Raw genomic sequence first — 461,373 nt, 5'->3', positions numbered from 1 at the left:
TCAGTGATCCTGATAAAAATCTTTTGATGAAGCTGGCATTGTTATTCCCTCATAAGAAAATGTACGAGACATGGAATCCTCCAATGGGTAATCACGAGAAAGTAAAACTAAAGGAAGGTGAAGCCGCATTTGCCGCCAGCAATACCAATATTGCTTCCTACAAGGACATCCTCTGGATTGCAACAGGTGGGAAGGCTTCCAGGATCTTTAAGCAGAAAGTATTGGACTGGAAGATTATTGAAACCCCTTTCATTCAGGGAGAGTCTTCACAGGGAATGTATTCCATCGATTTTTTTGAAGACCATTTCGGGATTGCTGTAGGAGGTGATTATACAAAGCAAGATGCCAATATCAATAATATTGCCACCACGAATGATGGTGGTGAAACCTGGCAGATTCAGGCTTCAGGGCAGAATGCAGGCTATACAACCTGTGTGAAAATAAAACCGGGTTCCAAAGGGAAAGAGATTGTTGCAGTGGGAGACAAACATATCAGCTATTCCTCTGATTTTGGGAAGACATGGAAGAAAATTTCTGATGAGAAAGGCTTCTTTGTCTGCCAATGGATTGATGGTAACAAGGTTGTTCTTGCCGGAAATAATAAAATTGCTGTTATGAAATTAAAATTTTAAATAGCAGAGATAGAATTTATCACTATTGGTCAAAAGCCTGATCATACGTATTTAGACTCATTATAAAATAGAACCTAATATAATTCATAGGTTAAAATTCATAACTTATGGTTAATTTTGTAAGATGAAATTTTAATGAGGTAAAATTTCATACCCTTATAAAATTTTAATTTTCAAAATGAACTCTTTAATAGATAAGTATAATATTCCCGGACCGCGTTACACTTCTTATCCTACCGTTCCATATTGGGATGAATCAACATTTTCACCGGAAAAATGGAAGGAAACCGTAATCAGGTCTTTTCATGAGAGCAATGCAGAGGAGGGAATTTCTATTTATATCCATTTACCTTTCTGTGAGGCTTTGTGTACGTTCTGTGCATGCCATAAGCGTATTACAAAACAACATAGTGTTGAAGTTCCTTATCTGGAAAGTGTTTTAAAAGAATGGAAATTATATCTTGATCTTTTCAACGAAAGACCTAAACTGAAAGAATTACACTTGGGAGGCGGTACTCCTACGTTTTTCTCTCCTGAAAACTTAAGAACATTGTTAGAAGGAATCTTCTCAACAGTAGACATTGCAGAACACCCGGAATTTTCTTTTGAAGGACATCCTAACAATACCACAAAAGAACATCTTCAGAGATTGTATGATCTTGGTTTCAGAAGAGTAAGTTTTGGGGTTCAGGATTATGATCCTAAAGTTCAGAAAGCAATCAACAGAATCCAGCCGTTCGAAAACGTAAAAAACGTTACTGAATGGGCCAAGGAAATCGGGTATAGAGGAATCAGCCATGATCTGGTTTTCGGATTGCCACACCAGAATTGGGAGGCTATGGAACACACGATCAGAAAGACAATGGAATTGAAACCTGATAGATTAGCTTTTTATTCTTATGCACACGTTCCATGGGTAAAAGGAGTGGGACAGAGAGGTTTTGATGAAAATGACCTGCCAAGCGGTGAAGAAAAACGCCGTTTGTATGAAGATGGTAAAAAACTTCTTCAGGATTTAGGATATATTGAAGTAGGGATGGATCATTTTTCTCTTGAACATGATGATCTGTACCAGTCTTTGATTCATAAAACACTTCACAGAAATTTCATGGGCTATACTTCAAGCAAAACCCAGCTGATGGTAGGGCTTGGTATGTCTGCGATATCAGATTCATGGTATGCCTTTGCACAGAATGTAAAAACTGTGGAAGAATATCAGAAGATGGTTGAAGAAGGTGAAATTCCTGTTGTAAAAGGACACGTTCTGAGTAAAGAAGATCTGATCGTAAGAAGACATATTCTGAATCTGATGTGTCAGCTTGAAACCACTTTTGATATCAACAACTCTTTCCCTGAGCTTGAAAATGCACTGGAAATGTTGAAAGAAATGGAAAATGACGGGTTGGTTGAGATCAACGGAACTGAAGTTAAAATTACAGAAGCCGGGAGAGCATTCACAAGAAATGTGGCAATGGTTTTTGACCTGAGAATGATGAGGAATAAGCCGGAAACAAGAATTTTCTCAATGACAATATAAAACAAAAGCGGTTCAGATCTGAACCGCTTTTTTATTGACCTATGGGCTTATTTTATTTAAACACAAAGTTCGAAAAGATTTTATAATTTGATTTATCTTTTTGTCCGCAAGCCCATTGTGTTTAGTGAAATTTTTTGCTTAGTGAAACACCTTGGCGATCCTTTTTCATAGAATTTTAAAAACCTTTGCGTTCCGTTTGCGTTTACAGCCAGGTATTACTATTTAATAATCAATTTCTGACTGTAAGACTTCAGTTCTCCGGATTTTAGATTGATATAATATACTCCGGCAGGGATATGGGAGATATTAATACTTTTACCATTCGTAATCTGATTGGTTTCCAGTACTTTTCTTCCTTCCGCACTGATGATTTCCAGGGTTGCTTTTTTATCTTTCATACCCTCAACAAAAATCTCTTTTGAAGCAGGATTAGGATAGATTTTAATGCTGGCTAACGTATTTTCCTGAGTAGCCAGAGTTCCCGTTGATATTTTAAAGATTTTTCCACTGTTCACGGCGGCTACATATAATCCTTTTTGATAGTCTTCTCCGAAAGTAGAAAAGTTATTTCCGGAATAAGGAGTCGTCCAGGTGATGGCATTATTGCTATCCAACATTCCAATTTGGGTAGAACAGTAATCTGCGAAGAAATATTTTCCCTGAAGTGAAGGATATTGAGTTCCTCTGTAGACATAACCGCCCGTTATAGAACATTTTCCTCCGGAATGATCATAAACTGCAATAGGAAAGGTCATGGTAGACTGTGCAGCGCATCCTGCTGGATTGTAAGAATCATTTCCTTCATAACAGCGCCATCCATAGTTCAGGCCAGCCTGAGTAATCGGCATTTTGTTGATTTCCTCAATAGCTCCTTGTCCTACATCGGCAATCATTGCATTTCCGGTAGTCAGATCAAAAGAGAATTTCCATGCATTTCTGAGGCCATATGCCCATATTTCATCGGCACCAGCTACTCCGGCTCCTGCAAAAGGATTGTCTGGCGGAATATTGTAAGGACCAGTAGCATCTACATCTATTCTCAACATTTTTCCAAGCAGAACATTTTTGTTTTGAGCATTATTGTTGGGGTCGCCACCACTTCCTCCGTCTCCGGTAATGATCCATAGTTTTCCGTCAGGAGCAAAATGAATGCTTCCTCCGTTGTGATTGTCGAATGGTTTGGGAATATTCAGAAGGATTTTTTCTGAATCGGGATCGGCAACATTGGGATCTGTTGAACTTACACTGTACCTTGCGACGATAATATTTCCTGAAGGATTGTTATAATACACAAAAAAATATCCGTTAGCAGGATATTGAGGATGAAATGCAAGGCCAAGAAGGCCTCTTTCGCCACCAAAAACAATTTTCGTTCCGATATTCAGGAAATTAATGGGATTAATTGTCCCATTGGGTTGAATAATTTTAATGATACCGTTCTGTTGTACAACAAAAAGCCGGCTGTCATTGGCGTTCGTAATCTCTACAGGACTGGTAAGTCCCGTGGCAAATTCTTCCAAATTAAGGCTTTGAGAATTAACAATTAAGGAAGAAAAAGTACTGATGCAAAAAAGTAGTTTTCTCATAATATTGTGATAGTTAGTGTGTTGGTGAAGTGAATGAAAATTTTATACCAATCATATTTTGAAAACTTCATTATGATAGCATGAAAAAATTGTTAAATCTTAAATAGAAATCACAATACCAATATATCTGGAAATAAACCATTTCTGTTGTTAAAAATTCATAAAATACAAGAAAATCATTATATTTGCCGACTTAATTTAACGTAGTTATAACAAAATGCAAGGAAAAGGACTTATTACAATTGTCGCTATTGTACTAGGGTTGATTTGCTTAAACGAGCTATTACCAACATGGTACGCCAGCAAAATTGAAAAGCAGGCAACTGCTATTGCAGGAGACAATCCGGAGAAGTATCAAAAAGAAATCGCAAGACTTTCTAAGGATACTTTGAATTTAGGATTCACAAAACTTTATTACACTAAAGCCAAAGACAAGGAAATGAAACTTGGTCTTGACTTGAAAGGAGGGATCAACGTTCTTTTGGAGATTAACCAAAGAGATCTTGTGAATGATTTAACCAATTATTCTACAAATCCTGTTCTGATTGAGGCTTTAAACAAAACTGATGAAGCACAGAAGAATTCTACAAGACCTTACATCGACAATTTCTTCGAACAGTTCGATGTAATTAACAAAGCTAAAGGAACAAACCTTAAGTTGGCAGATCCGGAAATTTTCGGAAACACAACCCTTACTGAGGTGAAGTACAACACTCCTGATGAGCAGGTGAAAAGCATTGTTAAAAGAAAAATTGATGCGTCTGTAGGAACAGCTTTTGAGGTTATCAGAACGAGAATTGATAAGCTTGGAGCCATCCAGCCAAACGTTCAAAGAGTACCTGGTACGGCAAGGATTTCTGTGGAGATGCCTGGTATGAAGGATATCGACAAAGTGAAGAAAATGCTTCAGACTTCCGCAAAACTTCAGTTCTGGGAAGTACAGCAGGTTCCTGAAATTGCACCTTATTTCCAAACGTTGACCACTATGGTTGCTGCAAAAGGAGATTCTATGGGAGTAGCAAAAAATGTGAACTTCATGAGCCTTTTACAGCTTGACAAATTAAGAACGAATGGTGTTGCTAACGTAAAATTATCTGATACTGCAGTTGTAAATAAAATTTTAAACAGCAAAGTAGGTCAGTCTTTACGTCCGGCTAACATTAAATATACACAGTTCATGTGGGGTTACAAACCTGAAGCTACAGATGCTGAAAGCTTAGTATTGTATGCAATCAGAGGTAACATTAACCAAAAAGCTCCGGTAGACGGTGCTGTAGAAACTGCAAATATCAGCTACGACGAACTAAGCAGAGTAGTGGTAGACATGCAGATGGACTCCAAAGGAGCAAAAGAATGGAAAACATTAACGGAGAAAAACGTAGGGAAACCTGTTGCAGTAACTCTTGATAACAGAGTATACACCGCTCCTAACGTTGTAAATGCTATCCCTAACGGTAGAACTCAGATCTCTGGTAACTTCTCTCAGGAAGAAGCTAAAGAATTAGTAGATGTTTTAGGGGCTGGTAAATTGCCTGCAGGAGCAAAAGTAGTTCAGGCTACCGTTGTAGGTCCATCTTTAGGGCAGGAGGCTATTGACTCTGGTTTAATGTCGTTTATTATTGCATTCGCAATTATTATTGTTTATATCATTTTCTACTACGGTGGAGCTGGTGTTTATGCGGTAATTGCAATGGTAATCAACTTATTCTATATTTTCGGTATTATGGATTCGGGTGACTTTACCCTTACGCTTCCAGGTATCGCGGGTATCGTTCTTACGATGGCAGTTGCGGTCGATACGAACGTTATCATTTATGAAAGAACCAAAGAAGAATTATTTGCAGGAAAAAGTATTCTTGAAGCCTATAAAGATGGTTTCAAACATGCATTGAATGCGATTATTGACGGTCACACGACAACATTCTTAACGGCGGTTGTATTGTTCTTCTTCGGAACAGGACCTATCAAAGGTTTTGCATTGACGTTAATGATCGGTATTTTAATGACCTTGTTTACGTCCGTATTGCTTTCAAGAGTAATGATCTTCTCAAGATTAAATAAAGGGAAAGGACTTTCTGTTTGGACTCCGGCTACGAAGAATCTATTCAGAAATACATGGATCGATTTCATTGGAAAGAGAAAATATGCATACATTGTTTCTGCTGTTCTTACAGTTATTTGTATCATTTCAATTGCAACTCACGGTTTCAAATACGGTATCGACTTTACCGGTGGTAGAAACTATGTGGTAAGATTTGATAAAGATGTAAAAGCTGAAGATGTTGAAGACAAATTAGTAGCATTATTCAAAACAGAAGATGGTAAAAACTCTTCTGTAGAAGCTAAAACTTTTGGAAACAACAAACAATTAAAGATTTCTACAGATTACCTTATCGAAGATGAATCTTTAAAAGCTGACCAGATTATTGAACAGAAATTATTTGAAGGTTTAAAATCAAACTTACCGGCAGGAACTACATTGAAAGATTTCAAATCTGCTGATAAAGACCACGCAGGAATTGTTTCTTCTGAGAAAGTAGGACCTTCTGTAGCTGATGATATTCAGACTCACGGTATCTATGCGGTATTAGCTGCATTAGCAATGATCTTTGTCTATATCTTGGTAAGATTTAGAAAATGGCAGTTCTCCCTTGGAGCGGTTGCTGCTCTATTCCATGATGCGGTAATTATTTTAGGAGCATATTCATTGCTTCACAAATATATGCCATTCAACATGGAGATCAATCAGGATTTCATCGCTGCGATTCTTACGGTATTGGGATACTCAATCAACGATACGGTAATTATCTTCGACAGAATTAGAGAATACCTGAGAGAGAAAAAATCTTTAACATTAGCAGGTCTTTTTGATGACTCTATTTCAAGTACATTAGGTAGAACATTCAACACCTCATTTACTACGATTTTGGTTATCCTTGCGATCTTCATTTTCGGTGGTGATAACCTGAGAGGATTCATGTTTGCAATGTTAATTGGTATTGGATTCGGTACTTACTCATCTATCTTTGTTGCGTCTGCAATTGCTTACGACTTCCTGAAAACAGGAAAAGAAGAAGAGGTACATGGAAAGTCTACTTCTGCAAAAGAAGAGCTAGCTTCAAAGTAATACAAACTACAATAAATTAGTAAAGACCGTTTCTTTTGAAACGGTCTTTTTTTTGCCCCATTTCTTTTTTAATTAATGATCATTAAATATCGTATTTCACTATAACTATTTGCATGTTTTTATTTTAATGGTTGAATTTTTATTTAGTTTTTAATTATTTTATCTCTTTTCTATTGGTAATTGGTTATTGGTGTTTTTTCATTTTATTTTTGTTATTTTTTTTATTGAAAGTTGATTTTTAAAGTTTAGATAAATTAGAATTATATACATTAAGTCTAATTTTAGAGAGTAATTTGATTATGTGTAATCATTGAATAATAAAGGATATTTGCGAGTTTATATCAAAATTATCGTTCTTTTTAAAAATTATTAAAAAATAAGAGTTTTATGTAGTAAATTATTTTATATTTACATAAAACAAAACAAAAATGAAAGTAGAAAAATTATTCGTTGCTGCGGCATTATGTGCCGGTAGTTTCCTTTTTGCACAGGTAGGAATTGGGATTTCTGATCCTGATAAAAGCGCAGCATTAGATGTTGCCAATACCACTAAGGGGGTACTGATCCCAAGAATTTCCAATCTGTCAACAATAGCAGCTCCGGCAAACGGTTTGCTGGTTTATGATCTCCAAAGACAGGCATTAACCCAGAATATCGGAACACCTTCCAGTCCCAACTGGATTCCGATCAGCGGTAATATTGTTAAATTCTTCTATATGCCGTCCATCAGCATTGATACATCTGCTTTAGGGACGGGAAGAACAAAAGACTTGTTCCAGCTTTATAAGACACAATTTTCTACCCCAAAAGTCTCAAGTACAGGAGCTCCGGGCGCAATACCTTTCTTTGCCAATGCCTCAGATCTCTATTATTATGTAACCGATTTTGACAATACCGTATTGAGCAATGTAAGTATTGATACCAACGGCATATTGAAATATGATGTGGTAGGAACGGCAACGTCCTGCTCTTTTGTCAATATTGTATTTGTAATCAAATAGTTTGAAGTGACATGCAGTCATTATCATCATCCTTATCCAGGGATGAGTATTCTCCGTGTATAATTAACTTTAAAAAATTTTGATGATGAAAACAAATTTAATATTGCAATATTTGCTTATAACAATAGGTCTTCTGGTATCAGGTAAAATGACATCTCAGGAGATGGTAACCCTTCCCAATGGCGGATGTGGGAGAATATTGGATACTAATACCTCCAGTTCAAGTGATGGTGGTTTTCTTTGTTTCAGATTGGGAAAAGAAGCCGCTAATCCTAATAATATGACGGATACTGATGTTAATTCATTTGCCTCTTTGAAGCCGGGTACAGGCGCTGGTCTTTTCTGCAGTATGTACGTAGGAGTAGGAACCAGCGGAGCCGATTTTCAGGCAAATAAGCCGGTTTATATTGACTTTGCTTCTGATGGGTTCAATTTTAACCCAAGTTTTAACGGTGGAAACTTTGTTTTCTATAACAATGGACAGGAAGTCTATCGTACAGGGATTAACGGACATTTTTTCTTTGATTTTGGTGATAACCAGGAACGAAGAATCATTAAAGTAATTCCTACGGCAGCCTGGGATGAAGTACAGCTGGCTTTTGGTGAAGCTATAGGCATTGGATTCTCATTCAGCCAGATGAGGGTGTACAATATCCTTTCTGAGTATTATCTTGCCCCGATGACCTTTCTGTCTCAGCCTACTGATAAAACGGTAGCCGTTGGCGGATCTACAACAATGACTGCTGTGATTAATAATACACCTACAGATGAAACACCGGATACTATTAATTACCAATGGCAGGTCCTTATCGGAAGTACATGGACTAATCTGACCAATGGACCAAACTATGCTAATGTTAATTCATCAACCCTTACCATTAACAATGTTCCGGTAGGTTTTAATAATAATCAATACAGAGTGGTGGCCAACTCAAGTTTTCATACATGCTCTTTCCAGGCAATTTCTACTGTTGGCCGGCTTTTTGTAAACTCCGTAAATATTCCCGGAACTATTGCAGCAGACCAAACCGTGTGTATGGATATCAGTAATGATCCTGCAGTATTTAGCCAGACTATTGCTGCACAGGTGAGTGGTGCTGCAGAATATCAGTGGCAAAGTTCCGCAGATAATATAACATTCTCAAATATTACGAATGCAACATCTGCTGCCTATGATGCTCCACCGGTTACACAGACCACCTATTACCGTAGAGGAGTGAGGTCTGTACTGAGCGGAAATACAACGGCTTATCAATACAGTAATGTGGTTAAGGTAACTTTAAAACAAAGCTGTCTGATCAAATGTATCATCACCAACAGAGTGCTCTATACAAAGCTGAACAGTAATTAATACCTCTGGTTTCTAATGGATAAATACCTGTTTCAGCAATGAGTCTGAAGCAGGTATTTTGTTCTTATCAAATATATCGGCTTACTTTTACTATTATACTTCTTTAATACGATGCAATTTAGAATCATTATTTTCCAGATTTGATTAATTTTGCACCATCATGGAAAATTCAAAGAAAAAAGCAGCTATAGGCTTCATATTTATTACTTTACTGATAGATATTACAGGATGGGGAATCATCATTCCTGTTGTTCCTAAATTGATTGAGGAACTCATTCATGCAGATATCAGCGAAGCTGCAAAATATGGTGGCTGGCTGGGATTTGCCTATGCATTTACCCAATTTATTTTCTCTCCGCTTGTCGGAAACCTGAGTGATAAATACGGACGAAGACCTATTATTCTGATTTCTCTTTTTGGATTTGCGGTAGATTATATCTTCCTTGCCTTAGCTCCTACCATCTGGTGGCTGTTTTTAGGAAGGGTTATTGCCGGAATTACGGGTGCCAGTGTCACAACGGCCAGTGCCTATATCGCAGATATTTCCACTGATGAAGACAGAGCCAAAAACTTTGGACTGATAGGGGCAGCTTTTGGTCTTGGATTTATTATAGGACCTGTTCTGGGCGGAGTTCTTGGACATTATGGTGCCAGAGTTCCTTTCTATGCTGCAGCAGGTTTATGTTTACTTAATTTCCTTTATGGGTATTTCATCCTTCCTGAAAGTTTGGATAAAGATAAAAGAAGAGAATTTGACTGGAAGCGAGCCAATCCTATAGGTTCATTTAAGTTTTTAGGGAAACACCCTGAAATTTCCGGAATGATCGTTTCATTGATATTAATTTATATTGCAGGTCACGCTGTACAAAGTAACTGGAGTTTCTTTACCATGTATAAGTTCGGCTGGACGGAAAGAATGGTGGGAATCTCATTAGGAGTTGTAGGATTATTGGTAGGCCTTGTACAAGGTGGTCTTATCCGGTGGACAACACCAAGGCTGGGAGAACAGAAAAGTATTTATTACGGATTGGCTTTCTATGCGGTAGGAATGTTGTTGTTTGCTTTTGCATCAGAAGGCTGGATGATGTTTGTATTTTTGGTGCCTTATTGTTTAGGAGGAATTTGTGGACCGGCTTTACAGTCTGTCATCACAAAAAGTGTTCCTTCCAATGAACAGGGAGAGCTTCAGGGAGCATTGACGAGTTTGATGAGTGCTACCTCTATTATCGGACCTCCGATGATGACGAATCTGTTTTACTATTTCACCCACGATGAAGCACCATTCAAGTTTTCCGGAGCACCTTTCTTTTTAGCATTTATTTTAATGGCTGCCAGTGTAGTGATTACGTATTCTGCTTTTCAGAAAAAAGGGAAAGATGGAGTTGATTTAGCATCGAAAAAAGATTTTCATTAACAATAGATTTGTTCTATTCTGAATATGTCTACAGCTTTGGGTTAATCTATTCAATAATTTTACAGAAACAGTTTTGCTCACTTTTGAAACAAAAAAACAAATTATGAATATAGTAGACCTGGAAAAATATTTTGAACGGATTCATTTCACCGGAATTCCGGAGTTGAATATGGAGGTATTGAAAAAAATACATCAGCTTCATCCTAAGTATATTCCTTTTGAGAATATTGATTCTTATACAGGAAAAGTTCCTTCTCTGAATTTAGATGATATTTTCAAAAAACTGGTTATAGAATCTCGCGGTGGATATTGCTATGAACAAAATCTGCTTTTAAGCGAAGTTTTAAAATATTTAGGATTCAACGTAAAGCTTCAGCTGGGAAGGGTAGTATGGGGCAGACAGGAAGACAGTGTTGCTGCACAAACCCATTTGTTACTTATTGTTGATTTTGAAGGAGAAAAGTATATCATAGACTGCGGATTTGGAACGGCTACCCTTACGGCACCGATTCTTTTAAATGAAGAAAAACAGCAGCAAACTCCCAACGGAATATTTAAAGTTTCCCATCGAGAAGAAACCTATACCCTCTGGATGTTAAAAGAACAATGGTTTCCGGTATACCGCTTCATTCCTGAGCATGTAGAGCCTATTGATCTTGAGATCTCCAACTGGTATTTATCTACTCATCCGGATTCTCATTTTAAGAACAAACTGATCCTTTCAAAAGTAGACGAGAATGTCCGTTATACGTATACAGACCATGTGTTGAACATCCGGTCTGATCATGGTGAAAAAGAATCCATATCGATAGAAAATGATATGCAGTTGTATGAAATACTGACTAATACTTTTGGACTAAAAGAAAATGCAATAGAGGCTTTAAAATCAAAAGCCGGAGTTTAGCAGGATGTGATACAGCCTTTGTATAAAATAAAACGGGAAACTCAGCGAGCTTCCCGTTTTTTTGAAATCTGATTTTTATGAAAAATTATGGATAAAGGGATTTTGTCCCGTTACTTACAATATTACTGCCTAATCCAGAGAATGATACAGAAAAATTAGTAGAATTAAAGCTCAAAGAACCTGTAGGCGTACAAAGTCCTAACGCATAACGACATTGCCCGTAAGCGCCTGTTTTTTTGGTAATCTTACTTTCGCTTTTTGCTTTTCCTAAACTGATATATCCCCAATCACTTACATCTGCATTGGAAACTGTAGAACCGGAGTAATAAATGGTAATCTGATACCCGGCTTCACCTCTCTTAGAGCCCCATAGCCAGTTGGCTGTCCACCATTGTTTATACCATTTAGATGCTACTTTAGAAGCTTCGTCGGATGCTTCAGAATGCCCACGGGTATCCATCATCACAAGACCTCCAAAGATATTATCCCAGATAATTCCCGAATCACCATAGAAACATAATGTGGTAAATTTCCCGCTTTTGCTGTTCCATGTTACTTCCATCACATTGATGCCTGGTTTTACTTCTTCAGAGATAACCTCTTTTAATCCCTGCTGGGCGGTTGTCAGATCATCTCTGCTATATAAATCTCCAATTTTTCCGATTTTTACAGAAGATGGATCCAGTATGTTTCCGGATGCAATGAACTGATCTTTATCTGTAATCAGGCTTTTGGAAAGCTCAATACCTTTCTGGTCTGAAATTTTTCCAAGGACAGTTACACCAACAATCTGTAAATCATTTTTTAAATAGGTTTCAAGATTTTTGCCGGATTCATCCAATTGAATTTGTACCGCTTCAGGAACAGCCTGTGAAGGAAGAGAAGTGATCTCTTTTTTCAGGTCATCTACCGTTACCTTAGCCTGAACTATTTCCTGCTGGCTCATTTCGTTGTTTTCATTCTGGCAGCTGTTGAGTGCCAATACCGATAAGACGACGAAAACTTTAAAGGTAGTCACTAGTTTTTTCATAATTAATATGTATTTGGTTGTGTGTTATAAATATACATAATTGTTGTGTAATTCTCATTGTTTTGAATTAAATATTTGTTAATTCGTAGGTAGGAGGTGGCAGATGTTAGGTAGCAGGTTATAGGTTATAGGGATTAGGGATTAGAGAGTTTAAAGTTCAGGGTTTAAGGTTTTGAGTTAACGAGCAACAAAAACAACCAGCAACAAAATAACGCTCAATCACGCAACTCTTATCTCGTAACAAAATAAATTTGAAACCCGGACCAACATCAAAAACTCGCCACCCAGCAACCAGCAACAAAATAAACCTCGTTACCCGAACGCCCAGAACTTTATAAAATCTTAAAATTTGTTTAAATTTTTAGTTTACAGTCCATAAATGCAATAATCTTTTGTAATTTTACGCCATGGAATTAAGCATTGGAGAAATGGCACTCATTGCCATTGCAATCGTTGTATTATTCGGTCCGGATAAACTGCCTCAGATTGCGCGTGACCTAGGTGCAGGCGTTAGAAAAATGCGTGGAGCAGTGGAAGATATTAAAACAGAAATCATGAAGGAAACAGATAATCCTGTTTCTGAAATCAAACGTGAGATTGAAAAAGTAAAAGATGCTGCAAAGGATTTCAACCCGATGAATGATATCAAGAAAGATATTCTGACAGAACCTACTTCTGTAGCTTCTAATGAACCTCCAAAACCGAAGCCGGCAGATGATGAGACTTATGAAGGACCTGTAAGCAGATAATCTATGGAGGAAATTATTCAGGAAGATAAGAAGGTATTTCTTTACCTTAATAATCTAGGAGATTCATCTTTCGATCAGTTTTGGATGTTGATTTCAAGTACCTGGATCTGGGTGCCTCTTTACATTATATTTCTTTATTTTTTATACAAAAATTATAAACTAAGATCTTTAGTTTTTATCCTTATATTTTTGGCTATCGGGGCAACGGTTTCTGACCAGTTGGCCAGTGTTTTCAAGTATGGTGTGGCGAGGCTGAGACCCTGTCATGATCCTACACTGGAACATCACATGAGAATTGTGAAATGTGGCGGACAGTTTGGCTTTTATTCTGCTCATGCTTCCAATACATTCTTTTTGGCTTCCTTTTTAAGTATTTTATTAAAAAATAAGCTTAAATGGTTTCCATATGCTATATTTGTGTGGGCTATAGTAGTTTCCTACAGCCGTATATATTTAGGAGTGCATTTCCCGATAGATATTTTGGTGGGGGCGTTTGTTGGATCTTTATTGGGAGTGATATTTGGTGCACTCGCCAAAAAAGTCATCAACAAACAAACTATAACTTCATGAAAAAAACTTTATTAGCAGTAACTTCCCTCTGTTTCTTCATTAGTTCTTATGCCCAGGATAAAAAACTGGCTGAAGAATGTTTTAACAAAGCCGACTATAAATGTGCTGAAGAGCAGTATTTAAAACTGGCAGAGAAAGAACAGATTCAAAAATTTCAATCGGAATATTACGACTACCTTGGTACAGCTCAGAGAAGGCTTGGAAAAACGACTCAGGCTTTTAAATCCTACGAATCTGCACTGAAAGCAAATCCTATGTCGGTTTCTGTATATGTAAATCTCTCATCACTTTACAGTCAGAAAGGAAATAAGATAAAAGCATTGGAATATATAGAAAAGGGACTTCAGGTGAATGCTGAAACTCCGGATTTATATCTTACGCGTTCCAAAATTTATGACAGTCAGGGAAAAAAAGATCTGGCCATCAAAGACCTTAATCAGATTCTGACCTTTGCTCCTGATAATCTTTTTGCAAAAACAGGACTTGCCAATCTGAAAAAAAATAATGGCGATCTGGATGGCGCTTTAAAAGATTATAATAAGCTTCTTGCCGAAAAACCGGAATCATTGCTTTATAACGGGAGGGCAGATGTTTATTTTAAAATGAAAAAATATAAGGAAGCTCTTGCAGATGCCAACAAAGCGATTTCTATAGATCCGAAATTTGCTCAGTCTTATGTGAGCAAAGCTATGATTCTGATGGATACCTCCAAACTTAAAGAAGCCTGCGAAAATTTCGATAAAGCAGTAACTCTTGGGTATGAAAAAGCGGTATTGACGGATGTTTACGCTAAATGTATCAAGAAATAAATAAAAGCACCCAATCATTTAAATAAATCCTTACCTAACAGTTTAAAAAACGAATAAAGAGATAGAGAGATGTTGAATATTGTTCTTGTAGAACCTGAAATACCTAATAATACAGGAAATATCGGAAGATTGTGTGTAGGAACCGAAAGCAGATTACACCTGATTCATCCGTTTGGATTTGTAATTAATGATAAAAATCTGAAGCGTTCGGGATTAGATTATTGGATACATCTCAATGTTTCTGAATATGCGGATGTTGATGAATGGGTTAAAACGATTCCTGATCAGTCGCGCGTTTTTTTAATGAGCTCACATGCTGAAAAGTCATACCTGGAAACTGATTTTCAGGATGGAGATTGGTTGGTTTTCGGAAAAGAGAGTGTGGGGCTGAGCAAAGAGGTTCTGGATCGTTTTGAAAATCATCTGACTATTCCTATGTCTAAATTAATCAGGAGTTTTAATATTGCTAATTCCGTTGCTTTTGTGGTGGGAGAAGCAAAGAGACAGATTGGTCTGAAATAACAGATTTCAATAGACAAAAAAAAGAAATATGAACCCTTCTGAATTGAATCGGAAGGGTTTTTTATTAATCGTTATGATAAGGTTTACCCTGTAAAATCTGATCAGCACGGTAAAGCTGCTCTACAATAAACAGACGGATCATCTGGTGGGTAAAAGTCATTTTGGATAAAGACATTTTCTCATTTGCTCTGCTGTAGATTTCTTCAGAAAATCCATAAGCTCCTCCAATCAGAATATGTACTTTCTTTACTGAAGAATTCATCCAGGTATCAATTTTCTGTGAGAATTCACGGCTGGTAAACTGTTTTCCTTTTTCATCAAGAATGACCACCAGATCGTTTTTATCAATATGATTTAAAAATAGCTTAGCTTCTTCTTTTTTAAGAAGGTCTGGAGATAGGTTTCTGGCATTTTTAACATCCGGAATTTCAGTAATTTCAAAATTCCAGTGCTTGGGTAAACGGTTAAGATAATAATTGATTAAAGAGGTAATTTCCTTATCGTCTGTTTTGCCGATACAAAGTAAACTGATTCGCATTGTAAGAAGTTTCAGACCGCAAAGATAGGGTTTCGTGGTTAATTTGTTGCTGGTTTTTTGGTTGCGGGTTGCGAGATTATTTGTTGAGAGTTGCGAGTATATTTTGTTGCTGGTTGTTTGGTTGTGAGTTTCGGGGTTCAAACTGCAAGTTATATTAGTTGCGGGTTACCTTGAACCTTGAACTTTAAAGCCCTCCGACTCTCAAACTCTCAAACTCAAACTCAAACTCAAACTCCTAATCCCTAAAACCTGCCACCTGCTACCTAACATCTACCCCTATCTTTTCCCTATTTAATTTAATTCCCCTACATTTGTATAAAGACAAACAGATCGATGAGTGTAAAGGTTCCTAAATTTATTTTGAAGATTCAAGAGTTTTTTGACAGCATCCATATTCCTGTTTTGGGAATATCGCTTTGGCAGATGTTTCAGATTTATATCTCCGGGATTTTCAAAGGAAAAATAGGACGAAAAGCGGCGGCAATTTCCTGGAGCTTTACCATAAGTTTGTTTCCGTTTATTCTGTTTTTACTTTCTGTTTTACCTTATATGCCGCATTATGATAAACTGCAATTCTATATTTTTGACGTACTGATGCATAATGTTTTTCCTTCGAATATGGAAGGTGATGTAAGAGGCTATATAGAGAATAATATTATCCCGAATATGAAAGGGATCAGTAATCTGACAATCGTTCTTGCACTTGTCTTTGCAACCAATGGTACTTTTTCTCTCATTAATGGTTTCAATGAGAATTCTGATGAGAAGCTGAGTGATGTAAAGGAATTTATTCTCTCATTCTTTATTACGATAGGCTTTATCACCATTGTTTTTTTAGCGCTTTTTGGAGTATATTATGTAGAGGTTGTAATGAAGCTTTTTACACCGGCTTATGATGTTTCGTGGCTTGTAGATAACCTTTCCAGCATTATTGGATTCGTTTCTTTCCCGCTTTTTTACTTTATACTTTTAACGTTATTTTACTGGCTGGGTACTGTGAAAATTACCAGATTCCGACAAGCGGTTCCCGGCGCTATTTTAACAACTGTTCTGTTTGTGGTTACCACTTATATTTTTGCCATTTATGTAAAGGATATTGCACGATATAACGTTCTGTACGGATCCATAGGAAGTATGATCCTGCTGATGGTTTGGGTGAATGTAAACGTATATCTCCTCTTATTCGGAAACGAACTGAATATGGCGATCAGAAAACTCAGAATAGAAAAGCTGCTGTCTGATGAGATCCAGAAAGAAACCTCAGGATATCATGCCCAGATTGCTGAACCTGATTTTGAGGGTGATGAGGAACATAAAAGAAAGCTGGAGAACCAGAAGAAAGATTAATTCTCTTCCAGTTCAGGGTTTTCTTTTGAGCTTACACTTAGAATGGTAAATCCTGCAATTGCAGCAATAAAAGAGGCAATTAAAATGGCAAACTTCGCTTCATCCTGAATAGGAATTTCCCCTTTAAAGGAAAGGAGTGCAATAAATATGGACATGGTAAACCCGATTCCTGCCAATAAACCTACTCCGATCATCTGAAGCCAGTTACTGTTTTGCGGAAGGGAACTCAGCTTTAATTTGATGGCAATCCATGAGAATAAATTGATTCCAATAAGCTTACCCAATACCAATCCGCAGATAATTCCCAATCCTAATGTACTCGTAACTCCGGCCACCATTTCGCTGGAAAAAGTGATATTGGTATTCGTTAAAGCAAATATCGGCATAATCAGAAAACTTACCGGAATATGAAGCTGATGTTCCAGTTTTTCCAACGGTGAAATTTCTACATTGGAAGCATTGGTAGGAATGGAAAATGCAAGCAAAACACCTGCTATCGTAGCATGGATTCCGGAATGATGAAGGAAATACCATAAAAACAGTCCCGGAATGATATAAAATATAGTTTTGGTTACTTTTAAGAAGTTTAAAATAAAAAGCAGGGCTGTTACTCCAAAAGATAAGAGAAGGTAGATCCAGTGAATCTGGTCTGTATAGAACACGGCAATCACCAGAATGGCTCCCAGATCATCTACAATAGCTAATGCGGCTAAAAATATCTTGATAGAATTAGGAATCTTTTTACCCAGCATGGAAATGATCGCCAGAGAAAAGGCTATATCTGTAGCCATCGGGATTCCCCAGCCATTGCTGTATTCCGCTCCTGTATTGAAAATGCTGTAGATTACAGCGGGAATAAGCATTCCGCCTACGGCTGCAAAAATTGGGAGAGAGGCATTTTTAAAGGACGAAAGTTCACCTTCTACAAGTTCACGTTTTATTTCAAGTCCCACCAAAAGAAAAAATACAGCCATCAGTCCGTCATTGATCCAGATACTGACAGGATATTCCAATCCAAAAAGATGAGTGCCTACTTCCTTGTCTAAAAAATGCTGAAAGTTTTCTGCAGCGGATGAATTGGCAATAAGTAATGAAACAAGTACACAGAAAATAAGAATAATTCCTGAGGACTGGCTGTTGTTGAAAAATTTTTTAAAATAAAGAGATAAATTCATGTTTATGATTGTACTCGTCTCACTCTGGAAACACCATTAATATTTTTAAGTTTTTTAAAGGTCTCTTCTAACTGACCTTTATTTTTGACTTCGAGGTTGATATTTCCTGTGAAAACACCATTGTTGGATTCAATAGACATACTTTTCATATCCATTCCCATACTTCCACTGATGACCGTTGTAATATCATTGATCATTCCCATTCTGTCAAGTCCCTCAATTTCAATTTTCACTCTGTTTTTGAAGCTTTCCGCATTCACCCATTTGGCCGGGATGACACGGTAATCATACTGTGCTCTCAGATTGATGGCATTCGGACAGCTGTCACTATGCACCTTGATTCCATCTGAAATGGTAATGAATCCAAAGATTTTATCCCCCGGAATTACTGTACAGCATTTTGCATAGGTGTAGTTAAGCTTCTCTTCGTCCTTCCCAAAGACAATCATGTCAAGGTTTTCCTCTTTCGGCTCCTCGAAGTGCTGGTTTTTTGAAGGTGATTTTCTGAATCTTGAAAGTAAGTTGTTGAATACGTTTTTACTTTCTATATATTTTCTCAGGCTGCTTACATCTAGTTCATTACTTTGGAATTTAAGGAAGAGCTCCTGAGATGATTTTAAATTAAAGAATTTCTGAAGTTTATTAATTTCGTCATCATTGAAATTAATTTTTGCATGACGAAGTTTTCTTTGCAGGATTTCTTTTCCTTCTTCTACCAACTGGTTTTTCTGAGAGTTCAGATAACTTTTAATCTTTGATTTGGCTTTTGAAGTCACTACGAATTCCAGCCAGTCAGATTTGGGTTTCTGATTCTGTGAAGAAAGAATATCTACCTGATCTCCATTTTGAAGAATATAGGAAATAGGAACCAGCTTTCCGTTGATTTTTGCTCCTAAACATTTCATTCCCAAATCGGAGTGAACAGAGAATGCGAAATCCAGAGCCGTAGCATTGGTTGGCAGAATTTTAATTTCTCCTTTCGGGGTAAAGACAAATACTTCTTTGGAATATAAGTTTAGTTTAATATTATCCAAAAGCTCCGAAGTAGAAAGGTTCTGCTGTTGTTCCAGTACTTCACGGATCTCGGTTACCCACTTTTCAAAATTTCTGTCATCAGAACTCTGTTTGTAACCTTCTTTGTATTTGTAGTGAGCGGCAACTCCTTTTTCGGCAATTTCGTCCATTCTTTCGGAACGGATCTGTACTTCAATCCATTTTCTGTCCGGGCCTAAAACCGTTAAATGTAAACTTTCATACCCTGTAGAGCGGGGCTGCGTAATCCAGTCACGCATTCTTGAAGGGTTACTGTGGTAAACATCCGTAACGATAGAGTAGATTTTCCAGGCGAGAAATTTTTCATTTTTTGCATCTGATTTATAAATAATCCTGATGGCATAGTTGTCAAAAACCTCTTCAAAGGAAACTCCCTGCTTCAGCATTTTTCTGTAAATGGAAGAGATGGCTTTTGCACGGCCTTTGATTTTAAAGTTCAAGCCTTCTTCATGAAGCCTTTCTGAAACTTCTTTTTTAAATTCTTCGATATATCTTTCACGACTTTCCTTGGCCAATTCCAATTTTTCCGTGATCTCGTTGTATACTTCGGGGCTGTTGTATTTTAAGGAAAGATCTTCCAGCTCAGATTTGATGTTATACAATCCAAGACGGTGAGCCATCGGAGCATAGATATAAACTGTTTCTGAAGCAATTTTTTTCTGCTTATCCGGAGCCATGCTTTCCAGAGTCCTCATATTATGAAGACGGTCAGCAATTTTAATCAGAATTACTCTGAAATCCTCAGATAATGTCAATAACAGTTTCCTGTAATTTTCAGACTGTACAGAAATATTCTGATGGTTCATGATGGAGATTTTGGTCAGTCCATTCACGATATTGGCAATCTTTTCTCCGAAGATTTTTTTCAGGTCTTCGTAGGTATAATCAGAATCTTCAATCACATCATGCAACAGGGCACAGGCAATAGAAGTTGCTCCCAGACCAATCTCTGTTGCTACAATTTTAGCAACAGCAATAGGGTGGTAGATGTAAGGTTCTCCGGATTTTCTCCTTTGATCCTTGTGGGCATCCAGCGCGATATCGAATGCCTTTCGGATGAGTTTATTATTTTCCTCATCCAATGTTCTGTATGTATTAGAAATCAGGTCCTTATATCTTGCAAGGATCTCTTTATTCTCTTGTTCTAAATCGTAGCTCATTTGTGCACATGCCTATAATAAGACGAAAATACGAAATTTTTTAGTTTTTTCAAAGATAAAAGATCCGCAGCATACACTGCGGATCTTCGGCTATTAGATTTTATATCGATTAGAATTTCACTTCAGAATTCATACCATCGCTTGATGTTTTGATCTTAATTTCAGGGCTGGCGTGTATTTCAGCTCTGTTTCTTGCATCAATATACCTTTTGATAGTATCATAATTGGTTTCATTGATGTTCATGTTTTCAAATAAATAGGATTTCAATGCTGCATTCTGAACAAATGCATTCCGTGCAAGGTCAATCTGATTAAGATCATTAACGGTAACACTTGCCAAATATTGGGAATTACCGGAACCGTCATTAAGGTATACGATGTAATCTGAAGTTCCGAATCCTGAATTTTCCAGATCACTTTCCAGTTTTTTGTAGTCGCTGTGATGACCAAATACTCCAGCTAATATATGTGACATAGTTAATTGGTTTTAAAGTTCTCATTAAAGTTAGTAATAATTTTCTGATTATCATTGCGTTTAAGGCAATAAAATTTGTTAATTAATATTCTGCTTTCAATAGAGTGAGGCAATGTTTAAGAATAATTATTGAACGGGTGTTTAATTTTAACAATTGAATAATGTCTATGGTTTATAGAATATAAGCTTTTAGGCTTCTGAAAAGAATACTTTAACTTAATTCCAATTTATAGTGTTTTTTATCTATAAATAAAAATGCCCCGAAAATACATCTCGGGGGCTCATCATCGGTTAAATAATGATTAATTAAATTCTTTCGTTTTTGATCTCCTCTACAATTTCAGGATTTAAAAGCGTACTGATATCTCCGAAATTACTGAAATCACCTTCTGCAATTTTTCTTAAGATCCTACGCATAATCTTTCCTGAACGCGTTTTTGGAAGCCCTGAGACAAACTGAATTTTATCCAGCTTGGCAATCGGTCCTATCTGATCTGAAATAAGCTGGTTGATCTCTTTTTTCAGATTTTCTTTATCACGCCCTTCTCCGGTTTCTTTAAGCATAACATAACCATAGAGTGCATTTCCTTTGATATCATGAGGATAACCCACAATAGCAGATTCTGCTACAGCCGGGTGCTGGTTGATGCTGTCTTCGATAGGTGCAGTGCCTAGATTATGTCCTGAAACAATAATCACATCATCTACACGACCTGTGATTCTATAATAGCCTACTTCATCCCTTAAAGCTCCATCTCCGGTAAAATATTTTCCGGGGAAGGCTGTGAAATAAGTTTCTTTATATCTTTGATGATCACCCCAGATGGTTCTTGCAATTCCCGGCCATGGAAAGCGGATACAAAGATTTCCGGTCACCTGGTTTCCTGTAATTTCATTTCGTTTATCGTCCATTAAAACGGGCTGTACACCTGGCAATGGGAGCGTAGCATAAGTAGGTTTTGTAGGGGTCACAAAAGGAAGTGGTGAAATCATGATTCCTCCTGTTTCTGTTTGCCACCATGTATCTACGATAGGACATTTTTTCTTTCCAACATGATCGTTGAACCAGTGCCATGCTTCATCGTTGATAGGTTCACCTACAGAACCAATCACTTTAAGGGAGCTAAGATCATGTTTGTCTACCCATTCGGCACTTTCTTTGGCCAAAGAACGGATGGCAGTAGGAGCCGTGTAAAACTGAGTGATTTTATGTTTTTCAATCACTTCCCAGAAGCGATCCGGTTCAGGATAAGTAGGAACTCCTTCAAAAATTACAGTGGTAGCCCCGTTCAATAATGGTCCGTAAAGGATATAAGAGTGTCCTGTGATCCAGCCGATATCTGCAGTACACCAATAAATATCATTTTCTTTATAATTAAAGACATTTTTAAAGGTATAGGCTGTGTAAACCATATAACCGGCGCAGGTGTGAAGCATTCCTTTAGGTTTTCCGGTAGATCCGGAAGTGTATAAAATGAAAAGTGGATCTTCAGAATCCATAATGACGGTGACAAAATCAGGAGAAGCCTTTTCATACAGGTCAGACATCCAGTAATCTCTTCCTTCTTTCATTTTAATTTCGTTGTGAGTCCTCTTGACTACAAGAACGTTTTCAACCGTTGGTGTTTTCTCCAAAGCATCGTCAACAATACTTTTCAGGTCAAGAACCTTATTTCCTCTGTAGCTGCCATCTGAGGTGATGACCATTTTTGCCTCGCAGTCATTTACCCTTGAAGCCACTGCTGAAGCTGAAAATCCGGCAAAGATCACGGAATGAACAGCTCCCAGTTTTGCACAGGCAAGCATCGTAACGGCCAGCTCAGGAATCATGGGAAGATAAATGCAGACTCTGTCTCCTTTTTCAATACCCATATCACGTAAAACATTGGCTGTTTTATTAACGCGTTTGTATAATTCATTATAAGAAATGTGTTGAGCTTCTTCCTTAGGATCGTTGGGTTCCCAAATAATTGCTGTTTTTTCTCCTCTTATCGTAAGATGTCTGTCGATACAGTTTTTGGTAATATTGAGTTTTGCATTTTTGAACCAGGTGATCTTAGCTTCATTCATATCGTACTTAACAACCTTGCTCCATCTTTGATACCACACGAAGTTTTGATCCGCTACCTTATCCCAGAATTTTTTAGGGTTTTTGATAGACTTTTTATAGTCTTCAAAATATTGTGGTAAATCTTCTATTAAGTAATTTCTCATATCCCTTTCGTTTTTTTGAAATTTGAATTTATTATATTTTAAATTTATGTTTAATTTCCCGTTTAAGCCCTATATTCCTTGATTTTTTCCTGGATTTCATCAATGATTTTCTCGTCATCAATCGTAGATGGAATCTGGAAATCTTTACCGTCAAGTAACGTTCTTATTAATTTTCTCAAAATTTTCCCGGATCTTGTTTTGGGTAAGCGTTTGACAACCATTACGTTTTTCAGAAAAGCTACGGGCCCGATTTTGTCGCGGACCATCTGAATGATATCTTTTTCAATGTCTGTTTCAGAAATCGCTGAACCATTCTTCAAAACCACCGTGGCAAAAGGAACCTGTCCTTTTAAATCATCATCAATACCTACCACAGCGCATTCGGCAACATCGGGATGTGAAGAAACAATTTCTTCCATTTCAGAAGTAGAAAGTCTGTGGCCTGCCACGTTGATCACGTCATCCACTCTTCCCGTAATGAAAATATAGCCGTCTTCATCCTGAATAGCGCCGTCTCCTGAAAAATAGTAACCTTTATACTGAGACAGGTAACTGCTGTCAAAACGTGCATAATCTTTCCAGATTCCTAGCATGGCACCGGGCGGGAGAGGAAGTTTGATTACCAGATAACCTTCGTGATGAGGATCAAGCTCCAATCCGTTTTCATCAAAGATTTTAATGTCATATCCCGGAACTGGTTTTCCTGCAGACGCTCTTTTGATCTGATAGTTTTCATCGTGAGTGAGTAATCCAAGCATAGGCCAGCCAGATTCTGTCTGCCACCAATGATCTATTGCCGGAACACCAATATGCTCTGCAAACCAGTCCAGAGTGGCTACATCACATCTTTCACCAGCCAGAAACTGTTTTTTGAAATGGGACAGATCATATTTTTTGACCAGTTCTCCGTTGGGGTCTTCTTTCTTAATAGCTCTGATAGCAGTAGGTGCGGTAAACATTACCGAAACTTTATATTCTGAAATAATTCTCCAGAAAGTACCGGCATCGGGAGTCATAATGGGTTTTCCTTCAAAAATAATAGTTGTGTTTCTGTTGATTAATGGCCCGTATACTGAAAAACTATGTCCTACAGCCCATCCGAAGTCTGAAGCCGCCCAATAGGTTTCACCGGGTTCTACTCCATAAACATAAGTCATTGAGAATTGTAATGCAGTAGCATATCCTCCGGTATCGCGAACGATGCCTTTGGGTTTTCCGGTAGTTCCTGAGGTGTAGAGGAGGTAAAGCGGATGAGTGGATTCTACATAAATGCAATCTGCCGGTTCTGATTTTTCTACTAACTCTTCATAATCAATTAACCCATCAAACATTTCGTCCTGATTATCTACCAGTTTTCTATTGTATACAACGATATTGTCTACTTTATCCTGTGCCAGTTCAATGGCCTTTTCCACTAACGGAAGGTAGGGGATTCTTTTGGCAATTTCTACTCCGGCAGTAGCGGTGATTAAAACTTTAGGTTTGCAGTCATCAATTCTCACAACAAGCTCATGAGGAGCGAAACCTCCGAAAACGACATTGTGAATAACCCCGATTCTTGCACATGCCAGCATTGCAAAAAGTGTTTGTGGAATCATAGGCATATAAATGACAGCGGTATCTCCTTTTTTTAATCCCAAAGAAACCAATCCTCCCGCTAATTTTGTAATTTCCTCTTTCGCCTGACTGAATGTATAAGTTTTCTTCTGATGGGTTACAGGAGAATCATAAACGATCGCAGTCTGATCTCCAAAACCGTCTTCAATATGTTTATCAATACATAAATAGCACATGTTGAGCTTCCCGTCGGAAAACCATTGTGGATAATCATTTTCGTCTTTGGAAAGAATCTGGTGGGGAAAATCAAACCATTGTATTTGTCCGGCCTGTTCTCTCCAGAAGTCTTCTTTATTTTCTATGCTTTGTTTAAATAATATATCAGTATCCATATCAATAATCGTGTGTTTGTTTTTTGCTTGCGGCCCGAAGGCGAAGACATAAGATTTTTTACTAAGTCGTTGTCTGAAGTCTTATATCTTGATTCTTGGCTCTAGATTCTTTTTTAAAACATTTCCTCAATCTGCTGCATCAGTTTCTTAATCGAGTAGGGCTTTGTGACATAAGCATCTGCTCCCATTTCTAATCCTTTTTCAATATCTCTGGGATTGTTTTTAGCACTCAGAAAGATGACTTTGGTGTCTTTCAGTTTCTCATCCTGCTTAATGAGATCCAGGGTGCTGTAACCATCAAGATTAGGCATCATAATATCGAGAAGAATCACGTCCGGAACCATTGTTTTCAAAAAGTCCAGGACTTCCATTCCGTCACGGGCAATATAGACATCATATCCGTTTTTCTTAAAACTGTATTCGAGCGACATTAATATTTTGTGTTCGTCATCTGCAATGATTATCTTTTTCATAAAAGTGGTTTAATGATGTTCAACTTCATGGGTATTCTCTTTTTTTATTTTTCCGGGAATGCTTATGGTGAAAGTTACTCCTAATCCGCTGTTTTCGGCTTTTATACTTCCTCCGTGTGCCTGTACAATTTTTTTGGAAATGGCCAGTCCCAGTCCGCTTCCCGTAGGTTTTAAAATATTTTGGTTTTTCGACTGATAAAACTTGTCAAAAATCATTTCCAGATCCTCTTCCGGAATATGTTTCCCGGTATTGAAAATGGTAATGATCAGCTTTTGATCTTTTTCAAATAATTTGGTTTGAATTGTTCCCTGTTCTTCAGTGAATTTTAAGGCATTGCCCCAAATGTTCTGAAACAGCTGAATCATTCTTGCTTCATCATATTCAAATATAAATTGATTCAGAAGATTAACCTCACTTAAATGAATGTTTTTCTGCTGTATCAGATGAAGGAGCGGATTTAATGCTTTTTTATAGGTTTCAATAATGTTATTTTCCTGAATATGTAAAGAGATTTCACCATGCTGTAATTTGTCCAGATACAAAATATCGTTGATGATTTCACTTAATCTGTCGGATTCTGTGACGATATTGTTCAGAAATTCCTGCTTAATGTCAAAGGGAATCTCGTCATCATCAGCCAGGATTTCTCCTGCAGAACGGATTGCCGTAATCGGAGTTCTTAATTCATGGGCAACAGAATCCAGAAAGTCGTCTTTTTGACGGTCTTTGATGATCAGGCTTTCGTTAGCTGTTCTGAGGTCATCGGAAAGTTTCTGCAGTTCTTCAGACTGTTCGGTAAGTTTTTTATTTAAACTGATATTTTCCTGAGATTCTTCGAGGATATTTAAAACTTCTTTTAACGATATTTTATCTTCCTTCGTCACTCCTTCGATTAATATTTTGGCCGAAGCGGTACCGATTCTTCCCGCCAAAAGATTTTCTGAAAATTTAATAAACCTTGAATCGGCAGTTTCAGTGTTGGAATCTATATTATATTTTAAATTAAAAATTCTTAAAGCCTGTTCTGTTTTGCTTTTACCTAAAAAACGTTCCAGGATATTCTGAATATCTGAAATATAGGCTGTTCCCCGCCAGATGAAAGCATTTTCATGGTTTTGAATGTATTTGTCAATGTCAACATACAGTTCAGCAAAGTTTCTTTCGCGGTAATTTCCTTTTGAACTTACGGAAACAATCGTAAACAGGCTTGTATTCACCAGCATTGACCAGAAAAAGATCTGCGAAATTCTTCCCAGATAAGGAATGGTGAAAAAGCCGAAAGCGTCATACATATCCCTGATTACGCCTTTAAACTCCTGGTTATAGGAAAAATAATACTGTGGAATAATCAATCCGAAATAACAAATCACTAATCCGGCTATAAGCCCTGTTACAGCACCTTTATAACTTCCTCTTCTCCAGAATAAGGCTCCGAAAAAGGCGGGTGCAAGTTGGGCAATAACAACAAATGATATTAGCCCTACGGAATCCAGTGAAGTCTTCAGGATGAAATACTTGTAAAAGGCAAAAGCCATGATGATCAGGGCGAAAATGCTGAATTTTCTGATATTGGTAATGCTTCTCGTGTTTTGCTCCTCGCTTTCAGATTTTAGTTTTCCTAATAATCCATAGGGAATGATGAGGTTGTTGGAAAGCATGATCGATAAAGTAATAGCAGAGATGATAATCATTGAAATGCATGAGCTTAATCCGCCAAGAAAAACCAGTACCGTGATCAAGGTATTGTCAAAATGCTGAGGAATCAGAATAGAGTAGAACTCCGGATTTACTTTTTGTCCGTCAAAAATCAACCTTCCTCCCCACGCAATCGGGAAGATAAATACAGTGAATATTAAAAGATAAAGCGGGAAAAACCAGATGGCGGTTCTGATATGTTTTTCCTGTCTGTTTTCAACAATAGCTGTGTGAAACTGTCTGGGAAGAATACAGATGGCTGTTGCTGAAATCATACACAGAACCATCCAGTTCATTGCACCTTCAATTCCGTTGAAGGTGTTTTTTTCTTTAAAATCTTCAAATTTGCTGGCTTTCTCATAAATGTCTGAGAAGCCATCAAAAGCAAAATAAATCACGAAAAACCCAAGAATGATAATAAAAAACAGTTTTAAAAAGCTCTCCAGTGCAATAGCTGAGATGATTCCCAGACGTTTTTCTGAAGCATCTACATATCGTGTTCCATAATAAGAGGAAAACAAGGCAATTAAAACCACTACAAAAGTGGCGTTATCGGTTAGGATATCTTTAGACATCGGAGTTTCCGTTACCAGATGAAAGGTTTCCGAAATGGCTTTGATCTGCAGTCCGATATAAGGAACTATTGCCAGAAGGCAGACTATGGTAATAATGGCGCTCAGGCTTCTGCTGTTCCCATATCTCAATGAAATAAAATCGGCAAGGCTGCTTATTTTGTTGACTCTTGAAATTCTTACAATCCGGGTGTTGATATAGATCCATGCCGGAATAATCATGATAGGGCCAATGTAAATCGGAAGATAATTTAATCCGCTTGTAGCTGCCACTCCAATACTCCCATAATACGTCCAGGCAGTACAATATACAGCAAGAGATAAGGCGTAGATGTAAGGATTGTTGATCCAGCGTTTACTTCTTCTCTTCTCTGCTAAATGGGCAACTAAGAAAAGAAGAGCGAGGTAAAACAGAACTACAAAAAATAATGCGAAACTATTCATCATGTCTTTTTACAATTACAAAAGAAATCACAATGGAGATCATCCAGATCACGAACAGGTAGATCAGAATCATAGGATAGCCTAAAACTTCCCTGTCACTGTTAAAAAGCAATGAAATAGGAATGCTGAAAGCGATCATAAGTCCTACACTCAGGATGATAAGTTTTTGTTCGTGTCTCTTTTTCATACATGATTTTTGATAAAAGATAATTGATGGATAACAAGTCCATCAATTATCTTTTTTGTTTTTAAATTTTATCGTCAGAATATTCTCCTTTTAAGGCATAATACCCGAAAATGGCCATTCCGCCTGAGATAATCGGCATCAGTACAAAAAGGATGATAATGCCAAAAACCAGATCTTCCTGTTTTCCGGAAGCAATTTTTGGGATTCCCAATACCGTAATTCCGAAATATCCTACAATCACCGCAATAGCGATCCAGAGAATGCCTAATATTTTTTTTAGTCCGTTCATTTTAGTAGTTTTAAAATTAATAAAAATTTGAGTGATTCAGTACCTAATCGTGAAGATTATTGTTCTTATTTTTAAGATAAAACAATCCGATAACCAAACATACTGTGGCAACCCCAATCGGATACCAAAGCCCTTCTAAGTACCATGTTGCATGTCCTGCTTCTTTTCCTGTGGTGACCAGATAAGTTGCCACTGCCGGAAGAAGACCTCCGAATACTCCGTTTCCAATATGATAAGGCAATGACATTGAAGTGTAGCGGATTCTCACAGGGAACATTTCAACAAGGAAAGCTGCAATAGGACCATACACCATTGTTACAAATAGAACCTGAATAAATACCAGGAAGATCAGATACCATTTCGTGTCATCACTGAGTTTTAAACTTTGAGAAACTTTAGGTTCTTCCGCTTTCCCATCTTTCATGACAACTCCCGAAGGTGACCAGTGAACGACACTGTCTTTTTTGATCAAGGTACCATCTGTATAAAGAGTTTCTTTGTGAAAAGTAACCAGGCTGTCTGTTGCGATGTCTTTATGAATTTTGGCGGTTCTTTTTTCTGTAATTCCATTAGCGGCAACAGTTTTACTTTCCAGATTCACACTCTTGAACATGCTGTCGTATATAGGTCTGTAGGCTAAAATAGCAACCAGCATTCCGGTCATCATTACTGCTTTTCTCCCGATTTTATCGGACAGCCATCCGAAGAATACAAAAAACGGAGTTCCTAAAAATAAAGCGGTGGCCATTAATGAATCAACCTGTGCGGATTCTACATTCATTACTTTTTGAAGGAAACTCATTGCATAAAACTGTCCTGTGTACCAGATAACACCTTGTCCCATGGCTGCTCCGAATAAAGCCAGCAATACAAATTTGAAATTGTATTTATTTCCAAAACTTTCTTTTAAAGGATTTTTGGAAGTTTTCCCCTCACTTTTGGCCTTGGCAAAAAGCGGAGATTCCTTCATGTTTTTTCTGATGACATAAGAAACGGCAACCATTAAAATCGAGATCCAGAAAGGAACTCTCCATCCCCAGGTGTCAAATTCTTCCGCAGAAAGAGTCGTCTTCGTGATTAAAATAACAATTAATGAAATGAAAAGTCCGGCAGTTGCAGTAGTTTGGATCCATGATGTCCAGTAACCTCTTCGGTGAGGTTGGGCGTATTCTGCAACATAGGTGGCGGCACCTCCATATTCTCCTCCCAGAGCAAGTCCCTGCAGTAATCTTAAAATTAAAACCAAAACAGGAGCCATAAATCCAATAGTTTCATAACTTGGAATACATCCGATCAGGAAAGTGGAAAATCCCATAATCAGTAAAGTGACAAGGAAGGTATATTTTCTTCCGATAATATCTCCCAGTCTCCCGAAAAATAATGCTCCGAAAGGTCGTACAACAAATCCTGCTGCAAAAGTAGCCAGCGTGGATAAAAATGCTGCGGTAGGATTATCAGCAGGGAAAAATTTCGTAGCTAAAACAACGGCTAAACTTCCAAAGATGTAGAAGTCATACCATTCTATCAATGTGCCTAGAGAAGAGGCAGTGATCACGCTCCATATCGTGCGGTTTTTCTGCCTGTCGGTCATATTTTCGTAGCTTTCGTGATGATTTTCGCTCATATTGATTAGTTTTTGATGTTATTGGAATAGGATGTTAATTTGAAATTGCTTTTAAACCATTAAGAGATTTTAAGTTGATAAGAATATTTAAGATTTTTATTAAGCGATAATCTTTTTATATCATCTTTGATGGTGCTTAACTTATCTTAATTTCTTTACTATTCTTAATGGTTCTAATTTTATAAGTAGATCTGAAACTGGACAATAAATTCCCCTTTTGAAGAAGGGCTTTCCGTAGGACTGGTATAAACCGGTCTTGTTGAATATTGTGTTGTTATCTTGGCATGATGTCCGTCTATGAACCAGTTGGCTCCCACATCAAACTGAGACGAAGATTTATCGAAGGCCTCGAAACTTTTGTGGGTATAAGCTGCAAAAGGCTGTATTCTGATTTTGGGCTTTTCTGCTTGGCTTGGTAAAAGTAAACCAGCCTGTGCGTAGATAATATTACCTGTTCCGATAGTGGGCTGTAGATTTCCTGGTCCTGCGATGGCTTTATTTCCGATAAAATTAGGATTGGAAGCTGCGATATTCATTGTTCCCAGATTTCTTACATAATTAGGTCCGAAATTGTAGTTGTAATATCCGGCATATGCAGAAACGGCCATTTTGTTTTTTGCTTCTCCCAAGGGAATATCTGCGAAAGCATCTACTGCAAAAAGAGTAATGTCGTGTTTCTCAATGTTTGAATTCACGGAAGTTCTTGTTCCGTCGGCCTGATGATAAAAACCTGCGCCTACATTGAAAACCTTTTTTGTCCCAAGGTAAGAGCCTACTTTGAAAGGTAATGCGTTGGATTCTTCGTCAAGAAATTGATATTCAACATATCCTGCTTTTGAAAAACTGGGATTTCCGTTGTTGTCTACTGCGATAGCCTTTGAAGGATCTGTTACATTCACAGGCGTAAGATCAGTAGCGAAAGGTTTATTTAAACTGAAACGATATTCCAGTTTTCCGTATTTACCTTTGGCAAACATTCCCAGCTGTCTTGCGAACTGGTCTGAATTATCAATCAGTGGCCATGAAAAAACGGGCGAGTCTAATGTGAGGAAATTAAGGGTAGAAGCCATGGTCATACGGGAAAGCCCCATGTAGTAATGAAGACCTGCTCCTAAAGATAAACTGAATTTTCCTGCTTCTCCAGGTAAAATAACTGCATATTCATTCCATGCGTCATGAAAAAATAACTGGGTTTTCTTTCCATTTCCATAACCTCCTGTCCCTGAAGTTCCTGAAGCTCCGCCATTGATAAAGGTCTGGTTGTTGATTCCGAAGTGAAGGAGAATCATATATCTTTTAGAGATTTGTGCATAGGTCAGAGCACGTAAACGTCTGTTTCCTAAGCTCCAGGAGTTGTCCGTAGGTTCGCCTCCTACCATACTTCCCGGGTTCATGGAAGTATTTCTTACCCAAAACTGATCCCATAAAATAAATCGGATGAATTTATCACCGTTCTGGTTGAGGTTAATTTTTAAGCCATTGCCATAATCAGGAGAACCTTGTGAGTATACGGAACTGCTGATTAAAGCTAATCCAATGAATGTAAGTAATTTCTTCATAAATTATCAATTTTTGGCGTTGTTTTTTGTGAATGCCAAATTGTAATTAATAATTTGTTTATGAAAATTTAATATATATTAGTGGTAATAGTATAGCTGTGAATTGTTTAATGTTATACATTTCGGGTTTCGTGATCCGTGTTTTTAATCTAATCGATTTGTAAGTGTTTGATATTGAAAGTTTAATTAGATCTCTTAACTCGTATCTCGCATTCTGTACCTCGTAACCCGAAACCTCGCCTCCCGACTACTTCTTAAATCGTTCCCACTTGATGAGCATATATTTATCTGCAAACTGAGTGATAATAATTCCTGAGTTTTTAATGTTTTCTTCCTGAGCGATATAGTCGATCAACTCGTTCTGTTTTAGAATCTTATAAACGGGATGAAATTCAGAATGAGGAGGTCTTGTAATATTATACTTTTTAATCCATGAGCTGATGGTAACATGTGAAACTCCGATAATTCTTTCAATTTCGCGATAGCTCAAACCTTCTAAATAGAGCTGCAGGGCTTTGGTTACGTAGTAATCATCAATTTGTTTCCCCAGTTTTTTAACGGTAAAATAATAATTACAGTCTTTGCAGTGGAAGCGTTGTTTCTCATTGATGATGCCGCTTTTTACCACTTTAGTGCTGTTGCATTTAGGACAGGTATTTTCCATAACTATATTATTTTAGCAAATATATAATAAATTAGCAAATGTATATTTTTCAATAAAGATAATTTTACCTGTTTAAAATTTTAAAACAAAAAAAATATCTTTTTTATTTGGATTTAAAAGAAATTATATTTTAAATTTGCCAAAAAATTTAGATAAATAAATGGAAATAGAAATTTCCTCATGCGAACATCTAATGTATGTGAGTGAAATACAGCAGGAAATGTATGATTCTGCACAGCGTAGAGGAACGGGAATCGCAAAACGTTCTATAGAATATTTGAGTAAGAAGATTTCAGAAGGCAATGCTGTGGTAGCCACTGAAAACGGTGAGTGGGTAGGTTTCTGTTATATAGAGACCTGGTCACATGGGAAGTTTGTTGCCAATTCGGGACTGATTGTGTCGCCGAAATTCAGGAACGGAGGAGTGGCTACTCAGATCAAGCAGAAGGTTTTCCAATTATCTAGAGATAAATATCCGGATGCTAAAGTATTTGGATTAACGACAGGGCTGGCAGTAATGAAAATCAATAGTGATTTAGGTTATAAACCGGTAATCTACTCTGAACTGACTCAGGATGAAGAATTCTGGAGTGGCTGCAAAAACTGTGTGAACTATGAAATTTTAATGATGAAGGAACGCAAAAACTGCCTGTGTACAGCGATGTTATTTGTTCCTGAAAATGATAAAAAAAAAGAGGTGGTGAATAACCAGCCTGAAAATAAATATAATGAAGTAAGCCAGATGGATTTTGAGTATTCTGTACAAAAATCTCTTGGTGAGTTCCATTTGACAACTAAAAAAAATAAAAAGAGTCCAGATGAAAAAGAAAGTCATCTTAGCGTTTAGTGGAGGTTTAGATACTTCCTACTGTGCAAAATATCTTAGTGAAACACTAGGGTATGACGTGTATGCCGTTACTGTAAATACCGGAGGTTTTTCAAAAGAAGAGGAAAAAGAACTGGAAAGGAAAGCTTTAAAGCTGGGAGTAAAGGAATACAGGTGTGTAGACGCTCAGGAAGATTACTATAATTCATGTGTGAAATATCTGATTTTTGGGAATGTATTGAAAAATAATACGTATCCTCTTTCAGTAAGTGCTGAGCGTACGATTCAGGCGCAGGAAATTGCAAAATATGCCATAGAAGTAAAAGCTGATGCGATTGCTCATGGAAGTACAGGAGCAGGAAATGATCAGGTTCGTTTTGATTTAATCTTTCAGGTGATGTGCCCGAATATTGAAATCATTACTCCCATTCGCGATATGGCACTGTCCCGTGAGGAAGAGATTGAATTTTTGAAGGAGCACGGATATGAAATGGAATTTCATAAGGCACAATATTCAGTGAATAAAGGACTTTGGGGAACTTCGGTAGGAGGAAAAGAAACTTTGACTTCAAGAAATTATCTGCCGGAAGAAGCTTTTCCCTCTCAGATTAAAGAAACTCAGCCTTCAGAACTGGAGATCGAGTTTAAAAACGGAGAAGTGATTGGAGTGAACGGAGAAAGCTTTGAACATTCTGTATATGCCATTCAAAAAATAGAAGAATTAGCTTCAGCGTATGGAATTGGTCGTGATATTCACGTAGGTGATACCATTGTTGGAATTAAAGGACGTGTGGGATTTGAAGCAGCAGCAGCATCAGTGATTATCAAAGCGCATCATTTATTGGAGAAACATACACTTTCAAAATATCAGCAAATGATGAAGTCTCAGTTATCCGACTGGTATGGAAACTGGCTTCACGAGGCGCTTTTCCTGGATCCTGTCATGAGAAATATTGAGTCTTTCTTAGTAGATTCTCAGAAAACAGTAAGCGGAAAAGTATTTGTAACTCTTCATCCTTATAGATTTATTTTAAATGGAATTGAGTCTAATCACGATCTGATGTCTGATAAATTCGGAAGTTATGGAGAAGCTAACAGAGCGTGGACAGGCGACGATGTGAAAGGATATACAAAGATTGTAAGCAATTCTTTAAATATATACCACCAGATTAACCAGAATATCAATTAGTTCCGAAAGAACGTAATGTAAGGCAGAATAACATTCTGTAAGAATCAAAATGAAGAAAACAGTAGGAATAATTGGTGCTAACGGTTATACAGGAAGTGAGCTGATACGCTTACTGGCTTTTCATCCCCATGTGACATTGAGTTTTTTATATAGTCGTTCGAATTCGGGAACAAGAATTTCAGATCTGTACCCGGATTTAACGACCGTTTGTGAAATGGTTTTGACAGATACACCTGAAGATGTAGATATTCTTTTTCTGTGTCTTCCCCATAAAGAAAGTCAAAACTGGTTAACTCAAAATCCTGTAAAAGATGAAACGCTGGTGATTGATCTCGGAAACGATTTCCGTTTAGAAGGAAACTTTGAGAACAGAAATTTCATCTACGGATTACCGGAAATCAATAAAAAACAACTGTCGGGGGCAAAAAGTATTGCGAACCCGGGATGTTTTGCTACAGCGATTCAATTGGCTTTACTGCCATTAGCAGAAAAAAGAGCGTTAAATGAAGTTTTTACTACAGGGATTACAGGTTCTACCGGAGCTGGGCAGTCTTTGCAGGCAACCACTCATTTTACCTGGAGAAATGATAATGTTTCAGCGTATAAAACTTTAACGCATCAGCATGTAGATGAGATTTTACAGCAGCTGGTTGCATTTAATAATAAAGAAGTAACCCTGAATTTTGTTCCATGGAGAGGAGATTTTGCAAGAGGAATTTTTACAAGTTCCACCATGAAGACGAACTTGGAGCTGGAGGAAATAGAACAATTGTATCAGGATTTTTATGCGGAGGAGCCTTTTGTTACGGTAAGTAACAGGGCAATTGATTTAAAGCAGGTTGTCAATACCAATCGCTGTGTGATTCAGATCGAAAAGAGTGGAAATGTTGTCGTTATTCACTCAGCGATTGACAATTTGTTAAAAGGTGCTTCAGGACAGGCCATACAGAATATGAATCTGGCAATGAACTGGGAAGAAAATGCAGGATTGAACCTGAAACCAATAGCATTCTGATGTAGAATGTACAAAGTAAAATGTATGGGAACTCGGAACCCGAATCCTGTATCATTTATTATTTATCAATTATCATTTATTAAAAGACATGAATTTATTCAACGTATATCCATTATTCAATATAAATCCGGTTAAAGCTCAGGGATCTTTTCTTTGGGATGACAAAGGAGAGCAGTATCTTGATTTTTACGGAGGTCATGCTGTAATTTCCATTGGTCATAACCATCCGCATTATCAGAATAAGTTAAAAGATCAATTGGAAAAGATCTCCTTTTATTCCAATTCGGTTCAGAATGAATTGCAGACTGAACTGGCAGAAAAGTTGGGAAAACTTTCAGGATATGAAGATTATAATCTGTTCTTATGTAATTCAGGAGCTGAAGCCAATGAAAATGCTTTAAAGCTTGCATCGTTTCATAATGGAAAAAGTAAAGTGCTTTATTTTTCCGGTTCATTCCATGGAAGAACTTCTGCGGCGGTTTCCGTAACAGATAATCCGAAAATTGTGGCTCCGGTTAATTTTTCAGAAAGATTCATCAAATCAGACTGGAATGATGTGCAGCAGCTTGAGGAAATTTTTGAGAAACAGGGAAGTGAAATTTCTTCCGTTATCATTGAAGGAATTCAAGGAGTAGGCGGCATTATGATTCCTACCCCGGAATTTTTATCTAAAATTAAAGAACTGTGCGAAAAATATGATGTTGTTCTTATTTTGGATGAAGTACAGTCAGGATATGGAAGAAGCGGATATTTCTTTGCTCATCAGGAGTTTGGGGTAGAAGCGGATATTATTACAACCGCAAAAGGAATGGGGAATGGTTTCCCTGTGGGTGGAGTTTTAATTCATCCTAAATTTCAGGCAAGCAATGGTTTGCTGGGAACTACATTCGGAGGAAATCATCTGGCTTGTGCCGCTTCAATTGCTGTTCTGGATGTCATGAAAGATGAAAATCTTATTGAAAATGCTCAGAAAATGGGTGAGTATATTGAAAATGAAATTAAAGATTTACCACATATTAAATCCATCCGAAGGAAAGGATTGATGATCGGAATAGAACTCGACAGAGATTGTTCAGAAATAAGGAAAAGCTTATTGTTCGATCATCATATTTTCACAGGAAACTCTAATGATAAAAGTGTCTTAAGGATTCTTCCGGCACTGAATATCAAACAAGAGGAAACGGATCTTTTCATCAATGCTTTGAAAGAAGTGCTTGGGAAAATTTAAACCACAAAAGTCACAAAAGAATTTAAACACTAAGTGATTTTAAGAAAATACTAAAGGCTTAAGAAGTGCACTTAAGTGTTCTAAAGTGTTTTAATAAAAACTTTTGTGCCTTTTGTGGTTAGATCAACAATTAATATGTAAACAAAATCTTTAAAATTAATTCAAAATGAAAAAATTTACCTCTGTAAGTGATGTAGAAAACTTACAGGAAATCATAAAAAAAGCTTTACAAATAAAAGCAGATCCCCTTACTGAAACAGAAAAAGGAAAGGGAAAAACAATTGGACTTGTATTTTTAAATTCAAGCTTAAGAACCCGTCTGAGCAGTCAGATTGCAGCGCAAAATCTAGGGTTGAATGTTTTGACATTAAATGCAGCACAGGAAGCCTGGAATCTAGAGTTTGCTGATGGAGCTGTAATGAACGGTGACACCGTAGAACATATCAAAGATGCTATTGAAGTTTTAAATCAATATTGCGATATCATTGCAGTGCGTTGTTTCGCAGGGATGAAGAGCAAAGAAGATGATGTAAATGAAAGTATCTTAAGCCAGTTTGAAAAACATGCAAAAGTTCCTGTTGTTTCATTGGAATCTGCAACGCGCCATCCGCTGCAAAGTCTGGCAGATTGTATTACCATTACAGAAAACTGGAAAAAAGACCACAAACCTAAAGTGGTACTAACCTGGGCACCACATATCAAACCTATTGCCCATGCCGTTGGAAATTCTTTTGCAGAATGGATGCAGGAAATGGATGTGGAATTGGTGATTGCTAATCCTGAAGGCTATGATTTGGATAAAAAATTCACAAAAGATGTGAAAGTAATTCATGATCAGGATGAAGCTTTAAAGGATGCTGATTTTATTTATGTAAAAAACTGGTCTTCTTTTGATGATTATGCAGCAATGCCTGAAGTAAAAGGGGATTGGATGCTTACCAATGAAAAATTAGCCCATACCAATGAAGCGAAGGTAATGCACTGTCTTCCGGTTCGTCGTAATGTTGAGCTGAGTGATGAGGTGATGGATGGAGGTAATTCTATCATCTATCAACAGGCGAAAAACCGTATTTTCTCTGCACAGGCTGTTTTCAGTGAGATTTTAGATGAACTGAATGCCGGATAATTTTTTCAATCTGGAATCTTGATTACTGATCCTTGTCAAGGTTCAAAACCTTGACAAGGATTGAAGTAAGGATCACAAAACGTTTACAATGAAAGAAAAGTTATACATCATAAAAATTGGCGGAGCTTTAATTGATGATGAAGAATTGCTAGCCCAATTCTTAGCCCAATTTTCTGAAATTCAGGAAAAAAAGATCCTTGTTCATGGTGGAGGAAAGTTGGCTACAACATTGGCTGACAAACTGGGTATCGAACAGAAAATGATCAACGGAAGAAGGATTACGGATAAAGAAACGTTGGATATTGTAACCATGGTATATGCAGGAGGAATCAATAAAAATATTGTTGAAAAGCTGCAGCAGAAAAAATGTAATGCCATAGGATTTTCCGGTGCAGACGGAAATCTGATTAAAGCTAAAAAAAGAGAACATCCTGAAATCGACTTTGGATTTGTGGGGGATATCACTAAGAAAAGCGTGAACAGAAAGTTGGTTTCAAAACTCATCAAGCTGGATCTTGTACCTGTATTTTCTGCGATTACCCATGACAGAAAAGGGAATCTTTTCAATACCAACGCAGATACCATTGCTTCTGTGATTGCACAGGCTTTGTCAGAAAAATATGAAGTTGAATTGTTGTATTGTTTTGATAAAGAAGGTGTTTTAGAAGATGTAAACGATCCTGAATCAGTGATTAAAAGTGTAAATGAGGAAGAGTTTACGGTACTAAAAGAAGAAGGAAAACTTCACAAAGGGATTTTACCTAAACTTGAAAATGCTCTTGGAGCAATAAAAAATAATGTAGATAAAGTGTTTCTGATTAAAGAGACGCAATTGAAAAATCATATAGAAAATCATCATGCAGGAACTGAGATCTGTTTATAATAAAGAAGAGCTATTGAATAATGCAGTCGGATTGCTTAAAAATTTGATTGAGATTCCTTCATTCAGTAAAGATGAGTTTAATACATCAATAGAAATTGAGAATTTTTTCAAAAAACATCAGATTCCTACTAAACGTTTTAAAAACAACATCTGGGCGGTGAATAAACACTTTGATGTATTTAAGCCTTCCGTTTTACTGAATACCCACCATGATACGGTAAAACCCAATAAAGCCTATACGCTGGATCCGTTTATTCCTATTGAAAAAGAAGGTAAGCTGTTTGGTTTGGGAAGTAATGATGCAGGAGCTTCTTTGGTTTCTATGGCCCAGGTTTTTTTACATTTTTATGATAAAGAAGATTTAAAATATAATTTAGTTATTGCTTTGACGGCAGAGGAGGAGATTTCAGGATTTGATGGAATTGAAGCCTTATTTCCGCAGCTACCCAATGTAGAACTCGCTATTGTAGGAGAACCCACGCAGATGAATCTGGCGATTGCAGAAAAAGGACTTCTTGTAATTGATGGAGAAATGAAAGGAACTCCTTCTCATGCCGCTCATCCTAATGATGATAACTCGATTGTAAAATGTATGGAGGATCTCCAGAATATTTTAGCCTTTAAATTTCCAAAAGTTTCAGAATATCTGGGCGAAGTTAAGGTTACCTTATCTGGAATTCATGCTGGAGTACAGCATAATGTTGTTCCGGAGTCATGTAATTTCACACTGGATGTGAGGGTTACAGATGAATATTCCAACGAGGAAGCGTTTGAAATTATCCAGTCTCAGATGAAATCTACATTGACGGCAAGATCGTTCAGACTGAATTCTTCAAAGATTGAAATGGACCATCCGTTTGTGAAAGCAGGTCTTGAAATCGGAAGAACCACTTATGGATCTCCAACCTCTTCGGATCAGGCGATTATTCCATGTACATCAGTGAAAATAGGCCCGGGTGACAGTAGGCGCTCTCACACAGCAGATGAATTTATCTATATCCATGAAATAGAAGAAGGAATAGAAATCTACATCAGAATTTTAGAAAAAGTGTTATAAAAGAGAAACTAGAAGCTAGAGACTAGAAATTAGTAGAAAAAGACCACGTAAAGGTTATAACTCACTTCTAACATCTAATTTCTAATCTCTGAAATATATGTTTTGACTCCGCCCGGCAGGCACTAGAAGTTTAGTTTTTAATAAGATTTATGCAAAAAGAAAATTAGAAATGAAGGCTTTACATAAGGAAATGTTTTTTTATAGTTAATAGTAATAAGGATTGCCTAGCTGGGCATGTCAAAACCAATCAATATTTTAAATAAATCATATGAAAAAAATATGGCAGAAGGATGACCTTGCCACCAATATATTAGTCAATAATTTTACCGTTGGAAAAGATCTTGACTTTGACGAGCGTTTAGCAAAATATGATGCTAAAGGTTCTATGGCGCACTGCAAAATGTTAGCAGAAACCGGGATTATTTCTCAGGAAGAATCAGAGCAGATGTTATCTGTTTTAAATAGTATTTTAGATAAAATTGAAGACGGTAGTTTTGAAATTGATAAAGATGCTGAGGATATCCATTCTCAGATAGAAGCTATTCTCATTGAAGAATTAGGAGACACTGGAAAGAAAATTCATACGGCACGATCCAGAAATGATCAGGTTTTATTGGATATAAAATTGTACTTATTGGATGAAATCCGTGAGATAACAGCTCTTACAGACGAGTTCTTCCAGATTTTAATTCAACTGGCGAATCAGCATAAAGATGTTTTACTTCCTGGATATACCCATTTGCAGATTGCGATGCCTTCATCATTCGGATTGTGGTTCGGGGCTTATGCGGAAGCACTTTTGGATGATGTGGAAATGTTATTTTCAGTAAAGAATATCATTAATAAAAACCCGCTGGGATCTGCAGCAGGTTATGGTTCTTCGTTTCCGATCAACCGTGAAAGTACCACGTATAATTTAGGCTTCCAGTCGATGAATTATAACTCTGTATATGCGCAGATGACTCGTGGAAAGTCGGAAAAGATGCTGGCAATGGCCATGGCAACCTTAGCGGGAACTCTTGGGAAGTTTGCTTATGATGTATGTCTGTATCTGAGTCAGAATTTTGACTTTATCAGCTTTCCAAAAGAGTTTACCACAGGAAGCAGCATTATGCCGCATAAAAAGAATCCGGATATCTTTGAACTGGTTCGTGCACGATGCAACAGAATTCAGTCACTTCCAAATGAACTGATCCTTTTAACGACGAATCTTCCTTCCGGATACCACAGAGATGTACAGCTTACAAAGGAAATACTTTTCCCTGCCATAGACTCTTTAAAGGAGTGTCTGGAAATTTTAAGCTATACTTTGCCTAATATTAAGGTGAAAGACGGGATTCTGGAAGATGAAAAGTACAAGTATCTTTTCAGCGTAGAAAAGATCAATGAAGAGGTAAAGAATGGCAGTTCTTTCCGTGATGCTTATGTAAAAGTAGGACAGGAGATTGAAAACAATGCGTTTGAGTTTGAGCCTGGAAACCTTGAACATACCCATCAGGGAAGCATCGGTAATCTTTGTCTGGATAAAATAGAATATCAGTTCAATAAACTGAAAAATAAATTATTGGGTTAGAATCTAAGCCATTAAGGTCAGCAAAAACTTAAGCAAAAATCAGTGGAATCTCTAAAATTATTTTATAGCCTGCTGTCTTTTCGTTGTGAAAGCCTTAATCTTAAATCTTATCTGCTTAAGTGATCTTAATGGCTGGATTGTAATTCCGCTCTTTGAATTTGATGATTGATTATCTTGAACCATAAAGGAAGATGAAGATTTAAGGTAAGTTAAGAAAATCTACTGCATAAAATTTTATCGGAGATAAAATCTTTGCGCCCTACAACATGAAGTTTATGAATTTCTTTTGCGTCTTTGCGTTTTCTAACAAAATACAAGTTTATAAAAGAAGTTGGTGTACGCAAAGGCGCAAAGATAATTATTTGAGTTATTTTTTTAAGGCGCAAGAAAATCAGAGATTTTCAGCAAGAAGTTTAAATCAGTTTTGGTTTAAAAATAGAATGATTATTCCAGATCAATTTTAAATTTGGTAGATTTTTTTACCTCATGAAGCACAATTGAACTGTGGTATTGCCCGATATTAGGAATGTTTGAAATAACATTAACAGCAAATTCGTTATAAGAATTGATGTCTTTGGCAATAATCTTCAACATATAGTCATATTCTCCGGAAAGACTGATGATTTCCTGTACTTCATCATATTTTCCAATGTGATTTTCAAAAGTTTCCAATACTTTCTTGGATTGTTCCTTAAGGCGGACATTACAGTAAACTACAATATTTAAACCCAGTTTTTCACGGTTTAAAAGTCCTACATACTTCTGAATGATTCCTTGCTTCTCCAATTGCTTGATTCGCTCATACGTAGGAGTAAAGGTAAGACCTATCTTTTCGGAAATTTCTTTAACCGATAATGTAGAGTCTTCCTGAATAATACTGAGAATCATTTTGTCTTTTAAATCCATAGAATAAATTTGAGTTTTAACAAAAATATTAATTTTAAATGAGAATAAGGAAGGACTGAAGTTTTTAATTTATTTTAAACATAATTTTTGTAGGTTCATAAAATTGTTGTATCTTTGCACCTAATGAATAAAAAAGCATTTATATCATTAGATTTACCGGGCGAAAGCGCCCTTTACGATATTTATTGTTATTAAGCGAAGATAGTTGTCTTCGCTTTTTTTATGCCCAAAAATTAGAATTATGTTTACGATTACAGAACTAAGCACCGAGAGAATCAACAGTATACTGACAGAAGCACTGGCTTTTGCGAACGGTAAAACTGCTAAAATTGAAGGAGAAGTTTTTTGCTCAAACCTTTTCTTCGAAGACAGTACAAGAACGAAAACAAGTTTTGACCTTGCAGAAAGAAAACTGGGATTGCAGGTAGTTCCTTTTGATGCATCACACAGTTCGGTAAACAAAGGGGAAAGCCTTTATGACACTGTAAAGACGATTGAAAGTATAGGAGTAAACCTTGTGGTAATACGAGATAAGAAAGACAGATACTTCGAAGAACTGAAAAATATTAAGATTCCTGTGATCAACGGAGGAGACGGAACAGGAAACCACCCTTCACAGTGTATGCTGGATCTGATGACCATTTATCAGGAGTTCGGAAAGTTTGAAGGTTTAAAAGTAGGAATTGTAGGTGATGTAAAACATAGCCGTGTTGCCAATTCAAATGCTGAGGCATTAAGAAGATTGGGAGCAAAAGTATACTTCTCAGGACCGGAACAATGGTTTGATGAAGGAGCACTGATCAACGGGACTTATATGTCTGTAGATGAATTGATCACCGAAGTGGATGTATTAATGTTATTAAGAATCCAGCACGAAAGACATGATGCCGCGATGAGTTTTACTGCTTCGGAATATCATAAAAGATATGGTCTGACCAAAGAAAGAGAGCAGGCGATGAAAAAAGAAGCAATCATCATGCATCCGGCTCCTATCAACAGAGGAGTGGAAATAGATTCAGACCTTGTAGAATGCAAGAGATCAAGAATCTTTAGACAAATGGAAAACGGTGTCTTCGCCAGAATGGCCATTTTGAAAGAAGCATTGGAAAGCAAAGGGTATACCTTTAAGTAAATTGTAAAAAGTAAAATGTACAAAGTAAAATGTAAAGGATACATTATACCTTTTACATCTGACATTGTACAAAAAGAAAATAATAGAAAATCTAATTTTTAAAAATGAAGAAAAAATTAATACTGGAGTCCGGTGAAGTGTTTCATGGAGAAGGTTTCGGAGCAGAATTGGAAACTGCAGGAGAAGTAGTTTTCAATACCGGAATGACAGGGTATCAGGAATTGATTTCTGACCCATCGTATTGCGGTCAGATAGTTTGTATGACCTATCCGCTTATCGGAAATTATGGTATTAACCGTGATGATTATGAAAGTATTGAGCCGGCAATCAAAGGGCTTATCGTAAAAGAACTTTGCGATCTTCCTTCCAATTTCCGTACTCAGATTACTTTAGATGAATTATTTAAAAAGAAAAATCTTTCAGGAATTTCAGGAATCGACACCAGAAGACTGACAAGAGTTCTTCGTAACCATGGGGTTGTAAAAGGAAAAATTGTAAACGTTGATGCAGATGACGCTGCAGTAGCTTCCGAGTTAAAATCAACAAATTTCCCTACCAATCAGGTAGAAGAAGTTTCTACAAAAACACCTTACGCAAACCCTAACAGAGGTTTCAAAGTAGTATTGGTAGACTTCGGTGCAAAACTGGGAATTATCAGAGAATTATCTCAAAGAAACTGTGATATCATCGTGGTTTCTCAGGATACTACGGCAGAAGAGATCCTATTGATGAATCCTGACGGAATTATGTTATCAAACGGCCCTGGTGACCCGGAAGATGTACCACACGCTTTAGAGATGATCAGAGGATTATTAGGGAAAGTTCCCATCTTCGGAATCTGTTTAGGACACCAGTTAATTGGTCTTGCTTGTGGAGCGAAAACTTTCAAGCTTAAATTCGGACACAGAGGAGGAAACCACCCGGTATTGGATCTGGAGAAGAACACGGTAGCAATCACTTCTCAAAACCATGGATATGCTGTAGATCAGGAAAGTTTAAAAGGAACAGACCTTATCGAAACACACATCGCATTGAATGACAGAACAAACGAAGGATTGAAACACAAAATCCACCCTTGTTTCTCTGTTCAGTATCACCCTGAAGCGAGCCCTGGCCCTGAAGATGCAAACTACCTGTTTGATGAGTTCATTCAAATGATGGAGGACTTTAAGAAGTAAGAAAAATTTTCAGATATTAGACATCAGATAACAGACTTTATCATGCATAATTTGGAAAATTAGTTTTTTGGCAAAAATCAATTGAACTTGCAAAACAGGTTTATATCATTTGTTCAGAATTACCTAAAGATGAAAAGTTTGGTTTGATTTCTCAGATTAAAAGATCCGCAATCTCCATTCCTTCAAATATAGCAGAAGGCGCAGGAAGAAATAATGATAATGAGTTTTATCATTTTCTTGGTATAGCAAATGCTTCCTCTTTTGAATTGCAGACACAATTAATATTAACTAGAGAATTAAATTTACTTGATGTAGAAAAAGTCAACTGTTTAATATCAAATCTGAATGAAATTCAAAGAATGATTTATACATTCAAATCTAATTTAAAAAAGTAAAACATCCTGTTGGATGTCTGGAATCTGACATCTAACATCTTGTATCTAAAAAAAGAAAAATGGCAAAACGTACAGATATAAAAACAATTTTAGTAATCGGTTCAGGACCTATCATTATTGGTCAGGCAGCTGAATTTGATTACGCAGGAACGCAGGCTTGTCTGTCTCTGAAAGAAGAAGGCTACAAGGTAATTTTGATCAACTCAAACCCTGCAACAATCATGACGGATGTGGAAATCGCTGATAAAGTATATATCGAGCCGATTTCATTACAGTTTGTAAGCCACATCATCAGAAAAGAACGTCCGGATGCATTGTTACCAACATTGGGAGGTCAGACAGGACTGAACATGGCGGTAGAATTGGAAAAATCAGGAATTCTTGAAGAGTGCAAAGTGGAAGTATTGGGAACAAAGCTTTCTGCCATCAACAGAGCTGAAGACAGAGATCTTTTCCGTGAGTTGATGAGAGAATTGAACGAGCCGGTTCCGGAATCTGATATCGTAAATACGGTAGAAGGAGCACTTGCTTTCGCCAATGAAATCGGTTACCCTGTAATTGTTCGTCCTGCCTTTACAATGGGAGGTACCGGAGGAGGTATCGCTTCTACAGAAGCTGAATTGAAAGAGATTGCTGAATTGGGACTGAAGCACAGCCCGGTTACTCAGTGTCTTATTGAAAAATCAATCGCAGGTTTCAAAGAAATTGAGTACGAAGTAATGCGTGATGCAAACGACAACGCCATTGTGGTTTGTAACATGGAAAATATAGATCCGGTAGGAGTTCACACAGGAGATTCTATCGTAGTAGCACCTTCTCAGACACTTTCAGACAGAGAGTATCAGTTACTGAGAAATGCTTCATTAAAAATCATCAGAGCCTTAGGAATCGAAGGAGGATGTAACGTACAGCTGGCCTTAGATCCACACTCTTTCGAGTATTATATTATCGAAGTAAACCCAAGAGTTTCCCGTTCATCAGCGCTAGCAAGTAAAGCAACAGGATATCCGATTGCAAAAATTGCTGCAAAGATTGCTGTAGGATTAACGCTGGATGAAATCATGAATCCGGTAACAGGAAAAACATACGCATGTTTTGAACCTGCTCTTGACTATGTGGTAACGAAGTTCCCAAGATTCCCATTCGATAAATTCGAAACGGCAGACAGAAGACTTTCTACTCAGATGAAAGCAACTGGTGAAGTAATGGCGATCGGAAGAAATCTGGAAGAATCTTTACAGAAAGCGATCCGTTCATTAGAAACAGGAATCAAACATTTAGGATTAAAAACCAAGCAGGCGGAAGCGCTTACTGCTGAGGAAATCGAAAGAAGAATCAGAGTATGTGATGATGAAAGATTGTTCATTATCGGAGATGCTTTAAGAAGAGGATACGACTGGGAACAGATTGTAGAATGGAGTAAAATCGACAAGTTCTTCATCTGGAAACTGAAAAAACTAGTTGACTTCGAAAAAGTAATCGCTGAAAACAAATTCGATAAAGAAACTTTAATTGAAGCTAAGAGATTAGGTTTCGCAGATATCAATATTGCTGTTCTTTGGGATGTAAAAGAACGTGAGGTTTTCAACTTCAGAAAAGAAAACGGAGTAATGCCGGTGTACAAAATGGTAGACACTTGTGCTGCTGAATTTGAATCTGAAACCCCTTATTTCTACGGAACTTACGAAGAAGAAAACGAAAGTGTTGTTTCTGACAAAGAAAAAATCATCGTACTAGGTTCAGGACCTATCAGAATCGGACAGGGAGTTGAGTTTGATTACGCAACAGTTCACTCGGTATGGGCAATCAAAGAAATGGGTTACGAAGCAATTATCATCAACAACAACCCAGAAACAGTTTCTACAGACTTCTCCATCTCTGATAAACTATACTTCGAGCCGCTTACAGAAGAAGATGTAATGAACATCATCGATCTTGAAAAACCTAAAGGAGTAGTGGTACAGTTCGGAGGGCAGACTGCGATTAACCTTGCAGATAAATTAGCCTCTCACGGAGTGCAGATCTTAGGAACTTCATTAGAAGATCTTGACAGAGCTGAAAACAGAGATAAATTTGAAAAAGCACTTCAGGAACTGGGAATTCCTCAGCCAAAAGGAAGAACTTCAACTTCGAAAGAAGAAGCGATAAAAATTGCTAACGAAATCGGATATCCGGTATTAGTACGTCCAAGCTACGTTCTTGGAGGGAGAGCGATGGAAATTGTATACGCAGAAGCAGAATTGGCCCACTACATGGAAAATGCAGTAGAAGCCAGCCCTGAACACCCTGTATTGGTTGACAAATACATGGTAGGAAAGGAAATCGAAGTTGATGCCATCTGTGACGGTGAAACTGTAGTGATTCCAGGGATTATGGAGCACATTGAAAGAGCGGGAGTTCACTCCGGAGACTCAATCGCAGTATATCCACCACAAAATATCTCTCAAAGTGAGATTGATACTTTGGTAGATTATACACAAAGATTGGCAAAAGGATTAAAGGTGATCGGATTAATGAACATCCAGTACGTTCTTTTCGAAGGAAACGTCTATGTAATCGAAGTAAACCCTCGTTCTTCAAGAACAGTTCCTTTCTTATCTAAAATTACAGAAGTTCCTATGGCTAACCTTGCAACAAAGGCAATCTTAGGACAAAAACTGAAAGACTTAGGATACGAAAACGGATTGGTTCCAAACAAAGAAGGAGTATTTGTAAAAGTTCCGGTATTCTCTTTCTCCAAACTAACGAAAGTTGATATCTCTTTAGGCCCTGAAATGAAGTCTACAGGAGAGGTAATGGGGAAAGATACAACCCTTGAAAAAGCATTGTACAAAGGATTGGTTGCAGCAGGAAGAAAAGTTCCTATGCACGGATCTATCCTGTTCACAGTAGCAGATAAACATAAAGACGAAGCAGCAGCTCTTGCAGCAAGATTCCATGAAGTAGGATTCAGAATCTGGGCTACGGAAGGTACTGCGAAGTTCTTTGAAGAAAAAGGAATTCCTTGCAAAATAGGATACAAAATCGGAGAAGAAAGTGTAAATCTTATCGACCTGATTCAGAAAGGAAAAGTTCAGTATGTTGTGAATACCACTACAAAAGGTAAGCAAGCAGAAAGAGACGGATTCCAGATCAGAAGAATGAGTGTGGAAAACGGAGTTCCTTGTTTAACTTCAATGGATACGGTAGAAGCGATCTTAAAAGTAATCGAAAGCATGAGCTTCAAAATGGAGACCATGTAATTTCGAATCCAATAAATATTCAAAATCCCACAAATTTTCTTGTGGGATTTTTTTATCAGAAAAACTAATAAATTAAAGTAATCTGATTATTTTTACAAAAGCCCTCTAAATTTAAATACAATGAGTATAAAATCAATGATGATAGGATTCTTAAGTTTTATTTTTATAACGGTTCTTTCAGGATGTTCCTGGCTGACTGATTTTTATATTCAAAATCTCACCGGAACCAAAAAAATAATCAAGATCAATTATAATTATCCTGTATCGAAAGCAATTGATGATGAATCCGGCAGCTTTGCATTTAATTACGAAAATGGAATATTGTCACCGCGCTCTTTCTATAAAATTAAAAATCCAAAGGCTCTTGAAAAAATACAAGTGAGAGATTCTTCCATTGTTATTGAGCTTTATCCGAATTCAACAACAAAAATTTACAAAAGCCATAATGGAAGCTGGAGATGCATGATTAAAAGTGTTGAGATTGATGGAAAGATATTTTATCCTGCAGCATTAAAAGATAAAAGCAAATTTATCCGTAATGATTATGTTTATAAAATTGAATAAAGGAAAAAGCCAGAATGGATAAAAAAGCAATAAAGATTTTACTCAATACAATAAAAACTTCCCAGGACGAAAGTTTAAGCGACTGGTTTTATTGGGAAACCTATATGCAATACATCACCGAAGATGATTTTGAGTACGCAAAGAAACAATCTGTCATGTATGATCGGGAGGAAATAAGCCATGATGAAATTTGCCGTAGAATTAAAAAAGCCGTTGCTAATATTACGAAGCAGGACGTTGTGGATGCCTTTATTTACAGCCTGAGTACAAGGCAGTTGGAATACCGTTCATTCTTGTCCAGCTACTGTATTGCCCAAAGTCTGACTGAGCATAGCTTTACACCAAGCCCACAACCTAATGAAGGTAGCTGCGCGGTGTGTGGCATTCATACTTATGAATTTGAAGATCCTATCGAATTCAATACAATCAATTATTTCAAGTATAAAGATGGAGCCTGTTTTGATAATGTAATTCAGGTTTTATTTGATGTAGAACAGTTCCCAAAGCTTCCGGCTGTCAAACCCGATGAAAATGATTACCGGATACTCAATGAACTGAAAAAAATCATGGAGACAGCAGATCCAAGCGACAGAATTTCTCAACTCAAAAAGAAAATTTCTAAAACCTTTAAATCAAATGATGAAGAGCGATCAGGAGTCTTGGAAATTTTAGGAATCATTGGAATTTTACATGATGATGAGCATTTTGGATATGCAGATCACTACGTTACCTATCCTGAAAGAGAACACAGACCTGTAAGGAATGATGATGTTGGTTATCCCGCGAGATGGTGGCAGGGAAAATTTGGGATTGATAATGAAAAGTGGGAGTACTGGTTTGGAAGCAATAATAAGTTGTAGGTTGTACAGATACATATTTGAAAGCAAAATTTCAATATAAAAAACATTTTCAGAATTAATTCACAATAGTTTTTATTCTATCATCTTAAAAGTAGATTATGTTTGAAGAATTATTTATAAATTAGAGCGTTAAAATTCAAGCTGTTAATGCGATCTAAAAACTAATAAAAACTTCACCAAATCCAGATATAACCATGGCAGAATATTACGCGAAATCAAGCAATTCTTTATCTTTTGAAGTCACAAAAGAAGAGACATTAATTGGAAAACTTACTTATACAAGCTGGTTTAAATTTAATGCTGTCATTGAAATTGCAGAGGGTCAGAGCTATCAGGTAGAGCCGAAAGGTTTTTGGGGAACCACCATTGAACTGAAAGACCACGAAAGAGTACTTCTGAAATTCAGGATGAACTGGAATGGTGAAATTGTGGTACAGACTTATTTTGATGGCATAAAGAATGGTTACCTTTTTAAACACAGAGGGATTTTTAAAGAATCATTTGTCCTTACAGATCAGGAAGGGGTAGAGCTGATGATCATAAAGCCACATCTGAAGTGGACTTCCCTGAATTACGAATATCAGATCACAACTTCTGATGCTTTTGAAACTTTTCCGGAGAAAGAAATCGTTTTAATTAATGCTCTACACTGTGCCAATTACTATATGTCTATGATGGCTTCTGCTGTGATATAAAAAGATCATCTTAGATTTCAACAGAAATAATTCCTAATTTTTATCAAATAGATCGCCTCAAAAGTCGAAGAATTCTACTTTTGTCATTCTGACGAAGGAAGAACCTCATTAATAATCTCGTTTGATATCAATAAAAATGAGAATCTTCAATTACTTGGTTAAAGCTCTTGACACCGCTAAACTGTCTTCCAACAGTCTGTAACGGACAATCTTATTGTTCTGAATACGCATCTGGATACAGAATAAAGACTCTACAATTCTGCCTGTTTCAAGCATTTTCGTCACAAATTCTCCCGTTATAACAACATTTTCATCATCGTTGAAAATATGGTCGATTTTTGCAGAAACTGGTTCTGTATTTTTCCATAATAATTCAAAAAAATCGGATACCTCCTGTTTATTGTTTCTTACTCCAAGCCAGGCCGCTTTTTGTTCATCCCCAGGGATATACCAGTCTACGGTATCAGAAAATAAGTTCGTTAATTCGGTTAGTTTTCTTTCCGAAAGAAATTGAAGAAAGTGCTGAATGGTCTCTTGGATATTGTTGTTCATTTCTGAAAATTATAATGAATAATGAGATTTATATAAAATCACATTAAGATAAGAAAAATTTAAAAATAGAGAATTATAGTATTGATCCTATATCACAAATTATTTAATGCTTTTTTCCTTTTCGCTAAACCCTTTATTGGTGGGCTATTTCACAGCTGTAATTTTATGATTTGTGTCATGTTTTTATTTAGAATTAATAAAAATAAGATAATTTTGTGGAACTAACTTAATTATAAACATGAAAAAAACAATTATTTCTGCAGCTCTATTAGCCGTAACGATGTTGAGTGCCCAGGAAACGGATACCATTAAAGTGGCTGAAATCCAGTCCGTATCACTACAGGGAACTCATAATTACAGAACCAAAAAATCTGAATCCATCGCACGACTTCCTCTGGAAAATCTGGAAAATCCTACTGTTTACAATCTTGTTCCTAAAGAAATCATCAGTGAAATGGGAGCAATGGACTTCAATACAGCCATGGCCTCTGCCCCGGGAGTAGTAGTAAGCAACAGTGTGAACGACAGCGGGAATGATATTTTCATGAGAGGATTCAGCTCCAATGCCAGTTTCAGAAACGGACTGACCCAAAACCCAAGAGTACAGTCTGAAATTGCTAATATTGAAAGAGTAGAAGTAATTAAAGGACCATCCGGAACCTTATTCGGAGGAACCTTAGCCAACTACGGCGGAGTGGTAAATATCGTCACTAAAAAACCCCAGGAAAACTTCGGGGGAATTATCAATTATACCACCGGAAGCTGGGGAATGAACAGAATCACAGCAGATGTGAATACCCCTTTTAATAAGGAAAAAACGGCATTAGCAAGATTCAATGTAGCAGCCTATTCACAGGATTCATTTCAGGATGCGGGTTACAACAAAGGATTATTCTTTTCCGGAAGTGTTTTATATAAAGTAAGTGACAAAACAACAGTAACATTGGATACTGAGTTTCATGCACCGGATAAAACATTGAATGCGTATGTAAGAAACTCAGAAAAACTGACGCTGCACTCAATGAAAGACCTGGAAGTTGCCTATAAAAGGGCGTTTACAAGCAATGATATCGGTTCCAAAAGAACCAATTTTGTAACGATGGCTGAGGTTACGCATCAATTCAATGATCAATGGACTTCCAGAACATCTTACCAAAGAGGGGAAGCCAATGAGAATGAGTCTATCTTTTTAGTCCTTCGATATTTGAATAACAATCAGGTAGAAAGAATGATCCGCCCTTTTGACAGCTTTAAAGTAACAACAGATAATATCCAGCAGAACTTTACAGGAGATTTTAAAATTGGAAACTTAAGAAACCGATTGGTGGTGGGAATTGATTATTTCCAGCAAAGAACAAAATATCAGTTTCCTTATTATGAAGCCAACGGATACAGCAATGTGTTCATGCCTTATGACAAAGTGAATCTCGACAGCTCTTCAGCATGGGACCCTATCTCAAGAAATAAATTCATGAATAAGGAGAGAAAATCTACAGAATCTGATATTACAACATTCAGAACAATCAGCGGTTATATCTCTGATGTTTTGAATATCACGGATAATTTGCTGGTAATGGCAAGTTTGAGAGTAGACAGCTATAAAAATGATGATACGGTTGTAAACGGTGTAGAAATCTCTACGAAAAACGGATATCCCGAAAATAAAGTTACAGGGTACAGCCAGACGCAGTTTTCACCAAAATTCGGATTGGTCTATGAAATTGTAAAAGATGAGATTTCATTTTTTGCTAATTACGTAAACGGATTTAAAAATTATGCTCCATCATTAAATGAAGTAGGTGTTTTAACAAAATGGGATCCGGAGCAGGGAAATCAGATTGAAACAGGTTTTAAAGTAGATCTTTTCCATAAAAAATTACTGACAACCGTAAGTTATTATAATATTAATGTTAAAAACAGACTGGTTGCAGATCCAGGCGGAATAGGAAGTATTCAGGATGGTAATATTAAAAGTCAGGGACTGGAAATAGGAATTATTGCCAACCCTTTCAAAGGATGGAATATCGTTGCCGGATATGGTTATAACGACAATAAATATGATGACCGTAGCAAAGACAGCGGAAAAAGAATCGCATGGACGCCAAAACATGTAGCCAATCTATGGACGAGCTACAAAATTATGGAGGGTGCTTATGAAGGACTTGGCTTTGGGGCAGGGTTTAATTTCGTGGATAAAACCTATATCAATATTATTAATCATTTTCTTGCGCCTTCTTATACCACTGTTGGTGCTACAATTTTCTATGACAAGAAAAAGTACAGAATTGGTCTGAAAATGAATAATGCCCTGAATGAAACCTATTGGAACTTCTACGGACAACCCCAAAAGCCAAGAGAAATTCTTGCCAATTTTGCCTTCAAATTTTAATAAAAAACAAAAAATAATCTCAACAAATACAATATAAGGATGAAAACCGCAAGGGCGCAAAACTTTGATTTATAATACATACCTATTTCTGATGCTTTCAAGTATGCTAAAGTAAATGGCAGCAGGAATAACTCTTTTCACTTTACAAACACGCATTATAAATACAATTGCGCCCTTGCATTTTCTACACTTACATTTTTTTGAGAATGAAAACAGATATGGAAAATAAAAAAACTAATCCTAAAAAAAAACAGGGAAAATCCCTTACCAAAAGGATCACCGGCTGGCTGCATCTCTGGCTCGGGCTGGTTTCCGGAATCATTGTGCTGACGGTTACTCTTTCAGGAACCGTATTTGTCTTTTGTGACGAAATTATTGATCTGTGCGGAGGAAGCGCCAAATATGTTCAGGCTCCGGCGAATACCAGAAAAATGACTCCCGAAGAATTACTGACCCAATTCCACCAGCAGGTTCCGGATAGAAAAGCATTCTATTTTGATACCTATAAAGAAGCGGACAGGAGCTTCAGAGTAGCATCAGCCACTAAACCGCCTAAAGATAAAAATGCTGACAAGGCAGAAAAGCCCAAAAAGAAAGGCCGTGGTCCAAGAGGTATATTTGCTTATCATTATCTTAACCCTTACACCGGAAAAGTAATGGGTTCCACAAAAAGCTATGAATTTTTCTATATTGTAGCGCATATCCATGCCCAGCTGCTGGCAGGAAAGTTTGGAAAAACTGTGGTGGGAATTGCTTCTGTCATATTTTTTATCCAGTTAATTGGTGGACTGATTCTCTGGTGGCCTAAAAAATGGAATAAAACCACAAGAACAACAGCTTTTAAAATCAAATCAGGAACAAAATGGCGCAGGAAAAACTACGATTTTCATAATGTCTTTGGGTTTTATTCATTGCTGCCGGCAGTGTTTATTACCATTACAGGACTGATTATGGCGTATGAGGTTTTAACGAATCTTACCCAGCAGGCTTTCGGAGGTGCTGTTGATGCCCATAGTATTGCAGAAAAGTATGAACCTAAATTTGATCCTGATAAAAAGGCATTATCCTATACGGATTTTGTAGAGAAAAAATTTAAAGAGTTTCCTGAAGCAAAGCAATTCAGAATGAGTATTCCCAGAAATGATTCAACTACAGTTTATCACGTAGGCATAGCTCAGTTTATTGGTTTAAAAAGCCTTGTCAATGGCAAAAGTATAGAAACGAATAAATATACCGGGAATGAAATAGATTATCCCAAAGAAGTTCAGATGCATGAAGTGATTGAGCATATGAATTTTGACCTGCATGTAGGCTATTGGGGTGGAATGTTTGGTAAAATATTCACATTCATTATCGGGATTATTTGTACCAGCCTCCCGATTACCGGATTCCTGATCTGGTGGGGAAGAAGGAATAAGTCCCCTAAAAAGAGTAAAGAAATTAAAAATATTCATCAACACAGAAAAGATTCACACCATGAACAACTGGTTTAAAATTGTATACCTCCCATTATTTTTACTGTTTACATTGGGTAAAGCCCAGGAAACACTGACCATTGGAGAGAAGCAAAACTTATTTTCAAAAGTTTTAAATGAAAACAGAGAAATCTGGGTTCACCTGCCTAAAACATATAATGATAATACCATTAGCCCTGCAAAATATCCGGTGATCTATCTTTTAGACGGAGAAATCAATTTCGAATATTACACAGGATTAACAGATTTTATTGCCCGAACTCCTTATGCCGATATTCCGGAATGTATTGTGGTAGGTATTAAAAATACAGAACGAACAAGAGATCTTACGCCCACTAAAGCACAGAAGAAAAGTCCTGTAAACCCCAACGTTATTCTTTTTGCAGACAGTGGAGGAAGTGAAAAATTTGTAAAGTTTATACAGGAAGAACTGAAACCATTCATCCGTAAAAATTACAGAACTCAGGATTATTCGGTGTTGGTTGGACATTCTTTCGGAGGATTATTTGCCATTAATACATTTCTTACCAATCCCGATTATTTCAATGCTTATGTTGCCAATGATCCTAGCTTATGGTGGGATAATAAAGTAATGATTGCAAAAACAAAAGAATATCTGGAAAAGAATAACAAATTTCCGGTCAAAAAATCTTTGTATGTTTCTCAGGCTGATAATGAAGAACAGCAGAAAAACTGGAATTCCGATATGACCCAGGCCATCGAAGAATTTAAAGAAATCATACAAAAGAACGGATCTTTAAACTATAAACATAGTTTCTTCGAAGGTGAGACCCACGGAACGGTTTCCTATCCCGGAAATTATGAGGCTTTAAAATTCATATTTAAAGGATTCAGATCCGATATAAAACAGCTTGCCAAAAATCCAAAGTTGCTTGAAGATGATTATAAAAAGTTTTCCGAAAAAATGGGAACAGATTTTACTCCTTCAGAAAACTATTTGAATGTAGTGATCAAGTTTATGAAGAGCAATGGCTTCAAAGAATCTGAAACCTATTTTATCCATCTGAAAGACAGATATTATCCTAAGAAATAATAAACTGAACATAATAAAGCCAATCTGTTGATCAACAGATTGGCTTTTTTTGATCTATAACGATTCTAAAAATAAGTTTTGGCTAAAGCCAATGGAATATTCATAAAAAATAAAACGGGCTAAAGCCCGTTCCTATTTAATTTTTCTCGCAGATTTTGCTGAAAAGCCTATCCACACAGTTTGTCATTCCGTAAGAATCTATGCCGATTTTCTCCAAAAGCCTTTCCTAATGCCTGTTATCACAATTAATCGGGAAATCCTTCTCTTTTTTATCTAAAAAACTAATGGAAGGACAGCCAAATGACTGCGCAATAAATCCAAAAATAACCGGAGGTTTTCCTTTGAAAAGATGACCTGTAAATTGGAAAATATTGGCTTCATCAGCATCTATTCCATAAAGAGGAAGAAATTCTCCGCCATCACTTCCTGCAAGGCTGAATGTTTTCTCAGCAATCTTTTCTTTATGATCATTGATAACAGCCAGCTTACGTTCTACGGTATTTCCCTCTTCAAGATAATCCTGAAGATAGTAAGTCATATTTTCATACTGTGCCTGATAGGATTTTCCTGGAGCTAGCTTTGATGGACTAAAATATTTTTTAGAAATATCTGCATTTGCTTTTTGCCATTTTACAGCTTTCATTTTATTTTCTACAAAAGGATTTTTATTCCCGAAATAAGCGATGGCATTATTGTATCGGTCGTAGTCTGTTGTCTTTTGGTGAGTGGCAACCTGAAATCCCATCATATAAGAGTCTGGATCCAAATCTTCACTATCACTATAAGGACTTAGGTAAGCTACTGCTTTTAACTTACTGACAGCCATTTTTTGCAGCTTGTTAGATCCATACTCATAAATATACAGTGAGTCATTTTCCGTAAGATGAATTCCGTTCAGGAGTTTTTTTCTGCTGGGAGCATCCAGTTCAAAATGCTGGCGTTCTTCATACGTCATTTGCTTCTGATTTTTAAGAATTGCTGCAGGAATAGGCTGCTCTCCTTTATAGATATCCGAGACAGAAATAAAAATATCCATATCAGAATCTTTTTCGGCTGATGAAATAATAGAAAGACTGAAAATATTAAAGTTGGTATAATCTATTTTCTCTTCAGTTTTTGTTGTTTTTACAGAATCAATCGTAGTTTTTGTTTCTGTGACAACGGTTTTTTTTTCTTCTTTCTGACAGCTCACTATAACCAGTTGAAAAAACAAAAGTGCTGCGGCAGTTTTGATCTTCATTATCTTTCTTGGCATTAAGGTGTTTATCATATTCTAATTCATTTTGTAATAAGGTTCCGAAAAGTATTTGCTGGGTTTGATATAAGCCATTTTTCTCTCTGCATCAAATATCCAGATGAATCTGCGGAGCATATCGGCACCGAGGTAGCTTACATTTTGTGTTTTCAGCTCTCCTGAGAAAAATCCTACAGAAACATCTTTAAAAACCTGATTTCCCAATTTAAAATAAGGAAGAACTGCCTGTTTGGTAATTAAGCTTTTCCCTTCAGAATTTTTCAAAGTTTTTTCTCCGGTTACTTTTAGTTTTTTGTCCAGTTCCTTTTCTTCTGCGAAGGTGTTGCTGTACAAAATTGTTCCTGAAAATCCGGATTGTAAGACAAAATAGGCTTCCTGCTGGTGATCTCCATCAATGATATTATCTCCGGCAAGGTAGAATCCATCATGATCTAAGATGATATTAATAGGCTGGAAACCTTTCAGATCGGGCATTTTATCATACATCACAAATTGATTGTTGTCATAATCAATTTTAAAAGCTTTGCCATCAAAAATTCCGGTCCCAATTTTTCCGTCGGCCTCATAACCTGTTAATTGGTTATCAAAAAAACGTACATTTTTCTGGGTAATTTTTCCAATTTCTACGGTATTATGATCACTTATTTCGTCTTTATTGAAAATAATATGACCTGCTTTCAGCTTGTGTTCGGGAGAGATTGAATAATCCTTCATGGCAATCTGGAACATCAGATTCAGTGAATCTTTTTTGTTGACCAGAGTTTTAACAATGATATTATGATGTTTGGTGATCCGGAAAGGAATGGTTTGCTGTGCTTTCATTCCGGAAAATCCGATGGAAAGCAGCATGAAAAAGGCTGTTTTTTTGAGCATTATCAGTGATTAGTGTTTTAAAACTTTAAAATTACCTATTATCTTTGGAAAAGCAAATAATAAAATGAAATGGTTGAAAAATTACTTCAAAGCGGAATCCATTGGAAAAAGAACGAATTCAGGAGAAATGAATTTCTTAAGATTTCGGGGAGTACAGATACCTCTATTTATTATATTGAAAAAGGAAGTGTCCGGATTTTTATGATGGATGAAAATGAAGAAAGAATCATTCGTTTCGGATATACCGGAAATATTATGGTCTGCCTTGATTCATTTTTATCGGAAAAACCTTCGGATCTTTATATTCAGGCGATAAAAAAAACAATCGTAAAAACGGCTTCAAGAAAGGATTTTTATGAGTTTGTACAATCAGATGATGAATACATGAAATTCTGGATCAGTATCCTCGAAGATCTGGTATTGCAGCAGCTGGAAAGAGAAAAAGATTTACTGATCAACGCTCCGGGAGAACGATTTGAGAGAGTTTTGAAACGAAGTCCAAAGCTGTTTCAGGAAGTTCCCAATAAATATATTGCCAATTATCTGAGGATGTCCCCGGAAACTTTATCCCGACTTAAAAAATCTTGAGTTCAGTCAAGATTTAAGAATAATCAGATCAGGATATTTGTATAAAAAATATAATGAAAATTTCAACCTCAGCATTATTGGATGAATTAAAAGGAAGAACCAGCCAGCATATTCAATATGCGCAAATGCTTATGCAAAAAACGGAAGAAGAGCTGAACTTCAGAGTTACAGAAAATACCTGGAGTACGCTGGAATGTCTGGAACATCTCAATCGATACGGAGACTTTTATATTCCTGAAATTACCAACAGAATAGCTGCATCCAAAACTTCTCCGAAAACTATTTTCAAACCAGGAATTCTAGGAAATTATTTTGCGAAAAGTATGCTTCCCAAAGAGAAACTGAATAAGATGAAAACCCTTAAGGAAATGAATCCTATACACAGCCATTTGAATAAGAATGTTGTGAATGAATTTATTCTCCAGCAACAGCAGTTCCTTGAATTATTAGATAAAGCCCATAATGTTGATCTGCAAAAAACCAAAACCAGCATCAGTATTTCAAAGCTGATCAAACTGAAACTGGGGGATACTTTCCGTTTTGTTATCTATCACAACGTGAGGCATATGAGGCAGATTCAGAAAATAGTCAGTTCATAATGTTGGAGTTATTTATGAACTTTTCATAGTTTTGCGGAGCTAAAAACCTTTTATGAAAAAATATTTATTAGGAATTTTATTCTTCTCAATTCTATCATGCGGAAGTTCAGATGATTTAGACAATCAAACCCCCAATAACGATCCACCATTAGGTAAAATTAAAACGCTTACTATTAAAGATGAAGAGCAGGTAAATGGTGTACTTTCCATGATTGAGAAACTAGATTTTAAATTTGAGTACGACAATGATAAATTGGTTAAGGTTTGGGATATTAATGGAAATTATACTGAAAATCTTAGCTATACCAACGGATTACTCACCTCAATTTCTATTGAAGGAAACACTTATCCCGGACTTTCTGATGCCTCTCCATTCAGCGAAAAAAGAAAGCTTATTTATGATAATAATCAAAGACTTATAAAGGTAGAAAATTTAGATCCAGGCTACGTAAATAATTACAGAACCTTTGAGTATCCCTCTGCAGATATCATTATTGTGAAAAACTATATTGATAGTTATTCCGGAGTACCATTCAATACAGACATGTTGAAAATCTTTATAAATAATAAGAATATAACAAAGATTGAAAGGTATGAAGAGGGAAATTTATCTAAGCTGAGAGATGTGATGACGTATGAATACGATCAGAATACAAATCCTGATTTTTTGATTGACAGGAACAGGATATTAGCACTGCCTGAATATGCTTATAATGTTTTTATACTTCAGGATTATTCACAAATTTCAAGGAATAATGTAAGTAAAAAGATAAAGTATTATTTCGGTTCGTTACCTGATAGTCCGAAAAAAGAATTTGAAATAGTTTCTCAATATCAAAATAATGATCTCCCTTTCACAATGTATTATCAGGAGAAGACCGGTAATATTTCAAATGATTATGTAAGAGTATCTGCTGTTTATGGATATTAAATTATTTTTTTATATAAATTTAAACCTCGTAAGAAAGCTTATGAGGTTTTTTATTGTCATGAAATGGAAATACACCAAAAAAACATACCAACTCCACTGGGAGAAATGATTGCCTGTGCTGTAGATCAGGGAATATGTCTGCTTGAATTCACAGACCGGAAGAATATTGATAAACAACTGAAGGCTTTGGCAAAGGTTCTGAAAGCTGAGATTGTAGAGAAAGAACATCTGCATTTCACACAGCTGGAAAAAGAACTGGAAGAATATTTTGAAGGAAAAAGAAGCCATTTTGAAACGCCTTTATGGACCACAGGAACTGAGTTTCAGGAAAAAGTATGGCAATTGCTCCGTGAAATTCCCATGGGAGAAATAAGAACGTATAAGCAGCAATCAGAAATTTTAGGAAATCCGAAGGCGATACGTGCCGTAGGAACAGCCAACGGAATCAATAAAATTGCCATTTTAATTCCCTGTCATCGCGTAATAGGTTCTAATGGTGAATTGGTAGGCTATGCCGGTGGTATTTGGAGAAAGCAAAAGCTGCTGGAACTTGAAAAAGCAATTTTATTTTAACCCCGAACTTCAGTTTTACATGATAACTTAAAAAATAGTTGTTCATTTTTCGGTTGTATAGAGCTCAATGATCTTTCTACTTTTGAATAAAAAAATTATGATTGGTTTTAAGCAATTACCTCATGGTAAAGAACCATTACTCTTTGGGAATGGAGAAAGTGCAAAAGTACATGAAAAGCCAGGCTGTTTTATGTACAGAGAGCTTGAAAAAACAAGTAAGACGATGACAACAGCAGGAAGATTTTCACCCCTTTTTATTGAATCATGGAACTCACAGAAAAAATAATGTACGAGGCATCTTATATGAAAGATGTTTCATTCGAGGGAATATTCTGGATGGGCGTAAAGACTACAGGGATATTCTGCAGACCCACCTGTACGGCAAGGAAACCTAAATTTGAAAACGTAGAGTTTTTTTCCAATACTAAAGAGGCGATGTTGAAAGGCTATCGTCCGTGTAAAGTATGCAGACCTTTGGAAAACCTCAACGCAACTCCTTCCTATATCAAGGAATTACTGAAAGAAATTGCTGATGATCCCACCTTGAAGTTTAAAGATTATGATCTCGTAAAAAGAGGGTTGGAACCGGCAACAATCCGTAGATGGTTTCTGAAACACCATGGAATAACTTTTCATGCCTTTCAGAGGATGTCGAAACTCAATACTGCTTTTAAAAAGCTTCAGCAGGGAGAATCAGTTACAGAAGTTGCATTTGATACAGGATATGAAAGTCTGAGTGGTTTTAATGAGAGTTTTAAAAATATTTTTGGGGTTTCTCCTAAAAAGAATAGCATGGAAAAAGTGATTGACCTGAAGAGAATTGAGACCATGCTGGGAACGATGATAGCCTGTGCTGATGAATCGGGAATCTGCCTTCTGGAATTTTCCGATAGAAAAGCGCTTCCTACAGAACTTAAAAGTATCTCAGAATATTGTAAAGCGAATATTATCCAGGGGGAAAATCCTCATTTTACTACGCTGGAAGAAGAACTCAAAGAATATTTTGAAGGAAAAAGAACTCAATTTACAGTTCCTCTTTCTTTGGTAGGAACGGCTTTCCAGAAAGAAGTCTGGAATATTCTCAGAGAAATTCCTTACGGAGCAACAAGAAGTTATCAGGAACAGGCTGATATCCTGGGAAACCCTAAGTCTGTAAGAGCGATGGCTAATGCAAACGGGTTAAATAAAATTTCAATTTTAATTCCCTGTCACCGTGTGATTGGAAGTAATGGGCAGTTAACCGGATATGGGGGAGGAATCTGGAGAAAACAAAAGCTATTGGAGCTTGAAAAGGCTATTTTGTTTTAGAAATCTTCTCAAAAGAATTTGTGGCATAGATTTTATTTATTAGAATCCTATTTTACCATTTTATGACATCAAAAATTCCGATTATTTTAATTTTCTCAAGACTTATCATTGGGTTTGTTATTATTTCTTTAAGCCTTATTAAAGTAGAGTTTTATCAGACAATCGCTGTTGTTCTTTTATCTTTAGGATTATTAACCGATATTTTTGATGGAATTATCGCCAGACATCTTAATATTTCAACACAAAAACTCAGACGTCTGGATTCTACTGTTGATCAGATTTTTTTCATCTCAGTAGGCGTTGCCGCTTATATACAATGCCCTGATTTTTTCAAAACCAATGCTTATAAAATCATAATTCTTGCAGGTGCTGAAATCCTGATTTATCTGGTAAGCTTTTTAAGATTCCGAAAAGAAGTAGCCACACACTCTATTGGAGCCAAGATCTGGACCTTATTACTTTTTGGAACACTGATTCAGGTTATTTTACAATGCCAGTCCATTGTTTTATTTAACCTTTGTTTCTGGGTTGGGCTCCTTACGAGAGCAGAAATTATAGCGATTCTTTTACTGCTGAAAACATGGACCAATGATGTTCCTTCCGTTTATCATGCCATACTGCTTAGAAAGGGGAAAACGATTAAGAAAAATAAATTGTTCAACAGTTAATCATTTACTTTTTACAAGAATTTGATTAAAAACATCTTCATAGAAAAATATCGGTAAAACAAAAATTAACGAAGTTTGTGAAAGCTATTTTGTTTTGATTTTTGTAATTTTAAGCAAAAATTTACACGTGAAAAATTTAATAATAGCAGTTTGCATTTCAGTTTCAGCATTCAGTTTTGCTCAGGATTATTCTGTGCCGGCAGCAAGTCCGCGTCAGAAGGTTGAGCAGCAGTTTTCAATGTCTAAGATCTCTATCGACTATGGAAGACCGGGAGTGAAAGGGCGTAAGATTTTCGGAGAATTGGTTCCTTATGGCCAGGTTTGGAGAGCAGGAGCTAACTCATCAACAAAAATTACTTTCGGACAAGCCGTTAACTTCGGTGGAAAAACAGTACCTGCAGGAACCTACGGATTATTCATCGTTCCTACAGAAAAAGAATGGAAAGTAATCCTGAATAAAGACTTCCAGCAATGGGGTGCTTATACTTATGATCCTAAACAGGATGTAGTAGATGTTACTGTACCCGTTAATAAATTGACAGACAAACAGGAGTGGTTTGAAATTACCCTGAATCCTACAGACGAAAATACAGGAAACTTAGTCATCAAATGGGATATGGCTCAGGCAGAGGTACCGTTGAAGCCATCAAAATTAGATACAGTGATCAAGATTTCTGACAAACTGAAAGAAATCAAGAAAATAGAATCAGATTCTTCTAAAAAGAGTTAAACAATGAATTTTTCTGTTCAGCCTGTTTTAGAGAATGAAGAATTTCAATTAATCCCCTTACAGCAAGGGGATTTTGAATCTTTATATGAAGTAGCTTCCGATCCTAAAGTTTGGGAACAACATCCGAACAAAGATCGTTATAAGAGAGAAGTTTTTGAAAACTTTTTTACAGGAGCTATGGAGAGTAGAGGAGCTTTCAAAATTATGGAGAAAGCTACCGGAAATGTATTAGGAAGCAGCCGTTATTATGACTTTGATGAAGAGGATAATCATATTTTCATCGGATATACTTTCTATGGAACAAACTCCTGGGGAAAAGGGATCAATCCTCAGGTTAAGAAGCTGATGCTGGATTATATTTTTCAGTTCGTAGACAAAGTTCATTTCCATATTGGAAAAGAGAACTTCCGTTCACAGACTGCTTTGGAAAGACTTGGAGGACAAAAAATTGCTGAAGAAGAAGTAGCGTATTTCGCAGAACCTTCAAGAACCAATTTTGTTTATGAAATTAAAAAAGATGACTGGGCATGAAGAAATATAAAATCCAACAATCTCCATTTGTAGTTCCCACTACAGATGGGAAGCTGATTGAAGAGCATTGGGGAAATTCTACCGGAAATTCGAATGTTTCCATCGCTCATATGGTAGCACCTCCGGATTGGAGCGAGCCTCATCAGACTCCTGAATTTGATGAATTCACTTATATCATTTCAGGGAAAAAGCAATTTGAAATTGATGGCGAAATTGTTGTTTTGGAAAAAGGACACAGTATTCTTATTGAAAAAGGAGCGAGGATCCGTTACAGCAACCCATTTTCAGAACCTTGTGAATACCTTGCGATCTGCCTGCCTGCTTTCTCTATGGAGTTGGTAAACAGGGAAGAATAAGGAATAAATAAAATGAAAACATAAAAAGGCAAATTGGCGAATCAGCGAATTTGCCTTTTTCTATTATTTTATTCTCTTAATAATCCGGAGAAACTCATCTTTTTTCCTCTGCGATACCTGTAATGAAGTTTCATCGCTCATAATAATATAGCCACCGCGTCCTCTGATGTATTTTTCAACATGCTGAAGATTGATGAGGTGCTGATGATGAATACGGACAAAGCCTTGCTCTTTCAATGCTTCTTCAAAATAGGCTAATGTATGGGAGATCATCATTTTCTTTCCTCCTTTGAAAAAAATAGAAGTATAATTGTCATCAGCCTGAAGACGTACAATATCAATGGTGTGAACATATACGAGGCCTTCCAGGGTTGGCAGCGCAATTTTGCTCGGTTCTACAGGACTTTTAATGTGATGAAGCAAAGCAGATAACTGCTGGATTTTGTTTTTATCTTCTAAAAGTCTGGCAACCCTGTTTACGGTAATGATCAGTTCGTGGATCACAATAGGTTTCAACAGATAATCTACTGCATGATGTTTAAAGGCCTGCACAGCATACTGATCATAAGCGGTCACAAATACAGTGTAAAAATTACGGTCTGATATCTTTTCAAATAACTTAAATCCGTTTTCAACAGGCATGTTGACATCCAGAAATACCAGTTCCGGAGACATTTCCCTGATAACTTCCACTGCTCCGTTCACTGAACCGGCTTCCCCGATGAGTTCAACGTCCGGACAATATTTGGATAGAAAACGAAGAAGAGTTTCGCGTGATTCCTGTTCATCATCTACAACGATAGACTTTATTCTGCTCATAGAAAAGGAGTGTTTTTAATGGTTATTTTTACAATAGTTCCCTGAACATCCGGGTTTATACTCTTTTTATCCGTGATCTCTGTAGAAATGGATGTTCCATACAGTTCGTTAATTGCGGAAATTCTGCCGGCAGTAATCTTCAGTCCCATGGATTTATAATCGTCCGGTCTGCTGTCAAATTCACGAGCTTTTTCAAATCCCACACCGTTGTCTTCCACAATGCATATGATGGAATCTTCACTTCTGCTGCAGGAAATTTGCAGAATTCCTCCTGTTTTTAAATGTCTCAACCCATGGCTGATGGAATTTTCAGTATAGGTTTGAAGAAGCATAGTCGGAATTTTTAACTGCTCCAATCCTGGTTCCACAGATATTTCATACGTGAAATGATTCTTAAAACGCATCTGTTCCAGTTCGATATACGTTTTCAGCATAGCCATTTCTTTCTCAATAGTGTTCCAGTGTTCTTTGGAGTGGGTAAGGGTTTTGCGGATCAGGTCTGAAAAGGCTGCCATATAATAATTGGCATTCAATTCATCCTCTTTACCATAATAATTCTGAATAGCATTCAACACATTGAAGATAAAATGGGGATTGATCTGAGCACGGAGAGCCTGCATTTCCAGTTCAGCAATCATCTTTTTTCTTTCGGTTTTTTCAGCTTCCTTTTTACGGATAATATTGATGCGGTGCCTGTATATCACAATAATTAAAATCAGAAGCAGCAGGAATATTCCGCCCATAAACCAAAGTTCTTCCCAAAATGGTGGTTTTACAGCAATAGCCAGTACGGCAGGTGTTTTATTCCAGCTATTATTTTTTCCGGAAGCCCAGACGTTGAGCTGATAGTTTCCAGGTTTTAAAGCTCCCAGATTTAGTGTACTTTCTTCTGTAATTACGGTGTCATTTTCTGCTCCGGACAGAAGATATTTATACTTAATGTCTTTCTCATCCAGATAAGAAATGGCGGTGTAGGAGATCTGAGCATTATTCTGGTTATATTTCAGGCTGATCTTTTTGGGGTAGTACACAATGCTGTCTTTAAACGATGCTTTAAGGAAATACACTTTGTAAGGCTGGCTTTTGCTGACATAATCCTGATTGATCACAATAATACCATTGGATGTAGCGAGAAAAGCTTTTCCTTCTCCAAAGGTAATATTATTGATCATGTGGCTCGGAACTCCGTCAGCTGCCGAAAAATGATAAATAGAGTAGTGCATACGGTCATCGAAAGTAACTCTGGATAACCCTTTGTCTGTATTGATCCATAATCTTTCCTTTTCGTCTATATAAGCTTTTTCACAAATATTACTGATGAGTCCATTTGTAGTATTCAGCTTTATTACTTTTTGGCCATCCCTAATAAAAATACCATCAGAATGAGTACTGATGACAAGTCTGCCTTTCAGAAAATTCAGTGAGGTGATGCGGTTTTTGCCTAAAGAATGATCCTGAATAAATTTTTTTAAAGATTGATTATAATAAAATAACCCCTGTATTGTACCTAGCCAATACACACCCTTTACATCGATAGCCGTTGCCGGAGCTGCAATGGAAATCTTCAGTTCAGGCAACTGACTGAATTTTCCTTCTTTTAGATCATAAAGAAGATGATTTCTCGGTTTGGTTTCAGTCTGGCTTAGAAGGATGGTATTATTTCTGATGGCAGCCGATTTCTGAGAATATTCAAGAAGTTTTGTGTATTGATTTCCGTTTAGGCTGCATTGATATAAGCCTCTGTCTGTTCCGGCTAAGAAAATATGATCATCAATAGGTAAGATATACCGGAGTCTGTTCCATTGTCCGTCACCCAGCGTATATAATGGTTTGAAGCTGTTTTTTTCTCTTATCATAACAGCACTGTTGTTATATCCTGCCAGAAGTTTTCCTCCAGGCAGGTATTTTACTATTAAAACATTATTATCAATAAGTCCGTCTGCTGTAGTATACACTAGAGTCTTATTGGTGGGCTGCATATAAACACCCTCATTGGTAGGATACCAGCTATTGCCTTGTTTATCTATAAAACTGCTATAGCTTACAATGCCTTTCATGGCAATATACCGTGGATTTTGATTCGTACTCCTATAAGGATCATATTCCAGAATTCCGCTTGTGGTACAGATCCATATCTTATCATTTTTGCCTATTGTAACATCAAGGATATTACTGGGCATTTCGATTCTTTTGACAACAGCTTTATTTTCTTTGATTACAATATCATACAGAACATTAACGTTTTTTACATACATATGATCCTTGAAGTAAAAATAGGGTCTTACTGCTTTTTCCTTAAAGGTATAAATGAGAGTTGATCCCGGATGATTTTTCCTTATGATACTTTTGGTAGAAATATAATATTCATTCCCTTGGTCAAAAAAATGCATGTATGGAGATTGTGCTGTACTGTCTTGGGGATTGGAAATGTTGTTTTTACCTATACTATATTTTTTCTGCTGATCAGCGTAGGGGCTCCATCTTTGAGCAATATCATAAAAGCCGATTTTCCTTTTTTCCATGAGGCGGCATAGCTTGTCATTCTGTGCAGAATACACTTTTCCATTATATATATAGGTAGGGCTTCCGTTATAGGTGCTTACCCATAATCGCTGCCATTCATCTTCCCATGCCTGAAAAGTTTCATTATCCGGAAGTCCGTGATTGCTGGTGATAGTCTCAAAATGATGCCCGTCAAACCTTGAAATTCCCCAGCTGGTACAGAACCAGATAAACCCTTTACTGTCCTGATACACTGAATATACTGTATTGCTGGGTAATCCGTCACTTAAGCTATAGTGCCGGAGCTGTGGCTTCTGACTGTACATCAGCAGGCTATGAAACAGCAGGAATAATATGAGAAGGTAATGATGCATAGTTTTCAGGCTAATATAGAAAATTCCCCAGAATGAGAAATGCTTCCAAATATCATATTTACAGCTTTTTTACGCATTCAAAATGACAAAATACTCGCCTGTGTTTTTATCCTGCTCACTTACTCATTGGTTCTTTTTTTTTCCTTAAAAAAGAGACAACTTGTACCTGTTTATCGGAAGCAGCGTCCCGAAATAACAAAGAACGCTATTACCAAAATATTACTTTATGAAAAAAACTTTAACAACGATCTTTAGATCATCAGAATCATTTTTAAGAGGAAGAAAAGCAGGTTTTCTTCTTGTAGCTGCTGTATTTTGCAGTACAGTTTTAAGTGCTCAGTTTGTTCCCGTTGACCCCTCAGGTACAACAGTAAGTGTAAAGAGAGAGGACCAATCCCCGGTCCCATTACCAAATGCTCCAGGATATGTTCCCTCTTCGGTATCATTGCAGTTTAAGACAGGTTCAATAGTAGAAACAAAGGGTTTTCCAGAAGGTCAGATTACTACTCAAAATTTTTTACTTCCGGATGTCTTTACGACCGTAGGAAGCCCACCTGTAATACGTACTTTTAAAGTATCTTTTCCTAATCCGGGTCTTACAAGCCGTTATTATCCAATCCCAATGGCAATTGGAGGAGCTACAACCATTATTCCGGGATGCTGGACACCTGAGATGGATCGTGGATTATTTCATGATATTGGCTCAAATAGCAGTTATGGATATGGAGTAACTCTTACCCGTACTACTTCTACAACATATCTTCTTCAATGTACTAAATTTCTCTGCTACATATGTGATACCAACCCATGTACTCCTATAACTTCAACTTTTAGTAAAACTTCAGCTGGGCAGAACAAAGCGAAACTTTATCCCAACCCAAGCAGCGGATTTTCAGAACTTGAGTATACCGCTTCAGGAAGAGAGACCATTACGGTAATGGTAACTGATATTGCAGGTAAAACATTATATGGATATAAGACAGATATAGAATCAGGGGTTAATAAACTGCCGATAGATCTTCAAAAAGGATTATCAGGAACTTATTATGTCAACTGGCGCTCCAGTAATGGAAATGCAGGGTCATTACCCATTATAAAAAAATAAATAGGTACTGGTAAAAACTAATATTGATGAAAGAGCGCACTGAGGTGCGCTTTTGTGATTTATTATCCTGTAATCCTTATGGTTACTATGTTTTGTGAGATATTTGCATCCATTGATAGCGTTTGTTTTTGAATTATTTTGTAAGTTCGCGGACTTAAAAAAAATGAACTAATTAAAATCTATGAAAAACAAATTATCAATTGTATTAATGCTGGGGATTGCCCTTTCTACCACTTCATGTGCAACCATTTTTACAGGAACCCAGGATTCAATAGCTTTTTCTTCAAATCCTGAAGGGGCAAAAGTGTTTCACAAAGGAATAGAAAAATGTACAACACCTTGTACAACTAAAATCCCAAGAGCTTTGGGTAAGCAGATGGTTACCTTTGAAAAAGAAGGCTTTGAGAAGAAAGAAGTTAAGCTTACCAAAAACTTTAATGCTGTCACTTTACTGAATATTATTCTCGGAGGAGCAATAGGAGTGGGAATTGATGCTGCTACAGGCTCTCTGACCAAATATTCCCCAAAGAAATATGATGTTGAGCTGCAAGCTAAACCATAATTAATTCTGATAAAAAATTGAAAAGCAAATTTACGAATTCGTAAATTTGCTTTTTTTATTACAATAAATGAATGGTTACACAAGTTTGTCCTCACTGTAAAAAAAAAAGCTTTTACATGGTACATTGATGATGAAAATTCAGGGATAACAGTTTGGGGTTGTTATCAGTGTCATTATAAAGCTGAAGAAAATGAAAAAGATGAATGCATTTGTGATCGTTGTGGTCATCAGACAAAGACCAAACTGAGAGATCAGGACAAAGAATATTGGTGGTGTTTTACCTGTAAGGAAATTATAAAATAAAAGGCAAATCCGCAGTTCAGTGGATTTGCCTTTTTTATTTTGGGTAGTAATTCTATTTCAGTATTTCTTTCAGGAACATCAAAGTATGATTCCATGCTCTTTTAGCCATTGTTGCATTATAATCCGGAGATTTCGGATCTGTAAACGTATGTTTGGAATGGGCATACGTAATAATCTGCCAGTCGGCATTTCCATCGTTCATTTCTTTGATGAGGTTATTGTAATCATCCGGAGTCACACTTTTATCATCAGCCGGATTCTCAACCAGAATTTTTGCAGTTAAGGGTTCATTTTTTCTGCTTTGATCTCTCGTGAGGCTTCCGTGGATAGAAACAACTCCCGCTACAGGCAGATGTCCTCTTGCAGATTCCAACGCACCTGTACCTCCAAAACAATAACCGATAACCGCTATTTTATCAGAAATGGCTCCGTTTTTCTTGAGTTGTTCTAATGCCAGTGAAATTCTTTTCTGGTACTCCTGGTAATTCTGTTTATAATACCCTGAGCTCTTTGCCGCAGATTCATTGTCGGCAGGAATTTTTCCTTCTCCGTAAATGTCAGCGATAAAGACAATGTAGCCTTGTTTTTCAAGCTCCGCAGCTGCTGTTTTAGCTTCTTCATCAATACCTTTCCAGGCGGGAAGAATCAGTACACCCGGAAGTTTTTTTCCTGCATTGGACGTAATGAGACCATTCAGTTTCTGTGAACCATCCTGATAAGAAACCGTTTTAAGTTTCTGACTGAAAAAGGTTCCCGAGGTGATCATCATGGTGGTTAATAAGATGGAACGTATCATAATTAATTGTTTGTGAGTTAGAAATTGATAAAAGCAGTATTAAAATTAAGAAAATATTTAAAACGACTAAACCTCAACTCCAAATTTCTTCAATTCCTTTGCTAAGTCTGTCTCCGGGAAAACCTGAATCGTAATAAATCCCAGTGATTTTGCCATTTCAATATTCTTCGTATTATCATCTATGAAAACAGATTCCTCTGCTTTGATGTTGTATCTTTCCAGCAATACATGCCAGATTTTAGGGTCAGGTTTGATCAGTTTTTCTGTTCCGGATACTACAATTTTACCTTCGAAGATCTGGAAGAAATCATAATTTTCTAATGCATACGGGAAGGTTTCTTCAGACCAGTTGGTCAGTCCGAATAAATGATAATCCGTATTTTTAAGCTTTCGGAGCACCTCTACATTCTGTGGAATATCGCTTTTCAGCATCACAGTCCAGTTGTCATAGAAAGCGCGGATCTCTTTTTCCCATTCCGGGAATTTTTTCACCTGAATTTCTGTTCCTTCAGCAAGGCTTCTTCCTCTGTCCTGTTCTACATTCCATTCATCCTGAGCGATGTTTTCAAGGAAGTATTCCATTTTTTCATTATCATTAAAATACGCTTTGAAATAATATCTGGGATTCCAGTCCATGAGTACCCCTCCGAAATCGAATATGATATTTTTTATTTTCATAATAATTAATATAGTTGTGAAGTAGTATTTTTGTGAACCACCCCGTCAAAAATTCTTTGAATTTTCGCCACCCCTCCAAAGGATGGGAATTGTTTACCGTTCCAATCAATATTGATAAACGGAAATGATTTTGTGCTATTCAGGTCTGTAAAACTGATACTGTCCGTCTTTATAGTAAGCATTGATATGCTGAAGTCCGTTGGTCAGGATGATTTCCCGGGCTCCGATAATGGAATTGTATCTGGCTGTCTGTTCAAAAGTCTTTTCTGTTAATTTAATCTGAGGAGCTTTACATTCAATCAGAATTACAGGTTCTGTTTTTTCTGTAATCAGGAGATCAATTCTTTTGGTAAGACCGTTCAGCACAATCTTTTTTTCGGTAATCAGGGCAGAGGTGGAGTAGGATTTTACGGTAAGGTAATAGTGTATCCAGTGCTGTCTGACCCATTCCTCAGGAGTGAGCAGAAGATAAGTTTTACGAACCAAATCATAAATAAAAAACTTATCTTTGTCTTTCTTGAATTTAAAATCAAAAGTTTCCTGAAAATTCAGTTTTGGAAGTTCCATTAGTAAGATGAAAGAATTAGATTTAATCCTCAAAAATATTAAAAATAAAGAAGTTTTACCTATTTATTTTTTCCACGGAGAAGAAGCTTACTTTATTGATGTTGCGGTAAAAGCCCTTGAGCACAACTTTTTGGAAGAAGATGAAAAAGCTTTCAACCAAACGGTTACCTACGGAAAAGATACGTCCTATCAGGAAGTTCTTTCCCTGGCGAGACAGTTTCCGATGATGGGTGATAAGCAGGTGATTATTGTAAAAGAAGCACAGGATTTAAGATTCAATGAAGAGGAAAACAGAATTCTGGAATCTTATGTAGAAAATCCGGTGCCTTCTACAGTACTGGTTTTTGCGCATAAACATAAGAAACTTGACAGCAGAAAAAAAGCAGCGAAAGCCCTGGACAAAGCCAAAGCTCTTTTCCTGAGTGAATCTGTAAAGGAAAATAATCTTCCTAAATGGATCTCAGATGAATGTATAAAGCTGTCTATCAAAACGGCTCCCAATATTTCTCATCTTCTGGCAGAATACTTAGGGAACGACCTTTCAAGAATTGCTAATGAACTAAACAAGTTAAAGATCATTCTTAAAGAAGGAGAGATTCTTGACGGATCGATCGTTGAAAACCATATCGGGATCAGTAAAGAATATAATATTTTTGAACTTCAGAAGGCTTTGGGAACTAAAAATGCCAATGCAGCCTTTAAAATTGCCCATTTTATGGGAAAAAATCCGAAGAATAATCCTTTTGTCATGATGCTGGCAAGCCTGTACAATTATTTTTCAAACGTTATCATCTATCAGACTATGGCAGGGCAGTCTCCACAAACGATTGCTTCACAAATGGGAGTGAACCCTTATTTTATTAAAGACTATGCAGAAAGTGCAAGACTTTATCCTTTAAAACATGCTACAAGGGTTATTTCTATTCTTCGCGAATTTGATATGAAAGGAAAAGGACTTGGAGCAGTGAATATGGGTGATGCGGAACTGATCAGAGAATTGGTATATAAAATTATCAATGTAGATAAGATTAAGATGAAAGTGTAAACGGTATGCGTGGTAAGGAGTTACGTGATACGTGGTGATGAAATGATTCTTTGATGCTTGATGCGGGTTATGAAAACAGAAATTTTTAATCTTTGCATCAAACCCCATAACTTGAATCCCGAATCCCGAACCCAAAAACACTTCTATCGAAATTCAACATATCAGATATTGACAAGTATCATTAAAATAACTTTAAGGAGAAATTAAAAATTCCGAAATTAGCAGTCTTAATTCAAATTAAATCTTTTCGAATAAAGTAAATTATGGAGCAAAACATTTTAGATTGTGTGATCGTTGGATCCGGGCCTTCTGGCTTCACCGCTGCTATCTATGCAGCAAGAGCAGACTTGAAACCTGAATTGTATACAGGTCTGGAGCCGGGCGGACAATTAACAACCACTACAGAAGTTGATAACTTCCCAGGGTATCCAGCCGGGATTACAGGTCCTGAAATGATGATGGATCTGCAAAAACAGGCAGAAAGATTTGAAACCAAAGTTCACTACGAAATGATCACTAAAGCTGAATTCTCTAAGGAAGTAGGCGGTGTTCACAAATTATATGCAGGAAACAAAGAAATCCTTGCTAAAACAGTTATTATCTCTACAGGCGCTACAGCAAAATATTTAGGTCTTGATGATGAGAAAAAATATGCAGGAGGTGGTGTTTCGGCTTGTGCTACCTGTGACGGATTCTTCTACAGAGGAAAAGATGTAGTGGTAGTAGGAGCGGGAGATACTGCGGCTGAAGAGGCTACTTATCTTGCGAAATTATGTAAGAAAGTAACCCTGTTGGTAAGAAAAGACGTTTTCAGAGCTTCAAAAGCAATGGTTCACAGAGTAGAAAGCACTCCGAATATTGAAGTGAAATTCCACCACGAGCTAATTGGGATTGAAGGAGAAAACAGTTTGGTAGAAAGAGCTGTGATCATCAATAACCAGACTCAGGAGAAATCTACAGTGGATGTTGAAGGGATCTTTATTGCGATTGGTCACAAACCGAATACAGATATCTTCGTAGGTCAGGTAGATCTTGATGAGAACGGATATATTCTTACTGAAAAAGGTTCTACAAGAACAAATCTTCCGGGAGTATTTGCTGCTGGTGACGTTCAGGATCATATCTACAGACAGGCTATTACCGCTGCAGGAAGCGGATGTATGGCTGCAATGGATGCAGAAAAATATTTAGCTGAATTACACTAATCGTATTCAGTATATACAATACAAAGCGTGCCTTATGGGTGCGCTTTTTTGTTTTTCAAATGCATCTTTAATTTGTTGGGTAATCGCAAAGGCGCAAAGATTTTTCTACTTTATGTAAATTTTTTAAGGCGCAAAAAAATCGAAGATTTTCAGCAAAGAGTATACGTTATCAATTTTATCGGAGATAAAATCTTTGCGCCTTATAACAGTCTTTTTTAATACTACTTGCGTCTTTGCGTTTCTCCAACAGTATTTTTTGTTGGATAATCGCAAAGGCGCAAAGATTTTTCTACTTTATGTAAATTTTTTAAGGCGCAAAAAAATCGAAGATTTTCAGCAAAGAGTATACGTTATCAATTTTATCGGAGATAAAATCTTTGCGCCTTATAACAGCTTTTTTAAGATTACTTGCGTCTTTGCGTTTTCCAACAGTATTTTTTGTTGGGTAATCGCAAAGGCGCAAAGGTTTTTCTGCTTTATATATAGTTTTAAGGCGCAAGAAAATCGAAGATTTCCAGCAAAGAGTATACGTTATCAATTTTATCGGAGATAAAATCTTTGCGCCTTATAACAGCTTTTTTAAGATTACTTGCGTCTTTGCGTTTTCCAACAGTATTTTTTGTTGGATAATCGCAAAGACGCAAAGGTTTTTCTACTATATGTAAATTTTTTAAGGCGCAAAAAAAATGAAGATTTTCAGCAAAGAGTATACGTTATCAATTTTATCGGAGATAAAATCTTTGCGCCTTATAACAGGGTTTTTTAATATTACTTGCGTCTTTGCGTTTCTCCAACAGTATTTTTTGTTGGGTAATCGCAAAGGCGCAAAGGTTTTTCTACTTTATGTAATTTTTTTAAGGCGCAGGAAAATCGAAGATTTTCAGCAAAGAGTATATGTTATCAATTTCATCGGAGATAAAATCTTTGCGCCTTATAGCAGGCTTTTTTAATATTACTTGCGCCTTTGCATTTTTCAACAAAAATATTTCTTCATATCAAATATCCAATAAGAAATTCGTGAAATAGATAATCAAAACATTAATATATTTGTGAAACTGCAAAACAAATTAAATTTACATCAGAAAACTATAGACTGAACAAAAACAAATAAAAAATGAAAAGAGTAACTGCTATCGGAGGAATCTTCTTTAAGTGCAAAGATCCGGAACAAGTAAATGAATGGTACAAAACCCACCTTGGATTACCAACCAGCCCTTACGGAGCGAAATTCGACTGGAAGGACGCAGAGTCCGGGAAAGAAGGATATACGCTGTGGAGCCCTTTTAAAGAGTCGACTCAGTATTTTGAACCTTCTGCCAAAGAATTTATGATCAATTACCATGTAGAAAATATTGAAGCATTGGTAGAAGAACTGAAAAAAGAAGGGGTAACGGTATTGGATGAGATTGCTGCCTATGAATACGGAAAGTTTGTGCACATCCTGGATCCTGAAGGCAATAAGATTGAATTATTCGAGCCAGCAGGAAAGTAATGTGTGTTTGTAAATACATTTGTTCTCATTTGTCATTTTGAAAGAATCTAAACAATCTTTTTTGTCTTTTAATAAAAAGTAACAATATAGATTCCTACGGAATGACACCATAACAATGCAGGTTTTATGTATAAAAAATGATCATTTTGCGGAATGCTGAATGGAATAAGATTGAATTATTCGAGCCGGCAGGAGAGTAGCTGTTATTTTTCCAGGGAACTTTTGAAAAACCCGTATTACCAACTACATAACAACTGAAGACGTAATTATTCCCCTCCCTCGGAGGGGTGGCGAAAATTCAGAGAATTTTTGACGGGGTGGTTTTCTCAGCAAATCATAAAAAACGGTTCTAAAGAAAACCGTTTTTTATGATATTATTCTGTCTAATCCAGAATATAGATTTTCTTCTCCTTAAGATTGAATCCCAGTTTTTTCCCCAGCCAGTTGATGCTTGTTTTACCTTCATAAATAAGACCGTCTACAAAAAAGACCTTAGGCTTTTCAACCGTAGCAAAAGGGGTAGAAATAGAGCCGATATCACTTTTATAAAACTTGGTCGTCAGATCAGGGTTGAATTCACTTTTCTTTTCCACCACATTCAGGCCTTCTTTTTTGATATCCATCGTATTCATCAGGCGTTCACTCAGCCAGAAAGAATCTTTGCCGGCACCGGAATCCAGAAGAACGTTAATCTTATATTTATTGTTCAGAAGCACATAGGTTGTAATATCCATCGACTGGTCTGCATTGGTAGAAAGCTGGATATCCATCACTTTCTTGCCATTCAGTTTTTCTTTGGGAAAGATAAGCTCGTTGGTAGTATAGTCTATGATAAACTCTGTATCATAAAGCATTGGAAGGGAAATTAAACCGTCAATTCCTTTCATCTCCATATCATGCGTGGAGTACCAGGTATCTTTGAATTTTTTACCATTAAAAATAATCTCTTTTGATTTGAAAAGAGGAATGGTCATTTTCTCACCGGTTGCCCGAAAAGCGGTTAAATAGTTATACGTTTCTTTGGGTTCCAGACCTTTGGAAAAGTTTCCCAGGAAAAGATTGATTCCTCCACCCGTATCAAAAATAAAATTTCCCTTTTTGCCATCTATTTCAGCACCTACTACCAGATGGCCGGAAGGAAGAACAGAAAAAGGCATTTTTTGGGAAAAAGCCATAGAGGTAATGGCTAATGAAGCGGTAATAACCGATTTTTTAATAAAGGGTTGAATAAGCATCTGATAATAGTAGTATTAGTTTTTATTATGGTATTGAAACCTTACAAATATAATACAATCTGATGACTGACGGGGTATATACCCTTTGAAAGGGTCTGGAGGGACTTGCTCAAGGGGCTCAAGGGACTTGTATAACCCTCTGCAGGGTGTCCATGTACGGTCTCCAGCCACTTCGGAAGGGGTGCTGCCCCCTTAGTGAAGGGGCTATACCCCCTTGGGTAAGGGGGTAAAGGGGGTTGGTGAACGGTCTCCCGACCCTTATTGAAGTGGCTTTAGGGGCTTTAGAAGGGGGTAAATGGATGGTTTTGATAATAGCATATGAAAAATGGCTTCCACTGAAAGGCATTATAATAACCAGTTTGTATCTGTCAGTTTGTCTATCTTGCTGAAAATATCTTCATACTTAAAGTAAAATTCCTACATTTAATTCCTAATCAAAACAGTATATGGAAACCAAAGTTATCAAAATCACACATGTTACAGGAACTTATATTATTGAGGCTGCTCATGGAAAACTTAATGATCTGAAAACCCAGCTGGACAAATGCCTGAACGATGAGCAGGGAGCTATTGTAGTAAAGGGAGAAGATGGTGATCAGTTTGTATATCCTTCCGGTCTTTTAAAAAATAGCTACATTGCAATTGTAGACCGTGAATAGGAGATTTTTACAGGTATAAAATAAAAACGGCTTCTATTGAAAGCCGTTTTGTTTTTTATGTAGAGGAGATTATCCCTTTTTTAATTTTTCATTTTCTTCTTTTAAAGCCTTAATCTGCTCTTTCAGAAGATTAATGTATTCCTGCTGGTTTTCTAATAAATACTCTGGAATATTACAGTATTGATTGTAATTAATACTTGAATTATCATTTAGAGTAGGCTTGTCATTGTGTTGTATTTGAGATGTTTTCTCTTCTTTGATATCTTCTACAGGAACTTCCAAAGCTTTAGCCAGTTTTTCCCATTCGTCATCAAATATTCTGACATCTCCATTTTCTTTTCTGCTATAGTTGGAGACATCGGTGGCAAGAAGATCAGCAATCTGCTGCTGAGTATAGCCTTTCTGCTTTCTTAAAGTTCTTAGTTTTTCCATTGTCATAGGATACCTGTGTTTTTACAAATGTAGTGAAAAATATAACTTGCTTTACATTGAAAGTATACTGATATAAGATATATCATTCTTATATCAATAAATTTTTACTTGTTATTTTTATGGTTTTCCGTAATTGTGGAATAATATAATTTGTTAATTTTATATTAATTAACCAATATTTTTAAAATAATAACCACAGAAATGTCAAAAATAAAAGAAAAAGGTCATAATGTTAACTTAACAAATATTGTAATTCATAAGATCAATAAAATAGCAGGAGACCGAAAATCAACCCTAAAGTTAGCAAATCAAGAAATAAAAGTTGGGCTACCAGAAAGAAGATTTATAGCAGATATTAGAGAATCATTTAGTAGAAGATCAATTCCTTCACATGGTGTTTTCGAAGATGCAGTTTCATATAATGGATTTCAAAAAGCATTAATTGATTATAAAAATAATGAGATTGATTTTATGAAATTTTCCATTGACTCAATGGAATATTATAAGAGAACAATAGAAACATCAGCCCCGGCTACAGGAGGATTTTTAATATTTGCAGATTATGAAATTACAGATAATAATGAACGATATTTATTAGTTTTTTCAATAGATAATAAACAAGGATATAATTTAAGTGAGATAGCTTTAGTAATTCAAGAAATTCAAAATTTAGAATTGAGTAAGATGGATTTGGCTGCTATTATTAATATTTCTAGATGGGAACAATCAAAAGATCCTAGTAATGGAATTAAGACATACTTAATATTTATCAGAGGAAAAAAACAAATCTCTGACTATTTTCAAAATTTTATTGGATGTGAAGATAAAACTACAGCAACTGAATCTTCTACTAGATTTATGAATGCAGTAAATCAGTATGTTGTAGAAAAGGGTGTTTCGGAAAAAGAAGCAAGAGAGTTAAAAAGCAAAATATTAGATTATTGTCAGGATTGTAATAAATCTAGAAAAGAAATCTTACTTTCTCATATATCTTTTCTATTTGATGCAGATAATCCTTATGACTTCTCCGAATATGCAACTCATGAAAACTTTGGAAATAGTGAAATAATAAAATATGATAGTAAAATACTAAGAAGCTTAAAGTTTATTGACTATCAAAGTACTGATCTAACTCTGAAATTTAATAAAAAGTTGCTAGGAGCTTCTATTAAAATTAATAAGGATAAAACAACTATTACAATTTCAAATCTTCCAGACGAATTAAAGTCTCAATTTCCAACTTAATAGTTTATGGATAATAAATTACAAGAATTTTTAATTCTAAATGGAAACATATCACAAATAAATTCAGACAGTTTTGTATATGAATTAGAAATTGAAGATAAAGATGTTATACTTATAAAAGATTTATATGATGATTTTATAGAAACAATAAAAACTGGTGATGGTAAAATTATAAATATTGAAGATTTTGATAAATTTTTGAAAAAAAAAATATTTATAGAATTCGTTACTGCTGAGATTAGGAGGATAGGATTTTATATTTCATTTAATGATTTTATACTCCATAATCGCTATCAAATGCCAAAAGATGATTTTTATATATTTGACCTTACTTATTCAAGTATTAATCGTTCTAGGAATGAGCAGATTGAAAAATATGAAGTTACAGTATTATTAATTGATATACTAACAAATAAATCTAAATTTACTTCAGAAGATAATGGTAAAACTGTTTTTTTATTACAAGAAAATTCAGTCATTGAAATTCCAATTGAAAATATTGTTTATGAAGAATATTTAGATATTCAAAATATACATCTACTAAAACAATATGTTCGAGATATTGATTCTTATAAAGAAAAAAACACAATATATTTAAAGCAATTAATTGATTTTTTAAAGAATAAATCTAAAATTGATAGGTTCAAAGAGCTGTTGTTATATTTTGAAGAATTCTATGAGAAATGTAATGTTGCGTTTGAGTATTATTTGTCAAATTTTTCTGTTAATAAGATTCAACTTGAATTGGATAATTCTGTATTGGAGTATTCAAAAAATATTCGTTCAATTATTAATGACTCGCAATCAAAATTAATTGCAATTCCCGCAGCATTTATTCTTGGTGTAACTCAAATAGATTACACGAAGCCATTTTTATTGAAGAATTTTTTAATTATTTTTTCTACTTTCATTTTTTCTTATATAATTTCAATCTTCATAAAAAACCAAAAAAATGCAATAGATATAATTTCTGATAATCTGAATAATTATAAAATTAATTATAAGCACTCTAAGTCTACAGAATTCGAAAGTGAAAAAGAATTAGAAAAATTATCTAGTCTGATTAATAATTCTTATAAAAAAACAGAAGATGAGCTATTGGAACAAGAGAACAGATTAAGTATTCTTCAGATTTGTAACTGGGGAATATCAATTGCACTTGCCCTGTCAGTAATAATAAGTTTCTTAGTTAGTAATTGTAAAAAGATTTAATCAAAAAATAATTCCCCTGATTCCTAGTCTATTATTAAGTTTTGTTAAAATTTGTGTGGGAAAAGTTTTGCAGAAATTAAAAATCGTTCTATATTTGCACCACTGAAAACAACGGTATAGCCGGAGTTTAGGGAGAGTTGGCAGAGTGGTCGATTGCGGCAGTCTTGAAAACTGTTGACTGTAACAGGTCCGGGGGTTCGAATCCCTCACTCTCCGCCAGATGCGAAGACGTAAGTTTTCAAAAAGCATCAAAAAATATTTAAATCCTGCAAAATCAATGATTTGCAGGATTTTTTTATTTATAGCAATTGCTGTAATTTTCAAAAATACTCCAAAAGTTTATGGCAATTGTGTGGCAATTTTTAAATTGATTGAAAATTGCCATAGAAAGCAGACTCAAAAAGCTGTAAAAACGCATTTAAATAATGTGTAATGAACATGTTGCAGATCTAAACATCTTGATTCGAGGAACTTTTAGTTTGACATTTATAACCTTAAAAAATGTTGAATTATGTTAGTAGAACAAAGCTATGGGCTCACTTTCTTTTTAAAGAGCTCAAAAAATGAAAAGATCCGCCATATTTATGTGCGGATAACTGTAGATGGCATTCCTAAAGAAACCTCTACGAAAAGAAAATGGTATCCCAACCGATGGGATCAGAAAGAAGGCAAAGCTGTGGGAACGAAAGAAGATGCAAAGATTATTAACCTTTTCCTAGTATCTTTAATGAGTAAGATTAACAGCCACAGAACTGAACTTATGAATAATGGTATTCCCATTACCTCTATTGATCTTATAAACTTCATAAACGGAAAATATAAACCTAGAAATAAGGTACTTGAAGAATTTCAGGAACATAATGATGAGATGGGTAAATTGGTAGAGACCGGAGAATATGCCAAAGGATCACATGACCGTTATATCACTGCAAGGTCCCATGTTCAAGAATTTATCAAGTATCAATATAATAAACAAGACATAGAGTTTAGAGCACTGAACTACGAGTTTGTAAAGGATTATGATCTGTACTTAAAAACAGTAAGGAAATGTTCTAACAATACTTCATTGAAGTATATTAGCAATTTTAAGAAAATAGTGCTGAGAGCTGTTGCAAAAGAGATCATTCCTAAAGATCCGTTTAAGCTATTTATTGGAAAGAAAACCAAAGTTAAAAAGAAGCCGCTGACAAAAGCTGAACTAAAACGAATTGAAGAAAAAGAATTTAGCTCAGAAAGGTTGTCAGTAGTACGGGACATTTTTGTTTTTCAGTGTTACACAGGATTGTCCTATATAGATGCTTTCCAACTCAAATGGGAAGATATTAAGGAGGCTAATGATGGAAGTTCCTGGATTATGTCTAGCAGGCAAAAATCAAAATCTGAGACCGATATCCCACTTCTGTCTAAAGCGCTGGAAATTATATCGAAATATAAAGATAATCCATTATGCATAAAAAGAGGCTCCGTACTGCCTGGTCGCTCAAACCAGAAAATGAATGAATATCTAAAGGAGATAGCGGTTTTATGTAATGTTAATGCAATACTTAACACTCATAAAGCACGACGTACCTTTGCCAGTACGGTTACTTTAAACAACGGTGTATCAATACACGTTGTTAAAGAAATGCTAGGTCATCATTCAGTGAAACAGACAGAGGATTATGCAATCACTGAACAGGAATCAATTGCTAGAGAAATGAAAGATCTTGAAGCCAAGCTAAGAGGTAACAATAATTTCAATAGGGGGCTGGTTAAACTTCTCGAACAGCTCGAAAAAGAATTCCATGATTTAAAAAACACTCAGAACGCTTATTCAGAGATTTCTCTTGCTGAGAAATGTAATGCTTTTGAAAATATGCTCATTAGGGCAAAGGCTATTATTTAATAGAAACAATCCCCTCAATGCATAAAGTTTTGAGGGGATTGTTTTTCTGTCTCAGCTTTTCTGTATAGACAGAATTTCTACTGTGCTGCGATAATCTGGATGATAAGATGGAATGTACTTAATGTATCCAAACTGCTGAAGTTGCTTAAAATATTTATGATAACTGGCTATTGTAGTAATATGTGAAAACTCCATAAGCTTTCTCCTGCTCACTCTGATAATCCATTTTTCATTTTGCTTGCAAGCAAGGCGGGCAATTGCAGTTAACAAAGCAATATGCCAAACATTCAATTTTGGATCACTTTGAATTTCATCAAGGAAATCAAACCAGTGCTGTATATTATTCCTTTCCATAATCAAATAGATGTTGAAGGTCTTCACAGTTGTAATAATACGAGCCCAATAATTTCTTGAATCTAATTTTGCCAGTGATCCTGAGATTTTGTAATGTCGAAGCAGAAATATTTAGTTTTCTGCGAATTACCTTACTCCGCATCCAGCCAAATTCTTCATCCTCTCTTGAATTAGCTGGCTTAGATTTTAGTAGGTTCTCAATATCCGAAACTATTAGGTTTCTCAATGCTGTTAAATCATTTTTCGTTATTGTATCCATATTTATAAATTTTGATTTAATTCAAAATTTAAACTTTAGACTTACAGATATCCTAAATGAGGAAGTAACAGGCACATTTTTTCTTTGTATTTCTTATTGCCTGTGCAGGAAATTTGGAAAAGGAGTTTTAAGTAGTCATGAAAGAACAATTCTCGAACCATTTTGTTGAGGATTTAAATAAGCTTAAAGGGTTGATGTATTAAAGATGATAATTCTAATAAAAATGCCCCGAAGGTAGTCGAGGCGCTAAATGTTTTCACAACGGAATAATCCTTATTGTGAATTGCTTTCAAAATTATTAATACAAATATAAAAGAAAAAAAATAACTGTATTTATGGGAATCCATAATTTGAATATTTTTTTTATTACTATTTTTATGTGGTATCAAATTAATAGCGATGAAAAATATACTTGGACTGGACCTGGGAACAAATTCTATTGGGTGGGCTTTGGTAAAACAGGATTTTAAAAACAAACAAGGTGAAATTCTTGGAATGGGAACCAGGATAATTCCGATGTCTCAAGATATTTTGGGCGATTTTGGTAAAGGGAATTCTGTTTCGCAAACTGCGGAACGTACAAAATACAGAAGTGCAAGAAGATTACGTGAACGATTTCTTCTACGAAGGGAGAGGCTTCACAGGGTTTTAAATATTTTGAATTTCCTTCCAGAACACTATGCTTCACAGATTGATTTTGAAAAACGATTTGGGAAGTTCAAAGTTGAAACTGAACCAAAATTGGCCTGGAAAAATATTGAAGGACAGTTTTCATTTCTGTTCCAAAACTCTTTCAACGAGATGCTTGAAGATTTTAAAGCGAACGCACAGGATTTAAGAATACCGTACGACTGGACGATTTATTATCTTCGTAAAAAGGCACTTTCTCAAAAAATTGAAAAAGAGGAGTTGGTCTGGATCCTTTTGAATTTTAACCAAAAACGTGGATATTATCAATTGCGTGGGGAAGAAGAGGAAGAGAATCCTAATAAACTTGTTGAGCTTTATTCTTTAAAAGTTGTGGATGTTTTTGTAGATGAGCCGCAAAAAGGCAAATCAGATATTTGGTATTCTTTGGTTTTAGAAAATGGATGGATTTACAGAAGAGCAAGCAAAATATCCTTGTTCGATTGGAAAGATAAAACAAGAGATTTTATTGTAACAACTGATTTGAACGATGATGGAAGTGTTAAAACAGACAAAGACGGAAATGAAAAAAGAAGTTTCCGGGCACCGGGTGAGAACGATTGGACTTTGGTAAAAAAGAAAACCGAGCAGGAAATCGAGCAGTCTCATAAAACCGTTGGAATGTATATATATGAAACGCTTCTTGCTAATCCTAAACAAAAAATCAAAGGAAAACTAGTTCGTACGATTGAAAGAAAATTTTACAAAGAAGAGCTTAGACAGATATTAGAGAAACAAAAGGAGTTTCATCAGGAATTACAAAATGATGACTTATATAATGATTGCATTCGTGAGTTGTACAGAAACAATGAAGCTCACCAACTGACTTTAAGCAAAAAAGATTTTGTACATCTTTTTATAGAGGATATTGTTTTCTACCAAAGACCGTTGAGAAGCCAGAAGTCTTCTATTTCCAACTGTACTTTGGAGTTTAGAAAATACAAAGATGAAAATGGAGCAGAACATACGCAATATTTAAAAGCCATTCCAAAATCGAATCCATATTATCAGGAATTTCGTCTTTGGCAATGGATTTTTAATCTTAACTATAAAAAAGATAATGATGAAAACGTTATCAAAGAGTTTTTAACCACTACCCAAGATGTCGAAAATCTGTTTGAGTTTTTAAATAACAGAAAAGAAATTGATCAAAAAGCTTTATTGAAACATTTTAAGCTCAGTGAGAAAACACATCGCTGGAATTTTGTAGAGGATAAAAAATACCCCTGCAATGAAACAAAGACGATGATTGCAACTCGATTGGAGAAAGTAGAGAATATTTCCGATGATTTTCTGACGAGGGAGATCGAACAAAAGATTTGGCATATTATCTACTCTGTGAATGATAAAATAGAATACGAAAAAGCCTTAAAATCCTTTGCGTTAAAACATCATCTTGACGAAAATTCTTTTTTCGAGGCTTTCAGAAAATTTCCACCATTCAAAAGCGAATATGGTTCCTTTTCGGAAAAGGCAATTAAGAAATTGTTGCCCTTAATGCGATTGGGTAAGTATTGGGATTATGCCAATATTGATCAGTTTTCAAAAGACAGGATTCAGAAAATCATTAATGGAGAATATGATGAAAATATAAAAGATAGGGTTAGAGAAAAGGCGGTCCATCTTACGAGTGAAAATGATTTCCAGGGTTTACAATTGTGGCTGGCTCAATATATTGTATATGGAAGACATTCGGAAGCATCAATAACAGGGAAATGGAATTCAGCTGATGACTTGGAAGAATTTTTGAAAGATTTTAAACACCACTCGCTTCGCAATCCAATTGTAGAGCAGGTCATCACAGAAACTTTACGTGTTGTAAAAGATATTTGGCTAAAATATGGAAAAGGAGCAAAAGACTTCTTCAATGAAATTCATATAGAGTTGGGAAGGGAAATGAAACTTCCAGCTGACGATAGAAAGAAACTCACGAACCAGATTACTGAAAACGAAAATACGAATCTCCGCATTAAAGCTCTATTAGCTGAAATGATGAATGATCATGGTGTAGAAAATGTTCGACCGTTTTCGCCCCAGCAACAAGAAATTCTGAAAATTTATGAGGACGGTGTTTTAAATTCAGGCATTGAAATTGAAGATGAATATTTAAAAATAAGCAAAACGGCGCAACCTTCTCCTTCAGATTTAAAACGGTATAAACTTTGGCTGGAACAGAAATACAAATCGCCTTATACCGGGCAAATTATTCCACTAAATAAATTGTTTACACCAGAATATGAAATTGAACACATTATTCCACAAAGCCGATACTTTGATGACAGTTTTAGTAATAAAATTATTTGTGAATCGGCGGTTAACAAACTGAAGGATAATTATATCGGATTTGGATTTATTAAACAGTTTGGAGGAACTATTATTGAACTTGGTTTCGGTAAAAGCGTAAAGGTTTTTGATATTGACGAATACGAAGATTTTGTCAAGAAGCACTACGCCAATAACCGAAGTAAAAGAAATAAACTTCTCTTAGAAGATATTCCTGAAAAAATGATTGAACGTCAGATCAATGATACTCGTTATATCAGTAAATATATTTCCGGTATACTTTCTAATATTGTTCGCTTAGAAGATGGTTCGGATGAAGGAATAAATTCTAAAAACATTGTTCCCGGAAATGGAAAAATTACCACCCAATTGAAAAAAGACTGGGGGTTGAATGATGTTTGGAATGACTTGATTTTACCCCGTTTTAAAAGAATGAATCAGCTGACCAATTCGACAGATTTTATCGCCTGGAACGAAAATTTTCAAAAGTTTTTGCCGACTGTTCCAATTGAATATTCCAAAGGTTTTTCTAAAAAAAGAATCGACCATCGTCATCATGCTCTAGACGCTTTGGTAATTGCTTGTGCTACAAAGGACCACGTAAATTTATTAAATAATCAATCTGCAAAATCGGAAACCAAACGCTACGATTTGAAAAAGAAATTAATGAAGTTTGAAAGAGTTGTTTATCTCCATACGCAAACAGGGGAGAAAATCGAAAGAGAAGTGGCAAAACAATTTTTAAAACCTTGGGAAAATTTTACTGTAGATGTTAAGCATAATTTGGACACGGTTATTGTAAGTTTTAAGCAAAACCTTAGGGTCATTAATAAAGCTACGAATTACTACGAAAAATATGTAGAGAAAGATGGTGCAAGAAATAAGGCAAGAGTAGAGCAAAAGGGGATAAATTGGGCGATTAGAAAACCAATGCATAAAGATACTGTTTCCGGTAAAGTAAATTTACCTTGGGTAAAAGTTCCAAAAGGAAAAATTTTAACAGCAACGAGGAAAAGCCTTGATGCTTCATTCGATTTAAAATCAATAGGCTCCATTACTGATACAGGGATTCAGAAAATTCTCAAAAATTATTTAATTCTTAAAGACGGAAGCCCTGAATTGGCTTTTTCACCCGAAGGAATTGAAGATTTGAATAAAAGTATTGAGAAGTACAATGATGGTAAACCTCATCAACCCATCAATAAAGTAAGGGTTTTTGAACTGGGTAGTAAATTTCAGATAGGACAAGCCGGGAATAAAAAAGATAAATACGTAGAAGCCGCAAAAGGAACCAATTTGTTTTTTGCAGTGCACGAAGATAAAAACGGCAAGAGAAGCTATGAAACCCTTCCTTTGAATGAGGTGATTGAAAGGCAAAAGCAAGGTTTACCTGTGGTTGATTTAAGAAGTACAAATGATTTCTATTTATGCCCGAATGATTTGGTTTATATTCTATCTGATGATGAGCGGGGTAATATGACAAATAACGATTTTGAAAGCCTTTCTGACGAACAAGTTAAAAGGGTATATAAATTTGTTAGTTGTACAGGAGGTGAGGGGCATTTTATTCCTTACGCAAATGCGACAGAAATAATAAAAAATGAAAATGGTACAAATAGTAAAAGTGAGAGAATGCAGAATTTCTATGATGGTAGTTGTATGTATGATAAAAACGGCAAGCCCATTATGATAAAAGAAAACTGTGTAAAACTTAAAGTCGACCGTTTAGGTAACATTTCAAAGATATAATTATGATTACCAGATCAATCTACATCGGTAATCCCGCTTATCTCAAGCTGAAAGATGAGCAGATGAAAATTCTCTGTCCAGAAACCAAAACGGAAAAGGGGAGTGTTCCTGTGGAAGATTTGGGCTTACTGATGTTGGATCATTATCAGATTACTATTTCCCATAATCTCATTCAGAAAATGATGGGAAATAACGTGGTGGTCATCAGTTGTGATGCTCATCATTTGCCCCATGGAATAATGCTTCCACTGTATGGTCATACTGAACATTCCGACAGGGTAAAAGATCAGTTGGAAGCAAGTGAACCATTGAAAAAACAGCTTTGGAAGCAAACCGTGGAATGCAAAATTGAAAATCAGAAAAATGTTCTGATGAAATTGGAAAACTATTATGAACCAATGGTTGAATACCACAGAAATGTAAAGTCTGGGGATTTAACCAATATGGAAGGTATTGCAGCTCAGCATTACTGGAAATATCTGATCAGCCTTGATTTTTTGAGACAGCGTTTCGGAGAATCACCCAATCAGTTCTTTAATTTCGGATATGCAGTTCTCAGAAGTATTGTCGCCAGGGCTATTGTTGAAACAGGATTATTGCCCGTATTGGGAATTTTTCATAAAAATAAATATAATCCTTACTGTCTTGCCGATGATCTGATGGAACCTTATCGTCCGTTTATTGATTTGCTAGTAATGCAGTGGCTGGAAATTCATTCTGATGCAGAAGAACTGACAAAAGAATTTAAGGCTCATATTCTGCAGATTGCAACCAAAGATGTGCGTATTGATGATAAAACAAGACCCTTACTGGTTGCTGTAAAAATGACGGCTTCGTCGCTTTACAAATGCTATACAGGAGAAAAAAGATTGATTTCTTATCCAGAACTGTTATGAATGCCGAAAGGTTTAACGCATATCGGATTATGTGGATTTTAGTATTATATGATCTCCCGACTGAGACCAATGCGAATATGAAAGATGCTAACCGCTTTCGGAAGGCACTCATTGATGATGGTTTCACTTTGTTTCAGTTCTCAATGTATGTACGCCATTGTCCGAGCCGGGAAAATGCTGAGGTTCATATTAAAAGAGTTAAGTTTATGCTTCCAAAAGCCGGGAAAGTTGCCATTATGTGTATCACGGACAAACAATTTGGAGATATTGAAATCTTCTTTGCCAGGAATAAAGAAGAGCCATCTCCAACCTTTCAGCAGCTTGAATTATTCTAAATTTTAAATTCTAAATATAAAAATAATCTACTGGTTTTCAGTAGATTATTTTTTGAGGCTGTGACTAATCACGAAGGTAATAATTTTTGAAAGCAATTCACAACGGGTAAAATAAAAGGATTGTCTGCTGAAAAGCTGTGACTAATCACGAAGGTAATAATTTTTGAAAGCAATTCACAACAGAAAATGCTTACAGGATTCATGACGAAATGCTGTGACTAATCACGAAGGTAATAATTTTTGAAAGCAATTCACAACGAGACTGATAAGAGATTCAGAGGAGGACTCGCTGTGACTAATCACGAAGGTAATAATTTTTGAAAGCAATTCACAACAAGACTGTTGGTGCAAACAACTTTATGGTTGCTGTGACTAATCACGAAGGTAATAATTTTTGAAAGCAATTCACAACTAGATCTCAAACTGGAACTCCGGAACATGGCTGTGACTAATCACGAAGGTAATAATTTTTGAAAGCAATTCACAACCCTTTATTGATTGTAGTTGCTTGATGATACGCTGTGACTAATCACGAAGGTAATAATTTTTGAAAGCAATTCACAACATAGAAGATTCTTAATCATAATAAAAGTAAGCTGTGACTAATCACGAAGGTAATAATTTTTGAAAGCAATTCACAACTCAGATTTAATTGATGTTGTTTTAACTGATGCTGTGACTAATCACGAAGGTAATAATTTTTGAAAGCAATTCACAACGAGTTGACTCTTCTCTTTCGTTTTGGCACGGCTGTGACTAATCACGAAGGTAATAATTTTTGAAAGCAATTCACAACCCATCCGTTATTGTCTTCTATTCCTGATAAGCTGTGACTAATCACGAAGGTAATAATTTTTGAAAGCAATTCACAACGCTGGTACTGGCTTCTCTTCGCTTTCGGCAGCTGTGACTAATCACGAAGGTAATAATTTTTGAAAGCAATTCACAACAAGTGATCAGAGCAGCCTTTACATTGGTATGCTGTGATTAATCACTAAGATAATAAATTTTGAAGGCAATTCACAACATATAAGATAACAATTTAATTATAGAGTTTTTAAGAAGTTCGCCTCTTAGTTGAACACATTAAATTGGATATATAAATAGCTGCATTTTATGCCATACTCAAGCACTACTAAAAATCATACAAGTGGTATTACAAATAAATTTCTTAAAAATCAATTTTCCACAATTACCTAAAGAAGTAAAGAGTGTATTCGCAATTTTTGAAAGTCGTTCCTCCTAACGAATTTTCAAATCCATTCTGCGAGGCTTTTCCATAATTATAATTAACTAGTATTCTATCATTTCCAATGCAATTATTTAAAATGAAAAGAGTCCGTCTAAAAGCGGACCCTTACATTTTTTATCAAAAAGGAAAAGAAGTTAATTTAACCAACCAATACCTAGTACTTTTCAATTTTTATTTTGAGAATTAATTTCTCAACAATATTGTAGGAGTTAAAGTTTTAGCACAAAATCAATAGTATGTAACTAAATCCAATGATAAGTTTTATTTTTTCGGTTTAGATAGCAGTGCATCTCTTCTTTTTTCATTTCTGGAAAAAATTCTACAGCTCTATTAATTGCATAATTAGGCAAAAAATGAATTTCATCTCTAATTGTATTGACAACTTTTTCACGACTGTAGTATTTTATAATTTCATCGATCTCATTTTGCCCACCCCTCTCAAGAATTCGAGAAATAATAGGGATATATGCTTTCTCCCAATCAAGTTTTCTAAAATTGGTATCCCAAAAGTATTTTGGATGTATTTTTGGCAAGAATTTTCTCTTTAATCCCATACTTTAAATATAGTGATTTTATCTCGTTACGACAACAAAATCACCTTCTAAATCCCTTTCCTTTGCTTTTTAGAACAACTTTTCTTTCAGCTGAATTTCCAAATTTCACATTAGGATTTAGTACAGCTTCCTTAAGTCTTTCCTGAATTGTTTTCCATCTGTGCTCTTTTCCGTGAACCATTGAAACATCATATTCTTTTCTAATCCCATCAAAATAAACTAATGAGTGCGCTGCCAAATTTGAATTTCCGTTGTATTTCGCTTGGTAGCTATTTAAATATGACTGTAAAGGTTTTTCTTCAAGAAGAAAATACATATCTACGAAATCCTTTAATCTTTCTCCACTTTGAAATATTGCGTGAAGTTTCATAGCACCAATGTCGTCATTAGAAATCATTCTAACATTTTCTGAAATTTTATCCATCGCTATAACAGGATATTTGTGAGTTAAAAGATCAACTTTTATATCTTCAATATAGGTCATAACAGTATTTTTAAAAACTATCTCATTTGTAGCATTATATTTTTTTTGTAAGTGTTTGATTAAAGCGTTTGAATCGAAGTCCTTTGTGGTAAACAAATCAATATCTATAGATAATCTGTGCCCTAATTTTAAGGCTAAAGCGGTACCGCCTACCAGGGCGAAATCTTTTAGCATTTCATCTTTCATCAGTCTTTGTAAGAGTTCCCACATCTCCTTACTGACAGTTTCTTTATGTAGCATATTTCATTTTTCAGGAAAGTAAATCTGAAAATGAGGTACGTTTCTACAATGGCGTTGTGAGGAACTATTTGGCTTTGATTGTTAATGAAAGTCTAAATAAGAAAGTCTTTTATTGAGGGAGATATTAATAATTGGACTTACAAATTTTTCTGTTGGTAGTTGCTTTAGGTATATACCAATTTTAAGAAGTTTATTTTTTAGCAGGACACCCTAAAAATATAAAAAGAAGCCATCTTCATTTTGTGTTTTTTAAACTATTAATCAAAACCAAGCCTGCTTTATAAAAAGTTATGTTTCTAAAATTATGTTTTAGGAATGGATTTATTGCTTATTAAAATGCGTGCGATTTTACAACTACACGGAGAAGTTAGGAGCTCATTTGCAACTTTGAAAGTCCTTATGTCCTAACAAAGTTGCTGCTTCGCTCTGCGAGGATTTTTTTACTGGAATTGTTAGTACAATTAATGTTAAATCTTGTAAGTAAATTCAGGACAAGACATACCAAAATGTAAATTAAAAATTTAGGCTGGATTTTATTAACTGAGCTTATGTAATATATTTATTGTAGTAATAAAATCACAATATGTTAGATTTAATACTACAATTTGTTTGTAAGGTGTTCAGTGAAATGTGGTTATATTTGTTTATGATCTTTAAAATACGTAATTCATGAAAAAAATGTATTTATTGCCAATTTCCCTCACTGGTACGTTAACTTTTCATTGAAACAAAGTCAAAATAGATTTTAAGACATTAAATATTTTTACAAGTCACTGTTGCTCCAAATGCCGAGCTAATAGCTCAGGCATCAAAAACCTAAAATATAGGGATTATTAAATAAAAAAGGATAGAACTCCTGATAAACGTTACAGTGGAGATAAATAAAGTAATGTGACTACACCCAATACAGGCTCAAACTGTTAAGACACTCCTGAAGAACAGCGTATTTTTAATAATTTCAATATACTAATACCTAAATAGATATACAATGAGTTTAATTGATTTAATTACAGGAAACACAGGCAATCAGGTAGCTGAACAAGCCGGAAATAAATTCGGGATCAGCAAAAACCAAGTGATTGCCTTGTTAGCGGTAGCAACTCCTCTCATTATTTCTCATCTTAGAAATAAATCCAAGGATGCTAAAGAAGCAGAAGCTTTAAACAACGCTTTAGACAAAGATCATACTGGAAGTATATTAAATGATGCATCTCAGGCTGAAACAAGACAGGCTGAAGGTGGATCTATTCTTGATCATATCTTTGGCAGACAAAGAAGTGATGTTGAAAACCAATTGTCACAAAACACAGGAATTTCAGCAGATAAGATAGGTCCTGCCCTTGGAATGCTTGCTCCTGTGGTCATGGGGTATATAGGTCAGCAAAAACAGCAAAATAATGTAGGTGCAAGCGGTCTCGGAGATCTGTTAGGAGGAATCCTTGGAAATGCATCAAATCAGGCTCAGGATCAAGAATCTCATCCTATCAATGATATTCTTAGAAATGTTATGGGAGGTAGCACTCAATCCTCGGGAAATCCCTTAACTGATATACTGGGAAGTGTGTTGGGTGGTGGTGGAAGTGGAAACGGGCAGCAAGGCGGTAGTGGTTTAGGCGGCTTCCTGGGTAATATATTTGGAGGTAAATAACTGATTTATTTAATTTTTTTGATAAATAAACTCTTAATTTAATTGCTAAGAGTGATCAAGTCAGATTGTTAATAGGATAAAGTACAGTAATTGCACTCATCTGAGAATCAATAATCCAGTACCAAAATCCTATTATTGCATTTTTTGTCTTGGCAATCTTATTTCATGTTCCTGAGGATAAGGCCTTCGCCATGTCATACTAATATCTTCATGTAGATTACACTGGGCTTCCAATGATTTTTCTTTATCCATAGAATATCTGGGATCTGGAATAAAAGGCATTTTGGCCATTTTATGAATAGTAACAGTAGGAAAGTGAAAATCTACTTCTACCGTTCCTAATAAGAGATAGCAGCCCCCTCCCTGAAAAGGATATTCTTCAAGACAGCTGGGAAAATGAGCGGTATCAAAGTATTCTCCTTCCGCATCAATCCAGGTACCAAAGTACATCGTCCCTTTTTTGGTGGGAACATGCTTTCTTGAAATAAGATAAGCAAGCATTTTAACCTGTTTTTTATGATATTGGGTAAGGTCTTTAGCCATTACATTACCTCTGTATCTGATTTGTAACAAATCAAAAGGGCTGAATGAAATGGGAAAACCTAATATTTCTATTTCATCAAATGCATCTTCAAATGGGTTTCTTTCAATTTTCGGAAGCTGATAATCTTTCTGAGGTTCATTAAGTAAAGTTGGATGCCTGAAGGTAATCTTATTATTTCCCAAAAGAAATCTTGATTCAATCAGCAGTTCATGTTTCTGTTTGCTAGTAAAACTGAATGCTCCAATAAAGATTAGAATTTGCAGTGCTTCTATACCAATAGGAATCCTCTTTACAAAGTTTTCCAGGGAGGTATAATTTCCATTTTGATTTCTTTCTTCAGGAATCAGCTGTGCTAATGATGTTTCCAATCGTTCAATATGCATCAGCCCTAAATAAACATCAGTGCTATAAACCGTTGTCTGGTATTCACTTAAATTGACACACGGATTATGAATAGAAGCTCCTGACATCCGGGCTTCATGAATATATACTTCAGTTCTGTAGAACCCGCCACCATTATTGATAGCGGAAACCATAAATTCAATAGGGTAGTAAACCTTTAGATATAAACTCTGATAGCTTTCCACGGCATAGGATGCGGAGTGAGCTTTGCAAAAGGAATATCCTGCAAAAGATTCGATCTGCCGGTATACCTCCATAGATAACTGCTCAGAATGCCCTAGTTTTTTACAGGATTCAAAGAAATTATCTTTTACCCTCTGTAAGGCAGATAAAGACCGGCCCTTACCACTCATCGCCCTCCTTAGCACATCACCATCAGGAGCTGATAACCCACCGAAGTGAAGCGCAATTTTAATAACATCCTCCTGATATACCATAATGCCATAAGTTTCTCCTAATTCTTTTTCAAAAACCTCATGAAAGTACTCAAATTTTGTAGGATTGTTATGTCTGAAAATATATTCCCGCATCATTCCGCTTTGGGCCACTCCGGGCCGGATAATGGATGAGGCAGCAACCAACACTTTGTAATTGTCACACTTCAGTCTTCTCAGTAATCCCCGCATGGCAGGGGACTCAATATAAAAGCAGCCGATGGTTTTTCCTGAACTTAAATATTCATTGCATCTGGCTTCATCTTTTGATATAGAAGTCTCCTGGATGTCTATATCAATTCCTCTTTTTTCTTTAACCAGCTTTACAGTGTCATTGATAGTACCTAAACCTCTCTGTGAGAGAATGTCAAATTTTTCCAGCCCAATATCCTCAGCAGTATACATATCAAACTGAACAATCGGAAAGCCTTTGGGGGGCATTTCCAAAGCGGAATAATTGGTAATGGGCTCTTCTGAGATCAGAATTCCACAGGAATGCATGCTTCTCTGGTTAGGAAACTTTTCTAAAAGTTTTCCATAGTAATGAACCTGTTTGGATATTGAGTTATTATCATGTTCTTGTACTGGTTTTGTTGCCAGTGTATCCAACTCATCTTTTGGAAGTCCGAATACTTTTCCTATTTCCCGGAAAATAGATCGGTATTTGAATTCGACATTGGTCCCACAGAAAGCAACATGGTCTTTACCATATTTGTTGAAAATATATTCCAGGATAATATCTCTGGTATGCCAACTCCAGTCAATGTCAAAATCAGGAGGGGTTTTACGGTTGAGGTTTAAAAATCTCTCAAAATACAGATCCAGTTCCAGAGGACATATATCAGTTATTCCAATGCAATAGCTGACAATGGAATTGGCACCGCTTCCTCTTCCTACATGCATAAATCCCATACGATTGCTGTATTGGATGATATCCCAGGTAATCAGAAAATAGGCACAGAAATTAAGCTGGTCAATAACTCCCAATTCTTTATCTACTCTTGCTTTTGCCTGTAAGTTATTATTGGAATATCTTTTTGAAAGTCCCTGATAAGCTAACTTTTTTAAAAGTTTAAAATCATTTTCTTTGCTTTCTGTGAAATACTTTTTGTTTTTAGGCGTTGAAAAATCAAAATCAAAACTGCAGGCATTGACAATGTATTTTGTATTCTCAATGATTTGAGGTTCATGTTGAAATTGAGCCAGAAGTTTTTTTTTGCAGGCAAACATTTCATGGGCTTTACAGTAATCATGCTCTGTAAGTTTGCTGATTAATGTATTGTGATCAATTGCTCTTAATATTTTATGGAGCTCATATTCTTCAGGTGTGGTAAAGGTAACCGGATGGAGTATAACCATTTTATGGATCAGCAGTTTCAATTCCGGCTGAATCAAAAAGTTTAACTGATCTTGTCTGATGCCTATAAATTCATGATTAGATAACTTTTCAGGAATATTCTCCAATGGATATATGACAATAGTATCTTTAAAAACAGGATTTATTTTGGGGATTTCAGTGCTATCACAGTTATAAGCCGTTAAAAGTCTGTTGATTTCTCCAATACTCTGTTGATTTTTGGTCAGACAGATATAGTACAGTTCATCCTGAACCCGTATTTCAACTCCAACGATCGGTTTGATATGATGATCCTGGCAGAGTTTGTAGAAATCATAAATTCCTGTAATGGTATTGATATCAGTAAGAGCCAGGGTTTTTATATTAAAGTTGACAGCCTGCTTTACCAAATCTTGAATAGAAATGGTACCGTAACGTAGACTATGATAGGAATGGCAGTTCAGAAACATATTGTAATTATTTTAATAAACCGGAAGCTCTTCCAACACTTGAGGCCCCAAACCTATCTTTGATCTTATCCATCGTCTGATACAGTGAGATCAGTTCTTCTGTATCTTCAAAAAGATCCATTTGATGACATCCGTGAACCAGTCCTGTAAATTTGACTCCGACCAGCCTTATTCTCATACGTCTGGTATACACTTTTTTGAATAGTTCTAAAACATACTTGAGCAGTGTGTGGTCAGCCGAGGTGTAAGGAATCCTGCATTGTTTGGTTTCTGTATCAAAATTGGAGTACCGGAGTTTTACAACCACTACTGATACCAGCCATTTTTCTGCTCTGAGCTGATAGCAAAGCTTTTCAACCATTCCGGACAAAATACTTTTGATGCCTTGAATATCTATAGTGTCCTGTGCAAAAGTATCTTCTGTAGAGATGGACTTTCGTTCTGAGTAAGAAATAACAGGAGTTTCATCAATTCCATGTGCTTTTTTCCAGAGCTCATTCCCATTTTTGCCAATCAATTGCTGTAGTACTTCAGCGGGCATTTCAGAAAGGGTTTGAATTGTTCTTATGCCCAACCTTGAAAGCAACTGAAAGGTAACATCTCCCACCATTGGAATTTTTTTAACTGATAGCGGATTCAGAAATGGCCGAATATCAGGTTGCTTTACTTCGAATCTTCCGGATGGTTTGGATTCTCCTGTCCCAATTTTGGATACAGTTTTATTGGTAGACAAAGCAAAGCTTATGGGCAGCCCTGTATTTTTCCGTATAGTTTCAGCTATGTCAACTGTCCACTGATAGCATCCGAAAAATTTATCCATTCCAGAGAGATCAAGATAAAATTCATCAATGCTTGCCTTTTCCAGAACAGGTACTTTTCCCTGTATAATTTCCGTTACCATATGAGACATATTGGAATACATTTCCATATCTCCTTTAATTACTATTGCTTCGGGGCAAAGCCGTAAAGCCATTTTAATGGGCATAGCACTTCTAACTCCGAAAAAACGGGTTTCATAAGAGCAGGAGGCTACTACACCGCGGTCTCCACCTCCGATGATCACAGGCTTTTTCTCCAGTTCGGAATTTTTCAGCCTTTCACAGGAAACAAAGAACGTATCCAGATCCATATGTACAATTGCCCTTTCCATATTGCAAAATTAGATAAATTTTGTATCATTTATTACAAGTTATTAGATATAATTTGTATCATTTTTTAAATTCCAGGTTTAATGGCCTTTTACAATTATTATACTCCTACTACAAGTTGTCGTAATTATCATACAAGCCATGCGATATAAAACTACATGATCTCCAATCCCTTTATTAGTGTGGTATTTTAAATTTGTAGCCATCCTTCAGCTTGAAATTTCAATCGTAATGAAGCAGAAACATGGATGCTGTAAAATCTAAAAATGACTTCAAAATGACATATTTTGAAATTACAGGACCTTTTCGGAAATTAAATTAAAAAAATTAAAATATTTAGGTAAATGAGGAAAAGATATTTATTATCGATTTGTTTGATGAGTGTTTTGTCTTATGGACAGGTGGGAATTAACAATAAAGTTCCCAGATCTACTTTAGATGTAACAGAAAAAACAATAGACGGGAGTCATGCAGAAGGCTTAATGATTCCACGTGAAACAGGGAATGCCCTTAAATTGGCCGATAGTGCCGGAGTATATGGATCGGATCAAGATGCTACATTGATTTTTGTAACTAAAGAAGCAGATTTATCAAAACGTACTGGACAGGTTGAAAAAGTAGATTCACGTGGGTTTTATTTTTTTGATGCAGGAATTAACCGTTGGGTGAAAATTGTGTCGAGCAGCAATACCAATATAGGTCAAATCACACAGTTGCTGTGTTCATCTTCAGCCCATTCAGGAGTTTTGACTTCCGGAACTCCTGCTTCAGGAGTTACAACCCAGATACCTTATAATGGAGGTAATGGAGGTTCGTATAGCAGTTTGAGTTTACCTTCCATCGGAGTAACAGGACTTACTGCCATACTTACTGCAGATTCATTTCAAAACGGAAGCGGTACCCTTAATTTTAGTATTACGGGAACTCCTGCAGCATCAGGGACGGCTACTTTTAATATTAGTCTAGGCGGACAGACCTGCAGCTTTAGCCGTACTGTGAAGGCAGGCAGCTCTTTTGCTGATGATATTGAGGTGATTATTGACGGAAAGATCCGTAGGATGAAAGCGCATAATGTAGGAGCTGATACATCAGAAAATCCCGATATTCCTGGTCAGTCTATTATAGGTGATTATTTTCAATGGGGCAGGAAAGACCCTGTAGCAACAGCTTATACTTCCTCTTCTGCCATTTCAGGTTACAACACGACCAATGCTGCTAACAAATCCTGGAATAAAGGCAGTGAGTCGATACCTCAAAAAAATACCCTGAATGATCCCTGTCCTAGCGGATACAGGGTTCCTACAAGAGCGGAATGGCAGGGATTTATTACTGCCAGTACAACAACCAATATAGGAACATGGGCCTTAAGCGCTACTGATGGTGCTTCCAATTTCAGTGTTGCCAAGGTATTTAAGAATAACGGAAATACGATTACTTTCCCTGGCGGCGGAAATCGTTTCTATGCTACGGGAGCATTGGGTTATCGTGGTAATAATGGAAATTACTGGAGCAGCACAGAGAATGAAGTACTTAACACAGATGCCTATTTTATGTCATTCTTTAAGGATATTGCTCCTGCCAACTATTCACTTAGTCGTCCTTATGGTTTTTCTGTACGCTGTATCTCAGAGTAAATAATAAATAAGGAAAAATGGACTTTGATAAGCCATTAAAATACTGTAAGTAAAATTATGAATATTGTTATTAGGGCTGCTCTATGAGCAGCCTTATTTATAATTTACCATTATATATATAAAGAGCTATGTCAAATCAATTCAAATCAAGCAGCACTTTAATTTCTATGGCTACACAATATTTTTTAATAGATGGGAAAATGAAGGTGAAAATGGTGGATCTATTTAAACTTGATAGATGATGGATTTTGATCAAAATATTTATAAAAATTTTACATACCCTAATCCTTTTTATTCTTATGCCTAGCGGTTTTATATCCTGGTTTTTATTTGTAGTTTAAAAACGATAATTTCTTAGATCAAATACGATAGTGATGTAGTGGATATAATGTATTATGTTCTGTATTTTTATAAAGTATCTTCATTTATGGTTTACATTATTTAAGATACTAGTATTATATAGGTGAAAAAATAAGCTTAGGCTGTTGAAGTGGTTGATGGTGTAAGTATCTTAATATCAGTGTAATAACATTGGTTATTGTATGGTTTTCTTGTGAATAAAGAAAATCATTCCTTAGAATTATTTCGAATGGTAAATATCATCAGTTATCAAGGAGATAAATTACAAAATTAACATTCGAATTTTTGATTTTAATTATCTTCAGATTAACTAGTTTACATACCTTATTATTTATAGAAAAATGTATTAATAGATCCAAATAAAACTAATCATCAAATATTTAACACATGAGAAAAATGTATTTAGTACCAATGTTTTTTCTTGGTAGCTTATTTTATGGACAAGTTTATACTGATACTTCAGAAGGTATTATAATACCTCGTCTAGCGGGTAACATACTTAAAACGGCTGAAGCAAATGGTATTTATTCTAATGCTAAGAATGCCATTCTGGTATATGTTACAGCTCCTCCTGATCCTGATAAACTTACTGGCCAGGTAGAAGGAATAGATGATAAAGGTTTCTACTATTTCGATGCAGCTAGTAATCGATGGATCAAAATTATCTCTACTGATAACACCATAACAGTCTTATCACAGTTGTTATGTTCTTCTTCTTCTAATGTTGGACTCTTGGAAACAGCACGGCCTGCTTCTGGGGTAAGTGTAATTTTACCCTATAGCGGTGGAAATGGAGGCGCGTATTCTGCTTTAAGTATTCCTTCTACTGGTGTTACAAATCTTACTGCAAATCTCTCCCCTGGAAACCTTAGTATTGGTGGTGGCTTTTTAATATTTAACATCAAAGGAACACCTCCTACAACCGGAACGGCTACGTTTAATATTAATCTGGCGGGTAAAACCTGCAGCTTCAGCCTTCCTGTACAACCTCGGACTAGATTTGATGATATAGTAAATGTCTCGATTAATGGTCAGATCCGCCAAATGATGTCCCGAAATCTAGGCGCTAATCCTATCCTGGACCCTGATTTGCCTACACAAGCTATTATGGGGGATTATTATCAATGGGGTAGAAAGGATGCAGTGGCTACATCTTATACGTCTGCTGAAGCTATTTCAGGATGGAATAAAGAAAAAGCACCTGATAAAGCATGGAACAATGGTACAGAAACTGAGCCAATAAAAACGGAGAATGATCCTTGTCCACCAGGCTTCCGTATTCCTACACGACATGAATGGGTGGGATTTAAAGCGAGCAGTACTGCTAGTCAGATTGGAACTTGGACTACATCATCTACAGATGGAGCCAACAATTTTACTGCTGCCATGGTATTCTCCAACAATGGAAACACCTTAACTCTACCTACTACAGGATACCGATTCTATAATACAGGAGCATTAACAAATCGAGCTTATAACGGCAATTATTGGAGTAGTACGGAGTACGCCAATTCAAACGCGTACAATTTTTCCTTTAGCAGTACAATTAATCCAGAGAACAACGGAAACCGTGCAAATGGCGTGTCGGTACGCTGTATTTCAGAGTAAAATATTATAATATATTGCTTTTTAAATAACTTCTAGAAACCAATGCAGCAAATATTATTTATTGTATTTTCTAAGTTTGTTATGCCTGTTAGTTATTCTCGCTTTTTTTCAATAGTAAACTAGATGTACTCATTATTTAATATGTGATTCAAATAGTTTTAATTTTATGCTATAGTCTATATAAAACTATATTGTTTTTCTGGGAGGAAAAATATAATTACTTTATGTTTGTAATGTACAATCAAGAGATTATTTAAGATATCATTCATTATTAGATTATCTCAGAAATCCGTGTAACACGAATTAACTGTACTATTCAATCAGTGTCCCCCTATGGTAATATACTGATGTATTAGCAAGAAAAATTATTTAACATAGAAGCTAATTTATGTTAGATTAATTATAATATCCAATACAACAAAAATCATTTTTGATACTGTTGTTTTATTCTATTATCACTAATGAGAGAGATATAATATTTTTTCTCCTCTTGCAAATACAGTACAATATGAAAAAGCAAAAATTACCTCTGCTGCTATACGCAGTTTTATTATTTCTGTCAAATGATTTGTTTTCTCAGAATAATGAAGATCTGATAAAAAGCTATATTTCAAGAAATAAACTTAAAGAGTTTAGAAAGATTGACCTCACCAACTTCACTATTGAGAATATTGACCGATCAGAGTCCTTAAATGGAAGTATTGTTAAATTCCAGCAAGTTTATAATGGAATTCCTGTATATAGATCTGGTGGAACGGCTTTCATAAGAGACAATAATATACTTTATTATACTGATAACTTTATTAAAGACTATCAAGGAATTGTCTCTGAACACCGAAAAATTACTGACAAAAAATTTATTTTACAAACATTAGCTGATTTCTTTAAGAAACCAGAAATCAGAAATTATGCCCTGTTTGGTTTTTATGATTCCAGTTCTGGTAGTAGTAATATAGTAAGAGAAAGGCAGGTGTATGCAATACATAATGATGTTCTTATCGTTTGTCATGAAATATTAATTTCTGAGCCAGAAACTTCTAATTACTGGAATATATTAATGGATGCAGATAGCGGTAATATCATTAGTAAGGTCAATTTGGCATCCTATTGTAATTTCACCACAAATACATATTCCCATGATTTTGCAAACCGTAAAAATAACTCTTCTATTTTTATTGGCACACAATATCAGCCGTCCAGTTTATTATGGACCTCAGATCATGCTTCTTATAACGTATTTAAATTACCTGTAGAGGCACCTACTTTTGGTAACAGAATGTTGGTCAATGATCCCTGGATTCCTACTGCCTCGCCAGAAGGATGGCATTCCGATGGTACCAATCATTATACGATTACTAGAGGAAACAATGTGTATGCTTATATTCGTAATGAAATTGCTGACTATTCGCCAGATGGAGGAACTTTAAGAACTTTTGACTATCCATTTAATATAGATGGGACTTCTTTGTATAATCGTGATGCTGCCATTACTAACTTATTTTATATCAATAATAAAGTTCATGATATTTTTTACCAGCTTGGTTTTACGGAGTCAGCAAGGAATTTTCAGCAAAATAATTTTAATAATGGAGGAATTGGAAATGACTATGTATTGGCAGAAGCACAAAATGATCAAGGTACGAACAATGCTGTTTTTTTTCCTACTCCTGAAGGGATTAACCCCACTATGAAAATGTTTTTATGGTCTCCTATTAAAAGGTTATATTATAATACACCTCCTCAGGCAACAACAAGGAAGCCGATAGCCAAAGCTGCCTCTTTTGGATCTGTTTTAAATAGTACAGGAGTTACCGAGGATGTTCAGTTAGTTACTGGAGCTTCCAATGCTTGCACAGTATTATCTGCCGGTTCACTTACCAATAAAATTGCATTGGTAAAAGGGTTAACGATGTCAGAACTTCAGCAAAATCCTCCCTGTACATTTACCACTAAAGTAAAAAATATACAAAATGCAGGTGCGAAAGGTGTCATAATATATGAAGATACCATGTTAGAGAATATGGCCCCTATAGGGAATGATAGTACAATAATAATACCCTCAGTATTAATAAGGAACTCTGAAGGAGAGTATATTAAAAATTTGTTGCAAGCCGGAACAACCGTCAATATAACTTTAAAAAGTGGTCCGGGAGACACTGCTCCGGATGGTAGCTTTGATAGTGGAATCATGATTCACGAATTTGGTCATGGAGTTTCAAACAGGTTAACTGGTTCGGGATATAATTGTTTAGAAACAATTGAAAGTCAGGAACAAATGGGAGAGGGATGGTCAGATTTTTTTGCTTTGATGCTAACCAATACACAGAACAGCAGTGAATCAATTCCACGAGGTTTAGGAACCTATATAATCGGAGAGCCAACTACAGGCAATGGAGGTCGTCTCTCCAGATATTCTCCAGATTTTGCCATTAATAATTATACTTATGGAGATACCAATGGCATGGCGGATGAACATTCCATAGGTTTTGTTTGGGCAACAATGCTTTGGGATCTTCATTGGAAATATGTAGAAAAATATGGATATTCAGCCGATCTTATAGCCAATACGACCAATGGTAGTACAAAAGTTATGCAGCTTGTCATAGATGCTCTCAAACTTCAGGCCTGCAATCCGACATTTATTGATGGAAGAGATGCAATTCTTGCTGCTGAACAGGCATCCACAGGTGGGATAGATAAGTGTATGATCTGGAAAGCTTTTGCTAAAAGAGGTTTAGGAGTCAACGCTTCTGCAGGAAGTAAAACAGATATTAATGATCAGACTGAGGATTTTACTGTTCCCTCTGTGTGTAATTCATTAGATTCAAAAGAAGTAAATATAAATAGTGCTGAAGTTACACTTTATCCTAATCCTGCTAAAAATGAATTCTTTATCAATTTTTCCGACCATATATTAGGAAAGATCGGTATTGAAATTTATGATATGTCAGGTAAATTGATCTATACTGAAAATAAAGTACCACCAGATACAAAGAAGGCGATATCTACAATGGGTTGGGAAAATGGTACTTATATGATTACTATAAAGGGATTGGGCATTGAGATTGTACTTAAGGTTGTAGTGAATAAGTAAATTATTGCGACAATTTATTGAAGTATTAAAAACAGGGGATCAGATGGCATTTGGTTTCCTGTTTATTATTTGGTTATCTGTTACGTACAACTTTAAAATGTTATTATGAAGTTAATTCTACAATAACCCCTTAAAATGTAATCTTTGAGGTGTTCCCTATAAGCAGGTAGTCGGTCAGTTTTATTTTAAATGAGAATTTATATCATTCCATAGCATTAGCTGTAGGCTTTGTTCCCTATTAAGAAGATTGACCTCTTTCAAACAAATTAACTATACATTTTGTATGTAAAATCAAAATTATGGTTGAGCTTTCCGACTGAGATACATGTTTTTTTGTTTTCACAGGTTGTAGTTTAATTAATGTTGGCACCTCTTGATTCAAGCGACTGAATTAATGCATTGAGTTTATAGTAGTGATAAAACTACTTGATATTAGTGATAATACTATTGATATTCAGTTATATATGAGGAAATATCTATTTACATTTGTCATGTCTCTTTAAAGAATTTTCTACATTATTGTTTCATACTGTAGATATTTATGTTTTTAATGATCCGGCATGGCCACACAATTGCCGGATCTCTTTTATATCATAGCAATAGTGCTAGTATTTCAGATTAAGATATAGTCTTACAATTATGTTGATTTATTATCTCTTAATATTGAAATGACAGTGAAAATTTTCAAAACAATATAAAACCACAGCACATGAAAAAACATTTATTATTCTCAACTTTGATTCTTTCTGGTTTGTCTTTTGCTCAAGTGCAATTGAAAAACACAAGGTTTGGCCTTACTGCAGGTGCGAACTATTCAAGGGTAGCCAATGCCCATAATCCCTCCGGTGCAAGATATACTTTTCAAGGAGGAGCTTTGGCAATGATACCGATGGGTAAAACTAATCAATTCTTTATCCAACCGGAAGTGTTATATTATGGGGCGGGAGAAACCGGGAAAGATAAAGATGCCAAAGGAAAAGATGGTTATGATGCGGTATATGCTAATAATTATCTAAGTGTACCTCTTTATTTCAAAGGATACTTTTCAGAATCCGAATCTGAATTCTTTGGATTAATAGGTCCTAGATTTAATTTTTTAGTCAATCAGAATGTAAAAAATACTCCTGTAGGAAGACCTTATTACAATCCTGATGTTACTGATCCAAAACAGCCTTCAGGTGTAAATGGTAAAGCTAAGAGTTTCAACTGGGGACTTGGACTAGGAGTAGGATATAGTTACAAGCGGCAAGTTGAATTGGCTTTAAGGTACGATTTAGGATTCTCAGATACATATCCAGGCCTTGTAAATGAAATTGGAGGTAATGATAGTAAAAAGTCAGAACAGGTGATAGCCTTAACTTTAAATTATATATTCAAATAGATAATTTTCAAAATATAGAAAATCCCGGAGAAAGAAGTTCTCCGGGATTTTTATGCAATATAAAATACCTGCGCTTAGATTTGTAGCAAAAATTTTACTTTCAATTATCTATAACGGACGAATTGTAAGATAGCTTTAAAAACAAAATGAGCTGTCTCATTTTTGAGACAGCTCCATCTGTAATTAAAATAAAACTTATGTATAAATACGTCAATTATAGGGAGTTAAAAAGCGCGGCAATGGGAATGATGATATGCATTGCCGCCACATAGTTAAAAAAAATAACTTAAAAAACACTTTAAAAAGGATATTAGATGGCGCGAACCATTCCGAATATATATGTTCGTTTATTAATTTCATGGTTATATAAATAATATAAATTTTAAACCGATTTATCAAAATTCATGTCGGTACACTGTGAATACATAAAGCATATGTTCTAGACTATGTACAGCAACCCGAATGTTGAGATAATTTTATCGAGATTTCTATCAATGTAATACTTAACTTACATTTCAATATTTCTTTGATCAGTTTGATCGGCTTCTCTGAAAGTGATCATATACAAAATTACATTCTTATCACTTAGGTAACTATAAACTAACAGTCGTATTATCACTATTTAAATGTAGTTTTTTCACTAGCACACAACGTTCTTTAGGGATCATACAAAAGCTTTCAAGGGGATGTCTTATAGATATTTTTCTTGATGTATTGCAATATAAAACTACACAGTATTGGTAATCAGTATGATATGAGTGTGTTAATTTTACACTTGAAAAAGAATACTTATTACCATTATTTCTTATTTGTAAACAAATGGTAAATATATATTGAAGAAAATGAAGCTTGTATCATGACTAAAAATATAAAGATTCTTCTTTTCATTACACTAATAATCATTAAGACATAGCTATCAAAAGATAATTAAAGTATCTGTTATTCAGGAGAGGTAATATGTAATTAATATTCTTATTATGATGAAGAAAGAATTTTTATTAAAACTGACTCCCTATCAGGAAGTTTTTTATGACAATTGGAAGTTAAATCCTTTGAAAGGTGATCCTCACATTATTTTAGATCAGACCTTCTCAGGAACTATTGATATAGAAAGGCTCAATATAAGTCTGGTAAGATTTGTTAATCATAATTTATTGGTTAATAGTAATATAGTTAAGGTGGATGGAGAATTGTTTTGGAAAAGCAAGGTGCAGTTGTCTGATACGACTCCGCTGCTCGTATCTCTCCCTAATCAGACTGATTATGAAGAGCTTTTAAAGCTTGTACTAAAGCCATTTGACCTTGAAAATGATCTACTGTCAAGATTTTATATTATTAAACAGGATGATGGAAAATATAGAATAATCTATGTGTTTTCCAGCATTCTTATTGATCGGCTGACAGATAATTTTCTTCATAGTGAATTGAGTAAATATTATAATAATAGCAGTTATGACAATCCAGTAAGCCTTTTCGAGCAGGCACATTTACTTAATGAAATGAATAAGGAGGTAAGGACTATATTGAATAATGGAAAGGAGGTAATTGCTGATTTTTGGAAAAGACATTTAACAAGCATTGAAAATCCGGGTTTCAAGTTTCTAGAAGTGTATAATAAGTCTGTAAGTGATTATAGTTCATTCAATGAAATAAACTTTGAATTTTCCAAAGAAATACTTTCCAAAACAAATTTGTTAACGGAAACTTATAAACTGACTCCTTATGCCTATGGACAGCTAGTACTTGCTATTTTACTCCATCGAATATCAGAGGTTAATCATCTGATTATTAATTACCCGGTAAGTATTAAGAAACAGCAAAACTATATTTTAGGCTCACATGTTAATACTACTGTTAAAGGATATTATTTTTCTTCTGATAGCAGACTTAAGGATCTGATTAAGCAAAATATGGAGTACCTCGATAGTTTATGGAACACCAAAGCGGATTACTTGCCTATATTGGATCTTATGAAGTACGCTCCAAGACCTGATATTCTGGAGTTTAATTTTTCTCAGACTAGCTTCAAGGACCTTTTTATTGATTATCATGGAATTGCTGATATAACAGTTAATGATGAATTAAGTTTAAATGCAGTTGACATGATTTCTATGGAACAGGAAGTTAAAAATGAAATACTTTACTTTAAGATAATATATAATAGCTCTCAACTTAATCCCGAATTGATTATAAACTTTATAGAGCTTTATAAAAATCTGTTTATCTGTATTCTGGATGATTTATTGGATAATAAAACCAATCGATTAATTTCTGATTACCATTTATTGAATTATGAAATGCATCACCGAGTAGTTTCTTCCCAGAATGATACGATTAAATATTATGATAAGGAGGCTACGATTCATGGATTATTTGAGGAACAAGCGCTTTGGACTCCTGAGCATACGGCATTGGTATCTGGAGATGTACGTCTTTCTTACCGAGATCTTAATGAAAAGGCTAACCAGCTTGCCCATTATCTGATCCAGCATTATGATATCCGTCCTGATGAACTGATCCCTATTTGCTTTAATCGTTCAGAAAAGATGCTGATAGGTATTTTAGGTATTTTAAAAGCAGGCGGAGCTTATGTTCCTCTTGATCCTGGTTACCCTGTAGAGAGGCTGGGTCATATCCTGAATGATACAGGGGCCCGTCTTATTCTTGCGGAAGAGCAGACTGTGTCTAAGCTGCATGAATATGTTTCAGCAATCGCTAAGAAAGGACCTGCGATTTTAAATTTGGATGATGCAGATGCAGCAGACGGAATCCAAAAATATTTTAGAAAAAATCCTGTCACCGAAGTAAGATCCAACCATCTGGCTTATGTTATTTATACCAGTGGAACAACAGGTATGCCTAAAGGTGTGATGATTGAGCATAGTGGGGTAGTGAATCTTGTAAGTTTTATGACGCGGTCCCACCGCTTTAATGAATATACAAATGTGGGCTGTTATTCGAATTATGTTTTTGATGCTTTTGTCAATGAGGTATTTCCTGTGCTTTGCCACGGTAATACGCTTTGGTTATTCAGTAATGAACAGAGGACCTCTGTAGCGGATCTTAACCATTATATAAAAGCAAATGGCATCGAGGTGTCATTCATTCCACCTGTATTATTGAAGGATCTTCTTGTTGATACGGAATTAAAATTGATTTTCGCCGGCGGAGAGAGCTTTCCTGATATTGACAGGAGCTGCTATAAGGATATTATTTTCCTTAATGAATATGGTCCTACAGAAACAACGGTATGTGCGACCGTTCATCATTATGATGAAGAAGGTAATCCTCTTAATATCGGGCGCCCTATTGATAATGTTTCGGTCTATGTTCTGGACTCTTATTTACGTCCTGTTCCTATTGGAGCAGTCGGAGAGCTGTATGTAGGAGGAGTTGGAGTATCAAGAGGATATTTAAATCTTCCTGAGCTTACTGCAGAGCGCTTTTTGGCTAATCCCTTTCAGACTGAAGAAGAACAAGTATTAGGTTATAATGGACGGATTTATAAAACCGGTGACCTTGTGCGTATCCTTCCAAATGGGGATCTGGAATATCTGGGGCGTAACGACTCACAGATCAAGATTCGTGGTTACCGTATTGAGCAAGGAGAGATTGAGACAGCTCTTCTTGGGTTGAATGGCATTCGTCAGGCGGTAGTGGAGTGCAGGGAGAACAGTATGGGATTAAAATACCTTGCTGCTTATTATGTTTCAGAGAATCCGCTTGACTCCGGAGATATTTCAGTGTTATTATCGGAAGTTCTTCCTGATTATATGGTTCCTTCGGCTTATGTTCATTTGAAAGCATTACCAGTTACTATTAATGGGAAAATAGACAGAAAGGCATTACCAGAACCTTTATTTACAGGTGAAACAGAATATGTAAGTCCTCAGACGCCTTTACAGGAGCAGCTGGTGGAGATTTACGGAGAAGTATTAGGTTTAGACGCAGATCATATCAGTATCCATGATGATTTTTTCCGATTGGGAGGGAATAGTATTATGGCTATTAAACTGGTCAATAAAATTTATCAGCGAACAGGGATACAGGCTACGGGAGGAGTTGTATTCAACCATAAAAGTATTGCAGGTTTATCACGAGCCCTTGAAGGTTTGCCGGAATTTGCTGTTGAAGAGATCAGTCCAGTTATTGTAAAGCATACCAGGGAGCAGTACTTGTCCTTTGGTCAGGAAAGATTATGGTTTATTGAAAACTATGAAGGAGGAAGCCATGTCTATAATATTCCTATGGTGTTGCGTTTGGATAATGAAACGAATATCAATTTTTTACAGGAGGCGTTCCATATGCTTCTTGACAGACATGAAGTTCTTCGAACCCTTATTTTGACTGATCCTAATGGAGGAGGATACCAGTATGTGAGTGATCAGTCTTTGGAATTAACTTTGGTAGAGATCGGAAGCTTTGAAGATTTTATGCAGGTGATCAGTGGGGAACTGAATGAAAGGTTTAATCTTCAGGAAGACTTGCCGATAAGAGTAAAAGTACTGGATTATGAAGGTGACTATTATTTGTCTGTAGTCATTCATCATATTGCGTTTGATGGATGGTCTATAGAAATTTTTTTACGCGAGTTGAACAGTATTTATCAATCTCTTGTTTTAGGTGTTCTTCCTACGCTTCCTTCTTTACCATTTCAATATAAAGATTTTGCCTTATGGCATCGAAAATATGTAACCGAAAAGGTTTTAGACAAGCAGCTGGAATATTGGCTGTGTGAGCTTTCTGAATTTGAAACATTGAATCTTCCATTAGATTTTCAAAGGCCTTCCCGAATGAGCTACGAAGGAGAGACCCTATATTTCAGTATTTCTCCTGAAACAAGTTCCCAACTAAGATCCATGTCTAAAGATTTAGGAGTTAGTTTATACAGTTTGATGCTCAGTGGTTATTATCTGGTGCTGGCTTCATATAGTGGCCAGGATGATCTTATTGTCGGTACTCCGGTTGCTAACCGTCATTATCCGGGGCTGGAGAATATGATTGGCTTTTTTGTCAATACGTTGGTTCTTCGCCAAAAATTGGATTTTAACGCAAGTATTCGCGACTTTATCAATGATGTATCCGCTGGTGTTTTAAGAGGTCAGATTCATCAGGATCTGCCTTTTGAGAAATTAGTAAATGCTCTTAACATTGAACCTGATTCCTCTCGTCATCCTGTATTTCAGGTGATGTTCGGATTTCAGGGTGGGGATTCCGGAGCGAAAGAAACAGATGGTAAAGATTGTTTTTTTCATCCTTACAACAGAGGGATACAGAATGAAACTTCTAAGTTTGATCTGACTATGATGATTGATGATCAGGGAGAAGAGCTTTGTGGAACATTTAACTTTGCAACATCTCTGTTCAAAGATTCTACAATTAAACATATGATCAGCACATATCAGTATATTCTAGAGCAGTTTTCTACTTTGTTTCAGCGGGGATCTTCTGAGGTTAAACTTAGTGAGCTACGCTGGATTAATTCAGCAATGCCCGGTCTTCATGGGATATGTTCAGATTATGACAAAGCCGTTACCCTTCATGGCTTATTTGAAGAACAGGCTTTCAGAACTCCTGATCTTACAGCGCTGGTATTTGGAGATGTACGTCTTTCTTACCGAGATCTTAATGAAAAGGCTAACCAGCTTGCCCATTATCTGATCCAGCATTATGATATCCGTCCTGATGAACTGATCCCTATTTGTTTTAACCGTTCAGAAAAGATGCTGATAGGTATTCTAGGTATTTTAAAAGCAGGCGGAGCTTATGTTCCTCTTGATCCTGGTTACCCTGTAGAGAGGCTGGGGCATATCCTGAATGATACAGGGGCTCGTCTTATTCTTGCGGATAAGCAGACCGTGTCTAAGCTGCATGAATATGTTTCAGCAATTGCTAAGAATGGACCCGTTATTTTGAATCTGGATGATGCAGAGGCAGCAGCTGGAATTCAAAGGTGTTTCAGAGAAGATCCTGTTACCGCAGTAAGACCCGACCATCTGGCTTATGTTATTTATACCAGTGGAACAACAGGTAGGCCTAAAGGTGTAATGATTGAACATAATGGGGTTGTGAATTTAATAGAACAGCAGGCCTCAATATTGGATCTGGAGGAAACATTATATCGATCAGAACAGAAAAATTTACTCTGGTATGCTGATTATGTCTTTGATGCACATGTTTGGGAAGTATATTCGGTATTTGCACTCGGACATATCTTGCATGTTTTGCCAAACGAATCGAGAACAGATTTGGAGATATTGCAGAAATATATTATTCAGCATGATATTAAAGTTGCTACGATTCCTCCAGCTTTATTGGATAAAGAATCAATTTTACCATTAGAGAAAATTATTGTTGCCGGAGATACTACTAATTCTGAAATCATGGAATGCTACAGAAAATATGGAATTGACGTGATTAATGCTTATGGTCCTACAGAAACAACAGTATGTGCTACCTATCATCATTATTGCGAAGATGGTAATTCTCTCAATATTGGCCGTCCGATTGGTAATACTTCAGCATATGTTCTTGATTTCTATTTGCGTGCCGTTCCCATTGGCGCAATCGGAGAGCTGTATATTGGTGGAGTAGGTCTATCCCGGGGGTATCTAAATCGTCCCGAGCTTACTGCAGAACGCTTTTTAGTAAACCCTTTTCAGACTGAAGAGGAAAAAGCATCAAATTATAATGGGAGGATCTATAAAACGGGAGATCTCGTTCGTCTTCTTCCAAATGGTGATCTGGAATATATGGGTCGTAACGATTCTCAGTTAAAGATTCGTGGCTACCGTATTGAGCCTGGTGAGATTGAGGCGGTTCTTGTTGGGTTAAGTGGTATCCACAAAGCTGTGGTGATGTGCAGGGAAAGCAGTCTGGGGTTAAAATATCTTACTGCTTATTATGTGTCGGATGTTCCGTTTGAGTCTGCTGATATTTCAGCTTTGTTATCAGAAATACTTCCGGATTATATGGTTCCTTCGGTTTATGTGCATTTGAATGAACTTCCGCTGACAATAAATGGAAAGCTGGACAGAAAATCATTACCGGAACCTTTGTTTACTGGGGAAACGGAATATGTTGCGGCCAGGACCTGGATAGAGGAGCAACTTGTGTGGATTTATGGAGAAATCCTGGATCTCGATCCTGATCATATCAGCATCTATGATGATTTTTTCCGATTAGGAGGTAACAGTATTATGGCTATTAAGCTGATTGCTAAAATTCGACAGGATTTGGATATGCAGGTTAATGTATCAGCCGTATTTGATAATAAAAGTATTGTCGAACTGGCCACTGTACTTGAAAACTTTACTACTGAAACTATTTGCATAGATCGGGCAGACGTTCGATACGCGGAAGATCAGCTTTTGTCATTTTCTCAGGAAGGATTGTGGTTTATAGATCAATACAAAGGAGGAAACAATTCATATAATATACCGCTTGTGTGCCGTATAGATAAAAGTGTAAATATTTCCATTTTGGCTGAATCTCTGGCAAGTGTTATGCAAAGACATGAAATTCTTCGAAGTCTGATCTTAACCAGCAATGAGGGGATAGGTTATCAACAGGTTACAGATCCTTACTTAGAATTGACTGTTCAGGAGGTAAGCAGTTTTGATGCTCTGGAAACGGAATTAAGTAAAGAAGCAAAGAGAATATTTTGCTTGTCAGAAGAAATTCCTCTTTCTATACGTGTTTTTTCAATGGATGATCATTGCTATCTGTCTATAGTATTTCACCATATTGCTTTTGACGGGTGGTCGGTAGAAATTTTCTTACATGAGCTTTATGTTATTTATCAAGCATTATTTTCAGGTTATCAATATGAGCTTCCAACATTGGAGTTTCAATATAAAGACTATGCGTTATGGCAGCGAAAGTATCTTAATAATACAACTTTAAAAAAGCAGCTTGAATACTGGCAGTCTTATCTAAAGGTTTTTGAAACTTTGAACCTGCCTTTGGATTTTAAACGACCGTCGGAAATCTCATATGAAGGATGTACTATTTCATTTATAATACCTTCACAGATCAGTTCTGATTTAAGATCTTTAGCAAAAAAGCTTGGAGTCAGTTTATATAGTGTGATGCTCAGCGGATATTATCTAATGCTATCTTCTTATTCCGGACAGGATGATATTGTTGTGGGAACACCATTTACCAATCGTCATTATCAGGGACTTGAGAACATGATAGGATTGTTTGTTAATACACTAGTTCTTCGTGAAACAATTGACTATAATACAGATGTCAGATCATTTATCAAAAAAGTTTCTGCTTCAGTTTTAGGTGCACAAGCCAATCAGGACCTTCCTTTTGAAAAACTCGTTAACGCACTTGATATTGCACAAGATTCATCACGTCATCCTATCTTTCAGGTGATGTTCGGTTTTGAAAGCTTTAGCAAGACTCCGGGTAATGTATTTAAAGGAAATTCCTTTCTTCATCCTTTTGAAGGCAGGGTTTCTTATGATATGGCTAAATTTGATATTACGACTATGATTGATGATACTGATGACGTTTTATCCGGAACATTTAACTATGCAAGTTGTCTTTATGCGGAATCAACAATAGAAAGGATGAAATCTGCTTATCTTTATTTTCTAAAACAGATCTCGGCATTACATCTTTCCGGAGAATCGGAAATAAAGCTTTCTGAACTTCATCTATCGGAGACGGAAGATTTTAATTGGCTTTCTGATTGCAATGGAACCTATTCTGTTTATAATAGAGAAGCCACCATTCACAGTTTATTTGAAAGACAGGTGTGCCGAACTCCCAACCAAACAGCACTGTTTTATCAGGGAATAAAATTAACATACCAAGAGCTTAATGAAAGGTCGAATCGTCTGGCTCATTATTTACTTGAAAAATATAAAATAAAACCTGACGAACTTATCCCCTTATGCTTAAGTCGTTCAGAGCAAATGCTCATTGGTCTTCTCGCTGTACTGAAAGCAGGAGGAGCATTTGTTCCTTTGGATCCCAGCTTTCCATCAGAAAGAAGGAAGCATATTCTGCCGGATACCGGAGCTCGTTTGATCATTACTGAATCTGCTTCTGTAAGTAAACTTGGATATGAGGTATCGGATATTATCTGTCTTGATGATGAAAAGATGATTAAAGAACTTAGCAGTTGTAGAACTGATAATCCTGAAACTGATGTAAAATCCAGTAATTTAGCGTACGTCATTTATACCAGTGGAACAACAGGTAAGCCTAAAGGCGTAATGATTGAGCATACGAGTGTTGTCAACCTTACAGAAGAAATACGAGGAATATATAACTTTTGTGAAACGGGAAAATTTAGTGCCTATACTTCTTATGTATTTGATGTTTCTGTTTCTGAGTTTTTTAGTGCATTGTTATACGGCAATGAATTGCACCTATTGGACGAACATACTAAAAAAGATATTAATCTGGTTAAGGAATATCTTTTAACTCATGATATTACCCATGCTTATCTTCCTCCCGTAATGCTTTCTTTACTGCCTCGCTGTGATTTTCCTTCTTTACAGACTTTGATGTATGCAGGTGAACCAGGGGATGAAGAAACGGTGAAGTACTGGTCCCTTTATAAGAACGTATATAATTTATATGGTCCTACTGAAGCTACTATTTATGCCACCTATAAACAAATACGACATCATGATAGTAATCCTCTTAATATTGGGATACCTCTAGGTAATACTTCAGTGTATGTTCTGGATTCCTATTTGCGTCAAGTTCCTATTGGAGCTGTCGGAGAGCTATATATAGGCGGAGTTGGAGTATCAAGGGGATATTTAAATCTTACTGAGCTTACTACAGAGCGTTTTTTAGCTAATCCCTTTCAGACTGAGAAGGAAAAAGCATCAGGTTATAATGGACGGATTTACAAAACTGGCGACCTTGTGCGCATACTTCCAAACGGTGATCTGGAATATCTGGGGCGTAACGACTCACAGATCAAGATTCGTGGTTACCGGATTGAGCCAGGAGAGATTGAGGCTGCTCTTCTTGCATTGAATGGTATCCGCCAGGCAGTAGTAGTGTGTAGAGTGAACAAAATGGGTTTAAAATACCTTGTTGCTTACTATGTTTCAGAGAATCCGCTTGACTCCAGAGATATTTCAGTGTTATTATCTGAAGTGCTTCCTAATTTTATGGTTCCTTCAGCTTATGTTCATTTGAAAACTTTACCTGTTACTATCAATGGAAAATTGGATAAAAATTCATTACCTGAACCTTTATTTACAGGTGAAACAGAATATGTAAGTCCTCAAACGCCTTTACAGGAGCAGCTGGTGGAGATTTACGGAGAAGTATTAGGTTTAGACGCAGATCATATCAGTATCCATGATGATTTTTTCCGATTGGGAGGGAATAGTATTATGGTTATTAAACTGGTCAATAAAATTTATCAGCGAACAGGGATACGGGCTACGGGAGGGATGGTTTTCAATCATAAAAGTATTGCAGGTTTATCACGAGCCCTTGAAGGTTTGCCGGAATTTGCTGTTGAAGAGATCAGTCCAGTTATTGTAAAGCATACTAGCGAGCAGTACTTGTCCTTTGGTCAGGAAAGATTATGGTTTATTGAAAACTATGAAGGAGGAAGCCATGCCTATAATATTCCTATGGTTTTCCGACTGGATAAGAGAGTAACTCTCCGTTTTTTAGAGAAGACTTTCCATATGCTTCTTGACAGACATGAAATTCTACGTACTCTTATTTTGACAGATCCTGATGGATCAGGATATCAGTATGTAAGTGATCAGTCTTTGGAATTAACTTTGGTAGAGATAGGAAGCTTTGAAGATTTTAGGGAGATGCTTAGCGAAGATATGAATGAAAGGTTTAATCTTCGGGAAGACTTGCCGATAAGAGTAAAAGTACTAAATTATGAAGACGACTATTATTTGTCTGTGGTGTTTCACCATATAGCTTTTGATGGTTGGTCAATGGAAATATTTTTAGCTGAATTAAACAGTATTTGTCAATCTCTTGTTTTAGGTGTTCTTCCTACGCTTCCTTCTTTGCCATTTCAATATAAAGACTTTGCCTTATGGCATCGAAAATATGTAACCGAAAAGGTTTTAGACAAGCAGCTGGAATATTGGTTGGATGAGCTTTCTGAATTTGAAACGCTGAATCTTCCATTAGATTTTCAACGACCTTCCCGAACGAGTTATGAAGGAAAAAATCTATATTTCAGTCTTTCATCCAAAACGAGTTCACGGTTAAGATCCATGTCGAAGGATTTAGGAGTCAGTTTATACAGTTTGATGCTCAGTGGTTATTACTTGATGCTAGCTTCATATAGTGGCCAGGATGATCTTATTGTCGGTACTCCGGTTGCTAACCGTCATTATCCGGGGCTGGAGAATATGATTGGCTTTTTTGTGAATACATTGGTTCTTCGCCAAAAATTGGATTTTAACGCAAGTATTCGCGACTTTATCAATGATGTATCTGCTGGTGTTTTGAGAGGTCAGATGTATCAGGATCTGCCTTTTGAAAAATTGGTAGATGCTCTTAATGTTGAGCCTGATTCCTCTCGTCATCCTGTATTTCAGGTGATGTTCGGGTTGAAATTTTTTGAATCGGGAAATAAAAGGTGGTATGGTGAAGATTGTTATTTCCACCCTTTTAATAGTGGGATACAGGATGAAACCTCTAAGTTTGATCTGACCACAATTATTGACAATCAGGGAGAAGAGCTGTGTGGAACATTTAACTTTTCAAAATCTCTGTTCAAAGATTCTACGATTGAGGATATGATCAACACATATCAGTATATTCTGGAGCAATTTTCTAGTTTGTTCCAGCGAGGATCTTCCGAGGTTAAACTTAGTGAGCTTCGCTGGATTAAAGAAGGGGATGGAGCAGTATCAGGTCAACATGGAAAATATTCAGGATATGACAGGGAGGCTACCCTTCATGGCTTATTTGAAGAACAGGCTTTCAGAACTCCTGATCTTACAGCGCTGGTATCTGGAGATGTACGTCTTTCTTACCGAGATCTTAATGAAAAGGCTAACCAGCTTGCCCATTATCTGATCCAGCATTATGATATCCGTCCTGATGAACTGATCCCTATTTGTTTTAACCGTTCAGAAAAGATGCTGATAGGTATTTTAGGTATTTTAAAAGCAGGCGGAGCTTATGTTCCTCTTGATCCTGGTTACCCTGTAGAGAGGCTGGGTCATATCCTGAATGATACAGGGGCCCGTCTTATTCTTGCGGAAGAGCAGACTGTGTCTAAGCTGCATGAATATGTTTCAGCAATCGCTAAGAAAGGACCTGCGATTTTAAATTTGGATGATGCAGATGCAGCAGACGGAATCCAAAAATATTTTAGAAAAAATCCTGTCACCGAAGTAAGATCCAACCATCTGGCTTATGTTATTTATACCAGTGGAACAACAGGTATGCCTAAAGGTGTGATGATTGAGCATAGTGGGGTAGTGAATCTTGTAAGTTTTATGACGCGGTCCCACCGCTTTAATGAATATACAAATGTGGGCTGTTATTCGAATTATGTTTTTGATGCTTTTGTCAATGAGGTATTTCCTGTGCTTTGCCACGGTAATACGCTTTGGTTATTCAGTAATGAACAGAGGACCTCTGTAGCGGATCTTAACCATTATATAAAAGCAAATGGCATCGAGGTGTCATTCATTCCACCTGTATTATTGAAGGATCTTCTTGTTGATACGGAATTAAAATTGATTTTCGCCGGCGGAGAGAGCTTTCCTGATATTGACAGGAGCTGCTATAAGGATATTATTTTCCTTAATGAATATGGTCCTACAGAAACAACGGTATGTGCGACCGTTCATCATTATGATGAAGAAGGTAATCCTCTTAATATCGGGCGCCCTATTGATAATGTTTCGGTCTATGTTCTGGACTCTTATTTACGTCCTGTTCCTATTGGAGCAGTCGGAGAGCTGTATGTAGGAGGAGTTGGAGTATCAAGAGGATATTTAAATCTTCCTGAGCTTACTGCAGAGCGCTTTTTGGCTAATCCCTTTCAGACTGAAGAAGAACAAGTATTAGGTTATAATGGACGGATTTATAAAACCGGTGACCTTGTGCGTATCCTTCCAAATGGGGATCTGGAATATCTGGGGCGTAACGACTCACAGATCAAGATTCGTGGTTACCGTATTGAGCAAGGAGAGATTGAGACAGCTCTTCTTGGGTTGAATGGCATTCGTCAGGCGGTAGTGGAGTGCAGGGAGAACAGTATGGGATTAAAATACCTTGCTGCTTATTATGTTTCAGAGAATCCGCTTGACTCCGGAGATATTTCAGTGTTATTATCGGAAGTTCTTCCTGATTATATGGTTCCTTCGGCTTATGTTCATTTGAAAGCATTACCAGTTACTATTAATGGGAAAATAGACAGAAAGGCATTACCAGAACCTTTATTTACAGGTGAAACAGAATATGTAAGTCCTCAGACGCCTTTACAGGAGCAGCTGGTGGAGATTTACGGAGAAGTATTAGGTTTAGACGCAGATCATATCAGTATCCATGATGATTTTTTCCGATTGGGAGGGAATAGTATTATGGCTATTAAACTGGTCAATAAAATTTATCAGCGAACAGGGATACAACCTAAGGTTATCGATGTTTTTAATGAAAAGACGATTAACAAATTAAGTTGGGTTATCAATCACTATGAACCTGAATATAAAGCGGTCATTGCTTTAAACCATGTTACTGATAAACCCAGAGCTTTTATGATCCATCCGGGTGGAGCAGGATGTGAAGTATATAAGGGACTTGCTGAAAAGCTAAAACCTTATTGTCAGTGCTATGGGGTGGATTCCTATAACTTATATAATGATGAAAAAATAAGCAATCTTAATGATTTGGCCATGTATTATCTAAACCATATTGAAGTGATACAGAAAGCCAGTCAGCAGGAAGAGTATATTTTAATAGGATGGTGCTTAGGTGGGCAGATTGCTCTGGAGATTGCTTCGATTTTAGAAAGCAGAGGACACAGAAATATTACAATATTGATGTTGGATACTATACTCAGAGCTGAAGATGCAAAATTGATGGAGCTCTCTTCCATGCCTAGTGATGAAGAAATAAGTGAGGAATTTAAAGCTCCTATCGATAGTGATCTTTTTTTAGCATCAAAAAAGTTTGCATTGGCTGAACATTGTATTGTCGGACAAAAAATTTCTACTCGTTTGAAATTTACAAGAATGGTATTATTAAAAGCCATGGTTAAGGGAGAAAAAGAAAACCAGTTGCTTTTTGATCATATCCATCAGTTGGCTTGCAATAATGTGAATGAAACGACAGCTCATTCAGACTTATTAATGGTCTATCCGGTTGAGGCATCACACCAGGAAATTATAAAAGAAGAGGAGTTTATCATAGATATTATTAAAAGATTAATTTATAATCCCCAAAAAATGATTCCGATATTTTAAAGAAGACTTTTTATAGGTTTTTGATTTGGTTAGGTTGGCAACCAGGATATATTCCTGGTTGCTTTTTTATTATAATTGTAACCATATTCCGTTCTGTTATTTATTTCTTATTTACTCTCAACACGAAATAGAAATGATGTCTGAAAGTATTTATAGTATGAAAACACACTTATGGTAGTGATAATTTTACATTAAATTCTATATAAATCTACATTTATCGCATAGTTTTCATATTGCATAAGTATTAAATTTACACAGATAAGTAGGGGAACTACATTTTCATCGCAAGCTTTACAGTTAACAACAATGGTGGGGTAACTGCCCCATGAATATTTTGTCATTGTTGCTAACCATAACAAATTATATAATGTATTGCCATGAAAAAAAATTTACTTTTCTTTTTAACAATACTGATCTATTCAGTAACAGCGTGTGAACAGCCTGGAAAAACAAAATTATTTAAGGCTGAAAAACAGACTCATTCTAATCATATTATTAAGAACATTTATCTGGACGATCAATTCGCAGAGGATGAAATGGAGGTTATTATCAATAATACTACTAATAAGGTAACCATACATCTGGACGGAGAGACTCATGAACTTACAAAAAGTATAGATTTACCGGAATATACTGCTGAAAATAGTGAATATAGATACACCGATATTAATGGGGAAATCACTTTTTTAAATAGAAATCTTGATATGATTGTTTTTCATCATACAGCGGAACCCAAACGACAAAAAGAACTTAGAAAAGTATCTTACTAATAATTCTGAATAACCATGGAAATAATATTTATGAACAAAGCTTTCAAGGCAACGAAACTGATTGCAATCAAGTTCTTTATCTGCCTTATCATTTTAGGCAGTGGATCCTTTATGTTTTGTCAGATCAGTCCATGGCCTGAAGCTATGCTGATCCGTCTTGCTTTCAACAAAAATGGTAAAAAAACAGCAAAGGCCCTTCAGTCCTTTGTACCTGCCGGGATTGCTACAATAAGCAATCTGCAATATCAAAAAGATGATAAAGACGCTTATCTTGATGTATATTATCCACAATCTCTGATCAGAATTCGTAAAGTGCTACCCACTATTATGTGGATTCATGGCGGGGGATGGGTTTCCGGGAGTAAGGAGAATGTTTCTAATTACTGTAAAATTCTTGCAGCAAAAGGATTTACAGTGGTTGCTATCAATTATTCCATAGCTCCAGAACATACTTATCCTACACCGGTCATTCAGGCTAATCAGGCGTTGGACTATCTTATCAATAATAACAAAAATCTTCATGTAGACCCTGACTCCATCATAATTGCCGGTGATTCAGGTGGAGCTCATATTGCCGCACAGCTAGCCAATATTATTTCTGAACCTTCATATGCTACGGAAATGAAAATATTTCCTTCCATAACAAGAGCACAGCTTTCAGGTGTAATTTTATTCTGTGGTGCTTACGATCTCAATCAGGTTGATTTTGAGGGGAAGTATAAAGGTTTTTTAAAGACGATCCTTTGGGCGTACACCGGCACGGAGGATTTTATGAATGATCCAAAAATTGCTCCAGCTTCAGTTTATAACTATATTTCTCCCACATTTCCACCTGCATTTATCAGCGTGGGAAATGGAGATCCTTTAGCGAATCAATCCCATTCGTTGGTGCGTAAGCTGGCTCAAATGAATGTCAAAGTTGATTCTTTATTCTATCCCAAAGATTATAATCCGGTATTACCTCATGAATATCAGTTTAATTTGAAAACAGATGCAGGAAAAGAAGCTCTGACAAAGGTTTCAGCCTTTTTATCTTCTAGAGCTAAAAAGTAACGAATTTTAACCAACCAGCTAAAAATTATACCATGAAAAAATTATCATTTCTCTTTATTGTTCTTTTTTCAATTTCACAAGCTCAGACATTAGAACTGACGGATGGTGATTACACCTATACCAAAACCATAACTAGTGGTAAACAGAAGAAAGATCTCTATATCATTCTGAAAAAATGGATTATGAATAATTCTTCTCAATATACCCTGAATAAGAATGACCAAAGATCGGGTATTCTTTCGTTTGAAGAGAGGTTACCCTTAGTGCATTACAATGACTCTCAGTCTACTATTCCTTCTTATACCAATATTATTGAGATTACTAACAAGCAGGTAATATACCGAGCGGAACATATAGTATTCCAGGATATTTTTGGTGGAATGACCAATACGCGAAATGATTATCAAAGCCTGCTTAAAAAAATAGCTCTTTCAGTGTCAACAATTAATCAGCTTAAAGAGCAGCTTAACAACGAAAGAAATATTAAAAACAGATTTAATCTTAGGAAGGAAATATCAACAGAAAATGAAAAGCAAAGTAAGCTTAATAACATTAACACGCTTTTAGCAGAACACTTTATCTCTAATGCTGAAGCTATTGCCAAACAAATAAACGGGACATATCAGGAGTAGGCATATAGTGTTTTTTTGACATTTGAATATAGATAAAACTACAGATTATTAGTCTGTTATATGAGATTTAGATGGTACATTTACAATACAAAACATAGATAAAGAATTTCACACTTTTTTTGGTAAGCATTATTTTATAGTTAATTGTATGGTGTGAAAAAACGGGATGAGCGTAGTTTAACATAATTAAAATTCTATTATCATTAATTTGTGGTTATCGCCGGAGAAGTCATTCCACTCCGGCATTTTAATCAAATAACCATACAATTGAAATACAGCAGATAGATTTCTCAGAATCTCCGAGTAAAATAGTATAATATTGGTTTATAAGTAGATGGTTTTCAGTTTTTTTCAGGAAGATAGTTTATCAGGATTTGATGATAAGCTTTGGTTTTCACTTATTTTTTTGCCAGCCGTAATTGATAATTACGGCTGGCTTTTTATATCATTATTTTCTTATTCAGAACAGGATAATATATTAAATATTGTTAATTAAGCCTTAGGCTGTTATAGAGCTGAACCTGCCATATTCCTACTATTTCACTTAACATTAAGGAAGTCATTGTACAGTTATATGAATTGGGAACCGGTGTAAGATGCGTATTCATTAAATCAGAAGGACAGGGTATGGTATTTACACCAAAAGTTTTAAAGAGTATGGCAGATCTTTTGACATGGAAACCTGAAGTTACGAGATATACTTTGGGAGCAGGTAGTTTTTTTATTATTGCACTTGTATATTTAGCATTTTCAAACGTGTTCATACTCTTTTCTTCTTTTATAATATCGGTTTCTGGAATTCCCATTTCGGTAAGAGTCCTGGCATAAAGTGCTGCCTCAGAAACGCCATTGTTATTTCCGTTTCCTGAGGCCAGTATTTTACATGGCTGCTTATTTTGTTTTGCACTCTTATATAGTTTAAAAACTGTAATAAGCCTGGAATAGGAGATAATATGACTTTGCTGAATTTGGTTTAATCGGACAGTACCTCCCCCAAGAATCACAATTACGGAAGGAGAAGAAACAGATGGCAGTTGAGTAGGATATTCCTCCTGCAGATACCTTGCTGTGAGTTTTCCTAAAATACCAGTCATTATTATTAACATAGACGATATAGCTATAGCCACTCCCACCCAAGCAGTCTTATATTTATCCTTTCTTCTTAAAACAATAATAATTGCAGCCATCGCAATAAATAAAATAAAGGGATCAGTTAATATTTTGAGTACTGCAAAAAGAGAATTTAATACTATTTTCATGCTTGATTATTTAAATTAATACTTACAATTTGGAAAAATGATTTTCAAAGTAATTATGGAATCATTTGTAAGTTGCGAAAATACAAAATACACATTGTAATTGAAGTGTATTTAGTTGGTAATCAATAAAATACTAATATTTAAAAATATTGTAGTGATAATTTTACACTATTCTCAATATAAATCTATATTGTTTTTGTTCAAGCTAAAATAGATATGATTTAATTTTACATAATTCTGATAAAATATATAAAATTATACGAAAGTATTTATATAATAAAGAATAATCTTTGTAATAATCATTTTTATAAATAATCATTTTTGAAAACTCTAAATCTAACATGTTATGAAAAAACAAACCATCTTATGGATTTCCCTTGTTGCATTAACTGCATGTAATTCGCCTTCAGGAAATAAAAATTCAGACTCTGCCAAAGATTTTAGTTCACAAAGAACCAAACTTTTAGGGAAATGGCTTCAGCCTATACCCGGTATGGAAAGTGAAAAACAAGGCTTTGAACTTTATGACAACGGAGTGGCTACTTCACTGAATATTCATACTTTACAGTACGATAAGTGGATGGTTGCGCAGGATACTCTTTTCCTTTGGTATCATACAGAAGGTGTTAAACAAGTTTCAAACGGTGTAGACACTTTAATTATCAAAAAACTTGATATTAATAATTTAGTGATTTCTCCAGCGGGAGCCAACAGCACTGAAGAGGAGGCATATACTAAAGATAAATAATTCCAGATTGCAATTGAATCAACCCTGAACATTAGTTAAAAAACTACTCAACACTAGTGATAATGTGACTTTAAATGATTTCATATTGAAAAAACATCGCCTTACATTTGACGTATTGAAGATGTATATAAAAAGTACAAAAATATATAAGTAGAAACAATGCAAAGGATTTACACGCTATCATATTATTAAATTTGGGTACCTGGCAGAGTACAACTTTTGCCAGGTTTTTAATTATTGATTTCTTGAACTAAAATTATTGTAAAACTGAGATAACAAAAAATTGATAAGGTTGAATTTATCATGGGGTTTAAAGAATCGTAAGCACTAAGTATGACACAATTTTTTGTGTTTTAATTGTAAAAATAATTTGTTAGAGCTTCACAGTCATATCCATTTTAGAAATACTAACTTTTCATCCTTAGTGTTTTGGTTTAAATACCCCCGTGCGGCAAGATATTGCCGCATTTTTTTATTATATGACAGTAAAGATGATTGTGCTAATGTATTGATGTAATTAGTGAAAATACTATAATTTATTAGTTATAATATGACTCGTATTCAGTGTTATATTTCACAATAAGCCTTTACATTTGTACCATAACATTGAGTCAAAAAGCAATAATAAATTAATGTGTAGAATTTAATGGGGGCGATGAATTTTTTATAACTCTTTACAATTTAAATGACACAAATATGAAAAAATCAATTCTATTAACTCTTTTTGGCGTAATGACTGCGTGCAGTCCATCTTCCGAAAAAAAATCGGCAATTGGATTTTCATCTACTGCCTCTGTTCTTAACCCCAACAGGGAGAAGCTAGCTGGAAAATGGCTGCGACCTATTGGAGGCCAGCAAAGAGAAGCTCAAGGGTTTGAATTACAGGAAAATGGTACCGCTGCTTCGGTGAATATTCATACTTTACAGTACGAGAAATGGAATGTATCTGATGATACACTTTATCTATGGTATAGTACTGAAATTGTCGATCTGGTTCCCAAAGGAATTGATACTTTCCTTATTAAAGAAGTTGATGATAGTGAACTAATTCTTTCTCCTATTATTAGAGGTAATGTTAGTGATATAGAATCTTATTATAAAGAAAATTAAAAACAAATTTTGAATTAGAATAATAGAAGACACTATGTATGCCTGTTTTATGTAAGATTTGGTTTCGGGTTTGTTTGGCTTTTTTCTCTTAGACCTATTCCTTTATATACCATATTGTGGATAAAACTACGTGGAAATAAGAAAACTTTCTTTATAAAATTCGGTTATAGTGTCAGGATAACAAAACAGTAGATGTATATATTTTTTCATATCAAAACATAATGCTATCCTTATTATTTTATTCCTGAGTGCCCGGCACTGTTCGCGTTTCAGATGCCGGGACTTTTTCTGCTACGATATCTTTTTTAAACATCATAGTCAGTAATTTAATTACTATTTTTTTTCATCCTTAGTCTTTTTGGGTTTACCCTTTATGTGGCAAATATATTTTGCCACATTTTTCATGTTTAAATAGAAAGAATTCCAAGTGGTTAGTAGTTTAAAAACTAGAGTGTATTAGTGATAATACGACTGGTAATCAGTATTTTATTTGACGGGTAGATGTTAAATTTGTGTAAGGGGCTTTTCTTGATTATTTAAAATTATAATTACTATAAGTAAAATTGATATAGAAAATCTAACAAAAAAAGAAATAATCATTAAAATATTTATCAAATGAAAAAAAAGTATTTATTACCTGTATTTTTCCTTAGTGCTCTATCTTACGGACAAATAGGGATCAATAATCTAACACCAAAAATTACTTTGGATGTTAGGAGTAAAACCACTGATGGAAGTACCTCTGAAGGATTTATGGTTCCCCGTGTGACAGGGAATTCCCTTAAAGCAGCTGAAGCTGCAGGTGTATATGCTGATGATCAGCATTCTGCACTGGTATTTGTTACTGAAGCTCCTGATCCCAACAATCGTACCGGACAGGTAGAAGGAATGGATGCTTCTGGATTTTATTATTTTGATGCCGGCAGCAACCGTTGGGTAAAAATGGTTTCCAGCGGTACGAACACAGCAGCTGTTAGCCAGCTTTTGTGTTCTTCTGCTACACATATTGGTGTACTGGAGGCCGGTGAAGTGTCTGCGGGAGTTGAGACTACCATTCCTTATAGCGGGGGGAATGGAGGAATTTATTCGGGAATGAGTATTCCTTCTACGGGAGTAACTGGCTTGACGGCAGTACTTCTTTCAGGAACATTGAATAACGGGAGCGGTTCATTGATCTTTAATATAACAGGAACCCCCTCAGCTGCAGGAACTGCTGTGTTTGATATAGATTTTTCAGGATTTAACTGTGGCTTTACGAGAACAGTACAGCCTAATGGTTCTTTTCCTGATGTAGTTCCGGTTATTATTAATGGGCAAATTCGTCAGATGCTGACACATAATCTGGGAGCTGATACATCGCAGGATCCTAATGTTCCTAATCAAGCGATTATGGGTAACTATTACCAGTGGGGTAAAAAGAATGTAGCGGCTACAGCGTATACGAGTGCTGCTGCCATTTCGGGATGGAATACAGCTGCCACACCCTCTAAGGCCTGGAACAGCGGAACTGCTGCTGCACCTGTAAAGACTGTTAACGATCCATGTCCAAACGGTTTCAGGGTGCTTACCCAAAATGAATTCATAGGATTTAATACAGCCAGTACAAACTCTAATATTGGAAGCTGGACTTTGTCAGATACTAACTTCGGTACTGCGAAAGTTTTCACTAATAATGGAAATATTGTAACCTTTCCTGCGGCAGGGAGCCGCCAAAATGCGAATGGGGGAGCATTGGGCTCCCGAGGTAATGTCGGCTATTATTGGACTAGTTCCGAGAGCACTAACACTACAGCAGCTTATGGAATTAGGTTCACTGTCAGTGATATTAATGTCACATATCACAGCGATCGCAACGCCGCAATGTCGATTCGTTGTATCTCAGAATAAATTATTTTTTCTATTGAAGATTTTTAAACATTTAGTTCATTCTATCAATAGGTTAAAAAAATGAACTTAAGAATAAACCTATGCAGCAAACTATTGCCGCATGGGTTTATAATATGAAAGTATCGGTGGTTATATAGTGAGATCTTTTACACAATTAGTTAAAAACTATAATTCTAATGACACAAATATGAAAAAATCAATTCTATTAACTCTTTTTGGCGTAATGACTGCGTGCAGTCCATCTTCCGAAAAAAAATCGGCAATTGGATTTTCATCTACAGCCTCTGTTCTTAACCCCAACAGGGAGAAGCTAGCTGGAAAATGGCTGCGACCTATTGGAGGTCAGCAAAGAGAAGCTCAAGGGTTTGAATTACAGGAAAATGGTACCGCTGCTTCGGTGAATATTCATACTTTACAGTACGAGAAATGGAATGTATCTGATGATACACTTTATCTATGGTATAGTACTGAAATTGTCGATCTGGTTCCCAAAGGAATTGATACTTTCCTTATTAAAGAAGTTGATGATAGTGAACTAATTCTTTCTCCTATTATTAGAGGTAATGTTAGTGATATAGAATCTTATTATAAAGAAAATTAAAAACAAATTTTGAATTAGAATAATAGAAGACACTATGTATGCCTGTTTTATGTAAGATTTGGTTTCGGGTTTGTTTGGCTTTTTTCTCTTAGACCTATTCCTTTATATACCATATTGTGGATAAAACTACGTGGAAATAAGAAAACTTTCTTTATAAAATTCGGTTATAGTGTCAGGATAACAAAACAGTAGATGTATATATTTTTTCATATCAAAACATAATGCTATCCTTATTATTTTATTCCTGAGTGCCCGGCACTGTTCGCGTTTCAGATGCCGGGACTTTTTCTACTACGATATCTTTTTTAAACATCATAGTCAGTAATTTAATTACTATTTTTTTTCATCCTTAGTCTTTTTGGGTTTACCCTTTGTGTGGCAAATATATTTTGCCACATTTTTCATGTTTAAATAGAAAGAATTCCAAGTGGTTAGTAGTTTAAAAACTAGAGTGTATTAGTGATAATACGACTGGTAATCAGTATTTTATTTGACGGGTAGATGTTAAATTTGTGTAAGGGGCTTTTCTTGATTATTTAAAATTATAATTACTATAAGTAAAATTGATATAGAAAATCTAACAAAAAAAGAAATAATCATTAAAATATTTATCAAATGAAAAAAAAGTATTTATTACCCATATTGTTCTCTTGTACTCTATCTTACGGGCAAGTAGGTATCAATAGTTTAACACCAAAAACTACTTTGGATGTTACAAGTAAAACAACTGATGGAAGTGCCTCAGAAGGATTTATGGTTCCCCGTGTGACAGGAAATTCTCTTAAAGCAGCAGACGCTGTTGGTGTATATGCTGAAGCTCAGAATTCTGCACTAGTATTTGTTACTGAAGCTCCTGATCCAAGTAATCGTACAGGACAGGTAGAAGGAATGGATGGACCTGGATTTTATTATTTTGATGCCGGCAGTAACCGCTGGGTAAAGATGATTTCTAGTGGAACAAGCACTGCGGCAGTTACTCAGCTTTTATGTTCTGGTTCTAGTGATATTGGAGTTGTAATTGCTAATGCTCCAGCAGCTGGAGTAAGTACAAGTATCCCTTATACCGGAGGTAATGGAGGTATTTATTCATCGCAGACTGTTAATTCAATTGGGGTAACCGGTCTTACTGCTGTTCTTGCTTCTGGAACATTAAATAACGGAAATGGTACATTGATCTTTAATATTACTGGTACTCCTTCTGCAGCAGGGACAGCTATTTTTGATATTGATTTTGGTGGACAAACTTGTGGTTTTAGTCGTACGATTCAACCTGCTGGTAGTTTTCCTGATGTAGTTCCTGTAATTGTAAATGGTGAGACTCGTCAGATCATGACTCACAATTTAGGAGCAGATATGTCACTAGATCCTAATACTCCTGTACAGGCTATTATGGGTAACTATTATCAATGGGGTAGAAAGAATGTTGTAGCTACTGCTTATACAGGATCAGGTGCAATTTCAGGGTGGACTGTGACTTCGGGAGGAAACATGGCTTGGAATAGCGGAACTGAAAACAGTCCTGTAAAAACTGGTAATGATCCTTGTCCTGCAGGATTCAGAGTTCTCAGTCGATATGAATGGCAAGGATTTAATTCTGCAAGTACAACAACCAACTTGGGAAGCTGGTCAGGAGCAAATAATAACTATAGTACTGCGAAAGTTTTCCATAATAACGGAAGTATTATAACTTTCCCTGCTGCAGGTTATCGTGGTTATTCTGGAGGAGCTTTATACTACCGAAGCAGCAGTGGGTATTATTGGAGCAGTACAGAGTATACAGGGGGAGCCTACAGTCTTTTCTTTAATAATACTTCGGTTAATCCAGGACATAATTTTATTGGTAGCCGTGCAAGTGGTTTTTCAGTACGCTGTATTTCAGAATAATTTTGATATAATCAAATCATTATTAAATCTCCATTTTAAATAATGAGTTCTTAATTTCCTTAACTGTGTGCAGCAAGTGCAATACCATTGCTGCACATTTTATCAAGTCATTATAAAATGATTGATAACTAATTATTGTGAGTAAATATAACCATGTATAAACTAATTTAGATACCTATTGTGGCAATGGTTCTTAGTCTATATTTAAAAAACATAAAGTTTACTAATAGATTGATGTCTATTCTAAAGACGTACCGAAGATAGGAGGAGTATAGTCCGTATTTGCTAGTGAGAACAATTGTACAAGCATTTAATTTCTACTTCAATAACAGTACGACACCTCACTACTATTAACAATAAAATATATAAAACTGCACTTGAAAATTGATTGAAAGTAATTTTTTAAAAAACTATTAACATATTATAATTTGTTAAAACTTATGTATTACACAAACAAACTTATTTGGCTTATCATATTCTCATTTACAGTCACAGGTATTTCTGGACAGTCTATTAATATGTATTTTCCTCAATTTGCCGGAAAGACCTATGACTTCATTACTTTTGTGGGAAAAGATACCAAAGTGCAAAAAGGAACGATACCTGAGGACGGAAGATTCGTTCTGAATGTACCAAAAGAATTTTCTCCTTACAAAGGAATGTCCCGCTGGCTTATTACCAATACCCAGGAAGGGGGAGGTCTTGATATGATTATTCCAGGGCACGACTTTTCTATTGAATGTGTATCTGCTGTACCTGATAATAAAAATATCATTTACAAAGACAATGATGAAAATAGTTTGCTGGATTCTCAGTACAAACAACAGAAAGGTATTGTGGATCAATTTACAGCTATGGCAATGGTCACAAGAGCTTATCCAAAAGATAATAAAAATTATAATCTTTATCAGCAGGAACTTACTTTACAGAAAAATAACTATTCAGATTTTCAGAAAAGTCTTTTGAAAAAAGAGGATTATGCTTCCAATTTTCTCAGGATTGTGAATCTTACTAATGGATTGGGAGCTGCTTTAAAAGAAAATGAAGAAGACAATGGAAAAGAAATCGTACGCACGATCACTAAAGATATTTCCTGGGATGCTCTTTTTACTTCTGGACACTGGGACAGTGTTATCGAAATGTTTACTGCACTGGAAGAAAAAAAAGATGGAGGTACGATTTTCATGCAAGATTTTAAACGTATTGGAGATCGGATTTCTGATGTTAAACTCTATACAGCCTTTGCAGAACGTGTAACTTATTATCTTACCAAATCTGGAAATGATAATATTATTACCAAGCTTTCACCCATTATCCTTAACTCAGGAAAAGTTAGTTCTTATGCTGGTGTAATGGCAGTATATCAAAAAGCTACTGTTGGAGGAAAAGCACCAGAACTTACAATAAGTTCTCAAAAAATTTCTGAGCAGTCACGAAGAATACTCGACTTCACTGATAAAGGTTATAAGAAGACTCTTGTTGTATTTTATGTATCAGATTGTGGACATTGTGATGCTGTAATGAAGGAGCTTTCCACAAAGCAGGACGAACTTATAAAAAGTGGGATACGTATCGTTGCCATATCAGCTGATAGTGATCAAAAGGTGTTTGAAGAAACTTCCAAAAGTATGCAGTGGAAAGGCTTATTATCCTGTGATCTTCAGGGAATGAAAGGCTCTAATTTTATAAACTATGGTGTTCAGGCAACCCCTACATTATTTGTTATTGATCAGCAGGGAAAGATTGTAACACGGGAAAGTACAGTTGAACTAGTATTAAAAGCGCTTGCCGATCCTTCAACAGAATTATGGAGAAAAATTCGCAGGCCTCCAAGGCCTTATGTAGCACCTCAACAATAAAAATGCAAAAGAATAATATGAAGAATAATAAAAAAAGAAAGTCTCCGGCATCCAGAATGCCTGACTATAAGAAAATATATACGGACCTTATCACTTTAAAGTATCCTCACCTGATGGAAAAATGTAGATTTTTTCTTGAAAAAGATCATCTGATGAGTTATGATGTGTTGAAAATCAGTAGTATCATCACCGAGAAGGATGATGTTGAAGCGATATCTTTTAATGCAAAGCATAAGTCTTATGATCCTGTGACAATTTTAAAAATTCTTGACTATCAAAAAAAGTATAAGTGCAGCAATCTGCAGTTAGCAGCATATTTCAAGCTTAGCCGGAATACGGTGACAAAATGGAAAAAATTGTTTTTATAAATAATCAAGTAAGTGAATAAGTATACATAAATATGAGTTCTAATATATTTAAAAACATACATATCGGAGACCTTTTGAAGAAAAGGGTTGTTGAATTAGCTATAAGTGAATCCAGAATCTGTTCCTTTTTATCGTTAAGCCCTGTAGAGGTTTCTAGTATGTACAAAGAAGAAAGTATAGATTCGAAATATCTGCTGTTGTGGAGTAAACTGTTAGAATATGATTTTTTTCGTATTTATTCACAACATCTGATTTTATATGCACCTGCATCTACTATTGCGCAGAATAATTCCAGTCATAAGAGTACAATGCCAAAATTCAGGAAAAATATATATACTAAAGAAGTTATTGATTTTATGATTGAGCTGGTGACTAGTAAGCAGAAAACAATCAATGAGGTTACTCTAGAATATGGTATTCCAAAAACTACCCTGCATAAGTGGGTTACCAAATATACAGCTGGCGTCGGTTAGTTACCTTAACATCTAAAATTTATTTATTAATAAAAAATACAATGATGAAAGAAATAGTAAAAGCTATGCTTTTGCTTATGCTGTCTGTGATATCGATTCAATGCAGCGGAACAAAAAGCGCATATAATATTTTGTCAAGTAATGATATTAGCGAGATTCAGAATTATCTTGACAGGGCTCATCCGGATGATCCAAAGAATTCTTTATTAAAGAAAAGGATCATAGAGCTTAAAAATAACGCCTGGACGAAAAGGTCTGCGGATTCAAGATCCATCGAAGCCAGACCGGTAATGGTACAAAAGAGCTTTATTGAAGATGTTGATTCTGATAAATTTGAAAAACTTTTACAATCTGATAAGATCAACCATAAGGATAAGACTGTAGATTTTTTGAATGAAATGTTCAATAATAATCGGGATTCACCTAATGCAATATTATTTGTTAAAAATCATAGCCACTGTAATACTATTTTGCATATTAAAGAAGGAGTTGAAGAACATGATCTTGCAGTTCCCCATGATGGTGAAAATTTTATTGTACTTGAAAAAGGCAAGTATACTATTAGCGGAAGTATCTGTGGGGCGAAATATGAAAAGATCAAAAACCTTGATCATGGTATTTACATAACACTAAAATTATGATAGAAAGGCAAAAAAAACAAATAAGTACAGAGAGTGAAGATTTGCTATGGGAATATTGTGAAGTTATTAACCAGTATACAATGAGCAGATATAAGAATGGTTCAAAACTTTTCAGAATTTTATGTGTAGGAGTTTTGACGGTACTGGCATTTTCTGCTTTGTCATGTGATCCGAATTTTGAAGCACCGCAGTCAAGGCAGAGAATCGAGAGATTGATTTTAATCAGATTAAAAAAAGATCTTTCTGAAGAAAAAAGACAGAAACTTTTTCGAAAAATCGCGGAATTAGGTAGTTCCTTAAGGAAAGGTAGATCTTATTTAAAAGTTGAATATGGTTTCCAAAATAGTAAAGAAGGACTTTCAGGAGGATATGATGTAGGAATTAGAATTTCTTTCAGGTCTTATGAAGACCGTGATTACTTTGACGGAAAGTTATCAGGATCTGAAATCTCTGTATCTAGTTATGAAAACTTTAAATCTTCCCTTGCTCCATATCTGGATTTGAATAATGAATTATTCAGTTTTGATTTTGCAAGTAATGAAAAAGGGAATGGTGATTTTCCCCGAAAAGGATACAGAGTGGACCATTGGGTCTTGTTTAAATTTCGAAAAACCATTACAGAAGCCGAAAAACAAGAGGTGATCGACCGCTTTTTAAAACTCAAAAATTCCACGAAAAATGGTAAACCTTATATTCAGTTTATTGAATATGGCTATGAGAATAACACGTCAGCGACAGATCTTAATTTTGAGATAGCGTTCCGCGTGAGTTTTCTATCCATTGAAGACCGTAATTATTATGTTGGAAAACCATTCCAGAATGATCCTGGAAATTTTGATGCTATGCATGATGAATTCAAGAGTTTTGTTGGAGCATATTTGGATCCGGCGGGTGGAGCTCTTGTTTTTGATTATAACGTTATAAAATAGCAAATGCATTATTTTCAGGAGCTCTATACTAATGAATTAGGAGTTATTTTAATCATATATACCGTTTGCTTATCATCCTCATAAAAACTACAGAATGTATAAAGGATCTGTTTTTATTCTGAAGATAAACACAGCAGAGGTTAAAAATTTATTTAATGAAAATTTCCGTTATTATCCCTGTCTGTAATGCAGAAGTACTTATTGCAAACGCTGTTGAATCTGCTTTACAATTTGGAGAAGTTTACGAAGTTATCCTTATTGAAGATGGATCTTACGATCAGTCATTAAATGTCTGTAAAGACCTTGAGCGAAAGTATGAAAAAGTGAAACTTTTTCAGCATTCAGATCTGCAGAATCATGGTGCAGATGTGAGCCGGAATCTTGGAATTGAAAAATCAAAAGGAGATTATATAGCATTTCTGAATGCCAATGACCACTATCTTCCCAACAGATTTGATGCCGAAAGAGAAATATTTAAAAATGACAAAGTAGATGGGATATATGGAGCTTTGGGGGTTCATTACCATTCAAAAAAAGCAAAAGATAAATATTATCATCTTTATCAAAACCGCCTGACAACTGTTTGTGAAAAATGTCATCCTGAGGCTGTATTTGCTGGGCAGTTAACTTTAGGGAGCCTTTTTGGAAAGTTGCATATTGATACACTTACCTTGCGGAAAAGCCCTTTCATAAAAAAAATGACAGAGTTTTTTAAACCGATACCCTCTTACGCAAATACGGAGTTCCTACTACGAATTTCCTTTTATCTAAATCTATATCCAGGTATTATCAACAAACCCATAGCGATGAGGGGTATTTATGAACCTGATAGAGTTAGTATTATCATTCCAGATAAAGAAAACCCTGCTTCAAAAAAGGTTGTTTTATGGAAGGAACTTCATGAATGGGCTGACAGGGAGGACTCCATCTCCGATGAAATTAAAATACATATCCGAAGAATGTACTATAGCTTTAGTATAGGAGATGCTCCATTTTTTAAAAAGTGGAGAATGATCATAAAATATATGATTACAGATTCTACTATAATTCGAGCAGATATTTATAACAGTAATTTCAGAGATTCTTTATTCATTTTACTGTTAATATTTATAACCAATCTTTTTTCATTCATATAGCACTAATTTTGGTGTATAGTCTTTTTTATTAATCCGGTCTTTTGAGACCGGATTTTTTATTAATAACACTCTTGAACTGGATGATGAATTGTCTGCTTTAAAAAAAATGAACGCTATAATACATTGTAAATCAAGTGTTTGCTATTGTGTATACGATTTGTATATACGGAATATCCTGATTGTATACTAATTGTAATGTCAAAATTTAGATAGAAATGTTTTTAAAATCCAATCTTTGCCCACTGATTTAAATCATTATACAATTATTCGATTGATTCATTTCTTAGCCTTAAGAATTGTTCAAATATAAATTTTTTTATTAACCAATAATACATTACAAATGAAAAAAAATTTGATTGCTATTATTTGCTTTGTTTCCGGGTTAACATATTCCCAACAAAATGGAAGTGTGGGAATCAGTAAGGATGTTTCATTCCAACCGGATTCAAAAGCAATTTTGGATGTCGGGTCTGAAGATGCCGGTGTATTATTTCCGAGGCTTACTACTTTGGAAAGAGATGCTATTGCTGTTTCTTCGCAAGATGACGGTCTTTTAATTTATAACACTGATGAAAAGTGTTTTAATTACTATCATGCTATGTCAAATGTATGGAAGCATATGTGTGGTATGGAAGGTTCTCCGATTCCGGTTCCTCATGGCAAACTTGTTCAACAAACTAAAAATTTAAAAAAGAAAAAACAATGAGAAAAATAGTTTATTTTATTCTGTTACTGTTAAGTTGCATGGGCTTTGGGCAAGTGGGAATTGGTACCACAAATCCTAATGCCAAGTCCATGCTAGATGTTGTTTCCACTGCAAAAGGAGTGCTGCTGCCAAGGATGACTCAGGCGCAGAGAGATGCTATTTCACCTGGAACTATTGATGCCAGTCGTGATGGGTTATTGATTTATAATACCGATACAGGATGTTATAACTTTTGGAATATTGCACAGAACAAATGGGTATCATTGTGCCAGAGTTCATGTGATCCCTCATCATTTGCTGATTTTACAATAGATTGCGGTCAGTTTCCAGCTGCAGATACTAATTCGTATACGGTAGGTAATTCTGTTTCAGGAAATACTATAACAGTGAGTGTCAATGTGACTCATATAGGGCCTTATGCTATAAGTATTACCTCTGATAATGGCATTGCATATTCAGCGGGGGGGACGTTTACCTCGACGGGGGTACAGAATGTAACCATTGCTAATGCTACAGGATCTCCTTCTTCATCAACAATGAATTTTATTGTCAAAAGCAATGGGATATCAGTATGTAATTATACTAAAAATTCCTCAGGGGTTGTTGATGCTTATAATTTTAATTGTACGATGGCAACTGTTACTCCTGCTATGATCCAGGGAGTATCAGGCACGGGAGTTGTTAAAGTACCTGTGGTAGTTACAGGAACAAAAGATATTCCTGCAATTAATCAAACGATCAATGGGGTTTCTTACACATTTGCGGGTATTTCTGGAGCAACATCTGCAACAACTTCAATTAATATTGCCTATAGTGGAACTCCTACTACTGCCAGTACAAGTTTACCAATGACCAATTCTAACGGATCATTATGCAGTATTGAAATTTCTCACCCTGCAGCTGCTGCCAGTGCGGCAATTTTTACCAGTTCAGGAGCAACTGCTTCCGGAACTTATACAGTAGCAACAAACCTTACAACATCCAATAAAGTAAGTGTACCCATCAATGTTAGCCAACCGGGTAAATTAAGATTGGTATCAACAGATAAGAACGGTATCTTCTTTGACAGCGGTGAAATCACCGTAGCTGCGGGAAGCCAAACTATTACTTTGAAGGCTGCTACTGCTACAACAGGTAAGTTTCCAATGACTGCAGAGGAAGTTTCCATGGGAGATAATGGAAGTAATAATCAGAAATCGACTTATTATGTGAGCAATACTATTTCAGGAGGTTCAACAATAAATTCTTCTTTTACTATAGATGTAAAACCAAAAGTATGGGAAACGATGATTCATGGGAAACCAACTTCACTTAAGACTGGTGCTAATAATGGAATGATCAGACTTGAAATTGAGGATAACTACAATTTCCAGGGAGGTATAACCGACTTTTATAAAGTCTGGGTAAGAAATACTTCAGGTGCTGCAATGTCAGCTTCATTATTTATAAGATCAAGTGATGATGATTTGGGACAGATTAAGAAGTGGAACGGACCTATCAACTCTAATGAAACTTTAGGGTCTCTTGACTGTTACTTACAGGGAAATTCAAACAAACCTATTACAACCGGCGAAATCGGTGCGCATGCAGGAGCATTTTCACCTTTAATTCTTCCTGAAGTAAGTGGAGTAGGTGTAACATTTACTTTAAATAATAACACTTCAGGTACTGAATGGTTTAATGGTCTTGGAAATAAAAAATTTAAATACCGTTTTATTTTTAATTCAAGAGATTATGCTAATTCCGGAACAAATCTGGCTGTGGTTCTCTATGGAATTTATGATACTTCAGTTTCAGTGACCAATATCGATCCTGGATTTGGTAGTGACATCCCGAAAACACCGGGGGGAGCTGGAGGAAATCCTCTTACAGGTTATTGGCCTTAGAGATTATAAATAAATTAATTTCACTGTAATAAATATTTTAATGATAAAGGGAGTAATATTTTTATTACTCCCTTTAATTTATTAATGTTTATGATTTCAATTGGCGATTTCTTCTGGCTAACTCTTGATTAATTACTTGAATGAATATCTGATTTAGAAACTCCTATTGAGTCACATTTATTTAATTATTGTTTAATTCGAACCTATTAGGATTAATTATTTACTTATGTATTTTGAATATAACTTATATTATTTCTGCTATGCTTTGAATAAAACCACATAGATCATCCTCTTTATTCAGACCAATCTTTTGTTTTAACCTGTACTTTGTTACTCTTACGGTTTTAGGATCTACTTTTAAAATATTTGAGATCTGAAAATTGTTCATATTAAGATAAATATAAGCAGCATATTTCAAATCCAAATGTGTAAGTTTATTTTTAGAAATTTTTTGAATTCTATTGAAGAAGTTAGGATGAACTTCTTTTGCCATAAGCTGAAGCTCATTGAAATCGTGATCTTTCAACTGGTCTTCTTTTAATATCTTTTTAAGATGAATGTTATTGTTTTCTATATTATTCTTTAGCTCGTTAAGTACCACGTTTTTGGAATTGAGCTGAAGCGATGTTACGATAGTCTGTTTTTGCAATCTTTCACTTTGTAGCGTCAATATCCGATATTGTTCTTTAAGGTATTCCTTTTCTGTAGTGAGAAGATTTGTATTGTGTCTATTAATCTTTTGCTTGTACTGTAAAGTAAATATCAAAAAAAGAATTCCTGCTCCAGAAAATAAGGTCATAATAAGAAAGGTGTATTTTTGTTTTATATCTCTTTTATTTTTTGCAATCAATTCTTTGATGAGTTGGTTTTTCTGATTAATATGATAGAAAATTTCCAGTGATTTGTTATCACTTTCTACATCAATCAAAAGTGGAATTTCTGATTCTACAGCATATTCAACAGCTTTTATGGAGGTTTCTTTTATATCTTTTAAATTCTTTCCTTCATTACTATTAGTATTGATCAAGTATTTAGCTTTAAGATTATAAAACATACTGATCAGAAATTTTTCATTTTTTAAACCTTTGAGAATTGCAAAACCGTTGTCATAATCCTGTAAAAATAAGTCAAACTCTTTTCTACCCAGATGATATTTTGCATAACCATACTCTACATATGCCAGATCTAATGACCTTTTTGTCTTTTTGGCAATTTCATTTGCATCTTTTAATAACTCCATTCTTTCTTGCGATTGATGTAAAGCGTCATAATGTAAGGATAATCCTATATAACCAATCACCTTTTTGGAGTCATCAGAGGAATGAATAAAGTTTTCATCTATTATACGTTCTGCCTTATCAAACTTATTATATTTAAGATAACACATTACTGATTTCATATCCTGATTTGAATCAGTTTGGGCATTTGTAATAAAAAAGGCAAATAAAGAGATAAATAAAAAAAATGTTTTCATCATTGATAATGCTAAATCTTTTTAAGAAAATGTATGTTTTATTATTGGTTTATGGATAAGGGGTTATCATTGAGACTCTTGCTGTGAGGGTCAATTAATTCAAACTCCATTTTTACCTGAAGTCTTATAAACAGAGAGTTTTGTGATTATTGTTTGTTTTAACTGAAAATTTTTCAGCACACCAATTGGGCGAGAAGAAGATGTTTTACAATTGGTATATAAATTTAGTAGACAAATGTAATAAGATGTTTTTTATTATTTACCGGATTAATCGTAGTATTATTACGGATATATAGTCATTTTAATATTAAAATTAAATAGAAGTTTATCTGAAAAGAGCTCTAAAAAAGCCGGTTAATAATAACCGGCTTTTCTGTATTAAGTGTAATACTTGTTGTGGAGATGTACTAATTCTGCGATCGAATGGACATTGAGTTTTTTAAATATTCTTAGCTTGTGGGTACTTACCGTGGACATGTGAATATTGAGAACATTAGATATTTCGAGAATACCGTTTCCATCCACGAGCCGATGATAGATTTCCGCTTCCCTTTCAGAAAGCATATCCAAAGGTCTGGACACTTTGCTGGAAGGATTAAAATCATTATTTATTACTTCATGCAGTAATGCCTGTGGATAGTAATATCCTGAAGTAAAAATAGAGTTTACTGCTTCAATAATCTTGATGTCTTCACAGGATTTATTTAAGTATCCGTTAGCTCCTGCAGATAGATAAGATATTGCCTGGCTTTCTTTATGACTTGTAAAAATAAGAATATTGATGTCGTCCTGTATTTTTCTTATATCCCTTATCATATGCTCGAAAGTACTTCCTGGCATTTCGAGGTCAAGAATTAACATGTCATAGTCCTTTTCATTTAATTTCTCAAGAACTTCATGAAAGCTTTCTGCATGGTCAATACTAAAATCGGGATGGACGCCTTCAATAATTATAGCAGTGCCCATTCTTACGACATAGTGATCGTCTGCTATCAGAATGTTTTTTTTCATAATGTCAAATTTTTAATTAGGTATTTTAATTTCTATTTTAGTTCCTTGTGGAGTATTATTGTTAAAGGTTATTTGTGATTTAATTTTTTCAATCAAAAGAAGCACAAACTTAAGACCATAGCCTGATCCTTTTTTCTGTAACTGAACATCTTCAATCAAAATCGAATGGAGGTTGTTATAATAGTAAATTTGTTCAGGTGACATACCGTTCCCATCATCGGTGATCTGAATATAAATAAATGAATTATCATAAGTCATTTCAATTAGAATGTGCCCGTCAATGGTATTTTTTACAGCATTGTCAATGATATTATGAATGATTGCCGCCAATACCGATTTATTGGTTTGTATATACAGTTCATCTTTTGGGTTGAATGTAATAGTGGTATTATTGTCCTGTGCAATATTTTCAAAAAATACTTTTTTCTCCATAAGGAGGTCGTTTAAAAGGTATGAAACAGTTTCTTCTACTGTATTAGTAAAGAGAAATGCATAGTTACCCAGCTCAAGGGTAAAGCGATACAGCAATTCTGAAGATTTATGTATGCTATGGAAATACTTTTTTTGGATTTCCAGACTATCTGTGTCATTGAGTTTTTTAGAAAGATGGGAGAGATGTTTTATCGGAGTTGCTATATCATGAGAGATTGCTTCTATGAGCTTCTCACGAATGATATTACTACTATTAATTTCCTCTTTTTGAGCATCAATTTCTGTATTGGCTTTCGCTAAAAGTTCATTTTTTGATTTAAACCGCCTTTCATTGAATTTAACTACTAAAAATGCTAAAAAGAGAGAAGTAGCAATGACTGCTATTTTAAAATATTGACTTTGATAAAAAAAGAAACCAATTTTTACATCGACTGTCTTATAAATATAATTATTATTAGCATCCAGATAACGAAATATGACCTTGTGGTTTCCTGGTGTCAATTTTCCGACTGTATGTTTTCTATGTACCCCCAAATCTATCCATTTACCATTGTCCACTGCTACATGTAGATCTACATTATTAAAATTATTGAAATAAGGAAAATCCACAAATATCTCTAGGACATTAAAATCGTTGTTGGGAATATTGAGGATATTATTTTTAATAGTTATCTGATGACCATCCAGATGAGCTCGGTCAATATAAAAATCAGTGGACTTCAGGTAGAAAGATTTGACTTTGTCTGGTCTGAAAAAAACAAGACCGTTCATCGATGGAAATACCATTTGCCCATTGCTTAGAATATTCCCGTTAGGATTTCCACCTCCATTAAATTCATTAGTAGGTAAGCCGTCTTGGTCAGTGTATCGGTAGTAACCAACGGACTTATTCAAGTGTTTAGAAAACTGCAGGAGATTTTGAATCCTGACTTTAAAAAGGCCATTATTTGTAGAAATCCATAAATTTTGCATATGATCTTCTAAAATAGTGTGTGGGTCGAGTAAATAGGAGTTTTCATCTACTGGCATACGGACTGTCATGTTTTTCCTTAGAAGATAAAAACCATGATTTTTCGTTAAAATCCAGATATTCCGATCAGAGGTCTGTATTATTCTTTTGCTATGATAATTTAAAATTTTTTTAATTTCTTTTTTTGATGAATCCCCTATGTAAAGTCCATCAAACCCAGCAATAAGAAGTTGCTGATTATTGTATTTTTTCACATCGTAAATTGGATAATTAAAGTAAAAGAGTGGAGTCGTTTTTTGGAGATTATCATCGTATTTAGCAAGATAGTATTTGTTATTTTTTATGTATGTAAGGTATATTTGTTCATCTTTGTTAAATATGACATCAATTTCCTCATGTGCAGGAACTTTTACACTTTTATTATAGTTGTATTTTCTAAGCCGTTTATAAAGCATACCATTTTTGATAAAAAATATATCTTTTGCGTTATTGATCGCCAATGAATATTTTTTATAATCATGGTACATATCTTTATTATCTGGTCTGCGGGGGGTAATAATCTGAGATGTGCTGTCATAAATATTTCCTTGCGGAGTCATTACACTGTTACTATTAAACGGAAGCGTTGAATAAAAAACATTGCTGTCAAATGCTGATTCTGTGACTGGAGAACTGAATTGAGGAATTGTAATGACAAAAAGACCTCTTGCTGAACTTCCTAAGAATAAATGTTGGCTTTTCTCATCATAGACCATTGATTTGATTGTGAGAGCTTTGAATTTTTTAATTAGGTTAGGTATTATGGTAATTTTTTCCGCTCCAAGCTTATCATCTTTATAAGTACTTTTATAAATAATGTCTTTATTGATGATATATACCTTCTGATTGCCCTGGCTCCAGTAGATAATACTTTCAGGATCTGTATATATAGAGCTGCACTCAATCTGTGAAAATTGCCCGTTATTGATTTTTAAAATTTTTTTCTGACCGGAAATGGAGACAAAAACAGTGTTATTATGCATGAACATATTTTTCCATAATCTCATGTTAAAGGGAGCTTTCATTTTCTTTCCAGTATTGGTTAATGGATCATGAATGGTTATAAGATTGTTCCCAATAAAGTAGATATATTTACCTATGTTAATAAATAGAAACTCTCTGTCCATTCTAGGGGTGATTGCATTATTTTTATTATAAAGTGCATATTTTACTCCATTATAAATGGTCGTGGTTTTTAAGTATTTTGTAAACCAGACCTTTTCTTGAGGCACTCGTTTAGAGATTAATAAAGTTGTACTTCCCTGTTCGTCAACATTGAAAATAGTATCTTTTTCTATATTCCCCCAAAAATTTCTATATCTCTGTTTGTTATATTGTTCATCTGTTGTCACAAATTGACTTCCGTCAAAGCGGGTAATTCCGTTTTCAGTTGCAATCCAGAGAAAACCATACTTATCAGTGATGATATCTTTGACACTATTTTGTGGAAGACCATTTTCAGTAGTATAGTTTTGCCATACAAGATCAGTCTGAGCGTACAGGGCAAAATAATTGAGTAATAAAATAAATATAAGTTTACCTTTCATACTTAATATATTTGGTTTTCATTTAAATATTTAACGCGGTTATTAGTATTTGTAGAATAAAATTCGTTTTTGATGAATTTTATTTTTTGGCTCCGAATTTATGAATATTTTAAAAAAATAAATTATTTGTATTTAATTTTCTTAATATTATATTAAAATATAATAATATTCGTAATATTGTTATGTATATTTTAATTCTCTATTTGGTGAATATTTTAAGTGTTATTGCTTTTTTTGTTAAAAATTTTCACAAAATAATTGAATATGTTGAATTACTGATTGGATTTATTTAATAATTTGTAATTCCTGATAAGAATAACGGTGTATAACACCTCCAGTTATTAGGGTGAATAGTAGATATTTTCTCATCTCGTCTTTATTTATACAAATGTAGGTCATAGAATTATCTTGTTGTGTAGTTTTACATTTCAACAAGCATAGTATTATGTTTCATTTTGTATAGATTTAGATCTATATCAATGTGTATAGTGTAGTTTTTTTATTATAAGCTAGCTTTATTCCTTTACTATATTCAAGATTATTGAAGATAAAACGTATTGTAGTTATAATTCTGCATTTTTATAGCGATAAAACTATAGTGTATACTATTGTATAATTTTCTAATAAATGTAAATTTAGATTGTGAAAATAATAATAGCCATGTAATAAAAATATGTTCAGAAATCAAAAGAATTGCTGGACATTAGGTTTAATATGAAATGGCTTATGGTTTAAAATTACAACGATAAAGTTATGAATATTAAAAACATTATATCAAAAGAAAACGGGAAGACTATAGTGTTTTATAAGTATGGGGCTTCTTGGATCGCCTATGAGCAAAGTGCGTACTGTTTATGGCAAACAGGTGAGTATGTTCCTGAAATAAGGCATATGAAGTATCTTAGAAAACATGTTGTCAGTATTAACTTCCGAAGTGTGCTTCTGCCTGAAATTATCAATAAACTATCGACTTTCGGTTTAATAGAGGTGAAGAAAGATCGCGTTCAGATTATTTTAAACAAAAATGTGAATGAACGACATTTTATAAATTGGAAGGAAAGTATTTATTACAGAAATCTAAAGGAAAATGTTCTTTCCTTCTCACTAGAAACAAAAACCTCAGTAGAAGCTTACCAGTTTTTACGAAAAGTCCAGCAAAACCTTAATAATCATTTGTAGATTTTAAATCAATCACTTACAATTATATTATCAATGTTTCGCCATTTCTTTACAAAAGGAAATGGTTTTATTTTAATATGTTGATATTAAGTTGTTTAATAAAATATTTAAAACTATAATTTGCTGTGAACAATAATTCCGTTTGTAATGAAAAAACTATATGTTATTCAAGATAATGCTACAGCTTTTGGCGAAAGCAATCACAATTTTGTTCTTATGTTTGTAGAACAGATTTTAATTCATTTTTAGCAAAGTGATGAGAAAAATGATCAAGTTCCCTCACAGGGTTTTATACCTAAAGCCCTGTATTTTTTCTATAATAAAAACTTTTATTTTCATAATTCATTTAATTAAGGAATTCAGATTATAGTTTGTTTAAACATCTGGGTTCCTTTTTATCTGTTTATATACGATTTCTATATAACCCAGATGCAAATTCATTCGTTTATAAATATCTACGAGATTAGCTTTATTTTTATGATGTCATAAAATAACTACGTAAAATTCTAGTTAATGCTACAATACTTTGTACGCATTGTGAAAATTTTGTTTCTACTTTTGTGATGAACATTTTTTACACGCTAATTTTTTGCTAAACATTTAAAAGTTATGTTGCTTAACAAGGGCCTGGAATGTAGGACCCTGTATTTTTTTATTTAGATACTAAATAAAGCAGCTGCAAATAGCGATTGGTGTGATGCGGAATTTAATGGTTTTATCCGCAAAGAAAAGCCATAAATATTGTTATGTACATTTAGTTACATATTCAATCTTCTGCTTTAAATTTTTTCATAAAAACTTAATAATCACAGCCACATGCCGGGTATTGAACAGATTTAATAACATGTGTTATCTGTAAGATTATGGCTGCTGGAAATCTAATGATGGATATAACTGGAAAATTAATAATTCATGATGTATGGTCTATCATAGAAACCATTTAAAAATAAATAGATATGAAACGCTTGCTATTCGTAGTTGTAGGTATTATTATGTTTTCTTGTAAAGAAGATGATTTTCAAACCGGGACACAGAATCTGCTGTATGAGAGAGGAGAAGGATTGGTTAATGTTGATTACAGAGGCAGGAAGCTTAACGCATGGCGAAATAATGAAGGTGATTACATTGTCGGAGATGATATGATTCTTTTTAACAATGAGGTTACAGAGGTGTCTAATTTGGATATATCAAATAAGTTTGCTGCTGCAGATTGGGATCAGATTCTTGACATTAATGTAACGTTGTGGCCAAAAGGACCCATTAGTTTCAAAGTTGATCCTGCTTTTTCGAATTCAGAATTAGTCCTAATAAATAAGGCTGTCCAACACTGGAATGACAAAACCAATCTGCTTTTTGTTCAGGTTCCCGGTAATGAAAAAGTCTATTTCAAAAAAGTTGATTCTGGTTGCAGAGCTACTGTAGGGTACCCGCTAAAAGGAGGGAAGAGTACTGTTGATGTCAGCCCAACATGTGATTTGCAGAGTATTATTCATGAAATAGGTCATGTCGCCGGTTTAATCCATGAACATCAAAAAACAAGCAGAAATGATTATATTATCATGAAACCGGAAACTTTTAATTTTATAAAAAGCAATTATAACTCTTCTGTATATCAGACTATCGTTGACAATTTAAAAATAGAACGATCGAACCTTGGAGATCCTTTTATATTTGACATGCAATCCTCGATGATGTATGGCTCCTATCCAAGAAATAACATTGCTTTGAGAGATCTTTTAATAAGTAAATCTCTTCCATTTTATACAAAAAAGGACGGAAGCATCGTAGAACGTCCTGTCTTAGGCCTAACAACAAAAGATATAATGCTTGTTCATCATTATTACAGCCAAAAACTTATTTTGAGAAATGTTGATTATAATGTTGTCAGGGTAAAAATTAGGCTAGAGGGGAGTGATCCCGGTATTGTGACTTTAAATCCTGAAGAGGAAATTGTGTTGTATTATGATCCTCAAAAAAATAAATATACTTATAAAGGTCACATTGTACAGCAGGTAGGACTCAATAATGGAAATGACGTTACCAATTATATGAAGTTCAGTTGGTCGGGATCCAATGATATTCGGTATTTTATCAAAGTATCCGACCCAATGGATACTGATGGTTCAATGATATTGGTTAAAGATTATACACATCCGGAGAATGCGGTTTATTACCATTTCACCAATAGAGATGGTATAGATGGAGGCAGTGGTAAGGCAATCGTGGAAGCTTCTAAAAAAGATGACTATTCTTCCTATATCTATTTAAAACGGTGGAATTCAAATATTAGTACAGATGGAAAAATACATTCATTTGATAAATATACTCCCAGCACTTTAAAAATAAGAAATATTAATTATGCTACCCTAGGTAATATCGTTATGAAATTTACAGACTGTTCCAATAAAAAAATTTCGTTGGCGCCTGGACAAAGCATTGCACTGGATTACACAGCAAATGGTTTTGCTTACGGTGGTTGCAAGCTTAAACAGATAGATTTCAATGATGGTGGTTCAAGTGATGATCTCAACTTTAGCCAATCATCCTATTCAGGTGAGGTAACATATCAGGGATCTTCACCCTATATGACAACAATCATAGACCAGAACAGCGCGTATATTTATGGTACTGTAGATGCTGACGGGATCGATGGGAAAGGAGCTAATGTTCAACTTGATGCTTATGCAGCACAAGGGACGATGTTTATAGACATCCGAAAATAAATCAGTTTAATCTACATTTATATGAAAAAACAATCTGTCATTTCTCTTTTGATACTTTCATCAGCATTGACCGCTCAAAAAATCAATTTGGCAGCGGAAGTAGGTTTTGGACTCTCTAATGTGCATACTAATGAAACAACCGGCATCTCAAATACATCAGGATTTAGTACAGGTATTTGGGCTCGTATACCACTTAATCGTAAATTATGGTTTCAGTCGGGAGTCTTTTATTTACCTAAAGGAGCTCAAAAGACGATATCAACGGAAAACTCAACAATAAATACTAAAAGGGTAATCAGCTATTTTGAATTACCTGTGAATGTTGTCTATTATTTTAGTGGAGAAAAGGTTGGAAGACTTTTCGTATCGACAGGTATCTATGCAGCACTTGCCAGTGGAGGTCATACTCTTAAGACGATAACCGGTACAGATAAGGACGTTGAAAAATACAGAAATGATATTGTATTTGGAAAGGATATTAATCAGGTTCGACGCTTTGATTACGGATTAAGTGTCGGTTTAGGTTACCAGTCCCCTCTGGGGATTTACATCAGGGGCCAGTATGAGCTGGGGTTACAAAATGTTGTCAATACAAAATACCTTTACAACAGAAGTTTCCAATTGATGGTCGGATATATTATAAAACATCGGGTAACCCTTTAACGAATAAATACCTGTTATGTTTGCTATAATAATCAAATTGGTGCATATCCTTTCTGTAGGATCTTATTTTTTTGGGATATTTTACGTGGGACAACTGTTCTTAAATTATAAATATACCGAAAAATTTACCAGAGCAAAAAAGAAGATCTTAAGAAGACAATACCTTTTCAACATTGAAAGGACATGGAATATGTTGGTTGTTCCCAGTGGATTGATTATGCTTGTAACTGGCATAATTATGTTTTTTTTTAACAGGCACCTTGTTAAGATGCAGTGGTTTGATCTAAAACTGATTTTTCTCTGTATGCTGAGTACTTACCATTATTGGTTTTTAGAAACAATACGCCATTTAAAAGCCTTACAAGGTTATGATTTTAAAATCACACGTATAAAATTACAGCAGATTAATGAAGTTGGCATTTTACTAATGCTTTTGCTGGGATGCAGTGTTATTTTAAAGTATACAATAATGCTTCATTATGGACTTATCATTACAGGTATTATTATTATAATGATTTTATTGGTTGCAGTTTTAAAATTGCTGAAAAAAGAAAAGTAACATCTGTTTTATTTAATTGATGCTAATGATGATTTACAGAATCAAATCCTATAGCAATATTTCTGCTGATTCTTGTTTTTCTGTATTGAATATAAATTTCAGAAAAAATTACAGCCTGATACTAATTTATTTTAAAGATGAATATTAAAAACGAATTTATAAATTTTATACAGTCACTCCAGGTCCAAATTTGTGATGTGTTGGAGACAGTAGATGGAAAAGCTGTTTTTAGGCAGGATGTATGGAAGCATCCTGAAGGTGGAGGACGTACACATGTTATAGATGGAGGGAATGTATTTGAGAAAGGTGGAGTAAGTACTTCAATAGTTCATGCTAAGCTTCCTGAAATAATGTTAGATAGGGAAGATGTGTCAGGAGGTCATTTTATGGCTTGCGGTATTTCAGTCGTAATTCATCCGGTTAATCCGTTTGTTCCCACCATACATGCAAATTTCAGATATTTTGAACTTTATGATAAAAAGGAAAAGTTAAAAGACTGTTGGTTTGGAGGAGGAGCAGATTTAACCCCTTATTACCTTGAAGAGTGTGACGGTAGATATTTCCATCGTACGTTAAAGAAAGCTTGTGATCCTTTTGGTATGGAGCTGTATCCTTTGTTTAAAAGAAAATGTGATGAATATTTTGTCAATAAGCATCGCAATAATGAGGCAAGGGGTATTGGAGGGATATTCTATGATTATCTGCGCCCGGATGCTGAAACAAACATTGAAGATATTTTTGCTTTTTCCCAATCTAATGGGAATGCTTTTCTGAAGGCTTATATACCTTTGGTTATTAAGAATAAAGATACTCCATATACTGCTGCTCACAAAGACTGGCAAGCTTACCGACGTGGGCGATATGTAGAATTTAATCTTATCCATGATCGGGGAACATTATTTGGGCTGCAAACTCATAGCCGCATGGAATCGGTTCTTATTAGTCTTCCTCCCATTGCAAAATGGAAATATGATTTTCATCCTGTTCCTGGAAGCCCTGAAGCCCAACTGGAAGAATGGCTTAAACCCAGAGACTGGGTTAATGAATAACTCACCGGAATTTTAACACAAATATATTATTATGAAAAATTTAATTGTTATTCCAAGTATTGTTTTTTTTTTCATTACAGCGTGTAAAAAAGCAGAGTCTCATCCTCCGGTAGAGAAAGAAATTTTTGCTATTGATTCTATTAATATCGCAGATACAATAAAAGTTGCGGATTCACTTTCTCTGATCTATTCTTCAAAGCAGCTTTACTTCCCGTTTGTACAAAATACAGATTTGTTGAACAGTATTTATTTCAGGTCTGAAGATTCCACTCATTTTTCGAAAGAAGAATTAAAAATTTCCGTAGAAAAAGATATGCTGAAGCATTATGATCAGTTAAATAAACTTTATAAAACAAAACGACTTAACGGTTTATGGGTATATAAAACTGAAATGCAGGTGAAGTTTTTACTTCATGAGTATATGCATATTCAATATGTTAATATCCGTAATGAGAATGACATGATTAAACAGTGGCTGTACAAAGATAAAATGTTTGATCTTAAGAATAATAAAGAAATGATTCTCAATGATATTACCAGTATATCGAAGGAACAGCTTTTGGCACTCTTAAAAAAGAATATGTACAAAATCTTTTTTAATGTAGCCGGCGAGGTAAGAATTAATGAATTTGATGAAAGGATATTTAAGATGAATGGACTGCGCGAGATTCCCAATATAGATAACTTTTATTTTGATACTAAAGGATTATATTTTCATTATAATCCTTATGAAATTGTTTCTTCTTCCTCTGTTGATTTTGTAATTCCTATTTCCTGGGAACAATTAGAAGGAACCTTAAACCGCGAGTTTAAACAAAGAATGAATATTTCCTAAAGAAAATAACACTAGCGAAATTCAATTAAAATGATGAGTTTCATTGTCAGCTTTCTTTATTCTATTTTTTTTATGTTTTAATAATAAAAAATCAGAGAATCCCATTTTTTCTGTTTTTTTACTTCGAATCATCTCTTTTACTCTTTTATCCATATCATGAATTTCTTCACTTTGAACTCAATGGTAATATGTTCAATACAGTTTTGGTGATCTTTTTCTATTCTCAGATGGGTAACCTTTATTTTTTTTCCACTGATAAGCTGGCAAAGCTGTTCGAATGAAATTATTTTTTTGCTGTTGACAACAACAGGAATATCATACTTCCCACACAGATAAGAAGCGAAATCTTCTTTGGTTTTTGTCTCCGCAGCTACCTGCTGTAATAATATACGAAATTTTTCATTAGAGATTTCAGGTAATTTGTTGTGAGAAGTTACTGTATCTTTTTTAGGCGTAGATTTCGGAGAGACAGGAATATATTTTAATGCATCTACCAGTGGATCTTTCTCCGGATTCCCAATGGGTAGTGAAAAAGAGGAGTGAGGTTTTTCAAATTCATAGGAACTGATGTCAATTTTAGGCTTTTCCCGTTTAGGCATGGGAGCGGCATAGATAGTTTTAATTGCAGAATGCTGTACATCACCATTAACAACTAGGGTGATTTTTTTAGGACCTTCTGAGTTAAATTGATACGAGGCTGTCTGGCCTACGGCATCAATCTGATTGGATTCTCCAAAATTCCATTCCCAGGAAACACCATCTTTTTTGATGGCATTAAAAATAACTGTTTTTCCTGCTGTAACGACATTTGGAGCAATAATCAATGGCAGATTTTCACTGTGTTCATCAGTACTGTGTATCGTTACCAGCTTTTGGTGGACACAATTTTTGTTAATAATTAGGGTAACAATATAATCACCTGGTTTTTTATAGGAGTGCAGTGTACGTTGTCTTTTGTCCACTTGTGTGCTATCTCCAAAATCCCATTCCCAGCTTTTTGCTCCGGGTGTAGTATCATAAAATTCTACAACTTTCCGGGTCGCAAACTCCTTAGCGTACACTACAAATTTAGCATTCTCACAATCTATATGCCGGCTGTATTGATAAACTAATAAAATTGTACCTAACGATAAAAGTAAAATGATACTCCAAAAAACTTTGGGATCAAGACTGAAAGAAAAAAAAGATTTCATTGTTTTTGTGTTTATTAGCATGATATAAATTAATGTGATTGCAACTTATTTTATATCAATATTTTACATTGCTATTTTATAGATTTTATTCTATGCCATTTCATGATTTGAATCATGAAAATGAGAAAATTCATCCTATACATTTGTGCATCTCTAGTATGAAAAAGATCATAATATAACATTTTGATTTTGGTGATTTCTGTCTAGTGTCATTACACAGTAACAGGAAGTCTATACTCGTTTGTTAATACCCTAAATAAAAATGAAATTGTACTTAGAACAATATTGGATTGCTATTGTAACTCTTCTGTCAATACTAGGGCTTGTGTCCTGTGGCAGCGGAAGGTATATCGAAGAGCTTCCCTATCTGCATTCTTCGGAACAGTATACTAAAGAATTAGACGGGATCAAAAAACGGACAGACTCTACTTTTGCCATTGAGAAATTTGATGACAGAAAACTCAATGATGAAGAAATGAGTATCAGGGAGAGATATTCGATTATTATGAGAGTAATGCCTAAAAAAGTTATTAATTATAAATTATATTCTTTTATTGATCAGTGGATAGGTTCTTCTGCTAAGCAAATGTCTAATCAGAAAAATGGAACAGATTGCGCTCAGTTTGCATCTTTACTTTTTAATGAGGTATATCATGCGACAATTTCTCCAATCCCTGAAAAAGTCTTTCGTTCAAAAGATATTGAATTATTTACCGGCAGGAATTTTCTGCAGGAGGGGGATATTTTATTTTTCCGATATGATAAGGGGCATCCGATTTCTGATGAGGGTATATACCTTCAAAATAACAAAATAGTTGCCTGTACAGCTGGTGGATTAAATATTTATGATTTTAATGACCAGTATTTCCAGCTCAGATACATAGCTGCGGGAAGATTAAAACCTAAAAGCTGAGAGAATGAAACATTTTGAAAATATTGCCAGACAGATTAACTCTTTGCCTTATGATATAAGGGCAGAGGTAATCATTAATAATTTATTGGAAAATGATGATTTGCAATCTGAAGATTTTATTATAGAAAAGGATGGGCAGTTTTCAAGGGCCTACCGTTATGATATTCTTGACTCGGGGATAAGCAATTACAGCTTTGGAAGTGCTTCTTTTTTTAAGCTTGTTCTTTCCCGTGACAGCATATACGATATGTTGCCTGAAAATATAGTGCATGATATCAGCAGCGACACTGCGGAGAAAAATGTGGATGTCATGATACAGGAATACAGGATAAAAAAGCAGGATCAAAAGAATGCAAGACTTTTTTTTCAGCCATTTGAAAATGAAATTTTCAATTATGGGGTTCGTTTTGAAGCGTTTGAACAGGACTTTTTTTGCCAGCTGCACGGTTCAACTTTTCCCAAGTTGTTTTATGAACTATTCGGTATCAGTACAGATGTACCATCTGAGATGGCTTCACGGTTAATCAGGATATTGCCGTTTGCTTATAAAATTGTAGGTAATACTGCTTTGACCATTGAGGTGTTGTCTTTGCTTCTGGAGGAAGAAGTCAGAATAAGCAAGAAAAGTTGGAAAAAGTACTATGATGATACGCAGTATAGTTTACTGGGAGATTGTAAGCTGGGCCTGGATATGGTGTCAGGTAATAATTATGACCACTATATGAACCATATCCATCTGTCAGTTGGCCCATTAAGAAACAATTGTTTTTCAGATTACCTTAATGAGGGAAAAATGAAGTTGTTTCTGGATTTGCTTTGTGGTTATTTCTTTTCGGCTGAAACTGAAATAGAGATCACTATACTTCTTTCAAAGGAAGCAGAAAGTTTTGATCTGAATGTAGTAAAAGATACTGTTTTAGGATATAACACAAGGATATAATGCTGCTGAAGAAATATTTTATGAATTTAGTGGAGCCCGAAATTTTGGTTTTCATTCTTGTACTGCTTTCTGTTTGTATTGTTCTTACAGCAATTTTCAGACGCAGGATACCCGATTTTAAAAACATTTACGGCACCAAATTCAATTCATATCTTTTGGGAGTTTTGATTGTTGGCTCATTGATTGGTTTCGTGGGATATAATAAACTTTTCGCAGATCATATTCTGCTAGAGTTTATTTTTTATCAGTTGAGTTCTTTAGTTGTGGGAGGTTTACATTGTTATATGTACAGATCCTTTTTTATGAAATTTGGGAATGAAGTAAAGGAGCTGGAATACTTTTTTGTCCTGTTAATGATTGGTTACAGCATTATTCCCTTTGCTTTAATCTATACTTTCTTCAATGGAATTCAGTTTGTTTTTCTAATGTCAGGACATTATGTATTATTTCTTCTTCCCACATTACTGAATGAAACGTTTAACAGGGCGATGGCAATTCCTCCCCAGATTTACAGAACCTGGCATTTTCCGGAAAATTATAAAAATCTTCCAGGAGTTACAGATGAGGAAATGAAAGACCTGGTGGTTTTTACCTTACTTATTGATAAAGACAGGAATGCAAAAAATTACAGCGCTTATAAAGCCAAAGGTCCTACGAGGATTGACTTCGGCCGGCTTTTTTACAGCTTTATATTGGACTATAATGAAAGAAATTCTGAAAGTGAGATAAAGGTGGAAGGAGAAAATGGTTTTTACGATTGGGTGTTTTTTTTAAGACCTAAATGGTATCAGTCCACCAAATACGTTGACGCTGACTTACCTCTTTATATGAATGGCATTGAAGAAAATAGCGTGGTAATCTGTGCACGGGCACAGCATATGATTATTGAAGAAAATATTAATGAAAATGATGATCTCCCAGACTTTGAATACAAAGAAAGGGAATACGATGAATAAAAATAACAAATAAAATGATAGAAAAGTTAAAATATTTTCCTGTGCATTGGATAGACGGGATGAAGATTAATAAAGGACATTTCACAGATATTCAAAATTTTATAAGTGATTCTGTACGTGATTCAACATGCATTAGGACATCACTTGTGGATTACGGTATTTTACCATCTGGTGATACCATAATGGTCAGTATGTCTATAGATCAGCACAAATTACTAAAAGTTGTTCTTGAAGAGTGTCAGGCTATCACACCGAATGGCTCCCGAATTGATATCGGTACTCATTATGCTGGATTTTCTGAACATACACTTTTACACCCTGATACGAGCTATTTGATCAATGATGAAGAAGATATCAATCTGATGGTATGTGTTTCTGTAAACCATTTCAACAGGATTCCTTTTGGGGAGCCTGATCCTGATGAAAATCCTCCGAGATATCCTTATACTCAGCCAAAATATTCTTTGGAACTTATTCCCGAAAGTGAATTGAGAGGAGGATTGGGCTTTGGAGCAGAATACCTGACCGTTGGAAGAATAAAAGCAAGTGCCGGTGTATGTACTATGGATGATGATTATATTCCTCCTTGTTTAAGTGTATCAAGTCACCCAAAGTTAAAAAAACTTTATGTTGAAATCGACCGCTTTTACAGTCAGATTGAACTCTTTGCATCCCAGATCAAACAAAAAATCCGTGCTAAAAAGCAGAATAATTTGCTATCGTTAATAGTTGATGATCTGGCAGACAAGGCACTGTGGTATCTTGGGTCGGAAATAAACCGCTACCGGTGGTCTGCCCCTTATGCTTCTCCTATGTACATGCTTTCATCAGTCATTGCTTTTGGAAGGATAATAAAGAATTGTATAGAAACTTATACGGGCTCCGGAAAAGAAGAATTATTGAATTACCTTACAGAATGGTGCAATATAAGTCAGGGGGATTTTGAATCTATTTTTTCAGAAGTGCTGAATGCCGAATATAATCATAATCAAATCGGTTCAGCTATTTTGAAAATAGATCGGTTTATTAAAACAGTGGAAGAGATGTTTTCCATCCTTAATCAGTTGGATTATATCGGTAAGAAACGAGATGGCAGTATTTTTATTTCTGAAAATCCAGGCAACCGTGATGCTATTGTTCATTCCAAGAGGAGCCAGTCATTTTTAGCAGATTAGTAATCCTATGACTATTGTATTATGGAAATTCTTAATAAAAAAGAAAGACTGCGTGCATTTCTGTTTTTCATCCTGTTCTTTTTAGTTGCTGTATTTACCTTGGTTGTTGGCCTTTTTTTTAACACTTATTTCCCATTTAAGGAGAACTCATTGTTAAAGGTTGAAAATAATACTCTTAAAAAAGAAATGGAAATTCAGGATCACTTTTCTTTTCAATTAGAAAAGGTAAAATCTGCTATTGACTCTATAGGAGCTCCGGGGAAAAATGATTTCTTTAATGAAAACCTGGCGTTATCGCTCCTTTCAGATATGTATCAAAAGATCCCGAAAGACAGTGTTAAAAATGAGGTGATGTACAATAATATCATTATTGGTTACAAGGATCTGATAGACCGTAAAAAAGAGATCAGACGGCTATCTACAACCGGAAAGGCAGCAGACAGTTTACAGGCAATCAATAAAATCCTGAGACAGGAATATGATAAGGTAAAAACTGATCTAGACGTTTGTCGTCAATTATATAAAGCTCAGTAATGGACTGGTTTAGAATCTATTTTACCCTATTCTGTATTGCTTTTGGGGAAATCTTTTTACACGCGCAAACAATTACAGATTCTACTTCGGAAGTTGCTCAATTCGATTGTAAAATAATACAGAATAAGGAAAAACTGCAAAATAAAAACTTCATCAGTACTCCGGATTTGAGGCTGAGGGCGAACAATGAGGAATTAGTATATGCAGTGATGAAACTGGGAAAAAGAGGCCATAATATTTTTATGTATATCAGGATTATTGATGAAAATGTATGTATCAAGAAGGATCAGGTTCTGGAGATACAGTATACTAATGGCGAAAAAGTCAGTTATAAAAATGACCATTCCGTGAATTGTGATGGAATATTCGTGAGAAAATTTGATCAGAAAGAAATAAAGAAAATCAGTGAAAACGAAATGACTGCCATCAAAATATATACCTATCAAAAAAACTATGAGTTTTTAGTCAGCAGCACCTTGAATTATGATATCAATAATCAGATTCATTGTTTGGCTGCCTATAAGATGAAATCAACGTAGGCTAAAGAATAAACATTATTAAGAGGAATGAAAATGATCCAGATTAGTAAAAGTGTAGAATGAATACGTAGCTATCTAAAAACTTATGATTGCTTAAAAGCCATGTGAAAATATCATACAATGAAAGGAATTTACTATAAAACACCTATAGACTTTGCCAGTATAATGGATGAAAGAGGAGCTGAAAAGGTATCCATTGATCAATCTATCAGTCAGTATCTTTTTATTATCATCACAACACCTTTAGGAAGATGCAAGTTTGATGACACGTTTGGAACTGAAATTTTTGAAGTCGACTTTGATCTTCCTAAAAGTGACAATTCCATTAAGGAATTTATCATCAGGACTGTAGCTGAATCCATTATTGAGCATGAGCACAGGCTATTACTGGAAGATATTGAGGTAGCAGTTAAGAATGCTGATATTGGAAAAACACAGAAAAAAAGAGTAAAGAAAAAAGTAATGGTATCAGTAAAAGGATTGGTTAAAGAAACTGACAGACCTTTCTTTTTTCAAAAATCATTTTTTATAGGTCCTCTCTCATATTAAGTCGTATGAATCAAGAAAAAATAAAAGATAGAATATTTCGCAGAGCTGCAAAACTCTGGGGATATAATGAACTGGGATCGGATTCTTCTTTTGATCCGATTGTAGGCCTCATGTTATCAGCAACGGCCTCGGAACTTGAAAGGCTAGGGTTTGAATTGGAAAGCTCAAAAGCCCGTATTACGGAACGTGTCCTTGAAGTGTTGTTTCCAGAAGAGATTTCCGGCGTTGTCCCTGCAAGATCTCTGCTCCAGGTGTTTCCTATTGAAAATGGATCTAAAATATCGTTATATGATCATTTTAAAATGGATAAAAAAGGGGCACAGGGGGCTAACCGTCATGAGACGGCAGATAAGGATATTTATTTCTGTCCTACAATAGAAACCACTCTGACTACGGCAAGAGTCAAGTATATTGCTCATGGTAAGGTTATAAAGCAGATTACGAATCCTTTTTCCGGGAGTGTATTACAGAAAAGTGAGAGACATATTCCGGCAGGTGAAATGTGGATTGGCATCCTTACCCGCGATAAGGAACCTCTGGAAGATCTTATGTTTTATATTGATATAGGCAGTCAATATAAAAAAGAATTATTTTCCCATTACATTAAACAAGTCAAGGTATATTCCGGTGATCAGGAATTTGAGCTTACCAGGGGATATAATGCAGGCCATCGAGCAGTTGATTTTGAAGAGATTCTTGTTAAGAATTCTCTGGAGCTTGAGCATATATATCAAGATGTGAATGCATATTATCATTCCCGTTTTTTTACATTAAAGCAAAAAATAAAGCCTACAGCAAACAACCGGAATGAAGAGCTTTTTACCCGATACTTTCCTAATTGCAGTCTTTCCGAGGAAGATGATCTCGTTTGGCTTAGACTTAAGTTTCCGGAAGCTGTTGATGATGAAGTACTTCAAAATATCAGTATTATTCTTAATTGTGTTCCTGTTATTAACATATATAATATTAAGACTTACAGAAGGGCATTAGGGAGACTTGATATTCTTCCGATTCAATCTGAAGATCATTTTTTAGCTTTGGATTATGTCTCAGATGACACAGGGCGAAGATTTGATGTAAAAAACTATTCTTCAGAAGGGGATGGTGTTTCATCTGTTCTTAGAAAAGGAGGAGTATCCAGGTTTGACTGTCGTAATGCCTCGGAGCTACTTCAATATCTTTTAGAAGTAATCAAAGATGAGACTGCTGCATTTTCAGCAATCGGAGGTGATTCAGCAAGAGAGATGCTTGTGCAGATCAGTCAGAATATAGCGGCTTTACATCAGCTTGCTCAGGAAAAGAATTTTTCATACATCAATAACCCGTATCTGATCATAACAGGCAATACTTTAAAGTCTGAAGCTTCATATAATATTTCATATTGGAATACCCAAGCGGAAGAGGCTAATCACATCAGGCCGGGAACTTTGTTTGTTGCAGATCAACCCGGAACTCTGATGTGTGAAAGACATTCAATTATGATTACTACCTCATTGGGTGGAAGAAAGGGCCTCTCACCTCAAGATAAGATTTTAGAATTCAGAACAGCATTGCTAAGTAGAGGGAGAATGGTAACTCCAGCAGATATTAAAGAATCTGCCATGAGACATTTTAAGAATACCATAACAGATGTTAAAATAGAGAAAGGAACCAAAAAAGAAGTTGCTTTAAAAGAAGGTTTTAGCAGAACAATTGATGTTCATCTTTTTAGAAATCACATCCTTAAAGAGATTCATGAAGATGAATGGAAATACTTATGTGACAGTTTTCTACTCACACTCGAAAACAACTCTGTTCACATGCTTCCTTACAGGGTCTTTGAACATTAAGGATATTGTTAATGAAGGGCAGATCAAGATTTAATCGTGACTGTATAAAGATTATAAATATAATAATTAAAAAATACATACTATGTTACTAAACAAAGGAATTGGAGGGAACGAAGTTCCACCAGAAGTAAGTGAATCCATTTTCGAAATTCCTCAGAACAGGACGTTATTGGCTCAGAAACTAACAGCTCATGATCCTGTTAAACCTGAATTGGTTGAAGGGTTAGATACTGTAGAAAAAGTCTTTGAACATTTTAAACCAGAAATTAAAGTTGATTTTGTAGATGAGAATGGCGCTTCTAAAATAGAATCGCTCAAATTTAATAATCTTGGAGATTTCGGAATAAAAGGGATTACCAAGCAAAGTGATTTCTTATCAGGACTAGAAACTGAAAAAAATCAATACCAACAGATTATCAGGCAACTGAAAACCAATAAAATATTAAAAGCAGCCATAGAAGATCCTGATGCCCGAAAAGCTTTATACAGCACTTTGCAATCGTTGATTCTGGAATTGGAAAATAATAAATAAAAATAGGTGTTATGGACAAGCAACAACAAATGCAACAACATACCGGTCAGGAAAGATTTAAAGAGCAATATATTGTATCAGATAATCTGGCAGCCTTAGCCCGCTATGGAGGTTTTGACCTACTGGAAATCTCCATTGACGGAGTACAGAATATTAATCCAGACAGAAAAGCCAGAAAAAGAATTTTTTTAACCGAGCCAGGTAAAGAAAAAGAAAGGGAGACTTTGAAAAAAACTCTGAAACTATGGGAAAGTTTACTTGCTAACAGCGAATCTTTATCCGATATGGTTACAGATTGTGAAGAAAGAAAAAAAATTGCGGAACAGCTGTTGGTAAATAATTTGTCAAAAGCTATTGATGATACTAGAGAAATAGAGGCTAATTACAGGACTGTTGCCTTATTCTACAAAAATACGGAATCGGCTAAGGTAAAAAATATTACCATTGTCAATGCAACACTTGAACAATTAAAAGATCTGGATAATACACGTTTTATCGACACTATACATACTGAGCTTACTGATAACTATGATCGTCTTGATCTTAAAAATAATTATGGGATTTTAGTTATTCCAGGGTATCTGGGATCTAACAAAGTAATAGAGAAATGGGCAAAACTGGTATATGAAAACAAAGTAATGCTTGTTACTGATTTTGAACACCTTGATGAGCCTGATGATGTAATGGAAATGTTTGATCAGGCTTATCTTACGGGAGGAGATGTATTCAGATCAAATGTTCTGATGACCTGCAATTGGCTTGTTGGAAGAGGAAGATTTGAAGAAATTGAGGAGCGTGAAAATATGTATATACCGCCTTCTACTGCATTAGCAGGGAAGATCTATAAAACACTGATGTCACAGGTTACAGCGGGGAAAAAATTCGGAGGAATTAATGAAGTGGAGGGAGTAAAATTTGATCTTAAGAAAAGTGAAATTGCTAATCTTGAGAATCTTGGTCTTATTCCTATGGTCAATGAATATGGAAAGGTAATGGCCTTTTCAGGAAAGACTTTGTTTAATGGAGATAATTTAGGGCTACAAACGTATTCTGTAGTACGGGTTTTTGATTATGTTACTAAAGTTTTGATGGATTTTTTGAACAGAAGAGCCTTCGAAAATTTTACAGCGGTGACCCGTAAAGAGATAATGAATCAGATTGTAGGTTTTCTGGACAGCATTGCCGGGCCTGGAAAATTAATAGAAAATTTTGAAATCAAGAGATTTGAACAGGATCCGGTTCAAAAGGACAGAATTCATCTTGATATTCATATGAAGCCCTATTTCCCTGCTAAAAACTTTTTGATCAAGATGGATGGGCACAAAGGTGACCAGGGTAACGAATGGGATACCGAATATAAACAAAATTAAGAGGACATTTTTCTATTGTTGAATCCTTCCGGAACTTGTCTTGTAGGATGATATGTAATCATTATGAGCTTTTCGCCTCATGATTATAAAGTAATGATTTTTCAGAGTTTCTATCCGAAGATTATTTATTAAACTGATTGATACAAAACACCAAATGTAATTTGGATCTCAAATAAAAATTACAAACTGCCTGAACTTGCTTTAACAACAAATATCTTTAAGGTTCCCGGCCTTCAAAGCTATTGCAAAAGGAGCTTGTTTAGGAAAGTATTGTATTTCAAATATTTATTAACCATTAAATTTTTAACATTATGTCATTTAAAGCTAAGTTAAAAGTAGCTGGTAAAGAGTATAACATACTTAAGGTAAGCTACGGATTATTTCAGGAAACTGATGCAACGGGAAGACCTTCCACTATTACAAGAGGAGGAAAAATTGATATTGTAATAGAAGGAACGGGTGCTACAGATCTTTTCGAATGGATGACCAATTCTTTTGAAAGAAAGGATGGAAGTATTGTATTTGCAAAGCGGGACAGCGATGCAACTCTCAAAGAATTGAAATTCACAGAGGGATATCTGGTAAAGCACAATGAAGATTTTGATTCTAGGGGAGATAATCCGTTGACTGAAGCATTTACGATTTCATCCAGAAAAATCGAAATGGGAACGGGGGCCTATGAAAATGAATGGGTATAAACCCTGAAGATAAGCAGTAGTAATATGTTTACTGCTGCTTATCTTATTACTATACATTTATTATTTTAATCATAAGCTAATCTATTATGTCATTTTTATCCAAATTAGAATTAGATGGTATTACTTATAACATTCTTGAATGTCAATATGGTTTTACCCAAGCAACAGATAATACGGGGAAACCCCAAGGTATACCACAGGGTGGAGAGATTATTATTAAGATTGAGAGTACAGGAAATTCTGAACTATTGAGCTGGATGTTGGATCATGATCAGACGAAAAACGGTAAAATTATTTATTATCGTCGCGATGCTATCAGTAAACTTCAGGAATTGGTTTTTGAAAAAGCTTACTGCATCGGATTTCAAGAAAAATTTGATGCGAACAGTAGCCAGCCTTTACAAATTGAGATGCGCATGATTGCTAGGAAATTCGATCTGAATAATGCAGTCCATGAGAAAATGTGGAAATAACGAGTATGTTGAGTATATGTAGTATTAAGTAAATTTTCAATACAATTTTGTCATGTCTAAAAATATATACAGCCCTGTATCATCTGATAACTCATCAAATGTATCAGATGAAACCTTATCAGCAAAGAATTCTTCCTTCCAGTTGTTGAATTCTGTCATGAAAGCAAAAGAAAGTCCTTTAGTATATTGTACATTAATGCTTAATGGAAAGCCTTTTCTTGATAAATCAAGTTTTTCTTTGGAACTGAATCAGGTTACTAATGATCATGATTGTTTTAACATCATTGTTCCTGATGATGCACTTGATAGTTTTGATGGTTATGTTATGGAAAACTCTAAAAATATCCTTGGGAAAAGCATCACTATTTATTTTCATCGTTTTGGAAATGTAAGGCAGTCTTTTAATGGCATTATTACCAATATTAAAAATAGAAAAGAAAATGGGTACGGTACATTGATAATAACTGGTAGTGCACCAACAATGCTTCTGGAAAACGGTAAAGCTTGTCATAGTTTTGAGAATAGAAAACTTGATGAGATTATCAAAGAAATAACAGAGGAACATTCAGATATCAAAATAGTTATTGAAAATCTGAACACTAAATATACCTTGCCTTATACGGTACAATATAAGGAATCAGATTATCAATTTATCAGAAGACTTGCCCTACGATATGGAGAATATTTTTATTATAATGGGCAAGAATTAATATTCGGTAACAAAGTACAGCCCACTGTAATTCTTGAAGAAAATATTGATCTTATTGAAGTTGAATTTGAGCTAAATATCAAGCCTCAAAAGTTTGAATACACTGTGTACGATTCAAGAAAGGGGGACAATATGAAAGCAAAATCTTCTTCCATTCGTTCACAATATAAAGAAAATTACTTTCAGGCAATTGCTATTAATGCTTCTAAGGAAGTATATAAAAAGGAACAGCAAATGTTGTTCAATTATAGTGGTATTGGAAATGTCACTGAGAAAGAGCTTAAGGAGGCTGTAACGAAAGAGAAAGAAACCCGAGAGAATTTGGTTTGGGTAAAAGGAAAAAGTAAAGACCCCGCGGTAAAGATAGGTGGAAGGGTCCAGTTAATTGATATTAATGGAAAGGCAATGGAAACTTACCGGATTACTGAAATTACTCATTATCATGATGGAAATATTTATTATAATGAATTTTGTGGATCTCCGGATCTGTATATTGCTCCTTATCAGGATGGTGAGGCTGTTCCCGTTGGAGAACAACAATCAGCCAGGGTTGTAGATAATAATGATCCTTTGGGAATGGGAAGAGTAAGGGTTCAGTTTCCTTGGCAGGAGAGCAAAGGAACCACTTCTCCATGGCTTCGTTTGTTGCAGCCTCATGGAGGTGATGGAAAGGGTTTTTATTTTGTACCGGAAAAAGGAGAAGAAATTTCTGTAGGATTTGAGAGTAACAATGCTGAAAAACCTTACGTTATGGGAAGCCATTATAATGGGGCAGAAAAAAGCGGGTATCAGACGGAAAATAATACAAAAAAAGTGATTCAAACCCGGAGCGGAAATCGTATTGAGATGGATGATGAAGCGGGGAGTATCACCATAAGAGACGCCAGTAACAATACTATTGTTATGGATGGCAAAGGCAATATAGAAATAAATGCACCTAAAACGATTCATCTTACGGCAGGAGCGGAAATTAAAATGGTGGCCGGAGCTAAAATATCAGTTGCGACTGTTAATATGGAGCAGGCGATAGCCAATAAACTGGAAACAACTGCTGTTCAGATCAGTTCTAAAGCTATAGCAAAAATCGAACAGTCAGCCTTGGAAATTATGACAAGTGGTGAAAAGAAACTTGATCTAAAAACTAAAGAACTTACACTGAAAGCTGAAGAGAAATTAATGATGCATTCAGATAAGGAGGCTATTGTCAATGGCAAATCCACAGTGGGTATAAAAGGTGGTAAAATCAATATGGATAATAAACCTAAAGGACCAGAAAAAACTAAACAAGAAAAAGATTTGGACAAGGTAAAAGAGATTGGATTGGACAAAATTATTCCCACGAGTGTTGATAAAGGAGTGGAATATGTGGACAAGTATAAAAAATTAACAACGGATTCTACGGTAAAAAAGTAGAATAAGTTTGTAATCGTACTATTGGATTTCTAAAAATTCATCAAAAGTACAAATCAATATATTAAAACTAAATTCCGAGAGATATGCCACAGATAATCACAGAAAAAGCTACTTTATCATGTGATAAAGGAGCAGCACCTTCATCTTTGAAGGTTACAAGTAATTGCTTTTACCATGCAGACTGTAAGCTAATTGCTACAGAAGAGGATAAGCAGACCGAAATCAATATTGGTTCATTCGGGATGTGCTCCGTTACCAAAATAAAATGCATACCTGTTATTGCCAAGTGGGAGAATACAGCGAAGGATTCATGTATTAATAATCACAAAATTCTTACAGATAAAAGCACATGTCATTGTGGTACAGGTGGTAAAATTTCTGTTATGAATAAGGGGCATGGAGAAAAGCATGATGTTGAATAAATGAATACGTTTCTTTTATTTAGAAAATAAAAGACTTGTCATGACTTTTCCCTTTTATAATGATCAGCTGCTTCTTAGTCTGATTAGTTGAAAAATTACATTTTTTTAGTGATAATACGACCTTGATTCAACAGAATTTTAAAAATGAACTGTTTACATTTGTTGTGTTAATAATCTAATTATTAATTCTTTATTGCAGTATTATGGTATCTGATACAATGATTCTCATTCTGTATGTTCCTCCAGATACGCGGCATCCCCGAAAATACTGAAATAAGAAAGAGATCTGCTTTATCAGCAGATCCCCTTTGCCTGTTTAATAGTACATGTTTTCCAAGCATATACTTTATTTTACTGGCTTTCTTTCAGTATCAAAGCTGATACTAAAACTATAACCTAAGTAATTTTATTCAACTTTTTTAAAAGGAGTAGTATGATAATAGACGAAGATTTGCTTTTAGCAAAGGGTGAAATTAGGTATTATAAACCGAATGAATTGATTTTTTGTGAAGATGAATTTCCTTTTTATTACTATCAGATAATAAATGGCAAAGTAAAGCTCAATAGCTATAAAGAAGAAGGAAAAGAGTTTATTCATAATATTTTTTCAGACGGACAGAGCTTTGGGGAATATACACTTTTTGCTGAAAAGCCCTATCCGATGAATGCAGAGACGGTAACTCAAAGTTGTATTGTAAGGCTTCCCAAACAGGCATTTTTGGAATTAGTTGGACAAAGCACAGAGTTGTTATCGGTTATTGTAAAGAACCTTTCTCATGGAATGTATGACGAGTGCATCATTAAGAAGTATCTTACTTCACTAAGTCCTGCAGTTAAAATCAGAGGATTACTGGATTATTTAAAAAGTTTCCAGAAAAAAAAGTTTCTGTATTCTTTCAAGATACCGTTAACCAGAAATCAGATGGCTTGCTTAACAGGACTTTGTGAGGAAACAGTCATCAGAACATTAAAAAAAATGGAAAAGGATAAAATTGTTACTATCAGGAACGGAAAAATCTTTTACTAAACCATTTGATTGTGGATGTAGAGGTTGTTTCTTCTGGAATTTTTTTCAAAACTTTTATTTTCAACGGTCTTATCTGCATTATGGCTTATTGATATTCATAAAATATATATTTTAACATGTCCAGACTGATCAGTATTAGATTTTACAGACAAATGAACAATGCGAAAAAAGATAAGCTGTTGTTGGAAAAAAACGGAATTAATGGTTTTATAGCCAGTGAAAACTTCGCTAATGCTGATTCTATGCTTTTACAGGCAGTTGGTGCAATACAACTTCAGGTTTTTGATGTTGACATTGAGGATGCTATAAATATTCTAAAGAGCGATCGTACTCATGATGAGCTAGCGTATGCAGGCGATGCAAATATAAAGACTGAAGTGTCAAATCCGTCGTGTACCCGATGTGGTTCTCATCATATATTCCAGATTGAAAAGCTAGGTGGTATTTTCGGTATGAGCCGGCGAATCCTTGGATTTCCGATTGAAATTTCAAAAACGGATTATTACTGTTACTATTGCGATGGTGAGTTTATCTGCTGATACTCTTTAGAAAAGTAGCTGAAGATCATTGAAATCAGGATGACAATAAGATTCAAGAAAAGATATGAGTCTTATACTATTATTATTTGTAATGGCGTAATGAAACTAAAACACTGTTTTAGTTTCATTACGCCATTACACTATGTTTTTTAGTTGAAAAACTACAGTTTGTTAATAATAATACGAGTGTTATTGAATGAAATATGAAAAATATCTTTTTAGATTTGTAATAAATCTTAGGAGAACATTTATCATATTCAAATATTTGAAATATTTAAGTCTCAAACTGTTTATTTTCATTATCTGGTATTGGGTAAAGCCATCACCGGATTTTATTTTCTTTTTAATTGAACATCAGATAAAAAACATATTATTTCTGTTATTTAATACGTAGGGGGAGCATGCATTTGCAGCATTAAAAAAACACTCAAGAAAGGTAAAATCACAGATTTAAAAAATCAGAGATATTGACATCAATTTTATTAATGTAAAAATCAATCTTATGCAACAACTATGTATTCTTCTTCTATCGAGTTTGCTGGCCTTATCTTGTTCCAATAAATCATGTATCACAGGAAAGTCTCATCCGTCAACGCAAAATTCTCTTGGAACTGATACGCTTAAAGCTATTGAAAACCAATGGGTTGATAGAACTGTCACTAATGAAGTTATTACCCGTGTTGTAGATATGCGTCAGTTTCCTGTTGAAATTCAGGAAGAATTTACTAATGAAAACCAGAAATTGGTAATACAGCTGAGAAACACAATAAAGACTAAAATTTCCGGCCGTATCATTCCGGATTCGGGACAGGATAATATCCGGTTTAATAATATTGAGCTGAATCAGCGAAGCATTGATGGCCCTTTTGGAAAAGACTTTGAATATAATCTAACCCAGATAGGGGATTACAATCTTGTGATAGAAAAAAGTTTAATGGCTTCCGGAAGCCAGGTTGGAAAATTTAGGGTTGTTCTGAAATAATACTCTGAATCTATTATCCATATTAGGTTCTATCCTAATATATGTTCAATTAAAATATTAATATATGAAAAATGTAAATCAATTTGTCAGTAATGTTCCATTTGACAAAGTTATTGTTTTTGACAGAGAAGGAAATGAAACGATTTTAACAACTTACAAGATTATCATTGAGTTGGGCGGTAAACAATATTTCATTGAGAATAGTCCGCATCCACGAAAACCGGATGGATTAAGTATCTATTTCGATGCTAATCGGGGGAACCCAAAGTATTTTGCAATTTACCCCGGCGGTGGTAATCTGGTGCATTTGTCCATTAATTCCTGTGAAGATTTATAAAACCGTGTTTTTGTTTTTAATAATGATACTGTTTTTTCTAAAAATAAGAAGGAATCCACCTTCTTATAAAGATCATATTCTCAACTTTATTGTGAAATTTACGCAGACTATCTGTAAAATTATCTTTGAAAGACGCAATATGTTTGGTTATGGTAAGTATATTTTAAATTGTAAGGGATTTGATTTATTATTTTACTGGATTCAGGACCAGGACTATTTCTCCTTCTTCTAGCAATTTAATAAAGATCTCATCAATTATTAAAATTGAAAAGCTTTCTGCTTTCTGCTTTCTTTAAAAAATTATTCTTACCTGCAATTGAGAATCTGATCTTTACACATTCTATACACCATATATTTATTATCGGTTGAAAATTTAATACAGGATTGATCATTAAATTTTTTAGGGTCTTTCCTGTATTCGTCCATATATCTTTGGAAGTCTTCAGCTTTAAAAGGTAAAATCATAATTTCTGCATCATTAAATTTTCTTAATTCTCCCAAACTTTTTAAAATTTCTTTTTTGTGCTGTAATGCCTGATTAAAATTCATGATTATTTTTTTTGAATTAAAGTTAGAAATGATCAGCTATAGGTAATCGACTGGTTATTGGATCACGTCAGTTTTCTTGGCTGATTACATGTAATCAGCTTAATGGCAGAACGCTATTGATTAAAATTTGGGGTAATAAATGTTTATCAAAAATAATTAAAAAAAATGCAAAAAACAAGAGTGTTATGTTTTCTTGCAGGATGTAATGTATTTAATAATAGGTGTTTGTGCCCATGTTGGTTTTTGCAATTTCACCATTTTTTTTAAAAAAATACTAGTCAGCGAATGCTTTTTTATTGCATAAAAAAAGTTGTTTCATTTTATGGCATAAAAATAACAAATAGCCATTCAAAGCGGTGTTTCTTTATTTTTAAAATGTGGAAATTGTAAAGCGTAAAGAATTTCAGAAAGTTTGAAATAATGAATTTAATGTCAAGAAGTTTTATTAACTGGACGATTATTTATTGTAATGAAAAAACTATATATTATTAGAGAAAATACTATATTATATAACGCAATATCCATTGTGAAGAGATACTCAATAATTTTGTTTCAAATGCTATACCTAATCTTGAAATTTAACTTTTTTATTGTTAACTATAAACCGTAAATCAATCAAACTGTGTTATGATTTTCTGATTGTTCCACTGACAATTGTATAGAGCTATGAAAGATATTTTAGAATCAGATTACTGTATTACAGTGTACGAAATTTCTACAGAATGTATGCTGGTGGTATTGCTCAGAATACTCATAAAGAAAATTAAAGGAATATTTACAAAAGTGATTTTCAATATTATAAAATGCAGAAACTTGACAGAAATTGCTGAAAAACTAATCCGAAATCTTTCAAAAAATTATTTTAATAATCCTATATCATTGTGTCTTTATAACTAAAAAAACAAAAATATATTAACTTCAACGGTAATTTATTGTAGTTATTTAACTACAATAAATTAGAAATAATATGACTGCTTTAAAACAGGGGACTTAAAAAACTTCTTTATAAATTTGCAGCCAGACCTGGATAGTATTATCTTGATCGTTAGGATTTTTTTATTATAGGTCTGAATGATATATTATTTTATGATCCGGCTTATTTTGCCGGATTTTATTCTTATTAGATGTTAGCTAATATCTCTATCCAGTTTTTAATGAAAGTTTCCCGCTTGATTTCAGATAATACTTCCAGAGAAAGATAAGGATTAAGGTCTTCCAATTCAACCAGAAGAAGAGAATTATCCGAAATACAACAAGCATCCACTCTTGTTATTCCTCTCTTAAGACTGTTCCACTGAATAAACTGATCTGCAAATTCAATTTCGTTGGCTGAAGGAACGTATTCAATGAGTTCCCATCTTTTATCTTTTTGTGGTGCATAAACAGCGTATTGAAACTGGTTATTGAGATAAATAAAAGAAACTTCGTATTTAAAGTCAATATAGGGCTGTATAATTTTACCATTAAGTTCTATGTTGTGAGCATCTCTATAGCTGATTTTTTCCTGGCCTATTGAATCTGCTCCATTTTTCATTTTAACCATATAATTTTCAGAAACTCCAAGTGTATTAAGTTCACTTAAGTTTTCTACGGTAGGAATAACAGGATAATTATTCTTTGTGAGATATAGCAAGTAATCCTTTCCTTTCTGATCACCTTTCCCGTCAAATGAGTTGAATGTTAAGAGATTTTTCTTTTTAACATTGTTAACAAATTCTTTAAAGTAGGGTTCATAATTCATGACGGATCCAGTATTTCTGAAAATGATGATATCTGCATATTCAAGATATGAATTAGCCTGATGAGGATGTCCAATCAGAATATTAAAGTGATCTTTCAGCTTTGAAGTTATATAAAGATCCTCTTTATAATAGGCTCTTCCTTTAGCCTGATAATAAAAGTCTGTAAGATATAAGATGCTTTTCATTCTTAAAATGTATCGGACAAAAATAAATGTAATTCCAGGTTGTCCAATATTCTTGTTTGTAGTAGTATTTGGAATTTGATATAAATGTACAGCTGTTATTTTTGTATACAATCTGTTTTTATTAGATAAAAAACTACAGTCTGCTAGTTGTAATGTTACTGATAATCAGTGTTTTATTTACTAATGAATTGTTAAGTTTGTAGTGTTTCCTTTTGTACATTATTTAGTTAATGGTTAATGGTAGTGATATTGTAATGTAAACGAAATATTACAAGGAAAGAATTTTTAAAAGATAGAATATTATCAGGCTGTGGAATTTGATTTAGATCTATACAGCTGAAGAAAAATTAGGTTTCCTAAATGTATTTACTATTAAGTAATCATTAAAATATTTAACAAATGAGAAAAATGTATTTATTACCAATGTTTTTAATTGGTGCTCTAGTTTACGGGCAGGTAGGAGTTAACAATATAACTCCAAAGTCTACTTTGGATGTTAAGAGTAAAACAACAGACGGAAGTGCTGCAGAAGGTCTAATCATTCCCAGGGTAACGGGCAATTCCCTTAAAGCTGCTGATACTGCCGGAGTATATGGTGACGATCAGGATGCTACAATGGTTTTTGTTACTGCTCCTCCTGATCCAGCCAGCCGTACCGGTCAGGTGGAGGGTATGGATTCCCGTGGATTTTATTATTTTGATGCCGGAACCAACCGATGGGTAAAGGTGATTTTGAGTGGTACAAATACAGCTGCAGTAACACAGCTACTTTGTTCATCCAGTACTCATATAGGAACATTGGAGGCAACAAGTCCTGCTGCTGGTGTCAGTGTTACCATTCCTTATAATGGAGGGAACGGAGGTATTTATTCTGAATTGATAGTTCCTTCCATCGGTGTAGCTGGATTAAATGCTGTACTTCCTTCAGGAACACTTAATAACGGCAGCGGAACCTTAACCTTTAATATTATAGGAATACCTGCCGTTGCCGGTACTGCTACTTTCAATATTGACTTAGGTGGAGAAAACTGTGGTTTTAATCTGACCGTACAACCTTCCAGCAGCTTTCCTGATGCTGTAGATGTTACGGTTAATGGTCAAACACGTCAAATGATGACTAGAAATTTGGGAGCTGACCCAACTTTGGATCCTAATGTTATGGTTCAGGGGATTTTTGGAAATTACTATCAATGGGGGAAAAAGATTGCTGTAGCTACAGCTTATAGCACTTCAAGTACTATTTCAGGATGGAATACAACTAATGCTCCTGCTGGCTCTTGGAATGGAGCTACTGAGGCAGCTCCGGTGAAAGTTGTGGCGAATGATCCCTGTCCAGCTGGCTTTCGTGTACCCACCCGTATTGAATGGCAAGGTTTTGTTTCTGCAAGTACTGTAAGTAATGTAGGAACAACCTGGACCGCTAACTCTTCTGACTTTAGCACAGGTAAGAGATTTGTGAATAATGGTAATACTTTAGTTTTCCCGGCAACGGGTTTCCGTAATTATCCTTCTGGTGTATCTGTCGCCCATGCTTCAAATGCTTACTATTGGAGTAGTACTGAAAGTGCTGGGGCAGCATATTCTCTTTGGTTTGGTGTTTCCATATTGGAGCCTGCAAATATCAGTGGTAGTAATAAACGTACCTACGGCTATTCGGTCCGTTGTATTTCAGAATAAAATTTTATTAGCACATTAATAGGCTATTATAGGGTTTGTTTCTTCATTCAAACTCGTGCGGCAAAGTAATTTGCCGCACTTTAAAACTAAAAGACTGAATGTCAATATTTAAGTTTTTATTGCTGAAATATCTTACAAAATCATATTGTAACCTTAACTACTCAATATATTTTGTTACAACAATTTAAGACAACCATGCTTTATATTTCACTTTTGGTGGCAGTTAGGATCCTCTAAAATATAATGGAAACAAATCATCACATACAGACGTGATGATGTATTTGATATTTTAGTTCAACATTTTAATTATCATTATATGGGATTTTAATTTTTAAAATTGGATTAATAAATGATTACCGCAGTAATAGTTGATGATGAACCAATAAACGTCTGCAATTTACAATACTTATTAACATGTCATTGTCCATCGGTAAATATTGAGGGTACAGCCGGCTGTGTAGATGAGGCATATTCTGTTATTAAAGCTGTAAGACCTGATGTTGTATTTCTTGATATAGAAATGCCTAAGAAAAATGGGTTTGAACTTTTAAAATATTTCAAACACTTGCAATTCGATGTTATTTTTGTGACAGCTTATGACTTCTATGGAATACAGGCGATTAAATTTTCTGCATTGGATTATTTGTTGAAACCCATTAATATAGATGAACTAAAAGCTACCGTAGAAAAAATTGAATTTTCGCTTGCAAAAAAATTAGAGAATATAAGGCTTCGTCACCTTATGGAACTATTGGAAGACAAACTGCCTCTTGAAAATAAAAAAATAGCTCTGCCAACCCAAAAGGAAACTCTACTTGTCCCTGTTCAAAATATTTTGCGATGTGAATCATCGAATAACTATACTATTTTCTATTTAATAAATGGTTTGGTACATGTGATTTCCAAACCTATTTATGAATATGAGGAGATGTTCAGATCTTTTGGGTTTATAAGATGTCATCAGTCACATCTGGTCAACAAAAGGCATGTAATAAGCATTTTAAATCAAGATTCAGGATATTTAATTTTGGCTTTTACAGATCAAAAGATCCCAATATCACGTCAAAGAAAGATCCTGGTAAAAGAGGCATTGAAAAGTTAGGTCATATACTATTGATATTTTGTGTTTTTAACCATTAAGTACTTTATTATTTGGTTTTTGATGTGACTTATACAAAATTAATCTTATTTTATGTTTTCAGAAATTATATTTACATTATTCCTTATGATTAGAATATATAATTATGGGGATTTATTAATATTTGAAGCTTCCCTATATCAGGGAAGTTTTTTTTAGCAGATGCTAAAAGTCTTTTTAATCTTTTTTTTGGACACATAAGATTTTAATTGTAGGGGTTTTCTAATGGATAGTTACTCTATCAAATTACCAATTGATTCAGATTCACATTGATTCTACCTGCTTACACATTGTTATGCTTAACTATATTCATATGTATCTATTTTTATGCAATTAAACAATTAAAATATTTAAAAAATGGAAAATGTAAAACTTACAACTATATTGAGAATGTTGATTGTAATTTTTATCAATATACATGTTCAGTGTCTAAAGAATGATAATGCAATTACTAAAATTACTAAGAAGAAGAAAAAAGAACCAAAGAAATCGGATATTTCAATAGAAACTGGATATCGAAAAATTCGTAGAACAATTTGATATACTGAATGGAAAGTATTATGAAATGTATAGCCTGTATAGATACTCTTGATAAAAATTGCCATGCATAATGTTATGGTAACCCATAATTTTTAACGGTAAAAACTAAATATATAAAAAAAGTAAATGATCGAAAAATGAAATTGAAGACTCAAATTTTACTTTTATTTATCTGTTTTTTTTTAAGTATAATCAGTTCTGCAAAAAATTCTCGGGTAAAAAATACAGATTATATTACTATCGAAGGAATTGGAGTAAGAGACGGTTTAATAAAAGATACACCTGAACATGAATTCGTAATTATAGGTGGGCTTGTCAATATAAAGACTACAGAACTTTTTAACGAATCTAATATCAGAAGCCGGGCTTATTACATCTCTGATTGTAATAAAAATAGACGACAAAATTCTGAGCCCTTCAGCAATCAGATTTTTCTTAATGTAGGAAACGAATATGTTATTGAATTGTCTGATAAAAAGACAAATAAACTTTTGCGGAGATATAGAATAAGTCGTATCAGATCTGTTCCGCAAATTAAAATGCTGGCACCACGAACAGATGATTTAAAATTTAATTTCACTTTGGGTTTCTCAGATGATGTACACTCAAATATAAGTTTATCATCTAATGTAACTAATGTGGAATTGGAGAAAGCTATGGATGATACACTGGATGTCGAGTATCGACTGACTGATCTGAGTACGAAAAAAAAGATATCTTCAGGAGTTCTTCAGCCAGGCGAAATGCTTAACGTAAATTCAGATACAGAATATGAACTAAGGTACAATTACCTTGCGCAACCTGAAACTAATGGAGTGAAATATATCAAGATAAAGCCGCATTGGTACCAATCAATTATTATTTATTCCATATTCTTTTTAAGCTTAACTACGTTCGGGTTTTATATTATTACATGGAAATTCAGAAAAAAAATAAAAAGTTCGGAAGCTCAGCAAAATAAACTAGAGGAGGAAGCTATGCGACTTCAATCCATGTTAAATCCGCATTTTACTTTTAACGCTCTTAATAGTATCCAAGGATTAATGAATACTGGACGTACTGGCGAGGCTAATACTTATCTTGAGGAATTTGGTATGCTTTTAAGAAAATCCCTATCTAAAAACAAAGATTTGTTCAACAGTCTTGATCAGGAGTTGGACATGATGCGTATCTATTTAAGAATTGAAGCCCTTCGGTTTGACTTTCAATGGGAAATCATCGTTTCAGACGTTTTACATATTGCAGAAATAGAAATTCCCACACTGCTATTGCAGCCTCTGGTTGAAAATGCAGTGAAACATGGTGTATCATCTCTCAAGGAACAGGGGCAGCTCATTATTACCTGCAGGGAAGAGAAAAACGATTTGATTATAATGATAGAAGATAATGGGGCATGGAATTCTAAAACATTTGTTACTGGCTATGGGTTGGCACTTACTCATGAAAGAATACATACCATCAATACAATACAAAAAGATGAACAAATTTTTTTATCTATTGATATTGATAAGGGTACAGGTACCCAAGTAATTTTAACTTTTAAAAACTGGCTTGATATATGATCAATTTGATACTACTACTTAGCAAACCCATCAACATTCATAATTAGCAATCTCTAATGGTCAAATGATATCTCAATATATGAAACAGATACCTATTATTACATATATACTTCCATCGTGGAATTCTGGAATAAAAAGGTTCTTATAAATTCGTTTACAGACTAAATATTATTATCAATTATTTTGAACGCAAATGTATTTTGGCAGCGCAGTAATGGCTGTCTTTTTTATTATTAATACTTTTTAGTTAAAAAACTACAATTAAATAGTGATAATATTACTAATGTTCAGTGTTTTATTTACTAATGAAGTGTTAAATTTAGAGTAGAATATCTCAAGGAATTAAAGTTGTAGGGTTTACACAAAATATTGTAAGGCGAAACATTTTCAAGAGGAAACAAATTATATGTATATAATATCAAAATTTAGACAAATAGTGAAGGTAGGTTTCATTAACGTATTCAATAGCCAATAAAATATTTAACAAATGAAAAAATGTAATTATTATCGCTGGTTTCTTTGGTGAATTTATCATGAGAAGGTAGAAATCAATAATGTATACTGACAATAAATGTCATCATGAATGGTACAATACTTCAGCAGTTAATCAATATATATGAAATTATCTCATAACTAATTTTAACTATTAAATATAATTTGTTACGACAACTTAAGACAACCATGATTTATTTGAATTAAAAGCACAAAGTTCCTATATAGAATTTAATCCCTCGTCTTAAGAAGTGGTGACTATTATAAGGGAGCACAGTCCGTAACTGCACTGATTGTTATTGAAATAGAATATAGAATTGAGCAAAATATTTATATTTCACTTTCAGTAGCAGTACGGAGCCCCCGCAAAGTAAAATAATATATTTCTCTATATAAGCTTAAATTGCATGCAGGGACTATTTCAAAAAGAGATAGTCTCTGCATTTTTATTCTGGCTATAACATTAAAAGATAATAAATAATATCCTATAAAATTTTATTAAAATTAATTTGGATAATTATTATATTTCAGTGAAATTACATTTATGTTTTTCTATGTATTCCTTATCTAAAAGACTCATTCAAGTTTGCATTCCTTATTGATTTTGATATATATTATAGTTCAATAGGTCCAGATGGAGTCGAAAAAAGATAAGATGATTATAATCATGATTTTCAAGTTTTTATTTAGATAGTTTGGCTGTTTAAAACACAACAAGATAATTATTAATAAAAACATTCAATGATTTTAAAATCTTTACAAATTTCTGAACCAGAACCGGTACAGTCTCTGATATGTTTTATGATAGAACTGGAAAATTTATTTGAGCACATAGGGGAATATCTTCTTTCATCTGGTGAAACAGTTTCCACTGCCGAGAGTGTAACCTCGGGATTTTTACAATTTTCTTTCTCTCAGATGAAAGAAGCTTCCCGATTCTTTAAAGGTGGAATCACCGCCTATACATTGAGGGAAAAGGTTGGCCTTCTTTCTGTGAATGAAGATGAGGCCCGAAAGTATAATTGTGTATCACGCCAAATTGCCAAAACAATGGCACTAAAAGTTGCAGCTCTTTACAAAACAGACTGGTCGATTGGTATAACCGGGTATGCTTTACCGGTAAATGAATCAAAAGGAAAGCTCTATTGTTATTTTGCCATTGTCTATAAGGGAGAGGTTATCTTATCTGAAAAGCTGGATCTGCATTCAAGAACAAAACCAGGTAATGCCAAGTTATTTTATACCGAATTTGTACTGGGATGTTTTAAATTGGAACTCGATAAGTATCAGAAAAAGAATGTAAGTATGTAATGTTAGTATAGGGTTTTTTTATGTTGATTAGCAGATTTCCAATATGATATATACACAGATCCAGCTCATGATTTTGCACATTTTTTAATCTTTATATTTATTTTATCCCAATGATCTGACCTTGCAGTCATTGGGACTTTTTGATCATTTATGTTGTTAAGCTTCACCTACGGGTGAAGCTTTTCTATTTTTTCTTTGAACGGTTTGTACAGATATTATCAATTGCTAATATGTTAATAAAAAACTGACTTCAGTCATGATTTGTTGAAAAATAGCAGAATACATTTGCTTTTATATATGGTTTAAAGTGATAATAATCGAAAAATAAATATTCACTTAAAGCAAAAGCAAAAAAACACAAAGACTTTTGAAAACTTATTCAGAAACACAATATTACGATGAAAAAAACACAAAGATCTATAATCTTTCTGGTTATGATGCTTATTTATGGCAAGGATCCGGCACAAATTACCTTAGCTAAAACACAAACTACTGACGGTGAGCTTGAGGTTTCTTTGAAACCCTTTATACAGGCCAATTATGGAATTACTTTTCAAAAAATGAATGCGACAGATGGCTTTGTTCCTCAAACTATGGAAGTTCCTCAGAATGATAATTTAAAAGGATATTTTAGTATGAAACAGACCACTATTGGATTAGAAATAAAGAAAAAAAATACAACTACAGAAAATTCTTTTTCTTCCTATCTTGAAATTGATTTTTATGGTAAAAACGGAGCTACATCCCCCAGGTTCAAGCATGGGTTTTTACGCTGGAACGGATTGACTATCGGACAGACAGCAAGTAACTTTTCCGATGCTGAAATTTTCCCCAATATTTTTGACTTCAATGGCCCTAGTGGATTACTATATTCCCGTAGACTGCAGGTGAGTTATTACACTCATATCTCTAAAAAAGAAGTTCTTTCTTTATCTGTGGAGGACCCAAATACTCCGAGTATTTCGCTTCCTTCAAATTCTCCCGGGTGGAGAAAAAGGGCAATACTCCCATCATTCTCTGCTATGTATAGATATGGTGATGAAAAAAGCTATATCAAAGCAGGAGCTATCCTGCTGCCTATCAGCTATGCTATGAAAGAAAATATAGAAGATGAGTATAAGACCCGTACTATTGTAGGCTGGGGAGCTATGATGTCAGGAAAATTAAGACATGATGAAAACAATATCTTCAGTTTTGAAAGTTCTTTTGGAAATGGGATTGCCACATATAATGCTGACTTGAACGGAGAGAAGTATGATGCAGTACCTGATCCTGCACATAAGAATCTTCTGGAGACCCTTCAGTTATTTAACATCGTTGGAATTTATGAGCATTGGTGGAATTCAAAATGGAGCTCTGTAGCTTTTGCCAGCTATTCAAGGGTTGGTGGTAAAGATTATATTCCGGTAGATATGACAAAAAGCCTTTATCATATGAGCCTGAACTTGATTTTCCAGCCCTACAAAAGATTTAAGATAGGGGCTGAAGCCAATTACGGAATAAAGCAGACTTTTGACAATCAGAAAGCTCATGCCTGGAAAATTCAGACCTCTACCTCATTCCGGCTTTAACAGCAACTAAAAAAATCAATTAATCAATTCATAGCCAGTAGTTATGAAAATTTTCTTAATAACTAATATAATTATAATACCTGCAATGATATGGATTTTACTAAATAGTAAAGTCCTCAGATCCCTTATGAAATTTCCCTGGAAAATTATAGTGAAGTTTCTGCATTTCTTTTTCTTTTCTTTCTTCATTTTCATGATTTTTTTCACAGAAAAGGATATTCTTAGTACGACAGAACTGATCTGGAGTATCATTTTGAATAGTACTTTTACTATCGGGATCTATTATCTGGTGTATTATTACCTGGTTCCTAATTTTTATCTCTCTCAAAAATACTTGGTATTTATTCTTTATTCTTTCATTTGCTTTTTATTATCCTCATTTTTTAGGATCTTGTGGGAGCAGGATTTATTTGCCCTGGATTTTAACCAAGAAGCAGTTTATATTAATTTCTTGTATGACGTATATATCTATCATGCAGCCGTTATATTAGTTGCCTCATGTCTCGGGATTACAAAAGATAAATTTCTGATGGAAAAGAAAATTACAAATTCTGAAAAACAAAAAGAAACTGATTATTCTATAGTACCCAAATCAAAATTTAATCCTCATTTTTTATTCAGTATTCTCAATAGTATTCATACTGCAAGTTTCAGCGGTTCAACAAAAACTTCAGACTCCATTTTGCAGTTGAGCAGACTCCTGCATTATCTCTTATATGACAGTGAAAAAGAAAAAATAACCGTAAGTCAGGAATTATCTTCCATCGAAGCTTTAGCATCGTTGTATCAGTTAAGATATAATCATTCCCTTAATCTTGCGGTTGATGTTGGGAATAAAGATGTATTTGACCGCATAGAGATTCCTTCGTCACTTTTTCTCAATCTTTTTCAAAGTGCTCTTCAATGTTCTCAGATTGGAGAAAACCCAGATAGCTTTATAAAGCTAACTTGTAAAACGGATGATATTAACTTGTTTTATGAGATAGTTAATTTTAATGGCAATAATAGTATGAACTTCAATGAGGCAGAATCCGGATTACAAAGTAATACAGCGGTTATCCATATTCTGGAAAAGTACTTTCCCGAAAAGTTTGATTTTTTTTCAGAACAAGAGGGGAATAATCACTATAAAACTATTGTAAAGATTAATTTATACAGCTGAAGGAATATGATAAAAATATAATGTAGTTGTTGGCTCCACTATTGTATGAGATGGGAATAGTATGCTGGTAGTTAAAAAATTACATATTATTAGTGAAAATACTACCTGGTATTTATTGTGGTAAGGAACAGATAGTTTTATTTTTACAATGTTGTCTTTAAAGCAATCATTTCTATAAATGTATTTTTGTTAGGCTCTAAATGATTTAAAGATATTTGCTGAATTATCATTTCATCCGGCCGAGATTAAAATCTTTGTCGGATTTTTTCTGAAGAATATTTTTAAGTACAGTTAAAGGCAAATTGTTTCAGAAGTACGTCCATAATTAAAGTATCTGTTAAGAAAAGGCTGTAATGGTTTCCTTTTTCAGATCTTCATTCTCAAGAATAAATATAAGACCGGGTTATTGATGTTGTTCAAATTCAGAGAAGCTGTTGTTATTTGCTGAAAAGATTACAGATTGTATTCATTTTGTTAAAACATTCGAACAAAAACTAATACCCGATAAATGAAAATTTCAGTAATTATATCAGTTTACAATGCAGAAAAGTTTATTGCAAATGCTGCAAAGTCTGCTCTACAGTTTGAGGAAGTATACGAAGTATTTCTCATAGAATACGGTTCTTCTGATCATTCGCTGGCAATATGTGAAAAGCTTGTGGAGGACTATGATAGGGTAAAACTTTTTCAGCATAATCAAGGCAGATATAAGGCAGATAATATACGTACCAGAAATTTAGGAATTGAAAATGCTTCCGGTGATTTTATTTCTTTTCTTGATGCCAGCAATTATTATCTTCCTAACCGTTTTGATGCTGAAAAAGAGTTATTAAAAAATCAGAAAGTAGACGGTGTCTATGGAGCTGTTGGAATCCATTATTATTCACAAAGAGCAAAAGATAAATACTATCATCTGTACAAAGATAACTTAATCCCTGGCTCTCGGGAATGCCATCCCAAAAGTTTTACTCCAGGGAGGTTTAATAAAGCTGATTTGTTCGATCAATTCAGTATAGATACCTTAACAGTAAGGAAAGACAGGTTGCTCGAAAAAATGCATCATCTTTTTAGTTCCTATTCGATGCAGGGAGATGTAGAATTTCTACTGTCTCTTTCATATTATCTGGAATTATACTATGGAATATTACATGCACCTGTAGCCATGCAGGGAGTTCATGACCGTTGTAAAGTGTTATGGATTTGTCATAAAGAAGTCGTTTCTCCAACAGACAACTCAGAACGTAATAATCGGTTTTTAAACTGGCTTATCAATCTCCAAACACTTAAAGCATTGACCAGGTAATAAGGTTTAAAAATATGTAGTGATTATATTACATTCTTATCTATGGAAAACTATATGATTACAGGGCTTTTAAAAAAAGAATTACAATAAGTTTGCACTTCATTATTCTATAGAAAATAACCTAATATAATTATATAATAAAATGTTGGATTTACGTATTATGAAGAAAAAAAAAGTATTGATCAGAACCCTTTTAATCATTGCTGTCAATTTATTTATTGGATGTAAGACTGATCCTTGGCGTACGCAGAGTGAAAGTAATTCATCTAAGAATTTGTTAATCAAAAAAATACCACAAATCTTAAAAAAGATTAAGTAGAAAAAATGTTTAAAATCTGATGAATGATTAAGAAATCGTAATCATTTAACTAAATAATAGGAAAGGAGAAAAATACTATTTTTTCTCCTTTTTATTCTTATAAAAATTGTGTTGATTATATAATATAATTAAAAATCTTAAACTGTAATCTTAAAAGCCATGATAATGTTAAACACTTGATAAGCTAAATAATTATTTTAATCAATCTAATAAGTCTTAATAGCCATATTAATAAAATCGCCTAAATAGCTATTCAAAACGTATTCATGTAATTTATCCCTATTTGGTGATGAAAATACTCCAGTGTACATATAGGATGTTCCTGCCCCTGTCGGCGTATCTAAATTTTGCCATGTACTGTAGTTTGCGGGTGTAAATACAATTGAATTTGAATAAGGATTATTGGTTCCGGTAGTACTCCCTATGCGATTATATCTTATCGTATAGTTTACAGAAGGAGGATCTAAAAGTCTAAGCTGAAGAGCGAAACCATTAGTAATAGGGCTGAACCTAACCTCATAAAAACCATCAATAATAAGAGTTTTAGTAGCATTTGGTGCTCCTAAATATCTTAGCTTTTGAACTGTTGAACCTTGTGTAGGGCTATTGGTTGAATTAATAGGTCTCCAGGATGTTCCATCAAAATAATAGAAACCAACTGAATCAATGTTAATTCCTACACCGGACTGTGTTCCTGTGGAAATATCATTCACATAGATCATAGTTGAAAGGGGGATAGATGTCATATTTTCTGCTCTTTCCCTGTCTACTCTTGGAATTAACAGTCCATCGACACCTGTACTTGCGGTATTAATGTCTATTTCTAAAGTTGTTTTAGGTGCAGTCGTATTAATTCCCACTTGTCCATTAGTAAAAGTAAAGCCTAACGAAACTAATGTAATAAATAGCGTTTTTCTCATAGTATTGTTTTTGTTATTAAATAATAAATAGTTGAATAAAGCTGCTATGCAATTTTTTTGATTAATCAATTCGTTAATTGCATTTATGTAAAATTAGATATATATATATGATGTTATATGTTGTTAGTATGTAGTACTTTAACTATTGTTGTGTAATTTTATCACTATTACATTAATGGAAATATTTGCTACTAATCCTTTAAAAATTTTAATCTCCTTACTGAAAATCCTACCATTAATAAAGCATGTAAAATAATTGAAATTAGAATATTCGAAAATCGTCTACAATTTTGAACACGATAAGATGGATTGTATGTTTTAAAGATTGTAAACTATATTGTTTTTACAATTTCATTGTCGCTAACAAACTACATAAAAATCCAGATAATACTATATTTTACTTCCTGTATTACAGGGTATTAGTTGTTAACTTTGTATATCGAATTCATCTTTCATGATATGATAAGATATAAAACACTTTTTTCTACAGTAAAAAAGAGATTACTTTTTCTTTTCCTATTTTTTTCACTGGCAGAACTTTTCGGACAAAGAGATACGGAGCACTGGGTTGCCCCTTACTTTGATAGTATGGGAAGTTCATACATTCATGGGCTTTATTTTTCGACAGATTCTGCTACACCATTTACTGTTAAAATTTATAGTAATAATAACCAGATCGGAAGTGTTACTATCAGTAAAGGCTCACCAGCAACTTTTACTGTCGACCCCAGCTATATAAAATTGACTGCAACTTCTGAGGCTGCTTCAAAGTCTAATAAAGGAATATATACTATAGGGGATAAGCCTTATTTCTTAACAATGCGAATAGCGGCAGGAGCTCATGCCGAGATCATTACCTCTAAAGGTAGAGCAGGTATTGGAACTGAATTTTTTGCAGCAGCAGCACCGATAACTGTGAGTGCCAATAACTATAATTTTACAACTGGAATTCTTGCTACTGAAGATAATACAACCGTGAATATTTCAGGTTATAATCCAAGTATAAGTTTTTTAAACGTCGCTTCAACTCCTTCTGTACTGACGGTTACTTTAAACAAAGGTCAGTCTTATACCCTTGCTGGTATCACCAATACAATACCTAACAGGGACGGATTTATTGGAGCAAAGATTACTTCTGATAAACCAATCACTGTGACCAATGGCAATTCAAATGGTTTTTATGCTACTACAGCAAATGATGGTTCCGATCTGATTATGGACCAGTCAATCCCGGTAGGACGCCTTGGAAATGAATTTGCCATGATTAAAAGTGTTTCTACGAGTCCTTATAATATGGATGGGGGGATTGTTATCGCTACTGAAAATAATACACAGATTTTTCTCAATAATAGTATAAATCCTATCGTAACCATTAATGCGGGGCAATACTATAGAATTCTTGCTAATGCTTATGTCAACCAGGGTAACGGACATTCTAATATGTATGTCAAAACTTCAAAAAATGTTTATCTCTATCAGCTTGTAGGAGTGGGGGACGGTGGGTACACCGGTGGATATAACCTTATTCCTCCTTTAAACTGTTTCTTACCCAGAAAAATTGATGAAATCGGGAAAATCAATGAAATGCCTAATATTTCATCACTATCAGTAAGATTGAATATTCTTACGCAAGTTGGCGCTAATATAACGGTCAACGGAAATGCTCCAACAGCGGTTCAGGGGCCTTATCCTCTTCAGGGAAACAATGACTGGGTTACTTACTCTATACAGAATATTACAGGAAACACAACCATTACTTCAGACAAAGCAGTTACTGCGGGAATTAACGGTGGATATACTAATGCAGGGTACGGTGGATATTTTGCAGGTTTTTCTTCAATACCTGTCATTATGAATAAATCAGGGGAATGTGCCCCGGATATTACTCTTGAAGTTGATGACAGCTACGATACATATCAATGGTATTTGAATGGAAATAGTATTCCTGGGGCCACTTCGAATACCTATATGCCTGCCCAGGGAGGTAATTATACTGTAAAAATAACAGCCGGTTCCTGTGAGCCTAAATTTACTCCTGTTTATAAAGTTAACAGCTGTTTGAAGGAAACAACAAAAAATGATTCGATCTGTGGAGATCATCTTCAAATTGTCCCACAGTTTTCCCAATCTTCACAAACCCTTGTTCCGGGAAGTGTGGTGGTCATTACACCCCCATCTCATGGCACTGCAACTATTGATCCTTCAACTGGGAATATCAATTATATTGCAGATCCGGGATATAACGGCGCAGATACTCTTGTGTATAAATTTTGTGGAAATGATCCTGAATTCCCGGATTGTGAGCAGGTTACACTTCACCTCAATATTTCAAAGGCACCGGCTGCTCAAAACGCATCACTTAGTATATGTTCAGTTACAGATACTGCAGTATTTAATTTAAAAGATGCTGAAACCACTATTTCTTCAGAACCAGGTGTTGGCTTTTCCTATTATCAAAATCTGGCGGATGCTGATGCGGGAAATGCTAATACGTTATCAAATCCTACAGCTTATTCATCAGCAAATACTACAATTTATGTACGTGTATCTTCTGGGTTCTGCTATAGTATTGCAGAGTTACAGCTTATCGTAAACGCAAAACCTGTACCTGTTATCACTGCTTCATCTACAGTAATTTGTCATGATATCCCTGTTGTACTCACTTCCAGTTTACCTATGGGAAATGTTTGGTCTACAGGAGAGACTACGCAATCCATCACCGTAAATTCAGGAGGAGTATATACGCTTGTCAATGATAACGGATCTTGTAAGAGTGATTCTGTAGCAGTTACCATTCTTAAGGGTGAGGATCCTCATCTACTGATTACAGGAAATCTGGTATTCTGTGAAGGAGATTCCACGTTATTAACCGCTGTAGCTGACGGAACAGGAAATAGTTTTCTTTGGTCTAACGGTACTACTGGAAATACACTTACTGTGACCGCAGCTGGAACCTATACTGTAACAGTTACGACTGCTTTAGGGTGTCAGTATCAGAAGACTGTAACCGTTAAGATGGATCCCCTGATCGTTGTCAGTATTGTCCCGCCTACAAAGACTATCACTTGTATTGAACACACTATAACATTGGATGGTACAGGCTCTGTATACCAACCAGGAGCAACTTTCCTGTGGGCAGCTTCCTCCGGAGGAAATATTGTTTCCGGAGGAAATACTTTAACTCCTGTGGTTGACAAAGGTGGGGTTTATACCTTAAGCATCAGTAGTTCTACTCCGATGGGGTGTATAAAGCAGAACTCAGTTACAGTGCAGCAAGATACGACACCCCCTCCTGTAGTGCTTAGTGCAACACAGATAATAATCTGTAAAGGAGAATCTGTTATTCTGACTGCTTCTGGTGCTGTAACCTACACATGGGCGGGGTTACCTGGAAACGGAAATACCCAAACAGTTTCCCCAGCTGTGACAACGACTTATACTGTTGAAGGAACAGGTCTTAACGGATGTAGTGCCGAGGCAAGTATTATAATTACTGTGGTTCCTGCCATTGAGTCTATTCTTCATGATATCAAAGTATGTAAAGGGCAAAAAGGGCTCTTGGATGCCGGATCTGGTCCTAATTACACTTATCTATGGAACACAGGAGAAACAACCAGGACTATCGAAGTCACTCAGGACGGAATTTATACCGTCACTATCAACAATGGCGTCTGTTCAAAACAATACTCTGCTAATGTTTCTTACACTCAGGTACCGGATATTCTGGAAGTAATTTATGAAAATGATAATTTAAAAATTAGGGCAAAAAATAATGAAACCCTTCCACTGGAATACTCTATTGATGGGGGAGTGCTTTGGCAGAATTCTGAGATATTTTATAATGTTAATAAGAATACAGAATATGCAATCAGGGTAAGAAATGTGGGAACCCTTTGTGATACTTCTGTACAATATTATACTTTTTTCTTACCAAATACCTTTACTCCAAACGGAGATGGTATTAATGATGTAATCAGTTTTGCAGGAATTTCAAAACTAAGGAATTTCTCAGCAATTATCGTTGACAGATATGGTCATCAAGTGTTTAAAGCTACAGAAAGTAATCCGGTGTGGGATGGAAAATATTTGAGCAGTTCTGTTCCCACAGCTTCTTATTGGTATACTATTTCATGGGAAGATCCGGTTAGTAGGAAACCATTTATCAGATCAGGATGGATTCTTGTAAAAAATAGAAATTGATGAATTTACATTGAGGCTCAATCAATTTTTTCCTACTATTTATAGCTTGCCTATTCTCGTCTTTGTGGCTGGTCATTATAGAATACTCAATTGATTGTTATTATTCCCCCCTTGCAGTAATCAGCTTCATAACCAATTCGGGCATTTTCCATTGTTTACCTGGTAGAACGCGCGGAAGTTCAGTGCGTTGTGTTTCACAATAATTCTAGCAATGGCAATCATCAGATAATATCTGATGTTGAATTTTTAAACAATAGTTTTGAGTTTTATTTAATGTAAATGGATTATTTTATTTAGTAATCTATTTAAAGTTCATTTGTACAGTTGCTGTAAATTATAACTGCAGCCTTGTAGAATTACATTTTTACGTTAACAGTATTATAATTATATATTATCTCCATTTTGTACAACCGGCTTCCTAAAGTCGGTCTTACAATTTATTCCATAAAGAGAATTAGGTAGTTGTGATTTACTAAATCTTACTAAAGAAGAATAAAACAAATTATACTAATTGAACCAATAAAACTAACCATCAAATATTAAATATATGAGAAAAATGTATTTCTTGCCAATGATTTTTGTTGGCACTTTAGTCTGCGGACAAACCTTCATTGATACTTCCGAAGGTATCATCATTCCTCGTCTGACGGGTAATATCCTTCACAGCTCAGAAGCAAAAGGTATATATTCTAATGTCAAGGATGCTATCTTGGTTTATGTAACCGCTCCTCCTGATCCTGATAATCGTATCGGTCAGGTAGAAGGTATAGATGCTAAGGGGTTTTATTATTTTGACGCATCAAGTAACAGGTGGATCAGGATAATTTCTACAAGCATTGGTACAGCAGCCTTAACACAGTTGTTATGCTCTTCTTCTTCTAATGTAGGCGTTATGGAAGCAACACGTCCTGCTTCCGGTGTAAGTGTTATGGTACCATACAACGGAGGGAATGGAGGTGCCTATCAGGCTTCTAGTATTCCTTCTACGGGAATTACAGGTCTTAACGCAACTCTTTATCCTGGAAATCTTAGCATTGGCGGTGGTTTCTTAGTATTTAACATCACGGGAACTCCTCTCACTACGGGTACAGCTACTTTTAACATCAATCTAATGGGTAAAACCTGCAGTTTCAGTGCTCAGATACAATCGAAGACAAGATTTGATGATGTAGTAAATGTATCGATTAACGGTCAGACCCGTCAGATGATGACCCGAAATCTGGGAGCCAATCCTACGTTAGATCCTGATGTGCCTACTCAGGCTATTATGGGAGATTATTTTCAATGGGGAAAAAAAAATGCAGTGGCTACGCCTTATACTCCTGCTACTGCCATCTCCGGATGGAGCACCGAAAGAGCTGCTGATAAAGCCTGGAATAATGGGACAGAAGCTGCTCCTTTTAAGACAATAAACGATCCTTGTCCATCAGGCTTCCGAATTCCTACCCGAAATGAGTGGGCTGCATTCACTCAAGCCAGTACTGTTACTAATATTGGGATCTGGGCTACTACAAAATCAGATGGAGCTTCTAATTTTAGTGCGGCGAAAAGATTTATCAATAATAAAAATATCATAACTCTTCCTGCTGCAGGACGCCATAGCTCAGGTACTGGTGCTCTTGATAGTCGTGGTTATGGTGCTTCTTATTGGAGCAGTACTGAGTTTAGTGGTACAAATTCTTATAATTTGACTTTTACTGAAGGAGGTGCAATTTATCCTGCATATGATTTCAATAGAGCTGTTGGAATGTCAGTGCGCTGTATTTCAGAGTAAAAGAATCTCCTGTTTATTACTTTTTATAGAGAGAGTGATCAATTAATATAATTTGTTAAATTATTATCAGAGTTTAGATCAATGCGGCAAAGAATATTTGTCGCATTTTATTATTCAAAAGTAATTATCAACATTCTGCTAAATTCTGGTTCTTACTTTAGTAAATGTATACAATATATTCCCAAAGATATAGTTAATGTAGTGATTATTTTACACTCTAATCTATATAAAACTATATAAGTTTCGTTTATGATTTAGCGTATATGCTTTAAGTTTGCAATAGATACTGTTGAATATATATTTAAAATTTTAATAGTTATCGAAAATTTTTCAGAAAATTGTATGACAAGCATTAAGCTTAATATTCAAATAGTATATTACTTCACCTGAACTAAATACTCTGGTTTTTTCTTGCAGTTTTATATCATAATCTAATTTTTCTGCAAGATATATGAATACAGTGTATTGTACATTTGAATATACAACTTTTTATTGTCATTTATTTGTGTGTGTAACCGGAGATCAACTCCGGTTTTTATTTATCCATAAATGGAGTATCAAATATAAACAAATAAATGATGTCCGCTGCCAAAAAACGCTATTCAAAAAATATAATTGTATTTCAGTATTTTTTCCGATTGATAAATCCTGTAGTTTTGACTTTGGAAAAATGAAACAGCTGTAGAATATTTATCCAAAAAAAGCTCTCTGAATAATCAGAGAGCTTTTTAAATAATAATAAAGTCTATATTTTTTTAATTGAGTGTTTCTTTGTGAAATATACAATGAACAATACTGCAATGACACCTAAAGCATACACATACATATCAATCGGTGAGGCAGGAGCTCCTGGGCCAACCGGTCCTACGTCTCCTGGAGTAGGAGGTCCTCCCGGGCCAACTGGCCCTACATCTGCACTAACTAATGCAGCTATAAAAAGAGAAAAAGTTAAAAGTAATTTATTAATAGCTTTCATATATTTTATTTTAAGATTTTTGTGTTAACAACCTCTCCATTGTCTGAAACAACTTTTACAACATATGTACTTTTAACTTGTTTATCCAGTTCAATTACAAAATCTGTAGATGTGTTAACAGCCTTTTTAGAAATTATTAGTTTTCCACTCATATCATAAACTTCGATATCTGCTTTTTTCCATTTTGGATCAAATCTCACAATATAATTTGTAATCTGAGGATTATATACGACCATTGTTCTTGAAGGACGCTTCGTATCATCAGTAGCCAATACCAAATTACTAGGCTCACCGTAATATAAATCAAACTCGGCATCATTAACAGGAATAATGTCTCCCTGTTTAGCCTGTTGGGCTGTGCCGCTTGGTGATTTATAATAGAATCCAATACCGGTTGAAAGAGCATGGGTACCAGTGCTTACCAGTTGTGCATTTTCTCTGATTTCGAATTTGTAAGATTTAATTTTATTTAAGTCATAATTCACTAACTTAATATTCTTTCCCTTGAAATTAAATTCGTTAGCTTCATTAATATATAGCCAGTACTGATTCATATAATTGGTATCATAGCCACCATTCAGGGCTTCTTCAAAAGTACCAATAGCGTTGGCAGAACTGTTGGTAATCTGAGTTCTGGCATTAGGAGAATGTCCTGTTACCCCTTCCGGATAAACTACATAATATGTTCTGGATATTTCATTACCATTCACATCAAGTCCGATAACGCCAAGCTGTTTTACGGTTCCTGTACCATTTTTATTTGCTGCTACACTATAGTCTGTATTTCCTGATCTACTGTAATAATTAAATCTTCTCAGATTGGCAAAATTAAGCTGATCAGCAGCAGTATTATCATTGAGTTTAATTGCAAATGTTTCTAATGGTCTGACCATTAGGTAATCAATATCTCCAGTAGGTACTCCTGAATTATAAGTTACAAATTTAAATGCACCTGTACTTTGTGTACCTCCAGCGGTAGTAACTACTGTTGCAGGCTGTAACCTGATTCCATAAATGTTACTAAGATAAACTCCATCTCCGTTGGCTGCAGGTTCATTTTGTGCAATGTTGAATAGGTCTAGATTAGTTAAAAACGGATTAGCCAATGAATAGATGTTTTTACCGAAATTACCCTGCCATGCGGTACCCCCTGAAGCAATTTCAAAACCATCCTGTACATAGGTGTTATAAGGTTCATTATACATATTCACGGCTGAACCATTGGTACCGAAATTAACGTTGGCAGCTGCGTTTTGTAATGTGACCGCAGATCCAATATCAGTCAACGGTCGGCCTGAAAGAATTCTTGTGTTGGTACCAAGGTCTAAGCCACTTCCACCAAGCATGTAGTATGTACTGCCAGGATTGGTGACTCCTAGTTTAGAGCTTATGCTAAAATTAGTTGAAACCGTATTAACATTATTAGACCAAAGAATCTCATTCTGTGAATACCTTGTATTATTAAAAGTCTTACCTAGCTCCGTGCTTAATGTAGAAGCTGTTTTGTCATAAAAAGGCATTCCGATTTGCTGGTAACTACCATGTTTAATTGATCTGTATTCCTGATCTACAATACCTGTAATATTGGATTGAGGGATTCCGGAAATGTAAAGCTGTCCATAGGTATAAACCGGTGTCGCAGCAGGATTGTTTTCATTAGCTGAAGCATATGCCGTAGGTTCATTAAGTTTATTAACAAAATTACCTGTTACAGTGCCTTCAGCTTTGTCCGTTCCTGCAGTAGTGATTGTTTTAAAAGAATCGGAAGCAGTACCTGAAACGATAACGTTTCCGTGGTTTTCAATAGTACCATTTCCTCTTGTTTGCAAACCTCCACCGTTATAAAGCAGTGTGCCTTTGCTTACGAAAGTGATAGCAGTGTCATCTACATGTAGTAGAATGTTCTGCGCCTGAACAGAACCTATTGCTGCTAATAAACCAATAGCTGATAAACTTTTTTTCATTAGTATGATTGTTTGTGTTAAACAAATTTTTTGAAATAATCAAAATATATATTCATATATATAACAGGTATTTACCTTGAAAGAAATATGATCTATAAATTGTAATACAAATTTAGAAAGTATGTGTATAGGTTGGATTTCAAACTGTATAGTTATTTCGCTAATTTATTGTAGTTTTTTAACTATATATAGGTTATTTACTGTAGTTTTAATAATTATATATGCTTTTTGATGTGTGATTAATGTATGCTTTTATAAAGGGGTGACCTGTATAATAGCTAATAGTAGTAAGGGAAATTTTCGTCTTATTAATTGTTTGCTTAAACAATCTTATAGAAGAGTACAATTAAGTACAGCATTATACGAATTATGATCTTATATTTTTAATAATGCTTGATCAATATTGTATAGCGCTGTTAGGGAATGGTTTTAACTATATGGATTATTGATCAAAACTTAACAGATTATTAAAGATTCGATTAAAAACTATACTCTTATTAGTGATAATATGACTGATATTCCAAGTCAATCTGAAAAATATCTTTTTAGATTTGTAATCTCAAAAAAATTATTTGACATTTCATTCCATGGTGTGGAATATTTGTAAATCTGAGTTATTTGTTTTACATGATCCGGTATGGTTGTAATAGCTATACCGGATTTTTATAAAAAAGATTTGGAGGATTACATTTATAGCGCGGAAATCAATCTTTATTTTGGTGCTATTAAATTTTTCTATGTCAATATTCTTCTGTATTGTAGTTTAAAAACTATACATGATTAAATTGAAAATGACAGATAATCAGTTAGGTAGTGCCTGTTAATCAGTTAAATTTGTTGTACAAAATTGTCATACACTAAAGAGATTGCCATCATCATCAGCAATAGTAGTATAATTTATAGTACAGACTAATCTTTCAGGGTTTTAATTTATATGACTCAATAAATAATAGTATGATGTAGGCAGAATTTATTCATCATCTACAATAATTTAAATATTATAACAAATGAAAAAACTTTATCTATTACCAATAACTTTCTTTGGTATTTTGTCTTATGGACAAACAGGAGGTCATCATAATACCTCAAAACCGACTTTAAATAGAGTTGGAGCTGTCGTAAAAGAAAGAAGTTCCGAACTATCTAAGAGCACAAGTATGTCAGGTAATCCCCTGAAAACTTCTGGGCCACCACAAACTGTAAGTGTTATTATCAATGGTATTGTCCGCCAGATGATGGTATACAACCTTGGAGCTAATACTGAAATGAATCCTAATTCCCCTCAACAGGGTATCATGGGAAATTACTATCAATGGGGTAGACCTGATGCGGTGGCTACAGCCTATACAGATGCTGGCAGTATATCAGGATGGAATGCAACTAATGCGCCTGATAAATCATGGAACACCGGTACTGAAGCTTCACCCGTAAAATCACTAAACGACCCATGCCCTGATGGTTTTAGAATACCAACTCATAGTGAATGGGAATCATTTGACAAGCTCAGTACCTCTAAATATAACATTGGAACATGGGCACCTAATGGTTACGATGGAGCAACGAATTTTACTGCTGCCAAAATATATATAAGTGACGGAAATACCATAACTCTGCCTGCTGCAGGAACCCGTCTATATGATAATAATGGAGCTTTATTGTGGCGTGCTGCAAAAGGATTTTATTGGAGCAGTACTGAAGCACCGTTCAAAAATAGTATTCAGGCAATGGCGTTATCATTTGACCAGGATAAAATTTATACGGCAGCTTCTCCTGTACGTACATCTGGTAATTCTATTCGATGTATTTCACAATAGTATGTTACTCATTGCATTGATTTACTAATAAATAAATTTGTCAATTATTGTAGTGTAGGAGGTATAATTAACATAAAAAATATAGATTAATTTTTATCCGGAGGAATTGTTTTCTCCGGATTTATATTTTATCAATAGCTTGTAAAAGAGTTGATAACAGAGTGCTTACGTGTTTCTGCAAGATGATATCAATATATCCTAAAATTTATCTCTCCTTAATATGCTTCTATTTCCTCAAAATCAATATTTCGGGAATCTTTGTAAATAGATGGATTCTCCTGCTTTAGTATGGTTTTGATTTGTCAGCCGAATGTAGCATTTATCAAAAAGTCTAAATATCATCAAATAAATGACGGAAATAAAGTTCCGGTGATTCTAAAAAACTTTTTGTCAATTGATAATGCTCAGTATTTTTATAATCTGTGAGTTTAATATTGTCATCTAATAAAAAGATGTCAGCACCAGGATAGGACATCAGAATGGGGGAATGTGTAGAAATAATAAATTGGGCTTTACCTTCTCTTTCTAATTTATTAATAATGGATAATAACGAAAGCTGTCTTTGCGGTGATAAGGCCGCTTCGGGTTCATCAAGAATGTAAATTCCCTTTTGAAAATGATTATGAAACAAAGATAAAAAAGCTTCACCATGAGATCTGTGATGTAATGATTTCCCTCCATATGCATCCAAGACCTGTCTGTCACTTCTAGCCACTTCATCAATATAGGTTGCAAAATTGAAAAAACTTTCTGCTCTCATAAAAAAACCTTGTCCTGTTTTTATTTTCCACGACAATGTAAGATATTCTGCCAATTCTGATTCTGTTTTATAAAAAGCGTAGTTATGATTTCGATTGCCCCCAGATAGATTAAAATCGCATTTGTCGGCAATAGCTTCTAGTAAGGTAGATTTGCCTATACCGTTTTCACCAACAAAGAACGTGACATTTTTTTTGAATTTAATGTCTAAACCATTTTTTAGAAAAGGCAGGTTAAAAGGAAATTTTTTTGGTCGTTCATCTTTTAGATAAATTCTTGATAAATAAGACATTGTTAAATTATTGATTATCATTTGTTTGCAAAAATCATGCAAAAAATAGATTAGTGTAGCATAAACTTTCCTTAATGAGGTCCATCTTACGATTTAAAAGCAATAACTTTTTTCGGTACTATGAAAAAGTAGTGATTTTATGCCGTTTCAATTGATCAATTTTATCACATCAACTAATAAAAATCATATTATGAATATTGAAAGAACAGAATTTACTGCCTGGATGGAAAGGATCATGGAAAGGTTTGATATTCTTAGGGAGCAGATGATTAAGAATCAAACCCAGTTTATGGAAATTGACGGTGAACAGCTGTTGGATAATCAGGATGTTCTACAGCTTTTAAAAATCAGCTCACGGTCTCTTCAAAGGTACCGTAGTGATAAAAAATTACCTTATTATACCATCAGCGGTAAGCTGTATTATAAGCTGTCGGATGTACACCAGCTCATTCGGGAAAGTTTAAGCTCCTGATAAAAGAAGACATATGCAGCCAAAGTTGTCAATGTAATTCCACTTTCACATTTCAACTGTCCTCAGCAAATATCTTCACCATAATAAATAAAAAAATGTGATGAAAGATGTAACTATAGATTCTCTGGAAGACCAAGATGCTGAACCAGCAAAAGAAACATTACTTGTTCTGAATACCCATACCAATAAAGTTGAAATGGTAAAGGGAATTGATAAAAATGGAAATCTTCAGAAACTTTCTCCTGATGATAGAAAGGAGAATGATCAGTTCATCCGTATAGATAAACATGGTGACCTATTTTCTAACTTCTTTTCCAATTTTTACCGGCAACTTAAAAACCCCAGTCATTTCAATTTTTTTAAAGTCTCTGAATATGATGCTGTGAACACGGCAAAGGACCTTCAGAAATATGTAGATCAGGCATCTCCTGACGAAAAAGTAAAGCTTAAAGAATATGAATTGCTACCAAGAAACATCAACAACCTAAAAAATCAAAATACAATGGACAACAACACAGAAACTCAAGAGTACCGTTTTAAGCCGGAACAGATCGATTGGAAAACGATGGAGAAATTTGGAGTTAATCAGGAGAAGCTTGAAAAGCTGGATGTGATGGACGCTCTTCTGAGGGGTTTTAAAACTAATACGCTTATTCCTATCACCATTGATCTGGGAACTGCAGTCAGTAAAATGGATGTCAGGTTATCTCTTCAGGCTGGAGATACGGGACAAGTTACTGTTCAACTACATGGCATACGTCGGGAACCAAACCTCAATATGAAATTCTTGGGACATGAATTCAGTGAGGAGGATAAAAAGAACCTTAAAGAAACCGGAAATATGGGAAGGGTAGTTGAGCTGGTCAATCCTAAGACCAATGAAATTATTCCATCGGTCATCAGCAGAGACATGCTTACCAATGAACTCGTGGCTTATAGAGCAGAATATATGAAGGTCCCTGATGAGATCAAAGGGATACAACTCGATGAACATCAAAAACAGACACTGTTAGAGGGAAGGCCGCTTTACCTGGAAGGTATGACCTCCAAAAAAGGAGAGTCTTTTGATGCAACGGTACAATTCAATGCAGATAAACGGTATGTTGAATTTCTATTCAACAATATGCCAAATCAGACTCAAAGCCTAACCCAACAACAAAGCGGGGTCAGTGCACAAGCCCAAAACAAAGATGTTGAAGCACCAAGAACATTCAGGGGCAAAGAACTTGATGATTTACAATATGATAAATTCAAAGCTGGGCAGACGGTTTATATTGACGGATTGATTGACGGAAAAGGTAAAGAATATAAAGGGTATATAACTTTTAACGCAGAAACTTTAAAGACTGATTTCTCTTTTACCAGTCGCAATAGACTCAAAGAAAGAGTGCAGCTTACACAAGATCATAAAACTCAAAAAGCGGTTACCTCTGATGGCAAGACCAATGAAGCAACTAAAACTACTAAAAAAGCACTGGAACCCAAACTGCAGCAGCCCTCCAATAAGCAGCAGAAAAATCAGAAAGAACAGCCTAGCAGGTCTAAAGGACGCAGAATCTAATTAATCTAAACTACAAAAATGAAAGCAGTTATTGCAGAAAAACCTAGTGTGGCAAGAGAGATTGCACAGCTATTACAAGCCAACGACAAACAGGACGGTTATCTGATGGGTAATGGGTATTGCATTACATGGGCATCGGGACATTTGATATCACTGGGAATGCCGGAAGATTATGGGGTAAGAGGCTTTGAAATAGCCTCTTTACCCGTCTTTCCCCAACCGTTTATATTGACTTCCAGAAAAATAAAACAAGCAAACACTTATCAGAAAGATCCTTCCGCGCTGAAACAACTCAAAGTAATAAAGAATGTTATCAGTCGGTGCAGCAGCATTATTGTGGCCACTGACGCAGGAAGAGAAGGTGAACTTATTTTTAGATATATCTACGACTATCTGAACTGCAATAAACCATTTGAAAGACTTTGGATCAGTTCATTGACCGGAAAAGCTATATCAGAAGGCTTTGAAAATCTGCGATCAGGTGCAGCTTTCAATAACTTATATGCCGCGGCCAAGGCGAGAAGTGAGGCTGACTGGCTGATAGGAATCAATGCTACTCAGGCTTTAACTATAGCTGCTTGTAGAGAAATTTATTCCTTAGGCAGGGTTCAGACTCCGACATTGGCTATAATCTGTGAAAGATTTTTAGAACATCAAAATTTTAAAAAACAAAAATACTGGCAGATTCAGTTAAAGCACCGAAAAGAATATCTGGATTTTACCAGTCTGTCTACAGAAAAATGGGAAGATAAAAAGCAGATTGAGCAAATCATAAAAGCCATTGATCGGCAAGGCAGAGCTACTGTAGAGGATGTCTCTATCAAAATGGTACAGGAACAGTCTCCTTTGCTTTTTGATCTTACCGAACTTCAAAAAGAGGGCAACAGAAAACTCGGACTTTCAGCAGATGAGGTTTTACAGACCGCTCAGCACCTTTATGAAAAAAAGTTCATAACTTATCCTCGAACCGGAAGTAAATATATTCCTGAGGATTTATGGACAGACATTCCGGATCTTTTAAGAATTCTCAATACAACCGATCAGTTCAAACTTGCTATATCAAGCTTAAAATTCGGCAATTTCAATAAACGAATAGTAAACAATGTTAAAGTGACTGATCACCATGGGCTGCTGATCACCACAAAAATACCTTCTGCGCTGAATGCTGCAGAAAAATCAATTTATAATATGATTGCCTACAGGTTACTGGAATCACTTTCAGAACCATGCTCAAAAAAGGTCAGTGACATTAGCATCAAAGTACATCACTATGAATTTCATATCAAAGGATCTACAATTATCAACAAGGGTTGGCGTTCTATCCAAGGTATTCTTTCAGATTATAGCAAACACAACAGGAATAACGATGAGAACATAAATAATATTGAAGAACCTTTATTTGAACTTCCCGAATTTAAGACCGGTGATGAACTTAAAATTTCGGAAACAAGATTACTCGAAAAGACAGCAATGCCTCTTCAACTGTATACCGAAGCAGATCTTTTATCAGCTATGGAAAATGCAGGCAGACATACAGAAAATAAGGAGAAAAAGAAAGCGCTTGCCAACATTGGTATTGCTACCCCAGCTACCAGAGCTTCTATCATTGAAACTTTACTTAGCAGAAATTATATCATTCGAAAGAACAAAACACTGCAACCCACAGACAAAGGACTTCAGGTATATCAACTTGTCAAAGACAAAAAAATAGCTGATGTCCGGATGACCGCAGAATGGGAAATGGCTTTGGACCAAATCGAGAAAGGTGAACTTAATGCCAATCAGTTTATGGTGAATATCCAAAACTATACAAAAGAAATCACTCACGAGCTCCTTTCTTTATCCATTCCCCAAGAAAATGGTCCTGAGCTCAAATGTCCCCAATGTCAACATTCCAATCTTGTCATCAAAGATAAAACCGTACAATGTCCAAGTGAGCAATGCTCTTGGATGTTATTCAGAACAATATGTGGTATACAACTCAACATACAGGAAATTACTTCTTTAATAACGGAAGGAAAATCTCCACTCATTAAAAATATGAAAAGCAAAAACGGTAAAACGTTCAATGCCTGTATTGTTTTAAAAGATGATTACAATATTTCTTTTGAATTTAAAAGGTAGTTTAGTTAGATAAAATACAATTCCCTAATTTTTATTTAAATCCATCCATCTAAAACGTTATTAACGTTACATTCAAATACAATACTTGAAATTTACTTTCTACGATTATTTTTTGCCTTTGGTTTTATTTTTAGAATCTTTCTCAACCAATAGACTATATTTTTAAATCTTTGTAAATGAATATTTTCTAATTTTTCTTGATATAAATTTAATTCGTCTAATAATTTTAATTGTTTTCTTATATATTCTTTTTCATTGATAATCTTGTCTTCATAAAGTTTTTCATTTTCTAAAATTTCTTCTTCAATTTCCGTTAATTTCTGAAGTATTATAGATTTTATTTTCATAATAAACTTTATAAGATATTTTACAATATATGGACCTAACTTTTTAATTATGCTAAATAATTGTCCTTCAAATTTAAGATATACTTTTTTGTAATATTTACGGATTCCCATAAACGACAAAGCGGGACTCTTATTATTACAATGAAAGAGAGTTAATAGATCTAATAGAAGATGAGCAGCAGTTCCACTTTGTAAGACTTTTTGATAACTGAATATTTGTCCGCTTACAGCTACAATACAATATCGCAATTAGTAGCTTATAATATATAGTAGTAGTTAATCTATATGATTTTAATTATTTGTAGTGAATCCTACTGGCTGTAGTGATTATCATATATGTTACGCTATATAAAACTACATTGTTTTTGTTTTTTACGATAAGTGGGTATCCTATTTTTGTAAAGCTTTGGTGTTTAAGATAAGATAAATGCATTAGTAAAGAAGTTGGGAAGGGCAGCCAGCCCACATTTGAAAAGATATAATCTTTTTTTGAATTAATGAAGTTGCTAAAAAATACATGACAAATATGAAAAAAAAAGATGAGTACCAACATTATATTGGTATGAGTAAGCAGCAAATGATCACAGAAATGAACAATCAAGCCAATTACTATATGGCGAACAGATGGGAATATCATACGAGTACGAACTGGCTTGGAAAAAAAACAATTTTAACGCTTTTTTTCAGGAATGATATTGTATATAAAATAAGGATAAAAAAAACATATAGAAAAGTAATATCCCAAACATTGTATAATGTTTAAGTTTTATATAATAGAGAGATTTTATAAAATACATTGAGTATGAGGTTGACAGGTTTGCTTTAAATCCGATTCCAATTGGGATGTTATGATGGGAATACTATGAGCTATCTAAATCAATTGAATCAAATACCATATTTAAAAGATGTACAGTAAGGTTTTAATTACTTTTTGGATAATTACAGTTACTAATTTTATTGGACTTTCTTATGCTCAAAAGAAAAAGATCTATGATTATACAGAAGCATTTAAGCCTTTTTTTTATCCTCAAATCAGTTCTAAAACGCGTTCTGCAGATGGACAACCAGGACCTGCGTACTGGCAGAATTCAGCTGATTACATCTTAAATGCTACGTTGAATGATGAGAAGAATGAAATCATTGCCAGTACAGAGATTACTTATACCAATAACAGTCCTGATCAATTAAACTTTCTGTGGCTTCAGCTGGATCAGAACGTGTTCAATAAAGAATCCCGGTATTATGCTGTAAATCCATCAGAAACTGTGGATCCCATTGAAAAGCCTGGTGGGGGATACAAAATTCAAACTGTAAAAGTTGATGGTAAAGATGCAGAATATGTTATTTCTGATACAAGAATGCAAATAGATTTGTCAAAGCAGCTTAAAGGTAATGGTGGGATTGCCAATATTAAAATTGATTATAGTTTTGTTTGTCCCAAGTTTGGATTAGACAGAATGGGAGTACAGCAAACAGCAAAGGGAAAAATATTTGCTATTGGACAGTGGTATCCCAGGATATGCGTTTATGATGATGTGTCAGGCTGGAATACTTTGCCTTATCTCGGGGTTTCAGAATTCTATTTAGAGTATGGGAGTATTAGAGCCAATATTACTGTGCCGGCTGACCAATATGTTGTTGCTTCCGGCGAGCTTCTTAATGAAAAACAAATGTATACCAGAGAAGAGATTAAACGTTGGAAACAGGCAAAAAATAGTGATAAAACGATTAACATACGATCCGAAGCTGAATTTGATAAAAACACATCTTCAGGAACAAAAACATGGAAATTTAAAATTGAAAATGCCAGAGATTTTGCATGGGCCTCTTCCTCTGTATTTGTTATAGATGCGGCCAGGATTAATTTATCCAGTGGTAAAAAAGTCTTAGCTGTTTCTGCATACCCTTCAGAAAGTGGAGGGAAAGATGGATGGGCAAAGTCTGTAGAATATACGAAATCTGTTATAGAATATAATTCTCAGAAATGGTATGATTATGTCTATCCCTCGGCAACAAATGTAGCAGCAACCAGAGGCGGAATGGAATATCCTGGAATAGTATTTTGCAGTTGGGGTGCTAAGGGTGAAGATCTGCAGAATATTACGAATCATGAATTTGGACATAATTGGTTCCCGATAACTGTAGGTTCGAACGAAAGATTATTTTCATGGATGGATGAGGGATTGAATACCTACTTAATTGATTTATTTACAGAAACTTTCAATAAGGAAATATCTCATAAAAGGAAAAATATTGCCCAAACAGGTACTGTACTCATGAATGATACACTAGAACCCATAATGGTTGGTGAAGATAATATGAATATAGATCATGTTGGAATACTGGCTTATCATAAACCGGGAATAGGGTTGAAAATATTAAGAGAGTTAATTTTAGGGCCTGAAAAATTTGATAAAGCATTTAAAGCTTATATAAGATATTGGGCATTTAAACACCCTACACCATGGGACTTTTTCCATACCATGGAAAATGTTTCCGGTGAGGAACTTAATTGGTTTTGGAGAGGCTGGTTTTTTAACAACTGGAAGATTGATCAATCTGTACAAAGAGTGGAATATATAAATGGCAACTCTAAGAATGGGGCCTTAATTACTGTTGAAAATCTGGGGCAATTACCTATGCCAACGACAATCCAGGTGAAATTTAAAACGGGAAATATACAAATTTTTAAAATTCCTATTGAAGTTTGGAAGAAGAATACAAAATGGACAGTTAAAGTTAATTCAGATAAAGAAATAAAAGAGGTTAAATTAGATCCTGCTGATCAAATTCCTGATATTAATCCTAAGAACAATATATGGAACTCTAATCAGCAAAGTGTTAGAAAATAATTAAGCCCAGCCATTTTAATCTATTAACATTTCTATTTATAATCATCAACTTAATCATTAAAGCTCAAGATTACGAGATAAAACTCAGCAGTTTATTAAGTATTATCACCTAATTTGATTGAATATTTATGTTAATCCTGTACATAATTTATGGAAGACAAAAAATTAAGAGACAATAGAACCTGTCTGAATTGCGGACATCAAGTTGAAGAAAGATTTTGCCCTCACTGCGGTCAAGAAAATATTGAAAACAGACAATCTTTTCATTTTCTCTTTACTCATTTTATTGAGGATTTTACACATTATGACGGACAATTCTGGAAAACCATACAATATCTGTTTACGCGTCCGGGAATACTTACTAAAGAATATTTGGAAGGTAAAAGGCAGTTATATGTAGCACCTGTAAAATTATATATTTTTATAAGTTTCATTACATTCTTCCTTCCCAATATTTTACCACATGCCAAGGAGGAAGCAAAAAAATCCAGTCCGCATCTACAAATAAAAGTAGAGCAGAGAGAACTCTCAATAGGTATCTCACAAGAGGTGCAAAAAGAAGAAGCTCAGACTCGTAAAGATACCACTATCACTCAAAAAGCGCTGGACACGTTAAAGATAAAAGATATTGAAGAAAAAAAAGATTTTTTTGACGGCACATCTGATACCAAAGAAGCATCTGTCATGGATGCTTATTCAATAGAACAGTATGATTCTATTCTTGCCAAAGATAAAACAGGAATTTATACAGTAATGAGACCAGTTTCAAAAAAAATATTTGAATTAATGGGAGAGGGATTCACTAAACATCAGATATGGAAAAAATATAAAGAAAATCTTATTCATACGGTTCCTAAAGCACTTTTTGTATATCTTCCCATATTCACATTCTTTTTATGGCTGTTTCACAACAAAAAAAAATGGTGGTACTTTGATCATGGGATTTTCACTCTTCACTATTTCTCATTCCTGTTACTGGATGTGTTGATACTTATTATAGGAGAAAAGATTACCAGTTTTTTACCAGGCAATAATTTATTTACCTTATTGTATAGTTTAGTATGCTTAGCACTTGCAATCTATATGACGGTGTATTTATTTTTATCACACTACAGGGTATATGAAACAAAAAAAAGAACAAGTATATTGAAAGGTTCTTTATTATTTATTATAAACTCTATTGGGTTGATGCTGATGTTTATGATATTGATATACTTAAGCTTTCTTACACTTCACTAGTTTCTAATCTAATTAATTTTAATCCAACCTCTCAATGTGCTTATCAATCTTTCTTTTTTGCACTTCCAGTCGTTGAAAACCTTATTAAAGGTACTTAATATTGTGGAATAAGAGAGCAGTATTTAGCAATTGAAGATATTGATCACCCGAAAACTAAAGCTAAAAGTTCCCAAACCACTGGGTATCTTTGAACCTTTCTATAGGACGATACAGGGAGAGTTTTATGCCACAACTTTCAGAAAAAAATTTATAGGAGCATTGAGGAACTGCAACTGGCCTAAACCGCTGGCTGCTATATTATAACAATGAAGAAATACATACTGGAAAACATTGTTATGGTAAAACATCAATGCAGACGTTTTTGGATAGTAAAACTTATGACAAAAGAGAAATGAAATGTTTGAAATGCTTTTGGAATAACAAAAAATCCTTACTTTTGGAAGTAAGGACAATATTGGATAACTGTCAAATCAAGTCATAGCTATTACATATGATCTTATTCTTAGTGATCAATTTATATTTATAAACTATAAATATCTCAACTATTGATTTTTATCTATTATCAACATACCATGAACCGCCATCGCATATCAGGTCTATAAATCTGAATCTGTTATTGTTTCCAGTAATTGTAAGCACCGTATTATTGTAAACCCAATTTGAAGGCACAGTTGTTCCACTATTAAGGGAAGAGACACCATCTAAAATAAGATTAGGATTAACTCCTCCATATAAATAAAAGCGTACTAATTTACCTCTAAATGAAGAAGTTGGAGGAGGGAGTGTTATTGTATGTGTTTTATCTACAAAATAAAAATCGAATAACTGTGCAGGAGTATAGGTAGACATATTTGTTGTACCATTTGCTGCAAGTGTAGTTACTTTTAGTACATTACCTGCCCTTGAAAAAACATTTCCATCAGTATCTGTTACCATATAGTTGTCACTAGAAGAAGTAGAACTGGGAATTACTCGTATTCTTACATTACCATTGACATCAAGGTTTCTTGTAGGGGTTTGGGTATTAACACCCACATTTCCAGTTTGACATAGTACAATATTCGAAAATATTATCGCGAAAGAAATTAAAAATGATTTCATAGTTTTTATTTTTTGTTTAGTATTGTAAATTTAAGTTGCTAATCTTAAACAAAAAATAAAATAAGTATAGTTTTATATAGATTTTACTATAGGATTAAAACTATATAATTTATGCTATATCTGATATATGAAAGTTAATTTTAAAGCCATGTGCATCTCAATTTGGATATTTTAATTTTAGGAAAAAAGAGGTATTAAATTATTGTAAAATAAATTGATTGATCAATCACTTTAATAGGTTCTTAAAATATTTAAAATATCAACCAATCTAAATTCGTATTTCAAAATACTATTTACTCTTTCTGCTACTATATTTTCATGGTCACTAGTAGTTTTAAAGTTGAGAATAGGTGTGTACTTGCTTGCTGGAACAAGAAGTTGAGGATCATCTTTACATGTGGATGGTCTAAAATTTGTACGTAAAGATATTGCCAATTTTTACTGAGATATTCATTCGGAACCATAATAAAATATAGATAATATGATCATCGATGAAAGTCTTTTGCTCGAAAATGGAGCAGTTTACGAGGATTATCCCGCAAAGGAATTTATTTATGAAATGGGAGGTATTCCCTATTATTATTTCCAGATTGTTAAGGGGACAGTAGAACTGAATAATTACCATGAGGATGGAAAGGAGTTTACTCTGAATATCCTCTCGGAGGGTCAAAGCTTTGGAGAATCTTTACTGTTTGGGAATAAAAACTATCCCATGAATGCTGTTGCAAAAACTGACTGCAGGATCCTGAAATTACCAAAATCCAATTTTCTGAGTATGCTGAGTACAAATACGGAATTGATGTTTACGATTTTCCGTTATCTTTCAGATCGTCTTTTCTACAAATATGTAATGCTGTTTAATAATTCAGCCATTGATCCGATGTCGAAAATAAAATCGTTAATGGATTATTATAAAGGAAGTTCATTAAAACAAACCCCTTATTCTTATCCAGTTCCGCTCACCAGACAGCAAATTGCCAATTTAACGGGTTTACGGGTCGAAACAGTAATACGCACCATTAAAAAGATGGCGGAAGATAATGTTCTTAGGCTTGATGGACGAACGATTTTATATTAAAGTATTTTTACAATAATAATATTTCATGTTGAATAAAAGATAATTCTGTTAACCAGATATTTGGAATATAAAAAAAGGCTGTCTCGTATGAGATGGTCTTTTTTTTATTCAGGGAACATTTTCTAAGTAAGGAGGAAGCCGACCGGTTAAAAGATACACTGCTCAGTACCGCTCCATGGGAACAGCGTACCCAGAAGATGTATGATAAAATGGTATTCAGTTTAATGGAGTCTTGCTGAATCTTTACAGAAACCATAATGATTCTGTTGCCTGGCATAGAGACAAGGAAAGAGCCAGTATGGTAAACGGCCTGTGATTGCCTCTATCAGCCTTGGGCAAACCAGAAACTTTGATTTCAGGAAAAAAGACCATCATGCAAGCAAGTACAGCTTACCGCTTCCGCATGGTTCGCTACTCATTATGAAAGGTTATTTGCAGGAGAACTGGGAGCATCGGATTGCTAAATCTATAGTGCCCATGAAAGAGCGGATTAATCTGACATTTAGATTAGTTCTTGATTCTTAGGTGTATGTAGATGTTTTTTGTATAAGATAACCTGTTTTTCAGAAGTTTACTAGAGTGTTGAAAATATTATAGAAATACGTATTTGAAAAACAGGCTATTAATTTTTTTATGGCTCAAGTCTAGGGCCACCACATGAACTGTACGGAACGCATGTTAGTTTATCATTGATAAAACATAGTCTGGTACAATCTGATCCGCCAACGATTGTTTTTAATTCTGATTTTTTAAGCTTTTTTAAATTTTTCATACTAATATATTTTATGTTCATAACAAATCTCACAAATAATTATTATATAGTAGATGAAATTAACGAATTTTAACGTTCAGGCCTTGTTTGTTACTTGTATTATAAAATTATTGCTCTAAGAAAAGCTTGTTTTCTAAAGTAATACAATATCAGTTGAATTGTTATCTCTTAAAATTCTTTACATTACATTTATTTTTTGATAAATGTATGACGCAGGATTTCTCCATTTTTAGTTTTTGCTGAAAGAAGATAGCTTCCGGTTGCCAGCGTTGAAACGTCAATAGCTTTTCAACTGGCTATAATTAGAAATTGAATAATTTTTAATTGGCTTCAATTCTTCATCCGGCAGATCTCTTAAAAAAGTATGATAAAGAACTTCTTTACGTATCGAACTTCAAATTCAGGAGATGGTTTCATAAGCTAAATTGAAAAAAAATAGATAATACTGACAAAAATAAAAAACTCAGTTAAAAAGAATTTAGATGTGGTATTCTACATCCCTGTATTTTGTAATATAGATAATAGCTACAAAGATAATTTATACTTGCTAAGGAAGTTGAATATTTTTTAAACGAAATGTTTTGTCGTTTAAGCAATATATTTTTGTGAAATAAATATAAATTATATGGTATGAAGCTAATTGTGGATATTTTAATTATAATAAATGTAAATATTTGTCGTTTCTTAAAAAATGTTAAATTTGCAACGTTTTAATAAAACTAATCACTAACTCAAAAAAAAGCAACAATACGGGAATGAGAAAAATCTATCTCGGAGCGCTTACCTTATGCGCTTTTCTGGGCACTTCTGCCCAAGAGGTGGTATGGCAGAAAGATATCAAATCCTCTACCCAGGATTTTTTAAGCCAGATTACCACAACTATTGATCAGCAGTATCTTATCACAGGAAGTTCTATACGGTCTAAAAGTCAGTCACAAGCGGCTGGCGGCCAGAAGCAAAATAACGGTTACGATTTTCATCTGGTAAAGCTAAACCAACAGGGAGAAGAAGTCTGGGAAAAGTATTTCTCAGGATCTAATCATGATTATTTGTCAGCAACTGTTACTACACAGGATGGTGGAAGTTTGTTAGCAGGTACTTCTTATTCAGGGAAAGGTTTGGATAAGAAAGATGATTCTAAGGGAGGATCTGATATCTGGCTGATCCGGATCAATGAATTCGGTGATGAATTATGGCAGAAAACATTAGGCAGTTCTTCTGATGAAGAAGCAAGAGCTGTTATACAGACAACAGACCTTGGATTTTTTGTTGCCGGAAATATACAGAATGGCTCAAAAGGATATGGTTCCAAAGATGTCTTCATTACTCGGCTGGATAAAGATGGAAAAGAGCTATCCCAAATAATCTTAGGAGGGAAAGGTTTGGATGAAGTAGAGAAGATGATTCCAACGAAAGATGGCGGAGCATTGCTTGGAATTTATTCCAGAAGTTCACTGGGAGGAACAAAGAAAACTGAAAACTTTGGTGAGGGAGACTACTGGATTGTGAAGCTTGACAAAAACGGAAGGGTAGAATGGGAAAAGAATTTTGGAGGGAAAGGAGATGATCATTTGAGAACCTTGGCATTAACTTCAACTGGCTTTATCATTGGTGGAGAATCCAGGTCAGAAAGATCAGGGAATAAAACGGCAGGCCTCGAAGAAGGATCAGACCTTTGGCTCATATCATTAAATGAAAGAGGTGAAGAGCAGTGGCAGAAATCCTACAATTTTGGGAATCGTGATATCCTGATGGGCATGAATGTAATTCATTCAGCAGATGATAAATCTTCCAAAGGAATTTTATTGGGAGGCTATACCCAGGCAGAAGGAAGAATAGAAACCGATGATGAAACTTTCTGGATGCTGTATTTAGATCAGAATGGTACTGAGCAGTGGAGAAAACATGTCAAAGGAGAATCCAGACAAAAAGAAGAAAGACTTTCTGATTTAAAGCTGAACAGAGATGGTTCGATTATTCTGGCAGGAACCAGTGCAGAAGAATTGGGGAAAGAAAATTGGAAGATAGTAAAACTTGGAGACAAGCAGGTGGATCAGTTAATCGAGAAGTATGATATCAAGATTTATCCAAACCCAGTATCAGATTATGCCTATGTAGAAATTGGTTTTGATTTTAAAGAGGCTGATATTCTGCTGTATGACATGAGCGGAAGACAGCTTCAGAGTATTAAAACAAAGAATAGAGTAACCAAGATTAATACTCAGGCACTTATTCAGGGAGCTTATCTGGTGACAATAAAAACTGATACCAATAAAACAGCGAATGCTAAACTGATAAAAAAATAACCATGAAAAGAAAAATATTAACTGTAGCTATTCTGTCAAATATTTATTGTCAGTTAAATGCACAAACAGGTAATGATTTTAATAAAGATGTAGATAATATTAATAAAATATTTCCAGCAGCTCCTACTTCAAATAATTTAATGAAGTTTGAAGAAGTGCCGGTAAGTTATTATACAGGAATTCCAGATATCAGTATTCCTCTTTTTAATATTCCAACAAGTAACTCTAACGTTAATCTAAATGTCCAGTTAAAATACCATCCATTAAGTGCAAAACCAGATGATAAAGCTGGAGAAACAGGGCTTGGTTGGAATTTGTTAGCAGGAGGAACCATTACAAGAACAGTAAGGGGAGGAGTTGCTGATGGCAAAATAGAATCTACTTTTATGTCTTCTCCTCCTGCAGTAAAATATGGAATCTATAGACATGAAAATAACCCGACCTACAAATTGATATTTGACCAGCTTACCAACTGGAATATCAACGAATATGCATTTTATGTGGGAATTGGTACATATGACACTGAATATGATCTGTATCAGTATAATTTTATGGGTTATTCAGGAAGATTTATCATTAAGAAAGATCCTAATGGTAATTTTATAGCTGAGAAGCTGGATCGGAATAATTTAAAAATTACAAGTACCCATGATTCAGGAGGTGAGGTGCAGACCATTACCATTACAGACGATAAAGGGAATCAATATTTATTTCGGGGAATGGAAACTTCTTCAAAAAATGTATCTACTGTAAAAGTGGGATTGCTTAATGGTTCCAGTGATATAGCCACTAATCTTGGTGGAGGAATATATTTTACAGCATTTCATTTGGAAAAAGTTAAAGATCCAAGCAGTAATGTATTACTTACATTTAACTATGATCAGGCTTCGCAAGTAGAGTATAAAGATCCGGAAACAAGAACAAACAGACTAGCGGGAAATATTACATACAGCTATTCTAACACAACAATGAATCCCGATCCTCAAATGCCTGGAGCTATAGAGGCCCAAACTGTATATAATACTGCTAACACAAAACTTCTGACCAGTATTGTAATAACAGATAAAGGAACAGTAAACTTTTTCTACGAGAAAGGAAGAACCGATTCTAATTATCTGAACGCCTCTAATTTGTATAAATTAAAATCAATTCAAAGCAATATTACAGGACAAAGTAATAGCCAATATGTCGATAAGTATTCTTTTGATTACGATTATTCAAACACATCCTTTTATAACCCTCCCTCTCCTCAGGGTTTTTTGCAAAAACTTTTGCTGAAAAAAATCACAAAATCGAGTTTAGGAAATAACTTGAATGAATATAATATTGCTTATAATAGTTTTGATAAAACTTTTGGAAAAGACAATTGGGGATACTACAAAGGACCAGAACCTTATAAACCGACTTACATTACTCAAGATGTTATCAACTCTATTACTTATCCAACCAAAGGCAAAGTAGTTTTTGATTTTGGAGAAAATATTTATAGCCATGCTGCCGGGTTTAATCAGCCAATGGAGCCTATTTCAGGAGAATGGGTGGATTCAGTTAGTACTTTTACATTGGATATCCCTTCATTTAGCCCCTCGCAGAAAAAAGAATTTTTTACGATACTTTCACCGCAGAAGGTAAAACTGCATCTTGATCTGGGAAGTTTAATATACTCAAACTGGAGATTTGATATTTACCAAAAAACCGGAAGTAACACCTATTCTCCTTCATTACATTTTTGGGAAATGTCATGGCAGTCTTGCTTAAATAATGGTAATGTACAGTGTCCAAGCCATAATCCCGGTGAGAACTCACAGCCAATTACCGAGTTTGATGGAGAAGTGGATCTGCAACCCGGCACTTATTATGCATCATTCACAGGGAGTTATGGATATACACAGATGCCTGTCTCATACAATTATACAGCGACTACGAAAGAGCATTACTTTACAAGTTACCTGACCAAAAAAGGAGGTGGATTAAGGGTTAATAATATTAAATATTTTGATAATCCTGTTTCGACAAATCCGGCAAAGGAATTTATATATGATTATACTGATATTAATGATCCTCAAAAAAGCAGTGGAGCTTTAGTTTTCCCGGAACCTGTTTTCAGATATGAAGAAGGAATTACATATGAGTATCACCCATCTCTTTCCGATGGCTATTTAAATTATAGCTGTACATCTGATACAACCACCAATTTCAATATCATTCCATCTGAAAAAACACAGGGTTCAGATGTTGGATATCAGTATGTAACCTTAAAGCAGATTGTGAGAGGCAGTAATAACAGCATTACGGATAACGGTAAAACGGTTTATAAATTCAGATCACCTATTGATTTTCCTAACCCGGAAATGTTTGTACCAAGCATGCCTATTTTGCCGATTACGAATCATGATTACCTTAGAGGACAGATGGTTTTTGAGAAAAAATACGATATGGATGGTAAGATACTTTCAGAAGTTAATAATGAATATGCGAGCTACGTATTTGAAAAACTTGAAGGAGTAAAGGCAAAGGATAATTTTTATAATAATATTAATCCTGAAAGATACAAGTATAAATACTATAGTGCCTTTCAGCAATATTTTCCTCAGGTCATTTTAGCTACCCCTTACAAATATTTTACAAAATATGGTATCACCTTACCATCGAAGAAAGTTGAGACGTCTTATTTTTATAAGAATGGAGTCCAGAGTTCGGTAACGAGCACAACAAACAGTACGTATAATTCTTTTGATTATCCTTCATTGTCTACACAGCTTCTTGCTGATGGCAGTGTAACAAAGACCAATTACCTGTATGCAACGGAGAAGAATAACCAGAAACTAATCAATGCCAATATGATCAGTATTCCATTGGAAACAGGCGTAACTCAAAAGCTAAATACTGTGGTTGCAGAGAAAGCGGTTGCCAAGACAGAGGTTATTTATGATCCCTCTACCACAAGTCTTTTTCCTGATGCTGTTACTGGATTGAATACCCTGACCAACGTTATGGAAACCAAGATAAAGTATGATAGATATGACAGTAAAGGAAATCTGGAGGAGTATACCTTGAAAGAAGGTACCCCTGTTACGATTATCTGGGGTTACAACAAAACGCAGCCCATTGCCAAATTGGAAGGCGTGAGAAAGTCAGATATCCAGCAGTCGTTAATTGATACTATTGTCAATGCATCGAATATGGATGCATCAGCAGGATTGAATAATGATGAATCTACTTTGTTGAGTGCTTTAGATACTTTTAGGAAAACGGCAGTACCTGGAGCGCTGATTACGACTTATACTTATGATCCTTTGGTAGGAGTCAGAAGTATCATACAGCCTTCAGGATTAAAGGAACTCTATTTTTATGATACGGAAAACAGAATTAAAGAGATAAAGCAGGAGACCAGGGATGCAGCGGGTAACGTATCCTATAAGACCTTAAAAGAATACCAATACCATTTTAAAAACTAAAACTGATGAAGAAACTCATAATTCCAATAGGAATCCTGGTGGCTGGCTCACTGCAAGGTCAGCTTTCACCGGCAGAGAACTATATCTATACTAAAACCTATCTTGACCATACGAACTTAAAAGTAACAGAAAGTGTCCAATACTTTGACGGACTTTCAAGACCTAAGCAATCAATTAATATAAAAGCTTCTCCTACAGGTAAGGATGTTGTAACAAAATTTGAATATGATGCGTTTGGGAGACAGGTAAATGATTATCTTCCTGTCCCTCAGAGCGGGACCTTAAATGGGGGTATTTATGCTTCCCCTCTGTCCAATGCTGTTAATCCCGATATTTATGGGAATGAAAAGATTTATTCCGAGAAAAGACTTGAAAGCTCTCCTTTAAACCGTATTCAGGAACAGGTTCAGGTAGGAACCGCCTGGTCAGGCAAACCTGTAAAATATGAATACGGGACCAATGGAACTGGCGAAGTTTACCATTATCTTATCTCTTCCAGCTGGTATCAGGGAACAACCAAGAGCATTTTTGACCCCGCTTCTGCTATTGCTTATCCTTCGGGGCAGCTGTATAAGAATACGGTAAAGGATGAAGACGGCAATGAGACCCAGGAGTTTAAAAATGGAAAAGGTCAGGTGATACTGGTAAGAAAGGTCATCAGCCCAACATTGAATGCAGATACATATTATGTTTATAATGAATATGACCAGTTAGCCTTTGTTATACCACCAAAAGGTGTATCTGTGTCTATGACGGATTCGTTACTTAATGAGCTTTGCTACCAATACCGTTATGACGGCCGTGGCAGGCTTGCGCAAAAGAAGCTTCCTGGGAAAGGCTGGGAATATATGGTGTATGACAAACAAGACCGTCTAATTTTGACTCGTGATACTGTTATGGAAGGAAAAGGTCAGTGGCTTTTTACCAAGTACGACAAATTTGGACGTGTTGCCTACACCGGGATTATATCTGGTGGAGACCGTGAAACGATGCAGAACCAGCTCGGCAGTCAGAATATTGTAGAAGAGCAGACAGCTACCGGTTTTAACAGGCCTGGGATTATGGTATACTATACGAACAATTTTCTATCAGATTCCCAGACTATTCTGAGCATTAATTATTATGACAATTATCCTCGTGATACTAAGAAGTTTCCACCTTCTGTTATTTTAGACCAGCCTGTGATTAATGCAGCGAGCAGTGTGAGTACCCAGGGAATGCCAACGGCTTCTTATGTAAAGAATGTAGAGGATGATAACTGGACCAAAACGTATTTCTATTATGATTTCCGGGGAAGAGCAGTAGGAACTCATTCTGTAAACCATTTGGGAGGATATACAGGAACAGAAAGTCAGCTTGATTTTTCAGGCACGCCTAAAATGACTGTTACCAGACATAAGCGTTTAGATACCGATGTTGAAAGGGTTATTACAGAAAATTTTGAATATGACAGTCAGAACAGGTTACTGGTTCATAAACATCAGGTAGATAATAATGCTGTTGAATATCTTACGCAGAATAAATACAATGAACTTTCTCAGGTTGAATCCAAGAAAGTGGGAGGGATTGCTGCGGATTCCCCTTTGCAGCAGATGGATTATAAGTATAATATCAGAGGCTGGATGACCAGGATCAATGATCCTTCTAATCTGAACGGTAAACTTTTTGGTTATGAGGTGAGATATAATAATCCTGTTAATACTCAGTCCGTTGGAAAGTTCAATGGCAACATTGCTGAAATTGACTGGAATAACGGATCGGAAAATCTGCTGAAGCGTTATAATTATGAATATGATGTATTGAACAGGCTAACCAATGCGTTTTATAAAGAGCCTTCGACGGGAAATACCGGTTATTTTGATGAGTATCTGAGTTATGATCTTAATGGGAATATCCTGACCTTAAAAAGAAATGCATCTCCTGTATCACAAGGAACTACTTTTGTACAGGTAGATGATCTGAGCTATCAATATACAGGCAACCGTTTAGATAAAGTGATAGAATCATCATTGAATGATACTGGATATGAAGGTGGGAATAATGTGATTGACTATGACCTGAACGGCAGCATGACCACGATGAAGGATAAAGGCATCTGGAGTATTGCGTATAACTATTTGAGTTTACCTGATTCTTACTCCATTACGCAGAATAATCCATTTGGGCTTGCGATGAATATTGGATTGGATTATCTTTATCGTGCAGATGGTGTAAAAGTACGTAAGACGTATTCCAGTGCACCACCTCGTGGTCTGGCCAGCGTTACGATCACGGATTATCTTGATGGTTTCCAGTATAATTATTTTGAGGGAGGGGGAATCTGTATCACGTGCCGTACGGAGAATGCTTATGAACAGCAGGCATACAAAGGTATTATTGATCCCGGTACAATTACCCCACAATGGAAGCTTGATTTTGTACATACAACAGAAGGAGTTTACAGTTTCGCAGAAAACCGCTATATTTATCAGTACAAAGACCACCTTGGAAATACGAGGGTGAGTTTTGGTAAAGACAGCACAGGCGCTCTTGAAATTACTGATACCAATAACTATTATGCATTTGGTTTAAATCATATCTCAGGAGGGTTGAGTAATTCTTATTTCGGAAGTTATAAGTCTTACAAGTATAATGGTAAGGAATTACAGGAAACAGGCTTTTTTGATTATGGAGCAAGGATGTATATGCCGGATTTAGGAAGATGGGGTGTGGTGGATGGATTAGCAGAAACAACAAGGAGGTGGACTCCATATGCATATGGTTTTAATAATCCTTTACGTTTCATAGATCCTGATGGAATGCAAAATCAGGATATTAATATAATAGGTAGTATGGCAAAAGAAGGATTTGATCAGCTAAAATCCAATAGTAGTCTTAAAATGGAAAGGAATGAAGTTGATGGTAAATTAAGCACAGGCAAGTTAAGCCAAAAAGATTTTAATAAATTATCTGATACAGATAAAGTTTTATATAATGGTATTAGAAATCCTAATACTAAATCTGTAATTCATGCAGATAATAATAATGTTACACCAGATGGAGGATTAATACCAGGAGGCTCCTTTGGGGGGGCAAAATATGATGCTGTAACAAAAACGAGTACAGCTACCCAATATACAAACCCTGAAGTATTGGGAGCAGCTGAAAGTTTCTCTGACGCTCCTAAAGGGACTGGTATAACTCATGAAATTGTAGAGAATGTATTGATCGCTCAAAAATCCTTGGAAACTAAAAGCGATGTTTCTATTAGTACTTCAGCTAATTCCAATCCTATTTTTAACGAAATGCATGATCTGACAAGAAAAATGATGCCATATGATAACATTATTATCTCAGCGAGAACAAGAGTTGAAAATACCGCGACAGGCTTAAGAAAGTACTATGAAGGTTTTGCTGGAAAAATAGATCCTAATAATCAAGTTCAAACTACACCTTTATATAAAGTTTATAAAGATGATAAAAGATTAAGAAAATAACATTATGAAAAATATTCTTTTTTTATTTTTTCCTGCTATTCTGTGCAGTTGTCAAACAAATAATATTAAGATTAGTTCAGAGCCAATTGATATTACAAGGAAAATAATTTCTATTAAACAAGATAAAATGGTTAGTGTACTGATAGCAGATAACATGGATATTATAGAGATATTTAAACCGACTAACAATAATACTTGTACTAAAATTGAATTAGGGAAAAAATATTCCTTTAAAGTAACCTCTGTAAGTGGTTTAATTCAGCAAGGTGGCGACTCACCTAAAATATACATTTTAAATGATTCGACTATAATAAAGTATAACAATTACTATACTGCCGAAGAGGATCAGAATATTTGTATCAAATAAAATTCTTTTAACAAAGATTCAATTTTTGTAAATTACAAAAGCATAATAAAGCTACATTGAAGAATGCAGCTTTTTCCCATATTTAAGCTTCAGAAAAAAGAGCAGGTTATTGCTGATGTTCAGTATATAAGGGGAGCGGAGAATTTCATAAGAAGGGAATGGATCTGACGTTTGATAATAATACTGAGAATAACCTAAATATAGCTTTAGCTATACAGATATGAATACAAGAAAATTTTCAGATAATCGTATTAATTTTAAATAAAATGAAAATACTTCAATTTATTTTATTTCTGGTACTTACAGGGATAAATGCACAAAGTAAAGATGCCAGTGATTTCTTTAAGAGTCATTCTGTATCTCGTAAAGTAAATAATGCATTATTATTTATTGATAAATCTAGCACAATTATATTAAATGATTATAATAAATCAGTCATTTATACTTTAGTTGTTCCGAATCAGGAAAATTCTTTTTCTATTACTTTGCAAAACCAGTTACCCATTACAGATAAAAAACAATTGAAATGTTTTCAAATTAACAATAATAAATTTGTGGTTTTTGTTGATAAATCTGAGGAGAATTTTGCACAAAGTGTATCATATAAGAAAAATTTTGAACTTAAAACAAAAGAAGTAATTTCTTGTGATGGTTTATTTAAACAATTAAAATCAAATAAATTGCCTAAAATTCCGGAAAATGTATTTGCATATTCGATTTTTGAAGAAACATTTGTTTATTTAGAAGACCTTGCTACTTTTGATGCACTACAATATTTACAAATAGAATATGATTTAAATAAATAGTCTTTATAATAAAAAGCCCTTATGATAAGATAAGGGCTTTTATTTTATAATACAAACAATTTTAACTTTTATAGTGATTTTTTTTCAAAAAAAGATAGAAAATGGCGCTTCAGATCAATATTAAGAATCTCCATGTAATTAAATATTGAATATTAAAATAATACAATGAACTTTCTCAGGTTGAATCCAAGAAAGTGGGAGGGATTGCTGCGGATTCCCCTTTGCAGCAGATGGATTATAAGTATAATATCAGAGGCTGGATGACCAGGATCAATGATCCTTCTAATCTGAACGGTAAACTTTTTGGTTATGAGGTGAGATATAATAATCCTGTTAATACTCAGTCCGTTGGAAAGTTCAATGGCAACATTGCTGAAATTGACTGGAATAACGGATCGGAAAATCTGCTGAAGCGTTATAATTATGAATATGATGCTTTGAACCGGTTAACCAATGCATTTTACAAAGAACCATCTACAGGAAATACAGGCTATTTTGATGAGTATCTGAGTTATGATCTTAATGGGAATATCCTGACCTTAAAAAGAAATGCATCTCCTGTATCACAAGGAACTACTTTTGTACAGGTAGATGATCTGAGCTATCAATATACAGGTAACCGTTTAGATAAGATTATAGAATCAGCATTGAATGATACGGGATATGAAGGTGGAGATAATATTATCGACTATGATCTGAACGGAAATATGATCACTATGTTGGATAAAGGGATTCATGGTATAACTTATAATTATCTTAATTTACCAGATAACTTTTCGATTATTCAGACCAATTCTGTAGGTGAGATTAATAATTTTGGATTAAATTATCTTTACAAAGCAGATGGTACAAAAGTCCGTAAGACCTATACAAGCGGAGGAGGAAGAGGAACTACAACAATTACGACGAATATAACGGACTATTTGGATGATTTTCAATATGGCTATTCAGAAACTACCATATGTCTTTGGTGTAGAACAAGTGTAGCTTATGAACAGGCTGCTTTTAAAAATGAAAATGATGTGAATGGCATAAAGCCGATTAACCCCACATGGATACTTGATTTTGTATCTACAACAGAAGGCTTTTACAGTTTCGCAGAAAACCGCTATATTTATCAGTACAAAGACCATCTTGGAAATACAAGGGTAAGCTTTGGTAAAGACAGCACAGGCGCTCTTAAAGTTACCGATACCAACAACTATTATGCATTTGGGATGAATCATATTGGTGCCAATAAAGGATTATTGGGAGGTTATAAGAATTATAAGTACCAAGGACAAGAGTTACAAGAGACCGGTTTTTATTCATTTAAGTGGAGAAATTACATGCCGGATGTGGGAAGGTTCTTTAACATAGATCCACTTTCTGAAAAATATGCTTATCAATCTCATTATAATTTTTCGGAAAACAGGGTAGTGGATGGTAGAGAATTAGAAGGGTTGGAGTGGACGGCAAGTAGAAACTTAGAAAGCAAGACTGTTAATTTGCATCTTACCTATAAGCCTGTAAACAATACGGCAGGAGTTCTTTCTAATGCACAAATGTCTACATTACTTCAAGAGCGTGAAGCACAAATTATTTCATCTTTCGGAGGAAAAGATTCAGGGGGAAATCAAGTTAATATTACTTTCAGTCAGAGTGACAATTCTACAATGGTTTGGGATTATAGTGTTGGTTATGATACTAAAAATGTTGATGATTTTAAAAATGGTGCGAATACGGATGCAAAATACTCAACTAATGGAATGACTGATACCAATAACAATACACAGACAAATAGAACTCAAATTAATGTCATTACTACGGACGGACTTGGTTGGGATGAAAAGAAGGATCAATTAAATTTTGATAATAAGAATAGATCTGATGTCGCTAAAACAGGTGCTCACGAAACAGGTCATACATTAGGCATTGGTCATAATGATAAAGCAACTTTAAGATCTACTCCAGATAACTTAATGCGTGCGGGTGGTCCTGGCACAAAAATAACTCCAGAACAAAGAACCAATGCTATAAAGTTAGTAGAAGAACAACAACCAAAAAACTAGATAATGAAAAAACTTAATATAATAATCTTTTGCTTATTTGTTTTTATAAGCTGTTCAACAGTAAAAATATCCGAAACATATGGTAAAGAGATGGAGATTGTTGAAAATGTACGCTCGAAAGTCTTAATTGAAAAGTTTGATGCACAGGATAAAAATAAGTCATTTTTAACTTTTGTATCTGGATTTGATAATTTTATAACTGTTAGAAATGGAGATAGTATAGTACTTAATGAACAAGGGAAGACACTGCCCATGTTGGGTATTACAAGGGCTTGCGTTATTTTTAATAATAAAGAAGTCGCAATTACTCTTGATAATAAACATGAAATAAAATTAAATAGGGAGCATTTGCCAAAATATAAATTTATATATATATGGAAAGTCAAAAATAATTATAAAATTGAATATACTAATAAGGCCCGTTCTTTTATGTAATGTTTAAGAAAAAATAGTGTTTCAGCAATTTTGTAGATGTGTTGATTTCTGTTATTAAATAGATTTAGACAATTAAAAGTACAAGATCCCCACAATTTGTGAGGACCTTGTGCTGTTACAATAACAGCGATGACAATCTACTGAAACGTTATAATTATGAATATGATGTGTTGAACAGGCTAACCAATGCGTTTTATAAAGAGCCTTCGACGGGAGCTAGCGGTAATTGTGACGAATATCTGGCTTATGATATTAATGGTAATATCAGCAATCTTAAAAGAAAGGCTATTCCTGTATCGGGTCAGACTTCGACATTGGTTGATAACCTTGACTATGTCTATAATGGCAACCGTTTGGCTCAGGTGATAGAAAATGCATTGAATGATACTGGATATGAAGGTGGGAATAATGTGATTGACTATGACCTGAACGGAAGCATGACCACAATGAAGGATAAAGGCATCTGGAGTATTGCGTATAACTATTTGAGTTTACCTGATTCTTACTCCATTACGCAGAATAATCCATTTGGGCTTGCGATGAATATTGGATTGGATTATCTTTATCGTGCAGATGGTGTAAAAGTACGTAAGACGTATTCCAGTGCACCACCTCGTGGTCTGGCCAGCGTTACGATCACGGATTATCTTGATGGTTTCCAGTATAATTATTTTGAGGGAGGGGGAATCTGTATCACGTGCCGTACGGAGAATGCTTATGAACAGCAGGCATACAAAGGTATTATTGATCCCGGTACAATTACCCCGCAATGGAAGCTTGATTTTGTACATACTGCGGAAGGAGTTTACAGTTTCGCAGAAAACCGCTATATTTATCAGTACAAAGACCACCTTGGAAATACGAGGGTGAGTTTTGGAAAAGACAGCACAGGTGCTCTTGAAGTTACTGATACCAACAACTATTATGCATTTGGTTTAAACCATATCTCAGGAGGGTTGAGTAATTCTTATTTCGGAAGTTATAAGTCTTACAAGTATAATGGTAAGGAATTACAGGAAACAGGCTTTTTTGATTATGGAGCAAGGATGTATATGCCAGATTTAGGAAGATGGGGTGTGGTGGATCCGTTGGCGGAAAAATCAAGAAGGTTTACACCATACAATTATGCTTTTAATAATCCAATGAGATTCATTGATCCGGATGGGATGGAAAATTTTGATGTTGTGCTTAAAGGAAGCAGATCACAGGAAGCTTTAGATCAACTACAATCTTCTGTAGAAGGTCAACTTGACCTATCTAAAGATTCTAACGGTAAAATTAGTGCAACTGCTGTAAAAGGAGCTACCTTGTCCGAAGCCGCAACAAAATTACTAAATGCTACAAATGATCATAGCTTTGTAGCTGAAATTCAAACTGACACCGATATGCGTATTGATGGAGATAATACCAAATATTTAGGAGGGGCTTCTAGAGGATCTAAAACAGATCCGATTACTGGAATAACTACCGCGACAAATGTAGTGAATCCTGAAATGTTAGGGAATTTGGACAAAGCATATTATGGTTCTCAAACTGGATATGGAATGCTACATGAGACATTAGAAGCTATTGTTATGGCACAATGTTTTCCAAATGCTCCAGCTGCAACATCTGAATTTAATAATAGTCAAGGTTATGACTACGCGCATGCTGAAGCCAACAGGCTTGATCCTAGAAATGTCGATCCGAATCCTAATTGGACGTCAGTACAATCTCCAAATTATACTGTGGGATCTGGCAAGTATATTGAATATACAGATTCTTATAGAATCCAAAATGTAAAAACAAAAGAAGTCCGTGAGATTGGAAGTTATAAAACTCTAAAACGTAAATAAAATGAAAAATTTAGGATATATTATACTGTTCTGTCAACTATTGTTAATGACTTGTTGTAAGGTAAATGGGCAATCATCAAATTCTATTCCAAATGAATTGATCATGGGTAAAGTTGTAAAAATAGATTCAACACAATCATTTTATATCATCAATATTGAGTATGATAAAAATAAAAAAGGAGTATTTCTTTCGCAAAAAAACAATTGTGATTATCCTAAGAAAAGAAAACTGATTAAAATTAACAATATCTATACTTTTGAGTTATCTCGATTGATACAGAATAACTATAAAGAAAAAAAAATAGTATATGAAGTTGAAGGTAAGGAAACTTGGAATAGTTCATCAGGAACTGATTATTTTGAATATTCTTATAATACTTGTGGTCTTTACACATGGAAATGAATTGTAAGTTATCAAAAGTATAGAGTTTCTTACTTGTATTTTTAGCTTAAAACCAATGCAATTGCATTGGTTTTAAGCTAATTTATAATATTTAATTAATTGCTAAAAAGTTCTTGGAAATTAAGAATAATGTTTTCAATTAGTACCTTAGCAGTCCTAATTTGATATTAAGGCTGCAACGCCAAATGGGACAACATTTATTAGTGTTCCTAAGCATAATACAACAATAATATATAATAATACTACAATGTTACAAGCTTATGAAGGAAAATATAAAAAAAATTAGTTTTTTCTTTGCTTTACTTTCTATATTCAGTTGTAATTCTGCACAATTAAATAAAAAGGTAAATCAAAGATTTTATAATGTGTTGGATAGAACTATCAATGATGGGAAAAAGATAAAATATATTGGAATCACTTTCATTAGAAAATGTGATAATGAAATAGTTTTTTCTATAGTTAGGATGTTATATAATAATGACTTATCTGCTTATCAGTCTTATCAGTATAAAGGTTTACCTGTTTTTTATTTTACAGATGCTACTAGTGAAACAAGTGATTATGGAAAGGAAATTTTAAATAAATTATTAAAGCCTTCAAACTATAGAATTGATAGCTTTGAAATAAAAAATCAATCTGTAATTTATGGAGAATATGCATACTTTAAAAACGGAAAATTAATTGAAGACAAAAATCAAATAAGTAAATTTTTTGAAAATTGCAAGAGCTCAGAACCTTAATATAATCTGAAAAAACTGTCAATGGCAGTTTTTCTTTTTTAATTAGAAAGAATTACAAATTATAATGTTAGGAAATTCTACTAATATAGAATACTTACCGGCGGATATTGTATTTGATAATAGTCATATGTTAGTTATTGAGATTTCTTTTTCATATTGGAAATGGGAATGCTAAAGCTTGGGATTGTATACACCACAACTTGGGGTTTCACATAATTATATTCCTGATAAGTTTATTTTTAATAAAATGTAATTATGGATATTTCATATATTTTAATGATTATTTTTATGATGCTATTTTTAATTTTTGGAATAGTGGGTGTGTATTATCCAAATAAAATTATAAAGTATTATTTAAAATATACAAAACAGGATCCTAGAGTATTACAAGTAATGAATAAAAGCTGGTTTTACCCCAGTTTTAAAATAAGTTCTTTTCTTTTGATACTTTATTTGATTGTAATAATAGTTCTACTACTGAGAAGAATAATTCTATAAATGGCTAGAAGAATAATTTAATTGTATTCCATAAAGTATATTTATTGTTCGCCCTTTATAAAAATCATAAATGATAAAGGAAAAAGCAGTCTTATTGAGACTACTTTTTTTGAACCCGTTAGTTGAAAATGGGGTCTTCTGCTGACATTGTGTTAAAGAAACTAAATACAGTTAAAAAACAGGAGATACCTTATTGGTGTTACATCATGAAACAAGTATTGTTGGTGTCGTTCAGGGTATTGATGAAAGGTAGAGTATACAGAAATAAACCCTAGGTAGATGAAACGGGAAGAAATGTTGATTATTGACTGCAATGGGGATTCTTTTACTAAGTTTTATTCTACCTTTTATCATCAGATTAAAGAACCTTTCACTGCACCTAAAAGTGACGTTTCTAAGGTCATAAACGGTGTAGGTGGTGCCACTTCAGGCTCAGACATAGCTCCTTATTGTTCAGAGTGCCCACCTGCTACTGCAGGGCCAGCATCCACTGGAGCTGTCGATGGACCATCCACTAAGTCAACATTTGATGGTTATAGAATGGAAGTTGCTCTGAATCATTTACTATGGTATAATAAAAAATCAAATAATTAAAGATAATAATGAAAAGAAAAAATAATAATTATACAATGCCAGTATTATAAAAATATTTCTTTTAAAAAAATGTTTTTATATTTTGTAGCAAGTGTATTATATTCTTGTGCTGTAGTTTTTATTAGTAATGATATTTTGGATTTTACTTTTGATCTGTTTAATAGATATAATTATTATTTAGTTAGTGCAATTTTATTAGCACCTGTATATGAAGAAATCTTTAAAAAGATAGAGCTAAGAAAGAAGCAGAAAAAATGGTAGATGAATTAAAACAAAATGATTAATGATGAAATATATACTATTTATTATTGCAGTTACCATTTGGAGTGGCTGTTACTCTCAAAAAAAATTGCCAATGGAAAATTGTAGCTGTTATTTTAATATCGATTCTTTATCACAAAGACCCTATTATAGCCCTAATTATTCATTGATAATTAATTCAGATAAACCTGAAATTATGTCACTGTCAAAAGGAGTTGTTTCTAAAATAATTAACAGCAATGGAGCTTTAAGTGTAATTATCAGAAGTGATAATCTGTTTTATATTTATTCAGATATTTCAGTTTTTTCAAAAAAAATCAAGGTCAATAAAAATGTTTCTAAGGGAGATGTGATTGGCAAGGGAATTAAATCCAAAAATATATATAGTTCGCAATTGCAAATCTATAAAGGATCAAGTATAATACCTGATGCAAATAAGTACGTTAACTGCAACTTGATAAAAATTAAAAAATAATAGGAATAGTACGTGGCCTTGATAATGATTAAGTCATCATATAATTGGTCCTTTTTATGCGGCTACTATTTGTAACTCACAGTTGTCAGAGCAAATTATGCCTTATAAAATATATAAGCAAAAAGCAGTCTCATTGAGGCTGCTTTTTTGTGCTCCTTAAGATGACAAATATGGTGTTCGGCTACCATCATTTTTAAAAAACTTATCTGTCTTTATATATTAAGTCCTTACTTAAAATATAAAGCGATGGATAACAATATAAACGAAGAACTGAATACAGTCGAAAAAACAGGCGATACCTTACTGGTACTCCATATAGAATCCGGTACTGTTGGAAATGTTAAGGGATTGGATGATAATAAGGAAGTAAATAGAGTAAGTCCTGAGGAGCTGAACCGTGATGAAATGCTCAGTATTGACCGTAATGAGAATTCTTTTGCTGAGTTTTATTCCACGTTTTATAGCCAGCTTAAAGAGCCTTCAGAGTCTTCTTTTTTTAAGGTAACGGAATATGAAGCAAAGCAGTCGGCTGTAAATCTTCAGAAGTATTTTGAATAAGGCTTGTGATGAAGAGAAAAAAGAGCTGAAGCAATATGAGATTTCTATTGATGTGGTGGAGGTGCATAGAAAGGCTGGGGAAGAGAATATGCTAAAGTAGATGATCCCTTGGATAATCCAGATTATTTATGGTGCAAATTTTAGATTCATATTTTGCTTAAGCAAAAATATAATACGTCGTATTTTGCCGCTTTGAGGATATATCTTTGCATTATTAAAGAATGTTAATCAATTCCCTTTGGACGAAACTTTAAAAAGCTTAATTTTGCAGTCATCAAAAACATAACCATGAACAATAATTATTCTATACATTTTGTGTATTTCTAATATACACAATAATTAAATCAGTATTTACTTAAAATTAATTACAGCACAGGCATGAAAAAACTCTACACGGGTGCATTACTCTTATGCACTACTATAGGGATATTGGCTCAGGAAGTACTCTGGCAGAAAGATATTAAGTCCAGTTCGCAGGATTTTTTAAGCCAGGTTACTACTACTATTGATGGGCAATACCTTATCGCGGGAAGCAGTATCCAAACGGATAAACTCCAACAAAACAGCAAACAAAACAATGGTTATGACTTTCACTTGATAAAATTGAATCAGCAGGGAGAACTGGTTTTCGAGAAGTATTTATCAGGAAATAATCACGACTATTTATCTTCCACTGTCACTACCCAGGATGGTGGTTTTCTGATTTCTGGGACCTCATATTCAGAAAAAGGACTTGATAAAAAGGAGAACTCAAAGGGAGGTTCAGACATTTGGTTAATCCGCATCAATGAATTTGGTGATGAATTGTGGCAGAAAACATTAGGTACCTCTTTGAATGAAGAAGCTAAAGCAGTTATCCAGACTGTAGATCAGGGATTCTTTGTTGCGGGGAATGTACAAAGCTCCTCTAAAGGTTATGGTTCTAAGGACGTCTGGATTGTAAGACTCGACAAAGATGGGAAAATATTATCTGAACAAACATTGGGAGGACGCGGACTTGATGAAGTTGAAAAGATGATCCCAACGAAAGACGGCGGAGCATTGCTGGGAATTTACTCCAGAAGTGGAGCAGTAATTGGAGATAAGTCGGGCAAGCAGACAGAAAACTTTGGTGAAGGCGACTACTGGATTATCAAGCTTGATAAAAATGGCAAAGTTGAATGGGAAAAGAATTTTGGAGGGAAAGATGATGACCATATCAGAACACTGGCATTAACTTCAAATGGTTTTATTGTCGGTGGAGAATCCAGATCAGAAAGGTCAGGCAATAAAACTGTCGGTATTGAAGAAGGCACAGACCTCTGGCTGATTGCTTTAAATGAAAGAGGTGAGCAGCAGTGGCAGAAATCCTACAATTTCAAGAATCGTGATATCCTGATGGGAATGAGTGTGATTCATTCAGCAGACGATAAATCATCCAAAGGAATTCTTTTAGGGGGCTATACTCAAGCTGAGGGAAGAATACAAACTAATGATGAAACCTTCTGGATGCTATATCTGGACCAAAATGGTAATGAGCAGTGGAGAAAACACGTGGGTGGAGAATCAAGAAAAAAGGAGGAAAGGCTTTCAGATCTGAAATTCAATAGAGATGGTTCTATTATTCTTGCAGGAACAAGTGCAGAAGAGTTAGGTAAAGAAAACTGGAAGATTGTAAAGCTGGGAGACAAGCAAGTAAGTGAGCTTCTTTCCCAGTATGATATAAAGATCTATCCAAACCCTGTATCTGATTATGCTTATGTAGAAATCGGTTTTGATTTTAAGGATGCAGATATTTTGTTGTACGACATGAGTGGAAGACAGCTTCAAAATATAAAAACTAAGAACAGAGTGACAAAGATCAATACTCAGGCTTTGGTTCAGGGAGCTTATCTGGTGACGATAAAAACTGATACGGGTAAAACTTCAAACGCAAAACTGATAAAAAAATAATGATGAAAAAGATATTCTTAATAATGGCACTGCCATTAATATCGAATGTTTCGATATGGGCACAGACACTACAACTGCCTAAAAATATACAATCTCCCAATGCTGCTTCTTTAGGGAAATACGGGGATGTACCAATGGATCTCTCTTCGGGAAGAGCCAATGTAAGCATACCTTTGTATTCTCTTAATGAAAATGGTATTCCATTAGATATAAGTGTAAGTTATGATACAGGAGGAGTGAGAGTGGGTGATACCCCTGGATGGGTAGGACAAAACTGGACATTCAATGCAGGAGGTGTGATTACAAGAGTCGTTAAAGGTACTTCGTTCGACGAAAAATTCACCAATGATGTTCCTATGGGCTCCAGCCAATGGGGGATAGCGAGCGGTTATTATTACTATACACCTGCCCTTAATGGGGCCCAGTGGAATAGTGTTAGTAATATGACAACAGTATTAAAAAACGGAGGTATAACCAATAGTACTTATCCGGCAGCAGACCTGGAACCCGATATTTTTATTTTCAACTTTATGGGCCATGTAGGGAAATTCTTTCTGGGCTCTGATGGAGTTTGGAAAGTATCTTCTAAGGATAATATGAAGGTGGAAATCAATATGAATGATAAGATTACACCAATGAACTTTCCTGCTACCAATAATTTCAATCAGAGACCATTTTTAAAGGTTCTTGGTAAAATTACCATGACTGATGATCAAGGCAATAAATATATATTCGGAGGTATACAGGATAATATAGAATATACCATTCCTGACTTCTATAATCAATTGGTGAATCCAGTTATTGCTAATGCTTGGTATCTTTCGGAAGTATATGATAAAGAAGGAATTAAGATTTATTCCTTTGAATATGAGAGAGGAGATTATATAGCATCCTTCTATAATACGAATTCTTTTAGCGGATATAGCAAACAGTTTGATGGTAATATATTCGTTCCGGGGGTGGGATGTAGCGGCGGAAGCAGTATAAGTAATCAGGTCGTTGCTGCTGGACAGCTGATCATTCCTACTTATTTGAAATCCATTACTACAAAATCTGCAAGAACAATTAATTTCTCATCATCAATTAACAATTCACTGAAATATAGGTACAATAATGGAGACCCTACTCTAGATAGTGCTTTCTCCAATATCTTAAGTTATCTGGCGGGGCTGGCCTTACCAGGAGATTATGAAAATGCGATGTTCTATTATATCAAAAGATTACAGAATGGAGTCACCCCAAATCCTAATGTCACATCAGGACACTTTGACTCATATATCAATGCATTGAAATGGAGAAAATTAGATGGATTTGTAGCAAGAGATAGCCAAAACAATGTCTTAAAACAGGTTTCATTCAGCTATAATAATACCCCAGCTGAAAGATTGAAACTGGAAAAATTAACGGTGGATAATCAATTTGATCATACCTTCGAATACAATAATTTTAATCAGCTTCCGGGCTTGCTTTCTACTAATGTAGACCATTTCGGATATTACAAGTCTACTCCTTTTTCTCTGGATTATAATTCACCAACAATTCATGAGCCTTCAAGGGAAACAGATCCTACAAAAGTGTATTTTGGAACCTTATTGAAAATTACATATCCTTTGAAAGGCTATACAACATTTGAATATGAACCTCATACCTATTCCAAATATCTGGATTCAAACAGTAGCCTGGTTTCGGGGAATGGAATTATCGGTGGGGTAAGGATAAAAAAAATGTCGGATTTTAGTGATCCACAAAATAAGATTGTAAAAGGCTACAGCTATACCATTGATGCCAACTCTACGGTATCTTCAGGAACATTGCTTCAAAAAAATGTATATTACGTAAAGAATTTTCTTATTCCTACTGAGAATGGTATTCCTTACTATCAAACCCAGTTCAGTATAGGATCTGTAGTACAGCTTTCCAACTTGATGGGACCGCAGATTGAGTATTCAACAGTGGTTGAGAAAACAGAGGATAACGGATATATTGTCAATAATTTTACTAATTATTCAGATTTTCCAAATCTACCTAATAGTGGAAAACTAGGTCAGAATAATTCCATTTTTGATCCTCATACGGAGTTCGTTTATAAAAGGGGTCTTCCTAAAGAAAGAAAATTTTATAATTCAAGTAATGATCTGTTAAAAGAAGAAATTTTTACCTATAGTGAAACTTCTCCCCAAGCAGCAAGGGGGCTGAGTGGTAAATTTTTTCTTGCTTGTCCTCAATCTAATGGGCAGACACAAGAATTTGTTATTGCCGGAACTGCATATGAACTGTACTATTCTGACTTTAACCTTACCACAAAAAAAACCAGAACTTATGGAAGTGCAGGACAGTATTTTGAAATGGTTGAAAACAGCAATTTTTCCGATCAGGGAAACTTTGGAGATAATTTTCTGAAGAATAAATCCTTCATTGATAGCAATGGGAAATCAATATCCGAGAATTACCTCTATTCTTTTGATAAAAATGGTACTGAGCCATACACAACCATGGTAAATCGAAGAGAGTACCCAGCTATAGAAACGAGCAAACTTGCCAATCAGGAGCTGTTAAGTAAAACGATAACAGAGTATGCTCTTATTCCTACAGTGGCGGCGAATGGAACTGCTGTGGCTTCCCGGATATTTCCTCAAAAAGTATTGGAAGCGAAGGGTAATAATGCACTTGACGAAAAGTTGATCGTTGACAAATATGATACTGACGGGCATATTTTGAAGGCACACCTACCAACCGGAAACTATACCTACTATTATTACGGTTACGATAACAAATATCCGATATTAAAGATAGAAGGTGTCGAGATTACAGATGAAAGTACTGTTTTAGGATATTTGGCAACGCTTAAGCCTTTGCTTAACGTAATCTCACCTAACTATACCCAAATTATCCAGCAGCAGGCGAATATCATTAATGCTCTGCCTAATCATCTTTGTACATTGTACACTTACAAGAATGAGTTTGGGGTTAGCAGTATCATGAATTCATCAGGTGTGATTGAATATTATAACTATGATAATATTGGACGGTTGATGAATGTGAAGGATCAGAGTGGAAAACTTGTAAAGAGTTTTACATATGAAATTAAAAACTAATAATCTGATGAAGTCAATATATAGAATTGTTTTATTGGTACTTGTATTTAGTACCTCAACTATCAAAGCCCAATTTTCGAATTATTCCAAATATTACAATTGGAATCTGCTTACCACGTATTCCAATGGTGGCGGCGGTGGGGTAACATTGAGTATCACCAATAATGTACTCAGTCTTAGTTTTAGTGCTGGTTTTACGGAAACCACTTTAAAACAAGGAAAAATAGGGCCAACTGATTATGTAGGAACGTTACCCAACACAGAAATTCCTGTTCCGGCTGGAAGCTTTTTTACTGATAAAGGATACCGGTTCTTCATTGTTGATAATCAGTTAGCCATTTATCATAATACGCCCATTTCTTTAACTGGATTTTCGGGAACCATATCTGTGAATTTAACATCGCCAGTTCCCATACCCGCGGACATTTCGACGTACCTTTCTAACTGGACTCCGCAGAATAAGATAATGTCGGTAAACTATCTTACGGACCAAGGAGATTCTGGAAAGAAGAAAGCATCCATCGTATATTATGATGGTTTAGGAAGGGAATTGCAGATTGTTGCCAAAGGAGAGACACCTTCAGGAAAAGATTTGGTGACTCCTTTTGAGTATGATAACCTTGGAAGGAAGTCGAAGGATTTTTTACCCGTTCCAACCATGCAAAACAATGGTCTTTTAGTTGATGCAGCTACAATTTCAGGTTTAGCTTCATCTGTTTACAATGGTGAACCGGCATTTTCGGAAAATGTATTTGAAGCCTCTCCGTTAAACAGGGTTTTGATGCAGTCAGCACCTGGAACGGCCTGGAAGAAAAACAGCGGACACGAAATAAAATTTACTGATGATGTAAATACAGTTTCTGACGAAGTAAAAAAATATAATGTTGATCTGGCAGTTGCTCAGGATATTTATAATCCTAAATTATCTTTCAGTTCCACTTATGGGACAGGTAGCTTAATAAAAAAAGTAATCAAAAATGAGGATTGGACCTCTGCAAACGGAAACAACAACACTTCAGAGGAATTTATTAATAATGAAGATAGAACTGTTTTACGAAGAAAATATGTAGATGGGAAGAAAGCTGATACCTATTATGTTTATGATATTTATGGCAATCTTACCTATGTTATTCCTCCTCTTGCCTCAGATGCAGTTAAAAGTCTGACAACGGGCTTCTTCCCTGATGTAACTCTTGACAATTTGTGCTATCAGTACAAATATGATAAGAAGAACAGGTTAGTAGAAAAGAAGCTTCCCGGAAAAGGCTGGGAATATCTGATTTATAATAAGGCCGATCAATTGGTGATGAGCCAAGATACAAATCTTAAAGATCAGGGTAAGTGGTTGGTAACCAAGTATGACCAGTTCGGTAGAGTGGTGTTTACAGCTATTACTAATAATAATAGTACAAGACAGTCTTTGCAAACTACTATTACAGGAGCTGCTTATACCTTTGAGATAAGAAGTGCCGGCTCGTTTACCGTAAGCGGAATGCCTATTTATTATACTAACAGAGCCCTTCCGGGAAGTCTGGCACAGGTCTTAAGTGTTAATTATTATGATTCCTATCCTGCAGGATATACTTTTAATCCTGCTTTTCCAACGGATATTTTAGGAGAACCCACATTAAATGCTACTCCTACATCCGAAGGTTTAAGTACCAAAAGCCTTCCTGTCCTTACTTTAGTAAAGAATATTGATGACGATAATTGGTCAAAGGATTATACCTATTATGATAAGAAAGGAAGAGTGATAGGAACTTATTCCATCAATCATTTAGGAGGATATACTAAAACAGAATCCAAACTTGATTTTGCAGGGATAACAAAGCAGACTATAACAAAACATAAGCGTCTGGATAGTGATACTGAAAGAGTCATTACAGAAACGTTTGATTATGACAACCAGAACAGACTGTTGGTACATAAGCACCAGGTAGACAGCAACCCAACAGAGATTCTGGCACAAAATACTTATAACGAGATTTCTCAGATTACCAATAAGAAAGTAGGAGGAACAGATCTTGCCAGTCCATTACAGTCTATAGATTACCAATACAATATAAGAGGCTGGCTGACTAAGATCAATGATCCGGCTGTTTTAAATGGAAAGCTCTTTGGGTATGAAATTAAATATAACACTCCTGTATATACGAATTTAGCATCAGGAAAGTATAATGGAAATATCGCAGAGGTAGATTGGAGAAATGCTTCGGAGGGTGCCTTGAAAAGATATTCTTATACTTATGACCCTCTTAACCGGTTGAAAGATGCTATCTATACAGAACCCGGCGCTACCAATCCCTATAATAATAATTTCAATGAAAATCTGAGCTATGATTTAAATGGAAATATTATGACCCTGAAAAGGAATGCTTATCCTGTATCAGGAACTACAGCCACACAGGTGGATGATCTTGAATATAAGTATATAGGAAACCGTCTGAATCAGGTAATAGAAAATTCACCTAACAACTCAGGATATGAAGGTGGGAACAATATTATTGGCTATGACCTTAATGGAAATATGACTGATATGAAGGATAAAGGAATCCAGTCCATAGTTTATAATCATATCAATCTGCCTGTTTCAATTAGTATGCAGTTTACTAATCCTGTTGGGAATATAAGCACAACAAGTATAAATCATTTATACCGTGCTGATGGAGTGAAACTTCGTAAAACATACAGTCAGCAGGCTCATATGGGGCTTCCAACAATACGAATGACGGATTATCTGGATGGGTTTCAGTATTCATATGAAGATGATGGAGGGATCTGCATCACATGCAAGACGGAATCGGCCTATGAATCGCAGGCTTATTCAACATTTAAACCTGTTCTTCCTCCTCTTGCGGCATGGAAACTGGATTTTGTAAGTACCCCAGAAGGGTTTTACAGTTTCGCAGAAAACCGTTATATTTATCAATATAAAGATCATTTAGGAAATGTAAGGGTAAGTTTTGGTAAGAACAATGCAGGGGTAGTTCAGACAATGGATGTCAATAATTATTATCCATTTGGGTTAAACCATATCGGAGGATCGAATTACTCAAACTTTGGAAGTTATTATAACTATAAGTTTGGAGGAAAAGAAATGCAGGAAACAGGCTGGCATGATTTCGGAGCGAGAATGTATATGAGTGATTTGGGCAGATGGGGGGTAATTGATCCATTGGCAGAGAAAATGACCAGATATAGTCCTTACAATTATGCTTTTAATAATCCGGTAATGTTTACGGATCCTGATGGCAGGAGTCCAGCCCATGTTGATCCATCAGAGATTTATAAGAAAGGAAATCAGCAACAGATAAAAGCATTTGAATTTTTTGCGAAATCTAAAGAAGGTCAGGCTGTGATATCAAAATTTGCAGAAAAAGATCAGGTAATTGCAGGGGTAAAGTATAAGGAAAGCGGAGAATTCCATAAGAAGGGAATGGATCTGACATTTGATAATAATATATCAAAAACCTCAGCTTCACAAGGAGCATCTGGTGAAACAACTGTCGAAAACAAAAATGGGAGAACTAATTTTACCGTAAGTGTAGAGAATAACAATACTCCGAACAGAATGGCTAATCAGATTGAAACATTCGCTCATGAAACTTTTATACATGCATTTCCCGAGGCAAAGGATTTCGCTGATGATAAAAAATTTAATCAAAGCAGCGGATATGATAATAGACTTATTAATTTTTTAAAGAAGCCAGGAAATGAAAAATATCAGAGCGTTAGATATTATGATCACTATCAGGAAAAGCAAAATCATACTGCAAGGACTCAATATATATCACCGATTTTACAACAATATTATAAATCTGTAAAACAAAATGTTACAAAAGATTCCATTGATAAAAGCATTGACGGCTTTAGGTATTAATTTAGCCTTAGTGAGTACTGTTGTACAGTGCAAGGAGAAAAAGGAGAATACGGAAGTACTATTTTTGAAGAATGACGGTCAGTATTCATTTCTCATTGAAGCTCCTTCAACGATAGCATATAGCACACCCTCAGCTATGGAGCTTATATCCAAAACTGAGGGAAACAAAAGTAATGTAATATTTGCAGATCAATTAAAAGAATTCAGGCCATACAAATTTGTTTCTGAGCAAGAGAATTATAATAATATTTACGTTTCTAATGTACTCGGAGAAACAAATTTTAGCAATAATAATCTGTTTGAATATGATGTTCAGATAGGTCAATCAGGAGTTTTAAAGTCAAATATTTATTATCCCTATGATCTAAAAGGAAGTTATGAATTTAAAATAGATAGGCACACAAGTAAAATTTTGGGACAGCTGCTTTACAAAATTTCTTTAGAAGATAGGAAAAATAACAAAGTATCTCCAGATGCTAAGTTGAATAATGTAATTGTTTTGGAAGATGATAGAAGGAGAAATGAAGTTTTTACCCGTGAAAACAATGCCCAAAATAATCTAGAATATTCTTTGCTTCTGGCTTGGATAAATAAGTTATTATTGGAAAATATTAATAGAGCCAATAAAATAGATCATTTAGATATTCCTTCCATTCAGTATGTGGAAAGGTTAGATATTCCACCTGATATGAAATAGTAAAATAAAGTTAACTTTTCATATTTATAAAATTCTTTTCTTTCTCGGAAAGTTTTTGAGTTTGAATTGATATAAGAAAATCCCGCAGAAGCGGGATTTTTTTATTCTTTCAAGTAATCTTTTTATTTTCCCTGCCGATCTTAATGTCAACTATGACCTTTCTCTGCCATTATAGTAACAAACCTGTCCGATTTTATATCTTACGCGGTACACAATAATTTAGGTCATGGATAACAATAAAAATGATGAATGGGTTACGGTTAGGAAAACAGGTGATACCTTACTGGTGCTCCATCATGAAACGGGTACAGTAGGAATTGTTAAGGGGTTGAGTGATAATGGGGAAGTAAATAGGGCTAGTCCTGAGGAGCTGAATCCTAATGAAATGCTCAGTATTGAGCGTAATGAGAATTCTTTTACTGAGTTTTATTCCACGTTTTATCACCAGCTGAAGGAGCCTTCGGAGTTTTCGTTTTTTAAGGTAACGGAGTATGAAGCAAAGAAGACGGCTTTAAACTTACAGAAGTATATGGATGAGGCTCCGAATGATGTGAGACAGGAATTAAAGAAGTATGAGATCTCCATTGATGTGGTGGAGGCGTATAGAAAAGCTGGAGAGGGGAAGGCAGCAGGTAAGGAAGAGAATGCTGGAAATAGTTATTTATTTAAGGCTGAGCAGGTAGATTGGAAGATGATGGAGAAGCTGGGGTGGAATAAGGAAAGATTGGAGGAGCTAGGGGCTTTGGAACCGATGCTTAAAGGATATAAAACCCCGATGCTTGTTCCGGTACATATTGAACTGCGGACAGTATCAGGTACGATTGAAGTGAGGCTTTCTCTTCAGGCTAATGATTTGGGAGAAGTGGAACTCAGGTTTCATCCGGTAAGAAGAATGCCTGATTTTTCTAAGCCTTTCTTTGGGCATGTATTTTCAGAAGAGGATAAAAGGAATCTGATCGTAAGTGGGAATATGGGAAGGATGGTGGATCTGGTTCATGGAATTACAGGGGAGGCAGTGTCTTCTCTTATCGGCAGGGACAGGCTGACCAATGAGCTGGTGAAGGTGAGGGCTGAGTGGGTGAGAATTCCACTGGTGATCAAAGGAGTGACTTTGGATCAGGAGCAGAGAAGGATCTTAAGGGAAGGAAAACCGCTGTATATTGAAAATATGTTGTCAGCTCGGGGGACCCTGTTTAATGCAGCAGTTCAATATAATGCGGATAAAAGATATGTGGAGTTTTTGCTCGGTAAGAATGTAAAGAGGATGGGATTGGAAGATTTCAGGCAGGTTCCGGAGGTGTTCAGAGGGAAGAAGCTTAAGAAATGGCAGGTGGAGAAGTTAAAGGCTGGAGAGGTGGCGTATGTGGATGGGCTGGTGGATAGGAAGGGGAAGGGGTATCAGGGGTATTTGAGGTTTGATAAGGGAATAGGAAAGTTTGAGTTTTCGTTTAAGAATGTGTGGAAGGGGGAGAAGAAAGAGGAGCAGGGGATAAGGAAGAAAAGAGGAAGAGGAATCTAAAGGAAGATTAAAGATACAATATTTAAAATGTGGTATTTTTTGCTGGATTTATGGGAAGTTATAATATGCCTATCTGTATGAGAGTTGAGGATACCCGTAAAATCTCATGTCGTTTTTTTCTTATATTTGGGGAAACTTTAATCATGAAAAAACTATTGTTTCTGAGTGTAATCTTTTTTGCACATCTTTGTTCCTGTCAGCTTAGTAAAGATTCTATCACGGTCTTACGTAGTAAAAGCTCCCTCATTTATTCTTCATTTAGTACATCTTGTTATCGAACAGGAGATTATGATAAAAAATATCAGCCCCAGGATATGCTTTTTGTAACAGATATTGCTGAGTGTAAAGGGTATTCAGGTACAAAAGATATGATAGGTTTCTATTTTGATGGGAAGAAGTACTACATGGAAGATAATTCGGAAAATGAAAATGTTTTTTATGTAATGAAGGGCGAACAAAAACAATTAGCCGATGTAAAAGCTAAAATCAATAGTCTTACTGCTGTTGAAAAAGATAGTCTTGACTCTTGGTCAAAAAGATACTCGGAGGTTTATATGCACAAACTGAAAAACGAGGTTTACGACAGGATTTTCAGTAAAGAGAAAAACGGGATTGCCATCATTTCAGCATTTCCTACAGAGGGCTATTCCTTTACAGGGGCGGAGTTTAAAATATTAAACTTCAGCAAAAAAACAATTAAATATGTTACTTTCAATTTTTATGGTAAAAATGCTGTAAAAGACAGAGTCGGAATTAACATGAGCAGAAAAGGAATAGGTCCTATTGAAAGTTTAGCTTCAGGGTCATGGTCTTTTGATAGTGTATGGCTTACTGATATTGTCCAAACATTGAAATTAGTATCGGTAAATATTATTTATATGGATGGATCAAAAAGAGCGGTTACAATTACAGATAAGCATTGGCTGGATCAGGAAGATTTAGATCGTTTCAATAACTTAATGGATTAATGGAGTTTTGAGATAGCTTTAATGTTGAAAATTTAACAACATGTTTAGCTTTTTAGTAATCCTTCTATTGACATGAATTATTTTTTTTAAATTCACAATAAAACTAAACCATGTATATATCTAAACTCAGACTATGGAATTTCAGAAAATATGGTTCTGAAAATTTTGAATTGGATAAACCTCATTTAAACCTTTCTTTTAATCAAGGGCTGAATTTACTAATCGGAGAGAATGATTCTGGTAAAAGTGCCATTATTGACGCAATAAAAGTTGTTCTTAAAGCTCACGCTTATGAATGGATAAGAGCAGAAGACAAAGATTTTCACATCAATTCTGAAAATAAGATCTCTCAACGTTTGAGAATTGAAATACATTTCAAAGGAATCACGGATGATGAGGCAAGAAATTTTATTGAGTGGCTTGGTTGGGAAGATGAAACAATAAAAATAGCCGGTGAGGATGGAAATGTTACTGAACAAACTGTCAAAAGACCAAAACTTATTTTAATATATGATGTAGAAAGGAAAAACAATAATATAATTCCTTCAGACATACGAGCGGGAATGGATGGGATTGGTCACATCTTGAATGCAGAAGCTAGAGAGTATTTAAAATGTACATATTTGAAACCGTTAAGAGATGCTGAAAATGAGTTGTTAGCAAAAAAGAATTCTAGGTTGACAAAAATCCTAAGTGACCATAAATTATTTAAAAATGTAAAGGATGAACATCCTTTAGTTCAAACATTTAAAGTTGCTAATAAAAGTGTAGAGGACTACTTTAAAGACAATGATGGCGATATCAGTAGCAAAAGTCAAATTAAAGATATTATTGACGAATTTTTAAAAGAATTCATTGAAAAAGATTACTCTTCAAAATTTGATGTGTCAGGAACAGACATAAAACAAATACTTGAAAGAATTTCTCTTGGAATCGAAGGTAAAAATTATTTAGGATTGGGGACATTAAATAGAATTTTTATGGCTACTGAATTACTTCATTTGCGAAGAAATTGGAATGGACTAAAGTTGTGCATTGTTGAAGAATTGGAAGCGCATCTTCATCCCCAAGCTCAAATGAAAATCATTGAGAAACTAAAAAAAGAAAGTGAAGAAAATAAAACACAGTTTATTCTTACAACACACAGTCCAAATATTGCTTCTAAAGTCCATTTAAAATCCTTGATAATTTGTAAAAATAATGACGTATTTCCGATGGGACAAGATTTCACTATACTTGGAGATGAAATAAAGACGGGTAAATTTAAAAATAGTTACGAATATCTCGAAAGATTTTTAGATGTAACCAAATCAAGTCTATTTTTTGCAAAAGGAATTATCTTAGTTGAAGGATGGTCTGAGGAAATTTTATTATCTGAAATTGCAAAAAAAATTGGTTACGATTTGACAAAAAGTGAGATCTCAATTATTAATGTTGCTTCAACAGCGTTTCTTCATTTTGCAAAAATATTTTTACGTATTGACAATAAGAATATGAAAATTCCTATTTCTATTATCACTGATTTAGATGAGCAAGAATATGTGCGAGAAATAAAAAAGGATGGAGAAGGAAATTATATTAAACAAAGAAGTGGCTATGAATATGACTTTATAAAGCAAACAATAACAGATTACGAACAAAAAAGAAACGCAAAATCATCTACATTAATAGATAATAATAACGAAATTAAAGTTTTTGTTTCAAATCAATGGACTTTGGAATGGTGTTTATTAAAATCAAATGCAATTACTGAGAATTTTAAAGAAGTAGTTAAAAAAATTCATTCCGATACATTTTCAGCTTGTGATTCTGATGAAGAATATGAGATATCGCTTGCTAAACTATTGTTAAGTAAAAGTATCCATAAAACAGAACTCGCATATTTACTTTCTAATGAGATAAAGAAAAAAGAATTATTAGAAATTGCAGATGAGGACACAATATTCTATATTAAAGATGCGATAAAACATGTTTGTGAATATGGAAATAGATAGATATATAGAACAAGCCGAAGCAATTCTTTTAAATGGAGAAAATTTTGATGATGAAAGAAATGAAAGAAAAGATTTTATTAGAAACTTGGAAACTTGTGATTTACTTGCTGTTCCAGGAAGTGGGAAAACGACTGCATTATTAGCAAAGCTTTATTGTATTGCCCAAAATATGCCATTTGAAGATGGTTCAGGTGTACTAGTTTTATCACATACTAATCATGCAATAGAAGAAATCAAAAAAAAATTAAAAAGTTATTGTCCTAAGCTTTTCGAATATCCAAACTTTATTGGGACAGTTCAAAGCTTTATAAATAGATTTTTAGCTAACCAAGCTTGTTTCGAAAAATATGGAACTTATATTAAGAAGAATGATGATGATTTAATCTTCAATATTATTTTAAATAGACTGAAGTCAAAAAAAGGAAAAGCTTATTGGTACATACTAAATATTATAAAATCAAAATTCAATAAGTTGGAGACAACTTATTTATCAGATAAACTAGGGGGAGATATCCAAGATTTTATAAGTAGAATTAAAGCTATTAAAATAATCAATAAAAAAAATGAATTTATTTTCAATTATAATTTAATTAAAAATTGTGATCTTTCTTATTCTGAAAAAAAAGTACTGTTCGATTTCAATTCTTCATTAAAAAAAGAAGCTGAAAAAGATGAAAATTTTATAGATGTAATTAAAAGTATAAAATATGAAGAGGAAAGTTTATGTTTTACGTCAAACAGATTTTCTCATAAGTTGAAATTCACAACAGACGCTGGTAAGGAGCTTAAAGATATATATGATGAGTTAAAAAATAATGGCTCATTTTTATTTTATGACTCTTTTGACTTAGCAGGTGCTTTTATAGAAAAACATTCTGAAATAAAAAATATTCTCCAGAAAAGATTCAAATTTGTCTTTATTGATGAGATGCAAGATTTAGAGGATTTTCAGATAAAAATAATTGATGAGATATTTATTAATGATGTATCTCAAACAATCATTCAGAGAATTGGAGATAAAAACCAATCAATATATAATTCTGGAAATAGGATAAGAGAAAATTGTGATTGGAGAACTCGCCAAGAAACTAACCCGGAAAATTACATTGATTTAAGTATTCAAAATTCAAAGAGATTAAGTCCTAAAATATCGAGTATTGTAGATAAACTTGTTCTTGAAAGACCAACAAATTATAGCGTAATCGGCCAGTTTAGTCATTCAGAAATTCCACCCCACCTTATTTTAATTAATCGTGACACAGATGGTGAAACGTTGAAAACTAAATTCAAAGAAATTATTGAGGAAAATAATTTGCATTCAAATTTGAAAAATTTGGAAAAAGGATTCCATATTATTTCGTGGACGACCGAAAAAGAAAATAATGATGTTTTATCTTTAAAGAAATTATTTCCTAATTTTTCTAAAGAATCAAAACAAAAAAAAGAGGATTTTGATTGTTTAAGGAAACATTTATTTCTATTTGATAAAGAAAAACAGACTTTAGAAGCAATTAGAAAGTCAATCTTAAATGCTTTAATTAAAATTTTAGATTTAGAAAACATTAAAAATGTAAATGATAAATCTTATACTAAAAGAGAACTTATAAAATTTGTTAGAAATCAAGGGGAAGAGTTTTATGATACTTTTAATCAAAAGCTTTTTAAATGGTGTTTCGAACTGGTTTCTAAAAAAAATTATGATGAAATATATACTGAGATTCGAGATTACATTGAAGGCGTTGCATTCATTGGATTAAATTGGAAAAATGAGCAAAATTATACTCCTTCGTCTATTTTATATTCTCGGGAATTTATTTATAAAGATTTTCTTTTTGAATTCGAAGAAACCAATGAAAGACAACAAACTGAAACCAATGAATATCCAATAAATCTATCTTCTGTTCATGCTGTTAAAGGCCAAACCCATTGTGCGACAATGTATGTAGAATCATATTTTCACAATTATGAGACAGAAAAGAAAAAGATTATTGATATTCTTAAAGGATTGGAGCATAATATACATAGAGAAAGACATAATTCGTACTCAATTCAAGCTATAAAAATGATGTATGTCGGATTTTCAAGACCAACACATTTGTTATGTTTCGCAGTTCTAAAGGAAAATATTGAGGAACATATTGAAACTTTAAAAATTGAAAATGGAGGAATTTGGAAAGTAATTGAAAATTTAGTAAATAATTAATTTAAATAGTAGTAGAATATAAGAGTTTCATACAACGCGGTCTAAGATCTTCTAAACTCATTTTCAAAAAGCTAAACTTAATATTAAAATGTTACAAAAAACTAATTTATACAGTTTATACCGTGCTAATTCGGATTTCGACAAAACTACATTTGTAGATTATCTAAAATTTCATTCTATCAATATCAAAACTAATGAACTTTCAGACTTGATGAAATGTATTGAAGCTTTATTAGCCCCACGAACTGCAAGATATAGAGCCTTTGAGTACTTTTCATTTGGCTTTGTAATTCCTCAAATTGGTAAAGAATTCGATTTACTACGTTTTGGAATTCGATCAATTATAAACATTGAATTAAAATCTGAAAGTACGCTTGATAAGATTAAAAGTCAGCTAATTAAAAATAAATACTATTTCAAATTTTTAAATCTGAAGCTTTATCTATTTACATATATTTCAAGCGAAAATAAATTTTATAAGCTAGGTGACGATGACGAACTACATTTATATGAAGTTTCAAAAATAATAACATTGTTAAATCGACAATTTGTAGATACTGATATTAATTTATCAAAGATTTTTAACCCTTCCGATTTCTTAGTTTCTCCATTTAATTCAACTGAAAAATTTATTAATAAAGAATATTTCTTAACTGGAGAACAAGACCAATTTAAGAAAGAAATAATTAAAGATATAGAAATAAGTAACAAACAATTTATTGTTGTCAAAGGTCAACCAGGATCTGGTAAAACTTTATTAATATATGATTTAGCAGAATATTTTACTAGGAAAAAGAATATAGTTATAATACACTGTGCAAATCTAAATGAAGGACAAGTCAAACTTACTGATGATTATAATTGGAACATTATTTCTATTAAGCATTTTTCCCAAATAGATAGTGAACAAAATGAGATTATCATCATAGATGAAACCCAGCGAATAAGAAAAAATCAGTTGAAATTAATAATTGATCACGCAAAGAAACATAATGTTACTATAATTTTTTCATACGATGAAAAACAGGTTCTTCAGTCTGAAGAAAAATTGAATAAAATACCAGATCTCATTAATATTAATACTTCCCCCAAAGTATACACCTTAACATCTAAAGTTAGAACTAACAAGGAGATTACTGCCTTTATAAAATCGTTATTTGATAGATCCAGAATTATTGAACAATATCTATATGAATCTGTAGAACTAGTATACCTAAATAATATGGAAGAAGCTAAAGCATTTATGTCTAGTGATATCGTTGGAGATTGGACATTGATTAACTATACGCCTTCATTATATGGTACACATCAATATGAGGATTATCATAATCCACATATTTCAACAAAAACTCATAGTATAATAGGCCAAGAATTTGATAAGGTAATAGTTGTTGTAGATCAAGATTTTAAATATCGGAATGACTCTTTAGTATACACAAAGAAATGTTATTATAATCCCGGATTGATGCTATATCAAAACATAACAAGAGCAAGAAATAAAGTAAAAGTGGTAATAATTAGCAATATTGAGGTAATGGGTAGATGCTTACAAATTTTAAATATTCAAAAAAAATAGTTCAAACTAACTAGAAATGTTATTTTACTAAATAGCTTATAGGCCTTGATTGTGATTTGTTCTAAGTGAATACAATAGCTATTACACGTGATAGGACAACAGTATAAGAATATTATCTTCCTGTTAAAAGTTACTATTTTCGAAGTAATAACTGCATATAAAATATTTTATACACTAAATATGTTTTAGTTATGAATGTTTTTTCATCTCGATTTTAAATAAAAAGTTCCTGACATTGTCAGGATTTTTCATTGTTATATTTTTCAAGATCAAATTTAAAATCAAGCAAATCTTTAGGCTTTACTCTTAAGGCAATTGATAGTTTTATAAGCGTTTTCATAGTTAGGTTTATTTTACCTAGTTCATATTTGTTAATGTCACTAGAATCAATCCCTGTTAGAAATTCAATATCATCTAACGTCTGTTTATTTCTATCTCTAAGTTCAGAAATTTTTCTTCCAATTTCAATCAGAAAACCTTCAGTAATATTCATTTTAATGATTTGATGCTAAAATCCTGACTTTTCTAAAATTTCTTTTGGGGATATATCCCCAAATTGGAAATAATTTAGTATATTTGTAGTATAAGTTATATAATATGTAACTTTGCGATACTTCAACGAAACATTAGAAGCTATTGCTTAGAATCTCACTATTGAAAAACTGGTAATTTTTAAACATACGAGACGATAAGCAGGAAGCTCACGACCTAGGCGTGGGCTCTCTTATCTGTATGTAAGGTATACCAGTGCCTCAATAGTAGATATGTAGAGTCTCATGCCGTTTTTTATTTTATGTAGTTCTGCTTTTCTACAATTATCTTTTTAAATTCTAAGCCGCTTTACAAAATAGAGGTATACTGATACTTTACAATAGGAATGTACAACCTATTGCGGCTTTAGGGCTTTCATGGGAACACAAATTTTATTCATATTTCATATTAATTGATTTTTTTGATGGACTGGGGCAGTAGGTTTTGTCGTGTCCTCGGCTGGACTTTGTCCCGGTTCCATCTTTATGAAGATGGGTAAGTGTTGGAGGTAATGAGTAGTGGATAGAATGTAACAGGTAGTAGAAAATGACAGAGTAAGAAATTACAGAAATGTAAGGTACAATAGCCATAGAAAGATAAAAAGAAAAGCCCTTTCCCTATAAGTTGACCGCTTGGTAGGAAAGAGCTGGGTGCTTAATTAAATTAAACTTATTCAAAAGTATGAAAAAAAACTTTTGCAGCCCGGGTCATGTTCAGATGGCTTTTGGGTTAGCATTGCTGGTGTCTTGCTCAGCAATAGGACAGGTACGTGAGATTTCAGGTACCGTCACAGGGAAATCCGGTGCTTTACGCGGGGTTTCAGTATTTCAAGAAGGAAAAGATCAAATCGTTTTAACGGGAGATTCGGGGAGATATCAGATTAGGGTGTCGGGAAAGAGTCCGGTGCTGGTATTCAGGTATGAGGGATATCCGCTAAAGAGAATGGAAGTTGGAGATGTTAGAGGGAGGAACAATGGGGAACCGGGACTGGTGAATGTAGTTCTTGGGGATAGGTCCGGTGGGCTTAATAAACCTTCTGATACCATTGGACCTGCTGTAACGGGGATTGGGGAGATTCTGCTTAACGCAGGGTATTATAAAGTCCGGGATAAAGAGAGAACGGGGAGTATTGTCAAAGTTTCAGCAAAAGATATAGAAAACCAGCCTGTCACTAATGTGCTGTCTGCAGCACAGGGAAGAATGGCAGGAGTAAGCATCACCCAGAATTCAGGAGTTCCGGGAGGAGGCTTTGACATCCAGATCCGCGGTAAAAATAGTATCCGCCGTGAAGGAAATGAACCACTTTACATTGTAGATGGGATACCTCTGAGCTCTGAAACTTCATCCCTGTTTGCCGCCACTATACTGCCGTGGTCTTCCATGAGTCCCCTCAATGCTATTAATCCTGATGATATAGAAAGTTTTGAAGTCTTAAAAGATGCTGATGCTACTGCTATCTACGGTTCCCGAGGAGCTAACGGAGTGATCCTTGTTACTACCAAAAAAGGAAAGAAAGGAAAAACTGAGCTAAAGCTTAATACTTCCTATTCTTTAAGTAAGGTAGCTAACCGGTTAAAGATGATGAATACAGAGCAGTATTTAAGTATGCGCCAACAGGCTTATCAGAATGACGGGATAACCAATATTCCTGCTTCAGCTTATGATCTTACAACATGGGATGGGGCCCGGTATACAGACTGGCAAAAAACTATTATCGGTAATACCGCCGATGCTTATTCGGTGCAGCTTTCTTTAAGTGGAGGTTCTGAGAATTTGTCCTACCTACTCAGCTATGGGTATCAGGAGCAGACTACGGTATTTCCAGCTGATTTCAGGTATAAAACCAATACACTTACTGGAAACTTTACTTTCCGAAGCCCTGATAAGCGTATTGAAGTGAATATGAACAATACCTTTTCCTTCCAGAAGAATAATGTTCAGAATGATGATCTGACTAAGAAAGGTCTGCAGCTTAGTCCAAATGTTCCAGCATTGTATGACAGCTCAGGAAATCTTAACTGGGAAAACAGTACATTCAACAATCCTCTTGCGCTGCTTAACAGTGAGTATTTAAATTCTACTGTTATGATCAATAACGGAACGAATTTTTCCTACAGGCTGTTTCCTTTTCTTTCTTTGAAACTCAATGGAGGAATTACTTATCAGGATTTTGAAGAACAGAGCCTTAAGCCTCATACGATCTACAATCCTGCTTTTGGACTAACCAGTGCGTATTCCAGTTCTTCTCAAAACAATCAGACCGTTTTCTCCTATCTGTTGGAGCCTCAGATCTCAGCGGATTTCGAATGGAAAGACCATCGTTTTGATATACTGATCGGTACTACATTACAGCAATCTGAAACAAGACAGGGCTCAATACAGGGACTTGGTTTTGAAAGCAATACACTCATCCGTAATGTAGGGGCGGCTGCCACTAAAATAGTTTCGGACCAGATCCGAAGCCAGTATTATTATACAGCTGCTTTTACCCGACTGAACTATCAGTATAAGAAAAGATATATTATTAACCTAACCGGAAGGCGTGACGGTTCGAGCCGCTTCGGACCGGATAATAGGTTCGGAAACTTCGGAGCTGTAGGCGCTGCCTGGATTATCTCTAATGAACCTTGGGTGAAAAAGATGTCATGGCTGAGTTTTGCCAAATTAAGAGGAAGTATTGGTATTACTGGAAATGACAAGATAGGGGACTACCAGTATCTGAATACCTATAGTGTAACAACAGGGATATACAACGGTACTGTCGGTCTTTCACCATCCCGACTGTACAATTCTGATTTTAGTTGGGAGAAAACCATAAAGAGGGAGGCTGCACTGGAATTGGGAGTACTTAAAAACAGATTAAACGTTTCGGCTGCCTTTTATCAAAATACCTCTTCTAATCAGCTGGTAGGACTCCCTCTTCCTGCTACAACAGGTTTTCCAAGTATTCAGTCTAACCTTAATGCCAAGGTTCAGAATACAGGCTGGGAATTTGAAGTCTCTGCACGGCCTTTCAAATCGACTCAATTTAAATATGAGACTTCATTTAATCTTTCCATACCCAGAAACAAACTTTTAGAATTTCCGAATCTGGAAGGCTCGACCTATGCCAGCCAGTACATGGTTGGCTATCCCATGTCCTTGATTAAAGTGTACCAATTTGAAGGGGTAGACCCTGCAACGGGTTTATACCGTTTTAAAGATTTTAATAATGACGGAAAGATTTCCTCACCTGATGACAATCAAGTCATTGAAAAAGTAGGAGCACAGCTCTTTGGTGGGTGGAGTAACAGCTTCCGTTATAAAGGATGGTCAGCTTCCTTCCTGTTCCAGTTTGTTAAGCAGAGGAACTGGAACTATAACAGAAGCATGATTATTCCGGGATCAATGAACAATCAGCCTTTGGAAGTGCTGGATGCATGGTCACTTTCTAATCCTTCAGGAAGCTATATGCAGTACACCACTGGTACCAATGCCCAGAAAAATACCCTGCATTCTTATTTCCAGAACTCAACTGCAGCAGTAGGAGATACCTCATTTATACGCCTTAAAAACATACAGCTGAGCTATAGCATTCCGGTAAAAAATCTTGGAATCCGTGAGGCTATGATCTATTTTCAGGGGCAGAACTTGTTAACTATTACGCGTTATTTCGGGATTGATCCCGAGTTTATAAGCGTAGGGTACCTTCCTCCGTTAAAGACCTATTCTGTAGGATTTCAGCTTACTTTTTAATATTCAACCTTAAACCATCTCAACATGAAAAATTCAATCAAACAACTTATAAGAGCAGTACTTTCACTTTTATCATTAACTGCCATATCCTGTGAAAAATGGATAGAAACTGATTTTCCTACCAATCAGCTTCCTACGGAACTGGTCTTTGAAGACGAACAGACTGCTGAAGCCGCTTTGGCTGGACTGTATGCTAACCTTTGGAACAATTCCCTGATATCAGGAGGACAGGACGGTATGGGACTCCTTTTAGGACTATATACAGATGATATCGCTACGGTAATTTCTGCTGGAAGCAATGGTATTGTTGATCTGTATTATAATCAGCAGATCCCTACCAACCTTATGGTTTTAAATGTCTGGACCAATGCCTACCAGCATATCTATGCTGCTAACAGCATTTTGGAGGGAGTAAAGAATTCAAAATCACTGTCACAGATTGTGAAGAACCGTATTACAGGAGAGGCTCTTTTCATAAGATCCCTCCTGTATTTCTACCTTTATCAAATCTACGGTGATATCCCATTTGCTGGCACCACCGACTATAAGGTTAACAGTAAACTTTCTAAACTTTCAGAAAATGATATGCTGAACCGTTTGGAGAAAGATCTTTCAGAGACGGTTGGACTGCTGCCTTCTGCGTACCGGAGTACAGAAAGGATTTATCCCAATAAGGCTTCCGGGTATATCCTTCTGGCCAAGGTCAAGATGCTTCTTGGCAAATGGCCACAAGCAGAAGTATTATTAGGTGCTGTTATGCAGTCTTCTGATTATTCATTCCAGAATGATATTACCAAAGTATTTCAAAAAAACGGAAGCCACATTATCTGGCAGTTAAAGCCTAAAAACGAAGGAGATGCTACCAAAGAAGCTTCACTCTATAACTTCTCAGGAATTCCCACTACCTATATGCTTAATACTGACCTTGTGAACAGTTTCGTCAGTTCCGATCTGAGAAAACAGGCATATATCTCCAAAGAAACAGCACAAGGGCAGGTTAATTATAAATCAGTTAAGTATAAGAATCTTCAAGGCAGTAATTCTACTGAATACTCTGTGATCTACAGGCTGGAAGAAGTGTATTTGATGTATGCGGAAACACTGATCCATCAGAACAGGGTAGTGGAAGCGATTCCTCACCTCAATAAAACAAGAGTAAGAGCAGGTCTTGATCCTTTGCCGCAGACTCTCAGCCAGCCTACAGCAATGAATGAATTGATGGGTGAAAAAAGAAAGGAGTTTTTCAGCGAGCACGGCATCCGCTTTTTCGACCTGAAAAGATGGGGAATGCTAGGTGAACTGATTACAGTAAAACCTAACTGGAAATCTCATTATGAGAGATGGCCTTTGCCTCAGCAGGAAATGCTTCTTAATTCGAATCTTAACCCTCAGAATCATGGATATTAGAAATCAGGCTATCATTTATAAAAGAAGAAGGCTATGAAGATAATTGATAAAATAGTACAGATCATAATTTTAATTCTGATGTTTATTGCTCAGCAGTTACCCGCGCAGGTTAATCTTGAGAAACTTGATGAGGCAACGGGGCATTCTGAAGAAATTCGTTTTCTTTCCACTTCGCGAAATGGCAGATGGAAAGTATGGCAGTCATCGTATGAAATAAAACCTCATCAATTGAAAATCGCTGACAGTTATCATCCTGAATCACTCTTTACAGAAGAAGGAGTAGGAGCATGGAAGCAGGTTGGGGATGACGGCCTCCTCATGAAAAAAGGAAGCAACCTCATTTACAGAACTCTGGGAACAAACAAAGAAACGATTTATAACCATGTTAAAGAATTCGGATATCATGAAGCTCAGGATTTGTTCTGGATACTTCATAATGAAAAGTTCAGGAAGGCTTTAAAAATCTATAATCACGATTCAAAACTGATTAACACCATATCTGATGTAGAAAGGGTATTTGCACTTAAAAACGAACTGATACTATTAATAAAAAAGAATGAAAATAACGAATTATATCGTTATAATGACAGTAACCTTAAATTAATCTGGTCAGGTACCGCTGAGCTGTACAGAATTTATGAGTCTGGTTTAGAATATAAAGGGTATACCTTAATCTTACAGAAACCCAATGGTTTGAAAACGTACTATGTGAATGAAGGTGCACACCTGATAGAACTCTCAACAGATGGAGATGAGTACTTTGATGATGTGAGCCAATATCCTTCCGCAGATGTCAATGCTGTTTATCTGCGGCTGAGCCACCTGAAGAAAAAAGAAAAGGGGATGGTGGATATCTGGTATGGAAAGGATTATGATCTTGAGCAGCACTTCCATGAAAAGCCTTTCCATAGGTATGTTCTGTGGTATCCATTAGAAAACAGAATAGTATCTTCTGATAGCAAACGTTTTAGTAAAATGACTGCTTTAGGAAGATCAGGATTATTTCTGACAAAAGAAAGAGATTCTACGTTGGTAGATGCTTATGATAAGAAAGGAAAGGACTATCCGGAGCGGTTCTTTATTTATAACCCTGAAATTAAAAGTCACCTCTTTTTAGATGAGATCTCTCAGGGAATTAACCTAAGTCCTTCAGGAAGATGGTTGCTATACAAAAAAGATAGAAGATGGTTCTCATACAGTACCAAGACGAATCAGAGAAAAGAAATTGACATTCCTGAGTCTTCAACACCATACTACTGTTCATCTGACGAAGTTCTTTGGGTGATGGGTAATGAAATATGGATTCAGAATCTAAGGAATCTTACAGAGTCCGGAAAAAATACTTTTGTTGGTAATGTTGAAATTCTTAATGCTGAAAAGCAAACGTCAGACTTGGGATATAGCATTATGAGCCCTGCTGTGAATCTTACTAAAGAACTTCTGTTAAAGATCACTGAAAACGGTTCTACCAGATCTTCTGTAGCCAGCTGGAAAAACAGGCAGTCTTCCAACATTACTTGTAATACAGAAGACAGAATTACTGAGGTCTCCTACAATCAGGTTTCAAAGTCTTATACCTGGATCAGGGAAAACTATAACAAGTCTTCTGAAATAATCATTAAAAAGGAAGGAGAAAAAGCATTCATCCTCTATGCATCTCAAGAACTAGCTTCTACTAAAACACTCACCATGAAACGTCTATATTATAAAGGTCCTAACAATGAAAATTTGAGTGCTATTCTGTATTTTCCTCCCGATTTTAAGGAAGATAAAAAATATCCGGTAATTCTTTCTATATACGAAATGCAAAGTCAGAATGCCAATAAATATCTTTATCCTACTTTTAAAAACTCCAGAGGTTTTAATGAAAGACTCTTTCTTGAATCAGGGTATATGGTCTTACTCCCGGATATCAGTCCGGGAGATAAAGGACCAGGATACTCAGCATTTCATTGTGTGAACAATGCCCTCGACCAACTTGCAACAATACAACAGGCGGATATGAAAAGGGTAGGTCTTGTAGGACAGTCTTTTGGCGGGTATGAGACCAATTTTATTGCTTCTCAATCGGACCGTTTTGCTGCTTATATCTCAGGGGCATCCATTTCAGATGTAATCAATACCTCTTTTGCATTTAATTATAATCATTTTTCTGCCGATTACTGGAGATACGAAGACGGGCAGTTCAGGTTCGGAGATTTTGTAAGCAATAAACAGAAGTATATGGATAATAATCCGCTGTATTATGCTCATCAGGTTAATGCTCCTGTGTTATTATGGACAGGCACAGCAGATAAGAATGTGAACCCGGAACAAACCCGGTCATTTTATAATGCACTCCGTAAGCATAAAAAAAACGTCATTGCTCTTTTCTATCAGGATGAACTACACACATTAACCAAAGAGAATACCCGCAAAGATCTCAGTATTAAGATGCTTGAGTGGTTCGGATATTTTCTTCAAGATTATAAAAGTATTCTATGGATTAAAAAACAGATGAAAAGGGATGCTGATTAGCATAATCATAAATGTCTTCATAACTAAAGAGCAAATGAACTTATAAAATCAACAACTGATGTATGCCGTTTGATAGTAAATCTGTTTTGATTAAATTTAATACAGATTCTCAAGTTAAATTGGGGTATCATAGTAATTAGTTTAATCCTCGGAATTTCCGAGGATTTTTATTTTCACAGTCAACTAAACCTGATTATAATATCTATATCATTTTAAAAGGCAAATATTTTTGTCTCTTTGCGGAGGAAGTTTTGAAATCAAAGGATCTTAATTATGTAAAAACATCATATTTTAAACGTTGATTTCTTCGTAAGAGCTACTTTTAATAATATGACAGTCGGTTCAGGTTTGGATATTTTTTCTGGATTATAAAGGTATTCTATGGGTGAATAAAGAAATGAGATGGCAATATTAAGAGTAATCCAAGTGATCCTTTATTTCTTTCGGGCTTTATGCAAATAATATCATGGCATTATTTCTATATGTTTATGAGAAAAATAACAAGACCTCTGATAAAATACCAGAGGCCTTGCTAGTCAGACAATTGAATTTTTATTACTATCTTTTTATATAGGTTTTGTTTCCGTTTTTATTGATATAATATTTACCACCTCTAGGGCCTGTCAATATTTCTTCACCATTAGGACCTTTTAAAGTTCGGTCTACGGTAGGTGTATAACTCTTTGCAGTGTTTGTGTTTGAAACAGTGGGTCTGTTAATAGTTTGAGTTTGTGGGTATATGGCCACTGTTTTTTCTTTTGCTGTACTGTAACGTTTATCAGTTGTACCATCTTTTTTTAGTCTTGTATTTGGGATGGCAGTTACATTGTCAGAAATAGTTGTTGAGCCTTTGGAAGAGGTATAGCGTTTATCTGGTGTGCCATCTTTTTTCAGTTTAACACTAGATGTTGTTTCCTTTTTTGTTTCAGGGGATTTTGTTGTTGTTGTTTGTGCAATACTTAAATTGACACAAAAGACCACAAAGCCTATCAATAATAGTTTTTTCATGCTTTTTTCTTTCATAGGTTTGGTTTTTATTGGTTATTGAAAGATTTAGTCAAGTAGCTCAAATATGTCTGCCAATCTTTACCGGTCAGCTTAATAAGATCTGACCAGGTATCGCCATACCTAATCATGAAATGTAAAACTTAGGCTGAATACCTGTGGCTTTATTTGTATGATATATAGAGTATTCTTAAAAAATCTAATCAAATTTAAAGAAGATATTTTTTAAATCCCGCCTAATATAAGTCGTCTTATTACTAATGTATTGTAGTTTTATCACTAGTGAATTAAAAACTATGCTATTAACAAATACCAGATATTACCGATTTGTCAAAATATTTGAATTAACAAGAGTCAAATTAAACATAAAAGTTTCATTACTCTATAAACAACTGCAAGATGCTGATTAACAGCCTTGATCCATGATTTATATACATTTGTTATGTTTAAATGTTTTTTTACCACCTATGGTGTTGCTTTTATTATCTCAATCCAATATGTTAGCTATCCTAATTGATATAGATAAAAAACTACATTCTTATAGTGATAATGTGACTGTATTGTCAGGTGTTTATTTACTAAGGAGATGTTAAATTTGTATTATTATTTATTTACGACTATTTAATTAAAGGTTGATGACAGTGAATTAAAAATGTAGATTAAAGATCACTTGGAAGAGAATTGGAAGATAGGTTGCTAACCGACAGTGGTAATGAGCATGAGGTGTAAATAGCTGAAGATAAAAGTCAGGTTTTCCTGTACATATTTTATAAAATATTATCAATAAAATATTATCACAATGAAAAAAATGTATTTATTACCAATTGTTCTGATGGGTGTGTTATCCTATGGACAGATGGGAGTCAATAACTTAACTCCCAAATCTACCGTCGATATAGCAAGCAAAACAACAGACGGAAGCACTTCTGAAGGGCTTCTTATCCCTCGTCTGACTGGTAACCAACTAAAAGCTGCAGAGACAGCAGCTGTATACGCTTCTGCTCAGCATGCTACCTTAGTGTTTGTAACTGCAGCTCCTGATTCTAACAATCGTACAGGTCAGGTAGAGGGTATGGATGCTCCTGGATTCTACTACTTTGATGCGGGAAGTAACCGTTGGATAAAAATATTATCCAGTGGAGCGAGTACACCGGCATTAACGCAACTTCTCTGTTCTGCAGCTACACATATAGGCGTTTTGGAAGCAACAAGTCCTGCTTCCGGTGTTAGTGTAACTGTCCCGTATAACGGAGGTAATGGAGGTGTTTATTCAGAACAAATTGTTCCATCTGTTGGTGTGACAGGAATTAATGCTGTTCTTGCTTCCGGAACGCTTAATAATGGCAGTGGTAATTTAATTTTCAATATTGTGGGAACTCCTGCTGCTGCTGGTACTGCTACTTTCAATATTAATTTAGGTGGAGAAAGCTGTGGTTTTAACATAATGGTCCAACCAAACACGAACTTCGCTGATGTGGTTCCCGTTATTATTAACGGAGAGACCCGACAGATGATGACCCGAAACTTGGGTGCAGATCCAACTATGGATCCTGATATTCCTACTCAAGCTATTATGGGAAGTTATTATCAATGGGGAAAGAAAAATGCTGCCGCTACAGCGTATACGAGCGAAGCTGCTATTTCGGGATGGAATACTACTAATGCTGCTAATAAGGCCTGGAACAGCGGTACGGAAGCAGCGCCTGTCAAGACAGCCAATGATCCATGTCCTGCTGGTTTCAGGGTACCTACTGGAAATGAACTGAGTGGATTTAATGCCGCTAGTACTGTTAGTAATATAGGAACATTTGTTGCCAGTCCAGGTAGTGCTACTAATTTTAGTGTGGCCAAGAAGTTTGTGAATAACGGCAGTACATTGACTTTTCCTGTTGCAGGTCAACGCAACTACTCCGCAGGAGTATTGGAAGAACGTGCTAATAGAGGCGTCTATTGGTCCAGTTCGGAATCCCAAGATTCTACCGTATACTCAATCTACTTTACGTTATTTTCGACTAATGTTTCTGGCTCGAATTTCGGATTCCGTACTATGGGATACTCTATACGTTGTATCTCAGAGTAGTTGCTATTTAATACAGATTTTCAAATAGAATTAATGTATTATAACACATTTTTTAATAACTATAATCAGGTTATTAGAATTCCGTGCAGTAGAGAAATTTGCAGTACTTCTTACTAAAGTAATTACACCATAAACACTAAGTGAATGGATACGGATTTTTTCTGGTTATAATACTGCTGTATACCAAGATCTATGCAGATCATTTCTAAACACATAAAATATTGAAATTATGGCAAAATTTATTATTACCCGAAGAGTCAACAAAGAATACCAGTTCAATCTTAAGACAGTTAATGGAGAGATTATCCTGACCAGTGAAGGGTATCTGCAAAAATCCTCTTGCCGTAAGGGAATAGAATCGGTCAAGATTCATTCTAAAGTTGACAAGATGTATGAGCGTAGAATAGCATCCAATGGCAAAAACTATTTTTGTTTAAAGTCTGCCAATGGGAAGGTGATCGGACAAAGTCAGCTGTACAGTTCCTCGTCCTCTATGGAACACGGGATCCAGTCTGTAAAAATCAGTGCAGTGGAAGCTGAAATTATTGATGATTCTATTGATGATAAAAAGAACAAAGATTAGTCAATTGGCTAACTCACTTGCCTATGTTCATTATTAAATAAGTAAATGTTGAACATTTGAAAAACAATTTTCAACCTTTTAATATTATAAAAAGCTACTTTACTGCTGCGATTTAAAATTCGTTAACGGAACAACTGTCAATTGTATACTCCTTATTTTATTTTTTGTTAACTATTGCCTTAGTAAAAAAAGAGGTGACATGGGGTTAGTGATAATATGACTTTAGATGTGTGGGAATCCTTTTAAAGATGACAACATTATTCTATTAAACAAATGAAGGATGCTTTTTAGCATCCTTCATCTTCTAGTTATGGAACTCTAAATAATACACTTAAACAACCTTCTTTAAAAAGGTTATGTTCTTGTGAACCTTCCATGTAAGTACATATGTCACCAGATGGTATGGTACTGCAGGGGGTTGTGGTCACATTACACTTCATACCTGGTGGCGCTAATGGATTAAAGCGGTATCCGAATTCAATGGTTTTTGCTGTTTCTTTTTCCGCTGTTGTAGCGTACGCACTTCCAATGCCTAAGACAAATACTGCAAAAGGCAGTGCGATTTTTCTCATTCTTTTCATGACGTTAAAATTGTTTTTTGCCTACTCTTTGTTCAGGTTTTCGGCTTCCCCTGAAATGAAATGTTGAATGATGTTTTGCGCAAAACGGTATCTTATCAGTTCATTTCCTATAATTGCAAAAAGTGTATTGTCCGTAATTAAGAATTCTGTTTTTGGGTTCCCTGTTTTTTTGGGAATGTAAAAGCTTCCCAAGTACTGTTGCCGTGCAGTAGCATACATATCAATGATTAATGAGCTATTTTGAGAGGCTTTGTTTTCAAATTTTCCTTTGCGTGGAGATTCTATAAACAGAATACCTTTATACACAAATGCATTTTTATTAACGATAATGGAAGGATTTTTCATCTTTTTACTTCCATCAGGAAGCTTTATGACTTCAATATCCGGAGCACTTATGTCATCAATAGTTTTATAGGTTTTCTTAGATCCCAAGCTAGTATCAAGAACAATAAACTGATTTTTGTAAGTATAGACATAAATAACTGTCTTATAGTCCGGATCATACAATAGTTTACCATCAGTATCAAAAATCCCATCTTGTATTTTTTCAAGGAGTTCAGGTTTAACAATAGCATACTCGTTATAATGAGGAAGTAATAATGCTAAAGATTGAATATCTTTTTGTTTCGAATAGGTGAGCACCACGAATTCATTGTTATCCGTAGCCTGAAGCTGGGTAAAGAAGGTCTGTTTGTAACTTAAGGTTTTTGCGGAATGTTTTCCTATCTCTCCTTTATAGATTATGGGAACTGTGCCATCATAAAGATAATAGTAAGGTGTATGTATCTGCAGTTTTGAACTCCTGAACAGAAAATCATACTGGTCAGGAATGATCTGGTATTCTTTTATTTTCTTAAAGGATGTATCTAAGCTATATAAATCAAATGGCTGCTCTATATTTCCCAGATAAAGCGAATCTTTTGTTTTTCCTGCAAAATAATAAGAATCAGATGTCAGCGTGAAGTGTTTATCCATATCAACCGGATGCTGCCAAAACCGACGGGTAAAATTATTTTCTTTCTGGATCATATATTCAGACTTTTCATAGAGTAAAAAAAGTACAAGTGCACTCAGCAGTGAAAAAATGAACAGCAGGAATATTGTCATCAATATATATTTTCTGCTTGGTCTTGTGATCCAAATAATAGCTATGGCTGCTACGCATGTCGCAATAATGTTAAAAATGAAATGTGTATGCCAATCCATTTTTTCAAGAATACCACCACAAGAGCAAGGAATGGATTCGCTGTAATGAAGGATAATATAAATGTATATGCTGAATAAAACCATCAGTATGAAAGAGCCGTAGAGGCCAATGAGTCTTGTCCGTTCAAAAATCAACAGTATACTGACGACAAGTTCAATCGCAAGGATCCCATAAGAAACAGAATTTGTAAAAGCATTTAGTATAGGAGATTGTGAGATTTGTAGCGTGAATTTTTCGAAATCCGCTATTTTGCTGATGGCTGCGTAACAGAAGAGGAGTATAAAGAAATATGATATTACTTCAGCTGCGATAATTTGTAATTTTCTCATGGTTTATTTTTTATGAGTTTTAACCAGGAATCAATAATTTCCAATAGGTTTTCAGGCCGCAATATTCAGGCATTATATCTCCTTTTAACAAGGTCACAGTAGTTTTGAAATTCCCCATACTTTCCCAGATGCCACTTGCAGGACATGGTAAGCCGGTGAAAACTGGTATGGTGGTATGAGGAATCATGGATTATTTGTAAGGTTTAATTATTTTGATAAGGACGCCAGTTGTCTCCATCCCGTACAGGAGGATCCTTTTCGGGGTTATTTACCTGCTCTGGTATTTTAGCAGAATCCCGCCTCATCAGTTTTACTTTAATCTCATAATTTGGTGTACTATGAGTATCAATATCTTCCTCGCGATGGATGCAGTTTTGCAAACAAACTGATCCTATCATAAGACTTAAAATTGGGATAAACTTTTTCATGGTAATAATTTTAATTGGGTTATCCCGGCCGGATTGAATTAGAATTCTAAGGTCAAAGTTATTGGGCTGATTGGTGAAAAAAAACCGTTATTCGGGGCAATTTTTAAATTGATACGTCTCAATTTAAAAATTGAGACATTTACTAAAATGCTTATAATTGATTAATATTCAGTGTTTTGAAAACAGTGTCTTTGGTTTTAGTACATTTCCCTGAAATATGATTTATTTCAAAACAAAATGTTTATTTTTGAGATGGTGAGGTTCTAATAATCAGTATATGAAAACGTTAAAGTATTTTATTTTCCTATTTTCTACCTTTTCTCAGTTATTATTTTCAAACAATAAAAATGGAAGAACATTCCATGAAATAAGAAAAACTTATGAAAAAATGACTATTGACGACATTAATGCAATGCCGGCTGTCAAATTATATATTGAAAAAGCTAAGAAAGAAAATAATACTGACAAACTGATTCAAGGCTACAGGGATGGCAGGCAGTTCGACTTTCATAACAAAATTAAATATGCTGACAGTGCCATAAGTATGAGTTTAGTTCATGGTTCAACGGGTGATATCAGTAAAGATTATCTCAGCAAAGGCATTATTTATTACTTCTACCATAAGAAATATAAACTGGCTTTAAACGAATATCTTAAAGCATATCAATTCTTAAAAGGATCAAATGATGAGTACCACCACTATAAAGTGATTTATCATCTGGGAATTGTTAAAGGGCATCTTGGTTATTATGATGAAGCTCTGAAGCACTTTAATGATTGTATTTCATTTTACAGTTCGAAGATGAATGAAAAGCAACATGAGAATGAAAGATTTAATTATAGTAAAGCATATTTTAATTGTCTACATCAAATGACGGTTATCAACAGATATCTTAAAAGTTTTGTAAAGAGTGACAGCCTAAGTGAATTAGGGTATAAGCTAACCTTAAACGATAATGATTTTGCTTTGGAAAACAGTTACTTTCTGAAATGTATTGGAATTTCAAAATATCAGAAGAAAGAGTATGCAAAGGCTGAATCAGATCTAAAAAAATCATTGCCAACAATTCTAAAACGAAATGATTTTGCCTGGGCTTCTGTCGTATATTATTATTTAGGAAAAACTTCGGAAGCTCAAAGTAATGTATATAGTTCAATTGAGTATTACAATAAGATAGATTCTATTTTTGTAAAGCATGCGTTTATCCTGCCTGAAGTTTATAAAGGGTATAATTTCCTGATTCATTATTATAAAAATAAGGATATTAATCAGCAGCTTTATTATACCAATCAGCTTCTTAAAGCTGACAGTGTGATCAGTAAAGATTATGCTTTTCTCTCGTCAAAACTTCATAAAGATTATGACCGCAGGACATTGATAGAAGAAAAGGAAGCTATACAAAAAGCCGGCAGAAATAAAATGATATTTGCGGCAGTTCTCATTTTCATGGGAACTGTAATTCTGATATTTTTTATAGTAAGATACAGAAAAGATCAGAAAATTAAAAAGCAATATGATCTTCTGCAAAAACGAATATCAGACGGCACTTATATGCTCAACCATCTTATAAAAGAACATGCTGGTGAATACTCAGTAAGGAAAACATTTCTTACTCCAGAATTAACGTCTGAAATCAAGGAGAAACTTGAAAAATTTGAACAGGAACAGCAATTTAGAAAAAAAGGTCTTACCCAGCAAAATATTGCGAGTAAATTAGGAACGAATGCCCATTATTTATCAATATATATAAATGAGAATAAAGGTATGAATTTCAATAAATATATGGCTGAGCTAAGAATCAACTATATCACCAATCTCCTCAATACTGACACTAAATATCTTCAATATAAGATTGATGCATTAGCTGATGAGTGCGGAATTGCGGCCAGACAAAATTTTTCCAATCTTTTTTTTGAAATTAACGGGATTCGTCCTGCAGATTATATAAAAAAACGTAAACAAGATTTGGAAATCAGCTGATTAGGTATGTGATCCGCAAAATTTTGTAAATTTCTAAAAAAAGGACATGGTAACAAAAACAATTTTTAGAAAAATTATCGCATTGCATGAAGATCTGGAGTTAAAAATTAATGAAATATATGATGATGACAAAGATATGGTAAAGGTTTCTGAAAAGTCTTTACTCCTGATTGATGCATCAATCAGGACCTTAAAGGATATCATTTCAAAACATCATTTCGAGAATATCGCTGAAGAAGTTTACTTTTTTAAAAATCTCAAGCCTCTGTTTATTTCAAAATTTATTTATTATTCCACTATTTTGGATATTGAGTCACACAAACCGAATACAGGTAATAAGGTTTTAAAAAAGTATTATGAAGCTGAGCAGGAAAAACTGAAGGTATTTTATTCTACACAATCAGAATTTTATAGCTATTACAGGCGTGATGCTACTTACCTTGATCATAAGATTTTTGTCCGGAATTCTTATGATTTGAAAATGAAATTATCATTTGGTTTTTACAATTTTGACAACAGCTTTACCACATCACATGATCAAGTGGTTTCAAGGATTATCGCCAATCAACAATTGGGTCAATATTTAAAAAAACAGATTGAAAATCTATGGGGCCATAGTAGTAGGAATACTTTATCCCCGTTAACATGGTCTGCTTCAAAAGTCAGTTTGATTGAACTGGTTTATGCACTTTATCATATGCGTTGTTTTAATGGTGGAAATATTGAATTAAGCGAGGTCATCAAATTTGTAGAGAAATCTTTAAATACTGACCTTGGAAATTTTCATAAAACCGTATTTGAAATCAGGAACCGCAAACAAGGACCTACTAAATTTTTACAGTTAATCAGTGATAATCTAAATCAGCATTTTATGAATGCAGAAGGAGAATGACTTAGGAATTGGTAAAGCCTCAATAACGACTAATCTTACTGAGGCTTTTTTATCTTACTGAATCAGATGTTTTAGATTAGGATCACTATTGATTCTTTCTATCTCACTTGTAATAACGGAAAGAATATCAGCTTTAATACGGTTATAGTTATTATTAATTTCTTTCTGCATAGTATCATTTCCTTCCTCACTAACAAAAGACCGAATCTGTGGTATTCTTTGATATTTTTTTAATTCTGCAGAAAGCTTAACGTGATCTACGACAATCTCCGAGTGAAATATTTTCTGTTCTATTCTTTCATCATAATTATCTGAAACCGCGCCCACAAAAAATCCCTGTGTTAACGTTGAAATTTTAGAAGCAGGGATCAGACTGTCCAATTGTGTTGAAATAGAGGTGGAGGTATCATTTCTGTTAATGGATATACTCTGTCTTTTTTGCAGTATCTTCCCAAAACGTTCTGACAACGTTTTAGCTGTTTCTCCTACCACCTGACCGCTGAAAATATTTCCGACAGTATTCTGAATCACTCTGCTTTCTTTGTCGCCATAGTCTCTTGTTAATTGTGAGAAATCCTGAAATCCTAAACAAACCGAAACTTTATTGCTTCTCGCTGTTGCAATCAGGTTATCAAGACCCCTGAAATAGATAGTGGGTAGTTCATCAATGATTACTGAACTTTTCAAGCGGTCTTTTTTATTGATCAATTTAACAATTCTTGAATTGTAGAGACCTAATGCAGCGGAGTAAATATTCTGGCGGTCGGGATTATTACCTATACATAGTATCTTGGGTTCCTCAGGATTATTAATATCCAGCGAAAAATCATCACCGGTCATCACCCAATAAAGTTGTGGGGAGATCATTCTTGATAATGGAATTTTTGCCGAAGCGATTTGTCCCTGCAGCTGGTCCTGCGCACCTCCCTTCCATGCATCCATAAAAGGAGAGAGATAGTTTTCTAATTCGGAATATGAGGTTAAAATTGTAAATATATCTTCATATTTTTTATTCAAAAGTTCAATTGCATGTGGGAAAGTACAGTATTGACCATTTTCATAAATTTTCAAAAACCAAATAACTGCTGCTAAAAGAATAATTGGGCTTTCCACAAAAAAGTCACCTTGCTTCTGTATCCAGCTTCTGTTAAGGTTGAGCATGATGGTATAAGCAGCTTCATAGGCATCGGATATATCAGTCATGAAATCCGGATGTAAAGGATTACACCTATGGCTTTTTCGGGGATTATCAAAGTTGATGATGTAGAACTTCGGTTTTATTTTATAAGCATTAGAATGGAGAAGAAGATGATTATAGGCGATGGTAGACAAGTCGTCAAATTTAAAGTCATAGATATACATTGAAAATCCTTTTTCAATGTGTTGCCTGATATAACTGTTGATGATGGCAAATGATTTACCCGAACCTGGAGTACCTAGTACAATCGTTGCCCTAAATGGATTCACCACATTAATCCACCCGTTGTTCCAATGGCCACGATAATAAAATTTTGTTGGGATATTAACAGAATATTCATTGTATAGTAATTTTGTTTCCTGTTGAAAACTTTCATTTTCACTATTGAATACATCATTCATCAGATTACTTTTCAAAAGACGACCCATCCAGATTCCTGCTGCCATAAGAGAGATATACCCTAAGCCAGTAGTAAGGATATAAAGTTGTGAAGCAATAGGTGATGAAAACTTCAGTATAGGTGTATTCAGAAAGAACAAAACGAATCCTATGCTTAATGCTCCGTTGATTTTCGACCTGTTTATCTTTTCATTTTTAACGCCCTTGGTACCTAAGCAGCTTACTGCAAGCAATACGAAGCCAAAAAGTTTAGAGAAAATAGTATGTGAAAATAAAGCTGCAGTTGTGTTGAAATTGACTAATATTTTGTTAATGATACCTAAAGTCCAACCACGCCCTAAAAAGAAAGGGTAACAAAACCAATAAAGGTGCATTAATATTAGTATGATACTCACGGCTCTCATGAAAGCCATTATTTTGGCTAAGCCTCTCAAGTCGTCTTCCCCTTGCATATATGAATTATTTGCCAAACAATATATTCATACAAATGCTTTATCAGCAGCCAGAAGTATTTTCTGGTCCTCTTTGGCTATCATTGTCCAATAAGACTGCCCCAACAGATATCTATCATTTTTCCCGGAACCTATTCTTTTTTCTTTTCATTTTCTTCATAAAATCAATTTCTTCATAATCATCTTCCTGTATTTCTGGAAGCAGGCCACTTAATACATTAAGAATATTATCATCCTGTTTTGAAAGAGTGTTGGAAAAATCAAATAAATGGTGCACACCTGTTTCATCAAAATTGAACAGATTTCCCAGCTTTAAAATTGAGAATTGTTTTTCAGAAAGGTCTTTATTATCTTCATTTGTATTATTCCAGCAATCATTAAATGAACTCGCAGAAAACTCTTTGCCTAACCTTGATCCGTTCCAAATTGTTTTAGAGTGATGATCAATAAATGTCATACCATATATCCTTCCTTGTTCATTTCTTCTCACAACCATATCAATGCCTTTGTCAGCCAATTGTTTTTTTAAGTCTTGTTCACCTTTTGAATAGTGTAAAGCATCCCCGATTTTTGATTTTAGGATGGATTTGACCCAATGATTTTTCATATTTGTCCTATTATACTCAAAATGTTTTTCAAGAAAATCAATACCGGTGTTTTTTCCAATTAAGGAAGCTTTCAATGGACTTCCTGTTTTTTTACCCGACTCATTTAAGGGAAAGTACAACAAACCTTTTTTTAGTTTTCCATGCAGCTTACCTTCCACTTTTTCAGTGGTAATATTAAAAAGAGAGAGAAGAGCATTGTATTCACCCAAACTCTGAAACTGATAGTATTGGGGCAGGTGGCGGATAACTGAAGAGATCTGACTTTTTATATTACCTTTTACATAATCCACTGGCTGGAAAATCTTATCATTTTTCCGGGGTACTTTATCAACTGCACAGAGCAAACCAAATTTTTTTTCCAACTTCCGGCAGGCTTTCATTGATCTTATTTTCTCGAATGAATCAGAAATCTTTTTACCTGTATCATCTATACAGACAGATACAATATGAATGTGACTTCTTTCAATATCTGTATGTTTGAAGACTATAAAAGGCTGGTCTCCATAACCCATTTCCTGCATGTATTGCTCAGCAATTTGCTTAAATTGTTCGTTGGAAACCTTATCTTTTGGGTCGGGATTAATGGAAATATGTAATGTATGCTTTTCTGTTTTTCGGTTAGAGAGAAGGTAGGGCTCAAAAGAACGCATTAATTCTGGGATTGTAAACTCTCCACAGCTTGTTTCCACTATCTTATGGGTAAAAAGAATTTTACCTTTTTCTTGCTGCACTTTTATATTGTTATATGATAAAGCTCCAAAGAGATTACTGCTTCTTCCGATTTTTGCGATCATTTTATTATTTATTTTGTAAATGTTTCTGCTCAAAGTCCCCGGTAATCTGAATAACTTTTTTTAAAATTTCTATCATTTCTAATGTTTGTTTTTCCAGTTTATACAGAAATAATGCAGCTTTTTTTTCAGAAAAGTTGCTGTAAAGGATCTTCACAATCTGATTGTAATTGATACCCACTGAGCGAAACTGACTGTAAAATGAAGTCAATCTCATGTAAAAATCAATGGTTCCTTTATCAATTCTGATGGTTTGTATCTTTTTATCAAAAATACAGGAGGTAATAAAATGGGCTTTTACATTCATTCCGGACTGTTCGAATAAACTAAGGAAACGGGCATGTTCAGCTTCATTCAAAGAGATAGTATATCTAATCTTGGCAGGATCAACTTTAGGATGTCGTCCTCCCTTTTTCTTTTGTTCATTGTTTTTATCATTCATAATCTTCTACTTTAATATATAAACACCGACTTCGGAGGTTGTTTTTCTGCCCCCTGCAAGGGCAAGTTGTTTTTAGCATCGGAAATCATTTCGAGATGCTCAAAACACAACTTGCCCCTTTCGGGTGAAAGAATAACCCCTTAATAACCAATGTTTTTTACTGTTACAAAGTAACTCTGAATAGTAAAGAATATAGATAATAATAAAAGCGCCAAACATAGACACTGCAAGCCAAAGACAACAGTAGAAGAATAGGTGGCAGTTATATACTTTTTATTTGCGCAAGACTCTCAGCAAGATTGCTGTCAAATTATCTTGTTTGATATCCTGAGCCCCTGCATGCAAGCGTTCAGGATCGTTTCAAGAAACTCAGGCAGGATAAAAGGGATTCATTAAGGACTTCAATGCAGCAGAATATATTGGATCCTTTCATTCAGGATTGATTGATTGATTGATTGATTGATTGAAATTGCGTTAAGAAGCTATCCAGAACTCAGGGCTTCCGGCTATCAGCTGTATATCACACCTAAATGGACCCTCTACAGATCAAATATTAACAATTAAATATCAAATAAAATGCAGACAAAAAAACGACCATCCATTATTACATTCTCCACTCAAAAGGGTGGGGTAGGAAAAAGCACATTTACAACTCTTACTGCCAGTATTCTTCATTATCGTCTGGGATATAATGTTGCAGTATTTGACTGTGACTTTCCCCAGTACAGTTTAATACAAATGAGGGAAAGGGACTTAAAAACGGTAATGCAAAATGAAGTATTAAAAAAAATGGCTCATAAACAGTTTACTACCATAAATAAAAAGGCTTATCCAATTTTCCAGACTAGAGCAGACACGGTTTTGGAGGAAATTGAAAAATATTTAGATCATCAGGAAATAAGACCTGATATTATATTTTTAGATTTACCAGGAACAGTTAATACAGCAGGTGTTTTAAGAGCGCTTGCAAGTATTAATCATATATTTTCTCCTATCACAGCAGATCGCCTGGTACTAGAAAGTGCGCTCAGCTTTACAGATGTATTGACCAATGTGCTTATGAAGGAAAAATATACTGAGATTAGAAGTATTCAGCTTTTCTGGAATCAGGTTGACGGTAGAGAAAAAACCTTATTATATGAAAATTATGAAAAAATTATCGATGATTTAGGTCTTCAGTTAATGAATACAAGGGTTACAGACAGTAAAAGATTTCGTAAGGAAGGAGAGATTGCCAAAACTGTCTTCAAATCGACCTTATTACCAGCTGATCCAAAATTGATGGCAATATGTAGATTTGATCAGTTTATGAATGAATTTTTAGAGATTGTCAAATTATAAAGTATGGAAGACCATAATAATAAAAATGAAGAGAATCGTATTGATGAACAGTATCTGATGTCTATTATGGCAGGTGAAACAAAAAAAGAATTAGATGCTCATAAAAATATAACGGGAAAAGCTTCAGAGACAGTAAGCCATAAAGTTAAGACCAAGAAGAACTATGAATTGACATATGATGAGAAGTTTCTGAAGTATCATACGATGAGCAAACGCGGTGATAAAAGTATTTATATACGACCTGAATATCACGAACGTTTAACAAGAATAATACAAATTATAGCGGATGACCAAATTCCTTTGTATGCATATCTTGATAATATTCTAGCGCATCATTTTGAGATGTTTGAGAAAGAAATTACAGAGGACTTTAACAATAAATACCGTCCTATCTTTTAATATATCAACTTATGGAACACATTATTATAATAGGCTTAATTATAGTCATTGTATTGATTGTTTTGGATAAAAAGCCCAAAACCTATATAGAGAAATCAAAGGATAAAAGTACGCGTGATTTTCCATCGATAATGGGCAATACAAAAAAGGACACTAAAGATATAAACTTATTCAGCGCTGTTGAAAGACCTATTCACTACAATGAAAAATTCTCAGAAAATTTAAATTCAGAAACTTTTGACGAAATTATTGACAATATCGATCAGAGGAACGATTTAAATGAAATTCTTATTACAATGAAAGATTTGGAAAAAGAGGAGGAAGATTGGCTTTATCAAGCGAATAATGGTACCGAAAGTGGCTTTGCCTCAGGGGTCACTTTTGAAGAATTGACCACAGTAGGAAAGTTACTTCAACAAAAGATATTAGAACCTGCTTTGGAAAAAGATGTGATACATATTATTCAAAAAGTTCATGGAACCGAGCTCTTAAGTCTGTTGGAAAATTCCATAGAAAATTCCTCACTCAAAATAGCAAGGCTATTGGACAATACATATCCTTCTGAAGCTGAAACCGATCCTTTTAGTACTGTCAATGATTTTGATATTGAAGAGTTTATATAAGCTTTTCAACAGTAATTATTTTTTATAATTTTCGCAAAACTTGTTAAAATCTTCTTCAAGATTATGTATATCTAGATTGAGCAGGTATAATTGTTTGAAAAAATGAGGAAGATCCTTTTTAATAAAATCTTCCTTTTTATAGGCAAGTACCAGCTCGTATCCTTCCTTAGTTATAGAGAAACCAATACCGCGTTGATTCATAATGATCCTTTTTTGCTCAAGAAATTCATAGGTGCGCACAATCGTGTTAGGGTTTACAATGAGCTGTGTGGCAAAATCCCTTATAGAAGGAATACGTTGTTCCGGTAGCCACTGTTTTAAAAGAATATTTTCGCAAATGATATCTGCTATTTGTAGATAAATTGGTATTTGATCTCTGAACTGCATTTTTACAAACTATAATTTTTTAGTTTTCGATACGCTATAAGCCAAAAACTAAAGGTAAAGAATCCATAAATAAAAAGATAAAGCGTATCTGCTTTTACTTGCAAATTTACTAAAGCTAATGCAAAATAGAATAAAGTAATGACTAATAAAGTTTTGATGTATTTAAATTTACCTAGAATGATGGATCCCAAAGTGAAAGCTGAATGAAAGAAGAAAGCAAAGGTAATACATTTAATGTCAGTCATGACTTTAATATTCGTCCAGACATCAATTTTTTTTATTGCCACAAAATCAGCAGAAATATGCTGTAAGGCCATGGGATAGAAAATATTCCAAAGAAAATATAAACCAATAAAAGCACTGATAAAAAATACAATCCAAAACAAAATTGCGGTTATCATAAACTTTGCAATATATTTTTCTGCAGTTGTGTTAGGAAGCATCAGGATGTAGATCGATTTGTTATTATCGGTACCAAGATCTGCAAAACTTCCGGAAGCCAAAAAGCTTATAAAACCAAACATCTGAAGAAAAAATGCTAATTTAATGCTGGTAAGGTTAGTAAATATATCTTTTTTTTGAGTAATAAGCCAGAGGGCTGTTAAACTGTATAGAAGCCAAAAAGCAAACATCGCCATGATGATAAACATGTATTTTTTACGATTTGTTTGCCATTCGATAGCTAAAAACTTGTTAAACCGGGAGATTGAAAAAAATTCTTTCATAATTTATTTTATTTAAATAGTAACGTTATTTTTTCTTGTTGATTAAGTAAAGCATGATACAACAATTCAATATTTAAATTTGTTTCCTTTTGTGTAAGATTAGGACTAATGGTCATAAATCCCTTATAGGTTTGTTCACTGTATAAAGCTTGTTCTGCTTCTGTAGGATCTTTCACAATATCAAAGTCTAATTTGTTAAGGATATCGGAGGTACTTTGATGAAATATAACTTTTTGTTGCCCCAGAACGGTAATACCATCTGCCAATACATCCATATCTGAAATATCGTGGGTCCCAATAATGACCATTTTATCATCATTGGCCGTTTCGGCAAGAATTTTCCTAAATTCCTTTTTACTCTTAATATCAAGACCATTGATTGGTTCGTCCAACAAAATGATCCTGGCGTTAGTAGCAAAAGCAAAGGCCAGAAAAAGTTTTTTTCTTTGTCCAAAGCTCAGCTCAGAAATATGAGAATCTTCTTTTACTTCAAACATATGAAGATATTTGAAAAAAAACTCTGTATTGAACCGTGGGTATAAACGACCATATAGAGTCACAAACTTTGTTACAAGCATGTCTGGGCAATACATTCCATCTGAGATAAAGCAAATATCCTGGAGCTGTTTTAAATTCCGCTCGAAGGCGGGAGAATTATTAACCTCAACACTCCCATTTTGTGGATGATGCAAACCCGCAATGCATCGCAAAAGAGTTGATTTTCCGAACCCATTTGGTCCAAGTAAATAATATATTTTACCAGGCTCGTACTGAAGGTTAATATCATTCAGTACTTTTTTTTTCGCATAAGCGAAGGATAAATTTTTAAATGTAATCATGTGTTTTAGTGTACTGGTTTTATAGTACACTGCAAATGTATGATCTTACATTTCAATCAACCTAATTTTGTCTAATGATTCTTCTGTAGATTTTTCACTACACTTTTTTATATTGCTGATATTTAGCTTTTTAAGCTTCTGTTGAGACTTATGAAGCCAAATATTACTCTTCAAAGACAATTAAAAATCAGACGGTTTTTCTCCATCATTTTTGTTTCAGAATCCTGCAGGGTGCAGGTATATAACTAAAAAGGTAAAAAATGGAAAAACAAAGAAAAAAACGGCTGTATGTAAGCTTAGCATTATTGTTTACAACAGGGGTGTATGCACAGGGAAATGGTAGTGCGGGAATCAATGAGGCTACCCAAATGGTGACCTCATACTTTGAGCCGGCCACTCAACTAATCTATGCCATTGGAGCTGTTGTCGGGTTGATAGGAGGTGTTAAGGTCTACAACAAGTTCAGCAGTGGCGATCCTGACACGAGTAAGACTGCAGCAAGTTGGTTTGGTGCCTGTATCTTCCTCATTGTAGCAGCAACCATTCTGCGTTCATTCTTTCTTTAAAATATTGATTATGAATACGTATCATATCAACAAAGGAATCGGAAGAGTGGTAGAGTTTAAAGGGTTAAAGGCGCAATATCTTTTTATTTTCGCGGGCGGTCTTTTAGCAGTATTGATACTGGTTATAATCATGTATATAACAGATATAAACCCTTACGTCTGTTTGATATTTGGCAGCGGCAGCAGCGGGATCCTGATCTGGCAGACTTTCTCCCTCAACAGTAAATATGGGGAGCATGGGCTCATGAAGATAAGGGGGCAAAGAAAACATCCCCGGTATATCATTAGCCGCAAATGTATTTTCCGGTATCTGAGAAAAAATAATCAAAAAGAAATCTCATGAGAAATACCTCCAAAACAGCAACTCTGGAGAGTAAATTTCCACTGCTTGCCATAGAAAACAATTGCATTATTTCAAAAGAAGCAGACGTAACGGTTTGTTTTAAAGTAAGGTTACCTGAGCTTTTTACAGTTGCCTCTGCAGAGTATGATGCCATCCACGGCTCATGGTTCAAGGCGATTAAAACGCTTCCTGATTACAGTATTGTTCATAAACAAGACTGGTATATTAAAGAAAACTATGGTCCGGATCCGTCAAAGGAAGATCAAAGCTTTCTTTCAGCATCTTTTGAAAGGCATTTCAATGACAGACCCTTTTTAAATCATTACTGTTATCTGTTTATCAGCAAAACAAGTAAAGAGAGGCTGCGTACGCAGAGTAATTTTTCATCCTTGTGCAAAGGACAATTGATTCCCAGAGAAATTGAAGGCAAAGAAGTCATGATACGGTTTATGGAGGCGGTAGACCAGTTTGAAAGAATTATAAATGATAGTGGTTATATTCATCTGGAAAGAATGACTGAAGATGAAATAGCGGGTACACCTTACCAGTCAGGTATTCTCGAACAATATCTAACCTTGTCGAGAGAGGCTTATCCTTCTTTACAGGATATTAAGCTGGGATCAGAAGAAATGCGTATTGGAAACAATCGGATTAGCATGCATACATTGTCGGATACTGATGATTTACCGGGAACGGTGTCCTCACACAGCCGTTATGAAAAACTCAGTACCGACCGGAGTGACTGCCTGCTTTCATTTGCTTCTCCTGTAGGATTGTTACTCAGCTGTAATCATATATACAACCAATATATTTTCATTGATAACAGTGATGAAAATCTGAGACAATTTGAAAAGTCCGCAAGGAATATGCATTCTCTGGCTAGATACAGCAGGGCCAATCAGATTAATAAAGAATGGATTGAAAAATACCTTAATGAAGCTCATTCTTTTGGTTTGCAGTCTGTTCGTGCTCATTTTAATGTCATGTCATGGTCTGATAATCCTTCGGAGTTAAAGCAGCTGAAAAATGATACCGGGAGCGCGTTAGCCCTGATGGAATGTAAACCAAGACATAATACGACAGATACAGCAACTTTGTATTGGGCAGGAATTCCGGGAAATGCGGGGGATTTTCCAAGCGAAGAAAGCTTTTATACATTCATAGCGCCTGCACTTTGCTTTTTTACTGAGGAAACAAACTACCAGGATTCCCCATCACCTTTTGGAATTAAGATGGCTGACCGGCTCACGGGTAAACCTATCCATCTGGATATTTCGGATCTTCCGATGAAACAGGGCATTATTACCAATCGTAATAAATTTATTCTGGGACCGTCAGGGAGCGGCAAATCATTTTTTACCAACCACATGGTAAGACAATATTATGAGCAGGGTGCTCATGTCTTACTGGTTGATACCGGGAATTCCTATCAGGGATTGTGTGAACTTATCAAGGGAAAGACAAAAGGAGGGGATGGAGTATACTTTACGTACACAGAAGACAATCCTATTGCTTTTAATCCTTTTTATACAGATGATGGAGTATTTGACATTGAAAAAAGAGAAAGCATTAAAACGCTGATTTTAACCTTGTGGAAAAGAGATGATGAACCACCCTCACGTTCCGAGGAGGTGGCGCTGTCCAATGCGGTTAGCGGATATATTGAAAAGATTAAAAGCAGGGAAGAGCATCCTTCTTTCAATGGTTTTTATGAGTATGTCAGCAATGATTACCAGAAAGTGCTAGAGCAGAAAAAAGTAAGAGAAAAGGATTTTGATATTGCTAATTTTTTAAATGTTTTAGAACCTTATTATAAAGGTGGTGAATATGACTACCTGCTGAATTCCGAAAAGCAGCTCGATCTTCTTTCCAAACGTTTTATTGTCTTTGAAATTGATGCTATTAAGGATCACAAAATCTTATTTCCGATTGTCACCATTATCATCATGGAAGTTTTTATCAATAAAATGAGAAGGCTGAAGGGGATCCGAAAACTGATTCTCATCGAAGAAGCATGGAAGGCAATTGCTAAAGAAGGTATGGCAGAATACATCAAGTACCTTTTTAAGACGGTCAGAAAGTTTTTCGGGGAAGCTATTGTGGTTACTCAGGAAGTGGATGATATCATTCATTCACCTATTGTTAAAGAGAGTATTATTAATAATTCAGACTGCAAGATCTTACTTGACCAACGAAAATATATGAACAAGTTTGATGATATCCAGACTATGTTAGGATTGACGGATAAAGAAAAAGCACAGGTTCTTTCCATTAATATGAACAATGATCCCAAAAGACTGTATAAAGAGGTATGGATCGGACTGGGAGGTACTCACTCAGCGGTATACGCCACAGAAGTTTCCAATGAGGAATATCTGGCTTATACTACAGAGGAAACCGAAAAGATGGAAGTCATGAATGAGGCTGATAAGCTTGATGGAAATATGCAACACGCCATCAGGAGAATATCTCTTAAGAGAATTAAACCTACCAAAGAAAATTAACCAATTACTATTTAGAACAATGAAAAATCTAATTATTACTATGGTTATAGCAGTTGCTATATCCTTTACATCATTTGCGAAAGCACAATTTGTAGTTACAGATCCTGCAAACCTAGCATCGGGTATTCTTAATTCCGCTAATGAAATTGTGCAAACTTCTTCAACAGTTTCCAATGTGGTTAAAAACTTTAATGAAGTCAAGAAAGTTTATGAACAGGGAAAAGAGTATTATGACCAGCTGAAAGCCATCAATAATCTGGTGAAAGACGCAAGAAAGGTGCAGCAGACGGTTCTGCTCGTGGGTGATGTTTCAGAAATGTACGTCAATAACTTCGGAAAAATGCTTAATGATCCGAATTTCAATGCCCAGGAACTGACAGCTATTGCCAACGGCTATTCAGCTCTGCTTACTGAGAGTACCGAGCTTTTAAAAGAATTGAAACAAATAATTACCTCTAATGGTCTTTCTTTAAATGACAAAGAAAGAATGGATATTATCGACAGAGTATATAAAGAAGTGAAAGAGTATCATAATCTGGTACGCTACTATACCAATAAGAATATTTCGGTAAGCTATCTCAGAGCAAAAAAGCAGAATAATACGCAGAGGGTGCTCAATCTCTATGGAACTTCTAACCAAAAATACTGGTAAGATGGAGCCTACTAATTTACATGAAGTGCTGCGCTCAGTTTATGAAGAGATGATGCCATTGTGTGCGGATATGGCCGTTGTTGCCAAAGGAGTTGCAGGATTGGGAGCATTATTTTATGTTGCCATCAAGGTATGGCAGTCGCTGAGCCGTGCTGAACCTATAGATCTGTTTCCAATGCTCAGGCCTTTTGCTATTGGGATCTGCATTATGTTTTTCAGCACTTTGGTCTTAGGCAGTATTAATGGTGTTCTCAGCCCGATTGTTCAAGGAAGCCATGCGATGCTTGAAAATCAAGTGTTGAACCTCAATGAGCTGCAGCAGAAAAAAGACCTTTTAGAGAGGGAAGCTATGTTAAGGAACCCTGAAATGGCTTATCTGATTTCCAATGAAGAGTTTGATAAAAAACTGGAAGAAATGGGCTGGTCACCTTCTGATCTGATTACAATGTCGGGTATGTATATTGAAAGAGAAATGTTTGAGATAAAAAAAAACATAAGAGACGGTTTCCGTGAATTTCTGGAAATTCTTTTTCAGGCAGCTGCTTTGGCTATTGATACCATACGAACTTTTTTTCTGATAGTACTTTCTATATTAGGACCTATTGCATTTGCAATATCGGTTTGGGATGGATTTCAGACAACATTAACGCAGTGGCTCACCCGCTACATCAGCGTGTATTTATGGCTGCCTGTTGCAGATATATTCAGTTCTATTCTTGCCAAGATTCAGTCGCTCATTATAGAAAGAGACATAGAAATGCTGGCAGATCCTGACTTTATCCCTGATACTTCCAATACAGTGTACATCATTTATATGGTGATCGGTATTATAGGCTACTTTACCGTTCCAACTGTCACCGGATGGGTGATTCAGGCGGGAGGTGGAGGAAACTTTATGCGCAATGTCAACCAGACTGCCACAAAATCAAGCAATATTGCAGGAGCGGCAGCAGGTTCTGCTACCGGTAATATTTCAGGCAGATTATTAAAATAAAAATAGTATCCTATGGAATTTAAAACTTTAAGAAATATTGAAAGCAGTTTCAAACAGATTCGTTTGTTCACTTTTGTTTTTGCTGTTTTATGTTTTGGTGTAGTGGGTGTAGTAGTGTTTAAATCCTACCAGTTCGCTGAAAAACAGCGTGAGAAAATTTATGTACTTGATAACGGTAAGTCTTTAATGCTTGCATTATCCCAGGATATGTCAATTAACCGGCCTGTAGAAGCCAGAGAGCATATAAGGCGTTTTCACGAGCTTTTCTTTACTATAGCACCGGATAAGAATGCTATTGAGAGTAATGTCAAAAGAGCATTTAATCTGGCTGACCAGTCTGCATATAACTATTATAAGGATCTTTCTGAGAAGGGATATTACAACAGAATGATTTCCGGTAATATACAGCAGCGGATTGAGATTGACAGTGTCATTGCCGACTTTAATAATTACCCTTATCAAGTAAAAACATTTGCAAAACAGTTTATTATAAGATCAAGTAATCTTACAACCAGAAGTCTGTTTACCGAGTGTTCTCTTGTTAATTCTGTCCGTTCCGACAGCAATCCTCAGGGATTTACCATAGAAAAATTTACTGTTGTTGAAAACAAAGATGTAGAAACTGTTGAACGTTAAAAAACAAAATAATGAAAACAATAAGCCACACAATACAATGCTATGCCTTATGGGCAGACAGAAAATGGAAGGATCTGCCCGTGAAGCGGCAGAGAGTACTTACCAGACTTTTTTTCGCAGGGTACACTGTTCTGACAATTCTGATGATTGTCAGTATATGCACATCGACAGGAAATAAGACCAATACAATGTTTATCGGTCATATTAGTTCGATTTCAGGTCATGCTGCTTTTAAGAAAATTAGTGAAAATAAAGATTCTGTTAGTCAGATTAAACAAAAGATTTATAATGAGAAATTCAAATAAAATTCAAATAACGGAAGGTGAGTCACCTGGGTCAGAAAATGGATCCGACAGCGTTAAAAAATTAAAGTGGGAGGGAGCTAAAAAGCCTGTCATTTATTTTTTAATGATCATAGTATGCGCTTTCTGTTTCTATCTGATCTTTAAACCCAAAGAAAGTAAAATCATCGAAGATTCTGGTTTTAACACGGGCATCCCGCAGGCAAAAGGAGACCAGCTTCAGTCTGATAAACAGAAAGCTTATGAGCAGGAGCTTTTAGAGAAGAAAAGTGAGGAAAAAAAGAATGCGATGGCAACATTATCTGATTATTGGACTGATCAGAATAAGGTACATTCTAATGTAGAGCCAGGCAGAGTGCCAGGTAATACAGATGGACATTCCTATTCTGATCGGAATGCTCTTAATAGTTATAGGGATGCCCAGAGTACCTTACATTCTTTCTATCAAAAAGATGATCAGCAGGTCAATCATCTTAAGAAAGAAATCTCAAGATTAAAAAATGAAACTTTACAAAATAATCAGCCACCTGCAGCATTCGGGATCAATGATCAGCTCGCATTGATGGAAAAATCCTATCAAATGGCTGCGAAGTATCTCCCTGCATCTTCTAAAGTGGAAGAGCATCCAGGAAAAGTTCCGGAAGATAAAAAACCTGAAGAGAAGCAGATTTTTATAACATCTGCAAAACCTGTCAGAAGAAATATTGTTTCATCATTATACAGGGCACTCTCTGACAGTTCTTTTGTGACAGAACTTTATCATAATAGGTTTGAAGGTATTCATAATGGTTCAGACAGGCAGTTCCATTCCAAAAATGTGATCAAAGGCATTATTCATGAAACAAAAGTCTTGACCAATGAAAGTACAATATTAATCAGACTTTCAGAAGCTATGATTCTCGGGCAAACAGAAATACCGGTTGGAACACTGCTTACTGCTTCTGTAAAATTTCAAGGTGGAAGACTACGGCTTAAAATATCGTCTATAGAATATAAGGAAAATATTTATCCGGTTGAGATTAATATTCATGATAATGATGGTCAGCCTGGTGTTTACATTTCTTATTCACCAGAACAAAATGCGGTTAATGATATTGTTGCCAATATGAGTCAAAGCTCAGGAACTAGTATTATGATGACACAGTCAGCCGGACAGCAGGTTAGTGCTGATTTGAGCAGGGGAGTCGTTCAAGGATTATCAGGGTATTTTCAAAAGAGAGTGAGGCAGTCTAAAGTCTTGGCAAAGGCCGGGCATCAGGTATTTCTTGTTTCAAAAAATAATTAATCACAAACCACTACATTATGAATTCAAAAATACGTCATCAAACTTTCATCTTCATTTTTATATTGCTCATAAGTAAGATATATGCCCAGGATTCTACAGTAATAGATAGTTTACCGGACGAGGCTAAAGTAGAGTCATACCGAATTGAAGTTACCTACCAGAAAACTACCCATCTCCTGTTTCCTTCATTGATCCGCTATGTTGACCTTGGGAGTGATTTTCTTATTGCTGGTAAGGCTGAAGATATTGGGAACGTTCTAAGGCTTAAATCGTCAGTACGTGATTTTGAGGAGGAGACTAATTTCTCGGTAATTACTGAAGATGGAAAATTTTACAGCTTTGAGGTTGTCTACAATTCGCATCCTAATACGTTGAGCTATGACCTTTTGAACTTGCAGCGAATGAAAGAAAAGGAAAATTTTACGGAAGTTTTCTTTGAAGATTTGGGATCAGGAACGGTTGTGCAAAGGTTTCTTGAAAACCTATACCATTATCCTAAAAGGATCTTTAAACATATCAGTACGAAAAGTTATGGAATTCAGTTTTCGTTGAGATCCCTATATGTTGATGAAGGAAAAATTTACTTTGTTATTGAGATTAAAAACAGCAGTCCAATGGATTACGAAATTGATTTTATTCAATTTAAAGTAGCTGATAAGAGAAACCTGAAGAGGACTATTGTACAGGATAAATTGCTTAAACCGATTCGTGCATATCCGCCGATTGATAATGTCTCTCATCAATCTGAAAACAGGATGATTTTTCTGCTGGATCAGGTGAGCCTGCTGGATGGGAAGGTATTGAGAATCGAGATGTTCGAAAAGAACGGAAATCGTCATCAGAAACTTCAGATAGAAAATGATGATCTTATTCAAGCCAGAATTTTAAAAGATTTACCCATACAAATGAAGTAAGATGAAAAAGATATTAACTATTATATATCTGTTGCTTATTTTCAGCAGCAGCCTGACAGCTCAGCGTATGTTTCCCAATCAAATAGGAGTAGAATTTAATGCCGGATTACTGCAGCAGGAAATATCCAAAAATTATTATGCAGGGGTAGGAATGGTTGTTCATTCTGGGAAGGGGCATTACAGTACCTACTCATTTGAGTACGATAGGCGGATAATTGATTACAAGGAAACAGCTATTGCCGTAGAAACTTACATGGGACTGGGTGGATATAGTTTCAATCTTATATCCGATAGAAGCAGAAATTTTGTGATAAATGTTTCATTATATGTCATAGCTGGATACGAAAAAATTAACAGTGGAAATACGGCGTTATATGATGGTGCTCAATTAATTAGTGAATCTTCTTTTATGTATGGTGCTGGCGGAGGATTAAGCCTTGAAACCTACCTGTCAGATCGGTGGTTACTGATTATTTCCGGAAGAGCGAAAGTGCTCTGGAATACATCTGGAAAACTACTAAACCCATCTCTGGGAATAAGTATAAGATTTAATTTATAAAACAATAATAATATGAATACTATAATAAAAATAAGAAGATCTATCCTTTCTACTTTATTTATACTGCTTGTTTTACTGGTAAGTGAGCTCGGCCTTTCTTCATGTGCACAGGACCTTGAAATCCGGCAGAATTTCCCTTTTGAGATTTCAGTTATGCCTGTTCCTAAGGATATTGCCAAAGATGAATATGTTGAAATTCGTATTAAAATTCTTCCTGAAGGTAATTTTGCAGATACTCAATATCATCTCCGGTATTTTCAGTTTGAGGGAACAGGGAAATTACAATACTACAATACTCAACCGTATTTCCCCAATGATTCCTATAGGCTTTTTGAAAGAGAATTCAGACTATATTATACTTCAACTTCTGAAGTTTCACAGTCATTTACGGTGTGGATTTATGACAGTTTTGGAAATGAGAAGAAAATTGACTTTCAGTTTAACAGCAAAAATGGGAATAGAGAAGTCAGTTCTTTAGCTTTCTAAATATTTGTTTAATGCAGATACCTACTACTTTTAATCTTTTATTCTGATTATTTACAAATGAAAGCACTATTTTAATGTTTGCGAAAAGATGACCGGTTTTAAAGGCTGGTCATCTTTTCGCGACGTCATAAGAATCCAGAGCACTAATCAATTGACTCTGGATTCTTTTTTTTTGAAGAAGTGGCAATTTATAATATTCCTTCGTCTGAAAAAGATAGATATTCCGTTGAGGTCATTATGCAATGATCCAAAAGGTTAATATTAAGTAATAGACCTGCTTCCTTTATTTTTCGGGTAATGTTAATATCTTCAGAGGATGGTCTCAGATTGCCAGAGGGATGGTTATGAGCTATGATAATAGACACTGCATTACATAGCAACGCTCCCTGCATAATAATTCTGACATCAACCAGTGAAGAGGTAATTCCGGATTCTGATATTTTTTGTATTCCTAAGATTTTATTGGCCTGATTAATATACATCGAGTAAAACGACTCTTTGTAATCGATCTGATCGGCGTCAAAATGTTCCCTAAAAATATTACTGGCATCCCGAGAGCTTAATACGGTTTTTTCGCTATTCCCTTTTCTTGAATAGGTTAATTTGATTTCATTCACTATACTAAATTTCATTGTTTTTGCTCTGAGTACGGCAGAGACTTGTATTACCCATACTGTTGTTAAACATTTGCTTAATTTCTTTTTCCGATTCTCATTCATTTACAATATTTTTCAAAAGAAAAACCGGAAAAAAGAAAGCAGATAGGAAGAGAGAGCAAAGGAAGAGGCAAAAGGAAACTGAATAATGGAAGGGACCCTGTGGGAAGTGGTCCGTTATGCGGTAGTCTTTTGACAGGCATAGCAGATAGTGTTCTCTATACCTTAGCTGTCTTTTTACTGGTTAGATATGAAAAATACGGCTATGAACTGTAGTGTTTATTCTATAATAATTTCTATTTAAAACTATGGGTGTTGTGAAATAGTTATAATGTAGAAGCTTTATATTTACAATAATAACTAGAGAACAGCTGCGTTCTGTATTACTATTTTGTGATGATTATGATCTCAATGGTATTAAAGCAGTGAACCTTAATGGATTTGATAAGGATTTTTTGGGAACCGTATTCTGGGTCTATACAGGGACCAAGAACTTTAAAAATGATCCTGGAGTGGAAACGGATTCAGTTGCTGATTATGTAACTTCTACATTTCCTCCTGCTTTTATCAACGTAGGAAATGCAGATCTTTTAGCTAGACAATCCTACGCATTTGCCAGAAAATTTACAAGATTGAATGTAAAAGTTGATACCTTATTTTTTCCGATAACCATAAACTACTACCTCGTGAATATTTAGTAACTCAGTCGGAAAAATGGCAAAAAAACGCTGCTTTCCTGTCTTCAACGGTTAAAGATAAGAGTGATAAAAACCAGTAAAAAAAAGTAAAAAACATGTGCTATGAAAAAATTGTCTTTACTATTTATTCTGATTATCATATATGTGAATGCTCAGAGTCTGGAGTTGGTAAATGGTGATTATACTTATACAAAAATAATCAGTACATCAAAAAAGAAAAAAGATATTTATCCAATAATAAAAAACTGGCTTGCTGACAATTCTATGCAATACTTTAACGATACAGATGATCAATATCTGGGTATATTAACCTTTGATGAACGATTGCCCCTGATGCATTACAATGATACCCAATCTACCTTTCCTTCATTTACCAATACAGTAGAAATTAAAAACAAAAAGATAATCTATAAGGCCAGTCAAATTGTTTTACAAGACAGTTATGGAGGGATGACGAATATCAGAAATGATTACAAGAGTCTTTTGAACAGAATTGCAAGTTTAACATCGCATATCAATGAATTAAATAATAATTTAATTAGGGAAAAAAATGAAAAGAGAAAATCCGATATAAAAAAAGAGATTGATATTGAAAATAAAAAATTAACTCTTGTTAATGCAATCAATAAAAAGTTAGGCGATCATTTTAAAGGGAATGTTGATATTATCTCGAAAATGCTGGAAAGAAAAAATTGATTGTTATAGCTACTATATGAATTTGTGTCAGTTAGTTGATCTTTCCAAAAAAAGAAAATATCTCTCAAATGAGATTAAAGCATTATTGTTATAATCGGTCTCCTAATGTTGACCAAATTTTAGACAATATTTAAATAAATTATAGTGAATTGATCCTTTAAGGTAAAATGTTTTATATTTGTGTATTCAAACTAAAGAATTCTTTGATCAAGAATTTAAGATTTTGCAGATTATAAAAATATATAGAGTTGTGTCAAATTCGTGGCAATTGTCTGAATTTTATTTTAATTATTCCATATTCAGGTAGTTTTTATTGCTAAGTTCGAATCCCTCACTCTCCGCAAAAAAACCTTGAATCATTTGATTCAAGGTTTTTTTTATTTGTAGCAATTACTGTAATTTTCAAAAATACTCCAAAAGTTTGTGGCAATGTGTGGCAATTTTTAAATCGCTTAAAAATTATTACAGAAAACAGACTTAAAATGCTGTGAAAATCATTTAATTCTGCTTTTATTTCCTCTGTTCGGACTTTTTATTATGTTTTGAATAATAAGGATTGAGCAAAATTACCTCCTATATAATATCTTTGCAAATTAAAAGAAAAGTGACCATTTATAGCTTATCTGCATCTATTTTGGCAGGTAAATTACTCTCTTAGAAGGGGATGTTCAGTAATGTATTTATAAAAAATATATTTAAGATTAAAATTATGATTTTAAAAAATAGAAATGGGTGGATAATTTTCTTTTTATTACTGATTTTTACGATAAAATTGAACGGACAGGTATATTCCGAATTAGATATAGACAGCCTGCAAATAAAAGAGACTAAAAGGCTAATGGAAAATGGTGATTATAATGGAGTAATTGCTATGGAAAAGAAATTGCTGAAGCGGTCTAAGGAGCTAAATTATACCAAAGGTGAGATCAGAGGATATATGAATTTAGCTGATTATTTATGTGGGCTAAACAGGAATAAAGAGAGTTTTTACTTTCTCTCGATTTCAGAGAAAAAGCTGAGAGAATTTAATGAGGCAGTTTTGATTACAAGGTTGAATATAATTTATGGTAAGAACTATCATGGTTTGGGCTTATATAAGGAATCTCTTTTGAGCTTTAATAAGGCTATTCGGCTTGCCTACAATATATCTGATAAAGAAGAAAGAAACCGAGGGCTAAATTATATATATAATCAGAAAATGATTGCTTTCGCGGAAAAAGGTTTAATGGATTCCGTGTATTCAATGGAACGTAAATTACCTGTGAATTCTGAATTATACGTTTCTCGTGCTGAAAGGAATCTTAAAAGCAAAAAGCTGGATTCAGCAGAGTATTACCTGAATAAGGCCAATTTATTATCCAGTCAAGCCCCGGCCGAAAGTAGATCCAGAGTTTTACTGTCTTATGGAGAGCTTTATTTTTATAAGAAAGAATATGAAAAAGCATTGAAATACTATTTCCAGTCTTTACAAGTAGTCAAAAAAATTGGACTGAAAAAGTCTGAGAAAGTAATTTATCAACGTATTTATGAAAACTATAAGAAACAGAATGATATCGAAAGAGCCAATGAATATTTGGAAAAATATACTGCATTAAATGATAGTCTCAATAGTGTGGAAAGAAATATCTTAGATATTCCGATCAGGAGAATTACCGATGAAAATATTGAAAATGAAAAACAGAAAAAAAATGTTTTTTATTATATCATGATAGGGGTTATTTTATTAAGCATTATATTATTTGCTGTTTTATATAAAACGAACAAAAGTAGACAGAAACAAAAGGATCTACTGATTATGGAGAAAGAAAAGGAAACGGAAATTCTTAAGAAGCAATTATCTTCATCTATTGATGAATTGGTACAGCTCGCTAAAGAAAATTCACCTGAATTTTTTACCCGTTTTAATGAGATATATCCTGAGTTCAGAAGGGAATTATTGGAAATTTCCCCTCGCTCAAAAGCCAGTGAGATTACTTTTTGTGCTTATTTATTTCTTAATTTTTCTACTAAAGATATTGCAGAATTTACTTTTACATCTCCTCGCACCGTGCAAACCCGCAAATATAATATTCGCAAAAAATTTAATATTCCTTCTAATGAAGATCTGTATATATGGATTCAGAATATTGCCGGAAATTAACATAGAAATATACTCTGTTTCCCCTGTAAGTTGTTGTTAAGTTAATTGTGCTTACTTTATTCGTATGGCAATCTCTTGATTTTTTTGATCCTTTACAGGACTGTTAAAAAGCAGCTCAAACGAAAGAATGATCCTCCATAAACCCGCTGATAAATGAAAACCCGTTTCCCTGCGGTTTCTTTTGGTATATTCTATGAGAATAAGGAGAATAGTTAAAGTGAATTCATTTTTATCATTAAAATTCTTGCAAAGGGGTAAATAAGATGTTTAAAGCATCAATTTTGTACTCTTAGAACAATAAAAGAGCTACCATATGGAATGAAAAAACTTCTGTTTCGTTTACAAAACAGAAGTTTAACAATAGGGGAATTTTCTTTAAAAGATAATCCGTATGGTTGATATATTATTTCTCAAATAACTGGAAGGATATATCTTTTACTGATATGTCCAGCAAATGAGCATTTCCTGTTGCATAATTACCATCTGCTGTTCCTGAATTCCATTTTATAAGAGATTGAGTGGGTTTAATCCTGACCTTAAGTATATTATTAGTATTTAAAAGAGTAGTTCCTGTTAGGCTTGTTGTAAATAGCTTGGTTGAATTTACTGCTGTGGATCCTCCTGCCGCAATATTAATTTCAGTAGAAAAAGTTCTGATAACAGCTCCATTCAGGATGAGCTCTATATCATATTGTACCCAATGGGAAGCAACTGGAACAATATTATTTATAGTTGCAAAACCAAATTTATAATCCAATGACAGTAAAAAATATTTATCTGTATTCACACTTTTTTTATCAAAGGTAATAGTATAAACAGGATTAAAAACAGTGGAGGAAGGGACTGGACAAAGGCCATTAGTAGCCGTACAAGAGCCTACCATCTGGTCATAAGTATAAGATCCGTTAGAGGTATTTGCTGCATTAAACCCCTGCATAGCAGACAGCGCATACGTGTTATATGTTGGGATATCATTGATACTGGCCATCTTAAACCAGCTGGGAGACGCTGGTGTTCCATTATTATAATAGAGTCCTGAACCTCCGGTAATGGCAGCGTTGGTATTGTAAACCACCAGACCGTTGGCAGGAGAGGAAACGGTAGTCCCATCAGTAAGATTTTGTAAGCTTAGTCTGGGCAATAAAATCCCCTTACTTCCGGAACTGATGTCTAATATTGCAGAGCTATTGGGAGAAACGGTTCCTAGTCCTACACTTCCTGTGGGGGTGACTACAACATCATTAGTCTGCTGCAATGCTGTTGGAACTCCTGTTGCAGCATTATCCTTATTTCCGTCAATATGGAATACACCTTGAGGGTTACTGGTATTAATACCAACCTGCCCTTTACTATATAAGGCCATTAAAAATGCTGTAAGTAATACAAATTTTTTCATCGTAGAATTTTTTAGTAAATAAATTACTTGTTTTAAATTTTTACAAAAGTGATAAAGAAAACAGGGAATCCTATAAAATTAACATACGTATTACATACGTATATTCGTGTACTACAAAAACATTTTAAACCAACAAGCTGGTACAACAATGCTACAACGTAATACAGCATTATACAACATTCTACAACAGTGCTACAACAGTTCTACAACATAATGCAATATACAGGCAAAAAGATAAATTTTAATTTACCTTTTCATAAAGTAGTAGCGTAATGCCATCCAATTATTTTAAACATACGATCTGATATTTACAGGATCTGTTGGGATGTCAGCTATTGAGGCAGCAAAGATTAAACAGCAGAAACTATTATTTATTTCAGAAGGCGTAAACATGCTTATAATAGGTCTTGGCTAAGATGGAGTAAGAAAAAAGAGGTATTAATCCTGAAGAATAATCCCAAAATTTAATGAAGATAAAAAGTAGGGAATATGTAGTTCACGAAGATGATCTAATACTGAGATTATTTGTACAACTCCTTTTCTATAAAATTATTGAATCGTTTTAAGAATTCCTTTGCGCGTGTTTCTTTGTTTCTGATTAATTCTTGTTTGCTCAGGGGATTTTTGGTATTTGAATCAAACATTATGGTTTCTGACATTCCGGAGGAGCTGTGCATTAGTTTGATGTTTTTAGCAGGATCTTTTATGTATTCAAGCCAAAGTTTATTGAATTTTTCCTTTGTCAGGAAGATTTCTGCCGTTTTTGAATCGATAAGTGAAAGGCTGTCGTTGAGCTTCTGGCTTCCAACCATATTGAAAATATGAGTTCCCTCTTCATCTTCAATATGTAAGATCAAGCCGGGCAGGCCACAAAATTTATAAGGTCCGTCCTGAATTTGAATGTCATTGGTAAACCATGCAATCCAGTTTCTTCCGCCGAAATGGGTGGTAGCCTTCTGCGCTTTAAAACCCTCGAAAGTTTTTGTTTCAGGAAGAACCTCCCAATTGATTTTATTGAGTTCTTTTACGGCAACATTACTGGCATTAAGAGAAGTGTGGTACACTGTTTCCAAGCCTGGATACATTTTGGAAACCCTGAAATTGGCTTTCGGATGTTGGATCTTTCTAAAGTCAATATGGATGGTATTTGAAACCTTTCCTTTTTCAAGTTCCGCATTGAAAAGAGAATCCCGCGTAATCAGCAAAGCGCTGTAAAAATAAGATCCCTTTTTGGTAATATCGAGATTCATAATCTCCTTTTCCACCTTATCCTTGTTTAATGTATCCATCTTGAACGAATATTCATAGACAAATCTTTGATTTTGAGAAAACAAAATTCCGGAGATAAAAAGTAAAAGAGTAATGATGATTTTCATTTTCTATTTTGAATAATGGTCGTTTTTAAATTAACAGATGACTCATGACATCATTCAAATATAAGCAATGTTTCTAAAAATAGACGGTCTGTCTATCTATGAACCAGCAAAAGCGAAAGTTTCAGGAACCTTAAACACTTACTTTCTTGTACTTTTTGATGTATAAATCGTTCCTGCAAAAAGAACAATGATATTCCGGCCTTGCGGAAAATCTTGATCTATGGTATTTTGTGGGTCATCATAAAAATCTATTTTTGCATTGAACGGCATAAAAGGCATTATAACTGATCATGTTGTTTCCTTAAAAAACTAAACCTTAAAACTAATTAAACCATGAAAATGAACAAAACTACACCGTATTTGTTTTTACGAATACACGCTCTTTTTTCCCAGTAATTTAAAACAACAGTAAGTCCTTAAAATTTCTTAAGGGCTAGAGCTGACATCTGCAAAATTCTTTTAAAATCAACGCTTATTCATTGATTAATATCCCTGTTTCTCTATGAATTCATCTGATTTTGAGGTGTTTTTGGATGTTCGGATTACTTGTGGTATGGAGTTCAGAAACCATATAAATGAAGCGGAACCGAAAAGCTATACGAGTAGGAAAATATCATGAAAATTAAAATATGAGAAAAATACTTTTATTAGGTGTATTCATCAGTATACACTCCTTTGCGCAATGTTGGCAAAGTCTTAATGCAGGAAATGAGCATTCAGCAGGAATCAAAACAGACGGATCACTGTGGGGATGGGGAACTAATTTTTCAGGAGAATTAGGCGACGGAACCTCGATGACCAGAAAAGTACCACGTCGGATAGGAAAAGTTACAGACTGGAAAACGATCAGTTCCGGAGGTAACATGACTTTCGCTATTAAAAATAATGGAACATTATGGGGCTGGGGACGTAACGATTACGGGCAATTGGGAGATGGAACTATCGGTATAAAGAATATTCCAACACAGATTGGAACAGATACGAATTGGCAAAGTGTTAGTATTGGGGAGGACTTTTCGGTAGGAATCAAAACAGATGGAACGCTATGGACGTGGGGACGTAATGATTCCGGACAATTGGGAGATGGAACTACCATTTCAAAAAAGACCCCAACGCAAATTGGAACAGATACCAACTGGCAAAGTATTGATACAGGATATAAGTTTGTCTTAGGAATCAAAACAGACGGGACATTATGGGCATGGGGTACTAATACTTCCGGGCAACATGGAGATGGAACTAACATTTTAAAAAAGATCCCTACACAAATAGGAACAGATACGAATTGGAAAAATGTTGACGCTGCAGATAGTTATTCATTAGGTCTGAGAACAGATGGAACACTCTGGGCATGGGGTCAGAATGTTTACGGGCAATTAGGGAATGGCACTAACGTTTCAAAAAAAATCCCGCAGCAAGTTGGAACAGCAACCGACTGGCTTTATATAGGGGCTAAAAATGGAGCTGCATTTGCAACAAAGACAGATGGAACCCTTTGGTCATGGGGATATAATGCTTTTGGACAATTGGGGCATGGAAACGACACTTCAAGTGCCACATTTCCCCCTACACAAGTTGGCTCTTCTACGGACAACCTTCAGATCTATGTCGGAAAAAATCATGTTCTTGTAAAAAAAACCGATGGTACTTTTAGATCTTGTGGTTTAAATAGCTCAGGTCAGTTAGGCGATGATACCACTATTGAAAGAGATTCGTTTGTAGAGATTGCCTGCCCTGAAGTTTGCATCTCTCCGACACAGTTTTCAACAAATAATATTACTTCGGCAGCAGCTACTATTAGCTGGACGGCAGCAACCCAAGCTCCCAGCAAAGGCTATTTGTACATGTATAGCACAAATCCTGCGATGAGTGGAAATAATGGAACGACTGCTTCTACAACCGTAAATTTAACAAACTTGATGCCTTCAACTACTTATTACTGGTGGGTGGCCTCTGATTGCGGATTCAGCCAGGCGGTTTGGCTGGAAGGCGGATCCTTTACTACACTTCCTGCAACTGAACCAGGCTGTTGGAAAAATGTGAGTGCCGGTCTTAATCATTCCATAGGATTAAAAAAAGACGGAACATTATGGGGCTGGGGAGATAACTCTGATGGTGCGCTGGGAGATGGAACTACCATTAACAGAAATATACCCGCACAAATAGGAACTTCTGATAACTGGGTGAAAATAGTAGCCGGACTTTCTTATTCGGCAGGAATAAAAGCAGATGGAACACTTTGGACTTGGGGATGGAATTATGACGGGCAACTAGGGGATGGAACTACAGTGAATAAAACCTTACCTATACAAGTGGGAATAGCAACAGACTGGGTGAATATTGCAACCGGAGATGGTAATATGGCTGCCATAAAATCTGATGGAACGCTTTGGGGCTGGGGAAATAATAAGAGTGGACAATTAGGGGATGGCACAACAGTGAACAAAACCTTACCTATACAAATAGGAACAGCTACTGACTGGCTAAGTGTATCCTCCAAAGGCAATCATACGCTTGCTATCAAAACAGATGGAACACTTTGGGTTTGGGGAGATAACAAGTTTGGACAATTAGGAGATGGCACAACAGTGAATAAAACCTTACCTATGCAAATAGGAACAGCTACAAACTGGAAAGCTATTGAAGGAGGAAGGACTCATTCGATGGGACTCAAAACAGATGGTACAATCTGGGCCTGGGGAGATAATAGATGGGGACAATTGGGAGATGGTACAACAGTGAATAAAACCTTACCTATACAGGTTGGAACTGCAACAGACTGGCGAAATTTTAGCAGCGGCACTAATGGTTCCACTATAGCTGTAAAAACAGATGGAACGCTTTGGACGTGGGGATATAATGCCTCAGGACAATTGGGAGATGGATTAACAGTACACAGATCTATTCCAATGCTTATCGGAACTACCACCGACTGGCAAAGCATCTCAGCAGGAGCTCAAAATACATTGGCTATCAACACGAACGGACTTTTAGTGATCTCTGGTACTAATAGCCACGGAGAGCTGGGAGATGGAGGAGATACTCAAAGAACAATTTTTACACCTGTTGGATGTCCTGCAAATAATGTAGTGGTAAATGGAACTTCAGCAAACAAAGGTTTGAACATGGATAAATCCTCATTCAATGCAGATCAGCTTAAAGTTTATCCTAATCCTGTATATAATCTTCTGAACCTCTCATTGGATCAGAAAATTCTTTCAGCAGCAGTTTACAATACAGCGGGAAAAGAGGTACTTACTAAAGTAATCAATGATACTAAAGGAACACTTGACTTTTCAGCTCTGTTACCGGGTATTTATCAGGTAATAGTACATTCAGTGAATAACACTGTAAAAACTGTAAAAGTAATCAAACGCTAAACATGACCATTATAAAATTCATTGAGAAATAAACTGAATAGTTCTCTCTTGAGAACGTTCATCGGAAAAATAAGATTATTTATGCAGAAAGGCCTTGAATCAAATGATTCAAGGCCTTTTTATTGCTGAATATCCCATGATGATCATTGCGCTGCAAGATCTCCTGAAATCTTTTTTATTCAGTCCAAAAATGTCCTGCAGAATACGTTTTAGCTTTCCCTGCCACAATCACTCTTTCATTCTTGTTTTCACAATAAAGCTGGCCGCCTCTTTCAGAGATCTGACGGGCGAAAAGTTTATCTTTTCCTAATCTTTCAGACCAGAAAGGAATAAGCGAGCAGTGTGCAGAGCCGGTAACAGGATCTTCAAGAATGGAGGATTGTGAAGTAAAATATCTTGAGACAAAATCACTGTCCGTACCTGCTGCTGTCACGATAACACCTCCCGGATCCAGATTGATAAGATCAAAAATAGATCTTTCAATTTTTATGTTTTTGATATCCTCCTCAGCATCATAGACCAGCACATAATCTCTGGATTTGAAGACTTCTTTAGGCTGTATGGTAAGAGATCGGGTGATAATATCCGGAAGAGTAGCTGTTTCAGGCATTCTTGATGGAAAATCCATATAATACATCCCATCTTTTACCTCTACAGTCAATGCACCGCTTTTGGTGTCAAAGATTATTCTATTGCTCTTATAATTTAAGATGGTGGCCAAACAATGAGCCGTTGCAAGGGTAGCATGTCCGCACAGATCCATCTCTATTTCAGGAGTAAACCATCTAAGGTGAATCGTATTGCCGTTATCAATGAAAAAAGCTGTTTCTGCTACAGCATTTTCACGGGCTATTTTTAAGAGGGTTTCATCTGGTAACCAATTTTTTAATGGAACAACACACGCAGGATTTCCACGGAAAATCTCATCTGTAAAGGCATCTATTTGATATAATTCTAACTTCATGATTGGTAAAAATTTCATTTGTATAAAGATAATCTTTTCAGAAAGCCGATCCTAATTATTCATACTTCTGTAAAATAGTTATTTATAGAATTCTGGAGCTAAAAAACAGTTGTGGATTTAATCTTCTTATACAAATTAATAGTTGTTTCTTCCTTATACAGCTTGTCATAATTTTTCCACATACAGATGGAGATTTCTTTACACCTATTTCTTCAAAAACGATTCTGTAACCTATAGTTTTGTACTATTAAAAACAGGAAACAATGAAAAAATATTTTTATAATTTTCTTCATTCAGATTTTTCAGGGCACCCGCTAGCACTCCCTACGGTTTGTTTACAGAGAATCTAAAACTTACCATAGCTGCTGTATCATAAAATCCTTATACAGTTTAATTTCCTAAGATTTATTCACTTTATCAATAACTCATAATCATATCAGAATGTTTAAAAATTTTACTGCATTATCAATCGCGGCCGCTTTGCTTTCTTACAGTATGGGATCTGCTCAAAGTGTGGGGATCAACAAGGCCCAACCCGGATCAACACTGGATGTTAACGGATCCTTGGCTGCAAAATACACTTCTGTTACCTCTGCAGCTTATGCCATGACTTCGGGAGATTTTCACATCTCGTATAACGGAACGGCCAATGCTGTTTTCACCCTTCCGGCAGCAGTTTTAGGAACAGGCAATTTCAGAGGACGTATGTATACCGTTAAGAATAACACCGCTTTTACGGTTACGGTAACTCCTGCGGCTTCAGAAACAATTAATGGAAGTGCAAGTGCCGCAATAGGACCTAACCAAAGCCTGCAGCTGATCAGTACCGGACTTACAGGCGCTGTTTCTACATGGGAAGTCTCAGGAAATACCAATATTACAGCAAGTAATGGACTTACTGCTGTAGGAGAGGATGTGAGACTTGGTGGTACACTTTTGCAAAATACAGCGATTGATTATTTAGATAAAGCTTTATACTTCAGAAGTAATGTGAATGGATCAGGACTTACATCCATCAGTAATACAAACTCCGGAACCAATGCTTCAGCTCTTTTAAGGCTTACTAATGATATGGGAAGTTCTATGGATATGTTCCTTAATTCTTCAACCAAAACCACTGAAGGAGGAGTCAATGCAGGAACAATCAATAATATAGGCGGTGCTCTTACTATAGCAGCGAATAATAATGTTGCCCAATTTAAGCTAAGTCAGGCCAGTGGTGGTGATTATTTTTATAATGCAGACCGAAAGCTTAATTTCAACGGAGATGGTGATATTACCGCCTTTGGTGCAGCAGGGAATGCTCTTAATGCATATAATGGGCTTCTTACTTTAAAAGGGAACAGCAGCAGTCCGGCATTTGCTCAGGTAACAGTAGGTACTACAGGTTTTCGATATTATTATGGCAATAATGCCAATAGCACGCTTGATATTGATGGGAATGGTGATATCAATATGAACAGACCAGAAGTTGGTGGTATTGGCGGAAATAAAGTTGCAGCCACGAAAGGGCATCTTGATTTAAGCGGATACAACACGCTGAATGGTTCTGTTACTCAGATCTATCTTGGCGCAGAAGGATTCAAATACAGTTATAACGGAAGCACGAAAGTAACTATTGACGGTAACGGGCTAGTGAGTGCGGCAGGAGGTTTTGTCAATACTTCGGACATGCGTTTAAAAACTCAGATTAAAGAAATAGGGTATGGTCTCAGTACCATTATGGCATTGCAGCCGAAACAATACGAGTTATCTGCTAATACTCAGATTAAAGAGGGAAAACCTGCTGTAAATCCTGTACAGAAAACACAACATAAAATCGGATTCCTGGCGCAGGATCTTTATAAAGTAATTCCTGAGGCGGTCTATAAACCGAAAGATGACACAAAAGAAGCCTGGGCCGTCGACTATGCTTCCCTTGTTCCCGCCCTTACAAAAGCCATTCAGGATCAGCAGAATGAAATAGAAGAGCAAAAAGTCACAATTAAAAAACTGGAAACAGAAATGGAAACAATCAAAAAGAAATTAGGATTGAATTGATTGAAATGTCCACGGTTCTAAAAACACACGATAAGAATGATTATCTTATTTTTATGAGGAGAAACATTTTAATGAACCATCCCTCGGTTTTCATTTTTTTGATTTTTCAATACGTTGCTAAAGTCTGTCTTATACAGACTTTTTTGTATTTAATAATGTGGTATTCTTTCCATATTTGGAGGTAGATGTAATCTTGGTATTGTGATACTTTTTTGTTGATTTGTGAAAATTGTAAGTAGTTGGTATTCTTTATTGTATGTGTTTTGTTGTTAAAATTTTATTTTAATTAATTGAAAAGAAAATTATAGTTATTTTTTATTTATATTATGTTTTTTGTATGAAATTAATTTGTATCTTTCATATGTTATTATGACTGTATCTTATTGTTTATTATTTAATTATATTGTTTTTAGATATATTTTCAGTCTTTTTTTATTGATTGATTTGTTTAATAAAAATAATATATGATTAAAAAAACGATAATCATTAAAACATACAATCATGAGTAATGAAAAATTTAATCCCCTAGAGCTTCTCAAACAGAAGTTCAGATATCCTTTCCCAACTCTAAAAAATCCACATGCTGAACAGCTTCAGGAGGTTACTGAAAATCAATGGATTGATGGAGAATATCTATGGCTCTATGAAAACAATCCTGATGTACGTAAAAAATACAAAAAGACTAAGACGGCACATATTGCTGCACAATGGTTTCCAACAGCTTCTGCTGAACGATTCAGGCCAATCTGCAGGTTAATGCTATGGACTTTGTACAATGATGATTTGTATGAGGAATGTGCTCCCGAAGATATAGATTTCATACATGCCCAGTCGATCGCGATATTGAACGGAGGTATTACTGCTGAGCAATCTGGAATACCTCTTGGTCCTATGTTGGCGTCACTAAAACAGGAATTACAGCAGTTTATTCCACAAGAGTCAATGCATCGTTTTACCCAGATGATCAGCAAATACTTTAACGGACTTAAAAAGGAGCAAGAATACAAAAAAAATAAAATGTTCCCAACAATAGCAGAATGTATCGTACTAAGGGAGGATTCCATCTGTTTGTATCCTTTCCTGCAGCTTACTGAAGTTGAAACTGGAGTTATTCTGCCTCCTGAGATTCATGATCATCCCGTGCTCCGCCGCCTGCAAGCGTTAGCTTGTCATTTGGTAACTTTTTTCAATGAAGTGCAGTCTGTTGTGAAAGATGAGGCTACAGGAAGTATTTACTATAACATTGTAAAAGTAATCCAGAATGAATATCATGTCTCATTAGAAGAGGCATGTCTGGAAGATTTGAGACTTCATAATGAAGACCTGAAAGAGTTTATAACACTGCAGGCATCACTTCCGGATTTTGGGATATGGCATGAAGCTGTGGTTAACTGGGTTCATTATATGAGCATGGTACTGAGTGGCTGGAAAAATATATCCACCCAACTTGACCGTTACAACAGAACTGAATTTCCGAGTGCTTCAGAATTAAAAGAAACCCTGGAACAGAATCAAATTCAATAAAAATTTGAATGCTCAGGATCGTATTTATTTAAGGATAAAGAATTTTAAAATATAAATCAAATGACAGCAGAACAATTTAATAGTGCAGATTATTTACCACAAGGATTTTACCCATGGCCAGATCTTATTAACCCACATGCTGAACAAATGGGGAAAGATATGGATGCTTGGATTGATAATGATTATACTTTTTTGACAGAAAAACAACGGAAAATTTATAAAAAAATGGAATTGCATATGTGTACTGCACGTATGTGGCCACATTTAACCTATGAACAAGCTATTCCATGCAATAGGTTTATGCTTCAGTATGTGGCTCTTGATGATCAGATAGAACACTCGTCCCTCGAGGAGATTCAGCAGTTACGGATTCGTTGTACTGATATTTTGAGAGGTGCTTCACCCAGCCCGGAGGAAAATGCTCTTTATCATCATATAGCATTGATTCGTGATGAATTTCGTGCGCTGATGCCTGATATGTGGATGGAACGTTTTATCTACTATTTCTATCAATCCTTCAGATATGGAATAGAACTGGAATACCCTTATAAAATAGCAAACCGCCCACCATCACTGAATCTTTATAAGACCATTAGGGAATATTCTGTTCTAATGCGTCCTTATTTGATTTTTGGTGAGATTGAATCAGGGCTTGTCTTGCCAGAGCATATTTTTGAACATATAGTTGTACAAAAGATGATTTCCCATATGACTTTGGTTGTTGCCTGGCAAAATGACCTTCATTCTCTGCCCAAAGAAATGGCGAAAGGAACAGAAGTTTTTAATCTGGTTTTTGTATTGCAGCAGGAATATAATCTTTCGTTGGAGGATGCTTGTGCAGAGGCTTTACGTATTCATAATGAAGAATTGGCAAATTTGATGGCTTTACATGCAGAGTATCGGGAGTTTGGTGAATATCAGGAATACGTTGATAAGTTTGTTTTTTATGCTGGAGTTGGGCTTCAGGGAGTTAATACTTTTTATCTGGAAACAAATAGATATAAACATGGAGGAGTAGGTTTTGCGTGGCCTGAGGATAATCATGCCACAAATAAGAACCTATAGTTTATTGGGTGGCTTTTATTCATGTATCTTTATTTAAATATAAATTTATACTGTTGAGCTTATATGGCAAAGCCATTATTCTTCTTCTCAACTTGGTACTTTATCTATCTTGGACGTGCTGTTGATACTGTAGTTCATGAGCATCATGCAATACAGATTGCTATAAGTCTTGAGGAGAAAATAGAGGTGCTTTTATGGTTCTTCCGGTCAGATTACTTATGATACCATTTCTTTTTCAGGAATACACTTGCTTTTACAAGAAATATTAACACCGGAACTTCTACCAAAGGACCAATCACTCCTACAAATGCCTGTGCTGAATGAATACCGAAGACGGAGATCGCAACAGCAATGGCCAGTTCAAAATTGTTTCCTGTAGCTGTAAAGGCAATAGATGCATTTTTATCATAAGGAATTTTTAATGATTTGTTGATGATAAAGCTCACGAAAAACATAAGAATAAAATAGATCACCAAAGGGATTGATACTTTAATTACATCCATTGGAAGCTCCAGTATTTTTGAACCTTTCAGGCTGAACATCAATACAATGGTAAATAATAAAGCGTACAGTGTAACGGGTGATATTTTAGGAATGAATTTTCTGTTGTACCATTCCGTTCCTTTAGATTTTATCAGGAAATAACGACTGAGAAAGCCTGCCAGAAAAGGAATTCCAAGGTAAATCAGTACACTTTCTGTAATATCTTTCACAGAAACATTTACATTAAAACTGGCCAGACCTAACTGATTGGGAAGCACATTAATAAACAGCCAAACCATAAAACTGTACGTAAATACCTGAAAGATGCTGTTTAAGGCAACCAGTAAAGCCGCATATTCTCTGTTCCCTTTAGCAAGATCATTCCAGACAATTACCATGGCAATACATCTTGCGAGCCCGATCAGTATCAGCCCTGACATATAATCAGGTTCGTGTCTTAGAAAAAGAATCGCCAGTCCGAACATCAAAACCGGACCAATGATCCAGTTGAGGAATAAGGAGACTCCAATTGCTTTTTTATCCTTAAATACCAATGGCAGAAGTGAGTAATCAACCTTTGCCAATGGGGGATACATCATAAGAATAAGGCCTATTGCCAGAGGAATATTGGTAGTTCCTACAGACTGTGAATTGATGATATTAGGAATAACCGGAAACAAATGTCCCAAAGCAATTCCAATACCCATGGCAAGAAATATCCATAACGTAAGATAACGATCCAGAAACTTTAATCTTGGCTGCATAATTATTTTTTGATTTTTGAAAAAACATAGAACATTTCTTCTGCTATTTGTAGGCTTCTTTCAGTATATATTGCTTCCTGCTCCGGGGTATTGTCTGAAACCTTTGGATCTTCAAAGGTAATGGGGATTCTTTTTTCTGCCCCGGCAATAAACGGACATCCTCCATCAGCCTGTGAACAAGTCATAATGGCTGCAAATCCTGATACAGGGTTGAAATGGCTGTCATATTTCTTGGAAAAACCAATGATAGGAAGATGGTTGTCATCGTATTTTATAGCATACACGGGATTAGCCGTATCGGCAATACTAAAGACTGTAAAACCCTGCTTCGCTAAGACTTCTGCAATCTTGGGAAATACGGCTGTTGTCTCCGTTCCCCCGGAATAACAGTTAACTTTCGGAATCGTAAAGAAAGTGGCTGCGGCCTGTGCCCAGACCTGTGCCAAATGGCTGCGGCGGGAATTATGGGTGCAGATAAAATTCAGATTGATTTCTTTGCCATCATCTACCTTTTGCTGGATAAAACTGATGAGTGGTTCCAGAGTTTCTTTTCTATCAGTCTCTATATTTTCCCATTGTAAAGACTGAACTGTATTTGATAATTCTTGGTACATAGTATTATATAATGATCAATTAGCAGCAGCCTGATGCCGGATTGCATGCTGATGTTGAGGTTACAGATAATTCAGACAGGTTTTTCTTTGGTTTTTCCGAAGGAATGCCACAGGCTTCCTGTGCAAGGCAGGCTGTAGTCTTGTTCTTAAGGACAAAGTTTTTCCCGTTAAATTCCAAATCATACTTACCAATGGTTTCCCCTTGATATTCTACTTCAATTTCTGAATCTTCTATTCCCAGTTTTTCTTCAGAAAGCTGAATGATATGAAGCAGTTTCCCCGGTTTCAGACGATGTTCATAATCATCCGCATTCCATAGCTGGAAGTTGACCACTCTTTCACTTCTGATTACACCGCCGCAATCAATGAATTTTTTGATAATCTGACCTACTTCCGTTACATGGAAATGCTCAGGGACAAACGTTCCGTTTTCCAATTGAAATTCAACATTTTCCAATGACGGCAGAATTTCTTTGATTTCTGATAGTCTCATAATAGATTAAAATTTAGTGAATAATTATTTTAAATTGTTATATTGCAATATTACGATATATTAGATGAAAAAAATGCTTTAGCAGCATTGTTTTATAGTAACATCCTGATTAAAAAACAGATTGAATTCATTTTGAAACTGTTTCCAGGTATTTTCATTGATGCAGTAGCATACCGACTTTCCTTCAATTGAACCTTTGATAATACCGATATTTTTCAATTCTTTTAAATGTTGGGAAATGGTAGCTTGCGCAAGACCAAGTTCTTCAACAAGGTCGTTACCTATACATGCTTTCTGATTAATGATATGCTGTAAAATAGCTATCCTTGCAGGGTGACCCAACACTTTAAGTAAAGAAGCCAGCTTGTTTTGCTCTTCAGTATAAATGTCTGTTTTAGTTACTCCCATTACCTTTATTTTTATATTGCAATATTACGATGTTAAATTAATATAACAATAAAAAAACTTTCTAATTTTAAAGAGTTTGAATTAAAATATTGAATGTCAAATATTTAAATTATATATGTTTAATGATTGCAGAAAAAAAGATGAAGCCGAAATGAGCTTCATCTTTTGATTGATAATTAGGGTAAACTAATTTTTTTACCTTGTTCAGGGAAAATATAATTTACGTTTAGGGGATTGTTTTTCAATAATTCCTTTTTGATAAGTTCTGGATTATCACCTGTAGGTTTTCTATGGGTAACGACAATATTGAGCCCTTCAAGATTGTTCTGACCTGTTTTTTCTTTCAGCTTACTTAATTCTTCAACCAGAAGATTAGGAGTAAGGTGGCCAAACAGAAGATGCTCTGGCTGGCTGTTAGGAAATGAAACTTCAATTAATATGGTATTCAGTTTTCTTTTTTTAACAAGAGGAGCAATGGTATTCCAAAGATGATCCAGACGGTCAGATTTTTCAATGCGGTCTGCACCTGTATCACCCAGATACAGTAAATAGTGTTCATCTCTTCTTACCAATGCCGCACTGCTTTTATAAGGGTTTACATGGCTCAGTTCATAACCTGTGATAAAGAAAGGTGTTTTAGGTGCAGGGATTTCAGCGCCTTCCTGAAGTTCATTATAATGGTATTTTCCAAGGATAGGTTTTTGTCCCTGATCCGCAAAATTGATCCAGGTATCTGTGATGAAGTAATGATTCTGTAAAATCTGAATCACAGGTGCTATAGCAAAAATATCCTTTTTGGAGTCGGCCGGGGAATTGATGATCAGTCCTGATAAATGATCCAGATGACCATGCGACACAAAATATCCTTTTATCTGATCTTTTAACACTGTTTCCGCTGATCCTTCAAGACTTTTTAATTGAATTGCTTTCCGTATTCCGGCATTTACGGTACCGGCATCAAGACATAGAAATGCATTGTCTTTCGGTGCTCCTACCAGATAGGCTGATAAATTATCTTCCTGCTCACCGCCATATATCCCTAAAGGAATAACATCAAAATTTTGTGCCTGACAAACAATATTCAGAAGTAGGGCTAATAAAGAAACTGCTGTTTTTTTCATAATACTTACAATAGAAAACCACCTTATAACAAGATGGTCAGACAAATTTACGCTATTTTTGGGGACTGGCATTCTTTATCAGGAAAGCCTGCTGATTTTCAGCAGGCTTTATTTTTAATCGTATTTATTGGGGCTGTTGCTGGGTTACGCAGTGTACCATTCCGCCATTGGCAAATAAATTACGGCAGTCTATTCCCACTACCTGTTTGCCAGGATACAGCTGCTGAATAATGTTATTGGCCACAGCATCATTGGGGTCGTTGTAATTAGGTACCAATACGCGGTTATTTGCGATATAATAATTAATATAAGAAGCACGGCCTACATTTTTTCCATAGGTTGTTATTACATCATTTCTTGTGAGGGGTACTTTTACAAAATGATAAGCAGATCCGCTTTTTGTGGTAGCATCATATAGCTTATTAATATCACCATCCGGAACCTGCCAGTATTTAAGATCATCAGGATTCATAGTGATAATCGTGGATGAATTGGCAAATCTTGCGAAACCATCAATGTGCATATCTGTGATATCAAGACCGGCTTTTCCATTCAGCCAGATAAATTTGGTTACCCCCAGATTTTTAGTAAATATGGCTTCTGCTTCCTGTTGGGTCATTCCCGGATTTCTGTTATTATTCAGGATAGAACTTTTACAAGCCATCAAGACTCCGTTTCCGTCAATTTCCACACTTCCGCCTTCATTAATCATCACTGAGTTAAGATTGATTTTTGGAATATTGGTATCGGTAGCTATTTTGGAAGGAATGGTGTTGCATTTGCTGTAATCGGCTTTATTACCCCAGCCGTTAAATCCCCAATCCTGAATAAATAACTGTCCGTTTTGATCCTTCACATAGATAGGACCGTTATCTCTTACCCAGAAATCATCTGTCTGATAAAGCTTGAAATTAATATGGGTAAGCGGAACTCCGGCATTGTTTAACAGGGCTGTAATACGATCCTTTTCTACACCGTCATAAGCAATGATGTGAACTTTTTCACTTTGTACCAGTTCTTTGGCCATCGCTACCCATGTTGCATCCAGTCTGTTACGGTAAGTAGTTCCATATTGATACTGATGGGGCCATTGAAGCCAAGTTCCTTCGTGTGTTGCCGATTCTTCCGGCATTTTGTAAAGAGCTGCCACGGGGTTCACCGTATCTGGATTCTCTACTGTATCTGTCTGTGAACAGGAAAGTAAAAGGGCAGGCAAGAGCAGGGACAAGATTTTCTTTTTTTGCATAATTGATCTATTTTTAACAGGGCAAAATTAGATCGATAAAAGCTGTAAAAGTTGTCCCAAATTGACAACTTACTTCAGGGGCAATAAAATATAAGTCAGCTGTTTTTCCTGGTCCTCTTCATTTTCAGCATGCCTTTCATATTTTTCGATAATAGGAGTGTGGGTGAATTCAAGACCTGAATTAAAAATCCAGCGGGAATAGATTTTGGTATAGGTTTCATCAATTGTGTCATAGCTGCCTGCGTGGGTGAAGCGGGCATATTTTCCTCCCAATATTGTTTTTGAAGGAAGCTTTTTTTGGGCAGACTGTACGGAAGAACATGCATCATACCGACAGTTGATTTCAGTGGTAATCAATGGTTCATCTGCGATGACTCCAAAATAAGCTGTCCCGGAATCAGGAAACTCATTTTCCATAAATTTTTCCCACAGAACTTCAATTTCTTCATTGTTGTAATAGGTGTTAATACTCTGATAATATACCTGCATGGGTTTCAAAAATACAATTTCGGGCTCCAGCAAAATATCTGATGTGACCGGAATGATGGCGTCTCCACAAAGGAGCTGTTCTTTACTTTGTCTTGCTGCTTTGGGTGAAATCCCAAAATGTTGTTTAAAAGCTTTGGAAAAAGAAGCGATATTGGCGAAACCTACTTCAATAGCAATGGAGGTAAGGTTTTCCTGAGTATAAAGAATCCGTTTATAGGCATTTTCTACTTTTAATCTTTGCTGGAAAGCTCCAATGGTTTCCCCACAACTGTACTTAAAAATGCGCTGGATATTTCGGTAGGAGTAATGGGAAATATCTTCCAGTTCTTTTACAGAGACGGGCTGATCGTAGTTCTTTTCCATGAAATTGATAATTCTGTAAATACAATTCAGGTTGTCTTCCATAAGCTTTGAAATTTTCAGAAATAAATTACAAATAAAAGAAATAAAAAAATGTCTCAGCAATGTTGTATTTTAGCTTTCGGTAAAACCATAATTTTTGCCATTTTAAAAACCCAAAAACAACCCAAAAACTTGAAATAAACCATGGAAAAAGAATTATCACAATTAACCGACCATGAATTATTAGAAAAGAAAAAAGAAATCAAATCCAATAACATTCTCAATGCTGTACTTCTGGGAGTAATGGTTGGTATTTCTATTTATAGTACCATAACGGGCGGTTTCGGATTTCTGACTGTTTTGCCATTATTTTTTGTAGGTTCTATTGTGAGCCGCTGGAATAAAAATAAGAAACAATTAGAAGAAGAATTAAACTCCAGAAACCTGAAATAAATGCACGGGTTTAACAGACAAACAGAAGCGGGAGCAGTAGCTTATTTCCGTTACTGTATAAAAAACGGAGATGCTGTAGGTGCATTAAGCTGTTTTCATCCCGAAGCGGTCTATATAGATAGGGATGGGAGAGAGCTGAGAGGGCTTGATCAGATCGCATTGGCAATGAATGAGATTTGCCGTTTACAACTGGATATTCAGGGTGAAACTCCCCATGTAACCGTTGTGAATGATCTTGCCATGTGGCTAGACCATTGGGAAATGACCGGAAAAGCTCCGGACGGGCATCTGATTGAAATGAAAGGCCATACTTCCTGTATCATGAAAAGAAATGAAGACGGAGAATGGCTGTGGCTGGTTGATAATCCTTTTGGTGCTGCTATACTTAAAAATGATAATATGGTGTAAAGAAAAAATAAAAAACCTTCAGATCAGTTCTGAAGGTTTTTATATTTAATCTATCGAATATTGATTTTAATTACGCAAAAACTGGCCAATTCCCGGCGAATCAAAAGTAAAGACATTTTGATTTTCAGATTTATCAATTTTGTTGCTGATGGTTAATGCCCATAGCACCAATTCTTTACAGAAATTCTGATCTTCAGCGTTGAGTTCAGAGGTATTTTCTTCCACTACCGCTGTCAGAGGAGCTATCTTATCAAGCTTAGCATAAAATTCTTCATCTGTATCGTTGTAATTAAGTTCTAAATGGTTTTTATTGAACCATCTGATCAGATCGGTATAAGGTGTTTTGATGCCTTCTTTTTCCAGTTTGGAAATACGGGGGAATATACTTTCAAATTGAGTCATGACTGCTTTGTCAATCAGAATTTTGGCTACGTAATCAGCTCCTTCCTGTTCTCCTTCATATACCAGTTCAATTTTTCCTGTAATAGACGGAATGATAGACATGAAGTCGAGCAGCCGGATGGTGGTTTTCTCTGCTCCGGATTCAATCAGACGTAATTTGGCGGCTGCAACTAAGTTTTCCATTGCACTGATCGTCAAACGGGCACTTACACCGCTTTTTGCATCTACATATTCACTGATTCGGGCTGCAAAAGCTACTTCTTCCAAAAGATCTTTCGCCAGATCAGGAATCTGTATCTGTGCTTTATCTTCAGCAGAGATCAGGGCTTCCTGCTCGGTAATCTGTCGGGCAAGAGCAATTGTTTTTGGATAATGGGTGAAAATCTGCGATCCGATTCTGTCTTTCAATGGAGTTACAATACTTCCTCTGTTGGTATAATCTTCCGGATTGGCTGTAAAAACAAATTGAATATCAAGAGGCATTCTCAGCTGGAATCCCCGGATCTGAATATCTCCTTCCTGTAAAATATTAAACAGGGAAACCTGGATTCGGGCCTGTAAATCAGGCAATTCATTTAAAACAAATATGGAACGGTTAGCACGGGGAATCATTCCGTAATGGAGAACACGTTCATCAGAATAAGGAAGTTTTAAAGTGGCCGCTTTGATAGGGTCTATATCACCGATTAAATCAGCCACATTCACATCCGGAGTGGCCAGTTTTTCATAGAAACGTTGAGAGCGGTGTACCCAGGAAATAGGAGTTTCATCACCCAATTCATCAATGAGGTCTTTGGCAAATTTTGAAATGGGATGAAACGGGCTGTCGTTGATTTCGGAACCTTTTACAACAGGCATATATTCATCAAGCAGATTAACCATACTTCTTGCAATTCTGGTTTTTGCCTGGCCGCGCAGTCCAAGTAAATTGATGTGGTGCCCGGCAAGAATTGCTTTTTTCAATTGGGGAACCACGGTGTCTTCATAGCCCCAAAGTCCTTCGAATACTGGTTCTTTAGCTTTAATCCTGGCAATTAAGTTGGCCTGAATTTCCTCATTAATTGTTTTATGGGTATAACCGGAGTCTTTTAATTCTTTAAATGTGATATCGTTTTTCATTTCTTGTAATACTTTATCGGGTAAGATTTTATTTTAATGCTTTAAAGTCTGAAATCTGACCTTTAAATTCTTCTTATTCTGTTTTTTTCGTAATCTTCAAAAATCATTTGTCCTAAACCTGAAAGCCCTGTCAGGAAAGCTTTTCCTTTGTTCTGAGCGGTAAACTCTTCTACAAACTGTCGCAGATAAGGATCCTGAGCAATCATAAAAGTAGTGATGGGTATTTTCAGTTTTCTGGCTTGTGCTGCTCTGTTGAAGCATTGGTTAACAATTTTTTCATCCAAACCAAAACTATTCATATAAAACTCTCCACTGGGAAGCTGAATGCAACTTGGCTTTCCATCGGTGATCATAAAAATCTGTTTATTGGTATTTCTTTTTCTGCGGAGAATATCCATTGCCAGCTCCAGACCTGCTACCGTATTGGTATGATAAGGACCTACTTTTAAATAGGGAAGGTCTTTGATTTTGATAGGCCATGCTTCATTTCCAAAAACAATGATGTCGATAGAATCTTTGGGATATTTTCGTTTAATCAGTTCCACAAGTGCCATGGCTACTTTTTTCGCCGGAGTAATACGGTCTTCACCGTATAGAATCATGGAGTGGCTGATGTCTATCATCAGAACGGTACTCATCTGTGCCTTGTGTTTCGTTTCTTCTACGATAAGGTCTTCCTCTGTCAGGCGCAGGTCTGAAATTCCGTTATTGATCTGTGCATTCTTTAAGCTTTCAGTCATATTCACTGCTGCAAGATCATCTCCGTATTGGAAGGAGCGGTTTTCGCCATCTCTTTCATCTCCGATTCCTGTTTTGCTGGTGCGGTGATTTCCTGCTCCGTTTTTCTTCAGCTTTCCAAAAATCTGGTCTAAGGCATACTCACGAAGGGCTGCTTCCAGTTTAGGCGTTAATATATTTTTACCTTTTCCACTTCCTGTATTGCCTTCTTCAGGATCTTCTTCTCTGATATAACCTCTTTTTTTCAAATCTTCTTCAAAATCCTGAAGGGTATATTCTTCATTGAAGATATCATATTCTTTATCAAGCATATCAAGCCACTCGAAAGCTTCCTCTATATCTCCGGAGGTATGGGTGAGCAAATCTTTGAAAACATCAAAGACCCGGTCAAAATGTGATAATTCCTCCGGTACATGCTTGCTGAATATAAAGCCTTTATGAGGATTAAAATTTTTATCTGTCATAAGATGATGAGCTGTTTTGCTGTTATTGGGTTTTGAATAGTTCTGATAATCCAAAAATTATCAGGAGTATTCTTTATTTCGTTTCAAACTGAAAAGTTAGGAAAATATCACTTCAAGATTCCCTTTGATAAATAGAAAAAACTAATGGTAGTGATATGGAATAAGAATATAATGTTCATCAGATTATATAGATTAAAAATCAGAAAAATTCTACTGTCTAGAATGCGATAAAGCTCCGAAATACTCCGGAGCTTTATCTATACACATCATCTTACTATTATGTATTCAAGATTACCATCCTAAATAATAATCAGGATCCAGCCAGTACGGCCAGTCTAATTTATAATGGGTCTGAAGCATTTTTTCCGCTTCACAGAAAGCACCTTCCACCCATCCTTGTTGGTCAGAATAAGCTTCTCCGATAATATGAATCTGCTCATCTATCAGCGGTTTTCTCATATAGGGCATGACATCTTTCACAGAGAAACCTGCTTTCCATGCATGATATCCAGCGCCGTAAGGATCATCGGTCCAGTCTCTGAAATAGGTTATATAAGGCTGTGGGATATCTATACCATGGACTTCTTTCAGCTGGTTGATCAATTCGTTGACCATAAATTCTGTGGCCTGAACGTCATCAAATTTGTGTAATTCTTCCATGGATGTAGACTTGTTAGCTCTAACTTTGAACAGAACTTTGTCATCAGAAAGCGCTTTCCAGAATGTTTCTGTTTCCATATCACCGTAGCTTCCCAGCAACATTGAATTGTTGTTTTCAGGATCAGTACCGAAATAATAACATTGTCTCATCGGTAAATCTGTAATGGAGTGCCCGGAATCAATTCCCAGCTCTTTCCACCATGGGCGCTCGAAACCCATCAGGATTTTAAAGGCAGGTTCCATAATGATAGAACGGATATTTTCATTCAGTTTCTGATGTCTGTTAGCATCGAAAAAGAAGTTATTCTGATCCAACAGTTCAAGAGATTTTCTTGGCATACCCAATACTATTGAATTGGCATACACTTTCCACGTTGTATTGCTTTGAATATTCAGGAAAGTAAGTTCATATTTATGAGTGGATATTAAATGATGGTCTTTGGTGAAAGTAATCAGTTTATTTTCAGACCAGATGCGTGTTCCTTCATATTCCATATAAGCATTGGCAATTGCATAAGCGATGCTGTCGTAGCCTTCTTCAATCGTTTTGTAAGTAGTATTGGCAGAAAAATCTCCTACCATATACGGAAATGCCTCTGCGGAATTCCAGTTGATGGTATTGGAATAGTATCCTCCGGCATTCGCTAAGAATTCATATCCTTCCTGAGAAACCTGATCTTTGATTAAGTTCCAGAAACCAATATCATTTACCAGACGCTTGTCATAAGGAGAACCTGGGAAATTGTAAACCATTCTTGGTTTGATGGCATCCCAATCCCTGCTGGTCAGCTTGAAAGTATAATCATAACCGTTAGGATCTTCAATGATTAATTCTTTATAGTTTTCTACTACCCACGGATCCGACATTAAAACATTGTAAATGATTTTATTGAATAGCTGGTCAGAGCTTAAACCTTCGTCATTTTTATTCAGAAAATAACGGGTAATCAGTTTGTTGCCCTGATCTTGCTTTTCCGTCCATGCATTTTGTTTGAAACGTTCTTTTCTGATATACATGAAGAGTTCTTCCGGTTTACCCATAGGAAAGAGAACAGGAGTCATCTTATCCTTTAATACGGGTATTCTTTTGCTCGGATCCTCTTTCAGTGGATAACCTTCTATTAATGTGGTCACAATCTCCTGAGAAGTCAGATAACGCATCCCTCCGAGTTCACCCCAGAAATTCATTCCCGGCATGATTACGGATTCAAGTCTTCCACCTAACCTGTTACTCATGTCGAAGATCTGTACCTCATGACCTTTGTACTTATTGTCTGTTACCAAACGAAAAGCAGTATATAATCCGGAAGTTCCGGCACCGATAATGGCTACTTCTACTTTCAGATCGGGCTGCATTCCCTGATACAGCGGGGTATCTTTATTAACGTTTTTTTGATTCATGGTTCTATAATTTTAAAGTGCTAAGAAATATTTATATCCTAATCGGAATGGAGTAATATCAAAATCAGTATGTCCGTCTAATGCAAGATCCGACATAATTTTACCTAAGAATGGAGTGAATTTGGCAGCCCATCCGGTGGCATATACCACAATATTTTTATGGTTGGGAACATAAGGTGGTGCAAAATCAATCAGCAGTTCTTTATTGGGAATTGTACTTAAAGCGATAAGACATGTTGAAGTATATTCCGGTTCAATACTTAGCCCGGTCATATGGCTTTGTACCCATTCAGAAGTGTAAGCCAGCTCCTGGGGATTTGGAATTAACGTTCTGTCACTTGGTTCTTCCAAAGGTTTGATGACAAAATCCGGGGCTACGCGGATGTATTCCGGATGATCCCATTCCACAGATGGGAAACCATAAAACTGGTTGCCGTTATCTCCTGTTGCATTCTGGAATACAAACCAGGTTGGGTATTGTATCGCAGGATCAGTCTTTTTAAAATAAGCAGAAGACATATTCCAGTAAGTGGCTTCTATTTTAAAATCAAGCAGGTTGATAACGCTGTTGATATAAGGTCCGGGAATGATAGCCAGTTTTTTGGCGATATAAACTCCGTTGGGCGTGGTAAGCTCAAAAAGATCACCGTTTTGTTTGATCTCCAGCACCGGAGAATTTTCTCTAAGTTCAACGGTTTCTTCCTTTTGGCAAAGACCTAAAAGAGTTTCAATGGTTGCTTTAAAATTAATGCTGGCACCATCCGGCTGAAACAAGCCTGTATAATTATCCGGAAGGTTTTTGAAATGATATTGTTCTTCAATTTCCTTTGACGTTAACGTGGTATACGGAACCCCTAATGCTTTTAAAGCTTTTTCAGCTTCAGCAATATTTCCTTCTGTAGAATGTACTTCCGGATCACCAAACCAGAGTGTTCCTACTTTATCAAGCAATTGCGTATCCGTCTTTTTTTGCAGTTCATCCCAATAAGGCAATGCATCCAAAGCCATTTGTACCATATATTCATCCGGATAAGGAATCCGGAACTGGCGTGATACTCCTGCAGAACTGCCGAGCTGATTCACAAAAGTGTACTGTTCCAATACTAATGTTTTTGCCTGGCGCTGGCCAAGATGATAAGCCGTAGCCAGCCCTATTGCTCCTCCGCCAATGACGATTACGTCGTAGTTTTCTGTAATCATAGGTTATTTGTTTTATTTTTTATAATCGTATTGAAGAGAACAGAGAACGTAAAGGCATCAATAGGAAGGAATGTACCACTATTACTGATCTTCAAAACGCTCTGAGTTCTATCTGCTACGATAGATTAGGTATAGAGACGAATCTGCCGGTACATGTGCATATTCTGGTTTTCCATTGAATATTGTCACTATTAATAAGCATTTCAAAGTAACAAAGAAGAGGGTATATGTTTTTAGAGTGTAAATGACCAAATGTGGTATGTAGTAGAAATACTTAATGGTAAAAAAATAGAAATTCTAACCCTTCAAAATCACTGAAATGATGAGTAGCCGTCTATTGATTTTTTCACACGTTATTGATTATATATTATTCGCCAGATATAATAAAACAGGCAGATGCAGAATATTTTAGAGCACCCCAACTTTTGCAATTGATCTAAAAAAATAGATTTACGCAGATAAAACTGAGTATTTATATGGCGTTTTGATAGAGAAAAAAATTAAATTCTGTGAGTTTTATCAAATATTCATTATTATAAGAAGACAAAAATTACTTTAACTTTGCCAATTGGATGATATACAGCTATTATGAAATTGTTGAAAATAATGGTATATTGTTAAAGGCTAATATCTAATGGACTTATGTAGTCAGGAAATTAATTTAACTGATAAACAAATATGAAATATAAATTCTTAAATTTTAAATTGAGAAAACTTGTTCATTACTCATTGATCTTTTGTATTTTACTGATACAGGTCATTATCGCCATATTTTTTTATAACGAATTTGTTAACGGGAAAAAGCTGAAATTTATTAAAGATCAGCTGGAGGAAAGCCGTGCATTGGGAGGATTGACAGATAATTCGAGGAAAGATTTTCTGGATGCCCAGGAACATCTTCAGAAATATATGGCGACTCAGGATAACGGAGAATTACAGTTATATTTCCAGTCGTTGAGAAAACTTAAAACGAATTTTGATAAAATTGGGGAATATGAAAATACGAGTCCCAGGCTGAAAAAGACATTGTCTCTTCATCGTCAGGATACAGTGAAGACTGCAAAACTGAAAACATTAATAGATTCGGTATACCAGACTTCTCTGAATCCGCCTCAAAATATTGAAGATAAACAGTATGAACCCGCCAAGTACAAAAATGATTTTGAAGATTTGAAAATTCAAACCCGTACCTACGCCGATACCATTAAAAAGAAAGGCTTTTTCGGACGTTTAAAAGACGCTGTAACAGGGAAAGTGGATGTTCAGAAAGAAAGTACGGTAATCACAATGACCAACAATAAAACGCTGGATCTTTCTCAGGTTAAATCCAAAATGGACAACACCATAAAGTCTATGGATAAGCATTATGCTGCTGAAGTAAAGAAGGTCCAGATGCTTGCCGTTCAAAATCAGAAAAATAACCTGCAGTTTTACAGCAATTTCAGTAAACTTCTGGTGTATAGCAACAGCTTAATAGAAGTGTACGAAAATGCCATCAGGGATTTTAAATCCCAACTGGAAAAAGAATACAATGAACAGAGTTCCAATAATAACAAGATCAGAAGCTATCTGGTATTGGGATTGATGATTCTGATGTTTATTGTATCCATTCTGATCATGTACTTTACAAGAGTAGCATTTATCTATGAACAAAAGCTTAATGCTGCGAATAAAGAGATTAAAAAGAACCTTAATTTTAAAAACAGGATTCTGGGAATGCTGAGCCATGATCTGAGGTCTCCGTTAAAAATTATCAATATTTTCATAGATAAAATCCACAGAACGACGGAAGATGAAACGATAAAGGATTATCTTAAATCGATCAAATTTACCAATAGTACATTGCTTCTGCAGTCTAATCAGATCTTAGAATACACCAAAAATGAAAATGCTGAAAAAGAACTTATACCCTCAGTTTTCAATCTTAAAGATGAGATCAGTTCTATTGTAAAAGTGATTACTCCTTATCTGGAAACGAGAAATAACAGGTTTGTGGTAACAGACAGAATTCCTGAGAATCTGAATGTATTTTCGGATAACATCAGAATCAATCAGATTTTTATGAATATTCTCGGAAATGCCAACAAGTTTACAGAAAACGGACAGATTGATCTGGTGATGGCTACCGAATCTATTGGAGAAAATAAAATTTCCCTGATCACAACGGTAGGAGATACCGGAGTAGGAATATCAGAATCGGATCTTGGTAAAATTTTTGATCCTTATTATCAGGGAATGGTGTCTGATGAGGTGGATAATCTGGGAGCAGGACTTGGACTTAATCTGGTCAAAGAAATTGTTGAACTTTTCGATGGTGATATATCAGTTGAAAGTAAACTGCACAAAGGAACGAAAGTGACATTCAGGATCAATTTAAATAGTAATAAAAATGGAAACACCAATTCAAAATAAAGAGATTATTTTCCTGCTTGCAGACGATCACAGCATTGTACGTCAGGGAATGGAAATTGTAATCAGTGATATTGTTCCTCACGCTAAGATTTATCAGACTTCATCCTTACATCAGGTATTGGAGATGATAGAGTCAAAAGGAGTAGAAATGGCCGTTATTGATGCTCATTTCCCGGATGGAAACAGTCTTCATATTTTACCTCAGATGAAAAGTGTAAATCCAGATCTTAAAATTTTGATTTTTACAGGACTTGAAGAGGAACTGCATGGCCTTAAATTTATCAAAGCCGGTGCTAACGGCTATCTGAGTAAGCTGAGTGAAGAGGAAGAGGTAAGAGAAGCGATTACAGCCTTTATTGAGAAAGGGGAATATTTCTCTGATCTTTTAAGGGATCTATTGGTACAGTTTGTTTACAATCCGGATCTGATAAGTCCACTCAACAGTTTAACCAAAAGAGAACTTCAGATTGCAGAACTTTATGCTGAAGGATATGGAAACCTGGAAATTTCAAACAGCCTGAATATCAAACAAAATACAGTAAGCACCATCAAAAAAAATATCTTTGAAAAACTAAAGATTGAAAATATGGTTGAGCTTGTTGACCTTGTCAAAACCCATCATAAGCTATAGTGTTTTAAGGTGTTATTCACTTCTTATTGTCAGAAAATAATATTTCATCGATAAATATCTATAAGTCGATCGACATGTATCGATGGGGTTTATAGAAGATTTTATGTTGTAATGTTGTTCCTTTGTACTATGAAATTTAAGTAATGAAAAAAGCAACTGAGAAATGCTCTTCAATGAATACAATTTCATACACAAAAAACAACAAATGATGATAGCTATACAAATAATAAACGGATAGTTATAAGAACACAAATGATGAAAATTAATACACACTGATGAAATTAAAAGAAGTGTATGAATAACCTTAAACGGACTTCTTAAAAAAGCCAAATGATCAAAAAAAAACACAAACACATATAGTGAGGTTCAGTTGATAGGTTACATTACAAACAAAAAGGAGGCAGACAGTCTCCTTTTTGTTTTTGAACGAGAAATCATTTTCTCACTTTTTAAATTGAATGTTTGAGTGTTTTTTATCAAATGATAAACAGAATGCTGTCGTCTATCCCTTAGTTTTGTATCAAAAAAAAGATGTCAGGAGAAAAAGACTTATCGGTTTTGATTCAGAATATGGAACCTGTATTGAATACCGGAGAATTTGTGTTTTGTACTGTTGAAACTTTAAACGGAATACCGGATATGGAAAAGATTCTGTTTTTCTTCCGGGAACATGAAGCCATTACCATTGTGCTGAAAAGAACGATAGCCGACGAATGGAAAATGCCCTATAGTTATATTTCTTCATGGATCACGCTCACTATTCATTCCTCTCTGGAAGCCATAGGACTCACCGCAGCTTTTGCCAATGCCTTGAAAAAGGAAAATATCAGCTGCAATGTGGTTGCCGCTTATTTTCATGATCATATTTTTATAGCGAAAGAAGATGCTGAGAAAGCAATGGAAGCCCTTATTGCATTGAAAAAATCTAAAGAGTTTTAAAAACAGTTTTAGGAATTTTAATTTTCACCTTCAAAAATGTCTAATTAACTCATTAAAATGTCCTGTTGATAAAGCTTTTGAGTGTTCTGCCTGTTTTTGTGTTTTATGTTTGCACCATAATCATACAAAAATAAACTACAATGAAAACAATCAGAAAAATCTCAGCCGTAAGCTTATTATGTTTAACTCTTTTTACCGTAGTGACTGTATCCTGCACGGAAGAAAATGAGCCTCCCACGACGACACAGGAGGTACAAAACAGAAACCACCAAACTGCCAGGACCCAATTCATAACGGTTAAAGGAAATGCCATTGCATATCGTGTGCTGGGAAAAGAAGACGGCATTCCATTGGTACTGTTGCCGGGGTTAGGGGGCTCAATGGATGACTGGGATCCTGCAGTGACAGACGGACTGGCAAAAAAGTATAAAGTAATTATCTTTGACAATAAAGGAGTAGCTTCCTCAAAAGGAACAACCCCGAATACTGTTCAGGCGATGGCTGATGATGCCGTAGATTTTATCAAAGCTTTACATTTGCCCCAAGTGAATATCATGGGATTTTCTATGGGAGGATTTGTTGCCCAGAGAATTGTGCTGACCAATCCGTCACTGATCAACAAAGTAATTTTAACAGGAACAGGTCCGCAAGGAGCAATCGGATTATCGAATCTGCCTAATATTATTGCAGGAACAGCCGGATTAAGCCCCGAAGCTTCCTATTTGAAATTTGGATTTACAGAATCTGCTCAAAGTACAGCAGAAGGTAAAGCATCTTTCGCAAGAGTTCAGCTTCGTACTACGGACAGAGATCTTCCATTAAATGATGCAGCTTCCAACGCACAGTTTACGGCAGTTTTGAGCTGGGCTCAACCGAATGCTGATGCTCTTACGGAAATTGAAAAAATCAAAAAGCCGGTATTAATTGTTCATGGTGAAAATGATCTTCCGGTATCGGTTCAGAATGCTAAAAATATGGCTCAGCATTTAGATGATGCAGAACTGGTCATATTTCCGGACTCAGGCCATGCTTCTTTTTATCAGTATCATGATACATTTGTAGCGAAAGCCATTGAATTCCTTGGGAAATAAGGTTGACTTTTAAAAATTAGAACAAAAACCTCGTTGATGAACAGCGAGGTTTTATTTTTTATTGAAGAATGGTTTAGCTGAACTTCTTTACAGCCTCTGCACTTACAGGAGTAAAAAAGTTTATCATATTTCCATCCGGATCACAGAACAGAAGTGATCGGTTTCCCCAGGGCATGGTTGTTGGCTCCTGAATAATTTCAGAAGCTATATTTTTGATTCTTTCATATTCTTCGTCTACATTTTTAACCAGAAATTCGATAATGATTGATTTTGTTCCTGCGAAATCTGTCAGACCCTCCGAAAACATTTTCATCGTTTGGGTACTTCCAATGGCGATGGTAATGGAGTCAGCAGAAAGTTCTGCAAAATCTTCAGTATACCATCGGGCAGATAATCCAATAGCCTGTTCATAAAATTCTACTGCTGCTTTGATGTCTTTACTGATGAGTCTTAATGAGGTAAGTTTCATAAGGTATTTTGTTTGAATTAATTTGAAACAAAGGTAACAGATACTTATGACAACAGGTTGTCAGTAGAGAACTGAGGATTTTAAATGTTCATTTTTAAGAAGATAAAATTAATAGAAATTAGCAATATGAATCAATCGCTTAGAGTCGATGATCTGTATTTTCCTTCCTTCAGATCGGATTAATTTTTCCTGTTTAAAATCATTGATGATGCGGGCCAAAGTTTCTCTGGCAGTTCCCACCATATTGGCAAGATCCACTCGGGAAAGAGAAATAAACACTTCATCATCAGGAGCATCATTTGATGTATACTTATCGTGAAGAATCAGTAAACTGAGAGCCGCTCTTTCCCGTACCGTACGATGAGACAGAACTGCAATAAGATTTGCCATCACACTGAATTCATGACTTAAAGATTTCAGCAGCAGCCTTGAAAGAACGGATGACTGACTTAGAATATCCAGAAAATTGTCTTTTGAAATAAATGAGATAACAGAATTTTCCAGTGTTGAGGTGGTATCTCCATAAGATTCATTGCTCAGAATAGCAGAATACCCGAAAAATTCACCGGAGCTGTAAATGTAAATAATCTGTTCCCTTCCGTCATTATCAACCTTGTATTTCTTTATTTTCCCTTCGTTAAGATAGTAAATGCCATTAGGCTTTGTCCCGTCTGTAAATATAGGTTCATTTTTACGGTAGTTTTTGGTTTTCATCGCTCCTGTAAGAAGATTCTTATCATATTCAGGGAGTTCATCAAAAAGATACTGATTATTAAAAATAAATTTTGAGATCATAATTTTTCTTTACAGGATGTTGAATCTACACTCAGTTTTTAACTTAAATCACATTTTAAGCCGATCTATATCATAAGCTTTTCTTCCTGAACGGATTACTTTTACAAAAGTAATAAAATTGATTCTGAAATAGGTACAGAACAGTTTGAAGCGACCTGTAAAAGCTATTTTTGCTTCATTGGCAGACCCATTGTTTATTACAAAAAAGTAGAATTTTATGGTAAAAAGGATGTAGTAAATCTATATAGAACACTGGATAAATACTTAAGCGGATATGTTTTTCACAGCTGTATGCTGACATTTCTTATTTATTTTTTTACTTATTTATCTTATCCAGCTGTTTTTAAGTTATAAAAGATAGCAGGAGATACCACCCTTACAGAAGTTTAAAATGTTCAGACACAGAGGGAAAAACAGAACTTATTTTCACAATCTCAAACTGGCTTCAGCTCTGTCATTTGTTGCCGGGATCGTGAATATTGTAGGTGTTTTATCTGTTAAGGTACTTACCACTAATATAACGGGCCATTTTGCCTTCTTTTCCGAAGAGATTCTTCTCGATCATTACAGCCAAGCCTTTACTTACTTTATCTTCATTCTATGTTTTCTGGGAGGAGCTTTCTGTTCAAGTTTTATGGTTGAATTTTCGTCCGGGCGCAGAATGTTCCGTCCGCATCTCATTCCTTTGATTACCGAAATTCTGATATTGGGTTTTGTGGGAATAGCAGATGATAAGATACTCGGAATTTCAATATCACCTTATACTATTGCCGGACTTTTGCTTTTTGCCATGGGCGTTCAGAATTCATTGGTGACAAGAGTATCCCAGTCTGTAGTGAGAACCACTCATCTTACGGGATTGTTTACCGATTTGGGAATAGAACTTTCAAAACTGTTTTTTAAGGAGCGGGAAAATGAACAGCGTCAGCTTAAAAAGAATATCACCCTGAAACTGGTCATTATTGCCTGCTTTTTTTCGGGATGTATGATGGGTGGTTTTGTCTATAGTATGATCTATTTAAAAACACTGATTGCAACTGCAGGTTTGCTGTTTTGTGTGGTCAGGTATGATAAACTCCTGTACAGGTATTACGCTTTAAAAAGGAGATTAAGATAGAACAGAGAATAAAAAAAGGATATTCCGTAGTGGAAATATCCTTTTTTACATTTATGGAGTAACAGGCTGGATGACAAAAGTCTCCGTATCTGTTGTATGAGCTGAAAAGTATCCCAAAGCTCCATTGCTGATGTTACTTGGAGGATTGGCCGGAGTAGCGGTTCCGCCATTGCCGCCGGAAATCTGAAGTAAGGCACTGTAATAAGTGAATATATTGGTGTCAATAGACTGCATTTCCACATGGATTTTATCACCTACTACCACTTCATGGTCTCTGCCTTTATTATCGTCATTAGGTAGAATCAAAGGCTGTTGGTTAGGCAATCCGTTGTTTACATTGTCTGAAAAAGTATTCATGTATTTTTTGGGAAGATCATTGATCGTAAAACTAAAAAGATAACGGTTTCCCAGTGGCATTGGATCTGTAAAGAGTGGCAATAGGGTATAAGTAATTTTATCCCCAAATTTAAACGAACTCTGTTTCAATCCATCGAAATAGACTACTTCAGGCATTGTACTTTGAGCAGTATACTGTTTTCCCTCGGCCTGTACCTTCAGGGTATAGGTTCTGCCGGGCTCTCCGGCGAAAGTTGTCGTTTGGTACATACCGTTTCCTGCATACTGAAGGGTTTCGGTTTGTCCCATATCATCACTTAGAATGACCTGAGCTCCCGTGACCGCCGGATATTGATTCGGTTCTGAGAAACTTACTGATTTTGTTATTTTTACCGTATAAGGTCCGGATTGATTGGTTATATTTCCTTCAATAACAATATTCCCGCTTTGATCATTCAGATCCAGATCGATCTCCTTTTCACAAGAGGTTAATGCAAAAAGAGATACTATGATATAAAATGTATTTTTCATGATTTAGAATTTGAAGTTATAAGTGATGTTGGGTACCCAGCGGAATAAAGAGGTCTGCATGGCACGCGTAGTTCCGGGACGGTCTGGATTGTCCTCGAAATTAATAGTGTAAGCATTTTCACGGCCATAAAGATTGTAAATACCGAATGTCCATGAACCACGGAAGCGTTTATTGGAACTTGGTTCATACGTTGCACTCAGATCCATTCTGTGATAGGCCGGCATTCTGTCAGCATTTCTGTTGCTGTACTGGAAGATCGTTTGCCCGTTCAACTCATATTTTCCGGTAGGGAAGGTAACCGCATTCCCTGTGCTATATACAAACAATCCTGAAAAACTCCATTTTGGATTAAGCTGGTAAGTAGCAACAATAGAAAGATCATGAGTCTTATCCATTCTGGCATTATACCACTCATTATTATTGATTCCGTTAATCTTTCTTTCTGTTTTAGAGAGCGTATAGGAAATCCATCCTGTCAGTTTTCCGCTTTTCTTTTTGGCAATAAGTTCCAGACCGTAGGCTCTTCCTTTCCCAAATAACAGTTCACTTTCTACATCGGATCCAGTGTCAAAACCAATCTGAGCCCCATTTTTGAAGTCGATCTGGTTTTTCATGTCTTTATAATAAACTTCAGCATTCAACTCATAATTATTGTTGTTGAAATTCCTGCTGTAGCCCACGCTGATCTGATCTGCAATTTCCGGTTTTACGGTATAGCTGCTTCCTATCCACTGATCGGTAGGATTTCCGCTGTTGCTGTTGCTTAAAAGATGAAGATTCTGGGTATTTCGGGAATATCCTCCTTTTACACTGCTGACTTCGTTGATGCGGTAGTTGGCACTAATACGCGGTTCAATATTCACATATGTTTTCCCGAATTTTCCTTTCTCTAAAAACTGGCTGTCGGTAAGCACACCATTCTCATAGGTATTGAATGTATCGCCTCCCAATACACTGAACATGGAAAGCCTTGCTCCATAATTGATGGTAAGCTTTTCCGTGGCTTTATAATCATCATTGATGTACACGGCATTTTCCCACGAGTATCTCGGATTTCTTGTAAAACTGCTCACCGTAGTTCCGGAAGCACTGCTCGGAGTTAGCGTATGATAAATAGACTGCAGACCGAAACGTACAGAGTGTTTGTTTCCGGCAAACCAGGTAAAGTCCTGCTTAAGATTCCAGTCACGGATTTTTGAATTTAAATCAAATACGGTATCATCATTTTTCAGACTGATTTTATAATCATAATTACTGTAGATGAAAGACGTATTGGAGAATAATTTACTGCTGATGATGCTGTTCCATCTCAACGTAGCCGTTGTATTTCCCCAATCTGTATTGAAAGTATCTCCCAGTCCCAAAACATCTCTTCCGAAATATCCGGAAAGGTAAATACGGTTGTTTTCATTGATCTGATAATTGGCTTTCAGATTGAGATCATAAAAATATAACTTGTTGTCTTTATAATCTTTATTGGTTTTAAGAAACAAATCGGCATAGGTTCTTCTTCCTGAAACAATGAATGAAGATTTTTCCTTTTGAATAGGACCTTCCACACTCAGTCTGCTGCTGATCAGACCAATTCCTCCGTTGACGTTATAATCTTTATTGTTTCCGTCTTTCATTTTGACATCCAGCACAGAAGAAAGTCGACCTCCATATTGAGCCGGACTGTTTCCTTTAATGATGCTGGCATCTTTCAGGGCATCACTGTTGAATGTACTGAAAAACCCTAGAAGGTGAGAGGCGTTATAAACCGGAGCTTCATCCAGTAATATCAGGTTTTGGTCGGTAGCACCACCTCTTACACTGAATCCGCTGCTTCCTTCACCGTTACTTTTAATACCCGGTAAAAGCTGAATGGTTTTCATGACATCCTTTTCTCCAAAAAGAACAGGAAGTTTTTCTATATTTTTAATGCTCAGCGTTTCTGCTCCCATTTGCGCTGAGGTTAAGTTTTTATCCTTTTTTATTCCGGTTATTACCACTTCATCAATCGCTTTTGCTTCTGTCTCCGCAGGAAGAAGAGGCAGATCAAGCTTTATATTCTGGTCTACTTTGATCTGCTGTTCAAAATCTCTATATCCAGGGTAAGAAATGATAAGGGTATAATTCCCTTCAGGCAGTGACAGGGAATAAAAGCCATATTCATTGGCAACAACATTGATGGTGGGATCTTCGCTTACTTTTACAGATACTCCGATGAGCAATTCACCGTTTTTTTTGTCTTTCACGGTTCCACTTACAGAATAGTTTTGTTGGGCCATTGCCAGGGTACTGAAACAGAGTGCAGCGGTGGCAGCGGTAATTTTTAGAAAGGATGTTTGCATTAGTTTATTTTAAAGTAGTAGATCTCTTGTATATGAATTAATGTTTTGATGATGTACGATTAGTTGGATGAACAGAGGATTTGTTACATGTAACAATTTAATTATGAAATAAATCCATTGGAAAAATATGTTTTTGAAAATGGTAATAGCAAGGATAAAATAAGACTGTTACACAAAAAATAATATTATGCATTGTATATTGATTTATTGTTGTTTTTCAGTGGATTTTGTTAAAAACAAATTATTAACGATGATGAGTTGAATTTTATTATGGTCAGGTATAAGAAATCGATCAGCAAAGATAATTATTATTTAGAATTGTTCTTAATAATAAGAATTCGCTTTTCTAATTCCTCATGAAGAACCTATACAAAGGAATAATGTAAAGTTTGCTAACCATTAATGATATAAAAATTATGAAATTTTCAGCCAAAATAAACTGGTCTTTTGCAGCTGCCATTGCCGTTTCAGTGTGTTGGATCATCGGTGATGTTTATGTTGCCAGATTTGATCCGGATCCTTCAGATTATCCATTATTTTCAAAGACCTATGCAGATCAGGTAAATGTTGAATTTGCCACTTTAATGTTGGAAGGTTCCACTTCCAGATTGATGTTTGGAGCTTTGATCGGAGCGCTTACTGGTCCTTTGCTGCTTCCTGTCACATGGCTGGTGTATCAGTTTTTCAAAGATACCCAGAAATGGTATGCAGTCTTTGTGTATTGGATTTTATTGGCCGGGGCAGTTTTGTCGCCTTTAGGGCATGCCGGATTCTTCTATGTTGGAGAGATTTATAAGGCGGTTTATCATACCGATTCTGTTGCCCATCCTTATCTTCTGGAAACAGGAAGAGGCTTTATGAAAATGCTGAATATCGCCTGGGGAATGGCTATTGGAGTATTGGCGGTAGGCTGGGTTTCATTGGCTGTATGTATTCTTTTAAATAAAACACTGCTGCCGGGATGGATGGCTTTGCTGACTCCATTTGTACTGACTTTATGTATTATCCCTATAAAAGGACTCTTACCGCTTCCTTTTTCTGGTTGGGTGGGAGGTGCAATATTCAATATTGCCTATCTGACATTTTTCAGTTCGCTGCTTTTTATTTTCAGAAAGAAACTGTTGAATAAAATATAGCTTTTAAAGAATCTTACCATGATCATAACTTAAAGTAAAAACACAGAGGAAGGCCTTTAAATCTAAATATTTGAAGGCTTTTTATTGTAAAAACAATCCTTCCGGACTTTTGATCAAATATTAATCTTATATTGGCTAAGAATTAAGCGGAAGAAAATGGAAAATCTGAAAACATGGCTAAGGAAAAATGTTTCTACTACAATACTCACGATATTGTTTATGGTCATCTTAGTGAATAAAGATGCAAAAGTTTGGCTGATGAGACAGGTTGCTTCCACAGGAATTCTCAATTCCAGCATATCAGAACCAAAAGAAACAAAAAATAATTCAACCAGAGTCTCCTATGCCGGATTTATTCTGAAAAATGAGGATGAAAAGATCATAGATATTTCTGCCTTCCGGAATAAAGTAGTTTTCATTAACTTTTGGGCATCATGGTGTCCTCCGTGCAGAGCAGAGTTCCCGTCTGTCCAGAAACTATATGATCAATATAAAAACAATCCTGATATGGTATTTCTTACCGTAAATCTTGATGATAATGTTGCCTTAGGAAAATCTTATTTAAGGAAAGAAGGCTTTACGGTTCCTTTTCTGGTGCCGGCCGGAAATATTCCTGCTGTACTTTATAGCGGTTCTTTGCCTACTACTGTTGTACTGGATAAAAAAGGGGAAATCCGTTTGTATCATAAAGGATTTGCAGATTACAGTAAAGATTCATTTTATAAACAGATGGACGAATTGCTGAAAGAGAAACCTTAGGTTTAAAGTGTAATTTATAGGGTAAAGAAACTGAATATGCTGGATCAGCTGCGAAATCACTTCGAAAAAATAACTCCTCTTAATGATGATGAATTTGAATTCATATCATCCTGTTTCACCTGTAAAAAATATAAAAAGCATCAGTTTTTAGTGCAGGAAGGAGAAGCAGTACCTTACAATTATTTTGTATTGAAAGGCCTGCTGAAATTGGTGTATACAGACAAAACAGGGAAAGAACATATTGTAGGGTTTGCCATGGAAGACTGGTGGGAAACAGATTTTCCCGCTTATTATCAGCAAAATACAGCAACCATGTCTCTGGAATGTATAGAAGATACAGAAGTATTATGCCTTACGTTAGCCGATTACAAAAAACTCTGTGCCCAACTTCCAAAACTGGAGCATTTCTTCCTTGAAAAAGCTTATATGGGTTTCATATCGGCTCAGCAGCGTACTATTTCCATGATGACAACGGGAATAAAAGAACGGTATGACCAGCTTTTGAAAAAATACCCATCTCTTGTCCAGCGCGTTCCGAAGTCTCTTTTAGCAGCTTACTTAGGCGTTTCCAGAGAAACTTTGAGCCGCCTGCCTCTGTAAAGTGATTGTACTCACATGATAATCGTGATCGGGATCACACGAATTTACTGTATCTGTTGTGCAATTTTGTATGGTAATAACAGATAACAAATTCAATACAATGGAAAAAAGAACAGTTAATCCCTGGAAATGGCAGGAGGAGAGAAGCTACTCACAAGCTGTAGAAGTAAAAAATGTGGAGAGTACTTTATACTGCTCCGGACAGGCAGCTATTGATCCTGATGGAATATCCAGTGATAAAGATATGAAATCTCAGCTGGAACAGGCTATTACCAATCTGGAAGAGTTGATCACCTCCGCAGGATATGAATGTGGAAATATAGTAAGATTAAATATCTATACAACCTCTACTGAAGAGCTCTGGCCTCACTTTCCCATTCTTCAGGAGTGGATTGCAAGGCATAAGCTTCAACAGGCCGTAACGATGCTTGAAGTAAAAGGTTTGTTTGAAACTTTAAAGGTGGAACTTGAAGCTACAGCCGTAAAATAAATGAGAAACAGAGCTTAAAAAATTAAACCTTCAAAATATAATTTGGAGGTTTTTTCTTACATTTATCCTATACCAATTAGTATATCCAAAGATCATATGAATATTCAACTTTTTTCAAAAAATGCTTTAGTAGGAGGAGCAACTCAGGGAATAGGAGCAGGAGTTGCTTTAGAACTGGCAAAATGTGGCGCTAATGTTACCGTTATGGCTCGTAATGAAACAAAACTTAAAGACTTTGTTTCTTCACTGCCGGTCATCACTTCTGATCAGAAACACGGCTATCTGGTCGCTGACTTTTCAGATTTTGAAAGGTATAAGAAAATAATAGCAGGATATTTCAATGATCATTCCGTAGATATTCTGGTTAATAATACCAATGGACCGGAACCTGGTTTAGCACAGGATAAGAATACCGAGGATTATCAGAAAGCATTTGATATTCTTTTTAAAACAGTTTGTGAAACGACATTATTGGCTCTGCCACATATGATCAAACAGGGAAATGGACGTATCATCAATGTTTCTTCTTTATCAGTAAAAGAACCGATCGGAAACCTGGCCCTATCAAATTCTATCCGCTCTGCAGTAATTGCCTGGGCAAAAACTCTTTCCAATGAGATTGCCGAACATAATATTACAGTAAATAATGTTTTAACAGGGTATTTTGATACTGAACGAATTCAAAAACTGGTTGCGCATGAGGCTCAGCAAACGGGCGCTACGGCAGAAGAAATAAGAATGGCGAGGGAAAATAAAATTCCTATGAAAAGATTCGGAAAACCTGAAGAATATGGACATCTTGTAGCTTTTCTCGCTTCAGAATATGCAGGCTATCTTACCGGAACAAGTATTCCTTTGGATGGAGGCTTGAATAATACGTATTGATATCAATCAATTATTAAGAAAATAAATAAAATTTTCATGTAATAAACTCTTTCCTCTGGTTGTCATATGAATATTGGAAAATATTATATGAAAAACTGGCCTTTTAAAAAATGGAACACCGTGCTGGGATGGTTCCTTTTCGCTATTGCACTTATTACTTATCTTTCAACGATAGAACATTCTTTGAGTTTTTGGGATTGTGGAGAATATATCTCTTCAGCGGTAAAACTGGAAGTAACTCACGCTCCGGGCGCCGCTTTATTCCAGATTATGGGAGCCGTGGCAAGTATTTTTGCATTGGGAAATGCTGAAAATTATTCTATTGTGATCAATGCTATGTCAGCGTTATTCAGTGCTTTTACCATTTTGTTCCTGTTCTGGACAATTACCCATTTTTTAAGACGACTTTTACATAAAGATTTTGAGGAACTTACAAAACGTCAGGAAATTGCGATTCTGTTTTCCGGAGTGATCGGAGCTTTATGTTTTACATTTTCAGATACATTTTGGTTTTCAGCAGTAGAAGGAGAAGTGTATGCAATGGCTTCCATGTTTATTGCTTTGCTGGTATGGCTCATCACCAAATGGGAAAACGAATACAAAGCTATTGATAACGAAAGATGGGTTATTCTTATTTTCTTTATCATAGGACTTTCTGTGGGAGTACATATGATGTGTATGCTGGCAATTCCTGCTATCTGCCTTGTCTATTATGCCAGAAACTATACTTTTTCCTGGAAGAGTTTTATGCTGGCTAATGGAATCACATTGGGAATTTTGGCCTTGGTGTTCAAGATTATTTTCCCTTTGATCATGACCTTGTTTGGAAAGCTTGAGATTTTTTTAGTGAATGGTGTTGGGCTTCCTTTCCATTCAGGAACCGTTGCTGCATTTATTCTCATGACAGTAATCTGTTATTTACTGATTAAATATGCCAGAAACACGAAAAGAAAGATATACCAAACTGTAGTTTTATCCATTGTCTATATGATCATTGGATTTTCTTGCTGGCTGGTAATTCCCATCAGAGCCAATGCCAATCCTCCGATGAATCTTAATGATCCAGATACGGCGATCGGGATGAGAGATTATTATAACAGAGTACAATATGGTGACTGGCCTACTATTTACGGACAGAATTACACCGCATTTCTTGATAAAAACGGACTGGAAAAAGATGAAGACGGAAGTTACAAAAGGGAAATCACCGGAGATATTTACGAAAAAGATGAAAAATCCGGAACGTACAGAAAGACCGGAGAAAGATTCAACTATGTGTTTAATAAATCGCACATAAGTTTTATGCCAAGGATGTTCAATGAAGATAAAGAGGTAACGGCAAACTATATTTCTTTATATGGAGCTCCAGATTTTACTTTTAATTATGATAACGAAGATGTTGCAGACAATCCGGAGGCCAAACGTATTTTTGAAGAACTGAGGGCGAAATATGAAGGAGATTCCATCACAGCAGAAGATTATCTGAAAGTAAAACCTTATGATCTTATCAAGGTGCAGCGTCCTTCTTTTGCCCAGAATATGGATTATTTTATTTCATTCCAGAACGGATATTATTTTGTCAGATATCTGATGTGGAATTTTGTAGGAAGACAGAATGATTTTCAGGGCCATATGGAAAATACCAAAGGAAACTGGATATCAGGGATTTCTTTTATCGATAATGCTTTGCTTGGAGATCAGGATCATATGCCTGCCCAATTTAAAAATGAAAGTACCGTAAAGTTTTTCTTTCTTCCATTGATTGTAGGATTGATTGGTTTCTTTTTCCAGCTGAACAGAGATTTTGGACGGTTTTATGCCATTTTTTCCCTGTTTATTCTGACAAGTATGGGAATTGTTTTCTATACCGGAGTAAAACCATTTGAAGTAAGAGAAAGAGATTATGCCATGGTAGGCTCATTTTATGCCTTTGCCATCTGGATTGGTCTGGGAGCAGGAGCCATCCTTTTGATGATTCAGTCTAAGGTGAAATCCAAGGTTTCCAATATTCTTCCGGGAGTTATTTTATTAGGAATTCCTTTGATGATGGGATTCCAGAATTATACTTCTCACGACAGAAGCAAAAAAACAGCAGCCCGCGATTATGCCTATTCATTTTTACGGTCACTTCCTAAAAATGATATCATGTTTATTTATGGGGATAATGATACTTTTCCGGTATGGGCAATTCAGGAAACAGAAAGGTTCAGGGATGATGTAAAAACGGTAAATTTTACCCTTTTGGCCACTCCATGGAATATCGATCAGGTAAAAAGAAGAACATACAATGCAATGGGAATTCCAGGTGAATTGACTCATGAAGAGTATCGGGATGGCGTAAATGATCAGGTATATCTGATGAAAAAAGAGGATTGGGAAGGACTTTTCCAAATGCTTAAAGAACAGGGAGCTCCGGACACCACTTTCCAGGATTTTAGAAAATATCTGACACAGGATTCCTTGACTTTGAAGGATGCTATGAAATTCCTGAAATTAAAATCATCCGAAAAAGACGAATTGCTGAAGATGTACTTTGGGGACAAACAATATGAAAAATACAATATTCTTCCGGTCAGTAAATTTATACTTCCGGTAAATAAAGAAAATGCCGTGAAATCTGGAATCATTAATCAGGCTGATCTTCCCAACGCTGTGGATCAGATTATGATCAATTACGAAGCAAATACACTTTATAAAAGTAACCTGATGATGCTTGATATGCTGGCCAATTTTGATTGGAAGCGACCTGTAAATTTCTCTTCAGGCGGAATGTATGACAGTGAAAATATTTTTTATCTAGATGATTATCTTCAGTTTGATGGCTTCAGCTACAGGCTGATTCCTATTCGTACACCTCAAAGTCCGGACGGAGATAAGGGAAGGGTAGATACCAACTCTCTTTATCAGGTGGTGAAAAACTTCAGATGGGGCAATTTTAAAGATCTCAGTATTTATTATGATGAAACGGCTACTTCCAATATTCTGGGTTACAGAATGTCTGTGAGCAGGGCTGTTTCGGCACTTGTTTTAAGCGGACAAAAAGCTAAGGCGCTGGAATTACTGGATCTTGCTGCCAAAGAAATTCCTGCGGAGAAGTACAATGATCCGCGATCATTAAGTGCAATGGTTACCGGATATATTGTTGCAGGGCAGGAGCAGAAAGGTCTTCAGCTGGCAGAAACCCTTAAAAAAGAAATATTTGAAGAATATGATTACTATCAGAATCTCTCTCCGTCATTTAAAGCAATGGCCAGAAGACAGATGAGGTCAAAACCGATGGAATATGCACTGGTTGTAGCAGCGGTAACGGATGCTTACAAGACCTTAGGACAGAGAGAAAAAGGTTATGAATACCTTTTAAAATCTATTGAGCCTATTGATAAGAAATTCAGTGTTTTTATAAAAAGATTGCAGCAAATGGACAAAAATAAAGCAGTGAAGGAATCTGAAAATGTACGTCAGATTGCTCCTTTTTATCAGTATTTATTCAATGTGATGGAACCTTTTGACTCTACTTATTCCAGGAAAAAGGAAATTGAAATTACCGATGCAATGATGAAAGCAACACAATAAATTACCAAATAAAAAGCCTTTAAATACTCGATTTAAAGGCTTTTTTTATGTAAATCAGAATGAAATAATAGAATCTCATTTTATCAACGCAAAGCTTTATCTGTAATTCTTATGATTGTAAGGTAGCAAAGAGGTTTGATCAATTTCATTGATCATTTTTAAGCGAATGTATTACCATAACGCTTCATCCGCGACAAAGTTGCTCTTCTTCGCTTCCTTAAATAAACATAATGATAATATTCCTTTGCGCTAAAAATTAAGTTCAGGTAATGTAAAAATCATCAAATTGTAAAGATTAAAAATCCTACGAGATTCATACTAACGTTTTTCTTTCAACGACCATCCAAATTTTAGTCCCATGATGAAAATAACGAAAAGCAGTTCACCAGCAGCCAGTAAAATATCTCCGGGTACACGCAGCCATCTCAGAAAATGCATGGTATCAGTCTGCATAAATTCTGCAGATCTTGCATACCAGTATCCTTCTTTTATAGAAGCTACGGACTGCATAATACCTATGGGAAGAAGACTAATCGTTACCATCACCAGCAACCCGATATTGATAAGCCAGAAAGCCCATCCTATTAATTTATCATTCCACTGCCGGTCAGGATAAAGTCCTCGCAAAACAAACATCATTAATCCGATTCCCAGAATTCCATAGACTCCAAATAAAGCTGCATGGCCATGCACAGCAGTGGTATTCAATCCCTGAATATAGTAAAGAGCAATAGGAGGATTGATAGCAAATCCGAAGATTCCTGCCCCGAGGAAATTCCAGAAACACATGGCAATGAAGCAGTAGATAGGCCATTTGTAGGCTTGAATCCATTGGGTGGATTTACTCAGCTGATAATTTTGATAGGCTTCATAACCAATCAGAACAAGCGGTACTATTTCCAGGGCACTGAAAGTAGCTCCTAATGCCAGAACAGCTGTAGGGGTAGCACTGAAATACAGATGATGGAATGTTCCCAATATACCTCCGCCAAGAAAGATAATAGTTGAGAATAAAACGGCATTGGTAGCAGATTTTAGTCTCAGCAATCCTAATCTTGTAAATAAAAAGGCAGCCACTACGGTTGCGAATACTTCAAAAAAACCTTCTACCCAAAGGTGAACTACCCACCATCGCCAATATTCTGCAATCGCCATATGGGTTTGTCTTCCATACATGAGTCCGGCTCCATAAAATAATGCAATGGCTACTGATGAAAGAGTAAACAGGGTCAGCAAATGACGGTCTCCATCTTTCCGCTTCAAAGCAGGAAGAAGAGCCCGAACCATTAAAACCAGCCAGAGAATAAGCCCGATGAGCAGTAAGATCTGCCAGACTCTTCCCAGTTCTACATATTCATACCCCTGATGTCCCCAAAGGAAATTATCTACCAGACCCAGTTTTTGCATAACCCCGAGCCACTGTCCGGTTAAAGATCCCAGCACAACGATCAGTAAAGCTCCAAATAAAATATTTACGCCCAGTTTCTGATACTTTGGTTCATACCCTGAAACGGCAGGAGCAATATAAAGTCCGGTTGCCAGCCATGAGGTAGCAATCCAGAATATGGCCAGCTGTACATGCCAGCTTCTGGAAACCGATTGTGGTAGAAACTGATCCAAAGGAATACCATAAAATCCGCTTCCTTCCACTCCGTAATGAGCAGTCACCACTCCGGCAAGCATTTGAACAAGGATTAATAGGGCAACAACCCATATGTACTTTAAAGTCGCCTTCATGGATGGAGTAGGTTTCATGCTTCGCAGCGGATCTTCGTGTGGAAGCGCTTCACTGATTTCTTCTTCTTTGTTTCTGGCATGATAAAACACCAAAAGGCCTACGCATCCTAATAAAAGTAATATACTGAAACCAGACCATACATGCAGGGAAGGCGGAGGAACATTTCCAACCGATTCATCATGAGGCCAGTTATTGGTATAGGTCACATCATCTCCCGGCCTTTCCGTAATACAAACCCAGGTACTCCATGCAAAGAAAGCATTCATTTTGGCCATTCTTCCGGTATCTTTGATCGTATTTTTCGGAATAGCATACTGATCACGAAGTTTTGCCATAGAAGCATCATCCATGAATAATTTTGAATAATACAGGGAAAGCTTTTTCTGTACTTCAGCCCGTTCTGGGGAGAAAATAATTTCGTTATTGCTTTCATTAAAGGTGTTGGTACGAAGTTCTTTTTTCAGCAGTACCTGATATTTGGCCTGTTCTTCATCTGGAAGTTCTTTGTAAATTTTTCCATCCTTTTTCGCCAGTTCATCAAGCAGCAGAACAGATTCCCGGTGGAGGTAATCGGCCGTCCAGTCCGGAGCAATATAGGCACCATGTCCCCAGATACTTCCTACGGTTTGTCCGCCGATAGACTGCCAGACGTTTTGTCCGTCTTTAATATCTTGTCCGGTAGCAATAACAGTTCCGTCTGTGCTTACTACTTTGTCAGGAATTGGAGGGATTTTTCTGTAAATTTCAGTTCCATAGAAGATAAGAACAGCAAACGAAGCAACCATTACTACCGCCAGCCATATCCAAAGTTTTTTAGGTGTCATTCTGTTTAGTTTTTAAGATTCAACGGCAAATTCTTTCTCCAGTCGGATAGCTTTTGGGAAAAGGATATTATTTTCAAGATGGATATGTTTATGTAAATCATTTTCAAAATCCTGAAGCATGGCAAAAGCTACTTTGTAGGTATTGCAGGCATCTGCAGGTGGAAGATATTCATTGGTGATTTCTGCAATTCTTCTGAAACGTTCACCTTCTACTGTATGTTCGTGTTCCATCATATGGACAGGATTTTCTACTGTTCCAAAATGAGCCTGGGGAAGGGATGTACCTGATATTTTAGCTTTTACCATATTCCGTACAAAAGGGAAAAGAATCAATTCTTCTTTTTTCATATGAGCAGCCAGATCGTGTGCAGAGTCATTAAATAAGGTGTTAATTTCGAACAGCTCCGGATGTCTTCCTCCGTGAACTTTACAAAGCTTATCAAGAAATGCCTGCAAAACAGGAGTTTTTTCTTCTACATAACGATGGTGTGTTTTCTCAATATAATCCGTCAGAAGATCCAGAGGCCAGCTGTTGAAATCTATGGCAGTACCTTCATTTTTTGGAAGTGCTTCCAGTTCTTCATAAATACTTTCAGCATCAAGTTTTTTATTACTGCAGGCATCTTCAATGGTTCTTCCGCCTTTACAGCAAAAATCAATACCATGTCTTTTAAAAATTGCTGCTGTTCTGAAATCTTCAGCAACCATATTTCCTATAAAGTCTGTTCTTGTATTCATAATATAATACTTTTTTATCTTTTATTATTTTAAATTTTTTTACTCTATTTCTTAAGTGACAGAATATATTTTACCATCAGCTTGGCGTTATCTTTACTCAATCCTGCGTGGGGAGTCATGGGAATTTCTCCCCAGTTGCCTTTACCACCGTCAATAATTTTCTGTGCAAGCATATCAAAATCTGCTTCTTTATACTTTGCTGCCACTTCCTGATAGGCGGGGCCTACAAGTTTTGAATCGATTTTATGACATGATAAACAGTCTGTTCCTTCTACAAGTGATTTTCCTTCAGTAATTTCTGCATCAGCTCCTGAAAGTGGAGTGGCGGCTGGTGCTGCTTCCTGGGGTTTTGGTTCTTCCAGCATTGTATTGCTTTCCTGTGGCTGAGGAATGGGATCTGTACCTTTTTTATCGGAACATGACGTTACAGCAAGTGAAAACAGTGAAACTGCTACAAGTAATTTTTTCATAATCTTATCCATTTAAAGTTGTATTTGTTTTTTTATTTCGCTCACAATAGCTTCGTAATCACTATCGAGACCTTCTTTTTGAAAAGCAAGAGTTCCCTTTTTTGAATACACTGTAACGATGTTGGAGTGGGAGAATTCTATAGGAGATATCTGCTTATATTTTACAGCCATTATATTGGCCAGTTCTCTGGTATCTTCTTCATTACCCCGGATGAAAGTCCATTCTTTTTCATCGAACCGGTTTACATACAGGTATCTCTTCATTACTTTTGGAGTATCATTTTCCGGATCAATGGAAATTAATACATACTGAATATCCTCTGGATTTGTTTTTCCTACTTTCTGGGAGATTGTTCTCATTTCTGCGGTCAGTTTTGGGCAGGCCGTTTTACAGGAAGTGAAAATCATTGCAGTCACCAGTACTTTTCCTTTCAGATCCGAGAATGTAATGTTCTCACCATCCTGTTTCTCCCAGTTTGTCTGTACGTTGTAGATAGAATCAGTACTTATCTCTTCATTTTTCTTGCTGCAGGATATCATCATCAAAGCCAGCAGCATGAGGGTTATATTTTTCATAAGAGTCAATTTTTGTTTTTAGCACATCTGAATCCTAGATTATTAAGGCAGTAATCTGCTTTTATACTTCCTCTTAATGCATATCGGATAAAGGCTGCGTAATTTCTTAGATCAGAAGAAGTTACTGCTGCTCCGGCACAAAAGAGATTGTCATTCACCGTATTATCTTTTCTGGATTCTCCACTCATCATTACCGAATTGAAATCATAAGTCCATTCCCAAACCATTCCGTACATATTATAAATTCCGTAATAATTGGGTGGTTCTTGTTTTATAGGTTGTTGGTTTTTATCCTTTTTTTGATAAGCTTTCAGAATATAATCTGTAAAAGCGGGATCCCTGGAGGCATCCGGAGTATATTGATCTGCCAGTGCCGCATATTCCCATTCGTCGATTGCCGGAAGTCTTTTTCCTGTGCTTTTTGCATACGCTTCAGCGGCAAACCATGAAATATTGGTGACAGGTGCTTCCGGGCTTATTCCTGCCGGGATTTCATAGTCACTTTTCCAGTGTTTCAGGTAATTGCTGTCTGCATAGAGTCTTAGTACTTTGCTTCGTGTCCATTGAGGATTTGCTTTAAGAAATTCAAGATATTCCTGGTTCGTAACAGGGCTGTCATCCAGGTAAAAAGTCTGTACTCTTACAATCCTTCCTGAATCTTTGCCAATGAATGCCTTATATGTTCCTCCTTGTATTTTGATCATTTTTTTCTGACTTACAATCAGGCTTAAATGTTTTTGGACCGGAATTTTTACTTTCGCACTTTTCGTTTTTTCGGAACAAAATGTCATTACTGAACAGACTGTCAGACCTACTATAATTACAAAAGTTCTCATTGTTTCTCTTTTAAAATCCCAATGAACCTTAATTCATTACTGATTCTTTTTATACACTGCCGGATTTTCTGGTCCGGTTACTTTAATCTTGCCTAGAGCACCTTTGTTGAATGCCCTGAAAATTGCATGATCTACAATCACATATTCTCCGGGAACTGTAGCTTTAAACTCTACAATAGATGCCCCGCCGGGAGGAATTACAGTGGTCTGTACATTATCATTTATTTTGCTGCCTCCTTCGATGTATACTTTGTCAAAGATTTCTCCGATAATATGGAAAGAAGAGGTAAGATTAGGACCGCCGTTCCCTACAAAGAACCTTACTGTTTCCCCTGTTTTTACCTGAAGTTCTTTATCACCTAAAAGTGAGGCTGTATTTCCATTGAAGACTACGTATTCAGGATGCTCAGCAATCGCTTTATCCATGTCAAACTCCTGCAATCCTTTATCTCCGAATTTTCCTTTCGTGTAAAAATCCCCCTGCATGATATAGAATTCTTTGTCTACTTTTGGAAGGCCGCCTTCAGGCTCTATAAGAATAAGACCGTACATTCCGTTGGCAATATGCATTCCTACAGGTGCTGTTGCACAATGGTAGACATATAATCCGGGGTTGAGTGCTTTGAAAGTAAAGACAGCTTCTTTACCGGGAGCTACAAAAGTAGCTTCAGCACCACCACCAGGTCCGTTTACAGCATGAAGGTCAATATTATGGGGGAAGGTATTATTTTCATGGTTTTTAAGATGAAGTTCAATATCATCTCCAACTCTTGCCCGGATAAAGCTTCCGGGAACTGTTCCGTTGAAAGTCCAGAAATTATATTGTGTTCCATCTGCCAGTTCTCCCGTTTTCTCTATCGTTTCCAGTTTTACAATGATTTTTTTAGCAGCACTGGTTCCAACAGGGGCGGGAACATGAGGTGGAGCCGGCATTATTAATTCTTCACTTGTTCCATCCGTTTTTATATTCTCCGTATTGGCACCATCTGATGAAATGCTTTGTTTACAGGCATTGAATATCATTACTGTGCATAATGCTGTGGTGAGTACAATTGTTTTTTTCATAATAAGGGAATTAATAGTTTAAATTTTTCTGCTGGAGTAAACATTGTGCAGAATTGCTTCAGTATTCATTTTTTTGTTTTATAAATTGTAAGCTGATGGCTATACACAGAAATATTGCTTTGGCAGATTCAGCATAGATGAAATAGTTATGCATTTCTGACGATAAAACCGGTTTTCCGGCTGATAAGAGTTGAGCCCGATCATCCAGGACAGGGAGCATCCAGAATTTTTCTAACAGCAGGATGGCTAATAAAACGGCTATTATTATAAAGTCTGTTTTCGTATATTTTCTTCTGCTTACGAGCATTCCTGCTACAATAAGGATAAGGAAAACACATTGTATTTTAGTGGATATTCCGAACATCATCATTCCCAGCTCAAGGGCTACGGGAAGTGTCATTCCCGGAACCTGAAACTTCATGGGGGTTTCCAGAAAACTGACCGTGACAAAAACACCTGTCATCAGGCAAAGCATCATTAGCACAAGAGGGTTTTTAGCATTCAGTTTCATTTTTTCATTATTTGAGATATTAATACCTTTTTATCTTTTATTAAATTGTTTTCTGAGAAAATGTCGTTTAATGATCGATAAATATTTAGTTTTTTAAATTTTAAAAATAGGAGCAAAACTTATATCATGAGTAGGGATATCGTAATCCTGAACTGCTGATGAACTGTAATTTTTACCGGTTTTTGAAGGTGCTTTCTTCTTCTTTTCTTATACAAATATAAAATCTATTTTCAGGATAAAAGAGTGAATTGTTTTTTATTTATTCTGACTTTTATCACCTTATTTTCACCTTCAAAACTTATTCTTTTCTTGCGATAATCACCACAGCACACATGTTTTGTTCATGTTTCTTGAATATCTTTTTCATTTTGAGCACTCTCTTTCTGATGGAGGGATTGAGTAATATATTTTTAGCAATTTTAATGGCTCCGGAAACTCCTTCGTCATCAATAATTCTTTGAGGTTCCAGAAGATGCATGGGTGCAGTTTCTACTTTCAGTACCTTAAATCCTTCTTTTTCCAATAATGCGGTCCACTCAGAAACGGTTAACGGGCGTGCATTCACTTTGATAGCCAAAACCAGTTCCTTCTGAATATGCAGTTTTACATTACTGTCGAGATTCTCCGGTCTTAAAGCCAGCTCATGAATTGCATAATATCCTTTAGGTTTCAGGATTCTGTAGGCTTCCTGGATAATTTCTGCTTTCCGGTGGTCTGCATGCATGCTCAGCATTGCTTCTCCATATACTTTACTGGCCGATTGTTCAGGTAAAGAACTCTCTGCGGCATTTCCCAGTTTAAACTGGGCTGATGTCCCTTCAAATTCTCTGTTAAGATATTCCACGGCGCTTTGTTCCGCATCAATTCCTATATAAGAACCAGGTTTTTTTCCAAATGTCATGTGCGCGGTGAACCCAAGGCCGGGAGCAAATTCCACCATGTCATCAGCTGAGGTAATGTCCAGCATTGATAACATCTTTTTGGTCAGCGCAAGACCTCCCGGACGCAACACTTTTTTACCGATTTTAGCCAGTAACCAGTGTCCGGACATTTTTTCAATATTTTCTGTATGCATTAGATTATTTTTTTGAATTCATTATTATATAAAGACTTTTTTGTCTTTTATTTATTCAAATTTTTTTACACTTTCAGATGGGTTAGCTTTAAATCCAGGTTATCAACAAAAGCCTGAATTTTTGAAGTTTCAAGCATGATACGGAGATCTTGTCTGATGCTTTTAAACTGTTCATGCAAAGGGCAGGGATGTATTTCTGAGCATTGCTCCAGTCCAAGTCCACAACCGGAGAAAAGCTTATCACCATCAATTTCCCTTACAATATCAGCAATGGAAGTATTCAGGTTTTTCTGATCCATATAAAAACCTCCATTCGGGCCTTTGGCAGATTGTACAAATCCTTTTCTGCTCAGGTCCTGCAAAATTTTGGCGATAAAGTGTTCCGGTGAATGGATGCTTTTTGAAATGTCTTTAATCCCGACCCTGCTGCCATTTTTAGACTGCTGGGCGATGTAGATCAAAGCTCTTAAGGCATATTCACAGGTTTTTGAAAACATTTTTCTGAGTTTTATGAGACAAAGATAGAAAGATATTTTTAATAAAAGATAAATTACTCTTTTATTTTTTTAAAGCTGACGAAGGTCATAGATAAACTGACTATCCGATGGAATTTTGAGTCGTTTTTTTACTCTTTCTTAAGTCTGAAGGTCTGGATTGTGTAAATTCGCGAAAAGTATCACTAAAGGCGCTAATGGAGCTGTAGCCTACATCATCAGCAATTTCATTGATGGGCTTATCTGTATTTAAAAGCAATTCAATGGCTTTGATGATTCTTAACGTTTTCAGGTATTGAAGAAAAGAAATGTCCATATCTGCTTTGAAAAGTCGGGACATAGAGCGTTCACTCAGACCAAATCTGGTGCTTACATTGGCCAAAGTAAGTTTTTCGCTGATATTCCATTCCAGGTAAGATACAATTTTCATCATCTGTTTGTTGTGAGTGGCAGGAAGAATGATGGGTAACGGCTGTTGATGGGTTTTTGGCAGTATTTTTTTTAAAGCGACCAGAAATTCAAAATTTTCGTCTTTTGCAGTAACATGTTTTTCATCCCATATTTCAGTATACTTGATCATCTGAATCAGCAGTTCTGATGCCGGATATATTCCCAGCCTGCTGTAGAAAGGATCTGAGATATCATCATGAGCATAGAAATAAAGAGAACGAAGAACTGTGGCAGAGTGTCCGATTTCTAGAATATGTTCCATTCCCTGTGGAATCCAGAAGAAATGCCGGGCCGGAACCACATACGTCCTGTTGCTGATCGTAATATAAGCAATGCCGCCTTCTACATAGCTCAGCTGTCCTTTCGTATGCTTGTGGAAGGGAATCAGTTTTTCCGATTTCTCGTGCATAACAAATACACTTTTGTCGTCTTTATCAATGTCCGGAAGCGCAGCGATTAATCCCATAGAAAAAATTAAAATACCAATGAAAATACAAATATAAGCATTTGGCCGGAATCATGTAAAAGTTGACTATTTTAGGTAAATATAATTTCAGGATTGCTAATAAATTTGCAGTGCAATAATTCAAAAATTCAAATGAAAATTTATGTCGCCGGATTGCTGATGCTAGGAATTTCCTATACTCTATCAGCTCAAACTGGCAGTCCAAGAAAGGATACGATAAGACTCTCCTTAAAAGATGCGTGGCAAAAAGCTGAGGAAAACAGCCGCCATATCAGAATCAATACCATCAACGTAGACATTGCCGAAGCCGAAGTGAAAGATGCCAAAAGAGAACGGCTTCCGGAAATTGATGTTAAAGGTTCCGTAGAAAAAGCTTCTAATATCCCTATTTATGAAAACGGAATTTTTTCCAAACCTACACAGCATGAAGTCATTCACACGCTTTACCGGGCGGGAGCAGATTTTTATCTGAATATTTACAATGGAAACAAGCTGAATCTTAAGATTAAAGAGAATCAGACCCTTCAGAAAATTAAGGATATCCAGAAAGAGCAGTCTGTTTCTGATATTCATTACAAAACTGCAGCGCTTTATCTTGAACTCCAGAAAACATTAATTTTCAGGGATCTTATAAAACAGGATATAGCCGATCAGAAAACACAGCTTAAAGAAATACAGGCTCTGTATAAAAACGGAGTTGTTTTAAAAAGTGATGTTTTAAGAATAGAGCTTGAACTTTCAAAACGGAAGATGGCTTTAGTGACTATAGAAAATGATATTCTCATTGCCACACAAAAGCTGAATATTATTCTGGGTATTCCTGATGAACAGATCGTCATTCCTGAAGTTCCAGTGAATCAATGGAATGAAAATACGACTTACAAAGAATATTTGAAACTGGCACTGGATCATTCTTTTAATTATCATGTCTCTGAACAGCAGACAGCACTGAGTATGCTCAAACTGAAACAGGTAAAAGCCAATGTAAGACCTAAAATTGGAATGTATGGCGAGTTTTATTATGCCAATCCGCAGATTTTTCTTTATCCCTATAATCCGTACTGGTATTCATTAGGAATAGTAGGAATTAAAGCTTCTTTTTCCATTTCTTCCCTTTATCATAATACCCATAAAGTAAAAGCAGCTCAACTGGAGTTTGAAAAAGAGGAAGAGGTACACAAGAATACAGAGGATCAGGTAAGGCAGCAGGTGAAAGAAGCTTATTTAAGGTATCAGGAAGCCCTTGAGCAGATAAAGGTAGCGGAAGCGAATGTCATTCAGGCCAAAGAGAATGCACGGATCATTAAGAACACCTATTTCAGCCAGACCTCTCTCATTACTGAACTGCTGGATGCGGATATACAGCTTCTTCAGACAAAATTTGAACTGGAAGCCGCCAAAATTATGGCACAAAACAATTATTATTTATTACAAAACATTACAGGCATTTTATAATACAATGAAAAAAAAATATACTCCCACCGATAGACTCATCACAAAGATCACAGGATGGATTTCCCTTTTAATTGTTGCTGCTCTTGCAGTCTGGGGCGGTTTTACGCTAAAGAATTACTATGCCTATGAGCAGACCAATGATGCGCAGGTTCAGGAATATGTAAATCCCATTATTTCGAGAGCCGGAGGATTTATTGTAGCCGTAAAATTTGAAGAAAATCAGGAAGTTAAAAAAGGAGATACCCTTCTGATTATTGATAACCGGGAATATGTTCTTCAGGAAAAACAGACTCAGGCAGCGATTCAGAAAGCACGTGCTCAACTGAAAGTGTTGGAAAGTACTACAGGTACTACAGAAAAAGAAGCTGCCGCTGCAATGGCTCAGGTAGATGCCAGTAAAGCAAAAGTCTGGAAACAACAGCTTGATTATAACAGATATAAAAAACTTTATGAAGAAGAATCTGCTACCAAACAACGTCTTGAAGATGTAAAGGCAACTTTAGAGATCAACGAAAGCGATTATCAATCTTCTCAGGATAATTATGCTGCTTCTAGATCTAAGATTAATGATATTCAGGCTGAAAAAACGGTTGTTCGCGCAGAAATTGCAAGACTAGAAGCTTTGTTGGACCGCCATAAACTGGATGTAAGCTATACAGCGGTCACCGCTGCCTATGATGGAAGAATGGGACGAAGAACCGTTGAAGTAGGGCAGATGATTGATGCCGGAGAAACACTGGCATTTATTGTGAATAATGAAACGGATAAATGGGTGGTGGCCAATTATAAAGAAACACAGATCAAAGATATGCACATCGGAGATCATGTAAAAATTGTAGCAGATTCTTATCCCGATAGGGAATTTAAAGGTACTATTATTTCACTTTCTCCCGCCACAGGGTCAAGTTTTTCACTGCTTCCTCCTGATAACTCTACCGGAAATTATGTGAAAATTGTACAGCGTATCCCTGTGAGAATCAAAGTGGATGGGATGAGAAAAGATATTGATGTCTTGAAAGTAGGGATGAACGTAAATGTATATGCGGATAAAAAACATTCCAATGGTTAAAAGACAAATGCCTTTTTTCAAAAAATGGGCACCGGAATGGCTTATTAAGATCATTCTTTTTTCAATGACTCTTCCGGGGATCATCATATTTTTTCTTCCTTTGACCAATGTGAATGCTGCTGCCGGATATTATGGAAGTGAGCCGGCGGATATTCAGTTCTCTGTAGCATTGTTTTATGCAGGATATGTAGGCTTTTACAGTTTGGAAAGAAGATTTTTTAGTTTTCTGGCGGCAAAGGAATACTTTCTTCTGTTCACTACACTGCAGATTTTAGCGTGTCTGGTATGTTATTGTACCCGGGAGATTTATATTCTGTTTCCGGTTCGCTTTATTCAGGGAATGCTGTTTGCAGGAAATGTAAACCTTTCGCTTACTCTTATTTTTACACGGCTGAGCAGCGAGAGGGGACGTGAGATCAGTTTTTCCGTATTCTTCGGTATTTTGATCTGTGCCCTGCCGTTTAATAATCTGATTACTGCGGATCTTATTGACTCTTATAATTTCAATATTGTTTATAAAACGGCCATATTCTCATACCTGCCAGGACTTATTTTCCTGACTCTTGCAATGAGCAATTACAGAACACATGCAAGGTTTCATCTGTATAAACTCGACTGGCAGAGTTTTGGACTCTTCAGCGCTATGCTGGTGCTTATTGGATACATTACCATTTTTGGACAGGAATATTATTGGCTGGAAGACAACCGGATTCTCGGAAGTGTAATAGGAATTGTTGTTTTAGGGATAATCTCTGTATTTCGGCAGCAGGCCATTAAAAGACCTTATATTGATCTGCGCGTTTTCAGATACAGAAATTTTAAAGTGGGTCTGCTGATCCTTTTTGTGATGTATATTTGCAGGTTTGCATCAGGAATTACCAATAATTATTTTGCATCGGAACTGCATTTGGATCCGTTTCATATATCCTATATCAATATATTTAATCTTACCGGCCTGGTTATCGGTGTAGTTATCGCCTGTTGCATGGTTTTACAAAAGAAAAACATTCGATATATCTGGGGTCCAGGTTTTTTAATGTTATTGATTTTTCATGGATTGATGTACTATTCTTTTGATATTCAGGCTGATGAATTTAATTATTATATTCCATTATTCATACAGGGATTAGGAGTCGGGCTGATTATGGTTCCCACGATTATTTTTATTATTTCATCGGTTCCTGCGGTTATTGGTCCTTCAGCTGCTGCCACCGCCTTAGCAATCCGGTATCTGGGTTTTTGCGTGAGTATAGCCCTGATCAATTTCTTTGAACTGTTTGAAAAAAGCCGCCATTACAATGCTTTTCAGGATCATTTAAGTGCTGTTGATCCGGAAGTCAAAAGCTTTCTTCATCATCAGACCGCAAAACTTATTAGCAGAGGAATGTCAGAAGATAAAGCAGTAAAAGCTGCCCATAAACTATTGGTTGGAAGAATGAATGTTCAGGATCATGTCCGTTTTGCCATGGATTATTATGAAATGATGGCTGGGCTTCTTGCAGTTTCATTGTTGTTGATTTTTCTTTTTCCTTATCTGAACCGTACCGCCCTTTATTTGAAATCCCGCCGATTATCACCTGCGTAAGGGAAGATTTTAATTTTTAATATAACAAAAAGTATAGCTTATTAGCTATTTTTATAGTAGAGTGCTGAGACTGTCCTGAGGGCAGTCTCTTTTATAATCTCAAAAAAGATAAAAAGTACTTTGGCCGGAATTGTATGTTTTTTGTCATTGCAGACAAAGTGCTTTCTCTTTACATTTGTATTCATACAGAGCGAGATATGAAGGAAGAAAGACAACATACCGGGATGAAAAATATAGTGCTTTTAGCGCTGCCACAGGTACAGCTGCTTGATATTGCAGGACCGTTGGATGTTTTTACATCAGCCAACCGTTTTTTAAATGATGGCAGAGAAGGATCAGGTTATCATGTTCATCTGGTGTCCGGAACTTCAGAAAAGTTCATATATTCCAGTTCAGGAATGCCATTATCTTGCAGTCATACCATTTATGATATTGATTTTCCTATAGATACTTTGCTTGTAGCAGGGACAACTTTGAGTGTACTGGATGAAATCAGTCCTGATGTCTATCATTATCTTCAAAATATAAGCCCGAAGGTGAGGAGGATGGGTTCTGTCTGTGTGGGTGCATTTGTTCTTGCCAAAGCAGGTCTTCTGGAGGGAAAGAAGGTGACTACTCATTGGAAATTTGCAGATACATTACAGAAATCCTATCCAAAACTTGAGGTGAATATTAATCCTTTTTTTATTCGGGACAAACCTATCTATACTTCGGGCGGAGTTTCTTCAGGGATGGATCTGGCATTGGCACTACTGGAAGAAGATTTTGGAAAACCTTTGGCCACAGAGGTTGCCCGCCATCTTGTCCTGCATTTGAAAAGATCCGGAATGCAGTCTCAGTTTGGAAATGCATTGCCGGAATATGAAATAATGTCTCCTTTTACAAAAGAAGTCCGTGATTTGTTGAAAGATAAACTGGGCGGAATGATAACAGTAGAGTATATTGCTGAGTCCTTGAATATGAGTACCCGTAATTTTTCCAGGGTCTTTCTTAAAGATTCCGGAATGACTCCTGGCAAGTTTCTTGAAAAAATGAGGCTGGATCAGGCCAAAAATCTGCTGGAATACACCGATTTGAGTATCGATATGATTGCTGATAAGTGTGGTCTTAGCAGTACAACTTCACTTCGCCGCCTATTCCTTAAAAATATTTCACTTTCTCCGGCACAATACCGGAAAGCATTCAAAACCACAGAATAAATATTTTCCTCTTACTGATTTATAGTAGAACTGATGATTGTCAATGATCAGATGGAAGACTCATGCCTTTATTTAAAAATAATAATCTTAAAATAATAGAATTATGAAGCACGTAAAAAACAAGGAAACAATGAATGTGGCATTTTTAATTTATGACCAAGTAGAAGCACTTGATTTAAATGGCCCTTTAGATGTTTTTGTTAAAGCGAATGTTATATGTCCGGATAGTTATCATTGCTTTACAGTCGGAAAAACAAAAGAAGCTATACCTATGGAGGCGAACACAATGGCTGTTGTCCCTACGTATGATATAAATACATGTCCCAAGCCAGATATGATTGTCGTCCCCGGAGCAAACCCCGAGTACATTATGAAATATATTCAGGATAGAGATTTTCAGGAAACGGTACTGGAATGGATTAAAACTCATCACGATGCCGGAACAGTAGTATTTACAGTGTGTACAGGGAGTATGCTGCTATCCGGAACAGGTATCCTTGATGGTCATCATATTACCACTCATAGTATGCTGTTAGACGCTTTAGAACAATGTAATCCTGAAGCTAATGTCATCAGGAATGTACGCTATATTGATCAGGGACAGCTAATAACTACAGCAGGAATTACGGCTGGGATTGATGCCGCACTCTATCTGATTGGAAAACATCTGGGTCAGGAAACAGCAGATACAGTTATCAAAATTTTTGAATATCAGAATGCCAAGACTCAAATTTCTGTTTAAAATCTTATGACCCCGGTACTTTTTATCTGAAAAAATAGATATTGTAATTGATTTATAAACAGCTGTTTGACTTTTTTGATGTAAATTTTATAATAAAAAAGTCTGAAAAAGTTTGGATTTAAAGAGGGCTTTCCTATCTTTGCAGTCCCTTAAACAAAGGGATTTACTGAAAAAGTAAGTGGCCGACTCGGTAGCTCAGCTGGTAGAGCAATACACTTTTAATGTATGGGTCCTGGGTTCGAATCCCAGCCGGGTCACTTGAAGGACAAACCATAAAAATGGCTTGTCCTTTTTTATTTTTTGAGTTTGTTCATACTTACTTCCAGTATCTTAAATGTTCCCTGTAATATCTTCGCTCTGCCTCTGCTGTCTTTTTCTGTTGTACTGAAATCGGCTGTAGAAAGATATAGACGATGAGTCATTCTATTTAACGCAATGGTACGGGCTCCCTTTTTCGTTTCAATATTGGGAAAGGAGGTATATTGATAAGCATTCTCTTCACGAATGACCGAGATATTTCCTTCACCATTGGACGTATAAATCATATTGGTTTTTGTGTCGAATACCATACCGTCACAACCTTTACCAATAGGCAGTTTTTTAACAATTTTCCCTGTATTGGAATCTAAAATCACCAGCATTTTATCGCAAGTACTGAAAAGTCTGCTGGTTTTAAGGTCTATGGCCAGTCCGGAAGGTTCTTCTTCTTTATCTAATCCCCAATGGTAGAGTATAGTGAACGTTTTGGCATCTATCACTACTATTTCATTTTTATCTTCAATATTGACAAATATTCTGCCTTTGTCATCACTCACGGCTGCTTCAGGTTTTCCGCCAACGTTTATGGTTTGTATTACAGTATCAGTGGAGGGATCAATAACGCTTAAATCATTACTTTTTCCGTTCCCAACAATTATTTTTTTTGTAAATGGTTCGTAGAATAGAGCATCGGGGTTTTGGCCGGTTGAGATTTCACCGATGATTTTATGGGTGATTGTATCAAAGACTTTTACTTTGTTCAGTTTGCCGCAAGAAATATAACCTTTGCCTGTATCAGGAAGAAAAGCAATGCCATGAATACCATTGGTATCTGTAATTTCAGCAATGGGAGAGCCTGTTGCTGGATCAACAATATTGACACGGCTTCCATGGCTGATATACAGTTGGGTGCTTTGAGGATTAAGGGATAAATAGTCCCATCCGCTGTCATCTCCTCCTATCTGAAATGTGTTGGTAACTTGCATTGATGAGCTCTTCTGCCCATAAGCGGCAATAGAAAATATAAGAGAGAACGCTATTACTGAGATGCTTTTTGCTTTCATAATTTTATTATTTTGATTTGAAAATAATCGGTTAAAATTGTTTTACGAGACCAATTGTAAACTGTTTATTGTTGTATCCTGGAAACAGAAAGACCTGATGTTTGTGATTCTCACCAGTCCAGATCTTATCATAAAGCCAATAAGATAGAGTGGTAGAGAGAATCCCTATTCCAGCTCCTGCTGCAACATCACCGAGCCAGTGCTTATTGTTATACATTCTGAGAATCCCTGTTCCAGCGGCAACAGCATACCCTGCTACACCTATCCAGGGGGAAACATTCCAGTACTCTCTGCGAAGAAATTCGGCCGAAGCAAAGGCCAGAGCAGTATGCCCGGAAGGAAAAGACTGGTTGTTACTTCCGTCTGGTCTTTCCTGATGGGTTAATTTTTTTGTAGGAATAACAATGGCAGTAGAGATCCCAATGGACATGGCATATACAATCAATTCTTTTTTTACAGAACTTTCACCTTTTATTCCAAATGCCTGCAGTGCAAAAACAGTAGCGCCAGGTAGAAATTGTGTGTAATTATCTATGGTGGTGCGGAAAGTAGGATGGTCTTCTCTTATCTCATTTCGGGTATCAAAGTTTATTTTTTTGAACTGTTCTGTTGCTGTAGCCAAAGCACCATAGGTAATCAATACTCCAGGAATAATAAACTGCTTCGCTTTTAGTTTAAAAGGAGCTGGGGCAGAAATACTGTCTCGGATGATAGTATTATTCATAGTGACGGCACTGTCTTTGGCTTTATTGAGGCTGTCATTTTGGGCGAGTATTGTACCTGACAATAGGAGAAAAATTAAGAATTTCATTCTTCAGTTTGTTTTAGTTGAATTTTATTTAATAAAGTAGGGAAAACAATAAGCAGGAGTGGAAGGGCAACCAAAAAGCCACCAATCACAGCAATGGCTAAAGGTTGGTGCATCTGAGCACCAGTACCAATTCCCAAAGCAAGAGGCATTAAGGCTATAATAGCTCCCAAAGCAGTCATCAGTTTGGGACGGAGTCTTGTGCTGATGGCATATATAATAGCTTGCTCTTTAGTTTTGGATGCAAGACTTTCGTGAAACTGTAAATAGGTGAAAATTGCATTCTCTCCAATGATTCCTACCATCATAATCAAGCCGGTGTAGCTTCCTACATTCAATGGAGTATTGGTAATATATAAAAGCAGTATTCCTCCGGAAATACCCAATACGGAAATACATAGAATAAGAAAAGCCACCGTAATGTTTCGGAATAAGAAAAGCATGACAGAAAATACCAATAAGCAGGAAATTCCCAGGATAATCAAAAGTTCACTGAATGATCGCTGTTGCTCAGCATAAGCCCCTCCATATACCACTGAATATCCAGCCGGAAGCTTGATCTTCTGTTCAATTTGTTTTTGAATTTCATTGATTGTTCCCCCAAGATCACCATTGTCCAGCCTGGCTGTTACGATTCCTAAAGTTTGAAGATCCTCCCTGTTTACTTCTGCTGAGCCACTGGTAATTCCAACGGTGGCTAATTCACTTAACGGCTTTAAAGTTCCATTGGGTAAAGAAATCATACTGTTGTTGATATCACTTAGAGACTGGTTGGTCTTACTGTTATATAATAGCCTGATAGGGGTGAACTGAACCTGGTCGAAAATATTTCCTGCAACATTTCCATCCAGATTAGCCTGCAGCTGGCTTTGAAAATCAGGTAAAGGAATTTGATACTGAGCCAGAACAGATAATTTAGGAGTAACAATTATTGAAGGACCTGCAATTACAATCCCATCGAATACATCAGCAGTACCATTCACCTTTCCCACGATATCAGCTACTTTTTTAGAATAATTTTCAATAACCTTTTGATCAGTCCCAAAAATTTTGATCTCGATAGGTTGTACACTACTCATTAAATCACCCAACATATCCGAAATTACCTGTCCGAAATCTACCGTTAAAGGCAAACCAGAAGCTTCTATCTTCGCACGGATCTCATCTGTGACTTCGGCGGTGGTTTTATTGCGGTCCTTTTTTAGCTGAATCAGATAATCTCCCGTATTGGGTTCCGTAATAAAGAATCCCATCTGTGTGCCTGTTCTTCTGCTATAGGCTGTAACTTCAGGATTGGAAACTATTATTTTTTCCACTATTTTGAGTTCCCTGTCTGTCTCTTCCAGTGAAGTCCCTGGAGGAGATTTGTAGTCTAATACGATACTACCTTCATCCATTTCCGGTAAAAAACCTGTGCTGATATTGGGTAAAATAAAAGCCGTAACCAGGATAAGCAAGAGGATAAATATATAGCTGAAGATAGGTTTACGGATAAAGAATCCTACCCATTTTCTCTCTTTTACATCGTGATGCTGAAGACTTTTTTCTTTTATTTTTCCTGAAGAAAGGAATAAGTATACCACGGGCAGCAATATCCAGGTGGCAAAGAAAGAACACACTAAAGTAATAATCATCGTGGCTGTCATTACCTTGAAATATGCTCCTGCCACTCCGCTCATCAGGATAAAAGGTAGAAATATGACAATGGTACTTAATGATGAGCCTACCATTGCTTTTAATAGATAGCTGATTGCTTTCTGTACCAATGTTTTGGAAGATTCTTCAGGATGTTCTTCATGGGTACGGTGTATTTGTTCCACTACCACAATAGCATCATCTATAATAAGCCCGATGGCTGCGGCAATTGCTCCTAAGGTCATGATATTGAAGGTCTGTCCTGTAGCATATAAAGCCAGCATGGTAAGGCTCAGGGTAATGGGAATGGTAATCAATATTACTGCACTTGCCTTCCAGGAACGGAGAAAAATAATAGCGACAATAATAGCTAATAGAAGTCCTATCCATAGGGCATCTGTTACACTTTTGATAGAGTCATTTACAAAATCGGCTTGTACATAATAAGGTTTCAGTACCACATCTTTGGTCAATGTTTTCTGCAGGTCACTTATTTTGGAGTTCATCGCTTTGGTAAGATCCACTACATTGGCATTGGGCTGCTGGATAACGGCAATAAGGATGCTTTCTTTTCCGTTAGCATTCACCTTAATATATTGTTTGGCATTATGAATGGTAATTTCAGCAATATCACCTAATAAAACGATACGGTTTCCATTATTGCTGACCACAAGACTTTTCAGTTGGCTTTCATTTCGGATTTGTGCATCGGTGAGGGTGAGATAAAGGTATCTGAAATCCGAGGAATAACCATTTGATTTAATGAAATTCGTATTATTGATGGCCTGTTCAACATGGGCTGAGGTGATACCCAAACGGGCCATCATCTGCTGGTTCATCAGCACCCGAAATTCCTTATCCTGTCCGCCAATTACCCTGATTTCACTTACTCCGGGAACCTGAGAAAGAAATGGTTTGATGGTATACAGGGCAAGCTGTTTAAGGGCTATCGGATCTTTGGTGTCAGAATTTAAAGAATATCCTATTACTGGAAGAATAGAAGGGTTCATTTTTTCTACAGTAATGTTTGTTTCTGGAGGCAGTTGATTTCTAACCTCATTGATACTGCTTTCTACCTGTTGTTTTGCCAGATCTACATTAACATTCCAGGACATAAATGCCGAAATTTCACAGCTTCCCCGGCTGGTTGTACTTTTGAGAATCTGTAGGTCAGGAACTTTCTTTACAGCATTTTCCAATACCTTGGTTACTCCTACGGTCATTTGGCTAATAGGCTGTTGTCCCACATCTGCAATTATTTTTATCTTGGGGAAAGTAACCTGTGGAAATAAGGCAGATTGTATTTTAGTATACGAATAGGCGTCCCCTGTAAGAATTAGAAAAATCAGGATCAGAAGAGGACTTCTGTAGGTTACAAAGAATGACTTTTTCATCTGATTAATGCTTTTTAATTTTTACAGTAGCAGTATCCCTTAACCCGAAGTTTCCGGAAGTAATAACCTTATCTTTTGTGGTAATGTTTCCTGATTTTATCTGAATATACTGATCTGTTTCTGTTCCTTTTACAACAGGTGTTTTGATGGCTGTCGTATCGTTGATCATTTTCATCACCCAAAAAGAAGACTGGGTTTCATCGCTCAGCACGGCCATTTTAGGCACTGATAAGCCATAGACAGTTGATTTTGATAAAGTAACCGTTCCGATTAAATTCTCAGGAATAGTACTGCTTTTGGCAATCTGCAAAAGAACCTTTACCGTTTGTGATACGGCGTCTACAGAAGGCATTACTTTGGCTACTTTTGCGGGCAGGCTATTTCCATCCGGTAATTTTACAGATAAAGAGTTTTGGGTTTTTATCAGTTGCAGATACTCATAAGGAACATCCACAACAAATCCAAAGCTGGATGCATCCGTAATAGTGGCAAGAATTTCACCATCCTGTACATAATCTCCAATTTGATGATTTAACATGACAACGTATCCTGTTGCCGGGCTAACAACCGTTGTGGTGCCGCTAAATCTAAAAGATTTGTCCAGCTTGTTGATGGTGTTTCCGAGTGCACGAGCTTCTTTGGTTTGCAGTCCGAATAGCACAGAGCCTTTGCTGATCCGGTCGCCAAGTCTAATTGTCATATGAGTAATATAGCCTGTGCTGTTGGCTTTTGCATCTGATTTCAACAGATAGGTTGCAGTGGCATTCAGCGTAATAGTATTGCTAAGCCTGATGGTATCTGAAGGATAAGCAACATTGACTTCTGTTTTAGGTTTCATCTCCGGTTTTGCCTCTTCTGCAGCCACAGTAACGTTTTTCTTACAGCTGAATGTGAAAACACTCACTAATAGTAGATAAAATAACTTCTTCATGGCTATTGAATAATTAAATATTGCATTTGGTTCTGTAAATTGAATAAAGTAGTATGGTACTGGATAATATTGCTTCTAAGACTCAGTAAATTATTGATTGATAAAATAAAGTCTACCATTCTTACATCTCCCGTTGGCAGCTGCTTAGCATTGGCCTCTACCAGTGTTCTGGCATAGTTGATCTGCTCGTTGGCGGTTCCTATCATTTTATAGTATTGCTCCATTTGATTTTGGATCTGAAAAATCTGTTGCTGGTACTGTCTTTCTGTTTGTTCTATATATTTTTGACGGGTCTGCAAAGCCAGTTGATTCTGTTGCAGAAGCATTTTCTTCTGATGACCGTCGTATATTGGAATAGAAACTCCCAAACCAATCCCCAGTCCGAAATTTTTATAAGGTGTTTGAGCAAAAGAGGTTTGATATCCACCATCGGAAAATGCAGTGATTTTTGGCTTGTAGTTGTATTTTATAATCTCACTGTCATTGGCAATTTTCAGACTGTCAGCTTTGAAAGCCTGGGAATACATACTTTCTTTAAAATCAATGGGATTCAGTGTTTTATCAATATTGGGAGCAGGTAAAAAAGGGAATTGAGTATCTATAATGCCACATAAATAATTAAGCAAAGCATAGTTACTTTGCCACTCGGCCTGCTGCTGTTGTAAAGTAAGTTCGTTTTGTTGTAGGGTGACTTTAAAGGTCAGATAGTCAGTTTGTTTAAAAACAGAAGATTGAGTGAGTTTTTTAAGGAGCAAATCTTCGTGGTTGAGTAGATTGATAATTTCCTTGCTTAATTCATAGCGCTGCTGACTGGTATAGGTGGCGATGTATTGATCTGTTATCTGTTTATTCAGCGTTTGAATGCTGATGTTTTTCTGTGCCAGAATTTGTGCAATGTTAGCGTCATAAGCTTTTAGTCTTGTATCAAGATTATTTCGGCTTATAAATTCTTTAGCAACTCTTACTCCTGCAAATAAAGATTGCCCGTTCGTTAAGGCATTGTCATATCCCCAACCTCTTATGTTGGGTGAATATCCCGCATTAGCTTCTCCTGCAACGATAAAGCCATAGGTTGCTCTTAATTTTAGACTGTCAATTTTATTAGACATCACCTGATTATTGTAATCATTGAGCAAAGGACTGTTGGCTTGTGCCTGAGTAATGAAGTAGGAAAGAGCATGCCCCGTCTGTGCCTCTAATGAAAGAGAAAGCAATAAGGTTATCAGAACTAAAAAACATCGAACCGGATATGTATAAGGAATGTTCATAAGACTATTTCGAATTCTTAGATCAAAGATGAAACTCAATTCTGTTGAGATTCTGAATTTTTCAACTGAATTGTTTTTTTATGAATAAATAAGCATTAAAAAAACCGACTGTCTTCAGCCGGTCTCTTATCAATATTTCATTTCTCTAAGAAGTTAATCTTTTTGTAGTCTGATAAAATTGCCTTTAGGATCAAATAGGGCATCACCGGATTTTACTTCGGCTTCATAAAGAATAGAGCCATCTGCTTTTGTGATCTTGGCAGCTTCCTTTATAGCTCCCAGCTGATGCTTGCTGATGTATTGGGAAACCTGTGCAGGTAGTTGGCTTAATGCAATAGCTATTTCAGTTTCCTCTAATGCTCCTGCGGATGAGTAAAGTTCACTTATTTTATTTCTGTTTTGCTTATAACCAGCTTCGTATTTGTCTCCTTCTTTTTCCCATTTAGCTTTAACATTGGGATGGTTTTTCTGAAAAGCTTTCTCTACAGCTAAAGGAATTTTACTACTTTCTTTCTTCTCCTGCGCGAATACTATTGTGCTGAATCCTGTTGTAAGTAAAAGCGCTAAAATTGTTATTCTCATATTACATTTTTTAATTAATGATGTAAAAGTGAACAGACATTCTGAAGAGATACTGAATTTTTTAGAATAAGTAGAAATTAATTAAAAATAATGGTGAAAATATGCTGGCTTTTATCAAAATGATATTGAATTTTGAAATGATACAGATCACATATTTTCTGGCTCATTTCAAGCCCAAGTCCAATACTATTGGTGTTTTCTGATTGTTTTTTAAACCTCTGAAACAAGTCTTTTTCATTCAGCTCTTTCTTACCGTGATTCGCAATAACAAGGGATTGCTGTACTGTTTTTACAGAAATCAGATATCCATTTTCTGAGTGTCTTATAGCATTGGATAGTATATTTCCAATTAAAATATCAATAAGAATAGGATTGGCTGTAATCTCAATCTCATTGTTTAACAAGATTTCCCATTGAAGATTCTTTTGTTGTGCGGGCTCTTCATATTGGTTAAGTAATTTCTGAACCTTATTATTTACAAACAGTTTTTCTGTGTTTGGAAACTGATTATTTTCAATTTTAGTTAGCAGTAGTAAAGTTCGGTTAAGGCGCTGCATCTTGTTTCCTGCTAAGGAAATTTCTTCAATCAGTTCAGCCTGTTCCTGGGAGATGGGAGAGGTTTGCATCAGTAATTCCACTTTGCCCTGCATGACCGCTATAGGGGTTTGCAGTTCATGGGACGCATTTTCGGTAAATTCTTTCTGTGTTTTATAAAGTTTTTGATTGCGTTTTGTCAATTCCTTAATAGAGTTTCCTAAGTTTTTAAATTCTTCAATATTGGTGGGCATAAACTGATAGTTATCATCACTATCTACCCGGTATACCTTCAGTTTACTCACAATATCATTGAAAGGTTTCCACAATTTTTTTGAAAGCTGAAGATTAATGACCATCAGACCTGTCAATAACAAAACAACCAATCCTAGCTGAAGCAATAGAATGCTATTGAGTAAATCTTCGTCTTCTATCATAGATTTCTGAATCCTTATTTCATAGGGTTTCCCATTAACAAGTGTATTGGAAATCAAAATTCGATGCATAACTATTTCATTATCATCAGGGATGAAAACAGGTCGGCTATATAGAGAGTCGAAAGTTTTAGAAGTATTGGATGGGCGGACAAGAATACTGTTTTCAAAGGAAGTAAAATTATCAGGGTTTGTTGTTTTTAATTTTTTTTCTATCCAGTTCTTTTGGTGATTTATGTTTTCATCCAGACTTTTCAGCATCAGGTATTGCAGGGAGAAATAAAATACGGGAATGGCTATTAATAGGATAAAAATAGCATAGATTACATAGCGACGGGATATGTAGTTAATTAATTTCATTTAATATTCAAATTTATATCCCATTCCGTAAATAGATTTTAAATAATCATTGCAGCCAACAGCTGTGAGTTTCTTTTTCATATTTTTTATATGAGCATAAATGAAGTCATAATTATCATATACATCTGTATTTTCGCCAGAAAGGTGTTCTGCAATGGCTGTCTTGGAAAGAACTCTATTTTTATTAATGGTAAAATAGAGCAGTAATTCGTATTCCGTTTTCGTAAGATCAACCTTTTGATTATTGGCAGTTACCGTTTTCGCAAGCGTGTCAATAGTGATTTCATGAAATACCAGGATATTATCACCATTAAATCTCCGGCGGCGTATTACAGCAGCTATTCGTGCACTTAGTTCAGATAAATGAAAAGGTTTTGGGATATAATCATCAGCTCCCAATTGTAATCCCGCTATTTTATCATCAATGGAATCTTTAGCAGAGATAATGATGACACCATCTGTTTTATGATCCTCTTTTAATATCTTTAGAACGCTCAGTCCATTACCGTCAGGTAATGAAATGTCAAGAAGAATACAGTCATAGTCATAAGAATAAATTTTTTCAACAGCAGTATTGATATTAGGAGCAACTTCACAAAGGTAGTTCTCCTGCCCTAAATAGGTAATGATACTTTTGCTCAGTGCAGCTTCGTCTTCAATGACCAGTATTTTCATACAATTGTTTTATTCAAAATTAGAATTAAAATCTGAATGAATTCTGAATTTTTAATATAAGATAGATCAAAAAGGTCTAGAATTCTGTAATCTTAAGGAAATAAGGATAGAATAGTCCATGGGTTCTTTTTATCCCTTTATAGAGTTTTTACAATCATAAATACTGAGTAAATTGAATTCTGCTGGCAAAACAATATTCCTCTGTCATAGCTTTCAGTGGGGTATAGCTGTATCTTTACAGTCAAATTACAGAGTATATGAAATTCATTCATCAGATTGATCCGTCAAAATTTATTTTTTTTGAACTTTCTCATGCTCCGGCTAATTATCTGCACCGTTCACAGCGAGCCCATTTTTTTGAGATTATCTGGATGAAAGATTACAAAAGAGGAGAGGATCATAGCAATGAAGAAGGGGGTTATATATACTTTATTCCTCCGTATCGTAGTACAAAACCGGCGGTGGAAGATAAGAAAGCTTGTATAATAGCTTTTGATAGAGAATATTTGGAGGAAGATAACCAGGAATATGCCCTGGATGTTTTCAATCTTTTCAATATGCATGGCCAGCTTAGTGGTTTTACAATAGACCGTAATACTGCAGAAACTTTACAGCACCTCACATTATTGATAGAGAAAGAATATAATAATCCGATGGGAACCTATTTGGCTTTAAAAGCACTCTTGAAAGTTCTCTTACTGAATCTCATCCGTATCAACCAGCATTATTTTTTGCATCAGGATCTCAATCAGAAACGGGTTTATCAATTCATTATGTTGATGGATAAACATTATAAAACAGAACGCAAAGCTGACTTTTATTCTAAAAAAATGGGAATCAGTGAAAAACGGATTAATCAGATTCTGAAAGAAAAAATGAATCGTACACTTACACAGCTGCTCCATGAAAGAGTAATTGTAGAGGCTAAAAGAATGCTTGTTTCCTGTGAATTGACCATCAAAGAAATTGCCTATCATTTGAATTTTGATGATCCTGCCTATTTCTCCCGGTTTTATAAAAAACATACAGGCCATACACCAGAGGATTTTAAAAATCAAATTACGGGTGTGTGACATTGAAAAGGCTTATGTTTTTCTCATATTTCCAGATTGTGCCATTGGATTGGAAAATAATACAAGTAAACTTAGGGGTGTCCGATTTAATTTTGTTTCAGGATTCAAAGCCCAACAGCTGAAGAGTTATTTTATAAATCTAAAAAATAATTGAATTATGGAACTTACGAAAGAAGTGGAACAACTTATGTTTAAGAATATCGACAGCCTTTTATCTCCAAAACCTATGTCCCTGGAAGCAGGTATCAAAAGATTGGAAAACGGAATGCTGCACGTAGCGATGAGAAATGTGATGCCCAACTGTAAAGGGAAGATGCTGGATTGGTGGTTTACCTATTTTGAAACAACTGCAGACCTGAAGTTATGGCATCCACATGATCATGTGCTACATAGCGGCTGGGACAGCAAATGGATCAAGAATGAAAACTATATCGGGGCTACCATACATGCCACAGAATCATTGGGAGTAATACCTCCTGTGCCGGCAGTGATTAAGTTTCATCATCCTGCAGAAATTTTTAATCCTGAAATTTTGGAGCAGGCATATACAAATAAAGACGTAAGTGCAGTTGTATATGCCAGAATCGGTTTTGGAGAAAATACTCCTACTGATCGCAATGGAGATCCAATGGATGGATATATGTTTCATGTTGTAAGAGATACGCCACAGGGATGTACGCTGAGAAGTCACTTTTTTCTGGGTGCGTCAAGTGCCGGAAGTAATGATCTATTATCGGATGAGATAGGGTTTGGATTGATGGAACATTGCTACTGTGAATTTACGTATCTGGCACAAGTTCTTCCTTCTCTTTATTATGCTGAAAATACAAGAGGTGATAAAGCTCCTTTTCTTTGGTAAATTCTATAATGATAGGCCAATTCAATATTTTTTTAATTTTTAAGAAAATTAATTTAAAATATGTTTAAAAGGTCTGCTGGTGTTTTGTTGATCGCAAATTATTTAATAAACAGATGTTTATAAACTGGAAATAATAATTTCTGTTTTGATTAATGGATATGGCCTGCCATTTTTTTGGTTTTGCACCTATTTTTTTAAGTAAAAATGTAGAGGAAAATTTGGATTTAGTAAAAATGTTTCTATCTTTGCAGTCCCTTAAACAAAGGGATTTACTGAAAAAAAGTAAGTGGCCGACTCGGTAGCTCAGCTGGTAGAGCAATACACTTTTAATGTATGGGTCCTGGGTTCGAATCCCAGCCGGGTCACTTCATATGGACAAATCATTTCTTAATGGTTTGTCCTTTTTTTATTTAGGGAAACAGATGTTGTAATTAGAGGGAATATTATTAAACAGATCTGGTGATATATAATTATTTAAAATCTTCAACCAGAGAGAAAAGCAATACTAATTAATAGGGTCATGAGATGCTCTGGCTGAAGAAAAGTAAATATGTTGTAAGAAGCTGATCTCTTTGAAGTGGAAGTGGAATTATGAAATTACTTCTGCTAAACTATTATTTAATGATACAGTTGTCTAAATAATGGATACGTCATAGATACATCACGGATACATCATTCCATAGATAATAATAAAATTTATGAGAGTTATTAGGGCTTTTCTGAAAAGAATGGATAACTGAAATACTTTAGCTTTCAATGGTAATCAATTCTTTTAGCTAAACTTTGTTGTTGATTTCCATAACTCATTAAAGTTTTCTGAAAAACAGATATAAATCGATATTTGAGGGGATATTTAATTTCTTTCTGAGACGGTTTTTTTTCGTCTGTACGGATCGATGTTGCATAAAAGTATTACAGGCTATTTCTTTTGAAGACAGGCCTAACCATATCTTAGCACACAATGAAAGTTCTGATTTTGATATATTGGGATTCAGCAATCGAATTTTTTTTACCAGCTCAGGATGTACTTCCTTAAATTTAGAGATAAAGAGCGTATTATTTTCCTGAGCGAGTTTAATAAGATCATTATTTACTCCATTGGTTGTAATAGATTCCGGTTTGTCTTTTATATTTTCAACAGCTTTATGTTTGGAGGTGAAAAGAAAGTTTTTTCTATATTTGAACAGACTGAAAAAAAAGACTGAAACAGCAAGACATACAATAATTAAATTATATATATGGACTGTTTTTTTTGTTTTTGCCTGTAACGTTTGTTTGTTCATAGCCTTCTCTGCCGATAAATTTATACTTTGATTCCATTCATGGCTTAAACTGTCTTTTAGATTAGTATATTTTTGAAGGTATATACGCTCCTTATTTTTATCCTTTAAATGTTCATAGGTTTCTGCTATTGTTTTATAAAGAAGCGGTATGGTATAAATTTGTTTTGTTTTTTCTAATATTTCAACAGATTTTTTATAATATTCAAGGGCCTTTTCGTACTCTTTATTTTGTGAGTAATAATTGCCGCCATAATAATAGGTCATTCCCCTTTGTATATTCCAGTATTCAATTTTTTCTAACATGAGGAGAGCCTGATTAAAATAATAAGAAGACGAATCAGGTGCTGTTTTTTGCTTTGAATAATAATTAGCAATAAGACATTTGATAACAGGGCTTGGTTTTATTTTTAGCGCTTTATGTAGGTATATCAGAGAAGAATCAGGGGTTTTGTTATAAAGAAATTCAGCTCTGCTTGCATAGATGCTGGATAAATTTTTTTTCTCAGCAGGTTCTGTGATCTTTCTGCCAAAATATATAGCCATAGAATTATATTGTAATGCTTTAGAGTCAAGCCCAATAACATAATTAAACTGTCCATACTCCTGATATAATTTACTGTATAAATAAAAACTGTTACTATTTTTAATTTTCTTTTCTGCTAGTTGCAGATATTGTAAACTGGTATTGTACGCCCCTAATGTTCCATAAATAGTCCCAATATTAATATACCCTAAAACCTCTCCTTTAAGATAATTTTGCTGTTTGCTTACGTTGATAAATTTCTCGTTTAAAAATAGGAGTTCTTTATTCTTGCCTAGTAACCGTAATTTTTCATTTTCATTGATTAAAATGCTGTCTATATCTGAGTGCAAATAATTTTGAGAGTATATACAGCTAAAAAAAGATAGACATGTAACATAAGCTATTTTAGTCGGAAATAATTTATAGTTTGTTGGGAACATATTGGCTTTTAACATATCAAAATGGTTCTGTTTAATAATTTTTAATAATTGCACTTATCTTTAAAAAAGTTATTTCGGATAATAGCCTTTTTAAAGAGTATTTATTTAATCTTTATCAGCTGGATTTGGGCTTCTTGGTTTAAATATTCAAAATTTGTTACTCCACCTTTCTTATATTCCCAGTTATGAAATTAATAGTTATAGTAAACCAACAAGCTCATCATATGTTTGGATAGGTATGATTAAAACTTTATGTTGATTTCTATAAATTAAATATTAAATCTATTTAAGTAAAATGAATTATGAGTACGAATTCCTACTTGAGGATAAATCAACATTATACTATTAAGTTATATTGAAAAATTATGTTTTTATCCCTTTAAAATCTAGTGTAAAAATACATAATAAAGATTTTTTTCAAGAAAATTATAGTACATCATTGGCATATCATTTCATTGTTTTGATTTAAAAAAAGTAGGCATAATGAAAAAAGAATTAGGTAATATGTTTTTTGATTATGAACATGTGCGCTTTGTTAATTACCTGTAAATGTGTTTGTTAATTTGGTTTTAAGATGGTCTAATACGCTTGATGTATGTTTGATGTATGTTTGATGTATATTGAAAAAACTCAATTGTTTCGTCTGTGTTTGTGATTGAACACCGTGTATTTATGATGGGTTGTGATTTTTGAATAGAATGTATTTTGGGTGTATGTTGTTTTGTTTTTCATTGGGTGTTAATTGTATTTTATCCTGATAAACAACTGTCATTTCCATCCCCAAATCTTTATTCTGGAAAATCTCTTTTAATTAAAATAATGTCAAAACATTGTCAACTGTTTAAATAGAAAAAATGAAAAAAACAGTATTGTTCTCAATCGATTTTCTTGCTTCTTTATGTGTTTACAACTGAGTGTTAATATAGCAGCTCCTATTAAAACTCTTGATGTGGATGGGGAAGTTAGGCTCAGGCTTTTTCCAAATGTTCAGAATATTCTAATGAGGTTAGCAATGTTGCTTTTGATGATATTCCTATTTATTATCCTGATGTAGGTCTATTTGTTATTTATACTATTGATAAAGTAAAGCGGACTAACTTTAAAAAGATACATCTAACAAAAAGTGCTATTGTATGTGTCTGGTATTTAATAGTTTTGCATGTTTGGTGTATTTTTGATGTATATTTGATGTATGTGTTTTTAAGGGTTGGATTGTTATTTTTTTTGCAAATTTGTATACAGCTAATCTTAATAGTATACACTCAAATGATTGTGGAAAATAGTACTTATAAACAGTTAAAAAAATTGTCTAAAGGATTCGTTTTTTTAATTTAATCTCTCCAAAAGCCATTAATGAAAAAAAAACTTATTCTTTTAATTTCCAGTAATATTATTTGGTCTTGCAGCGCACAGACAGAAACTAATACATTCACTACACATTCTTCCCTTATATTCTACCAAATAGCAGACAATTATTTTGTTAAAAATAATTATGACAGTAAAGAGTTTACTGAAAAGGTAATATCAACAGAAAACGAATTCAATCAAATTTTTGATAAGGCTTCCTTTATGGGAGAAAAGGGAAAACCAACTTCCGTTGACTTTTCAAAAGAAAATGTAATGGCCTTACTACATCCTGCAACGAATAGATCCGTTGAACTCATTCCTTTAAAACTTGAAAGAAATGAGGAGGATCAAACAGTTTTTTCTTACAAAGTAAGAATAGGAGAGCAAAAAGGTTTTGAAAGGAAACCCAAGCTGATAATTATTGTAAATAAGGATATAGACAAAGTCCTTTTTAAAAAGGTTGAATCGTAATCGTAATATTATTTATGTGTGTTTTCAAACCGAAAAACCTTACGCCAACTTCCTAATAATATTTCTCATCATGTATTGTTCAGCAAACATTAATAAAGCGTTATATTGTCTTCTTTTTGTCTTTTGTTTTACAAGGCTATTTTCTCAGAAGTATACTTTAAGGCAGCTTGATACTCTTTTGATCAGGAAGAATGAAGAACTTCGTACCAAAATATCAAACAAGGATTTGATCCTTTGGAATGAAAATCTTGTAAAAATCTCAATTGAAAATAATTATCCTAAAGGAGAAGCCTGGGGATATGCCAATATTGCCAATAGGTTGTGGCTCATAGGAGATTTCAAAAAAAGTTTGGATTATTTAAATAAAGCGGTAGAAAAATCTAAGAATATTAATGATGATTTTCTTGAAGGTAAGATTAATCAGGAATTTGCCCAGGTTTATAGTGCGATGAAGCTTAGTAAATTAGCTCTGGATTATAATTTGAAAGCGATGAAGTATGCTTTGAAACTCAAAAAAGATAATCAGGACTGTCGTTTTTTTTTAAGATATGTATACTCTACCCGGGCCTCTTATTTGGCTGAACCTTATCAGGCTGATTCTTCTCTTATTTATCTGAAGAAAGCTGTCAGGATAGAAGCAAACCCTTTGGATGTAGCGCATATAGCAAGATATTATATTTGGGATAATAAAAATATGGATTCTGCAAACTATTATTTTAAAAAATCCTTTATTCTTTTAGAATTTAAAAAATTTAAGCATAACAAGTACCAAAGAGCAGTAGTTTTACATAATTATGGAGAATTCCTGGAAACTCAAAATAAGAATAGTGAGGCCATTGATACTTGTAAAGCGTCATTAAGATTGGCAAAAGAAGTTGACAGACCTAAATTGATTCTCAATAACTTTCAATTATTAGCCGACCTTTACAAAAAGATCCATGAACTGGATCTTGAAAATGAATATTTAAATAAGGCAACTTCATTGAAAGATAGTCTGGATAATAACCAGAATAAAGCTGTTATTCTGGCCATTGATAGCATGGAAAAGAAAGAACTTGATGAAAAGAGAAAAACTCAAAATAATGCTTTATTATATGGAAGCATCTCTGTAATAGTAATTTTCCTGTTATGTACTTATTTCTATCTGCAAATCAAAAAAAAGAAGGCCAAGCTTATACAAAGTAATGAGATAATTATTCAAAAAGAAGAGGAAACAATAGATTTAAAAAGAAAACTTAGTGAAAACCACGAAACTATAATTCAACTTGCCAGGGATAATAGTATTGGTTTTTTAGCAAAATTTCAAGAAGCATATCCGGAAGTATGCCAGAAACTTCAGATGGTTAATGCCAAACTTACTAAATCTGATTTATCATTTTGTGCCATGATATGGCTTGGATTTTCTTCAAAAGAAATTGCACAATGTACTTCTATGGAACATAGATCTGTACAGACAAAAAAATATAGAATACGTAAAAAACTAAACATTGATACTGAAACAGATTTGTATTATTTCATCAGATCAATATCCCAATTTTAAGGTAATGATAATGAATGGAATCGATCCTGCATGTTAATCTATATTGTGGTTCATAAAGACCCAAATACAAATGATAAACATTGCTTTAAGGGATCCAAAATGAATTTAATAGACTATATAATACTTCAAAGCAGATTAGAAACACACTATTTTGTAACTTGAGCTCATAGTATAAACAATGAGCTTTACCTTTTAATTTAACGGTGAAATTATGACTATTAATTAGGGGTGAACCTTAGTGTAGATACTTCATATACATCTTCTAGTGATTCTTCAAAGATCATTTTGCCAGCTCTAAGCTAAGTATTCTAATAAAGGGTTTGGCCTCCGATTGTATTGTTCATCTGTTTCTTTATCTATAATTTAATTATTCTGTTGTTCACGATTGTTTTAATTGTTTGCTATTCAGTGTGTTTTGTTTTTATAGTTGGTGTTTTGGCTAAAGCATTAAAACTTAGTTCTTGCTTTTCTGGGGGCAATTTTGTAGGATTGAGACGGATATTTAATTACAAACTCAGTAAACTACGGAAGCTTTTTTGTCTTAGAAACTCTACAGTGGCTTTTAGTGTTGATTATAAATGATGTATGTGTGATGTATGGCATATGTTGCATGCTGTATTCATGTTGTATCCGCCTGGTTGTAGGCCATACAGGTACGATTTACTTTTGTAACCTTAATTAATTTAAATCAATATTTATGAAAAAAATTATTTTAGTAGGTTATGTTCTGTGTTCTGCTATGGCTAGTTCTCAGGTGGGTATTAATACCGCAACTCCTACTAATACCCTCGATGTTAATGGTACCACAAGAATCCGGGATCTAACCTTATTAACCAGTCCTACAATTTCAGCTCTGTATGCTGATCAAAATGGTGTTTTAGGTACAGCTAATATTACTCCCCAATCTCAGGTGGCTTTTTATACAACTGCCAGTACGATGTCTTATAATGCAGCAAATTATAATACCGGAGCTACTCAAATCGTTCAGATACAATCTTCTCATGCGGTACTGAATACTATTGGAACTACAGTTTCCACTATTGGGCAGGTTACTATTGGCCAAACAGGGAATTATATGTTGTCCGGATCTGTAGCTCCTTCTCTTACAATAAACAATGATGGAGACGGATATGCTTATATGGCTGTTAATCTTGAAGTCAGCACTGATGGAGGATCATCCTGGACATCTGTAACTGGAGGCCGTCCAATGTTTCCCAGAGTGGGAGTTGGGGTCACAAGAATTTATTCTTTCACAATGGCTCCTGTAATTAAATCTTTGAATGCAGGAAATCTGATCAGAGTGATCTTTTATAGGACTAAAGATGGAGGAGGTACTCTACAAGGATCTTCTATGAGTTCAATAGATCTTAGTTTTGGTTATGGTTCGCCCACCTATACATTAAGTCTTAACAAATTATAAATTACCAATGTTGTATATTAATTATTTATATGATGAATAAAATTTTTTAAATCAAATGAAAGTTTATTGATTTTATTTATAGATGTAGTGAACTACAGCAGTAGGGGTGCAATTGAAGAATTGCATCTCTTTTCATTTTAGAAACCTTCAGTTATTAATTACAATTATTATTGAATCTGTTTAATAAACAGGTATTTATAAATGGGGAATTGTGATTAGAATTTTTGTTCATTACTATCGTCTGCCATTTTTTTGTTTTGCACCTTTTTTTTGAATAAAAATGTGGAGAAAAATTTGGATTTAGTGAAAATGTTTCTATCTTTGCAGTCCCTTAAACAAAGGGATTTACTGAAAAAAGTAAGTGGCCGACTCGGTAGCTCAGCTGGTAGAGCAATACACTTTTAATGTATGGGTCCTGGGTTCGAATCCCAGCCGGGTCACTTCATATGGACAAATCATTTTTTATAATGGTTTGTCCATTTTTTTGTTCATAATTTATTATTTTTTCTCCATGGAAATACAAGTTCAAGGAGATGTCTGAGGTTAATGATTTAAAAGAAAAGCATTTAATTGACCTACTACATTTTCCCAAAGCCTGTCTTTCATATTTTTTTTGAAAAAACCAAAGTGGTCAATTCTCTTCAGTCCTAATTCTGAAGGAACTAACTTTGTGAAAGTAATTTCTTCTTTACTGTCAATATGCTCCCAATAAGATTCTGTATTTTTCTGACTTGATATAGTGTCGTCTATGGTCCAATATAAATGAACAGGGAATGTATAATTCCTGAAATGCCCAACCGGAACTGTTTTGCCATAAAACTTAGCATCGAAGAAGTAATTTTTCTTTTCTAACCAGCTGCGCCATTCATACACTACATTTTTAGGCAGATTTTCCATTAATCCAAAGGTTTTAGCTTTTACATATCCTGTCATTAAAATACTTATAGGGGCAAAAAGGTAAAAGTAAAAATAAGCTTTCATTCTGTAAGGCAGTGGCATATTCATATAATAGCCTGCTGATACGGCGAAATTGATCATTCCTTTTACATTATCCAGATTTTTCATAAATCCGATTTGCTGCCCGCCAGCACTATGCCCAACAATGATAAACGGAAGTTCAGGAAATCTTTCGTTCAGAAAGTCCTTGATAGCAGGCATATCTCTTACTCCATAATCTGAAAACTTAAATTCACAGGTCTTTAAATTTCCGGAAAAAGAATCTCCGCTTCCCCTGTAATCCCAAAGACAGCACAGGAAATCATTTTCAGCAAGATAGGTAAGAAATGACAGGTAAAATTCTTTCTTTGTTCCTGTACCACCATTAAACTGAACTACAGCTTTTGGCTGATCCGGAATAAGGAGAATTCCTTTAAGCGGTATTCCGTCTTCACATATAGTTTCAAAGCTTTCCGTTTTCATGTTGTATTTAACTTAAAAATCATGGGCTGTCATTAAGATTTTTTACAAGGATCTGGTCTTAATGCAGAATTACATCTCTTTTTCAGGTTAAATTTAGCAAATGCAGGAATTCATTTATAATATTTAACTATGCAGTACGTACTAGGTTCTAAACGAAGTTTTTTGAATGGTTGTAAATTTTTATTCAGACCTGATATTTCATAGTGATATTGCTGATATTTTCAGTGGTGGAAGATTTTATTTCCAGAAATCCCGCTTTTTTATATAGTTTATAAGCTTTGTCATTTCCCGGAGTAACTTCTAAAAGAATTTCAATGCCATGATATGTATGAGAGGCTTCCTCAATAACTGCTTCAAGCAATCCCTGTCCAATATTTTTTCCCTGAAATTCATTTTTAACATACATTTGATAAATATTTCCGGTATTGTCCTCACCCTTCACAAAGCTGCAGATCCCTATAAGTTCTTCATCTGTAAAAGCTCCAAATACAAATCTTTCTTTGGTCTGCTCTTCAATATGGCTTTCCATTGGAAATTTTTCAATTTTCAGGGCTTCCTGATAGTTGGCTCCAAATGAATCGGGGAATTTTTCCAGACTTTCCAACCGGATGGTTCTGTAGATTTTACTTTCCTCAGGAAGAAGTTTTCGAAAGTTAATATTTTTCATGGTGATCTTATTTGTCATTTTCATTTATATCCAATACAAAGGTGTGGATTATTTTGGCTTCCTCTTAAATTTATCACTGAATTTTAATTAATTTCATTAAAATTTGTAAACCTGTTGATCAATCTGTAACAAATTTCTTTTTAGATAGTCTTATTAAAAACAAAACATATACTTTTGATCAGAAATACTTACCTAAGTGGTCTGTAAATTTAAAAAAAGTATTCGTTTAAGGGGAAAATCACATTGTTTTATTTGAATGTTACATTTTTGCGAAATAACCTGTTTATTTCATAATGAACATGATAAAATATGTATATTTATAACACATATTGGGGAATAATATTGAAATAACGGTAGATAATTATCAACTTATTTGTAAGAAAATGAATAGGTAGATATCTGGATATATAAGGAAAAGTGGTGGTGATGGGAAAAATTAACTGGTTCATTTTTAAAAATAAAAAGACACATCCGAAGGGTATAAAGAATATAATAACCTTTAGTATCTGCATGGGGTTATTTCTGTGTCTATTTTCATGTCATAGCGAATCCCATACTACTGAAAGAGAAGATTTTGATGTTTCCTTATTGACTCAAAGTTCTGAACTTCAGTTGTCTGGTGGATATGAAGCCTTTGCCCAGCTTAATAAAAAATATCTGAAAAAGGCAGTCAAAATGAGGTATCCAGCAGGGAAAGGGCTCTGCTATCTGAATATGGCAAGTGTGAATGTCTCAGCTGGAAATTATGATAAAGCCCGATTTTTTTTCAATAAAGCAGAAAAAGATCTGATACCTTCTGAAAATGCATATCATAAAGCGACTTTCTATGATGATTACAGCCTGTATTATTCTCATCTTAAAATATATGATAAGGCTATAGCGTGTAATAATAAAGCATTTTATTATTTTAAACAGGTAAAAAAAACAAAACTCACTGATAAGCTTCTTCCAAGACTTTATGTAAACAAGGCTATTTATTATGCATGGAAGGGATGGTTTGGGACATCTTTAAAATGTTTTACAAAAGCCAATGTGCTGGAAAATTCAGCGTATACCAATTGTATGATGGCACAGTATTATTTATTTACCCATAAGCCTGATTCTGCAGGAATATATATTGCCAGGGCAGATGAAAAAATGCTTAGTCAGAAAACAACAGATGTGGAGTCACTTTGGGTGTATTACACCATGGGATATTATTATAATGATGTTGATAATAGTGAACAGGCAGAAAAAGCGCTTAAAAAAGCACTGGAAATCAATATAAAAACAAGACGCACTTACTCCTCCCATATAAAAGAGGTTTATAAGGCTCTTGCAGAATTATACAAGAAAAAAAATGATGGTGGAAAGGCCTATTTTTATCTGAAGAAATATATGGAAGAGGAAGGAAGATCTGATGCTGCACGATTCGCTGCAATGAATAAAACGACTGAAGATTTTATTTCAGAAGTAAAACAGGAATCAGATTGGCATAAAAATGATCTTCCGCTATTTATCGCGCTGTCAATCACCGTTCTTACCGTTTCAGGAGTATATGTCAGGAAGATGATTGGCGGATTACGAAAGAAGAAGAATACTTTAAAAGAGCAAACCGATGCATTGAAAAATCATGTCCAGACAAAGCAGCGGGAAGAAGTAATTGAACTTGCTAGAAGGAATGACTCTTCTTTCTTGTTGAAATTCAAAGAATTGTATCCCGGATTTATAAAAGCCCTTTTGGAAATCAATCCGGATCTTGAAAATTCAGAGCTCGCTTTCTGCGCCATGTTGAAATTACGTTTTTCTTCTAAGGAGATTGCGGATTATACTTTTGTACAGCACAAATCTGTTCAGCAAAAAAAATACAGGATAAGAAAAAGACTGAATATTCCCGGAGAAACAGATATTTATGACTTTTTTGAAACGTTAACAGAATAAAAAATATATCACAATAAAAGCAGCAGGATTCTGTTTTATGAAAAGATTTTATTGTTGATTTTATCAGAAAAAATCATTGAAAATTTTTAAAATATGAAAACCATTATTCTGAGAGATCATTGTTTAATCATAATTAATACAGGGATTTAGCTTAAATAGAGAAACTTATGATGCGTATTTTTCTTTCTGTTTTACTTTTTGTTTTAGTTTCGTGCCATTCTCATTCAAAGAAAGAGGCTGAAAAGAGATTTGATGTCTCTTTGCTTAAGCAGAATGAGAAATTCAGGCTTTCCGGAGCGTATGATTCATTGATTACGCTTAATAAAAAATATTATGATCAGGCTAATAAAATGAATTATGCAGAAGGGAAGGCGCTATGCTTTATCAATCTGGCTGAGCTTAATATTTCACTGGAAAATTTTCAGAAGTCGCAGATTCTTTTTGATAATGCAAAAGAGATTCTGGATGGTTCAGAGGATAATATCCACAAAGCCAGATTTTATAACGTGTACGGACGCTTCAATGTAGAACTTCGAAGGCTTGATAAGGCTTTTCAATATAACAATGAAGCCATGAGCTTTATAAAGAAAAGTGATAACTCAGAGCTTAAAAATGATATACTTTTCAGTATTTATTTGAGACAGGCAATTTATCTTACCCAAAAAAAAGAATACGAAAAAGCGCTTGAATATTTCCATCAAGCCAAAAAACTGGACAATACGGGGCTTGCAGACTGTGCTATAAGCGATTATGTTTATATGCGCAGAGACAGGGATTCTGCCTATAAGTACATAACAATTGCCTACAATAAAGCCAATATAGGAGGTAAAGAAGACGGAATAGCCCTCTATACGAATACTATTATGGGGGAGTACTTTCTTAATTATAAAGAATATGATAAAGCAGAAGTGTATTTTAACAGGGCATTGAAAATCAATGAAAAAACGAAACGTATCTATGCTTATTACGCCAAGTATATCTATAATGATCTCAGGGTATTATATGAACATACGGGGGATAAAGAGAAGGCCTATTTTTATCTGAAGGCGTACACGGATGCTTTTTATAAAACCAATACATCTTTGCTGGCTACCATCAATCAGGATATGGAGTCTTTTATTACGGTAGCCCAACAAGATACCGATCATCGTCAAAGTAAAATATATTGGATTGTTTCCCTGTCGTTCTTAGGTCTCTGCCTGTTGGGACTATATGCCTGGAGAATTGTTCTTACCTTGAGAAAACGTAAAAAAATCCTTTCTATAGAAGCTGAAAATCTGAAAATAAGGATGAATGACAATAAGCAGGAAGAGATTATAGAACTTGGTAAAAAGAATGACTCTGAATTTCTGGATCGTTTTAAAGAAGCTTACCCAGAGTTTATAGCTCAGCTTTTAATGATTAACCCAAGTCTTGAAAATTCTGAACTGGTTTTTTGTGCTATGATTAAACTGCATTTTACTTCTAAAGAAATAGCAAGCTATACGATGGTTCAGCATAGAAGTATTCAGCAGAAAAAATACAGAATCAGAAAAAAACTGAACATTCCTGGAGAAACAGATATCTATCATTTCTTTGATACCTTACAATAATCAAAAAAAAACTGTCTGATTTATCAGGTCAGACAGTACTCGAAATATTCTCTTTTCACCACTCGGTTTTTTTCTTGTGGTCTCTTTGGTCAAATATGAAAATTTTTATTGGGAACATGAAAAAATACTATACTACATGGGTACTACATACTGTATTTTTGTTTTTAAATATTTGATATATAAGTCGTTATATTTTCAGTTGATTTGTGGAATTATTAATCAAAAAAAGAGCTGATCATTCTCAACTGACTTATTTTTTACCTTAATTTTTCATAATTTATCTTTTTTAAGTACTATTTAAGTATGACTTTCGTCCTGATTTTCAATACGTTTTTATCTCCAGTTTTCTTCCTGAGATTTTAATGATTCCTCGCCTAAAAGAACTTATATTATGTAAGACCGAAATGAGTTTTGAATATAATTTATTGATAATTAAATAATTATCATGCTTGTTGTACCTGTGTAGTAGGATTTTTTTTTGTTTTTTATTTGAAATATACAAGCTTTGCGGTGGGATTTTTTGCGAATTTTATACGATTGGTTTTGTTTTGTTGTATTTATGATAATGTTCCGCTATGGTTTTAAATACAATGTCTGAATGATCTTTTGATGAAAAAATAAGCAGCCTTATATCTGTACCAAAATAATTTTATATAAATCTATGAAAAAAAGAATTTTATTCGTTTTTGCGTTAGCATCATGTTTTACGGCTTTCAATGCTCAGAGATGGGAATCTGTTTCTCAGAAAACTTCACAGATAAGAGAAGGAGTTGCAGTACAACATTCTTACCGAGTTGATTTGAAGTCTCTGAGAGAAATGTTGAAAAATGCTGAAGAGACGGGAAAAAATGCACGTCCTGTTATTATTTCTTTACCAACAGCAGAAGGAAAAATTGAAAAATTTGCGGTCTATAGCAATCCTGTGATGGAGCAATCTCTTGTAGACAGATATCAGCTGGGATCCTATGTAGGAATTGGCGTGGATGATGCTTCTAAGTATTTAAGATTTAGTACATCCCCTACAGATATGCAGTCTATGATTATTAAAGACGGTATATTTCAGTTTATAGAACCTATAAGTGCAGATAAACAGACTTATGGCGTTTTTTATAAAACAAAGGAAAAAGGAGACATGCATGGGTTTGAATGTGATACGGAGCATGATCTTAAGGAGATAGGTAAACTGGTGGAAAACGGAAAAAAGATGCTTTCCAATGTAGGAATTACCAACAGACCTACTAATACAAAATACAGAACTCTCAGAATGGCTATGGCTGTTACCGGTGAATATACGCAATTTCACGGAGGCACAGTTGCCGGGGCTGTCGCTGCAATCAATAATACAATGACCAGAATCAATGGGGTTTTTGAGAGAGATTTTGGAGCTCACTTTAATGTGTTGGATCTTCCGGGAATTATTTATACAGATCCTGCTACCGATTTTTATACCCCTCAGGCAGCAGCAGGAGATCCGTCATTAAACTTACAGCTGCAACAAAAGCTGACGGCAGATGTTGGAAATGCCAATTATGATATTGGACACGTATTTCATCGCAATGTAGGACAAAGCAGAAATGGAAATGCCGGAGGAATAGGAATTGTTTGTACAAATCCTGCCACTAATACTTCTTTAGGAAAAGGTGCCGCTTTTTCAATGAGCCCTGACCCTGTAGGAGAAGTATTTGACTTAATGGCAGCACACGAAATGGGACACCAGCTGGGAGCCAACCATACCTTCTCTATGAGAACTGAAGCTTCCGGTGCCAATGTAGAGCCTTGGGGAGGAACAACGATCATGGGATATCCGGGAATTACTCAGGATAATATTCAGGCCAATATGGATGGATATTTCCATTATAAATCTATTTCTCAGGTATTGAATAACCTCGAAGCTAAAGTAGGATGTGGTGTTGCTGTTGATATCATAAACAATACCGCACCGGTAATTACACCGTTGGCTAATTATTCTATTCCTAAAGGAACTGCCTATTATCTGGATGCGGTAGCAGTAGATGCAGAAAGTGATCTTGTTACCTATACATGGGAACAATACAACAGTGTAGGAGACAGGAATACGATTTCCGGAGATAGCGGATGGGGCTATAATGCAGAAGGAGCTATTGCGAGATCTTTACCGGGAACAGCCACCAGCAGAAGATATTTCCCTAAGCTGGAAACTGTATTGAATGGTGTACTGACAGACAAACAGGTATGGGAAACCGTTTCCTATATCCCAAGAACATTGAACTATGCGGTAACTGTAAGAGATCAGAATGCATTAAGACCAATGACTTCCACTGCTGAAACGGTTGTAACAGTAGGTAATGACGGACCTTTCAAATTCAGCGGACTTACCACAGCATCTGTTTTATATAATGATGCATCCAATACCATCACATGGGATGCTGCAAACACCAATAACGCTCCTTATAATGTAGCTGCCGTAAAAATAGATTATACAACCAATAACGGGGCTACATGGACAGTTCTGGTAGCTTCTACACCTAATACAGGAAGCTATGCTGTACAAATGCCGGCTAATGTAACGGGAACTATTAAATTAAGAATATCAGCAGTAGGCAATATTTTCTATGCTGTATCTCCGGCTGTAACAGTAGGAACGGCTCCTACTTCTACTGCCGTCGCTCCAACAGGAGTTTCTGCAATAGAGACAGAAGTTTTAAAAACAACGGCGAGAATATCGTGGAATAAAGTACCGGGAGCCACTTACTCTGTCAATTACAGAAAAGTAGGGGCTGCAAGCTGGTCGAATACAACAAGTGCTGTCAACTCTGTATTGTTGTCAAATCTTGAAGATGAAACCAATTATGAAGTACAGGTAGCTGCCGTTGTAAATAGTGTTCCGGGAGCATTCTCTACTAATTATGCCTTTAAAACAAAAGGGCTGAGAACGGGTTCAGATTATTGTTTAATGACTACAGGAGGAAATGGCGGAAGCTTTAATAGTGGTCTTGTAAGATTGACGTTATCTAACCTGGCTTATGTATATACCGGATTGGATGTTTACAAAACATATCTTGACTTTAGTGAAGATGCAACCAAAGTTGTTAATTTAACAAAAGGAACTCAATATACAGCAAGCTTTAGAAACCTTGCGGGAGGAAACTATAACGACTGGCTTGAAATCTGGATAGATTACAACAGAAACGGAGTCTTTGAAAACTCTGAAAAAGTAGTAACCAGTGGAGCTCTTCCTTTCTATGCTGCCGCTGCTCAGGCTTACCTTCGTGACGGAAATGTGACATTTACAGTGCCTGACACGGCGTACTCTGGTGAAAAATTGTTGAGAATGAGAGTTGCAAGTACTTTCTTTAATGCAGCCAGCGGACCTTGTGGAAGCCCTACTGTACCTGTAAATGGTGGTGGAATCGTTTCTGTAGGATCTTTCAGAGATTTTTCTGTGAAGATTTCGGAAAATGCTAACCTTGCTGTGAGAGATGTCGTAGACACGAAATCATCCGAAGTATCTATTTATCCTAACCCTGCAGATACATTTGTAGAAGTGAAAAACCTTAAAGGTAAAGCAGATTACAAAATCTACAGTGCTGACGGAAGATTAGTTCAGGAAGGTAAAATTGAAGGAAGGATCAATGTTGCTTCTTTGGTAAAAGGAATGTATGTGATCACTATAAAAGATGATAAGAATACTTATAATACTAAGTTAATCAAGAAATAACACAAATGAATCTCCGCATCAGGATCTAAAACGCGGAGAGAAAAAAGATTTATTTAACTGAAAAAGGCTGTCTCTGGTTGAGACAGCCTTTTGTTTATGATGAAGTATGACCATTAAAAAAGTCCAGCATGGTTGCCAATGACTTTTCAGAATGCATCCGTTCGCCGTTTTCAAGGGATTCCTGTGTGGCAGTGGCTGCTCTTTTCTGCATATGATGTTCATAGCTGGAAATTGCTTCCTGCAATGTGCTGTAACTGTCATTCGTTAAATATTCACTCAATTCAAGGGCATCCAGCATGGCCATATTGGCACCTTCTCCTGCAAATGGAGGCATTACGTGAGCAGCATCACCAATCAGTGTCAGGTTGGGCTTGGTTTTCCATGTTTGATCTAAGGGCATAGAGTAAATCAGGCGTGGAATAAACGGAGTTCCAGCATTTTCAAACAATTCTTCCCATAAAGGATTCCATCCGGAGTATTCTGTTTTGAACCATTTGAGCACCTGTGCATTGTCAGAAAAATCAAGACCACTGGTAGCAGGCCAGTTTTCATCAGCTTTAAAGCTTGCATAAAACCCGAGATCTCCATTCCCTTTCTGGCCCAGCAAAATATTTTTTGTATTTCCGAATGCCATTATTTTTCCGCCTTTAATTATGGAATTAATCTTAGGGGCATTTTCTTTTGAAATATTTCCTTCCAACATAATAACTCCGGAATAAACAGGTTTGATATCAGTGAGATAAGGCCGTATTTTAGAATTGGCTCCGTCTCCGGCAATAACAAGGTCTGCGTACACTGAATTCCCGTTTTTGAAGTGCAAAAGCCAGCCTTCATTTTGAGGTTCCATCGAGAGAAAATGACTGTCCCAGACTACGGTGTCAGGATGCAGGGATTCCAACAGCATATTTCTTAATGGACCCCGATCTATCTCTGGACGAAAATGCTCATGTCCAAAATCTTCTTCAGGTTTTGTTTCATGATCGTTAAAAAATATTTGAGCCTTTTCATTCATGATCAGTGTTCTGTCTGCACCGGGACGGAAAGTCTTTTTGAATTCCTCCAATAATTCTGCTTTGCGCAGGGCTGCCAGTCCTGAGTCTTCATGCATATCGAGAGGAGAGCCTTGTACCCGTGCATTTTTATTGAAATCTCTTTCATATACTTTTACATCTGCACCTTTTAATTGTAAAAGTCTTGCCAGCGTAAGTCCTGCAGGACCACCACCAACGATTGCTATTGATTTATTTTCTATCAGCATTTTAATTTAAATTTTACAATGCAAATTTATTTTCCTTTCAACACTGATAATAGTACAAATCGGTCGTTTTTATTTTTGGATAATTCTTTAGGAGCAACCCCTGAAAATTTTTTCACTTCTTTGATGAAATGATTCTGATCGGTATAATTAAGTTCCGGGAAAAGCCTTCCCTGTGCGATATGTTCCAAAGATGCCCTGAAACGCAAAATAGTAGAGTAGGCTTTTAATGACAAGCCGAGCTGTTTGGTAAAATAACGGTTGATCTGCCTGCTGCTCCAGCCTGTTTTCTCAGAAAGTTCCTGCACACTCATTTCTCCTTTTGAGGCATAAACCAGCTCAAAAAGTTGGCGTTTTCTTTCATCTACCTTTGTGGGAAGGCGTTCTTTTATTTTTTGAATTGCTTTTGTACAGCAGCAGGAAAAATCTTTTAAATCATCTGTTTTAAAATCCCAGAAATCAGAAGAAAGTTCTTTTCCAATATTCAAAAGATCTGCGATAGAGGTATTCAAAATATATTCAACAGCAAGAGGTTTAAAACTGATCACAAAGGCAATGGTATGGGGAGCAATGTATCTTTGTTCCGGATAAGTTTCCAGCCCGAGAAGAGTAATATGAAAAGGCTCTGAAGCCGATTGTGAAAAAAATAAATCAATTCTTCCGTCAGGGATGATAACCACTTCTTTCGCTTCATCCGAAAGGTTCTGAAAAGTTCCCAGATTTTCAACAAAATCTGCGATCTCTTGGTCAGGTTCTATGAAATGATAAGAGAAGTCATTGTCCATAATTATTGTCTGTGCAGACTGCTTTTAGATGAAGAAAATTACAAAAATTGTTGTAAACTACAAAGTACAATACAATTTGAATATTGAACTGGGCTAGTACATTTTAGAAAATCTGTACCAGCTGATTTGCCTATGAATATGATATTTTTGTAAATTAAGAGTTAATGACCGGAAAATGAAAAATATGCAGGAAAGTGAAATCAATTTTATACAGCACAACGAGGCGGCCTGGAACAAACAGGCATTAGAAGAGAATGAATGGTCAAAAGCTGTAAGTACAGACTTAATTAATGATGCGAAAGCTGGAAAATGGGAGGTTCATCTGACTCCGAAACCATTAAATAAGGAATGGTTGGGAGATGTGAAAGGAAAGAAAATTTTGTGTCTGGCATCTGCAGGAGGACAGCAGGCTCCGGTACTGGCAGCAGCAGGAGCTTCCGTAGTTGTTTTTGATATTTCCGGTGAACAGCTTAAACAGGATGAAAAAGTTGCTGAGCGTGACGGTTTGTCACTGAAAACCATTCAGGGGGACATGAGAGACCTGAGTGTATTTGAAGATGAAACATTTGATATTGTATTTCATCCCATATCCAACCATTATGTGGAAAATGTGAATCCCGTTTGGAGAGAAACGTATAGAGTCTTGAAAAAAGGAGGAGTATTGCTGGCCAGCTTTTTTAATCCCGTTGTGTTTATAGCAGACCGAAATCCTCAGGATATAAAAGATGGAATTATCAGACCAAAATATACACTTCCTTATGCTGATATAAAAGATTTGGATCAGAATCAGATTAATGGAAAATTGGAACATAGTGAAGCGCTGGTTTTCGGGCATACACTTTCAGATCTTATTGGCGGACAATTGAGAGCAGGTTTTTTAATTGCAGATTTTATAGAAGAAATGCAGCCAAATCCGCGCTTTTTAATTGATGAATATCTACCAACATTTATAGCAACGAAAGCAGTGAAATCAAACCATTAAAGGCTAGAAATTTTTACGAATATCTGAATTATCACTATTTTAGAAGTCTCAAAATAGATTTATGAAGATACTTTAATGGACAAATCATCACTTAACACTTACTTTCATTCTCTATTCAGTATTGAAAAAGAAGTGGTTGAAAAGATCACTGAAAAATTTAATTGCTTTGAATTGAAAGCCAATACAATTTTGCTGGATAAAGATGCCATCAGTACCAAAACCTATTTTCTTGAAAAAGGGTATGTCCGCTCGTATATTCTGAATGAAGATAATGAGGAGATTACCACCAATATTTATAAAGCTCCCTGCTTCGTTAATGATTTCTTATCCTTTTTCAGACAGCAGCCTACCAAAGAAATATATCAAACTGTTACAGCCTGCATTTTCTGGGAAACAGGATTGGAAAATGTACAGCATAATTTCCATAATATTCCTGAGTTCAGGGAGTTTAGCCGGCTTCTTTTTGTCCTTAATTATTATAATATTCATGACAGACTGATTGAAATGGCCAGTCAGAAAGCATCCACAAGATATTTCAATCTGATGAAGAAGGATCCCGATATTTTTCAGCATGTCCCTTTGAAGGTAATTGCTTCTTATTTAGGAATTAAAGACAGCTCACTGAGCAGAATCCGAAGGGATATTCACAAACTGTAATTTCTTTTCATTTGTCAAGTGATAGTTCAGAAATGATCACTGATCTTTGTTTAAAAATAATTCATGAACAAAAAACATATTGTAGTAGTAGGATTGGGTGGTGTAGGCGGTTATTTTGGATTTAAAATAAATCAGACTAATGAAACTTCCCGGAAATATACCGTTTCCTTTGTTGCCCGTGGAGAAACTTATGAGAAAGTAAAAGATAGCGGATTGACTTTGCTGTCTCCTGAACATGCTAATTCGCAGACTCATCCTGATACCATTGTACAGAACGTCAGTGAGATTGAAAATCCTGATCTGGTATTAATTTGTGTAAAAGAATATGACCTTGAAAATGTATGTAAGCAGTTGGTGCCGGTCATCAACAAAGATACGATCTTGCTTCCTATGATGAACGGAGCAGACATCTATGACAGAATACGTACCGTTATTCCGGAGCATACCATTCTTCCAACCTGTATTTATGTAGCTTCTCATATTAAAGAGAGAGGAATTGTAGAGCATAAAGGAAAAGCCGGGAAAATGATTGTTGGTAGAGATCCTGAGCATTTTTCCACTCCAGTGGAATGGGTTACAGACCTTTTGAGAGAAAGTAAAATTGACTTTGATTTCAAGGATAATTCATTAACGGATATCTGGACAAAATTTATTTTCATTGCCAGTTTCGGATTGGTAACGGCAAAGCATAATTCATCCATCGGAACTGTATGTGCGGACGAGAAACAGAAGATGGAAGCAACTGAAATTATGAAAGAAATACAACAGATTGCTGCTAAAAAAGAAATCCATCTTCAGGAAGATATCATTGATAAAACATTTGAAAAAGCGTCTACATTTCCTTTTGAAACGCCTACTTCCTTACAGCTTGATATCCATTCGGGAAAGAAGGATAATGAACTGGAACTATTTGCAGGTGCCGTATTGAAATATGGTTCTGAAACAGGTGTAGAAACTTCTTTTACTCAGAAAATCTACACTGAGATTACTGCAAAATAAGTTTTGGCTAAAGCCGAAAGAATAGGAAATATAAGAAGGCGGGTTAAAACCCGCCTCTATTGAAAATTAAATATAAAAGATAGAAATTTATTAAGCACTATGCATGAACTTTTGCCGGTCCAATAATACTTCTTCAGTTTCTCTATGATCAGGATCATCTATGCAGCAGTCTACAGGGCACACGGCCTTACATTGTGGTTCCTCATGAAAACCTTTGCATTCTGTACATTTTCCGGAAACGATATAATAAACTTCATCCGAAACAGCTTCATGGTATGCATCGGCATCACCTTCTGTGCCGTCAGGAAATGTGATATGTCCTGAAAGTTTTGTTTTGTCTTTCCAGCGCCAGTCGATAGCACCTTCGTAAATGGCTGAGTTGGGGCATTCAGGTTCGCAGGCTCCACAGTTGATACAGGCATCTGTTATTTTTATAGCCATATTGTATGAATTTAAAGGGTTTAAAAAAGGGATTTCTTCAACGTCGGACGATTCAGAAATCCCCGCTAAACTTAATTACAGCAGTTCAACACTGTTCTTTGAAAATAAGCAGCATAAAGTGTGCTAATTTTTAATTTTAACTCATTAATCTGCAGCAATTTTTACTGACAGTCCATCCATTTGGGCAGTCAGATGAATCTGGCAGGCTAATCTGCTGGTTGTATTGGAGGTAAACAGTTCTGATAACAGAGCTTCCTCGATATCATTTTTTTCAGGAAGAGGGATGGCTTCACTGAGAATAAAACAATGACAGGTGGCACACATGGCCATTCCTCCACACATAGCTTCCATGGGTAATTCGTAAGCCTTGCAGATATCTTTAAGCGTAAGTCCCATTTCTAAAGGACATAATAATGTATGAGCATTACCGCTTTGGTCGATAACAGTAATAGTAATTTCATTCTCCATAATCCTTAGTCAATAGTAGCTACTACCTGTTTTTCTGCCTGCTTTCTGGTGCCGTCAAAGCCTTCAATTCCACTTACCGTGGTATATTTTAGTACAAATTTTTTATTGGGATTTAAACGCTGATAGATACTTTGGCAGGCAATGGCTGCTTCATGGAATCCGCACAGAATCAGTTTCATTTTATAAGGATAGGTATTGATATCTCCTACAGCATACACCCCTGGAATATTCGTTTGAAAGTCAGCGCTGTTGTCTACTTTTATCGCATTCTTTTCCAGTTCAAGTCCCCAATCAGCCAAAGGACCTAATTTGGGAACCAGCCCGAACAGAGGAATAAAATAATCTGTCTCAATGGCTTGAATTGTTCCTTCTTTTTCAATAAATATTCTTGTTAACTGATTTTCTCCTTCCACAGCTACCACTTCTGCCGGGGTAATCAGGTTGATTTTTCCATCCTGTTTTAATTTTTTTACCTTTTCAACAGAATCCAGAGCTCCGCGGAATTCATTCCTTCTGTGAATAAGAGTAACGGACGAAGCTATTTCAGCAAGATGAATCGTCCAGTCCAGTGCGGAATCCCCACCTCCGGCAATGATTATATGTTTTCCGGTATAATCCTCCGGCCTTTTGATAAAATAACTAACGCCGCGTTCCTCAAAATCAGAAATATTTTCAATAGGTGGTTTTTTAGGCTCAAAACTTCCCAGACCTCCGGCTATAATAACGGCTTTCGCTCTGTGTTTTGTTCCTTTATCAGTAATCACTTCAAAAAGATTTTCTTCCAGTTTGAGAAGATGTATTGCTGTTTCATTAAATGTAAAGCCCGGTTCAAACTGTTTAATCTGCTCATAAAGATTATCGATGAGTTCTCCGGCCAGTACACTGGGAAATCCGGGAATATCAAAAATAGGTTTTTTGGGATACAGCTCTGATAACTGGCCTCCCATCTGCGGCAGTGCATCTATAATATGGCAGCGCATTTTGAGAAGGCCGGCTTCAAATACCGTAAATAACCCTGCAGGGCCGGCACCAATGATCAGTATATCTGTTTCTATCATGTTATGAATGGTTTATAGTCGTTTTTTCTATTTTTTTGGAGGTAGCAATGCTGATCAGTTTATCAAACTTACCAGCGTAGAGAGCTGAAATTTCAGTGGATTGATCAGAGGCAAATAATGATGATCTTACAATAGGAACACTGAATGGCAATGGCCACGCACGCAATGATTTGGCAATAGAATCCATGGCATTGATTCCCTGCATCGCCTGAAGGCCATCTGCCCAGCATACCAACCCCACAGTTTTATCCGTAAGATAAGGTTCATACCTGTTGGCGGTCACTTCCAGCCAGTCCAGGCAGTTTTTCATCACTCCCGGAATACTTCCGTGATAAAGAGGAGCCAGCCAGATGTGCAGATCTGCATCAGTGAACATCTGAGTCATGCGTTCTACCGCCAAAGGAGTTTTGGTAAGAGTAACATCGAATAATGGAATGCCGGAATCAGCCAGTGTAAAAATATCTGTTTGAATTCCCAGTATTTTCAGCTGTTCTGAAAAATACTCTGAAATCAGTCCGGAAGTAGATAAGGTTCTTCTTTCCAGTGATCCGTTGAATATGATTGCTTTCATTTTTTTTATTGTTTAAAAATTACTTTGGGTAATCCTATCTCGCCATACATCAGTGTCTTAACCAAAGGTTTCAATAATCCTGCAGCGAGTAAATAAAGCGAAGGATCATGATGGGTACTGGCCCGAACAACCACTTTCTGATTTTTATACTGTTTCAGATCAGCGTAAATGAGACGGCGTTTCCAGAGATCGAGCAGAATTGCTTCGGCATCATTTAAATCCACATAAGAAGCATAAGGCGAAAGTTTTTCCATAATGAACATGTAAGCCCATGGCGGAATGATGGCATCGGTAGAGCAGGTAATACCCACTGCTTTTTCGTTGTATACAGAAAAATCTACCGCAGCAATTGATTCTTTAAACTCTTTTTCCTTAACAATCATTCCCATGAAAAGGTACTCTTTGATATCCAGTTCTACAATCTCCGTAGTAGGTTTATAGTCTGAAAGGTCAAGGGCAATAATGCCGGAAGCCTTTGCTTTATTGATAAAATTTTCCTCAGTCATAGTTTGTTTATTCTGTGTTGATTATCTTACTTTTGATAAAGCTTCTTCGTATTTTTTCTCTAGGGAAGACCAATCCAGTACAGACCAGAAAGCATCCAGATAATCGGCCCTTTTATTCTGATAGTTCAGATAATAGGCGTGCTCCCATACATCTATTCCAAGAATCGGAAAACCTCTGTTCATGGAAAGAATATCCATCATCGGATTATCCTGATTAGGGGTAGAGCTGATGGCCAGAGATCCGTTGAATTTTACAAAAAGCCATACCCATCCGGAACCGAACTGCGCCAAACCTGTTTTTTTTATTTCTGCTTTAAGGTTCTCAAGACTGCCGAAAGTTGCCGTGATATCATCATGAAGCATACCTTCTGGATTTAGCTTGGGTTGAGAAGAAAGGATTTCCCAGAATAAAGAATGATTATAATGACCGCCACCATTATTTCTTACAGCAGGACTGTATTCGCTAATTCTTTGAAGTAGTGAATCAAGGTCGGGATTGATTTCATTGGTTTGTGCCAGTGCAGTATTCAGATTATCTACATAAGCCTGATGATGTTTCTGATGGTGAATTGTCATTGTTTCTGTATCTATAAAAGGTGCCAAGGCATCATAAGCATAAGGTAATTGGGGTAATGTAAACGGGTTCATCGTATTTATTTTTTTGATTAATGTATGACAAAGGTAGAAATATATTTGAATAAAACAACTTTTATGTTGTTTTATTAATGCTATAGTTCGAAAGTATAATATATTGTAAATGTTTGTTTTAAGCTTTGATTTTTGAGGTTATAGAAAATGACTATATTTGTTGTTGAAAAATAAAACAACCTAAATATTGTCAAATGAAGAAGCCGGCTGCGGATCGTATTCTGATGTTTTTAAAGATGAGAGGTGAAGCTACATCGCTTCTTATTGCTGAAGAGCTTTCGATCACCAAAGAAGGGGCTAGAAAGCATTTACTGAACCTTGCTCAGGAAGGATTGATCCGGTCTTCGGTGAAGAGCGAAGGCGTGGGCCGTCCATCTACTTACTATACCCTTACAGAGAAAGGATTGTCTCAATTTCCGGATACACATGCAGATGTCACGGTTCAGATTCTGAAATCAGTAAAAAATCTTTTGGGTGACAATGCTTTGGACTTACTGATCAGTGATAGGGAAAAGAATACCCATGAGCGGTATGAAAAAGTACTTTCTCACGCAAAATCTCTGGAACAGCGCCTTGAATCTCTCGCAAAAGTTCGTAGTGAAGAAGGCTATATGGCAGAGTGGAAAAAAGAAGGCAAAGATTATTTTCTGATTGAAAACCATTGCCCCATATGTGCTGCGGCAACAGAATGTCAGGGGTTCTGCCGTGCCGAATTATCCAATTTTCAATCCTTGATCGGTAAGGATTACAAAGTGGAAAGAATAGATCATATCATTTCCGGAGGGCAGCGCTGTGTATATAAAATCAGCCAGTAAGTGATCATTCATAACTTATAATTTATCATTCAGAAGATGGCTTTAAAAGCAGTAATATTTGATATGGACGGTGTTCTGGTAGATTCAGAAAAATTCTGGACACAGGCAGAACTTGATGTATTTTCATCTTATGGAGTGCAGGTTACAGAAGATCTTGCAGCACAAACTAAATATATGACCACTCATGAAGTAACCGAATTCTGGTATAAAAGATTTCCCTGGGAAAATTTTGATGCATCCGATCTGGAACATAAAGTGGTAACAAGGGTGATCGAGATGATACAGACCAAAGACTGTACAATGTCCGGTGTGCAGGAGTTTATTAAAAATCTTAAGACTAAAGAATATAAAATAGGGCTGGCAACCAATGCTCCTTTACGTGTAGCACATGTTGTTCTTGAAAAACTTCAGGTTCGTGAATTGTTTGATACTGTTCACTCATCAGAGTTTGAAACTCAGGGAAAACCTCATCCTGCAGTTTATCTCACTTCTGCAAAAAATCTTGGGGTTTCCCCGGAACACTGCATTGCTATTGAAGACAGCCACTCAGGATTAAAGGCTGCAAAAGAGGCCGGAATGCAGACTGTAATTTTCACGAATAATGATGAAAGCATAGACTCAAATCTTGCCGATTTTAAAATCCTGGACTTTAATAAGGCTTTGCTCCCAGTGTTTAGTGAATAGTGAATAGTGAATAGTGAATAGTGAATAGTGAATCCGCTTCGCTGTGAATTTTGATAGCTATTATAAAAATTGACGATTGACTGCGTAGCAAATTGACCATTGACTTGACCCCGAATCCCGAACCTCGCCATCCTTAATACCTCGTCAGAGCCTCCATCAAAAGCAGGATCGAAATCAGTTTCTTTGACGACTGATACTCAGGGTTCAGCTGTTCTCGGATTTCTCCCAACGCTTTGCTTAATTTATTACTTACCGTCTTGTTGCTGATTCCCAGTGCTTCTGCGGTCTCATTCACAGACATATTTTTTCGGATTCTCATATCGTACACCTGCTGTTCCGTTGAAGGAAGCTGAGAAACCACTTCATCAATCATTGATAGCAGAGTACTGATCTCATTTTCCTCAAGGATTTCAAAGTAGTCTGTATCTGCTATTTCAATTTCATTGGGAATATCAAATTCGTCAATGCTCAGAGTAGGAGGTGCTTTTTTGTAGCTGTTATAAAAATCAATGATTCTGTAATGAAGGTGGCGGAGAAGGTAGCCTTTCGCACTTGCCGTATCATCGGTTTGTATCATATCTGTATTCTCAAGAATCTTTATCCATAGGTTCTGAAGAATTTCCTCAGAGATTTCTTTATCCCGTGTCCGTAGAAAAACAAAGCGATATAGACTATCCCAGTATCGGTCATACAGCAGCATAAATGCAGGGCGGTCGCCTGATTTTATTTTCTTTAATAATGTATAGTCTGTTGGGCTCATATTGTGTTACAAAATTACCTAAAGGAAAATTAACTTTTTGTGAACTTTGGGTAGAGTAAGATTAAATATTTCTGAAAAACAGCACTCAAATATGACATTAATGTTGAGTAAATGTGAAAAAGGGTAGAAATTATTAACAATCTGGTTGTAATGTGAATATAAGGTTAAGAATGCGCTGGGGAAGTTTTTCATTTTCACGGTCTTATAGATAGAAGTATCAGTGAATACCATTAAAGACCCTATGAAAAAACGTTTAACTTATAAAAATATTGAAGCCTTTGTTTTCAGACTTTGGGAACGGGAAATTTCGGAAGACCCAATTTCGGAAAAAGAAAATGAACTTTTAAAACAATGGAAGATCCGTACAGAAAAAGATCTGGATACTGTTCATCTGAAAGAATCCAGAGAAAGGGTATTAGCTGGGCTTGAATATTACTTTCCTCAAAGAGATATACAATCTGTAAAAAGTTTTAAAACATCCTTCTATAAAATTGCGGCCGTTATTATTTTGCTTTTGTCGCTGGGAGGTATTTTTACTTACACCATGTTCATAAAGCCTGATGTATATCTCGCAAAATCGGTAAACCGTGTTGTTTATCTTGAAGACGGATCGGTGGTCACTCTTTTGCCAGGTGCTGAACTGACTGTAGCAAAATCATTTCCTGCTTCTACCAGAGTGGTGAATTTAAAAGGAGATGCTGTCTTTTCTGTGGCGAAGTCAAAAATACATCCTTTCATTGTTCATGCTGAGGGTTTCAGTACTAAAGTATTGGGAACTGTGTTTAAAATCACACAGTCCGGAAAGAAAAAAGCTGTTGATCTTTATGAAGGAAAGGTAGCGGTATCATCTCCGGGAGTTCCTGTTTCTTTTCTTAAACCTAATCAGAAGTGGACCAATTTCGGGGTTGCTCATACCACAGCGATTATTTCATTGAAACCTGTGAAAAACCCGACAAACAAAATTCCTTCAATATTGTCTTTGAGTTTTAACGATGTTCCTTTAAAAGAAGTCGTAGCAGTGCTGGAAAGCAATTATAACACTAAAGTACTGTATCCTAAAGAGGCCGAAGATAAAAAGATAACGGCTGATTTTACCGGAGGAACAGTTAGCGAAAATATAGAATCGCTGGCCTTCATTCTTGGATTGGAAGTTCAGAAAAAAGAAAACACTTATATCCTTAAGAAATAAATCATTATTCAAAAAAAATAAATAATCATAATCAAGAGAACACTATTAAGTATGAAAAGTTTGAAATGTGGGATTACCATAGCAGCCTTATTTTTTACTGTAGCCGCAGAAGCTCAGGAGCTGGTTCAGAAAGTAACATTTTCCGTACCTGCCAACAGACCGTTGATTGAAGTTTTGGAAGAATTTGCCGGAAAAACGGGAATGAGACTGGCTTATTCCAAGGTAGATATTAAAGAACTGAAGGTAAAAGGGGTGAAATGCGAAAATACTTCTGTCAACAACTGCCTGAAGGATATTACCAACGGGCTTCCTGTTATCTACCGTTTGCATGGTGATCTTATTTCGATAAAATATGAAAGTTCAAACATTTCGGTACCGGGAAACGGACGTATCTCCGGTAAAATAGTGGATGAGGTGGGAAACCCCATTACCGGAGCAGAAGTTACTATTGCTCAGAAAACCGTAGTCACAGATAATAACGGAGATTTTACCATAGATCTTCCTTCGGGAACATATAATCTGACGATAAAAGCTCCCAAATATAATACGCTGAGGGTTGAAAAACTATCTGTTACCAATAAAGAAACCAGTTCTGTTTCATTTGCTTTAAACAAAGCTTCCGATAAAATTACAGACATCAAAGAAGTTGTTATCACAGCTGCCCGTAAAGCAGATACTCAGGCGGGACTTCTTGCCCAACAGAAAAAAGCAGCTCAGATGAGTGATGGTATTTCAGCGGAGCAGATTTCCAAAACGCCGGACAGCGATGTGGGAGGAACACTGAAAAGGGTAACAGGTATCACCACCATCGATAATAAATATGTGGTAGTACGATCTATGGGAGAACGTTGGAATACTGCAGCCATGGACGGAATCAACCTGCCCAGTACGGAAGCTTATAATCAGAACTTCTCATTTGATATCATTCCTACTGCCATGGTAGAAAGTGTGGTGGTAAGCAAATCTGCAACACCAGATATGAATGCAAGCTTTGCAGGTGGCTACGTGGAAGTAAGAACCAAAGATATTCCCAATGAAAATTTTACAACGGTAACCCTGGGAACTTCATATAACGACCAGTCTGCTTTCAAAGAATTTTTAACCCGTAAGAGGGGAAAGTATGATTATTTCGGATATGATGACGGAAGCAGGGATTTTCCTAAAGGACTTGAACCGATGAACTGGACAGATCCCAGATTTTTTGAGCAGTCCAGACAGTTTACCAATGATAATTTCAGCACCTATAAAACCAGAGGTGACATGGGATCTAATATACAGCTGGCATTAGGAAGAACATATGCGCTGAAAAACAATAATAAATGGGGTTTTGCAGGAGCATTTGTCATCAGAAATGAACAGAATAAACTGGACATTGACCACACAGGAAGAGGAAACTGGCTGGATACCACGGGACCTTATGTTGCAGATTGGGAAACAAAAGGAGTAGCTCCTATACCATTTTATAACTTCAAAAATAAAGGTGCTTCCTATAATTACAACTCTACAGTTGCGGGGATGCTTAATTTCGGACTTCAGTTAGGGAAAAACAGAATTTCATTCCGTAATTCCTATACTCATATTTTTGATAATACCTTAACAAGAGTTACCGGTTGGAATGAATATACTACGGGTAGTGCCATGGCTTCCAATGCAGAATTAGCCTACAATTATTTTTATAACGGAATTATACCCAATAATGATCCCGCTCAGATCAAAAACTTAGACAGGCCTTATACTGATAATACGAATTATCCCATTTTTCAGATGCTGCTACAAAATAAACTGGAAGGGAATCATAAAATAGGAAACGCAGAAGTCAACTGGTTTGCAGCAAGAACCGGTATAACATCTGATACTAAAGATTATACTCAGTATCTGACGCTATATGATTTTATTGGGAGTGAGATCCTGACCTATCATAAAATTTATAATACAGGAGGAAATTTTTATAGAGGATATATAGCCAATAAAGAGACTGATTACAATTATGGCGCTTCAGTTAAATGGGATCTGGATTTTGGAAACGTAAAAAATACGGTGAAGACAGGATATGCAGGAACATTGAAAAATAATACCAATCAACAACAAAAATTCTTTCTGCGAGTAGATGAGAACAGAAATGTTCCGAATAGTGAAAAAAATTATTTGACAATGTATGGAGCTCTTGCAGAATGGTTCAATGGATCTCACTATGTACCGGGAGGCATTGGATGGGAAACCCGGGCACTGTATAAAAATGATAAATATGAAGGAGAAGTTAATCAGCACGCAGTTTTTGTCATGTTTGATAACCGTTGGAAGAAATTTAGATTGGTATGGGGACTTCGGGCAGAATATTTTAAATATAATCTCATCTCTCAGCAGCTAGACCCAAGTGATACCAAGAATGTAGAAAGAGCGGCCATTGAGGATAAACCGTGGCAATGGATGCCCTCTATGAACTTTACCTACAGTCCTACGAATAAAATGAATCTCAGACTTGCCTACAACAGATCTGTAATTCGTCCGCAATTTAATGAAAGAACTGGTTTGCCCTATTTTGACCCTATAGCTAATGGTTTGATTTATAATACAGAAATGACATCTTCAGTCATCAATAATTATGATTTCAAATTTGAATGGTTTCCCGCATTGGGAGAAATCTTTTCTGCAGGGCTGTATTATAAAAATATAGACAGACCCATAGAACGTGAGGGACATATTTCCAGCGAAGGAAATCTATATCTCTATAATGGTAATTCGAAAAACGCAAAATTATTGGGAGTAGAGGCTGAGGTAAGAAAGAATTTAGGATTTATTGCAGACGGAACCTTTTTGGAAAAACTTTTTATAAGCGGAAACTTCACCTATAATCATACAAAGGTAGTAGCCTTTAAAGATCTTTATAAAACAGGTGAGAATGATGAAACCTATGAAGTAAAACGCCCGCTCTATGGACAGACTCCTTATGCCTATAATCTTGGATTGACCTATGATGGTGATCGTTTGGGACTTAGCTTTTTATATAATGCTAAAGGAGATCAGTACATCACCGTTGGGTATGCTTACAAAGGAGAAGAAATACAGCGTCCTTATGCTGTGGCAGACGCACAGATCTCCTATAAATTTCTTCGAAACAAAAACCTTGAATTAAAATTCAATGCAAGAAACTTATTCAATAGAGTGAAGGAATATTATAATAATTACAATTCCTATGTAATACCACTGGGACTGGGTAGTGCAATCGGAACTGAAAGGGAGGCATGGGGGCTTTTACCAGGTGCAACAGACAGGTATGACAAGAATATTGATAAGATTATGTTTCGGGCTTACAGTGGAAGAATGTTCAGCCTGAGTGTGAACTATATGTTTTAAAAACACAATCAAGATATAGATCTAAATAAAATAGAACACAATAATTAAAGCGGTACAATGAAAAAGTTAATTCCAATTGTCATATTATCATTCCTTACAGCTTGTCAGCATGACAGATTAGAGGATAAGCAATCTTCGTTTGAAATAAAGGCTACTTCATCTGAATATATTACAGCTTCTGCACTTCCGGTAACTACTGTAAGTGGTAATATTACCACTAATACAATCTGGAGTGGAGTCATCGAAATGGATGGAATAATAACAGTAAAAGATGGAGCTACACTGACAATCCTTCCAGGAACATATATTAAAGCAAAACCAAAAGGAACAACAGCTCCGTCAGGAGTTCTGATCATCACAAAAACAGGGAAGATCAATGCAGTAGGAACAGAAAATCAGCCGATTATTTTTACAAGTTATAAGCTGTTGGACGGTAATGAAGATACTATTGGAGAGCCTGGCGACTTTGGAGGATTAATCCTGCTGGGGGATGCTTTAACGAATACTCCTTCTACAACAACCATTGAGGGACTTTTTGGACCTGATTATTATTATGGTGGGACTAACCAAAATCATAACGCAGGAATCGTGAAATATGTACGTATTGAATTCGGAGGAACAGATATATTCCCTTATACAATCCATGAAATTAACGGCCTTACTTTAGCCGGAGTAGGTAGTGGTACCACCATCGATCATATTCAGGTGTCTTATGGTAAAGATGATTCCTTTGAATTTTATGGAGGAAACGTAAATGCTTCCAATCTGATTTCTTTTGCACCAGATGATGATAATTTCGATTTTAATAATGGATATACTGGGACTGTTACATGTGCACTTGCTTTGGCAGATTATAATTCTACACATAGTCTCAGTGGGGCTGTCAATGATTCTCACGGTATTGAACTCGATAATAATATTGATGGAACATCTACACCATTAGCAACGCATCCTGTAGTGAATAATCTTACAATAATAGGTCCTTGGAAATCCACTATGGGTGCTATGTACGGAAATGGAATTTATATCAGAAGAAATGGAAAATTAACATTAAATGATGCTACCATTACAGGATATCCTGTTGGAATCAAAGTAGAAGGTACAGGTTCAATGCTTGCTTCTGCCTCTAATTATAATACCATCCTTGTTCACGGATTTACAACTGCCGTCACAGGGGCCGGTACATCAGGAATTCCTATGGCTAACTTATCTACTGGCATTTCTGCTTCCGGTTGGGGAATGAATCAACCATTTTTTAATGAAGGAGGATGGAATGTATCACCAAGGAATTGTGGCAATTTTCAAGGACTTTGGACCAAATATAATTTCTCCATTCTAGAATAAGGAAATGAGCCTTATGAACATGGAAATAGAAATTTAGATTAAAAAGATATCTTAATTATAGAAGCGTACAGGTTTCGGTAACCTGATCAAAACTGAAAAAAACTGATGATGCGCACAGCAGTACAGTTCTGAAAAAACCGGACGTTAAAAGCTTTTCCCACGCTTTAACGGTTTCCATGGGAACTCCCGCAATGCAGTTCCTCCTGCAGCGATGGGATGAACACCAAAAAACAAATCGAAGGAATAGAGAGGAAGATATTCCTGAATAAAAAACTGATCTGGTATAAAATAATACGACCGGATTTATTAAAAATTATAACAATGAAAAGACTAACTCTAATTGCAGTGGCAGCATTATCTCTTACAGCTTGTCAAAACGATCAACTGGCGGATTCATCTTCTCCATTCGAAATGAAATCTACTTCTGCTGAGTACCTTACAGCTTCTGCTCTTCCGGTAACCAGCGTAAGCGGTGATATTACTTCAAATACTACATGGAGTGGTGTAGTTGAATTAAATGGAGTTGTAACCGTAAAAAATGGTGCTACATTAACAATTCAGCCGGGTACATTCATTAAAGCTAAACCAAGCACAAACAATACAGCTACAGGAGTTTTGGTAATTTCTAAAACGGGAAAAATCAACGCAGCGGGTACAGAAGCTCAACCTATCATTTTCACCAGCTACAAATTGTTAGACGGAAACGAAGATACAACTGCTGCTCCTGGTGATTTCGGTGGGGTTATCATTTTAGGAGACGCTCCTACAAACACACCTTTCACAAAAACGATTGAAGGATTATCTGGACCTGATTTCTATTACGGAGGTACCAATGCTTCTCACAACGGTGGAACATTGAAATATGTACGTATTGAGTTTGCTGGGTACGATCTTTTAGCGCCGAACTCAGGAAACGAAATCAATGGTCTTACGTTAGGAGGAGTAGGGAACGGAACTACTTTGGACCATATTCAGGTATCTTTCGGAAAGGATGATTCTTTTGAATTCTTCGGAGGTACAGTAAACGCTTCAAACCTTGTCTCTTTTGCTGCAGATGATGATAACTTCGACTTCGATAACGGATATACAGGAACAATCACTTGTGCATTAGCTTTGGCAGATTACAACTCTACACACAGTCTTAGCGGATCAAGCCCTGATTCTAACGGTATCGAGCTTGATAACAACGCAGACGGTTCTTCTACAACATTGTTGACTCATCCGGTAATCAACAACCTTACGATCGTTGGTTCTAAGAACTCTACTAAAGGTGCTTTGTATGAAAACGGTATCCACATCAGAAGACACGGAAGATTAACATTAAATAATGCTGTGGTTACAGGTTACCCTGTGGGTATCAAAGTAGAAGGTACAGGTTCTGAACTTTCTTCAGCTTCAGCATACAGCACAATCCAGATCCACGGATTTACTACTTCAGTTACAGGTACAGGAACAGCAGGAATCCCTGCAGCTAACCTGGCGACTGGTACGCCTGCATCTCTATGGGGTATGAGCCAGCCATTCTTCAACGAAGGGGGGTGGAATGTATCTCCAAGAAACTGTGGAAACTTCCAGGGACTTTGGACAAAATACAATTTCTCTATTGTAGAATAATAAAAAACTTTAAAAAGCAGGGAACAGCACATGCTGATTCCTTGCTTTTACTTCAAAAACATTAATAATCAGTATTATGAAAAAAATAATTTTATCATCTGTTCTGTTTTTATCTCACCTGGTTGCAGCGCAGTCTCTGGTATGGGGAAATTCTTTTGATACTCCTGCTGATCTTCAGGGATGGACATTCCATGATCTGAACAGCAATGGTAATGGATGGGTACAGGGACAAAACATTTACCACAACGGAACTACTCTTACTTATGGAACTTCAGGTGTTCTTCGTCATTCTATCAGTCTGGTGCCAAGTGGAAATGCTAACGGATTTATCGCGGAAAACGACTGGATTATTTCTCCTCAGATTGATCTTACTAATACTGCAGGTACAGTTACTTTAGCTGCGAATATCGGAAGGCAGAGAACTACCCATACTATTGTTGCCAGAGATCTTTTTATCTATGTAAGTACACCACAGAAAGAAGTTCCTACATTAGCTGATTTTCAGGCTATGACGGTAGATGCAGGTGGTAATGATATTCAGAGTCTTTATAAAATTCAGGTAGGAGATTCTGCCAATCCATTTCCGGCTGATCTTACCGAGTTTGTACAATCTCTTGTAGATCTTTCTGCTTTCGCAGGGAAGAAAATCTATATCGGAATGTGGGCGAACAGAAAAGCAAGTGGAAATAATATCCAGAACATTAATATTGATGAAATGGGAATTTATGCTACTTCATTTTTAACAACTAAGGAGATAAAAAGAAACAAAATTACAACACAAATAGCTGAAAATCCGGTAAAAGAATCTTTACAGCTGCAGCTTAACCCGTCATTGAAAGAAACTACAACGGTAGTTAATATTTACAATGCAGCTGGCCAAAAAGTATTGACTACTCAGTATTCCAAAGGTATTCATATAGCTGGTCTTATAGCAGGAGCGTATATCGCAGAAGTTACAGACGGAAAGACAACGGAAAGACTGAAATTTATTAAAAAATAAGCATTCAGGTCTCTTAGAATCTGATTTTAGGAATATCATGAAATTTTATATAAAATAATGGATAGTCTTTGAAAGAAGGCTATTCAGAATATATCCAACTAGTTTTTTTATAATTATATATTGCCCGGCTTATAGGGCCGGGCAATATTTTTAAGTTTTACAATGAAATAATTGAGAAAGATGAATAAAATCTTTGCATTACTCCTATTTTTTACGGTACTTTTTTCATGCACAGACAGCAATACAATGGAGTTGTCTGATAAGGTACAGAAACCCGGAGACGTTAATATCAAGGGATTTTCCAAACCGGATGCTGTTCAGCTGAGATTCAACGGACAGCCTGTATCCATTGACGGAAAAACGTCCTATACCAATAAAATAGAAACTCAGCTTCAGTTTGTACTGGATCAGGGAGAAACCAATAAACTGTCTGTCTATAACCATGAAACAGGCACCGAAATTGCAAAATACAATATTACATATGACAATATAGAAGACTATAAAGACCTGTACTTTTTTAATCTTCCGGGAATTTACCTGCAGACGTATGCGGTAAAACCTCAGGTTAATTTTGGGAAAGTAGGTTTTGAATTTATTTTCCCCAATCTGGGCGAAATTTCCGGTACTACCCTGAAAGATGTAAAAGGCATTCTGAAAAGAGAAAATGGAGTAGTACTGGCAGAATTTGACAATATTGGGAAAGACAATTTTACCGCAGTGAAAATCTATAGTTTTTTCAGTTCTACAGCTCCGGTATATCTGGAATTGTACAAGCCGGGAACTACAGAACCTTATTCCGGATCTAAAATGATTCAGGTAAAACTAAAACAGCACACTGGGGCTAACATGATTGTCCTTCAGGAAAAAATGGAAAATGGAGAATGGGTGGTAAAAGGAGATATTGATGTCGCAGAATATCTGTAATTGCGTATGAAAAATTTTTTTAAACTTCAATGCATTGCCATCGCAGTCTTTCTCATTTCGTGTACGAATAATAATGATGAAAGCGCACCTGTTTTTCCGGAAGGAAGTACAGAATCTGTGAATCTCTGGGTTCAGGACAGCATGAAACGATATTATTACTGGGCAGACCAAATGCCTGTAAAGCCAGATTACCGGCTTCCCGTAAAAGATTTTTTTAAAAGTCTGCTTTCTCCTCAGGATCGGTTTTCTTTCATGGTGAATACTGAAGATTCCTCTACCTATCCACGTTCCATAAGGAATATGTATGGTTTTGATTATACCGTTGCCAAGCTTGCCAATAACCAGGTTGTTACAATCGTTAAGCTGGTTCTTCAAAACTCTCCGGCCTTTAACTCAGGGCTTGAACGGGGAATGATCATTACCAAAGTCAATGGAAAGATAATGACAGCCGCGAATGCCGAAGCAATGGCTTCCTCCATTAAAGATCAGACTGTGGTAGAACTTACCGTTGGAAAATGGCAAAACGGAGCTGTAACCGATGAAAAAAATATTACCGTTTACTATGGTTTCTCTTTTGAGCAGCCCGTTTTATCTAAAGTTTTTGAGAAAAACGGTAAAAAAGCAGGATATCTGTACATCTATGATTTCCCAGACGGAATGACACAAACCCTGAACCAGAAATTTGCAGAATTTAAGGCTGCCGGAGTACAGGAACTCATTCTCGATCTCCGATACAATTATGGAGGCTCTGTATCATCTGCGGCAGCACTTTGTTCACTGATTCCTTCAGGGTTGTCATCTGGTTCGCCATTCATCATTTTTAAAGGAAATAAAAACGGAGGTGAAGTAAAAAGGACATTTGCCCAACAGATTGCTTATGATTCCAAAGCGCTTGATTTTAATACATTGCGTGCCAATGCATTGGGGTTGCAGAAAGTTTTTATCCTCACATCAAACAGTACAGCATCGGCAGCCGAAATTGTTGTAAATAATCTCAAACCTTATATGCAGGTTATTCAGATTGGAGATACTACACTGGGAAAAGATATGGCAGGATTTGTAGTAGAAGACAAACGTAAACCGAGAAAAATTTCCTGGCAGATCCATCCGGTAATTTATAAAGTATTTAACGCGAATGAAGCCGGAGAATACAGCAATGGAATTTCCCCTCAGGTCAATGTCAATGAATTTGCCGGACTGCCGATATTACCTTTGGGAGATCCTAATGAAACCCTTATTTCTTCTGCTCTTAATGGAGGTTATTTCAAATCTGCAGGTCAGGAAAAAAACGGAATTGTTAAAATTCTATATCAGAGTGATGTGCCTCCGGTGATGATGGAAAAATAATTTGGATTGAAAAGACAAAGGAAATGAATGTCAATATTTTAAACCATTAAGAAGTTTGAAGAAATAAAGTAGAGTTAAGATCAATCATTCTGATCTTAAGTTAAAGCGAAGCTTGATCTTAATAATCTTAACGTCTTAATACAATCTTAATGGTTCAGGAAAAATTAAAAGATTTATTTAATAATAAAAAAATAATATATCGAATAGTAAAAGGATAAAACCTTTTTCCTATTCAGGAACACCATAAAATCACAAAATCATGCAGGGAATAGAACCAAAACTTCACATGAACCTGACCAGTCGTATTGAATATTACCGTCTGTTGATAGAAGCTGCAGAAGATCCAGAAAGCCAGCCTTCCGATGTGGTTACACAGATTTCAGAGCTAGGAAATCTGTATGAGGAATATCTGCTTAATAAAAAGAATCTGGAGAACAGCATCAAAAACTACCGCGAATATCATAATGATTTAAGAAAGAAATTGACGTCAAGACTTCGGGAATTGAGAAGAAAAGCAAGACAGAAATAAACTCTGAAACGCACTTTATCGGTTGATTTTACTATGAAATTCATACCTTTATGACATCAAGCTGAAGGATGACGGGCTTATGAATTTTAATCAAACAGAACTTTCCGGTTATTTACAGGTATTTTGGCAGTTTTCCTGGCCACAGTGGATCATATTCAGTCTGGTCATTAATATTTTTCTGTATCTGTTCTCCATAGGATTATATGTTTTCATTGAAAAGACTTGCCGTAAAAGCCAGTTACAGGAGAAAAATCATCCTGTCGCAAGATCCGATTTTTACCTCAGCCTGATTACCATTGTATGTAATAGCTTTGTACTGCTGCTTGGAGCTTTCTTATGGAAAACCGGATGGATTGTGCTGGGACAGAATCAATCTGTAATTGGAATAATAGCGGAAGTTGTTGCTTTGCTTCTCTTAATGGATCTCCTGATGTATTTTTTTCATTTTGCCGCTCATTTACCTTTCATCTATACAATGCTGCATGGAAAACATCATGAGCATGTCAGTACCAATTTTTTAAGTCTTTTTGTACTGCATCCTTTTGAAACCATAGGATTTGGATTGATGATGCTGGTGTTACTCATAGGCTATGATTTTTCTGTAACTTCTGTTTCAATTTACCTTCTGATCAACCTTATCTGGGGAACTATAGGACATTTGAACAGAGAGTTCTTTCCAGCTTCTTTTGACCATTTCTTCGTGGGAACAACGAGGTTTCACAATCAGCATCATTTGGATGAAAGCAAAAATTTCGGATTTTATACTTCTATCTGGGACAGATTATTTGGGACCTATAAGTAACAATACATTTTACAGTTTTAGATGGTTCAGTACTTTATCCAGCAGATAATTAAAATTTTTTAACTCCTCAGAGGTAAGTATAGTAGCTGTCTGGTGCGTGATAGCCTTACGGAAAGTTTCTGAATTATCTATAATAAACCTTCCTTTATCCGTTACTGAAAGATTGAATTTCCTGTGATCTGTTTTCTCCCGTTCCCGGGTAATGAAATCTTGATCAATCAGAAATTTTATCTGTTTTGATATGGCTGCCTGGCTGATGTTGAAGGCCATTGATATTTCCTTTCCTGTTATTTTTCCTTTTCTTAGGATAAATTCAATAATATTATAATGAGCTGCAGTGACTCCGTTAATATCGCCCCGGTTCATATGGGCCAGAATAAGGCACTGAAAATCAGTAAATGTGTTAAAAAATTCTTTTTCAATGGGTTTCATGTTAAATATACTTAACTTAGTTAATTATTAACAAAGTTAAACATTTTTACCATGGAAAATATAGAAATTACCAATGCCAGGCAGAATAATCTCAAAAATATTTCCATAAAAATTCCAAAGTACAGGATCGTAGTTTTTACGGGAGTATCTGGATCCGGAAAATCATCTTTGGTTTTTGAAACCATTGGGGCTGAAGCACAGAGGCAGATTAATGAAACTCAAAACAGTTTTATCAGAAACCGTTTGCAACATTATGGTGTACCGGATGTAGATAAAATTGAAAACCTTAATGTTCCTATCATTATCAATCAAAAACGTTTGGGTGGAAATGCCAGATCTACTGTGGGAACAGCGGCAGATGTGTCTGCTTCCCTGCGGTTGCTGTTTTCAAGAATGGGAGAGCCGTTTGTAGGATATTCTAATGTATTTTCATTTAATCATCCTCAGGGCATGTGTCCTGAATGTGAAGGATTAGGTTTTGTTCAGACTTTGAACGTGAATGCGTTAATTGATCAAGAAAAGTCTTTACATGAAGGAGCTGTCCGTTTCCCTACTTTTCAGCCTGGAGGATGGCGCTTAACAAGATATACTTTGTCAGGTTATTTTGATAATGATAAAAAGCTAAAGGATTTCACCGATAAAGAATGGGAAACTCTGTTGTATGCACCGGAACACAAACCGAAACACCCTCATAAAGAATGGGGAAAAACGGTAAAATACGAAGGAATTGTTCCAAGAATCGAAAAAGCATTTCTGAAAAAAGATTCCAAAGAAAACATCACAAGAAAAGATGCTCTGAAGAATATTGTGATCACCAAAACCTGCCCGTCATGCAAAGGAAAACGGTTGAATGAAAAAATATTGTCCTGCAAAATCGAAGGTAAAAGTATTGCTGACTGTATGGCCCTTTCAGTGGATGAACTGCTTGAGTTCATTACTTCACTGGATTCAAAGCAATATGAAGTTGTCATCAAAGAGCTTTCCGCAAAACTGCAGAATATCATCACGATAGGATTGCAGTATCTGACGCTGGACAGAAGTACCAATACGCTTTCCGGAGGAGAATCTCAACGTATAAAAATGGTGCGGAGCCTGGGAAACAGCCTGATAGATCTTTTATACATATTTGATGAACCCAGTATTGGTCTTCATCCCAAAGATCTGCAGAATATCATCACTATTATAAAACAGATCAGGGATAAAGGAAACTCTGTTTTAATCGTAGAGCATGATCCGGATCTGATCAAAATGGCGGATTGGGTGATTGATATAGGTCCTGGTTCAGGAAGAAATGGAGGAGAAGTGGTATACGACGGAACATTTAAAAACCTGAAAAACTCGACAGGTAAAACAGGTTCTTATTTCACAAAGAAACCTTCCATCAAACAAAAATTCAGAAAACCTGATGGCTATCTGGAAATAAAAAATGCCAACAGGTATAACCTTAAAAATGTGACTGTAAATATTCCGACTGGGGTAATGACAGTGGTAACAGGAGTTGCAGGATCTGGAAAAAGCACCCTGATTAACCGTATTCTGCCTGAACTTTATCCGGATGTGACCATTATTGATCAATCTTTGTTTGCTGCAAGTGCCCGCTCCAATCTGCTTACTTACCTGGGAATATCAGATATTGTCCGTAAGCTTTTTGCACAGTCTAATCATGTTTCAGATAAACTGTTCAGCAGAAACAGTGAAGGAGCCTGTAAAAATTGTAAAGGATTGGGAATAGAAAAGATTGATCTTGCTTTTATGGATGATATTGAACAGCCTTGTGAAGTGTGTGGAGGCTCGGGATTTGATCCTGATGTGCTGCAATACAGATACAACGGAAAAACAATTGTGGAAGTGATGAATATGACCGTTTCTGAGTCAGTTGATTTTTTTAAAGAAGAATTTATTCTTAAAAATTTTGATCTGCTGATACAATTAGGTCTTGATTATCTGACATTAGGACAAAGGCTGGATAGCTTTTCCGGAGGTGAAAGACAACGTCTGAAACTGACAAGAGAGCTGAAAAACACCAATCAGATCATTATTCTTGATGAACCCAGTACAGGACTGCACCCCAGTGATACCCAAAAACTGCTGACATTTTTTAATGGTCTTGTAGATCAGAATAATACGCTGATTGTTATAGAACACAATCTTGATATTATTTCGCAGGCAGACTGGATTATCGATATGGGGCCCGGCGCAGGGAAATTTGGTGGTGAAGTATTGTTTGAAGGAACTCCGATGGAGCTGCTGAAAAACAAAATATCATATACCGCAGAGTTTCTGAAGAAACATATTCAGTAAGAAGAGTATTGTGTCAAGATTGATTTACCTTTAGTTGGCAATAACAGCTTAGCTTAAATTATTATTAAAAACGTAAAGTTTAAAATGTAAATAATTCATTTAAGACGGGAAAGTATAGCCGTAAAACTGCTTAAAAAGCTTATGGATAAACACCTCGCTTCATCAGTCGATTGCAAATCGACTCTTTCTTAGCTCCCTTAAAATAGTACGTCATAAGAAATAATCTTTGCGTTGAAAAACAAGATAATAAACCATTAAGAAGAATTAAAAAGTGAAGAGTATTAAGATGGGCTATGTTGTCATTGCGAGCCGCAGGTGAAGTAATCTCATGACTTTAACTCAACTTAATACTCTTACAACCTTATCCACCTTAATGGTGTAAAAGTTATTTTTTTTATTTAGTAGCTTTTACAGCTGATTTGATCGCTTTCTCAACGATTCTCCAATCGTAAAGGTGAAATACTCTTCCATTGCTCATCGCAACAAAAACTCCTTTGGGAAATTTTGAACCCAAATTAACATTTGTCACTTCAGACCCATCACTTTCCAGTGTAGAAACCGGAATTTCTGCAATTCTTCCTTTTGATTGATCTTCTCTTAAATAAACATTGAAGGTGTCATTCTGCTGATTCGAAACCAGGATATATCCTTTCCCTTTAGAAGTAGGGTAGATGGAAATTCCTTCCACATCAGATTTAAAATCCCCTTTCCCGAAAACGGCTAATTCCTCATTGCCTTTCTCCGGATCTGCATAATATTTGTGAACCCCGAACTGCTCATCGGAATAATAGATATAACCCATTTCATCATCTACTGCAATACTTTCAATCTCCTTCAGACCACTGTATTTTCCAAATTTACGAACAACTTCACCTGTTATAGCACCATTCTTTTCAGTCAGCTTGTACTGCCAAAGGTAGCCGTCACTTGGTCCTGATTTTCTTCCGGCAATGACAAATATTTCTCCAGTTTCCGGATTTTTATACATGGAAACTCCCATAGGTCCACGTTCTGATTCTCCGTCAAATACAGAGATTTCTCCAATTTCTTTCAACTCAGGAAGTGTATATAACTTTACTTTGTTGGTTTCCCTTTCCGTTACGGCAGCAATATCTGTTTTTTTACCATTCAGCATAAAACCATATTCCAGATCAACGTTGTTGGGACGTTTCAATCCCAAAACCTTATTAATAATTTTTCCGTTAAGATCGAAGGCATATAATCCGCCGTCCGTATCCTTATCTGTTCCGATAATGATACTTTTTGAAGCATCCTGAGGATTAATCCATATGGCGGGATCATCCGTATCATGAACCACTGTTTCTGTGATCACTGTAGGTTTTAATTTTTCTATTACTTCTTTCTGCCCGGTACAGTTGATCACAAGAGGAAGAACTGAAAGGGCTACTATATAATGTATGTTTTTCATGTGTATTTTAAAAATCAAATTTCACTCCCATCGTAAACCTTGGTCTGTAATATTCAGCCTGAGCGGTTCTGCTTTGGATCCCCTGATAGTATCTTAACGGCTGATTGGTAAGATTATTGGCTTCTGCAAAAACTCTGAGCTGGCTTGTAATTTTATAGGAAGCATTGGCATCAAGGAAAAACTGTTTGTCATAATAACGGTCATCAAACGCCTTGCCACCCAGCTCATCAATATAATGTGAGGCATAGTTCATGGAAACCCTTGCTGAAAAACGTTTGTTTTCCCAGGAAAGAGATCCGTTAAACATATGAGGAGCTGCTCCCGGAAGTCCTACATCTGTTCTTTCAATGCCATCTTCATTGGTAATTCCTTTTGCTTTGGATTTGGTATAGGTATAGTTTACGTACACTCCAAGTCCTTTCCAGAAAGCTCCGGGAATAAAATCAAGCTGTCTTTGTAAAGCCACTTCAAAACCATAAATGTCTACGTTGTCACCATTGCGCTGCTGGGTAAACTTCCAGTTGCTTTCTCCTGCCGGAATGGGGTTGGACTGTCCTGCAAAATCACTGGCAAAGTCATTAGCCGTATAATTTCTTTTGGAATAGGTATAAATAAAGTCGTTCAGGTTTTTATAGAAAATTCCTCCGGAAAGAATTCCCACAGACTTAAAATATTTTTCTGCCATGAAATCAAAATTATAAGCATAGGTTGCCTTTAAGTTTGGATTTCCTGCTGCAACGATCTCATCCTCTGAAATAACATTCAGATAAGGAACCAGTGAATAATAGTTCGGGCGGGCAAGAGCTGTTGTGAATGCTGCACGAAGTACAAGATCCTGCATCGGAATATATTTGAAGGAAATATTAGGAAGTACGTTTGTGTACGTATTGGTGTTATTAATTTTTCCTACAAGATCTTTTTCATTCATCACATAATTTCCGGTGTAATCTATCTGGGTAGTTTCAATACGTGCTCCAACAATCATGGATAATTGATCATTGAAATCCTGATCCCAACGGACGTAACCTGCATAGATCTGCTCTTTTGCACTGTAGTTGCTGGAAAGATACTTTTCAGGCTTCAGCTTACCATTAAACAAATTTGGATTGAATAAATTCAGACTTCCAAGGAATGAAGGATCAACAAATGTTCCCGGAACATAATTTCCGGCCTGGAAATTCTGACCATCAAGATTGATCGTTGGTACAGATAAGAGACTTCCCATATTGCTGACTGGAGTGAAAGCATAGAAATCATTCTCCCTTTCCTTTTTCTTCAGACGCATACGGAAACCGGTACGAAGACGCCCTTTCTGTCCATCAATCACAGAAAATGGAAAACGTACATTCACTTTTGCTCCCAATTCTTTTTCCTGTGTAAAGTTGTTGGCATCCGAAAGATCACTCAGTTTGTAGCTGCCCAGATTGTCTGCTGCCAAGAGATTAAATGTTGGCTTTTCAGGATTGCTAAGGTCTGGAGAGAAGTTCATTTTGCTGTTTTCAAACTCTATATAACGCTGATGAGGCTTATCTTCACTTGCAATAGCATAGTTGACAGACCAGTCAAGATCCACTTTAGAACCTAATAAATGTTCTCCTCTTAAAGCATAGTTCTGAACTCTTTGTTTTTCCAGGCGGGTATTGTCATTATCGGCATCACCGCCTTTATTCTGTCTTGTAATACTTCCTTTCCAATCAGTAATCTCCGTTTCATCGTCGCTGTAGACAGGTTTTATTTTATATCCTAATGCCAGTCTGGTTTCTTTATCATTTCTGAAATTGTACATGGCAGAAGCGTAGATCTTGTTTTTAGAATTAAATTCATAATCCATATTAAGATCAAAACTGTGTCTGATACGATGCTCATTATAATAACGTACCCCCATTTTGCTGACATACACTGTTTGGGCAAGATCATTAGCCTGGCTCCATACAGGTTCAATATTATCTGAACCAAAATTGTTGTTATTATAAGAAAAACTGAATACAGCTCCTAGTTTTTTATCCAAAAATCTATTTCCATACACAAATCCCGCTGTATAATTTCCTTTTTCACGAATGGGATTGTATCCTCCTGCAACGGTCGCAGAAATCCTCTGTCCGTTCGGGGAAGCTCTGGTAATAAGGTTTACAGACCCTCCGATGGCATCGGCATCCATATCCGGAGTCAGGGTTTTATTAACTTCTATCGTAGAGATCATGTCGGAAGGAATCAGGTCCATCTGGACATTACGGTTATCACCTTCAGCAGACGGAATTCTGTCCCCATTCAGGGTGACGGAGTTCAGATTCGGTGCAAGCCCTCTGATGATAAGATTTCTGGCTTCACCCTGATCATTCTGTATGGTAATTCCCGGTACGCGTTTCAGGGCATCCCCGATATTGGCATCAGGAAAACGACCGATCTGATCCGAAGAAATTACGTTGGTAATATTGGCGTTATTTTTTTGCTTGTTTAAAGCTCTGGCCTGATTTTTTAAAGTAGCTCCAGAGACTACAACTTCTGCAATAGACGTTTCTTTCTTGTCGAAAATAATATTCTGACGGGTATTTTTCTCAGATTCTACCGTGACATTATATTCGTGTACGCCATAACCGAGATAATCAATTTTCATGGTGTAACTTCCTGGTGGAACATTCAGGAATACAAAGTTTCCATGTTCATCAGAAGTTGTATAAATATTTCCCGGACTTAGGGAAATCTTGGCTCCTGGCAGGGCTATCTTCGAATCATCGTTGATATTTCCGGAAAGAGAACCGGTTTGTGCATAGAAAAAAATTGAAGCACAAAATAAAACAGACGTAAAAATTTTTTTCACTTTTCTTAGTTTTAGATAAAAATCGCAACAAAATTAAACGTCTGTTTGGGAAAAGTGTTGAAGGGAAAATTAAGATTATCTTAAGAATTGTTAATATAGAAACTTAATACGGTAAGGCAATATCGTTTTATGCTCTATATTTCAGATCCCAGATTTTTCTCGGCTTGATTTCCTTCCAATACTACAGTCAGTTCATCACATCGTATGATCTTATTATTCTGAATGGTAAATTCTGCCAGTACTTTATGGATAACAAAACTTCCGTCTTTTAATTTAGAATGTACCACATGATGGGTAAAGATGATGTTGTTATTTTCAGCATGGCTGATGAACTCAATCTTTTGTTCTGCCACTTTTTCTTTCAGTTTTTTAATATGAAGGACAAATTCTTCATAATTTAATTGCTGGCGGTCAACGAATTGGATGTAATTTTTTGAGAAATACTTTTCAATGAGTAATTCGTCAAATACAGGGTTTTCCAGAACTTCGCTGAAAACCTGTTGGATAAAATGTTTCATAACTTTATTATTTGAAACAAAATTATCTCAGAGATGGGTCAGTAAACGATAACAATTGTAAAGAAATTATCTGCGGTTTCTGATTCTGCTTAGTGAAACACTGGTAATTCCCAGATAGGAAGCTATATAATGTTGTGGGAAACGGAGAAGAAGCTCTGGTCTGTCTTTTAAAAGCTGTTCATATCTTTTCTGTGGAGAATCTTTAATAAAAGAAACCAGGCGATTATTAATTTCACTGAAGCGCCTGTAAAAAAGAGGATGAAAAGTTTGCTGGAACTCCCGACCTTCCATGAGTTTATGAAAAACATCTACATGCATCTCATATACTGTGGAAGATTCCAGTGTTTCTATGATAAATTCACTTCGGGTGCCATTCAGGAAGCTGTTAAAAGATGAAACGGCTTGATTTTCTGTAATAAATTCCAATGTAAGTTCTTTTCCGTCCTGATAGAAAAATACTCTTAAGGCTCCGTTTTTTACCAGGAACATCTTATCTGAAACTTTTCCTTCTTCAAGCAGAATGGTTTTAGCAGGATACGTAACTTCAGATAATACATGAAGATCTGATTTAAAAAAAGAATGAATATCCGGAATGTGCATATCTGAAAAGGATTAAAGTGAGGTGCTCAGTATTTCCTTTACAATAATTTTAGACTTTTCAATCAGTTCATCAGACCTGTACAGCTGGCTGGTCAGGATTGAACTTTCAAAAAGAAGGTAAACATGAGCTGAAACCATATCGTTTTGAATGTCTTCATTGAAGCATTCTCTGAGTTTATTTTTATGATGGCGGATTACTTTGTGAATTTCTTCCTTATCAGCAGGAATTTCAGATAAAATATTCAGGAAACTGCATCCTCTGAAATCTTCTCTTTCATTCATATCTATCAAAAAATCAAATGACTTTAGTATTTTTTCCTGTAATGTTTCTGCTTCTGATGTAAATTTTTCAAGTTCAGAAACCCAGTAATCATACCTTTTATTAAGAAATTCGATGCAAAGGTCATCTTTAGATTTGAAATGCTGGTAAAAGCTTGCTTTTGAGACTTCAGCCTCGTCAATAATCTGATTAATCCCCGTACTGTTATAGCCTTGTTGATGGAAGAGAACCATAGCGGTGCTTAATATTCTTTCTCGAGGTCGGGGCATGATGTAAGATTTTTACAAAGGTAAGGAAATATGAACAGATTGGTAGGTGTTGGTTTCTAAATGAATCCTCTGGCATAATAAAGCTGAACGGCAAAGAAGAGTACTGTAAAAAACCAAACAACGTAAGGATGGTAGCTGAAATTATTCTTCAGGATATAGTGTAATGCTTTGAATAGCTTGAAAATACCGATTATTCCAATAATGATAAAAACCACAAAGACCAGGAAAAACAGATAATCTCTTGTTCCATATTGATTCACCTTCCCAATATGATCCAGATAAGATTCTACATTCAATGTTTGTCCAAGAAACATTGCCGAACTGATGAGTATAAAAAATGGAGTAGACGTATACACAGTTGTATAAATGAAGGAAAATAATAAGGTACGGAAGGTTACAGTATTGACTTTCTCTTTTTTGTACCATAATAAAGCGACACTGAAGATGACCGCAGTAATATTATTCATGAGGAATATAAACAGAGCCTTTTCCACCATACTTAATCCCTTGATCTTCGAAATAATATTATGCTCACCTCCATAATCCATTAAAAGCACAGAGATGATCACAGAAGTATAAACAGAAAGTTTGATGGGAGAAAGGTAGTCCTGAAAACGCTCGGTTTCTTCTTTTTCCATCTCATGTACAGAAAGATCATAACAGCGGCGGGGATCCTGAAACAACTTGAAAATGGTTACCGGAACCAGCAATATTTCAATAATAATCTGCAGGCATAGCTTTTCAAAACTATCTATCAATTTTTCAAACATATAGACGGATATTAAGGGAACGTTTTTGCAATTTACCTAATTTTTGAATTAGATTTTAAAGGGGAATAAAAAAGAGTGGATGATTCTAGGTAAATCATCCACTCTTTAATTATTTAAAAAAGTTTTATTACTTTTTGGGAAGCCCTTTTTTCAAGGCAATATGAGCTCTTTCTACAGCTTTTCTTTCTTTCCAGTCCATATACCTTTTTTTGTATCGTCCTTTCATGAAATTATCAAAATTACGCTGAACAGCAAGATTCCAAAGAGAATGTGCTTTTACAGCCCAGCTTTTGTCCCAGGCACGCAGGGAAATAGAGAAAGATCCGTCCAGATACTTCATCCAGTGCCACCAACCTGTAGGCATGAATAACGTATCTCCGTGTTCCAGGAAGCATTCAATTCCTTCAATACCGTCCAATGCCGGGAATTTTTCAAAATCCGGATTGGCGATATCATAATCTTCCAGTGCATACGTGGCATAAGGAAGTTTATACAGACGTGTTTTCCATTTGTATTCAAACAGAAGAACATGCTTTCTTCCGTTGAAGTGAGTATGGAAAATATGCGGCATATCAATATCATAATGAAGAAAAGTCACAGAACCTTTACCTCCGAAAAACATACTAGGATATTTATCTAAAAATCCACCCATAAGATTCTTTGGCGGAACATAGTCTTCCAACAATTTTGGCGCAAATTTTATAGGATCAAAGAAGAAAATTCTCAGATCAGTAGGCTCTCTCTGAATAAGGTCAACATAATCACGAAAAGGCATTTTCGTAGTCGGTGTATTGATGGGAGCGGCTGGATCAGCTTTGGCACTGTCATAAAGGGGAACTTCTACGTCGCCTACTACTTCCTTCATGTAATCCATCGTCCACTTTTGATAGGCGGGCCACTTTCTTGCCATATTTCTGATTACCACTGGCTTACATGGCTTTAGATATTTTTCACGGAAATCTTCTTGTGAAATGTCATCTACAATATCAATTGGTTTAAGGATTATTCCCATTCGTTCAAATTATTAAGCTAAAGTATTAAATATTTGCGACAATAAAATGGAAAGAATTAAAATTATTTGGAATTAATATAAATAAATAACAAATTACTATTTAGGCTTCATTTTTTTAGAGTTATTATGATGTGAATTTACACTCTGTTCCTTTGACATCTGCGGTCTTTACGATGTAAAAGATATTTGTGAGATACAATAATTGTATGTATAATTGTTCTCTTAAAATAACCATGAGACGTTTTACTACCATTATTTTTTCACTTGTATTTTGCACTGCCTTTTCGCAAAAATCAGCCAAGATTTTTACTTCAGATATTGATAACTTTTGGGTGGCTTATGACAGCATCCAAAAAACAAATGATCATTCCGGAAAGCTGGATCTTATTAAAAAACTTTATACCGACAAAGCAACAAAAGGGCTGAAAGCTTTTATGAAGGCCAGAAATTACAATGATAGCGTTTATGTAAAAGTCATTGGCCAGTATCCGAAATTCTGGAATTCAGTGAGACCGAATACTTTAACAATAAAAACCAAGACCCAAGAACTGGAGGCTAGTGTTGCCAGACTGAAGGAGCTGTATCCTGCCCTTAAAGATGCTGAAATGTATTTTACAATTGGTGGGCTTAACGCAGTAGGAACAGTGAGTGGCGATATGGTATTGGTGGGGGCTGAACTTGCCACCGGACTTCCGTCTACAGATACCTCAGAATTCAAAGATGAATGGTTGAAGAGTCTTTTTGCAAACCAGTCTCTGGATAATATCGTTTTCCTGAATATTCACGAATATATACATACCCAGCAGACGGGATCTCAAAATAGGGTTTTAAACCAGGCTATCAAGGAAGGATCATGCGATCTGATTGCCGAACTTGCGATGAAAGAATCTCCCGAAAGAAAATATATTTCTTACGGAACTGCTCATGACGTTGAAGTTAAAGCCCAGTTTAAAAAAGAAATGTTTACCAGTAATCTTGCCAACTGGTTTTATAACGGAAGACAAAAAGGAGAAGGTGCAGATTTAGGTTATTATGTAGGATATGTGATCAGTAAAATGTACTACCAGAATGCAAAAGATAAAAAACAGGCCATCAAAGATATTATTGAACTGAACTATAGTGATAATAAATCTGTGGAAGACTTTCTGGACAAATCAAAGTTTTTCAAAGAAAAAATTGATAAGCTTGTCAAAGAATATCAGAGTAAATTACCTTATGTAGTGAAAATAGAGCCAGCCAATGGTTCCGAAGATGTAAATGCAGATACAAAAGAACTCCGGATTACTTTTTCACAGGAAATGGTTCCCGGGAAATATTCCTTCAATCTGTCTGATAAGGGAAAAGAATATAATCCAATGACAAAAATAGCAGGGATGGAAAACAATAACAAAACTTTGCTGGTATTAGTAGATCTTAAACCCAATAAAGAGTATGAGTTTGTGCTTACCAATAAAGGTTTTATTTCTAAAGAAGGTCATCCTCTAAGAGACGAGAAACTTCTTATAAAATTTACAACCGGCAATAAATAGCCTTTTTCATAAAGGGATAATTAATATGGAGGATCTGAAAATGAATTTCTTTTATCCTTGATTATATTTTTGGTAGTGTGTTAAAATTGTATTGATTTCCTGGTTTTTTTAGCCTTTTCATAAGATTCTGTGGATGGAAGAAGATTTAACCTTTTTCAAAAAAAGGTTATATTCGGCTTCGTAAAAATAGTGATATGCAAGTATATGAAGGGATTTCTGTGGGGTTATACCTGTTATTAATGATAGGTATAGGCATATATTCTTATAGAAAATCAACAAGTAATTCAGAAGAATTTTTAATTGGCGGCCGAAAAATGGGAGCTGCCGTAACAGCACTGTCTGCCGGTGCAGCCGATATGAGCGGATGGCTTTTGATGGGCGTTCCGGGAGCAATGTATCTGTCCGGAATTTCAAGTTCCTGGATTGCGATAGGCTTAACCATTGGAGCTTATCTCAATTATATTATTGTAGCCCCAAGGCTCAGAATTTATACAGAAGTGGCACAGAATGCCATTACACTACCTGTATTTTTTGAAAACAGGTTTAAAAATAAAAATCAGCTTCTGAAAATCACATCCTCTATTTTTATTCTGGTATTTTTTACTCTGTACACTTCTGCAGGAATGGTATCCGGAGGAAAATTATTCGAATCAGCTTTCGGGATGGATTATACTGTAGGCTTGCTCCTGACAAGTCTGGTAGTAGTGCTGTATACATTTCTAGGTGGATTTCTGGCAGTAAGTCTTACTGATTTTGTGCAAGGCACCATCATGGTGTTGGCATTGGTGATTGTTCCTATTGTAGCGATTACTCAAATCGGAAGTGTGGGAGAGACGTTTTCCCTGATTGAAGCAAAAAATCCAAAATATCTGGATCTGTTCAGAGGAACCACCACCGTAAGTATTATGTCTTTATTGGCATGGGGATTAGGATATTGTGGTCAGCCTCATATTCTGGTCCGTTTTATGGCTATTGATAAACCGAAAGATCTGATTAAAGCGAGACGCATAGGGATTACATGGATGATCTTTACTGTAGCAGGAGCTCTGGCCATAGGATTGGTAGGAATCGCTTATCTGCAAAAGTTCGATATGAATACTATGATGAAGTTTGACGGATCAAAGACGGAAGCAGAAACTATTTTTATTTATTTCTCCCGTATATTATTCCATCCGTTTATTGCAGGATTTTTACTTACAGCCATTCTCGCAGCAGTAATGAGTACGATTTCTTCCCAGTTATTGGTGACTTCAAGTTCATTAACAGAAGATATTTACAAAGCTTTTCTTAATAAAAAAGCAACTTCCAGGCAATTATTAATGGCGAGCAGACTTTCTGTTTTACTCGTAGCCGTCATTGCGGTACTTTTATCCCTGGATCCCAAGGATAGTATTCTTAATCTTGTAGGAAATGCATGGGCTGGCTTTGGTTCTGCATTCGGACCGTTGATCCTGCTGTCTCTTTTATGGAAAAAGGCAACATGGCAGGGAGGTTTTGCCGGGATGATGGTAGGAGGAATTACGGTTTTAGCATGGGTCTATCTTCAGCATCCACTAAAAGACTGGTACGAAATCATTCCTGGGTTTACTCTTTCTCTGTTGACTAATGTGATTGTTTCATTATCAACCTATAAACCAGATGCTGTTATTGAAAGCGAGTTTAATGAAGTTAAAAAAATAATGCAGGAGTAATATAGAACTTTTGCAATAATACAACAATAATATACCCTTGCTAAACAGTGAGGGTATATTTTTTTTTCATTTTTTCCCAGCCTATTATATTTTAATGTATTGCTATTTAATAATCTGTATTAAAGATGGTTTACATTTTTTTACTATTTTGTTATTTCAACCCAACAACTTATTGATCATGAAAAATCTAAAGAAAATTGCGAGACAAAATTTAAAATCAATCACAGAAGGTCGCCCACCTGCAGCCAGTGAATGTATAGCATCTGGTTGCCTCACATCAGCATATTAAAGTTTAGTTTCTGTATACTTCCTTTTGATAAGCACCAGTATAAGAGCGAGAGTCAATCCTATAATGCTTGACCAAATTATGTGCTCTATCCCATAACGGCCAATCCAGAATCCTCCAAATAAAGTACCCGCTGTTACAGCAAAATTCCCGCAGGAAGTAAAAATACTATTGATAAACTCCGAAGAACCGGAAATGGAAGAAGTGACATTCATATTACTGATCAGAAAACCTCCGGAATGAACCAGCCCCCAACATCCGATAATCCATATCATAGGTAGAAATTGATTTCCATAATGTCCTATTAACAAATGAATTCCTGATAATAGAATTAAAAACAGTAGAGTTGTCTGGAAAGGAAATCTGCTCATATATTTTCCCGCAATTCTGTTTCCCGCAATTCCAACCGTTCCAAACAGGAAAAACATAAGACTGGTTTGTTTGCCGTCCATTTTGGTAATACTCTTTAAAAATTCTGCCATATAACCATAGGTTGAGTACATTGCTGTAATGGTAAAGAATGCCAGGAAAAGCCCAATCCATAATTGTTTGTTGTGAAATATTTTAGTTGAGAAACCCTTTGAATCGCCATTTATATTTTGAATCTCCGGCAAATAGATCCAAACCCCTGCCAGCGCTGCTACATTAATTAATGCAGTAAGCAGGAAAGAGGACTGCCAGGAAAAGAAATCAGACATAAAAGTAGCCAGCGGAACTCCCATTACCGTTGCCAGCGTAAGACCGGAAAAGATAATACTTACAGCTCTGGATTTTTCTTTAATATTTGAAGCTTCTCCTGCGACCGACAGTGCAATAGACCAATAAACCGGATGAAAAAATGCAGGAATCATTCTTACGATAAGAAGCAGATAAAAATTGGTGATACAGGCAGAAAGGATATTGGCGGCGACAAAAATAAATAGAGATAAAAGTAGCAGATTCTTTCTTTTGAATGAAGATAATATCATCAGCATAAAAGGCCCGAAAACGGCAACAATTAATGCAAAGGTACTGAGCAGCCATCCTGCTTTTTCGATAGGGATGTGGAAAGCTGAAGCAATTTCTGGTAATACTCCAATAACTCCGAATTCCGTAGTGGTAATTCCGAAAACACCCAGTGCCAGCACATAAAGATTTTTGTTCATTATCATTATTTTTTTGCAAATTTGCAGAATAGACTATCAAAAAGCTATATACTTACCTTTTAGTTCTATACTTACCTTTTTGAAAGTTTATCTATAAAAAACGATTTCTATGCCTCAATTTTTCCATGATAAAAGACTGTATTATACGCCTATTGAATTTGCTTTAAGTCATATCGGAGGAACCTGGAAAATGCCTATTCTGTGGAGGTTACAGGAGAAACCTCTTCGTTTTAGTGAGCTTAAAAAAGACATTCCGCATATTACCGACAAGATGCTGACCAGTCAGCTGCGCGAACTGGAGTCTAAAGAGATGATTCACAGGGAAGTATTTCCCGTAGTTCCTCCAAAAGTAGAATATAGTCTTACGGAAAAAGGGAAAAAAGCCATTCCGGTGATTGAAACCATTATGAAGTTTGGCTATGAGCTGATTAAGGATGAAGGAATTGTCTTCCCGCCTAAAGAATGATAAGATTATATTTTTCCATTACATAACGCTTTTTTCATAACTTCACCATAAAATTGATTCAATAGTATGAAGCTGAAATTGGGGATATTAGATCAGTCACCTACAACCATGGGTGGCAATGCAGCATCCGCATTGAAAAACAGTCTTAACCTTGCTGTATTGGCTGAAGAAATGGGATTTCATAGCATTATGTATTCCGAACATCATGGCGTAGAAGCCTATGGAAGTTCCAGCCCTGAATTATTAGCTGCTATCGTTCTCAGTAAAACAAACCGTATCAAAGTAGGAACAGCCGGTATTATGATGCGGAACTATTCTGCGTATAAAATTGCGGAATGGTCCAAAATGCTGTCAACCCTTTATCCTGAAAGGTTTATTCTCGGACTGGGAAAAGCGCCGGGAGGATTAAAAGATGCTGTCATGGCACTGAATAGCCATAAACCGGTGGTTTTATCCAATATGGAAACAAAGCTGGAAGAGATCATTCAATTCATACGAGAGCAAGAAGGTGTATATGATGGGCTTATTGCACAGCCTACTCATGTGCAGCATATCCCGGAAATCATGTGGCTGGGTTCAGGAATGACCTCTGCCCGGGAAGCGGCAAAACATGGAATTGGATATTCATTTGCGGCTTTTATGAATAGCGAAAATGGAAAGGAAAATACAGATGCTTATCTCAGAGAATTTGATGCAACGCAATATTTTTCCAAACCTTCTTTACAGGTTGCTATAGCCCTGTCTGTAGCAGACAACATTGAAGAAGCCAGACGAAATGCCTATGGAATGGCTTATCAGTTTTTACAATCCCGACAGCTAGTCAGTCCTGATGCTGTTCTTTCTCCTGAAGCAGTGGAGCAGAGGGTTTTAGGAACACAAGATGAAGAAGAATTCTTTACTGTTTTAAACAGAATTATGATAGAAACACCCCAATCTGTAGATCAGAAATTACATCAGGTTGCGGAAAGGTACAATACAGATGATCTCCTGATATTGTGTAACATGTACCGGGAAGAAGATCGTATCAACACTTATAAAAGCATCATTAAAAACAATAACTAACCCTACAGCCTCAATGAAAATTCTGTTGTGCTATGGGGTTATAATTACACAATAATGTACACCCATGAAGCAGAATATTTCAACATTGTATATCATTACCGGAGGTCCCGGAGCAGGAAAAACAACGTTGCTGGATGAATTAAACCGTCATGAATTAACAACAGTACCTGAAGAAGGAAGGAAAATCATTAAAGAACAGATTGATTCCGGTGGGAAAGGCCTTCCATGGCTTAATAAAGAACTTTTTGCAGTGCTCATGTTTGAAGAATCTGTAAAAACTTACCTGAAAATAAGTCAGATGAATTCTACAGCGCCTGTTTTCTTTGACCGTGGAATATTGGATACCCTCGGTTATATGAGGCTTGAAAATATTATCATTCCGGCATCTATGGAAGCAAAAGCAAGAGAAATGGTTTATCATAACCCTATTTTTATTCTTCCCCCATGGAAAGAGATTTATGAAAACGATCCGGAAAGAAAACAGACCTTTGAAAAGGCAGTGGAAACCTTTGAGTGTATGAAAGAAATATATCGGGAATATGAATATAATATCATAGAAGTTCCGAAAGTTTCAGTGGAAAACAGGGCACGCTTTATTCTTGATACAATTTTTATATCAGGTTGAATATCAGTTAAGCATCAATTATTATTTATCATATGAACAATCCTACTTTTGAAAAAGAACTGATCGAGCTGGCTGGCAAAGATCTGTCGGTCAGAGAAAAACTGTTGGAAGCAGGGCAGCTTTCCGGAGGCTATCATCCCGAAATGGAAGAGATTCATAGAGCCAATGCAAAACGGCTGAGGGAGATTATAGCACAAATTGGTTATCCTACCATCTCAAAAGTAGGTGAGAAAGCAAATGATGCAGTGTGGCTTATTATTCAGCATGCGATTGGTGAACCAGAATTTATGAAGACATGCTATGTCATGATGGAAGAGCATTATAATGATATTAATCCTATACATACAGCCTATTTATACGACCGGATTCAGGTTTTTCAGAGTAAACCTCAAAAATATGGAACACAGTTGACCGCTGAAGGAACAATTTATCCGGTAGAAAACAAAGAAAACTTAAATGCAGAACGTGAAAAGGTAAATCTGCCAGTATTCTCAGATGCAGAGATTGATAAAATTCCGGAACCTGAAGATATTCCGGAAATTGATAGCAAAGATGAGGAATATACAGTTTGGAGGAAAAAAACAGGATGGATTTAAAGCAATGCTGAATGCATGAAGAAATTTTCAACTTAAACTGTAATTCCTTCCAAATTCCACCTTACTTGCCGGTCTTCAAGACTTCACGAATTTCAATATTTCCTCCAATTTTAAAAATTGGGTTTCCTTTCGCTATTTCAACGGCTTCATCAATAGATTCTGCCCGTACAATAATATATCCACTAATGAATTCTTTGATCTCGGTATAAGGGCCATCCGTTACCATATTATCTGGTTTTACAGTTTTGGCAGCTCCCGGAGCGGGTAATAAAGTATTTCCTTCATCCACCAGTTTGTTTTGTGCAGCAATGTTTCCAAGCCAGATCATGCGCTCCCGGATCTGTTCAGGAGAAGGTTTAAAATCAGAAATGTCTTTCAGTCTGAAGATCAATGCAAATTCTTTCATAATCATATTCTTTTTTTTATGACGATTAAGATAAATGAACAGGGACAGCGTTTTTAAGGTGTTTTTATTTATCCAATAAAGGTCTGGGATCAAACAGAACTTTCAATGACTGAATCTTTCCCTCCTTGATCTGGTACCATCCGGAAGCCTCTATCGTTTTTTCTCCCATATCAATCATGTACCATAAACACACATCTTCACCAGCAGTAAAAGCCTTTAGAATCTCATACTTAAACTTCATCTGCATCATGTCTTTGATGTATATTGAAGCATTTTCTCTTTTCCCCAATACCCCAATAAATGTAAAATCAGGATGGAGACAGCTTTCCGCCATTTCAAAATTTTCTTCATTTAAATATTGGATAAACTGTTCCGCTGTATTTTGATTTCTGTTGCTCATAATGTTATTTTTATTGTTGAATACAAAATTAGGGAGGAAGAATATATTTCTCCTGTGACTATAATCACAAAATGATTTGAATTTTTACTGTTTTAAGCCGGAAATTCTTCCTTTAGCATACGCAATCTGCTCTTTTTCTTTTTCCTGATCCGGATTGTTTTTAAGGTACATCTGGTAGTATGTTATTGCACTTTTAGGCTGTTTCAGATGAAGATCATAAAGAAGTCCTAAGCGGTAATAAATGATATTGCTGGTACCAAAAGTCAATCCTCTTTTATAAGCTGTCAAGGCATCATTATACTGATTTTTGGATTCATAAATCCCGGCAAGTGCTGCATAGTAAAATGGAGTATGATCTGAAATGGCTTCATCAATAGTCTTTTGTGCATAGATTGCTGCATTGTTGTAATCTTTCAGTTCACGATAGCTTAGAGCCATAAAATAGAGTGTTCCTTCATTTTGTACGCCCATATTTTCCAGCATTTTATAAATATTGATACATTTCTGATATTCTTTTACATAAAAATAAGCTTGCCCTATATCGTTCATTACATTTACATCAGCATGGTTTTTAAGGAGTTTTTCACCGGTTTCAATCACTTCCGGGTATTGGGCTAACTGGTTGGCCACTGGCAACAGAGCCTGTTGTAAAGTGAAGTTTTCTGTATCGGCAGCAATTGCTGTTTTCAATACAACATAAGCAGACTTATATTGTTTAAGACCACTGTAGGTTAGAGAAAGATCATAAGCCAAATCAGGGTCGGTGGTATTAAGAGCATTGGCTTTCTTCAGATAACTGAGTTTGGCTTCTGGCGTTTCTGTATAGGTAGCAAGCTGTTTGTAAGCACTGAAATTCAGGCTGTCAAGTTGAATGATTTGTTGAAGATAAGTTTTGGCATGAGAAGCATTTCCCCTTCTGGAATTGATATTGGCCAAACTGAATAGAGTAGACATGCTGTTCGGTTGGATGGCATTGATTTTTTGATAATTTTTTTCTGCTTCCGGCAGTTTTCCCGCCATCATATTGCAGTAAGCAATTTGTGAAAGCGCTTTTATATCCTGTGTATCTCCGGGATAGATGCCCTGAAGATATGTGGCGGCCTCGGCATAACGTTGTGTTTCATAATATTCAAGAAGCTTTTCAGTATCAATTTTTGTGGATTGGGCCGCTGCATTTTTAAAGCCTAACAGAATAATACACAAACAAATTCCTAGTTTCATCACGGTTATTTTTTAACTAAAATATTGGTTATTTAATAAGCTTCCAAATTTTATACTCACTTATGCGGGATTTTTTAATCTTCTGAATCATTTACGATAAAAATCAAAACCTTATATCATGAGAATTCTTATATTCACTCTATAGAAAAAGACCAGATAAAGAAAAAGATATGGAAATAAAAACTGTACAATCATTCCTTGATTATTATGGAAAAATAAGAGAAAGAACACATCGTATTATTGAAGTTATTCCTCCCGAACATATTGATTTTTCCTATAAACCCGGAAAATTTACCATTGGTGATCAGATCAGACATATTGCAACCATTGAAAGGTATATGTATGGAGAGACCATTAGCGGAAGAAAAAGTGCTTATCCGGGATGTGGAAAAGAGCTTGCCGACGGATATGAAAATACAGTTAAGTTTTTCAACGAAATGCACAGGCAGACTCTGGACATTATCAAAGGGCTTTCTGATGAAGATCTCACGAGGAAATGCCTGACTCCGGCCAATAGTGAAATTTCTATATGGAAATGGCTTCGGGCGATGATAGAACATGAAATCCACCACAGGGCAGAATTATATATCTACCTGAATCTTCTGGAGGTAAAAACACCACAACTTTATGGGCTTTCTGCAGAGAACGTGCAGGAGATCAGTGTGAAATTGCAGGAGTAAAATACTGAAGATAACCGGATATTTAAAATACAAACCAGCTGTCATCATACAGCTGGTTTTCTATTGTTAAAAGTTCTTTCATTTTTGATTTATTTCTATTTTAAGTGATAAATTATTCTTTTTCATTTATTAAAAATTGTTAAATATTTATTTGATACAGAGTTGTTTATTTCTTTTTTTTTAATCATTTGCTTTAGAATTATTGCTTAAAAGTCGTAGAACTACGACAAAATTTCAGATTGAGTATCGAAAATTTTTTGAATAGCGATTACCGTTTTATCTTTGTAATACCATCAATCCAATTACAAAAAATTAATCATGATTAAAATCTGCATATTACAACTATAATATCAAGAGAAATCTTGAATTCAACAGGGAGGTGAAGTTCTTTTTCATCAATTACTATATGCCCTGTTTTGACCTCAATATCCATACTTTCTTTTACAAATAGAATATGGATTATGAAAATATATCTGAACGTAGTGTACAGATACATTTTAGGCTTAAAAAAATTTGACACCCAATCAATCAAAATATTACAATTATGTTTCAGGACGATCATTCACCCAAAATGCCTGTTTCTAAAGATAAAATTTCAGCTGTAAAGAATATTAAAGAAACACTGACAGATCAGGCGGTCACTAAAGCTGCTCAGGAAGTGCAGGAAAAATCGAGCGGAACCATTAAGAAAGCTACAGAAAAAATGGCTCAGGCTCAGGCTTATACAGGAATCGTTCAAAACGGTTCTCAAATGTTTATGAATCAGGTTAAGCAGCCCAATCCTCCTACACTCGTAGAAGACAAAGTATGGGCAAAACAGCCAACCTCAGGGATTTATAATGCCAATACCATTCCCGGAAATCAGGTAGCCGGAATCAATCGTGTGGTAAAACTTGAAATTGTAATTGACGGAAAAGTAATTAAACATTTCAAGCATTTTCAGTTAAAACAAAGTGCTGTAAAGCATCATGAATTTGATTTGATGCTGGCTCATGATAGTTTAGGAGGTTCAGAAAACCATAATCTGGAAGAAGCTCAAAACTTTCTTGGAAAAAGAATTACCGTGATTTTCAGGTATAAAGACGTTGAAGACGGCCCCGAAAGGAACTTTGTAGGCGTCATCACTGAAGTAGGTTTCAGCCAGGAAAAAGGAAGTCTGGGAAATATTGTCCTTACAGGTTTCAGTCCCACTGTTCTTTTAGATGCTGCCCCTCATATTCAAAGCTTTGGCGGAGCACAGGAAATCAGTCTCAACAGCATTGCAGATCAGGTGATAAAAGAAGGCCTGGGACAAAATTCCTTTGATTTCAGAGTAGATGCAGCCCACGGAAATGTTTCGTATAGTTCACAATATGAAGAAACTCATTATAACTATCTGGCCAGAATTGCAGAAGCCTATGGAGAACAATTTTATTATGATGGTGAGGTGCTTCATTTCGGGAAACTTCCTCCTCAGGAAAAACCTGTAAACCTTACCTATGGAAGCAGTGTGAGTGATGTAAAGATAAAAATGAAGGCTCAGCATGTAAATCCGTCATTTTATGGGTACAACAGCAGCAAAAATGAAAAGCTGACAGCAGGAAATTCAAAGATTAACCATACTTCAGATATTGCAAAAAGAGCGTATGAAATTTCAGAAAAAACGTTTACCACTCCATCTTTAAGAGTAGCTCCGATAAAAGCGGTGTCTTTCATGGATGTGGAAAATTCTCAAAAAGGAACAGCCGGAAGTAAAGCCTCAGAAGTATTTGTTATTTCAGGCATTACAACAGTACCTTTTCTTTATCCGGGCTGTATCGCTGATATTGAAATGAGAAAAGCCGAAAGCAGTGAAACCACTTACTTTACCAAGCTGATGATTACCGATATGCATCACGAGGTAGACGCAAGAGGATATTATACAGGAACATTTGAAGCCATTGCTTCTGATACAGGATTTATTCCCCGTCCGGAGTTTCACACTCCGAAAGCAGATGCTCAGTTTGCCAAGGTAATTTCCAATACAGATCCTTTAAATCAGGGAAGAGTGAAAGTTCAGTTCGACTGGCAGAATGGTTCTACCACTACAGAATATATCAGGGTAATGACTCCCGATGGTGGAGGCAGCGAAAAAGTAAGTAAGAACCGTGGATTTATGGCCATTCCGGAAGAGGGTGATCAGGTAGTGGTGAACTTTGCCCATCAGCATCCTGACCGTCCGTTTGTGATGGGAGGAATGTTCCATGGTGGAGTTGGCGGTGGTGGCGGTTCCGGAAATAATATCAAAAGCTTAAGCAGTAAAAGCGGACATACCATGAGTCTGGACGATGCCGGTGGAATTACAGTGAAAGATAAAGATCAAAACTCTGTTTTTCTGGATGGCGCAGGAAATATAACAATAGACAGTAAAATTTCTATCACCCTGAATTGTGGAAGCAGTTCCATTTACATGGATAAAGACGGAAATATTCAGATTAAAGGAAAAGAAGTATTTGTACAGGGAGTCAATATTGGAGTAGGCGGAACATCAAGTATTGGTGTTGGAGTAGGCCCTGAAGACGGTGATCCCACTTCAGGCATCGGAATCAAATCTGATACATTGGATATCGGCACCAAAACGCTTTCTATGAGAGGTGATACGGAAGCTAATCTCAGCAGCGGAGGAAAAATAAATGTTGGTGGAGGAAGTGAGACAAATATTGTAAGTGGAACTGTAAAACTGAACTAAAAGCAGATGAATCCTGTAGACCTGGAGTTGGTAAAATTAAAAAGACAATGGCAGAAAGTTGTTTCAAAGAATGAAGAAAAGCCTATGCTGATCTGTATAGGAGAAAAACATGAAACCGATCTTTTTGATGGATTTATCAAATCAAAACTTGCTGAAGATGAAGAAGATGATATATTTTTACTTCACTATCAGGAATTTAATGGAATGAACTCTTTCGGACAAACCTTGTTGGATGAATGGACTGAGTTTTATGAAATGCTGAAGAAAAGTGAAGGAAATATTCCGCAATGGGATCTGAAAAATCCGGAAGAAAATTTTAAAACAGATGCTTGTAAGGCATTTTATCCTCTTCTGGAGCTAAAGAAAAACTTTCCTGCTATTCAGGATTCTAAAATATACATCTACATTGCTCCGCTTAGGATCACTGATACCGAAGAGCTGTCTTTGTGGGTGAAAGAATGGTGCAGAATCTGTGAAGCATCGGAAAATAAAGATATTAAACTGGTTTGGGCAGAACATCACACTTACAGAACCTTACCCAATATCTCTTCAGCACACCGTTTCAGAGTGGAAGTAGACATTCATCAGTTAATGCAGAATACGGCTGCTCATACCAATCGTAAAAAGAATAGCCCGGATACGGATTTTCAACAGCAGATCCTTATAGCGAGTAATCATTTAAGTAAAGAAAGATTCAGAGAAGCGGAGCATGCATTAAAAACAGCAGTGAAGCTTGCCAAAGAACAAAAGAACAAACAGGGAGAGATCTCTGCCTATTTTATGCTTACTCAGGCTTATACAGCAGATAGAAAGAAGGATAAGGCTGAAGATACCTACCGGATTATATTGGAAGAAGTAGAGCGGGATTCACCATTGGAAGTTCAGATGTATATGAATTATGGAAGTCATTTATTAGGGAATTCCAAAAAGTCCAGGGCAGAAAAAATATTTGAAAAAGCTGCAGAAACTGCTCAGAAAATAGAAGAATATGCAATGGCTATTGAGTGTTACAGAATCATTGGGACACTGAATGATACTGTTTTGACAAAAGATAAAATGATCAGATATTTTGAAAAATGTCTCGGCATAGCAAAATTGATGAACCCTTCAGCAAGAGAGCAGAGCAGCCTGAGGTTTGTAGCCTCAATGCTTATTCTCAAATATGAAGGGGATACAGATAAAAAAAGAATATTAGACAGCGAAATGAAGACGTATTTTGGTGATGAATGGAAGGTAAGTGTGGAAAAACCAAAAGCAGGATAATCTCAAATTAAAAGAATCATGGCAGATCTGAATAAAAAAACAGTAAAACCCATCAAGGTGGCAAAACCGGACATGAATCCGGATCGCTCTCTGAAGGTAAATGCAGACGTTACTTCGGTAAGCTGGGATAAAACCAAGCAGGGATGGAAGAACGGAATGAAAAATAATTTTGATTCCCTGAATCCTGTTTCCATGGTTCAGTCTATCGCGGGAGGAGATCATAGTAAACAGGAAAACAGCAGTAGCGGAGGTGGTGGAGATAGTGCTGTGACTGCTGAAATAGCAGCTCCGGAAAGCAAAGTGAAACTGATCAAAGTGAATACTCCATCAATGCCTTCCACGGCCATTCAGCATACAAGTAAGCATTTCGATATCGTACTGGCGATTGACATCCATTGGACTCTTATTCCGCCGCCGCCTTCATTTATGCTGATCCCGTTACCGTTGCCACATCCGTTTATAGGAATTGTTTTTGACATTATGGATTATATTACCATCACAATTCCCATTCCCCAATTTGCAAGAAACCTGATGCCGTCACTTCCGGAAAGTATTCCCATGGGCGGTTCAATATATGTTCACGGAAGACATAAAGCAACCACCACAACCAGTGTTATGGGAGTGGTGATCCCATTCAGACATATCACCTCACTTATTCCGGTATATCTCATTCCTTTTCCCCAGGAAGCTCCGCACGAAGGAGAAGTATATTACGGTTCACAGACCGTTCTGGCACAGGGAAGTAAAATGAGCGGAAACCAGCCTCAGCAGGTATTAACCTGCATGGGATTCCCTTTCGGAATGACGATGCTGCCCGCAATGCCAGATAAACCAAAGAAAAATCCACTGGCTTATTTTGCTTTCTATAATAACTTCTCAAGCATGTATATTCAGATCAATACGGGCGGACCTGTATTGGTGGGCGGAGCTTTTGTCCCTCATGTGTATACCCCCGGAGAAATGCTGATGCGTCTTGCAGGGATGTTTTTAATGAGGAGCCTCACCAAAAAAATAGGCAAAATGGGAGCCAATGGTTTAAAGAAGCTGAATAACAGTGTTCTTAAGAAAGCTCCATTCAATAAGTTCAAATTTTCGAATGCCTTATCCAAAAAACTATGCCATTGGGGACTTGAACCTGTTAATTTTGCAACGGGCGCTATGTTTTTTGAATGGGATGATTTTGAAATCCAGGGAAATACCCCTTTACTCTGGAAAAATATATGGCACAGCGACAGACCTTATGATTTTGGTCCTTTAGGAAATGGTGTTTTTAATAATCATGATCTGTTTATCCTTCCTGAAGAGCATAATAAATTTGCCGGCTGGATGCATCCTGAAGAAAATATGGCGATGCTTATTCCTGTACCCGAAATAGGAGATGAAATGACGTATTTCAGAGATCATAAAATCTGGCAGTACAGACCAAGCAGCAGTATCTGGATTGTTCGTAAAGGAACGGATATCTATACCTATTCACGCTTTCATCATGCCACAGAAGGAGTGTTATATAAAGTAACCCGGATTGAATATGGTGACGGAACGATTCGTGAATACGAATATGAAGATCGAAATATTATTTTGAAAAGAATAAAAGATGTTGGTACTGAAGCCAGTATAGAAACGGTTATTCATCCTGAACATAAAAAGATATCAGAAGTTTATTACTGTTATAAAAAACAAAGAGATCTGCAGGTTCGTTATGATTATGATGATAGGGGAAATCTTACTCATGTCTGGGATATTCACAAAAAAGCAATGGTCTTTGAATATGATGGAAACAATCAGATTGTAAGAAGAACCAACCGAAATGGGATGAGCTATATCTGGAAATATGATAAAGAAGGAAGAGTTGTATATACTAAAGGCCTGAACGGATATATGGAAGGAAGTTTTCATTATGATGAAGAAGAAGGCTTTACAGAAGTGATCTATCCCAAACAACATAATAAAACAGAACGGTATTACTACGATGATAATTTTCTTGTCTATAAAAAAGTAGATGGAGAAGGTGGGGAAACATGGTATGACTTTACAGCGCACAATGAACTGAAAATGATAGGAAGCCCCGAAGGACGTGTTCAGGGATATACCTACGATGAAATGGGAAATATCAAGACTTTTTACAGCCCTGATGGTGAAGAATACCATTACCAGTATAATGAATTCGGACAGGTTGTTGCCCGTTTTTCCCCTTCAGGTGTTTCTGAAACATGGAATTATGATGAATATGGAAGACTAATCAGCCATACAGATGCGGCAGAAGAAAATGTATGTTATGAATATGCTGATGGGAAACGGCTTCCCGAAAAAAGTATCAGAGAACATGTTACAACATCTTACGTATACAATAAGAGGGGCCAGCTTATTCAGCTGACGAATACGGTCGGGACTGAACAGTTTTGGAAATATGATGAATATGGAAGATTGCTGGTTTTCAGTCCGAAACCCTTCAACAGAACCCTGTGGAACAGAGATAAAATGGGAAGGGTAATTGAAATGAATGAACAGGGGCAGTTACCGATAAAACTTCGCTACGATGCCTATGATCTTCCGGTGTACGCCACAGATGGCCGCGCAGAATGGCTCATGAGCTATACCCCAATGGGAAGTCTCAAGAAACAGATTCGCCGGAATGCCCTTACCAATAAAAAAGAAGAAACACTAGCCTTTGGATACGATGCTTATGAAAACTTAATGAGCATTACCAATGAAAAAGGAGAGATCTATGCTTTTGAAAGAGATTATAATAACAAAATCATAGGAGAAACAGGTTTTGAAGGACAGAAAAAATTCTTTGTCCGTGATAAGGACGGTTTAATCATCCAAAGAAGAACACCTCATGGAAATACCATTTTCTATGAATATGATCTGGCGGGAAGAATAACGCAGGTTGATTATCCGGATGGAACTTGGGAAGCCTATCAGTATGGTACTTCAGGATTGCTTATTAAAGCGGATAATGAAGATAGCAGTGTAAGTTTTCAGAGAAACCCGTTAGGACAGATTATTCAAGAAAAACAGGGTGAACATTCTGTTCTGTATGAATATGATCACCAGGGAAATCTCACTGGCCTGCAAAGCAGCTTAGGAGCGAAAATTGATTATTCTTATACGGATCTGGGACAGCTCAAGCATATTTCCGCAGCAGCCACAGAGGTTATCTTGCCCTGGCAGATGAATGTTGAAATCAGAAGGAACGGACAAGTTCTTTCTCGGGAAATGACAGGTGGTATAGACAGTACTTTTGAATTTGATCATACAGGAATGCCTGTAAGCCAGAAAGTAACCATTAATAAAACAAATACTACTTTCCATAAAGATTATATATGGGGAGAAGGAAGCCGTTTACTGAATATCCTTGACAAAGTGAAAGGAAGCAGAACAAAATTTGATTATGATGCATTCGGAAGTCTTGCCGCTGCAGAATATTCCAACGGAAAAGTTCAGCATAAAAATCCTGATGCAACCGGCTGCTTATATGAAAGTGCAAAACGTACTGACCGCATCTATGACAAAGGCGGAAAGCTGATGCGGGATAAAAACTGGTTTTATCACTACGATGAAGAAGGAAATTTATTATTAAAGAGTAAACGGGTAATCAATAATGCAAGGCCGGAACATTCGGAAGAACCTAACAATGAACATCCTTATTATAAAGCCATTGCTTCAAATTGGCTTAGCCATTCACAAATGCCATCCGGAACTCTTTTACCCAATGTAAATGATGATTTATCCACAGAAGTACAAACCCCCGAATGGGAGCCTGGAGACTGGAGTTACTCTTGGAGTGCCAACGGAATGCTGGCTAAAGTAAAACGTCCGGATGGGAAGGAAGTACAATTTGAATATGATGCACTGGGCAGAAGAACTTCGAAAATTGGCTGGCAGAAAATAACTCGTTATATTTGGGATGGCAACGTTCTTTTACATGAATGGAATTATGATATTGAGGAAATTCCTGCAACTGAAATTGATGATGAAGGAAATATTATCGTCAAACAAGAACCTGTAGAGAATTTAGTAACCTGGATTTATGAAACAGGAAGCCACGTACCATCTGCAAAGATAGAAGGAAACAGAAAGGCATCCATTATTTCAGATTATATAGGGAGACCTGTTCAGGCTTATGACGAAGAGGGAAATCTGGTGTGGAGCGCTGAATATGATATTTTTGGAAGAGTTGAAAATGTAAAGGGAGAAGAATCCTTTATTCCTTTCAGGCAGCAAGGGCAGTATGAGGATGAAGAGACTGAACTTTACTACAACAGATTCCGGTATTATGATGTGCAAAACGGGACTTATCTTTCTCAGGATCCAATAGGCCCGCTTGGAGATAATCCTAATCTGTATGCTTATACACATGATAGCAATTCCGAAATTGATCCGCTGGGATTGATTGAGGTCGATGGTGGATGGTCACGAAGAAAAGCAGAACGAGGCTCAATTATCAATGCAAAAAGACCTACACCGCCTTCTATACATGCTACCAAACATATTCAGGCGACTTCTATGGAAGATGCCAAAGCCAGAAGTATTAAAGGAGTAGGAGGTAAACCTGAAGGATCATATTTCCCGGATGTAGTGAAAGATAACTTCAAAAATTTTGAGAAAAAGGCAGCGTTTGATGCAATGAGAAAAGGGAATGTAGTACCCAATGGAGGGGTTACTTACTATATTTACGAACATCCTACCGATATAGGATATAATATGGGCGAAAAAACGAGATTCATGAGAGTGGAAGTGGCTTCCGGTACCATACACAGTCATCCGATTTCAGCAGCAGATGCCGCTAATTATATAAAAAAAGCAAATTACCGATAACAATGACAGATAAAGGAATATTAAACAACGGAATTCAGGTTGAAGGAGGATGGAGTATTGATGCAAATGTCTTTATAGACAACAATTACAATATACTGGATATACCTTTTGATAATACTTTATTATTGAGTGCCGTAAATCACATTACAGGAAAAACAATTTCTATTTCATATGAAAATAGCAACGTGGGATATTCTTTTGATACATGTATGTTATCCAGGTCTTTAGGAGAATGGCGAAATGATGATGCTGAAAATATTTATAAAACGATAAAAACAGGTCATCATATAGATGAATTCTACGATTTATTATCAGAATATCTCAATCCGTTACAAAAAGATCTTATTCCATTAAAAATTTCCAGTTGGACAATCATTTATAATAACCTCAAAAGAAACAACGACGGATATAATGATAGAGAACTGATTTTTTCAGCAACAAGAGGAAAGCTTTTTATAGATATAACCTACAACCGGAATTGGGAAAAGCCCTACTATATCTATATGGGATTATCAAAGTATGAATATTCCGAAATCGTTTATAATTTAAATAAGCCTCCAAGAGAATATCAGGAAATATTTTTGGAAAATGTAGAAGAAGTAGTGGTCATCATTAATGATTTTCTCATAGAACTAGACCATTACTTATCTGGAATTCCAGGAAAGACCTGAGCATTACTTTGAGGTACAATTAATAAAAGCTCAAAAACACAGTAATACTGTTGAAATATGTAATCCAAATCCAATCTATATATGAAAAAAATATTCTCCGAAAGTAAAGGTTTCGTGATATTTAGTCCACAGCTTTTAGCAAAATACCTGCAGGAACATAATCTCCCGGGTAATAATATTTTAAAATATTTTGTAGAAAATGAACATGGGGATGAAATAACAAAATCAGGAATTGCGATTCCAATAATAGGGGTAGAAGAAGACCATTATGCATTCCGGGTTTCTGTAAATGATGAAAAGATTTTGAATGATGATGAGGTAGAGGTAGAGTCCAGAGGATGGGTTTTTCAGACAGTTAATAATGAAGTGAAAATTGTTGGCATCGGTTATTTAAAAGATATTACCTCTATTAATGATGAAAACAGCATTACTTTATCCTTAGATAATGGATGGTATGCTTTGAAAATACGGGGAGGAAATAAAAACGGCGAAAGAGTATTTGAGCTGCATATGGAGAAACAGGATATGCATCCGGCTTTTAGCGGAGATGTCACTACCGAATATTACTACGGATAAATAAATATTGAAAAATAGGGTTGAAGGGCTAAATATTTTATACATGAAGGTAAATGCCTGATGTTGAGTCCCTGATACCCGCATTTTCCTTGTTTTTGAAAGCCGTATTTTCTTTAAAACCGGAAAAATGCAAAATTTATTGAAAAAATATTTTGCCGGTAATAAAAAACTTTCTATATTTGCACCACTGAAAACAACGGTGCTTCCGGAGTTTAAGGAGAGTTGGCAGAGTGGTCGATTGCGGCAGTCTTGAAAACTGTTGACTGTAACAGGTCCGGGGGTTCGAATCCCTCACTCTCCGCAGAAAAAGCTACAGATCTTTTGATTTGTAGCTTTTTTATTTTGTACAGAATTTAAAAACAAAAAGACCTGTAAATCATTGATTTTGCAGGTCTTTTGTTATAGTTTCAAAACTTCTGATAATCTTTGGTATAATTTATCTCCAAAAGAGGGGAATTTTTATTCTAAATTTGCTCTGCTGTTAATTGATAATCAGTTAACTCTTGATAAACAGTTTGTATTTCAGAGTTTAACTGTGTTATATATTCAGTACAAATATGATGATACAAGTCTTGATTTTCATCTTCCAGATCAAACTTAAATAAACCATTTTTTAGTTCTTTTAATAATTTATTAAAAGCAAATTTGATATTGTTAGGATTGTCATCAGTTAGTACTATTTCAACTGACTCTGTACTTAATTCTAATACTAATTGTGTGTTAGAATTTTCTCTTTTAATTGTAGCTTTTTTAGTTTCCATATATTTTACCTCTTTCTCCGAAGGCTTCTTTACCTCCTTCTAATGTTTTCATACTTATTTCTTTCCAGTCTAATTCAGGTCTTGAATTATATATACATTTTAATAAATTTGAGAATGGATTTCCTGTTAATGTAAAATATTGATTAGCATCATGTAGCCTATAGATAGAATTATAAGGTAAAGTTCTAACAGCTATATTTGCATCATGCGTAGCTATTATTATTTTTTTCCCAAGTAACGCTTTTTCTTTTAGTAAGGGTACAATTACGTCATTTATATAGTCATTCCCTAAACTTTTCTCAGGTTCATCTATTAAATATATTTCTTTATCCTCCATAAGTTCTTTATGGAGAAGAATCATAGAAGATTCTCCATTCGAAGGATTATACAAATTATTATTTAAAGTAAAATGTCTATACTTAAGGAGTAAATCACTTAATGTATTTATGGTATCTATACCATCAATTTCATTTAATTCTGAAATTTTAGAGAATAATTCATGGGAATTAACAAATCTTAATATTAATCTAAGCGCATTGGAAAAATCTTTTTGCGGTCTTTTTCTTACATTTTTTACAGGAGAATAGTTACTATCTGAAACAGTTCCATCTTGCAGTTTTAAATTAGTATTACATTTCAGGTCTCCTTTAATTCCCAAACTTCCAGCATACTCTTCAATATGATTTATATTCTTACTAATGTTTCTAAGTATCTTTTTTGCAGCTAACTCTATTTTGATTCTATTACTACTATAATCTGAAAAACCAGTTTTGCTGGGCTTGGGAGGTTGTCCTGTCTTTTTTGATATTTCAGTAATAAAAGTGGATACTAGATTGTTTAAGAATCTAATACTCTTATTTTCAAAAAAATTGATTTCAGTATTTTCCTTGAGCTGAAGGATGATTTTTTCAAATATTTCAATCAATTCAGCTAATAAAGTACTGTTAACATATTCATTCAATTTCTCATGTTCTTCTACATAGTTTTTGAATTCTTGAAACTCTTGTAATATTTCTGAAATTTCACCTAGACTTCTAAGAGATTTTGTTTCATCTTCTTGATTGATATTTTTAATCTTTAATTTCTGAGAAATTTTATTTGTTTCCTCAACAGAGAAATGAAGTAAATATTTACTTAGACTAGTAACTTCTTCTTCTGTAACCTCTTTTAAAAAGGTAATTTCATCTTCACATTCATCAATTCCATATTCCGAAACGTCACAATTAAATGAATTTCCCCTAATATCAAATACGTCATTTAAATGATTGTCATTTGACTTGTATACTGACGTTCTATGACCTTTTGCGTTAAAATATTTTGATAATGCTTCTAATATTTCTGTTTTGCCTGTTCCTTTTGAGCCAAACAAAATATTTATATCATTATAAATATCTAAACGAATTATCTCAGCTGCCGTAAAAGGTACAACATCAATACTTTCTTTAACCTTTTTATCTAAAATTGTATTTATTGTAGCTTCGTCTTTTTCTAACAATAAGCAAAATTGTTCAAAACTTTCAACTGGTAATCTTAGCTCTGGTAATGTTTTAGAAATTTTGATATAATCTCTCCAGTCATGGACATCAGAGCCATATATTGAGTTATGCCCATGACTAATATATATACCTGCAGAAATCGCATTTGTAGCTTCTTTTAAAACTCTTTTAGAATTTGAAACTGAATCAATTAAGATTTGTAATTCCTCATCACCTAAATTTGGTTTTTTTACCATGTAATGGGCTATGTATATGCAATCTAAAGAGTCAAACCTTTCTACAATCTCCTTAATTGATATAGTAAAACTATCTGGATTTTGTCCATCCAATATCTCGTTTACGTGTTGATTAAATTCTTCATAATTTTTAGGATTACATATTATTATTAGATGGGCTCTTTTTCCATTTTCTAAAATATCCAGTTCTATCCCTGGCCATATTTGGCAAATTGTGGAAACTCCATCTCTAAAATTTTCATACTGGTCTTTGTCAAAATGATTGTGATTCGTAATGGCTAAGATCTTGACTTCTGAGTCCTTAATAATATCAACAAAATCATCTTTTTCTATATTCCGGGTTGCAGCATCTCCTGACTTAACTTTTCTTGTATGGACATGGATGTCAATTTTCATAATTATTAATAGGTATTAGATGTCTGCTAAATTATGTGTTGATGTTTAATGGTCATTACGGGTTTCCGTAATTTAATAATTTCCTTCTCTGTTTAATCCTCTTAATGTTATTTATCCATTAAGTCATGTACTCTTTTTAATGTCATATTCACTAGCAATTTAGTTCTTGTCTTCACTAATGAAATGAATAGAATATTCTTCACAGATTGTGAATTCCGTTATATCTGTACCAACTGTAGAGCCTATATTGAACAAACAAACATAAACAATGAAGGCCTTGATTTATCTAAACCTTTGAAATGTGTTATAGTACTTATACTGGTGAAAGGGAAGAATGGAGTATAAATCCACCGAAACAAAAAGCAATTGAGTATTATAGGATACAAAATTTTGTGAGTAAATAAGTTATCGTTTTTGAAAGAGAGGAATTAGATTTTTTCTATCTGAATCAGATATTTAGAAATATAAAAAGCCCTGCAATTCAAAATTACAAGGCTTTATTTTTGGAGAATACAGCTCTTTTTTAACTTAATATCTCACATGGCGCTACACAAATCACCCAAGGACATCTTTTGATCCCCGGAGGTGGGCAGCATGCTTCGGAACAGCTTAATGCTCCTCCGTTCGTAGTCTTCAACTGCTCTCTTGAAATTTTTTTTAAATTTTTCATAGTCAAGTCATTGGATTAAACGTAAAACTAAGGTTGGTTTCCACCACCGCATCCGTCGTAAGGCATGCATTGCCACTTACCACCGATTAAGCACAGTTGGCCGCCTCTGCAGTCAATTCCACCCTTAATTGTTTTCAATTCCTGTCTTTCGATTTTCTTTAAATTTTTCATAATAATTTAGGTTTAGTTCTATCCGAAATTAATAAATTTTTATCAACTGTTGTAGAATTATTTGAAAATATTTATTTTATTCAATAGATTGTTTGATATTTTACCTCTTTTTTTTGAAATAATGTAAGATGTAATGTGTGTAAGGAGAGGATTCAATACCGGATTTCATAAGGAATTGATTTCATTGATATAAAATCTTGTCTTGTGGCAAGTCTGGTTTCATAATGACTCGCTAATTTTGATTAAAATGTTAATCCACTAAATCTGATAATATTATGAAAAGTTTATTCAAATGCTCTGCATTATTAGTCCTGGCTATTGCTCTTACAATATCACAGCTATACGGACAAAAAGTAAAACCCTCTGAAAGTGGTTATGCTCCTGTAAATGGTATCAAAGTTTATTATGAAGTCTATGGTAAAGGAAAACCTATCGTGCTGTTGCATGGTGCCTTCATGACAATTGATTTGAACTGGGGAGAATTGATTCCCGAGCTCTCAAAAAACAGAAAAGTAATCGCTCTTGAATTACAGGGCCACGGACATACTCCGTTTTCAGAGAGGAAATTATCCCATGCTACTTTGGCCAGTGATGTTACAAAGGTAATGGACTATCTGAAAATAGATAAAGCCGATGTGGCCGGATATAGTTTTGGAGGAGAAGTAGCTTATCAGTTGGCGATACAAAGCCCGGAAAGACTGAACAAGCTGGTTATCATTTCATCAACCTATAAAACCAGCGGCTGGCTGCCTGAAGTAAATAAAGCACTTGAAGGAATGAAACCTGACCTTTTTACGAACAGCCCTCTGCATACAGCTTACAATGCCGTAGCTCCTGATAAAACAAAATGGACCAAATTTCTGGAACAGATGATGGCTTCTGCCGGACAGCCTTTCGACCTTGGTGACGGTAATATTTCTAAAATTCCGGTACCTGTTTTAATCATAGCCGGTGATAATGACGGATTGGATAAAACAGAACTTTCAAAAACCTATAAATTATTGGGAGGTGATGTTTTTGCAGATATGGGACCCATGCCAAAATCTCAATTGGCTGTTGCTCCGGGACAAACCCATGTGAGTCTGATGATGCAGACGATATTGATTCTGAATTATCTGAACGGTTTTTTAAAATAGCTTGATGATGAAGACCCAATTTGAAGCAGGAATTAATATCGCCATAAAAATTCCAAAAAATAAATATGAAAAGACGGTTTCTTTTTACAGGGATATTTTAAAACTTGATGTGGAGGAAAAGGCCATTAATAATCCAACCGTTTCCAGAACCCATGAAGTGAAATTCGGGAATAATATCATCTGGTTAGACTGTGTTGACAACTATACCCATTCTGAAACCTGGTTACAGCTTACAGTTCCCGATGTAGAAGCAGCAACCCAATATTTGCAATCAAACGGCGTGGAAACCTGTGATGAAATTGAAGAACTTCCTGAAGATATGCACTGGATTACAGATCCGGCGGGTACAGTATTTAATTTGCAGCAAAAGAAATAAACTAAGGTATTTTTAATATCTTTAGCCATCAAATTATTAAAATATTCCCATGCAGACGAAACCATTCACTTTTATTGTAACACTCTTTTTTCTGGTAGTAAGTGTAAGTGTATTTTCTCAGAAAACGGCTACCTTAAATTCTTTATTGGACAAGAATTCAGAATTTATATTTCCGCAGACTCCCGATAAAATATCAAAAGCACTGAACATAAAAACTGTTTTTTATGAAGATGCCAATGAAGAAAAATATGCAAAATGGCCAATGAAGACAGGATTAGAACTCTATTGCAGTCTGGGTAAAGATCATGCGGTTAATGAAATGTTTTTTACCACTTCAGACAACAAACCTGTAGTTGTTGAAGGACTGCCTTTCGGTCTTATCCTGAATAAAAGTACATTGCAGGATAGTAAAACAAAGTTCGGTAAATACAATGCCAAGACGCAAAAACTGGGAGCAGACAGTGAATTTCCTGGAGGATCAAAATTGGTTTTTAAAAAAGGAAAACACTATGCAACATTGCTGTTTGACAATAAAAATCTTCTCAAATCATTAGGCCTTACAACTGCGCTTATTGATCCGGCAGCGAATTAATGAATAGAAAATCATAATCATAGTAAATCCGTTATTCTTTGACGGATTTTTTTATTTACCGGAAGGAGAGTGGTTGATAAAATATACTCAACGGGAAAAATCCTTCATTTATTTCTTTATTTCCTTAGTTCATTGTTTTCTGATTGAATGGTAAACAGGGTTGCCATAGCTTTGACCTATCAAAAACAAAACAAGTAACAAATAACATTATGAACAGGGAATTAATTTTTTTAAGAACATTTGCCTTTGCAGCGGTCATTGGAATTGTATTTTTAACAGCTTCCGCTTTTAAAACAGACGGAAATCAGAAATTTACCGAAATAGATGTGGAAAGAATCAATATTGTAGAAAAAGACGGTACGGTAAAAATGATCATTACCAATGTGGATAAATTTCCTACAGGGGAAGATAAAATAAATGGCAGTCCTACCAATAAAACGAGAAAAAAACGTTCAGGTATGCTCTTCTTCAATGAAGACGGAATTGAATGTGGAGGCTTTATTTATGACGGACAGAAAAATCAGAATGGCCACAGTTCGGGATTGTCTCTTACCTATGATCAATATGATGGTGATCAGGTCATGCAGATTTTAACCCAGGATTATAAGAAAGGAGATAAGCGAGTGGTGTCTAGCGGACTTTATTTTAATGATCGTCCATCAAAAGAATCACAACTCAGAACGGGACAAATTATGGCAGAATTGAATCAGATAAAAGATCCGGATGCCGCTCAGAAAAAATACAAAGAATATGAACAGCAGGGACTGATTGGAGGTGCACCAAGAATGATGCTTGGAAAAACCAAAGATGAACATAACGGACTGTTCTTATTTGACAGTAAGGGGAAGCCAAGAGCCAGATTCTGTGTCGATAAAAATAATGAAGCAAAACTGGACTTTTTAGATGACAACGGAAATGTTACCTCATCATTTCCGGAAAAGAAAAAATAATAATACAAAAAACAGCCCTGTAAAAATATAGGGCTATTTTTGTAAAAAAATCCCTTTATAAAACTGATGAAAACCATTTTGAAACAGATGCATCAAAACAGATACTTCCTTCTGTTCATTCTGTTGTTTGCCTATGTACAGTCTATTCACACCCGTATAGGAATAAGACGAACACTGGACTGGTATATTTTCACTCCTGAAGCGGCAGTTGTTACCCTTATTAGTGCCTGTATCCTGTTTTTTGTCATTGATTTTTTCATTAAAAACTGGCGAAAGTCATCAACGTTTAGTGTAGCAGAAATGCTGAAAATATTCAGTTTTTCCCTATTAACCTACCTTTTGGTGATGAAAATAATTGGTTTTTTGATTGCTGTTGCTTTTGGAAAAGTGGAGAAAAATTTCAATCAGGAAGTTGTTATTCTTTCTACCTTTTCAGATTTGATAGGAGGGTTTATTTATGGAAGTTTTTTCCTCGCATACCGTTACTACAAAAAGAATACGGAATATCAGAAACAATTGGCTCTTTATGATCATGCCCTGTCTGAAAGTAAAATTAATCAACTGAAAACACAGCTTAATCCTCATTTTTTATTCAATAATCTCAACATTCTGGATCAGTTAATAGAAGAAGACAAATACAAAGCATCGGATTTCCTCAATGAATTTGCAGAGATATACCGTTATGTTTTAGAGGTTTCTGATAAAAAGACCGTGTTTGTAGAAGAAGAACTGGCATTTGCAGAGAAATATTTTAATCTGATACAGTATAAATATGGAAGTGCTTATTCATTAAAAATAAATCATATCAGATCATCAGGGAGGATCATTCCGCTTTCCCTGCAATTGCTGCTTGAAAACGCCGTTCAGCATAATCTGGGAACAGCTGTAAATCCTGTTTTGATCACCGTAGAAATAGATAAAGAAATCACCGTTTCCAATACCAGAATACCCAAGCGAAACAGTAAAAAGACTTCAGGAAGAGCACTCAGTAATCTTAAGGAGCAATATACGCTGTTAACGGATCGGCAGGTAGAAATTATAAAAACAGAAACAGAATTTTCAGTAGTCATTCCCATAATTCCAGCATAAAATATGATAAAAGTTGTAATCATCGAAGACGAAATTCCGGCAAGAAACAAATTAAAACGTTTCATCAGCGAGCTGGAAAGACCCGTGGAAATTGTTTCGGAAATAAGTACTGTAGAAGAAGCCATTGCTTTTCTTAAAAACTCAACGGTTGACCTGATTTTTTCTGATATTGAATTATTAGATGGAAATGCCTTTGAAATCTATGATCAGGTGAATATTTCATGTCCGGTTATCTTCACTACCGCGTATGACAGTTTCTGGATGAATGCTTTTGAAAGCAACGGGATTGAATATCTTTTAAAACCATTTTCGCAGAGCCGTTTTCAAAAGGCTTGGGATAAATTTATTCTATTGGGAAATACAGCATCAGAGCCGGAGGATGTTTGGGTAAAACTTCAGCAAATACTAAATAACAGCCCTGTGGAGAAAAGCTATAAGAAACGATTTTCGGTCAGCTCACATCAGGGAATCTATTTTATCAATACGGAAGACATTACTTTCTTTGAAGCGGAAGAAGGGATTGTCTTTGCTTTTGATACAACAGGAAAAAAACACCTGTTGAATGAATCTACTCTGAAAGAAATTGAAACCCAGCTCAATGCTTCAGATTTTTTCAGGATCAACCGCAGTGCACTCGTCCAGAAAAAGCATATTGAAAGAATAGAACGTTACAATAAGAATACACTTTCCGCCCAGATAAAAGGTCAGAAAGATCATTTTATTACAAGCCAGAGCAATACATCTGCTTTCAGAAAATGGATTGAAGAATAAAACCGGTTTCCTGTTCAATTAAATGGTAAGTCCATGGTTGTTTTTCACTTCAGCCATGACAAATGTACTGTGGGTACTCCCGATGGAATCTACAGATCCCAGTTTATTAAATACGAAATCCTGGTAATGTTTCATATCTCTTACCTGAACTTTCAGAAGGAAATCAAAATCTCCGGAAATATTGTAGCATTCGGCAACTTCTTCAATCTCCAGAATTTCTTTTACAAAGTCATAGCCTACAGATCTGTCGTGAATTTTAAGCTTGATTTGGCAGAAAACGGTAAATCCGCGGTTGAGTTTTTCAGCATCCAGAACGGCTGCATATCTTTTAACAAACCCTTCCTGTTCCAGCCTTTTTACTCTTTCAAAAACCGGTGAAGTAGAAAGGTTCACTTCTTTAGCAAGTTCTTTAACGGTCAGTTTGGCATTTTTCTGGAGCAGCCTGAGCAGCTGTAAATCCTTGTCATCGAGTTGTTCCACAGAATATTATTCTTTTAAATGATTAAAACAATCAAATATATAGAATTATATGCTTTTATTTTTATTTTTAAAAGTTTATTTTGCTTAATTTTTCCTTATTTATTGTTCTTTTATTCTGTATTGCTAATTTTACACAAAATTAAAAACTTTTACTGGAAGCAATTGTTAAAGGTAAAAGTACAGTTCTTTATAGATACTTCATCAAACAGGAAAGGTTTTACTGAAGGTAGATTAATAGGGAATCGTGTGCAAATCACGAGCTGTCGCGCAACTGTAAGTAACACACCAAAAGTTTCTGTCTTGGTATATCCACTGCCAAAAGCGGGAAGGATGACGGAAACTGTTACAAGTCAGGAGACCTGCCTTTACTGAATTGACAATGCTTTCGCGGGCTGAAGCTTTTGGGTCATACAGATGATAGATCAGATTCATGTATTTTTCTTTCTGAAGGAAATACACTGTCTGCTATGTCATTACTTTCCTGAAACTTTTTCCGCTAAAACATAACGAAGCATTTTAAAGCACTTTCCTATTAAGTTTAATTAAAAAGTTTAAAAAATGCAAACTCACATTCTGGGCTATCCGCGTATTGGTAGCAAAAGAGAACTCAAAAAAGCCTGCGAACAATATTGGTCAGGTAAAATTCTTTTGGAAGAACTTCTGAATACAGGGAGAACTCTCTGTAATCAAAACTGGAATATTCAGAAAGAAGCCGGTATAGATCTTATCCCGTGCAACGATTTTTCCTATTATGATCAGGTATTGGATATGAGCCTTGTAGTAGGAGCAATTCCTTCACGTTACCATGAGGTGGTGCTTAAAAAGAACAACTCTGAGCTGGATCTTTATTTCGCGATGGCAAGAGGATACCAGAAAGAAGGGCTGGACATTACAGCAATGGAAATGACCAAGTGGTTCGATACCAACTATCACTACATTGTCCCGGAATTTTATAAAAACCAGCAATTTAAATTAAGCTCAGATAAAATTTTCAATGAATTTGCCGGAGCAAAACAGGCGGGTATCAATGCAAAACCGGTAATTATCGGGCTTGTTACTTATCTGTTATTAGGAAAAGAAAAAGAAGAAGGATTTGATAAACTGGATCTGGCTGGAAATCTTCTTTCTGTATATACGGAAATTTTAACCAAACTTCAGGAGCAGGGTGCTGAATGGATCCAGTTTGATGAACCTTTTCTGGCTCTGGATTTAACTGAGAAAGCAAAAGAAACCTATCTTTCTGTGTATTCAGAAGTAAGAAAACGTTTCCCGAAACTGAAATTCATTGTTGCCACTTATTTCGACGGATTAAAAGATAATGCATCGCTTGCTGTTTCGCTTCCGGTGAATACTTTGCATATCGATTTGGTTAGAAATCCGGAACAATTGGATGATATTCTGAATCGTATTCCGGAAAACCTAAGTCTTTCGTTAGGAGTAATTGATGGCAGAAATATCTGGAAAAATGATTTTGAAAAGTCATTGTCTTTCATCAGAAAAGCTGTTGACAAATTAGGCTCTGAAAGGATTTTGATTGCACCGTCATGTTCATTGCTTCATTCTCCTTGCGATCTTGATTTTGAAACGAACCTTAACCCTGAGATTAAAAACTGGCTTGCTTTTGCTAAACAGAAAGTAGAAGAACTGGTGACGCTTAAAGAACTGGTTTCAGGAACGGAAAAAGAACACATTCTTGAAGTATTTGAAGAAAATAAAAAAGCCATTGAAAGCAGAAGAACCTCTTCTCTTATCCACAATGATCAGGTAAAACAAAGATCAAATGCGGTCACTGAAAAAGATGCACAAAGAATAAATGCCTTCAAAACCCGTAAAGAAGAACAGCAGCAAGTCCTGCAGCTTCCTTTGTTTCCCACTACAACAATCGGGTCATTCCCGCAGACAACAGAGGTAAGAAGCTGGAGAGCTAAATTCAAAAAAGGAGAACTTACCGCGGAGCAATACGATATTTTATTAAAAGAAGAAACTCAGAGAACCATTCGCTGGCAGGAAGACATCGGCATTGATGTATTGGTGCACGGAGAATTTGAGCGTAATGATATGGTAGAATATTTTGGAGAACAGCTGGAAGGATTTATGTTCACCAAAAACGGATGGGTACAGAGTTACGGAAGCCGTTGTGTAAAACCTCCTGTGATCTTTGGTGATGTTTCCCGCCCGACTCCTATGACGGTGTATTGGTCTCAGTATGCCCAATCTCAAACGGAAAAATGGGTAAAAGGAATGTTGACGGGTCCTGTGACGATTTTACAGTGGTCTTTTGTACGTGATGATCAGCCTCGTTCAGAAACGTGTAAGCAGATTGCACTGGCAATCCGTGATGAAGTAGTGGATCTGGAAAAAGCCGGAATCAGAATTATTCAGATTGATGAACCTGCTATCAGAGAAGGGCTTCCTTTAAGAAAAGCAGACTGGCAGAATTATCTGAAATGGGCTGTTGAAGCTTTCAGAATTTCAGCAAGTGGAGTGGAAGATGCTACACAAATTCATACCCATATGTGTTACTCAGAATTCAATGATATTATTGAAAATATTGCGGATATGGATGCAGACGTGATTACCATAGAATGCTCCCGTTCTCAGATGGAACTGCTGAATGCCTTTGCAGATTTTAAATATCCGAATGAAATTGGTCCCGGAGTATATGATATCCACTCACCAAGGGTTCCGTCAAAAGAAGAAATGATTGAACTGTTGAGAAAAGCACAAAACGTAATTCCTGCCAATCAGCTTTGGGTAAACCCGGACTGCGGACTGAAAACAAGACACTGGGAAGAAACAGAAAAAGCTTTAATAGCAATGGTAGCTGCCGCTAAAGAAGCCTCAGTAGAATACGCACTTTAAAAAACTTTAAAATAATTAGATTCAATAATTCAGGTCGTGGCATGATTTTATGGCACGATCTGTTTCTTTTTAAAGGGTTAAAATGGGAGTGAGAGATACGAATCCATTCATTTTTATATTCTATTTTTGCAGCCGGTTATATTTTAAAAGAGATCTAAGTTATTTGGCCTGTAGTGCACTGGGTGGATAGCCAAACTGTTTTTTAAATGCAAAGGAGAAATGGGATAAATTTTCAAACCCCAGATCCAGATAGATGTCAGAAACTGATCTGCCTTTTTGGGTAAGCAAAAAATGAGCTTCTTTCAGTCTTCGAAGCTGCAGCCATTGTCTTGGAGGAATTCCAAAAATCTTTTGAAAATCTCTTTTAAATGCAGACAGGCTTCTTCCCGTTAAATAAGCAAAACGCTCTACATTCACATTGAAATGGAAATTCTTATTCATAAAAGCTTCGATATCTATTTTATAAGGTTCAGAAAAATCGAATAAAATATCCTTAAGGCCGGGATCATGATTAAGCATGAGAAGTAAGGCTTCCTTTTGTTTGAGACGCAAAAGCTCTGTGGAAGAAAGATTCTCATAAGCGAGCAGAGAATACATAAAGGCTGTTAACGCTTTTTGATCCGGTTTTATGAAGGCCGGGATATTATCTTTTTTCTCTGCCTGATATCCGTATTCACGGCTGAAATCACGTAAGATGGCTTCGTCAAAATAAATGGTTACAGTTCTTATTTCACCATCTTTAGGCGGATATTTTGCAAATTTTAATAAACGGTTTTTCCTTGCAGAGTAGAGTTCTCCTTCTTTAAATATCGTCTTTGTAATCCCGTCATTCAGTTCCATTTCCCCGGAAAGAACAAGTCCCAGACTGTGAATCCGTGCAAACTGTTCACCTTCCCTGAATTCTGAAAAATGACAGGAATAATTGATGGGTAAAGGAATAGTATTTTCGCTCATAGCTCACGCGGATATTTCTGGATGGATTCTTCTTCAAACTTACAAAACTTTTTTAGGATCATAGAATCTTCACAGCAAAACGATCCTGAGAACATTCTGCTGTGAAGAAAATACCATTAGGAAAGGATGGCTTTAGGTTCTAAATAGGCTTCCAGCCCAAATACACCATACTCACGTCCGATACCGCTCTGTTTAAAGCCTCCGAAAGGGGCATAAGGATCATGGGCAAACCCGTTAATACAGATTCTTCCGGCATCAATCTGTGCTGCCACACGCTCCGCATGCTCTTTGTCGGCAGAACTGATGTAAGCTGCCAGGCCATAAGTGGTATCATTGGCAATGGCAATGGCTTCTTCTTCATTAGTGTAAGGAATAATAGACAGGACAGGTCCGAAAATTTCCTCCTGTGCAATACGCATATCATTACGAACATTGGTAAAGATGGTTGCCTTTACGAAATTACCGTTTTCAAGACCTTCCGGTTTCCCTTCACCACCAGCGAGAAGAGTAGCACCTTCTTCCTGTCCAAGGCGGATATAACTTTGTACTCTGTCAAATTGTTTAGCGCTTACCATTGGCCCTACAAGAGTATCTTCTTCATTGGGATTTCCTACTTTTACCTGTTGTACCGCTTTTTTAGCAAGTTCATTCACTTCATCCAGCTTATTTTTTGGAACAAGCAATCGGGTAGGAGCAATACATGCCTGCCCATTGTTCATATACGCCCCGAAAACAGCCATAGGAATTGCTTTATCAAAATCAGCATCTTCAAGGATAATATTAGGAGACTTTCCGCCGAGTTCTAAGGTGACTCTTTTCATGGTATCAACCGCTCCTTTGGCAATTGCTTTTCCTGTAAGGGTGGATCCGGTGAAAGATATTTTAGCAATATCCGGATGCTGGGTGATTTCATTTCCCACTACATTTCCTAATCCGTTTACAATATTGAATACGCCTTCTGGTAAGCCTGCTTCATGAAAACATTCAGTAAGAATCTGGGTTTGCATAGCACTCATTTCACTAGGTTTGATAACGGCTGTACATCCTGCAGCAATGGCGGTAGCCAGTTTATTACAGATGAAACTGTTGCTGGCATTCCATGGAGTAATGATGCCTACAACGCCCAAAGATTCAAAACGTACTTTAGAATTTCCGACTGTTTTTTCAAAGTCATAAGATTCCAGAGTGGTAATAGTGCTGGTAAAAGCTGATATGGCATTCTGAACACTCATTCTGCAGAATTGTAATGTTCCTCCGTATTCATTCACCATGACGGATACAAGCTCATCTTCACGTTTGCTTACTGCTTCATGCAGTTTTTTAAGAAAACAGATACGTTCTTCTTTCGTTGTTTTTGAAAATGTAGCAAAGGCTTTTTTTGCTGCGGCGATGGCCATTCTGGTGTCTTCTTCATTTCCCAAAACTACCTCTCCGGTTTTTTGATTAGTAGAAGGATTTATAAGATCAAAAGTTTCTGTTCCTTTTGGCGTAACAAATTCGCCGTTGATGTAAATTTTATTTATCTGTATCATTTTGATGATTTTAATACCACAAAGTTCGGCAGAAATGAAAAGGCTGAGTTTGTTGTATAGTTCAAATTTTGTTTGTTGTATGGTTCACTTTATAACCTGTGAATTTTTATTTTTTGAATTTAAATGTCACAATGCCCTGTCCTTCGATAAAATTGACTACTTTTATCATAACCAAGTAAATAACCCGTTTTGAGAACAACTCTTAAACTTATTATCGCTTAGTATCAGTCTTCGTAACCACAGGCTGATCGTTCTTTCGTTTGGGTAATTCTCTACCCGAACTGGTTTTCATTTCATCATATTATTCACTGCATTGCCCGCAAAGGGTAGCTGTATCTGTTATTTTGGTTTTGACAATTACTATTGATCAGGAACCAAAATATACGGCAAACGATACCTTGAGAAATACTCTTTAAGTTAAAAGCCGGATGCATGTAACATCCTTGTAATGCGTGAATAATAGGGAAAAATCCAACAAAGGATAATAAGCGCAATTATAAGTAATGAGTACACAATATATATGGGAGGTAAAAGCGAAAAATACTCCCTTACTAAAAAAGAAATGCAACCATTGTAACAGCGAAAGATTTCATTGCAGCGATAAATTCAGGCTGAATGCTCAGAAAAAGAATATTGATATATGGTTAATTTACCGATGTGTAAAATGCAACAACACCTATAACATGACTGTATTTTCAAGAATCAGAACAGAATCAATCAGTAAAGAAATATTCAATAAATTTTCAGAAAATAATACAGAAATTGCCTGGGAATATGCTTTTTCACAGGAACTCAAGCGAAAAAATAATGTGGAAGCCGACTGGGAAAGTGTAGAATATGAAATGGTATATGATAAGCTTTCGGTAGAGAACCTGATAAATATGGACGATGAGATGATTTCGTTTCAAATGCAGTGTCCTTTTGATTTTAATCTGAGAATTTCAACGGTGATCCGGACGTGTTTAGGCATTTCATCTTCTAAACTGAATTTATTACTTGATTCGGATAAGGTTTATTTTAATGGAAAGCCTCTGCAAAAGAAATATAAATGTAAAAACGGGGATACTATTAAGATCGACAGGCAAGAATTAATCAATATTTATCTTGTCGGAAAGGAGGAATTATTTCTCAATGCCGTAGAAGATAAATAATAAAAAGAAAAGCGTCCCGGTCATTGATCGGGACGTTTTCTATATTGAAGTTTTATGGTATTAAAAGATTAAGTTGTTTCCGCAAAGTTTGTTTTTCTGATTTTGATTTCGTCATTCGGATTGCTTCTTCAAAATGATGAATGGCTTTATCTGTATTTTTATCTAAATATCAGCATTAATACAGATTCATAGTAGTTGTGAAAACACCGACTGCATTTCCGGTGATACTGATCCTCTCTGGTTGATTGTTTTTTACCTGAACTTTTACCTCTACTTTACCCATCCTGTTGATCGCTTCACCCTGTTTTCCTGTGAATTCAAAAATACCGTCAGCAGTTTCTTTGATTTTGTTTTGAATAAGATAGCCTCCCAAAGGACCGTTAGCATTTCCGGTAACCGGATCTTCGGCAATACCAATGGCTGGGGCAAACATTCTGCCATTGGTTAAAATATCTTTTTCGTGGGTGTCGAAAGTAAATACAAAGTATCCGTTACAGCCGATTTCTTTGCTAAGCCTTGCCAAAACCGTAAGATCAGGAGCGAGTTGATTTAAAACCCTATTACTTTTAATACCAATCATTACTTTTGAATGGCCTGTGGAAGCAATCTGTACAGGGCATTTTTCATCAAGATCATCGATAGTCAATCCCAAAGCCTGAACAATTTTTTGTGTGGTTGAAACATCGAAAGCAGGGCTCAGTTCAAAGCTTCCCTGGGTCATTGTGATGAGGTAATCGTTGTTTTTTCTTTCAATATGAATCGGCAATATTCCGATTTGTGTTTTGATTGTAAGGGTGCATGAATCCAATTGGTCTTCCTGAGCTTTTGCATACAGTGCTGCAATAGTAGCATGTCCACAAGAAGGAACTTCTGTGGTAGGAGTGAAATAGCGGACGTTATAATCAAAGTTTTCCTCTTGAGAATCTGATTTAAAAACAAATGCGGTTTCAGAGTTGTTCAGCTCTCTGGCAACAAGCTGCATTTCTTCAGAGGTCATATTTTCTGCATTTAATACAACTCCGGCAGGGTTTCCTTTGAATTTTTCTTTGGTAAAGGAATCAATTTGATACACGATTACTTCTTTCATGACTAACGATTAAGGTTACTGTAAAAATACGGAATGAAACCGGTGTCTAATGTCTGTTTTTATTGTCATTTGGTAAAAAATACATCAGAATCCTGAGATTCTGATGTATCAATCAATGAATAGAAAGTTTTTGGGTGGGAATTTTAATCCCATTTATTTTGGGTAGAAACGGCATATTTTCCGGCACCGGTAAAGAAAAAACTGAGACTTACCAGCATATAGATTACCAGCAGTTCCAAAGCCCAGCCTCCAAATTCATTAAGTTTGAAAATATTAGCTGTTTGGGCAAGAATAGTAGCGGTGAAGCAATTGGCGGCAAAGATCAATCCTGCCAAACGCGCCCGGAATCCAATAATCAATAGGATAGGAGCTATAATCTCTCCTGCAAAAACCCCATAAGCAAAGAATGATGGTAGACCGTGCATTGTCATCATATCTTCAATAAACCCAACGCCATTCACCAGTTTACTGATTCCATAAACCGACATGGGAAGTCCAATAGCTATTCTGGTGATAAGCATTCCTAAATCAATGTTCTTTTTCATTTCTTATAATTTTTAAAAGTTATATTTTACAAATGCCCCGATATTTTCCAGGGTCTTTTTTCCATTGTTAAACTGGTCAAAATTGGAGGCCAGCCCATACATCATCTTGTCTTGTTTTACTCCCAGCCGGATAAACTGCAGCCCTCTGGGATACCCACTGTCATCCAGGTTTCCAATAGCCAGTACACTGAAATATCCCTTGAGATTTTCTGACAGATACGGAGTATATTCAAATGAGATGGACTGTTCCAATGAAAATCCTTTCTGATAAGTAGTTCCTATAGAGTAGGAGAGAGAATAATCAGACTGGATAATCTTGTACTGCAGGTAAGCACTGAAAAATGCTCCAGGGTTTTTCATTCCGAATGCAGCGTTGGCACTCAGTCTTTTGGTAAAGCTATAAGCCAGCGTATTTCTGATGAAGAATGTATTTTCTTTGTCTTTGGTATATTCTGTATCAAATAAAGTAAGATTATTCAGTTTCAACCGATCATTGAGTTGATAGTTGATATTGTGCATATAGGTATAGGAGCGATGCCCTAAAACAAGATCGGGAGTATAGGATAATTTCTGGGCATTCAGACTCAGGGAGACTGATGCAAGAGCTGTTACTGCGATAATTTTTGCCTTCATATTTCACTCATTAAAATTCTGTGAGCAAAATTATTCGGGCTGGAACGGAATAAACTTAAGAAATCTTAAGAAACGTCAGAGAGGTGCTTTTTTCTCAGATAGCTCAGGTATTCTACAGTGATTCCAAGGTATGAAGCAATCATGTATTGAGGGAAACGCTGTTCGATATTGCGGTAAGCAGTAACAAATGTTCGGTATTTGGTATAGGCATCTACCCGTGAATGTTCAAAAGTTCTCTCTTGCAAAGTAACATAGGCAGACTGCATTTTCAGCCGCCAGAATTCGGAAATGGCCGGAACTTCTTTGTATAACAGCTCTAAATTGCTTTTACTGATCTGTACAATGATAGTATCTTCATTAGCCTGAATAAACATTCTTGACGGCAGTTCACTCAAATAGCTGTAAAGATCATTTACCCACCAGTTTTCAATACCCAGCTGAGTGGTGTTTTCTTTTCCCTTTTCATCAATATGATAAGCATACAGGCTTCCCTGGGCAATAAATCTCATGTGTCTGGAAACCTGTCCTTCACGAAGCAGAAAGTCTTTCTTTTTGAGTGATATAATCTCTAATTTGGACGTGACACAGTCTATATCTTTATCTTCTAAAGAGACTATTTCCTTAAAGTGTTCTATCAGCTGTAACAGTATTGTATCGGTATCCATTATAAAATATTGTAGCGTACCGTAATGAATCTAAGGTATTGCCTACCGTACAAATTTACGCAAATATTAAAAATTTCAGGAATAACAAAAGCTGAACCTCAGTTGAAAAGAATGATGAGTATTGAAAAAAGGAATCTCATTGAAAGCTAAAATACTCAACAAGAAACTATTATTTGTAGATTTGTGAATATCATGAAAATAGAGAATATGTCATTTATCAACGATTTGGGTAAGATTATTTTTTTCCTGTTTCTGCTGTTAAGCGCTTTTCTGCTGACTGCAAAATCTGAAAGAAAATTACCCCATTATTTATTCGCTGCCTTTCTGTTGATTTCTGTCATTGATCTTTCCGGTTTTTTCCTGCCTCCATCTGATCATAAAATAATTAAAGACTTCAAATTGGCAAGTGTTCTTTTGCAGATGCCGCTATATTATCTGTATGTAAATGCCGCCTGTTATTATAATTTTACCCTCCGCAAAAAGCATCTTCTGCATGCATTGCCATTTTTGTTTTTCATGGGATGGTTTAGCATAACAGGTATTTCCGGGCAGAATGATCAGGCCTTTGATCTTGTTTCTACTGTTCAGTATTATTTCTATATCATTGCTGTATTTCTGGTGTTGAGAACCTTTAAAAAGCTATATCAGGAAAACTATTCCAGTAATCATCAGCTTACCTATAGATGGCTGCTGCAGACCACAATTCTCTTTTTGATCGGAAACACATTTGTATTGATAAGAGAGTTTCTGAAAGATAATGAAACTGCATTTTTATATTTATATACTCTGAATTCGTTATTTGTATTATTTGTGATCAGCTGGTTTGTATTGAATGCTTTATACCGTCCCAATCTTCTGGCTGGGATTAACAAGGATCTGACTCCGGTGCAGGAGATTGAAGAACCTCAAAAAGAAGAACCGGAGCAGCTGAAAAATCTCCTGACCTTTATGGAAGTAGAACATCCTTATCTGGATGATAAGCTTACCTTACAGAAATTGGCAGTACAGATGGGGATGCCGGAAAAGCAGTTGTCAATATTAATTAATCAGCATACGGGCAGGCATTTTTTTGATTTTATTAATGAATTCAGAATTAATAAAGCTAAAGATCTTCTTAAGGATCAGCCCCAGCTTACGGTGCTTGAAGTTTTGTATGAAGTGGGGTTCAATTCCAAATCTTCATTTTATACGGCTTTCAAAAAAGAAACAGGAGTTACTCCTACAGATTACAGGAAATCAGTTGTTTAAATAGAGTCCGAATTAAAGTCGGACTGATTTTTCAGATAAAAAGAGTCCGATTTCCGGTAGTCGGATATTTACATCATCGTAAAGTTTCAGATTTGCTTCATCATTAAAATGTAAAACAGATGAAACCACAAATCAGATTGACGTTATTTATTTTTACTATCCTGAGCACCGGATTTTATTTCGGACAATTCACTCAGCAGGACAAAATCCGAAAAGCAGATTCCTTACTAAATACTTATGCCAAATCCAATGAACCCGGAATGGCTGTAGGCATTATCAAAGACGGAAAAGTACTCTATAAAAAAACATATGGACTGGCAAATCTCGAAGATAGAATTCCGGTGTCAGACTCTACCGCTTTTGATATTGCTTCTGTTTCAAAGCAGTTTACAGCTTTTATTACACTTTTGGCTGAAAAAGAAGGCCGATTATCATTGGAAGATGATATCCGGACCTATCTTCCGGAGCTGAAGAATCTTCCCTATAAAATTACCCTGAGACAGCTTGCCAATCATACCCATGGATTGCCAGATTTTACAAGTATTAAAGACTTGCAGGGATTTGGAAATGAAGTCCGGGTAACTAACGAAGATGCTGTAAAAACAGTTTTAGCCATTAAAAGCATCAATTTTAAACCAGGCGATCAGTACAGGTACAATAATACCGGTTTTATGTTGCTGGCAGAAATTCTCCACAGGGTTTATAACAAAGATTTTACACAAATACTTCAGGAATATATTTTCAAACCATTGCAAATGAATCACTCAATGGCGGTGAATGATCCGGTAAAAATCACTCCCAACAGAGCAGAATCTTATCAGGTAACCCATTCCGGTTTTGTCAAAACTCCTCTCGGGCAGATGGAAAATGGCTCGTCCAATATTTTTACTACTTTGAATGATCTGTGTATATGGGCTGTTAATTTTCAGAAACCTTTGGTGGGAAGCCGTGAAATCTACAATAAGATGCAGCAGAGTACAATATTGAATACTGGTGAGAAAATACAATACGGGCTGGGATTGCAAACCGGAAAGTACAAAGGGCTGGATATTGTCTTTCATGGAGGAGGAACTGCCAGTTACAGGTCTTATATCCTGCATATTCCTGCCTATCATCTATCTGTTGTACTCACAGGAAATAAGAGTGTTTTTGACGGACTGGTGATTGCCTATGCACTGGTAGACGTATTTCTTAAAGACCAGCAGGTTTTTCCGGATCTTCCAAAGAAAATATCTTATACAGCGGCTGAGTTAAAATCATTTGAAGGAACTTATGAAATAAATCCGGGAAATTATCTGGAGATAAAAACAGACGGTAAAAACCTTTATTGGGATAATAATAAAACTCCCTTACAAATAGCAGGAGATGATAAGTTTAATATCCCTTTTATTCCGACAGGAAGTTTCACATTTCATCCGGAGAAGTTAATTTTCAATATTGGAGATTTTACATTTGTATGCAAAAAAGTAGTATTAAAGCCTCTGAATGAGAATACAATGGATCTTCGTAAGTACACCGGATTCTACAGGAATGAAGAATTCAACACGATATATCAATTAGTGGTAGAAAATGATAAACTGGTTGCCAGACATCCTTTGAATCCAGATATCTTATTGTACTTTTCAAGTTCCTCACAACTTTATTCTTACAAATCATTCTTCGGAAAGCTTGATTTTAAATATGATAAGAATAATGATATTAAGGGATTCCTTTTATCGGGAGGAAGCCTCTCTAATATTGAATTTAAAAGAATAAAATAGTCTTTTCAAAAGTGTTATTCCGGGTTTTAACTGCATGATATCCAGCATGATACTTTTTTTTGTATAAAAGAATTTATCTGTCCTGTCCGATATCCAGCTTGTCAAATTGACCTTCTGCATTTTTGTGGAATTTGAAGTAGATCTGAAATGTTCCCCATTTTCCAAACATTTTTACCATCTCAGGTTTACCGGAAATCATGGCGGTTGCTTTCTTGAAACCCATAAATACGGCCAATAGAAATTTATTTTACATGAAAAAGATGAGGGTTTTGTTTGTTTTATGCTAAAAAGAAGACCACAATTTACGGGATAAATTGTGGTCTTCTCAACTAAGAACTATTTTAACTACGATTCTGTTTTCAAATAACCATAATGTAAAGCAGTTTCTTTTCCGAATAAGCTTGAGAAAATATTCTGAAACTCATGGATGTACCTGCACTTTATGGCATTCCCGTATATCTTTAGTCCTTCCAGTATTTTTCTGGAGCTCAGATCAATGTCATATTTTATAAAGGATTCCGGTCTTTCATATCGGATGCTCTGCTCCGAACTGTAAGTTCTTGAAAATCCTAGTTTTTCAAGCCATTCTTCTGTTATCTTAATAGGTTTGATGGAGGCTGCCGGAACTGAAATACTTTGAATATCATTTTCAATTTTAACAAAATAAGCCTGCTCAACATTCTGAAAGATCTCAGTAATCGTATAAATCTGATTTTTGTACTCTACTAAGTTCTTGATTTTTAGATCTGCTACGTTCATAATATTTTGGTTTTTAGTTGATGATATGGTCTCAGATAAAAAGCAAATAGTATGCCCGGCATTGTATTGTCAAGCCTTGTTTTAGGAAATATTAGGTTAAATTTTTACTATAAAAAATTAATGATATGTTAAAATAGTACGTCCGTAAAGGGTTTGTCACGCCATCATGAAATATGTAATGTGGTATGTATGTGGTACTAGTTTTTTACTCTTGCTTTGGGTGACGTATTAAAAGTAACCAAAAGAAGAGCAATAATAACGGAGATGATAAGGACTCCAATGAAAACATTCCAGGAATAAGCATGAAGAAGATAGCCGGTACCACTTCCCAGAATACTTGAACCAAAATAATAAAACAACCAGTAAATAGAAGTGGCTGAAGATTTTCCACGTTTGGCATACAAAGCAGTCATCTGGCTGGCCATTGTATGGGCTGCGAAAAAAGAGAGGGTAAAAAGTCCAAGTCCGAAAATAAGAATATAAATATTTTCTGATAATAATAATGCTGCTCCGGTGAGCATAGACAGGATAGAAACTTTAAGAATGCTGTTCATCGGAAACTTTTGAGAAAGGCGGCCTACGATCATCGTCCCAAAGACTCCAAAAATATACATCAGGAAGATAAAAGCGATAATAAAATGGCTTAATGAAAATGGTTTGGCTTCTAATCTGAATGTTAGATAGTTATAAACACTTACGAAAACTCCCATTAGTAATGCTGCAGTACAATATAAGCGAAGCATATACGGATTGGTAAGAAAAAACTTCATCTGTTTGATCTTAAGATGATAATCTGTTTTCTGTGGATTGAAAAACCTTGATTCCGGAAACAGTTTCCAGAATACAACGGCCAGAATGAAACTTTCTATTCCGATAAGCAATACTGCATTACGCCATCCGAATTCCCCGGCAAATAAAGTCGCCATTATCCTTCCGCTCATTCCTCCAATAGTGTTTCCACTGAGATACATGCTGATGGTTGCAGGGACTGCCAGAGCGCTTACTTCCTCTGTAAGATAGGCTAGCGCAACAGCAGAAACGCCGGAAACAACAAAACCTTTGAAGACTCCGATAGCAATCAGGAGGCTTAAACTTGGAATCCAGGTCGAAATAATGGTAAGTAGGGCAGATGAAATCAACGAAAAAACCATCAGGCTTTTTCTTGAATAGCTGTCGGCTTTAAAGGCAAAAAACAGTAATCCCAATGCCATACCTATCGTGGATGATGATACCAAAAGGGAAGTGTCACCTACAGATACCCCAAACTGTTCTGCAGCCATAGGTAGCATCGGCTGGAAAAGATAAAGCTGTGCAAAAACCGAAAGTCCGGAAAAGAATATACAAAGTTTGATGTATCGGAGACGTTGGCTTCCCTGAAGAGCTTTTTCAGATGGATTCATTATGGTTTGCAATTAAAATGCAGTGGTTTGACAGAAAATTAAGTTCTGTAAATTTCCTGATTATTTTCCTAATTTAAAAATCATTATTTCAATGATATTGATTGGTGAAACAAATCAGTGAAGCTGCAAGCTGCTGATGTATTCAGAGGGTGTAATACTTTCCATCTGTTTGAATACCCTGTTGAAGGTAGACTGGTTGGAGAATCCTGCCTCTGTATAAATATACATAAGGGTTACCTTCTCAAGATCATTTTCATTAAGCAGTCTTTTTACACACTCAATTCTGTGCATATTCAGATAGTTATTGAAGTTGGGATATCCTTTTGTACGGATGGATTTGGAGATATAGCTGCTGTTAATATCAATTTCCGTTGAAAGCTTTGAAATATTAAAATTAACATCTTTATACAGCTGTTTTTCTCTCATTACCTGTTCAATTTTCTCAAATAATTCATCTGCAAAAGGTGTTTTCTCTACCATAGGAGCCGGCTGTATTGTTGTACTCTGAGCCTTCTCCTCAATCTCATGGTAAATTTCAACCCGCTTTATTTTATCCTTAAAATAGAGCAGGAGGGCAATCACAGCTACATTGGAGATCATCAGGATGGTATCTGTAAGCCTTACATCTTCCGGCCTGTGTATGGGAAAGTTAAAGCTGAAGGATTTGGAAATAAGGTATCCTGCAACAATATTCAGTAAAGCAAATAAACTGTAAATATATACATACTTCCTCTGAAAGAAAACATAGGCGGCCAGTGGAATGGGAATAAGCCAGACAAAACTCGCTATAGAGTTGTTCCAGAAAGCCAGCATGATGTAAAAATTATAAAGTGTGGCAATAATGATATAGGAATGCACCATTACATTCACCGAATAGTTTTTACGAACAATCAGGTAAGTATAATCCAATAAAAAAAGCCCTCCGAAAAGATACCATGCTATTATTTTATCCGGAATGATAAAAGTAAATATCAAACCAAATAGGGCAAGAATAACAGACATCAGAATATTATAATAATACACCAGCTGTCTTTTATACTGTTCAATTTTTATGTCTTTTGCGGTGGTCATTTGTGGTTAGAGATAATTTTTTAAACCATTCAATACATTTTATTCAGTCAGTTTTCAGAAAATGACTTATTTAAACATTTGATTATTAGTTATTTGTGTTTTATTGAGCCGTTTCCGGTTTTTCATTGATTCTTGATAAAGTTGATTGATCAATGCGGATAACTTTGCACCAGCTAGCTCAACAAAGGCTGATTGATGATATGTCAATTGACCCCGCATGATTTATTCAATTCTTAAATAAATCAACAAAATTTTAAACAAATATACTAAAATGAAAAAAATAAAATTACCTCTTGCCAGCATAATGATGTGTTTTTCAATAGCGGCATATTCCCAGGTTGGGATCAATACAGACTCTCCTAAAGTAACATTGCATGTAGAAGGAAAACCGGACGTTGCAACAGTTCCTGATGGAGTAATGGCTCCCAGAATAACAGGGGATCAGCTGAAAGCGAAAGATGATGTTTACACAACGGTACAAACGGGAGCATTGGTATATGTGACTCAGGCGGTCACAATGCCTTCTGCAAAAACGGCGAAAGTAGATAAAGCCGGTTATTATATGTTTAACGGAACGACCTGGAAGTTTGCATTTGGTGGGAAAGATGATGATATCACCATAGGAGATTTAATTTATTACCACGGAAGTATTCCTGCAGGAGTTTCAGGAGCGAATACTTTAGCCAGTACCTATCTTTCAGATTTACCCGTTTTGGGAGGTTTCCTAAGACTTGATGCCCAATTTAACAGCAGTTCAGCAGGAACTGGAGCGGCTACCACTTTTAATCCGAGACTTTATAATGCAGGGACTTCAGATGTGAAAATCTGGGTCTCAGAAATGTCTACCCATACCGGTGATTCTGACAACGGAAATATTAAATTATCACCGGGAGCTTACCGACAGTTTGATGATGGTGTTTATCTTACTCAGACTCATAATGAGACCGTAACATTTGATATTACCATACAGGAACCGGAACCAAGATGGTACAGAGTATATTATGCATTCCGCGTAGATAACAAATCTAATACAGGAAGCAGTGATGCTACCACCACAGATTCCAATACTTCTGATAACACAAGGGAACTGTTTCTTTCTGTACAGAGACTATATTAATTAGCCGCCTGATGATTCTAAAAATACAATAATGATATAAAAATATACAAAATCTATGGGTTAGCTGTTTAAAAAATCTAATGAGATTTGTGTTTTTTCTGGGGCTGGAATAGTATGAAATTTCAGCCCCGATTTTCTTAATGCATCATTTCATAGGCCTTGATCAGTTCTGCAATATTGGTTACATCAAGCTTTTGAAAAATTCTCTTTTTATAAGTGCTCACCGTAGACATCTGGATATTGAGCCTGTTGGCAATTTCAAGATTACCGTTGCCGTCTGCCAGAAGTTTAAAAATTTCATATTCTCTCGATGATAGCTTTTCTACCGGATTATTTCTCTTGTTTTGAATAATAAGGCCAATCAGCTCTGCAGGATAGAAATATCCTTTTTCGATGACCGTTTTTACAGCATTCTTAATTTCTTCTTCACTGCTTTGTTTATTCAGATAGCCTTCAGCACCTTCTCTGATATACTGGATGGCAACATCCTTGTCATATCCTGAGAATATGAGAATCTTAAGGTCATTTTGTATATTTTTAAGCTCCGGGACCATTTTTTTATACTGAGTTCCTGGCATATCAATATCTAAAATAAGAAGATCATACCGTTGACCTTCCAGTTTCTTTTTCACCTGGTCATAATTTTCTGCAAAATCTATACGGATGGCCGGATAAGCAGTTTCAAGAACCAAAGAGGTGCCTGCCCTTACTACATAATGATCATCAGCGATTAAAATTCTTTCATTCATAGAGATTAGTTTTTATTGAGTGTTATTTCCACAACAGTTCCTTTAGGCTGGTTTTGTCTGAAACTCATTTCGGCATTGATCTTTTTTACCAGATGGATGACCATATGCAGCCCAAGACCTTTTCCTTTGAAGCTGGGGGTTTCCTGTTTAGGATTTCTGAACAGGTTCATGTAAATGTCAATCTGTTCTGCGGACATTCCTGTTCCTGTATCAGTAATTATTATGGTGGATTTTTGTGGATTTTCGGTAATATTTAGGGTTATATTTCCTTCAAAAGTATTTTTTACGGCGTTATCAAGGATGTTATGAATAATAGCAGTCAAAATACTTTCATTTACCTGAGAATAAACGGTGTGCTCAGTAAGGTTGGTAATTGTTGTCCCTTTTTCTTTGGCGATTTCACAGAATAGCCTGTTCTTGATTTCCAGGATTCTGTTGATGGGATATTCCTTTTCTTCAAAAATATTTTCAGCCTTATAAAGTTCAGTGTATTCTTTTAAATTCAGTGTAAACTGGTAAAGCTGTTCTGAGGATTTATAAATACTGTCAAAATACTTTTTCTGAAGCTCCACATCATCAGACTCATGAAGTTTCTGGGAGAGCATGGCAATAAACCTGATAGGAGTGGTAATATCATGGCTGATGGTTTCCACCAGTTTTTTCTGATATTCCGTTTCTTTCTGCAAATTGTTTTTCACAACTTCCAGGTGAAGAGAAGTTTCCTTTAGTTCAGAGTTTTTATTATGAACAATCTGTTTTAAAGCTTTATTTTTTATCCTTAAAAAATTGGTGGTTAACTGAACGATAACGATGATTATGATAAGGATAATAATGGAAGCAGACACTCTGAAAAGTAATGTCTGATAAAAAAGAGGATGAATTTTGAAACGTATTGTTTTTTCTTCATACTTTCCATCCGGAGAAATAAGGATTCTTACACTGAGTGTATATTCACCGGGAGAAAGATTACTGATGGTATATTTTAATTCTTTTCCTGCAGCGATCTTTTCCCATTCAGTATTTTCTTTTCCTGATATTTTGGCCTCAATATAAAGGTTTTCAAGATTAGAAAAATAAGGAATGTCAATAAAGATATCTGCTGTTTTATAATCATTCTTTAACTCAAGAAGCTGATGAAAATACTGAGGCTCAGCATTACCGATTTTCACCCTTTCAATGTAAATCTTACTTCTTTCCGGATAATAAGAATGAACACTTTCCGGATTGAAAAATACAAAACCATCCATAGAAGGAAATACAAAGTCTCCATTCTCCAAAGCATAAGCGTTAGGCTCAGAACTTCCATTGAATTCATTGGTCAGAAAGCCGTCTTTTTTGGTAAAACGGTAATAGAAAACCGGAGTTTTTTTGTCTTCTGCATAGTCCAGCAACTGCTTCTTAGGAACCTTAAACATTCCGTTATTCGAAGATATCCAATAATATCCCTTTTGGTCTTCAAGAATATAATGGGCCGACTGGAGGTAATTATTACAGTCGTTCGGCATCTTGATAAGCTTATGATTCCTGAAAAGATAGAATCCGTTTTTATTTGTAGTAATCCATATCAGATTATCCTTTGTTTTGATGATGCTTTTAACATGGATGTTTTTGATTAAGGGAGTTATGGTATTACTTCCCAGCATTACGGAATAAAGGCCGTCGCTGTTTCCGGTCAGAATTTCATTGTCGCTGTACTGAAAAAAAATATTCACGAAACTTTTAAAAGTATAAGTGAAATCCGGTTGGGCAAACATATCTTTTTTGTGAAGATAAAGCTGGGTACCCGAAAGATCTGTAAAGGTGGTACCATAAAGATTTCCACTTTTCATAAACGTTTCAAACCCTTTTTTAACAAAAATGGAATCCTTCTTTTTATACCCTGAATTTTTATAAAACCTGATAATACTGTTTCTCTTTTTGATCAGAATATTCCCGGAATTGTCATACATCATCATATAATTGTCATTGCTTCCGAAAAGGTGTTTCTTAACAATCCCGTTTCTCCCAAATTCTGTCCCGTCCTCAGCAATGATTGTACTTTGGCTGAAGGGAAGAGAGGCAAAATATACATTATTAGAAAAATCAGCCTCTTTTTTTGAAACATAGAAATTGGAAAGTTGAAGTACGTTCAATCCGTTATTGAGGGTTCCCAGATATAATTTATTGAAATTTTTATCATAAAACATGGAACAGTAGGAGTGATTTCCGATTTCCTCAAAATTTACAAGAAATTTCAGGCGAAGATCCTTTTCATTTCCTTCTAATAAATAAATGTTATCATGATTGATAATAAAAGTCTGATTGGTAATCTGCTGCCAATAGATTTTAGTGTCAGGATGATTAAAAAGAGTAGGTTTATCAGAAACGGAAAGATGTCCTTTGTAGATAGAATAGGTTTTTCTTTTTTTCAGATCATTGATGAAAAGATGTTCATTCAGTACAAAAATATAATTCAGATCTTTATTGGTAAAAGGGAGGGCAATCTTTATTTCTTTTTTCCCTTCCTTATAGATGATGGCATTCTTTTCTGTAAAATGATAAACAGAATTTTTAAGCTGAATAAAATACTGAATGTCACTATGGAAGTCTGATGTGATGATATTATTGGCAATACGGTACAGGATATCCGTACCATTGGAAAAGGTCATTTTATCTCCGGAGGTAAGTCTTGCCAGCCTTGGAAATCTGTTTTTAATAATGATTTTATTTTCCTGAAAATTGTTAAGAACTGTTATACTGTCAAGAAGCGGGTCACCAATAAATTCCCCAAAATGGAGATTATTTACCCTAAAATTATCAAAAGTAATAAAGGAACTCCCGTCATACCGTACCAGTCCGTTTTCTGTAGAAATCCAGATGAAGCCATATTTGTCTTTGACAATGGCCTTTGCACTGCTTTGTGGAAGCCCATTATCTATGTTGTGCCACGTAGATGTATAGTGCTGCCCGGAAATGTTTAGATAGATGCAAGCAAAAATTAATGCCCAAACTCTCATATATGTGCAAAACTGATCTATATCTGCTGCTAATGCAATAGACGGTTAATAATAGTATTTGTACAAGTCGAAGTTTTTTTAATGGGCAGGAACGATTGAAAATAAATTTTTATCATTGAAGTTTTCTGGTCTTTTGTGTTTTATATTTTTTGATCGTGTAAAAATAGTGAAATTATGGAGATAAATTAGTATTGCATGATCTGTTTTCTGTAAGTTTTATCATGCAGTGTAGGCAATAATTCATTTAAAAAAATTCAAAACATTATCATATTTCAATAATAAGTGATAAATTTATATTGAATTCGTTTTGAATTTTCTTTTACAGATCCCAGTATTATGCTGGATTTGTGACTTCTTTTAGAATTTTATAAATGATAAATCGTGTTGTATTGGAATGTTTTTTTTTATTAATTTATTGACTAACGATTGATATTTTGTTTAATTGATTTTTTGTAGTAAAAATTTGACAAAAAATAGGAGGTTTATTCTACATAGCAACCTTGTCAGGGCTTATGAATATTCATATTTTTGCAAAAATATTCTCATCACAAGTAAAGAAACTTTATTGTCAAAATAATGATTCTAAGAACACAAACGGTTTTATCTCAAAAACAAAAGGGACTGTATTAAAAGTAAACAGTCTCTTTTTTTATATTTCACATTCTAGTTGGGTTTTTAACAAAAAAACCTCCCGGAAATGATGGGAGGTGAATAAAATTAACTGTATATTGAAATGTAATTCAATCGTTATTTGTGAGTTTCAAGCCACTTCAGCCTGCGTTCGTCCGGCAGATGCTTTACCTGGAAGTTTTCAAAAACAGCATTGAATCCTTCTCCGTCAGGGCAGGCAGCCATTAAGCCAACCATTACAGGAGTGTTGTCCTGTAAAGGCGCATTTCTCATCATGATATAATTTTTGTCATCAAAAGAATAAAATATCTCTACTGCATCCAGTCTTCTCACTGCTTTTATCCACAGGGCAGAAGGTGTTTTTTCTAAAGTAATGACACTCCAGTCACTTTTATTGTGGGTTACCACAGTGCTGAGATTGTATTTGCCATCTACAAATTCTACTCCGGCTTTGATGTAATGTTCTTTATCTGTTCTCAGCATCAGACCCATTTGGTCAAATCTGGCTTTATAACTGCCGGTTATTTTTACTTTTGCTTCAAATTCACCACCATAAGTCGTGTAATAAAAGGGAGCGTCATCTACCGTAAATCCGTAGTGCGAAACCCTCCAATAATCACTCTGCGGTGTTACAAACATGGAAAGGCTGTTGTTTTTAATTTCCCATTTTTCAGGTTCATTAAACCAGGTCATTTTCTCCAGAGTCTGGGCAGAAAACTTTTGAATCAGGAATAAGGTGCAAAAGCCGAAAATCAGTTTCTTCATTCTGTTTAGGATAAGTTCTAAGCGTAAATTATTATTTTAGCAAAAGTATTATTAAACTTCATTTGCGTCAATACTGATAAATAACCATTATGGAAATCCGTGAACAGCTTAGTGATAAATTACTGGATAATGCCTCCAAAAAATGCCTGCTTGATATAGAAACCTATAAACAGAGAGCGCTTGTATATTCCCAGATGGAAGGAGCGATATGTGTGCTGAGTGATATGCAGGAGAATAAAAGTTATATTTATAAATCCCATGCCGCCGCCGAATTAGGACTTACGATGGGAGAGAATCCTACAGAAATAGCGAGTATCTGGGAAGAAGAAATGCTGAAAAAGATACATCCCGACGACCGGTTGAAAAAGTATATTCATGAACTCCGTTTTTTCAAATTATTGGATGCTGTTGAAATGGAGGAACGTACAGCATACAGTGTGGTGTCAAAAATAAGAATGAAAGATAAAAGAGATGAGTACCGCTGGGTGAAACATCGCATGTTTTACATGTATTCTCCCTATAATGGGAGGTTAAGATTTGCGCTTTGTCTTTATAATATTGCTATTTCTTCCTCTTCAGTTTCTGATTTTTTGATTATTAATACAATAAAGGGTGACGTTGTTGTTAAAGATAAGCTTGATTACAAAAATATTTTAAGTCCCAGAGAACTGGAAGTTTTAAAATATGTAGGAGAGGGATATGCAAGCAAACAAATTGCAGATCTTCTTTCCATAAGCATTAATACAGTAAGCAGACACCGTCAGAATATTCTGGAAAAGCTGAAAGTGAAAAATTCTACCCAGGCTTTTAAAGATAGTTTTTCTTAAATATTCAGATCCCAATATCCGAAAAGTTCACCATGTTATGTTGTATCTTATGAGTAATTTTATACCTTGAGTACACATTAGCAAGAACCAACGTGATGAAAAGAAGTGAAGAAATTACCTCTCAGTATTTTACTTTTCTGGATAATCATATCCAGGGTGTGATCTCCGGAACGATTCCGGAATTTATGGAACTGAATGAAATTGCCAGTGAACTTGCGCTGTCACATAAACATCTTACGGATACGGTAAAAAAAGAAACCGGCCGGCATCCTTGTTTTTTTTATGATGAAAAGATTATTCAGCAGGCTAAAGAGATGCTTATTGTTACCGATAAGTCGATAGCAGAAATCGCCCGGATTTTTACTTATGATCCGTCCAACTTTTCAAAATTTTTCAAAAAAATGACCGGCTTTACTCCCGGAAATTTCAGAAATTCTCAAAAAGTTTAAATTGACTACTTTTTTTGTTTAATATTGTTGTTGCAAGAGATTTGCGCTGTTTTTTGTCTCAGGATAGGGATTTGAACGCTCGAATTATTGTGTTTTTTAATGCTGTTTAGTGAATTAAAATGTTAAAATAACAGAAAAGTAATCTTTTATAAATGAGTTGTTTGTGAAAAATAATTACATTTTTTTATTATTTATGTATTAATATTTCTTTATTATTTACTTTTTTTATTAAATTTAGGTAAGAAAAAACTAATTAATTCAAAAGCTAAAAACGTTAAAAAAGATAGATGTATATTTAAATACTTTGGTTTCCAGATAATAAGATAAAAATATTGTGTCTTTAATAATATTTAATCTTAATAAGGGAGCTTAGGCCCTTTAAATAGTTATATATTTGTTTTTTTAACCACAACAAACAAGATTAAGGATGAGCATCAATTTCACAACAGCAACTATTAAAGACTTTGAGAATATACCAGACAATGATATGGCTCAAAGGGCTGAAATATTTTATGAATATTTAGACTATGTAAAGTCTAATGGACACATGAATTACAGACTGAAGAATACTTCAGGAACCAATGCAATACTGAATGTAAACATTGCAAACCACAACAGAGAGTTTGTTAGTTTCGTATCAAGTGATTATTTGGGATTTACACAACACCCAAAAGTAAAACAAGCTGCAATTGAGGGAATAGAAAAATATGGTACCGGTACAGGAGCCACTCCTCTTATCGGCGGATATTTTGATTACCACAATGCTTTAGAAAAGAAAATTTCAAGCTTTTTTAAAAGAACAGAAGATGAAGCCGTAGTATTTACTACAGGTTATACTGCTAATAGTGCGAGTTTACAATGCTTAATGCAGAAAGAAGATCTTGCTATTTTAGATATGGCTGTACATGCAAGTGTGCACGAAGGATGTGCTTTTACCAATAAAAAAACATTTCCACACAATAATTTGGAATCTTTGGAACACATTTTGAAGGTATCTGAAAATCTGTACCGTACGAAACTCGTTATTGTGGACGGAGTGTATTCCCAGGATGGTGATACCTCCCGTATTAATGAGATCTATGACCTTGTGAAAAAGTACAATGCCTTTCTAATGGTAGACGACGTACACGGTGTCGGTATCCTTGGAGAAACAGGAAGAGGTACTTTGGAACAGGCTGGATTATTGAATAAAGTGGATATCATCACAGGTACATTCAGCAAAACATTTGGAAATCTGGGAGGATATGTTATTGCAGATAAAAAAATAGCAGCATTCATCAGATTCCATTCACGTCAGCAGATCTTCTCAGCTACAGCTCCACCATCATCCGCAGGAATCGTTAAAGCCATTGATTTAATTGATGAAGAACCTATCTGGAGAGAAAAACTCTGGAATAACATCAATTATTTTAAAAAAGGATTAGATGATTTAGGATTAGATACAGGCGTTACCTGTTCCGCAATTATTCCCGTTAAAATTGGAGATCCTTATGTAACAGGAGAAGCCGGAAAACTACTAATAGAAAAAGGAATCTATACCAACCCGATTCTTTACCCGGCTGTACCAAGAAAAGATGCGCGTATCAGGATGAGTGTGACTGCAAGACATGAAAAAGAACATCTCGACAAAACGCTTAACGCGTTTGATGATATTAATAAAAAATTGCATATTGCGAAAAAATAATAATTATGCCTAGAAAAGTAGTGCAGGGTCCCATTAGGGACAAAGAAAAAACAAAACAGAAACTGCTTGCTGCAGTTGGTAAAATTTTAAGAGTAAAAGGATATTCCGGATTAAAAGTAAGCAAAATAGCTGCCGTTGCCGGATTTGATAAAAAATTGATCTATGAGTACTTTGGAAGTACTGATAAGCTGATCGATGAATATATCAAATCTCAGGATTACTGGAGCCAGGTCAACCAGGATGTTGATATGGATTTTTCTGACGGTGGACATGAACTTACCAAAATGGTGGTATTGAACCAGTTCGAAAACCTGAAGAAAAATAAAGAGCTTCAGAAAATTATCCTTTGGGAGCTTTCAGAAAGCAAGCCTATCCTTAAAAAATTAGTTGAACAACGTGAAGAAGTAGGAGAAGTTTTATTTGGAAACATCTCAGATCCTTACTTTGGAGAAGGAGTGGCAACAAGACACAGGGCAATTATGGCCTTAATTGTTTCCGGGGCTTACTATCTTAACCTTTATACAGGATACAACGCAAACAAATTTTGTGGTATTGACCTGAAAACTGAAGAAGGAAGAAAAGAGATAGAAAGCGCTATTGTTGAGTTGATCGACTTTGCATACAGCAAGAAAAAGTAGAACTTAAAAGTTTTCCGATTTGAGCACAAATACATTTTTTGTTGATAATTTGAAAACTTTTAATTTTCAAATTAAAACTATATTTCTTACTTTTGGCCAATGGAAAATTTTATAGTATCTGCAAGAAAATATCGTCCTCAGGAGTTTGATACTGTTGTAGGGCAATCTCATATTACGGATACTTTAGAACATGCAATTGAAGAAAGCCAATTAGCTCAGGCATTGCTTTTTTGTGGTCCTCGTGGTGTAGGTAAAACTACTTGCGCCAGAATTCTGGCAAGAAAGATCAATGAGAAAGATGGCTCGGTTTCAGAAGATGGCTTTGCGTATAATATCTATGAGCTGGATGCTGCATCCAATAACTCTGTAGATGATATCAGGGAACTGATAGATCAGGTACGTTTTGCACCTCAGGTGGGTAAATACAAAGTATATATCATCGATGAGGTTCATATGCTGTCTTCTGCCGCTTTCAATGCTTTCCTTAAAACGCTGGAAGAACCGCCAGCTCATGCTATTTTTATTTTGGCAACTACGGAGAAACATAAAATTATTCCAACAATTTTATCCCGTTGTCAGATCTATGACTTCAAACGAATTATTATTGAAGACATCCAGAGTCATCTGAGAAACATTGCCCAAAAAGAAAATATCCAGTACGAAGATGATGCCTTGTATCTGATTGCTCAAAAAGCTGATGGTGCTTTACGAGATGCGCTTTCTATCTTCGACAGGCTTTCTACTTTTTCCCAGAAAAACATTACGCTTACCAAAGCTGCTGAAGTACTGAATATTTTGGATTATGATCAATATCTGAATATTGTGGATCTCGCCAAGGAAAATAAAATTCCTGAAGTGCTTTTCGCATTCAATGAGATTGTAAAAAAAGGTTTTGATCCTCATATTTTTATAGCGGGATTAGGAAATCATTTCAGAGACCTGATGATGGCACAGAATGCTTCCACTATGGAACTTATTGAAGTAGGAGAGAAGACAAAAGCCAAATTCGTAGAACAGGGACAAAAGTGGGTCGCCCAACAGCTTATTGATGGTATTGAGATCTGCAACCATGCCGATATTAATTATAAGAATTCGAAAAACCCAAGACTTACGGTTGAAATTGCATTAATGCAGCTGGCTTCACTGACAGCTAATTTAGGCGATACTAAAAAAAAAAGTTCCTGATTCTAGCTCCGTTTCTCAGTGAGAAACTGGAAGTGAAAATGCCTGAAAAAACTCAGGAAAAGAAAAACGTTCAAGTAGAACAGCAGCCTGTAGTTTCTCAGACAGCTCAGGAAACTTCAGTAACAAAAACAACCAAGCCATTGTCTAGACCCGGAATCTCTTCTGGTTTCAGCATCAATTCTTTCCTGAATAAAGAAGATAAAGTAGAAACAACAGAAAACGTTGTGGTGAGAACTGAAAATCTTCCGCAAAACCATTTTACAGATACTGATCTGCAGATGGAATGGAAAATTATGCTTAAACAACTCCAGAAAAAAGATAGCTTTGTATTCAATGCAGTAAAAACTTTCAAACTGGAAAAAGCTGAGGAAAATAAAATTAAAGTTTTATTCCCTTCAGATTCGGCTAAAGTAGAATTTGATAAAATAAGTGGAGAATTTTTTAATCATTTTAAAAGAAAAATTCAAAATCATATTATTGAGATAGAATACGTCAGAGACGTTGAAAATCTGAAGATTGAGGTGGTAACTAAGAGGAAGATGTTTGAAAAATTCATCGAAAAAAATCCACTTTTGAAAGATCTTGATGATTTAATGAAGTTTGATTTGACATAATTTTTATATATTTGTCAAATATTTCTGTCGAAAATGAGTTTTTGACAAAAACAATGTACAACCAGAAAAGCTAAAACAAAGGCATTTCTAGAATAAAATGGAAAAATTGACTAACACATATCTGTCTTTTTTTGCACCCGCTAATTACTTTTTTAGCGGTTATTTTAGTTTTTCTGCTTCTTATTATAGAAATTTCAGAACGTATTACCGATTTTATTGGTACTGTTAACTGAATTTCTTTCCAAAAAATACAGGAGAAGTAGAGCCCTATTATTTTCCTGATTCCTTTAAATAATTTTGAACGGCATTTTTTGAAAAGAATTATAAATTAAATTTTATAATCCAAAGGGCTATTGCTGTCAACGAAAAAATTATAGATACAAAAACAATAAAATTTAGAATATGAATTTAAATGATTTGAAAAATGAGTGGATCGATGGGCTTACACAGCCTCTAATGATTGCAGGACCATGTAGTGCTGAAAGTGAAGCTCAAATGCTTGAAACGGCTAGGAGGATTAAAGAATCTAATGCCAATGTGTCAGTTTTCCGTGCAGGAATCTGGAAACCCCGCACCAAACCTAACGGTTTTGAAGGAGTAGGAGTGATTGGTTTGAACTGGCTAAAAAAAGTAAAAGAAGAGTATGGTTTTAAAACAGCTACTGAAGTTGCCAATGCACATCACGTGTTTGCCGCTTTAGAAGCAGACGTGGATGTTCTTTGGATCGGAGCTCGTTCTACAGTGAATCCGTTTACTGTACAGGAAATCGCAATGGCTTTAAGAGGAACTGATAAACCTGTATTCGTAAAAAACCCTGTTAATCCGGATCTTGCATTATGGATCGGAGCTTTGGAAAGACTTTTAGGTCAGGACATTAAAAATCTTGGGGTAATCCACAGAGGATTTTCAACATACCAGAAAACAAAATACAGAAATAATCCGAACTGGCAGATTGCGCTTGATTTCAAGAGCCAGTTTCCGAATATTCCAATGCTAATCGACCCTTCTCACATTTGTGGAAACAGAACTGGTCTTGCTGATATTACACAGGAAGCACTTAACGTAGGATACCAGGGAGCTATCATTGAATCTCACTGCAATCCTGATGAAGCATGGAGTGATGCTTCTCAGCAGATTACTCCTGAGGTTCTTGCAGAACTTATTGGTAACCTGAAAGTAAGAAACTCTAATCTTGCAGGTTTTGAAGGAGAAATGGGCAGACACAGAACTTTAATCTCAGATCTTGACTTCCAGTTAATTGAACTTCTTTCTCAAAGAATGAAAATTTCTGAAAAAATCGGTAAACTTAAAAAGGAAAACGATATTGCAATCTTCCAGCCTGAACGTTGGAAAGTAATCACAGAATACGCTACTCAAAAAGCGAAAGAAACAGGAATGTCTCAGGAGTTTATTGAAAAAGTATTCAAAGCAATTCACGAAGAATCTATCGAAGTTCAGAACAATATTATGATCGAGAGATAGATTGCGGATAATAGGTAAGAGGTTATCAAGCTTTTACTAAATTTTTCGCCTGAAAAAATTATTTAGGGCTTAGCCATCAGGATGTAGTGCAATTGAAACATGTGTTTTTAAACCTATTTCCTGAATGCTAAGCCCTAATTGCGTATATTTGCACCAGCATTATCTATGAAAGGAAAAATCATTAAATCTACAGGCAGTTGGTACCAGGTTTTGGAATTGGAAACAAATAAAATTTTCGAGGCCAGAATCAGGGGAAAATTCAAATTAATAAAAACAAGACTTACCAATCCACTTGCTGTAGGAGATTTTGTTGAGTTTCAGCTGGAACAGGATGATATCGCATGGATCACGAAAATTGAACCAAGAACCAACTACCTGATCAGGAAATCAGTAAACCTTTCAAAAGAAGCCCATATTATTGCTTCCAATATTGATTTGGCTTGCTTTATATTTACATTGAAACATCCTGAAACATCTTTAGGATTTCTTGACAGGTTTCTGGCATGCTGTGAAGCCTATAATATTACACCGGTTATTCTTTTTAATAAAATGGATGTTCTCCACGAGGAGGAAATTGAAATTGTAAAAGACGTTGAATTCTTATATCAGGAAATAAGATACGAAACCCTGGAAATTTCTTCCTATTCAAAATTAAATCTGGATCAGCTTCAGGAGGTTCTTAAAGATAAAACTTCAGTATTTTTCGGCCACTCAGGTTGTGGGAAATCTACTTTGGTGAATGCTTTACAGCCAGGACTGAATTTAAAAACATCTGAAATTTCCGATACTCACCTGAAAGGAAAACATACAACAACTTTTGCACAGATGCATTTCTGGGATTTTGGCGGAAATGTTATTGATACGCCTGGTGTTCGTGAATTTGCCATGATTGATATTGAAAAAGAAGAGGTGCAGCATTACTTTCCTGAGATTTTCAAAAAAAGAGAAGAGTGCAAGTTTCATAACTGCCTTCACGTGAATGAGCCTAAATGTGCTGTTATGGATGCCCTTGAAACAGGAGAAATTCAACATTCACGCTATGCCACTTACATTAAATTGATGGATGAAGCAGAAGAAGCTTCTCAAAAATAAATAGCAACAGATATTTACTTTTTAATAATTACAGATTGATTCGGACAATCTGTACATTCCTGTTTTTTATTATGTGAGAATAATATTCTGACAATTCGCTTCTTTAAAGATTGGATTTAATACTTTCTTAAACTATATATTTTTTTTGATTATTTTTTTTTAGTTTTTAATGAAAAAAAATCTGTTTTTAGATAACTCTACTTTTCAATATTGCTTTTTTGGCAGATAACTCCACTTTTGTCATATTTTGGGTGGAAAGAAAAGTAATATTTTAGAAAACCGTTCAATTGTATTAATTGAAATAAAATCGGAAATAACCTTAAATATAGATCTATATTACGTTATAAATTACATAATTAATAAAAAACAGCCCTGTTTTTTGAAAATAAAAAACCCAGCCGAAGCTGGGTAAAAACTAATAACCATGAAAACTCAAATTAAACATGAGAATCGCAATAGAACAAACAATTACTGTGCCAAAGATTGCTTTAAGATTTCTTAATAAAAGTTATTTTTATGTTAAAAAAAAATTAAAATAAAAATCAAAGATATTTTTTGTAATTTTGCGCCATTAAAAAAATATACATTTATGTCTAACATTACATTCACTATGATTAAGCCTGATGCAGTTGCTGACGGACATATCGGTGCTATATTGGGTAAGATTGCTGAAGGAGGTTTTAAAATCAAAGCTTTAAAATTAACTCAGCTTACAGTTGCTGATGCAAAAAAATTCTATGAAGTACATGCTGAAAGACCATTTTATGGAGAATTAGTAGAATTCATGAGCTCTGGTCCTATCGTTGCAGCAGTTTTAGAAAAAGATAATGCAGTTGAAGACTTTAGAACATTAATCGGTGCTACTAACCCTGCAGAAGCTGCGGAAGGTACTATCAGAAAAATGTTTGCAAGAAGCATCGGAGAAAATGCTGTTCACGGTTCAGATTCTAACGAGAATGCAATAATCGAAGCTCAGTTCCATTTTTCAGGAAGAGAGATTTTCTAAGAAAATCATCTTACAAAATAAAAAATCCGGAGAATTTTCTCCGGATTTTGTTTTTATATGAATTCTTATTTCAAACCTTATTAAAGGTTGTTTTCAATGGCTCCTACATTTTCTCTGTACAGTTCTAGAGGTTTATCAAGCAGAACGGCAATAACAGTCATCTGTTTATCTAATCTTTCTTTAGGAATATCAATATAAATAATTCCTGGCCGGTCACTCCAGTAAAGTTTATTGTAAATAGTATGGCTGAGCATACTGCCATCGCCTACGATTCTTATTCGGGAAATGTCATTTTTTATTCCTTTCAGAGCGATAGGACCGGTAGGCGTTCCTTCCACAAAGAGATAAAGAGTCTGTTTGTCTTTTGATAAAGCACTCATTCCCGGATAATGACCCGCCGGAAGACCTTTTCCTGTCTCAAATAATGCTTCTGCATGTTTGCTTATCCATTCCAGGGTTTCTGGATTTGTGTTAGGCGTTTTTTTTATTTGCATGTCAAGACCGTCATTGGTCAAGCCTTCATGGGTCAGTAAATTACTATCATAATTCAACGTATTAGCTATGTCGTAGGCCGCTTCCTGGGCATTCTTTTTATTCAGTATTTCAACTAGAGAGTGTTCTTCTTTCTTAAAATCTTTTATAAATACGGGAGGAGCATCAAAAATAAGTTCTGCCACAGTGACATCTTTGTCAAATTTCACCTTAGAAAAATTCAAGGTCAATGTTTTTTCTGGGTTATAATCCACTTTAACGGAAGCTGATGGATCTCCGATGATTTTTACGGAAAGAGGTTGGGTTGCCAATCCATAGATTTTTGTAAAATTTTTGGCTTCTTCAAGATAAAGGAATAACGACTTTTTAGAAGTTGATAAAGATGATTTTCCTTTGTAATTATCAAAAGGAATTCCGCGGGTTGTTTCATAGATGGCCTGCTGGTTTTTTGAAGTCCAGCGTCCAAGGTTTTTTAGAATTTCAACTTGTTCTTCAGGAATGGTGCCGTCTGATTTTGGACCGATATCAAGCAGAAGGTTTCCTCCCATGCTTATGACGTCTGCAAGGGTTCTGACAATCATATTGGGAGTCTTATAATTTTTGTCATAAGGTTGATATCCCCAGGAATCATTCATGGTGTAACAAAGCTCCCAGTAAGGATTTTGTGGGGGAATGACAGGAATGCCCTGTTCGGGAGTATCATAATCTCCATGATTGTTAAGTCTGGAATTGATAATAATATCAGTATTGTGTTTCCTGAGCAAATCTATGGTTTGAATCGTTTTCCATTCTTCAGAAGTGTGTTCCCAGTTTCCATCAAACCAAATAAGATCCGGTGAATATTGCGTAGACAACTCGTTAAGCTGATCCTGATAATAGCGGATGAAATTCTGCCACAGTGTCGGATTATTTTT

At 35.5% G+C, this 461,373-nt stretch carries 373 protein-coding genes, 5 tRNA genes, 1 pseudogene, 1 CRISPR repeat array and 1 riboswitch (2 of these 381 running past the window's edge); of the genes and pseudogenes, 243 read left to right on the top strand and 136 right to left on the bottom strand.

Annotation, left to right across the window (positions count from 1 at the left end; genetic code table 11):
- Positions 1-632 carry the 3' portion of a glycosyl hydrolase gene (locus JOE44_RS08160; RefSeq protein ID WP_209785151.1) on the top strand. Its footprint begins 400 nt before the window's first position, so only the last 632 of its 1,032 coding nucleotides appear in the window; its start codon lies beyond the left edge, outside the window; it ends in the stop codon at positions 630-632.
- A 178-nt stretch (positions 633-810) separates the two neighbouring features.
- Positions 811-2,169, top strand: a complete 1,359-nt coding sequence (hemN, locus tag JOE44_RS08155; RefSeq protein ID WP_209785150.1) for an oxygen-independent coproporphyrinogen III oxidase — start codon at positions 811-813, stop codon at positions 2,167-2,169.
- A gap of 218 nt (positions 2,170-2,387) precedes the next feature.
- Here hemN and JOE44_RS08150 read toward each other — a convergent pair whose 3' ends face one another.
- Positions 2,388-3,755 carry a PQQ-dependent sugar dehydrogenase gene (locus JOE44_RS08150; RefSeq protein ID WP_209785149.1) on the bottom strand — a complete coding sequence of 456 codons (1,368 nt, stop codon included), beginning with the start codon at positions 3,753-3,755 and terminating at the stop codon, positions 2,388-2,390.
- Positions 3,756-3,972: 217 nt separating this feature from the next.
- Between JOE44_RS08150 and secD the strand changes: the two genes are divergently transcribed.
- The 5 genes from secD (at position 3,973) to JOE44_RS08125 (ending at position 11,552) form a co-directional block, all read left to right on the top strand.
- On the top strand, positions 3,973-6,882 hold the full coding sequence (gene secD / locus JOE44_RS08145; protein WP_209785148.1) for a protein translocase subunit SecD: 2,910 nt from the start codon (positions 3,973-3,975) through the stop codon (positions 6,880-6,882).
- A gap of 428 nt (positions 6,883-7,310) precedes the next feature.
- Positions 7,311-7,883 (top strand): hypothetical protein, encoded by a 573-nt coding sequence (locus JOE44_RS08140; RefSeq protein ID WP_209785147.1) that lies wholly within the window; start codon positions 7,311-7,313, stop codon positions 7,881-7,883.
- 85 nt (positions 7,884-7,968) lie between these two features.
- The gene (locus JOE44_RS08135; protein ID WP_209785146.1) at positions 7,969-9,234 is read left to right on the top strand and encodes a hypothetical protein; all 1,266 of its coding nucleotides are present in this window, start codon (positions 7,969-7,971) and stop codon (positions 9,232-9,234) included.
- A 160-nt stretch (positions 9,235-9,394) separates the two neighbouring features.
- Entirely contained in the window at positions 9,395-10,648 is a 1,254-nt protein-coding gene (locus tag JOE44_RS08130; protein WP_209785145.1) for a TCR/Tet family MFS transporter, read from the top strand.
- 103 nt (positions 10,649-10,751) lie between these two features.
- On the top strand, positions 10,752-11,552 hold the full coding sequence (locus tag JOE44_RS08125; protein WP_209785144.1) for an arylamine N-acetyltransferase: 801 nt from the start codon (positions 10,752-10,754) through the stop codon (positions 11,550-11,552).
- Between the two features lie 85 nt (positions 11,553-11,637).
- On the opposite strand, the gene JOE44_RS08120 is transcribed toward JOE44_RS08125, so the two are convergent.
- Entirely contained in the window at positions 11,638-12,582 is a 945-nt protein-coding gene (locus JOE44_RS08120) for a hypothetical protein (RefSeq protein ID WP_209785143.1), read from the bottom strand.
- A 407-nt stretch (positions 12,583-12,989) separates the two neighbouring features.
- Between JOE44_RS08120 and JOE44_RS08115 the strand changes: the two genes are divergently transcribed.
- The 4 genes from JOE44_RS08115 to JOE44_RS08100 all read left to right on the top strand — a co-directional run bounded on the left by JOE44_RS08115 (position 12,990) and on the right by JOE44_RS08100 (position 15,232).
- On the top strand, positions 12,990-13,331 hold the full coding sequence (locus JOE44_RS08115; RefSeq protein WP_105683551.1) for a twin-arginine translocase TatA/TatE family subunit: 342 nt from the start codon (positions 12,990-12,992) through the stop codon (positions 13,329-13,331).
- Positions 13,332-13,334: 3 nt separating this feature from the next.
- Positions 13,335-13,901 carry a phosphatase PAP2 family protein gene (locus JOE44_RS08110; protein ID WP_209785142.1) on the top strand — a complete coding sequence of 189 codons (567 nt, stop codon included), beginning with the start codon at positions 13,335-13,337 and terminating at the stop codon, positions 13,899-13,901.
- Positions 13,898-14,710, top strand: coding sequence for a tetratricopeptide repeat protein (locus tag JOE44_RS08105; protein ID WP_209785141.1), 813 nt, complete (start codon positions 13,898-13,900; stop codon positions 14,708-14,710). Before JOE44_RS08110 ends, JOE44_RS08105 begins: the two co-directional genes overlap by 4 nt.
- 69 nt (positions 14,711-14,779) lie before the next feature.
- The gene (locus JOE44_RS08100) at positions 14,780-15,232 is read left to right on the top strand and encodes a tRNA (cytidine(34)-2'-O)-methyltransferase (RefSeq protein ID WP_209785140.1); all 453 of its coding nucleotides are present in this window, start codon (positions 14,780-14,782) and stop codon (positions 15,230-15,232) included.
- Positions 15,233-15,296: 64 nt separating this feature from the next.
- On the opposite strand, the gene JOE44_RS08095 is transcribed toward JOE44_RS08100, so the two are convergent.
- Positions 15,297-15,770 carry a 23S rRNA (pseudouridine(1915)-N(3))-methyltransferase RlmH gene (locus tag JOE44_RS08095; protein WP_209785139.1) on the bottom strand — a complete coding sequence of 158 codons (474 nt, stop codon included), beginning with the start codon at positions 15,768-15,770 and terminating at the stop codon, positions 15,297-15,299.
- A 333-nt stretch (positions 15,771-16,103) separates the two neighbouring features.
- Between JOE44_RS08095 and JOE44_RS08090 the strand changes: the two genes are divergently transcribed.
- Positions 16,104-17,117 carry a YihY/virulence factor BrkB family protein gene (locus tag JOE44_RS08090; RefSeq protein ID WP_209785138.1) on the top strand — a complete coding sequence of 338 codons (1,014 nt, stop codon included), beginning with the start codon at positions 16,104-16,106 and terminating at the stop codon, positions 17,115-17,117.
- Here JOE44_RS08090 and nhaA read toward each other — a convergent pair.
- From nhaA to JOE44_RS08030, 12 genes are all read right to left on the bottom strand, one after another.
- Positions 17,114-18,292, bottom strand: a complete 1,179-nt coding sequence (gene nhaA, locus JOE44_RS08085; RefSeq protein WP_209785137.1) for a Na+/H+ antiporter NhaA — start codon at positions 18,290-18,292, stop codon at positions 17,114-17,116. The genes JOE44_RS08090 and nhaA overlap by 4 nt on opposite strands.
- A 2-nt stretch (positions 18,293-18,294) precedes the next feature.
- Positions 18,295-20,505 carry a RelA/SpoT family protein gene (locus JOE44_RS08080; protein WP_209785136.1) on the bottom strand — a complete coding sequence of 737 codons (2,211 nt, stop codon included), beginning with the start codon at positions 20,503-20,505 and terminating at the stop codon, positions 18,295-18,297.
- A gap of 109 nt (positions 20,506-20,614) precedes the next feature.
- Positions 20,615-20,980, bottom strand: coding sequence for a hypothetical protein (locus JOE44_RS08075; protein WP_209785135.1), 366 nt, complete (start codon positions 20,978-20,980; stop codon positions 20,615-20,617).
- A 306-nt stretch (positions 20,981-21,286) separates the two neighbouring features.
- Positions 21,287-23,242 carry an acetate--CoA ligase gene (acs, locus tag JOE44_RS08070; protein ID WP_348635070.1) on the bottom strand — a complete coding sequence of 652 codons (1,956 nt, stop codon included), beginning with the start codon at positions 23,240-23,242 and terminating at the stop codon, positions 21,287-21,289.
- Between the two features lie 14 nt (positions 23,243-23,256).
- Positions 23,257-25,143 (bottom strand): AMP-binding protein, encoded by a 1,887-nt coding sequence (locus JOE44_RS08065; RefSeq protein WP_209785133.1) that lies wholly within the window; start codon positions 25,141-25,143, stop codon positions 23,257-23,259.
- Between the two features lie 113 nt (positions 25,144-25,256).
- Positions 25,257-25,616, bottom strand: a complete 360-nt coding sequence (locus JOE44_RS08060) for a response regulator (RefSeq protein ID WP_209785132.1) — start codon at positions 25,614-25,616, stop codon at positions 25,257-25,259.
- Positions 25,617-25,625: 9 nt separating this feature from the next.
- On the bottom strand, positions 25,626-28,328 hold the full coding sequence (locus JOE44_RS08055; RefSeq protein WP_209789133.1) for an ATP-binding protein: 2,703 nt from the start codon (positions 28,326-28,328) through the stop codon (positions 25,626-25,628).
- Entirely contained in the window at positions 28,321-28,515 is a 195-nt protein-coding gene (locus JOE44_RS08050) for a hypothetical protein (protein ID WP_034696262.1), read from the bottom strand. Before JOE44_RS08050 ends, JOE44_RS08055 begins: the two co-directional genes overlap by 8 nt.
- A gap of 61 nt (positions 28,516-28,576) precedes the next feature.
- Positions 28,577-28,804 carry a DUF6814 family protein gene (locus JOE44_RS08045; protein WP_034696261.1) on the bottom strand — a complete coding sequence of 76 codons (228 nt, stop codon included), beginning with the start codon at positions 28,802-28,804 and terminating at the stop codon, positions 28,577-28,579.
- Between the two features lie 43 nt (positions 28,805-28,847).
- Positions 28,848-30,428: an MFS transporter gene (locus tag JOE44_RS08040; protein WP_209785131.1), complete on the bottom strand. Its 1,581-nt coding sequence runs from the start codon at positions 30,426-30,428 to the stop codon at positions 28,848-28,850.
- A gap of 179 nt (positions 30,429-30,607) precedes the next feature.
- Positions 30,608-31,987 (bottom strand): porin, encoded by a 1,380-nt coding sequence (locus JOE44_RS08035; RefSeq protein ID WP_209785130.1) that lies wholly within the window; start codon positions 31,985-31,987, stop codon positions 30,608-30,610.
- A gap of 247 nt (positions 31,988-32,234) precedes the next feature.
- Entirely contained in the window at positions 32,235-32,651 is a 417-nt protein-coding gene (locus JOE44_RS08030) for a helix-turn-helix domain-containing protein (RefSeq protein ID WP_047423319.1), read from the bottom strand.
- Positions 32,652-32,811: 160 nt separating this feature from the next.
- On the opposite strand from JOE44_RS08030, the gene JOE44_RS08025 reads away from it, so the two are divergent.
- The 8 genes from JOE44_RS08025 (at position 32,812) to argH (ending at position 41,548) form a co-directional block, all read left to right on the top strand.
- On the top strand, positions 32,812-33,498 hold the full coding sequence (locus tag JOE44_RS08025; protein WP_209785129.1) for a GNAT family N-acetyltransferase: 687 nt from the start codon (positions 32,812-32,814) through the stop codon (positions 33,496-33,498).
- Positions 33,470-34,666 (top strand): argininosuccinate synthase domain-containing protein, encoded by a 1,197-nt coding sequence (locus JOE44_RS08020; RefSeq protein ID WP_209785128.1) that lies wholly within the window; start codon positions 33,470-33,472, stop codon positions 34,664-34,666. Before JOE44_RS08025 ends, JOE44_RS08020 begins: the two co-directional genes overlap by 29 nt.
- A 49-nt stretch (positions 34,667-34,715) precedes the next feature.
- Positions 34,716-35,681 carry an N-acetyl-gamma-glutamyl-phosphate reductase gene (argC, locus tag JOE44_RS08015; RefSeq protein WP_209785127.1) on the top strand — a complete coding sequence of 322 codons (966 nt, stop codon included), beginning with the start codon at positions 34,716-34,718 and terminating at the stop codon, positions 35,679-35,681.
- A gap of 88 nt (positions 35,682-35,769) precedes the next feature.
- A complete protein-coding gene (locus JOE44_RS08010) occupies positions 35,770-36,909 on the top strand; it encodes an aspartate aminotransferase family protein (RefSeq protein WP_209785126.1) in 1,140 nt (379 codons plus the stop codon).
- Between the two features lie 166 nt (positions 36,910-37,075).
- The gene (locus tag JOE44_RS08005; RefSeq protein ID WP_209785125.1) at positions 37,076-38,035 is read left to right on the top strand and encodes an N-acetylornithine carbamoyltransferase; all 960 of its coding nucleotides are present in this window, start codon (positions 37,076-37,078) and stop codon (positions 38,033-38,035) included.
- Between the two features lie 88 nt (positions 38,036-38,123).
- Positions 38,124-38,918 (top strand): acetylglutamate kinase, encoded by a 795-nt coding sequence (gene argB / locus JOE44_RS08000; RefSeq protein WP_209785124.1) that lies wholly within the window; start codon positions 38,124-38,126, stop codon positions 38,916-38,918.
- Positions 38,893-39,975 (top strand): M20 family metallo-hydrolase, encoded by a 1,083-nt coding sequence (locus tag JOE44_RS07995; RefSeq protein ID WP_209785123.1) that lies wholly within the window; start codon positions 38,893-38,895, stop codon positions 39,973-39,975. Before argB ends, JOE44_RS07995 begins: the two co-directional genes overlap by 26 nt.
- 268 nt (positions 39,976-40,243) lie before the next feature.
- Positions 40,244-41,548, top strand: a complete 1,305-nt coding sequence (argH, locus tag JOE44_RS07990) for an argininosuccinate lyase (protein WP_209785122.1) — start codon at positions 40,244-40,246, stop codon at positions 41,546-41,548.
- 444 nt (positions 41,549-41,992) lie between these two features.
- Here the strand turns inward: argH and JOE44_RS07985 are convergent, their stop codons facing one another.
- Complete coding sequence (locus JOE44_RS07985) at positions 41,993-42,454, bottom strand: Lrp/AsnC family transcriptional regulator (protein WP_002980286.1); 462 nt, start codon at positions 42,452-42,454, stop codon at positions 41,993-41,995.
- Between the two features lie 241 nt (positions 42,455-42,695).
- Between JOE44_RS07985 and JOE44_RS07980 the strand changes: the two genes are divergently transcribed.
- The 7 genes and pseudogenes from JOE44_RS07980 to JOE44_RS07950 all read left to right on the top strand — a co-directional run bounded on the left by JOE44_RS07980 (position 42,696) and on the right by JOE44_RS07950 (position 50,520).
- Positions 42,696-43,586, top strand: coding sequence for an aspartate carbamoyltransferase catalytic subunit (locus JOE44_RS07980; protein WP_245169738.1), 891 nt, complete (start codon positions 42,696-42,698; stop codon positions 43,584-43,586).
- A gap of 104 nt (positions 43,587-43,690) precedes the next feature.
- Positions 43,691-44,764 (top strand): carbamoyl phosphate synthase small subunit, encoded by a 1,074-nt coding sequence (locus JOE44_RS07975; RefSeq protein WP_209785121.1) that lies wholly within the window; start codon positions 43,691-43,693, stop codon positions 44,762-44,764.
- Between the two features lie 59 nt (positions 44,765-44,823).
- A pseudogene (locus JOE44_RS07970) lies at positions 44,824-45,159 on the top strand (four helix bundle protein); the annotation flags it as partial.
- Positions 45,160-45,218: 59 nt separating this feature from the next.
- Positions 45,219-48,401: a carbamoyl-phosphate synthase large subunit gene (gene carB / locus JOE44_RS07965; RefSeq protein ID WP_209785120.1), complete on the top strand. Its 3,183-nt coding sequence runs from the start codon at positions 45,219-45,221 to the stop codon at positions 48,399-48,401.
- A 120-nt stretch (positions 48,402-48,521) separates the two neighbouring features.
- The gene (locus JOE44_RS07960) at positions 48,522-48,965 is read left to right on the top strand and encodes a hypothetical protein (RefSeq protein WP_209785119.1); all 444 of its coding nucleotides are present in this window, start codon (positions 48,522-48,524) and stop codon (positions 48,963-48,965) included.
- 14 nt (positions 48,966-48,979) lie between these two features.
- Positions 48,980-49,825 (top strand): hypothetical protein, encoded by an 846-nt coding sequence (locus tag JOE44_RS07955; protein ID WP_209785118.1) that lies wholly within the window; start codon positions 48,980-48,982, stop codon positions 49,823-49,825.
- 194 nt (positions 49,826-50,019) lie between these two features.
- Positions 50,020-50,520, top strand: coding sequence for a hypothetical protein (locus JOE44_RS07950; protein ID WP_209785117.1), 501 nt, complete (start codon positions 50,020-50,022; stop codon positions 50,518-50,520).
- Positions 50,521-50,670: 150 nt separating this feature from the next.
- On the opposite strand, the gene JOE44_RS07945 is transcribed toward JOE44_RS07950, so the two are convergent.
- Positions 50,671-51,072: a nuclear transport factor 2 family protein gene (locus JOE44_RS07945; RefSeq protein ID WP_209785116.1), complete on the bottom strand. Its 402-nt coding sequence runs from the start codon at positions 51,070-51,072 to the stop codon at positions 50,671-50,673.
- A 238-nt stretch (positions 51,073-51,310) separates the two neighbouring features.
- Here JOE44_RS07945 and JOE44_RS07940 point away from each other — a divergent pair, with 238 nt between their 5' ends.
- The 3 genes from JOE44_RS07940 (at position 51,311) to JOE44_RS07930 (ending at position 55,990) form a co-directional block, all read left to right on the top strand.
- Positions 51,311-53,461 (top strand): TonB-dependent receptor, encoded by a 2,151-nt coding sequence (locus JOE44_RS07940; RefSeq protein ID WP_209785115.1) that lies wholly within the window; start codon positions 51,311-51,313, stop codon positions 53,459-53,461.
- Between the two features lie 218 nt (positions 53,462-53,679).
- On the top strand, positions 53,680-54,954 hold the full coding sequence (locus JOE44_RS07935) for a PepSY-associated TM helix domain-containing protein (protein WP_245169737.1): 1,275 nt from the start codon (positions 53,680-53,682) through the stop codon (positions 54,952-54,954).
- The gene (locus JOE44_RS07930) at positions 54,938-55,990 is read left to right on the top strand and encodes an alpha/beta hydrolase-fold protein (RefSeq protein ID WP_209785113.1); all 1,053 of its coding nucleotides are present in this window, start codon (positions 54,938-54,940) and stop codon (positions 55,988-55,990) included. Before JOE44_RS07935 ends, JOE44_RS07930 begins: the two co-directional genes overlap by 17 nt.
- A 226-nt stretch (positions 55,991-56,216) precedes the next feature.
- Here the strand turns inward: JOE44_RS07930 and JOE44_RS07925 are convergent, their stop codons facing one another.
- Together JOE44_RS07925 and JOE44_RS07920 are read right to left on the bottom strand one after the other, a co-directional pair.
- On the bottom strand, positions 56,217-57,245 hold the full coding sequence (locus tag JOE44_RS07925; protein WP_209785112.1) for a hypothetical protein: 1,029 nt from the start codon (positions 57,243-57,245) through the stop codon (positions 56,217-56,219).
- 18 nt (positions 57,246-57,263) lie between these two features.
- Positions 57,264-58,118 (bottom strand): hypothetical protein, encoded by an 855-nt coding sequence (locus tag JOE44_RS07920; RefSeq protein WP_209785111.1) that lies wholly within the window; start codon positions 58,116-58,118, stop codon positions 57,264-57,266.
- Between the two features lie 69 nt (positions 58,119-58,187).
- Here JOE44_RS07920 and JOE44_RS07915 point away from each other — a divergent pair, with 69 nt between their 5' ends.
- From JOE44_RS07915 to JOE44_RS07870, 10 genes are all read left to right on the top strand, one after another.
- Positions 58,188-58,706: a Crp/Fnr family transcriptional regulator gene (locus tag JOE44_RS07915; RefSeq protein ID WP_209785110.1), complete on the top strand. Its 519-nt coding sequence runs from the start codon at positions 58,188-58,190 to the stop codon at positions 58,704-58,706.
- A 53-nt stretch (positions 58,707-58,759) separates the two neighbouring features.
- Positions 58,760-59,305, top strand: coding sequence for a DinB family protein (locus JOE44_RS07910; RefSeq protein WP_209785109.1), 546 nt, complete (start codon positions 58,760-58,762; stop codon positions 59,303-59,305).
- Positions 59,306-59,357: 52 nt separating this feature from the next.
- Positions 59,358-60,236, top strand: coding sequence for a hypothetical protein (locus JOE44_RS07905; RefSeq protein WP_209785108.1), 879 nt, complete (start codon positions 59,358-59,360; stop codon positions 60,234-60,236).
- Between the two features lie 63 nt (positions 60,237-60,299).
- Positions 60,300-60,809, top strand: a complete 510-nt coding sequence (locus JOE44_RS07900) for a methylated-DNA--[protein]-cysteine S-methyltransferase (RefSeq protein WP_209785107.1) — start codon at positions 60,300-60,302, stop codon at positions 60,807-60,809.
- 97 nt (positions 60,810-60,906) lie between these two features.
- Positions 60,907-61,095 (top strand): hypothetical protein, encoded by a 189-nt coding sequence (locus tag JOE44_RS07895; protein ID WP_209785106.1) that lies wholly within the window; start codon positions 60,907-60,909, stop codon positions 61,093-61,095.
- The gene (locus tag JOE44_RS25355) at positions 61,074-62,117 is read left to right on the top strand and encodes a methylated-DNA--[protein]-cysteine S-methyltransferase (protein ID WP_209785105.1); all 1,044 of its coding nucleotides are present in this window, start codon (positions 61,074-61,076) and stop codon (positions 62,115-62,117) included. Before JOE44_RS07895 ends, JOE44_RS25355 begins: the two co-directional genes overlap by 22 nt.
- A 62-nt stretch (positions 62,118-62,179) precedes the next feature.
- Complete coding sequence (locus JOE44_RS07885; RefSeq protein ID WP_209785104.1) at positions 62,180-62,785, top strand: CDP-alcohol phosphatidyltransferase family protein; 606 nt, start codon at positions 62,180-62,182, stop codon at positions 62,783-62,785.
- 127 nt (positions 62,786-62,912) lie between these two features.
- Positions 62,913-63,515 carry a DUF2911 domain-containing protein gene (locus JOE44_RS07880; protein WP_105683501.1) on the top strand — a complete coding sequence of 201 codons (603 nt, stop codon included), beginning with the start codon at positions 62,913-62,915 and terminating at the stop codon, positions 63,513-63,515.
- A gap of 3 nt (positions 63,516-63,518) precedes the next feature.
- A complete protein-coding gene (locus JOE44_RS07875; RefSeq protein WP_209785103.1) occupies positions 63,519-64,046 on the top strand; it encodes a GNAT family N-acetyltransferase in 528 nt (175 codons plus the stop codon).
- On the top strand, positions 64,043-64,402 hold the full coding sequence (locus JOE44_RS07870) for a cupin domain-containing protein (RefSeq protein ID WP_105683499.1): 360 nt from the start codon (positions 64,043-64,045) through the stop codon (positions 64,400-64,402). The genes JOE44_RS07875 and JOE44_RS07870 overlap by 4 nt, the downstream gene beginning before the upstream one ends.
- A 63-nt stretch (positions 64,403-64,465) precedes the next feature.
- On the opposite strand, the gene JOE44_RS07865 is transcribed toward JOE44_RS07870, so the two are convergent.
- A complete protein-coding gene (locus tag JOE44_RS07865; RefSeq protein ID WP_209785102.1) occupies positions 64,466-65,221 on the bottom strand; it encodes a LytTR family DNA-binding domain-containing protein in 756 nt (251 codons plus the stop codon).
- Entirely contained in the window at positions 65,218-68,097 is a 2,880-nt protein-coding gene (locus JOE44_RS07860; protein WP_209785101.1) for a sensor histidine kinase, read from the bottom strand. The genes JOE44_RS07865 and JOE44_RS07860 overlap by 4 nt, the downstream gene beginning before the upstream one ends.
- Positions 68,098-68,323: 226 nt before the next feature.
- On the opposite strand from JOE44_RS07860, the gene JOE44_RS07855 reads away from it, so the two are divergent.
- Positions 68,324-69,202, top strand: coding sequence for a T9SS type A sorting domain-containing protein (locus JOE44_RS07855; RefSeq protein ID WP_209785100.1), 879 nt, complete (start codon positions 68,324-68,326; stop codon positions 69,200-69,202).
- Positions 69,203-69,383: 181 nt separating this feature from the next.
- Entirely contained in the window at positions 69,384-69,764 is a 381-nt protein-coding gene (locus JOE44_RS07850) for a PEGA domain-containing protein (protein WP_209785099.1), read from the top strand.
- A gap of 355 nt (positions 69,765-70,119) precedes the next feature.
- Here JOE44_RS07850 and JOE44_RS07845 read toward each other — a convergent pair whose 3' ends face one another.
- From JOE44_RS07845 to JOE44_RS07835, 3 genes are all read right to left on the bottom strand, one after another.
- Positions 70,120-70,863 (bottom strand): dienelactone hydrolase family protein, encoded by a 744-nt coding sequence (locus JOE44_RS07845; protein WP_209785098.1) that lies wholly within the window; start codon positions 70,861-70,863, stop codon positions 70,120-70,122.
- Between the two features lie 66 nt (positions 70,864-70,929).
- Positions 70,930-71,541 carry an HAD family phosphatase gene (locus tag JOE44_RS07840; protein WP_209785097.1) on the bottom strand — a complete coding sequence of 204 codons (612 nt, stop codon included), beginning with the start codon at positions 71,539-71,541 and terminating at the stop codon, positions 70,930-70,932.
- A gap of 135 nt (positions 71,542-71,676) precedes the next feature.
- Positions 71,677-72,108 carry a type I restriction enzyme HsdR N-terminal domain-containing protein gene (locus JOE44_RS07835; RefSeq protein ID WP_209785096.1) on the bottom strand — a complete coding sequence of 144 codons (432 nt, stop codon included), beginning with the start codon at positions 72,106-72,108 and terminating at the stop codon, positions 71,677-71,679.
- Between the two features lie 7 nt (positions 72,109-72,115).
- Between JOE44_RS07835 and holA the strand changes: the two genes are divergently transcribed.
- The 3 genes from holA to JOE44_RS07820 all read left to right on the top strand — a co-directional run bounded on the left by holA (position 72,116) and on the right by JOE44_RS07820 (position 75,850).
- Positions 72,116-73,153: a DNA polymerase III subunit delta gene (gene holA, locus JOE44_RS07830; RefSeq protein WP_209785095.1), complete on the top strand. Its 1,038-nt coding sequence runs from the start codon at positions 72,116-72,118 to the stop codon at positions 73,151-73,153.
- Positions 73,154-73,416: 263 nt separating this feature from the next.
- A complete protein-coding gene (gene trxB / locus JOE44_RS07825) occupies positions 73,417-74,358 on the top strand; it encodes a thioredoxin-disulfide reductase (RefSeq protein ID WP_209785094.1) in 942 nt (313 codons plus the stop codon).
- 1,114 nt (positions 74,359-75,472) lie between these two features.
- Positions 75,473-75,850, top strand: coding sequence for a VOC family protein (locus tag JOE44_RS07820; RefSeq protein ID WP_209785093.1), 378 nt, complete (start codon positions 75,473-75,475; stop codon positions 75,848-75,850).
- 383 nt (positions 75,851-76,233) lie between these two features.
- On the opposite strand, the gene JOE44_RS07815 is transcribed toward JOE44_RS07820, so the two are convergent.
- Positions 76,234-77,085 carry a hypothetical protein gene (locus JOE44_RS07815; RefSeq protein ID WP_209785092.1) on the bottom strand — a complete coding sequence of 284 codons (852 nt, stop codon included), beginning with the start codon at positions 77,083-77,085 and terminating at the stop codon, positions 76,234-76,236.
- A gap of 446 nt (positions 77,086-77,531) precedes the next feature.
- Here JOE44_RS07815 and JOE44_RS07810 point away from each other — a divergent pair, with 446 nt between their 5' ends.
- Entirely contained in the window at positions 77,532-77,744 is a 213-nt protein-coding gene (locus JOE44_RS07810; protein WP_209785091.1) for a glyceraldehyde-3-phosphate dehydrogenase, read from the top strand.
- A gap of 69 nt (positions 77,745-77,813) precedes the next feature.
- On the opposite strand, the gene JOE44_RS07805 is transcribed toward JOE44_RS07810, so the two are convergent.
- Positions 77,814-78,176, bottom strand: a complete 363-nt coding sequence (locus JOE44_RS07805) for a helix-turn-helix transcriptional regulator (protein ID WP_348635051.1) — start codon at positions 78,174-78,176, stop codon at positions 77,814-77,816.
- A gap of 201 nt (positions 78,177-78,377) precedes the next feature.
- On the opposite strand from JOE44_RS07805, the gene JOE44_RS07800 reads away from it, so the two are divergent.
- From JOE44_RS07800 to JOE44_RS07785, 4 genes are all read left to right on the top strand, one after another.
- Positions 78,378-79,421: a nucleoid-associated protein gene (locus JOE44_RS07800; protein ID WP_209785089.1), complete on the top strand. Its 1,044-nt coding sequence runs from the start codon at positions 78,378-78,380 to the stop codon at positions 79,419-79,421.
- Between the two features lie 6 nt (positions 79,422-79,427).
- Positions 79,428-80,633 carry a hypothetical protein gene (locus JOE44_RS07795; RefSeq protein WP_209785088.1) on the top strand — a complete coding sequence of 402 codons (1,206 nt, stop codon included), beginning with the start codon at positions 79,428-79,430 and terminating at the stop codon, positions 80,631-80,633.
- A 131-nt stretch (positions 80,634-80,764) separates the two neighbouring features.
- A tRNA-Ser gene (locus JOE44_RS07790) sits at positions 80,765-80,852 on the top strand.
- Positions 80,853-81,144: 292 nt separating this feature from the next.
- Entirely contained in the window at positions 81,145-82,518 is a 1,374-nt protein-coding gene (locus JOE44_RS07785; RefSeq protein ID WP_209785087.1) for a site-specific integrase, read from the top strand.
- A 51-nt stretch (positions 82,519-82,569) separates the two neighbouring features.
- On the opposite strand, the gene JOE44_RS07780 is transcribed toward JOE44_RS07785, so the two are convergent.
- Together JOE44_RS07780 and JOE44_RS07775 are read right to left on the bottom strand one after the other, a co-directional pair.
- Positions 82,570-82,872: a hypothetical protein gene (locus tag JOE44_RS07780; RefSeq protein ID WP_209785086.1), complete on the bottom strand. Its 303-nt coding sequence runs from the start codon at positions 82,870-82,872 to the stop codon at positions 82,570-82,572.
- The gene (locus JOE44_RS07775; protein ID WP_209785085.1) at positions 82,859-83,131 is read right to left on the bottom strand and encodes a DNA-binding protein; all 273 of its coding nucleotides are present in this window, start codon (positions 83,129-83,131) and stop codon (positions 82,859-82,861) included. Before JOE44_RS07775 ends, JOE44_RS07780 begins: the two co-directional genes overlap by 14 nt.
- Before the next feature lie 399 nt (positions 83,132-83,530).
- Here JOE44_RS07775 and cas9 point away from each other — a divergent pair, with 399 nt between their 5' ends.
- The 3 genes from cas9 to cas2 are packed head-to-tail and all read left to right on the top strand — an operon-like array spanning position 83,531 to position 89,081.
- Positions 83,531-87,850, top strand: coding sequence for a type II CRISPR RNA-guided endonuclease Cas9 (gene cas9 / locus JOE44_RS07770; protein ID WP_209785084.1), 4,320 nt, complete (start codon positions 83,531-83,533; stop codon positions 87,848-87,850).
- 2 nt (positions 87,851-87,852) lie between these two features.
- Positions 87,853-88,746 (top strand): type II CRISPR-associated endonuclease Cas1, encoded by an 894-nt coding sequence (gene cas1 / locus JOE44_RS07765; protein ID WP_209785083.1) that lies wholly within the window; start codon positions 87,853-87,855, stop codon positions 88,744-88,746.
- Positions 88,743-89,081, top strand: a complete 339-nt coding sequence (gene cas2 / locus JOE44_RS07760) for a CRISPR-associated endonuclease Cas2 (RefSeq protein ID WP_209785082.1) — start codon at positions 88,743-88,745, stop codon at positions 89,079-89,081. The genes cas1 and cas2 overlap by 4 nt, the downstream gene beginning before the upstream one ends.
- A gap of 57 nt (positions 89,082-89,138) precedes the next feature.
- Positions 89,139-90,031: a CRISPR direct-repeat array (repeat unit 47 nt; unit sequence GCTGTGACTAATCACGAAGGTAATAATTTTTGAAAGCAATTCACAAC).
- Positions 90,032-90,575: 544 nt separating this feature from the next.
- On the opposite strand, the gene JOE44_RS07755 is transcribed toward cas2, so the two are convergent.
- On the bottom strand, positions 90,576-90,887 hold the full coding sequence (locus tag JOE44_RS07755) for a hypothetical protein (RefSeq protein WP_209785081.1): 312 nt from the start codon (positions 90,885-90,887) through the stop codon (positions 90,576-90,578).
- Between the two features lie 40 nt (positions 90,888-90,927).
- The gene (locus JOE44_RS07750; protein WP_209785080.1) at positions 90,928-91,611 is read right to left on the bottom strand and encodes a nucleotidyl transferase AbiEii/AbiGii toxin family protein; all 684 of its coding nucleotides are present in this window, start codon (positions 91,609-91,611) and stop codon (positions 90,928-90,930) included.
- A 988-nt stretch (positions 91,612-92,599) separates the two neighbouring features.
- Between JOE44_RS07750 and JOE44_RS07745 the strand changes: the two genes are divergently transcribed.
- The gene (locus tag JOE44_RS07745) at positions 92,600-93,259 is read left to right on the top strand and encodes a DUF937 domain-containing protein (protein WP_209785079.1); all 660 of its coding nucleotides are present in this window, start codon (positions 92,600-92,602) and stop codon (positions 93,257-93,259) included.
- A 132-nt stretch (positions 93,260-93,391) separates the two neighbouring features.
- Here the strand turns inward: JOE44_RS07745 and dnaE are convergent, their stop codons facing one another.
- On the bottom strand, positions 93,392-96,445 hold the full coding sequence (dnaE, locus tag JOE44_RS07740; RefSeq protein WP_209785078.1) for a DNA polymerase III subunit alpha: 3,054 nt from the start codon (positions 96,443-96,445) through the stop codon (positions 93,392-93,394).
- Between the two features lie 7 nt (positions 96,446-96,452).
- Entirely contained in the window at positions 96,453-97,595 is a 1,143-nt protein-coding gene (dinB, locus tag JOE44_RS07735; RefSeq protein WP_209785077.1) for a DNA polymerase IV, read from the bottom strand.
- A gap of 342 nt (positions 97,596-97,937) precedes the next feature.
- Here dinB and JOE44_RS07730 point away from each other — a divergent pair, with 342 nt between their 5' ends.
- From JOE44_RS07730 to JOE44_RS07695, 8 genes are all read left to right on the top strand, one after another.
- Positions 97,938-99,227 (top strand): FISUMP domain-containing protein, encoded by a 1,290-nt coding sequence (locus JOE44_RS07730; protein ID WP_209785076.1) that lies wholly within the window; start codon positions 97,938-97,940, stop codon positions 99,225-99,227.
- A 1,092-nt stretch (positions 99,228-100,319) separates the two neighbouring features.
- Positions 100,320-101,195, top strand: coding sequence for an FISUMP domain-containing protein (locus JOE44_RS07725; protein ID WP_209785075.1), 876 nt, complete (start codon positions 100,320-100,322; stop codon positions 101,193-101,195).
- Between the two features lie 508 nt (positions 101,196-101,703).
- Positions 101,704-104,289 carry a T9SS-dependent M36 family metallopeptidase gene (locus JOE44_RS07720; RefSeq protein WP_209785074.1) on the top strand — a complete coding sequence of 862 codons (2,586 nt, stop codon included), beginning with the start codon at positions 101,704-101,706 and terminating at the stop codon, positions 104,287-104,289.
- A gap of 709 nt (positions 104,290-104,998) precedes the next feature.
- Positions 104,999-105,670, top strand: a complete 672-nt coding sequence (locus JOE44_RS07715; protein ID WP_209785073.1) for a porin family protein — start codon at positions 104,999-105,001, stop codon at positions 105,668-105,670.
- A 977-nt stretch (positions 105,671-106,647) separates the two neighbouring features.
- Positions 106,648-120,114 carry a non-ribosomal peptide synthetase gene (locus JOE44_RS07710; protein ID WP_209785072.1) on the top strand — a complete coding sequence of 4,489 codons (13,467 nt, stop codon included), beginning with the start codon at positions 106,648-106,650 and terminating at the stop codon, positions 120,112-120,114.
- Between the two features lie 377 nt (positions 120,115-120,491).
- Entirely contained in the window at positions 120,492-120,884 is a 393-nt protein-coding gene (locus tag JOE44_RS07705) for a hypothetical protein (RefSeq protein WP_209785071.1), read from the top strand.
- Between the two features lie 15 nt (positions 120,885-120,899).
- The gene (locus tag JOE44_RS07700; protein ID WP_209785070.1) at positions 120,900-121,937 is read left to right on the top strand and encodes an alpha/beta hydrolase; all 1,038 of its coding nucleotides are present in this window, start codon (positions 120,900-120,902) and stop codon (positions 121,935-121,937) included.
- A 32-nt stretch (positions 121,938-121,969) separates the two neighbouring features.
- Positions 121,970-122,569 carry a hypothetical protein gene (locus JOE44_RS07695; RefSeq protein ID WP_209785069.1) on the top strand — a complete coding sequence of 200 codons (600 nt, stop codon included), beginning with the start codon at positions 121,970-121,972 and terminating at the stop codon, positions 122,567-122,569.
- A gap of 488 nt (positions 122,570-123,057) precedes the next feature.
- On the opposite strand, the gene JOE44_RS07690 is transcribed toward JOE44_RS07695, so the two are convergent.
- Positions 123,058-123,828, bottom strand: coding sequence for a YdcF family protein (locus JOE44_RS07690; protein WP_209785068.1), 771 nt, complete (start codon positions 123,826-123,828; stop codon positions 123,058-123,060).
- A gap of 346 nt (positions 123,829-124,174) precedes the next feature.
- On the opposite strand from JOE44_RS07690, the gene JOE44_RS07685 reads away from it, so the two are divergent.
- The 13 genes from JOE44_RS07685 (at position 124,175) to JOE44_RS07625 (ending at position 138,056) form a co-directional block, all read left to right on the top strand.
- On the top strand, positions 124,175-124,576 hold the full coding sequence (locus JOE44_RS07685; RefSeq protein ID WP_209785067.1) for a lipocalin family protein: 402 nt from the start codon (positions 124,175-124,177) through the stop codon (positions 124,574-124,576).
- A gap of 696 nt (positions 124,577-125,272) precedes the next feature.
- Entirely contained in the window at positions 125,273-125,686 is a 414-nt protein-coding gene (locus JOE44_RS07680; protein ID WP_209785065.1) for a lipocalin family protein, read from the top strand.
- A gap of 615 nt (positions 125,687-126,301) precedes the next feature.
- Complete coding sequence (locus JOE44_RS07675; protein ID WP_209785066.1) at positions 126,302-127,573, top strand: FISUMP domain-containing protein; 1,272 nt, start codon at positions 126,302-126,304, stop codon at positions 127,571-127,573.
- Between the two features lie 187 nt (positions 127,574-127,760).
- On the top strand, positions 127,761-128,174 hold the full coding sequence (locus JOE44_RS07670) for a lipocalin family protein (protein WP_209785065.1): 414 nt from the start codon (positions 127,761-127,763) through the stop codon (positions 128,172-128,174).
- Positions 128,175-128,789: 615 nt separating this feature from the next.
- Complete coding sequence (locus tag JOE44_RS07665; RefSeq protein WP_209785064.1) at positions 128,790-130,058, top strand: FISUMP domain-containing protein; 1,269 nt, start codon at positions 128,790-128,792, stop codon at positions 130,056-130,058.
- 440 nt (positions 130,059-130,498) lie between these two features.
- Complete coding sequence (locus JOE44_RS07660) at positions 130,499-131,917, top strand: TlpA disulfide reductase family protein (RefSeq protein WP_209785063.1); 1,419 nt, start codon at positions 130,499-130,501, stop codon at positions 131,915-131,917.
- A 17-nt stretch (positions 131,918-131,934) separates the two neighbouring features.
- Entirely contained in the window at positions 131,935-132,285 is a 351-nt protein-coding gene (locus tag JOE44_RS07655) for a helix-turn-helix domain-containing protein (RefSeq protein WP_223601890.1), read from the top strand.
- Positions 132,286-132,317: 32 nt separating this feature from the next.
- The gene (locus JOE44_RS07650; protein ID WP_209785061.1) at positions 132,318-132,758 is read left to right on the top strand and encodes a transposase; all 441 of its coding nucleotides are present in this window, start codon (positions 132,318-132,320) and stop codon (positions 132,756-132,758) included.
- A 41-nt stretch (positions 132,759-132,799) separates the two neighbouring features.
- Complete coding sequence (locus JOE44_RS07645; protein ID WP_209785060.1) at positions 132,800-133,399, top strand: DUF6759 domain-containing protein; 600 nt, start codon at positions 132,800-132,802, stop codon at positions 133,397-133,399.
- The gene (locus JOE44_RS07640; RefSeq protein WP_209785059.1) at positions 133,396-134,328 is read left to right on the top strand and encodes a Dabb family protein; all 933 of its coding nucleotides are present in this window, start codon (positions 133,396-133,398) and stop codon (positions 134,326-134,328) included. The genes JOE44_RS07645 and JOE44_RS07640 overlap by 4 nt, the downstream gene beginning before the upstream one ends.
- A 155-nt stretch (positions 134,329-134,483) precedes the next feature.
- On the top strand, positions 134,484-135,464 hold the full coding sequence (locus tag JOE44_RS07635) for a glycosyltransferase family 2 protein (protein WP_209785058.1): 981 nt from the start codon (positions 134,484-134,486) through the stop codon (positions 135,462-135,464).
- Between the two features lie 340 nt (positions 135,465-135,804).
- Positions 135,805-136,170, top strand: a complete 366-nt coding sequence (locus tag JOE44_RS07630) for a hypothetical protein (RefSeq protein ID WP_209785057.1) — start codon at positions 135,805-135,807, stop codon at positions 136,168-136,170.
- Entirely contained in the window at positions 136,167-138,056 is a 1,890-nt protein-coding gene (locus JOE44_RS07625; RefSeq protein WP_209785056.1) for a hypothetical protein, read from the top strand. Before JOE44_RS07630 ends, JOE44_RS07625 begins: the two co-directional genes overlap by 4 nt.
- Positions 138,057-138,300: 244 nt before the next feature.
- On the opposite strand, the gene JOE44_RS07620 is transcribed toward JOE44_RS07625, so the two are convergent.
- From JOE44_RS07620 to JOE44_RS07610, 3 genes are all read right to left on the bottom strand, one after another.
- Entirely contained in the window at positions 138,301-139,533 is a 1,233-nt protein-coding gene (locus JOE44_RS07620) for a hypothetical protein (protein ID WP_209785055.1), read from the bottom strand.
- A gap of 375 nt (positions 139,534-139,908) precedes the next feature.
- Positions 139,909-140,541 (bottom strand): response regulator transcription factor, encoded by a 633-nt coding sequence (locus JOE44_RS07615; RefSeq protein WP_209785054.1) that lies wholly within the window; start codon positions 140,539-140,541, stop codon positions 139,909-139,911.
- Positions 140,542-140,553: 12 nt separating this feature from the next.
- A complete protein-coding gene (locus JOE44_RS07610) occupies positions 140,554-143,529 on the bottom strand; it encodes a HAMP domain-containing sensor histidine kinase (protein WP_209785053.1) in 2,976 nt (991 codons plus the stop codon).
- A 753-nt stretch (positions 143,530-144,282) separates the two neighbouring features.
- Here JOE44_RS07610 and JOE44_RS07605 point away from each other — a divergent pair.
- The 6 genes from JOE44_RS07605 to JOE44_RS07580 all read left to right on the top strand — a co-directional run bounded on the left by JOE44_RS07605 (position 144,283) and on the right by JOE44_RS07580 (position 150,537).
- Positions 144,283-144,708: a hypothetical protein gene (locus tag JOE44_RS07605; RefSeq protein ID WP_209785052.1), complete on the top strand. Its 426-nt coding sequence runs from the start codon at positions 144,283-144,285 to the stop codon at positions 144,706-144,708.
- Between the two features lie 956 nt (positions 144,709-145,664).
- Positions 145,665-147,431 carry a M12 family metallopeptidase gene (locus JOE44_RS07600; protein ID WP_209785051.1) on the top strand — a complete coding sequence of 589 codons (1,767 nt, stop codon included), beginning with the start codon at positions 145,665-145,667 and terminating at the stop codon, positions 147,429-147,431.
- A 21-nt stretch (positions 147,432-147,452) separates the two neighbouring features.
- Positions 147,453-148,094, top strand: coding sequence for a porin family protein (locus JOE44_RS07595; RefSeq protein ID WP_209785050.1), 642 nt, complete (start codon positions 147,453-147,455; stop codon positions 148,092-148,094).
- A gap of 16 nt (positions 148,095-148,110) precedes the next feature.
- Positions 148,111-148,653 (top strand): CopD family protein, encoded by a 543-nt coding sequence (locus JOE44_RS07590; RefSeq protein WP_209785049.1) that lies wholly within the window; start codon positions 148,111-148,113, stop codon positions 148,651-148,653.
- 137 nt (positions 148,654-148,790) lie between these two features.
- Positions 148,791-149,702 carry an oxygen-dependent coproporphyrinogen oxidase gene (gene hemF / locus JOE44_RS07585; RefSeq protein ID WP_245169735.1) on the top strand — a complete coding sequence of 304 codons (912 nt, stop codon included), beginning with the start codon at positions 148,791-148,793 and terminating at the stop codon, positions 149,700-149,702.
- A gap of 31 nt (positions 149,703-149,733) precedes the next feature.
- On the top strand, positions 149,734-150,537 hold the full coding sequence (locus tag JOE44_RS07580; RefSeq protein WP_209785048.1) for an RsiV family protein: 804 nt from the start codon (positions 149,734-149,736) through the stop codon (positions 150,535-150,537).
- 137 nt (positions 150,538-150,674) lie between these two features.
- Here the strand turns inward: JOE44_RS07580 and JOE44_RS07575 are convergent, their stop codons facing one another.
- On the bottom strand, positions 150,675-151,730 hold the full coding sequence (locus JOE44_RS07575) for a PKD domain-containing protein (protein WP_209785047.1): 1,056 nt from the start codon (positions 151,728-151,730) through the stop codon (positions 150,675-150,677).
- Between the two features lie 262 nt (positions 151,731-151,992).
- On the opposite strand from JOE44_RS07575, the gene JOE44_RS07570 reads away from it, so the two are divergent.
- From JOE44_RS07570 to JOE44_RS07485, 18 genes are all read left to right on the top strand, one after another.
- Positions 151,993-152,643, top strand: a complete 651-nt coding sequence (locus JOE44_RS07570; protein ID WP_209785046.1) for an NlpC/P60 family protein — start codon at positions 151,993-151,995, stop codon at positions 152,641-152,643.
- A 4-nt stretch (positions 152,644-152,647) separates the two neighbouring features.
- Positions 152,648-153,583 (top strand): type VI secretion system baseplate subunit TssG, encoded by a 936-nt coding sequence (locus JOE44_RS07565; protein WP_209785045.1) that lies wholly within the window; start codon positions 152,648-152,650, stop codon positions 153,581-153,583.
- Between the two features lie 20 nt (positions 153,584-153,603).
- Positions 153,604-154,539: a TssN family type VI secretion system protein gene (locus JOE44_RS07560; RefSeq protein WP_245169734.1), complete on the top strand. Its 936-nt coding sequence runs from the start codon at positions 153,604-153,606 to the stop codon at positions 154,537-154,539.
- Positions 154,540-154,553: 14 nt separating this feature from the next.
- Positions 154,554-155,714: a type VI secretion system baseplate subunit TssK gene (gene tssK, locus JOE44_RS07555; RefSeq protein ID WP_209785044.1), complete on the top strand. Its 1,161-nt coding sequence runs from the start codon at positions 154,554-154,556 to the stop codon at positions 155,712-155,714.
- A 21-nt stretch (positions 155,715-155,735) separates the two neighbouring features.
- Complete coding sequence (gene tssO / locus JOE44_RS07550) at positions 155,736-156,248, top strand: type VI secretion system TssO (RefSeq protein ID WP_209785043.1); 513 nt, start codon at positions 155,736-155,738, stop codon at positions 156,246-156,248.
- On the top strand, positions 156,248-156,787 hold the full coding sequence (locus JOE44_RS07545; protein WP_209785042.1) for a hypothetical protein: 540 nt from the start codon (positions 156,248-156,250) through the stop codon (positions 156,785-156,787). Before tssO ends, JOE44_RS07545 begins: the two co-directional genes overlap by 1 nt.
- A 120-nt stretch (positions 156,788-156,907) precedes the next feature.
- On the top strand, positions 156,908-157,336 hold the full coding sequence (locus tag JOE44_RS07540) for a GPW/gp25 family protein (RefSeq protein WP_209785041.1): 429 nt from the start codon (positions 156,908-156,910) through the stop codon (positions 157,334-157,336).
- A gap of 5 nt (positions 157,337-157,341) precedes the next feature.
- Positions 157,342-159,165 (top strand): type VI secretion system baseplate subunit TssF, encoded by a 1,824-nt coding sequence (locus JOE44_RS07535; RefSeq protein ID WP_209785040.1) that lies wholly within the window; start codon positions 157,342-157,344, stop codon positions 159,163-159,165.
- Between the two features lie 82 nt (positions 159,166-159,247).
- Positions 159,248-159,697 carry a hypothetical protein gene (locus tag JOE44_RS07530; RefSeq protein WP_209785039.1) on the top strand — a complete coding sequence of 150 codons (450 nt, stop codon included), beginning with the start codon at positions 159,248-159,250 and terminating at the stop codon, positions 159,695-159,697.
- A 29-nt stretch (positions 159,698-159,726) separates the two neighbouring features.
- Positions 159,727-161,067 (top strand): DUF5458 family protein, encoded by a 1,341-nt coding sequence (locus JOE44_RS07525; protein ID WP_223601908.1) that lies wholly within the window; start codon positions 159,727-159,729, stop codon positions 161,065-161,067.
- Between the two features lie 311 nt (positions 161,068-161,378).
- A complete protein-coding gene (tssD, locus tag JOE44_RS07520) occupies positions 161,379-161,765 on the top strand; it encodes a type VI secretion system tube protein TssD (RefSeq protein ID WP_209785037.1) in 387 nt (128 codons plus the stop codon).
- Between the two features lie 86 nt (positions 161,766-161,851).
- Positions 161,852-162,238: a type VI secretion system tube protein TssD gene (gene tssD, locus JOE44_RS07515; protein WP_209785036.1), complete on the top strand. Its 387-nt coding sequence runs from the start codon at positions 161,852-161,854 to the stop codon at positions 162,236-162,238.
- A gap of 52 nt (positions 162,239-162,290) precedes the next feature.
- Entirely contained in the window at positions 162,291-164,360 is a 2,070-nt protein-coding gene (vgrG, locus tag JOE44_RS07510; protein ID WP_209785035.1) for a type VI secretion system tip protein VgrG, read from the top strand.
- Between the two features lie 83 nt (positions 164,361-164,443).
- On the top strand, positions 164,444-164,782 hold the full coding sequence (locus JOE44_RS07505) for a DUF4280 domain-containing protein (protein WP_209785034.1): 339 nt from the start codon (positions 164,444-164,446) through the stop codon (positions 164,780-164,782).
- 433 nt (positions 164,783-165,215) lie between these two features.
- Positions 165,216-165,809: a Crp/Fnr family transcriptional regulator gene (locus JOE44_RS07500; protein ID WP_209785033.1), complete on the top strand. Its 594-nt coding sequence runs from the start codon at positions 165,216-165,218 to the stop codon at positions 165,807-165,809.
- A gap of 116 nt (positions 165,810-165,925) precedes the next feature.
- Entirely contained in the window at positions 165,926-166,348 is a 423-nt protein-coding gene (locus tag JOE44_RS07495; RefSeq protein ID WP_209785032.1) for a hypothetical protein, read from the top strand.
- A gap of 502 nt (positions 166,349-166,850) precedes the next feature.
- On the top strand, positions 166,851-167,330 hold the full coding sequence (locus tag JOE44_RS07490; protein ID WP_209785031.1) for a hypothetical protein: 480 nt from the start codon (positions 166,851-166,853) through the stop codon (positions 167,328-167,330).
- A gap of 64 nt (positions 167,331-167,394) precedes the next feature.
- The gene (locus JOE44_RS07485; RefSeq protein WP_209785030.1) at positions 167,395-167,667 is read left to right on the top strand and encodes a hypothetical protein; all 273 of its coding nucleotides are present in this window, start codon (positions 167,395-167,397) and stop codon (positions 167,665-167,667) included.
- A 306-nt stretch (positions 167,668-167,973) separates the two neighbouring features.
- On the opposite strand, the gene JOE44_RS07480 is transcribed toward JOE44_RS07485, so the two are convergent.
- Together JOE44_RS07480 and JOE44_RS07475 are read right to left on the bottom strand one after the other, a co-directional pair.
- Positions 167,974-168,216, bottom strand: a complete 243-nt coding sequence (locus JOE44_RS07480; protein WP_209785029.1) for a hypothetical protein — start codon at positions 168,214-168,216, stop codon at positions 167,974-167,976.
- A 1,120-nt stretch (positions 168,217-169,336) separates the two neighbouring features.
- The gene (locus JOE44_RS07475; RefSeq protein WP_209785028.1) at positions 169,337-170,143 is read right to left on the bottom strand and encodes a hypothetical protein; all 807 of its coding nucleotides are present in this window, start codon (positions 170,141-170,143) and stop codon (positions 169,337-169,339) included.
- Between the two features lie 399 nt (positions 170,144-170,542).
- Here JOE44_RS07475 and JOE44_RS07470 point away from each other — a divergent pair, with 399 nt between their 5' ends.
- The 7 genes from JOE44_RS07470 to JOE44_RS07440 all read left to right on the top strand — a co-directional run bounded on the left by JOE44_RS07470 (position 170,543) and on the right by JOE44_RS07440 (position 180,899).
- Complete coding sequence (locus JOE44_RS07470; protein ID WP_209785027.1) at positions 170,543-171,820, top strand: FISUMP domain-containing protein; 1,278 nt, start codon at positions 170,543-170,545, stop codon at positions 171,818-171,820.
- 349 nt (positions 171,821-172,169) lie between these two features.
- Positions 172,170-172,922, top strand: coding sequence for a LytTR family DNA-binding domain-containing protein (locus tag JOE44_RS07465; protein ID WP_209785026.1), 753 nt, complete (start codon positions 172,170-172,172; stop codon positions 172,920-172,922).
- Positions 172,923-173,635: 713 nt separating this feature from the next.
- A complete protein-coding gene (locus JOE44_RS07460; protein WP_209785025.1) occupies positions 173,636-175,060 on the top strand; it encodes a histidine kinase in 1,425 nt (474 codons plus the stop codon).
- Between the two features lie 1,233 nt (positions 175,061-176,293).
- Positions 176,294-176,863 carry a nicotinamide-nucleotide amidohydrolase family protein gene (locus JOE44_RS07455; protein WP_209785024.1) on the top strand — a complete coding sequence of 190 codons (570 nt, stop codon included), beginning with the start codon at positions 176,294-176,296 and terminating at the stop codon, positions 176,861-176,863.
- Between the two features lie 398 nt (positions 176,864-177,261).
- Positions 177,262-178,434 carry a DcaP family trimeric outer membrane transporter gene (locus JOE44_RS07450; RefSeq protein WP_209785023.1) on the top strand — a complete coding sequence of 391 codons (1,173 nt, stop codon included), beginning with the start codon at positions 177,262-177,264 and terminating at the stop codon, positions 178,432-178,434.
- A gap of 529 nt (positions 178,435-178,963) precedes the next feature.
- The gene (locus JOE44_RS25125; protein ID WP_223601904.1) at positions 178,964-179,596 is read left to right on the top strand and encodes a histidine kinase; all 633 of its coding nucleotides are present in this window, start codon (positions 178,964-178,966) and stop codon (positions 179,594-179,596) included.
- Between the two features lie 508 nt (positions 179,597-180,104).
- Positions 180,105-180,899, top strand: a complete 795-nt coding sequence (locus JOE44_RS07440) for a glycosyltransferase family 2 protein (RefSeq protein ID WP_209785022.1) — start codon at positions 180,105-180,107, stop codon at positions 180,897-180,899.
- A 525-nt stretch (positions 180,900-181,424) separates the two neighbouring features.
- Here the strand turns inward: JOE44_RS07440 and JOE44_RS07435 are convergent.
- Positions 181,425-182,138 (bottom strand): hypothetical protein, encoded by a 714-nt coding sequence (locus tag JOE44_RS07435; RefSeq protein WP_209785021.1) that lies wholly within the window; start codon positions 182,136-182,138, stop codon positions 181,425-181,427.
- Between the two features lie 459 nt (positions 182,139-182,597).
- Here JOE44_RS07435 and JOE44_RS07430 point away from each other — a divergent pair, with 459 nt between their 5' ends.
- Positions 182,598-186,338 carry a T9SS type B sorting domain-containing protein gene (locus JOE44_RS07430; protein WP_209785020.1) on the top strand — a complete coding sequence of 1,247 codons (3,741 nt, stop codon included), beginning with the start codon at positions 182,598-182,600 and terminating at the stop codon, positions 186,336-186,338.
- A gap of 547 nt (positions 186,339-186,885) precedes the next feature.
- On the top strand, positions 186,886-188,112 hold the full coding sequence (locus JOE44_RS07425) for an FISUMP domain-containing protein (protein ID WP_209785019.1): 1,227 nt from the start codon (positions 186,886-186,888) through the stop codon (positions 188,110-188,112).
- Positions 188,113-188,857: 745 nt separating this feature from the next.
- On the opposite strand, the gene JOE44_RS07420 is transcribed toward JOE44_RS07425, so the two are convergent.
- Positions 188,858-189,088, bottom strand: a complete 231-nt coding sequence (locus JOE44_RS07420; RefSeq protein ID WP_209785018.1) for a signal peptidase — start codon at positions 189,086-189,088, stop codon at positions 188,858-188,860.
- Positions 189,089-189,093: 5 nt separating this feature from the next.
- Positions 189,094-191,052, bottom strand: a complete 1,959-nt coding sequence (locus JOE44_RS07415; protein WP_209785017.1) for a T9SS type A sorting domain-containing protein — start codon at positions 191,050-191,052, stop codon at positions 189,094-189,096.
- A 1,157-nt stretch (positions 191,053-192,209) separates the two neighbouring features.
- Between JOE44_RS07415 and JOE44_RS07410 the strand changes: the two genes are divergently transcribed.
- A complete protein-coding gene (locus tag JOE44_RS07410; RefSeq protein WP_209785016.1) occupies positions 192,210-192,866 on the top strand; it encodes an FISUMP domain-containing protein in 657 nt (218 codons plus the stop codon).
- 331 nt (positions 192,867-193,197) lie between these two features.
- Here JOE44_RS07410 and JOE44_RS07405 read toward each other — a convergent pair whose 3' ends face one another.
- Positions 193,198-193,917, bottom strand: a complete 720-nt coding sequence (locus JOE44_RS07405; protein WP_209785015.1) for an AAA family ATPase — start codon at positions 193,915-193,917, stop codon at positions 193,198-193,200.
- Between the two features lie 190 nt (positions 193,918-194,107).
- Here JOE44_RS07405 and JOE44_RS07400 point away from each other — a divergent pair, with 190 nt between their 5' ends.
- From JOE44_RS07400 to JOE44_RS07390, 3 genes are all read left to right on the top strand, one after another.
- Positions 194,108-194,389 carry a helix-turn-helix domain-containing protein gene (locus JOE44_RS07400; RefSeq protein ID WP_209785014.1) on the top strand — a complete coding sequence of 94 codons (282 nt, stop codon included), beginning with the start codon at positions 194,108-194,110 and terminating at the stop codon, positions 194,387-194,389.
- 100 nt (positions 194,390-194,489) lie between these two features.
- Positions 194,490-195,950, top strand: a complete 1,461-nt coding sequence (locus JOE44_RS07395) for a DUF3945 domain-containing protein (RefSeq protein ID WP_209785013.1) — start codon at positions 194,490-194,492, stop codon at positions 195,948-195,950.
- 18 nt (positions 195,951-195,968) lie between these two features.
- Positions 195,969-198,074: a type IA DNA topoisomerase gene (locus JOE44_RS07390; protein ID WP_209785012.1), complete on the top strand. Its 2,106-nt coding sequence runs from the start codon at positions 195,969-195,971 to the stop codon at positions 198,072-198,074.
- 92 nt (positions 198,075-198,166) lie between these two features.
- On the opposite strand, the gene JOE44_RS07385 is transcribed toward JOE44_RS07390, so the two are convergent.
- The gene (locus JOE44_RS07385; protein WP_209785011.1) at positions 198,167-198,421 is read right to left on the bottom strand and encodes a hypothetical protein; all 255 of its coding nucleotides are present in this window, start codon (positions 198,419-198,421) and stop codon (positions 198,167-198,169) included.
- A gap of 905 nt (positions 198,422-199,326) precedes the next feature.
- Here JOE44_RS07385 and JOE44_RS07380 point away from each other — a divergent pair.
- Both JOE44_RS07380 and JOE44_RS07375 read left to right on the top strand, forming a co-directional pair.
- The gene (locus tag JOE44_RS07380; protein WP_209785010.1) at positions 199,327-201,273 is read left to right on the top strand and encodes a M1 family metallopeptidase; all 1,947 of its coding nucleotides are present in this window, start codon (positions 199,327-199,329) and stop codon (positions 201,271-201,273) included.
- Positions 201,274-201,423: 150 nt separating this feature from the next.
- Complete coding sequence (locus JOE44_RS07375) at positions 201,424-202,512, top strand: DUF3667 domain-containing protein (protein WP_209785009.1); 1,089 nt, start codon at positions 201,424-201,426, stop codon at positions 202,510-202,512.
- A gap of 552 nt (positions 202,513-203,064) precedes the next feature.
- Here JOE44_RS07375 and JOE44_RS07370 read toward each other — a convergent pair.
- Complete coding sequence (locus JOE44_RS07370; protein WP_209785008.1) at positions 203,065-203,613, bottom strand: hypothetical protein; 549 nt, start codon at positions 203,611-203,613, stop codon at positions 203,065-203,067.
- A gap of 481 nt (positions 203,614-204,094) precedes the next feature.
- Between JOE44_RS07370 and JOE44_RS07365 the strand changes: the two genes are divergently transcribed.
- The 24 genes from JOE44_RS07365 to JOE44_RS07250 all read left to right on the top strand — a co-directional run bounded on the left by JOE44_RS07365 (position 204,095) and on the right by JOE44_RS07250 (position 241,590).
- Positions 204,095-204,691 (top strand): Crp/Fnr family transcriptional regulator, encoded by a 597-nt coding sequence (locus tag JOE44_RS07365; RefSeq protein WP_209785007.1) that lies wholly within the window; start codon positions 204,095-204,097, stop codon positions 204,689-204,691.
- Between the two features lie 312 nt (positions 204,692-205,003).
- Positions 205,004-205,216: an alpha-ketoglutarate-dependent dioxygenase AlkB gene (locus tag JOE44_RS25120; RefSeq protein WP_223601905.1), complete on the top strand. Its 213-nt coding sequence runs from the start codon at positions 205,004-205,006 to the stop codon at positions 205,214-205,216.
- Between the two features lie 1,002 nt (positions 205,217-206,218).
- Complete coding sequence (locus JOE44_RS07355) at positions 206,219-207,769, top strand: T9SS type A sorting domain-containing protein (protein WP_209785006.1); 1,551 nt, start codon at positions 206,219-206,221, stop codon at positions 207,767-207,769.
- A gap of 2 nt (positions 207,770-207,771) precedes the next feature.
- Positions 207,772-211,227, top strand: coding sequence for a hypothetical protein (locus JOE44_RS07350; protein ID WP_209785005.1), 3,456 nt, complete (start codon positions 207,772-207,774; stop codon positions 211,225-211,227).
- A gap of 5 nt (positions 211,228-211,232) precedes the next feature.
- Positions 211,233-214,703 (top strand): DUF6443 domain-containing protein, encoded by a 3,471-nt coding sequence (locus JOE44_RS07345; RefSeq protein ID WP_245169733.1) that lies wholly within the window; start codon positions 211,233-211,235, stop codon positions 214,701-214,703.
- Positions 214,704-214,707: 4 nt separating this feature from the next.
- Positions 214,708-215,070: a hypothetical protein gene (locus tag JOE44_RS07340; RefSeq protein WP_209785004.1), complete on the top strand. Its 363-nt coding sequence runs from the start codon at positions 214,708-214,710 to the stop codon at positions 215,068-215,070.
- Between the two features lie 266 nt (positions 215,071-215,336).
- Complete coding sequence (locus JOE44_RS07335; protein WP_209785003.1) at positions 215,337-215,876, top strand: hypothetical protein; 540 nt, start codon at positions 215,337-215,339, stop codon at positions 215,874-215,876.
- Positions 215,877-216,070: 194 nt separating this feature from the next.
- On the top strand, positions 216,071-217,927 hold the full coding sequence (locus JOE44_RS25250; protein WP_209785002.1) for an RHS repeat-associated core domain-containing protein: 1,857 nt from the start codon (positions 216,071-216,073) through the stop codon (positions 217,925-217,927).
- A gap of 3 nt (positions 217,928-217,930) precedes the next feature.
- On the top strand, positions 217,931-218,362 hold the full coding sequence (locus JOE44_RS07325) for a hypothetical protein (RefSeq protein WP_209785001.1): 432 nt from the start codon (positions 217,931-217,933) through the stop codon (positions 218,360-218,362).
- A gap of 107 nt (positions 218,363-218,469) precedes the next feature.
- Positions 218,470-220,197, top strand: a complete 1,728-nt coding sequence (locus tag JOE44_RS07320; RefSeq protein WP_245169732.1) for an RHS repeat-associated core domain-containing protein — start codon at positions 218,470-218,472, stop codon at positions 220,195-220,197.
- A 1-nt stretch (position 220,198) separates the two neighbouring features.
- The gene (locus JOE44_RS07315) at positions 220,199-220,600 is read left to right on the top strand and encodes a hypothetical protein (protein ID WP_209785000.1); all 402 of its coding nucleotides are present in this window, start codon (positions 220,199-220,201) and stop codon (positions 220,598-220,600) included.
- Between the two features lie 260 nt (positions 220,601-220,860).
- Positions 220,861-221,340 carry a hypothetical protein gene (locus JOE44_RS07310; RefSeq protein ID WP_209784999.1) on the top strand — a complete coding sequence of 160 codons (480 nt, stop codon included), beginning with the start codon at positions 220,861-220,863 and terminating at the stop codon, positions 221,338-221,340.
- Positions 221,341-222,117: 777 nt separating this feature from the next.
- On the top strand, positions 222,118-222,432 hold the full coding sequence (locus tag JOE44_RS07305) for a hypothetical protein (protein WP_209784998.1): 315 nt from the start codon (positions 222,118-222,120) through the stop codon (positions 222,430-222,432).
- Between the two features lie 283 nt (positions 222,433-222,715).
- Positions 222,716-223,168: a hypothetical protein gene (locus tag JOE44_RS07300; RefSeq protein WP_209784997.1), complete on the top strand. Its 453-nt coding sequence runs from the start codon at positions 222,716-222,718 to the stop codon at positions 223,166-223,168.
- Between the two features lie 246 nt (positions 223,169-223,414).
- Entirely contained in the window at positions 223,415-223,726 is a 312-nt protein-coding gene (locus JOE44_RS07295) for a hypothetical protein (RefSeq protein ID WP_209784996.1), read from the top strand.
- Positions 223,727-224,104: 378 nt separating this feature from the next.
- Positions 224,105-225,658 carry a T9SS type A sorting domain-containing protein gene (locus JOE44_RS07290; RefSeq protein ID WP_209784995.1) on the top strand — a complete coding sequence of 518 codons (1,554 nt, stop codon included), beginning with the start codon at positions 224,105-224,107 and terminating at the stop codon, positions 225,656-225,658.
- Positions 225,659-225,660: 2 nt separating this feature from the next.
- Positions 225,661-228,753, top strand: coding sequence for a hypothetical protein (locus JOE44_RS07285; RefSeq protein ID WP_209784994.1), 3,093 nt, complete (start codon positions 225,661-225,663; stop codon positions 228,751-228,753).
- Positions 228,754-228,760: 7 nt separating this feature from the next.
- Positions 228,761-232,633: a DUF6443 domain-containing protein gene (locus JOE44_RS07280; RefSeq protein ID WP_209784993.1), complete on the top strand. Its 3,873-nt coding sequence runs from the start codon at positions 228,761-228,763 to the stop codon at positions 232,631-232,633.
- The gene (locus tag JOE44_RS07275; protein WP_209784992.1) at positions 232,584-233,330 is read left to right on the top strand and encodes a hypothetical protein; all 747 of its coding nucleotides are present in this window, start codon (positions 232,584-232,586) and stop codon (positions 233,328-233,330) included. Before JOE44_RS07280 ends, JOE44_RS07275 begins: the two co-directional genes overlap by 50 nt.
- 226 nt (positions 233,331-233,556) lie before the next feature.
- Complete coding sequence (locus JOE44_RS07270; RefSeq protein ID WP_209784991.1) at positions 233,557-234,849, top strand: DUF3945 domain-containing protein; 1,293 nt, start codon at positions 233,557-233,559, stop codon at positions 234,847-234,849.
- A 143-nt stretch (positions 234,850-234,992) separates the two neighbouring features.
- Positions 234,993-235,817 carry a hypothetical protein gene (locus JOE44_RS07265; protein WP_209784990.1) on the top strand — a complete coding sequence of 275 codons (825 nt, stop codon included), beginning with the start codon at positions 234,993-234,995 and terminating at the stop codon, positions 235,815-235,817.
- Between the two features lie 110 nt (positions 235,818-235,927).
- Positions 235,928-237,811, top strand: coding sequence for an AAA family ATPase (locus tag JOE44_RS07260; protein WP_209784989.1), 1,884 nt, complete (start codon positions 235,928-235,930; stop codon positions 237,809-237,811).
- Positions 237,798-240,014: a UvrD-helicase domain-containing protein gene (locus tag JOE44_RS07255; protein ID WP_209784988.1), complete on the top strand. Its 2,217-nt coding sequence runs from the start codon at positions 237,798-237,800 to the stop codon at positions 240,012-240,014. Before JOE44_RS07260 ends, JOE44_RS07255 begins: the two co-directional genes overlap by 14 nt.
- An 88-nt stretch (positions 240,015-240,102) precedes the next feature.
- Positions 240,103-241,590, top strand: a complete 1,488-nt coding sequence (locus tag JOE44_RS07250; RefSeq protein ID WP_209784987.1) for a DNA/RNA helicase domain-containing protein — start codon at positions 240,103-240,105, stop codon at positions 241,588-241,590.
- 238 nt (positions 241,591-241,828) lie between these two features.
- On the opposite strand, the gene JOE44_RS07245 is transcribed toward JOE44_RS07250, so the two are convergent.
- A complete protein-coding gene (locus JOE44_RS07245) occupies positions 241,829-242,083 on the bottom strand; it encodes a helix-turn-helix transcriptional regulator (protein ID WP_209784986.1) in 255 nt (84 codons plus the stop codon).
- Positions 242,084-242,802: 719 nt separating this feature from the next.
- Between JOE44_RS07245 and JOE44_RS07240 the strand changes: the two genes are divergently transcribed.
- From JOE44_RS07240 to JOE44_RS07230, 3 genes are read left to right on the top strand one after another with little or no spacing between them, the layout of a single operon-like run.
- On the top strand, positions 242,803-245,856 hold the full coding sequence (locus JOE44_RS07240) for a SusC/RagA family TonB-linked outer membrane protein (protein WP_209784985.1): 3,054 nt from the start codon (positions 242,803-242,805) through the stop codon (positions 245,854-245,856).
- Positions 245,857-245,880: 24 nt separating this feature from the next.
- Positions 245,881-247,263 carry a RagB/SusD family nutrient uptake outer membrane protein gene (locus tag JOE44_RS07235; protein ID WP_209784984.1) on the top strand — a complete coding sequence of 461 codons (1,383 nt, stop codon included), beginning with the start codon at positions 245,881-245,883 and terminating at the stop codon, positions 247,261-247,263.
- Between the two features lie 33 nt (positions 247,264-247,296).
- The gene (locus JOE44_RS07230) at positions 247,297-249,780 is read left to right on the top strand and encodes a prolyl oligopeptidase family serine peptidase (protein WP_209784983.1); all 2,484 of its coding nucleotides are present in this window, start codon (positions 247,297-247,299) and stop codon (positions 249,778-249,780) included.
- A 558-nt stretch (positions 249,781-250,338) separates the two neighbouring features.
- Here the strand turns inward: JOE44_RS07230 and JOE44_RS07225 are convergent.
- Positions 250,339-250,803, bottom strand: coding sequence for a hypothetical protein (locus JOE44_RS07225; RefSeq protein ID WP_209784982.1), 465 nt, complete (start codon positions 250,801-250,803; stop codon positions 250,339-250,341).
- A gap of 781 nt (positions 250,804-251,584) precedes the next feature.
- Between JOE44_RS07225 and JOE44_RS07220 the strand changes: the two genes are divergently transcribed.
- Together JOE44_RS07220 and JOE44_RS07215 are read left to right on the top strand one after the other, a co-directional pair.
- Positions 251,585-252,865: an FISUMP domain-containing protein gene (locus tag JOE44_RS07220; protein WP_209784981.1), complete on the top strand. Its 1,281-nt coding sequence runs from the start codon at positions 251,585-251,587 to the stop codon at positions 252,863-252,865.
- 229 nt (positions 252,866-253,094) lie between these two features.
- On the top strand, positions 253,095-253,448 hold the full coding sequence (locus tag JOE44_RS07215) for a YegP family protein (RefSeq protein ID WP_209784980.1): 354 nt from the start codon (positions 253,095-253,097) through the stop codon (positions 253,446-253,448).
- 308 nt (positions 253,449-253,756) lie between these two features.
- Here the strand turns inward: JOE44_RS07215 and JOE44_RS07210 are convergent, their stop codons facing one another.
- The 4 genes from JOE44_RS07210 to JOE44_RS07195 are packed head-to-tail and all read right to left on the bottom strand — an operon-like array spanning position 253,757 to position 255,993.
- Positions 253,757-254,029, bottom strand: coding sequence for a DUF6520 family protein (locus tag JOE44_RS07210; protein WP_209784979.1), 273 nt, complete (start codon positions 254,027-254,029; stop codon positions 253,757-253,759).
- Between the two features lie 21 nt (positions 254,030-254,050).
- Positions 254,051-255,565: a MauE/DoxX family redox-associated membrane protein gene (locus JOE44_RS07205; RefSeq protein ID WP_209784978.1), complete on the bottom strand. Its 1,515-nt coding sequence runs from the start codon at positions 255,563-255,565 to the stop codon at positions 254,051-254,053.
- Between the two features lie 19 nt (positions 255,566-255,584).
- Positions 255,585-255,752 (bottom strand): hypothetical protein, encoded by a 168-nt coding sequence (locus tag JOE44_RS07200; protein ID WP_209784977.1) that lies wholly within the window; start codon positions 255,750-255,752, stop codon positions 255,585-255,587.
- A gap of 16 nt (positions 255,753-255,768) precedes the next feature.
- Positions 255,769-255,993 (bottom strand): hypothetical protein, encoded by a 225-nt coding sequence (locus JOE44_RS07195; protein ID WP_209784976.1) that lies wholly within the window; start codon positions 255,991-255,993, stop codon positions 255,769-255,771.
- Positions 255,994-256,270: 277 nt separating this feature from the next.
- Between JOE44_RS07195 and JOE44_RS07190 the strand changes: the two genes are divergently transcribed.
- Both JOE44_RS07190 and JOE44_RS07185 read left to right on the top strand, forming a co-directional pair.
- Positions 256,271-257,974 (top strand): helix-turn-helix domain-containing protein, encoded by a 1,704-nt coding sequence (locus JOE44_RS07190; protein WP_209784975.1) that lies wholly within the window; start codon positions 256,271-256,273, stop codon positions 257,972-257,974.
- A 46-nt stretch (positions 257,975-258,020) separates the two neighbouring features.
- A complete protein-coding gene (locus JOE44_RS07185; RefSeq protein ID WP_209784974.1) occupies positions 258,021-258,866 on the top strand; it encodes an RteC domain-containing protein in 846 nt (281 codons plus the stop codon).
- Positions 258,867-258,920: 54 nt separating this feature from the next.
- Here JOE44_RS07185 and mobC read toward each other — a convergent pair whose 3' ends face one another.
- From mobC to mobA, 3 genes are all read right to left on the bottom strand, one after another.
- Complete coding sequence (gene mobC / locus JOE44_RS07180; protein ID WP_209784973.1) at positions 258,921-260,915, bottom strand: conjugal transfer protein MobC; 1,995 nt, start codon at positions 260,913-260,915, stop codon at positions 258,921-258,923.
- 115 nt (positions 260,916-261,030) lie between these two features.
- Positions 261,031-262,317 carry a conjugal transfer protein MobB gene (mobB, locus tag JOE44_RS07175; RefSeq protein ID WP_209784972.1) on the bottom strand — a complete coding sequence of 429 codons (1,287 nt, stop codon included), beginning with the start codon at positions 262,315-262,317 and terminating at the stop codon, positions 261,031-261,033.
- A gap of 4 nt (positions 262,318-262,321) precedes the next feature.
- On the bottom strand, positions 262,322-262,756 hold the full coding sequence (mobA, locus tag JOE44_RS07170) for a conjugal transfer protein MobA (protein WP_209784971.1): 435 nt from the start codon (positions 262,754-262,756) through the stop codon (positions 262,322-262,324).
- A gap of 576 nt (positions 262,757-263,332) precedes the next feature.
- Here mobA and JOE44_RS07165 point away from each other — a divergent pair.
- Genes JOE44_RS07165 through JOE44_RS07155 form a run of 3 tightly spaced genes read left to right on the top strand, consistent with a single transcriptional unit; the run spans position 263,333 to position 265,119 of the window.
- Positions 263,333-264,097, top strand: coding sequence for a ParA family protein (locus JOE44_RS07165; RefSeq protein ID WP_209784970.1), 765 nt, complete (start codon positions 263,333-263,335; stop codon positions 264,095-264,097).
- A gap of 3 nt (positions 264,098-264,100) precedes the next feature.
- Positions 264,101-264,496, top strand: coding sequence for a DUF3408 domain-containing protein (locus JOE44_RS07160; RefSeq protein WP_209784969.1), 396 nt, complete (start codon positions 264,101-264,103; stop codon positions 264,494-264,496).
- Positions 264,497-264,507: 11 nt separating this feature from the next.
- A complete protein-coding gene (locus tag JOE44_RS07155; protein ID WP_209784968.1) occupies positions 264,508-265,119 on the top strand; it encodes a hypothetical protein in 612 nt (203 codons plus the stop codon).
- Between the two features lie 15 nt (positions 265,120-265,134).
- On the opposite strand, the gene JOE44_RS07150 is transcribed toward JOE44_RS07155, so the two are convergent.
- From JOE44_RS07150 to JOE44_RS07140, 3 genes are read right to left on the bottom strand one after another with little or no spacing between them, the layout of a single operon-like run.
- Positions 265,135-265,506: a GntR family transcriptional regulator gene (locus JOE44_RS07150; RefSeq protein ID WP_209784967.1), complete on the bottom strand. Its 372-nt coding sequence runs from the start codon at positions 265,504-265,506 to the stop codon at positions 265,135-265,137.
- Positions 265,507-265,508: 2 nt separating this feature from the next.
- Positions 265,509-266,231, bottom strand: coding sequence for a hypothetical protein (locus tag JOE44_RS07145; RefSeq protein WP_209784966.1), 723 nt, complete (start codon positions 266,229-266,231; stop codon positions 265,509-265,511).
- A gap of 8 nt (positions 266,232-266,239) precedes the next feature.
- A complete protein-coding gene (locus JOE44_RS07140) occupies positions 266,240-267,070 on the bottom strand; it encodes an ABC transporter ATP-binding protein (RefSeq protein ID WP_209784965.1) in 831 nt (276 codons plus the stop codon).
- Between the two features lie 260 nt (positions 267,071-267,330).
- Between JOE44_RS07140 and JOE44_RS07135 the strand changes: the two genes are divergently transcribed.
- Genes JOE44_RS07135 through JOE44_RS07085 form a run of 11 tightly spaced genes read left to right on the top strand, consistent with a single transcriptional unit; the run spans position 267,331 to position 276,311 of the window.
- A complete protein-coding gene (locus JOE44_RS07135) occupies positions 267,331-267,636 on the top strand; it encodes a DUF4134 domain-containing protein (protein ID WP_209784964.1) in 306 nt (101 codons plus the stop codon).
- Positions 267,637-267,646: 10 nt separating this feature from the next.
- The gene (locus tag JOE44_RS07130) at positions 267,647-267,979 is read left to right on the top strand and encodes a DUF4133 domain-containing protein (RefSeq protein ID WP_209784963.1); all 333 of its coding nucleotides are present in this window, start codon (positions 267,647-267,649) and stop codon (positions 267,977-267,979) included.
- Positions 267,976-270,483: a TraG family conjugative transposon ATPase gene (locus tag JOE44_RS07125; RefSeq protein ID WP_209784962.1), complete on the top strand. Its 2,508-nt coding sequence runs from the start codon at positions 267,976-267,978 to the stop codon at positions 270,481-270,483. Before JOE44_RS07130 ends, JOE44_RS07125 begins: the two co-directional genes overlap by 4 nt.
- A 19-nt stretch (positions 270,484-270,502) precedes the next feature.
- Positions 270,503-271,135 (top strand): DUF4141 domain-containing protein, encoded by a 633-nt coding sequence (locus tag JOE44_RS07120; protein WP_209784961.1) that lies wholly within the window; start codon positions 270,503-270,505, stop codon positions 271,133-271,135.
- A 1-nt stretch (position 271,136) separates the two neighbouring features.
- Complete coding sequence (traJ, locus tag JOE44_RS07115) at positions 271,137-272,129, top strand: conjugative transposon protein TraJ (protein WP_209784960.1); 993 nt, start codon at positions 271,137-271,139, stop codon at positions 272,127-272,129.
- Between the two features lie 12 nt (positions 272,130-272,141).
- A complete protein-coding gene (gene traK / locus JOE44_RS07110; RefSeq protein WP_209784959.1) occupies positions 272,142-272,765 on the top strand; it encodes a conjugative transposon protein TraK in 624 nt (207 codons plus the stop codon).
- Between the two features lie 11 nt (positions 272,766-272,776).
- The gene (locus JOE44_RS07105; protein ID WP_209784958.1) at positions 272,777-273,070 is read left to right on the top strand and encodes a hypothetical protein; all 294 of its coding nucleotides are present in this window, start codon (positions 272,777-272,779) and stop codon (positions 273,068-273,070) included.
- Positions 273,054-274,352 (top strand): conjugative transposon protein TraM, encoded by a 1,299-nt coding sequence (traM, locus tag JOE44_RS07100; protein WP_209784957.1) that lies wholly within the window; start codon positions 273,054-273,056, stop codon positions 274,350-274,352. The genes JOE44_RS07105 and traM overlap by 17 nt, the downstream gene beginning before the upstream one ends.
- Positions 274,353-274,369: 17 nt before the next feature.
- Positions 274,370-275,266, top strand: a complete 897-nt coding sequence (traN, locus tag JOE44_RS07095) for a conjugative transposon protein TraN (protein WP_209784956.1) — start codon at positions 274,370-274,372, stop codon at positions 275,264-275,266.
- 1 nt (position 275,267) lies between these two features.
- Positions 275,268-275,825, top strand: a complete 558-nt coding sequence (locus JOE44_RS07090; protein ID WP_209784955.1) for a conjugal transfer protein TraO — start codon at positions 275,268-275,270, stop codon at positions 275,823-275,825.
- A gap of 12 nt (positions 275,826-275,837) precedes the next feature.
- A complete protein-coding gene (locus JOE44_RS07085) occupies positions 275,838-276,311 on the top strand; it encodes a DUF3872 domain-containing protein (protein WP_209784954.1) in 474 nt (157 codons plus the stop codon).
- A 188-nt stretch (positions 276,312-276,499) separates the two neighbouring features.
- Here JOE44_RS07085 and JOE44_RS07080 read toward each other — a convergent pair whose 3' ends face one another.
- Positions 276,500-276,943: a JAB domain-containing protein gene (locus JOE44_RS07080; protein ID WP_209784953.1), complete on the bottom strand. Its 444-nt coding sequence runs from the start codon at positions 276,941-276,943 to the stop codon at positions 276,500-276,502.
- Between the two features lie 449 nt (positions 276,944-277,392).
- Here JOE44_RS07080 and JOE44_RS07075 point away from each other — a divergent pair, with 449 nt between their 5' ends.
- From JOE44_RS07075 to JOE44_RS07065, 3 genes are all read left to right on the top strand, one after another.
- On the top strand, positions 277,393-277,665 hold the full coding sequence (locus JOE44_RS07075) for a hypothetical protein (protein ID WP_209784952.1): 273 nt from the start codon (positions 277,393-277,395) through the stop codon (positions 277,663-277,665).
- Positions 277,666-277,767: 102 nt separating this feature from the next.
- A complete protein-coding gene (locus tag JOE44_RS07070) occupies positions 277,768-278,361 on the top strand; it encodes a hypothetical protein (protein WP_209784951.1) in 594 nt (197 codons plus the stop codon).
- A gap of 709 nt (positions 278,362-279,070) precedes the next feature.
- Positions 279,071-280,501: a LuxR C-terminal-related transcriptional regulator gene (locus tag JOE44_RS07065; RefSeq protein WP_209784950.1), complete on the top strand. Its 1,431-nt coding sequence runs from the start codon at positions 279,071-279,073 to the stop codon at positions 280,499-280,501.
- A gap of 403 nt (positions 280,502-280,904) precedes the next feature.
- Here JOE44_RS07065 and JOE44_RS07060 read toward each other — a convergent pair whose 3' ends face one another.
- Positions 280,905-281,897, bottom strand: a complete 993-nt coding sequence (locus JOE44_RS07060) for a hypothetical protein (protein WP_209784949.1) — start codon at positions 281,895-281,897, stop codon at positions 280,905-280,907.
- A 521-nt stretch (positions 281,898-282,418) separates the two neighbouring features.
- Positions 282,419-283,273: a GLPGLI family protein gene (locus tag JOE44_RS07055; protein WP_209784948.1), complete on the bottom strand. Its 855-nt coding sequence runs from the start codon at positions 283,271-283,273 to the stop codon at positions 282,419-282,421.
- A 629-nt stretch (positions 283,274-283,902) separates the two neighbouring features.
- Here JOE44_RS07055 and JOE44_RS07050 point away from each other — a divergent pair.
- Positions 283,903-286,653, top strand: a complete 2,751-nt coding sequence (locus JOE44_RS07050) for a T9SS type A sorting domain-containing protein (RefSeq protein WP_209784947.1) — start codon at positions 283,903-283,905, stop codon at positions 286,651-286,653.
- Between the two features lie 175 nt (positions 286,654-286,828).
- Here the strand turns inward: JOE44_RS07050 and JOE44_RS07045 are convergent, their stop codons facing one another.
- A complete protein-coding gene (locus tag JOE44_RS07045; protein WP_209784946.1) occupies positions 286,829-287,617 on the bottom strand; it encodes a PhzF family phenazine biosynthesis protein in 789 nt (262 codons plus the stop codon).
- Between the two features lie 441 nt (positions 287,618-288,058).
- Here JOE44_RS07045 and JOE44_RS07040 point away from each other — a divergent pair, with 441 nt between their 5' ends.
- The 3 genes from JOE44_RS07040 to JOE44_RS07030 all read left to right on the top strand — a co-directional run bounded on the left by JOE44_RS07040 (position 288,059) and on the right by JOE44_RS07030 (position 292,246).
- A complete protein-coding gene (locus tag JOE44_RS07040; protein ID WP_209784945.1) occupies positions 288,059-289,657 on the top strand; it encodes a tail fiber domain-containing protein in 1,599 nt (532 codons plus the stop codon).
- 501 nt (positions 289,658-290,158) lie between these two features.
- Positions 290,159-291,181 carry a hypothetical protein gene (locus JOE44_RS07035; protein WP_209784944.1) on the top strand — a complete coding sequence of 341 codons (1,023 nt, stop codon included), beginning with the start codon at positions 290,159-290,161 and terminating at the stop codon, positions 291,179-291,181.
- A 60-nt stretch (positions 291,182-291,241) separates the two neighbouring features.
- Entirely contained in the window at positions 291,242-292,246 is a 1,005-nt protein-coding gene (locus JOE44_RS07030) for a terpene synthase family protein (protein ID WP_209784943.1), read from the top strand.
- 212 nt (positions 292,247-292,458) lie between these two features.
- Here JOE44_RS07030 and arsB read toward each other — a convergent pair whose 3' ends face one another.
- The 7 genes from arsB to JOE44_RS06995 form a co-directional block, all read right to left on the bottom strand.
- On the bottom strand, positions 292,459-293,493 hold the full coding sequence (arsB, locus tag JOE44_RS07025) for an ACR3 family arsenite efflux transporter (RefSeq protein ID WP_209784942.1): 1,035 nt from the start codon (positions 293,491-293,493) through the stop codon (positions 292,459-292,461).
- A gap of 2 nt (positions 293,494-293,495) precedes the next feature.
- Positions 293,496-294,107: a protein-tyrosine-phosphatase gene (locus JOE44_RS07020; RefSeq protein WP_209784941.1), complete on the bottom strand. Its 612-nt coding sequence runs from the start codon at positions 294,105-294,107 to the stop codon at positions 293,496-293,498.
- A gap of 19 nt (positions 294,108-294,126) precedes the next feature.
- Complete coding sequence (locus JOE44_RS07015; RefSeq protein ID WP_209784940.1) at positions 294,127-294,600, bottom strand: DUF6428 family protein; 474 nt, start codon at positions 294,598-294,600, stop codon at positions 294,127-294,129.
- Positions 294,601-294,678: 78 nt separating this feature from the next.
- Positions 294,679-295,008, bottom strand: a complete 330-nt coding sequence (locus tag JOE44_RS07010; RefSeq protein ID WP_209784939.1) for a metalloregulator ArsR/SmtB family transcription factor — start codon at positions 295,006-295,008, stop codon at positions 294,679-294,681.
- 176 nt (positions 295,009-295,184) lie between these two features.
- On the bottom strand, positions 295,185-296,129 hold the full coding sequence (locus JOE44_RS07005) for a 3',5'-cyclic-nucleotide phosphodiesterase (protein WP_209784938.1): 945 nt from the start codon (positions 296,127-296,129) through the stop codon (positions 295,185-295,187).
- Between the two features lie 124 nt (positions 296,130-296,253).
- On the bottom strand, positions 296,254-297,375 hold the full coding sequence (locus JOE44_RS07000) for an agmatine deiminase family protein (RefSeq protein ID WP_209784937.1): 1,122 nt from the start codon (positions 297,373-297,375) through the stop codon (positions 296,254-296,256).
- Positions 297,376-297,444: 69 nt separating this feature from the next.
- The gene (locus JOE44_RS06995; protein WP_209784936.1) at positions 297,445-298,269 is read right to left on the bottom strand and encodes an AraC family transcriptional regulator; all 825 of its coding nucleotides are present in this window, start codon (positions 298,267-298,269) and stop codon (positions 297,445-297,447) included.
- Positions 298,270-298,410: 141 nt separating this feature from the next.
- Here JOE44_RS06995 and JOE44_RS06990 point away from each other — a divergent pair, with 141 nt between their 5' ends.
- Positions 298,411-298,659, top strand: a complete 249-nt coding sequence (locus JOE44_RS06990; protein ID WP_149387858.1) for a DUF92 domain-containing protein — start codon at positions 298,411-298,413, stop codon at positions 298,657-298,659.
- The gene (locus JOE44_RS06985) at positions 298,660-299,067 is read left to right on the top strand and encodes a nuclear transport factor 2 family protein (RefSeq protein WP_209784935.1); all 408 of its coding nucleotides are present in this window, start codon (positions 298,660-298,662) and stop codon (positions 299,065-299,067) included.
- Positions 299,068-299,133: 66 nt separating this feature from the next.
- Here the strand turns inward: JOE44_RS06985 and JOE44_RS06980 are convergent, their stop codons facing one another.
- The 4 genes from JOE44_RS06980 to JOE44_RS06965 form a co-directional block, all read right to left on the bottom strand.
- Positions 299,134-300,588, bottom strand: a complete 1,455-nt coding sequence (locus JOE44_RS06980) for a sigma 54-interacting transcriptional regulator (RefSeq protein ID WP_209784934.1) — start codon at positions 300,586-300,588, stop codon at positions 299,134-299,136.
- A 62-nt stretch (positions 300,589-300,650) separates the two neighbouring features.
- Positions 300,651-301,790: a VWA domain-containing protein gene (locus JOE44_RS06975; RefSeq protein WP_209784933.1), complete on the bottom strand. Its 1,140-nt coding sequence runs from the start codon at positions 301,788-301,790 to the stop codon at positions 300,651-300,653.
- A gap of 291 nt (positions 301,791-302,081) precedes the next feature.
- Complete coding sequence (locus tag JOE44_RS06970) at positions 302,082-303,851, bottom strand: FAD-dependent oxidoreductase (RefSeq protein WP_209784932.1); 1,770 nt, start codon at positions 303,849-303,851, stop codon at positions 302,082-302,084.
- Positions 303,852-303,863: 12 nt separating this feature from the next.
- Positions 303,864-305,051 (bottom strand): FAD-dependent oxidoreductase, encoded by a 1,188-nt coding sequence (locus JOE44_RS06965; protein ID WP_209784931.1) that lies wholly within the window; start codon positions 305,049-305,051, stop codon positions 303,864-303,866.
- 705 nt (positions 305,052-305,756) lie between these two features.
- On the opposite strand from JOE44_RS06965, the gene JOE44_RS06960 reads away from it, so the two are divergent.
- From JOE44_RS06960 to JOE44_RS06945, 4 genes are all read left to right on the top strand, one after another.
- Positions 305,757-307,463, top strand: a complete 1,707-nt coding sequence (locus tag JOE44_RS06960) for a HAMP domain-containing sensor histidine kinase (protein WP_245169730.1) — start codon at positions 305,757-305,759, stop codon at positions 307,461-307,463.
- Positions 307,441-308,094, top strand: a complete 654-nt coding sequence (locus JOE44_RS06955; RefSeq protein WP_209784929.1) for a response regulator transcription factor — start codon at positions 307,441-307,443, stop codon at positions 308,092-308,094. The genes JOE44_RS06960 and JOE44_RS06955 overlap by 23 nt, the downstream gene beginning before the upstream one ends.
- A gap of 531 nt (positions 308,095-308,625) precedes the next feature.
- Positions 308,626-309,033: an ACT domain-containing protein gene (locus JOE44_RS06950; protein WP_209784928.1), complete on the top strand. Its 408-nt coding sequence runs from the start codon at positions 308,626-308,628 to the stop codon at positions 309,031-309,033.
- A 140-nt stretch (positions 309,034-309,173) separates the two neighbouring features.
- A complete protein-coding gene (locus JOE44_RS06945; protein WP_209784927.1) occupies positions 309,174-310,124 on the top strand; it encodes an alpha/beta hydrolase in 951 nt (316 codons plus the stop codon).
- Between the two features lie 73 nt (positions 310,125-310,197).
- On the opposite strand, the gene JOE44_RS06940 is transcribed toward JOE44_RS06945, so the two are convergent.
- Together JOE44_RS06940 and JOE44_RS06935 are read right to left on the bottom strand one after the other, a co-directional pair.
- A complete protein-coding gene (locus JOE44_RS06940; protein WP_209784926.1) occupies positions 310,198-310,593 on the bottom strand; it encodes a VOC family protein in 396 nt (131 codons plus the stop codon).
- Positions 310,594-310,701: 108 nt separating this feature from the next.
- Positions 310,702-311,388, bottom strand: coding sequence for a Crp/Fnr family transcriptional regulator (locus JOE44_RS06935; protein ID WP_209784925.1), 687 nt, complete (start codon positions 311,386-311,388; stop codon positions 310,702-310,704).
- 391 nt (positions 311,389-311,779) lie between these two features.
- Here JOE44_RS06935 and JOE44_RS06930 point away from each other — a divergent pair, with 391 nt between their 5' ends.
- Entirely contained in the window at positions 311,780-312,505 is a 726-nt protein-coding gene (locus JOE44_RS06930) for a YoaK family protein (protein ID WP_209784924.1), read from the top strand.
- 51 nt (positions 312,506-312,556) lie between these two features.
- On the opposite strand, the gene JOE44_RS06925 is transcribed toward JOE44_RS06930, so the two are convergent.
- Positions 312,557-313,372, bottom strand: a complete 816-nt coding sequence (locus JOE44_RS06925) for a DUF4249 domain-containing protein (protein WP_209784923.1) — start codon at positions 313,370-313,372, stop codon at positions 312,557-312,559.
- 3 nt (positions 313,373-313,375) lie between these two features.
- On the bottom strand, positions 313,376-315,706 hold the full coding sequence (locus JOE44_RS06920) for a TonB-dependent receptor (protein ID WP_209784922.1): 2,331 nt from the start codon (positions 315,704-315,706) through the stop codon (positions 313,376-313,378).
- Between the two features lie 416 nt (positions 315,707-316,122).
- Between JOE44_RS06920 and JOE44_RS06915 the strand changes: the two genes are divergently transcribed.
- The 6 genes from JOE44_RS06915 (at position 316,123) to JOE44_RS06890 (ending at position 323,149) form a co-directional block, all read left to right on the top strand.
- Complete coding sequence (locus JOE44_RS06915) at positions 316,123-316,842, top strand: DUF6796 family protein (protein WP_209784921.1); 720 nt, start codon at positions 316,123-316,125, stop codon at positions 316,840-316,842.
- 156 nt (positions 316,843-316,998) lie between these two features.
- Positions 316,999-317,601: a TlpA disulfide reductase family protein gene (locus tag JOE44_RS06910; protein ID WP_209784920.1), complete on the top strand. Its 603-nt coding sequence runs from the start codon at positions 316,999-317,001 to the stop codon at positions 317,599-317,601.
- Between the two features lie 36 nt (positions 317,602-317,637).
- Entirely contained in the window at positions 317,638-318,201 is a 564-nt protein-coding gene (locus tag JOE44_RS06905) for a Crp/Fnr family transcriptional regulator (protein ID WP_209784919.1), read from the top strand.
- 100 nt (positions 318,202-318,301) lie between these two features.
- Positions 318,302-318,691 (top strand): RidA family protein, encoded by a 390-nt coding sequence (locus tag JOE44_RS06900; RefSeq protein ID WP_209784918.1) that lies wholly within the window; start codon positions 318,302-318,304, stop codon positions 318,689-318,691.
- Positions 318,692-318,787: 96 nt separating this feature from the next.
- The gene (locus tag JOE44_RS06895) at positions 318,788-319,576 is read left to right on the top strand and encodes an SDR family oxidoreductase (protein WP_209784917.1); all 789 of its coding nucleotides are present in this window, start codon (positions 318,788-318,790) and stop codon (positions 319,574-319,576) included.
- Between the two features lie 87 nt (positions 319,577-319,663).
- Entirely contained in the window at positions 319,664-323,149 is a 3,486-nt protein-coding gene (locus JOE44_RS06890; RefSeq protein WP_209784916.1) for a DUF2723 domain-containing protein, read from the top strand.
- 318 nt (positions 323,150-323,467) lie between these two features.
- Here JOE44_RS06890 and JOE44_RS06885 read toward each other — a convergent pair whose 3' ends face one another.
- From JOE44_RS06885 to JOE44_RS06840, 10 genes are all read right to left on the bottom strand, one after another.
- Positions 323,468-325,711, bottom strand: a complete 2,244-nt coding sequence (locus tag JOE44_RS06885) for a nitric-oxide reductase large subunit (protein WP_209784915.1) — start codon at positions 325,709-325,711, stop codon at positions 323,468-323,470.
- Between the two features lie 12 nt (positions 325,712-325,723).
- Complete coding sequence (gene ric, locus JOE44_RS06880) at positions 325,724-326,449, bottom strand: iron-sulfur cluster repair di-iron protein (RefSeq protein WP_209784914.1); 726 nt, start codon at positions 326,447-326,449, stop codon at positions 325,724-325,726.
- Positions 326,450-326,493: 44 nt separating this feature from the next.
- Positions 326,494-326,919 carry a c-type cytochrome gene (locus tag JOE44_RS06875; protein WP_209784913.1) on the bottom strand — a complete coding sequence of 142 codons (426 nt, stop codon included), beginning with the start codon at positions 326,917-326,919 and terminating at the stop codon, positions 326,494-326,496.
- A 12-nt stretch (positions 326,920-326,931) separates the two neighbouring features.
- A complete protein-coding gene (locus JOE44_RS06870) occupies positions 326,932-327,495 on the bottom strand; it encodes an SCO family protein (RefSeq protein ID WP_209784912.1) in 564 nt (187 codons plus the stop codon).
- 5 nt (positions 327,496-327,500) lie between these two features.
- A complete protein-coding gene (locus JOE44_RS06865) occupies positions 327,501-328,199 on the bottom strand; it encodes a formylglycine-generating enzyme family protein (protein WP_209784911.1) in 699 nt (232 codons plus the stop codon).
- A 168-nt stretch (positions 328,200-328,367) separates the two neighbouring features.
- Positions 328,368-329,396: a copper-containing nitrite reductase gene (nirK, locus tag JOE44_RS06860; RefSeq protein ID WP_209784910.1), complete on the bottom strand. Its 1,029-nt coding sequence runs from the start codon at positions 329,394-329,396 to the stop codon at positions 328,368-328,370.
- A gap of 58 nt (positions 329,397-329,454) precedes the next feature.
- Entirely contained in the window at positions 329,455-329,907 is a 453-nt protein-coding gene (locus JOE44_RS06855; protein ID WP_209784909.1) for a hypothetical protein, read from the bottom strand.
- Positions 329,908-330,205: 298 nt separating this feature from the next.
- The gene (locus JOE44_RS06850) at positions 330,206-330,982 is read right to left on the bottom strand and encodes a class I SAM-dependent methyltransferase (RefSeq protein WP_209784908.1); all 777 of its coding nucleotides are present in this window, start codon (positions 330,980-330,982) and stop codon (positions 330,206-330,208) included.
- A 65-nt stretch (positions 330,983-331,047) separates the two neighbouring features.
- Positions 331,048-331,479 carry an Rrf2 family transcriptional regulator gene (locus JOE44_RS06845; RefSeq protein WP_047384164.1) on the bottom strand — a complete coding sequence of 144 codons (432 nt, stop codon included), beginning with the start codon at positions 331,477-331,479 and terminating at the stop codon, positions 331,048-331,050.
- Positions 331,480-331,579: 100 nt separating this feature from the next.
- The gene (locus tag JOE44_RS06840) at positions 331,580-332,392 is read right to left on the bottom strand and encodes an AraC family transcriptional regulator (protein WP_209784907.1); all 813 of its coding nucleotides are present in this window, start codon (positions 332,390-332,392) and stop codon (positions 331,580-331,582) included.
- 132 nt (positions 332,393-332,524) lie between these two features.
- Between JOE44_RS06840 and JOE44_RS06835 the strand changes: the two genes are divergently transcribed.
- The 6 genes from JOE44_RS06835 (at position 332,525) to JOE44_RS06810 (ending at position 338,699) form a co-directional block, all read left to right on the top strand.
- A complete protein-coding gene (locus JOE44_RS06835; protein ID WP_209784906.1) occupies positions 332,525-333,847 on the top strand; it encodes a TolC family protein in 1,323 nt (440 codons plus the stop codon).
- A gap of 4 nt (positions 333,848-333,851) precedes the next feature.
- The gene (locus JOE44_RS06830) at positions 333,852-334,916 is read left to right on the top strand and encodes an HlyD family secretion protein (protein ID WP_209784905.1); all 1,065 of its coding nucleotides are present in this window, start codon (positions 333,852-333,854) and stop codon (positions 334,914-334,916) included.
- The gene (locus JOE44_RS06825; protein ID WP_245169729.1) at positions 334,909-336,501 is read left to right on the top strand and encodes a beta-carotene 15,15'-monooxygenase; all 1,593 of its coding nucleotides are present in this window, start codon (positions 334,909-334,911) and stop codon (positions 336,499-336,501) included. The genes JOE44_RS06830 and JOE44_RS06825 overlap by 8 nt, the downstream gene beginning before the upstream one ends.
- A 197-nt stretch (positions 336,502-336,698) precedes the next feature.
- Entirely contained in the window at positions 336,699-337,700 is a 1,002-nt protein-coding gene (locus JOE44_RS06820) for a helix-turn-helix domain-containing protein (RefSeq protein WP_209784903.1), read from the top strand.
- A 103-nt stretch (positions 337,701-337,803) separates the two neighbouring features.
- Positions 337,804-338,442 (top strand): DJ-1/PfpI family protein, encoded by a 639-nt coding sequence (locus JOE44_RS06815; protein ID WP_209784902.1) that lies wholly within the window; start codon positions 337,804-337,806, stop codon positions 338,440-338,442.
- Between the two features lie 184 nt (positions 338,443-338,626).
- Positions 338,627-338,699 (top strand) — tRNA-Lys (locus JOE44_RS06810).
- Between the two features lie 36 nt (positions 338,700-338,735).
- On the opposite strand, the gene JOE44_RS06805 is transcribed toward JOE44_RS06810, so the two are convergent.
- The 8 genes from JOE44_RS06805 to JOE44_RS06770 all read right to left on the bottom strand — a co-directional run bounded on the left by JOE44_RS06805 (position 338,736) and on the right by JOE44_RS06770 (position 348,385).
- Positions 338,736-339,764, bottom strand: a complete 1,029-nt coding sequence (locus JOE44_RS06805) for a YncE family protein (protein WP_209784901.1) — start codon at positions 339,762-339,764, stop codon at positions 338,736-338,738.
- Positions 339,765-339,795: 31 nt separating this feature from the next.
- Positions 339,796-340,575: a phosphatase PAP2 family protein gene (locus JOE44_RS06800; RefSeq protein ID WP_209784900.1), complete on the bottom strand. Its 780-nt coding sequence runs from the start codon at positions 340,573-340,575 to the stop codon at positions 339,796-339,798.
- The gene (locus JOE44_RS06795) at positions 340,572-343,601 is read right to left on the bottom strand and encodes an efflux RND transporter permease subunit (protein WP_209784899.1); all 3,030 of its coding nucleotides are present in this window, start codon (positions 343,599-343,601) and stop codon (positions 340,572-340,574) included. The genes JOE44_RS06800 and JOE44_RS06795 overlap by 4 nt, the downstream gene beginning before the upstream one ends.
- Before the next feature lie 4 nt (positions 343,602-343,605).
- A complete protein-coding gene (locus JOE44_RS06790) occupies positions 343,606-344,532 on the bottom strand; it encodes an efflux RND transporter periplasmic adaptor subunit (RefSeq protein ID WP_209784898.1) in 927 nt (308 codons plus the stop codon).
- 2 nt (positions 344,533-344,534) lie between these two features.
- Complete coding sequence (locus tag JOE44_RS06785) at positions 344,535-345,800, bottom strand: TolC family protein (protein WP_209784897.1); 1,266 nt, start codon at positions 345,798-345,800, stop codon at positions 344,535-344,537.
- 153 nt (positions 345,801-345,953) lie between these two features.
- On the bottom strand, positions 345,954-346,382 hold the full coding sequence (locus JOE44_RS06780) for a hypothetical protein (protein ID WP_209784896.1): 429 nt from the start codon (positions 346,380-346,382) through the stop codon (positions 345,954-345,956).
- A 77-nt stretch (positions 346,383-346,459) separates the two neighbouring features.
- On the bottom strand, positions 346,460-347,710 hold the full coding sequence (locus JOE44_RS06775; RefSeq protein WP_209784895.1) for a HAMP domain-containing sensor histidine kinase: 1,251 nt from the start codon (positions 347,708-347,710) through the stop codon (positions 346,460-346,462).
- Positions 347,711-348,385 carry a response regulator transcription factor gene (locus tag JOE44_RS06770; RefSeq protein ID WP_209784894.1) on the bottom strand — a complete coding sequence of 225 codons (675 nt, stop codon included), beginning with the start codon at positions 348,383-348,385 and terminating at the stop codon, positions 347,711-347,713.
- Positions 348,386-348,642: 257 nt separating this feature from the next.
- Between JOE44_RS06770 and JOE44_RS06765 the strand changes: the two genes are divergently transcribed.
- From JOE44_RS06765 to JOE44_RS06755, 3 genes are all read left to right on the top strand, one after another.
- On the top strand, positions 348,643-349,458 hold the full coding sequence (locus tag JOE44_RS06765) for a helix-turn-helix domain-containing protein (RefSeq protein WP_209784893.1): 816 nt from the start codon (positions 348,643-348,645) through the stop codon (positions 349,456-349,458).
- 157 nt (positions 349,459-349,615) lie between these two features.
- Entirely contained in the window at positions 349,616-350,317 is a 702-nt protein-coding gene (locus tag JOE44_RS06760; protein WP_209784892.1) for a hypothetical protein, read from the top strand.
- A gap of 292 nt (positions 350,318-350,609) precedes the next feature.
- Positions 350,610-350,682: transfer RNA gene (locus tag JOE44_RS06755), tRNA-Lys, on the top strand.
- 441 nt (positions 350,683-351,123) lie between these two features.
- Here the strand turns inward: JOE44_RS06755 and JOE44_RS06750 are convergent.
- On the bottom strand, positions 351,124-352,578 hold the full coding sequence (locus JOE44_RS06750) for a LuxR C-terminal-related transcriptional regulator (protein WP_209784891.1): 1,455 nt from the start codon (positions 352,576-352,578) through the stop codon (positions 351,124-351,126).
- Between the two features lie 1,338 nt (positions 352,579-353,916).
- On the opposite strand from JOE44_RS06750, the gene JOE44_RS06745 reads away from it, so the two are divergent.
- The 4 genes from JOE44_RS06745 (at position 353,917) to JOE44_RS06730 (ending at position 357,781) form a co-directional block, all read left to right on the top strand.
- On the top strand, positions 353,917-354,381 hold the full coding sequence (locus tag JOE44_RS06745) for a hypothetical protein (RefSeq protein WP_209784890.1): 465 nt from the start codon (positions 353,917-353,919) through the stop codon (positions 354,379-354,381).
- A gap of 70 nt (positions 354,382-354,451) precedes the next feature.
- The gene (locus JOE44_RS06740) at positions 354,452-355,921 is read left to right on the top strand and encodes a hypothetical protein (RefSeq protein WP_209784889.1); all 1,470 of its coding nucleotides are present in this window, start codon (positions 354,452-354,454) and stop codon (positions 355,919-355,921) included.
- Positions 355,922-356,618: 697 nt separating this feature from the next.
- On the top strand, positions 356,619-357,341 hold the full coding sequence (locus JOE44_RS06735; RefSeq protein WP_209784888.1) for a hypothetical protein: 723 nt from the start codon (positions 356,619-356,621) through the stop codon (positions 357,339-357,341).
- 367 nt (positions 357,342-357,708) lie between these two features.
- Positions 357,709-357,781: transfer RNA gene (locus tag JOE44_RS06730), tRNA-Lys, on the top strand.
- 103 nt (positions 357,782-357,884) lie between these two features.
- Here JOE44_RS06730 and JOE44_RS06725 read toward each other — a convergent pair.
- Positions 357,885-358,760 (bottom strand): alpha/beta fold hydrolase, encoded by an 876-nt coding sequence (locus JOE44_RS06725; protein ID WP_209784887.1) that lies wholly within the window; start codon positions 358,758-358,760, stop codon positions 357,885-357,887.
- A gap of 184 nt (positions 358,761-358,944) precedes the next feature.
- The gene (locus JOE44_RS06720; RefSeq protein ID WP_209784886.1) at positions 358,945-359,427 is read right to left on the bottom strand and encodes a GNAT family N-acetyltransferase; all 483 of its coding nucleotides are present in this window, start codon (positions 359,425-359,427) and stop codon (positions 358,945-358,947) included.
- 510 nt (positions 359,428-359,937) lie between these two features.
- On the opposite strand from JOE44_RS06720, the gene JOE44_RS06715 reads away from it, so the two are divergent.
- The 3 genes from JOE44_RS06715 to JOE44_RS06705 all read left to right on the top strand — a co-directional run bounded on the left by JOE44_RS06715 (position 359,938) and on the right by JOE44_RS06705 (position 366,636).
- A complete protein-coding gene (locus JOE44_RS06715) occupies positions 359,938-361,347 on the top strand; it encodes a tetratricopeptide repeat protein (protein ID WP_209784885.1) in 1,410 nt (469 codons plus the stop codon).
- 167 nt (positions 361,348-361,514) lie between these two features.
- Positions 361,515-362,939 (top strand): hypothetical protein, encoded by a 1,425-nt coding sequence (locus JOE44_RS06710; protein ID WP_209784884.1) that lies wholly within the window; start codon positions 361,515-361,517, stop codon positions 362,937-362,939.
- 661 nt (positions 362,940-363,600) lie between these two features.
- The gene (locus tag JOE44_RS06705) at positions 363,601-366,636 is read left to right on the top strand and encodes a reprolysin-like metallopeptidase (RefSeq protein ID WP_209784883.1); all 3,036 of its coding nucleotides are present in this window, start codon (positions 363,601-363,603) and stop codon (positions 366,634-366,636) included.
- Between the two features lie 94 nt (positions 366,637-366,730).
- On the opposite strand, the gene JOE44_RS06700 is transcribed toward JOE44_RS06705, so the two are convergent.
- Entirely contained in the window at positions 366,731-367,894 is a 1,164-nt protein-coding gene (locus tag JOE44_RS06700) for an NAD(P)/FAD-dependent oxidoreductase (RefSeq protein ID WP_209784882.1), read from the bottom strand.
- 26 nt (positions 367,895-367,920) lie between these two features.
- Positions 367,921-368,676: an AraC family transcriptional regulator gene (locus JOE44_RS06695; protein ID WP_209784881.1), complete on the bottom strand. Its 756-nt coding sequence runs from the start codon at positions 368,674-368,676 to the stop codon at positions 367,921-367,923.
- Between the two features lie 184 nt (positions 368,677-368,860).
- Here JOE44_RS06695 and JOE44_RS06690 point away from each other — a divergent pair, with 184 nt between their 5' ends.
- The 3 genes from JOE44_RS06690 (at position 368,861) to JOE44_RS06680 (ending at position 371,314) form a co-directional block, all read left to right on the top strand.
- Positions 368,861-369,658 (top strand): class I SAM-dependent methyltransferase, encoded by a 798-nt coding sequence (locus JOE44_RS06690; protein ID WP_209784880.1) that lies wholly within the window; start codon positions 368,861-368,863, stop codon positions 369,656-369,658.
- Positions 369,659-369,733: 75 nt separating this feature from the next.
- A complete protein-coding gene (locus JOE44_RS06685; RefSeq protein ID WP_209784879.1) occupies positions 369,734-370,315 on the top strand; it encodes a Crp/Fnr family transcriptional regulator in 582 nt (193 codons plus the stop codon).
- 63 nt (positions 370,316-370,378) lie between these two features.
- Complete coding sequence (locus JOE44_RS06680) at positions 370,379-371,314, top strand: 2-dehydropantoate 2-reductase (RefSeq protein WP_209784878.1); 936 nt, start codon at positions 370,379-370,381, stop codon at positions 371,312-371,314.
- A gap of 90 nt (positions 371,315-371,404) precedes the next feature.
- Here JOE44_RS06680 and JOE44_RS06675 read toward each other — a convergent pair whose 3' ends face one another.
- The 6 genes from JOE44_RS06675 to JOE44_RS06650 form a co-directional block, all read right to left on the bottom strand.
- Positions 371,405-371,755 (bottom strand): 4Fe-4S dicluster domain-containing protein, encoded by a 351-nt coding sequence (locus JOE44_RS06675; protein ID WP_105682736.1) that lies wholly within the window; start codon positions 371,753-371,755, stop codon positions 371,405-371,407.
- A gap of 144 nt (positions 371,756-371,899) precedes the next feature.
- Positions 371,900-372,223, bottom strand: coding sequence for a 2Fe-2S iron-sulfur cluster-binding protein (locus tag JOE44_RS06670; protein WP_209784877.1), 324 nt, complete (start codon positions 372,221-372,223; stop codon positions 371,900-371,902).
- A gap of 5 nt (positions 372,224-372,228) precedes the next feature.
- Positions 372,229-373,281, bottom strand: coding sequence for an NAD(P)/FAD-dependent oxidoreductase (locus tag JOE44_RS06665; protein WP_209784876.1), 1,053 nt, complete (start codon positions 373,279-373,281; stop codon positions 372,229-372,231).
- A 1-nt stretch (position 373,282) separates the two neighbouring features.
- Complete coding sequence (locus JOE44_RS06660) at positions 373,283-373,852, bottom strand: NAD(P)H-dependent oxidoreductase (RefSeq protein ID WP_209784875.1); 570 nt, start codon at positions 373,850-373,852, stop codon at positions 373,283-373,285.
- Positions 373,853-373,857: 5 nt separating this feature from the next.
- Positions 373,858-374,358, bottom strand: a complete 501-nt coding sequence (locus JOE44_RS06655) for a DUF2480 family protein (protein ID WP_209784874.1) — start codon at positions 374,356-374,358, stop codon at positions 373,858-373,860.
- 21 nt (positions 374,359-374,379) lie between these two features.
- Positions 374,380-375,006, bottom strand: coding sequence for a superoxide dismutase (locus tag JOE44_RS06650; RefSeq protein ID WP_209784873.1), 627 nt, complete (start codon positions 375,004-375,006; stop codon positions 374,380-374,382).
- Positions 375,007-375,200: 194 nt separating this feature from the next.
- Here JOE44_RS06650 and JOE44_RS06645 point away from each other — a divergent pair, with 194 nt between their 5' ends.
- Entirely contained in the window at positions 375,201-375,821 is a 621-nt protein-coding gene (locus tag JOE44_RS06645; protein ID WP_209784872.1) for a metalloregulator ArsR/SmtB family transcription factor, read from the top strand.
- 36 nt (positions 375,822-375,857) lie between these two features.
- Complete coding sequence (hxpB, locus tag JOE44_RS06640; RefSeq protein ID WP_209784871.1) at positions 375,858-376,505, top strand: hexitol phosphatase HxpB; 648 nt, start codon at positions 375,858-375,860, stop codon at positions 376,503-376,505.
- Between the two features lie 133 nt (positions 376,506-376,638).
- On the opposite strand, the gene JOE44_RS06635 is transcribed toward hxpB, so the two are convergent.
- Positions 376,639-377,265, bottom strand: a complete 627-nt coding sequence (locus JOE44_RS06635; protein ID WP_209784870.1) for a sigma-70 family RNA polymerase sigma factor — start codon at positions 377,263-377,265, stop codon at positions 376,639-376,641.
- 241 nt (positions 377,266-377,506) lie between these two features.
- On the opposite strand from JOE44_RS06635, the gene JOE44_RS06630 reads away from it, so the two are divergent.
- From JOE44_RS06630 to JOE44_RS06590, 9 genes are all read left to right on the top strand, one after another.
- Positions 377,507-378,454 (top strand): FecR family protein, encoded by a 948-nt coding sequence (locus tag JOE44_RS06630; protein WP_245169728.1) that lies wholly within the window; start codon positions 377,507-377,509, stop codon positions 378,452-378,454.
- A 51-nt stretch (positions 378,455-378,505) separates the two neighbouring features.
- Positions 378,506-381,808 carry a TonB-dependent receptor gene (locus JOE44_RS06625; RefSeq protein WP_209784869.1) on the top strand — a complete coding sequence of 1,101 codons (3,303 nt, stop codon included), beginning with the start codon at positions 378,506-378,508 and terminating at the stop codon, positions 381,806-381,808.
- Positions 381,809-381,865: 57 nt separating this feature from the next.
- Positions 381,866-383,152 (top strand): hypothetical protein, encoded by a 1,287-nt coding sequence (locus JOE44_RS06620; RefSeq protein ID WP_209784868.1) that lies wholly within the window; start codon positions 381,866-381,868, stop codon positions 383,150-383,152.
- Between the two features lie 321 nt (positions 383,153-383,473).
- A complete protein-coding gene (locus JOE44_RS06615) occupies positions 383,474-384,766 on the top strand; it encodes a hypothetical protein (protein WP_209784867.1) in 1,293 nt (430 codons plus the stop codon).
- Positions 384,767-384,842: 76 nt separating this feature from the next.
- Positions 384,843-385,766, top strand: a complete 924-nt coding sequence (locus tag JOE44_RS06610) for a T9SS type A sorting domain-containing protein (RefSeq protein ID WP_209784866.1) — start codon at positions 384,843-384,845, stop codon at positions 385,764-385,766.
- A gap of 180 nt (positions 385,767-385,946) precedes the next feature.
- A complete protein-coding gene (locus tag JOE44_RS06605; protein WP_245169727.1) occupies positions 385,947-386,690 on the top strand; it encodes a hypothetical protein in 744 nt (247 codons plus the stop codon).
- Positions 386,691-386,696: 6 nt separating this feature from the next.
- Positions 386,697-388,037, top strand: coding sequence for a S41 family peptidase (locus JOE44_RS06600; RefSeq protein ID WP_209784865.1), 1,341 nt, complete (start codon positions 386,697-386,699; stop codon positions 388,035-388,037).
- Between the two features lie 259 nt (positions 388,038-388,296).
- Complete coding sequence (locus JOE44_RS06595; RefSeq protein WP_105682721.1) at positions 388,297-388,566, top strand: hypothetical protein; 270 nt, start codon at positions 388,297-388,299, stop codon at positions 388,564-388,566.
- 79 nt (positions 388,567-388,645) lie between these two features.
- Positions 388,646-389,368: a sterol desaturase family protein gene (locus JOE44_RS06590; protein WP_209784864.1), complete on the top strand. Its 723-nt coding sequence runs from the start codon at positions 388,646-388,648 to the stop codon at positions 389,366-389,368.
- 9 nt (positions 389,369-389,377) lie between these two features.
- On the opposite strand, the gene JOE44_RS06585 is transcribed toward JOE44_RS06590, so the two are convergent.
- Positions 389,378-389,800 carry a MarR family transcriptional regulator gene (locus JOE44_RS06585; RefSeq protein ID WP_209784863.1) on the bottom strand — a complete coding sequence of 141 codons (423 nt, stop codon included), beginning with the start codon at positions 389,798-389,800 and terminating at the stop codon, positions 389,378-389,380.
- A 51-nt stretch (positions 389,801-389,851) separates the two neighbouring features.
- On the opposite strand from JOE44_RS06585, the gene JOE44_RS06580 reads away from it, so the two are divergent.
- Positions 389,852-392,101: an excinuclease ABC subunit UvrA gene (locus tag JOE44_RS06580; protein WP_209784862.1), complete on the top strand. Its 2,250-nt coding sequence runs from the start codon at positions 389,852-389,854 to the stop codon at positions 392,099-392,101.
- 394 nt (positions 392,102-392,495) lie between these two features.
- Here JOE44_RS06580 and JOE44_RS06575 read toward each other — a convergent pair whose 3' ends face one another.
- From JOE44_RS06575 to JOE44_RS06545, 7 genes are all read right to left on the bottom strand, one after another.
- A complete protein-coding gene (locus JOE44_RS06575; protein WP_209784861.1) occupies positions 392,496-393,530 on the bottom strand; it encodes a phytase in 1,035 nt (344 codons plus the stop codon).
- A gap of 7 nt (positions 393,531-393,537) precedes the next feature.
- The gene (locus JOE44_RS06570; RefSeq protein ID WP_209784860.1) at positions 393,538-396,348 is read right to left on the bottom strand and encodes a TonB-dependent receptor; all 2,811 of its coding nucleotides are present in this window, start codon (positions 396,346-396,348) and stop codon (positions 393,538-393,540) included.
- 134 nt (positions 396,349-396,482) lie between these two features.
- On the bottom strand, positions 396,483-396,866 hold the full coding sequence (locus tag JOE44_RS06565; RefSeq protein ID WP_209784859.1) for a hypothetical protein: 384 nt from the start codon (positions 396,864-396,866) through the stop codon (positions 396,483-396,485).
- Between the two features lie 66 nt (positions 396,867-396,932).
- On the bottom strand, positions 396,933-397,466 hold the full coding sequence (locus JOE44_RS06560) for a Crp/Fnr family transcriptional regulator (RefSeq protein WP_209784858.1): 534 nt from the start codon (positions 397,464-397,466) through the stop codon (positions 396,933-396,935).
- A gap of 12 nt (positions 397,467-397,478) precedes the next feature.
- Positions 397,479-398,015, bottom strand: a complete 537-nt coding sequence (locus JOE44_RS06555) for a TetR/AcrR family transcriptional regulator (RefSeq protein WP_209784857.1) — start codon at positions 398,013-398,015, stop codon at positions 397,479-397,481.
- A gap of 56 nt (positions 398,016-398,071) precedes the next feature.
- Complete coding sequence (locus tag JOE44_RS06550) at positions 398,072-398,785, bottom strand: hypothetical protein (RefSeq protein WP_209784856.1); 714 nt, start codon at positions 398,783-398,785, stop codon at positions 398,072-398,074.
- Positions 398,786-398,912: 127 nt separating this feature from the next.
- Positions 398,913-399,797 carry a cupin-like domain-containing protein gene (locus JOE44_RS06545; protein WP_209784855.1) on the bottom strand — a complete coding sequence of 295 codons (885 nt, stop codon included), beginning with the start codon at positions 399,795-399,797 and terminating at the stop codon, positions 398,913-398,915.
- 233 nt (positions 399,798-400,030) lie between these two features.
- Between JOE44_RS06545 and JOE44_RS06540 the strand changes: the two genes are divergently transcribed.
- Positions 400,031-401,326 carry an Ig-like domain-containing protein gene (locus JOE44_RS06540; RefSeq protein ID WP_209784854.1) on the top strand — a complete coding sequence of 432 codons (1,296 nt, stop codon included), beginning with the start codon at positions 400,031-400,033 and terminating at the stop codon, positions 401,324-401,326.
- Between the two features lie 194 nt (positions 401,327-401,520).
- On the top strand, positions 401,521-403,017 hold the full coding sequence (putP, locus tag JOE44_RS06535; protein ID WP_209784853.1) for a sodium/proline symporter PutP: 1,497 nt from the start codon (positions 401,521-401,523) through the stop codon (positions 403,015-403,017).
- 285 nt (positions 403,018-403,302) lie between these two features.
- Here the strand turns inward: putP and JOE44_RS06530 are convergent, their stop codons facing one another.
- Positions 403,303-404,448, bottom strand: a complete 1,146-nt coding sequence (locus tag JOE44_RS06530) for an MFS transporter (RefSeq protein WP_245169726.1) — start codon at positions 404,446-404,448, stop codon at positions 403,303-403,305.
- Positions 404,449-404,557: 109 nt separating this feature from the next.
- Between JOE44_RS06530 and JOE44_RS06525 the strand changes: the two genes are divergently transcribed.
- The 4 genes from JOE44_RS06525 (at position 404,558) to JOE44_RS06510 (ending at position 407,197) form a co-directional block, all read left to right on the top strand.
- Positions 404,558-404,914 carry a helix-turn-helix domain-containing protein gene (locus JOE44_RS06525; protein ID WP_209784851.1) on the top strand — a complete coding sequence of 119 codons (357 nt, stop codon included), beginning with the start codon at positions 404,558-404,560 and terminating at the stop codon, positions 404,912-404,914.
- A gap of 66 nt (positions 404,915-404,980) precedes the next feature.
- Entirely contained in the window at positions 404,981-405,976 is a 996-nt protein-coding gene (locus JOE44_RS06520) for an MsnO8 family LLM class oxidoreductase (RefSeq protein WP_209784850.1), read from the top strand.
- Positions 405,977-406,040: 64 nt separating this feature from the next.
- Positions 406,041-406,601: an AAA family ATPase gene (locus JOE44_RS06515; RefSeq protein WP_209784849.1), complete on the top strand. Its 561-nt coding sequence runs from the start codon at positions 406,041-406,043 to the stop codon at positions 406,599-406,601.
- A 32-nt stretch (positions 406,602-406,633) separates the two neighbouring features.
- Positions 406,634-407,197 (top strand): DUF6624 domain-containing protein, encoded by a 564-nt coding sequence (locus JOE44_RS06510; protein WP_209784848.1) that lies wholly within the window; start codon positions 406,634-406,636, stop codon positions 407,195-407,197.
- Positions 407,198-407,258: 61 nt separating this feature from the next.
- Here the strand turns inward: JOE44_RS06510 and JOE44_RS06505 are convergent, their stop codons facing one another.
- The 3 genes from JOE44_RS06505 to JOE44_RS06495 form a co-directional block, all read right to left on the bottom strand.
- Complete coding sequence (locus JOE44_RS06505; protein WP_209784847.1) at positions 407,259-407,603, bottom strand: YciI family protein; 345 nt, start codon at positions 407,601-407,603, stop codon at positions 407,259-407,261.
- Positions 407,604-407,667: 64 nt separating this feature from the next.
- Positions 407,668-408,003: a nuclear transport factor 2 family protein gene (locus tag JOE44_RS06500; protein ID WP_209784846.1), complete on the bottom strand. Its 336-nt coding sequence runs from the start codon at positions 408,001-408,003 to the stop codon at positions 407,668-407,670.
- A gap of 84 nt (positions 408,004-408,087) precedes the next feature.
- On the bottom strand, positions 408,088-409,224 hold the full coding sequence (locus JOE44_RS06495; RefSeq protein ID WP_209784845.1) for a tetratricopeptide repeat protein: 1,137 nt from the start codon (positions 409,222-409,224) through the stop codon (positions 408,088-408,090).
- A gap of 170 nt (positions 409,225-409,394) precedes the next feature.
- Here JOE44_RS06495 and JOE44_RS06490 point away from each other — a divergent pair, with 170 nt between their 5' ends.
- From JOE44_RS06490 to JOE44_RS06460, 7 genes are all read left to right on the top strand, one after another.
- Positions 409,395-409,904 (top strand): DinB family protein, encoded by a 510-nt coding sequence (locus tag JOE44_RS06490; protein WP_105682702.1) that lies wholly within the window; start codon positions 409,395-409,397, stop codon positions 409,902-409,904.
- 544 nt (positions 409,905-410,448) lie between these two features.
- Positions 410,449-412,611, top strand: coding sequence for a phage baseplate assembly protein V (locus JOE44_RS06485; protein WP_209784844.1), 2,163 nt, complete (start codon positions 410,449-410,451; stop codon positions 412,609-412,611).
- A gap of 6 nt (positions 412,612-412,617) precedes the next feature.
- Complete coding sequence (locus tag JOE44_RS06480; RefSeq protein WP_209784843.1) at positions 412,618-413,874, top strand: hypothetical protein; 1,257 nt, start codon at positions 412,618-412,620, stop codon at positions 413,872-413,874.
- 18 nt (positions 413,875-413,892) lie between these two features.
- Positions 413,893-418,695 carry an RHS repeat-associated core domain-containing protein gene (locus JOE44_RS06475; RefSeq protein WP_209784842.1) on the top strand — a complete coding sequence of 1,601 codons (4,803 nt, stop codon included), beginning with the start codon at positions 413,893-413,895 and terminating at the stop codon, positions 418,693-418,695.
- A gap of 2 nt (positions 418,696-418,697) precedes the next feature.
- Positions 418,698-419,366, top strand: a complete 669-nt coding sequence (locus JOE44_RS06470; protein ID WP_209784841.1) for a hypothetical protein — start codon at positions 418,698-418,700, stop codon at positions 419,364-419,366.
- An 81-nt stretch (positions 419,367-419,447) separates the two neighbouring features.
- A complete protein-coding gene (locus JOE44_RS06465; RefSeq protein WP_105682698.1) occupies positions 419,448-419,942 on the top strand; it encodes a hypothetical protein in 495 nt (164 codons plus the stop codon).
- 216 nt (positions 419,943-420,158) lie between these two features.
- Positions 420,159-420,243 (top strand) — tRNA-Ser (locus JOE44_RS06460).
- 163 nt (positions 420,244-420,406) lie between these two features.
- Here JOE44_RS06460 and JOE44_RS06455 read toward each other — a convergent pair.
- The 3 genes from JOE44_RS06455 to JOE44_RS06445 all read right to left on the bottom strand — a co-directional run bounded on the left by JOE44_RS06455 (position 420,407) and on the right by JOE44_RS06445 (position 423,501).
- Positions 420,407-420,703, bottom strand: a complete 297-nt coding sequence (locus JOE44_RS06455; protein ID WP_209784840.1) for a hypothetical protein — start codon at positions 420,701-420,703, stop codon at positions 420,407-420,409.
- Positions 420,693-422,831 (bottom strand): hypothetical protein, encoded by a 2,139-nt coding sequence (locus JOE44_RS06450; RefSeq protein ID WP_209784839.1) that lies wholly within the window; start codon positions 422,829-422,831, stop codon positions 420,693-420,695. The genes JOE44_RS06455 and JOE44_RS06450 overlap by 11 nt, the downstream gene beginning before the upstream one ends.
- Positions 422,832-423,354: 523 nt before the next feature.
- Positions 423,355-423,501 carry a hypothetical protein gene (locus JOE44_RS06445; protein WP_165791654.1) on the bottom strand — a complete coding sequence of 49 codons (147 nt, stop codon included), beginning with the start codon at positions 423,499-423,501 and terminating at the stop codon, positions 423,355-423,357.
- A 446-nt stretch (positions 423,502-423,947) separates the two neighbouring features.
- On the opposite strand from JOE44_RS06445, the gene JOE44_RS06440 reads away from it, so the two are divergent.
- From JOE44_RS06440 to JOE44_RS06415, 6 genes are all read left to right on the top strand, one after another.
- A complete protein-coding gene (locus tag JOE44_RS06440) occupies positions 423,948-424,808 on the top strand; it encodes an alpha/beta hydrolase (protein ID WP_245169725.1) in 861 nt (286 codons plus the stop codon).
- 4 nt (positions 424,809-424,812) lie between these two features.
- Positions 424,813-425,184 (top strand): VOC family protein, encoded by a 372-nt coding sequence (locus JOE44_RS06435; RefSeq protein WP_245169724.1) that lies wholly within the window; start codon positions 424,813-424,815, stop codon positions 425,182-425,184.
- A 49-nt stretch (positions 425,185-425,233) separates the two neighbouring features.
- Complete coding sequence (locus tag JOE44_RS06430; protein ID WP_209784838.1) at positions 425,234-425,776, top strand: hypothetical protein; 543 nt, start codon at positions 425,234-425,236, stop codon at positions 425,774-425,776.
- A gap of 209 nt (positions 425,777-425,985) precedes the next feature.
- A complete protein-coding gene (locus JOE44_RS06425; protein ID WP_209784837.1) occupies positions 425,986-426,726 on the top strand; it encodes a hypothetical protein in 741 nt (246 codons plus the stop codon).
- Positions 426,727-426,792: 66 nt separating this feature from the next.
- Positions 426,793-427,815, top strand: coding sequence for a histidine kinase (locus JOE44_RS06420; protein WP_209784836.1), 1,023 nt, complete (start codon positions 426,793-426,795; stop codon positions 427,813-427,815).
- A 3-nt stretch (positions 427,816-427,818) separates the two neighbouring features.
- Positions 427,819-428,586: a LytTR family DNA-binding domain-containing protein gene (locus JOE44_RS06415; RefSeq protein ID WP_209784835.1), complete on the top strand. Its 768-nt coding sequence runs from the start codon at positions 427,819-427,821 to the stop codon at positions 428,584-428,586.
- Between the two features lie 18 nt (positions 428,587-428,604).
- Here JOE44_RS06415 and JOE44_RS06410 read toward each other — a convergent pair whose 3' ends face one another.
- Complete coding sequence (locus JOE44_RS06410) at positions 428,605-429,066, bottom strand: Lrp/AsnC family transcriptional regulator (protein ID WP_062670399.1); 462 nt, start codon at positions 429,064-429,066, stop codon at positions 428,605-428,607.
- 195 nt (positions 429,067-429,261) lie between these two features.
- A riboswitch (cobalamin riboswitch) is annotated at positions 429,262-429,448 on the top strand.
- Positions 429,449-429,624: 176 nt separating this feature from the next.
- On the opposite strand from JOE44_RS06410, the gene metE reads away from it, so the two are divergent.
- Entirely contained in the window at positions 429,625-431,928 is a 2,304-nt protein-coding gene (gene metE / locus JOE44_RS06405) for a 5-methyltetrahydropteroyltriglutamate--homocysteine S-methyltransferase (protein ID WP_209784834.1), read from the top strand.
- Between the two features lie 159 nt (positions 431,929-432,087).
- On the opposite strand, the gene JOE44_RS06400 is transcribed toward metE, so the two are convergent.
- Together JOE44_RS06400 and JOE44_RS06395 are read right to left on the bottom strand one after the other, a co-directional pair.
- The gene (locus JOE44_RS06400; RefSeq protein ID WP_209784833.1) at positions 432,088-432,882 is read right to left on the bottom strand and encodes an AraC family transcriptional regulator; all 795 of its coding nucleotides are present in this window, start codon (positions 432,880-432,882) and stop codon (positions 432,088-432,090) included.
- Between the two features lie 116 nt (positions 432,883-432,998).
- Positions 432,999-434,414, bottom strand: coding sequence for an aldehyde dehydrogenase family protein (locus JOE44_RS06395; RefSeq protein ID WP_209784832.1), 1,416 nt, complete (start codon positions 434,412-434,414; stop codon positions 432,999-433,001).
- Positions 434,415-434,917: 503 nt separating this feature from the next.
- Between JOE44_RS06395 and JOE44_RS06390 the strand changes: the two genes are divergently transcribed.
- Positions 434,918-435,565: a DUF1062 domain-containing protein gene (locus tag JOE44_RS06390; protein ID WP_209784831.1), complete on the top strand. Its 648-nt coding sequence runs from the start codon at positions 434,918-434,920 to the stop codon at positions 435,563-435,565.
- Between the two features lie 175 nt (positions 435,566-435,740).
- On the opposite strand, the gene JOE44_RS06385 is transcribed toward JOE44_RS06390, so the two are convergent.
- The 4 genes from JOE44_RS06385 to JOE44_RS06370 all read right to left on the bottom strand — a co-directional run bounded on the left by JOE44_RS06385 (position 435,741) and on the right by JOE44_RS06370 (position 438,495).
- Positions 435,741-436,652 carry a PhzF family isomerase gene (locus JOE44_RS06385; RefSeq protein WP_209784830.1) on the bottom strand — a complete coding sequence of 304 codons (912 nt, stop codon included), beginning with the start codon at positions 436,650-436,652 and terminating at the stop codon, positions 435,741-435,743.
- A 143-nt stretch (positions 436,653-436,795) separates the two neighbouring features.
- The gene (locus JOE44_RS06380; protein ID WP_209784829.1) at positions 436,796-437,197 is read right to left on the bottom strand and encodes a DoxX family protein; all 402 of its coding nucleotides are present in this window, start codon (positions 437,195-437,197) and stop codon (positions 436,796-436,798) included.
- Between the two features lie 12 nt (positions 437,198-437,209).
- Entirely contained in the window at positions 437,210-437,830 is a 621-nt protein-coding gene (locus tag JOE44_RS06375) for a hypothetical protein (protein WP_209784828.1), read from the bottom strand.
- A 65-nt stretch (positions 437,831-437,895) separates the two neighbouring features.
- Positions 437,896-438,495 carry a Crp/Fnr family transcriptional regulator gene (locus JOE44_RS06370; protein WP_209784827.1) on the bottom strand — a complete coding sequence of 200 codons (600 nt, stop codon included), beginning with the start codon at positions 438,493-438,495 and terminating at the stop codon, positions 437,896-437,898.
- Between the two features lie 192 nt (positions 438,496-438,687).
- Between JOE44_RS06370 and JOE44_RS06365 the strand changes: the two genes are divergently transcribed.
- Together JOE44_RS06365 and JOE44_RS06360 are read left to right on the top strand one after the other, a co-directional pair.
- Positions 438,688-439,743 carry a helix-turn-helix domain-containing protein gene (locus tag JOE44_RS06365; protein WP_209784826.1) on the top strand — a complete coding sequence of 352 codons (1,056 nt, stop codon included), beginning with the start codon at positions 438,688-438,690 and terminating at the stop codon, positions 439,741-439,743.
- A gap of 119 nt (positions 439,744-439,862) precedes the next feature.
- The gene (locus JOE44_RS06360; protein ID WP_209784825.1) at positions 439,863-441,503 is read left to right on the top strand and encodes a serine hydrolase domain-containing protein; all 1,641 of its coding nucleotides are present in this window, start codon (positions 439,863-439,865) and stop codon (positions 441,501-441,503) included.
- 73 nt (positions 441,504-441,576) lie between these two features.
- On the opposite strand, the gene JOE44_RS06355 is transcribed toward JOE44_RS06360, so the two are convergent.
- From JOE44_RS06355 to JOE44_RS06340, 4 genes are all read right to left on the bottom strand, one after another.
- Positions 441,577-441,726: a hypothetical protein gene (locus tag JOE44_RS06355; protein ID WP_209784824.1), complete on the bottom strand. Its 150-nt coding sequence runs from the start codon at positions 441,724-441,726 to the stop codon at positions 441,577-441,579.
- A 122-nt stretch (positions 441,727-441,848) separates the two neighbouring features.
- Entirely contained in the window at positions 441,849-442,262 is a 414-nt protein-coding gene (locus JOE44_RS06350) for a hypothetical protein (protein ID WP_209784823.1), read from the bottom strand.
- A 197-nt stretch (positions 442,263-442,459) separates the two neighbouring features.
- Positions 442,460-443,662, bottom strand: coding sequence for an MFS transporter (locus JOE44_RS06345; RefSeq protein ID WP_209784822.1), 1,203 nt, complete (start codon positions 443,660-443,662; stop codon positions 442,460-442,462).
- Positions 443,663-443,776: 114 nt separating this feature from the next.
- On the bottom strand, positions 443,777-444,733 hold the full coding sequence (locus JOE44_RS06340; RefSeq protein ID WP_209784821.1) for a helix-turn-helix domain-containing protein: 957 nt from the start codon (positions 444,731-444,733) through the stop codon (positions 443,777-443,779).
- Positions 444,734-445,004: 271 nt separating this feature from the next.
- Here JOE44_RS06340 and JOE44_RS06335 point away from each other — a divergent pair, with 271 nt between their 5' ends.
- The gene (locus JOE44_RS06335) at positions 445,005-445,850 is read left to right on the top strand and encodes a hypothetical protein (protein WP_209784820.1); all 846 of its coding nucleotides are present in this window, start codon (positions 445,005-445,007) and stop codon (positions 445,848-445,850) included.
- A gap of 137 nt (positions 445,851-445,987) precedes the next feature.
- Here the strand turns inward: JOE44_RS06335 and JOE44_RS06330 are convergent, their stop codons facing one another.
- The 3 genes from JOE44_RS06330 to JOE44_RS06320 form a co-directional block, all read right to left on the bottom strand.
- Positions 445,988-446,599 (bottom strand): response regulator transcription factor, encoded by a 612-nt coding sequence (locus JOE44_RS06330; protein WP_105682677.1) that lies wholly within the window; start codon positions 446,597-446,599, stop codon positions 445,988-445,990.
- A gap of 5 nt (positions 446,600-446,604) precedes the next feature.
- Positions 446,605-449,595, bottom strand: a complete 2,991-nt coding sequence (locus JOE44_RS06325; protein ID WP_209784819.1) for a HAMP domain-containing sensor histidine kinase — start codon at positions 449,593-449,595, stop codon at positions 446,605-446,607.
- A 747-nt stretch (positions 449,596-450,342) separates the two neighbouring features.
- Entirely contained in the window at positions 450,343-450,990 is a 648-nt protein-coding gene (locus JOE44_RS06320; RefSeq protein WP_209784818.1) for a DUF1349 domain-containing protein, read from the bottom strand.
- Positions 450,991-451,079: 89 nt separating this feature from the next.
- On the opposite strand from JOE44_RS06320, the gene JOE44_RS06315 reads away from it, so the two are divergent.
- From JOE44_RS06315 to JOE44_RS06275, 9 genes are all read left to right on the top strand, one after another.
- Positions 451,080-451,817 carry a helix-turn-helix transcriptional regulator gene (locus tag JOE44_RS06315; RefSeq protein WP_209784817.1) on the top strand — a complete coding sequence of 246 codons (738 nt, stop codon included), beginning with the start codon at positions 451,080-451,082 and terminating at the stop codon, positions 451,815-451,817.
- A 95-nt stretch (positions 451,818-451,912) separates the two neighbouring features.
- Positions 451,913-452,266, top strand: coding sequence for an AraC family transcriptional regulator (locus tag JOE44_RS06310; protein WP_209784816.1), 354 nt, complete (start codon positions 451,913-451,915; stop codon positions 452,264-452,266).
- 427 nt (positions 452,267-452,693) lie between these two features.
- A complete protein-coding gene (locus JOE44_RS06305; RefSeq protein WP_105682672.1) occupies positions 452,694-453,950 on the top strand; it encodes an aminotransferase class I/II-fold pyridoxal phosphate-dependent enzyme in 1,257 nt (418 codons plus the stop codon).
- Between the two features lie 5 nt (positions 453,951-453,955).
- Positions 453,956-454,588, top strand: coding sequence for a TetR/AcrR family transcriptional regulator (locus tag JOE44_RS06300; protein WP_077414530.1), 633 nt, complete (start codon positions 453,956-453,958; stop codon positions 454,586-454,588).
- A 99-nt stretch (positions 454,589-454,687) separates the two neighbouring features.
- Positions 454,688-455,773, top strand: coding sequence for a DNA polymerase III subunit gamma/tau (dnaX, locus tag JOE44_RS06295; protein ID WP_209784815.1), 1,086 nt, complete (start codon positions 454,688-454,690; stop codon positions 455,771-455,773).
- A 38-nt stretch (positions 455,774-455,811) separates the two neighbouring features.
- The gene (locus tag JOE44_RS25110) at positions 455,812-456,387 is read left to right on the top strand and encodes a hypothetical protein (RefSeq protein WP_245169723.1); all 576 of its coding nucleotides are present in this window, start codon (positions 455,812-455,814) and stop codon (positions 456,385-456,387) included.
- Between the two features lie 402 nt (positions 456,388-456,789).
- The gene (locus JOE44_RS06285) at positions 456,790-457,869 is read left to right on the top strand and encodes a chorismate mutase (protein WP_105682670.1); all 1,080 of its coding nucleotides are present in this window, start codon (positions 456,790-456,792) and stop codon (positions 457,867-457,869) included.
- A 165-nt stretch (positions 457,870-458,034) separates the two neighbouring features.
- Positions 458,035-458,961, top strand: coding sequence for a ribosome small subunit-dependent GTPase A (gene rsgA, locus JOE44_RS06280; RefSeq protein ID WP_209784814.1), 927 nt, complete (start codon positions 458,035-458,037; stop codon positions 458,959-458,961).
- Positions 458,962-459,550: 589 nt separating this feature from the next.
- Positions 459,551-459,967 carry a nucleoside-diphosphate kinase gene (locus JOE44_RS06275; protein ID WP_209784813.1) on the top strand — a complete coding sequence of 139 codons (417 nt, stop codon included), beginning with the start codon at positions 459,551-459,553 and terminating at the stop codon, positions 459,965-459,967.
- 80 nt (positions 459,968-460,047) lie between these two features.
- Here JOE44_RS06275 and JOE44_RS06270 read toward each other — a convergent pair whose 3' ends face one another.
- A protein-coding gene (locus JOE44_RS06270) for an alpha-L-fucosidase (RefSeq protein ID WP_245169722.1) crosses the window boundary here: on the bottom strand, positions 460,048-461,373 show its 3' portion. 522 nt of this gene lie beyond the right edge of the window; the window shows 1,326 of its 1,848 coding nt (coding positions 523-1,848); its start codon lies beyond the right edge, outside the window; it ends in the stop codon at positions 460,048-460,050.

The organism is Chryseobacterium sp. PvR013, from assembly GCF_017833095.1.
GTDB lineage: Bacteria > Bacteroidota > Bacteroidia > Flavobacteriales > Weeksellaceae > Chryseobacterium > Chryseobacterium culicis_A.
The sequence above is the reverse complement of the archived record's forward strand: the minus strand, read 5'-3'. Positions and strand labels throughout refer to the sequence as shown.

What these genes read in the sequence shown, in the direction of transcription:
- tssO (WP_209785043.1), top strand. Translation starts at nt 155,736, where the DNA reads ATGGAAATTCTTAATAAAAAAGAAAGACTGCGTGCATTTCTGTTTTTC.
- JOE44_RS06875 (WP_209784913.1), bottom strand. Translation starts at nt 326,919, where the DNA reads ATGAAAAAATTACTTGTAGCAGTTTCACTGTTTTCACTTGCTGTAACG.
- JOE44_RS07995 (WP_209785123.1), top strand. Translation starts at nt 38,893, where the DNA reads ATGCAGGAACTGAGATCTGTTTATAATAAAGAAGAGCTATTGAATAAT.
- JOE44_RS06555 (WP_209784857.1), bottom strand. Translation starts at nt 398,015, where the DNA reads ATGCCCCGACCTCGAGAAAGAATATTAAGCACCGCTATGGTTCTCTTC.
- JOE44_RS07410 (WP_209785016.1), top strand. Translation starts at nt 192,210, where the DNA reads ATGTCAGGTAATCCCCTGAAAACTTCTGGGCCACCACAAACTGTAAGT.
- JOE44_RS06470 (WP_209784841.1), top strand. Translation starts at nt 418,698, where the DNA reads ATGACAGATAAAGGAATATTAAACAACGGAATTCAGGTTGAAGGAGGA.
- JOE44_RS06900 (WP_209784918.1), top strand. Translation starts at nt 318,302, where the DNA reads ATGGAAAAAAGAACAGTTAATCCCTGGAAATGGCAGGAGGAGAGAAGC.
- JOE44_RS06780 (WP_209784896.1), bottom strand. Translation starts at nt 346,382, where the DNA reads ATGAGAATAACAATTTTAGCGCTTTTACTTACAACAGGATTCAGCACA.
- JOE44_RS07855 (WP_209785100.1), top strand. Translation starts at nt 68,324, where the DNA reads ATGAAAAAAACTTTAACAACGATCTTTAGATCATCAGAATCATTTTTA.
- JOE44_RS06830 (WP_209784905.1), top strand. Translation starts at nt 333,852, where the DNA reads ATGAAAAAAAAATATACTCCCACCGATAGACTCATCACAAAGATCACA.
- JOE44_RS06915 (WP_209784921.1), top strand. Translation starts at nt 316,123, where the DNA reads ATGAAATTTTCAGCCAAAATAAACTGGTCTTTTGCAGCTGCCATTGCC.
- JOE44_RS06620 (WP_209784868.1), top strand. Translation starts at nt 381,866, where the DNA reads ATGAAAAAGTTAATTCCAATTGTCATATTATCATTCCTTACAGCTTGT.
- JOE44_RS06995 (WP_209784936.1), bottom strand. Translation starts at nt 298,269, where the DNA reads ATGGAAGACAACCTGAATTGTATTTACAGAATTATCAATTTCATGGAA.
- JOE44_RS07460 (WP_209785025.1), top strand. Translation starts at nt 173,636, where the DNA reads ATGAAATTGAAGACTCAAATTTTACTTTTATTTATCTGTTTTTTTTTA.
- JOE44_RS07500 (WP_209785033.1), top strand. Translation starts at nt 165,216, where the DNA reads ATGATAATAGACGAAGATTTGCTTTTAGCAAAGGGTGAAATTAGGTAT.
- JOE44_RS06420 (WP_209784836.1), top strand. Translation starts at nt 426,793, where the DNA reads ATGAAAACCATTTTGAAACAGATGCATCAAAACAGATACTTCCTTCTG.
- JOE44_RS07375 (WP_209785009.1), top strand. Translation starts at nt 201,424, where the DNA reads ATGGAAGACAAAAAATTAAGAGACAATAGAACCTGTCTGAATTGCGGA.
- trxB (WP_209785094.1), top strand. Translation starts at nt 73,417, where the DNA reads ATGGAGCAAAACATTTTAGATTGTGTGATCGTTGGATCCGGGCCTTCT.
- JOE44_RS07055 (WP_209784948.1), bottom strand. Translation starts at nt 283,273, where the DNA reads ATGAAAATCATCATTACTCTTTTACTTTTTATCTCCGGAATTTTGTTT.
- JOE44_RS07900 (WP_209785107.1), top strand. Translation starts at nt 60,300, where the DNA reads ATGGAAATACACCAAAAAAACATACCAACTCCACTGGGAGAAATGATT.
- JOE44_RS07875 (WP_209785103.1), top strand. Translation starts at nt 63,519, where the DNA reads ATGAATTTTTCTGTTCAGCCTGTTTTAGAGAATGAAGAATTTCAATTA.
- cas1 (WP_209785083.1), top strand. Translation starts at nt 87,853, where the DNA reads ATGATTACCAGATCAATCTACATCGGTAATCCCGCTTATCTCAAGCTG.
- JOE44_RS07940 (WP_209785115.1), top strand. Translation starts at nt 51,311, where the DNA reads ATGAAAAAAACAATTATTTCTGCAGCTCTATTAGCCGTAACGATGTTG.
- JOE44_RS07125 (WP_209784962.1), top strand. Translation starts at nt 267,976, where the DNA reads ATGAGAAATACCTCCAAAACAGCAACTCTGGAGAGTAAATTTCCACTG.
- JOE44_RS06945 (WP_209784927.1), top strand. Translation starts at nt 309,174, where the DNA reads ATGAAAACAATCAGAAAAATCTCAGCCGTAAGCTTATTATGTTTAACT.
- nhaA (WP_209785137.1), bottom strand. Translation starts at nt 18,292, where the DNA reads ATGAATTTATCTCTTTATTTTAAAAAATTTTTCAACAACAGCCAGTCC.
- JOE44_RS06790 (WP_209784898.1), bottom strand. Translation starts at nt 344,532, where the DNA reads ATGAAGAAGTTATTTTATCTACTATTAGTGAGTGTTTTCACATTCAGC.
- tssD (WP_209785036.1), top strand. Translation starts at nt 161,852, where the DNA reads ATGTCATTTTTATCCAAATTAGAATTAGATGGTATTACTTATAACATT.
- JOE44_RS07820 (WP_209785093.1), top strand. Translation starts at nt 75,473, where the DNA reads ATGAAAAGAGTAACTGCTATCGGAGGAATCTTCTTTAAGTGCAAAGAT.
- JOE44_RS07665 (WP_209785064.1), top strand. Translation starts at nt 128,790, where the DNA reads ATGAAAAAAAAGTATTTATTACCCATATTGTTCTCTTGTACTCTATCT.
- JOE44_RS07985 (WP_002980286.1), bottom strand. Translation starts at nt 42,454, where the DNA reads ATGGATTTAAAAGACAAAATGATTCTCAGTATTATTCAGGAAGACTCT.
- JOE44_RS06540 (WP_209784854.1), top strand. Translation starts at nt 400,031, where the DNA reads ATGAGACGTTTTACTACCATTATTTTTTCACTTGTATTTTGCACTGCC.
- JOE44_RS06330 (WP_105682677.1), bottom strand. Translation starts at nt 446,599, where the DNA reads ATGAATGAAAGAATTTTAATCGCTGATGATCATTATGTAGTAAGGGCA.
- JOE44_RS06745 (WP_209784890.1), top strand. Translation starts at nt 353,917, where the DNA reads ATGAAAAAAAAACTTATTCTTTTAATTTCCAGTAATATTATTTGGTCT.
- traJ (WP_209784960.1), top strand. Translation starts at nt 271,137, where the DNA reads ATGGAGCCTACTAATTTACATGAAGTGCTGCGCTCAGTTTATGAAGAG.
- JOE44_RS07840 (WP_209785097.1), bottom strand. Translation starts at nt 71,541, where the DNA reads ATGAAAATAAAAAATATCATATTCGATTTCGGAGGGGTACTCATGGAC.
- JOE44_RS08055 (WP_209789133.1), bottom strand. Translation starts at nt 28,328, where the DNA reads ATGAATAGTTTCGCATTATTTTTTGTAGTTCTGTTTTACCTCGCTCTT.
- JOE44_RS07630 (WP_209785057.1), top strand. Translation starts at nt 135,805, where the DNA reads ATGAAAAAAAATTTGATTGCTATTATTTGCTTTGTTTCCGGGTTAACA.
- JOE44_RS25355 (WP_209785105.1), top strand. Translation starts at nt 61,074, where the DNA reads ATGGAACTCACAGAAAAAATAATGTACGAGGCATCTTATATGAAAGAT.
- JOE44_RS06490 (WP_105682702.1), top strand. Translation starts at nt 409,395, where the DNA reads ATGGAAATAAAAACTGTACAATCATTCCTTGATTATTATGGAAAAATA.
- secD (WP_209785148.1), top strand. Translation starts at nt 3,973, where the DNA reads ATGCAAGGAAAAGGACTTATTACAATTGTCGCTATTGTACTAGGGTTG.
- JOE44_RS06920 (WP_209784922.1), bottom strand. Translation starts at nt 315,706, where the DNA reads ATGCAAACATCCTTTCTAAAAATTACCGCTGCCACCGCTGCACTCTGT.
- JOE44_RS07440 (WP_209785022.1), top strand. Translation starts at nt 180,105, where the DNA reads ATGAAAATTTCAGTAATTATATCAGTTTACAATGCAGAAAAGTTTATT.
- JOE44_RS06380 (WP_209784829.1), bottom strand. Translation starts at nt 437,197, where the DNA reads ATGAAAAAGAACATTGATTTAGGAATGCTTATCACCAGAATAGCTATT.
- JOE44_RS07150 (WP_209784967.1), bottom strand. Translation starts at nt 265,506, where the DNA reads ATGCAGTTCAGAGATCAAATACCAATTTATCTACAAATAGCAGATATC.
- JOE44_RS06310 (WP_209784816.1), top strand. Translation starts at nt 451,913, where the DNA reads ATGAAAAGAAGTGAAGAAATTACCTCTCAGTATTTTACTTTTCTGGAT.
- JOE44_RS06855 (WP_209784909.1), bottom strand. Translation starts at nt 329,907, where the DNA reads ATGAAACTGAATGCTAAAAACCCTCTTGTGCTAATGATGCTTTGCCTG.
- JOE44_RS06685 (WP_209784879.1), top strand. Translation starts at nt 369,734, where the DNA reads ATGGACAAATCATCACTTAACACTTACTTTCATTCTCTATTCAGTATT.
- JOE44_RS07505 (WP_209785034.1), top strand. Translation starts at nt 164,444, where the DNA reads ATGCCACAGATAATCACAGAAAAAGCTACTTTATCATGTGATAAAGGA.
- JOE44_RS07575 (WP_209785047.1), bottom strand. Translation starts at nt 151,730, where the DNA reads ATGAAATCTTTTTTTTCTTTCAGTCTTGATCCCAAAGTTTTTTGGAGT.
- JOE44_RS07190 (WP_209784975.1), top strand. Translation starts at nt 256,271, where the DNA reads ATGAAAACGTTAAAGTATTTTATTTTCCTATTTTCTACCTTTTCTCAG.
- JOE44_RS07455 (WP_209785024.1), top strand. Translation starts at nt 176,294, where the DNA reads ATGATTTTAAAATCTTTACAAATTTCTGAACCAGAACCGGTACAGTCT.
- JOE44_RS06870 (WP_209784912.1), bottom strand. Translation starts at nt 327,495, where the DNA reads ATGAAAAATATAACCCTCATGCTGCTGGCTTTGATGATGATATCCTGC.
- JOE44_RS07015 (WP_209784940.1), bottom strand. Translation starts at nt 294,600, where the DNA reads ATGAGACTATCAGAAATCAAAGAAATTCTGCCGTCATTGGAAAATGTT.
- JOE44_RS07465 (WP_209785026.1), top strand. Translation starts at nt 172,170, where the DNA reads ATGATTACCGCAGTAATAGTTGATGATGAACCAATAAACGTCTGCAAT.
- JOE44_RS07390 (WP_209785012.1), top strand. Translation starts at nt 195,969, where the DNA reads ATGAAAGCAGTTATTGCAGAAAAACCTAGTGTGGCAAGAGAGATTGCA.
- JOE44_RS07610 (WP_209785053.1), bottom strand. Translation starts at nt 143,529, where the DNA reads ATGAAAGGTAAACTTATATTTATTTTATTACTCAATTATTTTGCCCTG.
- JOE44_RS06770 (WP_209784894.1), bottom strand. Translation starts at nt 348,385, where the DNA reads ATGAAAATACTGGTCATTGAAGACGAAGCTGCACTGAGCAAAAGTATC.
- JOE44_RS07800 (WP_209785089.1), top strand. Translation starts at nt 78,378, where the DNA reads ATGTCAAAAATAAAAGAAAAAGGTCATAATGTTAACTTAACAAATATT.
- dnaE (WP_209785078.1), bottom strand. Translation starts at nt 96,445, where the DNA reads ATGTTTCTGAACTGCCATTCCTATCATAGTCTACGTTACGGTACCATT.
- JOE44_RS07205 (WP_209784978.1), bottom strand. Translation starts at nt 255,565, where the DNA reads ATGAGAAAATTACAAATTATCGCAGCTGAAGTAATATCATATTTCTTT.
- JOE44_RS07230 (WP_209784983.1), top strand. Translation starts at nt 247,297, where the DNA reads ATGAAGATAATTGATAAAATAGTACAGATCATAATTTTAATTCTGATG.
- JOE44_RS06275 (WP_209784813.1), top strand. Translation starts at nt 459,551, where the DNA reads ATGTCTAACATTACATTCACTATGATTAAGCCTGATGCAGTTGCTGAC.
- JOE44_RS08090 (WP_209785138.1), top strand. Translation starts at nt 16,104, where the DNA reads ATGAGTGTAAAGGTTCCTAAATTTATTTTGAAGATTCAAGAGTTTTTT.
- JOE44_RS07730 (WP_209785076.1), top strand. Translation starts at nt 97,938, where the DNA reads ATGAGGAAAAGATATTTATTATCGATTTGTTTGATGAGTGTTTTGTCT.
- JOE44_RS06700 (WP_209784882.1), bottom strand. Translation starts at nt 367,894, where the DNA reads ATGCTGATAGAAAATAAATCAATAGCAATCGTTGGTGGTGGTCCTGCA.
- JOE44_RS07700 (WP_209785070.1), top strand. Translation starts at nt 120,900, where the DNA reads ATGGAAATAATATTTATGAACAAAGCTTTCAAGGCAACGAAACTGATT.
- JOE44_RS07470 (WP_209785027.1), top strand. Translation starts at nt 170,543, where the DNA reads ATGAGAAAAATGTATTTATTACCAATGTTTTTAATTGGTGCTCTAGTT.
- JOE44_RS06865 (WP_209784911.1), bottom strand. Translation starts at nt 328,199, where the DNA reads ATGATCAAAATACAAGGAGGAACATATAAGGCATTCATTGGCAAAGAT.
- JOE44_RS06965 (WP_209784931.1), bottom strand. Translation starts at nt 305,051, where the DNA reads ATGATTACAGAAAACTACGACGTAATCGTCATTGGCGGAGGAGCAATA.
- JOE44_RS07930 (WP_209785113.1), top strand. Translation starts at nt 54,938, where the DNA reads ATGAACAACTGGTTTAAAATTGTATACCTCCCATTATTTTTACTGTTT.
- JOE44_RS07380 (WP_209785010.1), top strand. Translation starts at nt 199,327, where the DNA reads ATGTACAGTAAGGTTTTAATTACTTTTTGGATAATTACAGTTACTAAT.
- JOE44_RS07980 (WP_245169738.1), top strand. Translation starts at nt 42,696, where the DNA reads ATGTTTACGATTACAGAACTAAGCACCGAGAGAATCAACAGTATACTG.
- JOE44_RS07945 (WP_209785116.1), bottom strand. Translation starts at nt 51,072, where the DNA reads ATGAACAACAATATCCAAGAGACCATTCAGCACTTTCTTCAATTTCTT.
- JOE44_RS08005 (WP_209785125.1), top strand. Translation starts at nt 37,076, where the DNA reads ATGAAAAAATTTACCTCTGTAAGTGATGTAGAAAACTTACAGGAAATC.
- JOE44_RS07595 (WP_209785050.1), top strand. Translation starts at nt 147,453, where the DNA reads ATGAAAAAACAATCTGTCATTTCTCTTTTGATACTTTCATCAGCATTG.
- JOE44_RS06445 (WP_165791654.1), bottom strand. Translation starts at nt 423,501, where the DNA reads ATGAAAAATTTAAAAAAAATTTCAAGAGAGCAGTTGAAGACTACGAAC.
- JOE44_RS07080 (WP_209784953.1), bottom strand. Translation starts at nt 276,943, where the DNA reads ATGAAATTTAGTATAGTGAATGAAATCAAATTAACCTATTCAAGAAAA.
- JOE44_RS07920 (WP_209785111.1), bottom strand. Translation starts at nt 58,118, where the DNA reads ATGCTCAAAAAAACAGCCTTTTTCATGCTGCTTTCCATCGGATTTTCC.
- JOE44_RS06480 (WP_209784843.1), top strand. Translation starts at nt 412,618, where the DNA reads ATGAATCCTGTAGACCTGGAGTTGGTAAAATTAAAAAGACAATGGCAG.
- JOE44_RS07420 (WP_209785018.1), bottom strand. Translation starts at nt 189,088, where the DNA reads ATGAAAGCTATTAATAAATTACTTTTAACTTTTTCTCTTTTTATAGCT.
- JOE44_RS07335 (WP_209785003.1), top strand. Translation starts at nt 215,337, where the DNA reads ATGAAAATACTTCAATTTATTTTATTTCTGGTACTTACAGGGATAAAT.
- JOE44_RS08060 (WP_209785132.1), bottom strand. Translation starts at nt 25,616, where the DNA reads ATGAAAAAGATAATCATTGCAGATGACGAACACAAAATATTAATGTCG.
- JOE44_RS07220 (WP_209784981.1), top strand. Translation starts at nt 251,585, where the DNA reads ATGAAAAAAATGTATTTATTACCAATTGTTCTGATGGGTGTGTTATCC.
- JOE44_RS06910 (WP_209784920.1), top strand. Translation starts at nt 316,999, where the DNA reads ATGGAAAATCTGAAAACATGGCTAAGGAAAAATGTTTCTACTACAATA.
- JOE44_RS07060 (WP_209784949.1), bottom strand. Translation starts at nt 281,897, where the DNA reads ATGAAAAAATTTGTATTACTTACAGCATTTTTAATGGCCTTATATAGT.
- JOE44_RS07295 (WP_209784996.1), top strand. Translation starts at nt 223,415, where the DNA reads ATGGATAACAATATAAACGAAGAACTGAATACAGTCGAAAAAACAGGC.
- tssK (WP_209785044.1), top strand. Translation starts at nt 154,554, where the DNA reads ATGATAGAAAAGTTAAAATATTTTCCTGTGCATTGGATAGACGGGATG.
- JOE44_RS07780 (WP_209785086.1), bottom strand. Translation starts at nt 82,872, where the DNA reads ATGGAAAGGAATAATATACAGCACTGGTTTGATTTCCTTGATGAAATT.
- dnaX (WP_209784815.1), top strand. Translation starts at nt 454,688, where the DNA reads ATGGAAAATTTTATAGTATCTGCAAGAAAATATCGTCCTCAGGAGTTT.
- JOE44_RS07405 (WP_209785015.1), bottom strand. Translation starts at nt 193,917, where the DNA reads ATGTCTTATTTATCAAGAATTTATCTAAAAGATGAACGACCAAAAAAA.
- JOE44_RS07975 (WP_209785121.1), top strand. Translation starts at nt 43,691, where the DNA reads ATGAAGAAAAAATTAATACTGGAGTCCGGTGAAGTGTTTCATGGAGAA.
- JOE44_RS06355 (WP_209784824.1), bottom strand. Translation starts at nt 441,726, where the DNA reads ATGGGTTTCAAGAAAGCAACCGCCATGATTTCCGGTAAACCTGAGATG.
- JOE44_RS08050 (WP_034696262.1), bottom strand. Translation starts at nt 28,515, where the DNA reads ATGAAAAAGAGACACGAACAAAAACTTATCATCCTGAGTGTAGGACTT.
- JOE44_RS06750 (WP_209784891.1), bottom strand. Translation starts at nt 352,578, where the DNA reads ATGTTAAAAGCCAATATGTTCCCAACAAACTATAAATTATTTCCGACT.
- JOE44_RS07120 (WP_209784961.1), top strand. Translation starts at nt 270,503, where the DNA reads ATGAAAAATCTAATTATTACTATGGTTATAGCAGTTGCTATATCCTTT.
- JOE44_RS06925 (WP_209784923.1), bottom strand. Translation starts at nt 313,372, where the DNA reads ATGAAAAATACATTTTATATCATAGTATCTCTTTTTGCATTAACCTCT.
- JOE44_RS06575 (WP_209784861.1), bottom strand. Translation starts at nt 393,530, where the DNA reads ATGAAAAACATACATTATATAGTAGCCCTTTCAGTTCTTCCTCTTGTG.
- JOE44_RS06315 (WP_209784817.1), top strand. Translation starts at nt 451,080, where the DNA reads ATGGAAATCCGTGAACAGCTTAGTGATAAATTACTGGATAATGCCTCC.
- JOE44_RS08105 (WP_209785141.1), top strand. Translation starts at nt 13,898, where the DNA reads ATGAAAAAAACTTTATTAGCAGTAACTTCCCTCTGTTTCTTCATTAGT.
- JOE44_RS06440 (WP_245169725.1), top strand. Translation starts at nt 423,948, where the DNA reads ATGAAAAGTTTATTCAAATGCTCTGCATTATTAGTCCTGGCTATTGCT.
- arsB (WP_209784942.1), bottom strand. Translation starts at nt 293,493, where the DNA reads ATGCAGCCAAGATTAAAGTTTCTGGATCGTTATCTTACGTTATGGATA.
- JOE44_RS07560 (WP_245169734.1), top strand. Translation starts at nt 153,604, where the DNA reads ATGAATTTAGTGGAGCCCGAAATTTTGGTTTTCATTCTTGTACTGCTT.
- JOE44_RS07485 (WP_209785030.1), top strand. Translation starts at nt 167,395, where the DNA reads ATGAAAAATGTAAATCAATTTGTCAGTAATGTTCCATTTGACAAAGTT.
- JOE44_RS07690 (WP_209785068.1), bottom strand. Translation starts at nt 123,828, where the DNA reads ATGAAAATAGTATTAAATTCTCTTTTTGCAGTACTCAAAATATTAACT.
- cas9 (WP_209785084.1), top strand. Translation starts at nt 83,531, where the DNA reads ATGAAAAATATACTTGGACTGGACCTGGGAACAAATTCTATTGGGTGG.
- JOE44_RS06690 (WP_209784880.1), top strand. Translation starts at nt 368,861, where the DNA reads ATGCAGGAAAGTGAAATCAATTTTATACAGCACAACGAGGCGGCCTGG.
- JOE44_RS07565 (WP_209785045.1), top strand. Translation starts at nt 152,648, where the DNA reads ATGAAACATTTTGAAAATATTGCCAGACAGATTAACTCTTTGCCTTAT.
- JOE44_RS07000 (WP_209784937.1), bottom strand. Translation starts at nt 297,375, where the DNA reads ATGCAAAAAAAGAAAATCTTGTCCCTGCTCTTGCCTGCCCTTTTACTT.
- JOE44_RS06455 (WP_209784840.1), bottom strand. Translation starts at nt 420,703, where the DNA reads ATGGAAACTAAAAAAGCTACAATTAAAAGAGAAAATTCTAACACACAA.
- JOE44_RS07755 (WP_209785081.1), bottom strand. Translation starts at nt 90,887, where the DNA reads ATGGGATTAAAGAGAAAATTCTTGCCAAAAATACATCCAAAATACTTT.
- JOE44_RS07200 (WP_209784977.1), bottom strand. Translation starts at nt 255,752, where the DNA reads ATGATTCCTCATACCACCATACCAGTTTTCACCGGCTTACCATGTCCT.
- mobC (WP_209784973.1), bottom strand. Translation starts at nt 260,915, where the DNA reads ATGCAAGGGGAAGACGACTTGAGAGGCTTAGCCAAAATAATGGCTTTC.
- JOE44_RS06350 (WP_209784823.1), bottom strand. Translation starts at nt 442,262, where the DNA reads ATGAACGTAGCAGATCTAAAAATCAAGAACTTAGTAGAGTACAAAAAT.
- JOE44_RS07035 (WP_209784944.1), top strand. Translation starts at nt 290,159, where the DNA reads ATGAGTAATGAAAAATTTAATCCCCTAGAGCTTCTCAAACAGAAGTTC.
- JOE44_RS07685 (WP_209785067.1), top strand. Translation starts at nt 124,175, where the DNA reads ATGAAAAAACAAACCATCTTATGGATTTCCCTTGTTGCATTAACTGCA.
- JOE44_RS06655 (WP_209784874.1), bottom strand. Translation starts at nt 374,358, where the DNA reads ATGACTGAGGAAAATTTTATCAATAAAGCAAAGGCTTCCGGCATTATT.
- JOE44_RS06835 (WP_209784906.1), top strand. Translation starts at nt 332,525, where the DNA reads ATGAAAATTTATGTCGCCGGATTGCTGATGCTAGGAATTTCCTATACT.
- JOE44_RS07905 (WP_209785108.1), top strand. Translation starts at nt 59,358, where the DNA reads ATGAAAAAATATTTATTAGGAATTTTATTCTTCTCAATTCTATCATGC.
- JOE44_RS07345 (WP_245169733.1), top strand. Translation starts at nt 211,233, where the DNA reads ATGAAGAAACTCATAATTCCAATAGGAATCCTGGTGGCTGGCTCACTG.
- JOE44_RS07645 (WP_209785060.1), top strand. Translation starts at nt 132,800, where the DNA reads ATGATGAAAGAAATAGTAAAAGCTATGCTTTTGCTTATGCTGTCTGTG.
- JOE44_RS07315 (WP_209785000.1), top strand. Translation starts at nt 220,199, where the DNA reads ATGAAAAATTTAGGATATATTATACTGTTCTGTCAACTATTGTTAATG.
- JOE44_RS06550 (WP_209784856.1), bottom strand. Translation starts at nt 398,785, where the DNA reads ATGTTTGAAAAATTGATAGATAGTTTTGAAAAGCTATGCCTGCAGATT.
- argC (WP_209785127.1), top strand. Translation starts at nt 34,716, where the DNA reads ATGAAGAAAACAGTAGGAATAATTGGTGCTAACGGTTATACAGGAAGT.
- JOE44_RS06980 (WP_209784934.1), bottom strand. Translation starts at nt 300,588, where the DNA reads ATGAAAAACGATATCACATTTAAAGAATTAAAAGACTCCGGTTATACC.
- JOE44_RS07615 (WP_209785054.1), bottom strand. Translation starts at nt 140,541, where the DNA reads ATGAAAAAAAACATTCTGATAGCAGACGATCACTATGTCGTAAGAATG.
- JOE44_RS07300 (WP_209784997.1), top strand. Translation starts at nt 222,716, where the DNA reads ATGATGAAATATATACTATTTATTATTGCAGTTACCATTTGGAGTGGC.
- JOE44_RS08140 (WP_209785147.1), top strand. Translation starts at nt 7,311, where the DNA reads ATGAAAGTAGAAAAATTATTCGTTGCTGCGGCATTATGTGCCGGTAGT.
- JOE44_RS06800 (WP_209784900.1), bottom strand. Translation starts at nt 340,575, where the DNA reads ATGAAATTCTTAATTTTTCTCCTATTGTCAGGTACAATACTCGCCCAA.
- JOE44_RS07400 (WP_209785014.1), top strand. Translation starts at nt 194,108, where the DNA reads ATGAATATTGAAAGAACAGAATTTACTGCCTGGATGGAAAGGATCATG.
- JOE44_RS06885 (WP_209784915.1), bottom strand. Translation starts at nt 325,711, where the DNA reads ATGACACCTAAAAAACTTTGGATATGGCTGGCGGTAGTAATGGTTGCT.
- JOE44_RS06905 (WP_209784919.1), top strand. Translation starts at nt 317,638, where the DNA reads ATGCTGGATCAGCTGCGAAATCACTTCGAAAAAATAACTCCTCTTAAT.
- JOE44_RS07030 (WP_209784943.1), top strand. Translation starts at nt 291,242, where the DNA reads ATGACAGCAGAACAATTTAATAGTGCAGATTATTTACCACAAGGATTT.
- nirK (WP_209784910.1), bottom strand. Translation starts at nt 329,396, where the DNA reads ATGAAAAAAACAATTGTACTCACCACAGCATTATGCACAGTAATGATA.
- JOE44_RS06600 (WP_209784865.1), top strand. Translation starts at nt 386,697, where the DNA reads ATGAAAAATTTTTTTAAACTTCAATGCATTGCCATCGCAGTCTTTCTC.
- JOE44_RS07745 (WP_209785079.1), top strand. Translation starts at nt 92,600, where the DNA reads ATGAGTTTAATTGATTTAATTACAGGAAACACAGGCAATCAGGTAGCT.
- JOE44_RS07675 (WP_209785066.1), top strand. Translation starts at nt 126,302, where the DNA reads ATGAAAAAAAAGTATTTATTACCTGTATTTTTCCTTAGTGCTCTATCT.
- JOE44_RS07960 (WP_209785119.1), top strand. Translation starts at nt 48,522, where the DNA reads ATGAGTATAAAATCAATGATGATAGGATTCTTAAGTTTTATTTTTATA.
- carB (WP_209785120.1), top strand. Translation starts at nt 45,219, where the DNA reads ATGGCAAAACGTACAGATATAAAAACAATTTTAGTAATCGGTTCAGGA.
- JOE44_RS06505 (WP_209784847.1), bottom strand. Translation starts at nt 407,603, where the DNA reads ATGAAAGAATTTGCATTGATCTTCAGACTGAAAGACATTTCTGATTTT.
- JOE44_RS06510 (WP_209784848.1), top strand. Translation starts at nt 406,634, where the DNA reads ATGAACAATCCTACTTTTGAAAAAGAACTGATCGAGCTGGCTGGCAAA.
- traM (WP_209784957.1), top strand. Translation starts at nt 273,054, where the DNA reads ATGAGAAATTCAAATAAAATTCAAATAACGGAAGGTGAGTCACCTGGG.
- JOE44_RS08100 (WP_209785140.1), top strand. Translation starts at nt 14,780, where the DNA reads ATGTTGAATATTGTTCTTGTAGAACCTGAAATACCTAATAATACAGGA.
- JOE44_RS07160 (WP_209784969.1), top strand. Translation starts at nt 264,101, where the DNA reads ATGGAAGACCATAATAATAAAAATGAAGAGAATCGTATTGATGAACAG.
- JOE44_RS07090 (WP_209784955.1), top strand. Translation starts at nt 275,268, where the DNA reads ATGAAAAAGATATTAACTATTATATATCTGTTGCTTATTTTCAGCAGC.
- JOE44_RS07260 (WP_209784989.1), top strand. Translation starts at nt 235,928, where the DNA reads ATGTATATATCTAAACTCAGACTATGGAATTTCAGAAAATATGGTTCT.
- JOE44_RS07145 (WP_209784966.1), bottom strand. Translation starts at nt 266,231, where the DNA reads ATGAAAGAATTTTTTTCAATCTCCCGGTTTAACAAGTTTTTAGCTATC.
- JOE44_RS06840 (WP_209784907.1), bottom strand. Translation starts at nt 332,392, where the DNA reads ATGGGATTAATCGCTGCGCTTCCGGACATTGATAAAGACGACAAAAGT.
- JOE44_RS08025 (WP_209785129.1), top strand. Translation starts at nt 32,812, where the DNA reads ATGGAAATAGAAATTTCCTCATGCGAACATCTAATGTATGTGAGTGAA.
- JOE44_RS08130 (WP_209785145.1), top strand. Translation starts at nt 9,395, where the DNA reads ATGGAAAATTCAAAGAAAAAAGCAGCTATAGGCTTCATATTTATTACT.
- JOE44_RS07860 (WP_209785101.1), bottom strand. Translation starts at nt 68,097, where the DNA reads ATGCATCATTACCTTCTCATATTATTCCTGCTGTTTCATAGCCTGCTG.
- mobA (WP_209784971.1), bottom strand. Translation starts at nt 262,756, where the DNA reads ATGAATGATAAAAACAATGAACAAAAGAAAAAGGGAGGACGACATCCT.
- JOE44_RS06495 (WP_209784845.1), bottom strand. Translation starts at nt 409,224, where the DNA reads ATGAAACTAGGAATTTGTTTGTGTATTATTCTGTTAGGCTTTAAAAAT.
- JOE44_RS08020 (WP_209785128.1), top strand. Translation starts at nt 33,470, where the DNA reads ATGAAAAAGAAAGTCATCTTAGCGTTTAGTGGAGGTTTAGATACTTCC.
- JOE44_RS07370 (WP_209785008.1), bottom strand. Translation starts at nt 203,613, where the DNA reads ATGAAATCATTTTTAATTTCTTTCGCGATAATATTTTCGAATATTGTA.
- JOE44_RS08135 (WP_209785146.1), top strand. Translation starts at nt 7,969, where the DNA reads ATGAAAACAAATTTAATATTGCAATATTTGCTTATAACAATAGGTCTT.
- JOE44_RS07365 (WP_209785007.1), top strand. Translation starts at nt 204,095, where the DNA reads ATGATCATCGATGAAAGTCTTTTGCTCGAAAATGGAGCAGTTTACGAG.
- hxpB (WP_209784871.1), top strand. Translation starts at nt 375,858, where the DNA reads ATGGCTTTAAAAGCAGTAATATTTGATATGGACGGTGTTCTGGTAGAT.
- JOE44_RS07710 (WP_209785072.1), top strand. Translation starts at nt 106,648, where the DNA reads ATGATGAAGAAAGAATTTTTATTAAAACTGACTCCCTATCAGGAAGTT.
- JOE44_RS07850 (WP_209785099.1), top strand. Translation starts at nt 69,384, where the DNA reads ATGAAAAACAAATTATCAATTGTATTAATGCTGGGGATTGCCCTTTCT.
- JOE44_RS06615 (WP_209784867.1), top strand. Translation starts at nt 383,474, where the DNA reads ATGAAAAGACTAACTCTAATTGCAGTGGCAGCATTATCTCTTACAGCT.
- JOE44_RS08110 (WP_209785142.1), top strand. Translation starts at nt 13,335, where the DNA reads ATGGAGGAAATTATTCAGGAAGATAAGAAGGTATTTCTTTACCTTAAT.
- JOE44_RS06340 (WP_209784821.1), bottom strand. Translation starts at nt 444,733, where the DNA reads ATGACCACCGCAAAAGACATAAAAATTGAACAGTATAAAAGACAGCTG.
- JOE44_RS06565 (WP_209784859.1), bottom strand. Translation starts at nt 396,866, where the DNA reads ATGAAACATTTTATCCAACAGGTTTTCAGCGAAGTTCTGGAAAACCCT.
- JOE44_RS08030 (WP_047423319.1), bottom strand. Translation starts at nt 32,651, where the DNA reads ATGGAAAATACCTGTCCTAAATGCAACAGCACTAAAGTGGTAAAAAGC.
- JOE44_RS07660 (WP_209785063.1), top strand. Translation starts at nt 130,499, where the DNA reads ATGTATTACACAAACAAACTTATTTGGCTTATCATATTCTCATTTACA.
- JOE44_RS06715 (WP_209784885.1), top strand. Translation starts at nt 359,938, where the DNA reads ATGGGGTTATTTCTGTGTCTATTTTCATGTCATAGCGAATCCCATACT.
- JOE44_RS07590 (WP_209785049.1), top strand. Translation starts at nt 148,111, where the DNA reads ATGTTTGCTATAATAATCAAATTGGTGCATATCCTTTCTGTAGGATCT.
- JOE44_RS07835 (WP_209785096.1), bottom strand. Translation starts at nt 72,108, where the DNA reads ATGGAACTTCCAAAACTGAATTTTCAGGAAACTTTTGATTTTAAATTC.
- JOE44_RS07045 (WP_209784946.1), bottom strand. Translation starts at nt 287,617, where the DNA reads ATGAAGTTAGAATTATATCAAATAGATGCCTTTACAGATGAGATTTTC.
- JOE44_RS06595 (WP_105682721.1), top strand. Translation starts at nt 388,297, where the DNA reads ATGCAGGGAATAGAACCAAAACTTCACATGAACCTGACCAGTCGTATT.
- JOE44_RS07810 (WP_209785091.1), top strand. Translation starts at nt 77,532, where the DNA reads ATGGAAACCAAAGTTATCAAAATCACACATGTTACAGGAACTTATATT.
- JOE44_RS06305 (WP_105682672.1), top strand. Translation starts at nt 452,694, where the DNA reads ATGAGCATCAATTTCACAACAGCAACTATTAAAGACTTTGAGAATATA.
- JOE44_RS06545 (WP_209784855.1), bottom strand. Translation starts at nt 399,797, where the DNA reads ATGGGAATAATCCTTAAACCAATTGATATTGTAGATGACATTTCACAA.
- JOE44_RS07185 (WP_209784974.1), top strand. Translation starts at nt 258,021, where the DNA reads ATGGTAACAAAAACAATTTTTAGAAAAATTATCGCATTGCATGAAGAT.
- JOE44_RS07605 (WP_209785052.1), top strand. Translation starts at nt 144,283, where the DNA reads ATGAATATTAAAAACATTATATCAAAAGAAAACGGGAAGACTATAGTG.
- JOE44_RS06935 (WP_209784925.1), bottom strand. Translation starts at nt 311,388, where the DNA reads ATGATCTCAAAATTTATTTTTAATAATCAGTATCTTTTTGATGAACTC.
- JOE44_RS06815 (WP_209784902.1), top strand. Translation starts at nt 337,804, where the DNA reads ATGAAGCACGTAAAAAACAAGGAAACAATGAATGTGGCATTTTTAATT.
- JOE44_RS06970 (WP_209784932.1), bottom strand. Translation starts at nt 303,851, where the DNA reads ATGAATCAAAAAAACGTTAATAAAGATACCCCGCTGTATCAGGGAATG.
- JOE44_RS06360 (WP_209784825.1), top strand. Translation starts at nt 439,863, where the DNA reads ATGAAACCACAAATCAGATTGACGTTATTTATTTTTACTATCCTGAGC.
- JOE44_RS07350 (WP_209785005.1), top strand. Translation starts at nt 207,772, where the DNA reads ATGAAAAGAAAAATATTAACTGTAGCTATTCTGTCAAATATTTATTGT.
- JOE44_RS06585 (WP_209784863.1), bottom strand. Translation starts at nt 389,800, where the DNA reads ATGAAACCCATTGAAAAAGAATTTTTTAACACATTTACTGATTTTCAG.
- JOE44_RS06930 (WP_209784924.1), top strand. Translation starts at nt 311,780, where the DNA reads ATGTTCAGACACAGAGGGAAAAACAGAACTTATTTTCACAATCTCAAA.
- JOE44_RS07910 (WP_209785109.1), top strand. Translation starts at nt 58,760, where the DNA reads ATGAAAATTTCAACCTCAGCATTATTGGATGAATTAAAAGGAAGAACC.
- JOE44_RS08150 (WP_209785149.1), bottom strand. Translation starts at nt 3,755, where the DNA reads ATGAGAAAACTACTTTTTTGCATCAGTACTTTTTCTTCCTTAATTGTT.
- JOE44_RS06990 (WP_149387858.1), top strand. Translation starts at nt 298,411, where the DNA reads ATGGAAAAAGAATTATCACAATTAACCGACCATGAATTATTAGAAAAG.
- JOE44_RS06985 (WP_209784935.1), top strand. Translation starts at nt 298,660, where the DNA reads ATGCACGGGTTTAACAGACAAACAGAAGCGGGAGCAGTAGCTTATTTC.
- JOE44_RS06950 (WP_209784928.1), top strand. Translation starts at nt 308,626, where the DNA reads ATGTCAGGAGAAAAAGACTTATCGGTTTTGATTCAGAATATGGAACCT.
- JOE44_RS07020 (WP_209784941.1), bottom strand. Translation starts at nt 294,107, where the DNA reads ATGTACCAAGAATTATCAAATACAGTTCAGTCTTTACAATGGGAAAAT.
- JOE44_RS07915 (WP_209785110.1), top strand. Translation starts at nt 58,188, where the DNA reads ATGGTTGAAAAATTACTTCAAAGCGGAATCCATTGGAAAAAGAACGAA.
- JOE44_RS07950 (WP_209785117.1), top strand. Translation starts at nt 50,020, where the DNA reads ATGGCAGAATATTACGCGAAATCAAGCAATTCTTTATCTTTTGAAGTC.
- JOE44_RS07720 (WP_209785074.1), top strand. Translation starts at nt 101,704, where the DNA reads ATGAAAAAGCAAAAATTACCTCTGCTGCTATACGCAGTTTTATTATTT.
- JOE44_RS06725 (WP_209784887.1), bottom strand. Translation starts at nt 358,760, where the DNA reads ATGAAAACGGAAAGCTTTGAAACTATATGTGAAGACGGAATACCGCTT.
- JOE44_RS07620 (WP_209785055.1), bottom strand. Translation starts at nt 139,533, where the DNA reads ATGATGAAAACATTTTTTTTATTTATCTCTTTATTTGCCTTTTTTATT.
- JOE44_RS06520 (WP_209784850.1), top strand. Translation starts at nt 404,981, where the DNA reads ATGAAGCTGAAATTGGGGATATTAGATCAGTCACCTACAACCATGGGT.
- JOE44_RS06805 (WP_209784901.1), bottom strand. Translation starts at nt 339,764, where the DNA reads ATGAAAGCAAAAAGCATCTCAGTAATAGCGTTCTCTCTTATATTTTCT.
- JOE44_RS07475 (WP_209785028.1), bottom strand. Translation starts at nt 170,143, where the DNA reads ATGAAAAGCATCTTATATCTTACAGACTTTTATTATCAGGCTAAAGGA.
- JOE44_RS07355 (WP_209785006.1), top strand. Translation starts at nt 206,219, where the DNA reads ATGAGAAAAATCTATCTCGGAGCGCTTACCTTATGCGCTTTTCTGGGC.
- JOE44_RS06325 (WP_209784819.1), bottom strand. Translation starts at nt 449,595, where the DNA reads ATGAGAGTTTGGGCATTAATTTTTGCTTGCATCTATCTAAACATTTCC.
- JOE44_RS08075 (WP_209785135.1), bottom strand. Translation starts at nt 20,980, where the DNA reads ATGTCACATATATTAGCTGGAGTATTTGGTCATCACAGCGACTACAAA.
- JOE44_RS06765 (WP_209784893.1), top strand. Translation starts at nt 348,643, where the DNA reads ATGAAATTCATTCATCAGATTGATCCGTCAAAATTTATTTTTTTTGAA.
- JOE44_RS07070 (WP_209784951.1), top strand. Translation starts at nt 277,768, where the DNA reads ATGAAAAAATTGTCTTTACTATTTATTCTGATTATCATATATGTGAAT.
- JOE44_RS06625 (WP_209784869.1), top strand. Translation starts at nt 378,506, where the DNA reads ATGAAAAGTTTGAAATGTGGGATTACCATAGCAGCCTTATTTTTTACT.
- JOE44_RS07265 (WP_209784990.1), top strand. Translation starts at nt 234,993, where the DNA reads ATGAAAAAACTATTGTTTCTGAGTGTAATCTTTTTTGCACATCTTTGT.
- JOE44_RS07310 (WP_209784999.1), top strand. Translation starts at nt 220,861, where the DNA reads ATGAAGGAAAATATAAAAAAAATTAGTTTTTTCTTTGCTTTACTTTCT.
- JOE44_RS07925 (WP_209785112.1), bottom strand. Translation starts at nt 57,245, where the DNA reads ATGCCAAGAAAGATAATGAAGATCAAAACTGCCGCAGCACTTTTGTTT.
- JOE44_RS07040 (WP_209784945.1), top strand. Translation starts at nt 288,059, where the DNA reads ATGTTTAAAAATTTTACTGCATTATCAATCGCGGCCGCTTTGCTTTCT.
- JOE44_RS07165 (WP_209784970.1), top strand. Translation starts at nt 263,333, where the DNA reads ATGCAGACAAAAAAACGACCATCCATTATTACATTCTCCACTCAAAAG.
- JOE44_RS07210 (WP_209784979.1), bottom strand. Translation starts at nt 254,029, where the DNA reads ATGAAAAGAATGAGAAAAATCGCACTGCCTTTTGCAGTATTTGTCTTA.
- JOE44_RS06975 (WP_209784933.1), bottom strand. Translation starts at nt 301,790, where the DNA reads ATGACAGATAAAAATTTTAATCCTCATAAAGGCTTTATATTCAGCAAG.
- traN (WP_209784956.1), top strand. Translation starts at nt 274,370, where the DNA reads ATGAATTCAAAAATACGTCATCAAACTTTCATCTTCATTTTTATATTG.
- JOE44_RS06385 (WP_209784830.1), bottom strand. Translation starts at nt 436,652, where the DNA reads ATGAAAGAAGTAATCGTGTATCAAATTGATTCCTTTACCAAAGAAAAA.
- JOE44_RS06785 (WP_209784897.1), bottom strand. Translation starts at nt 345,800, where the DNA reads ATGAACATTCCTTATACATATCCGGTTCGATGTTTTTTAGTTCTGATA.
- JOE44_RS07705 (WP_209785071.1), top strand. Translation starts at nt 120,492, where the DNA reads ATGAAAAAAAATTTACTTTTCTTTTTAACAATACTGATCTATTCAGTA.
- ric (WP_209784914.1), bottom strand. Translation starts at nt 326,449, where the DNA reads ATGAATACAAGAACAGACTTTATAGGAAATATGGTTGCTGAAGATTTC.
- JOE44_RS06660 (WP_209784875.1), bottom strand. Translation starts at nt 373,852, where the DNA reads ATGAAAGCAATCATATTCAACGGATCACTGGAAAGAAGAACCTTATCT.
- JOE44_RS06375 (WP_209784828.1), bottom strand. Translation starts at nt 437,830, where the DNA reads ATGAAGGCAAAAATTATCGCAGTAACAGCTCTTGCATCAGTCTCCCTG.
- JOE44_RS07805 (WP_348635051.1), bottom strand. Translation starts at nt 78,176, where the DNA reads ATGGAAAAACTAAGAACTTTAAGAAAGCAGAAAGGCTATACTCAGCAG.
- JOE44_RS07275 (WP_209784992.1), top strand. Translation starts at nt 232,584, where the DNA reads ATGTTACAAAAGATTCCATTGATAAAAGCATTGACGGCTTTAGGTATT.
- JOE44_RS06955 (WP_209784929.1), top strand. Translation starts at nt 307,441, where the DNA reads ATGGAAACACCAATTCAAAATAAAGAGATTATTTTCCTGCTTGCAGAC.
- mobB (WP_209784972.1), bottom strand. Translation starts at nt 262,317, where the DNA reads ATGATCGCAAAAATCGGAAGAAGCAGTAATCTCTTTGGAGCTTTATCA.
- JOE44_RS07625 (WP_209785056.1), top strand. Translation starts at nt 136,167, where the DNA reads ATGAGAAAAATAGTTTATTTTATTCTGTTACTGTTAAGTTGCATGGGC.
- JOE44_RS08095 (WP_209785139.1), bottom strand. Translation starts at nt 15,770, where the DNA reads ATGCGAATCAGTTTACTTTGTATCGGCAAAACAGACGATAAGGAAATT.
- JOE44_RS07480 (WP_209785029.1), bottom strand. Translation starts at nt 168,216, where the DNA reads ATGAATTTTAATCAGGCATTACAGCACAAAAAAGAAATTTTAAAAAGT.
- rsgA (WP_209784814.1), top strand. Translation starts at nt 458,035, where the DNA reads ATGAAAGGAAAAATCATTAAATCTACAGGCAGTTGGTACCAGGTTTTG.
- JOE44_RS25125 (WP_223601904.1), top strand. Translation starts at nt 178,964, where the DNA reads ATGGAAAAGAAAATTACAAATTCTGAAAAACAAAAAGAAACTGATTAT.
- JOE44_RS06485 (WP_209784844.1), top strand. Translation starts at nt 410,449, where the DNA reads ATGTTTCAGGACGATCATTCACCCAAAATGCCTGTTTCTAAAGATAAA.
- JOE44_RS07600 (WP_209785051.1), top strand. Translation starts at nt 145,665, where the DNA reads ATGAAACGCTTGCTATTCGTAGTTGTAGGTATTATTATGTTTTCTTGT.
- JOE44_RS07750 (WP_209785080.1), bottom strand. Translation starts at nt 91,611, where the DNA reads ATGCTACATAAAGAAACTGTCAGTAAGGAGATGTGGGAACTCTTACAA.
- JOE44_RS06890 (WP_209784916.1), top strand. Translation starts at nt 319,664, where the DNA reads ATGAAAAACTGGCCTTTTAAAAAATGGAACACCGTGCTGGGATGGTTC.
- JOE44_RS06720 (WP_209784886.1), bottom strand. Translation starts at nt 359,427, where the DNA reads ATGAAAAATATTAACTTTCGAAAACTTCTTCCTGAGGAAAGTAAAATC.
- JOE44_RS07870 (WP_105683499.1), top strand. Translation starts at nt 64,043, where the DNA reads ATGAAGAAATATAAAATCCAACAATCTCCATTTGTAGTTCCCACTACA.
- vgrG (WP_209785035.1), top strand. Translation starts at nt 162,291, where the DNA reads ATGTCTAAAAATATATACAGCCCTGTATCATCTGATAACTCATCAAAT.
- JOE44_RS06650 (WP_209784873.1), bottom strand. Translation starts at nt 375,006, where the DNA reads ATGAACCCGTTTACATTACCCCAATTACCTTATGCTTATGATGCCTTG.
- JOE44_RS06335 (WP_209784820.1), top strand. Translation starts at nt 445,005, where the DNA reads ATGAAAAAAATAAAATTACCTCTTGCCAGCATAATGATGTGTTTTTCA.
- JOE44_RS06635 (WP_209784870.1), bottom strand. Translation starts at nt 377,265, where the DNA reads ATGAGCCCAACAGACTATACATTATTAAAGAAAATAAAATCAGGCGAC.
- JOE44_RS07325 (WP_209785001.1), top strand. Translation starts at nt 217,931, where the DNA reads ATGAAAAAACTTAATATAATAATCTTTTGCTTATTTGTTTTTATAAGC.
- JOE44_RS07895 (WP_209785106.1), top strand. Translation starts at nt 60,907, where the DNA reads ATGATTGGTTTTAAGCAATTACCTCATGGTAAAGAACCATTACTCTTT.
- JOE44_RS06560 (WP_209784858.1), bottom strand. Translation starts at nt 397,466, where the DNA reads ATGCACATTCCGGATATTCATTCTTTTTTTAAATCAGATCTTCATGTA.
- JOE44_RS08080 (WP_209785136.1), bottom strand. Translation starts at nt 20,505, where the DNA reads ATGAGCTACGATTTAGAACAAGAGAATAAAGAGATCCTTGCAAGATAT.
- JOE44_RS07635 (WP_209785058.1), top strand. Translation starts at nt 134,484, where the DNA reads ATGAAAATTTCCGTTATTATCCCTGTCTGTAATGCAGAAGTACTTATT.
- JOE44_RS07225 (WP_209784982.1), bottom strand. Translation starts at nt 250,803, where the DNA reads ATGAAAGAAAAAAGCATGAAAAAACTATTATTGATAGGCTTTGTGGTC.
- JOE44_RS07680 (WP_209785065.1), top strand. Translation starts at nt 125,273, where the DNA reads ATGAAAAAATCAATTCTATTAACTCTTTTTGGCGTAATGACTGCGTGC.
- cas2 (WP_209785082.1), top strand. Translation starts at nt 88,743, where the DNA reads ATGAATGCCGAAAGGTTTAACGCATATCGGATTATGTGGATTTTAGTA.
- JOE44_RS07535 (WP_209785040.1), top strand. Translation starts at nt 157,342, where the DNA reads ATGAATCAAGAAAAAATAAAAGATAGAATATTTCGCAGAGCTGCAAAA.
- JOE44_RS07495 (WP_209785032.1), top strand. Translation starts at nt 165,926, where the DNA reads ATGTCCAGACTGATCAGTATTAGATTTTACAGACAAATGAACAATGCG.
- hemN (WP_209785150.1), top strand. Translation starts at nt 811, where the DNA reads ATGAACTCTTTAATAGATAAGTATAATATTCCCGGACCGCGTTACACT.
- holA (WP_209785095.1), top strand. Translation starts at nt 72,116, where the DNA reads ATGAAAGAATTAGATTTAATCCTCAAAAATATTAAAAATAAAGAAGTT.
- JOE44_RS06735 (WP_209784888.1), top strand. Translation starts at nt 356,619, where the DNA reads ATGAAAAAAATTATTTTAGTAGGTTATGTTCTGTGTTCTGCTATGGCT.
- JOE44_RS07135 (WP_209784964.1), top strand. Translation starts at nt 267,331, where the DNA reads ATGGAAAAACAAAGAAAAAAACGGCTGTATGTAAGCTTAGCATTATTG.
- JOE44_RS06675 (WP_105682736.1), bottom strand. Translation starts at nt 371,755, where the DNA reads ATGGCTATAAAAATAACAGATGCCTGTATCAACTGTGGAGCCTGCGAA.
- JOE44_RS07935 (WP_245169737.1), top strand. Translation starts at nt 53,680, where the DNA reads ATGGAAAATAAAAAAACTAATCCTAAAAAAAAACAGGGAAAATCCCTT.
- JOE44_RS07715 (WP_209785073.1), top strand. Translation starts at nt 104,999, where the DNA reads ATGAAAAAACATTTATTATTCTCAACTTTGATTCTTTCTGGTTTGTCT.
- JOE44_RS07490 (WP_209785031.1), top strand. Translation starts at nt 166,851, where the DNA reads ATGCAACAACTATGTATTCTTCTTCTATCGAGTTTGCTGGCCTTATCT.
- JOE44_RS06895 (WP_209784917.1), top strand. Translation starts at nt 318,788, where the DNA reads ATGAATATTCAACTTTTTTCAAAAAATGCTTTAGTAGGAGGAGCAACT.
- JOE44_RS06370 (WP_209784827.1), bottom strand. Translation starts at nt 438,495, where the DNA reads ATGGATACCGATACAATACTGTTACAGCTGATAGAACACTTTAAGGAA.
- JOE44_RS06825 (WP_245169729.1), top strand. Translation starts at nt 334,909, where the DNA reads ATGGTTAAAAGACAAATGCCTTTTTTCAAAAAATGGGCACCGGAATGG.
- JOE44_RS08040 (WP_209785131.1), bottom strand. Translation starts at nt 30,428, where the DNA reads ATGAGCGAAAATCATCACGAAAGCTACGAAAATATGACCGACAGGCAG.
- JOE44_RS07245 (WP_209784986.1), bottom strand. Translation starts at nt 242,083, where the DNA reads ATGAATATTACTGAAGGTTTTCTGATTGAAATTGGAAGAAAAATTTCT.
- JOE44_RS07580 (WP_209785048.1), top strand. Translation starts at nt 149,734, where the DNA reads ATGAAAAATTTAATTGTTATTCCAAGTATTGTTTTTTTTTTCATTACA.
- JOE44_RS08120 (WP_209785143.1), bottom strand. Translation starts at nt 12,582, where the DNA reads ATGAAAAAACTAGTGACTACCTTTAAAGTTTTCGTCGTCTTATCGGTA.
- JOE44_RS06850 (WP_209784908.1), bottom strand. Translation starts at nt 330,982, where the DNA reads ATGCATACAGAAAATATTGAAAAAATGTCCGGACACTGGTTACTGGCT.
- JOE44_RS07395 (WP_209785013.1), top strand. Translation starts at nt 194,490, where the DNA reads ATGAAAGATGTAACTATAGATTCTCTGGAAGACCAAGATGCTGAACCA.
- JOE44_RS07865 (WP_209785102.1), bottom strand. Translation starts at nt 65,221, where the DNA reads ATGAGCAGAATAAAGTCTATCGTTGTAGATGATGAACAGGAATCACGC.
- JOE44_RS07545 (WP_209785042.1), top strand. Translation starts at nt 156,248, where the DNA reads ATGGACTGGTTTAGAATCTATTTTACCCTATTCTGTATTGCTTTTGGG.
- JOE44_RS07305 (WP_209784998.1), top strand. Translation starts at nt 222,118, where the DNA reads ATGAAACGGGAAGAAATGTTGATTATTGACTGCAATGGGGATTCTTTT.
- JOE44_RS08045 (WP_034696261.1), bottom strand. Translation starts at nt 28,804, where the DNA reads ATGAACGGACTAAAAAAAATATTAGGCATTCTCTGGATCGCTATTGCG.
- argB (WP_209785124.1), top strand. Translation starts at nt 38,124, where the DNA reads ATGAAAGAAAAGTTATACATCATAAAAATTGGCGGAGCTTTAATTGAT.
- putP (WP_209784853.1), top strand. Translation starts at nt 401,521, where the DNA reads ATGCAAGTATATGAAGGGATTTCTGTGGGGTTATACCTGTTATTAATG.
- JOE44_RS06845 (WP_047384164.1), bottom strand. Translation starts at nt 331,479, where the DNA reads ATGTTTTCAAAAACCTGTGAATATGCCTTAAGAGCTTTGATCTACATC.
- JOE44_RS06795 (WP_209784899.1), bottom strand. Translation starts at nt 343,601, where the DNA reads ATGAAAAAGTCATTCTTTGTAACCTACAGAAGTCCTCTTCTGATCCTG.
- JOE44_RS07010 (WP_209784939.1), bottom strand. Translation starts at nt 295,008, where the DNA reads ATGGGAGTAACTAAAACAGACATTTATACTGAAGAGCAAAACAAGCTG.
- JOE44_RS06665 (WP_209784876.1), bottom strand. Translation starts at nt 373,281, where the DNA reads ATGATAGAAACAGATATACTGATCATTGGTGCCGGCCCTGCAGGGTTA.
- JOE44_RS07240 (WP_209784985.1), top strand. Translation starts at nt 242,803, where the DNA reads ATGAAAAAAAACTTTTGCAGCCCGGGTCATGTTCAGATGGCTTTTGGG.
- JOE44_RS07215 (WP_209784980.1), top strand. Translation starts at nt 253,095, where the DNA reads ATGGCAAAATTTATTATTACCCGAAGAGTCAACAAAGAATACCAGTTC.
- JOE44_RS25110 (WP_245169723.1), top strand. Translation starts at nt 455,812, where the DNA reads ATGCCTGAAAAAACTCAGGAAAAGAAAAACGTTCAAGTAGAACAGCAG.
- JOE44_RS08065 (WP_209785133.1), bottom strand. Translation starts at nt 25,143, where the DNA reads ATGGATACTGATATATTATTTAAACAAAGCATAGAAAATAAAGAAGAC.
- JOE44_RS06415 (WP_209784835.1), top strand. Translation starts at nt 427,819, where the DNA reads ATGATAAAAGTTGTAATCATCGAAGACGAAATTCCGGCAAGAAACAAA.
- metE (WP_209784834.1), top strand. Translation starts at nt 429,625, where the DNA reads ATGCAAACTCACATTCTGGGCTATCCGCGTATTGGTAGCAAAAGAGAA.
- JOE44_RS07655 (WP_223601890.1), top strand. Translation starts at nt 131,935, where the DNA reads ATGAAGAATAATAAAAAAAGAAAGTCTCCGGCATCCAGAATGCCTGAC.
- tssD (WP_209785037.1), top strand. Translation starts at nt 161,379, where the DNA reads ATGTCATTTAAAGCTAAGTTAAAAGTAGCTGGTAAAGAGTATAACATA.
- JOE44_RS07425 (WP_209785019.1), top strand. Translation starts at nt 186,886, where the DNA reads ATGAGAAAAATGTATTTCTTGCCAATGATTTTTGTTGGCACTTTAGTC.
- JOE44_RS07845 (WP_209785098.1), bottom strand. Translation starts at nt 70,863, where the DNA reads ATGATACGTTCCATCTTATTAACCACCATGATGATCACCTCGGGAACC.
- JOE44_RS07050 (WP_209784947.1), top strand. Translation starts at nt 283,903, where the DNA reads ATGAGAAAAATACTTTTATTAGGTGTATTCATCAGTATACACTCCTTT.
- JOE44_RS07530 (WP_209785039.1), top strand. Translation starts at nt 159,248, where the DNA reads ATGTTACTAAACAAAGGAATTGGAGGGAACGAAGTTCCACCAGAAGTA.
- JOE44_RS07290 (WP_209784995.1), top strand. Translation starts at nt 224,105, where the DNA reads ATGAAAAAACTCTACACGGGTGCATTACTCTTATGCACTACTATAGGG.
- JOE44_RS06515 (WP_209784849.1), top strand. Translation starts at nt 406,041, where the DNA reads ATGAAGCAGAATATTTCAACATTGTATATCATTACCGGAGGTCCCGGA.
- JOE44_RS06500 (WP_209784846.1), bottom strand. Translation starts at nt 408,003, where the DNA reads ATGAGCAACAGAAATCAAAATACAGCGGAACAGTTTATCCAATATTTA.
- JOE44_RS06345 (WP_209784822.1), bottom strand. Translation starts at nt 443,662, where the DNA reads ATGAATCCATCTGAAAAAGCTCTTCAGGGAAGCCAACGTCTCCGATAC.
- JOE44_RS07435 (WP_209785021.1), bottom strand. Translation starts at nt 182,138, where the DNA reads ATGAGAAAAACGCTATTTATTACATTAGTTTCGTTAGGCTTTACTTTT.
- JOE44_RS07775 (WP_209785085.1), bottom strand. Translation starts at nt 83,131, where the DNA reads ATGGATACAATAACGAAAAATGATTTAACAGCATTGAGAAACCTAATA.
- JOE44_RS06525 (WP_209784851.1), top strand. Translation starts at nt 404,558, where the DNA reads ATGCCTCAATTTTTCCATGATAAAAGACTGTATTATACGCCTATTGAA.
- JOE44_RS08035 (WP_209785130.1), bottom strand. Translation starts at nt 31,987, where the DNA reads ATGAAGAAATTACTTACATTCATTGGATTAGCTTTAATCAGCAGTTCC.
- JOE44_RS06450 (WP_209784839.1), bottom strand. Translation starts at nt 422,831, where the DNA reads ATGAAAATTGACATCCATGTCCATACAAGAAAAGTTAAGTCAGGAGAT.
- JOE44_RS07525 (WP_223601908.1), top strand. Translation starts at nt 159,727, where the DNA reads ATGCAACAACATACCGGTCAGGAAAGATTTAAAGAGCAATATATTGTA.
- JOE44_RS07385 (WP_209785011.1), bottom strand. Translation starts at nt 198,421, where the DNA reads ATGAAAATAAAATCTATAATACTTCAGAAATTAACGGAAATTGAAGAA.
- JOE44_RS07065 (WP_209784950.1), top strand. Translation starts at nt 279,071, where the DNA reads ATGATTTTAAAAAATAGAAATGGGTGGATAATTTTCTTTTTATTACTG.
- JOE44_RS07670 (WP_209785065.1), top strand. Translation starts at nt 127,761, where the DNA reads ATGAAAAAATCAATTCTATTAACTCTTTTTGGCGTAATGACTGCGTGC.
- JOE44_RS06630 (WP_245169728.1), top strand. Translation starts at nt 377,507, where the DNA reads ATGAAAAAACGTTTAACTTATAAAAATATTGAAGCCTTTGTTTTCAGA.
- JOE44_RS06670 (WP_209784877.1), bottom strand. Translation starts at nt 372,223, where the DNA reads ATGGAGAATGAAATTACTATTACTGTTATCGACCAAAGCGGTAATGCT.
- JOE44_RS06400 (WP_209784833.1), bottom strand. Translation starts at nt 432,882, where the DNA reads ATGAGCGAAAATACTATTCCTTTACCCATCAATTATTCCTGTCATTTT.
- JOE44_RS08125 (WP_209785144.1), top strand. Translation starts at nt 10,752, where the DNA reads ATGAATATAGTAGACCTGGAAAAATATTTTGAACGGATTCATTTCACC.
- JOE44_RS06425 (WP_209784837.1), top strand. Translation starts at nt 425,986, where the DNA reads ATGAACAGGGAATTAATTTTTTTAAGAACATTTGCCTTTGCAGCGGTC.
- JOE44_RS06740 (WP_209784889.1), top strand. Translation starts at nt 354,452, where the DNA reads ATGTATTGTTCAGCAAACATTAATAAAGCGTTATATTGTCTTCTTTTT.
- JOE44_RS07105 (WP_209784958.1), top strand. Translation starts at nt 272,777, where the DNA reads ATGAAAACAATAAGCCACACAATACAATGCTATGCCTTATGGGCAGAC.
- JOE44_RS07340 (WP_209785004.1), top strand. Translation starts at nt 214,708, where the DNA reads ATGAAAAATATTCTTTTTTTATTTTTTCCTGCTATTCTGTGCAGTTGT.
- JOE44_RS07250 (WP_209784987.1), top strand. Translation starts at nt 240,103, where the DNA reads ATGTTACAAAAAACTAATTTATACAGTTTATACCGTGCTAATTCGGAT.
- JOE44_RS06320 (WP_209784818.1), bottom strand. Translation starts at nt 450,990, where the DNA reads ATGAAGAAACTGATTTTCGGCTTTTGCACCTTATTCCTGATTCAAAAG.
- traK (WP_209784959.1), top strand. Translation starts at nt 272,142, where the DNA reads ATGGAATTTAAAACTTTAAGAAATATTGAAAGCAGTTTCAAACAGATT.
- JOE44_RS07280 (WP_209784993.1), top strand. Translation starts at nt 228,761, where the DNA reads ATGAAGTCAATATATAGAATTGTTTTATTGGTACTTGTATTTAGTACC.
- JOE44_RS07085 (WP_209784954.1), top strand. Translation starts at nt 275,838, where the DNA reads ATGAATACTATAATAAAAATAAGAAGATCTATCCTTTCTACTTTATTT.
- JOE44_RS07270 (WP_209784991.1), top strand. Translation starts at nt 233,557, where the DNA reads ATGGATAACAATAAAAATGATGAATGGGTTACGGTTAGGAAAACAGGT.
- JOE44_RS07795 (WP_209785088.1), top strand. Translation starts at nt 79,428, where the DNA reads ATGGATAATAAATTACAAGAATTTTTAATTCTAAATGGAAACATATCA.
- JOE44_RS07430 (WP_209785020.1), top strand. Translation starts at nt 182,598, where the DNA reads ATGATAAGATATAAAACACTTTTTTCTACAGTAAAAAAGAGATTACTT.
- JOE44_RS07005 (WP_209784938.1), bottom strand. Translation starts at nt 296,129, where the DNA reads ATGAAAAAAACAGCAGTTTCTTTATTAGCCCTACTTCTGAATATTGTT.
- JOE44_RS06680 (WP_209784878.1), top strand. Translation starts at nt 370,379, where the DNA reads ATGAACAAAAAACATATTGTAGTAGTAGGATTGGGTGGTGTAGGCGGT.
- JOE44_RS07255 (WP_209784988.1), top strand. Translation starts at nt 237,798, where the DNA reads ATGGAAATAGATAGATATATAGAACAAGCCGAAGCAATTCTTTTAAAT.
- JOE44_RS07195 (WP_209784976.1), bottom strand. Translation starts at nt 255,993, where the DNA reads ATGAAAAAGTTTATCCCAATTTTAAGTCTTATGATAGGATCAGTTTGT.
- JOE44_RS06610 (WP_209784866.1), top strand. Translation starts at nt 384,843, where the DNA reads ATGAAAAAAATAATTTTATCATCTGTTCTGTTTTTATCTCACCTGGTT.
- JOE44_RS07570 (WP_209785046.1), top strand. Translation starts at nt 151,993, where the DNA reads ATGAAATTGTACTTAGAACAATATTGGATTGCTATTGTAACTCTTCTG.
- JOE44_RS08010 (WP_209785126.1), top strand. Translation starts at nt 35,770, where the DNA reads ATGAATTTATTCAACGTATATCCATTATTCAATATAAATCCGGTTAAA.
- JOE44_RS06430 (WP_209784838.1), top strand. Translation starts at nt 425,234, where the DNA reads ATGCAGACGAAACCATTCACTTTTATTGTAACACTCTTTTTTCTGGTA.
- JOE44_RS06940 (WP_209784926.1), bottom strand. Translation starts at nt 310,593, where the DNA reads ATGAAACTTACCTCATTAAGACTCATCAGTAAAGACATCAAAGCAGCA.
- JOE44_RS06695 (WP_209784881.1), bottom strand. Translation starts at nt 368,676, where the DNA reads ATGGACAATGACTTCTCTTATCATTTCATAGAACCTGACCAAGAGATC.
- JOE44_RS06300 (WP_077414530.1), top strand. Translation starts at nt 453,956, where the DNA reads ATGCCTAGAAAAGTAGTGCAGGGTCCCATTAGGGACAAAGAAAAAACA.
- JOE44_RS07285 (WP_209784994.1), top strand. Translation starts at nt 225,661, where the DNA reads ATGAAAAAGATATTCTTAATAATGGCACTGCCATTAATATCGAATGTT.
- JOE44_RS07885 (WP_209785104.1), top strand. Translation starts at nt 62,180, where the DNA reads ATGACATCAAAAATTCCGATTATTTTAATTTTCTCAAGACTTATCATT.
- JOE44_RS07450 (WP_209785023.1), top strand. Translation starts at nt 177,262, where the DNA reads ATGAAAAAAACACAAAGATCTATAATCTTTCTGGTTATGATGCTTATT.
- JOE44_RS07235 (WP_209784984.1), top strand. Translation starts at nt 245,881, where the DNA reads ATGAAAAATTCAATCAAACAACTTATAAGAGCAGTACTTTCACTTTTA.
- hemF (WP_245169735.1), top strand. Translation starts at nt 148,791, where the DNA reads ATGAATATTAAAAACGAATTTATAAATTTTATACAGTCACTCCAGGTC.
- JOE44_RS07540 (WP_209785041.1), top strand. Translation starts at nt 156,908, where the DNA reads ATGAAAGGAATTTACTATAAAACACCTATAGACTTTGCCAGTATAATG.
- JOE44_RS07695 (WP_209785069.1), top strand. Translation starts at nt 121,970, where the DNA reads ATGAAAAAATTATCATTTCTCTTTATTGTTCTTTTTTCAATTTCACAA.
- JOE44_RS06475 (WP_209784842.1), top strand. Translation starts at nt 413,893, where the DNA reads ATGGCAGATCTGAATAAAAAAACAGTAAAACCCATCAAGGTGGCAAAA.
- JOE44_RS06530 (WP_245169726.1), bottom strand. Translation starts at nt 404,448, where the DNA reads ATGAACAAAAATCTTTATGTGCTGGCACTGGGTGTTTTCGGAATTACC.
- JOE44_RS07415 (WP_209785017.1), bottom strand. Translation starts at nt 191,052, where the DNA reads ATGAAAAAAAGTTTATCAGCTATTGGTTTATTAGCAGCAATAGGTTCT.
- JOE44_RS07140 (WP_209784965.1), bottom strand. Translation starts at nt 267,070, where the DNA reads ATGATTACATTTAAAAATTTATCCTTCGCTTATGCGAAAAAAAAAGTA.
- JOE44_RS06395 (WP_209784832.1), bottom strand. Translation starts at nt 434,414, where the DNA reads ATGATACAGATAAATAAAATTTACATCAACGGCGAATTTGTTACGCCA.
- JOE44_RS06365 (WP_209784826.1), top strand. Translation starts at nt 438,688, where the DNA reads ATGAAAATAGAGAATATGTCATTTATCAACGATTTGGGTAAGATTATT.
- JOE44_RS06590 (WP_209784864.1), top strand. Translation starts at nt 388,646, where the DNA reads ATGAATTTTAATCAAACAGAACTTTCCGGTTATTTACAGGTATTTTGG.
- JOE44_RS06820 (WP_209784903.1), top strand. Translation starts at nt 336,699, where the DNA reads ATGAAGGAAGAAAGACAACATACCGGGATGAAAAATATAGTGCTTTTA.
- JOE44_RS06645 (WP_209784872.1), top strand. Translation starts at nt 375,201, where the DNA reads ATGAAGAAGCCGGCTGCGGATCGTATTCTGATGTTTTTAAAGATGAGA.
- JOE44_RS06285 (WP_105682670.1), top strand. Translation starts at nt 456,790, where the DNA reads ATGAATTTAAATGATTTGAAAAATGAGTGGATCGATGGGCTTACACAG.
- JOE44_RS07155 (WP_209784968.1), top strand. Translation starts at nt 264,508, where the DNA reads ATGGAACACATTATTATAATAGGCTTAATTATAGTCATTGTATTGATT.
- argH (WP_209785122.1), top strand. Translation starts at nt 40,244, where the DNA reads ATGAAAAAAATATGGCAGAAGGATGACCTTGCCACCAATATATTAGTC.
- JOE44_RS06760 (WP_209784892.1), top strand. Translation starts at nt 349,616, where the DNA reads ATGGAACTTACGAAAGAAGTGGAACAACTTATGTTTAAGAATATCGAC.
- JOE44_RS06775 (WP_209784895.1), bottom strand. Translation starts at nt 347,710, where the DNA reads ATGAAATTAATTAACTACATATCCCGTCGCTATGTAATCTATGCTATT.
- JOE44_RS07815 (WP_209785092.1), bottom strand. Translation starts at nt 77,085, where the DNA reads ATGCTTATTCAACCCTTTATTAAAAAATCGGTTATTACCGCTTCATTA.
- JOE44_RS06390 (WP_209784831.1), top strand. Translation starts at nt 434,918, where the DNA reads ATGAGTACACAATATATATGGGAGGTAAAAGCGAAAAATACTCCCTTA.
- JOE44_RS06705 (WP_209784883.1), top strand. Translation starts at nt 363,601, where the DNA reads ATGAAAAAAAGAATTTTATTCGTTTTTGCGTTAGCATCATGTTTTACG.
- JOE44_RS06710 (WP_209784884.1), top strand. Translation starts at nt 361,515, where the DNA reads ATGATGCGTATTTTTCTTTCTGTTTTACTTTTTGTTTTAGTTTCGTGC.
- JOE44_RS07130 (WP_209784963.1), top strand. Translation starts at nt 267,647, where the DNA reads ATGAATACGTATCATATCAACAAAGGAATCGGAAGAGTGGTAGAGTTT.
- JOE44_RS06580 (WP_209784862.1), top strand. Translation starts at nt 389,852, where the DNA reads ATGGAAAATATAGAAATTACCAATGCCAGGCAGAATAATCTCAAAAAT.
- JOE44_RS08115 (WP_105683551.1), top strand. Translation starts at nt 12,990, where the DNA reads ATGGAATTAAGCATTGGAGAAATGGCACTCATTGCCATTGCAATCGTT.
- dinB (WP_209785077.1), bottom strand. Translation starts at nt 97,595, where the DNA reads ATGGAAAGGGCAATTGTACATATGGATCTGGATACGTTCTTTGTTTCC.
- JOE44_RS06435 (WP_245169724.1), top strand. Translation starts at nt 424,813, where the DNA reads ATGATGAAGACCCAATTTGAAGCAGGAATTAATATCGCCATAAAAATT.
- JOE44_RS06465 (WP_105682698.1), top strand. Translation starts at nt 419,448, where the DNA reads ATGAAAAAAATATTCTCCGAAAGTAAAGGTTTCGTGATATTTAGTCCA.
- JOE44_RS06605 (WP_245169727.1), top strand. Translation starts at nt 385,947, where the DNA reads ATGAATAAAATCTTTGCATTACTCCTATTTTTTACGGTACTTTTTTCA.
- JOE44_RS07640 (WP_209785059.1), top strand. Translation starts at nt 133,396, where the DNA reads ATGATAGAAAGGCAAAAAAAACAAATAAGTACAGAGAGTGAAGATTTG.
- JOE44_RS07650 (WP_209785061.1), top strand. Translation starts at nt 132,318, where the DNA reads ATGAGTTCTAATATATTTAAAAACATACATATCGGAGACCTTTTGAAG.
- JOE44_RS07955 (WP_209785118.1), top strand. Translation starts at nt 48,980, where the DNA reads ATGGATAAAAAAGCAATAAAGATTTTACTCAATACAATAAAAACTTCC.
- JOE44_RS07785 (WP_209785087.1), top strand. Translation starts at nt 81,145, where the DNA reads ATGTTAGTAGAACAAAGCTATGGGCTCACTTTCTTTTTAAAGAGCTCA.